447 protein-coding genes, 8 tRNA genes, 1 other RNA gene, 1 pseudogene and 2 riboswitches (2 of these 459 running past the window's edge) are annotated in these 461,373 nt (G+C 43.0%); of the genes and pseudogenes, 361 read left to right on the top strand and 96 right to left on the bottom strand.

The genetic code is table 11. From position 1 onward, the window contains the following. On the top strand, positions 1 to 1,016 hold the 3' portion of the coding sequence (locus ACZ5GY_RS08600) for a sensor histidine kinase (protein WP_213701405.1). The gene continues 130 nt to the left of window position 1, outside the view; only the last 1,016 of its 1,146 coding nucleotides appear in the window; the start codon falls outside the window, past its left edge; the stop codon is at positions 1,014 to 1,016. A 76-nt stretch (positions 1,017 to 1,092) separates the two neighbouring features. On the opposite strand, the gene typA is transcribed toward ACZ5GY_RS08600, so the two are convergent. Next, positions 1,093 to 2,958 (bottom strand): translational GTPase TypA, encoded by a 1,866-nt coding sequence (typA, locus tag ACZ5GY_RS08595; protein ID WP_213691825.1) that lies wholly within the window; start codon positions 2,956 to 2,958, stop codon positions 1,093 to 1,095. A gap of 173 nt (positions 2,959 to 3,131) precedes the next feature. Then, positions 3,132 to 3,473 (bottom strand): hypothetical protein, encoded by a 342-nt coding sequence (locus tag ACZ5GY_RS08590; protein WP_213691826.1) that lies wholly within the window; start codon positions 3,471 to 3,473, stop codon positions 3,132 to 3,134. A gap of 91 nt (positions 3,474 to 3,564) precedes the next feature. Between ACZ5GY_RS08590 and ACZ5GY_RS08585 the strand changes: the two genes are divergently transcribed. From ACZ5GY_RS08585 to ACZ5GY_RS08575, 3 genes are all read left to right on the top strand, one after another. After that, complete coding sequence (locus ACZ5GY_RS08585; protein ID WP_307879797.1) at positions 3,565 to 4,716, top strand: hypothetical protein; 1,152 nt, start codon at positions 3,565 to 3,567, stop codon at positions 4,714 to 4,716. 72 nt (positions 4,717 to 4,788) lie between these two features. Next, the gene (prxU, locus tag ACZ5GY_RS08580) at positions 4,789 to 5,511 is read left to right on the top strand and encodes a thioredoxin-dependent peroxiredoxin (protein ID WP_464111754.1); all 723 of its coding nucleotides are present in this window, start codon (positions 4,789 to 4,791) and stop codon (positions 5,509 to 5,511) included. 157 nt (positions 5,512 to 5,668) lie between these two features. Beyond that, a complete protein-coding gene (locus ACZ5GY_RS08575; RefSeq protein WP_213691751.1) occupies positions 5,669 to 6,613 on the top strand; it encodes a DUF72 domain-containing protein in 945 nt (314 codons plus the stop codon). Between the two features lie 354 nt (positions 6,614 to 6,967). Here the strand turns inward: ACZ5GY_RS08575 and ACZ5GY_RS08570 are convergent, their stop codons facing one another. From ACZ5GY_RS08570 to ACZ5GY_RS08560, 3 genes are read right to left on the bottom strand one after another with little or no spacing between them, the layout of a single operon-like run. Next, a complete protein-coding gene (locus tag ACZ5GY_RS08570) occupies positions 6,968 to 7,672 on the bottom strand; it encodes a cytochrome c biogenesis CcdA family protein (protein ID WP_213691750.1) in 705 nt (234 codons plus the stop codon). A 16-nt stretch (positions 7,673 to 7,688) separates the two neighbouring features. Next, positions 7,689 to 7,922: a thioredoxin family protein gene (locus tag ACZ5GY_RS08565; RefSeq protein WP_213695870.1), complete on the bottom strand. Its 234-nt coding sequence runs from the start codon at positions 7,920 to 7,922 to the stop codon at positions 7,689 to 7,691. Between the two features lie 15 nt (positions 7,923 to 7,937). After that, positions 7,938 to 8,093: a hypothetical protein gene (locus ACZ5GY_RS08560; RefSeq protein WP_213691748.1), complete on the bottom strand. Its 156-nt coding sequence runs from the start codon at positions 8,091 to 8,093 to the stop codon at positions 7,938 to 7,940. Between the two features lie 147 nt (positions 8,094 to 8,240). On the opposite strand from ACZ5GY_RS08560, the gene ACZ5GY_RS08555 reads away from it, so the two are divergent. Then, entirely contained in the window at positions 8,241 to 9,419 is a 1,179-nt protein-coding gene (locus tag ACZ5GY_RS08555; RefSeq protein ID WP_213691747.1) for a M20 metallopeptidase family protein, read from the top strand. A gap of 23 nt (positions 9,420 to 9,442) precedes the next feature. Here ACZ5GY_RS08555 and ACZ5GY_RS08550 read toward each other — a convergent pair whose 3' ends face one another. Next, on the bottom strand, positions 9,443 to 10,663 hold the full coding sequence (locus ACZ5GY_RS08550; RefSeq protein WP_213691746.1) for an HD domain-containing protein: 1,221 nt from the start codon (positions 10,661 to 10,663) through the stop codon (positions 9,443 to 9,445). Positions 10,664 to 10,793: 130 nt separating this feature from the next. Between ACZ5GY_RS08550 and ACZ5GY_RS08545 the strand changes: the two genes are divergently transcribed. After that, positions 10,794 to 11,951, top strand: coding sequence for an amidohydrolase (locus tag ACZ5GY_RS08545; protein WP_213691745.1), 1,158 nt, complete (start codon positions 10,794 to 10,796; stop codon positions 11,949 to 11,951). A gap of 45 nt (positions 11,952 to 11,996) precedes the next feature. On the opposite strand, the gene larB is transcribed toward ACZ5GY_RS08545, so the two are convergent. Then, positions 11,997 to 12,746, bottom strand: a complete 750-nt coding sequence (larB, locus tag ACZ5GY_RS08540) for a nickel pincer cofactor biosynthesis protein LarB (protein ID WP_213691756.1) — start codon at positions 12,744 to 12,746, stop codon at positions 11,997 to 11,999. 77 nt (positions 12,747 to 12,823) lie between these two features. On the opposite strand from larB, the gene ACZ5GY_RS08535 reads away from it, so the two are divergent. Further along, the gene (locus ACZ5GY_RS08535; protein WP_213691744.1) at positions 12,824 to 13,234 is read left to right on the top strand and encodes a hypothetical protein; all 411 of its coding nucleotides are present in this window, start codon (positions 12,824 to 12,826) and stop codon (positions 13,232 to 13,234) included. 96 nt (positions 13,235 to 13,330) lie between these two features. Here the strand turns inward: ACZ5GY_RS08535 and ACZ5GY_RS08530 are convergent, their stop codons facing one another. Both ACZ5GY_RS08530 and ACZ5GY_RS08525 read right to left on the bottom strand, forming a co-directional pair. Then, complete coding sequence (locus tag ACZ5GY_RS08530) at positions 13,331 to 14,548, bottom strand: iron-containing alcohol dehydrogenase (protein WP_213691743.1); 1,218 nt, start codon at positions 14,546 to 14,548, stop codon at positions 13,331 to 13,333. A gap of 172 nt (positions 14,549 to 14,720) precedes the next feature. Next, positions 14,721 to 15,893 carry a M20 family metallopeptidase gene (locus ACZ5GY_RS08525; protein WP_213691742.1) on the bottom strand — a complete coding sequence of 391 codons (1,173 nt, stop codon included), beginning with the start codon at positions 15,891 to 15,893 and terminating at the stop codon, positions 14,721 to 14,723. 143 nt (positions 15,894 to 16,036) lie between these two features. Between ACZ5GY_RS08525 and ACZ5GY_RS08520 the strand changes: the two genes are divergently transcribed. Further along, positions 16,037 to 17,536, top strand: a complete 1,500-nt coding sequence (locus ACZ5GY_RS08520) for an AMP-binding protein (RefSeq protein ID WP_307879800.1) — start codon at positions 16,037 to 16,039, stop codon at positions 17,534 to 17,536. Between the two features lie 107 nt (positions 17,537 to 17,643). On the opposite strand, the gene ACZ5GY_RS08515 is transcribed toward ACZ5GY_RS08520, so the two are convergent. Continuing rightward, positions 17,644 to 18,117, bottom strand: coding sequence for a ferritin family protein (locus ACZ5GY_RS08515; protein WP_213690007.1), 474 nt, complete (start codon positions 18,115 to 18,117; stop codon positions 17,644 to 17,646). Between the two features lie 147 nt (positions 18,118 to 18,264). Here ACZ5GY_RS08515 and ACZ5GY_RS08510 point away from each other — a divergent pair, with 147 nt between their 5' ends. The 3 genes from ACZ5GY_RS08510 to ACZ5GY_RS08500 are packed head-to-tail and all read left to right on the top strand — an operon-like array spanning position 18,265 to position 22,301. Beyond that, positions 18,265 to 19,284 carry a 2-hydroxyacid dehydrogenase gene (locus ACZ5GY_RS08510; protein ID WP_213690006.1) on the top strand — a complete coding sequence of 340 codons (1,020 nt, stop codon included), beginning with the start codon at positions 18,265 to 18,267 and terminating at the stop codon, positions 19,282 to 19,284. Positions 19,285 to 19,298: 14 nt separating this feature from the next. Further along, entirely contained in the window at positions 19,299 to 20,183 is an 885-nt protein-coding gene (locus ACZ5GY_RS08505; protein ID WP_213690005.1) for a DMT family transporter, read from the top strand. Positions 20,184 to 20,210: 27 nt separating this feature from the next. Beyond that, on the top strand, positions 20,211 to 22,301 hold the full coding sequence (locus tag ACZ5GY_RS08500) for a methyl-accepting chemotaxis protein (protein ID WP_213695857.1): 2,091 nt from the start codon (positions 20,211 to 20,213) through the stop codon (positions 22,299 to 22,301). On the opposite strand, the gene ACZ5GY_RS08495 is transcribed toward ACZ5GY_RS08500, so the two are convergent. Next, the gene (locus tag ACZ5GY_RS08495; RefSeq protein WP_464111753.1) at positions 22,231 to 23,307 is read right to left on the bottom strand and encodes a potassium channel family protein; all 1,077 of its coding nucleotides are present in this window, start codon (positions 23,305 to 23,307) and stop codon (positions 22,231 to 22,233) included. The two genes, ACZ5GY_RS08500 and ACZ5GY_RS08495, sit on opposite strands and share 71 nt — an antisense overlap. Before the next feature lie 70 nt (positions 23,308 to 23,377). Here ACZ5GY_RS08495 and xth point away from each other — a divergent pair, with 70 nt between their 5' ends. The 22 genes from xth (at position 23,378) to lpdA (ending at position 43,084) form a co-directional block, all read left to right on the top strand. Further along, positions 23,378 to 24,163 (top strand): exodeoxyribonuclease III, encoded by a 786-nt coding sequence (gene xth / locus ACZ5GY_RS08490; protein WP_464111752.1) that lies wholly within the window; start codon positions 23,378 to 23,380, stop codon positions 24,161 to 24,163. Between the two features lie 27 nt (positions 24,164 to 24,190). Then, entirely contained in the window at positions 24,191 to 25,030 is an 840-nt protein-coding gene (locus ACZ5GY_RS08485) for an alpha/beta hydrolase family protein (protein ID WP_213690002.1), read from the top strand. A gap of 144 nt (positions 25,031 to 25,174) precedes the next feature. Then, the gene (locus tag ACZ5GY_RS08480; protein ID WP_213695856.1) at positions 25,175 to 25,945 is read left to right on the top strand and encodes an IclR family transcriptional regulator; all 771 of its coding nucleotides are present in this window, start codon (positions 25,175 to 25,177) and stop codon (positions 25,943 to 25,945) included. Positions 25,946 to 25,977: 32 nt separating this feature from the next. After that, positions 25,978 to 26,832, top strand: a complete 855-nt coding sequence (panB, locus tag ACZ5GY_RS08475) for a 3-methyl-2-oxobutanoate hydroxymethyltransferase (RefSeq protein ID WP_464111751.1) — start codon at positions 25,978 to 25,980, stop codon at positions 26,830 to 26,832. A 193-nt stretch (positions 26,833 to 27,025) separates the two neighbouring features. Then, the gene (gene pyrR / locus ACZ5GY_RS08470; protein ID WP_213691646.1) at positions 27,026 to 27,583 is read left to right on the top strand and encodes a bifunctional pyr operon transcriptional regulator/uracil phosphoribosyltransferase PyrR; all 558 of its coding nucleotides are present in this window, start codon (positions 27,026 to 27,028) and stop codon (positions 27,581 to 27,583) included. Beyond that, positions 27,583 to 28,512 (top strand): aspartate carbamoyltransferase catalytic subunit, encoded by a 930-nt coding sequence (locus ACZ5GY_RS08465; protein ID WP_213691675.1) that lies wholly within the window; start codon positions 27,583 to 27,585, stop codon positions 28,510 to 28,512. Before pyrR ends, ACZ5GY_RS08465 begins: the two co-directional genes overlap by 1 nt. Then, positions 28,509 to 29,825 carry a dihydroorotase gene (locus tag ACZ5GY_RS08460; RefSeq protein ID WP_464111750.1) on the top strand — a complete coding sequence of 439 codons (1,317 nt, stop codon included), beginning with the start codon at positions 28,509 to 28,511 and terminating at the stop codon, positions 29,823 to 29,825. Before ACZ5GY_RS08465 ends, ACZ5GY_RS08460 begins: the two co-directional genes overlap by 4 nt. Next, positions 29,806 to 30,579, top strand: a complete 774-nt coding sequence (locus ACZ5GY_RS08455; RefSeq protein ID WP_213691648.1) for an iron-sulfur cluster-binding protein — start codon at positions 29,806 to 29,808, stop codon at positions 30,577 to 30,579. The genes ACZ5GY_RS08460 and ACZ5GY_RS08455 overlap by 20 nt, the downstream gene beginning before the upstream one ends. Then, on the top strand, positions 30,566 to 31,501 hold the full coding sequence (locus ACZ5GY_RS08450) for a dihydroorotate dehydrogenase (RefSeq protein WP_464111749.1): 936 nt from the start codon (positions 30,566 to 30,568) through the stop codon (positions 31,499 to 31,501). Before ACZ5GY_RS08455 ends, ACZ5GY_RS08450 begins: the two co-directional genes overlap by 14 nt. After that, positions 31,502 to 32,224, top strand: a complete 723-nt coding sequence (gene pyrF, locus ACZ5GY_RS08445) for an orotidine-5'-phosphate decarboxylase (protein ID WP_213691650.1) — start codon at positions 31,502 to 31,504, stop codon at positions 32,222 to 32,224. Further along, positions 32,209 to 32,787, top strand: coding sequence for an orotate phosphoribosyltransferase (gene pyrE, locus ACZ5GY_RS08440; protein WP_464111748.1), 579 nt, complete (start codon positions 32,209 to 32,211; stop codon positions 32,785 to 32,787). The genes pyrF and pyrE overlap by 16 nt, the downstream gene beginning before the upstream one ends. A gap of 102 nt (positions 32,788 to 32,889) precedes the next feature. Further along, positions 32,890 to 33,264, top strand: a complete 375-nt coding sequence (locus ACZ5GY_RS08435; protein ID WP_213695853.1) for a hypothetical protein — start codon at positions 32,890 to 32,892, stop codon at positions 33,262 to 33,264. Between the two features lie 23 nt (positions 33,265 to 33,287). Continuing rightward, entirely contained in the window at positions 33,288 to 33,737 is a 450-nt protein-coding gene (locus tag ACZ5GY_RS08430) for a hypothetical protein (RefSeq protein ID WP_213691653.1), read from the top strand. Between the two features lie 142 nt (positions 33,738 to 33,879). Beyond that, positions 33,880 to 34,509 carry a GntR family transcriptional regulator gene (locus tag ACZ5GY_RS08425; protein WP_213691654.1) on the top strand — a complete coding sequence of 210 codons (630 nt, stop codon included), beginning with the start codon at positions 33,880 to 33,882 and terminating at the stop codon, positions 34,507 to 34,509. A gap of 164 nt (positions 34,510 to 34,673) precedes the next feature. After that, on the top strand, positions 34,674 to 35,678 hold the full coding sequence (pdhA, locus tag ACZ5GY_RS08420) for a pyruvate dehydrogenase (acetyl-transferring) E1 component subunit alpha (protein ID WP_213691655.1): 1,005 nt from the start codon (positions 34,674 to 34,676) through the stop codon (positions 35,676 to 35,678). Between the two features lie 14 nt (positions 35,679 to 35,692). After that, positions 35,693 to 36,664, top strand: a complete 972-nt coding sequence (locus tag ACZ5GY_RS08415; RefSeq protein WP_307879803.1) for an alpha-ketoacid dehydrogenase subunit beta — start codon at positions 35,693 to 35,695, stop codon at positions 36,662 to 36,664. An 11-nt stretch (positions 36,665 to 36,675) separates the two neighbouring features. After that, the gene (locus tag ACZ5GY_RS08410) at positions 36,676 to 37,152 is read left to right on the top strand and encodes a PPC domain-containing DNA-binding protein (protein ID WP_213691657.1); all 477 of its coding nucleotides are present in this window, start codon (positions 36,676 to 36,678) and stop codon (positions 37,150 to 37,152) included. A 135-nt stretch (positions 37,153 to 37,287) separates the two neighbouring features. Continuing rightward, entirely contained in the window at positions 37,288 to 38,361 is a 1,074-nt protein-coding gene (locus tag ACZ5GY_RS08405; RefSeq protein ID WP_213691658.1) for a DctP family TRAP transporter solute-binding subunit, read from the top strand. Between the two features lie 84 nt (positions 38,362 to 38,445). Then, positions 38,446 to 38,916, top strand: a complete 471-nt coding sequence (locus ACZ5GY_RS08400; RefSeq protein WP_213691659.1) for a TRAP transporter small permease — start codon at positions 38,446 to 38,448, stop codon at positions 38,914 to 38,916. Positions 38,917 to 38,928: 12 nt separating this feature from the next. Further along, the gene (locus ACZ5GY_RS08395) at positions 38,929 to 40,227 is read left to right on the top strand and encodes a TRAP transporter large permease (protein ID WP_464111747.1); all 1,299 of its coding nucleotides are present in this window, start codon (positions 38,929 to 38,931) and stop codon (positions 40,225 to 40,227) included. A 22-nt stretch (positions 40,228 to 40,249) separates the two neighbouring features. Continuing rightward, positions 40,250 to 41,596 carry a dihydrolipoamide acetyltransferase family protein gene (locus ACZ5GY_RS08390; RefSeq protein ID WP_213699852.1) on the top strand — a complete coding sequence of 449 codons (1,347 nt, stop codon included), beginning with the start codon at positions 40,250 to 40,252 and terminating at the stop codon, positions 41,594 to 41,596. Positions 41,597 to 41,623: 27 nt separating this feature from the next. Beyond that, positions 41,624 to 43,084 carry a dihydrolipoyl dehydrogenase gene (lpdA, locus tag ACZ5GY_RS08385; protein WP_464111746.1) on the top strand — a complete coding sequence of 487 codons (1,461 nt, stop codon included), beginning with the start codon at positions 41,624 to 41,626 and terminating at the stop codon, positions 43,082 to 43,084. Positions 43,085 to 43,156: 72 nt separating this feature from the next. Here the strand turns inward: lpdA and ACZ5GY_RS08380 are convergent, their stop codons facing one another. The 6 genes from ACZ5GY_RS08380 to ACZ5GY_RS08355 are packed head-to-tail and all read right to left on the bottom strand — an operon-like array spanning position 43,157 to position 49,886. Continuing rightward, positions 43,157 to 44,509, bottom strand: a complete 1,353-nt coding sequence (locus ACZ5GY_RS08380) for a dihydrolipoyl dehydrogenase family protein (protein ID WP_213691663.1) — start codon at positions 44,507 to 44,509, stop codon at positions 43,157 to 43,159. Between the two features lie 16 nt (positions 44,510 to 44,525). Continuing rightward, the gene (gene gcvPB, locus ACZ5GY_RS08375) at positions 44,526 to 45,992 is read right to left on the bottom strand and encodes an aminomethyl-transferring glycine dehydrogenase subunit GcvPB (RefSeq protein ID WP_213691664.1); all 1,467 of its coding nucleotides are present in this window, start codon (positions 45,990 to 45,992) and stop codon (positions 44,526 to 44,528) included. After that, the gene (gene gcvPA, locus ACZ5GY_RS08370; protein ID WP_213691665.1) at positions 45,989 to 47,335 is read right to left on the bottom strand and encodes an aminomethyl-transferring glycine dehydrogenase subunit GcvPA; all 1,347 of its coding nucleotides are present in this window, start codon (positions 47,333 to 47,335) and stop codon (positions 45,989 to 45,991) included. Before gcvPA ends, gcvPB begins: the two co-directional genes overlap by 4 nt. 4 nt (positions 47,336 to 47,339) lie before the next feature. Then, positions 47,340 to 47,741: a glycine cleavage system protein GcvH gene (gene gcvH / locus ACZ5GY_RS08365; protein WP_213691666.1), complete on the bottom strand. Its 402-nt coding sequence runs from the start codon at positions 47,739 to 47,741 to the stop codon at positions 47,340 to 47,342. Between the two features lie 24 nt (positions 47,742 to 47,765). Further along, positions 47,766 to 48,857: a glycine cleavage system aminomethyltransferase GcvT gene (gene gcvT / locus ACZ5GY_RS08360; RefSeq protein ID WP_213691667.1), complete on the bottom strand. Its 1,092-nt coding sequence runs from the start codon at positions 48,855 to 48,857 to the stop codon at positions 47,766 to 47,768. A 21-nt stretch (positions 48,858 to 48,878) separates the two neighbouring features. After that, positions 48,879 to 49,886: a lipoate--protein ligase gene (locus tag ACZ5GY_RS08355; protein WP_213691668.1), complete on the bottom strand. Its 1,008-nt coding sequence runs from the start codon at positions 49,884 to 49,886 to the stop codon at positions 48,879 to 48,881. Positions 49,887 to 50,232: 346 nt separating this feature from the next. Here ACZ5GY_RS08355 and ACZ5GY_RS08350 point away from each other — a divergent pair, with 346 nt between their 5' ends. Genes ACZ5GY_RS08350 through ACZ5GY_RS08340 form a run of 3 tightly spaced genes read left to right on the top strand, consistent with a single transcriptional unit; the run spans position 50,233 to position 54,103 of the window. Beyond that, positions 50,233 to 51,243 (top strand): ABC transporter substrate-binding protein, encoded by a 1,011-nt coding sequence (locus ACZ5GY_RS08350; protein WP_213691669.1) that lies wholly within the window; start codon positions 50,233 to 50,235, stop codon positions 51,241 to 51,243. Positions 51,244 to 51,291: 48 nt separating this feature from the next. Then, on the top strand, positions 51,292 to 52,986 hold the full coding sequence (locus tag ACZ5GY_RS08345) for an ABC transporter permease (RefSeq protein ID WP_464111745.1): 1,695 nt from the start codon (positions 51,292 to 51,294) through the stop codon (positions 52,984 to 52,986). Between the two features lie 4 nt (positions 52,987 to 52,990). Further along, a complete protein-coding gene (locus ACZ5GY_RS08340) occupies positions 52,991 to 54,103 on the top strand; it encodes an ABC transporter ATP-binding protein (RefSeq protein ID WP_213691671.1) in 1,113 nt (370 codons plus the stop codon). Here ACZ5GY_RS08340 and ACZ5GY_RS08335 read toward each other — a convergent pair. Both ACZ5GY_RS08335 and ACZ5GY_RS08330 read right to left on the bottom strand, forming a co-directional pair. Continuing rightward, positions 54,090 to 55,079, bottom strand: coding sequence for a lipoate--protein ligase (locus ACZ5GY_RS08335; RefSeq protein ID WP_464111744.1), 990 nt, complete (start codon positions 55,077 to 55,079; stop codon positions 54,090 to 54,092). The two genes, ACZ5GY_RS08340 and ACZ5GY_RS08335, sit on opposite strands and share 14 nt — an antisense overlap. Positions 55,080 to 55,133: 54 nt before the next feature. Next, entirely contained in the window at positions 55,134 to 55,925 is a 792-nt protein-coding gene (locus ACZ5GY_RS08330; protein WP_213691673.1) for a 3'-5' exonuclease family protein, read from the bottom strand. Between the two features lie 138 nt (positions 55,926 to 56,063). On the opposite strand from ACZ5GY_RS08330, the gene ACZ5GY_RS08325 reads away from it, so the two are divergent. From ACZ5GY_RS08325 to ACZ5GY_RS08310, 4 genes are read left to right on the top strand one after another with little or no spacing between them, the layout of a single operon-like run. Continuing rightward, a complete protein-coding gene (locus ACZ5GY_RS08325) occupies positions 56,064 to 57,203 on the top strand; it encodes a tetratricopeptide repeat protein (RefSeq protein WP_213691674.1) in 1,140 nt (379 codons plus the stop codon). Between the two features lie 10 nt (positions 57,204 to 57,213). Beyond that, positions 57,214 to 58,860, top strand: a complete 1,647-nt coding sequence (locus tag ACZ5GY_RS08320; RefSeq protein ID WP_464111743.1) for a hypothetical protein — start codon at positions 57,214 to 57,216, stop codon at positions 58,858 to 58,860. 16 nt (positions 58,861 to 58,876) lie between these two features. Next, complete coding sequence (locus tag ACZ5GY_RS08315) at positions 58,877 to 59,443, top strand: uracil-DNA glycosylase (RefSeq protein WP_464111742.1); 567 nt, start codon at positions 58,877 to 58,879, stop codon at positions 59,441 to 59,443. Positions 59,444 to 59,480: 37 nt separating this feature from the next. Continuing rightward, complete coding sequence (locus ACZ5GY_RS08310; RefSeq protein ID WP_464111741.1) at positions 59,481 to 61,184, top strand: hypothetical protein; 1,704 nt, start codon at positions 59,481 to 59,483, stop codon at positions 61,182 to 61,184. Between the two features lie 68 nt (positions 61,185 to 61,252). Here the strand turns inward: ACZ5GY_RS08310 and ACZ5GY_RS08305 are convergent, their stop codons facing one another. The 8 genes from ACZ5GY_RS08305 to ACZ5GY_RS08270 all read right to left on the bottom strand — a co-directional run bounded on the left by ACZ5GY_RS08305 (position 61,253) and on the right by ACZ5GY_RS08270 (position 70,458). After that, the gene (locus ACZ5GY_RS08305; protein ID WP_213691568.1) at positions 61,253 to 62,893 is read right to left on the bottom strand and encodes a bifunctional metallophosphatase/5'-nucleotidase; all 1,641 of its coding nucleotides are present in this window, start codon (positions 62,891 to 62,893) and stop codon (positions 61,253 to 61,255) included. A 14-nt stretch (positions 62,894 to 62,907) separates the two neighbouring features. Further along, complete coding sequence (locus tag ACZ5GY_RS08300; RefSeq protein WP_213695589.1) at positions 62,908 to 63,912, bottom strand: BMP family lipoprotein; 1,005 nt, start codon at positions 63,910 to 63,912, stop codon at positions 62,908 to 62,910. Between the two features lie 31 nt (positions 63,913 to 63,943). Beyond that, positions 63,944 to 64,804, bottom strand: coding sequence for an ABC transporter permease (locus ACZ5GY_RS08295; RefSeq protein ID WP_213691566.1), 861 nt, complete (start codon positions 64,802 to 64,804; stop codon positions 63,944 to 63,946). A gap of 3 nt (positions 64,805 to 64,807) precedes the next feature. Then, a complete protein-coding gene (locus tag ACZ5GY_RS08290; RefSeq protein ID WP_213691565.1) occupies positions 64,808 to 65,863 on the bottom strand; it encodes an ABC transporter permease in 1,056 nt (351 codons plus the stop codon). A 4-nt stretch (positions 65,864 to 65,867) separates the two neighbouring features. Next, positions 65,868 to 67,376: an ABC transporter ATP-binding protein gene (locus ACZ5GY_RS08285; RefSeq protein ID WP_213695590.1), complete on the bottom strand. Its 1,509-nt coding sequence runs from the start codon at positions 67,374 to 67,376 to the stop codon at positions 65,868 to 65,870. Between the two features lie 162 nt (positions 67,377 to 67,538). Then, positions 67,539 to 67,685, bottom strand: coding sequence for an anaerobic ribonucleoside-triphosphate reductase (gene nrdD / locus ACZ5GY_RS08280; RefSeq protein ID WP_213691563.1), 147 nt, complete (start codon positions 67,683 to 67,685; stop codon positions 67,539 to 67,541). Positions 67,686 to 67,735: 50 nt separating this feature from the next. Beyond that, positions 67,736 to 68,425: an anaerobic ribonucleoside-triphosphate reductase activating protein gene (locus ACZ5GY_RS08275; RefSeq protein WP_213691562.1), complete on the bottom strand. Its 690-nt coding sequence runs from the start codon at positions 68,423 to 68,425 to the stop codon at positions 67,736 to 67,738. Further along, positions 68,422 to 70,458, bottom strand: coding sequence for a ribonucleoside triphosphate reductase (locus ACZ5GY_RS08270; protein ID WP_213691561.1), 2,037 nt, complete (start codon positions 70,456 to 70,458; stop codon positions 68,422 to 68,424). Before ACZ5GY_RS08270 ends, ACZ5GY_RS08275 begins: the two co-directional genes overlap by 4 nt. A 266-nt stretch (positions 70,459 to 70,724) precedes the next feature. On the opposite strand from ACZ5GY_RS08270, the gene ACZ5GY_RS08265 reads away from it, so the two are divergent. The 14 genes from ACZ5GY_RS08265 to ACZ5GY_RS08200 all read left to right on the top strand — a co-directional run bounded on the left by ACZ5GY_RS08265 (position 70,725) and on the right by ACZ5GY_RS08200 (position 84,728). After that, entirely contained in the window at positions 70,725 to 72,386 is a 1,662-nt protein-coding gene (locus tag ACZ5GY_RS08265) for a phosphoenolpyruvate carboxykinase (ATP) (RefSeq protein ID WP_213691560.1), read from the top strand. Positions 72,387 to 72,444: 58 nt separating this feature from the next. Continuing rightward, complete coding sequence (locus ACZ5GY_RS08260) at positions 72,445 to 73,797, top strand: MATE family efflux transporter (RefSeq protein WP_464111740.1); 1,353 nt, start codon at positions 72,445 to 72,447, stop codon at positions 73,795 to 73,797. A gap of 63 nt (positions 73,798 to 73,860) precedes the next feature. Further along, positions 73,861 to 74,046 carry a hypothetical protein gene (locus ACZ5GY_RS08255; protein ID WP_213691558.1) on the top strand — a complete coding sequence of 62 codons (186 nt, stop codon included), beginning with the start codon at positions 73,861 to 73,863 and terminating at the stop codon, positions 74,044 to 74,046. 131 nt (positions 74,047 to 74,177) lie between these two features. Further along, on the top strand, positions 74,178 to 75,011 hold the full coding sequence (locus ACZ5GY_RS08250; RefSeq protein WP_213691557.1) for an ABC transporter substrate-binding protein: 834 nt from the start codon (positions 74,178 to 74,180) through the stop codon (positions 75,009 to 75,011). A gap of 69 nt (positions 75,012 to 75,080) precedes the next feature. Further along, positions 75,081 to 75,776 (top strand): ABC transporter permease, encoded by a 696-nt coding sequence (locus tag ACZ5GY_RS08245; protein WP_213691556.1) that lies wholly within the window; start codon positions 75,081 to 75,083, stop codon positions 75,774 to 75,776. Then, the gene (locus ACZ5GY_RS08240; protein ID WP_213691555.1) at positions 75,773 to 76,798 is read left to right on the top strand and encodes an ATP-binding cassette domain-containing protein; all 1,026 of its coding nucleotides are present in this window, start codon (positions 75,773 to 75,775) and stop codon (positions 76,796 to 76,798) included. Before ACZ5GY_RS08245 ends, ACZ5GY_RS08240 begins: the two co-directional genes overlap by 4 nt. Positions 76,799 to 77,180: 382 nt before the next feature. After that, positions 77,181 to 77,651, top strand: coding sequence for an NADH-quinone oxidoreductase subunit NuoE (nuoE, locus tag ACZ5GY_RS08235; protein WP_213691554.1), 471 nt, complete (start codon positions 77,181 to 77,183; stop codon positions 77,649 to 77,651). Positions 77,652 to 77,665: 14 nt separating this feature from the next. Next, complete coding sequence (locus ACZ5GY_RS08230; protein ID WP_213691553.1) at positions 77,666 to 78,034, top strand: (2Fe-2S) ferredoxin domain-containing protein; 369 nt, start codon at positions 77,666 to 77,668, stop codon at positions 78,032 to 78,034. 14 nt (positions 78,035 to 78,048) lie between these two features. Continuing rightward, a complete protein-coding gene (locus ACZ5GY_RS08225; RefSeq protein WP_213691552.1) occupies positions 78,049 to 79,842 on the top strand; it encodes an NADH-quinone oxidoreductase subunit NuoF in 1,794 nt (597 codons plus the stop codon). Between the two features lie 21 nt (positions 79,843 to 79,863). After that, positions 79,864 to 81,885, top strand: coding sequence for an NADH-quinone oxidoreductase subunit G (locus tag ACZ5GY_RS08220; RefSeq protein ID WP_213691551.1), 2,022 nt, complete (start codon positions 79,864 to 79,866; stop codon positions 81,883 to 81,885). 3 nt (positions 81,886 to 81,888) lie between these two features. After that, positions 81,889 to 82,428, top strand: coding sequence for an NADH-quinone oxidoreductase subunit B family protein (locus tag ACZ5GY_RS08215; RefSeq protein ID WP_213691550.1), 540 nt, complete (start codon positions 81,889 to 81,891; stop codon positions 82,426 to 82,428). A gap of 21 nt (positions 82,429 to 82,449) precedes the next feature. After that, the gene (locus ACZ5GY_RS08210) at positions 82,450 to 83,883 is read left to right on the top strand and encodes a Ni/Fe hydrogenase subunit alpha (RefSeq protein WP_213691549.1); all 1,434 of its coding nucleotides are present in this window, start codon (positions 82,450 to 82,452) and stop codon (positions 83,881 to 83,883) included. A gap of 90 nt (positions 83,884 to 83,973) precedes the next feature. Beyond that, positions 83,974 to 84,432 (top strand): hydrogenase maturation protease, encoded by a 459-nt coding sequence (locus ACZ5GY_RS08205; RefSeq protein ID WP_213691548.1) that lies wholly within the window; start codon positions 83,974 to 83,976, stop codon positions 84,430 to 84,432. Positions 84,433 to 84,440: 8 nt separating this feature from the next. Continuing rightward, positions 84,441 to 84,728, top strand: a complete 288-nt coding sequence (locus ACZ5GY_RS08200; protein ID WP_213691547.1) for a hypothetical protein — start codon at positions 84,441 to 84,443, stop codon at positions 84,726 to 84,728. Between the two features lie 92 nt (positions 84,729 to 84,820). On the opposite strand, the gene ACZ5GY_RS08195 is transcribed toward ACZ5GY_RS08200, so the two are convergent. Next, entirely contained in the window at positions 84,821 to 86,233 is a 1,413-nt protein-coding gene (locus tag ACZ5GY_RS08195) for a hypothetical protein (protein ID WP_213691546.1), read from the bottom strand. A gap of 4 nt (positions 86,234 to 86,237) precedes the next feature. Continuing rightward, entirely contained in the window at positions 86,238 to 87,377 is a 1,140-nt protein-coding gene (locus ACZ5GY_RS08190) for a DUF362 domain-containing protein (protein WP_464111739.1), read from the bottom strand. Between the two features lie 250 nt (positions 87,378 to 87,627). Here ACZ5GY_RS08190 and ACZ5GY_RS08185 point away from each other — a divergent pair, with 250 nt between their 5' ends. The 15 genes from ACZ5GY_RS08185 to lepB (ACZ5GY_RS08115) all read left to right on the top strand — a co-directional run bounded on the left by ACZ5GY_RS08185 (position 87,628) and on the right by lepB (ACZ5GY_RS08115) (position 104,384). Further along, the gene (locus tag ACZ5GY_RS08185) at positions 87,628 to 88,749 is read left to right on the top strand and encodes a sodium ion-translocating decarboxylase subunit beta (RefSeq protein ID WP_213691544.1); all 1,122 of its coding nucleotides are present in this window, start codon (positions 87,628 to 87,630) and stop codon (positions 88,747 to 88,749) included. 69 nt (positions 88,750 to 88,818) lie between these two features. Then, on the top strand, positions 88,819 to 89,820 hold the full coding sequence (gene gap / locus ACZ5GY_RS08180; protein ID WP_213691543.1) for a type I glyceraldehyde-3-phosphate dehydrogenase: 1,002 nt from the start codon (positions 88,819 to 88,821) through the stop codon (positions 89,818 to 89,820). A gap of 55 nt (positions 89,821 to 89,875) precedes the next feature. Beyond that, positions 89,876 to 90,289: an archease gene (locus ACZ5GY_RS08175; RefSeq protein ID WP_213691542.1), complete on the top strand. Its 414-nt coding sequence runs from the start codon at positions 89,876 to 89,878 to the stop codon at positions 90,287 to 90,289. A 14-nt stretch (positions 90,290 to 90,303) separates the two neighbouring features. Further along, positions 90,304 to 91,698 (top strand): RtcB family protein, encoded by a 1,395-nt coding sequence (locus tag ACZ5GY_RS08170; protein WP_213691541.1) that lies wholly within the window; start codon positions 90,304 to 90,306, stop codon positions 91,696 to 91,698. A 163-nt stretch (positions 91,699 to 91,861) separates the two neighbouring features. Continuing rightward, positions 91,862 to 93,529, top strand: a complete 1,668-nt coding sequence (locus ACZ5GY_RS08165) for a formate--tetrahydrofolate ligase (RefSeq protein ID WP_464112114.1) — start codon at positions 91,862 to 91,864, stop codon at positions 93,527 to 93,529. Between the two features lie 19 nt (positions 93,530 to 93,548). Next, on the top strand, positions 93,549 to 94,394 hold the full coding sequence (gene folD / locus ACZ5GY_RS08160) for a bifunctional methylenetetrahydrofolate dehydrogenase/methenyltetrahydrofolate cyclohydrolase FolD (protein ID WP_213690888.1): 846 nt from the start codon (positions 93,549 to 93,551) through the stop codon (positions 94,392 to 94,394). A 104-nt stretch (positions 94,395 to 94,498) separates the two neighbouring features. Continuing rightward, entirely contained in the window at positions 94,499 to 96,046 is a 1,548-nt protein-coding gene (locus tag ACZ5GY_RS08155; protein ID WP_464111738.1) for a helix-turn-helix domain-containing protein, read from the top strand. Positions 96,047 to 96,150: 104 nt separating this feature from the next. Then, a complete protein-coding gene (locus tag ACZ5GY_RS08150; RefSeq protein ID WP_464111737.1) occupies positions 96,151 to 97,314 on the top strand; it encodes a M20 family metallopeptidase in 1,164 nt (387 codons plus the stop codon). Positions 97,315 to 97,329: 15 nt separating this feature from the next. Further along, complete coding sequence (locus tag ACZ5GY_RS08145) at positions 97,330 to 97,872, top strand: TRAP transporter small permease (protein ID WP_213690885.1); 543 nt, start codon at positions 97,330 to 97,332, stop codon at positions 97,870 to 97,872. Positions 97,873 to 97,883: 11 nt separating this feature from the next. Beyond that, the gene (locus ACZ5GY_RS08140) at positions 97,884 to 99,161 is read left to right on the top strand and encodes a TRAP transporter large permease (RefSeq protein ID WP_464111736.1); all 1,278 of its coding nucleotides are present in this window, start codon (positions 97,884 to 97,886) and stop codon (positions 99,159 to 99,161) included. 84 nt (positions 99,162 to 99,245) lie between these two features. Then, positions 99,246 to 100,289 (top strand): TRAP transporter substrate-binding protein, encoded by a 1,044-nt coding sequence (locus ACZ5GY_RS08135; RefSeq protein ID WP_213690883.1) that lies wholly within the window; start codon positions 99,246 to 99,248, stop codon positions 100,287 to 100,289. An 87-nt stretch (positions 100,290 to 100,376) separates the two neighbouring features. Continuing rightward, positions 100,377 to 101,297 (top strand): glutamate formimidoyltransferase, encoded by a 921-nt coding sequence (gene ftcD / locus ACZ5GY_RS08130; protein WP_213690882.1) that lies wholly within the window; start codon positions 100,377 to 100,379, stop codon positions 101,295 to 101,297. Beyond that, positions 101,298 to 101,927: a cyclodeaminase/cyclohydrolase family protein gene (locus ACZ5GY_RS08125; protein ID WP_464111735.1), complete on the top strand. Its 630-nt coding sequence runs from the start codon at positions 101,298 to 101,300 to the stop codon at positions 101,925 to 101,927. Between the two features lie 118 nt (positions 101,928 to 102,045). Next, complete coding sequence (locus ACZ5GY_RS08120; RefSeq protein ID WP_307880069.1) at positions 102,046 to 103,713, top strand: formate--tetrahydrofolate ligase; 1,668 nt, start codon at positions 102,046 to 102,048, stop codon at positions 103,711 to 103,713. Between the two features lie 152 nt (positions 103,714 to 103,865). Beyond that, positions 103,866 to 104,384 (top strand): signal peptidase I, encoded by a 519-nt coding sequence (gene lepB, locus ACZ5GY_RS08115; protein WP_213695917.1) that lies wholly within the window; start codon positions 103,866 to 103,868, stop codon positions 104,382 to 104,384. A gap of 11 nt (positions 104,385 to 104,395) precedes the next feature. Here the strand turns inward: lepB (ACZ5GY_RS08115) and ACZ5GY_RS08110 are convergent. Beyond that, positions 104,396 to 104,483, bottom strand: a tRNA-Ser gene (locus ACZ5GY_RS08110). A gap of 128 nt (positions 104,484 to 104,611) precedes the next feature. Here ACZ5GY_RS08110 and ACZ5GY_RS08105 point away from each other — a divergent pair. The 96 genes from ACZ5GY_RS08105 to ACZ5GY_RS07630 all read left to right on the top strand — a co-directional run bounded on the left by ACZ5GY_RS08105 (position 104,612) and on the right by ACZ5GY_RS07630 (position 192,754). Then, positions 104,612 to 105,028 carry a CoA-binding protein gene (locus tag ACZ5GY_RS08105; protein ID WP_213690740.1) on the top strand — a complete coding sequence of 139 codons (417 nt, stop codon included), beginning with the start codon at positions 104,612 to 104,614 and terminating at the stop codon, positions 105,026 to 105,028. A gap of 163 nt (positions 105,029 to 105,191) precedes the next feature. Continuing rightward, positions 105,192 to 105,608 (top strand): acyl-CoA thioesterase, encoded by a 417-nt coding sequence (locus ACZ5GY_RS08100; RefSeq protein WP_213690741.1) that lies wholly within the window; start codon positions 105,192 to 105,194, stop codon positions 105,606 to 105,608. Continuing rightward, positions 105,608 to 107,476, top strand: coding sequence for an indolepyruvate ferredoxin oxidoreductase subunit alpha (gene iorA / locus ACZ5GY_RS08095; RefSeq protein ID WP_213690742.1), 1,869 nt, complete (start codon positions 105,608 to 105,610; stop codon positions 107,474 to 107,476). Before ACZ5GY_RS08100 ends, iorA begins: the two co-directional genes overlap by 1 nt. 4 nt (positions 107,477 to 107,480) lie before the next feature. Then, positions 107,481 to 108,035, top strand: coding sequence for a 2-oxoacid:acceptor oxidoreductase family protein (locus ACZ5GY_RS08090; RefSeq protein WP_213690743.1), 555 nt, complete (start codon positions 107,481 to 107,483; stop codon positions 108,033 to 108,035). A gap of 106 nt (positions 108,036 to 108,141) precedes the next feature. After that, positions 108,142 to 108,546 (top strand): hypothetical protein, encoded by a 405-nt coding sequence (locus ACZ5GY_RS08085; protein ID WP_213690744.1) that lies wholly within the window; start codon positions 108,142 to 108,144, stop codon positions 108,544 to 108,546. A gap of 86 nt (positions 108,547 to 108,632) precedes the next feature. After that, positions 108,633 to 109,172 (top strand): signal peptidase I, encoded by a 540-nt coding sequence (lepB, locus tag ACZ5GY_RS08080; protein WP_213690745.1) that lies wholly within the window; start codon positions 108,633 to 108,635, stop codon positions 109,170 to 109,172. A gap of 1 nt (position 109,173) precedes the next feature. Next, on the top strand, positions 109,174 to 110,010 hold the full coding sequence (locus ACZ5GY_RS08075; RefSeq protein ID WP_213690746.1) for a YlqF/YawG family GTPase: 837 nt from the start codon (positions 109,174 to 109,176) through the stop codon (positions 110,008 to 110,010). Further along, positions 109,995 to 110,579: a ribonuclease HII gene (locus ACZ5GY_RS08070; RefSeq protein WP_213690747.1), complete on the top strand. Its 585-nt coding sequence runs from the start codon at positions 109,995 to 109,997 to the stop codon at positions 110,577 to 110,579. The genes ACZ5GY_RS08075 and ACZ5GY_RS08070 overlap by 16 nt, the downstream gene beginning before the upstream one ends. Further along, positions 110,576 to 111,634: a hypothetical protein gene (locus tag ACZ5GY_RS08065; protein ID WP_213690748.1), complete on the top strand. Its 1,059-nt coding sequence runs from the start codon at positions 110,576 to 110,578 to the stop codon at positions 111,632 to 111,634. Before ACZ5GY_RS08070 ends, ACZ5GY_RS08065 begins: the two co-directional genes overlap by 4 nt. Then, a complete protein-coding gene (locus tag ACZ5GY_RS08060) occupies positions 111,631 to 111,903 on the top strand; it encodes an EscU/YscU/HrcU family type III secretion system export apparatus switch protein (protein ID WP_213690749.1) in 273 nt (90 codons plus the stop codon). The genes ACZ5GY_RS08065 and ACZ5GY_RS08060 overlap by 4 nt, the downstream gene beginning before the upstream one ends. 4 nt (positions 111,904 to 111,907) lie before the next feature. Next, complete coding sequence (locus ACZ5GY_RS08055; protein WP_307879815.1) at positions 111,908 to 112,276, top strand: YraN family protein; 369 nt, start codon at positions 111,908 to 111,910, stop codon at positions 112,274 to 112,276. Then, positions 112,273 to 113,775 (top strand): YifB family Mg chelatase-like AAA ATPase, encoded by a 1,503-nt coding sequence (locus tag ACZ5GY_RS08050; protein ID WP_464111734.1) that lies wholly within the window; start codon positions 112,273 to 112,275, stop codon positions 113,773 to 113,775. Before ACZ5GY_RS08055 ends, ACZ5GY_RS08050 begins: the two co-directional genes overlap by 4 nt. Next, on the top strand, positions 113,772 to 114,881 hold the full coding sequence (dprA, locus tag ACZ5GY_RS08045; RefSeq protein ID WP_213690752.1) for a DNA-processing protein DprA: 1,110 nt from the start codon (positions 113,772 to 113,774) through the stop codon (positions 114,879 to 114,881). The genes ACZ5GY_RS08050 and dprA overlap by 4 nt, the downstream gene beginning before the upstream one ends. Before the next feature lie 14 nt (positions 114,882 to 114,895). Then, positions 114,896 to 115,168, top strand: a complete 273-nt coding sequence (locus tag ACZ5GY_RS08040) for a hypothetical protein (RefSeq protein ID WP_213690753.1) — start codon at positions 114,896 to 114,898, stop codon at positions 115,166 to 115,168. Between the two features lie 21 nt (positions 115,169 to 115,189). Further along, complete coding sequence (topA, locus tag ACZ5GY_RS08035; RefSeq protein ID WP_213690754.1) at positions 115,190 to 117,307, top strand: type I DNA topoisomerase; 2,118 nt, start codon at positions 115,190 to 115,192, stop codon at positions 117,305 to 117,307. Between the two features lie 2 nt (positions 117,308 to 117,309). Beyond that, positions 117,310 to 118,626, top strand: coding sequence for a methylenetetrahydrofolate--tRNA-(uracil(54)-C(5))-methyltransferase (FADH(2)-oxidizing) TrmFO (gene trmFO, locus ACZ5GY_RS08030; protein WP_213690755.1), 1,317 nt, complete (start codon positions 117,310 to 117,312; stop codon positions 118,624 to 118,626). Between the two features lie 196 nt (positions 118,627 to 118,822). Further along, positions 118,823 to 119,713, top strand: a complete 891-nt coding sequence (locus ACZ5GY_RS08025) for a tyrosine recombinase XerC (RefSeq protein ID WP_464111733.1) — start codon at positions 118,823 to 118,825, stop codon at positions 119,711 to 119,713. Beyond that, positions 119,706 to 120,248 carry an ATP-dependent protease subunit HslV gene (gene hslV, locus ACZ5GY_RS08020; protein ID WP_213690757.1) on the top strand — a complete coding sequence of 181 codons (543 nt, stop codon included), beginning with the start codon at positions 119,706 to 119,708 and terminating at the stop codon, positions 120,246 to 120,248. The genes ACZ5GY_RS08025 and hslV overlap by 8 nt, the downstream gene beginning before the upstream one ends. Beyond that, positions 120,245 to 121,651 (top strand): ATP-dependent protease ATPase subunit HslU, encoded by a 1,407-nt coding sequence (hslU, locus tag ACZ5GY_RS08015; protein WP_213696085.1) that lies wholly within the window; start codon positions 120,245 to 120,247, stop codon positions 121,649 to 121,651. The genes hslV and hslU overlap by 4 nt, the downstream gene beginning before the upstream one ends. A 20-nt stretch (positions 121,652 to 121,671) precedes the next feature. Continuing rightward, positions 121,672 to 122,517: a GTP-sensing pleiotropic transcriptional regulator CodY gene (gene codY, locus ACZ5GY_RS08010; RefSeq protein ID WP_307879816.1), complete on the top strand. Its 846-nt coding sequence runs from the start codon at positions 121,672 to 121,674 to the stop codon at positions 122,515 to 122,517. 124 nt (positions 122,518 to 122,641) lie between these two features. Further along, positions 122,642 to 123,043 (top strand): flagellar basal body rod protein FlgB, encoded by a 402-nt coding sequence (gene flgB / locus ACZ5GY_RS08005; protein WP_213690395.1) that lies wholly within the window; start codon positions 122,642 to 122,644, stop codon positions 123,041 to 123,043. Then, positions 123,043 to 123,459 carry a flagellar basal body rod protein FlgC gene (gene flgC, locus ACZ5GY_RS08000; RefSeq protein WP_213690396.1) on the top strand — a complete coding sequence of 139 codons (417 nt, stop codon included), beginning with the start codon at positions 123,043 to 123,045 and terminating at the stop codon, positions 123,457 to 123,459. Before flgB ends, flgC begins: the two co-directional genes overlap by 1 nt. Before the next feature lie 162 nt (positions 123,460 to 123,621). After that, the gene (gene fliE, locus ACZ5GY_RS07995; protein ID WP_213690397.1) at positions 123,622 to 123,933 is read left to right on the top strand and encodes a flagellar hook-basal body complex protein FliE; all 312 of its coding nucleotides are present in this window, start codon (positions 123,622 to 123,624) and stop codon (positions 123,931 to 123,933) included. Between the two features lie 26 nt (positions 123,934 to 123,959). Beyond that, complete coding sequence (gene fliF / locus ACZ5GY_RS07990; RefSeq protein ID WP_213701292.1) at positions 123,960 to 125,534, top strand: flagellar basal-body MS-ring/collar protein FliF; 1,575 nt, start codon at positions 123,960 to 123,962, stop codon at positions 125,532 to 125,534. Positions 125,535 to 125,551: 17 nt separating this feature from the next. Beyond that, complete coding sequence (gene fliG / locus ACZ5GY_RS07985) at positions 125,552 to 126,571, top strand: flagellar motor switch protein FliG (RefSeq protein ID WP_213691079.1); 1,020 nt, start codon at positions 125,552 to 125,554, stop codon at positions 126,569 to 126,571. Then, on the top strand, positions 126,564 to 127,463 hold the full coding sequence (locus tag ACZ5GY_RS07980; RefSeq protein WP_213691078.1) for a FliH/SctL family protein: 900 nt from the start codon (positions 126,564 to 126,566) through the stop codon (positions 127,461 to 127,463). Before fliG ends, ACZ5GY_RS07980 begins: the two co-directional genes overlap by 8 nt. Beyond that, positions 127,444 to 128,787 (top strand): flagellar protein export ATPase FliI, encoded by a 1,344-nt coding sequence (gene fliI / locus ACZ5GY_RS07975; protein ID WP_213691077.1) that lies wholly within the window; start codon positions 127,444 to 127,446, stop codon positions 128,785 to 128,787. Before ACZ5GY_RS07980 ends, fliI begins: the two co-directional genes overlap by 20 nt. A 32-nt stretch (positions 128,788 to 128,819) precedes the next feature. Next, positions 128,820 to 129,269 (top strand): flagellar export protein FliJ, encoded by a 450-nt coding sequence (locus ACZ5GY_RS07970; protein ID WP_213691076.1) that lies wholly within the window; start codon positions 128,820 to 128,822, stop codon positions 129,267 to 129,269. Positions 129,270 to 129,275: 6 nt separating this feature from the next. Then, entirely contained in the window at positions 129,276 to 129,869 is a 594-nt protein-coding gene (locus ACZ5GY_RS07965; protein WP_307879817.1) for a lytic transglycosylase domain-containing protein, read from the top strand. 4 nt (positions 129,870 to 129,873) lie between these two features. Then, on the top strand, positions 129,874 to 130,512 hold the full coding sequence (locus tag ACZ5GY_RS07960; RefSeq protein ID WP_213691075.1) for a MotE family protein: 639 nt from the start codon (positions 129,874 to 129,876) through the stop codon (positions 130,510 to 130,512). A 7-nt stretch (positions 130,513 to 130,519) separates the two neighbouring features. Continuing rightward, entirely contained in the window at positions 130,520 to 131,905 is a 1,386-nt protein-coding gene (locus ACZ5GY_RS07955) for a flagellar hook-length control protein FliK (protein ID WP_213701291.1), read from the top strand. Between the two features lie 15 nt (positions 131,906 to 131,920). Beyond that, a complete protein-coding gene (locus ACZ5GY_RS07950; RefSeq protein WP_213691073.1) occupies positions 131,921 to 132,355 on the top strand; it encodes a flagellar hook capping FlgD N-terminal domain-containing protein in 435 nt (144 codons plus the stop codon). Positions 132,356 to 132,480: 125 nt separating this feature from the next. Next, entirely contained in the window at positions 132,481 to 134,403 is a 1,923-nt protein-coding gene (locus tag ACZ5GY_RS07945) for a flagellar hook protein FlgE (RefSeq protein ID WP_213691072.1), read from the top strand. Positions 134,404 to 134,413: 10 nt separating this feature from the next. After that, positions 134,414 to 134,647, top strand: coding sequence for a flagellar FlbD family protein (locus ACZ5GY_RS07940; RefSeq protein ID WP_213695750.1), 234 nt, complete (start codon positions 134,414 to 134,416; stop codon positions 134,645 to 134,647). 42 nt (positions 134,648 to 134,689) lie between these two features. Then, the gene (locus ACZ5GY_RS07935) at positions 134,690 to 135,484 is read left to right on the top strand and encodes a motility protein A (protein WP_213691070.1); all 795 of its coding nucleotides are present in this window, start codon (positions 134,690 to 134,692) and stop codon (positions 135,482 to 135,484) included. Then, positions 135,485 to 136,204: an OmpA/MotB family protein gene (locus ACZ5GY_RS07930; protein ID WP_213691069.1), complete on the top strand. Its 720-nt coding sequence runs from the start codon at positions 135,485 to 135,487 to the stop codon at positions 136,202 to 136,204. A 31-nt stretch (positions 136,205 to 136,235) separates the two neighbouring features. Next, positions 136,236 to 136,691 carry a flagellar basal body-associated FliL family protein gene (locus tag ACZ5GY_RS07925; RefSeq protein WP_213691068.1) on the top strand — a complete coding sequence of 152 codons (456 nt, stop codon included), beginning with the start codon at positions 136,236 to 136,238 and terminating at the stop codon, positions 136,689 to 136,691. A 30-nt stretch (positions 136,692 to 136,721) separates the two neighbouring features. Further along, positions 136,722 to 137,744, top strand: a complete 1,023-nt coding sequence (gene fliM, locus ACZ5GY_RS07920; RefSeq protein WP_213691067.1) for a flagellar motor switch protein FliM — start codon at positions 136,722 to 136,724, stop codon at positions 137,742 to 137,744. Next, positions 137,737 to 138,870 (top strand): flagellar motor switch phosphatase FliY, encoded by a 1,134-nt coding sequence (gene fliY / locus ACZ5GY_RS07915; RefSeq protein ID WP_464111732.1) that lies wholly within the window; start codon positions 137,737 to 137,739, stop codon positions 138,868 to 138,870. The genes fliM and fliY overlap by 8 nt, the downstream gene beginning before the upstream one ends. Positions 138,871 to 138,908: 38 nt before the next feature. Continuing rightward, positions 138,909 to 139,271: a response regulator gene (locus ACZ5GY_RS07910; RefSeq protein WP_213691065.1), complete on the top strand. Its 363-nt coding sequence runs from the start codon at positions 138,909 to 138,911 to the stop codon at positions 139,269 to 139,271. Positions 139,272 to 139,288: 17 nt separating this feature from the next. Further along, positions 139,289 to 139,681 carry a hypothetical protein gene (locus ACZ5GY_RS07905; protein ID WP_213691064.1) on the top strand — a complete coding sequence of 131 codons (393 nt, stop codon included), beginning with the start codon at positions 139,289 to 139,291 and terminating at the stop codon, positions 139,679 to 139,681. After that, complete coding sequence (gene fliP / locus ACZ5GY_RS07900; protein WP_213691063.1) at positions 139,659 to 140,441, top strand: flagellar type III secretion system pore protein FliP; 783 nt, start codon at positions 139,659 to 139,661, stop codon at positions 140,439 to 140,441. Before ACZ5GY_RS07905 ends, fliP begins: the two co-directional genes overlap by 23 nt. Before the next feature lie 18 nt (positions 140,442 to 140,459). Further along, positions 140,460 to 140,729, top strand: a complete 270-nt coding sequence (gene fliQ, locus ACZ5GY_RS07895; protein WP_213691062.1) for a flagellar biosynthesis protein FliQ — start codon at positions 140,460 to 140,462, stop codon at positions 140,727 to 140,729. Beyond that, positions 140,726 to 141,511: a flagellar biosynthetic protein FliR gene (locus ACZ5GY_RS07890; RefSeq protein ID WP_213691061.1), complete on the top strand. Its 786-nt coding sequence runs from the start codon at positions 140,726 to 140,728 to the stop codon at positions 141,509 to 141,511. Before fliQ ends, ACZ5GY_RS07890 begins: the two co-directional genes overlap by 4 nt. Beyond that, positions 141,502 to 142,635 (top strand): flagellar biosynthesis protein FlhB, encoded by a 1,134-nt coding sequence (gene flhB / locus ACZ5GY_RS07885; protein ID WP_213695747.1) that lies wholly within the window; start codon positions 141,502 to 141,504, stop codon positions 142,633 to 142,635. The genes ACZ5GY_RS07890 and flhB overlap by 10 nt, the downstream gene beginning before the upstream one ends. A 78-nt stretch (positions 142,636 to 142,713) precedes the next feature. Then, complete coding sequence (gene flhA, locus ACZ5GY_RS07880; RefSeq protein ID WP_374047604.1) at positions 142,714 to 144,780, top strand: flagellar biosynthesis protein FlhA; 2,067 nt, start codon at positions 142,714 to 142,716, stop codon at positions 144,778 to 144,780. A 3-nt stretch (positions 144,781 to 144,783) separates the two neighbouring features. After that, the gene (gene flhF, locus ACZ5GY_RS07875) at positions 144,784 to 146,079 is read left to right on the top strand and encodes a flagellar biosynthesis protein FlhF (RefSeq protein WP_213695745.1); all 1,296 of its coding nucleotides are present in this window, start codon (positions 144,784 to 144,786) and stop codon (positions 146,077 to 146,079) included. Beyond that, a complete protein-coding gene (locus ACZ5GY_RS07870; RefSeq protein WP_213691373.1) occupies positions 146,072 to 146,989 on the top strand; it encodes a MinD/ParA family protein in 918 nt (305 codons plus the stop codon). The genes flhF and ACZ5GY_RS07870 overlap by 8 nt, the downstream gene beginning before the upstream one ends. Continuing rightward, a complete protein-coding gene (locus tag ACZ5GY_RS07865) occupies positions 146,989 to 147,657 on the top strand; it encodes a flagellar brake protein (protein ID WP_213691372.1) in 669 nt (222 codons plus the stop codon). The genes ACZ5GY_RS07870 and ACZ5GY_RS07865 overlap by 1 nt, the downstream gene beginning before the upstream one ends. An 11-nt stretch (positions 147,658 to 147,668) precedes the next feature. Next, entirely contained in the window at positions 147,669 to 148,724 is a 1,056-nt protein-coding gene (locus tag ACZ5GY_RS07860) for a protein-glutamate methylesterase/protein-glutamine glutaminase (protein ID WP_213691371.1), read from the top strand. 46 nt (positions 148,725 to 148,770) lie between these two features. Beyond that, positions 148,771 to 150,804, top strand: a complete 2,034-nt coding sequence (locus tag ACZ5GY_RS07855; protein ID WP_464111731.1) for a chemotaxis protein CheW — start codon at positions 148,771 to 148,773, stop codon at positions 150,802 to 150,804. A 21-nt stretch (positions 150,805 to 150,825) separates the two neighbouring features. Beyond that, a complete protein-coding gene (locus ACZ5GY_RS07850) occupies positions 150,826 to 151,455 on the top strand; it encodes a chemotaxis protein CheC (protein WP_213691369.1) in 630 nt (209 codons plus the stop codon). Positions 151,456 to 151,458: 3 nt separating this feature from the next. Next, positions 151,459 to 151,947 (top strand): chemotaxis protein CheD, encoded by a 489-nt coding sequence (locus ACZ5GY_RS07845; RefSeq protein WP_213691368.1) that lies wholly within the window; start codon positions 151,459 to 151,461, stop codon positions 151,945 to 151,947. A 13-nt stretch (positions 151,948 to 151,960) separates the two neighbouring features. Continuing rightward, positions 151,961 to 153,067: a hypothetical protein gene (locus tag ACZ5GY_RS07840; protein WP_213691367.1), complete on the top strand. Its 1,107-nt coding sequence runs from the start codon at positions 151,961 to 151,963 to the stop codon at positions 153,065 to 153,067. Between the two features lie 19 nt (positions 153,068 to 153,086). Beyond that, a complete protein-coding gene (locus ACZ5GY_RS07835; RefSeq protein WP_213691366.1) occupies positions 153,087 to 153,830 on the top strand; it encodes a sigma-70 family RNA polymerase sigma factor in 744 nt (247 codons plus the stop codon). A gap of 14 nt (positions 153,831 to 153,844) precedes the next feature. Next, positions 153,845 to 155,440: a DUF342 domain-containing protein gene (locus ACZ5GY_RS07830; protein ID WP_213691365.1), complete on the top strand. Its 1,596-nt coding sequence runs from the start codon at positions 153,845 to 153,847 to the stop codon at positions 155,438 to 155,440. A 24-nt stretch (positions 155,441 to 155,464) separates the two neighbouring features. After that, positions 155,465 to 155,764: a hypothetical protein gene (locus ACZ5GY_RS07825; protein WP_213691364.1), complete on the top strand. Its 300-nt coding sequence runs from the start codon at positions 155,465 to 155,467 to the stop codon at positions 155,762 to 155,764. Between the two features lie 26 nt (positions 155,765 to 155,790). Continuing rightward, positions 155,791 to 156,342 carry a hypothetical protein gene (locus ACZ5GY_RS07820; protein WP_213691363.1) on the top strand — a complete coding sequence of 184 codons (552 nt, stop codon included), beginning with the start codon at positions 155,791 to 155,793 and terminating at the stop codon, positions 156,340 to 156,342. Next, on the top strand, positions 156,326 to 156,955 hold the full coding sequence (locus ACZ5GY_RS07815; RefSeq protein ID WP_464111730.1) for a hypothetical protein: 630 nt from the start codon (positions 156,326 to 156,328) through the stop codon (positions 156,953 to 156,955). The genes ACZ5GY_RS07820 and ACZ5GY_RS07815 overlap by 17 nt, the downstream gene beginning before the upstream one ends. 105 nt (positions 156,956 to 157,060) lie before the next feature. Further along, complete coding sequence (locus ACZ5GY_RS07810; RefSeq protein WP_213691361.1) at positions 157,061 to 157,480, top strand: S1 RNA-binding domain-containing protein; 420 nt, start codon at positions 157,061 to 157,063, stop codon at positions 157,478 to 157,480. Then, positions 157,477 to 158,109 (top strand): DUF501 domain-containing protein, encoded by a 633-nt coding sequence (locus tag ACZ5GY_RS07805; RefSeq protein ID WP_213691360.1) that lies wholly within the window; start codon positions 157,477 to 157,479, stop codon positions 158,107 to 158,109. Before ACZ5GY_RS07810 ends, ACZ5GY_RS07805 begins: the two co-directional genes overlap by 4 nt. Then, on the top strand, positions 158,090 to 159,484 hold the full coding sequence (argH, locus tag ACZ5GY_RS07800; RefSeq protein ID WP_464111729.1) for an argininosuccinate lyase: 1,395 nt from the start codon (positions 158,090 to 158,092) through the stop codon (positions 159,482 to 159,484). The genes ACZ5GY_RS07805 and argH overlap by 20 nt, the downstream gene beginning before the upstream one ends. An 81-nt stretch (positions 159,485 to 159,565) precedes the next feature. Further along, positions 159,566 to 159,641 (top strand) — tRNA-Lys (locus ACZ5GY_RS07795). A gap of 4 nt (positions 159,642 to 159,645) precedes the next feature. Next, a tRNA-Glu gene (locus ACZ5GY_RS07790) sits at positions 159,646 to 159,721 on the top strand. A gap of 14 nt (positions 159,722 to 159,735) precedes the next feature. Beyond that, positions 159,736 to 159,811 (top strand) — tRNA-Thr (locus ACZ5GY_RS07785). Positions 159,812 to 159,973: 162 nt separating this feature from the next. Further along, a complete protein-coding gene (gene cobC, locus ACZ5GY_RS07780) occupies positions 159,974 to 160,621 on the top strand; it encodes an alpha-ribazole phosphatase (protein WP_464111728.1) in 648 nt (215 codons plus the stop codon). 63 nt (positions 160,622 to 160,684) lie between these two features. After that, positions 160,685 to 161,275, top strand: a complete 591-nt coding sequence (locus ACZ5GY_RS07775) for a sigma-70 family RNA polymerase sigma factor (RefSeq protein WP_464111727.1) — start codon at positions 160,685 to 160,687, stop codon at positions 161,273 to 161,275. Between the two features lie 63 nt (positions 161,276 to 161,338). Beyond that, positions 161,339 to 161,974, top strand: coding sequence for a hypothetical protein (locus ACZ5GY_RS07770; RefSeq protein WP_464111726.1), 636 nt, complete (start codon positions 161,339 to 161,341; stop codon positions 161,972 to 161,974). A 33-nt stretch (positions 161,975 to 162,007) separates the two neighbouring features. Further along, positions 162,008 to 163,744 carry a BamA/OMP85 family outer membrane protein gene (locus ACZ5GY_RS07765; protein WP_213691003.1) on the top strand — a complete coding sequence of 579 codons (1,737 nt, stop codon included), beginning with the start codon at positions 162,008 to 162,010 and terminating at the stop codon, positions 163,742 to 163,744. Next, positions 163,731 to 164,981 (top strand): hypothetical protein, encoded by a 1,251-nt coding sequence (locus ACZ5GY_RS07760; RefSeq protein ID WP_213691002.1) that lies wholly within the window; start codon positions 163,731 to 163,733, stop codon positions 164,979 to 164,981. The genes ACZ5GY_RS07765 and ACZ5GY_RS07760 overlap by 14 nt, the downstream gene beginning before the upstream one ends. A 13-nt stretch (positions 164,982 to 164,994) precedes the next feature. After that, on the top strand, positions 164,995 to 166,041 hold the full coding sequence (gene lpxD, locus ACZ5GY_RS07755; RefSeq protein WP_213701285.1) for a UDP-3-O-(3-hydroxymyristoyl)glucosamine N-acyltransferase: 1,047 nt from the start codon (positions 164,995 to 164,997) through the stop codon (positions 166,039 to 166,041). Then, the gene (gene lpxC / locus ACZ5GY_RS07750) at positions 166,038 to 166,877 is read left to right on the top strand and encodes a UDP-3-O-acyl-N-acetylglucosamine deacetylase (RefSeq protein ID WP_213691000.1); all 840 of its coding nucleotides are present in this window, start codon (positions 166,038 to 166,040) and stop codon (positions 166,875 to 166,877) included. The genes lpxD and lpxC overlap by 4 nt, the downstream gene beginning before the upstream one ends. 13 nt (positions 166,878 to 166,890) lie before the next feature. Then, positions 166,891 to 167,346 carry a 3-hydroxyacyl-ACP dehydratase FabZ gene (gene fabZ, locus ACZ5GY_RS07745; protein ID WP_213695466.1) on the top strand — a complete coding sequence of 152 codons (456 nt, stop codon included), beginning with the start codon at positions 166,891 to 166,893 and terminating at the stop codon, positions 167,344 to 167,346. Between the two features lie 2 nt (positions 167,347 to 167,348). Next, positions 167,349 to 168,152 carry an acyl-ACP--UDP-N-acetylglucosamine O-acyltransferase gene (lpxA, locus tag ACZ5GY_RS07740; protein WP_213690998.1) on the top strand — a complete coding sequence of 268 codons (804 nt, stop codon included), beginning with the start codon at positions 167,349 to 167,351 and terminating at the stop codon, positions 168,150 to 168,152. Further along, entirely contained in the window at positions 168,145 to 168,642 is a 498-nt protein-coding gene (locus tag ACZ5GY_RS07735; RefSeq protein ID WP_213690997.1) for a KdsC family phosphatase, read from the top strand. The genes lpxA and ACZ5GY_RS07735 overlap by 8 nt, the downstream gene beginning before the upstream one ends. Further along, positions 168,632 to 169,729 carry an LPS export ABC transporter permease LptG gene (lptG, locus tag ACZ5GY_RS07730; RefSeq protein ID WP_213690996.1) on the top strand — a complete coding sequence of 366 codons (1,098 nt, stop codon included), beginning with the start codon at positions 168,632 to 168,634 and terminating at the stop codon, positions 169,727 to 169,729. Before ACZ5GY_RS07735 ends, lptG begins: the two co-directional genes overlap by 11 nt. A gap of 1 nt (position 169,730) precedes the next feature. Further along, entirely contained in the window at positions 169,731 to 170,540 is an 810-nt protein-coding gene (locus ACZ5GY_RS07725) for an LpxI family protein (RefSeq protein ID WP_213695464.1), read from the top strand. Beyond that, entirely contained in the window at positions 170,525 to 171,619 is a 1,095-nt protein-coding gene (gene lpxB / locus ACZ5GY_RS07720; RefSeq protein WP_213690994.1) for a lipid-A-disaccharide synthase, read from the top strand. Before ACZ5GY_RS07725 ends, lpxB begins: the two co-directional genes overlap by 16 nt. Next, positions 171,616 to 172,722: a glycosyltransferase family protein gene (locus ACZ5GY_RS07715; RefSeq protein WP_213695463.1), complete on the top strand. Its 1,107-nt coding sequence runs from the start codon at positions 171,616 to 171,618 to the stop codon at positions 172,720 to 172,722. The genes lpxB and ACZ5GY_RS07715 overlap by 4 nt, the downstream gene beginning before the upstream one ends. Then, the gene (locus tag ACZ5GY_RS07710) at positions 172,715 to 174,469 is read left to right on the top strand and encodes an ABC transporter ATP-binding protein (protein ID WP_213690992.1); all 1,755 of its coding nucleotides are present in this window, start codon (positions 172,715 to 172,717) and stop codon (positions 174,467 to 174,469) included. Before ACZ5GY_RS07715 ends, ACZ5GY_RS07710 begins: the two co-directional genes overlap by 8 nt. Further along, complete coding sequence (gene lpxK, locus ACZ5GY_RS07705) at positions 174,453 to 176,726, top strand: tetraacyldisaccharide 4'-kinase (protein WP_213695462.1); 2,274 nt, start codon at positions 174,453 to 174,455, stop codon at positions 176,724 to 176,726. Before ACZ5GY_RS07710 ends, lpxK begins: the two co-directional genes overlap by 17 nt. Next, positions 176,701 to 177,558, top strand: coding sequence for a 3-deoxy-8-phosphooctulonate synthase (gene kdsA / locus ACZ5GY_RS07700; RefSeq protein WP_213701284.1), 858 nt, complete (start codon positions 176,701 to 176,703; stop codon positions 177,556 to 177,558). Before lpxK ends, kdsA begins: the two co-directional genes overlap by 26 nt. Positions 177,559 to 177,560: 2 nt before the next feature. Then, a complete protein-coding gene (locus ACZ5GY_RS07695; protein ID WP_213690989.1) occupies positions 177,561 to 178,568 on the top strand; it encodes a KpsF/GutQ family sugar-phosphate isomerase in 1,008 nt (335 codons plus the stop codon). Positions 178,569 to 178,611: 43 nt separating this feature from the next. Then, positions 178,612 to 179,817: a 3-deoxy-D-manno-octulosonic acid transferase gene (locus ACZ5GY_RS07690; protein ID WP_464111725.1), complete on the top strand. Its 1,206-nt coding sequence runs from the start codon at positions 178,612 to 178,614 to the stop codon at positions 179,815 to 179,817. Continuing rightward, positions 179,787 to 181,022, top strand: a complete 1,236-nt coding sequence (locus ACZ5GY_RS07685) for a hypothetical protein (protein ID WP_307879824.1) — start codon at positions 179,787 to 179,789, stop codon at positions 181,020 to 181,022. Before ACZ5GY_RS07690 ends, ACZ5GY_RS07685 begins: the two co-directional genes overlap by 31 nt. A 2-nt stretch (positions 181,023 to 181,024) precedes the next feature. Further along, entirely contained in the window at positions 181,025 to 181,750 is a 726-nt protein-coding gene (gene kdsB, locus ACZ5GY_RS07680) for a 3-deoxy-manno-octulosonate cytidylyltransferase (RefSeq protein ID WP_213699655.1), read from the top strand. 24 nt (positions 181,751 to 181,774) lie between these two features. Next, entirely contained in the window at positions 181,775 to 182,896 is a 1,122-nt protein-coding gene (locus ACZ5GY_RS07675; RefSeq protein ID WP_464111724.1) for an ELM1/GtrOC1 family putative glycosyltransferase, read from the top strand. Then, positions 182,893 to 183,909: a glycosyltransferase family 4 protein gene (locus ACZ5GY_RS07670; protein WP_213690985.1), complete on the top strand. Its 1,017-nt coding sequence runs from the start codon at positions 182,893 to 182,895 to the stop codon at positions 183,907 to 183,909. Before ACZ5GY_RS07675 ends, ACZ5GY_RS07670 begins: the two co-directional genes overlap by 4 nt. A 20-nt stretch (positions 183,910 to 183,929) precedes the next feature. Then, positions 183,930 to 185,009 carry a glycosyltransferase family 4 protein gene (locus ACZ5GY_RS07665; RefSeq protein ID WP_213690984.1) on the top strand — a complete coding sequence of 360 codons (1,080 nt, stop codon included), beginning with the start codon at positions 183,930 to 183,932 and terminating at the stop codon, positions 185,007 to 185,009. Further along, the gene (locus ACZ5GY_RS07660; RefSeq protein ID WP_464111723.1) at positions 184,999 to 186,012 is read left to right on the top strand and encodes a glycosyltransferase family 9 protein; all 1,014 of its coding nucleotides are present in this window, start codon (positions 184,999 to 185,001) and stop codon (positions 186,010 to 186,012) included. The genes ACZ5GY_RS07665 and ACZ5GY_RS07660 overlap by 11 nt, the downstream gene beginning before the upstream one ends. Next, positions 186,009 to 186,974, top strand: a complete 966-nt coding sequence (locus ACZ5GY_RS07655) for a glycosyltransferase family 9 protein (protein ID WP_307879827.1) — start codon at positions 186,009 to 186,011, stop codon at positions 186,972 to 186,974. The genes ACZ5GY_RS07660 and ACZ5GY_RS07655 overlap by 4 nt, the downstream gene beginning before the upstream one ends. A 17-nt stretch (positions 186,975 to 186,991) precedes the next feature. Then, positions 186,992 to 188,203, top strand: coding sequence for an O-antigen ligase family protein (locus ACZ5GY_RS07650; RefSeq protein WP_307879828.1), 1,212 nt, complete (start codon positions 186,992 to 186,994; stop codon positions 188,201 to 188,203). Between the two features lie 294 nt (positions 188,204 to 188,497). Beyond that, the gene (locus tag ACZ5GY_RS07645; RefSeq protein ID WP_464111722.1) at positions 188,498 to 189,964 is read left to right on the top strand and encodes an S-layer homology domain-containing protein; all 1,467 of its coding nucleotides are present in this window, start codon (positions 188,498 to 188,500) and stop codon (positions 189,962 to 189,964) included. A gap of 123 nt (positions 189,965 to 190,087) precedes the next feature. Continuing rightward, entirely contained in the window at positions 190,088 to 190,834 is a 747-nt protein-coding gene (locus ACZ5GY_RS07640; RefSeq protein ID WP_464111721.1) for a hypothetical protein, read from the top strand. A 79-nt stretch (positions 190,835 to 190,913) separates the two neighbouring features. Further along, a complete protein-coding gene (gene pfkA / locus ACZ5GY_RS07635) occupies positions 190,914 to 191,873 on the top strand; it encodes a 6-phosphofructokinase (protein ID WP_464111720.1) in 960 nt (319 codons plus the stop codon). Positions 191,874 to 191,875: 2 nt separating this feature from the next. Further along, entirely contained in the window at positions 191,876 to 192,754 is an 879-nt protein-coding gene (locus ACZ5GY_RS07630) for a DUF4392 domain-containing protein (RefSeq protein WP_464111719.1), read from the top strand. Here ACZ5GY_RS07630 and ACZ5GY_RS07625 read toward each other — a convergent pair. Further along, the gene (locus tag ACZ5GY_RS07625; RefSeq protein WP_307879832.1) at positions 192,711 to 193,208 is read right to left on the bottom strand and encodes an ECF transporter S component; all 498 of its coding nucleotides are present in this window, start codon (positions 193,206 to 193,208) and stop codon (positions 192,711 to 192,713) included. The two genes, ACZ5GY_RS07630 and ACZ5GY_RS07625, sit on opposite strands and share 44 nt — an antisense overlap. A gap of 154 nt (positions 193,209 to 193,362) precedes the next feature. On the opposite strand from ACZ5GY_RS07625, the gene ACZ5GY_RS07620 reads away from it, so the two are divergent. From ACZ5GY_RS07620 to ACZ5GY_RS07570, 11 genes are all read left to right on the top strand, one after another. Then, positions 193,363 to 193,818, top strand: coding sequence for a hypothetical protein (locus tag ACZ5GY_RS07620; RefSeq protein ID WP_213695407.1), 456 nt, complete (start codon positions 193,363 to 193,365; stop codon positions 193,816 to 193,818). 31 nt (positions 193,819 to 193,849) lie between these two features. Next, positions 193,850 to 194,509, top strand: coding sequence for a fructose-6-phosphate aldolase (fsa, locus tag ACZ5GY_RS07615; protein ID WP_213695406.1), 660 nt, complete (start codon positions 193,850 to 193,852; stop codon positions 194,507 to 194,509). Then, positions 194,499 to 195,881 carry a transcription termination factor Rho gene (gene rho / locus ACZ5GY_RS07610; RefSeq protein ID WP_374047594.1) on the top strand — a complete coding sequence of 461 codons (1,383 nt, stop codon included), beginning with the start codon at positions 194,499 to 194,501 and terminating at the stop codon, positions 195,879 to 195,881. Before fsa ends, rho begins: the two co-directional genes overlap by 11 nt. 35 nt (positions 195,882 to 195,916) lie before the next feature. Then, on the top strand, positions 195,917 to 197,335 hold the full coding sequence (locus tag ACZ5GY_RS07605; protein WP_213699646.1) for a LysM peptidoglycan-binding domain-containing protein: 1,419 nt from the start codon (positions 195,917 to 195,919) through the stop codon (positions 197,333 to 197,335). A gap of 111 nt (positions 197,336 to 197,446) precedes the next feature. Next, positions 197,447 to 199,048: a CTP synthase gene (locus ACZ5GY_RS07600; protein WP_213691965.1), complete on the top strand. Its 1,602-nt coding sequence runs from the start codon at positions 197,447 to 197,449 to the stop codon at positions 199,046 to 199,048. Positions 199,049 to 199,086: 38 nt separating this feature from the next. Beyond that, positions 199,087 to 200,169, top strand: coding sequence for a hypothetical protein (locus ACZ5GY_RS07595; RefSeq protein WP_213695404.1), 1,083 nt, complete (start codon positions 199,087 to 199,089; stop codon positions 200,167 to 200,169). Positions 200,170 to 200,215: 46 nt separating this feature from the next. Then, positions 200,216 to 200,650, top strand: coding sequence for a hypothetical protein (locus ACZ5GY_RS07590; protein WP_213691963.1), 435 nt, complete (start codon positions 200,216 to 200,218; stop codon positions 200,648 to 200,650). Between the two features lie 23 nt (positions 200,651 to 200,673). After that, a complete protein-coding gene (locus ACZ5GY_RS07585) occupies positions 200,674 to 201,822 on the top strand; it encodes a hypothetical protein (RefSeq protein ID WP_464111718.1) in 1,149 nt (382 codons plus the stop codon). Beyond that, complete coding sequence (locus ACZ5GY_RS07580; protein ID WP_213695402.1) at positions 201,800 to 202,357, top strand: hypothetical protein; 558 nt, start codon at positions 201,800 to 201,802, stop codon at positions 202,355 to 202,357. Before ACZ5GY_RS07585 ends, ACZ5GY_RS07580 begins: the two co-directional genes overlap by 23 nt. A 29-nt stretch (positions 202,358 to 202,386) precedes the next feature. After that, positions 202,387 to 204,024 carry a hypothetical protein gene (locus ACZ5GY_RS07575; RefSeq protein ID WP_464111717.1) on the top strand — a complete coding sequence of 546 codons (1,638 nt, stop codon included), beginning with the start codon at positions 202,387 to 202,389 and terminating at the stop codon, positions 204,022 to 204,024. A 48-nt stretch (positions 204,025 to 204,072) separates the two neighbouring features. Continuing rightward, entirely contained in the window at positions 204,073 to 205,026 is a 954-nt protein-coding gene (locus ACZ5GY_RS07570; RefSeq protein ID WP_213701277.1) for a D-alanine--D-alanine ligase, read from the top strand. 25 nt (positions 205,027 to 205,051) lie between these two features. Here ACZ5GY_RS07570 and greA read toward each other — a convergent pair whose 3' ends face one another. Further along, positions 205,052 to 205,543 (bottom strand): transcription elongation factor GreA, encoded by a 492-nt coding sequence (gene greA, locus ACZ5GY_RS07565; protein ID WP_307879835.1) that lies wholly within the window; start codon positions 205,541 to 205,543, stop codon positions 205,052 to 205,054. A gap of 95 nt (positions 205,544 to 205,638) precedes the next feature. Here greA and ACZ5GY_RS07560 point away from each other — a divergent pair, with 95 nt between their 5' ends. The 15 genes from ACZ5GY_RS07560 to ACZ5GY_RS07490 all read left to right on the top strand — a co-directional run bounded on the left by ACZ5GY_RS07560 (position 205,639) and on the right by ACZ5GY_RS07490 (position 220,483). Further along, positions 205,639 to 207,372, top strand: coding sequence for a ribonuclease J (locus tag ACZ5GY_RS07560; RefSeq protein ID WP_213695399.1), 1,734 nt, complete (start codon positions 205,639 to 205,641; stop codon positions 207,370 to 207,372). Continuing rightward, positions 207,362 to 208,168 (top strand): undecaprenyl-diphosphate phosphatase, encoded by an 807-nt coding sequence (locus tag ACZ5GY_RS07555; RefSeq protein WP_464111716.1) that lies wholly within the window; start codon positions 207,362 to 207,364, stop codon positions 208,166 to 208,168. Before ACZ5GY_RS07560 ends, ACZ5GY_RS07555 begins: the two co-directional genes overlap by 11 nt. A 6-nt stretch (positions 208,169 to 208,174) precedes the next feature. Continuing rightward, a complete protein-coding gene (locus ACZ5GY_RS07550) occupies positions 208,175 to 208,423 on the top strand; it encodes a hypothetical protein (protein ID WP_213691956.1) in 249 nt (82 codons plus the stop codon). Further along, on the top strand, positions 208,408 to 209,013 hold the full coding sequence (locus ACZ5GY_RS07545) for a Maf family protein (protein WP_213699642.1): 606 nt from the start codon (positions 208,408 to 208,410) through the stop codon (positions 209,011 to 209,013). The genes ACZ5GY_RS07550 and ACZ5GY_RS07545 overlap by 16 nt, the downstream gene beginning before the upstream one ends. After that, a complete protein-coding gene (locus tag ACZ5GY_RS07540; protein ID WP_213695396.1) occupies positions 209,013 to 210,932 on the top strand; it encodes a DUF5693 family protein in 1,920 nt (639 codons plus the stop codon). Before ACZ5GY_RS07545 ends, ACZ5GY_RS07540 begins: the two co-directional genes overlap by 1 nt. Continuing rightward, positions 210,929 to 211,945, top strand: coding sequence for a polysaccharide pyruvyl transferase CsaB (csaB, locus tag ACZ5GY_RS07535; RefSeq protein ID WP_464111715.1), 1,017 nt, complete (start codon positions 210,929 to 210,931; stop codon positions 211,943 to 211,945). Before ACZ5GY_RS07540 ends, csaB begins: the two co-directional genes overlap by 4 nt. After that, the gene (locus ACZ5GY_RS07530; protein WP_213691889.1) at positions 211,938 to 212,777 is read left to right on the top strand and encodes a transketolase; all 840 of its coding nucleotides are present in this window, start codon (positions 211,938 to 211,940) and stop codon (positions 212,775 to 212,777) included. Before csaB ends, ACZ5GY_RS07530 begins: the two co-directional genes overlap by 8 nt. Then, complete coding sequence (locus ACZ5GY_RS07525) at positions 212,774 to 213,730, top strand: transketolase family protein (RefSeq protein WP_213691888.1); 957 nt, start codon at positions 212,774 to 212,776, stop codon at positions 213,728 to 213,730. The genes ACZ5GY_RS07530 and ACZ5GY_RS07525 overlap by 4 nt, the downstream gene beginning before the upstream one ends. Before the next feature lie 2 nt (positions 213,731 to 213,732). After that, on the top strand, positions 213,733 to 214,428 hold the full coding sequence (locus ACZ5GY_RS07520; RefSeq protein WP_213691887.1) for a cell division ATP-binding protein FtsE: 696 nt from the start codon (positions 213,733 to 213,735) through the stop codon (positions 214,426 to 214,428). After that, on the top strand, positions 214,415 to 215,299 hold the full coding sequence (locus ACZ5GY_RS07515) for a cell division protein FtsX (RefSeq protein ID WP_213695393.1): 885 nt from the start codon (positions 214,415 to 214,417) through the stop codon (positions 215,297 to 215,299). Before ACZ5GY_RS07520 ends, ACZ5GY_RS07515 begins: the two co-directional genes overlap by 14 nt. A gap of 28 nt (positions 215,300 to 215,327) precedes the next feature. Beyond that, on the top strand, positions 215,328 to 216,542 hold the full coding sequence (locus tag ACZ5GY_RS07510) for a murein hydrolase activator EnvC family protein (protein ID WP_213701272.1): 1,215 nt from the start codon (positions 215,328 to 215,330) through the stop codon (positions 216,540 to 216,542). A gap of 37 nt (positions 216,543 to 216,579) precedes the next feature. Beyond that, positions 216,580 to 217,788, top strand: a complete 1,209-nt coding sequence (locus ACZ5GY_RS07505) for a S41 family peptidase (RefSeq protein ID WP_213690239.1) — start codon at positions 216,580 to 216,582, stop codon at positions 217,786 to 217,788. A 124-nt stretch (positions 217,789 to 217,912) separates the two neighbouring features. Then, positions 217,913 to 218,719 (top strand): divergent polysaccharide deacetylase family protein, encoded by an 807-nt coding sequence (locus ACZ5GY_RS07500; protein ID WP_464111714.1) that lies wholly within the window; start codon positions 217,913 to 217,915, stop codon positions 218,717 to 218,719. Between the two features lie 13 nt (positions 218,720 to 218,732). Then, positions 218,733 to 220,019 carry an adenylosuccinate synthase gene (locus tag ACZ5GY_RS07495; RefSeq protein ID WP_213690237.1) on the top strand — a complete coding sequence of 429 codons (1,287 nt, stop codon included), beginning with the start codon at positions 218,733 to 218,735 and terminating at the stop codon, positions 220,017 to 220,019. A 71-nt stretch (positions 220,020 to 220,090) separates the two neighbouring features. After that, on the top strand, positions 220,091 to 220,483 hold the full coding sequence (locus ACZ5GY_RS07490) for a GNAT family N-acetyltransferase (RefSeq protein ID WP_307879839.1): 393 nt from the start codon (positions 220,091 to 220,093) through the stop codon (positions 220,481 to 220,483). Between the two features lie 64 nt (positions 220,484 to 220,547). Here ACZ5GY_RS07490 and ACZ5GY_RS07485 read toward each other — a convergent pair. Next, positions 220,548 to 220,622, bottom strand: a tRNA-Val gene (locus ACZ5GY_RS07485). Positions 220,623 to 220,729: 107 nt separating this feature from the next. Between ACZ5GY_RS07485 and ACZ5GY_RS07480 the strand changes: the two genes are divergently transcribed. Together ACZ5GY_RS07480 and ACZ5GY_RS07475 are read left to right on the top strand one after the other, a co-directional pair. Next, a complete protein-coding gene (locus tag ACZ5GY_RS07480) occupies positions 220,730 to 221,143 on the top strand; it encodes a hypothetical protein (protein WP_464111713.1) in 414 nt (137 codons plus the stop codon). Between the two features lie 79 nt (positions 221,144 to 221,222). Continuing rightward, entirely contained in the window at positions 221,223 to 222,845 is a 1,623-nt protein-coding gene (locus ACZ5GY_RS07475; RefSeq protein ID WP_213690798.1) for a carbon starvation CstA family protein, read from the top strand. A 41-nt stretch (positions 222,846 to 222,886) separates the two neighbouring features. Here ACZ5GY_RS07475 and ACZ5GY_RS07470 read toward each other — a convergent pair whose 3' ends face one another. Continuing rightward, positions 222,887 to 223,063 carry a TFIIB-type zinc ribbon-containing protein gene (locus tag ACZ5GY_RS07470; RefSeq protein ID WP_213690799.1) on the bottom strand — a complete coding sequence of 59 codons (177 nt, stop codon included), beginning with the start codon at positions 223,061 to 223,063 and terminating at the stop codon, positions 222,887 to 222,889. 136 nt (positions 223,064 to 223,199) lie between these two features. On the opposite strand from ACZ5GY_RS07470, the gene ACZ5GY_RS07465 reads away from it, so the two are divergent. From ACZ5GY_RS07465 to ACZ5GY_RS07455, 3 genes are read left to right on the top strand one after another with little or no spacing between them, the layout of a single operon-like run. Beyond that, a complete protein-coding gene (locus ACZ5GY_RS07465) occupies positions 223,200 to 224,939 on the top strand; it encodes a 2-oxoacid:acceptor oxidoreductase subunit alpha (protein ID WP_213690800.1) in 1,740 nt (579 codons plus the stop codon). Further along, complete coding sequence (locus ACZ5GY_RS07460) at positions 224,940 to 225,803, top strand: thiamine pyrophosphate-dependent enzyme (RefSeq protein ID WP_213701271.1); 864 nt, start codon at positions 224,940 to 224,942, stop codon at positions 225,801 to 225,803. 39 nt (positions 225,804 to 225,842) lie between these two features. Beyond that, on the top strand, positions 225,843 to 226,421 hold the full coding sequence (locus tag ACZ5GY_RS07455) for a redoxin domain-containing protein (RefSeq protein WP_213695390.1): 579 nt from the start codon (positions 225,843 to 225,845) through the stop codon (positions 226,419 to 226,421). A gap of 28 nt (positions 226,422 to 226,449) precedes the next feature. On the opposite strand, the gene ACZ5GY_RS07450 is transcribed toward ACZ5GY_RS07455, so the two are convergent. The 4 genes from ACZ5GY_RS07450 to ACZ5GY_RS07435 all read right to left on the bottom strand — a co-directional run bounded on the left by ACZ5GY_RS07450 (position 226,450) and on the right by ACZ5GY_RS07435 (position 229,669). Next, positions 226,450 to 227,205 carry a hypothetical protein gene (locus tag ACZ5GY_RS07450; protein ID WP_213690803.1) on the bottom strand — a complete coding sequence of 252 codons (756 nt, stop codon included), beginning with the start codon at positions 227,203 to 227,205 and terminating at the stop codon, positions 226,450 to 226,452. A gap of 21 nt (positions 227,206 to 227,226) precedes the next feature. Beyond that, a complete protein-coding gene (gene folK, locus ACZ5GY_RS07445) occupies positions 227,227 to 227,718 on the bottom strand; it encodes a 2-amino-4-hydroxy-6-hydroxymethyldihydropteridine diphosphokinase (protein WP_213690867.1) in 492 nt (163 codons plus the stop codon). After that, complete coding sequence (folP, locus tag ACZ5GY_RS07440; RefSeq protein WP_464111712.1) at positions 227,718 to 228,935, bottom strand: dihydropteroate synthase; 1,218 nt, start codon at positions 228,933 to 228,935, stop codon at positions 227,718 to 227,720. The genes folK and folP overlap by 1 nt, the downstream gene beginning before the upstream one ends. Positions 228,936 to 229,018: 83 nt before the next feature. Further along, positions 229,019 to 229,669, bottom strand: coding sequence for a histidine phosphatase family protein (locus ACZ5GY_RS07435; RefSeq protein ID WP_213690804.1), 651 nt, complete (start codon positions 229,667 to 229,669; stop codon positions 229,019 to 229,021). Positions 229,670 to 229,862: 193 nt separating this feature from the next. Between ACZ5GY_RS07435 and hrcA the strand changes: the two genes are divergently transcribed. The 31 genes from hrcA to ACZ5GY_RS07280 all read left to right on the top strand — a co-directional run bounded on the left by hrcA (position 229,863) and on the right by ACZ5GY_RS07280 (position 261,167). Next, a complete protein-coding gene (hrcA, locus tag ACZ5GY_RS07430; protein WP_213690805.1) occupies positions 229,863 to 230,879 on the top strand; it encodes a heat-inducible transcriptional repressor HrcA in 1,017 nt (338 codons plus the stop codon). A 25-nt stretch (positions 230,880 to 230,904) separates the two neighbouring features. Next, on the top strand, positions 230,905 to 231,561 hold the full coding sequence (locus tag ACZ5GY_RS07425; RefSeq protein ID WP_213690806.1) for a nucleotide exchange factor GrpE: 657 nt from the start codon (positions 230,905 to 230,907) through the stop codon (positions 231,559 to 231,561). 59 nt (positions 231,562 to 231,620) lie between these two features. Further along, on the top strand, positions 231,621 to 233,453 hold the full coding sequence (gene dnaK / locus ACZ5GY_RS07420) for a molecular chaperone DnaK (RefSeq protein WP_213690807.1): 1,833 nt from the start codon (positions 231,621 to 231,623) through the stop codon (positions 233,451 to 233,453). Between the two features lie 13 nt (positions 233,454 to 233,466). Then, positions 233,467 to 234,609: a molecular chaperone DnaJ gene (gene dnaJ, locus ACZ5GY_RS07415; RefSeq protein ID WP_464111711.1), complete on the top strand. Its 1,143-nt coding sequence runs from the start codon at positions 233,467 to 233,469 to the stop codon at positions 234,607 to 234,609. Positions 234,610 to 234,689: 80 nt separating this feature from the next. Next, positions 234,690 to 235,556, top strand: coding sequence for a 50S ribosomal protein L11 methyltransferase (locus ACZ5GY_RS07410; RefSeq protein ID WP_213690809.1), 867 nt, complete (start codon positions 234,690 to 234,692; stop codon positions 235,554 to 235,556). Continuing rightward, positions 235,553 to 236,857 (top strand): tRNA (N(6)-L-threonylcarbamoyladenosine(37)-C(2))-methylthiotransferase MtaB, encoded by a 1,305-nt coding sequence (gene mtaB, locus ACZ5GY_RS07405; protein WP_464111710.1) that lies wholly within the window; start codon positions 235,553 to 235,555, stop codon positions 236,855 to 236,857. Before ACZ5GY_RS07410 ends, mtaB begins: the two co-directional genes overlap by 4 nt. A 91-nt stretch (positions 236,858 to 236,948) precedes the next feature. Then, entirely contained in the window at positions 236,949 to 238,505 is a 1,557-nt protein-coding gene (locus tag ACZ5GY_RS07400; protein WP_213690811.1) for an Hsp70 family protein, read from the top strand. Then, on the top strand, positions 238,502 to 239,482 hold the full coding sequence (locus ACZ5GY_RS07395) for a J domain-containing protein (RefSeq protein ID WP_464111709.1): 981 nt from the start codon (positions 238,502 to 238,504) through the stop codon (positions 239,480 to 239,482). Before ACZ5GY_RS07400 ends, ACZ5GY_RS07395 begins: the two co-directional genes overlap by 4 nt. Positions 239,483 to 239,511: 29 nt before the next feature. Next, positions 239,512 to 239,853 (top strand): histidine triad nucleotide-binding protein, encoded by a 342-nt coding sequence (locus tag ACZ5GY_RS07390; protein ID WP_213699639.1) that lies wholly within the window; start codon positions 239,512 to 239,514, stop codon positions 239,851 to 239,853. A 34-nt stretch (positions 239,854 to 239,887) separates the two neighbouring features. Continuing rightward, positions 239,888 to 240,076 (top strand): 30S ribosomal protein S21, encoded by a 189-nt coding sequence (rpsU, locus tag ACZ5GY_RS07385; protein WP_213690814.1) that lies wholly within the window; start codon positions 239,888 to 239,890, stop codon positions 240,074 to 240,076. Positions 240,077 to 240,082: 6 nt separating this feature from the next. Then, entirely contained in the window at positions 240,083 to 240,547 is a 465-nt protein-coding gene (locus ACZ5GY_RS07380) for a GatB/YqeY domain-containing protein (protein WP_213690815.1), read from the top strand. A gap of 74 nt (positions 240,548 to 240,621) precedes the next feature. After that, entirely contained in the window at positions 240,622 to 241,083 is a 462-nt protein-coding gene (nrdR, locus tag ACZ5GY_RS07375) for a transcriptional regulator NrdR (RefSeq protein ID WP_213690816.1), read from the top strand. A gap of 137 nt (positions 241,084 to 241,220) precedes the next feature. Next, positions 241,221 to 242,354 carry an ABC transporter substrate-binding protein gene (locus ACZ5GY_RS07370; protein ID WP_213690817.1) on the top strand — a complete coding sequence of 378 codons (1,134 nt, stop codon included), beginning with the start codon at positions 241,221 to 241,223 and terminating at the stop codon, positions 242,352 to 242,354. 94 nt (positions 242,355 to 242,448) lie between these two features. Beyond that, the gene (locus tag ACZ5GY_RS07365; RefSeq protein WP_213690818.1) at positions 242,449 to 243,342 is read left to right on the top strand and encodes a branched-chain amino acid ABC transporter permease; all 894 of its coding nucleotides are present in this window, start codon (positions 242,449 to 242,451) and stop codon (positions 243,340 to 243,342) included. Continuing rightward, positions 243,342 to 244,388 (top strand): branched-chain amino acid ABC transporter permease, encoded by a 1,047-nt coding sequence (locus ACZ5GY_RS07360; protein ID WP_213690819.1) that lies wholly within the window; start codon positions 243,342 to 243,344, stop codon positions 244,386 to 244,388. The genes ACZ5GY_RS07365 and ACZ5GY_RS07360 overlap by 1 nt, the downstream gene beginning before the upstream one ends. Beyond that, positions 244,385 to 245,173, top strand: coding sequence for an ABC transporter ATP-binding protein (locus tag ACZ5GY_RS07355; RefSeq protein ID WP_464111708.1), 789 nt, complete (start codon positions 244,385 to 244,387; stop codon positions 245,171 to 245,173). The genes ACZ5GY_RS07360 and ACZ5GY_RS07355 overlap by 4 nt, the downstream gene beginning before the upstream one ends. Beyond that, positions 245,166 to 245,885 (top strand): ABC transporter ATP-binding protein, encoded by a 720-nt coding sequence (locus ACZ5GY_RS07350; protein ID WP_213690821.1) that lies wholly within the window; start codon positions 245,166 to 245,168, stop codon positions 245,883 to 245,885. Before ACZ5GY_RS07355 ends, ACZ5GY_RS07350 begins: the two co-directional genes overlap by 8 nt. 124 nt (positions 245,886 to 246,009) lie before the next feature. Next, complete coding sequence (pgsA, locus tag ACZ5GY_RS07345; RefSeq protein WP_213690822.1) at positions 246,010 to 246,579, top strand: CDP-diacylglycerol--glycerol-3-phosphate 3-phosphatidyltransferase; 570 nt, start codon at positions 246,010 to 246,012, stop codon at positions 246,577 to 246,579. 25 nt (positions 246,580 to 246,604) lie between these two features. After that, positions 246,605 to 247,828 carry a M20 family metallo-hydrolase gene (locus tag ACZ5GY_RS07340; protein WP_213690823.1) on the top strand — a complete coding sequence of 408 codons (1,224 nt, stop codon included), beginning with the start codon at positions 246,605 to 246,607 and terminating at the stop codon, positions 247,826 to 247,828. A 135-nt stretch (positions 247,829 to 247,963) separates the two neighbouring features. Continuing rightward, complete coding sequence (gene secA, locus ACZ5GY_RS07335; protein WP_213690824.1) at positions 247,964 to 250,639, top strand: preprotein translocase subunit SecA; 2,676 nt, start codon at positions 247,964 to 247,966, stop codon at positions 250,637 to 250,639. Between the two features lie 19 nt (positions 250,640 to 250,658). Next, complete coding sequence (locus ACZ5GY_RS07330) at positions 250,659 to 252,488, top strand: hypothetical protein (protein WP_464111707.1); 1,830 nt, start codon at positions 250,659 to 250,661, stop codon at positions 252,486 to 252,488. A gap of 29 nt (positions 252,489 to 252,517) precedes the next feature. Then, positions 252,518 to 254,194 carry an arginine--tRNA ligase gene (gene argS, locus ACZ5GY_RS07325; protein WP_213690826.1) on the top strand — a complete coding sequence of 559 codons (1,677 nt, stop codon included), beginning with the start codon at positions 252,518 to 252,520 and terminating at the stop codon, positions 254,192 to 254,194. 4 nt (positions 254,195 to 254,198) lie between these two features. Further along, the gene (locus ACZ5GY_RS07320; RefSeq protein WP_213690827.1) at positions 254,199 to 254,504 is read left to right on the top strand and encodes a septum formation initiator; all 306 of its coding nucleotides are present in this window, start codon (positions 254,199 to 254,201) and stop codon (positions 254,502 to 254,504) included. Positions 254,505 to 254,583: 79 nt separating this feature from the next. Continuing rightward, the gene (gene rpsF, locus ACZ5GY_RS07315) at positions 254,584 to 254,868 is read left to right on the top strand and encodes a 30S ribosomal protein S6 (RefSeq protein WP_213690828.1); all 285 of its coding nucleotides are present in this window, start codon (positions 254,584 to 254,586) and stop codon (positions 254,866 to 254,868) included. Between the two features lie 12 nt (positions 254,869 to 254,880). Further along, the gene (locus tag ACZ5GY_RS07310) at positions 254,881 to 255,372 is read left to right on the top strand and encodes a single-stranded DNA-binding protein (RefSeq protein WP_213690829.1); all 492 of its coding nucleotides are present in this window, start codon (positions 254,881 to 254,883) and stop codon (positions 255,370 to 255,372) included. A gap of 15 nt (positions 255,373 to 255,387) precedes the next feature. Further along, a complete protein-coding gene (gene rpsR, locus ACZ5GY_RS07305; RefSeq protein ID WP_213690830.1) occupies positions 255,388 to 255,654 on the top strand; it encodes a 30S ribosomal protein S18 in 267 nt (88 codons plus the stop codon). Between the two features lie 90 nt (positions 255,655 to 255,744). Next, entirely contained in the window at positions 255,745 to 256,695 is a 951-nt protein-coding gene (locus ACZ5GY_RS07300; protein WP_213690831.1) for a YybS family protein, read from the top strand. Between the two features lie 5 nt (positions 256,696 to 256,700). Continuing rightward, positions 256,701 to 257,147 carry a 50S ribosomal protein L9 gene (gene rplI / locus ACZ5GY_RS07295; RefSeq protein WP_213690832.1) on the top strand — a complete coding sequence of 149 codons (447 nt, stop codon included), beginning with the start codon at positions 256,701 to 256,703 and terminating at the stop codon, positions 257,145 to 257,147. Between the two features lie 2 nt (positions 257,148 to 257,149). Next, positions 257,150 to 258,502: a replicative DNA helicase gene (gene dnaB / locus ACZ5GY_RS07290; protein WP_213690833.1), complete on the top strand. Its 1,353-nt coding sequence runs from the start codon at positions 257,150 to 257,152 to the stop codon at positions 258,500 to 258,502. Between the two features lie 42 nt (positions 258,503 to 258,544). After that, positions 258,545 to 259,471, top strand: coding sequence for a ParB/RepB/Spo0J family partition protein (locus ACZ5GY_RS07285; protein WP_213690834.1), 927 nt, complete (start codon positions 258,545 to 258,547; stop codon positions 259,469 to 259,471). Further along, positions 259,458 to 261,167 carry an O-antigen ligase family protein gene (locus tag ACZ5GY_RS07280; RefSeq protein WP_464111706.1) on the top strand — a complete coding sequence of 570 codons (1,710 nt, stop codon included), beginning with the start codon at positions 259,458 to 259,460 and terminating at the stop codon, positions 261,165 to 261,167. Before ACZ5GY_RS07285 ends, ACZ5GY_RS07280 begins: the two co-directional genes overlap by 14 nt. 53 nt (positions 261,168 to 261,220) lie before the next feature. Here ACZ5GY_RS07280 and ACZ5GY_RS07275 read toward each other — a convergent pair whose 3' ends face one another. Next, positions 261,221 to 263,332 carry a glutamine synthetase III family protein gene (locus ACZ5GY_RS07275; protein WP_213690836.1) on the bottom strand — a complete coding sequence of 704 codons (2,112 nt, stop codon included), beginning with the start codon at positions 263,330 to 263,332 and terminating at the stop codon, positions 261,221 to 261,223. 340 nt (positions 263,333 to 263,672) lie between these two features. Between ACZ5GY_RS07275 and queD the strand changes: the two genes are divergently transcribed. From queD to ACZ5GY_RS07220, 11 genes are all read left to right on the top strand, one after another. After that, positions 263,673 to 264,041 carry a 6-carboxytetrahydropterin synthase QueD gene (gene queD, locus ACZ5GY_RS07270; RefSeq protein ID WP_213690837.1) on the top strand — a complete coding sequence of 123 codons (369 nt, stop codon included), beginning with the start codon at positions 263,673 to 263,675 and terminating at the stop codon, positions 264,039 to 264,041. Next, positions 264,034 to 264,807: a GTP cyclohydrolase FolE2 gene (folE2, locus tag ACZ5GY_RS07265; protein WP_213690838.1), complete on the top strand. Its 774-nt coding sequence runs from the start codon at positions 264,034 to 264,036 to the stop codon at positions 264,805 to 264,807. Before queD ends, folE2 begins: the two co-directional genes overlap by 8 nt. Positions 264,808 to 264,817: 10 nt before the next feature. Continuing rightward, positions 264,818 to 265,792, top strand: coding sequence for a 2-hydroxyacid dehydrogenase (locus tag ACZ5GY_RS07260; protein ID WP_213690839.1), 975 nt, complete (start codon positions 264,818 to 264,820; stop codon positions 265,790 to 265,792). 3 nt (positions 265,793 to 265,795) lie between these two features. Next, on the top strand, positions 265,796 to 266,719 hold the full coding sequence (locus tag ACZ5GY_RS07255; RefSeq protein ID WP_213690840.1) for a biotin/lipoyl attachment domain-containing protein: 924 nt from the start codon (positions 265,796 to 265,798) through the stop codon (positions 266,717 to 266,719). Next, the gene (locus ACZ5GY_RS07250; protein WP_307879847.1) at positions 266,713 to 267,417 is read left to right on the top strand and encodes a YggS family pyridoxal phosphate-dependent enzyme; all 705 of its coding nucleotides are present in this window, start codon (positions 266,713 to 266,715) and stop codon (positions 267,415 to 267,417) included. The genes ACZ5GY_RS07255 and ACZ5GY_RS07250 overlap by 7 nt, the downstream gene beginning before the upstream one ends. Positions 267,418 to 267,445: 28 nt before the next feature. Next, on the top strand, positions 267,446 to 267,850 hold the full coding sequence (gene sepF, locus ACZ5GY_RS07245) for a cell division protein SepF (protein ID WP_213690842.1): 405 nt from the start codon (positions 267,446 to 267,448) through the stop codon (positions 267,848 to 267,850). Continuing rightward, positions 267,843 to 268,346, top strand: a complete 504-nt coding sequence (locus tag ACZ5GY_RS07240) for a DivIVA domain-containing protein (RefSeq protein ID WP_213690843.1) — start codon at positions 267,843 to 267,845, stop codon at positions 268,344 to 268,346. Before sepF ends, ACZ5GY_RS07240 begins: the two co-directional genes overlap by 8 nt. Beyond that, on the top strand, positions 268,343 to 270,430 hold the full coding sequence (gene recG / locus ACZ5GY_RS07235) for an ATP-dependent DNA helicase RecG (RefSeq protein WP_213699634.1): 2,088 nt from the start codon (positions 268,343 to 268,345) through the stop codon (positions 270,428 to 270,430). Before ACZ5GY_RS07240 ends, recG begins: the two co-directional genes overlap by 4 nt. Continuing rightward, positions 270,427 to 270,861 carry a regulatory protein RecX gene (locus ACZ5GY_RS07230; RefSeq protein WP_213699633.1) on the top strand — a complete coding sequence of 145 codons (435 nt, stop codon included), beginning with the start codon at positions 270,427 to 270,429 and terminating at the stop codon, positions 270,859 to 270,861. The genes recG and ACZ5GY_RS07230 overlap by 4 nt, the downstream gene beginning before the upstream one ends. 92 nt (positions 270,862 to 270,953) lie before the next feature. Continuing rightward, on the top strand, positions 270,954 to 272,495 hold the full coding sequence (gene rny / locus ACZ5GY_RS07225; RefSeq protein WP_213690846.1) for a ribonuclease Y: 1,542 nt from the start codon (positions 270,954 to 270,956) through the stop codon (positions 272,493 to 272,495). A gap of 12 nt (positions 272,496 to 272,507) precedes the next feature. Continuing rightward, a complete protein-coding gene (locus tag ACZ5GY_RS07220) occupies positions 272,508 to 273,293 on the top strand; it encodes a TIGR00282 family metallophosphoesterase (protein ID WP_213690869.1) in 786 nt (261 codons plus the stop codon). Positions 273,294 to 273,387: 94 nt separating this feature from the next. On the opposite strand, the gene hypE is transcribed toward ACZ5GY_RS07220, so the two are convergent. From hypE to ACZ5GY_RS07205, 3 genes are read right to left on the bottom strand one after another with little or no spacing between them, the layout of a single operon-like run. Then, positions 273,388 to 274,314: a hydrogenase expression/formation protein HypE gene (hypE, locus tag ACZ5GY_RS07215; protein WP_323401630.1), complete on the bottom strand. Its 927-nt coding sequence runs from the start codon at positions 274,312 to 274,314 to the stop codon at positions 273,388 to 273,390. 20 nt (positions 274,315 to 274,334) lie between these two features. Next, positions 274,335 to 275,513: a hydrogenase formation protein HypD gene (gene hypD, locus ACZ5GY_RS07210; RefSeq protein WP_307879849.1), complete on the bottom strand. Its 1,179-nt coding sequence runs from the start codon at positions 275,511 to 275,513 to the stop codon at positions 274,335 to 274,337. After that, a complete protein-coding gene (locus ACZ5GY_RS07205; protein WP_464111705.1) occupies positions 275,467 to 275,724 on the bottom strand; it encodes a HypC/HybG/HupF family hydrogenase formation chaperone in 258 nt (85 codons plus the stop codon). The genes hypD and ACZ5GY_RS07205 overlap by 47 nt, the downstream gene beginning before the upstream one ends. A 277-nt stretch (positions 275,725 to 276,001) precedes the next feature. On the opposite strand from ACZ5GY_RS07205, the gene ACZ5GY_RS07200 reads away from it, so the two are divergent. The 10 genes from ACZ5GY_RS07200 (at position 276,002) to alr (ending at position 287,429) form a co-directional block, all read left to right on the top strand. Then, complete coding sequence (locus tag ACZ5GY_RS07200; protein WP_213699632.1) at positions 276,002 to 277,339, top strand: sodium-dependent transporter; 1,338 nt, start codon at positions 276,002 to 276,004, stop codon at positions 277,337 to 277,339. A gap of 189 nt (positions 277,340 to 277,528) precedes the next feature. Further along, a riboswitch (glycine riboswitch) is annotated at positions 277,529 to 277,644 on the top strand. A 97-nt stretch (positions 277,645 to 277,741) separates the two neighbouring features. Then, positions 277,742 to 278,158 carry a GrdX family protein gene (locus ACZ5GY_RS07195; RefSeq protein WP_213690848.1) on the top strand — a complete coding sequence of 139 codons (417 nt, stop codon included), beginning with the start codon at positions 277,742 to 277,744 and terminating at the stop codon, positions 278,156 to 278,158. A gap of 69 nt (positions 278,159 to 278,227) precedes the next feature. Beyond that, positions 278,228 to 278,545: a thioredoxin family protein gene (locus tag ACZ5GY_RS07190; RefSeq protein WP_213690873.1), complete on the top strand. Its 318-nt coding sequence runs from the start codon at positions 278,228 to 278,230 to the stop codon at positions 278,543 to 278,545. 29 nt (positions 278,546 to 278,574) lie between these two features. Then, positions 278,575 to 279,861 (top strand): glycine/sarcosine/betaine reductase component B subunit, encoded by a 1,287-nt coding sequence (locus ACZ5GY_RS07185; RefSeq protein ID WP_213690849.1) that lies wholly within the window; start codon positions 278,575 to 278,577, stop codon positions 279,859 to 279,861. A gap of 55 nt (positions 279,862 to 279,916) precedes the next feature. Then, positions 279,917 to 280,393, top strand: a complete 477-nt coding sequence (gene grdA, locus ACZ5GY_RS07180) for a glycine/sarcosine/betaine reductase complex selenoprotein A (RefSeq protein ID WP_213690850.1) — start codon at positions 279,917 to 279,919, stop codon at positions 280,391 to 280,393. 25 nt (positions 280,394 to 280,418) lie between these two features. After that, positions 280,419 to 281,726 (top strand): glycine reductase complex selenoprotein B, encoded by a 1,308-nt coding sequence (gene grdB, locus ACZ5GY_RS07175; protein WP_213690851.1) that lies wholly within the window; start codon positions 280,419 to 280,421, stop codon positions 281,724 to 281,726. 95 nt (positions 281,727 to 281,821) lie between these two features. Further along, positions 281,822 to 283,351 (top strand): glycine/sarcosine/betaine reductase complex component C subunit beta, encoded by a 1,530-nt coding sequence (grdC, locus tag ACZ5GY_RS07170; RefSeq protein WP_213690852.1) that lies wholly within the window; start codon positions 281,822 to 281,824, stop codon positions 283,349 to 283,351. A gap of 19 nt (positions 283,352 to 283,370) precedes the next feature. Then, on the top strand, positions 283,371 to 284,522 hold the full coding sequence (gene grdD, locus ACZ5GY_RS07165; protein ID WP_213690853.1) for a glycine/sarcosine/betaine reductase complex component C subunit alpha: 1,152 nt from the start codon (positions 283,371 to 283,373) through the stop codon (positions 284,520 to 284,522). Between the two features lie 286 nt (positions 284,523 to 284,808). Beyond that, a complete protein-coding gene (locus ACZ5GY_RS07160; RefSeq protein ID WP_213690854.1) occupies positions 284,809 to 286,200 on the top strand; it encodes an alanine/glycine:cation symporter family protein in 1,392 nt (463 codons plus the stop codon). A gap of 110 nt (positions 286,201 to 286,310) precedes the next feature. Further along, positions 286,311 to 287,429: an alanine racemase gene (gene alr / locus ACZ5GY_RS07155; protein ID WP_213690855.1), complete on the top strand. Its 1,119-nt coding sequence runs from the start codon at positions 286,311 to 286,313 to the stop codon at positions 287,427 to 287,429. Positions 287,430 to 287,495: 66 nt separating this feature from the next. On the opposite strand, the gene ACZ5GY_RS07150 is transcribed toward alr, so the two are convergent. Continuing rightward, positions 287,496 to 288,521: an alpha-hydroxy-acid oxidizing protein gene (locus ACZ5GY_RS07150; RefSeq protein WP_213690856.1), complete on the bottom strand. Its 1,026-nt coding sequence runs from the start codon at positions 288,519 to 288,521 to the stop codon at positions 287,496 to 287,498. Between the two features lie 275 nt (positions 288,522 to 288,796). Here ACZ5GY_RS07150 and ACZ5GY_RS07145 point away from each other — a divergent pair, with 275 nt between their 5' ends. From ACZ5GY_RS07145 to ACZ5GY_RS07120, 6 genes are all read left to right on the top strand, one after another. Next, the gene (locus ACZ5GY_RS07145; RefSeq protein WP_213690857.1) at positions 288,797 to 290,743 is read left to right on the top strand and encodes a transketolase; all 1,947 of its coding nucleotides are present in this window, start codon (positions 288,797 to 288,799) and stop codon (positions 290,741 to 290,743) included. A gap of 10 nt (positions 290,744 to 290,753) precedes the next feature. Next, entirely contained in the window at positions 290,754 to 291,311 is a 558-nt protein-coding gene (locus tag ACZ5GY_RS07140) for an epoxyqueuosine reductase QueH (RefSeq protein WP_213690858.1), read from the top strand. Between the two features lie 5 nt (positions 291,312 to 291,316). Further along, positions 291,317 to 292,297 carry an AIR synthase family protein gene (locus ACZ5GY_RS07135; RefSeq protein WP_307879852.1) on the top strand — a complete coding sequence of 327 codons (981 nt, stop codon included), beginning with the start codon at positions 291,317 to 291,319 and terminating at the stop codon, positions 292,295 to 292,297. A gap of 29 nt (positions 292,298 to 292,326) precedes the next feature. Continuing rightward, positions 292,327 to 293,427, top strand: a complete 1,101-nt coding sequence (locus ACZ5GY_RS07130) for a M24 family metallopeptidase (RefSeq protein WP_464111704.1) — start codon at positions 292,327 to 292,329, stop codon at positions 293,425 to 293,427. 82 nt (positions 293,428 to 293,509) lie between these two features. Next, positions 293,510 to 293,671, top strand: coding sequence for a rubredoxin (gene rd, locus ACZ5GY_RS07125; RefSeq protein WP_213690861.1), 162 nt, complete (start codon positions 293,510 to 293,512; stop codon positions 293,669 to 293,671). A 171-nt stretch (positions 293,672 to 293,842) separates the two neighbouring features. Continuing rightward, positions 293,843 to 294,607 carry a transporter substrate-binding domain-containing protein gene (locus tag ACZ5GY_RS07120; RefSeq protein WP_213690862.1) on the top strand — a complete coding sequence of 255 codons (765 nt, stop codon included), beginning with the start codon at positions 293,843 to 293,845 and terminating at the stop codon, positions 294,605 to 294,607. 126 nt (positions 294,608 to 294,733) lie between these two features. Here the strand turns inward: ACZ5GY_RS07120 and ACZ5GY_RS07115 are convergent, their stop codons facing one another. From ACZ5GY_RS07115 to nuoE (ACZ5GY_RS07090), 6 genes are all read right to left on the bottom strand, one after another. Next, positions 294,734 to 295,219, bottom strand: coding sequence for a hypothetical protein (locus ACZ5GY_RS07115; RefSeq protein WP_213690863.1), 486 nt, complete (start codon positions 295,217 to 295,219; stop codon positions 294,734 to 294,736). Positions 295,220 to 295,305: 86 nt separating this feature from the next. Beyond that, entirely contained in the window at positions 295,306 to 297,114 is a 1,809-nt protein-coding gene (locus tag ACZ5GY_RS07110; RefSeq protein ID WP_464111703.1) for an aldehyde ferredoxin oxidoreductase family protein, read from the bottom strand. Continuing rightward, positions 297,114 to 297,593 carry a 4Fe-4S dicluster domain-containing protein gene (locus ACZ5GY_RS07105; protein ID WP_213699745.1) on the bottom strand — a complete coding sequence of 160 codons (480 nt, stop codon included), beginning with the start codon at positions 297,591 to 297,593 and terminating at the stop codon, positions 297,114 to 297,116. The genes ACZ5GY_RS07110 and ACZ5GY_RS07105 overlap by 1 nt, the downstream gene beginning before the upstream one ends. A 44-nt stretch (positions 297,594 to 297,637) precedes the next feature. Then, positions 297,638 to 298,534: a 2Fe-2S iron-sulfur cluster-binding protein gene (locus ACZ5GY_RS07100; protein ID WP_213699744.1), complete on the bottom strand. Its 897-nt coding sequence runs from the start codon at positions 298,532 to 298,534 to the stop codon at positions 297,638 to 297,640. Continuing rightward, a complete protein-coding gene (locus ACZ5GY_RS07095) occupies positions 298,531 to 300,405 on the bottom strand; it encodes an NADH-ubiquinone oxidoreductase-F iron-sulfur binding region domain-containing protein (protein WP_464111702.1) in 1,875 nt (624 codons plus the stop codon). The genes ACZ5GY_RS07100 and ACZ5GY_RS07095 overlap by 4 nt, the downstream gene beginning before the upstream one ends. Beyond that, the gene (gene nuoE / locus ACZ5GY_RS07090) at positions 300,395 to 300,901 is read right to left on the bottom strand and encodes an NADH-quinone oxidoreductase subunit NuoE (protein ID WP_464111701.1); all 507 of its coding nucleotides are present in this window, start codon (positions 300,899 to 300,901) and stop codon (positions 300,395 to 300,397) included. Before nuoE (ACZ5GY_RS07090) ends, ACZ5GY_RS07095 begins: the two co-directional genes overlap by 11 nt. A gap of 199 nt (positions 300,902 to 301,100) precedes the next feature. Between nuoE (ACZ5GY_RS07090) and miaB the strand changes: the two genes are divergently transcribed. From miaB to fusA, 11 genes are all read left to right on the top strand, one after another. Beyond that, the gene (miaB, locus tag ACZ5GY_RS07085) at positions 301,101 to 302,423 is read left to right on the top strand and encodes a tRNA (N6-isopentenyl adenosine(37)-C2)-methylthiotransferase MiaB (RefSeq protein WP_213701257.1); all 1,323 of its coding nucleotides are present in this window, start codon (positions 301,101 to 301,103) and stop codon (positions 302,421 to 302,423) included. Further along, positions 302,416 to 303,087, top strand: a complete 672-nt coding sequence (locus ACZ5GY_RS07080; protein WP_464111700.1) for a helix-hairpin-helix domain-containing protein — start codon at positions 302,416 to 302,418, stop codon at positions 303,085 to 303,087. The genes miaB and ACZ5GY_RS07080 overlap by 8 nt, the downstream gene beginning before the upstream one ends. Then, positions 303,084 to 304,505: a ComEC/Rec2 family competence protein gene (locus ACZ5GY_RS07075; protein WP_464111699.1), complete on the top strand. Its 1,422-nt coding sequence runs from the start codon at positions 303,084 to 303,086 to the stop codon at positions 304,503 to 304,505. The genes ACZ5GY_RS07080 and ACZ5GY_RS07075 overlap by 4 nt, the downstream gene beginning before the upstream one ends. Before the next feature lie 47 nt (positions 304,506 to 304,552). After that, positions 304,553 to 305,320, top strand: coding sequence for a type III pantothenate kinase (locus ACZ5GY_RS07070; RefSeq protein WP_213699739.1), 768 nt, complete (start codon positions 304,553 to 304,555; stop codon positions 305,318 to 305,320). Then, positions 305,301 to 306,320, top strand: coding sequence for a tRNA dihydrouridine synthase (locus ACZ5GY_RS07065; protein ID WP_464111698.1), 1,020 nt, complete (start codon positions 305,301 to 305,303; stop codon positions 306,318 to 306,320). The genes ACZ5GY_RS07070 and ACZ5GY_RS07065 overlap by 20 nt, the downstream gene beginning before the upstream one ends. Continuing rightward, complete coding sequence (gene lysS / locus ACZ5GY_RS07060; RefSeq protein WP_464111697.1) at positions 306,305 to 307,825, top strand: lysine--tRNA ligase; 1,521 nt, start codon at positions 306,305 to 306,307, stop codon at positions 307,823 to 307,825. Before ACZ5GY_RS07065 ends, lysS begins: the two co-directional genes overlap by 16 nt. 15 nt (positions 307,826 to 307,840) lie before the next feature. Continuing rightward, positions 307,841 to 309,895: an NAD-dependent DNA ligase LigA gene (gene ligA / locus ACZ5GY_RS07055; RefSeq protein WP_464111696.1), complete on the top strand. Its 2,055-nt coding sequence runs from the start codon at positions 307,841 to 307,843 to the stop codon at positions 309,893 to 309,895. A gap of 2 nt (positions 309,896 to 309,897) precedes the next feature. After that, on the top strand, positions 309,898 to 310,191 hold the full coding sequence (gene gatC, locus ACZ5GY_RS07050; RefSeq protein WP_213699735.1) for an Asp-tRNA(Asn)/Glu-tRNA(Gln) amidotransferase subunit GatC: 294 nt from the start codon (positions 309,898 to 309,900) through the stop codon (positions 310,189 to 310,191). Between the two features lies 1 nt (position 310,192). Further along, complete coding sequence (gene gatA / locus ACZ5GY_RS07045) at positions 310,193 to 311,662, top strand: Asp-tRNA(Asn)/Glu-tRNA(Gln) amidotransferase subunit GatA (RefSeq protein ID WP_213699734.1); 1,470 nt, start codon at positions 310,193 to 310,195, stop codon at positions 311,660 to 311,662. After that, on the top strand, positions 311,662 to 313,134 hold the full coding sequence (gene gatB / locus ACZ5GY_RS07040) for an Asp-tRNA(Asn)/Glu-tRNA(Gln) amidotransferase subunit GatB (protein ID WP_213699733.1): 1,473 nt from the start codon (positions 311,662 to 311,664) through the stop codon (positions 313,132 to 313,134). The genes gatA and gatB overlap by 1 nt, the downstream gene beginning before the upstream one ends. Before the next feature lie 163 nt (positions 313,135 to 313,297). After that, complete coding sequence (fusA, locus tag ACZ5GY_RS07035; RefSeq protein WP_213699732.1) at positions 313,298 to 315,379, top strand: elongation factor G; 2,082 nt, start codon at positions 313,298 to 313,300, stop codon at positions 315,377 to 315,379. Positions 315,380 to 315,497: 118 nt separating this feature from the next. Here the strand turns inward: fusA and ACZ5GY_RS07030 are convergent, their stop codons facing one another. Genes ACZ5GY_RS07030 through ACZ5GY_RS07020 form a run of 3 tightly spaced genes read right to left on the bottom strand, consistent with a single transcriptional unit; the run spans position 315,498 to position 318,008 of the window. Continuing rightward, positions 315,498 to 315,713: a DUF255 domain-containing protein gene (locus ACZ5GY_RS07030; protein WP_213699731.1), complete on the bottom strand. Its 216-nt coding sequence runs from the start codon at positions 315,711 to 315,713 to the stop codon at positions 315,498 to 315,500. Positions 315,714 to 315,756: 43 nt separating this feature from the next. Then, complete coding sequence (gltA, locus tag ACZ5GY_RS07025) at positions 315,757 to 317,172, bottom strand: NADPH-dependent glutamate synthase (protein WP_213699730.1); 1,416 nt, start codon at positions 317,170 to 317,172, stop codon at positions 315,757 to 315,759. Further along, positions 317,172 to 318,008 carry a sulfide/dihydroorotate dehydrogenase-like FAD/NAD-binding protein gene (locus ACZ5GY_RS07020; protein WP_213691861.1) on the bottom strand — a complete coding sequence of 279 codons (837 nt, stop codon included), beginning with the start codon at positions 318,006 to 318,008 and terminating at the stop codon, positions 317,172 to 317,174. Before ACZ5GY_RS07020 ends, gltA begins: the two co-directional genes overlap by 1 nt. A gap of 263 nt (positions 318,009 to 318,271) precedes the next feature. Here ACZ5GY_RS07020 and ACZ5GY_RS07015 point away from each other — a divergent pair, with 263 nt between their 5' ends. From ACZ5GY_RS07015 to ACZ5GY_RS07000, 4 genes are all read left to right on the top strand, one after another. Further along, positions 318,272 to 318,508: a glutaredoxin family protein gene (locus ACZ5GY_RS07015; RefSeq protein WP_307879864.1), complete on the top strand. Its 237-nt coding sequence runs from the start codon at positions 318,272 to 318,274 to the stop codon at positions 318,506 to 318,508. Between the two features lie 66 nt (positions 318,509 to 318,574). Further along, positions 318,575 to 319,972: a glucose-6-phosphate isomerase gene (locus ACZ5GY_RS07010; protein WP_213691862.1), complete on the top strand. Its 1,398-nt coding sequence runs from the start codon at positions 318,575 to 318,577 to the stop codon at positions 319,970 to 319,972. 42 nt (positions 319,973 to 320,014) lie between these two features. Further along, positions 320,015 to 320,752, top strand: a complete 738-nt coding sequence (locus ACZ5GY_RS07005) for an ABC transporter ATP-binding protein (RefSeq protein WP_213691863.1) — start codon at positions 320,015 to 320,017, stop codon at positions 320,750 to 320,752. Then, complete coding sequence (locus ACZ5GY_RS07000) at positions 320,745 to 321,692, top strand: SufB/SufD family protein (RefSeq protein ID WP_213691864.1); 948 nt, start codon at positions 320,745 to 320,747, stop codon at positions 321,690 to 321,692. The genes ACZ5GY_RS07005 and ACZ5GY_RS07000 overlap by 8 nt, the downstream gene beginning before the upstream one ends. A gap of 75 nt (positions 321,693 to 321,767) precedes the next feature. On the opposite strand, the gene ACZ5GY_RS06995 is transcribed toward ACZ5GY_RS07000, so the two are convergent. Then, the gene (locus ACZ5GY_RS06995; RefSeq protein WP_213701251.1) at positions 321,768 to 323,525 is read right to left on the bottom strand and encodes a PEP/pyruvate-binding domain-containing protein; all 1,758 of its coding nucleotides are present in this window, start codon (positions 323,523 to 323,525) and stop codon (positions 321,768 to 321,770) included. A 4-nt stretch (positions 323,526 to 323,529) separates the two neighbouring features. Next, positions 323,530 to 324,309, bottom strand: a complete 780-nt coding sequence (locus ACZ5GY_RS06990; protein WP_213691866.1) for a PP-loop family protein — start codon at positions 324,307 to 324,309, stop codon at positions 323,530 to 323,532. A 188-nt stretch (positions 324,310 to 324,497) separates the two neighbouring features. Between ACZ5GY_RS06990 and ACZ5GY_RS06985 the strand changes: the two genes are divergently transcribed. Then, a complete protein-coding gene (locus ACZ5GY_RS06985; RefSeq protein WP_213691867.1) occupies positions 324,498 to 325,190 on the top strand; it encodes a response regulator in 693 nt (230 codons plus the stop codon). A gap of 140 nt (positions 325,191 to 325,330) precedes the next feature. Here the strand turns inward: ACZ5GY_RS06985 and fliD are convergent, their stop codons facing one another. Then, positions 325,331 to 327,370, bottom strand: coding sequence for a flagellar filament capping protein FliD (fliD, locus tag ACZ5GY_RS06980; RefSeq protein ID WP_213691868.1), 2,040 nt, complete (start codon positions 327,368 to 327,370; stop codon positions 325,331 to 325,333). A gap of 152 nt (positions 327,371 to 327,522) precedes the next feature. Here fliD and ACZ5GY_RS06975 point away from each other — a divergent pair, with 152 nt between their 5' ends. The 7 genes from ACZ5GY_RS06975 to ACZ5GY_RS06945 are packed head-to-tail and all read left to right on the top strand — an operon-like array spanning position 327,523 to position 332,611. Then, the gene (locus ACZ5GY_RS06975; RefSeq protein ID WP_213691869.1) at positions 327,523 to 328,098 is read left to right on the top strand and encodes a D-sedoheptulose-7-phosphate isomerase; all 576 of its coding nucleotides are present in this window, start codon (positions 327,523 to 327,525) and stop codon (positions 328,096 to 328,098) included. Then, on the top strand, positions 328,088 to 328,822 hold the full coding sequence (locus ACZ5GY_RS06970) for a nucleotidyltransferase family protein (RefSeq protein ID WP_213691870.1): 735 nt from the start codon (positions 328,088 to 328,090) through the stop codon (positions 328,820 to 328,822). Before ACZ5GY_RS06975 ends, ACZ5GY_RS06970 begins: the two co-directional genes overlap by 11 nt. A gap of 16 nt (positions 328,823 to 328,838) precedes the next feature. Further along, positions 328,839 to 329,825 carry a GDP-mannose 4,6-dehydratase gene (locus ACZ5GY_RS06965; protein WP_213691871.1) on the top strand — a complete coding sequence of 329 codons (987 nt, stop codon included), beginning with the start codon at positions 328,839 to 328,841 and terminating at the stop codon, positions 329,823 to 329,825. Further along, a complete protein-coding gene (locus ACZ5GY_RS06960; RefSeq protein WP_213691872.1) occupies positions 329,822 to 330,424 on the top strand; it encodes a hypothetical protein in 603 nt (200 codons plus the stop codon). Before ACZ5GY_RS06965 ends, ACZ5GY_RS06960 begins: the two co-directional genes overlap by 4 nt. Next, entirely contained in the window at positions 330,425 to 330,991 is a 567-nt protein-coding gene (locus tag ACZ5GY_RS06955; protein WP_213691873.1) for a D-glycero-alpha-D-manno-heptose-1,7-bisphosphate 7-phosphatase, read from the top strand. Between the two features lie 14 nt (positions 330,992 to 331,005). Continuing rightward, entirely contained in the window at positions 331,006 to 332,058 is a 1,053-nt protein-coding gene (locus tag ACZ5GY_RS06950; RefSeq protein ID WP_213691874.1) for a lysylphosphatidylglycerol synthase transmembrane domain-containing protein, read from the top strand. Next, entirely contained in the window at positions 332,048 to 332,611 is a 564-nt protein-coding gene (locus ACZ5GY_RS06945; RefSeq protein ID WP_213691875.1) for a methyltransferase family protein, read from the top strand. The genes ACZ5GY_RS06950 and ACZ5GY_RS06945 overlap by 11 nt, the downstream gene beginning before the upstream one ends. Positions 332,612 to 332,744: 133 nt before the next feature. On the opposite strand, the gene fabG is transcribed toward ACZ5GY_RS06945, so the two are convergent. Beyond that, entirely contained in the window at positions 332,745 to 333,530 is a 786-nt protein-coding gene (gene fabG / locus ACZ5GY_RS06940; protein WP_213691876.1) for a 3-oxoacyl-ACP reductase FabG, read from the bottom strand. Positions 333,531 to 333,856: 326 nt separating this feature from the next. On the opposite strand from fabG, the gene ACZ5GY_RS06935 reads away from it, so the two are divergent. Further along, positions 333,857 to 334,915, top strand: a complete 1,059-nt coding sequence (locus ACZ5GY_RS06935; protein ID WP_213691877.1) for an NAD(P)-dependent alcohol dehydrogenase — start codon at positions 333,857 to 333,859, stop codon at positions 334,913 to 334,915. Between the two features lie 122 nt (positions 334,916 to 335,037). Here the strand turns inward: ACZ5GY_RS06935 and ACZ5GY_RS06930 are convergent, their stop codons facing one another. Beyond that, positions 335,038 to 336,279 (bottom strand): NAD(P)-dependent malic enzyme, encoded by a 1,242-nt coding sequence (locus ACZ5GY_RS06930; RefSeq protein ID WP_323401678.1) that lies wholly within the window; start codon positions 336,277 to 336,279, stop codon positions 335,038 to 335,040. A gap of 35 nt (positions 336,280 to 336,314) precedes the next feature. After that, positions 336,315 to 336,866 carry an isochorismatase family protein gene (locus ACZ5GY_RS06925; RefSeq protein WP_213691879.1) on the bottom strand — a complete coding sequence of 184 codons (552 nt, stop codon included), beginning with the start codon at positions 336,864 to 336,866 and terminating at the stop codon, positions 336,315 to 336,317. 130 nt (positions 336,867 to 336,996) lie between these two features. Between ACZ5GY_RS06925 and ACZ5GY_RS06920 the strand changes: the two genes are divergently transcribed. The 4 genes from ACZ5GY_RS06920 (at position 336,997) to ssrA (ending at position 338,698) form a co-directional block, all read left to right on the top strand. Further along, positions 336,997 to 337,641, top strand: a complete 645-nt coding sequence (locus ACZ5GY_RS06920; RefSeq protein WP_213695435.1) for a hypothetical protein — start codon at positions 336,997 to 336,999, stop codon at positions 337,639 to 337,641. Between the two features lie 42 nt (positions 337,642 to 337,683). Continuing rightward, a tRNA-Pro gene (locus ACZ5GY_RS06915) sits at positions 337,684 to 337,761 on the top strand. 123 nt (positions 337,762 to 337,884) lie between these two features. Continuing rightward, positions 337,885 to 338,346, top strand: coding sequence for an SsrA-binding protein SmpB (smpB, locus tag ACZ5GY_RS06910; protein ID WP_213695436.1), 462 nt, complete (start codon positions 337,885 to 337,887; stop codon positions 338,344 to 338,346). Next, positions 338,347 to 338,698: a transfer-messenger RNA gene (ssrA, locus tag ACZ5GY_RS06905) on the top strand. A gap of 105 nt (positions 338,699 to 338,803) precedes the next feature. Here ssrA and ACZ5GY_RS06900 read toward each other — a convergent pair. Genes ACZ5GY_RS06900 through ACZ5GY_RS06885 form a run of 4 tightly spaced genes read right to left on the bottom strand, consistent with a single transcriptional unit; the run spans position 338,804 to position 342,474 of the window. Beyond that, on the bottom strand, positions 338,804 to 339,514 hold the full coding sequence (locus ACZ5GY_RS06900) for an ABC transporter ATP-binding protein (RefSeq protein WP_213691882.1): 711 nt from the start codon (positions 339,512 to 339,514) through the stop codon (positions 338,804 to 338,806). 1 nt (position 339,515) lies between these two features. Beyond that, positions 339,516 to 340,721: an ABC transporter permease gene (locus tag ACZ5GY_RS06895; protein WP_213691883.1), complete on the bottom strand. Its 1,206-nt coding sequence runs from the start codon at positions 340,719 to 340,721 to the stop codon at positions 339,516 to 339,518. After that, positions 340,718 to 341,869 carry an efflux RND transporter periplasmic adaptor subunit gene (locus ACZ5GY_RS06890; RefSeq protein WP_013048727.1) on the bottom strand — a complete coding sequence of 384 codons (1,152 nt, stop codon included), beginning with the start codon at positions 341,867 to 341,869 and terminating at the stop codon, positions 340,718 to 340,720. The genes ACZ5GY_RS06895 and ACZ5GY_RS06890 overlap by 4 nt, the downstream gene beginning before the upstream one ends. Next, a complete protein-coding gene (locus tag ACZ5GY_RS06885) occupies positions 341,866 to 342,474 on the bottom strand; it encodes a TetR/AcrR family transcriptional regulator (protein ID WP_213691884.1) in 609 nt (202 codons plus the stop codon). The genes ACZ5GY_RS06890 and ACZ5GY_RS06885 overlap by 4 nt, the downstream gene beginning before the upstream one ends. Positions 342,475 to 343,008: 534 nt before the next feature. On the opposite strand from ACZ5GY_RS06885, the gene ACZ5GY_RS06880 reads away from it, so the two are divergent. Continuing rightward, positions 343,009 to 343,602: an SPL family radical SAM protein gene (locus ACZ5GY_RS06880; protein ID WP_323401677.1), complete on the top strand. Its 594-nt coding sequence runs from the start codon at positions 343,009 to 343,011 to the stop codon at positions 343,600 to 343,602. On the opposite strand, the gene ACZ5GY_RS06875 is transcribed toward ACZ5GY_RS06880, so the two are convergent. From ACZ5GY_RS06875 to ACZ5GY_RS06840, 8 genes are all read right to left on the bottom strand, one after another. Then, the gene (locus tag ACZ5GY_RS06875) at positions 343,566 to 344,666 is read right to left on the bottom strand and encodes an exonuclease/endonuclease/phosphatase family protein (protein ID WP_464111695.1); all 1,101 of its coding nucleotides are present in this window, start codon (positions 344,664 to 344,666) and stop codon (positions 343,566 to 343,568) included. The genes ACZ5GY_RS06880 and ACZ5GY_RS06875 overlap by 37 nt on opposite strands. An 86-nt stretch (positions 344,667 to 344,752) precedes the next feature. Further along, entirely contained in the window at positions 344,753 to 347,734 is a 2,982-nt protein-coding gene (locus tag ACZ5GY_RS06870) for a hypothetical protein (RefSeq protein ID WP_464111694.1), read from the bottom strand. Between the two features lie 64 nt (positions 347,735 to 347,798). Continuing rightward, on the bottom strand, positions 347,799 to 348,617 hold the full coding sequence (locus ACZ5GY_RS06865) for a hypothetical protein (RefSeq protein ID WP_433863303.1): 819 nt from the start codon (positions 348,615 to 348,617) through the stop codon (positions 347,799 to 347,801). Continuing rightward, entirely contained in the window at positions 348,614 to 349,105 is a 492-nt protein-coding gene (locus ACZ5GY_RS06860; RefSeq protein WP_213692148.1) for a hypothetical protein, read from the bottom strand. The genes ACZ5GY_RS06865 and ACZ5GY_RS06860 overlap by 4 nt, the downstream gene beginning before the upstream one ends. A 92-nt stretch (positions 349,106 to 349,197) precedes the next feature. Continuing rightward, positions 349,198 to 349,701: a hypothetical protein gene (locus ACZ5GY_RS06855; protein ID WP_213692149.1), complete on the bottom strand. Its 504-nt coding sequence runs from the start codon at positions 349,699 to 349,701 to the stop codon at positions 349,198 to 349,200. Between the two features lie 764 nt (positions 349,702 to 350,465). Beyond that, on the bottom strand, positions 350,466 to 350,981 hold the full coding sequence (locus ACZ5GY_RS06850) for a GNAT family N-acetyltransferase (RefSeq protein WP_433863305.1): 516 nt from the start codon (positions 350,979 to 350,981) through the stop codon (positions 350,466 to 350,468). A 46-nt stretch (positions 350,982 to 351,027) separates the two neighbouring features. Continuing rightward, positions 351,028 to 351,576: a GNAT family N-acetyltransferase gene (locus ACZ5GY_RS06845; protein WP_213699526.1), complete on the bottom strand. Its 549-nt coding sequence runs from the start codon at positions 351,574 to 351,576 to the stop codon at positions 351,028 to 351,030. Between the two features lie 253 nt (positions 351,577 to 351,829). After that, positions 351,830 to 352,141, bottom strand: coding sequence for a hypothetical protein (locus tag ACZ5GY_RS06840; protein ID WP_213699525.1), 312 nt, complete (start codon positions 352,139 to 352,141; stop codon positions 351,830 to 351,832). Here ACZ5GY_RS06840 and ACZ5GY_RS06835 point away from each other — a divergent pair. The 4 genes from ACZ5GY_RS06835 to ACZ5GY_RS06820 all read left to right on the top strand — a co-directional run bounded on the left by ACZ5GY_RS06835 (position 352,127) and on the right by ACZ5GY_RS06820 (position 359,054). Then, complete coding sequence (locus ACZ5GY_RS06835; protein ID WP_213701227.1) at positions 352,127 to 353,368, top strand: exonuclease SbcCD subunit D C-terminal domain-containing protein; 1,242 nt, start codon at positions 352,127 to 352,129, stop codon at positions 353,366 to 353,368. The two genes, ACZ5GY_RS06840 and ACZ5GY_RS06835, sit on opposite strands and share 15 nt — an antisense overlap. Before the next feature lie 11 nt (positions 353,369 to 353,379). Next, the gene (locus tag ACZ5GY_RS06830) at positions 353,380 to 356,637 is read left to right on the top strand and encodes an AAA family ATPase (RefSeq protein ID WP_464111693.1); all 3,258 of its coding nucleotides are present in this window, start codon (positions 353,380 to 353,382) and stop codon (positions 356,635 to 356,637) included. Between the two features lie 361 nt (positions 356,638 to 356,998). Then, positions 356,999 to 357,592, top strand: a complete 594-nt coding sequence (locus ACZ5GY_RS06825; RefSeq protein ID WP_323401667.1) for a Panacea domain-containing protein — start codon at positions 356,999 to 357,001, stop codon at positions 357,590 to 357,592. Between the two features lie 715 nt (positions 357,593 to 358,307). Beyond that, on the top strand, positions 358,308 to 359,054 hold the full coding sequence (locus ACZ5GY_RS06820) for a cyclase family protein (RefSeq protein ID WP_213701222.1): 747 nt from the start codon (positions 358,308 to 358,310) through the stop codon (positions 359,052 to 359,054). 88 nt (positions 359,055 to 359,142) lie between these two features. On the opposite strand, the gene ACZ5GY_RS06815 is transcribed toward ACZ5GY_RS06820, so the two are convergent. Together ACZ5GY_RS06815 and ACZ5GY_RS06810 are read right to left on the bottom strand one after the other, a co-directional pair. Further along, positions 359,143 to 360,303 (bottom strand): MFS transporter, encoded by a 1,161-nt coding sequence (locus ACZ5GY_RS06815; protein ID WP_464112113.1) that lies wholly within the window; start codon positions 360,301 to 360,303, stop codon positions 359,143 to 359,145. Between the two features lie 29 nt (positions 360,304 to 360,332). Beyond that, positions 360,333 to 361,508 (bottom strand): MalY/PatB family protein, encoded by a 1,176-nt coding sequence (locus ACZ5GY_RS06810; protein ID WP_464111692.1) that lies wholly within the window; start codon positions 361,506 to 361,508, stop codon positions 360,333 to 360,335. A gap of 315 nt (positions 361,509 to 361,823) precedes the next feature. On the opposite strand from ACZ5GY_RS06810, the gene ACZ5GY_RS06805 reads away from it, so the two are divergent. Both ACZ5GY_RS06805 and ACZ5GY_RS06800 read left to right on the top strand, forming a co-directional pair. Continuing rightward, entirely contained in the window at positions 361,824 to 362,693 is an 870-nt protein-coding gene (locus ACZ5GY_RS06805; protein WP_464111691.1) for a helix-turn-helix domain-containing protein, read from the top strand. Then, complete coding sequence (locus ACZ5GY_RS06800) at positions 362,690 to 363,541, top strand: ATP-binding protein (RefSeq protein ID WP_464111690.1); 852 nt, start codon at positions 362,690 to 362,692, stop codon at positions 363,539 to 363,541. Before ACZ5GY_RS06805 ends, ACZ5GY_RS06800 begins: the two co-directional genes overlap by 4 nt. 22 nt (positions 363,542 to 363,563) lie before the next feature. Here the strand turns inward: ACZ5GY_RS06800 and ACZ5GY_RS06795 are convergent, their stop codons facing one another. The 4 genes from ACZ5GY_RS06795 to ACZ5GY_RS06780 form a co-directional block, all read right to left on the bottom strand. After that, positions 363,564 to 364,010 carry a type II toxin-antitoxin system HicB family antitoxin gene (locus tag ACZ5GY_RS06795; protein ID WP_213699520.1) on the bottom strand — a complete coding sequence of 149 codons (447 nt, stop codon included), beginning with the start codon at positions 364,008 to 364,010 and terminating at the stop codon, positions 363,564 to 363,566. Between the two features lie 30 nt (positions 364,011 to 364,040). After that, a complete protein-coding gene (locus tag ACZ5GY_RS06790) occupies positions 364,041 to 364,241 on the bottom strand; it encodes a type II toxin-antitoxin system HicA family toxin (protein WP_323401662.1) in 201 nt (66 codons plus the stop codon). Between the two features lie 37 nt (positions 364,242 to 364,278). Continuing rightward, positions 364,279 to 364,482, bottom strand: coding sequence for a hypothetical protein (locus ACZ5GY_RS06785; protein WP_323401683.1), 204 nt, complete (start codon positions 364,480 to 364,482; stop codon positions 364,279 to 364,281). 213 nt (positions 364,483 to 364,695) lie between these two features. Then, on the bottom strand, positions 364,696 to 365,811 hold the full coding sequence (locus tag ACZ5GY_RS06780; protein WP_464111689.1) for an EVE domain-containing protein: 1,116 nt from the start codon (positions 365,809 to 365,811) through the stop codon (positions 364,696 to 364,698). A gap of 485 nt (positions 365,812 to 366,296) precedes the next feature. On the opposite strand from ACZ5GY_RS06780, the gene ACZ5GY_RS06775 reads away from it, so the two are divergent. From ACZ5GY_RS06775 to ACZ5GY_RS06755, 5 genes are all read left to right on the top strand, one after another. Further along, a complete protein-coding gene (locus ACZ5GY_RS06775; RefSeq protein WP_464111688.1) occupies positions 366,297 to 369,485 on the top strand; it encodes a helicase-related protein in 3,189 nt (1,062 codons plus the stop codon). 2 nt (positions 369,486 to 369,487) lie between these two features. Continuing rightward, entirely contained in the window at positions 369,488 to 372,886 is a 3,399-nt protein-coding gene (locus ACZ5GY_RS06770; RefSeq protein WP_464111687.1) for an Eco57I restriction-modification methylase domain-containing protein, read from the top strand. Beyond that, on the top strand, positions 372,883 to 373,581 hold the full coding sequence (locus tag ACZ5GY_RS06765; protein ID WP_213692053.1) for a hypothetical protein: 699 nt from the start codon (positions 372,883 to 372,885) through the stop codon (positions 373,579 to 373,581). The genes ACZ5GY_RS06770 and ACZ5GY_RS06765 overlap by 4 nt, the downstream gene beginning before the upstream one ends. After that, entirely contained in the window at positions 373,582 to 374,067 is a 486-nt protein-coding gene (locus tag ACZ5GY_RS06760; protein WP_464111686.1) for a gamma-glutamylcyclotransferase family protein, read from the top strand. Positions 374,068 to 374,369: 302 nt separating this feature from the next. Further along, positions 374,370 to 374,690: a HigA family addiction module antitoxin gene (locus tag ACZ5GY_RS06755; RefSeq protein ID WP_213699505.1), complete on the top strand. Its 321-nt coding sequence runs from the start codon at positions 374,370 to 374,372 to the stop codon at positions 374,688 to 374,690. A gap of 99 nt (positions 374,691 to 374,789) precedes the next feature. Here the strand turns inward: ACZ5GY_RS06755 and ACZ5GY_RS06750 are convergent, their stop codons facing one another. From ACZ5GY_RS06750 to ACZ5GY_RS06740, 3 genes are all read right to left on the bottom strand, one after another. Next, entirely contained in the window at positions 374,790 to 377,228 is a 2,439-nt protein-coding gene (locus tag ACZ5GY_RS06750) for an ATP-binding protein (protein ID WP_464111685.1), read from the bottom strand. A 148-nt stretch (positions 377,229 to 377,376) separates the two neighbouring features. Beyond that, a complete protein-coding gene (locus ACZ5GY_RS06745) occupies positions 377,377 to 378,180 on the bottom strand; it encodes a potassium channel family protein (RefSeq protein ID WP_464111684.1) in 804 nt (267 codons plus the stop codon). 95 nt (positions 378,181 to 378,275) lie between these two features. Then, positions 378,276 to 378,440, bottom strand: a complete 165-nt coding sequence (locus ACZ5GY_RS06740; protein WP_323401652.1) for a hypothetical protein — start codon at positions 378,438 to 378,440, stop codon at positions 378,276 to 378,278. 299 nt (positions 378,441 to 378,739) lie between these two features. Between ACZ5GY_RS06740 and ACZ5GY_RS06735 the strand changes: the two genes are divergently transcribed. From ACZ5GY_RS06735 to ACZ5GY_RS06685, 11 genes and pseudogenes are all read left to right on the top strand, one after another. Continuing rightward, positions 378,740 to 379,972: a hypothetical protein gene (locus tag ACZ5GY_RS06735; protein WP_464111683.1), complete on the top strand. Its 1,233-nt coding sequence runs from the start codon at positions 378,740 to 378,742 to the stop codon at positions 379,970 to 379,972. A 16-nt stretch (positions 379,973 to 379,988) separates the two neighbouring features. Then, positions 379,989 to 380,687, top strand: a complete 699-nt coding sequence (locus ACZ5GY_RS06730) for an ABC transporter ATP-binding protein (protein WP_213691900.1) — start codon at positions 379,989 to 379,991, stop codon at positions 380,685 to 380,687. A gap of 1 nt (position 380,688) precedes the next feature. After that, positions 380,689 to 382,059: an ABC transporter permease gene (locus ACZ5GY_RS06725; protein ID WP_464111682.1), complete on the top strand. Its 1,371-nt coding sequence runs from the start codon at positions 380,689 to 380,691 to the stop codon at positions 382,057 to 382,059. Continuing rightward, positions 382,056 to 383,330 carry an ABC transporter permease gene (locus ACZ5GY_RS06720; RefSeq protein ID WP_323401648.1) on the top strand — a complete coding sequence of 425 codons (1,275 nt, stop codon included), beginning with the start codon at positions 382,056 to 382,058 and terminating at the stop codon, positions 383,328 to 383,330. The genes ACZ5GY_RS06725 and ACZ5GY_RS06720 overlap by 4 nt, the downstream gene beginning before the upstream one ends. 35 nt (positions 383,331 to 383,365) lie before the next feature. Then, positions 383,366 to 384,253, top strand: coding sequence for an outer membrane lipoprotein-sorting protein (locus ACZ5GY_RS06715; RefSeq protein WP_213701199.1), 888 nt, complete (start codon positions 383,366 to 383,368; stop codon positions 384,251 to 384,253). 412 nt (positions 384,254 to 384,665) lie between these two features. Continuing rightward, positions 384,666 to 386,045 (top strand): annotated as a pseudogene (gene abc-f, locus ACZ5GY_RS06710) (ribosomal protection-like ABC-F family protein); the annotation flags it as partial. 264 nt (positions 386,046 to 386,309) lie between these two features. After that, complete coding sequence (locus ACZ5GY_RS06705) at positions 386,310 to 387,785, top strand: sodium:solute symporter family protein (RefSeq protein ID WP_323401646.1); 1,476 nt, start codon at positions 386,310 to 386,312, stop codon at positions 387,783 to 387,785. 3 nt (positions 387,786 to 387,788) lie between these two features. Continuing rightward, entirely contained in the window at positions 387,789 to 388,874 is a 1,086-nt protein-coding gene (locus tag ACZ5GY_RS06700; RefSeq protein ID WP_323401645.1) for an Ldh family oxidoreductase, read from the top strand. A gap of 25 nt (positions 388,875 to 388,899) precedes the next feature. Continuing rightward, complete coding sequence (locus tag ACZ5GY_RS06695; RefSeq protein ID WP_323401644.1) at positions 388,900 to 389,487, top strand: hypothetical protein; 588 nt, start codon at positions 388,900 to 388,902, stop codon at positions 389,485 to 389,487. A gap of 225 nt (positions 389,488 to 389,712) precedes the next feature. Beyond that, positions 389,713 to 390,291: a DUF4412 domain-containing protein gene (locus ACZ5GY_RS06690; RefSeq protein WP_213701196.1), complete on the top strand. Its 579-nt coding sequence runs from the start codon at positions 389,713 to 389,715 to the stop codon at positions 390,289 to 390,291. A gap of 240 nt (positions 390,292 to 390,531) precedes the next feature. Continuing rightward, entirely contained in the window at positions 390,532 to 390,678 is a 147-nt protein-coding gene (locus ACZ5GY_RS06685) for a hypothetical protein (RefSeq protein WP_213691935.1), read from the top strand. A 128-nt stretch (positions 390,679 to 390,806) separates the two neighbouring features. Here the strand turns inward: ACZ5GY_RS06685 and ACZ5GY_RS06680 are convergent, their stop codons facing one another. Beyond that, complete coding sequence (locus tag ACZ5GY_RS06680) at positions 390,807 to 392,222, bottom strand: transglutaminase-like domain-containing protein (RefSeq protein ID WP_213691936.1); 1,416 nt, start codon at positions 392,220 to 392,222, stop codon at positions 390,807 to 390,809. A 312-nt stretch (positions 392,223 to 392,534) separates the two neighbouring features. Between ACZ5GY_RS06680 and ACZ5GY_RS06675 the strand changes: the two genes are divergently transcribed. From ACZ5GY_RS06675 to ACZ5GY_RS06665, 3 genes are read left to right on the top strand one after another with little or no spacing between them, the layout of a single operon-like run. Continuing rightward, a complete protein-coding gene (locus tag ACZ5GY_RS06675; protein ID WP_464111681.1) occupies positions 392,535 to 394,250 on the top strand; it encodes a SulP family inorganic anion transporter in 1,716 nt (571 codons plus the stop codon). Positions 394,251 to 394,272: 22 nt separating this feature from the next. Then, a complete protein-coding gene (locus tag ACZ5GY_RS06670) occupies positions 394,273 to 394,641 on the top strand; it encodes a CidA/LrgA family protein (RefSeq protein ID WP_213691938.1) in 369 nt (122 codons plus the stop codon). Continuing rightward, entirely contained in the window at positions 394,628 to 395,335 is a 708-nt protein-coding gene (locus ACZ5GY_RS06665; protein WP_464111680.1) for an LrgB family protein, read from the top strand. Before ACZ5GY_RS06670 ends, ACZ5GY_RS06665 begins: the two co-directional genes overlap by 14 nt. Before the next feature lie 20 nt (positions 395,336 to 395,355). On the opposite strand, the gene ACZ5GY_RS06660 is transcribed toward ACZ5GY_RS06665, so the two are convergent. Together ACZ5GY_RS06660 and ACZ5GY_RS06655 are read right to left on the bottom strand one after the other, a co-directional pair. Then, on the bottom strand, positions 395,356 to 396,621 hold the full coding sequence (locus ACZ5GY_RS06660) for a M20/M25/M40 family metallo-hydrolase (protein ID WP_464111679.1): 1,266 nt from the start codon (positions 396,619 to 396,621) through the stop codon (positions 395,356 to 395,358). 49 nt (positions 396,622 to 396,670) lie between these two features. Next, positions 396,671 to 398,023 carry an MATE family efflux transporter gene (locus ACZ5GY_RS06655; protein WP_464111678.1) on the bottom strand — a complete coding sequence of 451 codons (1,353 nt, stop codon included), beginning with the start codon at positions 398,021 to 398,023 and terminating at the stop codon, positions 396,671 to 396,673. Between the two features lie 322 nt (positions 398,024 to 398,345). On the opposite strand from ACZ5GY_RS06655, the gene ACZ5GY_RS06650 reads away from it, so the two are divergent. Together ACZ5GY_RS06650 and ACZ5GY_RS06645 are read left to right on the top strand one after the other, a co-directional pair. Then, on the top strand, positions 398,346 to 398,987 hold the full coding sequence (locus tag ACZ5GY_RS06650) for a TetR/AcrR family transcriptional regulator (RefSeq protein ID WP_213691117.1): 642 nt from the start codon (positions 398,346 to 398,348) through the stop codon (positions 398,985 to 398,987). A 27-nt stretch (positions 398,988 to 399,014) separates the two neighbouring features. Further along, complete coding sequence (locus ACZ5GY_RS06645) at positions 399,015 to 399,782, top strand: class I SAM-dependent methyltransferase (RefSeq protein WP_464111677.1); 768 nt, start codon at positions 399,015 to 399,017, stop codon at positions 399,780 to 399,782. Positions 399,783 to 399,855: 73 nt separating this feature from the next. Here ACZ5GY_RS06645 and ACZ5GY_RS06640 read toward each other — a convergent pair whose 3' ends face one another. After that, positions 399,856 to 401,490, bottom strand: coding sequence for a carboxylesterase/lipase family protein (locus ACZ5GY_RS06640; RefSeq protein ID WP_464111676.1), 1,635 nt, complete (start codon positions 401,488 to 401,490; stop codon positions 399,856 to 399,858). Between the two features lie 71 nt (positions 401,491 to 401,561). Here ACZ5GY_RS06640 and ACZ5GY_RS06635 point away from each other — a divergent pair, with 71 nt between their 5' ends. Beyond that, positions 401,562 to 401,825: a zinc ribbon domain-containing protein gene (locus tag ACZ5GY_RS06635; protein ID WP_213691120.1), complete on the top strand. Its 264-nt coding sequence runs from the start codon at positions 401,562 to 401,564 to the stop codon at positions 401,823 to 401,825. Positions 401,826 to 401,874: 49 nt separating this feature from the next. Here the strand turns inward: ACZ5GY_RS06635 and ribB are convergent, their stop codons facing one another. Both ribB and ACZ5GY_RS06625 read right to left on the bottom strand, forming a co-directional pair. After that, positions 401,875 to 402,519: a 3,4-dihydroxy-2-butanone-4-phosphate synthase gene (gene ribB / locus ACZ5GY_RS06630; RefSeq protein ID WP_213691121.1), complete on the bottom strand. Its 645-nt coding sequence runs from the start codon at positions 402,517 to 402,519 to the stop codon at positions 401,875 to 401,877. A gap of 88 nt (positions 402,520 to 402,607) precedes the next feature. Next, a riboswitch (FMN riboswitch) is annotated at positions 402,608 to 402,760 on the bottom strand. Positions 402,761 to 402,810: 50 nt separating this feature from the next. Then, positions 402,811 to 403,383 carry a nitroreductase family protein gene (locus ACZ5GY_RS06625; RefSeq protein ID WP_213691122.1) on the bottom strand — a complete coding sequence of 191 codons (573 nt, stop codon included), beginning with the start codon at positions 403,381 to 403,383 and terminating at the stop codon, positions 402,811 to 402,813. Positions 403,384 to 403,457: 74 nt separating this feature from the next. Here ACZ5GY_RS06625 and ACZ5GY_RS06620 point away from each other — a divergent pair, with 74 nt between their 5' ends. Further along, entirely contained in the window at positions 403,458 to 404,756 is a 1,299-nt protein-coding gene (locus tag ACZ5GY_RS06620) for a hemolysin family protein (RefSeq protein ID WP_213691123.1), read from the top strand. Positions 404,757 to 404,773: 17 nt separating this feature from the next. Here the strand turns inward: ACZ5GY_RS06620 and ACZ5GY_RS06615 are convergent, their stop codons facing one another. Then, complete coding sequence (locus tag ACZ5GY_RS06615) at positions 404,774 to 405,982, bottom strand: copper resistance protein NlpE N-terminal domain-containing protein (RefSeq protein ID WP_307879954.1); 1,209 nt, start codon at positions 405,980 to 405,982, stop codon at positions 404,774 to 404,776. A 294-nt stretch (positions 405,983 to 406,276) separates the two neighbouring features. Between ACZ5GY_RS06615 and ACZ5GY_RS06610 the strand changes: the two genes are divergently transcribed. Beyond that, positions 406,277 to 407,752, top strand: coding sequence for a potassium/proton antiporter (locus tag ACZ5GY_RS06610; protein WP_213691125.1), 1,476 nt, complete (start codon positions 406,277 to 406,279; stop codon positions 407,750 to 407,752). A 16-nt stretch (positions 407,753 to 407,768) separates the two neighbouring features. Here ACZ5GY_RS06610 and ACZ5GY_RS06605 read toward each other — a convergent pair whose 3' ends face one another. The 3 genes from ACZ5GY_RS06605 to ACZ5GY_RS06595 form a co-directional block, all read right to left on the bottom strand. After that, the gene (locus ACZ5GY_RS06605) at positions 407,769 to 409,220 is read right to left on the bottom strand and encodes a TrkH family potassium uptake protein (protein WP_213691126.1); all 1,452 of its coding nucleotides are present in this window, start codon (positions 409,218 to 409,220) and stop codon (positions 407,769 to 407,771) included. A 3-nt stretch (positions 409,221 to 409,223) separates the two neighbouring features. Beyond that, a complete protein-coding gene (trkA, locus tag ACZ5GY_RS06600) occupies positions 409,224 to 410,588 on the bottom strand; it encodes a Trk system potassium transporter TrkA (protein ID WP_213691127.1) in 1,365 nt (454 codons plus the stop codon). 78 nt (positions 410,589 to 410,666) lie between these two features. After that, a complete protein-coding gene (locus ACZ5GY_RS06595; RefSeq protein ID WP_213691128.1) occupies positions 410,667 to 411,713 on the bottom strand; it encodes a hypothetical protein in 1,047 nt (348 codons plus the stop codon). Between the two features lie 130 nt (positions 411,714 to 411,843). Here ACZ5GY_RS06595 and ACZ5GY_RS06590 point away from each other — a divergent pair, with 130 nt between their 5' ends. The 11 genes from ACZ5GY_RS06590 to ACZ5GY_RS06540 all read left to right on the top strand — a co-directional run bounded on the left by ACZ5GY_RS06590 (position 411,844) and on the right by ACZ5GY_RS06540 (position 421,478). Beyond that, positions 411,844 to 412,737, top strand: a complete 894-nt coding sequence (locus tag ACZ5GY_RS06590) for a DMT family transporter (RefSeq protein WP_213691129.1) — start codon at positions 411,844 to 411,846, stop codon at positions 412,735 to 412,737. 52 nt (positions 412,738 to 412,789) lie between these two features. Next, complete coding sequence (locus tag ACZ5GY_RS06585; protein ID WP_213691130.1) at positions 412,790 to 413,608, top strand: UDP-2,3-diacylglucosamine diphosphatase; 819 nt, start codon at positions 412,790 to 412,792, stop codon at positions 413,606 to 413,608. Positions 413,609 to 413,651: 43 nt separating this feature from the next. Then, positions 413,652 to 414,059: a DUF488 family protein, N3 subclade gene (locus ACZ5GY_RS06580; protein ID WP_464111675.1), complete on the top strand. Its 408-nt coding sequence runs from the start codon at positions 413,652 to 413,654 to the stop codon at positions 414,057 to 414,059. Positions 414,060 to 414,089: 30 nt separating this feature from the next. Beyond that, a complete protein-coding gene (locus tag ACZ5GY_RS06575; protein ID WP_213691132.1) occupies positions 414,090 to 414,617 on the top strand; it encodes a chromate transporter in 528 nt (175 codons plus the stop codon). Next, a complete protein-coding gene (locus tag ACZ5GY_RS06570; protein ID WP_213691133.1) occupies positions 414,617 to 415,141 on the top strand; it encodes a chromate transporter in 525 nt (174 codons plus the stop codon). Before ACZ5GY_RS06575 ends, ACZ5GY_RS06570 begins: the two co-directional genes overlap by 1 nt. Positions 415,142 to 415,229: 88 nt before the next feature. Further along, the gene (gene corA, locus ACZ5GY_RS06565) at positions 415,230 to 416,303 is read left to right on the top strand and encodes a magnesium/cobalt transporter CorA (protein ID WP_213691134.1); all 1,074 of its coding nucleotides are present in this window, start codon (positions 415,230 to 415,232) and stop codon (positions 416,301 to 416,303) included. Positions 416,304 to 416,306: 3 nt separating this feature from the next. Then, positions 416,307 to 417,047 carry a 2-phosphosulfolactate phosphatase gene (locus tag ACZ5GY_RS06560; RefSeq protein WP_323401638.1) on the top strand — a complete coding sequence of 247 codons (741 nt, stop codon included), beginning with the start codon at positions 416,307 to 416,309 and terminating at the stop codon, positions 417,045 to 417,047. Continuing rightward, the gene (locus ACZ5GY_RS06555; RefSeq protein ID WP_464111674.1) at positions 417,034 to 417,771 is read left to right on the top strand and encodes an SIR2 family NAD-dependent protein deacylase; all 738 of its coding nucleotides are present in this window, start codon (positions 417,034 to 417,036) and stop codon (positions 417,769 to 417,771) included. The genes ACZ5GY_RS06560 and ACZ5GY_RS06555 overlap by 14 nt, the downstream gene beginning before the upstream one ends. After that, positions 417,772 to 418,824, top strand: a complete 1,053-nt coding sequence (locus ACZ5GY_RS06550; RefSeq protein ID WP_213691137.1) for a hypothetical protein — start codon at positions 417,772 to 417,774, stop codon at positions 418,822 to 418,824. A gap of 76 nt (positions 418,825 to 418,900) precedes the next feature. Beyond that, complete coding sequence (locus ACZ5GY_RS06545; RefSeq protein ID WP_464111673.1) at positions 418,901 to 420,799, top strand: YgiQ family radical SAM protein; 1,899 nt, start codon at positions 418,901 to 418,903, stop codon at positions 420,797 to 420,799. Between the two features lie 4 nt (positions 420,800 to 420,803). Next, positions 420,804 to 421,478, top strand: coding sequence for a hypothetical protein (locus tag ACZ5GY_RS06540; protein ID WP_323401636.1), 675 nt, complete (start codon positions 420,804 to 420,806; stop codon positions 421,476 to 421,478). A 2-nt stretch (positions 421,479 to 421,480) separates the two neighbouring features. On the opposite strand, the gene ACZ5GY_RS06535 is transcribed toward ACZ5GY_RS06540, so the two are convergent. Beyond that, positions 421,481 to 422,413 carry a DMT family transporter gene (locus tag ACZ5GY_RS06535; RefSeq protein WP_307879957.1) on the bottom strand — a complete coding sequence of 311 codons (933 nt, stop codon included), beginning with the start codon at positions 422,411 to 422,413 and terminating at the stop codon, positions 421,481 to 421,483. A gap of 274 nt (positions 422,414 to 422,687) precedes the next feature. Between ACZ5GY_RS06535 and ACZ5GY_RS06530 the strand changes: the two genes are divergently transcribed. Genes ACZ5GY_RS06530 through ACZ5GY_RS06465 form a run of 14 tightly spaced genes read left to right on the top strand, consistent with a single transcriptional unit; the run spans position 422,688 to position 431,184 of the window. Continuing rightward, complete coding sequence (locus ACZ5GY_RS06530) at positions 422,688 to 423,173, top strand: Na+/H+ antiporter subunit E (protein ID WP_213691140.1); 486 nt, start codon at positions 422,688 to 422,690, stop codon at positions 423,171 to 423,173. 14 nt (positions 423,174 to 423,187) lie between these two features. Then, positions 423,188 to 423,430, top strand: a complete 243-nt coding sequence (locus ACZ5GY_RS06525; protein WP_213691158.1) for a monovalent cation/H+ antiporter complex subunit F — start codon at positions 423,188 to 423,190, stop codon at positions 423,428 to 423,430. 2 nt (positions 423,431 to 423,432) lie between these two features. Continuing rightward, the gene (mnhG, locus tag ACZ5GY_RS06520; RefSeq protein WP_464111672.1) at positions 423,433 to 423,813 is read left to right on the top strand and encodes a monovalent cation/H(+) antiporter subunit G; all 381 of its coding nucleotides are present in this window, start codon (positions 423,433 to 423,435) and stop codon (positions 423,811 to 423,813) included. Further along, positions 423,806 to 424,069: a Na(+)/H(+) antiporter subunit B gene (locus ACZ5GY_RS06515; RefSeq protein ID WP_213691142.1), complete on the top strand. Its 264-nt coding sequence runs from the start codon at positions 423,806 to 423,808 to the stop codon at positions 424,067 to 424,069. The genes mnhG and ACZ5GY_RS06515 overlap by 8 nt, the downstream gene beginning before the upstream one ends. Beyond that, the gene (gene mbhE, locus ACZ5GY_RS06510) at positions 424,066 to 424,338 is read left to right on the top strand and encodes a hydrogen gas-evolving membrane-bound hydrogenase subunit E (protein ID WP_213691143.1); all 273 of its coding nucleotides are present in this window, start codon (positions 424,066 to 424,068) and stop codon (positions 424,336 to 424,338) included. The genes ACZ5GY_RS06515 and mbhE overlap by 4 nt, the downstream gene beginning before the upstream one ends. Then, positions 424,335 to 424,817: an MnhB domain-containing protein gene (locus ACZ5GY_RS06505; RefSeq protein WP_213691144.1), complete on the top strand. Its 483-nt coding sequence runs from the start codon at positions 424,335 to 424,337 to the stop codon at positions 424,815 to 424,817. The genes mbhE and ACZ5GY_RS06505 overlap by 4 nt, the downstream gene beginning before the upstream one ends. Continuing rightward, positions 424,807 to 425,154, top strand: coding sequence for a sodium:proton antiporter (locus tag ACZ5GY_RS06500; protein ID WP_213691145.1), 348 nt, complete (start codon positions 424,807 to 424,809; stop codon positions 425,152 to 425,154). Before ACZ5GY_RS06505 ends, ACZ5GY_RS06500 begins: the two co-directional genes overlap by 11 nt. Continuing rightward, positions 425,151 to 426,716, top strand: coding sequence for a proton-conducting transporter transmembrane domain-containing protein (locus ACZ5GY_RS06495; RefSeq protein ID WP_213691146.1), 1,566 nt, complete (start codon positions 425,151 to 425,153; stop codon positions 426,714 to 426,716). Before ACZ5GY_RS06500 ends, ACZ5GY_RS06495 begins: the two co-directional genes overlap by 4 nt. Next, positions 426,716 to 427,057: a hydrogenase gene (locus ACZ5GY_RS06490; protein ID WP_213691147.1), complete on the top strand. Its 342-nt coding sequence runs from the start codon at positions 426,716 to 426,718 to the stop codon at positions 427,055 to 427,057. The genes ACZ5GY_RS06495 and ACZ5GY_RS06490 overlap by 1 nt, the downstream gene beginning before the upstream one ends. Positions 427,058 to 427,068: 11 nt before the next feature. Continuing rightward, positions 427,069 to 427,530 carry an NADH-quinone oxidoreductase subunit B family protein gene (locus ACZ5GY_RS06485; RefSeq protein ID WP_213691148.1) on the top strand — a complete coding sequence of 154 codons (462 nt, stop codon included), beginning with the start codon at positions 427,069 to 427,071 and terminating at the stop codon, positions 427,528 to 427,530. Continuing rightward, entirely contained in the window at positions 427,530 to 428,075 is a 546-nt protein-coding gene (locus ACZ5GY_RS06480; RefSeq protein WP_213691149.1) for an NADH-quinone oxidoreductase subunit C, read from the top strand. The genes ACZ5GY_RS06485 and ACZ5GY_RS06480 overlap by 1 nt, the downstream gene beginning before the upstream one ends. 12 nt (positions 428,076 to 428,087) lie before the next feature. Beyond that, positions 428,088 to 429,326 (top strand): hydrogenase large subunit, encoded by a 1,239-nt coding sequence (locus tag ACZ5GY_RS06475; protein ID WP_213691150.1) that lies wholly within the window; start codon positions 428,088 to 428,090, stop codon positions 429,324 to 429,326. Continuing rightward, positions 429,323 to 430,318, top strand: a complete 996-nt coding sequence (locus tag ACZ5GY_RS06470; protein WP_213691151.1) for a respiratory chain complex I subunit 1 family protein — start codon at positions 429,323 to 429,325, stop codon at positions 430,316 to 430,318. Before ACZ5GY_RS06475 ends, ACZ5GY_RS06470 begins: the two co-directional genes overlap by 4 nt. A 14-nt stretch (positions 430,319 to 430,332) precedes the next feature. Next, on the top strand, positions 430,333 to 431,184 hold the full coding sequence (locus tag ACZ5GY_RS06465) for a 4Fe-4S binding protein (protein WP_213691152.1): 852 nt from the start codon (positions 430,333 to 430,335) through the stop codon (positions 431,182 to 431,184). A gap of 136 nt (positions 431,185 to 431,320) precedes the next feature. Here ACZ5GY_RS06465 and gltX read toward each other — a convergent pair whose 3' ends face one another. Then, on the bottom strand, positions 431,321 to 432,640 hold the full coding sequence (gene gltX / locus ACZ5GY_RS06460; RefSeq protein WP_213691153.1) for a glutamate--tRNA ligase: 1,320 nt from the start codon (positions 432,638 to 432,640) through the stop codon (positions 431,321 to 431,323). Positions 432,641 to 432,782: 142 nt separating this feature from the next. Here gltX and ACZ5GY_RS06455 point away from each other — a divergent pair, with 142 nt between their 5' ends. The 8 genes from ACZ5GY_RS06455 (at position 432,783) to pncA (ending at position 442,719) form a co-directional block, all read left to right on the top strand. Beyond that, positions 432,783 to 434,405 (top strand): putative manganese-dependent inorganic diphosphatase, encoded by a 1,623-nt coding sequence (locus ACZ5GY_RS06455; RefSeq protein WP_213691154.1) that lies wholly within the window; start codon positions 432,783 to 432,785, stop codon positions 434,403 to 434,405. Beyond that, positions 434,402 to 436,963, top strand: a complete 2,562-nt coding sequence (polA, locus tag ACZ5GY_RS06450) for a DNA polymerase I (RefSeq protein WP_464111671.1) — start codon at positions 434,402 to 434,404, stop codon at positions 436,961 to 436,963. The genes ACZ5GY_RS06455 and polA overlap by 4 nt, the downstream gene beginning before the upstream one ends. Before the next feature lie 94 nt (positions 436,964 to 437,057). Beyond that, entirely contained in the window at positions 437,058 to 438,158 is a 1,101-nt protein-coding gene (locus tag ACZ5GY_RS06445; protein ID WP_464112112.1) for a peptidylprolyl isomerase, read from the top strand. Between the two features lie 78 nt (positions 438,159 to 438,236). Beyond that, positions 438,237 to 438,326: transfer RNA gene (locus ACZ5GY_RS06440), tRNA-Ser, on the top strand. Positions 438,327 to 438,681: 355 nt separating this feature from the next. Continuing rightward, entirely contained in the window at positions 438,682 to 440,838 is a 2,157-nt protein-coding gene (locus ACZ5GY_RS06435) for an AAA family ATPase (protein WP_464111670.1), read from the top strand. A gap of 303 nt (positions 440,839 to 441,141) precedes the next feature. Further along, positions 441,142 to 441,218, top strand: a tRNA-Arg gene (locus ACZ5GY_RS06430). Between the two features lie 214 nt (positions 441,219 to 441,432). Further along, positions 441,433 to 442,101, top strand: coding sequence for a class I SAM-dependent methyltransferase (locus ACZ5GY_RS06425; RefSeq protein WP_464111669.1), 669 nt, complete (start codon positions 441,433 to 441,435; stop codon positions 442,099 to 442,101). A 36-nt stretch (positions 442,102 to 442,137) separates the two neighbouring features. Further along, positions 442,138 to 442,719, top strand: a complete 582-nt coding sequence (gene pncA, locus ACZ5GY_RS06420; RefSeq protein WP_464111668.1) for a bifunctional nicotinamidase/pyrazinamidase — start codon at positions 442,138 to 442,140, stop codon at positions 442,717 to 442,719. Between the two features lie 124 nt (positions 442,720 to 442,843). Here pncA and feoB read toward each other — a convergent pair whose 3' ends face one another. From feoB to ACZ5GY_RS06400, 4 genes are all read right to left on the bottom strand, one after another. Continuing rightward, complete coding sequence (gene feoB / locus ACZ5GY_RS06415) at positions 442,844 to 444,871, bottom strand: ferrous iron transport protein B (protein ID WP_464111667.1); 2,028 nt, start codon at positions 444,869 to 444,871, stop codon at positions 442,844 to 442,846. Between the two features lie 3 nt (positions 444,872 to 444,874). Continuing rightward, entirely contained in the window at positions 444,875 to 445,165 is a 291-nt protein-coding gene (locus ACZ5GY_RS06410; protein ID WP_213690509.1) for a FeoA family protein, read from the bottom strand. Between the two features lie 103 nt (positions 445,166 to 445,268). Then, complete coding sequence (locus tag ACZ5GY_RS06405) at positions 445,269 to 445,490, bottom strand: FeoA family protein (RefSeq protein ID WP_213690510.1); 222 nt, start codon at positions 445,488 to 445,490, stop codon at positions 445,269 to 445,271. Position 445,491: 1 nt separating this feature from the next. After that, positions 445,492 to 446,151: a metal-dependent transcriptional regulator gene (locus tag ACZ5GY_RS06400; protein WP_323401681.1), complete on the bottom strand. Its 660-nt coding sequence runs from the start codon at positions 446,149 to 446,151 to the stop codon at positions 445,492 to 445,494. A gap of 235 nt (positions 446,152 to 446,386) precedes the next feature. On the opposite strand from ACZ5GY_RS06400, the gene ACZ5GY_RS06395 reads away from it, so the two are divergent. The 10 genes from ACZ5GY_RS06395 (at position 446,387) to ACZ5GY_RS06350 (ending at position 455,325) form a co-directional block, all read left to right on the top strand. Continuing rightward, positions 446,387 to 447,274 (top strand): sulfite exporter TauE/SafE family protein, encoded by an 888-nt coding sequence (locus tag ACZ5GY_RS06395; RefSeq protein WP_213690511.1) that lies wholly within the window; start codon positions 446,387 to 446,389, stop codon positions 447,272 to 447,274. Positions 447,275 to 447,288: 14 nt separating this feature from the next. Continuing rightward, positions 447,289 to 448,272 (top strand): ornithine cyclodeaminase family protein, encoded by a 984-nt coding sequence (locus ACZ5GY_RS06390; protein ID WP_464111666.1) that lies wholly within the window; start codon positions 447,289 to 447,291, stop codon positions 448,270 to 448,272. Positions 448,273 to 448,367: 95 nt separating this feature from the next. After that, complete coding sequence (locus ACZ5GY_RS06385; protein ID WP_464111665.1) at positions 448,368 to 449,027, top strand: helix-turn-helix transcriptional regulator; 660 nt, start codon at positions 448,368 to 448,370, stop codon at positions 449,025 to 449,027. Positions 449,028 to 449,106: 79 nt separating this feature from the next. Further along, the gene (locus tag ACZ5GY_RS06380; RefSeq protein ID WP_464111664.1) at positions 449,107 to 450,270 is read left to right on the top strand and encodes a sensor histidine kinase; all 1,164 of its coding nucleotides are present in this window, start codon (positions 449,107 to 449,109) and stop codon (positions 450,268 to 450,270) included. A gap of 1 nt (position 450,271) precedes the next feature. Further along, positions 450,272 to 450,925 carry a response regulator gene (locus ACZ5GY_RS06375; RefSeq protein ID WP_213699434.1) on the top strand — a complete coding sequence of 218 codons (654 nt, stop codon included), beginning with the start codon at positions 450,272 to 450,274 and terminating at the stop codon, positions 450,923 to 450,925. Between the two features lie 153 nt (positions 450,926 to 451,078). Next, positions 451,079 to 452,356, top strand: coding sequence for a glycine/sarcosine/betaine reductase component B subunit (locus tag ACZ5GY_RS06370; protein ID WP_464111663.1), 1,278 nt, complete (start codon positions 451,079 to 451,081; stop codon positions 452,354 to 452,356). A 37-nt stretch (positions 452,357 to 452,393) separates the two neighbouring features. Then, positions 452,394 to 453,446, top strand: coding sequence for a glycine/betaine/sarcosine/D-proline family reductase selenoprotein B (locus ACZ5GY_RS06365; RefSeq protein ID WP_213695155.1), 1,053 nt, complete (start codon positions 452,394 to 452,396; stop codon positions 453,444 to 453,446). A gap of 78 nt (positions 453,447 to 453,524) precedes the next feature. After that, a complete protein-coding gene (locus ACZ5GY_RS06360; protein WP_464111662.1) occupies positions 453,525 to 453,677 on the top strand; it encodes a hypothetical protein in 153 nt (50 codons plus the stop codon). Positions 453,678 to 453,688: 11 nt separating this feature from the next. After that, on the top strand, positions 453,689 to 453,838 hold the full coding sequence (locus ACZ5GY_RS06355; protein ID WP_213691055.1) for a hypothetical protein: 150 nt from the start codon (positions 453,689 to 453,691) through the stop codon (positions 453,836 to 453,838). A 23-nt stretch (positions 453,839 to 453,861) separates the two neighbouring features. Further along, entirely contained in the window at positions 453,862 to 455,325 is a 1,464-nt protein-coding gene (locus ACZ5GY_RS06350) for a sodium:solute symporter family transporter (RefSeq protein WP_464111661.1), read from the top strand. A 73-nt stretch (positions 455,326 to 455,398) separates the two neighbouring features. Here ACZ5GY_RS06350 and ACZ5GY_RS06345 read toward each other — a convergent pair whose 3' ends face one another. Then, entirely contained in the window at positions 455,399 to 457,582 is a 2,184-nt protein-coding gene (locus tag ACZ5GY_RS06345; RefSeq protein WP_464111660.1) for a methyl-accepting chemotaxis protein, read from the bottom strand. A gap of 240 nt (positions 457,583 to 457,822) precedes the next feature. Here ACZ5GY_RS06345 and ACZ5GY_RS06340 point away from each other — a divergent pair, with 240 nt between their 5' ends. The 5 genes from ACZ5GY_RS06340 to ACZ5GY_RS06320 form a co-directional block, all read left to right on the top strand. Continuing rightward, complete coding sequence (locus ACZ5GY_RS06340) at positions 457,823 to 458,326, top strand: ribonuclease H-like YkuK family protein (RefSeq protein WP_213690277.1); 504 nt, start codon at positions 457,823 to 457,825, stop codon at positions 458,324 to 458,326. A gap of 36 nt (positions 458,327 to 458,362) precedes the next feature. Beyond that, positions 458,363 to 459,745: an amidohydrolase gene (locus tag ACZ5GY_RS06335; protein WP_213690276.1), complete on the top strand. Its 1,383-nt coding sequence runs from the start codon at positions 458,363 to 458,365 to the stop codon at positions 459,743 to 459,745. Positions 459,746 to 459,794: 49 nt separating this feature from the next. After that, positions 459,795 to 460,103, top strand: a complete 309-nt coding sequence (locus tag ACZ5GY_RS06330) for a UxaA family hydrolase (RefSeq protein WP_307879974.1) — start codon at positions 459,795 to 459,797, stop codon at positions 460,101 to 460,103. Continuing rightward, on the top strand, positions 460,100 to 461,257 hold the full coding sequence (locus ACZ5GY_RS06325; RefSeq protein ID WP_213690274.1) for a UxaA family hydrolase: 1,158 nt from the start codon (positions 460,100 to 460,102) through the stop codon (positions 461,255 to 461,257). Before ACZ5GY_RS06330 ends, ACZ5GY_RS06325 begins: the two co-directional genes overlap by 4 nt. Before the next feature lie 67 nt (positions 461,258 to 461,324). Beyond that, on the top strand, positions 461,325 to 461,373 hold the 5' end (the start) of the coding sequence (locus tag ACZ5GY_RS06320; protein WP_213690273.1) for a glycerate kinase type-2 family protein. Its footprint extends 1,202 nt past the window's final position; 49 of the gene's 1,251 nt are visible here — the first part of the coding sequence; the start codon lies at positions 461,325 to 461,327; its stop codon lies beyond the right edge, outside the window.

Below are 461,373 nucleotides of genomic sequence, written 5' to 3'. Positions count from 1 at the left end.
TGAAACGTGCCAGCTTGCAGAAAGAGTTAGAGGATGTCATTATTGCCTCTCAAAATGCTGAAGAAGAATATAGAAAATCAAGAATGGAGCTGATGGAAGCTTCCAGGTCCAACAATAAGCAGTGTGAGCAGGATGCTTATAATAGAGCAGCTCATCTTATGAAAATTAGAGGGGCTTTTGAAGAAAGAGAAAAAAGCCTTTGTCGGATGCGAGACGATCTTGATAGAGAAGAACGAAGAACTGAGAATTTCCTTGAACGTAGTGAACATGTTGCTAACCGCTTCAGGGTAGCTCTGGAATTTATTTCATCTAATATTGACGAAGCGTTGGGGGCAAGTGAAAATTACGATTTGAATAGTATGAAGATGGCATGTCAGTTAGCTGAAAGAGAGAGTCGGGCCTTGGCACGAGATTTGCATGATGGTCCAGTACAACGGTTTTCAAGTGCCGTATTACAACTAGAGACAGCCCAAGAGTATATTAAGGGTGGGGATATTAACGAGGCTGTTTCTGAGTTGGAAAAAACAAGAAATCAGATTCAGGAAGCTTTAGGTGATATTCGCGCTCTTCTTTTTCAACTTAACCCGACAGGGCTTTCAGAAGGCCTGGATTCAGCTCTTGATCGTTTGGCAAAACAGGTTTGGAGTTCCGGAGGACCAGAGGTTTGTGTTCGTATTGAGGGAGATCAACGTAAAGTTCCCCTTTCATTTAGAAGACCTATTTTCAAAATTATCCATCAAGCTGTTGCTAATGCGTTTCTTCACGGAAAAGCCAGAGAGGTTTCTGTTCGAATCGATATATTAAATGATGTTATGAGGGTTCGTATTTCAGATGATGGTAGAGGCTTTGATGTAAAAAAAGAACGAATGCAAGCTGCTGAAAGAGGTTCATATGGTCTTATTAGCATGGAAGAAAGGGCAATGATGATCGGAGGAAATTTAAGAATTGAAAGTGAACCTGGTCGCGGAACGGCTATCCATTTAAGTGTTCCCCTTTCAATTTTTTCAGAGAAATAGTAAAGAAAAAACCCCGTTTGGGATATTTTCCCAAACGGGGTTTTATTTTACGTTAATATCAGCGAGGCATATAATTTTAGCTAGCTTTTTTTGAAGCTTTTTTTCGCTCTTGAGAATCAAGAATAGCTTTTCGTATTCTGATTGATTTAGGTGTTACTTCAACAAGTTCTTCATCAGCAATCCATTCCATGGCTTTTTCAAGAGACATTTTACGCGGTACATCAAGCTTAATTGTCATATCTTTTGTAGCCGAGCGATGGTTTGTCGCTTGTTTCTTTTTAGTCGGATTACACGGAAGATCCCCTGGTCTTGAGTTTTCCCCGACGATCATTCCCTCATATACAGGATCGCCAGGTTCTATAAAGAGAGTCCCTCGTTCTTGAAGGTTTTCAAGCTGGTAACTTGTAGCTTCTCCTGTATCAAGACTGACCATACTTCCACGATTGCGTGGTGAAATTTCTCCAGCCCATTCGCCATATCCAGTAAAAATGGTATTCATGATTCCCAGCCCTCTTGTATCCGTCAAAAATTCTCCTCGGTATCCGATAAGACCTCGAGTAGGAATTTGGAATACGAGACGTATAAGACCTGTTCGCGTATTTTCCATAGAAAGAAGTCTGGCTTTTCTTCTAGAGAGTTTTTCAAAAACAACTCCCTGATACTCTTCAGGAACGTCAATAGTAAGTTCTTCCATAGGTTCCAACAGGCGATCATTTTCATTTCGTGTAATTACTTCTGGTTTCGATACACAGAATTCCATTCCTTCCCGTCTCATTTCCTCTATGAGAATAGAAAGATGTAGCTCACCTCGTCCAGAAACCTTAAGACCGTCAGGACGTCCTATATCCTCTACGCGGAGAGCTACATTGACATGCATCTCTCTTTCAAGTCTTGCTTTTAATTGTCTGAGTGTAATGGGTTGTCCTTCTCGTCCTGAAAAGGGTCCGTTATTTATAAGGAAAAACATAGAAACAGTTGGTTCTTCTATAGCCAATGGCTGAAGAGTTTTGCCTTCAATCTCTGGCGAACAGAACGTATCTCCAATGTTGATTTCCTGTGGACCAGATATCCAGACAATGTCACCAGCAGATATCTCTTCAACTTCTTGGCGGTCAAGACCGCGAGTAATCCACATTTTGACGGATCGAGTCTCTTCTTTCCCGCAGACTTCCCATTCGCCACTTTTATTGGCGACATCTTTCCATTTTGTTGAGTAACGAATGAAGTCTTCTCCCTTTCGAAGCGTTCCTTGAAGAACTTTTCCACACCCAATACGGCCTGTATATTCATTCCATGCTAAGGTGCTAACCTGCATCAGAAAAGGGGAATGAGGATCGACATGCGGTGCAGGTACATAGTCAATTATTGTTTCGAAGAGAGCATTCATCCCTTCGTGAGGATCTTTTTCAAGATCTCTTACTGCCCAGCCATCAAGGCCGGAACCGTAAAGAATAGGGAAATCAACCTGTTCTTCTGTCGCTCCGAGTTCAATAAACAGATCAAATGTCTGATTTAATACAACTGTTGGATTCGCATTAGGCCGATCTATTTTGTTTATGAAAACTATGGGGCGAAGTCCCATAGCCAGAGCCCTCATAAGAACATAACGTGTTTGTGGCATTGGGCCTTCATTAGCATCTACTAATAAAAGGACAGAGTCAACCGTTGAAAGAATACGTTCCACTTCTCCTGAGAAATCGGCGTGGCCTGGGGTGTCGATAATATTTATAAGGTAATCTTTCCATTCTACGGTGCAGTGTTTGGCCCTTATGGTAATGCCTCGTTCCCTCTCTATTTCATTGCTATCCATTACTCTTTCTTCTACGTGTGCCCCTTTTCGGAATACTTGAGCGGATTTAAATATAGAGTCGATAAGTGTCGTTTTGCCATGATCGATATGTGCGATAATAGCGAGATTTCTAATCTTTTCTGCTTGAACCATTCATAACAACTCCCTGGAATATGCAGTTTCCTAAAAATAGCTTGAGACAAACGAACATAATACTCTAATTTCCAAAGAGTAGCAAGTCCAAGCTCTATGTTCTCTTTTGGTTAACAGCAAAAGAAGGTTATAAAAATACCTGTAGATAGAACTACGGAGTGAATTTAGAAAACTTAACGGTTATTTTTTAACTTTGATTCAAGAATTGAATGAATTTGTTCCCACGTAGGAATTCCTTCATAAATTTTTTCTCCTTCGAGTATCCATGCGGGAACATTTCCTTTAATATTATAGCGGACATTGTCGATAAGAGATAAGATGTTACGTGGATCGACCATCGTTATTTCTATTTCAGCTCTATAGTGTTCTTTAATTCGTGTAAGAAGAGGCCCTAAGGTTTCATATTGTCGTTCTTGTGGCGATGTAGCTTTTTCATCTTCACCGTAAGGTGTTCCGCCACAACAACCCACGGCAAATCGCCTTTGCTGTATTATGATTTTTAAGGTTTTAACCATTTAAATACCCCCTCTCTGTACATTTATTACATCATATCACTTTGATTATAAATGTGATAGAGGGCAAAATGTATGAAAAGGAAGGTCGTAAATGAAGGAACAGGCAATTCTTCAATCTATAGACGTCGATGATCATTTAGGCTTGCAACTTTGGTCCCGAGGAGCAGTCCCTCGTCTTGTTATATATAATAAAGGGAAAGATAGTGGCAAGACAGTGCGTTTCTCTTGGCTGGAAGGAGAGAATAAATCTATATCTCTCAAAAGAAAAGACGGGAAAATCGAAAAATATTCCCTTGCCCAGCTCTTGCCAGTTATTCAAGAGCTTCTCTCTACTGAAGCAGCAATAGTTCCTTTTAAAATGTTAGTTTGGAAAACAGCTCTCCTTTTCTCTGATTATCTTCATGAACCCAAAGTGCTCATATCTCGAGAAGATCGTGCCCTTTTATCTGAAGAAAAACGTCAAAGTCTCTGGCTTGCTGATATGGAGGAACAAATTTTTTCTCCCTCTTTTCCTCTTGCGAAAGAAGAGGCGCATCTTGAAGAAAAAATAGAAGGTATACATATAGGTGATGATCGCTCCGTTGTGGCTCTTCGGGCAAAGGGAATAACGAGACAGTTAGCTTCTTGCAATCCTGAACGCTGGTATCGCCATCTTTATTTTTCAGCAGTTGCGTTGCTTTTAGGTTTCTCTCTTTCAGAAGAAGTAGCGTCAGAACTTTCGGACCACCTTTGGCAGAGACCAACAACTACAGATGTCGATGTTTGGGGAAGTCTTCGTCAGCCTGCTCTTATAGCAAAAGAGATGAGTTCGCCCCTTTTGTCTTTTCAACAGAAAATAAAAGCTTTTACTCGTCATTGGGAGGTTGTTCAAGATATAACCAGAGAGGAAAATTACGATAGCGTTGATTTCCTTTTGAAGCAGGGGTATAAGCGAAAGAGAAGAGTTGATTTCCCCCAAAAGGCGTTAGGAGACGTCCCTTACACGGTGACAATATGTGAAAATGTTGAAGATGATTTAATTGCCTTTTGTCTCAAACCATTAATGGCAACAGCACGCCATAAAGAAGAGCGTATGTATAAAGTGAGTTTGAGCAACTTTGAAAAGGCCCTGGGTCATGATTCTGCTGGAAGTTCTCAAGACGAATTTTTTACTATAGCTTCCTTGGTAAAAGCTACAGATTTTAGCTTTTGGCTTAAGAATGTAAGACAAATTGTAGAGCCGGTGCTCTCTTCTCCGTTATAAGTTTTATAAATCAAACAGCCATGGCTTTTTTGTGGTACGATCAACTATTAACTCTTAGGAGGTGAAGAGTGAATGGTGGAGAAAAAGAGTGGTTGTGTTGTTCCTGCTGCTGTAACTGAGGAACATGAACACAAAAAAGATGCAGGCAAAGATTTAGCCATTGCAAAGGAGGAGAGCTCAATGACAATTATGGTTGGCAGAAAAGCTCCTGATTTTACTGCTCCAGCGTATCATAATGGAACATTTACATCCGTTAAATTGTCGGATTTTGCCGGGAAATGGGTTTTGCTTTGTTTCTATCCTGGAGATTTTACCTTTGTGTGAGCTACAGAAGTGTCAGCAGTTGCTGACAGATATGAGGAATTTAAAGAGTTGGGTGTTGAAGTTATTTCGATTAGTGTGGACAGTCAATTTGTACATAAAGTATGGAATGATACGGAGCTTTCAAAAATGGCAGATGGCGGAGTTCCATTCCATATGGCTTCAGATGGTGGAGGAAATATAGGAAGAGCTTATGGGGTGTATGATCCAGATGCTGGAGTAAATGTACGAGGCCGTTTTATTATAGATCCAGACGGTGTCATTCAGGCGATGGAAGTGCTTACTCCGCCTGTAGGACGTAATGTTGATGAAACAATACGACAGATTAAGGCTTTTCAATTGGTGAGAAAAACTGGTGGATCTCAGGTTACACCTTCTGGGTGGCAGCCTGGTGGAAAAGTTCTTGAGCCTGGAATTGATCTTGTTTCTAAGGTTTGGGAGAAATGGAATCCGCGAGACGTCTATAAAAAATAATATTATATAAAGACTAAGAAAGGGATGGGGAAAATTTTCCCCATCCCTTTCTTAGTCTTTATTGATTCGTATATTTAAATGTATTAACATTCTTTTATAGATATAAAAAGTAAAAATATATAAAAAAGATAAAATTGTTTGTTGCGGGGGATTGTCAATGGAAAAACTGCACGTAGGAACATGCTCGTGGAGTGATCGTTCTCTTTTAGAGAGTGGTTGGTACCCTCATTTTGTTTCAAATTCAGAAAATCGTCTCCGTTTTTATTCGGAAAGGTTTTCAACTGTTGAAGTAGATAGTACTTTTTATGCTCTTCCTCATGAATCATCTGTATATCGATGGGTTGTACAAACACCGCCAGGTTTTATTTTTAACATAAAGGCGTATGGCCTTTTTACATATCACAAGGTTTCATACAATAGTTTGCCCCAATGGATTCGTAACGAATTACCCCAACCTGTGCATGGTCAGCGAATACAGCATCAAAATGTTCCTTTCCCCCTTCGTCGTGCTTTATGGAAACAATTTGTTACTCTTGTAACGCCACTTCATCAGATGGGAAGGTTGGGGTACATCCTTTTTCAACTTCCACCATGGTTTAAATATTCTCGCCCAGCTTTAAAATATTTTGAGCGTTTGGCGGAGATAACTCCTCCTTTCAAAGTAGCAATAGAGGTTCGTCACCGAAGTTGGTTTAATAAGGGGCGAAATGATTTAGAAATCCTTTTGAGAGATAGTAATATGGCTTATGTTATCGTAGATGAGCCGCAGCTTTCATGGACGGTTCCCGCTGAAAGGCTTGTTACTGCGACGTGGGGAAGCGTCATACGTTTTCATGGCAGAAATGCAGAAATGTGGCAGAAGAAGGGAGCATCAGTACAAGAACGTTTTAGTTATCTTTATACAAACGAAGAGTTAACAGAATGGAAGGGATCTATAGAAAACATATCGCAAGATGTAGCTGTAACTTTTATAATGTTTAATAATTGTTATAAAGATTACGCTGTGCAAAATGCTTTGGAGATGCAACGTGTGCTTGGATTACGTTCATTTGTTCCCACTGCTGTCCAAAAAAAGCTAGATTTTAATGATGAAGATAAATAGACATGTAGAACAAGCGGGATTTTTCAAAAATATGCAATAACAGTAGAAAATGACTTGTTTTGCCCTTAAATAGTTCTTCAGAACCTTCCAGTGCCTGAGATGGGACTGTGAGGCTTTTGCGCTTTGCTAAAAACGAATATAGAATATAAATGTAATAAAAGGTCGTCGAAGGAGGGGATGGGAAAATAAGTGTAATGGAACCTTCTACGCACGAACAACTGAATAGCAATAAATCACAGGAAGAAATTCCTGTAATAATCCCACTAGGGAAAAGAGTCCGGCGAGCAATCCGGAACAAAAGAAAATGAAGAGGGGCATAGCGAAAAGGTATGTCCCTCTTACATTTTTTGTATTTTAGAGTGGAGCTGTATAGATAAAGTAAAGACCTGCAATAAGAATAAGAACACCGCAAATATAATTGACTCGTGTCAATGCCTTGGATTTTTCGTCCCATTTTAAAAACTTAGAAACAAAGTCTGTTGATGTTCCGGCTATGACAATAACTGAGCAGTGTCCAATAGCGTAAAAGGAGACAAGTAGAAGAGCAAATGGCAGATTTGTCGTTGCTGTTTTTATTGTTAGGGCCAAAAGCGGAGCAACGTATGCAAAACTACACGGCCCAAGGGCCAGTCCGGAAAGGACTCCAAGTATAAGTGCCCCCAGAAGTCCCTTGTTTTTGTTCGCTTTGATCTCTTTTTGCCCGAACCATGGAAGGGTAATAACATTTAAAAGATGGAGCCCTATGAGAAAGAAAACTCCAGCAACAAAGTAATTCGTATACAAACTAATGTCTGTCATTAAAATTCCGGTAGATGTGAGTACCATTCCGATAAGCGCCAAATTAACAAAAATCCCTGCTGAAAAAGCTAAAGAAATAGCAAAAGCACTCGCTCTTTTTGCAGTTCGTGTGCTTTCGATATACCCCACAACAAGAGGTATAGTAACAAGATTGCAAGGGCTCAGCAAAATGCTGAAAATGCCCCAAATAAAGGCGGCCATTAAAGCAAGCCCGCTTGATGCATGGAGGGTGCTGTAAATTGATTCAAATAGATGCAGCATTTTATTCTCCTTCTTGTTACTTCTTCTTTATTTGGATACCATATTCTTCTAACTTCTTAAGAATATCCTCTAAAGGCATAAAACCCACTTCTTTTCCTAAAATATTACCTTGTCCATCTTCAAAAACGAGAGTGGGGACGTATCGTACTTCATATTTTTTTGCCAATTCCGTATTTTGCATAACATTAATCTTCTTGACCTGAACGTATTCTCCGTATTGCAGTGTGAAATCGTCCAAAACCTTGGACATCTGAACACAGGCTGGTCACCCTGCTGCACTTATATCTATAATTAAAGGAAGAGTAGCAGGTACTTTTGCTATAGTCTCAGTCTGCACTTTCTCCACCTTTGTTCCGCGTAAATAAAATATTCCTGCTATTGCTAGAAGAAGTAAGGTAATGATTGTTATCTTACGTAACATAGAAAATAACACCTCCTTTTATGATGTCGATTATACGGGACTTTGGGTACCCGTCAAGAGTATGTTCGCAGAATAAAAGAAACGGAAGCGTGTAAAATTTGGTATGATACTTTAGAAAATTTTTTTGTAATGCATGGAGGCCTAACTATGAATTCAGAAAATCTCTATCTTTTAGCTCAAGAGAGGAAAGAACATCTTGTTGCCTTGAGACGAAATATCCACAAGCATCCAGAATTGGATTTTAACTGTGAAAATACGGCCCAGCTCGTGGAAAAAGAACTTGATGCTCTTGGAATCGAACACTATAGAGCTGCGAAAACAGGTGTTGTTGGAATTCTCCGAGGGCAAAAAAAGGGTAAAACTATTGCCTTCCGCGCTGATATGGATGCCTTACCTGTTTCTGAAAAAAATGAGGCTTCTTATGTTTCTGAAATTGAAGGGTGTATGCATGCATGTGGACATGACGTACATACAGCTTCTCTTCTTGGGGCGGCGTCTTTATTGACAGATTTTCGTGATAATTTGTCGGGAACTGTAAAATTCTTTTTTCAACCTGCTGAAGAGACAGATGGCGGAGCTTTGCCCATGATTGAAGAAAATGTAATGGACTCACCGAAGGTTGATGCCGTATTCGGACTTCATTGTGATCCCCAATTAGAAGCTGGAACTGTTGGCGTTGGGTATGGAAAATTCAGGGCTGCTTCTGATATGTTTCATATTATCATTCATGGAACGGGTAGTCATGGTGCTCAACCTCATCGTGGAATAGATGCAGTGGCCATTGGTTCCGAGATGGTTGCGTCTCTTCAGCAAGTTGTGAGCAGACGTTCTTCTCCTTTTGATCCAGTCGTTATTACCGTTGGTTCTTTTCATGCAGGTACAGCAGGTAATATTATTGCCGATAGAGCTGAAATGCGGGGTATTATTCGCACAATGGATCCTGACACACGCATATTTACCAGAGCCTTGGTTCGACGTATTGTACAGAATATTCCAGATGCTTTGGGAGCAATAGGTGAAATTAACTTTACTGAAGGTTATCCGAGTCTTATCAATGATGAAGAGATGACAAACCTCGTGGCAGAGTGTGGTCGTCAGCTACTTGGTGCGGCAAATGTCCAGGTTATGAAAGAACCTGAAATGGGTGTCGACGATTTTGCATATTTTCTTCAAAAAGCACCAGGAGCCTACTTCCTTTTAGGAACGGGAAATAAAGAGAAAGGGTTTACTCATCCGCTTCATAGCCCATACTTTGATGTCGATGAAAAATGTCTTCCAATAGGTGCTGCCATTTTGGCTGCAGTCGCTCTTCAATTCCTTAACTAAAAATAGAGGAGCGACTATAGTTGTCACCAAAAGAAATCAAAGAGCATGCCGATAGGGAATCCATAGAGTTTCTTATTGGCATATCTGCTATATAATTTTCGTTTAGCTTCATCCAAAGCTTGTGATGTTATTCCTGTCCGCATAGAAAGAGAGGCTTCCACAAAAGCAGACAATTTATCACATACCTCGATAATCTTTCCATCGACAGGATTAAATTCATTTTTGTTTAGAGAGTTTTCCATCTCCTCTGACAGAAATATTTGAGGTGAAGGTTGGTCGTTAGGCCAGATGCGATTGGAGAATTCGTTTTCAGTAAAATAACGAATTTCTCGTCTCCACCCAGAGGGAAGCAGCGGGTAAATTTTTTCTTCCATAGCTTGCTGCTCATATTCTTTAATGAGATCATCTAAACCTTCAACGGAGTTTTTTACAGGAGAAATAATGTCTCGTGTAAGTACTTCCGGAAGATCGTGAAAAAGGCCTCCGTAAAAGTTGTTATATTGTCTACGGGGGCATGCGCCTATTTCAATAGCGATAAAATATGAAAGTATGGCAACAATGAGAAGATGCCCCAGAACGGATGTTTGAGGAATTCTGGGAGTTTGAGCCCATCTCTTTTGAAAGCGGAGTTGTCCCACAAGAGCGGTGAAACCGTATATCCCTTTTTGTGTGTCCGGAAGCTCTCTATTCATTAGCATTGTCTGTACGGCCCTGAGATCGTTATGTTCTTCTATCTGTCTGTTTATTTCATCTCTTGTTGCATCTATGCCGTATAGTGGTTTGCTCCATTCATAAATGTAATCGAATTCCCACTTTGTTGCGAGATAGTGAGCAGCGCGAAGAATCTTGCGCTCTTTGTTTGATTCAGGATTATCTAAAAGATAGTGTTGAAAACGGTTAAAAAAGTCCGTAGAGAGGGCTTCTATGTCACTTCGTAGACGTTCTACCACCCATGAATTCAGCTTATATCTTTCACTTCTATGGGCCATGAGTTTATGAAAAACAGGAGGTTTAATATCCGTAAGAATAACACGATGTAGAAATTCAAAAATACCTCCTTCAATCAAAGTATGCCAGTCTATAGATGTTCCGTGATCTTCCTCTTCTCGGGCAATAACATAGGCAATGATCATTTTATGTGCTTGTTTGGCCAACTCTGTAAACTGCACCGGCCTTGGATGGTCATTCCATCTTTCGATACTTGCTGCGGAAAAAACTTTTTCGATTAATGAACGACTAATCATGCCGAATCTTATTCCTCCCGTCTAAATCATGATTGGCATACTATTAAGAATTATAACACCTCTTGAGAGAAGCTTAGAGCAAAGGTACAATTCTGTTGTATGCACGAGTTTTTATACAGGAGGGACTTTTATGAAAGCAATAATTCATGCCACTATTGAAACTATGACTGGTAAGCCCATTGAAAATGGAACTGTTCTTTTTAATGAATCAGAAATTGTAAGCGTAGGAGAAAGTTTGACTCTTCCTTCAGACGTTGAAATTATTGATGGAACAGGAATGTACGTTACTCCTGGGCTTATTGATGCACATACCCATCTTGGTGCTTTTATACAAGGTTATCCGGAGAGTATGTCAGATGGGAACGAAATGACAAATCCTCTTACGCCTCAATTGCGGATTCTTGATGCCATTTATCAGGATGATCCTGGTTTCAGCGAGGCTCTCTCTGGAGGAGTAACATGTGTTCAAATTTTACCTGGAAGCGCCAATGTTATTGGAGGAGAAGGAGCAATTGTCAAAACATGTGCAGATGTTGTTGATAGAATGGTTGTTCGCGCTCCTTCTGGGATGAAGGCTGCTCTTGGTGAAAACCCAGTGCGTGTGTATGGCGGAAAAACGAATATGCCTATGACACGTATGGCTAACGCTTCTTTAATGCGTCAGGCACTTAACGATGCTCATAATTATCAGGGGAAAAAAGAGCAAGCTGAAAAAAAGGGAGAATTTTTTGAAAAGAATCTTGGTATGGAAGCATTACTCCCAGTAATTAACAGAGAATTGCCTCTGCGCATACATTGCCATCGTTCTGATGATATTGCTACTGCAATTCGAATTGCAGAGGAATTTAATATTCTTTACACAATCGAACATTGTACAGAGGGGCATCTTATAGCATCTTATTTAGCTGAAAAAAATATTATGGCAGCAATTGGCCCCACTCTTACCGGTAAACCCAAGCTTGAGTTAAAGAATGCATCATGGCAGACTTTGACAACTTTATATAATGCTGGAGTCCATTTTTGCATCATAACAGACCATCCTGTAATTCCTATTGATCAGTTCTATGTATGTGCAGCTCTCGCTTTTAAAGCAGGGTTACCTCGAGATATTGCCTTGAAGGCTATTACTATTTTTGCAGCAGAACATTTAGGTATTGCAGACAAAGTAGGTACCCTCGAAAAAGGCAAAGATGCAGATATCGTTTTATGGGATGGAGATCCCCTTGATGTACGGTCTCATGTACTTAGAACGTTTATAGAGGGAAGAGAAGTTTATTCAAAAGAGTAAATAAAGATGAGGGCAGAAAAAATTATTTTTGCCCTCATCTTTATTTTAGGCTGATTGTAAGACTATCTTCCCAGCAAAGAATCCGGCGCCAAGACCGTTATCAATATTCATAACGGCAACGCCGGAAGCGCATGAATTTAACATTGTTAGAAGAGGGGCCATGCCTGCTAAATTAGCTCCATACCCTGTGCTTGTGGGAACTCCGACGACAGGACATGATACAAGACCTGCGAGAACACTAGGGAGAGCACCTTCCATACCGGCTACAGCAACAATAGCTTTTGCTGACTGGAGGGTTTCTACATGGGCAAGAAGTCTGTGAAGACCTGCTATTCCCACATCGTAGAGTCGTTTCGGAACACATCCCATATATTCAGCCGTAACTGCTGCTTCTTCAGCAACAGGAACATCACTACTACCGGCAGTTACGACTACAAGCCCTGGCTTTTTTCCCATATCTCGACGTCTTATTCCAATCATACGAGCTTTTTCATGATATTGAGCATCCTCAAGAAGAGATTTTACAATGTCGAATTGATGTGTTGTTGCTCGTGAAAAAAGAACGTTTTCTTGTGTTTCCGAAAGAGCCTTAGCTATTTGTTGAAGTTGTTCGTCACTTTTGCCGGGACAGTAGACGATCTCAGCAAAGCCTTTACGCAGGGCTCTGTGTGTATCAAGTTTAACTTCTCCTAGATCTTGAAAGGGAAGGCTTTTTATTCTTTGAATAAATAGATTCTGATCTATGGCTCCATCCATGAGTTGACGTGTAAGGTTTCTAAGATCTCCGTCATTCATATTAATCACCAAAACTTTCTGTTAGGATGTAGAAATTGTACTTTATCAATAGAGGATAAAACAAGGAGGCGTATTATATGTCAGAGAAGGTATATCGTGCCTTTTCTTTTTTTCCGGAACATAATGGCAAAAAAGACCTGATGGTAGTTTGGGTTCCTCTTCGAGCTGAACGAATACGAGTTGCTCCTTATTCCATTTTACTTGATGATTATGATCATATCCCCAGAAACGTTCTTTCGCTTGCCAAGGGGTATTGCGATGAATTTTTTGGACTTGACGAACTTAATCTTTTTAAAATTTTTATGAAGGAAAAACGGGAGATAACAGTATTATACGATGAGTATGACCTCCCTCTTCAATGGCAAGATGGAGAGGGTAATCCTTCTTGTCCAATAAGATACTCGCCAAATTGGCAAAAAGTTTTTTCGGTAAAAGGAAATGAAGTTATAGATCTTCCTTTTGAAGTCGATGGATACAGTAAGAAATAAAATGTTTTAAAACAGGGGGAACCGGGGAGAGGGTGGTCTCCCCGGTTTCGTTGTTGGAGGACGGTTGGGGATGCCGCCCTCTCTATGCGTAATATCTTACTTGGTGGAGTAAGGCTTCATTGAGTCTTTATAAATGGTTCGAATAACTTCTTTTGATGCTGGTACAGGTGCAATCGCGAGCAACCCATCAAGGGACGGTGTTGTCATGGCCAATTCGGTGAGACGATCAAGGTCGTTCTCTGTATATCCTTCATCGGCAAGTTTAGATGTTACTCCCAGAGAGTAGAGCCATTTTTCTACGGAGAGGGCTACCTTTTCACCCTCTGCCGGAATTCCTTTTAATCCATCGACAACAGGGGCAAAAAGAGCGGCAAGTACTTCTGGCTGTGCCGGATAGATTTGTTTTAAAACGGCTGGAAGAAGCATAGCTAACCCCAAGCCGTGAGCTAAATCTGGTTTTACAGCAGAAAGAGGATGCTCAAGAGCATGAGTGAAATGAAGAAGCCCATTATCAAAACTTACACCTGCAATTAGAGATGCGTAGAGCAGGAAATAGCGGGCAGTTAAGTCTTCAGGATGTTGTAATGCCTGAGGAAGATATGTTGCAACAAGACGTACTGTTTCTTGAGCTAAAAGTATGGAGTAGGGGCTTGCTGCTGCCGATGTCGCTGCTTCCACAACGTGGTTGACTGCATCGATAGAGACGTAACGAGTCTGGTCTGGAGATAGACCAGTCATGAGAGCTGGATCATCAATAGCATACAACGGATAGATGCAATCGTAAGCAATCGCTGGCTTATATTCTTTTTCAGGAATACTCACTACGGCAAATCGGTCAACTTCTGTACCTGTTCCGTGGGTGAGGTTTATAGCAATAACAGGAGCGGCTTTTGTTGGCGCAAATTTCAACTCATATAAAGAACGAGCATTTTCTTGGGGATATTCCAGAAGTATAGCTGCGCTTTTACCTGCATCTATGGGGCTTCCACCGCCTATAGCTATAACTGCCTGTGCTCCAAAATCGCGTGCTATCTGTGTTGCTTCGTCTACAGCATCTGCTGTTGGGTTCGGTGTTATCTTATCGTAAAGTACATGTTCGATGCCATGCTTATTAAAAGCGTCGCTGACATAATTCCAGGCACCTGTTTTTTTATATGATCCGCGTCCTGTAACGCAGAGAACCTTTTTTATTCCCTGAGCAGAAAGAATTCCCATAATGTCATCAATTTTTCTAATAGCTCCAACGCCAAAATAGGCAGTTGTTTTTGTTCTAATCTCTCTAATCTCATTAATTGATATTTTATGATCCCACATGGTAGCGCCTCCTTGAGAATGTTATCTCAATCACTATCTCTTGAAAAAGAGCTTATCACTAGCAAAAATGGCTGTCAATGGGACCTAGGGCATATTTGGTATAAAAAATACATTATTCTCATGATAGGGAAAAGAGGGGCAGTTCGCATAAATACGAATGCCCCTTAATGTGTTAACGATATGAATTAAATTCTTTTTTGATTTCTTCTTGAAGTGTAGTATTAAGGATGAAACGCAAAGTTCCCTTTGCAAGAATTTCAGCTCCGGTTTTTAATGCTTGTTTGGCTTGTGGTGTTGTGACAGCTTTAGCAAAAGATCTCGTATGATGTGGTGTCGATACATCTGTAATTGCAAGGAGTGGTTGAAGAGCCGCACAGTGTTGGCTTACATTACCCATATCGCTGGATCCGCCTGGGCCAGGTGAGTTTATCGTGGCGACACCGCACTCTGTAAAAATCTCTCCCAGCATTTTTTCTGCTGCTTTATTGGGGCGCATCTCGTCAAAGCTGAATTCTACATTTCGCCAGTGTACAGTCGTTTCTGTTGCCAAAGCAGCTCCCTTGGCACAATTAAAGATCTTTTCTAAAACAACATTGAGATACTTCCTTTCAGGAGCTCTAAAATAAAATTTGGCACTGGCTTTGTCTGGAACAATATTAGGAGCATCTCCGCCGTGAGAAACGATTCCATGCATTCTTACACTTGGTTTGACATGTTGTCTGAGCATATCGATAGCATGGAAAAACAGTTGCACTCCATTAAGAGCATTGCGTCCCTCCCATGGAGCTCCTGCTGCATGAGCAGTTTGGCCGTCAAAGGTGAATTCGATGGCATCCATTGCTAATGATCGGTAATCTACGTAACTAGTAACATCGTTGCAGTGAATCATCATAGCCAAGTCAATAGAGTCAAAAACTCCTTCTTTTGCCAACGTTACCTTTGCTCCGTTTGTTTCTTCTGCAGGTGTACCAATAACAAAAACTTTTCCTGGCACATGGTCAAGAACAGGAGAAAGGGCAAGTCCGGCAAGTAATGACATACTTCCATGAAGGCAATGTCCACACGCATGACCTATTTCCGGCAAAGCATCATATTCAGCTAAAAGAGCTACTGAGGGGCCAGTATCTCCTTTTTCCGCACAGAAGGAAGTGGGAATATCGCAGTAGGGAAGCGTTGTTTTGTATCCACTTCCTTGAAGAAAATCGTGCATTCTTTTACTGGCTTCTACTTCTTGTTCTCCCAACTCTGGATGAGAGGCCATATAGAGGTTTAGCTCCCAGATAGAGTCGATGTATTTATCTATTGTGGTGTCGATGAGATTGAGATAATCAGTGTAGTTTTTCAAAAGAAAACCTCCTTTTTATTGTAACGAAATCCTATCACATATTTGCTCTATATTCTCCTTTTGATCTTCTCCCTATTTCACAGTAAAATTGTCACCGGCCAGTGATATTTTGTAAACTGGACACTCTTTATCTGGAGGCTAGTATGACGGAAATGGTGTTTCGGCTCGAAAATAGGATTATGAACAGGCTTCAAAAAGATTGGAATCAGCCTGTTCTCTGGTGGAATGATGAATGGTGGACTGGACGGAAATTAGCTGATCTCGCAGCTGTTTGTAAAGATAATCTCGAAAAGGGTGGATTTGGTAAAGGACATAGATTGGCGGTAATGATGCCAAATTCACCGATGGTTTTAGCCTTATCGCTAGCTGTGTGGTCTTTAGGCGGAGCTATTGTTCCGATAAATACAAGAGCTGGGGTTCCTACATCTATGGGAATTCTCAAACTTGTAGATCCCTTTGCTGTCATTCTTGGCACCGAGATGGATGATTTGCAACAAGCTCTTACTGATAATGGTTTCCCTTGGTATATATCTCCTCTCGACTCATCTTTGGGTTCTTTGGAAGGTCGACCTTCTCAAAGAGGAGATGAAGAATTAGCCGTTATATTTGCTACTTCTGGAACGACAGGTCTTCCTAAAGCAGTTCCTCTCTCTCATAAAAACCTTCTTCACAATGCCCTTACGGTTTTCAAGGAGTTAACAGAGTTGAGGGAAGGGGATATTTTTCTTAATGTTTTGCCTAATTTTCACTCTTTTGGTTTTACCGTCGCTGGTCTTATGCCTCTTTTGTGCGGAATGCTACAGACGATATTACCTTCTTTTCTACCGCCCCATAGGACGCTTGAGGCCATTAGCCATTCAAAAACAAATGTCCTCTTAGTTGTTCCGACCATGCTTACATTTCTTCTTTCTTCTATCGATCATGGTGCTCCCAAACCTGAAGGTTTAAAAGTTGTTATAAGTGGTGGAGATAGATTGAATGTGCAACTAGATTCACGAGTGAAAGAATACTTGGGAGTTGAGGTTCTTGAAGGGTACGGTCTTACTGAATGTTCGCCAGTTGTTTGTGTAAATCGCTCTTATGAAGAACGAAAGTTAGGAACGGTTGGTCCCTTCATTTCTGGTTATCAATGGCGCCTGATAAATGAATCAGGAGAAGACGTAACTTCTGCCGGTGAAGGTGTGCTTTGGGTTAAGGGAAATTCTGTAACTTCTCAATATTTCAGAGATCCTGACAAGTCTGCAGATCGCTTCCAAGAGGGGTGGTTTAACACGGGAGATTATGTACGTGTTGATTCTGATGGGTATGTTCAGATTCTTGACCGCGTAACAGATATTATTATTGTTGGTGGTTTTAATGTGTATCCTCAGGAAGTAGAAGCTATTTTGCAGACCCATCCAGCTATAGAACAGGCGATTGTTGTAGGAATTCCTCACCAAGTGAACGGAGAGGTTCCTAAGGCCTATGTGAAGAAAAAACAGGGAGAATCCTTGACCCCTCGTGAAGTTATAGATTTTTGTAAAAAACATCTAGCTCATTACAAAGTTCCGCGAAGTGTAGAGTTTATAGATGCTTTCCCTCTGTCAAGTACAGGGAAAGTTTTGCGTCGTATGTTAAAAAAAGAGGCAGCATCTAACGTATAAGCAGGTGCAAATACGTTTACATTGAATAAAGAAGAAAAGGGAAACTTTCAACAAGAAAGTTTCCCTTTTCCCTTTTATGTCGTTTACTTTTGTGTCTGTGATGTTCTTTAAAAAGCTCTGAATCCTACAACATCTTCACGAATCTTCATATAGCGTTTTTTGGTAATATCCATATGTCCTTTTTCCATATCTTTAAGCTTGTTAAACATAACAGCGGACTCTCCGCTGCTCTCTTTGGCGAGGCGTTCATAAAATTCCATCGCTCTCATTTCTGACAGATATGCAGCTCCAGCAATTCTGAGAAGAGATGTTACCTCACCAAAATCTTTTGTTTGAACTTTTAGTTCTGGGGAAACGACCATTTCTGGATCAATAGGACATTCTTCCCCATACATCTTAAAGTAAAGTTTCTTTAAATCTTCCTCGTGGCTATTTTCCCATTCTGCAAGTTCTAATAATTCCTTTTTTAAATGCTCTTCTGTGACATTATCGGCCCAAAGAGAGTAAAAGTTTTTCGCTTCGATTTCGGCGTGAATTCCATATTTGAGGGCATCTTTCATTTCAAAACATTCAGATGACATCTATATCCCTCCTGACACAATCGAAATATTATAATTTAAGTAAATTATACACTTATCGCATAGGTTCTACAATATAAGAGAAAGAGTCGACAATAGTGTATGATACAAATACCTGTATCAAGTATATGTGTAAAGGGAGGTTGCACTATGAAAAAAGAGTTGAGTTCTGTTGTCGTGACTAGTTCTATAGAAGCGGGAATTCGTAAGCGGATTGAAGCTCCCCTTCAAGATGTAGCTGAGGTTGTTTACCTTGAAGATTCAGATAGAGAGAGTCGGCGCGCCATTTTGAGAGAAGCAGATGTACTTCTTTCTTTCTTTTTTAATAAAGAGATTGAGAGAGGAGAGTATTCGCTTTTAGAAAATCTTCGACTTTTGCAGACGATCTCAACAGGTGTTGATTATCTTCCTTTTACGGATATTCCTCGGCATGTTGCTATTGCATGCAATGCAGGCGGATGGGCATATCAAATTGCTGAGCACGTTTTGTCTATGACCATGGCTTTGGCTCGACATCTGGTTCCTTTACATATGAAGCTTGCTTCTGGAGAATTTGATCAACGATCATTGTTTTTGAGAAATCTAAAGGGACTTACAGCAGGAATTATCGGATATGGCGGCATAGGCAGGCATACGGCTCATTTATTTAAAGCGTTAGGAATGAAAATTATGGCTATTAACACGAGTGGGAAGACGACAGATTCTGTTGATTATGTTGGTACATTACATTCTCTTCCTCATGTATTAGAGAATGCCGATGTTGTTGTCTTGACCCTCCCTCTTACGAAACAGACGAAAAATTTAATAGGTCGTGAGCAACTGTTAATAATGAAAAAAGATGCTATCCTTATTAATGTAGCAAGAGCTCCTCTCGTAGTTGAAAAGGATTTGTATGAACATTTGAAGCTTTTCCCAGAGTTTCAGGCCGGACTTGACGTCTGGTGGAACGAACCTACATGGGGGAGAGGTACATTTGAGATAAACTATCCTTTTTTCGACCTTCCTAATTTTCTAGGGTCTCCTCATAATTCAAATAATGTTATTGGTGCTATGGCCGATGCATGCCAGGTTGCGGCTGAGAATGTAGCTCTTTTCCTCAAGGGGGAATTGTGGCATGGTCAAATTAACCGCGCAGATTACGTTGATATGGAGTCGTTGACCGATATGTAGAAAGAGGCGATTTCGTGAGAAAAATAGTCAGCAGCCAGAATATTATTGGTTCCGTTCTGGTTCTTCTGGCTGGTGTTTTCTGGGGAACTTCGGGAACTGCTCAGGCCTTTGCACCTCTCGGAGCTTCCCCTTTCACAGTAGGAACAATACGAATTGCTGTGGGAGGCGGAATCCTTTTTTTGCTTTTGTTGCTGAGAAGAGGAATTTCTTGGATTAAAGGACCGTGGCTTCCGAAGCATATTTTACCTGCTGCTTTAGGTATGGCTGGTTTCCAGTTTTTTTTCTTCGCTGCAGTGAAACTCACCGGAGTTTCCGTAGGAACGATGGTTGCTATTGGGAGTGCCCCTTTATGGGCAGGTTTACTCGGCTATTTTGTCTATAAAGAACCACCGGAAAAGATGTGGTATTTCTCAACAATATTAGCGGTTGTCGGATGCTTCTTTTTAAGTATGGAAGGGGTGTCTTTTCAGGCAGAAGCCAGTTTTTTAGGCATTTTTATGGCCTTAGGCGCAGCTTTTTCTTATGCCGTGTGTGGTATTGGGCTCAAAGGTCTGAGGCTTTCTCACGGGCCTGTTGAAAGTGCTGCAATTACTCTTTGTGGCGGAGCTCTTTTTCTTATACCTCTTCTTTTCCTTTTTAATATTTCATGGCTTTCCGAATGGAAGGGGGTGGGGGTAGCTCTTCATCTTGGAATAGTTGCTACAGCTTTGCCATATGTTCTTTTCTCTATTGGTATTGCCTGGATACCAGTAGCGAAAGTTTACACACTTTCGCTAACAGAACCTTTGACAGCATGTTTATTGGGAGTTTTTCTTTTAGGAGAGCGGCTTTCAATGCTTTCTTTTTTTGGTATTTTCCTCATTTTTATTGGATTAGCTTTATTGTCACGTAAAAAATAAGTCTAATATTATTTGGAGGGATAGCCTATGAAATATGGAAGTATATCGCGCAAGATTGCGATAACTTTCATGCTGTTGATTTTTCTGATGGTACTTGTTGGATGGCTTAGTTTCCGATCACTCAATCAGTCGTCAGATGGACTGTACCAATATCAGTATTTAGCGACTATTAGCGATGAAAGTGCGCGCATACAACGAGATTTGATGGTTATGGCCACAACTGCGAATCGATATATAGAGTTTAGACGCATTGACGATCAAATTCAGTATAGAGATATTCAGTCTGAACTGCAAACTTCCCTTCCATTGTTAAAAGATAAACTCCAGTCGGAGGAGTTAAAACAGAAAACATCACAACTTTTATCCTATCTTTCTTCTTACGATGAAGCGTTTCAAACCGCCGTACAACTCAACGATGATCTTGACATACTTTCTCAGACAGGTTTTATCAGCCCCAGTGAAACAATGGAACAAGAGTTGACAGCAATGATGGTGGCTGCAGAAAAAAATCAGAACGCAAGTCTTTCTTATTATGCAGGGCTGGGGATTCGCAGCTTATTGCTTGCCAAGTCGGAAGGAGTTCGTTTTCTTCAGACGGGCGATCTTTCCTATATTGATAATCTCAAAAAAGAAATGGTCAATTTATCTGGATACCTTCCCCTTTTCGATATGATGGCCCTTGACGAGGAGTCTCGAAGCCATTTCGAAAATTTTGTGGAAGCACAAAAATTACTTGAAGAATCGATTTCGCCTCTTGTCAAAGTAGATGAGGAAAGGCGGTCAATCCGTTCAGAAAAAATGGAAAGTATTAGTTCTGAAATGAATGGAGCAATTTCTTCTCTTCGAGCACGTATTGAGAGTTTACAAAATGAGCTTGGTCCTCTTATTGCAGTAAAGAACAGTTCTGCACTTCGTTTTATTCTCATAACATCTTTATGTATGGTTATAGGAAGTCTTTTCGCTGGTTGGAAGCTTTCTTCGTCAATAACATCACCTTTAAAAAATGTTGTTTCTCTGGCTGAGTTAGGGGCTAATAAAAACTTTTCCTTTTCCAGGGAGGATTTTGCAATAAAAAGCCGTGATGAATTTGGACAGATGGCAGATGCGCTATCAGCGATGGTGGATTCTCTTCGTCAGGCTTTAACCGAAATTTGGGAAAATACAGATAACGCTACTCAAAGAGCAGAAAATTTAGCTGCCCTTTCTCAAGAGAGCACAGCATCAATGGAAGAAATTAAAAGTACTATAGAAGAGCTTACCTCTCTTTCTGAAGAGAGCGGTGTTGCTTTATCACAGGCGGAGCAGGCTGTGAAGAGCGTAGCAAGTAGCGCTGAAGAGTCAGCTCGTTCTTCTTTGGAAGCTGCTAAAACGTCGGAAGTCGCGTCAACTCTTTCCTCTGAAGCTGCAAGCAAAGTGGAAGAAGTTATTCTTTCTATTCAATCTGTAGGGGAAAATATGAAAAGCACAGAGCAGCAAATAGCAAAACTTGGTGTTTCCATTGAGGGGATATCAAATTTTGTTGGTGTGATAACAGGAATTGCAGATCAGACGAATCTTCTTTCTTTAAATGCGGCTATTGAAGCTGCACGTGCAGGAGAGGCGGGGCGAGGTTTTGCCGTTGTCGCAGATGAAGTTAGAAAATTGGCAGAGGAATCGGCAACTGCTGCACGGAATGTTGAGAGTCAGATTAAGCACCTTCAAAAGGATGCATCTTTATCAGTTCAATCTATTCAAGAGACAGGAGAAATAATGGCAGAAACGGTAAAAAGAGCTCGACATGCAAGAGAGGGTCTCACAGAAGCCTTGGGAGAAACTTCAAAAATTAATACTATAATTCAGTCTCTGGCCTCTTTGGCTGAAAATCAGGCGGTTTCAGGAGAAGAAATGAAAGAGTCTGTTGAGCAGGTTCTTTCCTCGGCTCTTCGTATCAGAGAAATGATTTCAACCATTCGTCAGGCTTCGGAAGAGACAGTTTCTGCTTCAGAAAGTGTTGCAAGGGAAGCCGAAGGTGTAAGCTGTGGTGCCGAATCAATTTCTGAGCTTCTTACTACTTTTGTTCTTGAATCGGATGAGAAACAAAGAGCTCTTCCTGAGAATGTGACTGTTCTGGAAGAGTAATATCATGCCGAAGCTTCGCAATTTGTTTTCGTTGCCCAAAGACTATAAGGTGATCATTGGTCTCAAGTTGAAGATTGCCGCTTGGATTATATATGATTTTTCCGCCTTCTCTAATAACGGCGATAACATTTGCTTCGTAAATTGAACGCAAAGGTGCTTCAGAGAGAGTCATTCCAGTCATGAAACTTCCTGAAGTGATATGCACTGTTCCAAAATCAAGATCAAGCTTTCTTGAAATATTGACCAGTTCGAGAAAATCTTCTACAGATGGCTGGAGAGAAGCTCGTACCATTGAAGCGGCGCCAGCCAAAACAGGGTTAATAACTTTGTCGGCGCCGGATCTATAGAGGACATTTACTGATCCGGCGTCATTTGCTCGCACTACAATTCGTATATTTGAGGCTAATGAACGAGCCGTAAGAACGGTGTAGACACTATCGGCATCGTCTCCGAGGGCAACAATCATTCCTTTGGAAACGGCGATTCCGGCTTTGTTCAAACACTCTTCATTTCTTGCATCGCCGTGAAGAACAAGCCATCCCTGTTCGCGTCCAGCCGATACTTTTTCTTCTTCTATCTCCAGCGCAACAAAGGTAATGTTGTCAGCTGAAAGAAAATGAGCAACTTCTGAGCCATAACGTCCTAATCCGCAAATAATCCAGTGATCTGAAAGTTGAGCCACTCGTCTGTCCCCTCCCTTACCTAAAAGAGCTACGATTTTTTCGCTCACTAAAAGCTGTGCCATATTCCCAAGTACATATCCTACAATTCCCATGCCAAGTAAAATTAAAGTGACAATAAATATTTTTTCTGCTCCAGAGAGACTTTCAGGAGCGCCGTATCCGACTGTAGAAAGTGTAATTATGGTGTAATAGAGAGAATCTATCCACGAAAGGTTTACTATAAAGTGCATACCTATAATGCCAAATACGATGATAAAACTAGTAATAAGGAGCATCGTAAAAACCTTTTTCCCTAAAGAATCCGACCAGAAATTCTTCTTCATTGTTATCCAACACTCCTCATTCCCGAGATTGTGTAAAATAGAAGCATATTACGAGAAGGCGGTGGATATTATGGCCTTATTGAAGGTTGCAACTTTTAACGTTAATTCAGTTCGAAGCAGAATGCATGTATTGACTAAGTGGCTTCATGATAACAGAGTGGATGTGCTATGTCTGCAAGAAACTAAAACTGAGGATCAGTTTTTCCCCGCTTCAGATTTTGAGAGTATAGGATATAACGCCTCTTTCAGAGGAGAAAAAGCCTATAACGGCGTTGCTCTTTTGAGCACCCATCCGATAGGAAATGCCCACTTTGGTTTTGAAGACGGCGAATCTCCCGATCCTGAAAGTCGTATAGTTCGAGGAACGATTTGCGGTGTCCATATTATCAATACGTATGTACCGCAGGGCAAAGCTATAGATCACCCTGATTATCTCTATAAGATGCGTTTTTTTGATCGCCTGAAAGCTCTCTTCGAGAGAGAATATTCTACTGATGAGAAAGTAGTTTGGCTTGGTGATATGAATGTTGCCCCTACAGATATTGATGTGACAAGTCCGGAGCGGAAGAGAGACCACGTTTGCTTTCATGAGGATATTAAGAAAAAGTTTGAAGAAGTAAAAGATTGGGGTTTCGTCGATATCTTTAGAAAATATAGGCCTGAAGAAGGGGAATTTTCATTTTTTGATTATCGGGTAAAAAATGCCCTTGAACGAAATATCGGATGGAGAATAGATCATATTCTTGCTACATCCTCCCTCGCTGATTGCTCTACAGATTGTTATGTAGACCGAGAGCCACGAGGTTGGGAAAAACCATCAGATCATACGCCTGTTGTAAGTGTTTTCGATATATAAACGAAGGAAACGAGAGGTGATCTCTTTATGTATCGTCCCTGCATCGGTATCGATCCTGAAACTGTAGATTGGCGTTTTCCTCCTTCCGTAGAGGCTATCGATTTTATTTCGGAAGGATGTCATCTTTATGGTGTCATCTATATTGCCCAGGGTGTGCCGCCTCACCCTACGATTTTGCTTCTTCACGGTTTTCCTGGAACGGAAAAAAACCTTGACCTTGCACAAATTTTAAGACGAGCAGGATTCAATACGATGGTTTTCTCTTATAGAGGCTGTTGGGGAAGTCAGGGTACCTATTCTTTTTCTCATGTTGTTGCCGATTCGGTTCATGCCGTTCGTTTTTTGCAGAGTGATTTCGCACAGAAGAACTATGGTGTAGACCCCGAACGGATTATTGTTTTCGGTCATAGTATGGGCGGCTTTGCTATGGCAAAAGTTGCTGATTTTATTTCTGATATTCGTGATTTTTGCTTTATTTCAGGCTGGAATCCAGGGTTAGATGCTAGAAACAGTCTAAATGATCCTGAAAGTCAGAAGAAATTGGATCTATTGCTTCAAGTATGTACCCCACCTCTTCAGGGGACAAACGAAGATATGTTATTGAAAGAGTTGCGTAATCATTTGCATGAATGGGATATTGTCAACTCTGCTCCTCATTTTAAGAAGCGTAATATTCTTGTGATAGGAGCAAAAAAAGATAATATTACCCCTTTGAGAACAAATCATCTTCCTTTTGTAGAAGCCTTGAAACGAACTACTCCGCAAGGTCTAAAGGAAATAATTATGGATACTGATCATGCTTACTCAGATAGTCGTGTTGCATTAGCTCGACATATTCTTGACTGGCTCGAATCTTTGGAATATTAGGGATACTAACAAACAAAAGAGATACTTTTAAGTGTCTCTTTTGTTTGTATATAAAAATATTCAATAGAAAAGATATTCAAAATATGATACAATCTCATATTATGGGAAATAATTCTTATTATATGAGACGAGGTGGAAGATTTAATGAAAGGAAAAGCTTCCCCTTCTTTTAAAAGTCTTGATCGGGCTCTTGCTATTCTTTCCTCATTTTCTTTTTCTCATCCACAACGAACAGCGTCGGAAATTGCTTTATGTACTTCTATCCCCAAATCGACAGTTCATCGCTTTCTTAAAGTTTTTGTAGAGCATGGTTTCTTGAAGGAAACAACATCTCCTGGCTACTTTGCGCCTGGCTTAAAACTTTTAGAGCTTGGAAGCATTGTCCATCATAGTTTGGATATTCGTCTCTGTGCGCAACCTATAATGGCTGCTCTTGCGAAAAAGGTGCATATAACGGTTCATTTAGTTATTCGAGATCGGGATGAAGGTGTATATGTTGAAAAAGTAGAACCTGAAGGTCAACATATTCATTATTCACATATTGGCAAAAGGATACCTCTATATTGCACTGCAGCCGGAAAAGTTCTTCTTTCTGAGTTGCCTGATTCTAAAATCTTAGAAATCATTGCCTTCCCTCTAATTTCCCTTACGCCATATACGATAAAAACAAAAGAAAAGTTTCTTCAAGAGATTGATAACGTAAGAAAAAGAGGGTGGGCCGAGGATAATCAAGAGCTTGAACTGGGATTGTGCTGTGTGGCGGTTCCTGTAAAAGATCATCTGGGAAAAATTGTGGCAGCAATGAGTTCCTCAGGGGTGGAGGGAGCTTTCACTTCTGAAGCAAAAAAAAGACTAGTTGAGGGGCTGCGTATAGCTTCTTTAGATGTTTCAAAACGACTTGGTTATCGAGAATAAAGTATATAAATAGCTAGAGGAGGCGGTTGATAGTGGCAAAGAAGAAAGGGCGACTGGATTTTGTAAAAATGAAAGCCAGTGGAGAAAAAGTGGCTTGGGTTACAGCCTATGATTTTCCGACAGCATCTTTTGTTGAACAGGCAGGAATGGATATGATTCTTGTGGGCGATTCTCTTGGTATGGTTGTTCTTGGATATGAAGGAACTATTCCTGTGACCATGGATGATTGTATTCGTCATTGTCAGGCTGTTCGTCGTGGAGCTCCAAATACTTTTTGTATCGGAGACATGCCTTTTTTGTCGTATCAGATTTCCGATGAGGATGCTGTTAGGAATGCTGGACGCTTCTTAAAAGAAGCGGATATGGATGCTGTAAAACTTGAGGGCGGACGACGAGTTTGGAGCCGAATAAAAGCTATAGCTGATGCTGGTATTTTAGTAATGGGGCACATTGGATTAACTCCACAAAGTTCTGGACAGCTTGGTGGGTTTAAGGCACAGGGACGAGATCCTGAAAGTGCTCGGGAGCTTATCAAAGATGCATTGGCTATACAAGAAGCTGGAGCTTACGCTCTCTTACTTGAGGCTGTTCCCCCAGAGCTGACGGCCTTTATAGCGAAGAAACTTACCATTCCCGTCTATTCTATTGGAGCTGGATTGCCTTGCGATGGTCAACTTTTGATTTGCGGCGATATGTTAGGGTTGTTTGAGGCATTCACGCCAAAATTTGTAAAGAAGTATGCTAATGTAGCGGCAGAGGAGATCAGAGCCTTTAAAGAATATGTTGAAGATGTGAAAACGGAGAAATTCCCGACAGACGATCATGTTTATCACATACTGTCTGGGAAAGAAGAAGAATTTAAGGTTATGCTTAAAGAATTTGAATAAAAATTAATTGTGCAACCGCTTGCATTAAGACTTTTTTCCTGATACACTTTCTCAGAACATCAGGGAGGTTCTGAGAAATGGTAAAAAGAGATGGTGTTATTTTGGGAAGAATAAAGAATCGTAACAAGGCCATGGGCCGTGAAAACGGCTTATGGCCTTGTTTTTTTGCTCTGTAAGGAAAAGGAGGATGGGGATGAATCTTATTGAAAAAGCGGTTGTCATGACAGAAGGAGATATGGAGCGAATTCTTCGGCGAATTGCCGTAGAAATTGTTGAGCGAAACAAAGGGCTTGAAGATGTTGTCCTTCTGGGGATTCAGCGACGAGGTGTATATTTGGCGGCACGTCTTCGAAGTATTCTTAAGGAAACAGAGGGAGTTAAGGTCCCAACTGGAGAACTTGACATAACGCTCTATCGTGATGACATTACAACTTTACAAGAACAACCCATCGTACATAGTACATCTATACCAATTGATATTGCAGGAAAGAAACTCATTCTTGTCGATGATGTTCTTTATACGGGAAGAACTATACGTGCAGCTCTGGATGCTCTCATGGATTTAGGGCGTCCGGATCGCGTTCAACTGGTTATTCTTGTGGATCGTGGACATCGTGAACTTCCTATACAGGCTGATTATACAGGTCGAACTGTTCCTACCTCTAAAACAGAGACAGTAGAAGTTCGAGTTAAAGAGTTTGATGGCGAAGATAAAGTAGTGATTTGTGAACGAAATGGGGGAGTAGAGTGATGCAGTGGAGACATAGGCATCTTATCTCGCTGGAGGATTGGACCAGAGAAGAGCTCGAGTTTTTCCTTGAACAGGCAGATTATATGGAAGAACTCATGAATCGTCCTATTAAAAAAGTTCCGGCGTTGCGTGGAAAACTGATTGTCAATTTCTTTTTTGAAAACTCGACGCGAACACGCGTATCTTTTGAACTTGCAGAAAAGATGCTTTCGGCTGATGTTGTCAATTGGTCGGCCTCTGGTTCAAGTGTCAGTAAAGGCGAGACTATGAGAGATACAGCCTGGACGCTTGAAGCTATGGGAGCAGATGCTGTAGTTATGCGCCATTCGGCAGTGGGAGCAGCAGATTATCTGGCACGCAAACTTCATAGGGCATCTGTCTTTAATGCAGGAGACGGAACAAATGGACATCCAACTCAGGCCCTTCTCGATCTCCACGCTGCCAGACAGCATCTTGGAAAATTGGAAGGCAGGAAAATGGCTATAGTTGGGGATGTGCTTCATAGCCGAGTTGCGCGAAGCGACATTCAGGCTTTCCGCAAAATGGGAGTTGAAGTTGTTCTTGCAGGACCAAGAACGTTAATGCCCCTGTGCCATGAAGAGCTCGGTGTTGCCTACGAGGCTGATCCGAAAAAAGCCGTATCAGGGTCTGATATGGTTTACCTCCTTAGAATACAAAAAGAACGCCAGGAAGAAGGGTTGATTCCTTCCATTGACGAATACCACAGACGATATGGAGCGACAGAAAAACTTATGGATTTAGCAAAACCTGATGCTATAGTAATGCATCCTGGCCCCATAAACAGAGAAGTTGAAATTGCTTCTTCCGTTGCTGATGGAGAGAAGAGCATTATTTTGAAACAGGTACGAAGCGGTGTGGCTGTTCGAATGGCCTTGCTTTACCTTTGCCTGGGAGGTGTACGCAATTGATTCTGTTTAAAAATGCCCGGATTTTCGATGGGAAAGAATTGCGAGAAGAGGTCTCCGATGTTTTTGTAGCGGGGAAAAAGATAGAAAAAATAGCAGAGACTATAGATGTAACTGATGATATGAAGGTTATTGACCTGGAGGGGAAAGTTCTTGCTCCAGGATTCATAGATTTACATGTACATTTTAGAGATCCAGGCTTCGAGTGGCGGGAAGATATAGAAAGCGGTTCTAAAGCCGCAGCAGCTGGAGGCTATACGACTGTTGTTACCATGCCTAATACTGATCCTGTAATTGATATTCCATCCCTTGTAGAATATATTGCTGAAAAGGGTCGTCGTGCCGGAGGCGCAAGAGTTTTGCCAGGAGCGTGTATAAGCCACAAGAGAAAAGGTGAGTATTTGGCAGAGCTAGGATTGCTTCGTGAGGCAGGAGCCGTTCTTTTCACAGACGATGGGGCTCCCGTCAAAACATCCAAACTTTTACGAACCGCCCTTCTCTATAGCCAGGATGTTGGTGCTATTATTATGGAGCATCCGGAAGAAGCTTCCTTAACGGAAAAAGGCCAGGTTAACGAAGGTAGAATCTCTGCCCTGAGCGGCCTAAAAGGATTTCCTCATTCTGCCGAATATATCGATATTGAACGGGGAATAGCTCTGTGCCGAGAAACAGGCGCTCCCATTCACTTCACTCATGTAAGTACGGCTCTTGCCTTTAAAGCTATCGCAGCGGCTAAAAAGGAAGGATTGCCTGTTACATGCGATGTTACACCTCATCATCTTTCTCTTGATGAAAACAACGTAATTGTCAGCCGATACCATGCTGTGTATAAAGTCAATCCTCCTCTTCGTAGTCGGGAAGACGTGAAAGCCGCTTGGGCTGCCATAGCTGATGGAACTATTGACGCTATTGTTACCGACCATGCTCCCTGGCACGAAAATGAGAAAGATCTTCCTTTTCAGGAAGCTCCTTTTGGCATAGCATCTCTTGAATGTTCAGTTGCCGTTGTTCTTGATACATGGTTGAAAATGGGGCAGCCAGTTTCTTTAGCAAGGGTTCTTGAACTCTTTACTTCTGGGCCGGCAGCCATACTTCCAGAAGAATGGCAAAAACTTGGACATATAGCAGAAGGTTTAATTGCAGATTTGACTGTTATCGATCTTGATGAATCGAAAGTTGTAGATGTTTCTACATGGAAAAGTAAAGCACGGATGACTCCATGGAATGGAGAAGTTTTAACAGGCTGGCCAGTTATGACCATTCTTGAGGGAAAAATTTTTGACAGAGGAGAAGATAATGGATCGAATAGATCATAATGCAACGGTTTTAAAAGTCAGTTCTGTAAGTTCCGAAGTTGCAGAAGTGGTTTTTCACTGTTCTTCCGTGGCTTCTTCAGCGAAACCAGGGCAGTTTGTTATGGTTCGTTTGCCAGGAATTCTCGATCCCTTATTAGGCCGTCCTTTTGCAATAGCCGCTACTGAAGCTGATACGATTACGGTACTCTTTCAGATAGTGGGAAAATTTACGAATCTTCTAGCTACTCTTCCTCCAGGAACAAAAGCGACATTGCGAGGACCAATAGGGAATGGATATCTAGAGAAGCCTTCAGGAAAGAAGATTCTTTTTGTAGCTGGTACATTAGGAGCTGCACCTCTCCTTTTTGCACTGCAGTGTTTTCCTGAACTTAAAAGCCATGAGTTTGTACTTGGAATTCCCGGCGAAGGCTGGGAGGGATTTGCAAGGTATGTAAAGGAAAAGACCTCTAATCTGAAAGTATGTTCCGATGATGGAACAATAGGTCTCAAAGGAAATGTCCTTGTCGCTTTGCCAGATAGACTCGAAAGAGATCAAGAAATATGGACATGTGGTCCATTTCCCATGTTGAAAGCCATTGCACAAAAATATAACGACCAGGGCGATCAGGTTAGAGTAAGCCTTGATATGAAGATGGCTTGTGGCATTGGGGGATGTTTAGGGTGTGTAATTACCACTGCAAAGGGACCTAAACGAGTATGTGTAGATGGTCCGTTTTTCTTGGCGGGGGAGGTTGACTGGAATGACGTGGAATAGATTAGCAGATACTCTGGCCGGCATAAATATAGAAACTCCAATCATTATTGCCTCAGGTGTCTGGCCGTATGACCTCCCTCTCTGGAGTCGTAAAAATCTCGATGGTGTGGGAGCTCTTTGCACAAAAGCTGTAAGTTATGAAGCCCGTCGTGGCAATAAAGGAATGCGGGTATGGGAAACATCGTGCGGTATGCTCAATAGCATAGGTCTTCAAAATACTGGAGTTTCTTCTTTCCTGAATGATTCTCTTCCCATGATTCACGAAGGCGGTATGCCTTTTTTAGTCAACGTCGTTATGGAAAATATAGAGGATACGCAAAAAACGTTATTAGCTCTTGCTGAAAGAAGTGACATTGTAAAGGGTGTGGAATTAAATATCTCGTGTCCTAATGTGGATGGCGATGGTATGGCTTGGGGCGTCCATCCTGAAAGTACTGCCGAAGCAGTAGCTGCAGCCAGATCGGTCTGGCCGGGTTCGCTGTTTGTTAAACTTACGCCTCAGGCTCACGATCCACAAAAAGTAGCGAGAGCTGCTGAAGATGCAGGGGCAGATGCCCTTGTCGTAGCGAATACGTGGCTTGGAATGGCTATAGATATTAATCGGCGGCAACCTGTCTTTAACAGAACCTTCGCCGGTTTTTCCGGGCCGGCTGTTTTTCCTCTTGCGCTGCGCTTGGTTTGGCAGGTTTGTGAAGCCGTTTCCATTCCTGTTATTGGGTGTGGTGGTGTTACTACGTGGCAAGACGCTTTATCTATGGTTCTTGCAGGAGCGAGCGCTGTAGAACTTGGAACGGCAATGTTCGTTCACTCTGATATCCCGTCCCTTATATGTAAAGGGCTGAATACCTATTTAATTGAACATGAGGTCAAACATCTTCGTGACCTTAAGGGGCAAGCCCGCGCTCAGAAAGGAGTTTTTTAGATGATAAACGAAGCCCAAAACAAGTTGATACTTGCTTTGGATGTAGAGAACCTAACTGAATGCCGTCAACTGCTTTCCGAGTTACAGGGAGAGCTAAAACACGTTAAAATCGGTCACCAGCTCTATGCAAAAGGCGGAATTCCTTTTTTAAAAGAGATAATGACTATGGACTATAAGGTCTTTCTCGACTTGAAACTTCATGATATCCCTAATACTGTTCGTATGGCTGTTGAAGCTTTAGCCGGAGAGGGAATATGGGCTTTGACTCTTCATGGTGCAGGTGGCAGAGCTATGCTGGAAGATGCTAAGGCTGGTAGAGACAAGGTCGGCGGTGAAATGAATCTTTTGGGAGTTACAGTTTTGACAAGTATGAATAACGAACTTTGGGAGGAAGTTACCCCTGGTTGCGCGATGTCTGATGCTCTGAAGGCCCGAGCTACAGTTTGCGCTGATGCAGAGATTGATGGCCTCGTCTGTTCTCCCCTTGACTTGCCCATCATAAATGAAACGAAAGGCAAAAATTTAATAAAAGTTGTTCCTGGCATTCGTCCTTCAGCAGGAGGGGATGATCAGGCTCGTACTGCAAATCCTAAAGGAGCCATTATGGCTGGGGCTGATTTTCTTGTTGTTGGCCGCCCAATTTTAAAAGCTCCTGATCGTTTGGCGGCGCTGCATACTATTGTGAATGAAATAAAGGAGGGGTTGCAATGGAAAGAGGATTAGTAGAAGAACGAATTCAAGAGATGATGAGAGATAGTGGAGCTCTTCTAGAAGGACATTTTCTCCTGACTTCAGGGTTACATAGTGCCAACTATATGCAATGCGCTCTCCTTTTACGTTTTCCTGCCTATGCAGCTTTTGCAGGTAAAGAGATAGCCCGATTGGTGGAAAAATTTCAGCCGACAGTAGTAATTTCACCAGCTATTGGAGGACTCATTATTGGTCATGAAGTGGCCAGGGCATTGGATGTTCCCTTCCTTTTCTGTGAGAGGGAAGAGGGGAAAATGAGCCTGAGGCGCTTTCCTTTTCCTGAAAAGGCAAAAGTGGTTGTCGTAGAAGATGTTATAACAACAGGTGGATCAGTGAAAGAAGTTGGAGAACTTATGGAGGAACACGGATCTCAATGGGTAGCAACAGCTTGTATTGTTGATAGAAGTGGTGGAAAACATATTCTTTCCCATGAACCTCTCTCTCTTTGGAATGTTTCTTTTCCTGTATATAGACCAGACGAATGTCCTATGTGTGCTAAAGAGATTCCTTTTAAGAAACCTGGGAGTCGGAAATAGAAAGATACCAGTTTGTTTGTTCAGCCCCTATAAAAGGGGCTTTTTCTTTTTTTTGATACTCGTTACAATAAAAAAATATTGAGTCAAAGGAAGATGTCAGTAATGAAAAAAAAGGTACTCATTATTTTGGTTTGTTTTGTAGGCATTTTTTTGTCGTTCATGTACTTTGTAGAGAAGAAGGAAGAAACTCTTTCTTTGTCTTCCGGCCCTGCTGGATCTGAGATACTGATGTCTCGTGTAGATAAAGCTCTAACCTTAGCGGATATAGTCATATCAGCGGGGGAATCTAACTTGAGTTCTCTTGATGATGAAGCTCGCCAAGATGTACAATCAATAATTAAGGAAGTGCAAAAAAAACGTCAGGAGCTTTTAGATGTGCGCATAAAAATATCTCCAGATTCCAACAATGAAATACTTCAAAAATTAGAGGAAAAGGTAGGTGCTCTTGAAACAGAACTGGAACCGCTTGTTCGTTGACTTTTGAAAAGGAGGTATTGGATTTGGAGCAAAAAATACTTGAAATTGCTCAAAGGACAAATGCAGTTTTGAAACAATATATGGCTATTCAAAATGAGCTCTTTAAACCTTCCCTTCGGAAAATGATCCGCCTTCCAGGAATTTATAAACCCATTGATTATTCCGGCAACTGTCAAAAACTTGAAGAAATCATATCTGAACTTGAGTGTATTAAAACATCTATACGGGATATTTCTCCAGACAATAAAACTGAAGATGGAAATTTTCTTATTCTTCAAAGAGCATATATAACAGGAATGCTTAAAGCTGTTGTCTGTGTCAAAGAGATTGCTGAAAAGCTTTATCAAAGAAGTACTGGTCATAAGGATTACACCCAGAAAGATTACAAGGAAGATATTGAAGTTTTTAAAAAGGCAGAACTTGAGTTTTTAGAAATAGGGTTGAAATTGAATGAAATGATTTATAAAAAATAGTTTAATGCATTCCAATTTTAAGTATATTGTATATTTCTAAGTTTTGTCTTGACACGAAATTAGCTTCTCTATATCCTTTTAGGTGTACAGGTTGTATATAACTTGTATGCAAGCTTTTTAAAACCATTGAGGGGGAAATCTCATGGTAAGGATGAAAAAAAAGGATATAGCGTATGAAGAAATAAAAAAGTTGATTCTCGATAAAGAGTATATGAAGTCCTATGATATTTCTGAAAACTCCCTTGCTGAAAAATTGAACATGAGTCGTACTCCTATCAGAGAAGCGTTACAACGCCTTCAGATGGAAGGTTTCATAGAAATTTTCCCTAACAGGGGCATTGTATTGCGAGATGTGACTCTTCTTGAAGCTAACGAAATATTTGATTTGCGTATGGCCATAGAAGAATTTGTCATAAAAAATGTTTTTCCTCTTTTAACAGATGAACATTTCAAGGAAATTGATCGAAATTTGTCATATCAGAAACTGGCAATGGAAAAAGACGACGTGGCAGAATATCTTAACTATGATCGTGATTTCCATGATTACTTCTTACATGTTTATTCCAACTCACTTATTATTTCTACCTCAAAACGAGTGCAAGATCGGTTTTTTTCTGTAGGTGTAAATGTTTTAAAAGGTCCAGGAACAGTTGAACGCTCATTTCGCCAACATTGCGATATTGTAGATGCCCTTCGCAAAAATGATCCGGTAATGGCGGCAGAAGCAATGCATTTACATATGCTTACAGGTAAAAAAAATTTGATGTCATAACCTCCTTATCTTTAGTTCCTTTATTTTTTACTGAAGCTCACACTCTCTTTGTACAAATATAAGGTATACATTTCAAGATATGTACATAAAAAACAAAAGACAGTATGTTTTAACTAAATTAATATAATCAGTTTAATTTGTAAAAGTTAAGAGGAGGGTTCCGTATGTGTGCAAAAGCGGTTCGGAGAGAACCTACTATTCCCATCGGTGACTTTGACAAAGAGACCCTTCATTTTTTCTTCGAAACGATGGTAAAAATCCGTCACTTTGAGGAAAAAGTTGAAGAGTTCTTTTTTGCAGGAGAGATACCAGGTTTTGTACATTTGTATATCGGAGAAGAGGCCGTTGCTACTGGGGTTATGGCTAATCTTAGAAAAACGGATTACATTCAAAGCACCCATAGAGGCCATGGACATACAATAGCCAAAGGTGCCGACCTGAATCGAATGATGGCTGAGATTTTTGGTAAAAAAACAGGTTATTGCAAAGGTAAGGGCGGTTCTATGCATATTGCAGATTTCAGTGTGGGTATGCTTGGCGCAAATGGCATTGTAGGTGGCGGTTTTACTCTTGCGACAGGTGCAGCTTTAGCTCAAAAAATGCAAAAAACAGATGGTGTTTCAGTTGTCTTTTTTGGAGATGGAGCATCGAACCGGGGGACATTCCACGAAGCAGCCAATATGGCGGCAGTCTGGAAGCTCCCGGTTCTTTTTGTCTGTGAAAATAACCAATGGGCCTCGACAACACCTTATAGAACAACTACTTCAGTTGAAGATATTGCTGATCGTGCACAAGGATACGATATGCCTGGAATTATTGTTGATGGCAACGATGTCTTTGCTGTATATGAAGCAGCTAAAGAACTTATAGAAAGAGCCCGCAAAGGAGAGGGGCCTGCCTTGCTTGAAGCAAAAACTTATCGCATCAAAGGTCACTTTGTTGGGGATCCTGAAAAGTATAGAACCAAAGAAGAGGTTCAGAAAGTTTTTGATGAAACAGATCCCATCCCTTGTTTTAAGGGAAAAGCAATTAAAGCTGGAGTCATGTCCGAAGAAGATTTTATTTCTCTTGAAGAAGCTGTTAAACAGGCAATCGAGGAAGCAGTTGATTTTGCTCGAAAATCCCCAGAGCCAGATGCTTCTGAACTTTTCGAAGATCTATATGTATAAGGCGGTGGATGACAATGAAAAACATTAGTTTTTCTCAAGCAACTTTGGAAGCTATGGATGAGGAAATGACCCGCGATGAAACCGTCTTTGTCATGGGCGAAGATATTGTCAGACAAGGGGGTATTTTTGGTCAGTTTAAAGGACTCCCTGCCAAGTTCGGTGCGGATCGTGTAAGAGATACTCCCATAACCGAAACAGCCATTGTTGGTGCTGCTGTAGGAGCCGCTCTTGCCGGCATGAGACCGATAGCAGACATGCACTTTGCAGACTTTATTGGCGTGTGTATGGATGAGGTCTTTAATCAGATGGCCAAGGTTCACTATATGTTTGGCGGCCAAAAGACCCTTCCAATGGTTCTTCGTGCACCAGACGGCTTAATAAACCAGGCGGCAGCTCAGCATTCGCAGAGTGTTGAGGCGTGGTTTCAGCATATTCCCGGACTAAAGGTTGTTATTCCATCTAATCCAGCTGACGCCAAGGGACTTTTGAAGTCTGCCATACGTGATGATAATCCTGTTATTTATTTCGAGCATAAGGCTCTTTTCAGTATGAAAGGAGACGTTCCTGAAGAGGAATATTTTACTCCTATCGGGAAAGCTAAAGTTGTAAAAGAGGGGACCGATGTGACTCTCGTTTCATATTCCTTAACAATGAATCTGGCTATTCAAGCGGCTTCGAAACTTGAGAAGGAAGGAATAAGCGTAGAGTTGATTGATCTTAGAACTATTTCACCTATAGATAAAGATACCATTTTGAATTCAGTAGCAAAAACCAGTCGTCTTGCCATAGCTCATGAGGCTGTAAAGCAGGGAGGAGTAGGGGGAGAAATTGCAGCTATTGTCGCGGAGGAAGGTATTGATTATCTTGATGCTCCAATAGTTCGTATTGGTGCTCCCTTTACGCCAATTGCTTTTGCTCGTCCATTGGAACAGGCTTACCGAATTACAGCAGACAAAATATGCGAAGCTGTTAAGAGAATGATGTAAGGAGAAGTATTGTGCAAGCTCTTTCTACAGGTTTATCTCAAATGATAGTGGCTCGTTTTGGTCCGGAGGAAGATATCTTTGAATCTTTGGAAGCCCTTTGCCGTGAAAAGAATATCGAATCAGGAAGTATTTGCACCATGATTGGCAGTCTTGAGAGTGCCACATTAGTTTGTGTAACAGAAGATTCCCCAGGGGGACAGGCTCATTACCTTGATCCGGTAGAAATTATTGGTCCTCTTGAATTTGTAGGTGCACAGGGAATTATTGGGAAAAACGAAGAGGGAGAATTGTCTATTCATCTACATGGAGTAGTGGCGGGTGAAGATATGCACCCCCTGGCGGGGCATATTGTTGATTCTGGACATAATAAGGTTTTAGCTACAGTTGAAGTTGTGATCAATGTTTTTTCCGATGTACAGATGTTGCGTTCTTTCGATGAGGAAACGAGATTTACTCTTTTTAAAGTTACTTCAAAGAACAATAAGTGATTGTTGTACTAGAAACAATAAGGCTAACTAGATATTAGCAGGGGGTGAAATAACCGAAAAAGGGGAAAAATGTGGTAGCGGTACAGGTTACAGAATTGAGGAATACCCATTACATCTCTAACAGGAGGGAAAAGAATGCGTAAACTGATTGCTGTTGTAACCTTGGTGGTTTTGATTTGTGGGCTTTCCATTCCTGCTCTTGCAGCTTATAAAGACGAATACAAAATGAGTGTTAACGTAGCAGCACAGAGTGCCTGGGGAAAGGGCGCAGGAAAATTTGCCGATCTCGTTGCTGAGAAATCAGGTGGAAAGATCAATGTTAAGGTTTACTATTCTGCACAGCTTATGGCTGGGAAACAGACTTCTGAGTTTATGATTGTTCGAAATGGAGCAGCTGATTTTGCTCTCTCTTCTACAATTAACTGGTCGCCTCAGGCAACAGAGTTAAACTTGTTTGCTCTTCCTTTCTTTATTTCAAGTCAGCCCGATCCCTATAAAGCTCTTGATGCAATAGAGGCGGGAAAAGCAGGTAAGATAATTTCTGATGCTCTTCAGAAAAAAGGAGTTACTGTTCTTGGATGGGGAGAAAATGGTTTCCGGGAGCTTACAAATGGCATTAAACCTATCGTAACCCCTGATGATATGGCTGGAATGAAAATACGCGTAGTAGGAAGCCCTCTCTATCTCGATATTTTCAAGGCTCTGGGTGCTAACCCCATCAATATGAACTGGGGAGAAGCAGTAACAGCATTCCAGCAGGGCGTTGTCGATGGTCAGGAGAACCCCGTTAACTCAGTTATCCTTCCTTATAAAGTATTTGAATTTCATAAATACCTTACAGATTGGCACTATGTTGTCGACCCACTTATGTACGCTGTAAACAATAAGATATGGTCATCTTTTAGCCCCGAAGATCAGAAAATGCTTATGGAGTGTGTTGAAGAGGCTTCCAAATATCAAAAGGCCCTTGCTCGGGTTGGTCTTGACGATGGCTCTTCAATAGCTTATCTCAAAGAAACGGGTGAACTTCCAGAGGTTACCGAACCATATAAATACCTTGAAGAGCAAGGTATGACCATAACGAAGTTAAGTGCCGATCAGGTTAATGTCTTTGTTGAGAAGACAAAATCTGTTTTCGATACATGGAAAGATAAGATTGGTAAAGATTTGGTAGAAGCCGCTGAACAGGATATGGCAACTGTAAAGTAACTGCTACGGTTTCAGAGTGAAAATGGCGGAGGAGGAAGACCCTTTTCCTCCTCTTTTTCGAAAAAGGAAGGGATTGTTGGCCTTATGCTGAAAAAAGTATGGAATCACTTTGAAGAGCTCGTTGGAGCGGCAATGTTGATGATTATGGTCAGCATAGCTTTTATCAATGTTGTCACTCGCTATTTTATAAAATACCCCCTCTCTTTTACTGAGGAAATTGAAGTCAACCTCTTTGTATGGCTTGTTATGTTGGGAACGTCTATGGCCTTTAAACAAGGAGCCAATTTAAGCATGACCTTCATATACGAAAGGTTGGCTCCAAAAGCGCGAAAAGTTTGTTTTATATGCTCCACAGCAGCAACCATTATGTTTTTCGCAGTTCTGGCTTATTACGGATATATTGAAGTTTTGGATGAGATTGCACTGGACGTAACCACAGAATCACTGGATATACCAGTCTGGATATATACCATAGCTACACCAATTTTTTCTGTGCTTATTATTGTACGTCTTTTACAGCATTCCATTCAAACATTCAGAAATCATCAGGTTTAAGGGGGGCTTATCATGTCTGAAATATTTAAAGACCCCGCATTATGGGCACTTATCATTTTTATAATACCTCTTTTATTGAGATTCCCTATAGCTGTTGCTCTTGGAGGGGCAGCTCTCTTCGTTTCATGGTTCTGGGGATTAGGGCATCAAATGATTTCCTACAATTTTTATGCAGGTATTGCAAAGTTCCCTCTTTTGGCTATTCCCTTCTTTATATTGGCAGGCGTCATTATGGAGAAAGCAGGGATTGCCGGACGAATAATTAATCTCATTAAGGAATTGGTCGGTTCTGTTACAGGCGGACTCGCCATTGCAACGGTTGGCGTTGCTACTTTCTGGGGGGCGGTAAGCGGTTCTGGTCCGGCAACAGTGGCAGCTCTTGGTCTGATTCTTATCCCAGGTATGGCTGCAGCCGGATATGATAAAGCATTTTCAGCTGCTGTTGTGTCAGTTTCTTCTGGTTTAGCTATAGTTATTCCACCGAGCATAGCATTTATTGTATATGGCGTTGTTACAGAGACATCTGTAAGTGCTCTTTTTGCCGCAGGAGTTTTCCCGGGAATTGTCGTTGCTCTGTTTATGATGCTTTTTGTCTACTTAATCAGTAAAAAACATGGCTATCGTGGTGAGGCAAGAGGAGGCAGAAAAGCTCTTGTGAGAGCATTTAAAGAATCACTATGGGGATTGTTGACTCCTGTAATTATTCTCGGCGGTATTTATGGGGGTATCTTTACTCCTACAGAAGCTGCTGCAGTGGCTGTCTTTTACGGTTTTTTTGTGGGAGTGTTCATTTATAAAACCATAACTCGTCGGGTTATGTACGATATTCTTGTCTCAAGTGTAATTTCAACAGCTGTTGTTATGATTGTTGTAACATGTGCAGGGTTATTTTCATGGGTTGGCGCCACTGTTGGTCTTATAGATAAAGCTGCCAATTTTCTCTTGACCCTTTCTGATAATCCACTGGTTATATTACTTCTCATCAACGTTATTTTGCTTTTAGCCGGAATGGTACTTGACGCTATTTCTATTTACTACGTTTTTTTGCCCATACTTATTCCTATTATGAGCCACTTCGGCTGGGACCCTATATGGTTTGGTGTTGTTATGACTGTCAATCTGGCTATTGGACAGGTTACTCCTCCTGTTGCCGTTAACCTGTACGTGGGAGCTAATATAAGTAATCTCACTATAGAAGAAATAAGCAAGCCGGCTATGCCCCTTGTCTTCGCCTCTATATTGGCCCTTATCGTCATTATGCTTTTCCCGTCACTTTCTACGTTCTTACCTAAGGCTTTTAATCTTTATTAAATAAGTTGGAAGGAGGTTTATTATGGCTACATTGGTTACAATGCCTAAATTGGGACTCACTATGAACAGTGGCTCTGTATCAGAATGGAAGAAGAAGGAAGGAGACGCTGTTGGTAAAGGTGAGATTCTGTTTGTAGCAGCAACAGATAAACTGACATTTGATGTAGAAGCTCCAGAAGAAGGCGTTTTATTGGCAACTCTTGTGGCACTAAATGAAGATGTAAAAGTGGGAGCGCCCTTGGCTGTGATTGGCGAAGAGGGAGAAGATTATATGTCTCTTCTCGGTGAAGTAGAGTCACAAAAGCCTCAGGAGACTCGGCAAGAAAATTCTTCCTCTTTTGATGTACATGCTGAGCAGGAAAAAAAGAGCGAGACAAAAGGTTTTATCAAAGCATCTCCTCTGGCGAAAAAAACGGCAAAAGATTTTGGAGTGGATATTTCTCTTGTAGAAGGAACCGGTCCGGAAGGTCGTATCGTTAAAAAAGACGTTATTGCCTTTGTTCAAAGTGTGTCTGTTTCTTCAAAAGTAAAGGCATCTCCTGTTGCAGAGCGTATGGCTGCCGATTTGGGAGTCAACCTTATCGACATAGAGAAGCAGGGACGTATTATGAAAGAAGATGTTATTTTTGCTTCTCAAGGCAAAACCGCAGCTTCTACTCCTGCTCGCTATGTTTTTCCCGCTGAAGATCGCCGTATTCCTTTAACAAATATGAGGAAGGTTATTGGAGAGAGAATGCTTCTTTCTACTACAACCATACCTACAGTGACCTACAACATGGAAGTGGATTTTTCTGCTCTTATTTCTTTAAGAAAGAATATAAAAGAAGCAGCTTTAAAACAAGATGTAAAAATTTCCTACAATCATATTTTAATGAAAATATGTGCCCAGGTCCTCACCGAATATCCTATGGCGAATGCGAGTCTTGATGGCCAGGAAATTATTCTACATGGCAATGTCAATATAGGTTTGGCAGTTGCTGTAGAGGGCGGTCTTGTCGTTCCCAACGTGAAGGCTGTTCAGGCAAAGTCTCTGTTGCAAATTGCTTCCGAAACAGATGATATGGTAGCTCGAACTCGAGAAAATCAGCTGGAACTTGAAGAGATGCAAGGTGGAACCTTTACTATTTCGAATTTGGGAATGTTCGGAATGCATAGCTTTACGCCAATTGTAAATCCTCCAGAGGCATGCATTTTGGCTGTGAATGCTATTGTTGATCGACCAATGGTGATAGACGGAGAAATTCAGGTTCGTCCTATTTCTATGTTATGTCTTACAGCTGATCATCGTCTCGTAGATGGTGCAGATGCAGCTAAATTTTTGGTCAGAGTTAAAGAACTTATAGAAAATCCCTACCTGCTGCTTTTGTAGGTACCAAGAGGAGGTTTGCAGCAGATTATGGCACATACAATAACAATGCCGAAACTGGGCTTAACGATGAATGAAGGAACAATTTCTGACGGGAAAAAACGTATAGTTGTTATAGGGGGTGGCCCGGGGGGCTATGTAGCCGCTATACGAGCTGCGCAATTGGGAGCTCATGTTACTGTTATTGAAAAAAAACGCCTTGGCGGAGTATGCCTAAATATTGGGTGTATTCCCACCAAAGTTTTGTTGCACACCGTTGAGCTATATACGGCCATTAAGGCAGGAGCTTCGTTGGGACTCATAGCTGACAATGTATCTGTTGATTGGAATACTTTGATGAAACGAAAAGAAGATGTAGTGAAGCAATTGACAGGCGGAGTTGGCATACTTCTGAAATCCAATGGAGTAGATGTAGTGGAAGGCGAGGCTGCTTTTGTTTCTCCAAGTGCAGTCCGTGTACAGTTAAATGCAGGTGGGGAAATGGTTGTGGAGGGTGATAATTTTATAGTGGCGACTGGTTCCGAACCTGTTATTCCGCCAATACCAGGTTTTGATCTTCCTGGTGTTATTACAAGCAATGAAGCGCTGAGTCTCGATGAGATTCCAACATCTATGGTCATTGTGGGGGGCGGAGTTATTGGCATGGAATTCGCTTCTATTTTTGCCTCTTTAGGTACAAAAGTGACTGTTGTGGAAATGTTACCTGACGTTCTTCCAAATATTGATGAAGAGCTGGCTCCGATAATAAAAGGGGTTTTAGGGCGTTTAGGTGTGGAATTCTATACATCTTCCAAGGTAACGAAAGTATGGTCAAGCAGTGATAGCCTTTCTGTTAGTGTAGAAAATATTGATGGCTCGTTAACGATTGAAGCAGCCAAAGTCCTCGTTTCTGTGGGTCGCCGCCCCGTAACGGGAAGTCTTGAGCTTGAAAAAGCGGGGGTAAAGACTGAGCGAGGTAGAATTTCAGTAGATAGCCACCTTTGCACAAGTGTAAGTCACATTTATGCAATCGGAGATTGTGCTTCTCCGATTATGCTTGCTCATGTTGCAACTCATGAAGGTCTAGTCGCCGCCGAAAATATAATGGGCGAAACAGTTATCATGAACTACAAAACAGTTCCAAGTGCTATTTACACATCTCCTGAGATTGCATCTGTTGGGCTTACAGAAAAACAAGCTATCGAGAAAGGGTACAAGATAAAAGTAGGACGTTTCCCATTGGTGAATAATGGAAAGTGCGTCATAATGAATGATATCGATGGCTTGGTGAAGTATGTTATAGATGAAAAATACAATGAAATACTCGGGGTTCATATTATAGGTCCGAGAGCGACGGATCTTATTGTGGAAGGCGCATTAGCTCTTCGACTGGAAGCAACAGCAGAAGAAATTATTTCAACGATTCATGCTCATCCCACAGTAGGAGAAGCTTTGGGAGAAGGAGCTTTAGCAGCTCTTAACAGGGCTCTTCATCTTCCTGCTACAAAATAGCAGAAAAGAAAGAAAAGAGCCGGAGGTAAAGATACATTCTCCGGCTCTTTTTATTGTGTTTTGCTCTAATTTTTATTCTTCTTCCAGGCGGAAGAGAGCATCTTTAAAGCATTCTGTTAAAGTGGGATGGGGGTGAATTGTTCTAGCGACTTCTTTCGCCTTCATCCCTTGAGCTACAGCAAGGGCTGCTTCACCTATGAGAGAAGATGCTTCTGGGCCCATAATATGAACTCCAAGTAAGCGATCATCATCTTTAGATGCTATTACCTTGACAAAACCGTCAGTATGATTCAGAGCTTGTGCCATACCGTTACCCAAGAAATAGGCTCTGGCGACTTTTATGGGAATATTTCGAGCTTCAGCCTCATCTTCGGTTATGCCGGCCACAGCAATTTCGGGATCGCAAAAAACACACCATGGAATATGATCGGGGTTGATAACATACTCTCGACCCAGAATATGTTCCACTGCGCTCAACGCGTGGTATTCAGCAAGATGAGCAAGCATCATTCCACCAGTGACATCTCCTATGGCGTATATTCCAGGAATATTAGTTTGCATATTTTTATCTACCCTGATGCCTTTCCTAGAGTATTCTATAGCGGTTTTTTCTAGCCCGAAACCATCGAGAATAGGAATCATGCTTGACGCCAGAATAAGACGATCACACTGGATATCAACAGGACCTTTAGGTGTAGAGCCATGAAGCTTAATGGATGTTTCTTCCTGAGTTGCCTTTTCCGGCGTAAAATAGTCGATCATCGTAATCTTCATTTTTTTAAGAGATTGGATAAGTTTCTTTTTTATGTCCTTATCAGATCGACGAAGAACCTGGTCGGAATGTTTGAGAATCGTAACGTTTTTCCCCATACGTTTCAGAAGAACTGCAAGCTCAACAGCTATGACGCCGGCTCCTACAACGGCTACGGATTCTACTTCATTGCATTCGGGATATTTCCACAGCTCGGGATAAGTAACAGCGTAATCTCCGGTAATGATGCCGGGAAGCGCCGATCCTTCAAAGTCCATAGAAAGGGAACGTGCTCCTGTTGCTATAATAAGATTTTTCCCTTCGATTTGCCGCAGGCCATCCTTAGTTTCTATAGAAATAATTTTAGTTTCGCCAGTGCTGGTGATTTCACCTGTTCCGCGTATAATTTCGACTCCTGACATTTTCATGAGAGTCGATATGCCATCGTGTAATTTTTCTACAATACGTTCCTTGTAATCCCACATCTCTTCAATGGAACCATGACCGCCCACTATTCTGGCAAAGTAGGCTTTCGTAGGAATACAACCACGATTCAGACAGGTACCGCCAAGACGGCTTTTTTCAATCATTACAACTTTCAGACCACTTTTAGCAGCTAATTCTGCGGCTTTGTTTCCTCCGGGCCCTCCACCTAAAACGATAACATCGTACATGCATCCACCTCCAATGTTACTCCTCTTCTGGAGTCCAACGTAAGACGGGTTTTCGAGCAGCTAGTGTTTCGTCAAGTCGAGAAACCACCGTTTTATAAGGAGCATCTTTAAAGGTTTCCGGATGTTCTTCAGCTTCATTTGCTACGGAAATCATAGCCTGTGTAAAAGCGTCTAGCTCCTCTTTGCTTTCACTCTCTGGAGGCTCTATCATAAGAGCTTCTTCGACAATGAGAGGGAAGTAGACTGTGGGTGGATGGAATCCGTAGTCGATAAGACGTTTAGCTATATCTAAAGTAGAGACTCCGTATTGGTTATGCTGTTTTTTGCCTGAGAGTACGAATTCGTGTTTGCAAATACGATCAAAATCAAGTATGTAGTGCTTTTTCAACAGGGCCTGCACATAGTTTGCGTTAAGAACTGCATTTTCTGCCGCAGATCGAAGACCTTCCGGTCCCATGGTGCGAATGTACGTATATGCCCGTACGAGAACGCCAAAGTTTCCGTAGAAAGAGCGTACTTTACCGATAGATAGCGGACGATCATAATCGAATTCGTATGTATCATCTTTCTTGATAATAAGTGGAGCGGGCAGGAAGGGGACGAGTTTTTCGCACACTCCTACAGGGCCTGCACCAGGGCCGCCACCTCCATGGGGAGTACTGAAGGATTTATGCAGATTAAGGTGAATTACATCAAATCCCATATCACCGGGACGTGTTTTTCCGAGAATGGCATTAGCGTTAGCCCCATCGTAGTACAAAAGTCCGCCGGCGTTATGAATGACATTGGCTATTTCAAGAATCTCTTCCTCAAATAGGCCAAGGGTGTTTGGATTTGTGAGCATAATGCCAGCAATTTCGTCTGACATGAGAGCCTTCAAAGCTTCAAGATCCACATTGCCTCGTTCATTGGATTTTACTTCTACAACTTCAAAGCCAGCAACAGATGAAGATGCTGGGTTTGTACCGTGGGCTGTGTCAGGCACGATCATTTTAGTTCGTTTCGTATCGCTTCTGTTCTCATGATATGCCTTAATGATCATTATTCCGGTGAGCTCTCCATGAGCTCCTGCTGCCGGTTGAAGCGATACTGCTTTCATTCCGGTTATTTCCGCCAGCATTTCAGAGAGTTCATACATGAGAGCCAAAGCTCCTTGAACTGTTGTCGGATCTTGCAATGGATGGATTCCTGTAAATCCAGCCAGCTTTGCCATATCCTCGTTTAATTTCGGGTTATATTTCATCGTGCATGAACCGAGAGGATAGAGGCCTTCATCTACAGCGAAGTTCAGTTGAGAGAGACGAGTAAAGTGACGAACAACATCTACTTCACTTACTTCTGGCAATTCAGCTTTATCTTTTCTGAGCATGCCTTCAGGAATCAGACTCTCCAGCTTCTCGCAAGGCACATCTATTTCAGGAAGAGAGTATCCTTTTCTTCCTGGTACGCTTGTTTCAAAAATAGGAGGCACAAGTCGAATCATGCCTGATCCCCCCTTGCTATTTTGACAAAACGTTGAATCTCTTCCTGCGTACGTTTCTCTGTAACAGCAACGAGCCAGCCATTTTTCAGATCTGGATAGTGACAGGAGAGATCGAAACCGCCGATGATCCCCTCTTTGAAAAGTCGTTTATTTAATAACGTGGGGTCTTCTTCTGATGTGACAACAAATTCTCTGAAGAAGGGGGTATCAAAGGTAGCTTTGAATTTACTCGTCTCAGTAAGAAGTTTTTTCGTGTAGAACGCTTTCTGAAGAGATGTTTCGGCAACCTCTCGCAATCCTTCTTTTCCCATGAGAGTCATATAAATTGTCGCCATAACAAGATTAAGGTTTTGGTTAGAACAGATATTTGATGTTGCTTTCTCACGTCGAATATGTTGTTCTCGTGCCTGAAGTGTGAGGACGTAACCAGTATTGCCATTTCTGTCTACAGTTTGTCCCACAATTCTTCCCGGCATTTTTCGCATGTATTTTTTGGTTACGGCGAAGAATCCAAATCCAGGGCCGCCAAAATTCATAGTATTACCCATAGGTTGCCCGTCACCAATAACTATATCTGCACCATATTTTACTGGAGGTTCCAAAATGGCCAGAGCCATGAGGTCTGTAGCAACAACAAAAAGAGCTCCGGCATTTTTTGTAATTTCTCCTATTGTTTCAAGATCTTCTAGTGTTCCAAAGAAGTTTGGATTTTGAACGATGACAGCCGCTGTTTCTGATGAGAGTTCTTGTTTCAATTCGTCTATGTCGAGGCGTCCGTCTTTAAAACCTATTTCTTTAACAGTTAAATGTTGATAGGGTGCATAGCTTTCGAGAACGATTCTGCTTTCAGGGTGAACAGAACGGGCAACGAGAATTTCATTTCTTTTGGTGGCAGTGCCAGCCATGAATGCAGCTTCTGCCATAGCAGATGCCCCATCGTACATAGAAGCATTCGATACGTCCATACCAGTTAGTTCACATATCATTGTCTGGTATTCGAAAATAGTCTGAAGGGTTCCCTGGCTTACTTCAGGCTGGTAGGGTGTGTAACTTGTTACAAATTCCTGCCGGCTTGCAAGATGATTAACGACAGTAGGAATAAAATGGTCGTATATGCCTGCCCCTAAGAAGAAGGTATATTTATCAGCACTGGCATTTCTGGCAGCCATGGAAGAAATTTCTTTGCTTAGTTCCATCTCGGAAAGAGCAGCAGGAATGTGCAAATCTCGTGACAACAGTATAGACTCCGGAATATCGGCAAAAAGATCTTTAATTGAAGATAGACCGATAGTCTGGAGCATTTCCTTTTGCTGTTTCTCAGTGTTCGGAATATAACGTGCCATGAGTTTATGCCCCCTCTTTTGTTTCGAGGCTGTCACACAGCTTCTCATAAGCCTCCCAGTCAAGTAAATTATCAAGTTCTGATGTATCGGACATTTCAATAATGGTAATCCAGTTGGTGTATGCATCTTCATTAAGGAGTTCAGGAGAATCTTCCAGCTCTGTATTGTTTTCGGTTACAGTACCACTTATGGGAGCGTAGACATCATTGGCTCCTTTTACTGACTCGACAACGCAAAGATCGCTACCTGCAGAATAATCAGAGCCTTCTTCTGGAAGCTCAACGTAAACAATATCGCCCATAGCATGCTGGGCATAGTCGGTTATACCAATACGAGCTTTTCCGTTTTCTACTTTCACCCATTCGTGACTTTCTGTGTACTTAATATCTTTCAATACCTTTGCCATAATTAATTACCTCCTTTTCTCTTTTTAACGTTTGTAATGTTTTTGATAGAAGGGTCTTTTTACTTTTTTAGCTTTCTTTTCTTTCCCGTGAATAACAATAATCATTTCCTCTTCGTTGACGAATGGAGCCTCTACAAGAGCGGATGCAATGCTCTTATCAAGACTTGGAGAGAAGCCTCCAGTTGTTACTCTTCCCACAGTTCTACCCTGAGCTTTCACTTCGTATTGCTCTCTCGGGATTCCTTTATCAATCATTTCAAGGCCAATAATTTTTCGAGGTACGCCATTTTCCTTAAGAGCGGCAAGAGCATTTCGACCGATAAATTGTTTATCCAGCTTTACAAAGAATCCCAGCCCCGCTTCAAGTGGGGTAATATGGGCGGCTAATTCATGACCGTAGAGGGGAAGCCCCGCTTCGAATCTAAGACTGTCTCTGCATCCCAAACCAGCAGGTAAAATTCCAAAATCTTGGCCTGCTTCCATAATGGCATCCCAAACCTTCGCGCCTTCATCCCAAGGAATATAGATTTCGAATCCATCTTCTCCTGTGTATCCAGTTCGTGAAACAAGTGCATTTACACCAGCTACATTGACATTCTCTACAAATCTAAAGAAACCCAGGCTTGCAACATCAAAGTTTGTAATTTTCGTCAGGATTTCTTCTGCTTTAGGTCCCTGCAGAGCCAATTCACTGTATTGGGGAGATAAGTTTTCAACATGCACCCCTTCCGAGACGTGATCATGAAGCCAAAGAACATCTTTTTCAGTATTGGATGCGTTGATCACAAGAAAATAATTTTCTGTAGAAACTTTGTAGACGAGAAGGTCGTCAACTACTCCTCCATTGGGGTAGCACATGAATGTATAAATGACCTGTCCTTCCTCCATGATTGTGATATCGTTGCTCATCATGTTTTGAAGCCAGGCTTCTGCCTTAGGTCCAGTAACTCGTACCTCGCCCATGTGAGAGACGTCAAAAAGGCCGGCTGCAGATCTGACCCTCTTATGTTCTTCGACAATACCTGCTTCATAATGCACAGGTAACTCCCAGCCGCCAAAATCGACCATTTTTCCGCTATGCGCAATATGTTTCTCATAAAATGCTGTTTTCCTCACAATCTCACCTCCGTTTTATGCTTAAAACATGTTTGTCCAGTTATGTTCAAACCAGAATGCTATATCGTGAGCTTCCTGGGGGATAGAATGAGGGAAGCTATTTCGTAATCTTTCTGCAAGAGCCTGTCCATTTAGGGGGACCTCGTGCAGAAGGGGCGCTATGCTTGCAATAAGGTCACCGTCCATAGCATCAGAATAGAGTTGACAGTGAGAGATCATTCCTTCTTTAACGTGGAAACCGAAATCTACGTGTCCCCAATCAAAATGATGTTCCAATTGCACGTCAAAATCAGGAGAATTCCCATAAATCCATTGTTGACTGCTATATTTTTTATAAAGTTTTTGAACGTTATCTTTCAGAGCAAGATCTTTCAGAGAAATAGGAGATCCTTCTCCTCCGTATTCTTTTAGAAATGAGGTAAAAATTGCTTTTTTTATTACATCAATGGAAAGAGATTCATTAAATTCTTTGAGGTTCGCAACACGAGATTTTACGGAGTCTATTCCTTTAGCCTTCAGTTTAGCAGCAGGTGGCTGTAAATATCGAACCATTTTTTCTAAGTCAACGTCAACTAAGATTGTGCCGTGATGATATCGACCGAGTTTACCTTGATAGAAAGCATTCCCTGAAATTTTTCTGCCATGTACTAGAATGTCGTTTCTACCACTGAAAGAGGCGGGGATTCCAATAGATCTGAAGGCGTCAACAAGAACTTTGATATGTCGAATGAAATCGTAACTGAGATGAGAAGCAAGAAATGTAAAGTTTAAATTTCCTAAGTCGTGGTAAACCGCTCCGCCACCAGATAATCGACGAGCTAAAGTCCCTTTTTCTTTTTCCAGAAGGCTAGTACGGCATTCCTTCCATGCATTTTGATTTCGGCCAATAACGACAGTGTGTTCATTTTGCCAGAGGTATAAAATTACATCATGACGAGAGAGCAACGAGAGAAGATGTTCCTCGAAAGCCAAGTTGATCCATGGATCGAAAAAAGGAGATTCTGCGAAAAATGTCTTAACTTTGAGCATGGTGGCACCTCCCGAAACAAAAAGCCTACAATAGACATAAATATGTCCATTGCAGGCTCCGATCCCCTCTAGAGACAATTCATAATAATCATCTTGAAGCCTGGCCGTTGTCCAGATGACTTGTATAATGTCCCTTCGGCGCCTCATTGAGTCTTTTGTGCATATAGAAATAGACTCAACTCGCTTATATTCATTTTGTACCCTACAGTCTATCGAATATTGTTGCAAAGTCAATGGTACAATTTCTAGTAGAAAAATTCAGAAAAAAGAAAAGAGATCGTTCTGTGCTATATTGAATTACAAAACTGTAGAAGTATTTTAGATACCGGCTAAAGGAGGGAGTTTCATGAAACGTAAATTTTTAAGTTTTACATTTCTTGGTATTGCGATTATTGCATTATGCCTATCGCCTCTTCATGCTTTTGCCGCAGATCTTATTATTTATTCAAGTGTTGACGAAGAGAATGCCCGCCATATTTTAGAGACTTTTACAAAAGACACAGGCATAAAGACACAGATGGTATTCTTATCTTCAGGCCCGGCATTAAGCCGTCTTGAAGCGGAAAAGGCAAATCCACAAGCTGACGTATGGTTTGGTGCGCCGAGTGAAAATCATATTGTAGCTAAGGAAAGAGGTCTTACAGAACCCTATCTTTCTCCCCAAGCTACTGACCTTGCTGATAATTTTAAGGATACAGAAGGTTTTTGGCATGCTTTCTATATGAATCCTATTGGTATAGGTGTTCTTCCAGATGCCTTGAAATCTGAAAATCTCCCAATGCCAGAATCCTGGGAAGACTTAAAACACGAAGGGTTCAAGGGGACGATTCAAATGCCATCACCTCAATCTTCAGGAACAGCTTTTGCTATTATGATGACCTTAATAAGTATTTATGGAGAAGATGAGGCTTTTGCCTATATGAAAGCTCTTAATCCCAATATCCAGACATATACACAGAGCGGAACGGGCCCGAGTAAAAATTTAGCCATTAAAGAAGCAAAAGTGGCCATTCAGTTTACTCCTGCATTTCTCAAGCTTGTTGATGAAGGTTTCCCAGCAAAGGTTATTTTCCCCAAAGAGGGAGTAGGGTATGAAGCTGCAGCCTTATCAATTATCAAAGGAGCTAAAAATAAAGAAGGCGCACATAAACTCATTGACTGGATATTATCTAGAAAAGGACAACAATCTCTCAGCGAAAATAAAACATACTTTTTCCCTGTACGAAGTGATGTTACTGCGGGAGAAGGGCTTCCCTCTCTTTCTGAAATAAAACTTATTGATTATGACAGAGAAAAAGCAGCCCAGGAGAAGGGACGTCTTATTGATCGTTGGGTTACAGAGGTTTTAGGACAGTAAACAAAAGGGGCTGGTTCTCCTCAGCCCCCTTTTGTTTAGGAGGATTGTATGTCGTATGTACGTAGAGCAAAGAGAGAACTGCGACTCCTATGGCGTGATCCCCTTCTTGCCCTGTTAGTTGGAGGGGTTGCCTTATCACTTATTCTTTTTGTTCTTTATCCCCTTATTTCAGTGTTGATCAAAAGTTTTCAATCTCAGGAAGGACTTTATTCTTTACAAAACTACCATCGTTTCTTTACTTTTCGCTATTTGCGAAATGCATTAAAAAATAGTCTTCTTGTGGGGACCGCAACAGGATGTGTTGGTGTTTTTATAGGTTATATAGCTGCTTTTACTGTTACCAGAACGACAATTCCAGCGAAGAAATTTTTACACGTGCTCTTCATTTTGCCTATAATTTCGCCTCCTTTTACAAGTTCCCTTGCTATCTTGATGCTCTTCGGAGCAAACGGTCTTATCACCAAGGGTGTTTTAGGTTTAAAAAATTTCAGCATATATGGTTTTAAAGGTGTACTTCTTTCGCAGATTTTTACATTCGCTCCAGTTGCGTATCTAACGTTAAGGGGGGTATTGGAGTCGTTGAATCCAACGTTGGAGGATGCAGCTATGAATGTTGGAGCATCTCGTATGCAAACATTTTGGAAGGTAACGTTACCTCTGAGTCTTCCTGGAATAGCCAGTGCCTTTCTTGTTGTTTTTATTGAATCTCTCGCTGATTTTGGAAATCCTCTCGTTTTGGCAGGGAGCCGTTTCCCCATGCTTTCTACACAGGCATATCTGGAAATTACGGGGTCATTTAACCTTCCTTTGGGAGCGGCGTTGGCGGTAGTCTTGCTTCTTCCGTCTATTACAGCTTTTGCAATACAGCGCTATTACCTTGAAAAACGACAATATACGACAATAACAGGTAAACCTGTAGCTTCATCGTCAAAGCTTGTTAGCCGAGGTGCTCGAAAAGTTTTGCAATCCTTTGTTGTTGCATTTGCCCTCTTCGTACTCCTTTTTTATGGCACAATCTTTGTTGGCGCAATGATAAATGTGTGGGGATATGACTTTTCTTTGACTGCTAAACATTTTCTCTATGCTTTGAGTGTTGGATTCGAAACGATAAAAGATACGTTGATTGTTGCCCTCTTATCTACACCTATTTCAGGACTTCTCGGTATGCTTATTGCCTTCCTTGTTGTTCGACAGCGTTTCCCTGGAAAGGGTACGATTGAATTTGTTTCTATTTTAAATTTTGCTGTGCCGGGAACAGTTGTGGGTATTGGGTATATTTTGGCCTTCAACAAACCGCCTCTTCTTCTTATCGGAACATTGGCCATTCTCGTGCTTAACTTTATTTTCCGTTATATCCCTGTGGGTATTCAATCAGGAATAGCTGTATTGCGACAGATTGATCCAGCCATAGAGGAGGCTGCTCAGAATCTGGGGGCAGATGGAGTAACTACCTTTAGGAAGATAACTTTGCCTCTTATTGCGCCAGCCTTTTTTTCCGCGCTTGTTTTTGCTTTTGTTCGTGCCATGACAGCTATTAGTTCTGCAATCTTCCTTGTTTCTGCACGATGGAACTTGCTTACAGTTCAGATTCTTAACGAGGTTGGGTCGGGGCGTTTAGGTGTAGCGGCCGCTTTTAGTGTGATTCTTGTCGTAATTGTTCTTTGCGCAATTGTTATTATAAGCCGTCTTGTTTCAGGCAGAGCGGGTGGGATGAAAGCCATAGAGATTTCAAAGGAGCTGTAAGTTCATGGAACTTAATATAAATAATCTAGTTAAAGAATTTGGCAGTTTCGATGATCCATCAAATAGAGTAGTTGCTGTCGATCACGTCAATCTTTCTGTTGGGGAGGGAGAGCTAGTAACTCTATTAGGACCTAGCGGTTGTGGTAAAACAACGTTACTTCGAATGATTGCTGGTTTTGAGGATCCTACTTCTGGCGACGTCTTCTTTGGTGAAGAGAGAGTGAACAATGTGGCCCCCAATCAAAGGAATGCTACTATGGTCTTTCAATCCTATGCTATTTTCCCCCACCTTAACGTCTATGAGAATATTGCTTTTGGTCTTCGCCTTAAAAAGATAAAAGAAAAAGAGATAGAAGAGAAGATGGAACAAGTTATTGATTTAGTGGGGTTAACAGGATTGGAATCTCGGCAACCGAGCCAACTTTCAGGAGGTCAGCAGCAACGGGTCGCTTTAGCACGAGCCATAGTTATGGAACCCGCCCTTCTTCTTTTTGATGAACCTCTTTCTAACCTTGATGCAAAATTGAGAGAACAAATGCGCATAGAAATACGGAATTTGCAAAAAAGACTGGGAATTACAAGTGTGTATGTTACACACGATCAAGCAGAAGCCATGAGCATTTCAGACCGTATTGTCGTTATGAACAAAGGGCGAATAGTGCAGATTGGAACACCTTTTGATCTATATGCGAGGCCGGCAAACTCTTTTGTCGCTGCTTTTATTGGTAAGGTCAATTTTATGCCGGTTCGTATCAAAGACAAGGGGTGTGTACAGATAGGAGGAGCGACCTTACAGGTAACGGAAATGCCATCTGGATGTAGTGTTGATGATACTCTCATTGCAGCATTACGCCCCGAGTCTCTCATAATAGGCCATATCACTGAGGAGAGTAACATTTACGATAGGGGTAGAATTATCCGCAGAACGTTTTTAGGTACAATCATCGAATATGAAATAGAGGTTCACAACGAATATTTCAGTGAAAATCTCATTGTTCATACTGTGAACCCCATGACTCCAGATCTTTTTGAAATAGGCGAAACCGTGTTTATTCGGTGTAAAGAAGAAGCTATTCACATCTTATGTGAAACTCCTGACCTTTCTAACAGCAGATAAACGAGACAATTTCCTCTTTTGGTATAGCTGCAAAATACTTTTCGACAAGAACGGAAGATAGCCTCTCCTTCAGAGCGCTTCCTTCATAGGGACAGTTTAAAAGATGATTTTCCAAAACGTCAATGTTTTCGTCACCAAAGAAATCTCCGAAAAATTGGCAGCCAATGATTGTCCCTTCTTTGATGTTGAAGTAGGCTTCAACCTTCCCTGCATCAAAGCGATGGCTCTTTTTTTCTGTATATTCGGGGGATTTCCCCCAATTCCATTCCCATGTGTTGTATTTGTCTTCCATAAGTTTCTTTATTTTCTTATGATCATCTTGGGTGAGAGGATATGTTTTCACACCTTCTTTTTTATCCATTTGATCTAGAATTGCGTTTCGAAATGTTTCTATGGTTATTTTACGGGGAAGCCACGGAAGGATATTTGTCACACGGCTTCGAACAGATTTTGCAGCCTTAGAAATAAATTTGTCTTCTGAAACATTCAGCGCTTGAGAGAGAACATCAAGATCTGAGTTGAAAAGAAGTGTTCCATGATGGAGTAGTCTTTTTTTATCCATATGTTGTGCATTCCCTGAGAATTTTTTCCCGTCGATTGAGAGATCATTTCGGCTATTGAACTCAGCTTTTACGCCAAGGCTTTGCAATACATCAATAATTGGTTGCGTATGTTTTTGAAAATCAAAGGGATTCTCGGAATCGTTAGGAACGGCAAAAGTATAATTGAGGTTACCAAGATCATGATACACAGCTCCACCTCCTGTAATACGTCGAACAATGTTAACATTATTCTCTTTTACAAAAGGAGCGTTTATTTCTCCTGCCGTGTTTTGGAATCGTCCTACAATGATAGATGGCTCATTACGCCAAAGAAGAATAAATTTTTCTTGACATGTAGATAGTAGAGAATATACGTATTCTTCAAATGCTAAATTGTAACGGGGGTTGACACTATTATTCTCAATATAATACATTCCTATACCTCCATAGACTAATAAAGTGCTTATAAAGCCTGACCTTTATTGACTTTATTCGAGTGGGGCATGAAGTGACGCATAGCGGTTGATAAGAGTCTGTAATTGAAATGAATATTCTGTGAGGTTGGCAATACGCGCGATTGCTTCTGCAAACTTAAGGCCCTGTATAACAAAACAGTCAGGTTGAGTTGGAAAAGGCATGGTGTAGTGCTCTTCTTGTGGCTTAAAGTATTGATTCTTGTAAGCTTTAAATGAAACGAGTTCTGGTTCTGAACTCCACACGCGCATGAAAATTCCATACAGTTCGAGACAGTCACTAAGGGAGTAATGTCCCATCTCTGCCGGTATACTTTCTTCTATTTCTCTGACGATAATTGGCGTTTTAAGTCGAGAAATAGTTTTCATCTTCGCTTCGTTTAAACGTGGCCATTTGTAAAGTTTTGCGTTGCGCGGATTAGGAATGGCGCACCAAGTTGTAAGTCCCAACATAGAACACCACCATTTCCACATCTTTACTGCTTCTTTAGGGAGAAAAGAAGTATCGAAGGCCAAGTTATGAACAATAATTCCAGATACATGCCATCTTTTCCAAAAGGAGAGAAGGGCGTTAATGTCTTCAAGAAAATAAAGAGGATAGGATTCTGCCTGCCTAAACCAATGAATTCTTTCCACAGTTAATCCATGAATTTTTTCTGTAGCCATGTCAGGAGTTTCGGTAGGAAAGTAGAATCGGTTGAAAATATCTCGAATATACCCTCTATCATCAAAAACTATGGAAGAGGCTGAAACAACAGAACTACCCTTTAACCCGTTTGTCTCAAGGTCGAATACTGCAAAGTTCATTTATCGATTCTCCTTTCTCCAATGTGGAAACTGATTTTAGCACGTATTCTTTTTTGATGTCAGTTCCTCTTTTGCATATAAAAAAGAAATAGTAGAATAAATAAAAATATTTAACTTTTCGAAGAGGAGGAACACCCCATGTATATGAAAAGAAGGGTCCCCCGATTTTTTTTATCTCTTTTGTTTTTATCCGTTTTCCCCTTTGCGATTTTTGCATCTGATCAAGCAAGCAAATATTTTGCGACAGCGATGCGTTTTGCTGAGGCTGGGCAATATCAAAAGGCAGTTTTTACTTTTCAGAGAGCTATTGAAGCCCGTCAAGATTATCCTGAAGCTTATTATAATATGGCTGTAGCTTTAGAAAAGCTTGATAGAACAGATGAGGCAATAGTAGCCTATCAGGAGACAATAAAGCTAAAACCATCTTATTCTGGTGCTTATATAAATTTAGGGAATATATATCTTTTGAGAAAAGAAAATGATAAAGCTACAGACTTATATTCTCAGGGCTTAAAAATTGCTCCTGATTCTTTTGCTTTGACCTATGGTAAAGGGCGCGCTCTTTTTCAGGAAAAAAATATGAAAGAAGCAGAACAGTGGTTTAAAAAGACAACGGAACTTGCCCCCAAATGGGGAGAGGGGTTTTTTATGCTCGGAGTTACTTCTGGCAGACAAAAAAAGTATGATGCGGCATTTAAAGCATATGAAAAAGCTGTAGAACTTGCCCCTTCTCATGCTGAAGCTCATTTTAATCTGGGGGCTTTATGGGGACGAAAAGGGGATCGTGGAAAAGAAATAGCCTACTATCAGAAGGCGATAGAACTTAATCCTCAATTCTATCTAGCATATTATAATCTTGGAACTGCACGAGCTCAGCTTGGAAAAACGGAAGAAGCCATTGATGCCTTTAAAAAAGCTATAGAGATTGAGCCACGTTATTCTTATTCATGGAACAACTTGAGTTCTCTTTATGTTCGTACGAAGCAGTATTCTCTTGCAGAAGAAGCTGCCCAAGAAGCTCTTTCATTAAAAAAACAATTCCCTATGGCTTTAAATAATCTGGGGTTGGCTCGCATTGGTTTAAAAAAGTATTCGGAGGCGGTGAAGGCTTTTGAAGAAGCCATATCATTGGCGCCTCAATATGCAGAACCTCACTTTGGTTTAGGCTTGGTTTGGGCTTTAAAGGGAGAAAAGGAGAAGGCAGTGAATGAAGTTGAAAATCTTAGATCCCTTAACTCTTCACTTGCCGATCAGTTAAAGGCTCTTTTAAATCAGTAGGAGGAAGAGGATGATTTCAAGAAAGGGCATCGTTCTTCTTATTGTGTGTATATGTTTTATAGCGAGTTCGTCAGTGGTATGTGGAGAGACACCGTCGTCACATTCTTCGCAGATAGAAGAGTTTCAGCCAGATCCGATAGCAACCGCCAATGATTTTGTGACGACGTTTTTAGGTTCCTCCCCGCAGGTTTTGGGAATAGCTTCCGATACGTCGGCGCTGGCATCCATTGGGCAGAGTGTTCTCGAAGGCAACTACAAAAAGGCGATGCAACAGGTAGGTGACTTTGCTGCAGGTAAAGCTGTTTCGTCAATTCCCGTTGTAGGTTATATGGTGGCAGTTGGGAATGTGGGGAAATATGCGGGAGAGAAGACCTTCCATTGGCTGGCCACATCGGAGCTTGAGAAGAGTTACAAGCTGTTGCGTGGAGATGAAGGACTTACGACGGTCTATCAATTCCCAGGGACGTATAAAGAGTTCAAGAGAAATGATGAGCTTTATACGATCTTTTCAGGATCGACGCGAGCAATTCTCTTCACATATATAAAGAAGCATAGTGATTTGAAGACGGAAGAAGAGCTTGAGAGAGCGGCGATAGAAATGCTCATAGCAAAGAATACTTTTGATGTGCTCTGCGATAAGTATGGATTGGAAGGAAAAGATAGAACCCCTGAAAATTTACAGCAGGAAATAGAGATAGAAGCAGATATATCAGCGGAGATCGCGAAGGAAAATGAGGAGAAGCGAATTGCTGAGCGTAAGCACGTTGCGGAAGAGAAGTTGAAGGAAGAAAAAGAGGAAGAAGATCAGCCAGCAGAGAAAGAGGAAGAAAAGTCAGAACTTGTATCGGACCAAGAATCGGAGATAGGGTTGGATGAAGCTCTTCCCGATCCGGATATGCCAGAAGAGGCTCAAGCAGTTGTAGCAGAGAAGCCCGATGAGGTAGAAGTTTTACCAGAGCCGAAGGTTGAAAAGAAGGTTTCGCCAGCTGAGCCCCTTGTCTGTAGCGTATCAGCTCGTAAGGGAGAAGGAGATACGACTTATTTCGATATTGTGGTGACGAATGTTTCCGATCATGTTGTGGATAACGTATCGATGACATTAGCGGCTATCAACGAGATTAAGTCGGGAGGAGTAGGTTGGGGGCAGGGAAGCAGCAACACTATCTCGTTGTCTCCGGGGCAGTCGACTTCTGTTCCGGCCATGGCTATGGGAGATGCCCAGGGGATTCAGGTTGTGATAAGGAGTGGAAGTGGCTTCACGAAAGCTTTGGTGGCGAAATCTGTTCATAAGAAAAAGATAGTGGCTGATGGTTGTTATAGAGGTGCTTTTAAAGGACAAGGAATTTCCGGATCTCTCCAATTGACTATTTCTGGTACCTCTGTACGTGGTGTTTTGACTGGGTCATATACCGACCCTAATCAGAAGATCGTAAATAAAGCAGCTATTACAGGGTCATTTGATCCGGAGACTGGTGCTATTTCGGCAAGTTGGTCTGGAATGGCTACAGGAACAATGAAAGTTGACGGAGAAAAATATAACGTAAACGAACCTATTTCAGGTTCGTTTAGTGGGGTATATTCAAAAAAGAAACTTGCGGGGAATTGGTCTGGTGGAAGTAGTTATATCTCCTCAAGTGGACAATGGAGTGCTCAATAGGAGGAATAAATCGTCTATGAATATCTTTTCAATACAACAGAGGATCAATTCATGTCAAAAATGTCAATTATGTGCTCAGCGCCGGCAGCCGGTTATGGGAGAAGGAGACATACGAAACAAGATTATGCTTATAGGAGAAGCTCCAGGAGCGACGGAAGATGAATTAGGGCGCCCTTTTGTCGGAAGATCAGGTAACTTGTTGAGACAACTGATGGAAGAGGTAGGTTTGACACGTGAAAATTTTTTCATTACCAATATGGTGAAATGTCGTCCGCCTGAGAACAGAAAACCAACTAAAGAAGAGATTGAGGCATGTTGGCCTTTTTTAAAAGAACAGATAGACGAACTTTCTCCAGCCTTAGTTGTTACAGCTGGAAATACTCCGACACAATGGTTTTTAAATACACGGAAGGGAGTTACAGCACTACGAGGTCAATTTTATACATGGACTTTAGAAAAAAAAGAAATGCAGATTCGTCCTATTTTTCACCCGAGCTACTTGTTAAGAAATAGATCGAGAGAAAAGGGACGTCCTATTGATCTCACATTATTTGATTTACGAGAAATTGCTACTTTTCTGTAGTAAGAGTTATATTTTTTAAATCAGTAGGAGGAAGAGGATGATTTCAAGAAAGGGCATCGTTCTTCTTATTGTGTGTATATGTTTTATAGCGAGTTCGTCAGTGGTATGTGGAGAGACACCGTCGTCACATTCTTCGCAGATAGAAGAGTTTCAGCCAGATCCGATAGCAACCGCCAATGATTTTGTGACGACGTTTTTAGGTTCTTCCCCGCAGGTTTTGGGAATAGCTTCCGATACGTCGGCGCTGGCATCCATTGGGCAGAGTGTTCTCGAAGGCAACTACAAAAAGGCGATGCAACAGGTAGGTGACTTTGCTGCAGGTAAAGCTGTTTCGTCAATTCCCGTTGTAGGTTATATGGTGGCAGTTGGGAATGTGGGGAAATATGCGGGAGAGAAGACCTTTCATTGGCTGGCCACATCGGAGCTTGAGAAGAGTTACAAGCTGTTGCGTGGAGATGAAGGACTTACGACGGTCTATCAATTTCCCGGGACGTATGAAGAGTTCAAGAGAAATGATGAGCTTTATACGATCTTTTCAGGATCGACGCGAGCAATTCTCTTCACATATATAAAGAAGCATAGTGATTTGAAGACGGAAGAAGAGCTTGAGAGAGCGGCGATAGAAATGCTCATAGCAAAGAATACTTTTGATGTGCTCTGCGATAAGTATGGATTGGAAGGAAAAGATAGAACCCCTGAAAATTTACAGCAGGAAATAGAGATAGAAGCAGATATATCAGCGGAGATCGCGAAGGAAAATGAGGAGAAGCGAATTGCTGAGCGTAAGCACGTTGCGGAAGAGAAGTTGAAGGAAGAAAAAGAGGAAGAAGATCAGCCAGCAGAGAAAGAGGAAGAAAAGTCAGAACTTGTATCGGACCAAGAATCGGAGATAGGGTTGGATGAAGCTCTTCCCGATCCGGATATGCCAGAAGAGGCTCAAGCAGTTGTAGCAGAGAAGCCCGATGAGGTAGAAGTTTTACCAGAGCCGAAGGTTGAAAAGAAGGTTTCGCCAGCTGAGCCCCTTGTCTGTAGCGTATCAGCTCGTAAGGGAGAAGGAGATACGACTTATTTCGATATTGTGGTGACGAATGTTTCCGATCATGTTGTGGATAACGTATCGATGACATTAGCGGCTATCAACGAGATTAAGTCGGGAGGAGTAGGTTGGGGGCAGGGAAGCAGCAACACTATCTCGTTGTCTCCGGGGCAGTCGACTTCTGTTCCGGCCATGGCTATGGGAGATGCCCAGGGGATTCAGATAGTGGTAAGGAGTGGAAGTGGCTTCACGAAAGCTTTGGTGGCGAAATCCATTCATAAGAAATCTGAAAATAAAGAGGAAACAGTGAAGACTGTGGCTGGTAAGATGAGAGTTGATGGAGATTATAAAGGTGTTTTTAGCGGCAAGGGGTTTTCTGGATCTCTCCAATTGACTATTTCTGGTACCTCTGTACGTGGTGTTTTTGCTGGATCATATAAAGATTCCAAATATAAGATGGATATAAACTCGCCTTTTAAGGGAACCTATAACCCTGAGAATGCCACCATTAAAGCGTCGATTTCGGGAAAAATGACTGTAATAGACTATCACGATAGTAGATATCGTTCCGATAATGGATTTTTCTGTGATTTGAAAGGGACCTATTCAAAGGGGAGTCTTTCTGGAACGTGGTTTGGACAAAACGAATTTGATTATAATTTTTATGGCGGAGAATGGAGTGCCCAATATATAGACAGAAAATAAGAAGACCCCCCTAACTTCGCTTTTGTAGCTAAGTTGGGGGGGTGAACTATCATAGGAACGAATCTGTTCTAACGAATCGTTATTCTTCCTTCTTCTTGAAGCGTTATGTGCCCCACATGGCGAACATATTGTGCAAGACTTTCAACATCTCCTAACTGTAGACTATAGGCGGTAGGTCCTGCCATTTTAAATATGTAATGTTTGTCTCCACCTGTGCCCAACCAATCGTTAGTTGTAACTGTATAGACAGCCTGGGGATTTAAAGGTGTCCATGTTCCATCTTCGTGTTCTACTAATACGTCGACAACGCGGTTTCCAGTCTTAACAAGTTCCCCTTCGTTGTTGATAATTGCAGGTTGGCGACTTAAGTCATAAGTCACTTTAAGTCCAGCTACCTGAATGAATCCGCCAGTTGGAGTTCTCAGATTGCCATCGTACCCATCACCTTCACGAATAAGGGCAGAGGCAGAAACTTCAAGAATGTTTCGAATTTGTTCTCCCGTAAGTTCAAAACGTACAAGAGTATTACCGTAAGGAAGCATTTCATAGAGAGTCTTATATGAAACTTCCCCTGCGGGATAGACTTTGTCTCCTCTGATGCTTCCTCCGTTCATGAGACCTATTTGTGTTTGTCCATTCCAGCGAAGGGCGTCAGCAATAAAGTTTCCTATAGGAGCTTCTTGTCCTCTTACCATGATTTTTCTGGCATCTGCGTCCTGATCCATGATGCCTATAGGTTCACCTAGTTGTTCATCAAGCTTTTGCTGGAAGGGGTCAATGAGCCATGATACTCTTTTATCCATTGGGATAGCAGTCGTGAGCTCTCTGGCTACCCACGTCGAGTGCTCTTCATCAAGCTTGCCATTTTTTATGGCAACTCGGGCAATGCCTGTATATCTCCCCATTGAACCGGACTGAGTAACCATCGTTTTCCACCCGTTAGGACCGGTTATAATTTCTGGCGTTTCGATTAATGTATGGGTGTGCCCGCCTGTAATAATATGAATACCTTCTACAGATTCTGCAATGGCTCGATCTGCGTACACTCCGATGTGAGTCATAGCGACAATAACATCGCACTCTTCCTTTTGTAGTATGTTCACCATACGTTGTGCTTCTTCAATAAGATTTTGTCCTACTCTGAATTGGCGACTTCCAGTCGTTACTGTAGCGAGTTCAGGAGCGATGAGACCAAAGAAGCCTATTTTTAATCCATTGGCTGCATACTTTATAACGTAAGGGTGATAGAGATTTTTAAAAGCTGGGAGATCCGTATACAGATTGGCGATAGTAAAAGGGAACTTGGCATAACGCATAACATCTTCGAGAACAGCAGCTCCCAGGTCAAATTCATGATTCCCCAACGTTCCAACGTCAATTCCAGCTAAATTGAGAGATCTGACTTCGGGAAGACCTTTATAGAAAAAGAAAAGTGGCCCTTCATTAATATCTCCCATCTCCAGAGCAAAAACATTCCCTGGATTTTTAGCTTTTTCCGTTCTTATAACTGTAGAAGCACGGGCCATACCTCCAACTTCAACTTTGACCTTCTCCCCATTTTTTTCTTGACTAATTGAGTATGGATAAATGTGTCCATGAATATCATTCATAGTGATGAATGTAACTGTCCCATCTGCAGCAAAGGCGCTTACGGCAAGGAGGAGGACAAGACAAAAGGCCAAAAGTCCTCTCGTTAATTTCCTTCCCATAACCTCATCTCCTCTTATTTATATTCTTCAACAACAATTTTGCCTTCCACGACATCTTTAGTAATTTCTTCAAGTTTAACTCTTACGTCTTCGGGAACAAGTTTGAGAGCACTGTCAGTCCATGAAAGTCCGACGCCGTTATTTTTCAGGTCATAAGATACGACTTGTCCTCTTGGATATGTCCCTTCCTGTTTTGCTTTTATAAGGTCGAATGCAGCGTTGTCGAGGCGTTTCAGCATAGAAGTGAGAACGACTTCAGGAGCAAGATATTCTTGTGGCGAGTCGACGCCAATAGCATAGAAGTTTGCCTCTTTTGCAGCAGCAATTACACCCTCTCCAGTACCGCCGGCAACCTGGAAGATAACGTCAGCACCGTTATGATACTGATTTAAGGCCATCTCTTTTCCTTTAGCGGGGTCTGACCAGCTTCCGACAAAACCGGTAAGAATTTTACAGTTAGGGTTAACGTACTTGGCTCCTTGTTCATATCCCACAAAGAAATTGTGAATAACGGGGATATCTTCTCCACCGACTGCTCCTATAATGGCATCTTTATTAACATGTGGATCGTTTTCTCGTGTTGTCATCATCGCGGCGAGAGCTCCTGCCAAAAAACTTCCTTCATTTTCTTTAAAGTCGACATATGTTACATGGGCTGTTTCTCCAGAAACGTCAAAATAGGCGAAATCAGTGTTTGGAAACTCGGGTGCAACTTGCTCTATAGCGTCGATAAATTCGAAGCCTACTACAAATACAAGATCGAAATTTTTAGCAGCAGTTGCTAAATAAGGAACATAGTTTGCAGGGTCGAAGTTGCATTCTACAACCTTCCCGACAATACCCAGCTCTTTCTTAGCCCGTTCAAGACCCGCATTTGCAGAGTCATAAAAAGAGGCATCGCCCAGTTTATTGGCAATAACAAGGGCTACTTTTGTTTTGTCTGCGGCGAAAACTGGTGCGACAATGACTCCGAAGAGAAGTAAGCCAGCTAAAAAAAGGCACCATATTTTTTTACTCATACCTTATCACCTCATCTGAGAGTATTTTGAATCAGGCCTGTTGTGCCCGCTTCATTCGTTTCCAGTTTTTGAAAATCAATGCAAAAATAACTAAAATATAAGGAAGCATCAGAGCTAAATGGCTTGAAAATCCAAAGGATTGAAGCTCTATCCCTACTGTTTGCGCAGCACCGAAGAGAAAAACGCCCACAACAGTCCAGAGGAGATTTCCTCCCCCAAAAATGACAGCAGCTACGGCAAGCCAACCTCGCTCTGCACTCATTCCGCTGACAAAAGCAACTAGATATGAAGTAGAAAGAAATGCTCCGGCCATTCCGACCATGAGTCCATTTATTGCGAGGGCCTTAAAACGAAGACGTATCGGAGAAATTCCCGCGGCAGAAAGAGCTTCTTCATTTTCTCCTACAGCTTTTAAACGCATTCCAAAAACACTTTTGGAATCAAAGAACCAAAAAATAAAGAAAAGAACGAAGGCTACTATTATGATTAAAGAAAGGTCACCAAGCCATGGTATGTGTACGTCTGGAATGCGAACCATACGTGGATCCCTGAATCCTCCCTTTACATGGAAAATACTTTTCATAAGAAGAATAGATAGACTATCGGCAAGAATATTGAGGGTCATTCCGACTACCCATATGTTAGCTCTTAAAAAAACGCAGAGGAGCGCGAATAACATGTTAAAAAGCAATCCCGCAGCCATGCCGAAAAGAATTCCGATAACCCAACTTTCAAAAAAATAATTGCCGCAGACGGCAAAAAAAGACGAAATGAGCATAGCTCCTTCTTGACTGATATTGAGAACACCGGTTTGTTGTGTCCATGTTCCGCCAAGAGCAGTGAGCAATAAGGGGGTAGACATTCGTATTGTTGCTCTGACAAAGTCAAGCATGGTTTAATCCTCCCTGATACGATTTGCCAAACGGTTTGCGATAGATATTCCAGCAGTTACAAAAAGAACGGCGCAGCAGACAATGACTGACACTAACTCTTGAGGGATGTCGGTCATAAGCTCCATTTGAAGGGCTCCAGAGCTCATAACGGAATAGACAAGAGCGGCGATAATTCCTCCAAGAGGAGAATAAGTAACCATCATGGCCAGTATCATTCCTGTCCATGTGTACCCAGGTGAGATATTAATGAGAAAACGATAGTGGTCTCCCATGACCAAAAGGGAACCGGCAAGACCTGCAAGGGCTCCACTTAAAAGCATGGCTGTCATTTGTCTGTTTCGTACATCAATACCTCCATATTGTGCGAAGCGAATATTCATGCGGGAAGAGCGCCAATCATATCCCCATACAGAGAGGGTCATGAGAATCGTAACAGCAACTACTGCTACTATAGCTATGTAAATGCCAGTGTTAAGAGTTCCAAAAATCTGGAAGTGGGAAAGGCGCATGGCTTCAGCAATTTTTTCGGTGCTTCCTGCACTTGTTCTTTCTCCTGCGTATGGTCCGGTAGCAAGGAAGGTCGTAAAAAGGATGGCAATGGAATTAAGCATTATTGTAAGAACAACAATATTGAGACCACGATCAAGATGTAGTTTGCCTGGAATCCAGGCCCAAAAAGCGGCTGCGCTTATTCCGGCGGCGAGTCCAAGGGGTATGAGTATAAAACCAGGCATCCCCGCAAACTCTATTCCAATAAAAGCGGCTGCAAAGGCGCCGAGATAGAGTTGCCCTTCAGCACCAATATTCCACATTCCGGCATAAAAAGCGACAGCTATACTCATTGTTGAAAGTACAAGAGGAACAGCTCGTGCTAAAGTAGCTAGAAAAGCATCGGTGTCTCCCAGAGCACCTATAATCATTTCAGCATAGGCTTCAATTGGGTTAGCTCCGTAAAAAAGGATAAGAATAGAGCCAATAAGAAGACTCAGGCCGAAAGAAATAAGAATGATGCATTGATCGCGATAGCGGGAAAACCAGTCTTTTAATGAATAATTCACGTTTTTATACCCCCTCTAACATTAAACGTCCGATAAGGGTTCGATTTGCCTCTTTTCGAGGAAGAATGGCAACTAATGTTCCTCTGTTGATAACGGCAACTCTATCGCTTAAAGATAAGACTTCGTCAAGGTCTGCAGATATGAGTAAAATAGCTTTTCCGTCTTTTCGTAAGCTAAGGAGACGATCATGTATAAAGGATATTCCACCAATATCGACACCTCGTGTAGGTTGAGAGACAAGAAGAAATTCAGGAGCCTGTTCTAATTCACGCGCCATAACAAGACGCTGCATGTTTCCTCCTGAAAGAGTTCCTGCTTGAATATTTTCATTGGCAGCCATGACGTTATATTGTTTCATAAGATTTTGAGTGAATTTTTTGATGGCGGGGAAATTTTGGAAAAAGTTTCTTTTTAAGAAGGAGGATTTATATTGATAGCCTAAAAGAGCGTTGTCTTTTAATGAGGCCAGGGGAGCTAAACCTGTTTTTATTCGATCTTCGGGGATATATGAAAAACCTTCACGTCTTCGCTTCAGAGGAGATAGGTAGGTAATATCTTTTCCCCCCATAAAGATTTGCCCTTCTTTAACGGTACGAAGACCTGAAATAGCTTCTTCAAGTTCGCTCTGTCCGTTACCGGTAATACCTGCTATTCCTACTATTTCTCCTTTATGAACTTCCAGCGAAAAATCTTTTATAGCCTCTTGGTGCCTGTCCCCGAGAACGGTGAGATTTTTTATTTCAATACAGGATTTTAATTCATGAGATGAAGTTTCTTCTAAAACAGGAATATGTACGCTGTGTCCAACCATAAGAGAAGCCAGATTTTCTGCATTTGCCTCTGCACGGGGTAACGTGGCAATATGTTTGCCTTTGCGCATGACTGTTATAACGTCAGAAATTGCGAGAACTTCATTGAGATTATGGGCAATAAAAATAATGGTTTTACCAGCTTTACGAAATTCTTTAATAATCGAAAAAAGGCCATCTATTTCTTTAGGAGACAAAACTGCTGTTGGTTCGTCGAAAATAAGAATTTCGGCTTTTCTATAAAGAAGTTTGAGTATTTCCACTCGCTGCTGAATACCTACCGGTAAAGAGTGAACAGGAGCTAAAGGGTCAATTTCGAGTCCATACTGTGAAGAGAGTGACGCAACGCTTTCTATTGCCTGCTTATCATCAAAAACCAAACCATGAAAAGGTTCGTCGCCAAGAACTACGTTTTTATACACAGGCAGCGAGGGGACAAGCATAAAATGTTGATGAACCATTCCAATTCCGTATTTCATTGCATCCCGAGGGGTTTTTATTGAAATTTTCTGTTTGTTAAGCTCGAAAGAGCCTGATGTGGGTGAATATAAACCATAAACACATTTTACAACTGTAGATTTTCCTGCTCCATTTTCACCAACTAAAGAATGAACAGTACCACTGGCTATTTCTAGAGAAAAATTATCGACGGCTTTAAGTTTCCCGAAGTTTTTAGTAAGTGCGGAAATAAACAGAGATGACATCATATCTCCCTCCAATTCCGGTGGGAAGCCTTTTTTACAATGTTTTTATTGTAGCACGATTTTAAAAAAACTGGAGTGTAAAAACATAAAGGGACCCTGAAATTCAGGATCCCTTTATGAAGAGTCTAATAGATTGTTTATTTTTATATTTTTAAGTTCTTCCTATTTTTCTTCTTTTCTTAAAACGTTATCGAATGTTTTTCTATCTTTGAATTCTTCTTTTTTCCCTTTATTCCATTGGGAGACGGGAGTTAAAAAACCTACGACACGTGAATAAACTTCACACTTAGTCCGTTTTGCGCTATTCATTTTTTCTCCTCCTTAACTTTCTCCTTAAACTCAGTTTCGTCTTTAATTCTCTAGTTACGTATTTCCACATTTAAAACATATTTTAAAGCGATCTCTTTGAAATGCTCTAATTCAGCTATTGAAAAACCACGTTGCTTAGATAGTTCATTTAAAAGAGTATTAGAAGGTCTGAAATTTTGAATAAAATATTTCTTTGAGCCTTCTATCATTTTACCTATTTTTTCAATCTCTTCTTCATCAGTAAATCCAGGTACAACGGTAGTTCTAAACTCGTGAAAGACAGAGGATTTTTCCAATAGCTTAATGGTTTGAAATATGGGTTCTATAGAACCGTTGTATCCTGCTGTCGAAACATATTGATCTGGAGATGCTTTGACGTCCATTGCAATATAATCTACAAGCTCTTTTTCCAATAAAGTCTGTATGATTTCAGGTTTGCTACCATTCGTATCGATTTTTATAAGAAAACCCATTCCTTTTATTTTTTCTACAAAATGTAAAAGATCAGAGTGTAACGTGGGTTCTCCTCCGCTGATAACGACGCCGTCAAGAAGGCCGGTTCGTTTTTTAAGCAAATCAAAAAAATCAATTTCTGAAATATGTGATGTTTCTTTTCCCACTACCAGTTCCGGATTATGACAGTAAGGACACCGAAAGTTACATCCTTTTGTAAAAATAACGGCTGAAACTTTCTCTGGATAATCGATGAGACTTGACGGAACAATACCAGCTAAAATCACTTCGTTTTCACTTCTTCCTCATATCCATTTTCTGCATCGCAGTAAGGGCAATATTCGTGAGCTCCTGGAATATAGCCATGAATGGGACAAATACTAAAAGTAGGCGTAATCGTAAAATAAGGAAGATGGAAGTTCTCTGCAATTTTTCGAACCAAACGCTTCGTGCTTTCACCGCTAGGCATACTTTCTCCTAGGAAACCATGGAAAACGGTTCCTCCTGTGTAGAGTGTCTGGAGGTTGTCCTGAAGTTCCAAAGCTTCAAAAATATCATCGGTATATCCTACTGGTAGCTGAGTTGAGTTTGTATAGTAAGGTTCTGCTCCCCAACGTCTCACTTTATCCTCGTTGGCAGCAATAATGCTATTGCCGTAACGGTCTTTATCGAGGCGTGCAAAGCGATAGCTTGTTCCTTCAGCTGGAGTTGCTTCAAGATTGTAAAGATTGCCAGTCTCTTCCTGAAAATCTGAGAGACGTTGCCTCATAGCTGTCATCACTCGAGTTGCAAATGCCATCCCTTCGGGGTCTGCAATGGTTTTACCCATAAAGTTCATCAATGCTTCATTCATTCCGTTAATGCCAATCGTATTAAAGTGGTTATTCCAATACATTCCAGTTTCTTCTCTTATAGAGCGAAGATAGAATTTAGAGTAAGGATAAAGGTTTGCGTCTGTTAATCGTTCAAGAATTTTTCGTTTTATCTCGAGACTTTCTTTTGCTATATCCATAAGTTCAAATGTGCGCTGTAAAAAGTTCTCTTCATCCTTGGCGAGATAGCCGATACGAGGCATATTTAAAGTCACGACACCTATTGATCCGGTCATGGGATTCGAACCAAAAAGGCCACCGCCTCTTTTTCGGAGCTCTCTATTGTCCAAACGTAGACGGCAACACATAGAACGAGCATCGTCTGGACTCATATCGGAGTTAATGAAGTTCGAAAAATATGGGATTCCATAACGAGCGGTCATGTCCCATACCGAGTTGAGCACGTCATTATTCCAATCAAAATCCTGCGTTATGTTGTATGTGGGAATAGGGAAGGGGAAGACTTTGCCTGTAGCGTCTCCCTCTAGCATGACTTCCGCAAAAGCGCAATTGAGCATATCCATTTCTTTCTGGAAGTCCTTATATGTTTTATCCATAGGTTGACCACCTACTATCGCTGGAAGGCCACCAAGAACAGCAGGGGGGATAAGGTCCATCGTAATATTCGTAAAAGGTGTCTGGAATCCTACACGGGTAGGAACATTCAGATTAAAAATAAATTCTTGTAGAGCCTGCTTTACCTCACGATATGTAAGATTATCGTAATAGATAAAAGGAGCCAGATATGTATCAAAATTAGAAAATGCCTGAGCTCCAGCAGATTCTCCTTGCATCGTATAGAAAAAATTAACAATTTGTCCAAGCAAACTTCTAAAATGTTTCGCTGGCTTACTGCTCATTTTCGTCTGTACTCCAGTAAACCCGCTTACAAGAAGATCATAAAGGTCCCAGCCACAACAATATACTGAGAGGTTACTCAAATCATGAATATGCAAATCACCTGCAATATGGCGTTCCCGTACTCGAGGTGAATATATCTCTTGAAGCCAGTATTGAGCAGTTAGTTCAGATGCAATATAGTTATTAAGCCCTTGAAGGGAGTAACTCATATTACTGTTCTCATTGACTTTCCAGTCTAGCTTTTTAAGATACTTGTTGATCATGTCTGCTGCACTGCCGAGAAGTTTTTGCGTATCTCTCATTTTGGCGTGCTGCTCTCGATACAGAATATATGCTTTTGCTATAGAGGCATATCCCTTCTCTATCAGGAATTTTTCCACAAGATCCTGTACTTGTTCTACGGTAGGAATTCCTTCCTCCTTATAGAAAATTTCAAGAAGAGAAACGATTTGCCGAGTAATTTCTTGGCCGACTTCTGCGGGGTTTGCATGATTAACAGCTTTAGCCGCTTTCATTACAGCCGTTGTAATTTTCTTTTCATCGAAGGGTACTTCATGGCCATCTCTTTTCCGTATTCGATGTATCACAGTAGAGGCCTCCTTAATTATGGGAGTAATTTCAAATGCACGAGGTCCGATTATACAGTGCTTTATAGAAAAGACCAAATGTTTATATGAGTCTATATAGCGTCATTTATAATATTAAAACGCTATATGTATGGATTTTCTTCGTACTTCTCTTTTTTTCTCTTTTTGCTTCTAGTCGGAATCGTGTGCATATTGTAAGATGAATGACATCTTGTCTTCTGATATTTTTAACATTTTATGAGCCAGTGGAGAAAAGGAGTGTTCACATGGCGACTTTCGGAAATTACAAAGATGACGAATCTTTCAAAAAAATTACCTCACGAATCAGAACCACCATCGAAACTGCTTTTTGGGGTAATAACGTTTTCCATATAACAACACCGCGTGAAGCATATGAACTCGCAAAAAGAAGCCCTGGAACAGTGGAACTGACGGGAATGCCAGTATATGAACCGGAATGGCAGGGACTTCCAACGGGATGCAATGTCCTTCTTTTTAATGATGGAGCTGTCGTAGGACGGTGCGCAGCAGCGAGACGTATTATTGGTGAGCCTAACGTGTCTCTTGATGAATACGCGACAAAGTTGCGGGAAGCAGTCTACAATATGCGCTATAAAGATTTATATGCTACGGAAGCTGTTATTGGTCTTGAGAAAGACTTCATGGTTAGAGCCCACCTTCTCATTCCTAAAGGGCATGAAAATATGCTCTATAATTGGGTTCTAAATTTCCAGTATATAAATAAAATTTACAATGAAATGTACAAAGAGTCTAAAAAATATGTTGAGGGTGATATCTATATATTGGCAGATCCAGACTGGAAACATCCAGATCATCCTTTAGGCTTGTCACTTTTTGATCCAGAGCATAATTGTGCTGCTGTTTTAGGAATGCGTTATTTCGGTGAGCTAAAGAAGGGAACACTGACATTGGCGTGGGGAACTGCCGTACGCAATGGTTTTGCTTCGTGTCATGGAGGATTAAAAAGATATAATCTTTCTGGAGGGCGTTCCTTTGTTGCCGCTGTTTTCGGCCTTTCCGGGTCGGGAAAATCTACTATCACTCATGCTCGGCACCAAAATAGATATGATATTACCGTACTTCATGACGATGCTTTCGTTATTAATCTTAAAGATAGGTATTCCATAGCTTTGGAACCTTCGTATTTTGATAAAGTTCAGGATTATCCTATGGGGTGTGATGATAATAAATTTATTGTTACGCTTCAGAATTGCGGAGCGGTGCGTAATGAGAATGGCCTTGTTTGTGCCGTTACAGAGGATCTCCGTAATGGAAATGGAAGAGCTATAAAGTCTAAACTTTGGTCTCCAACTCGTGTCGATCGAATAGATGAACCTATAAATGCTATCTTCTGGCTAATGAAAGATCCAACTATTCCTCCAGTTCTCAAACTTACAGATCCGGTTTTGGGAGCAACTATGGGGGCAACATTAGCTACGCGAAGAACGACGGCAGAACGTCTTGCTCCTGGAGTTGACCCGAATGCTCTTGTTTTTGAACCCTATGCTAACCCCTTCAGAACGTATCCGTTAAGCATAGATTACAATCGCTTTAAAGCCCTTTTTGATAGTGGTGTAAACTGTTATATTCTAAATACGGGAGATTTTATGGGCAAAAAAGTGCAGCCTTGCCATACTCTTTCAATACTCGAATCAATCATTGAAGGGCATGCCTCCTTTAAACCTTTTGGCCCGCTGCGTACAATTGAAATAATGCATATCGATGATTTCTCTGTTTCACTCAACGATGTGAACTATAAAAAAGAGATTTTTGCTCGCATTAAAGATCGAATTGCTTTTGTTAAATCAAGAGAATCGGAACGGGGAGGAGTAGATAAGCTTCCCAGAGAAGCTCTTGAAACTCTTCAAAGTTTAACAAGGGAGTTAGGATATCCCGGAGAAAATTAACAATAGTATCGAAAGAATTTTATTTGGTAGGTGAATAGATGTGGAGACTACAAGAAGGATGGGGGAAGAGTCAATCCCCCGTCTTCTTTTTCATTTTTCAGCTCCTGCTATAGTGGGATTGCTTGCTAATGCTTTATACAATATTGTTGATAGAATTTTCGTAGGTCATGCAGTTGGACCTATGGGAATAGCTTCTATTGCTGTTGCTTTTCCCTTTATGATTGCAGGTATTGCAGTGGGCCTGCTTGTGGGAGTCGGCTCTTCTGCTCTTATTTCAATTTCTCTTGGAGAGAAAAAGAGACGACAAGCAGAAGTTATTATGGGGAATGCAGTTGCTCTTCTTGCCATAGCAAGTGTTTTAGGCGTGATTTTGGGGTGGCTTTTCCTAGACGATATTTTGCGTTTGGGGGGAGCAACTGATTTATTATTGCCAGAAGCCAGGAAATATTTGCGAATTATTCTTATGGGGGTTCCCTTTTCTCTTTTTAGTTTTGGTTTTAACTACTTTATTCGAGCTGAAGGATCTCCCCGTTTTGCAATGATGACCCTCCTTCTAGGGGCCGGGGCAAACATCGTTCTTGATGCAGTTATGATAATGGGGCTTAATATGGGGCTTGAAGGAGCTGCTTTTGCTACCATTACTGCCCAGCTTATAGCTGCTTTATGGGCAACATCCTTTTACGCGAGGAATAAAGGACGTTTACGTATTCGATTGATAAATTTACGATTGCGCAAAAGAATAGTTAAAAGGATTGTTTCCATAGGAATGGCTCCTTTTTTACTTGAGGCGACCTTTACTTTTATTTTAGGGCTACTGAATCAAGTTTTGAAGGTTTATGGTGGAGAAATAGCTATATCAGCTCTGGGAATATTTTTTAGTCTTGATTCTATGCTTTTCCTTCCTGTTTTGGGGATCGGTGAAGGAGCTCAACCTATCATAGGGTATAACTTCGGTGCTAAACATATCGACAGGGTTAAATCGACGGTGAAGTGGGCACTTGCCGGAGCATTATCGTTTTTCGGTTTGAGCTTTATTATCGTTTACTTTTTGGCCCGACCTCTCGTTATGATTTTTAATACGACGAGCCCCGAACTTATTAATCTAGCAGCAAGAGGACTTGTTATTTCTTACAGCTGCGTAGTTTTTGCTGGGATTACAATCATTGCATCATATACGTTTCAGGCTTTAGGTTTGGGCCGTCAGAGCTTAATACTCAATATTATGAGGCAGGTTATTTTTTTCATTCCGCCGCTTTTAATCCTCCCTCCTCTTCTTGGAACTGATGGAGTTTGGTTGGCATTTCCATTCTCTGATGTGGGAGGAGGCTTATTCGGTGCCTTTTTACTACGGCGCCAATTTCGGGATTTTGAGCGCTTTAGAGTCGAAGAAAAGGATAACGAAAAAATATAATGCAACCGGTTGCATTATATTGAGTGTTGACGTATAATGCTTCCTATGAGGGAGGCGATGTCTATGTGGATGAAAGACATGAACGGAAATTGGTATAATAGTGAGCATGCAGTTTCGAGCAAAAAGATGAACGAGTGCCAGGGATATTGGCAGAAGGATTCTTATGGCAATTGGTATTGTGCAAAAGCGGATTTCTCCCTCATTCGTGCAACGTCTAAAATGTCTTTGTCGTTAGGAAGAGCCTCGTAAATATTTTCTTATTACGTTATAGTAATAGTATAAGTATTTAATATTGAATTTAAATATTCGTTATGATATGTTGCCCTCATAGGCTTAAAGCTTGTGAGGGTTTTATTTTATGTAAAGGAGGAATAGTCAGAATGTGTAAAATGCAAAAAAAGATTGTAGCTTTTCTTTTCGTAGCGCTCTTTGTTTTTGCTTCTTGTGCCTGGGCTGAAACACCAGTATTACGTATGGCGACTACAACGAGTACAGACAATACCGGATTGCTTGACTACCTTGCTCCTCTTTTCAAAGCCGATACAGGTATTGAATTACAGTGGGTTGCCGTTGGAACTGGAAAGGCCCTGGAATTAGGTAAAAATTGTGATGTAGATATATTGCTTGTTCACGCTCCTGATACAGAAAAGAAGTATGTGGAAGATGGATATGGGGTAAATAGACGACAAACAATGTACAATGATTTTATTATCATCGGTCCTAAAGATGATCCCGCGAGAATTAAAGAGCTGACTGTTGTTGAAGCTTTGAGTAAAATAGCGTCTTCCAATGCTTCTTTTGCAAGTCGAGGAGATAAATCAGGTACGCACATTATGGAAATGAACCTTTGGAAAGAAGCTGGTTTAGCGCCTGATAAAGAGGCATGGTATATACAGACTGGTCAAGGAATGATTAATACGATCAATATAGCAGCAGAGCGCTCTGCATATACAATGACTGATCGTGGAACTTTTATCAAATATGAGGATGTAAGCAAAGGGAATTCACCTTTTGCAATAGTAGTAGAGGGAGATCCCGTTCTAAGAAACCAATATAGTGTCATTGCTGTTAACCCTGCCCGCTGTGACAATGTCAAGTATGATCTGGCTCTTAAATTTATAGATTGGATCGTCTCTCCTCAAGTTCAGGAAAAAATAGGAAAGTTTGAATTGCTTGGAAAGACTCTCTTTTTCCCGAATGCTGATGCGCAGTAAAAAGCATATTTTATAGAGAAAGCGCTGCCTTAACAGGGTGGCGCTTTCTTTAACTGGAGGAATATCTTTATGGATTATATTTCTCAAGGAATTTTAAAAGCCTTCAGTCTTCTTTTATCTGGTGATGCACAGACATGGTCTGCTATTGTAACTACATTAAAGGTGTCATCTCTTTCTATTTTCCTCACTCTTCTTATTGGTATTCCGGCAGGTTTTTTTCTCGGGAGCGTTCCTTTTCCGGGGAGGAATATTATTCGAACCTGTGTTGACACGCTCTTGGCTCTTCCCACAGTGGTTGTAGGATTGCTTGTTTATTCTTTTATCTCCAGACGGGGTCCATTGGGATCATGGGGATTGCTTTTTACAACTGAAGGCATTGCTCTGGGACAAATTGTATTGGGATTACCTATAGTCGTAGCTCTTACCGCTTCTGCTATCGAAGGACTTGAAGTGCAACTCCGCCAGACACTTCTGACTCTTGGAACAACAAAGAGACAGCTTACATTAAGTACTCTATGGGAAGCTCGTTATGCTGTTATAGTTGCCGCAATAACAGCATACAGTCGTATTATTTCAGAGGTGGGAGTGTCAATGATGCTTGGTGGCAATATAAAATGGCATACTCGTACTATAACAACAGCTATTGCGCTTGAAACAGGCAAGGGCGAGTTTGCTATGGGCATCGCTTTGGGTTTGGTTCTCTTATCACTTGTTTTAGTGGTCAATTTGATGCTTGCTGAGTTTAAGCGGAGGAGTGCGGCATGAGCTCTATATATTCTCTTAAAAAAGTCAGACATTTTTATAGCGGACGTTGTGTGCTCGACATCCCAGATTTAGATATAGAGCAAGGTGAAATAATAGGACTTCTCGGTGCTAATGGTAGCGGAAAAAGTACCCTTCTTCGCATTCTTGCTTTTCTTGAAAGGCCGACAGAAGGTGAACTCTATTTTAAAAACAGAAAAATAGAAACTTTCTCGGTGGAAGATCGAAGATCAGTAACGCTCTTGTTGCAAGAGTCATATCTTTTGAAAAGAACGGTATGGGAAAACGTTGCTTTTGGTTTAAAAATACGTGGAATCAGTGGTAAGGAATTGTTTAAAAGGGTGGAGCAGGCTCTTCTTTTTGTTGGTCTTGAACCTGAAAATTTTGCGAAAAGAAAGTGGTTTGAACTCTCTGGAGGAGAAGCTCAACGTGTTGCTCTTGCAAGTCGCCTTATATTAAGACCTCAGGTTTTACTTTTAGATGAACCCACAGCTAGTGTCGACCAAAATAGTGTCGATTTAATGAAGCAATCTATCAAAGTTTGGCGAGAGAAATGGGGGACAACTATCTTTCTTGTTAGCCATGACGATATTTGGATTAAAAGTCTCGCGGACCAAATTATGAGCTTATCGGAAGGGAAACTCTCTTTTTCCGCACGTGATAATCTCATAAAAGGGATTTGGGAAAAAAAGGGAGACATGGCAAAACTTTACTTGCAAGATGGACAGGTGATCACCTCTTCTGTTTTTCCTGAAAAGGGAGAAAATCTTTATATTAATCCTTCCGCTATTGTTCTCTCGGTAAAAAAGGTAGACGGAATTTCGGCTCGGAATTCTCTGTATATGCTTGTTGACAGTCTTACATATGAAAATGGCAACAATTGTGTTCTTGTTACACTTTCTGTGAGGGGCCTCACCCTGGTTGTTCGAATAACTCCTGAAGCGGCCCAGGAACTCAATATTGTTCCTGGAATGTATGTTTGGGCTTTTTTTAAAGCGACATCATTTCATACTTCCCAATATTAGTTTTTTTGAATAATGGACGCAATATACACTTTTCAGTTGGGTTGTACAGTTTTTATTCATGTGATAGCATGAACGTGGAATTTGAAAATTCCTTTTCTTCAGTTCATCACCTCTATGGAAAAGTTTGAGGGGCCAAGAGATGACAATAATGGAACCCCTCTCGAAAAGAAAACTGCCGGCCGCTTTCCGAGGGGGAGCGGCTTTTATCTATATTGATGATTTTTCTGTGTCTTTTGTATGGAAAATACGTAATATGGTTTTTTTCTAAGATTGTGAAAGAGATAGCAATTAATGTTGCTATCTCTTGTTCTTCATAAAGAGCATTTGCTTTGAGAAAAAGTTCCCGAAGTCATTTCGGGAGTTCACAACAAGGAGGGGAATCATGTCACAGGTGGAGTTGGAACGAATCCAGAAAACGCGGGAAATTGTGGCTCCTTGGAAGGGAAAGAAAGGTGGTCTCATTCCTATTCTCCAGGAAGCTCAGCACGAATTCGGGTACCTGCCCCCCGAAGTCATGGAAACAATCTCCAAAGAGCTTAAGATTGCAAAAGCTGAAATTTATGGAGTAGCGACATTTTATGCACAGTTTCATTTGAAACCACGGGGCAGACATGTTGTTCGAGTTTGTCGAGGAACGGCTTGCCACGTTCGTGGCAGTTTGAAAATCCTTGACAAGGTCAAAGAGCTTACAGGCGTTAGCGAAAACGAAACAACTGATGATTTACGATATACGATAGAGCCGGTCGCCTGCCTTGGTGCATGTGGACTAGCCCCTGTCATGATGGTAGATAACCAGACTTTTGGACGTCTTGCCCCTGACATGGTGGCCGGAATACTTGCTAAGTTCGAATAACGAGGAGGACGGCAATGGCTAAAATTAATAATTTGGAAGAGCTTAAAAAAATTCGCGAGAAATCTAAAGATTTAACTTCAGCCCGTTCCGAAGGAAAAGTCGTTATTATTGTTGGTATGGGAACTTGTGGAATTGCTGCAGGAGCCCGCGAAGTAATGACTGCTATTATGGATGAAGTTGAGAAGAGAAAGTTGACTGATGTCAATGTGCAGACAACCGGTTGTATCGGTATGTGCCAGAATGAGCCTTTAGTAGATGTTATTCGTGACGGGATGCGTATTACATATGGTAATGTGAAACCTTCTGATATCCCCGTCATTATTACTGAACACGTTGTTAATGGTCATGTCGTTGAAAAACTGGCCATTGGCAGAGCCGACTAAGGGGGGGAGTCAGAATGCCGATCTATCGTTCTCACGTTCTTATCTGCGGAGGAACTGGATGTACCTCTAGTGGATCCCATGATGTGATGGACGCATTCCGAGAAGAACTTCGTAAACAAAAACTCGACAGGGAAGTCCTCGTCGTTCCTACAGGTTGTCACGGTATGTGTGAAATGGGGCCTATCGTTGTTGTTTATCCAGAGGGAACTTTCTATTGCAGGGTTGCTGCAGATGATGTTAAGGAAATAGTCTCCGAACATCTTTTAAAAGGACGAATTGTTCCCCGGCTTCTTTATACTGTTTCAGAAGAAGCTCCTAAAGTTCCTCACTATAAAGAAATTCCTTTCTATGGAAAACAGCATCGTATAGCTCTCGAAAACTGCGGCTATATCAACCCGGATAATATAGAGGAATATATTGTTCGGCATGGCTATGAAGCTTTAGGTAAAGCTTTGACGGAAATGACTCGCGAGCAGGTTATTGAAGAAATAAAAACTTCTGGCTTGCGTGGCCGTGGGGGCGGCGGATTCCCTACAGGCTTAAAGTGGACTTTTTGTGCCAGGGCTCAAGGAGACAAAAAATATGTTATTTGTAACGCTGACGAAGGGGACCCAGGCGCATTTATGGACAGGTCAATTCTTGAAGGAGATCCCCACGCCATAATCGAAGGAATGATGATTGGAGCGTATGCCATAGGGGCCAATGAAGGATATATTTATTGTCGTGCCGAGTATCCCTTGGCAATTCTGCGTTTAAAGACAGCTATAGCAAAGGCTGAAGAATATGGCCTCCTTGGAGAACATATTATGGGTACTGATTTCTCCTTTAATTTGCATATCAAAGAGGGAGCAGGAGCCTTTGTTTGTGGTGAAGAAACAGCTCTAATGGCTTCTATTGAGGGACAGCGGGGTATGCCCCGTCCACGTCCTCCATTCCCTGCCAATAAGGGGTTGTGGGGAAAGCCTTCAAATATTAACAACGTTGAGACATGGGCAAATGTCGCTTATATCATTCGTCATGGTGGTGCTCATTACGCTTCGATGGGAACAGAAAAATCTAAGGGAACGAAAGTTTTTGCCCTTACAGGAAAAGTTAAACATACTGGTCTTGTAGAAGTTCCCATGGGTATCACCTTGAGAGAAATTATTTTCGATATAGGTGGCGGCATCCTTAACGATAAGAAATTTAAGGCTGTTCAGATTGGAGGCCCCAGTGGAGGATGCCTTACGGAAGAACATCTTGATATTCCCGTAAGCTACGAGTCTCTTGCAGAAGTTGGAGCCATTATGGGATCCGGCGGAATGGTCGTTATGGACGAAGATAACTGTATGGTCGACGTTGCTAAATTCTTCCTTGAGTTTACACAGCGGGAATCATGCGGAAAGTGTACTCCTTGCCGAGAGGGAACAAAGCAAATGTTGTTGCTTCTTAACAAAATTACTGAAGGTAAGGGCACGATGGAAGATCTCGAAAACCTGAAAAACCTTGCCCTTATGGTCAAGGAAATGTCTCTGTGTGGATTGGGACAGACTGCTCCTAACCCCATACTTACGACTCTTCGTTACTTTAAAGATGAGTATATTGCTCACGTACGAGACAAAAAATGTCCGGCAGGTGTCTGCCCTGCACTTATTGAATTCTCCATCGACCAGGACCTTTGTAAGCGTTGTGGCCTTTGTGCTCGAAACTGCCCGGTACAATGTATCCCTGGGGATAGAGCGTCGGGGTACACCATCGACACAGAGAGATGTATCCGTTGCGGCACCTGCTATGATAAGTGCCCCTTCGGAGCCATTATCAAAGGTTAGTGTGGCAGGGAGGATGCGAATATGAGCGAAATTACTCTGAACATTGATGGAAAAGTTTGTAAGGGAACTGCAGGGGATACTATCCTTGGAGTAGCCCGTAAAAACGATGTCTACATTCCGACCCTTTGCTACCTTGAGGGTATTTCTGCTATAGGTTCATGTCGTATGTGTGTCGTGGAAGTGGAAGGAAGCAATAAACTTCTGACTTCATGTACAACACCAGCTACAGATGGCATGGTTGTTCACACACAAACAGAAAAGTTAAAAGAATATAGACGTCAGATTCTTGAACTTCTTTTTGCTGGAAGAAACCACTTCTGTATGTTCTGTTCACAGAGTGGAGATTGCGAACTGCAACGTCTTGCTATTGAACATGGAATGGATAAGGTTCGCTATCCTTATCTCTATGCAGATTTTCATAATGATGCGTCAGATGAAGATTTGCAGGTAGACCATAACAGATGCATACTTTGTTTGCGCTGCATCAGGATTTGTGATGAGAAAGTTGGAGCACATACTTTAGATCTTGAAAAACGGGGTTGGAACGCCAGCGTAGTCTCCGATCTTGGTAAAGTTCTTGGTGAAAGTGACACATGCGTTTCTTGCGGAGCTTGTGCTCAGGTTTGCCCCACTGGAACTATTACCATCCGCGATTTTGTCTATCGTGGGCGTCGTAACGATTGTGACGAGGTCGTTGAGAGTATTTGCCCTCTTTGCCCAGTAGGATGCAAAATAAAGGCATATGTCAGAACGGGCAGCATAACAAGAGTTGAAGGTGCTTCAGTAACAAGTCCCGATGGAGGGCAGCTTTGTCATAAAGGCCGTTGGTGGCTGCCTGAATCCACAGAAAGAGAACGTCTTTCTGTTCCTATGATCCGTACTGGCTCAACATTCCGGGAAGCATCTTGGGATGAAGCTCTCGGACTCGTTGCTGATAAACTGAGAACGGCCAAGATTGAAAAGAAGGCTGGCGCCCTTGTATCAGGGCTTTCTACAGACGAAGAACTCTCTGTTATTTCAGACTTTTTCCGTGATTCTCTGAAAATAGACAAAATCGATTGCTTTAATGGGGATACCCTTCGTGGTTTTGAAGAAGGTTTCAAGCCGTTCTTAAGTCAGGGAGTGCGCCCCTTTACAGCAGCTCATAACATACTTGACAGTGATGCCATTATTGTTATTGGCGGAGATCCTCAGAATGAAGCTCCTGTAGTTGCCAGCTATATCAGAGTAGCTACAGTGAAGAATGGTGCAAAACTTATTAACTTCTCGGCCAAGGATAATCCTTTCGAGGATATTACAGATGCTGATATCCGTATATCGGCAGAAGTTCTTCACGGTGCTCTCGTTTCCTTTACCGAAGCTGTTGCAGGAAGAGAAGATGCCGAGAACCGTATTTCTTCAGTAGCTGATCTTGCGAATATGGAACCAGAAGAAATAGCAATAGCGGCGAAATATTTGGCCGATGCAAAAAAACCAATTGTTGTATTGGGGTCAAGATTGGCCAAACATCCGCAGATTGTTATGGAAGCTGTAAATATGGCTATTACAGCCAAAGGCGTTTTTGATGATGGGCTTGGACTTGTTCCTATGATTCTTAGCGGGAATAGTCTTGGTGCCTGGAATACTGTTTTAGGCAAGACTCCTTGGCTTGAAACAGCAGATCTTGACTTCCTGTATGTTAACTCGACAGGTATGGTTGCCGAAGATCCCAAGTCTTTAGAAGCTATGAACAAAGCAAGATTTGTTGTTGTCCACACTCCATATATGGTCAGTCCCTTGGTTAACATGGCAGATGTTTTACTTCCGATGCCTGCATGGTATGAGCGAAGCGGCCACTTCTGCACTCTGGAAGGGGAGCGTCGCCGCATGAATATGGTTGTTCCTCCTAAAGAGGGGCTTCGTGGTTTGTCAAAAGTTTTCCAGGATTTGGCGTCTAAAATGGGTGTTTCTCTCTCTACATCTTCGGCGTCACCTTGTGAAAATGCGTTTAAATCGAAAATTTCTCCAGATAAGGCCCAAGTGGTCTCCTCTGAGGAGGTGTAGAATATGTCTAAACCAAAAGTAGCTACTGTCTGGCTTGAGGCATGCGCCGGATGTCATATGTCATTTCTTGATATTGATGAACGGATTATAGACCTCCTTGAGAAGGTAGATCTGACGGCTACGCCTGTGACAGACATAAAAGAATTTCCAGAAGTCGAAGTTGGCGTTATCTCTGGAGCCTTGGGAAATGAAGAGGAAGTACATCTCGCCAAGGAAATGCGGAAGAAATGCAAGATCCTTATTGCATGGGGAGATTGCGCTGTTTTTGGCGGAATTAACTGTATGAGAAACTTCATGAAAGCAGAAGACGTACTGAAAGAAGGATATATCAATACTGTCTCTACAGTAAATCCTCAGGGCATTATCCCTGGAGAAGATATTCCTAAATTGCTACCCCATGCCGTGCCTGTAGATTATGAAGTAAAAGTTGACGTGTATGTTCCCGGATGTCCTCCGGATGCAGACACTATTTACTATGTTTTCCAAGAAATTTTGCAGGGACGTATTCCTAAAGTGCCTGTAGATATGATGAGATACGATTAGGGAGCAGGGAGGAGATCGAAAATGTGTGCAGAAAAAGCAAAGACCATTGTTGTTAATCCTGTCTCCCGTATTGAGGGACATGGAAAAATTACAGTAATGCTCGATCAAAAGGGAGAAGTTACCGGGGCCCGTTTTCATGTCACGCAGTTTAGAGGATTTGAGGCGTTTACACAGGGACGTGATTTCCGTGAAATGCCCGTAATTACACCTCGAATTTGTGGAATTTGCCCTGTCAGTCACCATTTGGCATCTGCGAAAGCATGCGATGCTATTCTTGGTGTAACGTTGACTCCCACGGCGCATAAACTTCGTGAGCTTATGCATATGGGGCAGTTTATTCAGTCTCATGCTCTTTCTTTCTTCCACCTTTCAAGTCCTGATCTTTTGTTTGGATTTGATGCTGATCCTGCCGTTCGTAATGTAGCTGGTCTGGTCAATAAGTTCCCAGATTTGGCTGTTATGGGTGTAACAATGAGAAAATTTGGTCAGGAAGTTATTAAGACTCTTGGCGGTAAGAAAGTACACCCATGGCACAGCATTCCTGGTGGAGTAAACAGAAGTTTGAGGGAAGACGAGCGAGATGAGATTCTGGCTGGCATTCCAAAGGTAAAAGAAGATCTTCGCAAGGCTTTAGATCTAATCAAAAATTATTTGGCTGAGCATGGTAACGAAGCTAAAGAATTTGCAACTTTAGAGACTTCTTATCTTGGGCTTGTACGAGAAGGAAATCTTGAACTTTATGATGGACGGATTCGTTTACGTAGCCCGAGAGGTCGTATAACAGACGAGTTTGATTCAACTGAATATGCGACTTTCATAGGTGAACACGTAGAGCCATGGAGCTATCTGAAGTTCCCCTTCTATAAGCCATTGGGATTCCCTCATGGTAGCTATAGAGTTGGACCTTTGGGACGTGTTAATGCTTGCGATACTATTTCAACTCCTGAAGCTGCGTCAGAATTGGCTGCTTTCAGAAAGTTGACAGAAGATGGCATTGTTCACTACACAATGTATTATCACTATGCTCGGTTGATCGAAATTATGTATGCAGTGGAACGTATGGAAGAACTACTGCACGATGAGGATATTACCGGCAGGGAACTAAGGATTACGTCAAATGACCTTCAGCCAGAGGGTATTGGTGTTATCGAAGCTCCTCGTGGGACGCTGATTCATCACTATCAAGTGAATGAAAAAGGTGCCATTACTAAAGTAAACCTTATAGTTGCTACCGGACATAATAACTATGCTATGAATAAGGGCGTAGAACTTGTCGCTAAAAAGTATATACATGGAGAAACAGTAGAAGAGGGTGTTCTTAACAGAATGGAACACGTTATTCGCTGTTATGATCCGTGTCTTTCCTGCTCTACGCATGCTGTGGGTAGAATGCCTTTGAAACTTTCCATACTTGATGCGATGGGGAAAGAAATTCGCACAATTGAGAAACATTAGAGGAAATCGTTCTTTCTCGTAATCCATAACGGATCACGGCAGGGTTAGGGGGGAGCTCCCTGGCCCTGCCTTTTATTAAAGGAGTTATACATGAGAGTATTCGTTGCAGGATTTGGAAATCCTTTTCGCGAAGATGATAGTGTTGGCTTATTTCTTGCCCCTCGAATTGCCAGTTGGCTTGAAGGTTGCGGAGTTGACGTTGAGTTGTGGACTGGGCAACAACTTTTGCCAGAATTGGCATATGATCTTGAAAATGTTGATTTGGTTTTATTTATAGATGCTGATGTAAGACCGTTACCTGAAGGGTGTATACTTGAGCAGGTTATGTCAGATTCATCTCTTGAAGGATTGAACATACATTCAATGGGGCCTGCATGGTTGCTTTCTTTAATGGATCGTCTTGACATGAAGCAGCCAGAAACTTGGTTGCTTTCTGTTTCAGGATATTCCTTTAATTTTACAGAGACACTTACTGAACAGTGCCTATCAGATGCTCATAAAGCAGAAGAAGCTTTTCATAAGTGGTGGAAAAAACGAGAGGAGGTTTAATTTTAATTATGTGTAAGGTTATAACTCCAGAATCAACAGAAGGACATCTTCATGTTCATGGTCCGTTAGAAGAAGCTGAATTGCTTCGTGAAACAATTGCTGAAGAATTGGAAGGAATGACAAGTCTTGTTGCCAGATGGCATGCTGTGGAAGGTCATGAGGCTAAACATGCCTTTCTTCACGCCATCGAATCTAAAAAAGCAAACTTGAAAAATTTATGGGAAGCACTGGAAAAACTAGAAGAAAGCTTATTTTCAGAGGCTGAGCATGAGCATTCCCATCATCACCATCATTAAGAGTTGCAGATAGGAAAAGCATAAATTAGAAAAATAAGAAGGGAAGAAAACTTTGAGATTTTTCTCGGAGTTTCCTTTCCTTCTTATTTTATTTACAGATCTAATATGGGAAAAAGTTGTTTAAAGACTTTATGTGTTTCTCTGGGTAAAATACGATATCCTTTACATTCTTTGGTGAGCCAGAGAAAGTAGTCTTTGTAAAATGATTGTGCAAGGGTGATTATAGATTTTTTACGGTTTTCTTTAATAAGCTCATAACTATTTTTAATAGCCCTATCTTCGTCACTATCCCAACGAAATGTGGCGAGAGCGTAAGCTACGCTTTTTTCGTGGCTATGAGCAGAAACAAAGGGGATTAGCAGAGTATTATCGCTCCAATCGTATGTTCCATAGCCATGCCCGGGAACTAAAATAACTGTAGGTAAACCGTACATTCGAACGCGGGCTACACGTAGCATGTCTGTATCGCGACTGATCATTTCTTCCATTAGAGAAGCTCCTTGCTCTAAGGGAAGTACCTTTGCATTCTTGCCTGGAATATAAAGGGGAGAAAGGTCTGTTCTGGCACTTTTAGCTGTCAAAGAAATATATTCTCTTTTAGCGTCAAACATTGATCGAAATTCACGTTTCTGAAAAGCAACACTTTCTTCTTTATACTTCTCTCCAAAACGCTCTTGTTTCTGGCGCCATTTTTCTTCCTCTATTTCAAGAAAGGAAAGAGCCATGGAACAGTATTGAGCTTGATAATGCATCGCCAGAATACGTTTGTATTCTTCTTCCGTAATGCCCCCTTCTTCTAAAGAGCACCTTTCTTTAAGAAGTGTCATCATTGCTCGTTCAGCTTCTTTGTACGTGTAGTGTGAAGAAGCCATGGATTGGTGAGTCTCTTCATTGCTTTCCCGATACTTGCGAGTTCTGAATTCTACTTCTGTGAAATTCGGAAGATTTTTTTCAAGATTGGAAATCATTGTGAGATTATTATCTTCGATAGAAGTGTTTTCTTTTCCCATAATGACTTGCAAAAGGAGATGAAGCCTTTTTTTATTCGATTCAAGACGTCGCTTTAGTTGATTTTTCCGTTCAGACAAAGATAGCCCCTTAAGAGGTTTTTCATAAGGATGTTGGAAGACGAAACAATATAATTCATTAAAATAGTCAGTTAAAGTAACATATTGAAATAATCCGGCAGGTAAAGCTGCTGAGGTATCTATTTCAAAGGTGTCACAATATTCTTCAGTAGGTACAAGACCGTAATTAATAAAGAGATCTTCTTTTTCGTCGAAAAAAAGCTGATCGGGATTCTGTGTTATTTGAGCTTCAAGTAAAAGCCATACGCATTGCCAATAGCATTCTCCCAGCTTTTGCCAGATTTTTCGCGATTCGATCTTTTCCTGGACATCGTCAGAAATGCTATATTTCTTATATGCATTTAAAAGTGTTTCGAAAGCCTTATATTGCTGTGTAATTTCTGGATTATCTTTCCAACGTGCGAAGGGAAAACTCACCGTGTCAACACCTGCTCTTTATAAGATCGAGTAGTTTGAGCACCAAACCTTTTCGAAATTCAATAGCATCATTAGGACATACTTCTTGGCAACAGAAGCACCGAATACATTTATTGTAATCGAAATTAAGTTTCCCGTATGAGTCCAAAGTTACAGCTTGGGCTGCACATATTTCTTCGCATTTTCTGCATCGAATGCATTTTTCTGGTTTATGCACGGGACGTGAAACGAGGTATCGTTTCGAAATAACATCCAAAAAAGGAGGAAGAAGATGTAGTGAGTCAAGGTTGGGCATATTAACATGTTGAAAATCGAAGGAGTCTGGTTCTTCACAATTAAAAAAGATGCAGGATTCATCTAGAATCAAGTCTCTTTTTTGTGCGGCTCGATATAGAGGAAAATCCTTAAGCTTTACATGAAGCATGCGGCAAATTGTAACGTCAAGATTTATAGCATCATCTGAAGCAGCCAGTAAACCAAAAAAGTGTGGATTCCCATTTCCAGGGCCATGACCGTCCATACCCCAAATGCCATCAATAATTGTTAATGTGGGAGAAAGCGCTTCATATATATCGAGGTGAAGCTCAGCAAAAATATCACGATTCAAACCAACATTGTAATGCCAGGAAGCCTTTTGCTGACCAACAACAGTTCCAAAGAGATTTTTAACCCCAAGAGTAAAAAGCATTTGTGCATGAGTCTTAAGCTTGGGGATATTAATAATAAAATCTGCATCAAGAGCTGTTTGTGACAATTCAATACGATGGAAACGAGCCTGGCGAGAGACAGGAATAGGTGTAGGGTTTGTCAATTCAACAACCGGAATATGAAGCTTTTGGGCTATAGTGTTCATCCCGGTCTTTTCAGCAACAGAAGAGAAGCGATCTAGACCTGGACTATCAGCTATTATTGGATAACCACCTCTATCTAGCACTGCTTCGGCGATACTTTCCACGACTGCTGGGTCAGTTGTTATTCTTTTTTCCGGAAGAGATGCCGAGAGCAAATTGGGTTTCAATAAAACAGTGGCGTTCTCTAAAATAATTTGCCTTTCATCTATAAAGTGATTAAATATACGATTTATTTTTTGTTTCAGGGAATTCTTTTCGTAGCTTTCTTGTTTCATGAGCATCATAGAAATCATTTTTATCCCCCTTTGAACAATTATCCATTGACAAAGTATAAGGCTAAGTTAGAATAACTTCTATAAGTTAACAACCTCCTGAAGGGGAGTAGCTTGAAAAGGCAGGGTCAACATCATGACCTTTAGGTCTGGCTCTGTCGTTGGTAATTGCCAATAAGCGAGACCTTTAGTGTGGCGAAAGTCATGCTAAGGGTCTTTTTTTATGAATAAAATTCTATCTTAATGTATGAAGACAGGAGTGTGAACATAGTTGGAAACTATCTTTGAAGGCATTGCTTCCATAACAATACAGCAAGGCATTATGATAGGTGTGGGTTTACTTCTTATTTATTTAGCTATTGTTAAAGAGTATGAGCCAGCATTACTTCTTCCCATGGGGTTCGGTGCCATATTAGTCAACATTCCGTTGACATCGGCTTTAACTCAAATTGTAGCGGGGACCTCTCATCCTGGAGCTCTTTCATTGCTCTTTGATATAGGTATTTCTACAGAACTTTTTCCTCTTCTTATTTTTATAGCTGTTGGAGCTATGATTGATTTTACACCTCTTTTTCAGTCTCCAATGACAGCTCTTTTTGGTTTTACAGCTCAAGCTGGCATCTTCCTGACAATGGGGCTGGCGCTCTTGCTGGGGTTTGATATTAATGAAGCGGCTTCCATAGGCATTATCGGAGCGGCAGATGGGCCTACCTCCATATATGTTTCTTCTCGTTTTGCACCTCATCTCTTGGGGCCTATTTCTGTAGCTGCTTACTCATATATGGCACTCGTTCCTCTTATTCAGCCACCTGTAATACGATTATTGACAACGAAGGATGAACGTAAAATTGCAATGACCTACGCAGAAAAACCTGTTTCCAAGAGATTAAAGGTCCTCTTCCCTATTTGCGTTACTTTGATTGCTGGAATATTAGCTCCGGCCTCTGTTTCTCTTATTGGCTTTCTTATGTTTGGAAACCTTCTTCGAGAGAGCGGCGTTGTAGACCGTCTTGCCAAAGGAGCCCAAAACGAACTGGCAAATATTGTAACCATTCTTCTCGGACTTGGAATCTCAGCTACTCTTACCGCAGATCGTTTCTTGCAACCGTCAACCCTTGCCATTTTAGGAATGGGACTTGTTGCCTTTATTCTTGATACTGCCGTTGGTGTTCTTTCGGCTCGTTTCATGAATTGTTTCCTAACTAAAAAAATAAATCCGATGATAGGAGCTGCAGGAATTTCTGCTTTTCCTATGGCAGCGCGGGTTGTACAAAAAATGGCATATAAAGAAGATAAAAATGCTTTTATTCTTATGCCGGCAGTTGCCGCAAATGTCTCGGGACAAATAGGTTCTGTTTTAGCTGGAGGAATTCTCCTCGCTCTTTTAGGGTAAGTATTTCTTGACGTGAAACTTTGCTAGCGTCACAATGTGAATAGTTTTAGGTAAAGGAGCTGAAGAGAGATGAAAAAAGTAGGGATTAATGGCCTCGGGCGTATTGGCCGTTTGGCGTTGCGACAGTATGTAATTGATCCTCCCGAGAATATAGATATTGTTGCTATTAACGATCTTATCCCTGTAGATGAATTAGCTTACTTACTTAAATATGATTCTATTCACGGCAAGGCCCCTTTCCATATTGAGGCAGGGCCTGATTACCTTGATTTAGACGAGAAACGGATATATGTGACTTCAATTCCAGACCCTTCGAAAATTCCTTGGAGTGAGAGGGACGTTGAGGTCGTGTTGGAGTGTACCGGCCGATTTACGAAGAGGGAGAAAGCCAAAGGACATCTTGAAGGTGGGGCTGCAAAAGTTATTATAAGTGCTCCTTCTGAAAGTGCAGATATAAGTATAGTCATGGGGGTTAACGAAAAGGAGTATGATCCCTTAAAACATTCGATTATTTCCAACGCTTCATGTACTACGAATTCTATGGCTCCTGTTTTAAAAGTACTTAACGAGTCTTTGGGTATCGTCTATGTTATGGCGACGACTGTACATGCGTATACGTCTTCTCAGACGCTCGTTGATTCTCCCTTATCTAAGCGAAGACGAGGACGAGCGGGAGCTTTTTCTCTTATTCCCACATCTACAGGGGCTGCAAAAGCAACAGCTCTTGTCTTGCCTGAGCTGAAGGGCAAGCTTGATGCCATAGCAGTTCGAGTTCCCATACCAGATGGTGCCCTCACCGATATGGTTGTGCACTTTGAATCAGATGTATCTGTTGCGGAAATAAACAATATTCTTAAAAGGGCTTCAGAAGAGGAACTTCGGAATATTATTGAGTATAATGATGAGGAAATCGTTTCTGCCGATATTTTGGGGAATCCGCACTCGGGGGTTGTAGACGGCCCCTCTACGCGAGTTCTTCAGAATAGAGTCGCTAAAATATTAGTGTGGTACGACAATGAGTATGGATACTCAAGGCGAATGATCGATGTAGCGAACTTTATTTCTCGATAAATCTTAGGCGACTCTACAGAGTCGCCTTTTTTATTACCTTGACGGAGGGCTTCTGATGGTCTGGAAAGAGATAGAACATACTGCAGATGTAGGGTTTGAGGTAGACGCTCTTTCTCTTGATGAATTATTCAAGGAAGCAGCTTTTGCTCTCTATGGTGTTTGTTACGGGAATACTTTATCTGATGAAAATATTCATGATGGAAGCCGTTACACAATTTTACTTGATGGAATAGATCTCGAAGAACTGGTTGTTTCATGGCTTAACGAGCTTATTTATATTTATGAAAAACATAGAATGCTCTTTATTCCTTTAACTCTCGTAGTAAGAAAAAATACATGGCATCTTGAAGCAGATGGCGTTCTTGTAAAGAGTCATTCAGTGCGGATGTCAGCCAAAGCTGCAACATATGGAGGACTTGTTATTTACGAGGAACCCAAACCTTTTCTCAGAATTTTTCTTGATGTGTAGAGAGAGGTGAGAGTATGAAAAATATGTTAAAGAGAGTGGATAGTGTTCGTTTGATTTTAGAGAAAGAAGCATTATCAGGAATGATGGTGCCGGGATTGATCTTTGCTGATCACTATATAGAAAAAACATTGGAACAAGACAGTGCATTGCAACAGGTAGCAAATGTAGCATGTTTGCCTGGGATTTTAGGTTACAGTTTCGCTATGCCAGACATTCATTGGGGATATGGATTTCCTATAGGCGGAGTTGCTGCTTTTGAAGTAGATAAAGGCATAATCTCACCTGGAGGAGTTGGATATGACATATCCTGTGGAGTTCGCCTCCTTTCCTCTTATATTAAACTATCAGATATTTTACCTACTCTAGATTCAGTATCTTCTTCCCTTTTTTCAGCAGTACCAAGCGGTGTTGGAGCAACAAGTACAGTGAAATTATCATCAAGAGATTTAGATGCCGTTCTTTGTAAGGGGGCTCATTGGGCGGTCAAAGAGGGATATGGTATACATAGCGACTTGGAACATACAGAGCAAAATGGTTGTATTGAAGGCGCTCTTTGTGAGGCTGTTTCTTCCAGAGCGAAAGAGCGAGGTAAAAATCAGCTTGGAACACTGGGATCTGGTAACCATTTTCTTGAAATTCAGGTTGTAGATGAAATCTACGATAAAAACGCAGCATCGCGCATGAATCTTGAGGAAGGATGTATAACCGTCATGATTCATTGTGGAAGTCGAGGACTTGGTCATCAAGTTTGCGATGATTACCTGAAAGTCATGCGTAGAGCTATGTCTAAATATAAAATTAATGTTCCTGATCGACAACTGTGCTGTGCTCCTATACTCTCTGAAGAGGGGCAAAGCTATATTGGAGCTATGAGAGCTGCTGCGAACTTTGCTTTGGCTAACAGGCAGATTATAGGATCAGCGGTGCGAGATGTTTTTGCTCACTTTTTCCCAGGAAGACCTCTTTTTACTGTCTATGACGTTAGCCATAATATGGCTCATATAGAAAAACATGTATGGGAGAAACGGAAAGTAGAAGTATGTGTCCATCGTAAAGGGGCTACCCGATCCTATGAAGGGCAACCTGTACTTATTCCCGGGAGCATGGGAACTGCCAGTTATGTTTTGGTAGGAACTCAAAAAGCAGAGGAAGAAACTTTTGCTTCTACATGTCATGGAGCTGGTCGTGTCTTAAGCCGGAGCGAGTCGATGCGCCGGACAAAAGGTATGAATTTGTTTGAAGAGATGGCTCGGCGAGGTGTGACGGTAATGGCAGATAGCCCACGAACATTAGGGGAGGAAATGCCCGAAGCATATAAGGATATTTCCGCTGTTGTAGAGGTTGTACATAAAGCCCAACTCAGTTTAAAGGTGGCTCGTCTTCGACCTATAGCTGTAATAAAAGGTTAATATATTATATCTTTTTAAAAAATGCAAGAATATTTCAGCGTACAATTATGGATAGTTCTATAAAAATGCATTATTATATTCAGGATGCTCTCCGTTCTGGCAATATTCAACGGCATGATAATGATCTTGTACACGATGAGTAGAGGAGGTAAGGCAACGAATGATGCTAAGCGATATTGAAATAGCACAGCAGGCCCAAATGAAGCCTATTGTGGAGATAGCTTCTCAGTTAGGTATCGACGAAGAGGAATTGGAGCTTTACGGAAAGTACAAGGCGAAGGTAACGTACGGACTCTGGGATCGGATCAAGGATCGAGAGGACGGAAAGCTTGTATTGGTGACAGCCATAACCCCGACTCCGGCAGGAGAGGGAAAGACAACGACGACAGTGGGTCTCGCCCAGGGCCTGGCGAAGCTTGGCAAGAAGGTGAGCATAGGTCTTCGCGAGCCGTCTTTGGGGCCGAGCTTCGGAGTCAAGGGCGGTGCGGCAGGAGGCGGTTACTCCCAGGTTGTTCCCATGGAGGATATCAACCTCCACTTTACCGGAGACCTTCATGCAATAACGGCAGCCCATAACTTGCTGGCAGCCTTGCTCGACAACCATCTGCAGCAGGGCAACGTATTGAACATAGATTCGCGCCGAGTTGTTTTCCGTCGAGTCATGGATCTGAACGAACGAGCCCTTCGGAACGTGATCGTCGGTCTTGGAGGGAAGGCGAACGGTGTGCCTCGCGAGTCAGGATTTGATATTACGGTAGCCTCCGAAGTGATGGCCATTCTGTGTCTTTCAGGCAGCATTCATGAGTTGAAGGAGCGTCTTTCCCAAATTGTAGTTGCCTATACGTACGAAGGTAAGGCCGTAACGGCAGGGGATCTGAACGCCCAGGGCTCAATGGCGGTCTTGTTGAAAGATGCGTTGAAGCCGAATCTTGTGCAGACTCTTGAGCATGTCCCGGCCTTTGTTCACGGAGGTCCCTTTGCGAATATAGCCCACGGCTGTAACAGCCTGCAGGCGACGAAATATGGTCTGAAGCTTTCCGATTACTTCATTACCGAGGCCGGATTCGGAGCGGATCTTGGAGCGGAGAAGTTCTTCGACATCAAGTGTCGTATGGGTGGATTGAAGCCATCGGCGGTAGTGATCGTGGCGACAGTCCGAGCCTTGAAGATGCATGGCGGAGTGGCGAAGAGCGACCTGACGAATGAGAATATAGAGGCGTTATCGAAGGGGATTCCGAACCTTGAGAAGCATATAGAGAACATGCAGAGCTTCGGTCTTCCAGTTGTAGTGGCAATCAACCGTTTCCCGACAGACACGGAGAGAGAACTTGAGCTTGTGCGCGAGCGATGTGGAGCCCTCGGTGTATCGGTAGCGCTGTCGGAGATCTGGGCGAAGGGCGGCGAAGGCGGCATAGAGTTGGCGGAAGAGGTATTGAAGGCAGTAGAAGCGAAGAACAGCTTCCATCAGCTGTACGAGACGACATTGAGCCCGAAGGAAAAGATCGAGAAGATAGCGAAGGAGATCTACGGAGCGAAGAGTGTGACCTATACGGCCCAGGCCGAGAAAGACCTTGAAGAGATTCATCGTTTGGGTAAGGATGATTTGGTGATATGCATGGCGAAGACGCAGGCTTCCATCTCTGATAACCCGACGTTGATAGGTCGTCCAGAAGGCTTTGAGCTGACGGTGAGAGAGGTTCGCCTGTCGGCGGGAGCAGGTTTCATTATTCCCATAACGGGATCGATAATGACCATGCCTGGCCTTCCGAAAGTTCCAGCCGCTATGAGAATTGACGTTGACGATAACGGAAATATTACCGGCTTGTTCTAAAAGTGGGAGGCCATTAAAAATGAAAGCTCAAATACTTGACGGAAAAAAGGTAGCAGCAGACGTAAGAGCATCTATAAAAAAAGAAGTTGATTCTTTAAAAGCGGAAGGGAAGCACATTCCAGGACTTGCAGTTGTTCTTGTCGGGGAAAATCCTGCTTCAAAAGTATATGTAGGTCAGAAAGAAAAAAAATGTAAGGAAGTAGGGTTTAATTCTTTTTTACATAAGCTGCCAGCAACGACGACAGAAGAAGAGCTTTTAAAACTTATAGAAACCCTTAATAACGACAAAGCTGTAGATGGAATACTTGTGCAGCTTCCTCTTCCTCCGCAAATTGGTACAAATAAAATATTGAAAGCTATTGATCCGCTAAAAGATGTTGATGGTTTCCACCCTGTAAATATGGGGAATCTTGTAACAGGTTTACCAGCGGTGCATCCTTGTACTCCTAAGGGAATAATGTACATGCTTGATGCTTATAACATAGATATTGAAGGAAAACATGCTGTTGTAGTTGGACGAAGCAATATTGTAGGAAAACCTATTGCCCATCTTCTTCTTGATCGTAATGCTACAGTTACTATCTGTCACAGCAGAACGAGAGATCTTGCTTCAATCGTGCGGCAGGCTGATATTGTTGTAGCAGCTGTTGGCAAGCCTCATCTGATTACTGCTTCGATGGTAAAAGAGGGGGCAGTTATTGTTGATGTTGGCATGAACAGACTTGAAGAAGGTCTCGTAGGAGATGTTGATTTTGAGGCTGTAGCTGAAGTAGCCTCTTGGATTACTCCTGTTCCAGGAGGAGTAGGGCCGCTAACTATTGCTATGTTGCTTCAAAATACGCTGGAAGCTGGACAAAAAAAGTAGACGTAAAGAAGATTGAAAAGAGGTCCTCTTAGCAGAGGGCCTCTTTTTTATTTTTCTCTTGTGATACAATACGAAAATCTTTTTATGAGGAGAGAACGACTTTCTTGTCTATTGTACGAACATGCAAAACCCTTGTTAACACTTCATTACTCGCAGGAGAAAAAGGATTGGATAATGTCATTGAGAAGATAGTTCTTTTAGATGACATGAGAGCAGGACGTACCTGTGAGCATGGTTTTTTCATTGTAGGAGGTTGGATTCCTGAAAGTAGCGACAATAATTACAGTCAGGATCTGAATCTTTTGCGTAAAGCCTTCTCAGCGGGAGTAGCTGGGGTTGCCTTGCAAGGAGATCTTCCTCTGGAGCTTGTTCGTTTGGCTGACGAGTATAACGTGCCTCTTTTCCACATTTCTTCAGATCAGATTTTACTTGACATCCTTTTCGCTTTAAATAGCGAAATAAAGGCAAATGAAAGTGGGCTTTATTCATCTTTTTCCCCTTTTGCAGATATATTACTTAGCGACGGAGACATTGAACATATACTATGGGCTTTGCGTGGAGAAATACATTGTGGCATAGCCTATAGGGATTTAATACATAAGAAATTATTTGTTGCGTCTCATTCTGATGATTTTAAAGAACATGTAAAAATTTATCCCCTGAAAGAAGTTATTAGGCTTCATCAACATATGGAAGTTCGAGTAGGTGGAGTTTTAAGTGGCTACCTCATTCTTAATAGATCAAGTCGTTCTGACAGAAAGTTTTCCTTTTACGAAATGACGGCTATGGAAAATGCGGTCATAGCTGTCAAACTTTCAATAGAAAAAAAATTGTCAACGCAACAAGTTGAACGTAACTATATTGATGAATTTGTACGTGACCTTATTTATAACAAAATGCAGAGAAGAGAAGAACTAGATAGTCGCGCAAGGACCTTTGGTTGGAATCCGACAAATGGCGTTGTCGTTGTCTCTATTGAGGTAGAAACAAAGAGTGGAGAGTCTGGAGAGCGTGAGCTTCAGGTCTTCTTTTCCACAATAAGGTCTAAGTTTTTGGCTTTTTTCCCAAAGTCTATTTATACGTTGTTGACAAAATCTATAGTTTTTCTTGTTTCTCCTCCTGAACCGGATAATGGAATTAAAAGTCTTGAAACGAACCTATTGAAAGTTGCGGAACATTTAAACGAGGAAGTGGAGCGAGAGATTCATTGTCAACTTGTCGTATCAGTAGGAGGATATAAATCTGACCCATTGAATACCCATGAAAGTTATAGAGAAGCCAGTAGAGCTCTTCGTGTTGCCCATCTTTCACCGCAGCGTCAAAAAATCGTATTTTGGGATGCATTAGGAGCTATGAAGTTGCTTTCGATAGTTTCTCAAAGCCATGAAGCATCTCTCTTTTGCCATAAAGTACTCGAAAAACTTATAGAATTTGATTCCACGACAAACGGTGAATTACTTCAGACTCTTCGCGTCTTGAACAAGTGCAATTGGAATATAAAACATGTTTCTGATGAGATGAATTTTCACTATAACACCATTAAATATAGGAATAAAAAAATATGCGAACTCCTTGATTTTGACCCAGATGATAGTGATCAACGTTTTGATATAGCTCTTGCTCTTAAACTATATGATCTTGGCTCTTTCTAGCTAATTGTCAAAACTTGACAAGACAACCCCATAAAAGTTATCCACTCAAGCTAATGCCCTAATGGTTCTCCTCCGCTAAGCTACTATTGAAAGGGGGGAGATTCATGACGGGAGAAGTCTATATCTCAAGAGAAAAAGCAATTACAATTCTTCAGCAGCTTATTCGTATACGTACCTCTCAGCCCTCAGGCGATGAAAGAGATGCTGTAACATATATTTCCTCCTTATTCCCGGACGATCGTGTTGAGAAAAGAATAATAAATCACGGCAATAATAGGGCATCCTTGATTATCACGATTCCAGGAGAGGATAGAAGTCGAGGAATAGCTATTTCTGGCCATTTGGACACTATTCCTGTCGGAGATGTTAGGGAATGGACACATTCTCCCTTTGGAGCAGAGATAGTTGACGATGTCGTTTATGGTCGTGGCGCAGCTGATATGAAGGGTGGAGTAACATCTATTATTTTTACTGCTTTATCTATCCTCAAGGCTGAATTTAAACCTGCTATAGATATTAGATTTTGTTTTACAGCGGATGAAGAAGTTGGAGGCATAGGAGCGAGTGCCCTCATAGGGGGAGGATTCCTGAACAGTGTGGAAGAAGTCATTCTTGTTAAGCCAACCAATGAAAAAATTGGATTGGCGGAACGAGGGGCAGTGTGGCTTCGTGTAAAATCTTTAGGGAAATCTTCTCATGCTGCTATGACTGGTGCAAATGTCAATGCTCTGAGTGTTTTTAATAGCATAGCAGAGAAAATTACAGAGCTTTTCAACGGGGAGAAAAAACACGATCTCCTTGGCCATTCAACCTGTGTTGTAACTTCTCTTCAAGCTGAAAGTGATTTATTTAATGTCGTTCCTCATTGTGCGATAGGAACACTAGATATCAGAACCCTTCCTAGCGTTGACCATGATTGGCTTCTTCAAGAAATTTATACCTGCGTAGAAAACGTGGAAAAATTGAATGAAGGAATCCATGTTTCAGTTGAAGTTGTTAACAACAGACCACCTGTTGGCATGGATGAAGAAGCACCTCTTGTGCAATCTTTAAAGGGAATTTATTCAGACCTTGATATTCCCTGGGAAAAAACAGGATTAAATTATTTTACAGATGCATCAATCCTTATTCCCTCTTTAGGTGTTCCTTTTGTAATTTTGGGGCCAGGTGATGACCTTTTCTTTCATCAGCCCGACGAGTATGTGCGAATCGATTCTGTTATTCGCGTAGGTGAAGTTCTTACACAATATGTGAAAAGTAGGAAGTAAAACGGGGGATCATAAATGAAGCTTCTCTATATAATAGACAATTTGTGTGAACGTTTTGAAAAATTTGTTGTTTCGTGGAGCATTATTATTATGGCTCTTGTTGCCATAGTTAATGTTATTGGGCGCAATCTTTTCCACCATAGCCTTACTTGGGCGGAAGAAGTGACCCAGTTTACCATAGTATGGGTTACCTTTGTAGGAACCAGTTACGCTGCAAGAATTGGTGCCCATATCCGAATGTCTGCCCTTTTTGATTTCTTGGGGCCTAAAGCTCGTAAAATTTTGATGATTATTGTTTGTGCTGGAACGGCGGCTCTAATGTTTTATCTTAGCTGGTTTGCATATGTATATGTTGCTAAGCTTGCTCAAATAAATAAACAGACACTAGGGTTGCATATTCCCCTCTATTTAATCATGCTTTGGGTTCCTGTCGGTTTCGTTATGACAGGTATTCAGTATGTGCTGGCTCTCATTAAGAACCTGACATCCAGTGATGTCTACGTTTCGAGAACTGTTATAGAAGGGCACACTGAAGACGAAGAATCTTTCGACTTTTAGGAGGGGACGTAATGTTACTGACACTTATGGGCACAATGATCATATTGCTGATTTTGGGGTTCCCAATGATGGTTCCCCTGGCAGCTGGAGCTTTTTTAACTCTTATATTGAACTTCCCAGGAGTTAATCCATCAATGTTGATACAGCAAGTTATTGGCGGAATTCAACCGATCTCTTTAACAGCCGTTCCAATGTTTATCTTTGCAGCAGATATTATGACCTCTGGACAAATTGCAGATAGACTACTGAATTTCGTCGTAAAAATGGTGGGACACAAAAGAGGCGGTCTTCCTATAGCAACAGCTACTGCATGTACCCTCTTTGGAGCAGTTTCCGGTTCGACACAAGCTACAGTAGTTGCCATAGGAGGACCTCTTCGTCCCATGCTTCTGAATGCTGGCTATTCTGCTTCCTTTTCTACTGCTCTGATTATTAATGCTGCCATTATTGCTCTGCTCATCCCACCAAGTATTTACATGATTGTTTATGGTGTTGTTGGCGGCGCTTCTGTTGGGGAGCTTTTTATTGCAGGGGTTGGCCCTGGTCTTTTAATCCTGTTACTTTTCTCCATTTATTGTTGGTTTATTTCACGCAAAGAGAATGGTATGACCAAAGCAAGTTGGAGCGAACGTTGGGTGGCTTTCAAAGAAGCTATTCTTGGTTTTACATTCCCGATCATTATTTTTGGTGGTATTTATTCAGGAGTATTTAGTCCTACAGAAGCTGCGGCTGTTTCCGTTCTTTACGCTTTTGTTCTTGAGTTTTTCATCTATAAGTCAATAAAACTGTCTGATATTCCTAGATTAGCATTACGTACTGGAATAGTTACTGCTATCGTTTTCATTCTTATCGCAGTTGGGCAGGCCTTTTCTTGGACAGTCTCCTTTGCCAGAATCCCGAATTTGATTTTGCCACCTTTGCTGGGAACAGATCCCTCTGTCATTCGTATTCTAGCTGTTCTTTCTATTGCGTACTTCTTAGGATGCATGTTTGTCGATCCCATTGTTGTTATCATGATACTTACGCCCATTTTTAAGCCTGCAATTGCTGCTTCAGGGCTGGATAACGTTTTAGTTGGAACGATCGTTACGCTTCAAGCTGCTATCGGATCTACCACGCCTCCTTTCGGCTGCAATATCTTTACTGCTATAGCTATCTTTAAACAGAAATATATGGATGTAGTGCGAGGTGTTCCTCCCTTTGTACTTATCTTGGTTCTTGTTTCAATTTTGTTGGTATTCTTCCCACAAATTGCGTTGTTCTTAAGAGATTTGGCTGTTGCTCAGTAAATAGCCCAAGGAATAGAAGTTATTAGTTTAGGATAAGGCGATAAAAATATTGCCTTAATTTAGTAAAACAGGAGGGTTATATCTATGAAAAAGCTGCATGTGTTAGCTCTGGTTCTTGCTTTTGTTCTTGCGTTTTCTGGTATTGCAACTGCTGCCGAGTATAATTGGCGTCTGGCTGAAGAAGAAATAGCTGGTAGTGTTTGTGACCTTTATGCAAACGAATTTGCTCGCCTTCTTGCAGAAAAGTCTAATGGCAGAATTCAGCTTGATGTGTATCCACAAGGAACCTTGGGAACACCCACAGAAATGTTCGAGCTTTGCCTTAATGGCGCTATCGAATTTGCACTTGTAGGTCCTGGCCAGTGTGGTGCTATTGTTCCTGAAAACCAGATATTTTCTCTTCAATTCCTTTTCTCTGACGATGATATGCTCAACGAAAAAGTTCTTGCCACAAGCAAAGCTTTAAACGAAGATCTCGCTAGTGTTTATGAAACGAAGGGTTTAAAAGTCCTTTCTTATTTTAGCGAGGGTGCCATGTATTGGACAGGCAACAAACCTCTTCTTAAACCCGAAGATTTCAGTGGCTTCAAAATACGAGTCATGCCTTCTGAAATGCTTGTAGAAACGTATAAAGCCTACGGTGCCAATCCTACACCTCTTTCCTTCACAGAATTGTATAGTGCTCTGCAGCTTAATATGGTTGAAGGACAGGAAAATGCTCCTTACATTATCCAGGAAATGAAATTTATGGAAGTTCAAAAGTATCTCATTGCTTCAAAACATAACATCTATGTTATGCACACCCTTGCCAACGCTGATTTTTACAAGAGCTTGCCTGAAGATATAAAACAAATTGTTGAAGAATGCATCGCTGAGCTTCGGCCTTTCGTTTACAAAGTACAGCAAGACCTTAATGACAAACGTCTCGACATGATGGTCAAAGCTTTCAAACCTGATCAGAAACTTTTAGAGCTTGAACACGATCAGAGAATGAGTTTCCGTGAAATCGCCAAAAAAGCTGATGAAAAGTATTTTGAGCTTTCTGGAAACCCAGAATTTGCAAAAAAACTTCTTGAAGATTTCAGAGCAGAAATGGCTGCAGCGGAGAAAGAATTGGCAACAAAGTAAAAAGGCAGCTCTCCGTGCAGGGAGAAACTGCCCCTAAATAAAAATACAACTATTTTACATTCTACCAATTGATTGGAGGAACCACAATTGTCTAAAAGACAGTATGTACAAGCAGTACCTAACTTTAGCAATGGAAGAGACAAGGATGTTATTGAAGCTATCGTTGATGAAATCCGCAATGCCAAAGGAGTAAAACTCATCGGATATTTCCCCGATGCAGACTTTAATAGAACTGTTATCGAATGTTTAGGAGAGCCCAAGCCTCTTAAAGAAGCTCTCCTCAAGATGGCAGGCAAAGCCTACGAATTGATTGATATGGAAAAGCAGGAAGGAAAACATCCTCGTATCGGAGCACAGGATACAATTCCAGTTTTCCCGCTGCGAAATATTTCTCTTGAAGAGTGCACCCAGCTTGCCGAAGAAATCGGTAAAGAAATTTGGGAGCGTTATCAGGTTCCTGTTTACTTCAGTGGCGAGAATGCCAGAACGCCTGAGCGCAAAGAATTGGCATATATCCGCAAAGGTCAGTATGAAGGCTTGAAAGAAGTAGCTCATACACCTGAGCGTTGTCCTGATCTTGGCCCTGCAAAGCTTCATCCCACAGCAGGTGCTACAATAGTCAGTGCCGCAACTCATAATCTGGTAGCTGTTAATATGATTTTGAACACGACAGACCTTGAAATTGGAAAGAAAATAGCCAAAATGATGAGAGGTCCCAGTGGCGGTTTCAGCACAATTCGTTCAGTTGCATTTAAGCCGGATGGTTACGATAATGTAGCTGTCTCCATGAATATGTTTGATACGGTCAATACGCCAATTTACAGAGCTTTTCAGGTTGTAGAAAATGAAGCTCGCCGTTTTGGACTTACTATAATTGGAACGCAGATTTGTGGTACTCTTCCGCAGGATGCTTTACTGAACTGCGCTGAATATTTCCTTCGCATCGTTGATTTTGACCGCAATCAGATTCTGGAGAATAATATTCTAGCACTTGATGATGAGGAGTAGATGCGTATGTTAGCGGAAATGGATTTACGAGCTTTTGTAAAAGAACTTGCTTCAGAATCACCGGCTCCAGGTGGCGGTAGTGTAGCTGCTCTTTCTGGAGCTTTGGGAGCTGGCCTTGTCTCTATGGTTTGCAACTTGACCATAGGAAAAAAAGGATATGAGGCCTATGAGGCAATAATGACAGATGCTCGTGCACAAGCGGATAATCTGTACACAAGTTTGCTTGAAAGAATTGACAAGGATACAGATGCCTTTAATAAGGTTATGGCCGCTTTTAAAATGAAAAAAGAAACTGAAGAAGAGAAAGCGCTACGTAAAGCTGCAATCCAGGAAGCCTTTAAAGGGGCATGCGACTCGCCTTTTGCCATAGCTGAAGAATGCCTCGCCGTTATTCATTTAACCGATAGTATTGTCGATAAGGGAAATACAAATGCTATGAGTGATATGGGTGTCGCTGCTGCACAGGCTTTAGCCGGTCTGGAAGGTGCCATTATGAATGTGCGTATTAACCTTCCTTCTATAAAAGATGAAGCGTATGTAGCGGAGAAAAAAACTGCTGTTGAGAAAATGCTTGAAGAAGGCATCTCTCTTCGCCAGGCGATTCAGGAAAAAGTAGATTCAAAACTTTAAAAATCCTTATATCTTATAGTGGTAATGTCCATAGAGGGGCAGAATACTTTTCTGCCCCTTTTTGCCCTTAAAATATCTTTCGCACGAGAAATGAGCAGAGGAGGTAAGGCAACGAATGATGCTAAGCGATATTGAAATAGCACAGCAGGCCCAAATGAAGCCTATTGTGGAGATAGCTTCTCAGTTAGGTATCGACGAAGAGGAATTGGAGCTTTACGGAAAGTACAAGGCGAAGGTAACGTACGGACTCTGGGATCGGATCAAGGATCGAGAGGACGGAAAGCTTGTATTGGTGACAGCCATAACCCCGACTCCGGCAGGAGAGGGAAAGACAACGACGACAGTAGGTCTCGCCCAGGGCCTGGCGAAGCTTGGCAAGAAGGTGAGCATAGGTCTTCGCGAGCCGTCTTTGGGGCCGAGCTTCGGAGTCAAGGGCGGTGCGGCAGGAGGCGGTTACTCCCAGGTTGTTCCCATGGAGGATATCAACCTCCACTTTACCGGAGACCTTCATGCAATAACGGCAGCCCATAACTTGTTGGCAGCCTTGCTCGACAACCATCTGCAGCAGGGCAACGTATTGAACATAGATTCGCGCCGAGTTGTTTTCCGTCGAGTCATGGATCTGAACGAACGAGCCCTTCGGAACGTGATCGTCGGTCTTGGAGGGAAGGCGAACGGTGTGCCTCGCGAGTCAGGATTTGATATTACGGTAGCCTCCGAAGTGATGGCCATTCTGTGTCTTTCAGGCAGCATTCATGAGTTGAAGGAGCGTCTTTCCCAAATTGTAGTTGCCTATACGTACGAAGGTAAGGCCGTAACGGCAGGGGATCTGAACGCCCAGGGCTCAATGGCGGTCTTGTTGAAAGATGCGTTGAAGCCGAATCTTGTGCAGACTCTTGAGCATGTCCCGGCCTTTGTTCACGGAGGTCCCTTTGCGAATATAGCCCACGGCTGCAACAGCCTGCAGGCGACGAAATATGGTCTGAAGCTTTCCGATTACTTCATTACCGAGGCCGGATTCGGAGCGGATCTTGGAGCAGAGAAGTTCTTCGACATCAAGTGTCGTATGGGTGGATTGAACCCATCGGCGGTAGTGATCGTGGCGACAGTCCGAGCCTTGAAGATGCATGGCGGAGTGGCGAAGAGCGACCTGACGAATGAGAATATAGAGGCGTTATCGAAGGGGATTCCGAACCTTGAGAAGCATATAGAGAACATGCAGAGCTTCGGTCTTCCAGTTGTAGTGGCAATCAACCGTTTCCCGACAGACACGGAGAGAGAACTTGAGCTTGTGCGCGAGCGATGTGGAGCCCTCGGTGTATCGGTAGCGCTGTCGGAGATCTGGGCGAAGGGCGGCGAAGGCGGCATAGAGTTGGCGGAAGAGGTATTGAAGGCAGTAGAAGCGAAGAACACCTTCCATCAGCTGTACGAGACGACATTGAGCCCGAAGGAAAAGATCGAGAAGATAGCGAAGGAGATCTACGGAGCGAAGAGTGTGACCTATACGGCCCAGGCCGAGAAAGACCTTGAAGAGATTCATCGTTTGGGTAAGGATGATTTGGTGATATGCATGGCGAAGACGCAGGCTTCCATCTCTGATAACCCGACGTTGATAGGTCGTCCAGAAGGCTTTGAGCTGACGGTGAGAGAAGTTCGCCTGTCGGCGGGAGCAGGTTTCATTATTCCCATAACGGGATCGATAATGACCATGCCTGGCCTTCCGAAAGTTCCAGCCGCTATGAGAATTGACGTTGACGATAACGGAAATATTACCGGCTTGTTCTAAAAACTAGAGAATCTGTAAAATAACGGTCGACTTAAACTAAGTCGGCCGTTATTTTTATTTTTGCGTCTCTATTTTTCCTTTTGTGGTATATTTTTTTAGGATTCTCTCATAGAAGAGTGTTAAAAATTAAAGCTTGTGATGGAGGTTATTTTATGTCTGTTAAACCCTGGTGGCGCGAGACCCTTGAAACTGTTCTTTGGGCAGTGGCGCTTGCGCTTGTTCTCCGTACCTTTGTAGTTCAATCTTATTGGATTCCAAGCGGATCGATGATACCGACTTTGCAAATTCGAGACCGCGTTATGGCTGCTAAATTTTGGTATTACTTCTCCGAACCTAAGCGGGGACAAATTGTGGTTTTCAAATTTCCTGACGATACAAAAAAGGATTTTGTAAAACGTATCATCGGGCTACCAGGAGAGACGATAGAAATTCGGGATGGCGTTGTCTATGTAAATGGTGAGCCTCTTCAGGAACCCTATATACAAAATCATGATTCAGTTTCAATGAATTCTATAACAGTGCCGCAAGATCACTACTTTATGTTGGGAGACAACAGGCCTAATTCATGGGATGGACGTTACTGGGAACATCAGTTTGTTTCTAAGGAAGCTTTGCGTGGCCCTGCATTTTTCCGTTTCTGGCCTCTACCGAGGGTAGGTATTCCTAAATAAAGGCATGAAAATGGCGGAGGACAGAGGATTCGAACCCCTGGAGGCTCACGCCTCAACTGATTTCAAGTCAGCCGCCATCGACCACTCGGCCAGTCCTCCGCTTATACTAAAGGGACATGTGTCCGGGCATGTATTATACACATTGGTCTGGAAGCAGACAACCCTTTTCATAGAAAAGATGGGCTATAATTTTAGAGATTTTTATTTCTTAAAGAGGAGGACTAGCGATGGAGAGAATGGAAGTGATCAAAAAATACATTTGTACCCCTTCTTCTATCGCCATAATAGGAGCTTCCCCGAAAGAAAACAGACCTGTTTATGGTGTGATGAATTATCTTCAAAAGATTGGTCACACACTTTATCCTGTAAACCCAGCATATAAAGGAAAGGAAATTCTCGGCATTCCCTGTTTTGATTCTTTGAGCGAAATACCAGATTCTATTGATGTTGTTGCTTTTTTTCTCTCACCTTCCTTGCAACAACCTGTAGCAGAAGAATTAGTGAAGAATAAAAAAAATCATCCGGTAGTTTGGTTTCAGCCGGGAGCGGAGAATCCAACAGTGGAATTATGGCTTGAGGAAAGAGGCTTTTTTGTCGTTAGTTATGAATGCATGATGGTAGCCCATCGTAAGTGGTGTTTTTAATTTATTATAGGCAAAATACGTTATACAATTTTAACGATAGCCATAAATTGTCACACTTTTGGTATCTATGGTATATAATTCTATAAAGAACGATTCCTTTTTCTTGCCTAAAATCCTTCATAGAGCTACTTTTTATTCTTTGTTTTAAGGGAGGTTTTCCCCTTTGTATCATGAAATTGCCATTTCTTTGCGAGTTCGTTATAGCGAAACAGATCAAATGGGAATTGTTTATTACGCCAATTATTTAACGTGGTTTGAGATTGGACGTACTGAATATTGTCGTGCTTTAGGTATACCCTACACTAAATGGGAAGAAGAAGGGGTGCTTTTACCGGTAGTGGAGGCATCTTGTCGATATCTATCCCCAGCACGTTACGATGATAACCTGACTGTTACAACGTGGGTTGAAGAAATAAAAGTGTCGAGTATGCGATTTGGATATCGTATTGAGAGAGAAGAAGATAAAAAAACATTGGCAGAGGGCACAACTCGTCATGCCTTTGTTGATAAAGAGGGAAAGTTGCTTCGAAGAAAACATCCTTTTTATCTCTGGATTCAAAAACTTATTGAAGAAAAATAATGGAGGTGGCGTGTACGGTGAGCACAAAGGCGATACTCTTGGGCAATGAAGCCATCGCTCGTGGTATTGTGGAAGCCGGCTGTGCTGTGGCTACTGCATATCCAGGAACTCCTTCTTCGGAGATTTTGCCAGCAGTGGCTAAGTTTGCAGATGCGCTCGGAACTTCTACAGCCGTTGAGTGGGGAGCAAATGAAAAAGTAGCTTTTGAAATGGCAACGTCAGCAGCTTTTACAGGAGTTCGATCTTGCGTCGTTATGAAGCAAGTTGGTTTGAATGTTGCTGCCGATCCATTTATGAGTGCTGCTCATTTCGATATGAAGGGTGGAATGCTATTAGTTGTAGCTGATGATCCAGGTCCCCATAGTTCTCAAACAGAACAGGATAGCCGCTTTTTTGCATATTTTGCTAAAGTGCCATGCTTTGATCCTTCGACTGCGGCGGAAGCGAAAGATATGGTTTTCGATGCATATGATCTTTCGGAGAAATACAACATCATTACAATGCTTCGACCGAGTGTACGCGTAGATCACTGTCGTCAGGACGTAGATATAAAAGATGTTCTTACTATAGACAGAGAGATACGTTTTGAAAAAGATCCGGCACGATGGGTTTGTCTTCCTGCTACTGTCAGAATCAACCATCCTAAACTCAATAAGAAAAACGATCAAATCAGAGAAGATTTCGAAACAGAATATAGCAAATATAACTATGAAATTCCTGCAAAAGGCAAAGCCAAGCTTGGCATTATTGCCTCTGGCGTCTCTTTTTCTATTGTTTATGATATTTTGAAGGCTTGGGGACGTGAAGATATCTCCATATTGAAAATCGGAACTCCAGTGCCATTACCAATAAAAATGGTGACAGATTTTATCAATCGCCATGAAAATGTTCTTGTTCTTGAAGAAACCTATCCTGTTGTTGAAATGCAGCTCTTAGACCGAACAAAGGTCAAGGGGCGCTGGAATGGATTTGTTCCAAGAGCAGGTGAGCTTTTACCTGAAGTTATTGAATCTATCATTCTTAAGGCTCTTGACGAAGAGAAAGCTGTTGGTGCTGATAGCGACCTGAAGGCAGCTCTTGAAGAGTTAAAGATAACTCCGAGAAAGCCTATGTTATGCCCCGGTTGTCCTCACCGAGCAAGCGTTTTTGCAATTCGTCAGGCTATTCCGAATGCCATTAACCCATCTGATATTGGTTGTTATACCCTTTCTGTTAATCAGAAGGGAGCAGATGCCGTTATGGATATGGGTGCGTCTGTAACTATGGCTTCTGGCCTTTATTTAGCTCATAAAGTAATGGGAAAGGATCAACCCATTGTTTCCACAATAGGCGACTCTACTTTTTTCCACATGGGAATCCCCGGGCTTGTTAGCGCAGTATATAACAAGCACGCTTTTGTTTTAAGCATTCTTGATAACAGAACAACGGCGATGACAGGTGCCCAGTCGAATCCTTCTGTAGGAGATAAGTTGCGCAAAGGGGATGAGGGGCGAATAGTAGAAATCGAGCAGGTTGTTCGGGGTTGTGGCGTTCACTATGTGCAAACTCTTGAAGCCTATGATGTGGAAGAAGGCAAAAGGTTGGTAAAAGAAGCCTGGGAATACGCAAAAGAACATCAGGAACCAGCTGTGCTTATATTTAAGCACCCATGCATGCTTCTTCGAGAGAAACAAGATAAGATTCAGGTAAAAGTGGATTCGGAGAAATGTATTGGTTGTAAATTCTGCATCAATTTCTTTAATTGCCCTGGGCTTGTTTTTGACGAAGCTAAGAAGAAAGCTTACATCGATGAACGATTCTGTGTATCTTGCGGCGTTTGCACTCAAGTATGTCCGCACGGGGCTATAATTCCTGTGGAGGAGGCGTAGACCCATGCAGTATGTCATAGTTGGAATTGGTGGACAGGGAATTTTATTTTCAACAAAGGTATTGGGCCATATAGCCATGTCTCGGAAAGAGAATGTAATGGGTAGCGAAGTTCATGGTATGGCGCAACGCGGAGGCTCTGTTATCAGCCATTTCAAAATAGGGGAGTATAAAAGTCCGTTGGTAAAGGCTGGAGAAGCTGATATCCTTTTGGCTTTTGATCAAAATGAAGCTATAAGAAATCTACACTTTCTTCGTGACGGAGGAAATTTGATTGTCAATATATTTGACGAAAAAGCTTTTGGTAATAGCCATCTTGACAATTACTTGAGAAAAAAGGACATAAAACTTTTTAAGATCAAAGGGTATGACCTTTTAAAAGAGCATATGGGGGGTAATTTTCTCTTCTTAAATGTTCTCATTTTAGGAGCTCTTTGTGCATCTAATGTCAGCAATGTTAAAATTGACGAAGTTCGGGAAGCTATAAATCAGTTATCTCCAGAAAAGTTTGCAGATGCAAACTTGAAAGTTCTCAACCTCGGGTACGATGCCCTTTCGTAATATTAAAAAGAGGTTATGTGGAGGGAGCTCAAAAGGGCTCCCTCTTTTTATTAGTGAAGGTTTTTCGTCCTTTGAGCTCCTTGTTGTATGTGCTATAACGATAATAATGTTGGGAGTTTTTTGTGCTGGCTTTCGGCCTCTTTTTCGAGTTAATTCTTCTTGTTATAAAGCCAGACAAGAAGCGGAACGTTTTGCTCTGTGGTTTGAATCGCAATTAACAAAGGGCAGACTAGAAAGAACTTCGTGTATTATTCGTCTCTTGCCAGGAGATCGTCCTGTCGATCAAATAAGGATTACGTGGGATACTGGAGAACGAGAGATTTATGATGCTCATGGTCGTGCATGGTTTCAGATGGGAGGATTCAATAGAGCTCCGCTATATAGTCCTTATTGGCATACGATTTCTCCTGCGTTTGTTCTTGATGTTTCAACAAGACCTCAGCAAGGGGAAAAAGTTTGTAAAGTCATTGTTTCACCACATTGTTTTGTCAGCATCGAAGAAAAAAGGTAAACTGAATACATCTCTATTGAAATCTCAAAAGTACTGGGGTATAAAAAGACAATTCCGATAATGTAGTAGAAGTGGGGGTTCGTTTAATGGCGGAAGTGAGGCCATGGTGGAGAGAATTTGTTGAAACAATATTATGGGCTCTTGTGCTTGCACTCATTTTAAGAACTTTTATTGTGCAGGCATTTTGGATCCCAAGTGGCTCTATGCTTCCTACATTAGAACCAGGGGACAGAGTTTTGGTAGCAAAATTTCTATATACTTTTCGAGAACCTAAGCGGGGAGATATTTTTGTCTTTAAATTCCCCTTAGACCCTAAAAGAGATTTTGTTAAAAGAATCATAGGTCTTCCTGGGGATACTCTTCATATTAAAGATGGAGTTGTCTATATAAATAATAATCCTCTTCATGAAGGCTATGTTAAACAAGCTGATGATTATACACTTTTGCCAAATTTGATTTTCCCGAATGTTCCCGTACATATACCTGCAAAAATGTATTTTGCCATGGGAGATAATCGTTCTCACTCTCAGGATAGCCGCTATTGGGGATTTGTCCCCCAAAAAAATATTCGAGGCCCTGTCCTTTTTCGATATTGGCCTCTCAATAGAATAGGAGTTGTTCGTTAACGTGCCACGTACAGTTTGGTTCCCAGGACATATGGCTAAAGGTAAGCGCAAACTGGAGGAATTAGCCAAAAAACTAGATATTATTTTCGAACTTCGCGATGCAAGAGCTCCGCAGCTTACGTCTTCGCCGATGGCTGTTCAGCTTTCCAAGATATGCCCTGTATATATCGTTCTTACTCGAGCTGATCTCGCTGAAGAAGGGGCAACAAAAGCTTGGTTAAGTTTCTTTGCTTCTCAGAAAAGTAAAGCTTGGGCATTCAATCTCTTAGAGGGGAAAATACAATCGTTGCGTCGTGATTTAACCAAGATGAAGCCTTCCCATAGAGAACTTCGCCTTGCTGTTGTTGGAATCCCCAATGTGGGGAAATCATTGTTTTTGAATCTTCTCGTGGGTAAAAAACGAGCTCAGGTTGGAGGTATTCCCGGAGTTACTAAAGGTGTTTCATGGTATAAGGGACAAGATATTCTTGCTGTAGATTCTCCTGGAATACTTGATCCCCATTCACATAATGAAGTCCATCGCCGTTTGGCCTGGCTTGGAAGCTCAAAGGCTCAGGTTATAGGTGGGACCGATGTTGTTGCTCTTTCTCTTATTGAGTTTTTAAAAGAACGTGGATATTGGCATTTGATAGAAGAGAAGTGGAATATAGAGAATGAAGCTGAGGAATCACTGATTACTCTTGAAAAAATCGGGCGTCGCTTGGGGTGTCTGGTTAGTGGTGGACGTGTTGATTTCTCTTTAGCAGGACAGCGCTTTCTTGATACTTTTTCGACTGGAAAGCTTGGACGTATAACTTTAGAATGGCCAGGGGAGCGGTATCCATGGGAGATCGATTAATTATTGGCGTTGATGAAGCAGGTCGTGGCCCTTTAGCAGGACCAGTTGTTGCAGCTGCAGCCATTTTAACGCCATCTCAAAAGGAAAGTTTGTTGGCTTTAGGTCTCAATGATTCGAAAAAGCTTACCCCTGTAAAGCGTGAGAAAATTTTTAAAGTAATGCTTAGTCTTGGTGTGGTTTGGAAGGCCCAGGCTGCTTCTCCACGGCGTATTGATAGCATGAACATTCTTCAGGCTACTCTTTGGGCCATGTATAGATCTGTTAAAAAGCTGCCCCCTGTCTTTGATGAAATTATTGTCGATGGAAATATTCGAATTCCGTATCTTGAGGGTGTTTCTCAACAGGCCATGCCGAAGGCAGATAGCCTTATCCCAGAAGTGGCAGCTGCCTCTGTTATAGCAAAAGTTTTACGAGACAGGGCTATGATAGCTTTAGACAGGGTGTATCCCCAATATGAATTTGCCAAGCATAAAGGGTATCCTACCGTGAAACATCGAACTCTTATTGCTCATTTTGGACTATCGCCCATTCATCGTAAAAGCTTTACATGGAAGGTCCCGACGCCATGACGTCTCTCAATGGCCTTTCTGGTCCGGTTGGCGGAAAAAATGTATCGGAAAGTTTACATCAGACTCTGTCTGAAAGTAATGTCTCGTCTACGAAAGCTTCATCCACTAAGGCCATTGCCAATGGGAGTCTTGTTGAAGGGCGCGTTATAGATACATGGCAGGGGGGATATCTTGTCCGAATAGGATCGCAGAATCTTAAAGCTATGGCTAATATTCCTCTCGTTGTAGGTCAGCGATTTCAGGCCATTTGGGATACGTCAGGAGACATTCCTGTTCTTCGCCTTCGTGACGTTGATGTAGCTCTCCTGGGAAGCTTGTCCGAAACTGATCGTCCTATAGCTGAAGCTCTTTTGCTTCGAGGACTCCCTATCTCGACGGAAGTATTAAAAAGTCTTCAAGTAGCATGGATTCGCGCAGGAGGGAAGCAAAACATGCTTGCCCCCCTTGTGGAGCTCTGGGCTCGAAATTTGCCTTTATCCTCCCAAAACATTAATCTTCTGGTATGGTATATAGGTCTTTCCAAAGAAGAACTTCTTGATGTGTGGAAAAAGATTCGCCAGAAGTTTCATGAGGGACTTGAAAAAGGGGAAAATCCTCACGCGGTGTTAAGACGTTTATTGTCAGATACAGACGATGTAGGTTGTTTTTTGCAAGCCCATAGTTTGCTTATGAAATCGGCGCGACAGAATCATAGCGAAGTCGTGCCCTTTTTTTCAGCATGGTGGCCTGTAGGAGAAGAAACAGAAACACTTGCCGCCAAAGTAAGAGTAGAAAAAAGAAGTTTGGAAAATTTGAAAAATTCTTTTTGGAGAGTTGCATTTGATCTGGATTGCTACAATCTAAAAACTGTGTCAGGAGAAGTTGCAACAGAAGGTCATTCGCTGGGAGTTACACTGAAGGTGGAAAATCCGACTGTGCAAAGAATTCTCCGCAGAAGAAAAACGGAGCTTTACGATTTGCTAGATGGGCTCCCTCTCCATACACAATATATTTCCGTTGCTTTGAAGGATATAGAGAGAGATATTGTGTATAGGAGGTTTGATGTAGAAATATGAACGCTTTTGATAAAAGAAAAAAAGCGGCAGCCCTTTCATATAATCCCGAAAAAGATAATGCTCCTAGAGTAGATGCTTTTGGTGAAGATTTTCTCGCCAGGCGAATCATTGAAGTTGCGAAGGAAGCAAATATTCCTATCGTAGAAGATGCTGCATTGGTTTCAGCTCTTTTAACCCTTGAGCTAGGAGAAGAAATCCCTGTAGATCTTTACGAAGCTGTAGCGCGTATCCTTGCTTTCTTATATAAACTTGACAAAGGAGATGAATAAAACCGTGGATCATGTTGCACTTGGCCGTTGGGGGGAAGAAACAGCATGTTCTTATCTCCATAAAAAGGGATGGAATATTCTGGATCGCAATGTTTATTTTCCTCGGGGAGAGCTCGACATAGTAGCCATGGATAAGGATGAACTTGTTGTAGTAGAGGTTCGAACTCGATCATTAGGATATCTTATGTCTCCTGAAGAATCGGTGGGACCTGTGAAAACGCGAAGATTGGTATATGCAGGGTCTTGCTATGTGGAAAAAGTAGATTGGAATGGTTTTTGGAGAATTGATCTCTTGGGAATTACGTGTCATAAAGATGATAGTTATTCCATAGAACATTTCAAAGATATTACGAACGGGATGTCTTTTTTGTGATCCCTATTTATGGTATTACGCTTCAAGGCGTGCAAGCTCTGAAAGTAGAAGTTGAAGTTGAAATAACAGGTGGTCTTTTTTTTATCGCAGTTGTAGGCCTTCCTGACGCTGCTGTACGAGAATCTCGGGAGAGGGTCCGTGCGGCTTTGCGCAGCCTTCTTATTCCAGTTCGCGGACGTGTTACTGTAAATCTTGCACCTGCTGACAGCCCTAAAGAAGGAGCCCTTCTTGATCTCCCTATAGCTTTAGGTACTGCACAGAAATTAGGTGTTATTTCTTTAAATAAACCGGCTCTTTTTGTGGGAGAGCTGGCTCTTGATGGTCGATTACGAAAAACAAGGGGAGTGGTTCCAGCTGCCTTCTTGGCTCGGAAGCTTAAAATTCCCCTCTTTGTTCCGCAAGAAAATGCCTTTGAGGTTTCATTAGTTCCTGATGTAGAGGCATATGCTGTTTCAAGTCTGCAACAATTATTCGATCATATAAAAGGAAGAACATTACTTTCTCCCCTTAGAAAAGAAATACTTCCATCTGAGAACATTGTCGCCGATCCTGATTTGGCTGATATTAAAGGACAGAGTGGAGCTAAAAGAGCTCTGGAAATAGCAGCAGCAGGCCATCATAATTTGATTCTTGTTGGTTCCCCTGGAAGTGGAAAAACAATGCTTGCCAGAGCAATACGAGGAATTTTACCACCACTTTCTCAAGAAGAATTATTGGAAAGCCTTCAAGTTCACAGTACTGCCAAGCTTGACTTCCAAGCGACCCTCCAGCCACCTTTTTATACAGTCCATCCTACAGCAAGTATTGTTGCGATTTGCGGGGGAGGGTCAGCTCTTCGTCCAGGAGAGATAAGCCTTGCTCACCGTGGTGTTCTCTTTCTTGATGAATTTACGGAGTTTAGGCGGGATCTTTTAGAAGCTCTCCGTCAACCGTTGGAGGATGGAAAAATAGTAGTAAGCCGAGCAGCTGGGCGTGTTGTTTTCCCATGTCGTGTTTTGCTTATAGCTGCCTGTAACCCTTGTCCTTGCGGTTGGGATGGAGACATGGTGGAACAATGTATTTGTTCGGCATATGAGAAAGAGAGATATAGAAAACGCATTTCCGGACCTATTTTAGATCGCATTGATTTACACGTGTCTGTTCCACGTCTTCTCCCGAAAGAATTAATTTCTTTCGAAAATCAAAGGGTTGAGAGCAGTAAAGTTGTTCGTAAACGTGTCTGTATGGCCAGGGAGCGACAACGAAAACGATGGGGAAAGTATGGTTTTCATTGTAATGCTGAACTTCCTGAGCGTTTTATAAAACGTTCTTTGCAATTGAGCCGAGATGTCCGTTCTTTCTTGATCCAAATGTCAGATCGACTTCGTCTTTCTGGAAGGGGAATAAGCAGAGTGTTAAAAGTTTCGCGTACAATAGCGGATCTTGCCGGTTCTTCTGAAGTAGAAGTCTCGCATGTAGCCGAAGCTCTTGCTTATAGAAAGGGGAGTGTCTCTTTATGACTCCTCGTCAGGAGGCTCTTTTACTTATAAATGCCATAGAAGCAGATCGCCGTTTATGGGATAAAATTGCTGATAGTGAAGAGAAAATTGAAACGATCCGAAACGGATTTTTAACGGATGAACAAAAGAAAAGTCTTACATCTCGAACGTATAAACGTCTTGTCTATCTGGTTCACTCCCAATGGGCAGAGAAAGAAAGATATCGTTGTGAGTCTGTTGGAGTGCAATTGCTTTTTATGGGAGAATCAGGCTATCCCAAAAAACTAGAGAAGATGGAAAATGCACCGTTGGTTCTCTACGTTCGTGGAAATTATTCTTTTAAGAAACCTATACTTTCGGTTGTTGGAACACGAAGGAGTACATATTATGGGCAACAGGTGGCTAGAGCATTAGGGCGTGTGGCAGCAGATAAAAACTGGACCTTGTTAAGCGGAGGAGCTCTTGGTATTGATGGGGCAGCACATAGTGGAAGCTTAGATGCTGGAGGAGAGACAGCAGTTGTGCTTGCCCATGGATTGGACCATGTTTACCCTAAACAGCATGAAGAATTATTTAGAAATATTCTCTCTTCTGGGGCTCTTGTTACAGAGTACGGTTTAGGCATAAGTGCAAAACCTTGGCATTTTCCTAAACGAAATCGGATAATAGCTGGTTTAGCTGATAAAATCGTCATAGTTGAAGCTCCAAAGCGAAGTGGAGCTATCGTTACAGCCCAGATTGCCTTGGATATAGGACGTGAAATATGGGTTGTGCCTGGTCGGATAGATGAAAAAATATGTAGTGGTTCCAATAAACTTCTTTATGACGGTGCCCATCCTCTTGTCGATCTAGCGGATTTTGCTGAAACGCTGTCACCGATTACACAACTTCATTTATTGAACTCAAAAAAAGAAAAGAGTAAATCGTTATGTCCGAATATAAGTGAAAAAGAGCAAAAAATTCTCAATCTTATTCAAAATCATGGAGACCAAACAGTTGACAACTTAACTGCTCAAGGTAAAATGACTGCCGCTGATGTTATCTCTTGCGTGAGTCATCTGTCTGCGTTAGATCTTATATATTCATCAGGGCCTGGCCGATTTCGGGCCTCTATTGAATCAAAGTAAAGGAGCGTATCATATTGACGCGATTAGTTCATGATCTTGAAAGAATGTTTCTTACAGAAGATGCTCTCGAACTTATTTACCAGCTTTTTCTCACTGAAGAATACGCTAGAAACGTTATAGAAATAGCTATAGAAGATGCCATGATGATCGGGCAGGTTCGTGGAGGGCATATTGATGCCATAACTTTTATGAGCATCATACAGAGAACAGCAGATTCAACAATTTCTCATTTTGACTCGACTGGTTCGCTTTATGATTCAGTAAAGGGTCAGTATTTTGTCCATTAAACATTAAACAAGGAGGATCTTATGACGAAGAAAGAAACGGGGAAAACTCTTGTTGTAGTCGAATCTCCCACAAAAGCGAAAACTCTTTCTAAAATATTAGGATCAAAATATACAGTAAAAGCGAGCATTGGCCACATCAAAGACCTTCCTAAAAGCCGGATCGCTATTGATATCGAAAACAACTTTCAACCAGAATATATTCTAGTTAAAGGAAAAGCCAAAATAAAAAATGAATTAGTTAAACTTGCTCAAGGGAGTCAGAAAATACTACTGGCATCTGACCCTGATAGGGAAGGGGAGGCTATTGCTTGGCATCTTTGCGATATTTTGAAACTTGATCCAGAATCGCAATGCCGGGTCCGTTTTTACGAAGTTACGCCAAAGGCTGTCAAAGCGGCAATTAAAAAGCCTGAGTCCGTAGATATGAATAGAGTAGATGCGCAACAAGCACGTCGTGTTCTTGACCGTCTTGTCGGCTATTCTTTAAGTCCGCTATTGTGGAAAAAGATACGCTATGGCCTTTCTGCTGGGCGAGTGCAATCTGTAGCTCTCAATCTGATATGCGATAGGGAACGAGAAATAAAAAATTTTGTTCCTTCGGAATATTGGCATGTCAATGTGGAAGCCTTATCAAACGATAATAAAAGGAAATATGATTTAAAGGTTATGAGCTTTGAAAATAAATCTTTTTGGAAGGAAGGGAAGCCCCTTCTTATATCGAGCTCAGAACAAGCAGAAAAGATCGCCAGCGATATTCAATCAGCTGCCTTAGTTGTAAAAGAATATAAAGTAAAAGAAGGTAAAAGAAAACCTTTACCTCCTTTTAAAACAAGTACATTACAACAGGAAGGTGCGCGTCGTTTAAGTTTCTCTCCTCGTAGAACAATGGCTGTTGCACAGGCGCTTTTTGAAGGCATTAATATTCCAGGGCGAGGTCCTGCCGGCCTTATTACATACATGCGAACAGATAGTCTCCGGATAGCACCGGAAGCATTAGATGCGACCAGAAATTATATTACCCAAAGTTATTCATCAGAATATCTTCCTAAAACTGCCAACCTGTTTACATCTAAAGCCAGAAGTCAGGATGCTCATGAAGCAATTCGACCGACAGATGTGACGTTGACACCAGAAAGCTTAAAAAGTGTATTAACACCTGAACAATACAAGCTGTATTCTCTTATTTGGAACCGTTTCGTTGCTTCGCAAATGGCTCCCGCCGTTGTTGCCAATGCTATTCTTGATGTGGAAGCGGGTTCTTATGGCTTAAGGCAAACAGGAGAGACTTTAATTTTTGATGGATGGGGAAAATTATGGCCATTAGAGTTAAAAGGGAGCGAATTAGCTCCAGCAGTTTCAGAAGAAGAGCTAATATGCCATGATATTTCTAAAGAACAGCGTTTTACAAAACCTGCTGCGCGCTACTCAGAAGCGACTCTTATAAAAACTTTAGAAGAAAAAGGAGTTGGACGACCTTCAACCTATGCCACTATTGTTGAAACACTTTACGACAGAGGATATGTTGAAAAGAACGAAGAAAAACGGTTGGAACCTACTTCTTTGGGAATGACAGTAGACGATTTCTTGCTTCAATATTTTGACTCTAAAAGCCCTTCTCCCATCGTCGATACGAATTTTACGGCTCAAATGGAAGGACAATTGGATCTTATTGAAGAAAATAAGCTTGAATGGGTTGATGTAGTCCGTTCTTTCTGGGGTGGTTTTGCAGAAACTCTAGAAGAAGCCAAAAAAGCATCGGCTGTTGATTTGCCTGAACCTGAGCCAATTGGTGAGGATTGTCCGGAATGTGGGAAGCCTTTAGTTAAAAAACGAGGACGTTTCGGTGATTTTATAGCCTGTTCGGGATATCCTGAATGTCGATATACTCGCCCAATTCTGAAAACTATTGGTGTGAAGTGTCCCCTATGTGGGGAAACTGAAAATGGAGAAGTTGTTCGAAGAAGAAGTAAAAAAGGAAAGTTTTTCTATGGATGTTCACGATATCCTGAATGTAAATATGTCTCATGGAACGAACCTACAGGAGAAAAGTGTCCAGAGTGTGGAACTCCACTTGTTCGCAAAAACAAAAAAAGTCTTCCAGAATGCCCCGAATGTGGTTGGAAAAAGGAGAAAAAGTAATTATGGACAGATCAAACGAAATTCTGGTTCTTGGTGGCGGATTGGCCGGGAGCGAAGCAGCTTGGCAGTTGGCACAAAGAGGATATCCTGTTTGTTTAGTAGAGATGAGACCGAAAATAACAACCCCAGCACATCAGACCGATATGATGGGGGAACTTGTATGCAGTAATTCTCTTGGTGCTGATAATATGACAAGCCCAGCTGGAATATTAAAGGCTGAGCTTCGTTATCTTGGTAGTCTCATAATGGAAGCTGCAGATCATACGAGCGTTCCTGCAGGCAAAGCACTTGCCGTTGATCGTGACGCTTTTGCTGGTTACATAACGAAAAAACTTTCAGAACATCCTTGTATAAGAATTGAAAGACGAGAGATGACATCGTTGCCGGAGGAACCTGCTATTATTGCTACAGGTCCCTTAACAAGCCCTTCTCTTGCAGAAGAATTGAAGAAAATAACAGGAGAAGAATATTTTTCTTTTTTTGATGCTATAGCTCCGGTAGTTTTTTACGATTCCATCGATATGACGAAAGCGTACAAAGCAGGACGCTACGGTCAAGAAGCAGATTATATAAATTGTCCCATGAACGAAGAAGAGTATATTCGTTTTTGGAATGCTCTTGTCTCTGCAGAGCGAGCCACACGTCATGAATTTGAAAAGGACATTCGTTATTTTGAGGGATGTTTACCAATAGAAGTTATTGCCTCCAGAGGTATCGATACTCTCCGTTTTGGTCCTTTAAGACCAGTTGGTTTGCCCAATCCCCTTACAGGAGAAGAACCCTATGCTGTTGTTCAGCTTCGACAAGATAATAAAGATGGCACTCTTTTTAATTTAGTTGGTTTTCAGACAAGCCTGAAATGGGGAGAGCAAGCTCGAGTTTTTAAACTTATCCCAGGGCTTCAAGATGCTGAGTTTGCCCGTTATGGTGTTATGCATAGGAATATATACGTCAATGCACCTACTGTACTTGATGGTTTTCTTCGTTTACGGGATCGTAAAAATCTTTTTTTAGCGGGGCAAATAACGGGAGTAGAAGGATATCTTGAGAGTACCGCTATGGGACTTGTTGCTGCTATTTATATGGCGTTTTCTTTGAGACAAACAGAAATGCCCATTTGGCCTAAAGAGACAGCGATAGGTTCTTTGCTCCGTTATTTATCAGAAACTGACACGAAGGTTTTTCACCCTATGAACGTAAACTTGGGCATATTCCCCCGTCTTGATGTAAAAATACGTAAAAAAATAGAACGATGTCAAAAAGTTGGCGAAAGAGCGATGTTGTTCTTAGAAGAATTTTACAAAAGTTACCTAAAATAGGACTCCCCCCCTATTTTTTATAATAGACCTCTGTTGTATAATGTATAATAATAAATTCCAATGATTTTAAAATTTTTTGTGTCGTTATATTTTTGCCTTTTTTCAGGCAAATCTTGTTGCAAAAATTGCAATTTTATGGCATTCTGATTGTTTAGAAAAGTATCAAGTATCTGGAAAAGAATGATAAAATATGATTATGGCTGAAAAGTTATCTTCTGCGTTGGATTATTACTTGGAACAGATGCGTTTTGCCAAAAATATGTCATTGTATACTATTGAGAATTATGCTGTAGATCTCAATCAATTTGTTAACTATTTGCTTGAGCAAAACGTTACCCTTCTTTCGGAAGTAGATACACGTTTGATTCGTGAGTATTTGAGGGTCTTGGCTTCTTTTGGATACGCTAAGTCATCTGTCTCCAGAAAACTTTCCGCTATAAAAAATTGGTTTCTTTTTTTAGTTGATAAAAAATTAGTGGAGAAAGATCCAGCTAAAAATGTTAAGGGTCCACGTTTACCTGCGCGCTTGCCACGTGCTTTAAGTGTAGAGGAAGTTACGAGGCTAATTGAAAAAGGAAGTGCGGAAAGCACAACGCCTCTTAGAGACAGGGCTGTTTTAGAGTTACTTTATGGATGTGGACTTCGTATTGGAGAGCTTGCAATTCTTCACTGGGAGGATATAGATCTTGTCGAAAGATGGCTGCGGGTTCGAGGCAAGGGAGACAAAGAGCGAATGGTTCCCGTAGGCAGAATGGCTAAAGAGGCTGTTCAGGTGTGGCAAGATACTTTTTCAGAACCAAATAATTTTATCTTCCCGGGGGAAAATGGCGATCATCTTACTGTGCGTACTGTTGGGCGTATAGTGGAGAGAGCCGCGCAGAGAGTTGGATTATTTGGGGTAACTCCCCATATGTTACGTCATAGCTTTGCAACCCATATGCTTGAAGGTGGAGCTTCTATACGAGTGATGCAAGAGCTTTTGGGACATGAAAGTTTATTGACGACACAACGGTATCTGACAGTGACGGCAGAACATCTTAAACAAAGCTACATAGATGCTTTTCCGAGAACTAGAGGAGATGATTGAACTGTTTAAGGGAACAACTATATTGTGTGTACGCCGCGGAGATACAGTGGCGATGGCTGGAGACGGTCAGGTAACCTTAGGAGATCAAATTATAAAGGCAGGGGCACGGAAGGTGCGTCGCTTATATAAGGGAAAAGTCCTTGCAGGATTTGCAGGGAGTACCGCAGATGCAATGACACTTCTTGAGCGTTTTGAAGCGCGTTTAGAGGAAAATAGCGGAGACCTTATGAGGGCAGCTGTTTCTCTCGTTAAAGAGTGGAGATTGGATCGCGCTTTGAGAAAACTTGAGGCCCTTATGCTTGTTGCAGATGAAAACCATACATTGTTACTTTCAGGTGCAGGAGATGTGCTTGAACCGGAGAACAATGTTGCTGCTATCGGATCTGGTGCTGGTTTCGCCCTGGCGGCTGCACGGGCTTTTATGGAGTCTGGTAAAGGGTCTGTTTCTGAAATCGCCCACAGATCTATAGAAATAGCTGCGGATATTTGTATCTATACGGATAAAGAGATAACGGTAGAGGTGATTGGCGAATGAGTATTGTAGCAGAAGAGAAGCTGGATTTAACACCTCGCCTTGTAGTTGAGTGTCTTGACAGGTACATCATAGGGCAGGAGAAGGCTAAAAGAGCGGTAGCCATTGCTCTTCGTAATAGAATTCGACGTCGCAATTTGTCTCACGATCTCGCCAACGAAATAGCTCCTAAAAATATACTGATGGTTGGCCCGACAGGTGTAGGAAAGACGGAGATAGCCCGTCGTTTGGCTGATCTTGTTCAAGCCCCATTTGTGAAAGTAGAAGCGACGAAATTTACTGAAGTGGGCTACGTTGGACGAGATGTGGAGTCAATGGTTCGAGATCTCGTCGAAATGGCTGTGTCCATGGTAAAAAAAGTAAAGATAGAAGAGGTTCAAGGTCCTGCAGAAGAGAGAGCTTCGTTGCGGCTTGTGGATGCTTTGCTTCCACGACCGGAGAGAAAATCGTCAATGCCCGACTTTATGAAAATGTTTTCGGGAAAAGAGGAGGAAGTGGCGCCGTCTCAGGAAGATGACTCTATTAGAGAATCTACGAGAAATAAAGTTTTAGAACTTCTTAAGACAGGCAAACTGGATGGAAGAGAAGTAGAGATTGAGGTAACTGAAAATTCTGCTGTCGGTATACCTCTTCTTGGTGGCGCAGGAATGGATTCGATGGGTATGAATATTAATGAAATGCTCAGCGGCTTTCTTCCTAAAAAAACTAAAAAACGTCGAATGAAGGTTGTGGATGCCAAAAGGCTCTTGCAGGCCGAAGAAGCTGAAAAACTTATCGATATGGAGTCGGTAGGCAAAGAGGCTTTGGAGAAGGCGCAAGAAGAAGGCATTGTCTTCATTGACGAACTTGATAAGGTTGTTGCCCGCGGATCTTCTAATGGTCCCGATGTGAGCAGGGAAGGTGTTCAGAGGGATCTTCTCCCTATTGTTGAAGGGGCATCGGTTCAAACAAAGTATGGAACGGTAAAAACAGATCACATTCTTTTTATTGCTGCGGGAGCTTTTTCAAGCGTTAAACCTTCTGATCTTGTTCCAGAACTTCAGGGACGATTCCCCATTCGTGTGGAGTTGCAGCCATTAGGAAAAGATGAGCTGGCTCGCATTCTTGTCGAACCGGAAAATAGTCTCATAAAACAGTATCAGGCTCTGTTGAGCACTGAAAATGTGGAAATACGATTTTCTCAAGAGGCTATTTACAAAATAGCGGCATTAGCTGAGAAAATGAACACCGAAATGGAAAACATAGGAGCTCGTCGTCTTCATACGATGATAGAACAGCTTCTTGAAGATATTAGTTTTACGGCACCAGAGCGGCAAGGTGATGTAATAGAGATAGATACTTTATTTGTTGAAGAGAGGCTTTCCCCTCTCATGGAAGATACTGACTTGCGAAAGTATTTGCTTTAATTATTCAGGAGGGATTCGAAATGACTAAAGGAGAAAAGAAAATAACAGATAGTAATCCTGTTATAGTGGAAGATCCAGCAATGAAAGATTTACTCGATAAAACTCGTCAAGTAGGCAGAGCGCTTCAGAACCGCAGAGAAGGAACTAAACCTGATTATAACAAGCTTGCTAAACTTCTTTGTGAATTTTCCACAGCGAATGTCTATATTATCAACAGAGAGGGCAAAATTCTTGGCTATTCATGGATTAGTGAATACCACTCGGAAGCAGTAGCTAATTTCTTGGAGAGAGGGTATATGCCCGAGAATTTTGTTGAAAAAATGAATCAGCACAGAGAGTCCATTTTGAGCGAAACAGACGGTTATCTCTTTGATGATGAAGAAAACGTTGAAGGCTCTCCAGAGAAACACATGCTATACGTTCCTATATATAGCGCTGCTGAGCGTTTAGGAACGTTACTTCTTGTGAGATTCTTTGATCCTTTTTATATGAAAGATCTTATTTTAGCTGAGTATCTTGCAACTCTCGTTGGAATTGAAATTTTACATGACAGAACCCGCAGTATAGAAGAGCGTGCCAGAGAGCGTCTTGTTGTTCAAATGGCCATGCGTGCACTTTCCTACTCTGAAGTAGAGTCAGTAAAACATATCATAGCTGAATTAGGCGCTTATGAGGGCGTAGTTATTGCCAGTAAGGTTGCAGATCGAGTAGGCGTAACACGGAGTGTTATTGTCAATGCTCTTAGAAAACTAGAGAGCGCAGGTATTATAGAAAGTAGAAGCCTTGGCATGAAAGGAACCTTTATAAAGATTTTAAGCCCCCTCTTTATTGAGGAGTTAGGAATGGTTCTTCCTCAGAGCATGTAACTTTAAAACATTAATATTGCTGAGTAAAAGTGAAGCTGCCATGAAGGACAGCTTCACTTTTTTATATATTCTATTTAAGAAAAGAATTACTTCTACCGATATGTAACACGAAGGGGTGAAAGCAATGATTGTTGATCGAGCGTGGAAAGTCGCAGAAAAAGATTTGGAAGGTCTATCTCAGCGTTTTCAAGCGGTGGGGTCAAATCTTGCTAATGCTAACACTCCAGGATATGGGAGAAAAGAGGTCTCTTTTGAAGAAGAGCTAAGAAGCGTTGTTCTAGGACCCGATAAATTACCTTTAAAGGTTACGCAACCTTCTCATATTGTCTCTGTTCCGGCTACGGTAGATAAAGTTGTTCCATCGGAAAAAAGAATTTATGACGAGAAAGTGCGGTTTGACGGAAATAACGTAGATTTAGAGATAGAGATGGCTAAGATGATGGAGACTCGTTTAGCTTATCAGTCAATGACACGATTGATAGGCAAGAAAAGTTCCATGTACCGTCTTGTCATAGGAGGACGCTAATGCGAGTTTTTCGTACAATTGATATAGCGGGGAGTTCCCTTACCGCACACAGGCTATGGATGGATACTGTTGCATCTAATTTAGCGAATGTAAATACTACAAGAACTGATACAGGTGGTCCTTACGTTCGAAAAACTCCTGTCTTTTCAGAAATTTTAGCAACTGAAGAAGGGCGCCAGTGTGGAGGTGGGGTTAGAGTTGTTGATATTGCTGAAGACTCTCAGCCTTCCCGTCGGGTCTATCAACCCGATCATCCCGATGCAGATGCCCAGGGGTATGTTTCTTTCCCTAATGTTAATGTTGTTCGCGAGATGGCTGACATGATGACGGCTAGCCGTGCTTATGAAGCAAACCTCGCTATTGCAGATGCAGCAAGAGGTATGTGGAATGGAGCTCTTGAGATCTTACGAGGGTAATATGGCATACATTGAAATATGAGCCTTTTTACCTATATGACTTCCTTCAGGGGACACTGTAAAGTGTCCCCTTTTTTATCATTGTTGTTACACAGATGTGTTAAAATTAAACTTATTGATAACAAATTTGATATTTGCTTTTATTACTGAAGGAGAGATAATATGGATCCTGTAAAACTTGATCTCAGTCAGCTTACTCCGAAGAATAAAATGAAACAGACGATGCAGGAGAAAACAGATCTTATACACCATAGTCCTTCTTTCGAGTCGATTCTCTCCCAATCTTTTGTTAATGTTAATAATTTACAACAAGAATCTGATATGATGGTTCAGAAATTGGCGGTCGGAGAAGTAGATGATATATCGACTGTGGTTTTGTCGGTTCAAAGAGCTGAGCTTGCACTTCGAATGATTACAGAAGTGCGTAATAAGCTTGTGGATGCATATCAGCAACTTGCGCGTATGCCTGTTTGATTTTTTTATCCTTTTCTTAATTTAATATGAATGGATTAACTCAGTTAAAAGAAAAAATTAGTGCGTTTTGGTTATCGTTGCGTCAATGGCAACGATGGTCACTTGTCGGGGCCGCTGTTTTGGTTGCAGCAGCTCTTGTTTTGCTTGTCTTATGGGGAGGAAAGCCCTCCTATGAGCCTCTTTTTGCACAGTTGGAGGTTTCTGATGAAGCCGCCATCGTTTCTTATCTGAAGGAGAATAAAATTCCCTATCGGATCGATCCTGCTGCTCACGCTGTTTTGATTCCTCGAGATCAAGTCTATGAGGTTCGTCTTACTTTAGCGCAGGAAGGACTTCCCAAAGGTGGCAATGTAGGTTTAGAACTTTTCGACGATACTAAAATGGGGATGAACGAGTTTCAACAAAAGGTGACTTTTTTAAGAGCCTTGGAGGGAGAACTTGCAAGAACAATAAGTCAGATTGAAGCTATAGATTATGCCAAGGTAAATATCGTTCTTCCCGAAAAACACCTTTTTTTAGAACAGCAGCAACCTTCTACAGCTTCTGTACTTATTCGTTTGAAGGCAGGGCAGGAGATAGGTCCCTCTCAGATAAAAGCCATTATTCATCTTGTTTCTCATAGTGTAGAAGGTCTTGCCCCTGATTATGTAACCGTTGTTGATACGAGTGGTAAGGTTCTTTCTGATATGCTTGATCAGGAGCTCTTGGTATATAGCCATGGAGATGGACAGACTGTTTCTTCTGTACAGCGAGAACTGGAAAGGCAGCAGGAACGAGAACTAGAGAGTAAGGTCAGGCAAATGCTCGAACGAGTTTATGGCCCAGGCCATGTCGTGGTTCGTGTGAAAGTAGAGCTTGATTTTGACAAGAAACAAAGTCGTTATAAAGAATATGTTCCTTTTGCGTCTGGAAAAGGTGTTTTAAGAAGTCAGCAAAATATGGAAGAGAGCTTTACTGGTAGTGGTACTCCAGTAGGGGGCGCTCCCGGGACGACGACGAATATTCCAGGGTATGCAATAGGTGCTCCTAACACTGGTATGAATGAATATAATAAGAGTGACGTTGTTAGTAACTACGAGATAACAACACGAGAAGGAGAAAAAATAGATACACCAGGTGGCATCAGACGACTGACAGCTTCTGTTTTAGTTGATGCTGACCTGGATGAGACAAGATTAAAAGAATTGAATGCCATTGTAGCGCCGGCTTTAGGTTTTAGGGCTGAGCGTGGTGACGAATTGGCAATACAGGGAATGAAATTCTCAACGACACTTGCAGATTCTCTTAAGGAACAACTTCAGCGAGAACGTCGTACACAGCTTATTTTCCTTCTTATTGGTTTAGCGGCACTTTTGCTTCTGCTTTCTCTCGGAGCTCTATGGTGGGTTCGTCGCAGAAAAGAAGGAAAGGAAAAGAAAATTGCGGCTGGTGCTGAAGCAGGAAAGGCGATACCGTCTATACAGGATATTCTTAGCTCCCCTGAACTTCTTGAATCTCAGGGAGAATTGGCTATATTGGAAGAACAATTACGGGCTTATGCGAAAAGTAAGCCTGAAGAAGTTGCAAATCTTCTTCAGGAATGGATTTCAGAAGATATGTAAAAGACAGGAGATAAAATATGGCGCGTAGTTCTGGCTCTCGTGGATTGCAGGGAAAAGAAAAAGCGGCGATTTTGCTTGTTGCTTTGGGGAATGAAGTCGCAGCTGAACTTTACAAACATTTTGATGAGGCGACCATCGAAATAATAACGCTTGAGATAGCCAATCTTCAGAAAATATCTCCTGAACAAAAATTAGAAGTATTGAAGGATGCGCAAGAGATGCTTCTTGCTCGCGAGTATATGGCTCGTGGTGGAGTTGATTACGCTCGGGATATACTGGAGCGAGCTTTGGGACCTGAGCGTGCTCAAAACCTTCTTGCTCGTATAACGGCGAGTTTGCAGGTTCGTCCCTTCGATTTTATGAGACATTCAGATCCTCAGCAGTTATTAAGTTTTATTCAGGGCGAACATCCTCAGACGATAGCGTTGATTCTTTCGTATCTTGAACCAGAGCAATCGGCTCAGGTTATCGGTGGCCTTCCGGCAATTATGCAGGCTGAAGTGGCGAAACGTATTGCCAAAATGGATCGTATTACACCTGAGGTATTACGTGAGGTAGAAAGAGTTCTAGAAAGGAAGTTAAGCACTGTCATGGGGCAAGACTTTACCTTGGCTGGTGGCATCGATGCCATAGTGAACATTATTAATAATGCTGATCGTGGAACTGAGAGAAATATTATGGAACACTTAGAAGAAAATGATCCGGAATTAGCCGAGGAAATCAAGAGGAGACTCTTTGTATTCGAAGATATACTCAAAATGGACGATCGTTCTTTACAGCGTGTCTTGCGTGAAGTTGAGATGAAAGAGCTTGCTCTGGCTCTGAAGGGGGCTACAGAGGATCTTCGGTCTAAGTTCTTTAAAAATATGTCAAAGCGTGCTGCTGAGATGTTGAATGAAGATATGGAATTTATGGGGCCTGTACGTGTACGTGATGTTGAAGAATCGCAACAGAAGATTGTTAACGTTATTCGAGCCCTTGAGGATGTAGGAGAAATAGTCATATCACGCGGAGGAGAGGAAGAGCTGGTTGTCTAAGTTTGTGCGTCACAATATTATTAGAGCAGTTCGTGTTCTTCCTGAAGCTGTACGTATAGGAGCTTCAGCTAATGACGGGAAAGTTTCCCGAGAAGCTTTGGCTCAGGACGAAACAGCTGCTGTGTGCTCTTTAGACAAAGATCAGTCTGAACTTCTCCAAAAAGAATTAGCAAACCTTCAGAATTATGCTTCCCAACTAGAAGAAGAATTGAAAGAAGCCCTTCAGCGTAATCGCGTTCTCGAAAACGATTTTTTAGCCCATAAAAAACAGGTAGATGAAGAATATCAGCGGGCTGTCTGTAATTTGAACAAAGAAAAAGACTCTCTTTTTTTACAAGCTAAAAAAGAAGGATATGATGCCGGCCAAATAGAAGGGCATTCCGAAGGTTTAAAATCGGCCCGAGACGAGGTGGAGCAGGAATATTCAGAGCGCTTCTCCGGGCTTTTGGCTACGTTTGACAATATTCATGCTACTGTTGTGAAAGAAAAATCTTCTCTCGCTGAACTTAATTTGCCTTATATGATGCGTTTGTGGAAATGCCTTTTGGAGAGATTGCTTAAAAAAGAAGTTTCCATTGATCAGAATACCGTAATACGTATTTTAGAAAGTATTTTAACAAGAGTTAGTGATAAAGAAAAAATTGTTATATATCTTAACCCTGAAGATGTTGAACGTGTGAAAAATCAAAAAAGCACCTATGCCGATCTTTTACGAGGTGTAAAGGTTTTAGATATACATGTTGATGATCATGTGGGTAAGGGAAGTTGCATTGTAGAAACAAATCTTGGGGTTTACGATGCTCGTTGGAAAACTCAGTTTGAACAGATCGAAAAGGAAATAGACCAGCTTTTCTTAGAGGAGGCTTCTGCTCTTGAACTCCGAAAAGAGTAGGGAGCTTCTATGGGATGTTTTAGAGGCCCGACTTTCTAAAAATCAATTAATAAAAATTAACGGTCGAGTGGTACAAGTTGTGGGGCTCGTTGTGGAATCTCAAGGTCCTGATGTTCGAGTTGGAGATTTATGCCAGATACGCTTTCGCGGCGACTCTCCTCCGTTAAAGGCGGAAGTTGTCGGCTTCAGAGAAGATAGAGTTCTTTTAATGCCTTTAGGGAGCTTAAAAGATGTTGGGCCTGGATGTGACGTTGTTTCTATGGAACGTCCTCTGGGAGTGCATGTAGGTCGTAACCTCCTTGGTAGGGTTCTTGATGGCTTAGGGCAGCCTATGGATGATAAGGGACCTATTATTGCTTCAGATTTTTACCCTCTTTATGCAGATCCGCCTCATCCGTTACGAAGACAGATGATTTCCTCCCATCTTTCTGTAGGAGTAAAGGCAATAGATGGTATTTTAACATTGGGTACTGGGCAGCGAATCGGAATTTTTGCCGGTTCCGGCGTGGGAAAAAGTACTCTTCTGGGAATGATGGCCAGAAATACGGAAGCAGACATAAATGTTATTGCTCTTGTTGGAGAACGAGGACGAGAAGTTAGAGAGTTTATAGATCATGATCTTGGCGCGCAAGGTATGGAACGTTCAGTGCTTGTTGTTGCAACGTCAGATCAACCTCCTCTCATACGCTTAAAAGCGGCCTTGACAGCTACAGCAATAGCGGAATATTTTCGAGATCAAGGTAAAAATGTGCTTTTGATGATGGATTCTGTAACTCGAGTAGCCAGAGCTCAGCGAGAAGTAGGTTTAGCTATAGGAGAGCCGCCTACAACCCGAGGATATACTCCTTCTGTTTTTGAGGCTCTTCCTCGGTTATTGGAAAGAGCTGGCGCCGGAGAGCGTGGAAGCATTACCGGTATTTATACCGTTCTTGTTGAAGGTGACGATATGAATGAGCCTGTCGCTGATACCGTACGGGGTATTCTTGATGGACACGTTGTGCTTTCTCGAAAGATAGCTTCGAAAAATTTTTACCCTGCTATTGATATTCTGAACAGTGTGAGTCGAGTTATGCCTTCTGTTGTTTCCAAAGAACATTTAAAGGCTGTTTCCAGAATACGAGAAGCTATAGCTGTTCATCGAGAAGCGGAAGATTTGGTCAATATTGGGGCATATAAAGAGGGCTCTAACCGTAAGATTGATTGGGCCTTAAGTCATATAGAAGATATACATGCTTTTCTTTGCCAGTCGACTGACGAAAAATATACTTTTGAAGAGACAGAATCAAGTCTTATGACATTGGCTCCATTTGCCGAAGATATATAAAGGTAGGTTAAAAGGAGGCAGAGGGGTAATTCATGATTGAACGTATAAAACGCTTCCAAAAGATTTTGTCGACACGAGAAAAGGTAAGAGATGAAGAACGCTTACTTTTAAGTGAAAAGCGTAATTATGAGCAAAATATTGTTTCCTTAATGAATGGATTGCAAGAAGAAAAACAACAAGCATTACATGTTTTCAGTACGCAGGATAACTGTCTTTTTTCCCCTCAGGATATGTGGTATAGACGAAAATCCATTGATTGTATCGAAAGAAAATTAGACGAAGCGCACGAGGCATTGTTACAGATACAGTATGCTATTCGTCAATCAGAAGAACGTCTTCTTCAGAAACATAAAGACGTAAAGGTTATGGAGACATATCTTGGTAAGATGAAAGATGAGTATAACCAAGTCGTGTCACGAATGGAGCAAGAAGAACTTGACGATATAGCTACGATACGATTCGAGAATAAGTCTGGGGAGTGAAATCTTTTGCAGGCAAAAAGAGTAGGATTGGAACGAGTTATAAAACGTATAAATGAGATTCAGGAGCGCTTCTGCCCGAATGAAGCGCCTAAACAAGAAAAAAAGAGAGAACGATTTGTTGATGTCTTGTCGCGTGTAGAAAGAGAATCTAGCCTTGATGTGAACGTTTTGCCAGAAAAAGAAAACAGCAAAATTCCTACCTCAGAAAATGTTTCTTTAAATTCGATCATAAAGCGCCATGCTAAAAATTACAATGTGGATGAAAACCTTATTCGTGCCGTAATAAAGATGGAATCTGGGGGGAAAACAGATGCTGTTTCTCCTAAGGGGGCTATGGGGCTTATGCAATTGATGCCGGGAACGGCGCGTATGTTGGGGGTTAATAATCCTTATAATCCCGACGAAAATATAGAGGGCGGTGTAAAATATCTGGCCTTTTTGTCCGATAAATATAAGGGGGATTTAGAGCAGGCTCTTGCAGCATATAATGCGGGGCCTTCTCGGGTTGATTCCTACGGAGGTATTCCGCCCTTCCCTGAAACGCAGCAATATGTTCAAAACGTTTTAGCAGAATATAAGCGAAATATAGGGAGCGAATAGAACAATGCCTGACGATAATTTATGGGCAGAGGATACAGAACGGGAGTTACAGGAAAATCAGGGCTCATCCCGGCCCGTCTCTCCACGTAAAAAGGGGAGTAGACTGAGGCGTAGATTGGGCCTTTTTTTTGTTTTGCTCATTATAGGGGCTGGCGTAGTTTTAGGACTCCATTTAGGTGGGGTTTGGGATATTCGCCCCTTTGCGGAAAAATTAGGCATAATTAAAAGCGAGACTCTCTCTCCAGCCGATCGCCGACAACAAGAGTTAGAAGAGTGGGCAAGCCGCTTGAGTAAAAAAGAAAATGAACTTAATGAAAAAGAGCATAATCTTGAAGTTCTTTCTCAAGACCTTGTCTCTAGAAAAGATGCTCTTCTTGTGAAGGAAACTGAAATCCAGGCCTTGGAAAAGGATTCTAATGATAGCAAAGTTCAAAACGAAGAGTCTTTACAAGCGTTAGTTCAGACTTTTCAGGAAATGTCGTCGCGTCGGGCTGCATCTATCATTGAGCAGTTAGATCAGAAATTGGCAGTGAAACTACTTTTGAAAATGCCTGAAGATAGTGTTGCATCTATATTAGGACGTATGGACCCAGGACGGGCAGCCTTGCTGACGGAACAGCTTGCACTTCAGAAAGATAGGTGAGATGGGGATGCAAGGTGATTTTTTTTCAGTTATTTCAATGGGGGAGCTTCTTACCGAGCCGAATAATACCCTTCAACCTGATATGAAAGTAACTACTGAGTTGGATTTTGCAACTCTTGTTGCAGCTCTGTCAGAAAACGTATCAGGAGAGACAGAAAAAGATTCTCTTTCTAACCTTAATTTGATAGCCTCAGATAAATCAGACAAATCAGATAAAAAGGAGAGGGAACAATCGTTATCTTTATCTTCTTTATATGCAACGTGTCCGCCTTTAGTGAATATTTTATTAACGAAAACCGAGGCGGAAAGTGAAACAGCAACTTTTGTTGATAGCGTGACAACTGAAAAGACAAAAAAAGAGGAGAATTTGCAGCAAAATCCTTCAGAACTTTTGCCACAGAAAGAAATGGATCAATTGGAAGAAAAAGGTTCAGGGTTGCTTGAAGAAATAACAATTGATGAGGAAAAAGCTGCAGAGATTGAGGTTTTAAAAGGCAGCATTAACGTTAATAATAAGGATAAAAAAGTATCGAGTGAAAAAGAAGAGGAAAAGCCGCTTATAAAAGGTTTTGTACGTAACCACGATAAAGGAGAAGTGCAAGGTCCGAAAGAGGAGAAGTTTCCTTTAGATAAAATTTCTGTTGTTGGTGATTCTATCCCAAATATTGAAAAATCGTTTTCTCATGTAAAACGAGAGATTGAAGATAATGTGTTGCCTCCGCAGGAAATAATAACTTCAGATAAAAGCGTTTCTCAACAAACTGACATGGGAAATACGCAGAGTGATTCCTTAGATTTACATAAAGAATCACAAGATGTAGATGTTCCACATAAATGGGGAATAGAAAAGGATAAGACAAATACTTCAGTGTCGCAGCATCCTTTTCATGAAGTGATGGCTCAAAATATAGTTAAAGAAAAATCGGATTTAAATCGTATGAATACAGTTCCTCAAGCATTTCAAAGAGGTGTATATGTTGGCACAAATCAAGGGGAACAAATACAGACAGGAATGACGCATGTATTAAGGTTCCTTCATACGAGAGGAGAAACAAAAGCCAAGGTCGTTATTGAGCCACCAGCTCTTGGCAGGGTAGACGTGGAACTGCTCTCTTCTCAACGAGGGGTTGAGGCGTTTCTTCGTGTGAGTTCCGAATCTTTAAGGCATATTGTGCAAGAACAGTTACCAGCGCTTCGAAGTGCCTTTTCGCAGCAAGGACTTGTTTTAGCCGATTGCTCTGTGGATGTTCGAAAAGAGAATGAACATAGTGGACAAAACCAACAGAATAAACGGCGAGGAATAAAAGTAGCGATGGATGCTTTAGACGAAACTGAAGAACCTCTTGCTTTTCGTCTTGACCTAGAGCAAGGCTTACTCGTTTGGATGGCATAGGATAGGAGGGAGAAAATGTTTGTACAAAGTACCGATTATTCAGTAACAGGCTCTGCTACAACAGCTTCTGCCACAAGCGCGACAGAACAGAAAAGTAAAACCGATTCGAATGGAGGATTGGATCAAGACGCTTTCTTCAAAATCTTGATCACTCAGTTGACCCACCAAGACCCCATGAATCCTTTACAAGATAGAGAATTCATTGCTCAGATGGCTCAATTTACTACAGTAGAAAAATTGACGAATATGGGCAAGGTTGTAGACGAAATGGCTACTGTAAATCGAGGGAATGCAGTTTCTTATCTTGGTAAAAACGTAAGTTTCTATGATGAGAACGGAGAAGTTATGACATCTAAAGTTCAGGCTGTTTGGTTTGACGATAAAGAGGGTGTTATTCTTCAGGTTCCCGAGGGGCAAATCAAATTGGCAGGAGTTCTTTCTGTTTCATAAAAAATTTGAGTTCTTGTAAGTATTCTCCGAAATAGTAACTATGAGAGAAAAAAGCCCACTAGGGACGGTTGGGTTTGACATGTGCAAGGGAGTGCGCATTTCTCTGTGTTGGGAGGTTAATAGAAATGCTAAGATCCCTTATGACGGGAGTAAGTGGAGTTCGGGGACATCAAACTCTGCTCGATGTTGTAGGTAACAATATTGCCAATGTGAATACAGCCGGATTTAAAAAATCGACGGTGACTTTTCAGGATTTGCTCTATCAGACGTCTCGTGGAGCTTCTTCTCCACAGGGCGATAGGGGCGGAATAAATCCTATGCAGGTGGGTCTTGGCGTTAATATTGGGGCTATTGAAACAATTCATAGCCAAGGACAGTTGCAGTATACGGGCAATAGAACTGATATGGCTATACAAGGTGACGGATATTATGTCATGGGTGATGGAAGCAGAACTCTTTATTCCAGAGCAGGTAATTTTATTCTTGATGCTAATGGGAACATTGTTCAGTCTGGAACTGGGTATATGTTGAAAGGTTATACATTAGAGACTGATCCTAACGATCCTACTCGGTATATTAAAGGTACGCAGCTAGTAGATATGAATATTCCTGTAGGGCAAAAATTGCCAGCTCAAGCGACGACTCTTACAGGATTCCGCTGTAATCTCGATAGCAGAGTTGATGCATACCTGCCCATGGGGTTCCTGACTAATGGAGTAAAAGCAACGGGACTTTTAGGAGGAGCTGAGCGTTCTATCACCTTTGGTTCTGGTACTGATGTGAATTCTTTTGTCACAGTTAAAGTCGGAGACCAAACTGTACAGATGGCAATAGATGGTGTAGATCAAGACGTAAAACGTCCTAAATTGGCAGACACAACGTTGACTCTTGATGGACAGACATACGATGTTACGTTTGATAGCGCCTCTGGTGTATTGAAAATGACGAATCAGGCAGATGCGACAGATTCATGGGAATATGAGCTTGGCGCCATGATGGATTACGATATAGTGAGCATTGCTGAAAGTAACGGAACAGAACATCATTATCTCGTGGAATATAACGATCTCGGAAGCCAGGGTGGAAACAGAGAAATGGTTCTTTGGGGAGATAATAACGCAACTCCCTCTGCTGTAACACGTTTCTCTTCAGAAATTACAACATCTCATGATGGCATCTTTATTGACCCGGCTGGTAACGGTTATTCTTTGGGAACAACCTTCCCTGAAGGAAAGACTCTTTTTGCTGTTCCTTCAGAAAATGGACAAGGTATTGAGATTCGAAGCGATTCTGTTTCTGGGGATGTATTATCAACTGTTAATCAGCGAATTCCAAGTGTTCATACTACGAAGCTTGATGTTTTTGATAGTTTGGGGAATAGCCATACATTAGAGGTAAGTTGGGAAAAAATAGAGAATAATCAATGGCGTTGGAGAGCGTGGCTTCCTACAGAGCCTGGAATTACATTAACCAACAATACTGGAATTATTTCTTTCCAGAGTAACGGTAAAATTGATGGATCGTCAAGTAACGCCACAATGTCTTTAGGGTTTGGTTCTTTGGGAGCAGAAGATTCTTCTATAAAACTTGATTTCAGTGGTCAGTCGTTTGATAAAGAGCCTATTGAAGGTGTAACACAGTACGGATCGGCCTTTACTACAAAAGCCTACTATAGAGATGGCTATGAGATGGGCGTTTTAAACGATTTTGCAGTAGGAACTGATGGAACTGTTGTAGGTGTTTACAGTAATGGCGAAAGTCGCTCTCTTTACCGACTTGGACTCGCTCTTTTTGCGAATCCGAGCGGTCTTGAAAAAGTAGGTAATACTGCATTTGCTGAAAGTGCCAACTCTGGTATAGGTCAGGTGGTATCTCCTCTTGAAGGAGGAGCTGGCAAGATATCCGGTGGTTCTCTTGAAATGGGGAATGTAGACCTTTCCGAAGAATTTGTGCGTCTTATCATTGCCCAAAGGGGATTCCAGGCGAATGCTCGTGTCGTTACGACGAGTGATCAAGTTCTTGAAGAACTTGTGAATATGAAACGTTAGGAAACAGCTTATGATCACTCTCACACGAATTAACGGAGAGCACTTTACGTTAAATGCGGATTTGATTGAAACGGTGGAAACGACACCAGACACAGTAATAAAACTTTTTAATGGCCATCGTTATGTAGTTCGAGAAAACATGGAAGAGATTGTGGAGTTAGTTGTTCAGTATAGGAATCGTATTTGGCGCTCTTCCTGTCAATCTGAGAGCGCTATCATCACACAACAGCAGAACGACAAATAAGTTCTTTGGTGTAGTTAGGCTGTTTTAGGGAGGGGAGTTTTTGTGGATCTGGCAACAGTAATAGGTCTTTCAGTAGCACTTATTTTGGTTATTGGGGGTATTGTTGCAGGCGGTGAACCTATGTCTTTTGTTAACTTCCCGTCCCTTCTGATAACTCTTGGCGGCACCTTAGGCGCCACAATAATGGCAAACCCCGTAGAACGGATAAAAAATATAGGTAAAATTTTGGGGCGTGCCTTTTTTTCTCAAAGTCCCGATCTTGTTTCTCTCGTACAAACTATTGTAAGTTTTGCAGAAAAAGCGAGAAGAGAAGGGTTACTTGCTTTGGAAAGCGATGCAGCAGAGCTTGACAATGAATTTCTTAAAAAATCAATTCAGCTTGTTGTCGATGGTACGGACCCAGAACTTGTTAAGGCTATACTTGATACTGAAATAGGAGTTCTTGAGGAGCGACACGTCGCGAATAAGAGTATGTTCGACACAATGGCTGAACTTGCTCCTGCTTTTGGAATGTTGGGGACGTTAATAGGGCTTATCGCTATGTTGCGTAACCTTGACGACCCCGATGCTCTTGGCCCTGGAATGGCAGTAGCTCTTATAACCACATTCTATGGTTCCTTTATTGCTAATGTTTTTGCTATTCCAGTTTCTCGTAAGTTATCGACAAGGTCATCAGAAGAAGTGATGGCGAGAGAACTTATGGTAGAGGGCGTTCTTGCAATACAAGCAGGAGAAAATCCTCGTATTGTTGAGGAAAAGCTGAAAGTCTTTTTACCTCCCTTACAGCGAGAGAAATTGGAAGAAGAGGAAAAGCAAGCTAGGGAAGGTGGAGCGTAAATGGCTCGTAGAAGGAAATTGCAGGAAGAAAGTGGAGGCGGAAACTGGCTTACAACTTATGGTGACATGGTTACTCTGCTCTTGACTTTCTTTGTTTTCCTTTTTTCATTCTCCTCTATAGATGTTCAAAAGTTTCAAAAGATGCTTCTTTCTTTCCAAGGAGCTTTAGGTGTTTTACCAGGCGGCAAAACAGTACAGGAAAATGGTGGCGTTTTTGGAGGCATGGAACATCAGGATGCGGGAGAATCGAAAAGAACAACGATTAATATTCAAGAAGTTGCCCAAAGTTTAAAGCTTTATTTAAAGCAGGAAGGTCTAGAGCGTCAGACAGTTGTCAGAGTCGATCAGAGAGGTATAACAGTCTCTATTTCTGATCAGCTTCTTTTTGAGACAGGACGAACAGACATGAAACCGGAAGGGAAAAGGGTTCTTTTCAAGTTGGCCCAGCAATTGAAGGATGTCGTTCCGGCTTTATCTGTCGAGGGGCATACAGATAGTGTCCCTCTTCGCGGTGGTCCCTTAAAAAATAATTGGGGACTTGCCGCTCTTAGAGCTTCAACGGTAGCTTCGTATTTACAAGAAAGTGGTGGAATAGACCCCAGAAAAATCCAGGCTGTTTCTTACGGTGCTTTTCGCCCTATTGTTCCTAATGATACGCCAGAACACCGGGCACTTAATCGAAGGGTTGATCTAGTTATTCTTTCACAGTATCCCAAATAGACTGTGAGAACAACCTTTGGGAGGAAATCATATGTTCAGAAGAGTTCTTATCTTTATAATAGTAGGGGTTATGGCTTTTTCTGTTGGTTTTGGTGGCGGTTTGTTGGCTGGGCGGATGTGGAATCGCTCGTCGACAGTAGCATCTGCTTCCGGTGAAGCCATAGATACACCTGGACCTATCTGTAGTATGGGGGATTTTACTACAAATCTCTCAGGTCTTGATGGCGGTATAGTAAGTTTTTCCGTTGCTTTGGAAACTTCAGGAGCGAAAGCTCTCGAAATTTTACAGCAAGAGAATTGGAAAATGCGTATAACCAACGAAATTTTGCTTGTAACAAAAGGGAAAACAGCTGGAGAACTTAGAAATGCAGAAGGCGTGCTTGAGTTGGCAGAGGAAATTAAACAATCGATAAATAGCATGGTTCCCGCTTCTAAAGAGCAGGTGCCAGTAAAAAGAGTTCTTTTCCAAAGTTTTGTACTTCAATAGTTGAATTAGTGGGCTAGGGGGTGGCAGAAAATGTGCCCAGATGTACTTTCGCAGAATGAAATAGACTCTCTTCTTGACGCTCTTTCTAGTGGAAGCTTCGACATCGATTCGATGGATGCGGAGTCCGAAGAGAAGAAAATAAAAATTTACGATTTTAGAAGGCCCGATAAGTTCAGCAAAGACCAGCTTCGAGCTATACAAATGATCCATGAATCTTTTGCCAGGCAATTAACAACAACACTTTCGACGATGGTTCGTTCCATGGTTTCTGCGGAAGTGGCTTCTGTTGACCAGTTAGCTTATGATGAGTTTGTTCGTTCTCTCGTGCAACCTACCGTTATAGGTATCTTAGAGATGTATCCTTTCAGTGGGAATGCTCTTATTGAAATTAATCCTAACCTTGTTTTTGCCATAATCGATCGTATGCTTGGCGGGAAGGGTGAATTTTCAGGAAAAGCTCGAGACCTTACAGATATTGAACGGATGGTTATAGAGCGGGTTATTATGAGAATGCTTGAGCTTCTTGAAGAGAGTTGGAGTACTGTTGTGGATGTCCGGTTCCGTTTTGAAAATATGGAAAGTAACCCATTTTTTGTCCAAATATGTCCTGGTACTGATATGGTGTTGCTTGTAATTTTGAAATTGAAAGTGGCCGATGTAGAAGGAATGGTCAGTATTTGTATCCCTTATTTTCTGATGGAACCAATTATGGATAAGCTTAGCTCCCAACAGTGGTTTGCATCGACTGGACGTAAAAAAGAAGAAGGAGCTCGTGATGCCATTGTTCGTCATCTTGGGCACGTTAAAATTCCTCTTTCAATAGAACTTGGACATACCATTCTCAGTGTAGAAGATGTATTGCAGCTTCGTTCTGGGGATGTTATTAAACTAGATGAGACTGTAGAAGATAGAATAGATATTCGAGTAGGGAATATGATTAAATTCCTGGGGCGTCCCGGAACCGTTGAAGGCAATTATGCTGCGGAGATAGCAGATGTTCTCTATGACGACGAGATGATTCCCGAAAATGAGGGAGGAGTCAAAGATGATTGACGAATTGTTGAGTCAGGATGAAATTAATGCTTTGCTTCAGGGGCATTCTTTGAAAGAGGAAGAATCATCTCTTTCTGGCGTATCTTCTGAACAACAACAGATATTTAATGATATAACAAACATTTTTGCTACTGCTATTACAAATGTCTTTGGCATGCTTGCAGGCAGAGATGTAAATGTTCCTGATAAAAAGCAGGAAACGATTCCTCAGAAAGATATTGTTTTAAAACCAGGAGAATCTGCCTTTTCTTTTCATATAACGTGTCAGGGCATGAGCGATGCGCCGTTGACATTCATAACGACCCAACAAGGGGCTTTGATCTTAGCCGATCTTATGATGGGGGGAGAAGGTAAGGACTTACCAGAAGAAGCGAGTGAGCTCTACCTCAATGCGGCTCAAGAGGGACTTAGCCAGATGGTAGGGGCATCTCTAACCAATATGAGTGGCATTTTAGGAGGTCGTCGCCTATTACCAGATAATGTTCAATCTGCTTTAGAAAGCGGAGAGTGGTTGCCATTTGCGGAGATGGGGCCAGACGAAAAAATATGGTCTGTTGAGATGTCTATAAAAATTGATGATGTCGCAGTCTTTCCACTCTGGGTTGTCTTTCCTTTGGACGTTGTCAATAAAATAGCAGATGAAGCCTTGGAGATTATGAAAGCCAAATCTGCTCCAGAGCCTGAAAAGAAAGATTCCTCACCGGCTCCTTCTGCATCTAGAACTCAAAATAAAGGCCAAGTTGAAATTCCTGTTCAGCCGATGGAGAACAATGCTAACAAACAACGAAGTGCTGCTACGCAGCCAGTTTCACAAGTAGATGTCCGACCTGCACAGTTTATGCCCTTAAGTCAATCTGGTGGATCGCAGGGGTCTGGTAATATTGATCTTATAGCAGATATCCCTGTGCGTGTTACTGTAGAGTTGGGGCGTACACGAAAAAGTATTTCTGAAATCTTAAACATGACACCGGGTTCCGTGATAGAATTAGATAAAATGGCTGGGGAGCCAGTAGATATATTAGTAAATAGTAAACTTGTAGCACGCGGAGAAGTTGTTGTTATCGATGAGAACTTCGGCGTGAGAATTACAGAGATCGTAAATTCCTCAGCAAAATTTCGTTCATAACATAGTCATTTCGAGTTTGACAAGTGAGGGGTGCAGGAATGGGAAAAAGTGTGTTAATAGTTGATGATGCCGCCTTTATGAGGATGATGTTAAAAGATATTCTTTCAAAAAACAGCTTTGAGGTTGTTGGAGAAGCAGAAAATGGTAAAGTTGCCGTGGCGGCTTATCAGAAGCTTCATCCTGACATTGTAACAATGGATATAACAATGCCCGAAATGAACGGCATTGATGCTGTAAAAGCTATTAAAGCTCTTGATTCTCAGGCTAAAATTATAATGGTTAGTGCTATGGGGCAGCAGCCTATGGTTATAGAGGCAATACAGGCCGGCGCTGTTGACTTTATAGTGAAGCCTTTTCAACCAGATAGAGTGGTGGAGGCTTTAAGCAAGGCCCTAGCCTAAATTTCAAGGTCAGAGTAATGGTTAATTTTTTAAAAATTATCCCAGGCAGTCGCTTTTCAGCGTTACTGGCTGGGTTTTTCGTTTTTGTCATTCAGACACCGTCGGAGGCTGCAACCTCTACGTCAGGACTTACGACTTACTTTATACGGGTTATGTTGGCTCTTTGCCTTTTGGTCGGTATCTCGTATATTTTAATTCGGTATATTCGTCCATCCATTGCGGTAAGAGAAAGCCACAATGTGAAAGTTATAGCTGCGTTGCGACTTGGTCGCGAAATGCTTTACATTATTCAGTGTGGTCCAGATGTTATAGCATTGTTATCTGGGGGGAATAATTCTAAGGTTGTAGGAAAATGGCGGAAAGAAGATTGGCTTCAGGGAGACGTGAATGGTGAAAAAAAATGTAACTGATTTATTGATACTTATAGTCGCTATATTTCTTTTTGCAGCATTCGTAGTTCCTTCAGCTGCATTGTGTGCAGAAGCTCCGTCTATTCCTCTTCCAGCTTTACAGTTGGGTGTTCGAGCTGCTGAATCACCTCAAGATGTGGCCCTCACATTGCAGATTTTAGCTCTTTTGACTGTATTGAGCCTAGCTCCGGCAATTATGCTCATGCTTACAAGTTTTACTCGTATTCTTGTTGTTTTGGGGTTCGTACGCCGCGCCCTTGGACTGCAACAGACTCCTCCGAATCAGGTGCTTGTTACATTAGCTCTTTTTATGACCCTTTTCATTATGACTCCTACATGGAGCCAAATTTACGACACGGCTTTGGCTCCATACATGGCAGGAGAAATACAATCTGCACAAGCTTGGCAGAATACAGTGGCTCCGGTTCGTCAATTTATGTTGAAATATACACGAGAAGAAGAGCTTTCGCTCATGGTTCGGATGGCTAAAATGGAACGTCCTCAAAATGCAGACGATGTACCGACTCGTCTTTTGTTACCCGCCTTTATGCTCAGCGAGCTTAAAACAGCTTTTCAGATGGGAGTCGTAATATTTATTCCATTCATAGTTGTCGATATGATCGTAGCAAGTGTCCTTATGAGTATGGGCATGATTATGTTGCCTCCTATGATGATCTCCCTACCCTTTAAGATACTCCTTTTTGTTATGGCTGATGGTTGGGATTTGGTTGTTATGAGTATATTTAAGAGTTTTTCGTAAGGAGGAAGGTGCGCATACATGAACACATTTAGTATGTACGACGTATTGAGTCATTGTGTTTGGGTAACTCTCCTTACCTCTCTGCCTGTTCTTCTCGTTGCCATGATTGTGGGGCTTATTATAGGTATTTTGCAAACGGCAACATCTATTCAGGAACAGACACTTATTTTCATTCCGAAGATCGTAGCTGTTCTTGTAGCTCTTGTGTTGTTTGGCCCCTGGATGTTTGGTCGTATAGGTGAATTGACACAATTTCTGTTGGGGCAACTAGAGAAATTTGTGCAATGACGGCTGATAATTTTGTTATTTCTCAAGTCCTTATAGTTTATATGGTGGTTGGACTTCGGTTTGTGGGAATGATATTTTCATCCCCTGTTTTCTTGGCTTCCTCCATGCCGTTGCCTGTTCGTTTCTGGGCAGCAATTTTAATATCGATAGCGGCTGTAGGAAGTGCTGATTTATCTGTTCCTGCCACTCTTTTTTCAGGGTGGATGCCAATTGTTTTAGCTGGTGCACGTGAATTTTTAATAGGCGTTGCTCTGGGATTTTTGTCGGCATTGCCTCTTTATGCATTGCAAGTAGCGGGTGAATTGGTTGGTAATGTAATGGGCCTAGCGATGGTAAGTCTTCTTGATCCTTTAAGTGAGGAACAAAGTTCTATTCTTGGCCAATTAAAATTTTTGGTCGGTTTATGGTTCTTTTTTTACTGGAATGGCCATCTACTTCTGGTACAATCCATTGTAGAAAGTTTAAAATTAATTCCAGTAGGAAAACTCTTTTTGTTTATTCCAGCCGATATGGGAATAGCGGTTTGGATTCAACAGCTTTTTGTTATCGCTGTCAGAATGGTTTTGCCCTTTTACGGAGCTCTCCTTCTCGCCGATATCGGGTTAGGCTTCTTAGCTCGCACTGTTCCTCAGATGAATATCTTTATATTAGGACTTCCTTTGAAAATAGGTTTGGGCCTCTTCCTTTTAATGATAGTTTTGCCTTTAACAGTTGATCTAGTATCAGCGAATTTGACAAAATATATAGAATTGGCAATGAAGAGTGTCATGGTATGGAAATAGAAAAGAGTAGCTTTTACGATTTACAGTTTTTTGCAGAAGAGCGAACTGAACCTGCGAGCCCTCGTAAACGAAGACGAGAAAGGGAAGAAGGGCGTGTCGCTAAAAGTCAGGATCTTGGAGCATCTGTCGTTATTCTTGTTGGTCTTATTGCTCTTTTTCTTTTCGGTACTTTTTTTTGGGACATTCTTTTATTTTATATTCGAGATACTGTAGCTTTTATGGCAAGCCCATCCATGAAAGCACAAGGTTGGCAGCACATTTTGTGGATACGCGCTTTAAAGACACTTGCAATAGTTGTTCTTCCCTTGGGAGGAGTTGCTGCTTTGGCAGCCTTTATCGTTACTGTTGCACAGGTTGGTTTGGTTTTGACTCCGAAGCCTCTTATACCTAAGCCGGATCGCTTTAATCCTGTTTCAGGATTAAAGAAGATCGTTTCGTTGAGGTCTTTGGTGGAGCTTGTGAAGGGACTTTTCAAAGCAACCCTTTTTGGCATTGTTATTTACACTGCCTTGAAGAAGGATATTCGAGAGATTGCAGGAGTTTTGCAGTTCCCAATAGATCAGGGACTTGCTTTGGTTTTTTATAAGATATGGCGTTTATGCTTAAAATTAGCCTTTTTATTGTTTGCAATCGCTATTTTTGACTATCTTTATCAGAGATGGGAGCACGAACGTTCTATTCGTATGAGTCGTCAGGAAATAAAGGAAGAGTACAAACAAACAGAAGGGGATCCCCAGTTAAGGGGAAAAATTCGTCAGAAACAGAGAGAGTTGGCAAGGAGCAGAATGATGTCATCTGTTCCAAAAGCCGATGTGGTTATTACAAACCCAACAACGTTAGCTATAGCTCTAGAGTATGATAAATCAGTGATGGAAGCACCTGTTGTTGTTGCAAAGGGGAAGGGGTTTATAGCACAAAAGATAAGGGAGCTAGCAGAAGAAAACGAAGTTCCCATTGTAGAAAATAAACCGTTGGCGTGGGCTCTCTATGATGCTATAGATATTGGAGAAGAGGTTCCCGAAAAATTGTACAAAGCTGTGGCAGAAGTTCTTGCTTTTGTTTACAAACTCAAGAGAGGTAAATCTACAAAAAAGGAAAAAAACAGAAATTATTTGAGAGGATGAGCCTAAGTGGCAGAAACGACCTTACAACGATCTTTTTTGAAACGACTCCTTCTTTATTCCGACTTAGGGTTGGCTATTATGGTCATTATGATAGTGGCCATGATGATTATTCCTGTCCCAACATGGCTTCTCGATATCCTTCTCGCTTCTAATATAACGTTGGGAGTCGTTATGTTGCTTTCCACCTTTTATGTCAATAGAGCTCTCGATTTAGCAGCATTTCCTACGATGCTTCTTATCGTTACCTTGTTCAGATTAGCCCTCAATGTTTCCACTACTCGACTCATTCTTTTGCGGGCAGATGCGGGAAAAGTTATCAGTGCTTTCGGAAATTTTGTTGTAGGTGGTAACTATGTTGTTGGTGGAGTTGTTTTCCTTATTTTGGTTATCATCCAGTTTATAGTTATTACGAAAGGTTCTGAACGTGTTGCGGAGGTTGCTGCTCGATTTACTCTTGATGCTATGCCAGGAAAGCAGATGGCAATTGATGCAGATTTAAATGCTGGCCTTATAGATGAGAATGTTGCTCGTACGCGACGTAAAGATATTCAGCGGGAAGCAGACTTCTATGGAGCTATGGATGGAGCTTCAAAATTCGTAAAAGGTGATGCAATAGCGGGGCTTATTATTACGATAATCAATATTATTGGTGGCCTCGCCATAGGAGTTCTTCAACGAGGACTTACCTTAGGGGAAGCTGGTGCTATTTATAGCCTCCTCACTGTTGGTGATGGTCTTGTTTCCCAAATACCAGCCCTTCTGTTCTCAACAGCAACTGGAGTTATTGTAACCAGAGCTGCTGGCGAAACAAATTTGGGGCGAGATATATTTATATCTCTTACTAAATATTCACGCCCGCTTTTCATTGGCTCTGGTTTGCTTTTTGCTTTAGCGTTCATTCCGGGATTACCCACAATACCCTTTCTTGTCCTCGGAATATTTCTTGCTTTGATGGGGTATTGGGTTTACAGAGAAGGAAAAGTTCAGGAAATAGAATCATCAGAGGGAGCTGGTTCTTCTGCGGCTCACACTCCATCTGGTTCACGAGAGGGAGCAACGAAGAGTGCAGGTAGCGGAACATCTGCTCAACCTGTAGCGCCTGCTTCTCCAGAAGATGTAATGCAACTTTTGACTGTTGACCCCATGGAAATAGAGATAGGGTATGCAATAATCCCCCTTGTCGATCCTTCACAAGGAGGAGATATGCTTGATAGAATTGGCACTATTCGCAAACAGATGGCTTTGGAATTTGGTCTTGTTGTTCCACCCATTCGTATAAGAGATAATATTCAACTTAAACCTTCCGAGTATGTCATACGTGTCAGAGGCGCTGAAACAGGTAAGGGAGAACTTTTGCCGGATCAGTACTTAGCCATGAATACAGGGAACGCAGAGGAAGAAATTGTGGGGGTTCCAACAGTTGAACCTGCCTTCGGTTTACAAGCTACATGGATTTCTCCTGAACTGAGAGATAAGGCTGAATCCATGGGATATACTGTTGTCGATGCGCCATCGGTTCTTGCCACACATCTGTCTGAAATTATTAAACGTTATGGCAGCGAACTTATTACGCGACAAGAGGTTCAGAAACTTACGGATCTTGTAAAAGAAAATTCTCCTGCTGTAGTAGAAGAAATGATGGGAGTCCTTTCATTAGGTGAAGTTCAGAAAGTGTTGCAAAATCTTGTTCGTGAACAGATTCCAATTAGAGATTTGGTAACAATTTTTGAGGCCTTGGCAGATAATGGTCGAATAACGAGAAGTGTAGATTATTTAACCGAACGTGTAAGAGAGTCTCTTTCTCGCATTATATCTTTGAAAATACAGGGAGAGGAAGGTGTTGCTACAGTGTCTACACTTTCCCCTGTATGGGAGCAGAAAATCAAAGATGGCCTGGAAGGAGACCTGCTGCAGGGGTGGCAACTCAATATGAGTCCTCAAGATATTCAGGGGCTTACCGCGGCCGTAGCAAAAATGGTTGAAAAAATGGCCATGGAGGGGCATCTTCCTGTTTTATTGGTACATCCAGATGTGCGTCTTATAGTAAGAAGAATTCTCGAGGGATCATTGCCTGGACTTTATGTTGTATCCTATAATGAAATATCCCAGAGAATGCAATTAAAATCTGTGGGGATGGTGGAGTGATAAATGCGCGTAGTTCAGCAGATATCTTTTGAAGCTAAGAATGATGCAGAAGCAATACGAATTGCCAGTGAACGCTTAGGGCGGGATGCGGTAATTCTTTCCACTCGTCCTGCCAAAGCCGGAGGTTTTTTAGGGCTTTTCAGAAAAGATATTCTTGTTGTTACTGCTGGTCTTCTTGAAGAAGATGAAGCAGATCAGCGAGAAGCATCGCGAGATCGACTAGTAGCATTTCAGCGTCTTCTTGATTCTAAAAAAACATCGGCGTCTCCGACAATTTCAGAGCGGATTACTGAGGATGTAAAAGATGAAGTTTCTTTTTCATCTCAAAGTTTGGCTTTAGCAAAGCCTCAGGAGGAGAAGGGAAAAACTAAAGATTTAGAACAAGAAGTAGCGCGCATATATGAAAAACTGGATAAAGTTTTGGAACGTCTGGATGAGAAGCCTCAACATGCAGTTATTGAGTCTCATCCCAAATCAGTTGTGGCGGAGAGTGGTGTCGAGAAAAACAAAAAAACAAACATTGCTGTTTCTGTTTCTTCTGATCTAACAGGTTCTCTTATAGAAAAAGGCTTATTACCAGATATAGCTCAAAAACTTCAAGAAAAGTTTTTGGAAGAAAAACTTCCTCAGGATCAGTTTTGTCTTTGGCTTAAAGATCAGGTTCCAGTTGCAGCAAAAGTTCCGACGAAAGCAATTGGCGGGAAAAAAGTAATGTTTGTAGGCCCTACAGGCGTGGGCAAAACGACGACAATTGCCAAAATAGCTGCCATACATGCTCTTTGGGAGCGAAAAAATGTATTGTTACTAACATCAGATACCTATCGTATAGCTGCGGTAGAACAGTTACGAACATATGCGAAAATCCTTGGGGTTCCCATTGAGGTTATTTTTGAGATAGAAGAAATTGATACTGTATTGAAAAAACATAGCAAGGCTGACCTTATATTACTTGATACGGCAGGGAGAAATCAAAAAGATTCTGAACGACTCGAAGAGGCTAAAAGACTTTACGAAGCCTTTAAACCTGATGCTCTTCACCTCGTACTCGCTTCAAATATGAAAGATAAGGATATGCTTGACGTAGTAGGAAGAATGGGAAGTTTACCTTTAACCCATATGCTTTTTACAAAAATCGATGAGACAAGTTCCTATGGTGGTTTACTTAACGTGCTGCTTTCGAAAAAGCTTCCAGCATCCTTTCTTACTACAGGACAAAATGTTCCTAATGATATTGAGGTTGCAGATGCTCAGAAGATTGTAGACCTTTTTTTGACGGAAGAGGACTATTCTCGTGCGTAATGGAGAGGGGCTCCCAGTTGCCGATCAGGCAAAGACGCTTAGAAGTTTAGTAGAAAAAAATAGGAGTTTTGAGAAGAAAGTATTTAGAAATACTCGTTCTATGGCTATTGTCAGCGGTAAAGGAGGGGTAGGTAAGAGCAGCCTCTCTGTTAATCTTGCTCTTGCAATAGCCGATCTGGGCTTTTCAGTGGTTTTATTGGATGCGGACATGGGGATGGCCAACGTTGACCTTATGCTAGGGTTAGTTCCTCGTTATTCTCTTGCTCACGTTATACGTGGGTCGAGGGAAATAAGAGAAATATTGATCGAGCTTGATGATAGGGTATGGGTTATTCCAGGCGGTAGTGGAGTCCGTGAAATGGCAGAGGCAAATGAAGACATTTTTTTGAAAATTTTAGAGCAACTTACTACTCTTGATCTTATGGCTGACTATCTCATTATTGATACGGGAGCAGGAATACATAAAGATGTACTTTCTTTCGCTCTTGCCGCTGATTCTGTTGTGGTGGTTACAACGCCAGAACCTACGTCGGTTCGTGATGCTTATGGAATAATGAAGATTTTAGCTATAGAGTCAAAGAGCAAGGCTGATATGCATCTTGTTGTAAATATGGCAGATAATGCAGTAGAAGCGGGAGAAACAGCAGAAAGAATGCAAAAAGTCTCTTCGCGTTTTTTAAGTTTAAACGTTGATTATGATGGATTTGTTCCAATAGATCGTCATTTAAAGAAAGCGATATGTTCTCAAAGGCCATTGTTGAGAGAATTCCCGAATTCGGTGGCATCTTATTCTTTCCGCGAAATAGCCTCGCGGTTAACGGGGGCAAAACAGGAGACAGCGGGGAGAGGATTAAAAGCATTTTTCTTGAGACTTGCTCGAGGATTACGCACAATGGAGATGGAGCCTTGATGGATTTAACTCATTTTCTTTCTCTTCTTGATAAAGAAATAGGGAAGAAAGTTTTTGTAGATATTAGGGCTGGATTGTATAAGGGACGTTATCCTTCCAGACTTGAAGATATTCGTAAGAATCAGATAGCTGTGGCTCATCCCATGCTAAAGGGGGCCTTGTTACCAATCCATAGAAGTCTCGAAATAGTTTTACAGATAGAGATAGAGGGCTCACTATATGAAGTTGCAGCTTTTATTGTTCGAAGCTCCATTGCAGAACAAATACCGTTACTTTGGGTAGAGCCGCATGGCGAGGTAATCAAACTACAAAGAAGACGTTTTGTTCGTGTTCCTTGTATTATGAAAATGGAGATGTTTTTGCTCCAGGAAGCAGAACAATTTAAAACAGCAAGAGAGGAAAAAATCGCTGTTACCGCGAAAGATATAAGTTTGGGGGGCTGCGGTTTTTTGTTGGATATTTCTAAGAAACATCTTTTTGAAAATAAAAGACGATATCTTTGCCGTCTCTTTCTTCCCGAAACAGAGTTTTTAGTCCCTGTTTCTATAATGAGGAATCAAGAACGCGACGGTCGATGTGAGGTTGGGGTCTCTTTTGATATTTTGCCTATTTCGGCAGAAAAAAGTTTAGGAAATTTTATTCGTCAACAAGAACTTATTAATCGTTAGGTGAGCATATTATGATAAAAGTCTTAGTCGTAGATGATTCTTCTTTTATGAGAAAGATAATAAGGGATATATTGACTTCCCATCCTCAGATAGAGGTTGTAGGCGTTGCGAGAGACGGGGAGGATGCTCTGGAAAAAATTAAAGAATTGAATCCAGACGTAGTTACTCTCGATATTGAAATGCCGAAACTAGATGGATTACAAACATTAAAAATAATAATGAAACAGTTCCCAAGACCTGTTATTATGGTAAGTAGTTTAACTCAAGAAGGAGCACAAGCAACATTGCAGGCCTTATCTTTAGGTGCTTTTGATTATGTTACGAAACCTTCAGGCCATATTTCTCTTGATATGAATGTCGTTGGTGAAGAGCTTATTGCAAAAGTGGTAGCTGCAGGCTCTGTAACCCCATCGGTTTTAAAAGAACCAACAGCATATATAACGCAACAGATAGAGCAACAAATACGACCAGCGAAAATTATAAAAAGTGAGCCGCCTGTTATTGTAGCTATAGCCGCATCTACCGGCGGTCCGAGGGCGTTGCAATATGTGTTATCTCAATTGCCTGGCGATTTCCCATTACCTATAGTGGTTGTTCAGCATATGCCTAAGGATTTTACGCCTTCTTTTGCCAAACGTCTTGATTCTGTGTCGCAGCTTACAGTCATAGAGGCATATGACAAAGCTCCTCTTCATGCTGGTATGGCTGCTATTGCTCCAGGAGGGGCCCATTTAATTGTCAAAAGAGACAAAGATAAAAGATTATTTTGTGGGCTTTCCGATATGCCTCCTGTTTTATCTGTAAAGCCGTCTGCGAATGTTTTGTTTATGAGCTTAGCTGATGAAGTGGGAGGGAAGGTGCTCTCTGTTATATTAACTGGAATGGGGCGAGATGGAACAGATGGCGCAACAATGCTAAAGAAAAAGGGTGCTTATGTTATTGCTGAAGCACAAGAATCTTGCGTCGTTTATGGGATGCCCAGAGCGGCTGTAGAGGCTGGAATAGTAGATGAAACGGTACCTTTAACTTCGATATCAACAGCTATTTTAAGGTATGTGAATAATTAGGATAAAGTTTAATTAGAGTGAATTTTGAGGTTGGAGATGATGTATCATGGCTGGAATGGATCTGAGTCAATATTTAGGCGCTTTCCTTGATGAGGCTTCTGATAATCTTTTGCATCTTGATGATCTTCTACTTGCTGTAGAGAAAAATCAGGAAGACATGGAAGTTATAAACGAAATCTTTCGATCTGCTCATACGTTAAAAGGAATGTCTGCAACGATGGGATTTGAAAGAATGTCGTCTCTGACCCATGCTCTTGAAGATCGTTTAGATAAGGTTCGTAAGGGTGAAAATACGTTAAAAAGTAACGATATCGACTTACTTTTTAAATCTCTTGATACTCTTCAATCTATGGTAGACGCTATTCGGAATGATGGAAATGATACGTCTATTTCTATAGATGAACTTGTTCAGGCTTTACGAGAAGCTATTTCTGATGAACCACAAAAAGATACTTTTCTTGGCAGTGATAGCAAACCAGCTGGTTTAGAATCTCATGAAGAAGAATGGATACATGAAGCAAGTAGCCTTGGTATGGATGTTTTTAAAGTCAAGGTTTTTCTGACGCAAGAATGCCTCCTGAAGGCGGCTCGAGCATATATGGTTGTAAATCGTTTAGAAGAAATGGGAGACATTATTAAAACAACACCTCCTGTAGACGATCTTGAAAATGAAAAATTTGATAGATCTTTTGAAGTGTACATTGCTACACATAGCTCTCAGGATAAGATAGAAGAAGCTGTTTCTCGCATTAGTGAGATAGAAAAAATAGAAATAGAGCATGTTGGCGCTCCTCAAGTGGAAAGAGAAAAAAACGAAAACTCTGTGGATCAAGATCATGCCTCACAGAACGAAGTTTCTTCTGAAAATAAAGCTCTTCATTCTGAAAAGAATGGAAATAATGTTTCGAAGTCGGCTAATCATAAAAAAAGCAGTCAAACGGTTCGCGTAGATATCGGACGTCTCGATAAACTAATGAATCTTGTCGGAGAATTGGTTATTGGCCGGGCTCGTATAGAGCGTCTTGTTCAAGAGGCACGTTTGAGAGAGTTTGATGAACCTCTATCTCAGCTTGGTCGTATTTCTAGCGATATTCAAGAGATGGTTACCAAGCTTCGGATGGTGCCTGTTTCCTTCATTTTTGATCGTTTCCCAAGATTAGTAAGGGATTTATCCAAAACAATGAAAAAGAAGATAGATCTCCGAATAGAAGGTCAAGATACAGAACTTGATCGTACAGTAATAGATGAAATTGGCGACCCACTTGTTCATCTTATTCGTAATTCCATAGATCATGGTATCGAGTTGCCTGAAGAGCGACTTAAAAACGGTAAAGAGGCAACTGGAACAATCTGTATTTCTGCCTATCAGGAAGGTAGCGGTGTTATTATCGAGGTCGATGACGATGGACATGGTATCGATACTGATAAGGTACGTAAGAAGGCCCTTGAAAAAGCTCTAATTACGCCGGAACAAAGTTCTGAAATGACAGAAGAAGAGCTTGTGCAACTTGTCTTTTTGCCTGGTTTCAGCACTTCCGATGCAGTTACCGACATCTCTGGTCGTGGTGTAGGTATGGACGCAGTAAAAACAAAGGTTGAATCTCTTGGCGGTCAATTTGAGGTGGCAAGTGAGCATGGGAAGGGAACACGTGTTCTTGTACGATTACCGTTAACTCTTGCCATTGTTCTTGCTTTGCTTGTTAAAGTGGAAAATGAGATTTATGCTATCTCCCTTGAAAATGTAGAAGAGACAATTCTTGTACATAAAAATGATATCAAAACTATGCACGGAATACCTGCTACTCTTTTGCGAGGGGATGTTCTTCCACTGTCTGATCTGGCCTCAATTTTGGGGACTTCCGTTGAGGACGATGGTCAGGAAGAGTATCCCGTAGTTGTTGTTAAAGCGGGGAGAAACAAGGTCGGTATGATCGTTAGCGAATTAATAGGACAACAAGAGATTGTCATTAAATCTTTAGGAAAATTCCTATCTAAAACAAAAGGAATAGCTGGAGCGACAATATTGGGAGACGGAAATGTTGCTTTAATACTTGACGTAGCCTCTCTCTGCGCGAGGTAGAGCTAGGGGGATTAAAGGGCGATGAATTTAGACAGTTTCAGTCACTTGCAACTTGACGCTATCCGGGAAGTTGGAAATATCGGAGCTGGTAATGCCGCGACGGCCTTATCGAAACTTCTGGAAAAACCTGTGGAAATGGATGTCCCTAAAGCAGAGCTTATTTCAATTTATGAGTTGGGGGAACATTATGGGCCGGCAATGAGTCTTGTCGCCGCTGTTTTTGTCAGATCTCATGGAGATTTCCCATGCAGTCTTATTTTTATACAAGAGGAAGAGAACGCTCAGTCCCTTGTGGATTTGCTTATTACAAAACAATTTGGTGGAGGAATGGATGTATCCTCTCTTCCTGAGGAAATGAGAGACAGTGCACTATCAGAGGTTGGCAATATTATTTTGAGTTCTTTCTTGAATGCAATAAACATGTTCGTAGGCAGTACATACAACATATCGGTTCCCGGAGTAGCTCATGACATGTTGGCTGCGGTTTTGGATGTCGTCATTTCTATTTTCGGACAAACAGGAGATGTAGCCCTTGTAGTTAATACGACCCTCAGTGTTGGAGAATCAGATCTTGATGTGCAAGGAAATGTGATAATGATTCCTGACCCCGGTTCTCTAGAGGGACTGCTGGAGAAACTGGGGGTTATGTAAACAATGGCGAATACTTTTCATGTTGGCATGGCTGATCTCATTGTCATAACAGCGCCGGATACACTTGTAACCTTAGGATTAGGGTCTTGTATAGGTCTCGTGATTTTTGATTCTGTCGCAAAGGTAGCTGGAATGGCTCATATAATGCTTCCTGAAAGTAGGGAAGGTGCTCCTGTAGATAAGCCAGGGAAATTCGCCAATACGGCGGTTCCTACGCTCATTGATGCTGTATGTAAAAAAGGAGCTTTAAAGTCTAGGCTTAAAGCAAAATTTGCAGGAGGGGCTCAGATGTTTGCTATACCGGGCTCTCAGTCTGATTTTCTCGCTGTTGGAAGTCGAAATATTCAGCAAACAACGGCGTGGCTAAATAAGTATGGCATTAAGATAATGGATTCTGATACTGGAGGAAATAAAGGTAGAAGCGTGGAGTTTTCTACGGAAACATGGATGCTTAGTGTTAAAACCCTAGGGCAAGGGAAAAAAGAAATATAAAGGGGGGAGAGAGGTGGAAGCATTGGATAAGACGGGAGAAATAATGGAAGTGGATGAATCAAGAAAAATGGAAGAAACAAACGAATTGGAGAAAACAGGAGAAATTGGAATAGACGAGCCTAAACTTCCCCTTGAAATAGAAGAAGAGCTATGTTCTCTCTTTCATTGCACTTCTAAATCTTTGTCTGCTATTATGTCTACAGTTAATGAAAATCCTAAAGAGCTTTTAACCCTTCTTAAATCGCTTTCCCCTAAGTTTCTTGCTGTGAAAGTTCGTTTTGATTCTCGCAAAAGGGGAGATGTTGGCGGTGCTTTTTGCCTCTTATGTGAAGGAACATCTGGTGATATCTTTGATGAAAGTTATTGGGTTTCCAGTAAAGGATTTCCAGAAAGGTTTAGTGTAAATGCCAGTTGGGAATCTGTACGGAAAGCGTTAATAGACTTAAGAGGTCCCGATCTGCGTGCCCACTTTGAAAAAGTTCTTTGGAACAAGCTTCGCAGTATAGTACGCGATCTCATGACACCCACACAACTGAATCTTATCTTTTCACAAGATAAAGGCGAAAAACAGATAGAAGACGTATTGCATGAACAGCTCAAAGAAGCTTTCAGAACAGAAATTGAAATGCAAATATCGGTAGAGCGGTTTAATAAAGCTCGCTTGGAATTGTCCGGTTTGGGCCAAGAAGAAAAGAAAGAAGAAAAAGAAGAAAAAACAACTACGAATGTTATCGGTGAAGGTGGAATCCAGATTTCTTGTAATCCTTTTGTTGATCCAGTTCGGGGGAAAGCTGCTTCAGAACTTGTGGAGAATGATTGTATTTGGGTTTCTTTCGAAGATACCGGCCTTTCTGGATTTATCAAAAGAACCTTAGAGCAAACAAGCGAGAAGCCTGTTTTTCCCGTTCGGTCAGTAGAAAAACTTCCCACAGGCCTTGTTTTGGCAAAAATTGCAATTTCTGAAGGAGTACAAGGACTTGTACGTGTGTCTGGAGATATAAAAGTACGAGTAGAATCTGAACATTCGATGGAAAAGATTTCACCTTTCCCGTTAAGGCTTTTAGTTTGGATAGGTGGCTCTCTTTTATTGTTATGGCTTGTCTATATTTTCTTGCGATGAAAGGTTGTTGCATTTGGGGATGAAATCAAGGGACAAGGAACTTTGGAACCGTTATGTAAACAATCATACCGAAGCTATCAGGGAGGAAGTTGTTAAACGTTATCTTCCTCTCGTTAAGTATGTGGCAGGTAGAATGGCTGTGTCTCCTCCTCCCGGCCTTGATTATGAAGATTTGTTGAGTTTTGGAGTTTTCGGTCTCCTTGATGCAATTGATCGCTTTGATCTTGAAAAAGGCGTTGTTTTTGAAACATTTGCTGTTCCGAGAATCCGCGGAGCTATTTTAGACGAACTCCGCAAGTACGATTGGATTTCTAGAACGGGAAGAGAGAAGTTGCAAAAATTGAACCGTGCTATGGATAAAATTTTGCAAGAACAAGGAACCATTAAAGATAGTGTGCTCATGAATGAGCTTGAAATGGACGAAAAAACATATAGGGAAACACTTGAACTCGCAAGTCGAAGTTATATTGTATCTCTTGATGAAGTTATGGCTTTGGATGATGGAGATGTAACCCGTGAGGGGCTTCTTGCTGACGAGTCGCCATCGGCGCTCGCGTTGCTTGAAGATTCTGAGGAAGTAGATAAAGTTGCACACGCTCTACAAAAGTTGCCTGAGCGGGAGCAACAAGTTATAGCTTTTTATTATTATGAAGGATTGACGCTGAAAGAAATTGGAAGTGTCTTAGGAGTTACTGAATCAAGAGTATCCCAGTTACACGGAAAGGCTTTGGTAGCATTACGGGGGATGCTTCAGGCTAAGTGAGGGGGGCTCTAATTATGGAAGAGGTACCTTTACATCTGGAATTTCGTGAAGATGGAGTATATATATCGATGGTATCCGAAAGTGAACCATCACTTAAAGATGTTGTTGATATACTCAAAAAAAACGGCGTGAATAATTACGATGGAGATAAAATTAACACTTTCCTTAAAGAAAAATCGTTAGAACCCTTTAAAGTTGCAGAACGCGAGGCGGAAGAAGAACGCGATGCCGTTGTGGAAGTACAAATCAGTTCTGATTCTTTAACAGCCGAGATAAGAATTTTCCCACCTTCTGGGGAAAAGCCCTGGCCTACAGTGGAAGATCTGAAAAAAATACTTGAAGATAAAGGCGTTACGTTTGGAATTAAAGATTCTGCATTGCGACAAGTCATAGATTCCAAAAGAGTTGAGGATTGGATTGTCGTTGCCAAAGGGGAACCGGCAATTAATGGGAAAGATGCAGAGATAGATTTTGCCATTCAGTTTGGACAAGCTAAACCCGTGATTGCAGATGAAAAAGATCGCATTGATTATAAAAACGTGAATTCTATAACTATTGTTCTAAAAAATCAACTTCTCGCAACAAAGACTTCTCCGACAGAGGGAAAGAATGGAATGACTGTTCGAGGCATACCCCTTGTAGCAAAAGCAGGGAGAGATCGTTCTTTACCTTCTGGCAAGGGAACTGTTGTTTCGGAAGACGCGCTCTCTCTTTATTCTGCAATAGATGGTCATCTCGTTTTAGCTAATGGCAAACTGAACGTTGTTCCGGTGTTTAACGTCGAAGGTGACGTTGATTATAGTGTAGGTAATATCAATTTTATTGGAGCAGTTTCAGTTAAAGGAGCGGTGAGAGAAGGGTTTGAGATCGTTTCTTCAGGTGATGTAGACGTACAAGGAGTTGTTGAAGGAGCGTATCTTTCTAGTGGTGGTAATATTTCACTTTCTGGCGGAGTTCGGGGCATGGGAAAGGCAAAAATAGAAGCTGATGGGGATATAGCTGCTAATTTTATCGATCAATGTACAGTCATATCTAAGGGCACGGTAAGAATAAAAAATGCAATTTTGCATAGTGATGTTTCAGCGAATAATTCCGTTATAGTGCAAGAAGGATCCAAAGCTCAGATAGCAGGTGGAAAAGTTCAGGCCGGAATAGAAGTAGTTTGTTTGCATCTTGGAAGTGAGATGGGAACCAAAACAGAAGTCGTTGTTGGTGTCTTGCCTGAATATAATGAAAAAAGGCGAGAACTTCAGGCTCTTAAAGGTGAGCTTCAAGAAAAAGCCACCAAGGTAGAGACAAATTTGAATTTTCTTAAAAAAATAGAGTCGGCAGGAGAACTTGATCGACCTAAACGAGAGTTGCTCATATCTCTTACAAAAGCGAAGTTTCAAGTGCAGTCTCAACTTTCAAAGTGCATCCAAGAGCTAGAAAGTGTCGAGTCTAGCATTGAAGCAAGTCGAGCTCATGGAGCTGTTCGAGTGAAGGGAATTTGTTACCCTGGGGTTTCTGTCACTATACGAGGTGTTCGACATATAGTGCGTGAAGAACAGCGGTTTGTTGCTTTTGTCTACGAAGCTGGTGAAGTTCGAATAAAACCTTACGACTATTAAAAAAGGTCTGGGGGGAATGCCAGGATGGTTGTAAATCCAGTGCATTTACAGTTGGCCCATTGGAACGTTGAACAAAACACCCAATCTATCAGAGGAAACAATAGCCCTGCAGCCCTTGCTGGTCAGCAAGGAGAGATAGTTTCGGCTGCTATACAAAAGGAGCAAGTTGTTCAAGCAGGAGATAATGCGTCAGAAGGAGAAAAAACAGGGCGCAAAAAGGAAAAGGAAGAAAGATCTAAAAAAGAGCGTCAATCTGGTTCGAATCATAAGAAAAAGTCTGAAAGCCAAACGTCCCAGAATAAAAACTTTGATCTTTATGCGTGATTTTTTCTCACGGAAGGATGGCTGTTATGATAACAAATAATCAAATAGGTTATATTCTTATTGAAGAAAACAACGGCATTTATCGTGGAGTGGCCTTAGTTACTGATTTTCGAGGCATTCCCCTTGATTTCCGTTATACTGATCCAATAAAGCCGACCCGCATAGAACAGATTCTATATGGAGGGGCTTTAGATGTGTATCTTAAAGAGGAATTGATTTTAAGCAACTTACTTGATTCTATAGAGGTAAAACCAGGTGTGTGGATTTGTCGCAATGATTCTTTGCTTGTTCCTTTAAGAAAGTTAAGTAAAATTCCGACACTTACTTTGTCTGTCACCTCTCGCCCCTTTCTTGAACAAACAGGTGACGTTGAGCCCCAGCCAGAAAATGGTGTTTTTATACTTCAAGCTGATGCCATGGGATCACCTCTCCGTTTGCGTCTTTCAGAAGAGTATTCCTCAGAAATTGATAGTGTAGCTTCTTTCCTTGTAGAAGTGGCAAAAACAATGGAACTTTCCGAACCTTTTTCGAGAATAGAGAAGGCGTTGAAAGTTATTGATGATGAACAAACAAATTGATGAGCAACGTTTTTACAACTTCAAGGAGGTTTTATTACGGCTCTTCCTTGGTCGAGTAAAAGTTCGGCATTTACAATCAAACTCTAAAATGTTCCAAGTTTTTAGCCTTTATAGAAGTCTTCCTATTCATAAAATTCTTTCTGAGGTGCATGTTTCAACCCTTTCTTTATTGGAAAATGGAACTCAACATGAACCGTATGTGAGTACGTTATCTCTTTTAAAAAATGACGTGCAGGTGCATAGTGTGGTGCTTTCTTCTTTCTTAACAAGAGTTCATTCTTTTAAAACTAGAATGAATAAGGTTACTATAAAAAGTGGAATTCAGATCATGCGTGCATTACCACAGACTCGAGAAAACCGCTCCTCCTCACATTTGTTAAAACCACGAAAAGATGGACATGCTTTTTTGGCGTTGTTTTCTCCTATAATAGAAAAAGCTTTAGTGAAAAGTGTTTTGAATAAAGAGACTGGAACACTGCTAATTTGGTATAATTCCCAGAGCAGGTCTTTTTTCTCTCAGAGTTTGGTGTTATTTAGCCGTCTGGGAAAGAATGGAGGCCTCGTCTGGGAGTGGCATGATCTTCCTCACGAAATGTCTAATTTTAAAAAATAGACCTAGACATTGAACATTTGTTAGAATTATCATTGCCATTTAGAGATAGAGGCAGACTTTTTAAAAAGGCCTTTCATATTAGCCTTCTGGAGGGTAGAAAAACTGATGGTAGAAGAAAAGAGGAGTGACCAAGCTCCTGTACATGTAGGGGATACGGTCGAATGTGAAGTGGAGCAGATCATGCCTTATGGCGCTTTTGTACGTCTTTCGACAGGACAGAGAGCGATGATTCACATTTCGGAGCTCTCTTATAGTTATGTTAAGAAAGTGGAAGATGTTCTTGAGCTCAAGCAAAAGATTAAGGCGAAAGTAATCAAGATTGATGAAAAAAATCGAATTGACCTTTCTCTTAAGAAGATGGAAGAGCCACCTTCTGTTGCGTCTTCCGCTCCCAAGGAAACAGAAGATAGCTTTGAAAAAAAGTTATCTAACTTTCTAAAAGTCAGCGATCAAAAAATAGCCGATTTGAATAGCAAACTAAACAACGCAAAAGCCAATAAAAAACGGAGTAAAAAAAGTAAATGATCGATATGATAACAGGCCAGGGGAGCTTAAGCTCCCCTGGCCTGTATTGGTTTTTTGCAAAAAAGGATATGGATGTAGTAAAGCGTCAAATGGTTTCTCGTAAGTTTCAACAGAAAATTGTTGCATCTGTTGTGTGTCGCTGTTGTTGGGGAGCCCCTCAAGTTTTATATTGTCGGCCTTTTTATAAAAAAACGCCCTTTCCAACTTCTTTTTGGCTCACCTGTCCTTATTTGGTCGCCAAGTGTGGAGAGCTGGAGTCCCAACACGGAGTAAGTAGTGTAGAAGAGTACCTTCAAAAGAACGTTTCTCTTCACCGTTGGATTTCATATCATATCCAGCACATTAATTTACGTTTAGCCTTGCTTTCTTCGTCTGAGAAGCGTTATTTCCAAAAAAGACGTCCTGAATTATGGAGGGCCATTACTCAAGGTGGGGTCGGGGGAATTCAAAATAAGAACTCTTTTACAGTGAAATGCCTTCATCTTCACGTTGCTTCTTGGTTGGCTCTCGGAACGCATCCAGCAGAGGAATGGTTTCGCCAACATATAGAAATGACAGACTGTAAAACACCTAACGATTATTCATGTATTGCCAGGGGAGGGGTACTTGATGTGGAAGGGACGTTTTAGTGAACAGACGGCAGAAATCGTATTAAATTACACACAATCTCTTGACCTTGATTGGTGCCTGGCTCCTTTTGATATTAAGGGAAGTCTTGCTCACGCCAAGATGCTAGTATCTGTTGGAATCCTTTCTTCAGAGGAAGGTCAAAAGATAGAAGAAGGGTTTTCCTTGATTTTGAAAGAGATAGAAGATGGATGCTTTACTCCTTCTATTGAGTTGGAAGATGTACATATGAATATTGAACATCGACTCATAGAAATATTAGGCCCACTGGGAGCGAAACTTCATACTGGGCGAAGTCGAAACGATCAGATTGCTACTACTTTACGTCTTTATTTACGCAACAGATTGAAATTAATACATAAGGGAATGTGCATTCTTCTTGAAACTATTCTTAAAAAAGCCTACGCTCACCGTGATATTATCATCCCAGGATATACTCATTTGCAGCAGGCCCAGCCAATAAGTATGGGACAATATTGGATGTCTCACTTTCAAGCCTTTCGACGTGATATGATCCATCTACAAGCAGCTTTGGATGCTCTTGATGATTGCCCTCTGGGTGCAGGAGCTTTAGCCGGATCTACGCTTGCTCTGGATCGTTTTAATACAGCGTCGGCCCTCGGTTTTAAAAGGCCGACAGAAAATAGTCTGGATTCTGTCGCCCATAGAGACTACTTGCTAGATTACCATTATTTTGCGGCAGTTTTTGCCGTACATTGCAGCAGACTCGCAGAAGATTTTATAATTTATAACAGCCAGGAATTTGGGTGGCTTAAACTTCCAGACGCATATTGTACAGGGTCAAGCATGATGCCACAAAAGAAAAATCCCGATGTGCTTGAGCTTACACGAGGTCGGGTTGGGCAAGTAGTTGGGCATTTAGTTGATATGCTCATTATGCTTAAGGGCTTACCTTTAACATATAATCGCGATTTGCAAGAAGATAAACGAGGACTTTTAGCTTCGCTTTCAGTTATCCTTTCTATGGTGGGTATATTACCTGATTTTTTATCTCATGTAGATGTAGATGAACGAAAAGCTACTTCGAAAATGGAAAATGGGATGGTTCTTGCTACGGATGTTGCGGAATATCTTGTTAGGAAAGGTATTCCTTTTAGAGATGCCCATTGGAAAGCGGGACAGCTTGTTCGTTATTGTGTGGATAATGAACGATCACTTTTTGATCTATCTTTGTCAGAATGGCAAGCTATCATACCGGAGGTGGAAGAAGATATTATGCCTCTTCTTTCATTGAAAGCAAGTGTGAGTAGACGCAAGACATACGGTGGCACATCCTTTGATAGTGTCGAGAAGCAAATTGACAATGGATACCATTGGCTTTCCTCAGAAAAAAGTAAGTACAGTCCAGAATCCTGAAATATTTAAAAAGGGGCTTGACTTGCTGCGTTTTTTCTGTAGAATAAACCCTTGCGTAACGGCGGTAACTAGCCGGGGCAAGAGCCGTTAGCTCAGTTGGTAGAGCACCGGACTTTTAATCCGGGCGTCGTGGGTTCGACTCCCACACGGCTCACCATCGCGGTCCCATCGTCCAGAGGTCTAGGACACAGCCCTTTCAAGGCTGCGACACGGGTTCAAATCCCGTTGGGACCGCCATTTTAGTTTACTCTGCCGGTGTAGCTCAGTTGGTAGAGCAGCGCACTCGTAATGCGCAGGTCGGCGGTTCGAGTCCGCCCGCCGGCTCCAGCTTAATAAATGAAAAGCGAGAGGCTTTGTGTTTTTCTTTCTGAAAGGAAAAGCGCAAGGCCTCTTTTATTATTCCGTTTGAAAAATGATGAATTCTGCATAATATGCGAAGGCACGATATAATTGCAGAGAATGCGCTAGTAAAGGAGATTGTGAATGGTTTTGAAACAGATATTATTTATTCGCCACGGACAAACTGATTGGAATAATGAAATGCGGTATCAAGGGCAAAGTGATGTCCCTCTTAACGCAGAAGGATTGGAACAAGCCGATCGTCTCTCTCTTCGTTTATGCTCGTGTTTTCAAGCTGACCTTATAGTAACAAGCCCTCTGTGTCGTGCTCATAGAACAGCGGAAATTATTGCGATGCGGCAGAAAAAAGACCAAATTCTTGTACGTGAGGATTTAAAGGAAATTGGTTTTGGGAAATGGGAAGGTCTTACTGTCTCCGAGGTAAAAAAACGTTTTCCCGATGAACATGATCAATGGAGAAAAGATCCTTCTACAGTGATTCCTGGGGATGGTGAATCTTTTGAGGCCGTTCGTTTAAGGGTAGCGAGTGTCCTTGAAGAAATCTTACAAAGAGATGAAGAACAAATAATGGTTGTTGCCCATGGGGGAGCAATTCGCACGGCTCTTGTTGATTTGTTAAAAGTGAATTCCTCATTAGTATGGCACATGCGCCTTGATAATTGTTCGATCTCTTCGGTGCATGTTTTTCAAAGTACGATAATGCTGGCATTTTTAAATGATGCGACTCATCTTTACGTACCTAAAGAATTTATTCGTTATATACCTCTTTCTTCTTAGACAATCGTAAGCCAAACTGATAGAATTTTCATAGTTTTGTTTGCGCTATAAGGGGGGATAGGGTTGAATGTAGATTATGAAAAGAAGCAGGACGAAGTACGACTTTCTCCAGAAAGGGAAAAAGAACTCTGGGCTTCCTGCCGCACAGACGATTGTGCCCGTGAAGAATTGATAGTATCTTATAGACCCCTCGTTTTTTGGCTTGCTCAAAAATTTCATGTTTCTCCGTCTATCTATCCAGATTTAGTCCAGGAGGGTATGGTTGCCCTTATTAAGGCAGTTGATAAATTCGAACCTGAGCGTCAACTTAAATTTACGACATATGCTTTTTACCGTATTAAGGGGCAAATGGTTAATTATTTACAACGTAGCGAGGCTAAGGCTCCCCTTCCTGTCGACGATGAGGAAATGTGTATATCAGACGATTTCTCTTGTGATTCATACGATTTATTTCTTACGTTGTCTCAAGAAATAGAAAAGCTTCCTAATCGGGAAGCAGAAGTGGTTTCGGAGATGTTTTTCAAGGGGCATGAGGCAAAAGAAGTAGCAAAAGATCAAGGGATTGATGTAAGTCATGTATATAGGCTTAAACGCAGCGCTATAGCTCGTCTTAAGAGTTGGATTTTTCCTGATCATACCACTAAAAAAGCGTAATAGGTGATAATTATTAGAGAAGGTATGTAGAAAGAAAAGGTACCCTTCCAGGAGTGATCTGTTGTGGAAAAGCGTATTAGCCGAGTTATGCGATGGCTTGAGAGATGTATGTATGCCACAAAAAGCAAATCGTGGCATAATGCCTTGACGGAAATGGAATGCGCCAGAGCTGAGTTGGAAGAAGCTAGGAAAGAGCTTTGGCAACTAGCTGAAACACAAGGTCAAGAGCAAAAGAATAAGGGGATAGTGGTGTTAAGTCGTGTTGCCACTCTTACTGTTCTTTTCCTCTGTGTTTTGTCTGTTCCTTTGTCTGTTTCTCAAAGTAATGATTCCCAAAAGTATGTAGCAAAAAAAAAGTTTTCCTTAGAATGGGTTACTTCAGATGAACGGGCGGTATTAGCTGGTTTACGTAAAAGCCTGAGCGAAAGTAATATTGAAGCGTTACGTAACAGAGAGGAAGGATATAAAAATGAACGAGATTCTCTACCTATATCTTCAGTTGCGATGACGACAGACGTAAAACAAGCTAAGGAAATGCCAATAGAAAAAAAAGAACTCCAGAACAAAAAGAGTGTGGCAAAAGAAGATCAACAAGTTGGTAATGCAAACGAAACTCTAGAACGACTTTTAACGTTGCTCCAAATAGGGCAAAGTGCATTACGTGAACAAGGACCTGCTATAATTATAAATCGGCAGTAAAAAACTTCACCTTCCTGGAAGGAGAGATTACGTGTGAAACGGCCAGTACTTATTTCAATAATATGTTTCCTTTTTATGTTTTTTATGATTCAGGGAGGTTGGGCACAAGATCTCCAGGTAGTTTCTAGAAATGTTAAAGGAAATGAACATGTAGTATCAGAACATATTCTTTCGACCGTAGGAACCAAGATTGGAGAGACTTTGAATCGAGAGCAACTTCAAAAAGATGTGGAAGCCATTTATGAATTAGGATTCTTTTCTTTTGTGGATGTTGAACTTACACCTGAAGCAGGTGGTGTTGCTGTTACATATGTAGTGAAAGAAAATCCAGTTATAGAAAAGATTGAGATTTCTGGAAATACCATCTATAGCGATGAAGATTTGATGAAACTGGTTTTTACAACCCCGGGAACTGTCTTCAATCGTGTCTTTTTTAGGCATGATCTAGAAAGAATTCAGGAAAAGTATCAAAAAGATGGCTACGTAATGATGAGAGTTGCTGATGTCCAGGTAGAAAATGGTATTATAAACGTTCAGATTATGGAACCTATCGTTGGGGATATTATTATTCAGGGAAATACGAAGACGAAACGTTATGTAATTGAACGCCAAATAAAGGTTAAAAAGGGAGATCTTTTTAACGCTACAGTACTTCGCCATTCAATTAATAAGTTACAGCAACTTGGATATTTTGAAGATGTAAATGTCGGATTTGAACCGGGAGACACACCTCTCGCTACTAATATAGTTGTGACGGTTGAAGAAAAAAAGACGGCTTCAGTAGGGCTTTCCATTAGTCATGGTACAGAAAGTGGATGGTCCGGGGGACTCTCTTACGGAGATATAAACTGGAAGGGTAGAGGGCATAAGGCCGAGATTGGTTTTGAAACTGGTGACAACGAACAGTATTGGTTGACATACATAGAGCCGTATATGGATGAAACGCACTATTCGTGGAAAGTTGGCGCTTATAAGCGAGTTTGGGAAGAGCGCGGTTACTATCGCAGTGGAGATAAACGTCTTGAATACGATGAGGAGCGAGTGGGATTTTATTTCGGTGCCGGTAAAAAATTTACCCACGATCCTCGTTTGAGTTGGTTCCTAACTCTTGATTGGCATGATGTAGATGTTTATAACATTAAAAAAACTTCTTTAGGTACACAGGAAGATATTGATGATTTGACAAAGGGTACAACCTTTGCCGCTATTGGAACATTGACAAGAAGCACCCTTGATGAATACTTGAGCTATCCCAAAGGTGATGTTATAGACTTAAACGTTGAACACGCCTTGGATTTCTTGGGAGCTGACTGGACCTATACTAAATACTGGTTGCAAGGACGATATTATGTTCCTCTTTTAGGACTTAACGATTTCTTGGATATGAATTTGGGGAAAGAAGATAATCCTCCAATTTTGGCAGCTCGTATAAAAGCTGGTTTTTCCTCTGGAACCCTCCCATCTGCTGAACGTTTCTCCATTGGAGGATCTAACTCTTTGCGTGGATATGATGGTGGAGAGTTTGAAGGAGACGAAATGTTTTTAGCAAATGTGGAGGCACGACTTCCCATAGAAAATGCTTTTGGCTTTGTCCTCTTTTACGATGCAGGAAACGCTTGGAGAGATGATAAAAACTTCAGTCTTTCTGATCTTCACGATTCCTGGGGGGTCGGTGTAAGAGTAAAAACCCCTATAGGTAATCTGCGACTTGATTATGCTAAGGGAGACGAGGAAAATAAGACTCACTTTGGGTTCGGTGAACTTTTCTAAAGAAAAAAGGGTTGTAGCCGCTCTCTTTTTGGCTGCAACCCTGCTTTTTATTTCTTTCCCCTTGTACGGGGCTGTTCGTATTGAGGGAATGCCGAAATGGATGGCTGAAAGTGCTGAAAAAAGCCTCAATGCGGTTTGGAATGAAATGGATAGAACCATACCGCTTGCTGAGCGTTTTTCTATGTTGGTTCTTGTTGGGAATAGGTTGCTTTCAGGATATACTATTGAAACGCCTCACTATTCTGATGGTGATGTAATTGTTAGGGCTCTGGCGGAGGATTTTCCCCAGTGGCGTATCGAATTGAACAATCCCTCTCTTCCTTTTCCAGCCAATACGTGGTTTAAAGATGATACGAGACAGTTCCCTGATCTTGTTCATATATGTTTGGAGAATGTACCTGTTAGTGCATTAGCGTGGGCAGATATGGCTTTGAGGCGGGAAATAGAGGCGATAACGAAAGAACATGTTCCTGGCTGGGATATTTCAATTCTTGTCGAATTGGCAGAAGGTGCGAACTCTCCAGTTTTAAGAATTTCCTTTGTTCCTGAACAACCTTTAGTTCTGGCCGTTACTCCTTCAGTTCAGTCAGGGTCGTTGCCTGTTGCTTTTCAAACAGATTTGAAAGATAATTTGCAGTCGGGACTTTTTCCTGTTATTGGATTACCTGTAAATTGGGTTGATTACCACAAGAGAGATATTGAGATATTGGCAGAGCAATCTCTTGCTGATAGAAATATCATCGAAAATTCTAAAGCAAAAGTGGACGTTTCGTTTCGACCGTCTCAAATTTCTCGTGCTGATGCGCGAGTAGAAAGCTCTCGATATACGATTCAGGCATGGGCTGCTGCTTACGGAGGAACGGACGATAGGTATCCGGAATTGGGGCTTCATGTCGGACGTAAAGCTTTACCTATGAGCGGATGGAATGTGGAACTTTACGGTGAATGGATACTTTCAACTAACGATTTTGATCTTGAAAGTCGTTGGGGAGCCCGATGGAAGATTCATTCCCGCATATTGCTAGGAGCCGAAATTGCTTATCCAGGAGAAGAACTATGGTGGCGATTTTGGTTTACTGGTCACGTTAAACAGCCCTATGTATGGTGGCGGTATAGTGAAAATAGTAAAAGCAACATGGGTATAGGCTATCGTATAAATGAGTTCTTATCCATTGAATTGCATTATGATGAGCGCGATGATGATCAATGGAGTATCCGCGCGGTCGGAAATTTGTAGGGGGGCAGTTGATATGAAAAATAAATCTGACGTAAATATGACCTTAGGTCAGATTGCCAAATATATAGGAGGGAAGATCGTAGGGGACAAAGAAATGGTTGTACATAAACTTGTCTCTCCAGAAAAGAGTGAAAAGGGTACTCTCTCAGTAATCTGGGATGAAAAAGAACTGGAGTTACTTTCTTCTGATGCTTTGCTTGTTGCAGCGCAATCTTTTTTTAACGAATCTCGCCAAGGTATTATTGTTGAAAAACCGAGAGAAGCCTTTGCTAATCTTTTACATTTATTTGATAAAAAAACCAGTTTCTCATACGGTATTCATCCTGCAGCTGTTGTATCTGAAACGGCATGTATCTCTGCCGCTGCGTATGTCGGTCCTCTTTGTGTTATAGGTGATGATGTTGTAATAGGAGAAAATGTTATTCTTGAAGGGCAGATTTTTATAGGAGAGCGCAGCGTTGTAGAAGCAGGAACACATATTGAACCCCAGGTAGTTTTGTATTCAGATGTGAAGGTGGGGAAAAATGTATTGATTCATAGCGGAGCTGTAATTGGTTGCGATGGTTTTGGTATTATCCCATCATTTCATCCGGAAGCGCGTCCTCAGAAAATACCACAGATTGGTGGCGTTTCCATTAAAGATGATGTCGAAATTGGAGCCTGCACCACTATAGATCGAGGGACTCTCAACGATACCGTTATTGGATCGGGCACAAAGATAGATGATCATGTTCATATAGCTCACAATGCTCAGATAGGAGAAAATTGTATTATAGTCGCCATGTCTGGTATTGCAGGAAGTGCAGAAATAGGGGAAGGCGTTATAATGGCTGCCCGAAGTGGAGTGAAGGATCACGTAAAAGTTGGCTCAAGAGCACAAATAGCGGCTTTTGGCGGGGCAATAAAAGACGTTCCGTCAGGAATAATAGTCTCAGGTTTTCCTGCGCGGGATCACAAAGAGCATTTTAGAGCACAAGCTCTCTACCTTCGTTTACCAGAGCTCTTTGCGCGCCTTAAGGCTCTGGAGAAAAAATTGTCAGGTAGCGGGGAAGAGAAATGAGTTTTTTATGTACGGTAAAAAATCCTGTACGTTTTGAAGGTGTTGGTCTCCATTCAGGGAAGCCATGTAGTGTTGAAATCAACCCCTTATATGTGTCGAGAGGTATTGTTTTTGAAATAGAAAATCGTTCTTATAGTCTTGACGAAGCGGAGCTTCGAGGTAGCGGGCGCGGCACGGAGCTTGTTTTTTCAGATGGAGCCATAGTAAGAACAGTTGAACATCTTATGGCTGCTCTTTATACTCGCAACATAGGGCAAGCAGTAATAAGAATCAGCGGTCCTGAAATGCCAGTTTTAGATGGTAGTTCTCTTGCTTTTTCTAAGAAATTGAAAGAAGTAGGAGTTGTAGAGACAGATTGCGAAACAGTGCCCTTTTGTCCTTGGGTACCTATAGTTGAGACAGACAATAGCAAGAAAAAAATTCTTTGCGCTTTTCCAAGTGACTCACTTTCTATAACGTATGCCATTGAGTATGAAAATCCCGTTATAGGAACAGAAATCTATGACTTTAGAGTCACTTCTGAAGGCTTTTTGGAAGAGATTGCTCCTTGTAGAACCTTTGCCTTGGAAGAAGAAATGGATGCCCTGCGTGAAAGAGGGCTTGCCAGGGGCGGAAATCTTGAAAACGCTATTTTAGTAACACCTCATGAAGCTTTAAATCAAAAGGGATTATATTTTTCAAATGAATTTGTTCGACATAAAATATTGGATATTATCGGAGATTTGGCCTTGTTAGGTCGACCTCTCCATGCCCATATAGTAGCCATCCGTACTGGTCATGACATGCACCTTCGTCTTGTACGGCGGTTAAAAAGAATGTTAAACCGGAATGAATGAAGGAGGATATATAATGATTGACATTGATAGAATAATGAAGGCTCTTCCTCACCGTTATCCCTTTCTATTGGTTGATCGCATCGTATCTGTAGAAGAAAATCGAGTTGTTGGTTTGAAAAATGTTACAATCAACGAACCTTTTTTTCAGGGACATTTCCCAGGAGAACCAGTTATGCCTGGAGTGCTGATTCTGGAAGCCATGGGACAAGTAGCAGCAATGATGATTGTTTGTCGTCCCAATATGGAAAATAAGATTACATATTTGACAGGAGTTGACAAGGCCCGCTTCCGTCGCCCCGTTCGACCGGGAGATCAGTTGATTACTACAGCTGAGATAACGAAAATACGAGGCCATGTAGGCAAAGTAAAAGCTAAGAGCGAAGTTGATGGAGAAATTGCTGCGGAAGCCGAGTACAGTTTCATTTTGGCAGAACAACTCCCAAAAGAAAAGACGGAGGTAAACGACTAATCATGGGCGCGACCATTCACCCTACCGCAATAGTATCACCGAAAGCCGAAATTGAAGATAATGTTGTCATAGGTCCCTACTGTATTGTGGAAGACAAAGTCCATATCGGTGAGGGAACTGTGTTGGAAGCGTTTATTCATCTTCTTGATTTTACAGAACTCGGCAGCACATGTCATATCTATGAAAATACAGTTCTTGGCAGAGAACCTCAAGACAGAGATTTTGGTGGTGAAGAGAGCTGGGTTCGCATTGGCAATAATGTTGTTATTAGAGAGAACGTAACTATTCATCGCTCAAGTGGTGAAGGAACGACAACAGAAGTAGGAAATGATTGCTTCATCATGGAAGGAGTCCATCTTGGGCACAACGTGCATATTGGCAACCGAGTAACAATAGCTAATAAAGCAGGTTTTGCCGGATATGTTACGGTGGGTGATGGTACTGTTGTCGGCGGTCTCGCAGGTTTCCATCAATTTGTTCGTATTGGACGTTTCTGTATGATTGGTGGTTTATCAAAGATAGTTAAAGATGTTCCTCCTTTCTTGCTTGTAGATGGTCATCCAGCGCGTGTGCATGGTATAAATCGAGTCGGATTAAAACGGGCAGGCTTTTCTTCTGGAGAGAGACAGGAAATAAAGGAGCTCTATCGACATCTTTACCATGCTGGACTCCCTTTCAGAACGGCAGCTCAAAGTATGCCTGTAGAAGGAAGCCTCGCCGCTGCAGAAATTTCTGCTTTTGTGGCTCAGTCCAAGCGAGGAGTAACGCCATGGCCGCATGTAATTAAGGGAGATGCAGATGATTAAACTTCTTGTTCTCGACGTAGATGGAACGCTCACTGATGGCGGCGTATATCTAGATGGTCGTGGAAATGAATTTAAGCGTTTTGATATTCATGATGGCATGGGAATCGCCCGTCTTCGTAAAAGTGGGGTTGATGTCGCGATTATTAGTGGGCGTTATTCTGCTGCCACTGAGGGGCGAGCTAAAGAGTTGGGAATTTCATTGCTTCATAACGGAGTAAAAAATAAATACGAAGCCTTACAGAAGTTGGCTTCTGATCTTTCTATCTTGCCTTCGGAAATAGCTTATGCTGGTGACGATATTAATGACGTAGAATGCTTGCAGTGGGTGACATTTAGTTTTGCCGTAGCTAATGCTGTGAATGAAGCAAAAATAGCGGCAAAAAATGTAACATCTGCGTGCGGAGGACATGGAGCCATCAGAGAGGTGGCTGAATATATACTTGCGCATAATAGAGAATGTGTAACGGGACGTGGATGCAGTGAAAAATAGAGGAATACTTGACCGATTTATTTTACGGGAAATGGCCGGGTCTTTCTTTTTTGGTGTAATGGCCTTCACCATGGTTTTTGTCGCGGGGGATCTCCTGTTTCAGATAGCCAGTCTGATTATAGAAAAAGGGATCTCTCTTGGTGTTGTGCTACGGCTTTTTGTTTATCGTTTACCTGAAGTTGTCATATTGACTTTGCCTATGGCTTGTTTGCTTTCTGCACTTCTTACCTTTGGAAAACTTTCAGCCAACAGTGAAATTGTTGCGTTAAAATCGTCAGGCATTTCTTTTCAGCGAATCTTACGTCCTGTAATTATTGGGGCCATTTTCGTTGGCATAGTGGCTCTTATATTAAATGAAACAGTAGTCCCTTTTTCTAATCGTGCTGCCGAAAATCTTATGCGGTACGAAGTAATGCGGGAAAAGCCATCTATTCTCAAAGAGCAGGTTTTTCTTCGTGATGAGAGCAACGGGCAGCTCAACAGAGTTATTTATATAGAAAAATTACAACCTCGAAAAGGTACTATGAACAATGTGTTACTGCAGGAATTCGAGGGCGGAAAGATAAAACGTATTACTGTAGGTAAAACTGGTTTATGGAAAGATGGAAAATGGTGGATCAATGACGGAGAGGTTTTTCAGGTAGCAGAGAATGGAAAAGTGGAACTCCTTTTTCGCTTTGATCGTCAGCAATTTGATTTAAACCTCTCTCCACAGCAAGTTGAACAGGCATCCCGTAAACCCAGCGAAATGAGCGCTATTGAATTGTTGACTCAAATACGGTTACTTCAGGCGCAAGGTGGAAACAAGGCTCCCTTATGGGTTCTTTTTCATTTGCGTTTGGCAGTGCCGTGGGCGAGTGTTGTCCTTGCTATCTTGGGCGCAAGTCTTGGCGTTCGTTCGCATAGAACGGGTTCAGGAGTCGGTTTTGGTCTCAGTGTAATGATTGTTTTTGTTTATTACGTCGTGATGTCTCTCTGTAAAGCTTTTGGAGAAACAGAGCACATGCCGCCTTTTTTGGCTGCCTGGATTCCAAATGTAGTGTTTTTACTTGTAGGCGGATACTTTGCACGAAAGGCGAATGATTAAAATGGGTAAAATAGCTATCATTGCAGGAGAAGGTGTTCTCCCCGAAATTATAAGTCGAAGACTTGCGGAACAGCAAACTTCTCCTTACATCTTTGCCATTGGAGGAACAAGAGAGGCATTGCGTCCTTTCGCTCAGGAAATATGGCCAGTTTTTGACCTCGATCTCAAAGGTCTTTTACATCGTATGCTTGCATATCAAATAGATACACTTATTTTGGCGGGACAAGTTTCTAAAAAACTTATGTATCAAAGAGAGAATCTTGATCAGTTACTTAAGCAGACACTTGATGCTGAAGATAACAATGATCACGCTCTTCTCGGACGGATAGTTGAAACCATAGAAAAAATGGGAATACATGTAGTTGGTTACAGAGATATTCTTTTTGATCTTCTTACCCCAAGAGGGCAGATTTCTCAGCGAGGACTGACAGAGGATGAGTCGAAAGATATAGCATATGGCTGTTCAATCCTTTCTCAGATTCTTCCTCTCTCTTTTGGGCAAAGCATTGTTGTTCAAGATGGTGCCGTAGTTGCGGTAGAAGCTATGGAGGGAACGGATGCCATGATTCAGCGGGCTGGCGATCTCGTTCATGGTGGATCGGTTATAAAAATGATGCGAATCGATCAGGATGAGCGATTTGACATCCCTGTTGTTGGACCCCATACCCTTCAAGTGATGGCAAAGGCAGGACAGACAAGTTTAGCTCTTGAAGTAGAACGTACTCTTCTGCTTGAAAAGGAGCATTTTCTTGATCTTGCCGCCAACTTGGATATTGCCGTTGTAGGGGTAGACTCGTGTCTATCTTCATAAGTTGTGGCGAACCTTCTGGAGACTATTACGCTGGATTGATTATAAAGGCTCTTCGAGAATCTACAGAAGAGCCTATTGTAGGTATGCTAGGCAAAGAAGGAATAAAAGCGACAGGAACTGCTCTGTGGTCTATTGATCAATTAAGTCTTATGGGAAGTTCTGATATTGTTGCTGCTATTCCTCGTTTATGGCGTTTAAAAAACACTATAGCGAGTTATATTGTTAGAGAACAACCTCGAAGAGTTATTGTCATCGACAGTCCTGATTTTCACCTTCCTCTTGTTCGTACCCTTCGGAAAAAAGGTTTTAGAAATCCCGTTATTTATGTTGCTCCTCCCACAGTGTGGGCGTGGAGAAAGAAGCGGGTTAAAGCGTTACGCCGATATTGTACATTTATGTTACCACTATTAGGTTTTGAGCACAGGTATTTACGTGACCACAATGTTCCCTCTGTTTGGGTGGGACACCCTTTTCTTGATTTGAAAAATTTTTCTTTTACAGATCCTTCTAGCAATATAATTGCCCTTTTGCCTGGCAGTCGAAAGAGCGAAGTAGAACGATTATTGCCGGTGCTCAAAGAATGCGCTTCCCAATTTCATGAAATGGGCTATCAGCCAGTTTTTTCCATCGCTCCAGGTCTTTCTTCTAAGATTAAGAAGAAGATGAAAGAGGAGTTACATGAGTGGCAATTTTTCGAGGGTAATGGCAAAGAGTTAATGAAGCAGAGCTGCATTGTAATAGGAGCAAGCGGCACTGTTGCATTGGAGGCCATGATGGTAAATCGTTTTATGATTGTCATATATAAAGGGTCTTGGCTATCATGGCGTATTTATAAAAATTTTGTTAAGACCCCTTGGGTCTCTTTACCCAATATTATGGCTCAAGAAAAGATATATCCTGAACTTTTACAGGAAGATGCTTCTTGTAAGAATATAATGAAAGAAGCTACAAATTATTTACAGGACAGAAAAGTGCAACAAGAAAAACATGAAGCTCTAAAAAGAGCCAGAGACGATATGGGAAAACCAGGAGCTCTTGCTCTTTGGCAAAAGGTTATTTTAGAGGGGGAACGGCAGTGATATCCGTCACCTTGTTGGTTAATGGGCCAGGAGAGCTTTGGGGTTGGTGCAGACCGTTAGCTCAAGAATTGAAACGTCAGAAAAAACATGTGACAATTTGGCTTCTTCCTTGCCAATTCGCAAGTGGGCGGGAAGCAGAGGCTGCTGTGACTATCGGTGCAGATGAAGTCAAAGGTCCCTATTCAGCGACTGAAACATTGAGAGCTTTGAAGAATCATCAAACTGATGTTGTTCTTCAAATGGGAGGGGATCTTCTCTTTGGTCATCACATTGCTCGAAAGCGAGATGTCCCTCTTTTTTGTTATACATACGGACAGAAAAAGGGGTTGCATCACTGTAACGCAGTTTTTACAGCCTATGAAGCTATGGCACGACAGATATCATCAGAAACTATTATTGTTGGCGATCTTGTGAAGGAAGGGGTTTTTATGGACGAAGGGCCCTCCCCATGGCAAGATGAAGATGGTGTAAAATTAGTTTTTTTCCCTGGAAGTCGTCCGGCAATACGGAATAAAGCGTTGCCTTTTTTGTCAGAAGTAACGTATTTGTTGAGAGAAAAAATAGAAACATTGCAAGTAACAACGTTGTTATCCCCATTCTCAAAGATAGAAGAACAAAAAATGTGGGAAGATGAAGGGATGAATCCTTCTATTACGGGAACAGGAATAGTTTTGAAAGAGGCGGATATTGCTTTAACGCAGCCTGGAACTAATACTTTAGAACTAATGCATATGTCTGTTCCAACTCTTGTGGCAGTTCCTTTTGCCTTTTTAAGGGAAATTCCATTAAGTGGAATAAAAAGTTTTATCACGTCGTTACCAACGATAGGCCCTGCAATAAAGGAAAAGATACTACGAAGTAAAGCTGCTCACAGAACGACATATTTGGCGTGGCCAAACCGTTTGGTAAAAAAACAGATAATGAGAGAAAGTGTAGGAGAATTACATCCTTCGGATGTTGCCAACGAACTATATGATTTATGGCAGAATAGAGAGGCTTTCGAAGTTCAAAAGACACAACTTTTAAAGTTATCGCAACAATCTCGAGACATGCCTTCGAAAAGTATAAGCGCCATGATTGAAAGGCTGTGTGTGCATGAATAAAAAACATATCTACCTTCGACTTTTACAATATACACGTCCCTACTTGCCTCGGCTCTTTGCAGCTCTCGGCTGTATGGTATTGGCGTCTGCCTTTACCGTAATTCCGCCGTGGCTTTTAAAGAATGTTGTTGATGATGTGCTGATCGCCAAAAAGATGGATGTCCTTAATGTCCTCGCAATAGGCCTTGTTGCCATCTTTGTTGGAAAGGGTGCTGCTTCCTATGGGCATCAATATCTTATGAACTGGGTAGGACAGCACGTCGTAATGGATCTTCGTGTTCGTCTTTATGATCATATGCAACGAATGTCTCTCCGTTATATTTATGGGAAACGCGTGGGAGAACTTATGTCGCGTATTACGAACGATGTGACTGTTTTACAGAATATGGTGACATCTGTTGTTGTGGATCTTGTTGTTCAGGGAATAACATTTTTGGGAATGCTCGGATTCCTTATATATATAAATTGGCGTCTCACGCTTATGACCTTTGCCATTCTACCTTTAACATTTTTGATTCTTGATCATGCATCGAAAAAACTTCGTATCGTAGGGCACACCATCCAAGAAGAGCTTGCAAGGTTATCTGCCATTGTCCAAGAGGCGTTGTCAGCTATTCGCATCGTTCGCTCATTTGTGACAGAGGATATGGAGAATGAACGCTTTAAGGGACAAAATATGTCTAACTTCAAAGCATTAATGCATGGAGTACAGGTACAATCTGCTCTTTCAGGCATTATAGAGGTTATTCTTATTGCTGCGTTGGCATTTATCCTCTGGGTTGGAGGAAGAGATGTCATACATGGAGTCTTGACGCCCGGAGAACTTATTGCCTTTTTAGGATATCTTGGATTTCTCGTGCAACCTATACGTGTCTTTACCCGTGTAATAAGCAGTATGCAGCTTGGATTGGCTGCTGGAGAGCGAATCTTTTCCATACTCGATACGCCGTGTGAAATTCACTCACCAGAAAACCCTATTCCACTTGGTGTTATTCAGGGTTCTATACAGATGGACGATGTCTGGTTTGCTTATACAGATGAACAGTGGGTTCTGAAAGGTATCTTTATGGAAGCAAAACCTGGAGAAAGAGTTGCCATTGTTGGTTCTACCGGCGGAGGAAAATCTACATTGATGGACCTTATCCCTCGTTTTTATGATCCTTCCAGGGGAACAGTACGTATAGATGGACATGACGTAAAAACTCTTGATTTGACGGAGCTTCGAAAACAGATAGGCATTGTTCCGCAGGATCCTGTTTTGATGAAAGGAAGCCTGGCTTTTAATATATCCTATGGATGTCCATCGGCTACGCAGGAAGATATTGTAAGAGCAGCTCAGATAGCCGGAATTCATACGTTTATTTCGTCTCTTCCTAAAGGATATGAAACAGAGATAGGGGAACGAGGAATAACGTTGAGCGGAGGTCAGCGACAGCGAGTAGCTATAGCCAGAGCGATCATTCGTAACCCCAGAATCCTCATTTTGGATGAGGCAACTTCATCTCTAGATGTTGCAGTAGAGAGTCAGATTCAGGAAGCTATGGAAAAGGCAATGGAAGGCCGGACTTCTTTTGTTATTGCTCATAGACTTTCCACTATTCGGAGTGCTGACAGAATTCTTGTTTTAGATAAAGGTTGCATTGCAGAAAGCGGTTCACACGAAGAACTCATTAAAAAGGGAGGAATATACCGCCACCTTTATGAGTTGCAATTTGGTGGAGAAATCAACCATGAAAGTTGTTCGTAGTTATCTCGAATGGGCGAGAGGAGAGCGCAAAGTAAGTCCATGGTCTTTGCTCGTCCCTTTAACGTGCGTATCTCACAGTTTTATACGTTCTCGGAATTTTTCTTTCGATCACGGTCTTATGGCGAGTTACGAACCCTCTATTCCAGTTATTAGTGTTGGAAATATTACACTTGGTGGAACAAATAAAACGCCATTCGTGGAAATGCTTTCTCGTCATTTTTACGATACGGGAATTAATGTTGGTATTGTAAGCCGGGGCTATGGGGGACAGACGAACGAACCTGTGGTTATTCAGGGAACATCTTTCGATAGAAATATAGTGGGAGATGAACCCCTCCTTTTAGCGTCTCGTCTGCCTTATGTACCAGTTGCTGTTTCGAGAGATCGTTTAAAAGATGTTGAGGCTCTGCAAAAATATAATGTAGAGCTTATTGTTGCTGACGATGCATTTCAACACCGGCGGCTAGGGCGAGATGTGGATATTGTGCTTGTTGATGCCTGTTGCCCTTTTGGAAATGGGCGTCTTGTTCCCGCAGGCATTTTAAGAGAACCTCCAAGTGCGCTGAAAAGAGCACATATTGTTGTTATTACAAAAGCAGATCAAGTATCAGAAAAACAACTTAGAGAGGTTCGTCAAAAACTTTTGCGCTACGTTCCCGAAGAGAGGTTATTTACATCAAGGTTAGAATTACGATGCTGGTCATTCTGGAACGGTTCCTGGCAAGATGAGATTGACTTTAATGTGAATAGACTCCCCGTTGTAGCCTTTTCTGCAATAGGAAGTCCTGGAAGTTTTCGGAGAACTCTTGAACAACAGGGGCTTAACGTTCTGAAAGAGATGCGCTTTAAAGACCACCATCGTTTTGATTACCGCGATATGGAACGCCTCATAGCACTTAAAAAAGAATTAGGAGCGTCACACCTTGTTTGTACTGAAAAAGATGTGTATAACTTGCCGGAAAGTTCTCTTGAGGAGCCCTTGCTTGTGCCCATTATTTCTACAGTTATAGACGAGGAAGAGCGTTTTTGGCATCTTTTAAGTGAAAGGCTTCGTCCCCAACTTGTTGTAGCTTCTAACGGATATGGAGAAGATGCAATGGGAGCATTGCTTGCGCAAAAGGTAAGAAAGCGTTTCCCACTTGCTCGTGTTACTTCTTTTCCCATTGTCGGAAAGGGGGAACAGTATTTAAACGCAGGTATTACTGTTGACTCTGTTACCTCCGATTCTCCTTCTGGAGGAGTTATTAAGTATCATATTTCAGATTTAATACGAGACTTGAAATCGGGTCTCGTTCGACATATTTTTTCTCAATTAAAAGCATGGCATAAGTTGCGAGGACAAATACGAACCCCGCTCTGTGTGGGGGATGTATATCTTTTGCTCCACACATTATGGGGGCAAGGGCAATTGCCAGTGCTTGTAGCCACGGCTAAAACGGTATACTTAAGTGGACATTGGCGCCTTGAACGTTTTTTATTAAAACATCGTTGTCGCCGTGTCTGGACTCGAGATGCAGAAACTGCATCAGAGCTTGTTCGCTCTCATGCAGATGCAATTTTTGCAGGGAATCCAATAATGGACCTAACATGTGATAATACTAATGGGACCTTTGAATGGCCTGGTGAAAAAGAAGTTCGGGTATTGCTTTTGCCAGGAAGTAGAAAAAGGGCGTATCACGATATGAAGTTGCTGCTTGATGCGGCCTTGATTCTTTACGATAAGGTTCCATGTGTTTTTGTAGCGGTTATAGCTCCGTCCCTCGACATAAAGCAACTTGTTGCTGCAGCTCCAGGATGGAGTCTCATGGAAAACGAAAGCGGAATAGAGAAGAATGGATTGCGCGTTTTTTTCCATTTTGGAACGTTAGTATCTGCGGCTGCTCGTGCACATATTCTTTTGGGATTGGGAGGAACGGCGAATCAGGTATGTGCTGGTTTAGGAGTTCCCGTTGTTTCTATTTATGAGAAGGGGAAACTTGTACAGAAAAAACTTCTCGGAGAATCAGAAATCCTTGTGTCACCAGATCCTCGGGTGTTGGCCGATACAGCTTTTGACATTCTTTCAAACCCGGAGCGACGTGCGGCCATGTCAGAAGAGGGGAAAAAACGTTTAGGCGGACCTGGCGCTCTGGATAATGTAGTGGAATATGTGGCACGGGAGTATGGTTGGGATCTTCGATGCCATGTGTATAAAAAAATATCCCGAAATATAAAGCAGGGGGATGACGTGTATGGTTCAACCGATACCAGTTCATGATTTTTGTATAGGAGAGAAAAAACTGACAATTATTGCTGGCCCATGCTCTTTAGAGAGTCTGGAGCTTGGCTTGGAAATAGGAGAAAAGGCAAAAGAAATATGTCATCGTTTGGGAATGAATTATATTTTTAAGGCTTCCTACGATAAGGCAAACAGAACGTCTATTCATAGCTATCGAGGTCCTGGCCTTGAAAAAGGGCTTTCGGAACTGGCTGAAATAAAAGAAAAACTTTCAGTGCCGGTCTTGACTGACATCCATGAGTCGTGGCAAGCTGAGCCCGTAGCTGAAGTGGCAGATATTTTACAGATTCCTGCCTTTCTTTGTCGACAGACCGATTTATTAGTAGCTGCAGCTCAGACGCATCGACCTCTTCATGTTAAAAAAGCTCAATTTTTAGCCCCTCACGATATGAAGCAGGTTGTGGAAAAATGCAAAGAGGCCGGAAACGATAAAGTCATTCTTTGTGAGCGTGGAACAACAATGGGGTACAACCAGCTTGTTGTTGATATGCGCTCTCTTGTGCTTATGAGAAATATGGGGTGTCCTGTCATTTTCGATGCAACTCATAGCGTGCAGATGCCTGGTGGAAAGGGTACATCAAGTGGTGGAGACAGACGATTTGCTTTGCCTCTGGCCAGGGCTGCGGCAGCAATCGGAATTGATGGTTTATTTATAGAGACCCATCCAGACCCATCTTCAGCAAAAAGTGATGGGCCTAATATGGTTCCTTTGAAGAAGTTAGAATATTTCCTTTCTCAGATTGGCGATGTGTGGAATCTTGTAGAGAACGCCATCGGAAAAACAGATATAGATTGGGCAGAGGAGGCGTAAGCATGGTCTGTCTTCCCAGAGAACGAGCTGGAATTGAACTTGATGATGAGCGGCTTCTTTCCATAGGCCGTAATGTCTTAGAGCAAGAGGCGCTAGAACTGTCACGCAAAGCGAATGAATTGGGAATCGAGTTAGTGAAAGCGGCACGAACCATTCATTGCAGCAAAGGGCGTCTTGTCGTTATAGGTATGGGAAAGTCGGGGCTTATTGGCAGGAAAATTGCGGCAACTTTGGCTTCGTTGGGAACCCCGTCTTTTTTCCTTCACGCAGCAGAGGCTTCCCACGGAGATCTTGGAATGGTTTGTAGAGAAGATGTAGGCCTCTTTATAAGTAATAGTGGTAAGACTAAAGAGGTGGTCTCTCTGTTGCCCTTTTTCAGACGTTTGGGGGCCCCAGTGATATCGATAACGGGAGGAACATCATCTCCTCTTGCTAAAAACTCCGACATTGTATTGAACTCTGCTGTAAGTCGAGAAGCTGATCCGTTGAATCTTGCTCCTACAAGTAGTACTACTGTTCAACTTGCTATCGGTGATGCGATAGCGGGAATGGTAACTGAATTACGTGGTTTAGTGGAAGAAGATTTTGCCCTTTTCCATCCAGGTGGATCTTTGGGGCGGAGACTTTTGACCAAAGTGGAAGACGTTATGGGATCGGGACAAAAATTACCTATAGTAAAACAAAATGTTACGGTAAGCGATGCCTTATTCGAAATGACAAGCAAGGGGTACGGGGCAACGGTAATAGTCGATGCTCAGGAACATCTAGTTGGCATATTTACGGATGGAGATCTCCGTCGTCTTATAGAACGTTGTGGTGTTGAATGTTTAGAATCAGATGTTTCAAGCGCTATGACTCAAAATCCAGTAACCATAGAACCAGGGCGTCTTGCAGCTGAAGCTGTTCGCATTATGGAAGAGCGGGAGATTTCAGTAATTGTTATTGTTCGGGATAAAAAACCGCTGGGAATAATTCATCTTCATGAACTACTAAAAGCGGGGGTGGCCTGATCTGAAATACGCAACATACCGGCATCTCGTTTCGGCTGCTTATATGCTGGCCTATCCATGGCTGGCTCATAAATATAAAATGGGGCTTGATGAACGTAAAGCTTTCTATAGTGACGAGAAAAAAGAAATTTTAAGTCATAATCCCCTTTGGGTTCATGCTGTATCGGTAGGCGAAGTGCAGTCAGCTTGGCCTCTTCTTGGTGCTGTGAAAAATGATTCGAAAGATATTCCCGTTGTCTTATCAACTACAACATCTACGGGGAGGGAAATGGCTTTTAAGCTAGCTCCCGGGCTCTTTGAAACACATATCTACTATCCTTGGGATATTCCATGGATTGTTTCTCGTGCCCTTGATATTATGCAACCGCGTGCCTATGCCGTAATAGAGACAGAAATCTGGCCGAATTTGCTCAAAGAGCTTGCGAAGCGTAAGATCCCAGCCTTTCTTGTTAACGGACGTTTTTCTGAGACAACATCATCAAAGGGGAAAAAGCAGTCTGCATTTTGGAGGGACATTTTTTCTTGTTTTACCCGACTAATGGTTCGTGCTCAAAGTGATGCCGATTATTTGCTTTCATTAGGAATAGATATAAAGAAAATTATTGTTACGGGAGATTGCAAAGTTGATGCATTGGCTTTGCGTCAAAAAGCCATCGATCTCTCGTGGGCTAGAAAAATTATAGGAGAAAAAAAGCCCATATTTTTAGCGGGCAGTACTCATACGGGCGAAGACGAAATAATACTTGAAGCTTTTTCTTTGGTGAAGGCCCGTGTTCCTGAAGCACGACTTATTATTGTGCCACGCCACCCTGAACGGGCAGAAGCAATAAGTCAGTTAGCCCAAAATGTTGCGTCTGTAGAGCGCTTGTCTTCTTTAGAAAAAGAGTGGAGTATCTTAATTGTTGATAAAATAGGAGTCCTTTTTGACCTTTATGGAATTTGCGATAGTGCTTTTATAGGGGGCAGTCTCGTTCCGAAGGGCGGGCAGAATCTTATGGAAGCTGCGATATTCGGTGTCCCTATTTGTCATGGTCCAGATATGGAAGATTTCCCGGAAGCTGCTGGGGCTCTTGGTGAGAAGAAGGTCGCAATTACAGTACATAATGCAAAAGAGATAGCGGAGTGGTGGATAAAAAGTCTTTCCCCTTCCCTTCGAGACGATGTACGGCGAGGAGCTAGACAGTATTTTGAGGGAGTGGGGGGAGCTGCACAAATATCATGGAGAGAAATACGCGAGGTGATGAGATAATGGAAGTTAATGAAAAGCTGCTGAATCAATTTTATGAGAAGTTAGATGAAAGATCGAAAACGGCTTTAGATGAAGCCGTTGAGACTATGGTGGGAGTGAAGAAAAAAGGCGGCAAAATAGTCGTTGCTACCGGAAGTGGCCCCAATATACATGAAGGAGTTACGACTCTCATCGCTGAATTAATGGATAAAGGAATTATTGATGGAGTTACAACAAGCTCTGCTGTTATTGGTCACGAAATGGCTGGCGCTCTTGATAAAGTGAAAATGTGTAATGCATCGGAGTTAGGGTTCGACGAGAAATATATGCCCCGAGGGAATGTTTTTGAGTTTACCCAGCTTACCCCTTATGAAATAGACGTTCTTCGCCAGGAAATGGTTCTTGATGAGCTTCTTCTGAGACGTGGCGAAGAGGTTGATGGTCATATTGTTTTAAAAGCGGCTGGTAATATGGCTTACCCTATGGGATTAAGAAACGAGTCTTTGGCAGCTGAAATTTTGACGGTGTGCAAGGCATACGGCCTTCCCTTCGAACTTGTTGCAGGATGGGGTGCTGATCGCCGGACAATGATTGGTATCGGTGCCGAAAAAGGATTGCCTGTACTTGTAAGCATTCCTCAGATGATAGGAAGTGGCCATATCGGAATGTCTATCGGAGATAGCATTTCTATTTTTGAAAGATCTAAACGGATAGCTAGTATGCTTGAAAGCGCTGATATTATTATAGAATCGGCAGTAGCATTGACTCAGGAAATTCACGACGGTCCTTTTGAATGCTATACAGGTCACGGCATTTGGTCGTGGTGGAAAGGTCTTCACACATACAGTTTGCGCGATAAGAAGCTTATTCGCATAGATCTTGATGAAAACCTCAGAAAAGCTCAGGATCTGCAAAAGCAGAGCGCCATGATTCAGGAAGCCATCGATAAAGGATTGCCGAAGACCAAAATTTCTAAAATACCTTTCCGCATGGAGATGTCTGCCTTTGCCAGACATGAAGGAAGTATTCCTATAATTGGAGATATTGGTCAGGTCTGGCCTCTTATGGCTTGGCGAGTTGCGAATGAACTCAATATAAATCTTGATTTTATGAGTTATTCCCAAGAAACAGAAGATGGTAAGGCAATGAGAGAATGGATTGTCAAGGAAATAAAATTCCTTGACCGAGAAAAATTACTTCAAAAAGCGAAGGAGTATCGTATTTAGCTATGAATATACTTGGCGTAATTCCTGCACGTTATGGATCAACTCGACTTCCGGGGAAACCTCTTGCTGATATTTGCGGCAAACCACTTATACAGCATGTCTATGAAAAAGCACAGTGCTCTTCCTTTTTAGGAGCTGTTATTGTGGCAACAGACGATGAAAGGATTATAGAAGCAGTGCAAGCCTTTAACGGAAACGCAGTTCTTACGTCAAAAGAGCATCCCAATGGTACATGCAGAGTGGCGGAAGTTGCTGAAAACATGAATGTGGATTACGTCATTAACATTCAGGGTGATGAGCCTCTTCTCGATCCTCGTATGATCGATGAAGTGGCCCTAGCCCTTACTGAAAACGAAGATATAGTTTCAGCGACTCTTTGTGCGCCTCTTTGTGATGAGGCTGATTTAAGTAACCCTAACGTTGTTAAAGTCGTAAGGGATTGTCGTGGTTTTGCGCTTTATTTCAGCCGTTCACCAATCCCTTATTTTAGGGTGAAGACATCTCTTCCCGTATACGAACATATAGGGATATACGGATACCGTAAAGACTTTTTGATGAAGTATGTGAAATTAGAAGCTACGCCTCTCTCTACGGCAGAATCTTTAGAGCAGTTGAAAATACTTGAGCACGGGTATTCGATGAAAGTGGTTGAGACTGCTGTATCCCATCGCGGACCAAGTGTAGATACTCTTGAAGATCTTAATGCCGTGCGTCGTATTTTAGGCTGATCGGAATCATTAAGGAGAACAAACATGCATCGACAACCTGCCCTTGTTATTATTTTGAGTGATGGAATACGAGGTCATCTTTTTCAGAGTAGAGGAATAGCTGGCTGGCTCCATAAAGAAATAGGCGCGGTCATTACAGAATATGAAGTACCTAAAGTTTTAGGGGTACGTAAGTTTCGTTTTCTCAAAATAGGAGGACGTGCCCTACCGTCGATGAGCAAAGAAAAAATTAGAAATTGGCTTGAAGAGGCTGGAGCTGTTTCTTTATTGCAACAGTGCCAGTCTCTTTTCGATCAATATAATGTAAAACCTTGCGATACCCTTTTTATTTCAGCTGGAAGCGGGACTGCGGCATTTAATCTCGCATTATCGAAATATTTGGGTGCAAAAAGTTGTACCTTAATGACTCCTTCTTTTATAGGTTCGGAACCTTTTGATTTTGGAGTTGTTCCACTGCATGATCATCCGAAGAAGGCCAATAATGTTTTGCCAACTTTAGGCGCGCCTAATTCCATTTTCCCTGAGAAGTTACAGCAAGCTGCCGAAGAACTGGCCTTGCTTTATCCCTTTCAATCTGAGAATAGATGGGCGCTTCTTATTGGTGGAGATGACGCAAATTATTCTATTAGCAGCCAATGGATACGTGAAAACGTTGTTCCTATCATTCATGCGGCACATGGAGCATGTGCTGACCTTTATATAACAACTTCCAGACGAACGAACTCTGAAGCGGAAGAAGAGCTACTCCGTATTACAAGTAATGAAGCTCATGTTAGAATGCTGTTGTTGGCATCAAAAGATTCCATGAACCCTGTTCCTGGAATGATGAAGCTTTGTAATCGTGTCTTTTGTACAGAAGACTCTGTCTCTATGGCTTCAGAGGCTGTAACAGCAGGACATCGTGTTATATTAATGCGGGTTGAGCATAGAAAGGGAATAAGGGGAATGTTGCAACACATGAGCAAGCCCTTTTATTTGTGGGGAATTCCACGTTTTAACACACTTTTTGATGCTTTCAAAGAGAAAAGCTGTCTTGTGGAATATTCGCAGCAAGTTTTAGAAGAACAAAACGACTATAAAGGAACGACAGAATTTAATGAAGCACGGCGTGCAGCGTTGTGGATAATCAAGAGGTGGAAAGAATGAAAATCATTCAGCTTCTTCCTGAATTTTCTGAGGGGGGAGTTGAACGTCATGTTCTTGCGCTTTCAAATGAATTATCTAAAATGGGGCATACGGTGCTGGTTGTTTCTGGAGGAGGTAAGCTCCAGAAAAATCTAAAAAATGTTGAACATTGGGCTCTTCCTGTCTATCAAAAAAATCCGGCAACGGGTCTATATGCGGCAATAAAGATCGCGAACAGGGCGAAACAAGAAAAGTGGGATGTTATTCACGCACATTCTAGAGTTCCAGCGTGGATAGCGTGGTGGGCAAGTTGTTTCTCCGGGGTCCCTTTTGTTGTTACTGCCCATTCTACGTATTCTAAAAATATGGGAATAGCAGTTTTTAAGAAAGCAGCAGGAGCCATATGTATAAGTCGTTGGGTATATGAATATCTTGACGAGTATTTACCTGCTAAGCGAGTTGTTATCTTAAATGGGCTGCCTCCCTTGAAAATCTCATGGAAGGGTGAACTTTCATCTTGTCCTTTCATCTTTTTATTTGTAGGTCGGTTAACCAAACTTAAAGGACTGCATATTGTCTTGGAAGCCTTGAAAGACTGTTCTTTTAGAGAGAAAAATAACTGGCGTCTAGATATTGTGGGAGATGGACCCTTTAAGCAAGAACTTGAGATTAAGTGTGCTGATTATAATCTTTCGGACAAAGTCTTTTTCCACGGTTTTCAGGATAATCCAGACCAATGGATGTCAGAATGTTCATGTTTTCTGTTCCCTTCATTGTCTGAAGGGATGGGCCTTACGTTGATGAGGGCTATTCAAATGAAAGTTCCGGTTTTGGCCTCCGATTTACCTCCCGTGAAAGAACTCTCTTTCTCTTCCGAATGTTTGATTACTCCGGGAAGTGTAAGTGAGTGGAAAGATGCTTTAGAAGAAATAATTTTGACCAGAGAAACAAAGCAGTTTTTCATGCATGAATTGCCATTTCATAAAGATATGGCGCGAGATACAGCGAATTTTTATGAAGAAATTCTTACTTAATTTCTCCAGGAGGGATATTTATGAGGGTGTTGCACTACGTAAATGAAGGGACGTTGTCGTGGAGCCGCCCTTGGATTCAATTAATCCAGAGTCTACAAAATAAAAATGTAGATAATGTTGTTGCTTGTCCTTTGGAAGGACAATTGTCATCCTTATTTACTGAAGCAGGGATTACTGTTTTTACATACAAACCCCGTATCTCTTGGGCTCCCTTTCTCTGCAAAGGTTTTGAAGAATGTCTAAAAAAGATACAGCCAGATATTATTCATACACGACTTTTTTCTGCAGCAGTTATAGGAGGATATTGGGGGAAAAAATATAATATTCCTGTTGTTGCCACAATAGATTCAAGGCCTAAAAAGAAGTATTTTCGTTATATAGATAAAACTATTGCGGTCTCTTCTTATATTAAACAACAAGCGATAGCAAGCGGGATGCAGAAAGAACACATTGATGTTATTCCTAATGCAGTAGAGGTGAAGTATTATGAAAAACCAGCTACTTTTGACTCTGGAATAGTTAGAGATCGTTATGGAATAAGAAAAGAAGACGCTATTATCATTGCTGCAGGGCGTTTTGTTGGTTGGAAGGGTTTTGATGTTCTCATTGAAGCCTTTAAGAAAATTAGCAGTGAAGATAGTAGAAATGTATGGTTATTATTGGCTGGTTGTGGTGAGGAAGAAGATAAATTAAAATTATTGGCCAATAACCATCCACGTATTATTTTTTTAGGTTTTGTTAATAATATTCGTCCCTTTTTGTGGGCTTCCAACCTTTATGTTTTGCCCTCGCGACTACCGGAACCCTTTGGTCTCTCTTTGTTAGAAGCTATGGCATCAGGGTTGTTATGTGTTGCTACAAGTAACGGGGGACCGAATGATATTATCAATCATGATTATGATGGTTGGCTTGTCCCTCCCGATGATTGTGAAAATCTTGCCAACACCTTGAATCAAGTTTTGCTTTCTTCTGAAGTTCGAAAAAAAGAGGTAGAAAAGCGTGCTATTCAAAAAGCGGCTACTTTTGATGTGGAACAAATTTCTTTGTTGTGTATTGATTATTATCAGTCTTTATTAATGGGAGAGAAATATGCGCATTGAGGTATCTCGTGTTTCACGAGTATTAGTTATTGGACTTTCCTGCATAGGGGACATGCTCTTTGCTACGGCGGCTCTTAGAAACTTGCGTCATTTTTTACCTGATGCCAGTTTCACTTTATGGGCCCCACCTCGTATTATAGGAATGTTTGAAGAAGATCCTATGTGGAATAGTGTAGAATTGTATGATCGTAGAAAAGATTTTTCTGGTTTCAATGGTCGTTTAAAGGCCGTACAAAAAATGAGAGGCGGTAAATTTGACCTTGTTGTCGATTTGAGAGCAACGCTCATGCCTTTAGTTAGCGGAGCTCTGTACTCTCCTCTGTTTGCAGTAAACGAATTTTTCTTCCCCAAGAAAATTCATGAGGTGGAGAAATGGCTTTATTTTTTTTCATCTTTGGGTGTTCCGTTGTTATATCGTAATATGCGACTCCATATCTCTTCTTTTCAAAAAAATAATGTTACGACATTTTTGAAAGAAAAATTGAAAGGGAATCCTTTTTTTGTCCTTAATCCAGGGGCCGATTCCGCTAAAAGATGGCCATGGGGACATTATGCTAATCTGGGGGAAAAACTTGTCGAACGTTACAATGCCTATATTGGTGTAATAGGTTATAGCGATCAAGAACAAAAAATAGCTGCTTCTGTGCTTGACGCTGTTGGCGAAAAGGGGATAGATTTATCAAAAAAGCTGGCATTAAGCACTTTGGGGGCGTGGCTTTCATGTGCTAATTTGGTTGTTTCAAATGATACAGGACCGCTCCATATGGCTGCTGCTCTTTCAGTTCCTGTGGTTGGCATCTATGGGCCATCTCTACCACAGATAAATGGTCCGTGGGGGACAATCCATCGAGTTGTTATTCCGCCTGTTTCATGTGCTCCTTGTATCCAAGGGAAAAAATGTAAGCAAGGCGTAGGAAGTTGCCTTTCTAGATTACCTGTTGATACTGTAATGAACGCATGCGATGATGTCTTGTCAGAGAGCCAGCGGGATTCAGAAAAATGAGAGAATTAAACTTAGCGGGGCGAATGCTTGTTATAGCTTATAGCTCTTTTGGTGATGTTATCTCTAAATTTGGTGCAGTCAGAGAGTTAAAAAGGAAAAATCCGCATCTCTATATTACATGGCTTGTTTGTTCCCCCTACAGGGAGCTAGTAGCATCTCAACCTTTCGTAGACGAAATTATTGTTTGGGATCGTTCCCAAGGAAATATTGGCTTTGCTAAGTTGTTACTAGAGATAAGGAGATGTAAGTTCGATATTGTTTTGGATTTACAGCGTTCTGACAGAGCTTTGGTCATGACCCTTTTCTCAAGAGCTTCTCAAAGGATAGGTTGGCACGCCTGGTTCCCATATGTTCATAATTTTTTTGTTCAAGATGCCCTTGCCTTTTTGGGGATAGATACAAACGTTCTTGAAAAACCAAGAATCTTTGTGCCAGAAGAAGCAAAAAAACGGGTTAAATTGCTTTTGAGTTCTCCTGATCTCCCCTTAATCTTGTGTATTATTGGGGCAAGTAAACCTGAAAAATGCTGGCCAGTGGCGAACTGGATTGAATTTTTGAATCTACTTACTGACTTAAATGTTATTCCCTTTCTTATAGGCCATGGAGAATTAGAAGAAGACTGGGGACAGACAATATGTTCATCCACAACAAACAAACGTGTTAAAAATTTAATAGGAAAATTATCATTTTTAGAAATGGGCGCTGCGTGCTCTGTTGCTGCTGTCGCTTTAGGTGGAGATACTGGTCCTTTGCATTTAGCAGAAGCTATAGGAACTTCTACTATAGGTCTCTTCGGTCCCACTGATCCTTGGGATGCGGGATATAAAGATATAGTCTTTATTACAGTTAATTGTCCTCATCTGGGATGCCAGAATTGGGATTGCACATCTCCTTGTATGAAAACATTAAACCCCCTAGAGATTTTTGATGTTGCGCGCGAGATTATTCACAAAAGAGCTTAAAACAAAGGAGCGTTGTCATGGTTGCAGATCGCATGATTGAGTATGGCTTTTTATGGTCTTTATTTTGGTCTCCATGGGGGCCTGTTCCGCGATATTTTGGCTGGTTAGTTGCATTGGTTGGCTTTGCAATAAAAATTGTGCGAAAAGAGCCGATTCCTCCTGTGTTTGAAAAAACAGTATCTTATGTATGTATAGGATTATTGTTATGGGGAGGGGTTGGAACGTGGATTGCGAAACATGACCTTAACGCATGGGGGCGAGGATTCTCTATGCTTGTGGAGTTTCTTTTCGCTTGTTGGCTCGCTGCTTATGTTTTGAAAAAAGAAAAAAACATAACACGTTGGGTACGCATTTGGTACGCAACGATTATTCTTACTCTAGCTTATTCTTTTTATGAAATACTCCAATCCCCGTTAGGCGAAGGTCTTTTCTCAAATATTAATTCTCTTGGAATTTATATTTGCATCATTTTCCCCTTTGCACTTTTATATCCCGGAAGTAATAATTTCGCAAAAATGATGCCAATAAAACGAGTTGGTTATGTTCTCGTTGCCCTTTTAGTGTTTTTAAGCTTAGTTATGAGTTTTACCACCGCAGCATGGGGATCATGCAGTATTGCCTTATTATTACTCCTCTATTTTGATCGGCGTGTCAGGAAAGTAACGGGGCTTTTCTTCTTAATGTTTATACTTATTGCTTCCGTTGGCTATATTTCAGGAAATTCAACTTTTCATCAAGTCTCAAATCGTTTTCTTCGGGAAATTAAGCAAATAACAAGTTTTAATGATATGAGTATGTTAACAACAAAAAGGTCGGATATTTGGAAAGTTTCCTACTATATGATAAAAGAAAAACCCCTTTCTGGTTGGGGGTGGGGAAAATTTCATGAAGAATTTGATGCGATACGAAGAAAATGTGTTCCCCAAAATCGAATAAAAATTGCTGATGCACATAATATGTACTTCAATCTTGCCATATATGGTGGAATTCCAACACTTTTAGGAGTACTGTTTTTATTTCTAACGGCCTTAAAAAATATGTTTTATAGGTTTAGACAGTCTGGCGATAAGTGGCGTTGGCTTTTTCTTGTCTGTTGGGTTACCATAATATTAATCCTTATATACAGTATTGCAGGTGATGTCTTTTCTTTCAGATATAAGGCAGCTGTTTTATTTTGGTCTGTGCTTGGCTTTGGCTTGCAACGCAGGGATCGTATATTTAGGGCTTAAGCCCTATTCCCATAAAATGAATTTCACGATAGCATAGTCAGCGAAATTACTGAGTCCTTTGACAATTTGACTTGGTTCATCACAGTGCTTCGTTCATCCGTGAGTATCTCAGAAGGCAGGAAAGGAGGTGCCGACGACCCCCGGCCATAAAGAGGGAGCGGATGTTGAAGGCGGAGAAAACACATTTTAGATAAAAGACAAAAGAAGGAAACGAGGAAACTTCTATCAATGTCTTTCTCGAAAGTGTGTAATCCCGCAAAAATACAAAAAGACAACCAAGGGGGTTGCACTAATATGAAAAAAATGCTTGCACTTGTAGCAGTAGTAGCATTGGTTGCATTTGCCGCACCGGCATTTGCCGCTAATCCTTTCATGGATGTACCTATGAATCACTGGGCCTATGATGCAGTAGGTCAGCTTGCCGCTCGTGGCGTAGTTTCCGGTTATCCTGATGGTTCCTACAAAGGAAACCAGCCCATGACCCGTTATGAAATGGCTTCTCTCGTAGCCCGTGCACTGGCTGTTGTTGATATGAACAAAGCCAGCAAACAGGATGTTGAGATGCTTAAGAAACTCGTTGTTGAGTTTAAAGACGAACTTGACGCTCTTGGCGTAAAGGTTGACAAACTTGACAGCAGAGTAGCTGTTCTTGAAGAGAACCTTGGCGGCTGGAAATTCTGGGGCGAGTTCCGTTTTGATGCGAAGTTTGCCGACAAAAAAGGCGGCCTTTACACGAATAATGGAGATACCGATTTTAATTTGAATCGTTACCGTATCTGGATGAGCAAAAAAGTTGACGATAAAGTGAAATTCACTGCTCGTCTTGGCAAGAGCGTTGATTGGGCTAACCAGCGTTCAGATATGCGTTGGGAGTATTACTGGATTGATGTTGCCTTCCCATGGGATATTGCCATGAAAGCCGGTCTTTGGAGCATGGATTGGCAGGATGATGATGGCCTTTACACCGATAATGATGCATGGTTCACTGATAGAGCTCATAAAGGTTTCTATTTTGCTAAACCTTTCAGCATGGGTGAGTTTGCGGTTTATGCTTCCCGTATGGACAGTGTAAAAGAGGAAGACGATTCTTCTGTCGTTCCCAGCGTATTCTACAACACAGATGAGCTTGCTGAGTATGGTGCTCGTGTAAAATTCAACTTTAACGAGAACTTCTGGATGTCTGGAAACTATATTCTCGCTAAACTTGAAGAAGGCGACGCTGCTGTAACCGATGGAGATGATGCTTCTGTATGGTGGGCAGCTCTTGGCGTAAACTTCAACGATAACTGGGCAGTTCGAGGTGCTTACTATAAAGAAGACCTTGGCAAAAATGTTGTTGGTGAAGAAAAACCCGCAGCATGGCAGGCTATCGTTGACGTAAAGCAGGAAGCTCTTGGCTTTACTTCTGTTTGGGTTGAGTATACAGACTTTGACGATAATTTCGAAGCTTTCACCGCTGGTCCTTGGGATAATTATGGCACCGTAACTGATACAAATCTTGGCGCTTACAACAATATCCTTTTCGTTAAGTTGAACCAGAAGTGGAACGATAAGTGGAGCACATTCCAGCGCTATTTGAGCGGTGACGCTCGTGACACCGGTGTTGCCGTTGATGACACCACCAACTGGACATTCGGTGTGAAGTATTACTACACACCAGCTCTTTCTTTCGAGCTTCTCTATGATAAAATTGAAAATAGCATGACAGACGCTGGTGTTGACGATAACGTAATCAGACTTCGTACTCACGTGGTATTCTAAGTCTAGTTAAAACAGGTATTGATTAGTAAAAAGGGGAACCCAATTTGGGTTCCCCTTTTTTCATATCTTATTGCAGTGTATAATAACCCTCAGTTTGCTACATAACTTGAGGAGGGACTATCCGTGAAATTGAGACAATTCCTTTTAACAGTTTTATGTTCGATATTTATCCTTGGGATAACTTCCCCTGGCTTTGCCAATGAAAAAATTCTGAGTCGTTGGGCAAAAACGAATCATTATGAAAATGATATCGGGAGTGAGATGTGGGTAACAGCTACGTATTATGCTTCAGAATACGTAGATGCTTTGGTTCAGAGCGAAGCCGAAAAAAATTTATGGACAGCTGATGAAACAGAGCAATATAAGTATCAGTTGTTGAAGACTTTAAATTTAAATGCATATATCCCTATTTTCGTTGCCATTGATAACAGAGGACCGGCGATGCATATGGCTCCTTTTAGTGACCATATAACATTGTGGGTGGGCAAGAAAAAATTACAGCCAGTTGATTATGATAAAAGATTCAACTTCAAGCTTCAGGGTAAGCGCGATGGATTTATTTATTTCCCGAGATATGATGAAAAGGGAAAGCCTGTACTCCAGGGTGTTAAGTCGATACGCCTTGCTATTAATGGAAATGTCAGTCCTATAACTATGGGGAAAACTATAGATTATATTTGGGATGTAGTTGATGATAATCCTGAAAAACTCTACACAGGTAAGGCAGCTGCTCGATTAGAGCTTGATCGGCTTATTAAGCGACTTGAGAAGCTGAATGATCAGAAGAAAGAGCTTGAGGGAAAATTAGCTGAAGTAGAAAGTGAGTTGCAACAGGTACAAAAGCGAGTGGAAGAGTTGCAACGACAGTAGTTTTTATGTGACAATACAAGGACGGCTTTGCCGTCCTTTTTTTATTTTTTGCGTATTTTTTAGAGGAGGAAGAGAAGACGTGAAAAGGGTTGCAGTGCTTACCAGCGGAGGAGACGCTCCTGGAATGAACGCGGCTATTCGGGCAGTGGTGCGAACAGCCATTTATCATCGTCTTGAGGCTATTGGTGTAATGCGAGGTTTTGAGGGGCTCATTGATGGCGAATTTGCTCCTCTGAACAGGTCTTCTGTGGGAGGAATTATCCATAGAGGTGGAACTATTCTTAAAACGGCTCGTAGTGAACGTTTTAAAACGGAGGATGGCCTCAATAGGGCGCTCTACCAACTTAAGAATTCGGGAATTAATGGTCTTGTTGTTATCGGAGGCGATGGATCTTTTCGCGGCGCACAAAATCTTCATTTGAAAGGTTTTCCCGTAATAGGTGTACCGGGAACCATTGATAATGATGTTGCTGGAACGGATGAAACAATAGGTTTCGATACAGCTGTCAATACGGCCCTTGAAGCTGTGAAGAAGCTTCGTGATACAGCGAGTAGTCACGATCGGCTCTTTATTGTGGAAGTTATGGGGCGTGAAGCGGGCTTTATCGCTCTTGAAGTTGCTGTTGCTAGCGGTGCCGAATATGTCGTTGTGCCAGAACTTACATTTAGCCTTGGTCGCCTTTGCGATAAACTTCACGATACGCGGTCTCGCGGTAAAACGCATTCCCTTATTATTGTTGCAGAAGGGGCTATGTCTGCGGCGGATCTTAAAAATAAACTTCAGGATACGGCTGGGTATGATGCGCGAATAACTGTTTTGGGATATATTCAGCGGGGTGGGAGTCCAACTTCCTTTGATGCGATTCTTGCTTCTCGTATGGGCTCCTTTGCAGTTGAATCTTTACTTGAAGGGCATAAAGGAATGATGATAGGTACGGTGGCTCATCAAATGACTCTGTCGCCTCTATCCGCTTCATGGCAAACTAGAAAAATACTGAGTCCAGAGAAATTGGAACTTGTTGAAAAGTTGAGTATATAACGATGATCGAAATTAAAGAACTTTGTTCTCTTGTTGCCTCAGACAGGGCAGCAAGACGAGTCTCCCTCCTTTGTGCGCCAGAACTTTGGAGTCGGGCTCTTGATCTTTTAGTGGCTTCTTCTTCCCTTGCTATTGTTACGGGCTTCTATGTTCCCTCAGCTGACGCCCCTGAGACAGATGGTCCTTCAGGGGCTGTCGTTTTAGGACGCGCTCTTGCACGTTCTAAACGTAATGTCACTCTTTTTACTGATCCGTTATGTTACTCTGTGGTGAAGGCTGCGAGTCAGGCTATCAATGGGCCAGACATAGTAGCAGTGTCGACATCTGAAGAAATATTGACATCAGATTTCTTTGATGCTTTCGTGTATATTGAACGATTAGGTAAAAATTCTTCAGGTTGTTATCATAATATGCGGGGCAAGGATATTTCACAGTGGACTGCACCTTTAGATGATGCTGTTACGCATGCTTTAAAAAATAAAGTATCAGTACTTGCAGTGGGAGATGGAGGTAACGAGGCCGGAATGGGAGCTTTCTTCCCTGAACTTTCACGATTGTTGCCTGAATTTAAAGATTCCCTATCAATTGTTTCAGCAGATGTAACATTGCCAGTTGATGTGTCGAGTTGGGGAGGATACGCCCTGGCAGCATTACTTTCTCTTTATGAATCTCAATGGCTAGGTCAAACTTCCGAAGAAGAAGAAAAGCTTCTAGCCGCACTTTATGAGGCGGGGGCTGTTGACGGTGTAACAAAAAAGAGGGAGCTTTCCATAGATAGCTTCCCTCTTGATGTGCATATTCGGATTGTTGAGTCATTGTATAACTGGTGGAGAAAGTCTATGAATTTGAAAGAAGAAAGGGCTTCAGGCGTTTTTCAATAAGAGGAGCAAGAAGTAATGCAAGAAGTGCCCCTATTCCTGTTTGTGTAATGTCAGTTGCAAATTCTACCGGTGCTGCCTGAACTCCATAGAGTAATGTAGCCATACTCGTATAGCCGATAATCATAACAATAGCTCCTACTGTTATGGCTAGTATTTTGTTTTTTTCGCGTAATTTACCAGTTATAAAACCTTCAGTGCCTTTAATTATGAGAGTGAAGGGGGCCCATAAAGGGTAACCTAGAATGAGATCAGCGAGAGATGCTCCGATACCTCCGCATAAGGCACCATATCGTGGCCCGAAAATAAGAGCAATAGTGTAGATCACTCCTTCTCCCATGTTAAAATAGAGGCGAAATCCAGGCATGGGAATACTTATAAGAGTAGCAACTGTAACTATTGAGGCCATAACAGCTCCGAGAGCGACGCGAAATGCCTGAGTGTTTTTTTTCATCATACGATCAGCTCCGTCCTAGTGGGAATGTATAGATATAGTACTATGATTCTAAGTCTGGTTTTAGAGCCAGTTTGACAATGATTGCAGCATTTCTGGACCTGAATAAATCTTTTTTATTTTAAAAGCTTGTCATATTCGAGGGGCGATGGGTATAATGTCTAGGAACGGGAGAGTATTCCTCCTTTTAGTGGTTTCATGTATTGTGCTTCTTCTTGGTTTTTCCTGTTGGGCAGTAAAACACAATCGACGGGCAACAGATTCTTCCTTCCAGCTTGAAAACATAGTGCTTTGCGACGAAGTAGACGAAAAACTGCGACCTCTTCATACAGGGACTCAGTTTATGGCGGGGGTTCGCCAGTTGTGTTTATGTTTTGACTATAGCCTTGATAGCAAAAGAAGCGATATTCGAATTAAGTGGTATTATGGAGATCATTTGATCTATTCTGAAGTTCTTCTGCTTTCTCCAGGTAAGGGATCGAAAGTGTTTTGCCTTTTACGGGAAGATGGTTCTCCGTTACCCATAGGCATGTATGATGTGCAAGTTTGTTATGAAGGAACCGTGTATTCCAACCTGAATTTCGAAATTTCCAATTCAATAAAAGGTGAATAGCTCTAATTTAAAAAGTAAAGAAGGGATGTATGTGCAGTTTTTCCTTGATACAGCCAACCTTGATGAGTTAAGACAGGCTGCAGCGTGGGGAGTTATTTCAGGAGTGACAACAAATCCTTCTCTTATAGCGAGAGAGGGGAACGTAGAGTTTCAAGAGTTAATTAAAACCATTACAGGTATTATAAATGGTCCAGTGAGTGCCGAGGTTATTGCGATTGATACAGATGGAATGATTAATGAAGGTCGTCAGCTCGCCTCTATTTCCCCGAATATAGTAGTAAAAATCCCTATGACACAAGAGGGGATGGGGGCGGTAAGAGTTCTTTCCCATGATAATATTCCTACAAATGTAACTCTTGTCTTCTCTCCTCAACAAGCGCTTTTAGCTGCTGCCGCCGGAGCGAGTTACGTGAGTCCTTTTGTGGGCCGTCTTGATGATATTGGCGAAGATGGTAGCGGTCTTGTGCAAGATATAGCTGATTTATTCCATATTCATTGTATAGAAACAAAGATAATAGCGGCCAGCGTCCGTCATCCTGCCCATGTTTCTGAGGTAGCGATGGCTGGTGCACATATTGCAACGGTGCCTTTTAAAGTGATGAAACAGATGTTTTATCATCCCTTGACTGAAAAAGGCCTGCAGCAATTTATTTCAGATTGGGAGGGGTATCGTAAAAGCCATGACAGATAATCAGAATTCGGAAAATAACATGATAGATAAACCCATTAATACAGAAAATGAAGTACCCGAGGTCAATGAGACCGAAGAAGAGGCAGAGGTTGAGGTGGCTGAGGTGAAATCTGTACCTAGACCACGATATAATTACGCGAAACTCTCATCTCAGCTCATAACAGAACTTAGAAAAATTGCAAAAGATATTGGTGTAACCGGATTTTCCTCTCTCCGTAAAGATGACCTCATCATTGCTATTCTTACTACGCAAGCTGAGCAACTTAATTACCGTTTTGGTGGAGGAACCCTTGAAATATTGAATGAAGGGTATGGTTTTTTAAGGCCTAAAGGACTCTTGCCAAGCGATCATGACATCTATGTTTCAGCTTCTCAGATTCGTCGTTTCGGTTTGCGTAATGGAGATGTTGTTTGGGGAATGGTAAGACCTCCCAAGGAACAGGAGCATTATGAGGCCCTCTTACGGGTGGAAATGGTAAATTTTGCAGACCCTGAAGCAGCACGCAGACGTCCTCATTTTGGCGCATTGACACCAATATTCCCCGATTCAAGATTAACGTTAGAAACAGACCCCAAAGAAATATCAACTCGATTGATAGATCTTTTTGCCCCTGTGGGAAAAGGGCAACGTGCTCTTTTAGTTTCTCCCCCGAAAGCAGGCAAAACAACGGTATTAAAGAAAATTGCGAATGCCGTAACAGTTAATCACCCTGACATAATACTTATGGTTTTGCTGATAGACGAACGCCCAGAAGAGGTTACAGATATGGCTCGTTCAGTAGATGGTGAAATCATAGCGTCTACATTTGATCGTCCTGCCGAAGAACATTTACGAGTAGCAAATCTTACTTTAGAAAAGGCGAAGAGACTCGTTGAAACGGGGAAAGATGTCGTATTGCTTCTCGATTCCATTACTAGACTCGCACGTGCTTCCAACCTTGTTGTTCCGCCATCTGGTCGTACCTTGTCAGGCGGTATGGATCCAGCAGCACTTTATTTCCCTAAGCGATTTTTCGGAGCTGCGCGTAATATAGAAGAAGGCGGAAGTCTCACTATTATTGGTACGGCCTTAGTTGATACAGGCAGTCGTATGGATGACGTAATATATGAAGAGTTTAAAGGAACAGGAAATATGGAACTTCATCTTTCAAGAAAACTTTCCGAACAGCGTATATTCCCAGCTGTGGATATTACAAAGTCTGGAACACGAAGAGAAGAATTGCTTATGCCTGAGGAAGACTTGAGCCGTATCTGGTTATTACGACGAAGAATGGTTAATGTTGATGAAGCTGGAGCTCTATCTTTAATTATAGATAAATTGAAGAAATCGCCAACGAATAAAGATTTCCTGTTGACCATTAAGATGGCGTAGTATAGAGTAGTGGGAGTGTTTAAGGAGGGACGAGTATGAAGGATTCTCCAGCCCAAGGTACCCATTCTAAATCAGGCCGTATGGGCTTTATGATAGTAATGCTTCTTATGTTCAGTACGGCTATCTTTCTTACTGTTTGTGCAAGTAATCGTTCCGCAGGAGTGGCCTGGGGAAATCTTCAAGGTAGTGATGATTCAGAAGAAGGGCGAGTTCCAGCTGGTTTTGTTGTTATTGATATGTCTGGAGCAGTTGCAAATGAAACGGATGTAAATAGCGAAACTTTAGGAATAGGTCCCCTTCCTGAGGGAGAAGCTCTTTCTAGCGCAGAGGATTCTGTCCTTATGGCAGAAGGAGAGAGTTCCGATGCTACTGATGACGTTGATCCCAATGTAGATTATGTATCTGCGAAAGCTGCTGAAAATGCAGAAAGTAGTGGCGGTGATGTCGTTCTTTCCGAAGTGAAGACGGAGTGGGAAGAATATACTGTAAAAACAGGGGAAACACTTATTGACATTGCCTCTCGTTATAACGTAACTGCAGAGGATATTGCTCGTGCTAACGAATTAAAAAACCCTAATCGTTTAATGGAAAACCAAAAACTCCTCATTCCTCATTCTGTAGATAAAGTAGAGGTGGTTTTGGAGGAAGTAAAAGCACGAAAGGCAAAGCTAGCAGAAAAAAGAAATAGAGTAAAGCCTCTTGAAATAAAAAAATATACTGTTGTTAACGGCGATAGTTTGTGGTCTATTTCTAACACATTTAACCTTGAAATAGACACACTTTTTGGAAGTAATGATTTAAGAGACCCCAATGTTTTGAAACCGGGAAAAGAGTTGCGAATTCCTAACCAAGATGGAATTTTCTACACGGTAAAAAAGGGAGATACATTGGCTACTATCGTTAAAAAATTCCAAATCTCCATGGAAAAGACCAAAGAAATAAATGAATCTCGAGTAGATCTAAGTGTTTTAAAAGTAGGAGAAGAACTATTCCTTCCTGAAGCTCGCCCAGAGGTTTCAGTATTGAATGCTTCTGGTAGGGGCTCTTCATCTGGAAGTTCTTCGTATTCGAGGTCTTTTAGGTGGCCTGTTGTAGGGCGTATTAACAGTCCTTTTGGCTGGCGTCGTCATCCAATTACTCGACGTAAAAGTTTCCATACGGGTATTGATATAAAGGCTTCTCGTGGTTATCGTATTCGCGCTGCAAAAGATGGCAGAGTCGTGTATTCTGGTTGGATGGGTGGATACGGGCGAGTTGTTGTTTTAAGCCATGGAGGAAGTTATTCTACTTTATATGCTCACTGTTCCAAGTTGGCTGTAAGAAAAGGACAGCGAGTTAATCAGGGACAAGTTATTGCTTATGTTGGTGCTACCGGTCGTGCAACTGGACCTCATCTTCATTTTGAAGTGCGTAAAAATAACAGTCCTATTAATCCCTTAAAGGTGCTTCGATAGGCTTCGGGCCCCATGACAAGGGAACTTCGATTGGTTAAACTGGACCAGGGATTTGTAGCGGCCCTGGTCCATCTTTTTTGATATTTTATTTCCTAGGTGGAGGATTAATCCATGACAAAGTTTATTTTTGTAACAGGCGGCGTGGTTTCTTCTCTTGGAAAGGGTATCACTGCCGCATCCTTAGGTGTGTTGTTGAAGAAACGGGGATTTAGAGTCTCTATTATTAAACTTGACCCATACTTGAATGTCGATGCTGGCACAATGAATCCTTTTCAACATGGAGAGGTTTTTGTAACAGACGATGGAGCGGAAACGGATCTTGATCTTGGACATTACGAGCGTTTCATTGATGAATCTCTTTCAGCGAACAACAATGTAACGACAGGAAAAATTTACTCTGCAGTCATATCTAAAGAACGACATGGTTGTTACCTTGGCGGGACTGTGCAAGTTATCCCCCATATTACCAATGAGATTCAGGAGTGCATCCTCAGGGCTGCAGATGATAATGATATTGTTATCGCAGAGATAGGTGGAACAGTTGGGGATATAGAGGGGCAGCCCTTCCTTGAAGCTATTCGCCAGATGGCGACTCGAGTAGGGCGTGAAAATGTGCTTTACTGTCATGTCACTCTTGTCCCATACTTGGAAGCTGCGCGGGAACTCAAAACAAAGCCAACCCAGCATAGCGTTCAGGAGTTGAGGCGAATCGGTATTCTTCCCGATATAATTGTATGCCGTTCACATTATCCTATATGTGACGAGATGAAAGAAAAGATCGCGCTCTTCTGCAATGTACCTGAAGAGGCAGTTATTGAGGCTCTTGATGAACCAACGATCTATAAAGTGCCATTAAGTCTTCATGCGCAAAAATTTGATAGGTTGGTTATGAAACTGCTTTCCGTCACAAGCCCGTTAGAGCCTGAACTGGACGATTGGGAACATGTAGTAAAAAGTTTCTGTCATCCTGATGGTGAAGTTGAAGTCGCCATGGTTGGTAAGTATATTAATCACAAAGATGCATATCTTAGCGTTGTTGAAGCGCTAAACCATGCAGGTGTTCAAAATGACGTTCGAGTGAGAATTCGATCTGTTGAAGCGGAAGAGATTGAGGAGCACGGTGCAGAAAAAGTTTTATCAGGAGTTCATGGTGTTCTTGTACCTGGTGGATTTGGAGCAAGGGGTATAGAGGGTAAAATAGAGGCAGCGCGTTATGCCCGTGAAAAAAGGATTCCTTATTTAGGCCTTTGTCTCGGTATGCAGGTTGCAGTTATTGATTTTGCTCGGCACGTATGTGATCTTAAGGGCGCTAATAGTGCTGAAATAGATGAAGCAGCAGAACATCCGGTGATACATCTTATGGATGAGCAACGCGATATTGACGATTTAGGCGGAACAATGCGCCTTGGCGCTTATCCGTGCACTCTCATGGAAGGAACGCATTCTTCCGCTGCTTATGGTGATCAAGTTGTTAATGAACGGCATCGTCATCGTTACGAATTTAATAACGCATATCGCGAAACTATGGAAAATGCGGGCCTTAAAATTGCAGGTATTTATAAAGAGAAAAATCTTGTTGAAATTGTAGAAATTCCAGAGCATCCGTGGTTTGTAGGGGTTCAGTTCCACCCTGAGTTCCGTTCGCGACCTGTTAAACCCCATCCTCTCTTTGTAGGGTTTATACGTGCGGCGGTGGATCTTTCTGAAGAGTAGAAAAACGGCTACTGATAGTTAAAGGAGGGACCCATAGAATGAAGAAAATGCTGAAATTGTTCGTGACAGTAATGATTTTAACAGCCCTGTGTTTAGGTGTTTCAAATACTGCTTTGTTTGCTCAGAGTGACGAAGGAACGTCGACTTTTCAAACATTGAACCATGTAGAGGATATACTATACGGTAGAATTAAGACTGGTGGTTTAATAGAGCGGCTAAGTAATATTGAGAAAGATCTTTTTGGCCGGGAACTTCCTGGAAGTATTGCTGAACGACAGACGGCTATTCTAGACTTTTTGGAAAAGGGAACATCTGGGCAACCTTCCATGCTTTTTAAATTAGGAGTTGCTGAATGGGCGATTAATCAACGGGTAGATGCGTATAACCCTGTTAACCGACGTGTTGATGCGCTGGAAACGGTCCTTGAGGGGACAGCAAAACCTGACAAACCTATAGCCATGAGATTAGAACGTATATTAGGACTAATTCTTTCAGATGCGGTCCAGTGGCAAGATTCGGAGATTCCGGCAGGGCAGGTCTTTAAGGTGAAATTTAAAAATACTCTTTCCCCTTCAACCGCTAAAAAGGGTGATAGTGTGGATCTTGAACTTTCGGAAGATTTAGTTTCAGGAAATACTCTTTTGGCACCCGCTGGTTGTCGAGTTGTGGCTCATATCGATAGTGTGACGAAACCGCGTAGTTTTGGTCGTCCCGCAGAAGTTAATGTAGGAGTTGACCAATTGTTGCCTTTGGGGCCTGAAGTTATTCCGGTAACTATAGGAGAACAAGCTAAAAAAGCTTCAAAGGCTGAGTCTTCTCAAATTGCAGCTGCTGGTACAAGCTTTATTGGGGCTATCCTTTTCGGCCCGGTAGGTCTGGCTGGTGGCTTTTTGGTGAGGGGAGATGCGAAAGAGATACCGGCAGGAACTGAACTTTTCATAGAAACAGCACAGGCTGTTCGTATCTCAGCGTATCCAGTGCCGGCAGGATTGCAGGGGATGGTTCGTTCAAATGAAATATCTGGCGAACCTGAATCTGGTGGTGTAGCTCCTGTCGATGAGCCTAACACGACAGAAGCTACAAGTAACGAAACAGATAACACATTAACTCCTATAGATTAACCCGTGTGTAAGAGTGTTTTTGAGTAGTGAAGGAGTGAAGAATTTTATGAAATTCGTTAAGAAAAAAATAGCAGCTGTAGTTCTCGTTTTAGTTTTATCTTTGTCAGGCGTAGCCTATGCAGTAAATCTTGGAGACCTTATTGGTGTTGTAGGCGGCGGTTTTTTGGTCTCTCAGATAGCGGGCCCTCTTAATGATTTTATTAACAAAATTACCTTTAATAAAGGTGCCAAGGTTGAGGGGCATACGAAAGTTGTTCCTATTGTTTCTTTAGGTTCCGGAACGCGTATAGGTGCTGCTCAGGTTGCAGGGCCACGTGGTGAAGCTATAGAAAAAACAAAGGCAGTAGCGCAGCTTGAAGTTACGTTCAGAGATCGTCTGCGTGTCAAGATTTTGATACCAGTTGACTCGGAAAATCCAATAAAACAGTTTAGGCGAGTTCAAGGTGTGGGAGTTTCTGCCATAATTGACTTTAAACTGTAATAAAGGAGGCTCGCGACAGCCCTATGAAACAGAGACATGTTGTGCTTATTCTGATCCTCATCTTAGGGACTTTTGTTGCCTCGCCATTGTGGGGCATGGAAGCGTTGGCGCGAGCGACAGATATTTTAGAAAAATGGACTTCCTTTCATTGGGGGCGAGATTGCCTCGTCTGGTTGGTACATTATCCTGAAGAATTAATAGAGCCCTGGGTCGATGCGGAATCGACCCGGGCTGCTATGTCTTCCCAAGAAAAGGAAGCCTATAAGAAAGCTTTCGTTGATCAGCTTCGTATTGAAGAAACGGAATCTTTTCTTGTAACTATCTATTCTTTTGGCGTTAAACCTCTTTTGCTTCATCCCTTCTCAGAAGCAATTTCCATGCTTTTGCCAGATGGAACGCGAATTCAGCCCCTTTCCTATGAACTAAAATTTGATGAACCGATAAACGGGGTTGTGCAGGGACTTGTTTTTTTCCCTCGTCAAAACGTACCGGTTTTTTCAATAGCAATGAAAGGAATGGGCATTTCTGACGAGTCTATATTTGAATTTGCAGCTGCGAAAGAGAATGATAGAAATACTGAAACTGTTGCTGTTGCAGAACAGAGTAAGAAGAAAGAGCGGGTTGTTATTGAACTTCCACCTCTAAAGGAAGGATCAAAAGAAGAAAAGAAAGAAAAAGAAGAGCAAAAAACTGAAAAGGTTGTAAAGGCTGAAATTGAAAAAATTGAGGAGCCTTTTGTCCCTGTTGTTCCTCCGGTAAAAATAGATCTTTCAGGATATGAACCATTAACAAAAGAAGAAGAGGAGAAAATTTATACTCCAAGTGTCGATACTAAGAGTTTGAAGGAATCTGCATTAAAGAAGAGCAGTGAATTAGGTGCGGATAAAGAGAAGGTACTTGAAGAATTTTTGGCACATTGGCAAAAGGGCAATGTTGAAGAGATGTATGATTTATTATCAACTGATGCAAAAAAAATGTGGAATATTGGATCTTTTAAAAAAGACGTAGAGAGTAAAAATATGCGCGTGCCTCTTAGTGGTGGGTACAGTGTCGAATGGAATGGAGAACAGGCACGTATAACTTCTGTTCAAAAGTTGCTTTTTGTTCGGACTTTACGAAAAATGACAATTTCAATGGTAGGAGAAAAAGATGGTTGGCGAGTTCAGTGGTAAAAAGAGATTTTTAGTATTCATTTTGATTATATGTGGCAGTATTGCCTTCTATCTATGGTCTGCTTGGAAGGATCTTCATCTTGATCCTAATTCTATAAAAAAAGTCGTTAAAGAGGGGCCAACTGTAGTTGTGGAAAGCCTTTCTATGGAGAAAGAGATATCTGGGGGGGTATGGCATATTCATGCCGAAAGAACTGTTCGGAAATCAGGTAATATTTCTGCAGAATCTTTGACGATGCAGGGAAACACGGCTGATGGTAACAAATGGAACGTAACGGCTCCTTCTGGAAATTTTGATGAAAAAACATCTGATGGCATATTGTATAAACCAAGTGGTACTACGACAGGGAAAGATTTTACTGTGACGTGGAATGCTCCAGAGGTCTTATGGAAGAGTACAAGTGCAGAGTGGATTTTTCCTAAGGGGATATGGGCGGAACATACCCGTGGTACTTTAACAGGGTCATATGCCCGTGTTACTGAAGATGGTACATTTTATGTCGAGAAAGGGGCTAGTCTGACGTGGAAAGAATAGGCCGTAACTGTTTCACCGCTCTGGTATGCATGTTAACCATAATAGTATCTAGCCATACACCTAGTTGGGCTTCTCAGCCTTCTGAGGTCTTTCTGGAAGCAGATCTTGTTACATACAATGAAAAGGGGACTATTGCTACAGCAGAAGGAAGCGCAAACCTTCGATACGGTACCATTCGGATTTATGCCGATTATATTCACTTTGATGTAGAATCTCAGGAAGCGTACGCTACGGCATTGCCTGAAAAAAACGTTACTATTCTTTCTGGCGGAAACAAGCTTTATGGGGAACGACTTTTATATCACCTTCCTACGGAAGAAGGCGTTCTTGATGGCGCAAGCGGACAAGCACCAGCAGGAATAGGGCAGCTTTATATAAAGGGGAAAAAACTTGATTTTGCTCCTGCAGAGAGTGCTGCTAAAAAAGGCTGGATCAGCAAGAAGACCGCAGCACGTTTTAAAGAGAAGGTTACCATAGGGAAATGGAGCGAAACTTCTTTAACGACGTGTCCTCAGGAGAATCCTCATTACAGAGTGGTCACGAATAAATTAACCATTATCCCAGGGAAAAGTATTGTCGCAAAAAAACCCAAAGTATATATAGGTGGGTCATACCTTTTTACATATCCTTTTGATTACGTTGTTCGTTTAAATAAAAAGAAATCTTTCCTTGACTCAGAATTGATGCCAGCTATTGTTCATGATTCTGATAAAGGTGTGGGATTTGGGTATAGTGGGCCTATAGTTTGGGATGATGGAGAAGCTCGAATAGGTCTTACAGCTTGGACTAAAAAAAATATGGAATGGACTCTTGCTCTCTCTCAGAGTTTGCAGAATTTAGGGCTATCTGGAGTTTCTCTCTTTGCTAATGTGGAGTATTCTTGGGAGGAAACGACAGATCAGCAGGCATATCGTCCTTTATGGGGAGTAAAAGGAAGCTGGAATGGATGGACAGCCAAGTTATGGTGGTCTCAGAGAGAAAGTTTGAACATAGAAAAGGGCGGCGGAGAGATTTATAAGAATCTTTTATACCGAGAACCTGAATTCCATTTTTATAGTCCCTATTGGCCTCTTATGTCTTGGATGAACACGAAATGGCGTATTGCCGGTACTGCTGGGAAATATGAAGAACGACGAGCTAAAACTACCTATACGACAGATCGTTTGGGTTTGGGGCTGATGGTATCTGGTGTTGCCGATCCTGCGCCTATTCGTCCATTCTGGAGTTCCAGTTATTGGCATTATCGATATGATGGCGGAGATGATGAACAGAAAATTTTGTGGCTATCGGCAGGCGCGGGATATAAAGTGGGACCTCTTGATGCAAGGACTGCGTATCGCCGACGTTGGGTTTCGGGGCATTCGCCCATGCTATGGGATAGATATGGCAATTTGGAAGAACTCTACCAGCAGTTTGCTTTCCCCGTGGGGAAAGATGTGTCTCTGGCTGTTCGCGGTGCCTACAATATACGCACTTCAGACTGGTTTGAACGGGCATATATTTTGTCTTACGATACAAGCGATTGCTTGAAATGGCAGCTTGTCTACCGAGATGATTTAAGTCGCGAGAACGACGATTGGATAAGTATGAAGCTTGTTATTAATGCGTTCCCCGACAAACCTTTGGCCTTTGGAGATAAAAAATTATCGAGCCCATTCCCTTTTTAGGCAGTGGATATACTACATTACATCTTTCAACGAAATGAGGATATAGCTGTGAAAAAAGCTTTGAATATTGCTGTTTTATATGGAGGAGACGGACCGGAACGTCAGGTTTCTCTTAAAAGTGGTCAAGCTGTGATTCAGGCTTTGCGGGATGCTGCCTATAAGGTCGAACCTTTTGATGTGAAAAGCATAGAGCAATTAATGGATTTGAAAAGTTCGAAGTTTGACAGTGTTTTTATAGCCCTTCACGGCAGTTGGGGTGAAGACGGGCGCGTTCAATCAGTCTTAGAAACCATGAAACTTCCTTATACAGGTTCGGGACCGTTGGCTTGTTGCTTATCAATGGATAAGGCTGCAAGTAAAGGACTTTTGAATCTTTTTGGGATATCAACTCCTGAAGGTGTGCTTGTTTTAAAAGATTCCGATTATTCGCTGGAAAAAGCTAACTCCTTTGTGCAAAAACACGGTACCATTGTAGTCAAACCTTGCAATGGTGGTAGTACTTTAGGAGTCACAATTGTTTCAGAAGGGCAGAGTCTTTCTCAAGCTCTTTGCGAAGCGTGGAAATATGATACGAGATGTATTCTTGAAAAATACATAGAGGGTGTAGATGTTGCTGTGACAGTATGGAATAATAACGGCTCTCTTGAAGCGTTACCATCTGTGATGATTTGCCCGGAAAAAGGCTTTTATGATTATGACTCGAAGTACACTCCGGGGATGACGAGATATATTGTACCTGCTCCTTTTATGCCGACAGTCAATACGACAATTGCCACAATGGCTTGCAGAACCTTTGAAACCATGAGTTGTGATGGATACGCGCGAATAGACTTCAGAGTTGAAGAAGACGGTACACCTTGGGTTCTTGAAGTCAATACGGCACCGGGAATGACGGGAACAAGTTTGGTCCCTAAGGCTGCAGCAGCTGCAGGTTACGATTTTTCTACGTTTTTGTCGAAAATCGTCAGCTTATCCTTTGATAAAAAAGGCGTCTGCCGTTAAACGGCAGACGCATCGATGAAGCACATTACATTACTGCAATACTTACAATACGTAAGCTTCTGATTCCTCTAGGAACCTTGACTAGAATTTCTTCTCCGACTGTTTTGCCAAAAAGGGCTTTTCCTACTGGACTTGAAGATGAAATGCGGTTTGTTTTGGGGTCTGCTTCTTCTGATCCGACAAGTGTGTACGTAAAAACTTTCTGATGGGTAGTATCTTCTATCGTAACTGTTGTACCGAGGGTAACGCGGCTGGTGTCTACGTCGGAAGCATCTATGACTTTAGCTTTACTTAGCTGATATTCCAACCATGAGATTCGGGCTTCCAACTTAGATTGTTCATCTTTTGCGGCAGAGTATTCTGCGTTTTCACTTAAGTCACCAAAGGATCTGGCTTCTTCAAGTTGGCGCGATATTTCGGCCCGTCCGTTACTTCTCAAATCAATGAGCTCGGCAGTAAGCTTATCGTAACCGCTTCGTGTCATTACAGGTGCAGAATCAAAATCACTTCGACTCAAAAAGTTCAACCTCCTTCAGAGGGAAAAATCTACGGTAACGTAGTATGTTATCAAAAAAGTGCTATTCTGGCAATGTTATTTTAGGAGGTGCATGAATGCCAGACAATAAAAAAACTCGACGTCGCCCTAGACGGCAAAGAAAAAGTAACAATCTTAAGGTTTTTGCCCTTGGGGGACTCGGCGAAATTGGGAAAAATATGTACGTATTTCAATATAAAGATGACATTATCGTTGTCGATGCAGGATTGATGTTTCCAGATGAGGAAATGCTTGGCATAGACTTCGTCATCCCTGATACATCGTACCTAGAAGAACATCGCGAAAATATAAAAGGTATTATTATTACTCATGGGCATGAAGATCACATTGGCGCACTGCCCTTTATTTTACCTCGTCTTGACGTTCCTGTTTATGGAACTCGGCTGACTCTCGGTATGGTTAGGCATAAATTGAGAGAAACAGCTTCGGGATATGCAGAAAAATTTGTAGAGGTAGAGACTGGAGCCCAAGTTACTCTTGGCGCCTTTACCGTGCAATTTGTTTCAGTTTGTCACTCTATTCCCGATGGCGTCGGACTGGTAATACAAACTCCCCTAGGGACTATTGTGCATACAGGAGATTTTAAATTAGATCCCACTCCAATAGACGGACGTCTTACCGACTATGCTGCGTTTGCCGATGCAGGTGAAAAAGGTGTTCTTCTTATGCTTTCAGATTCGACGAATGCCGAAAAAAAAGGTTTTACATCTTCAGAATTTTTAATAGGAGGAACTCTCGATAAGGTTTTTCGATTACATCGAAATAAGCGCATTATTATAGCTGCATTTGCAAGCAACCTTCATCGAGTTCAGCAGGTAGCTGATGTAGCGAGTAGATTTAATAGAAAAATAGCTTTTATAGGCCGAAGTATGATCAATTACGTCGATTTGGCAAGGGAGCTAGGTTATCTATCCATTGATGATAAGCTGATAATTCCCGCATCTGATGTCTATCAGTATGCTCCTAATCAAGTTGTTGTTATGACTACTGGAAGTCAGGGTGAGCCTTTTTCTGGCCTTGTCTTGATGAGTAAGGGAGAACATAAACAGATACAGTTGGGGGCAAAAGATGTAGTTGCCATATTTGCCACACCTATTCCAGGCAATGAAAAACTTGTAAGTAGCACCATAAATCGTCTTTTCGCCTGTGGTTGCGAAGTTATTTATGAAGGAGACAAAGAAATTCACGTCTCTGGGCACGCTGCACGCGATGAATTGAGGTTAATGATCAATCTTGTAAAGCCGAAGTATTTTATTCCTATTCATGGAGAATATCGTCATCTCGTTCGTCATGCTCAACTTGCAGAGGAAATGGGAATTCCGTCAAAGCATACCTTTGTTATGCAGAACGGAGATGTACTTACTGTCTCTGAGCACAAAGCTCAAGTCCGTGATCATGTGACAGTTGGTCGAATCATGGTCGACGGTGTGGCTATGGGGGAATTGGAAGGTAGCATTATGAAAGAGCGTCGGGAATTAGCAGAAGATGGTCTGATTGTCGTTTCCGTTGTTGCAGATGTGAATTATAATCTTCTATCTGAGCCTTGCATTGAGAGCAGGGGATTCCTTCACATGGAAGATGCATCTAGTTTGCATAAAGATTTACTTTCATCTGTTAAGAAAGTTTTTGAGCATTTTGCTAAAAAGAATAAAGTTATAGATCAAGATACAATCGCATTACGAGTGAAAAGCCGGGTCCGCGAAACTATTCGTCGTCGTTACGAACATTCTCGACCGATGATTCTTCCAATCATAACCATAGTAGAGGAGACACTTCATAATGAGCATTGAACCGCTTGTTTTAGGCATTGTGCAGGGATTGACTGAATTTCTTCCTGTAAGTAGTTCCGGTCATCTTGCTCTATTGCAAAATATTTGGGGAATAACAGATAACAACCTTACATTTGATCTGTTACTTCACTTTAGTACGATGATAGCTACATTGTGTTTCTTTTGGAGGGATATATTTTCTCTCGCATGTGAATGGATAAGCGGTTTTCTCTCTGATGCTGGTCGACAGACTCAAGGGTGGCGGTTCGGTTGGGCTGTAATCGTGGGAACGATAGCTACTGCTTTCATCGGCTTCCCACTAAAGCCTGTTGTGGAGCGATGGATGGGCGAACCTCTTCTTATTGGAGTGTCTTTGCTTATGACTTCTTTTCTCCTCTTTTATGCTTCGAGGTTGCCACGTTCTTCATCGGAATTATCACTACGTTCTGGTCTTATTATAGGAATTGCGCAAGGATTTGCCGTCATTCCCGGGATTTCCCGTTCCGGATCAACTATTGTTACTGGACTAAAACGAGGATTGTCTCCTGAAGAAGCTTTTCGTTTTTCTTTTCTTCTCTCTTTACCAGCAATTTTAGGAGCGACTATTTTACAGCTTCTTGATGTATCGGAGAGTGGATTTTCCCCTGCAAATACGTTGCCTGATTTTTGGTATGGTGGGGTAGTTACGGCCTTTATAACTGGTTATATGGCCCTTGTTTGGTTGCGGAGGATGGTGACATTGGGACGCTGGCGGATATTTGCACTATACTGTTTAATTCCTGCTGGTGTGAGTATAACATTTCATTTTTGGAGGTAGATAGAGGTGGCCGTGGGAAAAACTTTTTCTGTTCGTTGGTGGATGCTTGTCGTTGCTATTGTTATTGGAACCCTTATCGGTTTTTATTTGCAGCGTTTTGTCCCTACGGCTCCGTATTTTCGCAACATTGTGTCTGTAGGGTTCAACTTCCAGGATTTTAATTTGCTCGTAGTTGATTTTGGCTTGAAATTTTATCTTCATGTAAATTTGGGAACACTGATCGGAGGCATTGTAGGATTGTGGCTTGCACGGTAAATAAAAAGATTATTTTGGCTTCGGGAAGCCCTAGACGAAAAGAACTTTTAGAATCTTTAGGGTGGTCTTTTGATGTTATTGTTTCAAATATTGATGAAGAATTATTGGCTGGAGAGGCTCCTCCCGATATGGTTAAACGTTTGGCTATAGAAAAGGCTAGGGCCGTTGCCGTAAATTTTCCAGATGCCTATGTTATTGGTTCAGATACCAGCGTTGTTATAGAAAAGAAGGTATTAGGCAAGCCAGAAAATAAGAAAGAATCGATAGAGATGTTGAAATTACTCAACGGAAGAACACATTACGTTTATTCGGGAGTTGCTCTTTGCTTTGGCGATAATGTTTTCTCAGATTTTGACTGTACTGAAGTAACCTTTCGGTACTTAAATGAAGAAGCTCTCTTTGCTTACGTTGAAAGCGGAGAGGGACTTGATAAAGCAGGATCATATGCTATACAAGGTCTTGGTTCTCTTCTTGTTGAGTCTATTCGTGGTTGTTATTTTAATGTTGTAGGTTTACCGTTATATTCTTTAAGTTGTCTTTTTGAAAAAGCCGGAATTTCCCTGGCTGATCAATGGAGGATGAGGAGTTAATGAAATTTAAGAAAGGGTATTTTACTCTGTTTATCTTAACGCTAACACTAATCAGTGCTGGCTTGGCCCTTGTTCCTCGCTGGAATGCGGAAAAAGAGCATAGGAATACTGCTATTATCATTGAGTATAGAGATGTACTTTCTTTGGCAAAGAAGAGTAACGAGAAGGCAGATATTGTTTTTGACAGACTCCGCCAAGCGGGGGTTTCAGGCCTTATTGTCTCTGAAACTATTGGTAAAGACCTTTCTTCAGGGTTGCTTCCCATTTATTATGGCACAGTAGCGGATCTTCCAGATGATCTAGGAAAAGGAATTAATGAGCCTTACGGTTCTGCTGCATTGTGGATTCCTTCAAACCTTATGGAATCGGAATGGTATGATACAGCCTTGCAGACTCGTTTCCCGAATAGCCATAGATATGTAAAAGAAGAGGGAGTAGTTTATGTGCTTCCTCATACCTTGGATGAACTATTAGAGACAGGGGTTTTGCCTGATTTTTCCGGACTTCTCTTTGCATTATCTACGGGAACGCCGGTAATGTACCGAGTTGCTCCAGTTACTCCTTCCGATACACAAAGCGAGATGACGTTACTTGAAGCGTTGCTTGACGATTTCTCTTCTGTTATACGTGTTATCTCTCCTTCCGGACTTTTTGCAGCTGGATATCCCAACTTAAAACCTCTATCTCATGTTTTAAAAGAGGCGGGAATTCCTGTAGCGATGGTTGAATTTTCAAGACAATTCGGAGCACCTCAGTTAAATTGGTTGATGTACCCGAATTTGCTTTCACTTCATAGTGTTACAACCGAAGAGATCATAAGTCGTAATATATCTCGACACACACTTTATGAGCGAATGCTTCGAGCGGCAAAAGAGCGAAGCGTGCGCTTATTGCTTATGCGTCCTTCTGTGATTGAAGCGGCAGAAGACCCTCTTTTAGTCTTCGAAAAAGAGATTCAGCGCTTATCACAAGGTTTATCAGATCAGGGGATCACTCTTCAATGGCCTGAACCTCTTTCAGAATGGAAAATGTCTTTCTTCGGGGCAGTGGCATGTTCTTTCATTTTCCTTTTGACCATTGCTCTACTAGCTGATCGTTTTGAACTTCTTAATTTGACATCAGTAAATCTTTCTCAGACGATTGCCTTTATAGTTATTAGCGTTTTTCTTGCTATAGGTGTCTGGAAAGTTTTATTTATAGCCCGTATTGTTGCAGCTTTTACTGCTGGCCTTCTTGCTTCTGAAGCGTGCCTTATGGCGTTGGAGCAGTGGAGAAAGCCTTTACGGGGGCTGATCTTCAGTTTCCTTGTCGCCCTCATTGGTGGGCTTGCCATAGCAGCTCTATTTAGTTATCCCATTTATATGTTGCGGCTTAGAACCTTTTCCGGAGTAAAATTAACACTCTTTTTACCCTTGATAATTGTGCTTATTCATGACTTGCGACGGCGGGTGCATCCAGAATCTCTAGGTCAGGTTCTTGCAAGACCTCCTCTTTGGGGAGAACTCGCTCTTATTGGAGGACTGCTTGCTGCTGCTGCTATTGTTCTATTACGAAGTGGTAATGCTCAATTTGTGCCAGGATGGGAAGTTGCCGTTCGCGATACTCTTGAGAGAATTCTTGTTGCTCGTCCGCGTAATAAAGAGCTTTTCGCAGGGTATCCTGCACTTTTGCTTTGGTTTTATTTTAGAAGAAGTCAGCTTTGGGGACGATACCGTGAAATTTTTAGATTGGCATCGACGTTAGCTTTCTCTTCCCTTGTTAATAGCTTCTGCCATTTCCATACGCCTTTGTATTTCATTCTCTGGAGAGAATTTAATGGCTGGTGGTCTGGTATTTTGCTTGGTGTATTCTTCCTTGTGGTGTTTCATTACGTTCTTCGGCCTCTGTGGAATCGTTGGCGAGGAGTGATTTGGGATTGAGTCGATATCGCCCCTTTAAGGTAGCCATTGCTGGCTATTATGGATTTAAAAACTTAGGCGATGAACTTTTAGCAGCGTCTCTTATTGCGTCACTTGAAAAATCCGGAGTGGCAAAAAGTGAAATGGTTGTATTGTCTAATTCTCCTGAAGAAAGCAGAATGTCATTTGGAACTCATGCTGTTAATAGATGGAATTTACGCGACGTTATGCAGACTTTATCCCGTTCGGAAACCTTGATTTTCGGTGGGGGTGGGCTTTTTCAAGACACGACAAGCCTCCGTTCATGTTTATACTATTGGGGGCTACTTCGTATGGCGAAAATAGCCGGATGTCGTTCTGCAGCATTAGCCCAATCAATTGGTCCCTTTCGTTCCCGAACAGGGGAAATTTTAGCTCGTAATGGCTTATCTCTTTGTGAAATCAGAACGGTTCGTGACCAGAGATCGCTAAATTTGCTTCATAAATGGAAACTTGAAGGCGATCTTGTTTTTGATCTTGTTATGGGACTCCCTATTCGCGAGAATTATGATAAGCCTAAAGTGTTGCTTGTTAATATTCGACCATGGGAAGGGGATTTGGCTGTTAAAACGGCCAAGGCAGCGGCAAAGTATGCTAGAGAGCATTCTCTTCCGATCATAGGTGTAGGCATGGCTCCAGAAGATGAAAAGCTTTTACGCTCTTTTTCTGCAACAGAACTTTTGCCCTGTCAGGAAGTTCGGCTTGTTCGAAATTTACGTGATATTGAAGACGTTTGGCAGTTAGGTGGATTAGCTATGGGTATGCGGCTGCATTTTTGTATGATTTCACTGCTCTCAGGATGTCCTCTCGTTGCCGTTCCATACGATCCCAAAGTGGAAGCATTCGCGCAAGAATGGGAAATCCCTCTTTTCCCACAAGGCGATTTACCTCCTTTGCCGTGGCCGTATCCTTGTGGCAAAAAATTAAAACGTGCGCGCAAAAAATGTGATGAATCCGTAAGAAGAGCCTGGAAGGAGTTGAACTCTCATGAATAGAATTCCTGAGAATGAAGTAAAAGTTCTCGAAGAGGCTGCTGCTTCAATTCGAAAGGATGTTGTTCGCATGATTGGAGTGGCGCGTTCTGGCCATCTTGCCTCTTCTCTTTCGATAGTAGAAATCATGGCTTGGCTCTATTGGAAAGTCCTTAATATACGTCCAGAAGATCCTAATTGGGAGGAAAGAGACAGAGTTGTCTTAAGCAAGGGACATGGATGCCCGGCCCTTTATTCCGCTCTTGCGAACAGAGGTTTTTTTACACGAGATGAACTATGGAATTATAGGCGTCTTGGAGCTATGCTGCAGGGACATCCTTTGGTGAGCCGTACACCTGGAATAGATGCTTCCAGTGGCTCTTTAGGGATGGGGTTGGGAATATCTAACGGCCTTGCCCTTGGGATGCGACTTAAGGGATTTCAGGGTAGAGTCTATTGCATTACTGGAGATGGTGAACTTCAGGAAGGGGCAATCTGGGAATCTGCCATGACATCTTCCCACTATAAGCTTGACAACGTTGTAATGATTATTGATCGAAACGATATGCAAATGGAAGGCTCAGTTGAAAAAGTTATGTCGATTGAACCATTAGAAGCAAAACTGCAATCCTTTGGATGGGAAGTTTGCATGGCTGATGGGCATGATTTTCCTAGTTTGGATAACGCCCTATCCTTGAGGGTCTCTGGTAAACCATTGGCCATTATTGCTAAAACAATTATCGGAAAAGGCGTTTCCTTTTTAGAGGGACGACAACATGAGCCATCTGTTGTCCTTACCCGTGATCTTGTAGACAAAGCTCTTAGAGAACTTGATTCAGGGGGATTATTATTATGACAACTGATGAGACGAAAAAGAGTACTCGTGATGCCTATGGAGCTGCACTTACAGAATTGGCTACTTTATATGACGACATAGTTGTAATAGATGGGGATGTCGGATCTTCAACTCGAAGTGTCGCCTTCCGTAATTTGCACCCTGACCGATATTTTGATCTGGGAATAGCTGAACAGGACATGATTCTCACATCTGCCGGATTAAGTCTCGCCAATTTTCGTGTTTTTGTCTCTTCCTTAGCATCTTTCCTTGTGGGGCGTGCTTATGATGAAATTCGTGAAACCATTGCTATTCCAGGCTTGCCTGTAAAACTTATTGCTACCCATGGAGGAGTAACTGTCGGAGAAGACGGAGCAACTCACCAAATGCTTGAGGACATAGCATTGATGAGAGCTTTACCTGGAATGGGAGTTCTTGTTCCTTCAGATTACAATTCTGCTCTTACGTTGATCAAAATAGCGGCTGAATGTACCAAGCCTGTTTATGTGCGTTTAGGACGGCCGGAACAGCCACTTCTTTATGAAAATAATGATACTGATTTTACGCTTGGTGGCGGCAGAGTTTTAAAAGAAGGAACAGAAGTGACCATATGTGCGTGTGGTATTATGGTTCATGAAGCATTAAAGGCATCAAAAATACTTGCGCAGCAAGACTTATGCGCAGAAGTTATTGATTGTTATAGTGTCAGTCCATTACCAGCTCAGCAAATTCTTGAATCTATTCATCGTACGGGTTGCTGCGTTGTTGCCGAAGAACATTTGCTTCATGGTGGATTAGGAGAAGCTATTGCAAGTCTTGTTTGTCGCAGTTATCCTGTACCAGTTAAATTTGTGGCTGTAGATAATAAATTCGGTCAGAGTGGAACGGCAGAAGAATTACAAGAATATTACGGGCTCACATCGAGCCAGATTGTGAGTGCTGCAGTACAGGTTTGGACGATGCGCAGGAGGTAAAAATGGATATACGCCTGGCAGGAGTCACTAAAATTTTTCAACCAGACATTACAGCTTTAGAAGACGTCTACCTTGATATTAAGCAAGGAGAGTTTCTTTATCTCGTAGGAACGACTGGATCGGGCAAAACAACTCTCATGAGGCTTATTACACGAGAACTCGTTCAAACACGAGGTCAAGTTACTGTAGGAGGACGTAACTTAAGGAAAATCAGACCTTCAGAATTACCGTATTATCGTAGAGATATAGGAGTTGTCTTTCAGGATTTTAAGCTTCTTCCCAATCTAACTGCGTGGGAAAACGTTGCTTTCGTTCTTGAGTCCATGGCGATGCCGCCTCGAATGGTAGAGAAGCGTACCAATGATGTAATAGACCAGGTCGGTTTGTGGCGTCGACGTTTTTTGTATCCCCCGCAACTTTCAGGAGGAGAACAACAGCGAGTAGCTATTGCTCGCGCTATGGCTAATTCCCCATCCATTTTTATTGCTGATGAGCCCACCGGTAACTTGGACGTTCATACTGCAGAAGATATTATGCGTCTTTTGATATCGCTCAATACTGCAGGGGCAACAGTTCTTATGGCGACGCATGATCAATACCTCGTAGACGCTTACAGACAAAGAGTTGTAGAGCTTCATGAGGGACGTATTGTTCGGGATGAAGAAAAGGGGAGGTATCTTATTGATGGCGAGCTTTAGATATGCACTGCGAGATACCTTCAGGTTGGTTTTTCGACACTGGGGATTGAGTGTCCTCACACTTCTTACTGCAGGTGCTGTTATATACCTTCTTGGTATGTCAGCTCTTTTTTCTTTGAATGTTCGGTCTATGGTGTCGAAGGTCGAGAGTGAACTCGTTGTTCAAGCCTATCTCAAAGATGACAGTAAGATTCAGCAAACGGTAAAGGAAATTAAAACTATTCCATATGTAACGCAGGTAAAGGCCGTATCACCAGAAGAAGCTCTTGAACGACTGCGTGCCAAACTGGGAACTAAAGCAAAAGCAGTGACCCTTCTTGGGGAAAATCCACTTCCATGGAGTATTGAGGTTAAAGTAAAGCGAGCTGGAGAAGTTGCTCCGCTTGTGCGAAACCTTACGACAATGCCGGCAATAGAAGAACTTGTTTATGCCGGAAAACTTGCGGAAAAACTATCAAAAATCTCTTTTATGGTCTCAAGAGTTTCCGTTGTAGTTCTTGGATTAGCCCTTATAATTAGTGCTCTTGTTGTGTATAACACTATTCGAATCTCTCTTTATTCTCGTAAAGAAGAGATACAGGTTATGGTCTTAGTTGGGGCGACGAAAACATATATTTCGCTTCCCTTTGTTTTACAGGGGATGATTTTAGGTTCCTTGGGAGCTTTATTTGCCGTTCTCGCTGTCGTGGGTTCCTATACTTCGGCGCAGGAGGCTATACGAACAACTCTGCCTTTTGTGGAGCTTATCGGCGATTCGCAATTTTTGTTGAAGTTTTATGTATTACTCTTAGGAATTGGAACAACTTTAGGGTGGATATGCAGCTGGTTTGCGGTGAATCGTTTTGTTCGTGTGGCACAAAAGCCCCTTTGATATGAAAGAGGGGAGGAATAAGAGTCTCTTGAAGAACTTCACAAAAAGACAATTATTCGGTATTCTTCTAACGGTTTTTTCTACTTTTTTTGTCGTTTTGCCTGCTTTTGGATTAACGTCACGAGAACTTGACGAACAAATAGCGGCAGAAGAGCGTCGCATGACGATAATGGAAAGACGGACGGCTTATTATGAACAACTTATAAAGAAAGCCGGAGAGAAAGAAAAGGGAATTCTTGACCAGATTACTCAATACGATCAACGTAAAGGGAAGGCAGAACAACAGATCAAGGTTCTTGAATTAAAGCAGAACAAGGCTGAACGAAGAATAAAAGAATTGAATAATGATATAAAAAAGACAGATGCACGTATTGTAGAGATAAAGGGGTATTTGAAAGAACGCTTTGTAGCTATATATAAATACGGAGGAATGGCTGAATTAGATCTTCTCTTAACAGCTTCGACGGCCCACGAGGCAATGGCCACATCTATCCTCCTTAGTAAAATAGCCAGAGAAGATGAAGATATGATAGAAGAATTAGGTATTAGCCGTGAGAAGCTTGATGCATCGAAAAAGGAATTGGAAGAACAAAGAGCACTTTATGCATCTCAGGAGAAAAAACTTCAGGCAGAACGTCAAGCTTATAAAGCTGAAATACAGAAGAGAAATCAACTCTTGTCGAAGTTGAGAAAAGAAAAATCGCTTCATGAACAAACGGCAAAAGAGTTGCAAAAAGCGCAAGAAGAAGTGGGAGATACGATTCGGCGCCTTATGCGTCAGAAGCAAGAGCTTCTTGCCAGAGAAAAAGAAAAAAATAAAAAGCGTCCGTCTACGAATATTACATATTTACCCTCAGGTGGCCAGCTGGCTTGGCCTGTGAGGGGAGAGATATCTGAAAGATTTGGAAAACGGGTTCATCCTGTTTTTAAAACAACTTCAATGCATACGGGAATAGATATCCGAGCGCCTCGAGGAACGTCAGTTCATGCAGCAGGACCCGGCGAAGTTCTCTATGTTGGATGGTTGCGTGGATATGGACAAATTATAATAATTGATCATGGAAATGACTTGAGTACTGTTTATGCTCACCTTTCAAGCACATCTGTAGATGAGGGGCAAGGGATATCAAAGGGACAAATTATAGGGCAAGTTGGAAGTACAGGTGTCAGTACGGGTCCTCATCTTCATTTTGAAGTGCGCAAAAATGGTGATGCGCGAGATCCAATGAAATATTTGCGATAAATATTCTTGAGATGAGAAAAGGAGTAAAAAACAGAGCATGCTGAAACGACTAAGAGGCGTCATTTTTGGACTGGTATTAGGGGTAGTTCTCACAGGAGCCCTTTTGGGAGCTCATGCTTCTGATTTGGAAGATTTCGCTCGTTTTGTTCCTTTTAAGCTGGAAAATCTTTGGCTTATGAAGCAGGCACGAGCAATTATAGAGACGTATCAGGTTGACAGCGATAAGGATAAAAAAGAAGAGAAAGATCTTGTCTATGGTGCCATGAAAGGCTTTGTGCAGGCTTATGGAGATCCTTATACTCGCTTTGTTGATCCTGAAGAACTAAAAGAAGAAGAAATAGAAATGGAAGGGGAATATGGTGGACTTGGTATTTACCTTGGGCATAGAGACGGAAAAACTCTTGTAATAAGCCCTATAGAAGGGACCCCTGCAGATCGGGCTGGTTTAAAGCCTGGAGACGAAATAGTCAAAATAGGTGACGATATTATTATTGGTTGGGAATCTCAGCAGGTTGTCAAACGACTTCGCGGTGCGGCAGGAACCTCTGTTACTATATGGGTTCGTCGCGAAGGAGAAGATAAGTTGCTTCAATTTGATTTGATGAGAGAAAATATAAAACTGATATCAGTACGATCAGAAATGCTTGAAAAAAATACGGGATATGTCAGGCTCTCTCAGTTTAAACAAAAAACTGCCGAAGAGGCCCGGGATGCCATCATCGATTTAGAGAAAAAAGGTGCTAAGGGGTTAATTTTAGACCTACGCAATAACGGTGGTGGTTTATTAAATGCGGCTGTTGATATTAGCGACCTCTTCTTGGATGGCGGTTTGGTTGTTGGAATGAAAGGGCGCGTAGAACGGGCAAATGATAAGTTATATGCGCAGGCCGGAGTTTTGACGAAGCTTCCTCTTGTCGTATTAATTAACGAAGGAAGTGCCAGTGCTTCGGAAATAGTGGCTGGTGCTCTCAAGGATCGCCAAAGGGCTGTGCTTGTAGGAAAAAAGAGCTTCGGAAAAGGATCTGTACAGACTCTGTTTAATCTTTCGGATGGATCGGGGTTATATGTTACGATAGCTCGGTATCATACTCCTTCTGGAACAATTATTGATCATATAGGATTAACACCTCATGTGACAGTCGAAGGAGAATATAATCCAGATCGTAAAAAAGACATTCAGTTGAAGCGGGCTATGGACGAGCTGCTAAAGCTTGAAAAAGGAACATCTAAACTGCTGAAAAATTAATTAGAGGAAAATTATGCCGAGAAAAAAGACGAGAAAGAGGGGGAGGTCTAGAGGCCTCCTCTTTATCCTGTTCGGGATATTGATTTTACTGGTATTTGTTCCGCTCATAAAATCTCATGATACTGTGAGAGATATAACGGAAGAAAGGTCAGAAAATAATGTCTCAGCAGACAATAAAGAAGTATATGTAGTAAATGTTCAAGAGAGACCTGAAACGTCTATAGAAGACGTTGTATCTGAAGACAAGATAGAAGAGCAACATGGTGCTCTTGTGGCTCTTGTTATAGATGATTTCGGATTCTCATATTCCATGGCAGAAGAGATAGCAGCTATAGATCTTCCTTTTACGTGGGCAATTATTCCGCATCAACGTTTCACAGAAAAAACAGTTCTATTGGCGGAATCAAAAAAAATTCCATACTTGGTTCATATGCCTATGGAAGCATTAGCCGATAAAGCGCAGGGGGACTCTCTTATTGGAGTAAGCATGTCTGCTCCAGCTGTTGCAAAGGCTGTAAAAGATGTTTTTGCAATCATGCCAAACGCGATAGGAATGAACAATCACAGAGGTTCAAAAGCAACAAGTAACGACCAGATTATGAGTGTGCTGATGGAGACTTTGGCTCCTATGAATAAAATTTTTATAGATAGCCGAACATCGTCTAAATCTGTCGCTTATAAAACTGCTCAGCGCTTCGGGGTTCCAAGTGCTTATAATTCAATTTTTCTTGACCATGAGACAAATATCGAATTTATGAGAAAGCAGTTTCAAAAGGCTGTTACTATTGCAAAAAAAAGAGGATGGGTTGTAGCCATTTGTCATAATAGACCGGATACAATTCCTTTTTTACAAGAGCTTTGCGATTCTAATATAAATGACGTAAAATTTGTAACTGTGCCTGAACTTCTTAGAATTCAAAAGGCACAATGAGGAGGCCTTGAAAGTGAAAGGACGAGTAGAGATTATTATTGGAGCCCAGTGGGGTGATGAAGGCAAGGGGCGTGTTGTAGATGCCCTTGGCAATCGAGTGGAAGTGTTTGCTCGTTATCAGGGAGGCGCCAATGCTGGACATACAGTGATTGTAGAAGGGGAAAAATATGTATTTCATCTTTTACCATCAGGAATGCTTTATCCCTGTAAATTGTGTGCTATAGGGAACGGAGTTGTTGTCGATCCTGAGCAGCTAATTAATGAGCTTAAAACATTACAGGAGCAGGGAAAAGATCGAGCCCGTCTTATCATTAGCGGATCAGCCCATGTCGTTATGCCTTATCATAAAATCCTTGATAAGGCCGACGAACAGTTTAGAAGTAAAGATAAAAAGATAGGAACTACAGGACGTGGAATCGGTCCGTGTTATGTTGATAAATTTAACCGTTGTGGCATTCGTATTGAAGATCTTCTTGATCCGGAAATACTGCGCGAGAAACTTTCCTTCAATCTTGATCTGAAAAACCTTATTTTAACGAAGGTTTATAATGCAGAACCTGTTGCTTTCGATGATGTGTATGCCCAGGCACTTTCCTGGGGAGAGACATTAGCTCCCTATGTTGCCGATGTCTCTTTAGCGTTGCAAGAAGCCATGTTAGAAGGTAAGGGCGTTCTTTTCGAAGGGGCTCAGGGTACCCTTCTTGATGTTGATCACGGAACGTATCCCTTTGTAACGAGTTCCTCACCTATAGCAGCTGGTGGCTGTGTTGGATTAGGGGTAGGTCCTTCCGATGTTGATCGTGTTATTGGTGTTGTAAAGGCCTATTGTACCCGTGTCGGCGAAGGTCCTTTCCCTACAGAAGATCTTGGAAACGATGGACAGACATTACGAGACAAGGGGGGAGAGTATGGAGCTACAACTGGCCGTCCTCGGCGCTGCGGTTGGCTTGACCTCGTAGCGCTTAAATATGCTGTACGCGTTAATGGTATGACTTCCATAGCTCTCACCAAACTTGATGTTCTTACTGGGTTTGACAAAATTAAAGTTTGTACCCACTATGAAGCAAATGGTAAAAAATACGAGAATTATTTGACGAATACATCCCTTCTTGAAAAGGCTACGCCAGTTTATACTACATTGGATGGTTGGAAAGAAGACCTCTCAGCCTGCCGAAACTTTGATGACTTGCCTGAGACAGCGAGAAAGTACGTGGAGTACATAGAGAAAGAGACAGGTGTACCTGTGCAACTTATAGGAGTTGGTCCGGGGAGAGATCAGACTATTATCAGGGGGCTTTAATACTGTCTTTTTTATTTGTAGAAATAGATTTTGCTTCCCTTAGCGATATTGACTCTCTTTGTTCTCTTGAAGTGGAAAAAGGTGGAGCCGCTTGGCCCCGCGAATTTATAGTGGAAGATATTAAAAACGGGCTGTCAGTGTATATGACAGCCCGTTGGCATTCTCGTATAGTTGGGCTTATCGTGTTAGAAAAGAAGAAAAATGCAATTATGATTAGTGATTTATTTGTTAGCAAGAGCCATAGGAAAAGAAAGATCGCTAGCCAATTACTTCTCGCAGCAGGTGAATTTTGCCTTAATGAGGGGTATAATAAATTGAAACTTCATGTTCGTGAAGATAACGAAACAGCAAGAAAATTATATTTAAATTTCGGATTTCGCGTAATTAAAAAAGAAGAACATTACTACGAAGATTTTGCTACGGCTTTACTTATGGAGACAAAACTTCCCTTTCATTGCAGCTAAGATGCACCTTTAAGTCTAAAATTATGTATTTAAAATTGTATACCAGACGAGTAGGCATAAAAAATGGTGGGCGACACAGGGTTCGAACCTGTGACCTCTTCCGTGTGAAGGAAGCGCTCTTCCACTGAGCTAGTCACCCACAATAGCAGGTATTATAGCTGTCTTATCTCATTATTTCAAGCCAATGAGATAAATTTTGTACATATAAAGCATATTCTTGATTCAAGGGTGATGCGTATGGTTGATATGTCTTTTCTATATGGCAAAAGTATGGATTTTTGGACGTATTGGGGTTTTGAACCATGGTCTCATAATTTGATGAGGGGGGTTTATCGAAAGGTAACCTTCGTAAAAGATTCCCTTTTAGGGGAAGTCGGAAAGTATTATGCATATGATTATATAGTTTGGTCACATCAAGGGCGACATGACGCCGAATATATCCTCTCCACATGGAAACCAATTCCTGAAGTAATGACTCAGCGCTTCCTTTTCATAGAAGAAATTTCCAGTTTCCCCAAAAAAGTTAAGATGTTTTTCTTTGGCTTAAAAGGATTTATTGAAGTTTATTCTTACGTTCCGGGAACTAAATGGAATCCTAAAATTAAAGATTTGGCTCCATTAGTTAATAAAGCTCGGGAAATAGCCATTTCTGATATTTAGGGGGGTGATCTTGCCATAACGAAGAAAAGAGTAGTCCTTTTAATTTATGGAAATACATAATTTTTTGGAGGTGAAACAGATGTTAGCAATGCTATTCATTGTAGCAATAGTATTTTTTGCAATCGCATACCGCGTTCATGGGCGGTATATGGCACGTATTTATGAACTTAATAATGATAATCCTACTCCGGCTGAGACTATGTACGATGGCATAGACTATTGTCCCGCGCATCCAGCTGTTTTGCTTGGACACCACTTTGCTTCCATCGCTGGAGCTGGCCCGATTGTAGGACCTATTGCTGCTGCTAGTATGTTTGGATGGCTTCCTGCATATTTGTGGTGTCTTATCGGTTCTGCTTTCCTTGGTGGTCCGCACGATATGGGTGCTCTTGTTTCTTCAATGCGGCATAACGGAAAATCTGTTGGCGAAGTTGTTGACCACTGGATCGGACGGCGTGGAAAATTCTTTTTCCTGACTTTTACAATTTTAAGCCTTGTCCTCGTTGTTGCTGTTTTCCTTCAGCTTTCTGCAAATACCTTTGCTGCAGACCCAGCAGTTGCTTTTTCAAGTACTCTTTACATCTTTATGGCTGTTATCTTTGGTGTCCTTGTTTATAAGTATAATACGCCACTTTGGCTTATGACCCTTGTAATGGTTCCTATAGTAATCGGAGCTTGTTGGTATGGAAATTACGCTGATTGGGTAGCAGGCAGCTTTACTTATTCTATGCCCGCCTGGCGTTGGGTTCTAGCTGTTTATATTCTTCTAGCCTCTGTTCTTCCAGTGTGGCTTTTGTTACAGCCTCGCGACTATCTTGCTTCTTTCTTCCTTTATTTTGCTGTTATTATCGGTGCCATTGGAATGATTTTTGGTGGAAAATTTGAAGTTCAGCTCCCCGCTTTTAAGGGGTTTGTTGCAGGAACACAATATATGTGGCCTATGCTTTTTGTAATCGTTGCCTGTGGAGCCATTTCTGGTTTCCACTCCCTTGTAGGAAGCGGAACAACATCGAAACAGCTTCGTCGTGAAACAGATAGCACTCTTGTCGGTTATGGTTCTATGCTTCTTGAAGGAGTTGTTGCTGTTATCGCTATCGGTACTATCATGATTAGCGGTAAAATTCTTGAAGGTGGTCCAGTTGTTACGTATGCTCAAGGTTTTGGTAAATTTGCAGGCCTTGTCGGAATAGATCCTAAAATTGGTGCTTCATTGGGCGGATTGGCGATAAATTCTTTCTTGCTTACCTCTCTTGATACAGCAACACGTCTGACCCGTTATCAAATTCAGGAACTTACTAATATGAAGGTCGATAAATACACAGCAACAATTGTAGCGGTTGCTGCTGCAATGGCCTTGCTCCTTGTTAAAACAGTGGGACCTGATGGAAAGCCTATTCCGGCATGGGCGGCTATTTGGCCGATGTTTGGTGCAGCAAACCAGCTAGTTGCTGCTCTAGCTCTTCTTGCTGTCGGAGTTTGGATTGCCAAGGGGTTAAAGAAAAACAACTCTTTCCTTATGGTTCCAATGTGGTTTATGTTGGCGACAACAGTAGCTGCTTTGCTCATAATGATAAAAGAGAAGCTTACTGGCGTTCCTAATTATTTACTCGTTTCAATTTCTGTCATATTGTTGGTCTTAGCTGTCTTGATGGTGAGAGAGGCTTTCAATGCTCTAAAAACAAAAGATACTACGGAAGCGTAAATGAAAAAAGAGGTCGGAGAGCTATTCTCCGACCTCTTTTATTATTTTTCTGGTCTGCCGACGCTAAAAGACTTACTATTCCAAGATTTTCCTCGTTTTAACGGTTCTCCTTCAATCTTTGAAAGAAATCTGCTTCCGCAATAAGAACATCTCATTATCGGAGCTGTCGATTCTAATTCGAACTCTTTTTTGCATTCCAGACATTGGAACTTAGCCATATATAAACACCTCCATATAGATATCTCACGACGGCCTATTTATTATAATTGATTTGTGCTTTTAATGAAGATATTTAGTTATAATAATACAAATTTGTATTGTAATATTAACATGTTTTGAGAGAGGAGGTTTTTAATGACTATTCCAATCGGGAAATCAAGAAAAGAGATATCTTTGGTTCTTTGTGGAGCTGCTGGACAAGGAGTACAGACAGTTGAAGAGTTACTTATACGGGCTATACGTCATATTGGCTACAGCGTTTTTGCCAGTCGTGAATATATGTCTCGCGTAAGAGGAGGAAATAATTCTACAGAGATACGAATATCTCCTTGGCCAATACGGGCCTTTGTAGATCGTATCGATATAGCGGTGCCTTTAAGTTTGGGAGTCAGAGATAATATTTTGCGACGTATTTCGAAGGAAACGATTGTGATCTGCGATCAAGAGGATTTAGGCAGTGAAATAGAGAAGTTTAGGGGCTCTATATTAAATGTGAATATTAATGAAGTCGCAAGAGAAATTGGAGGGAAGGTCTTTTCTAATTTTATTGCTGCAGGCGTTATATTAGGTCTTATCGGTGGAGGAATGGAGTCGGCAAAAGCATTTTGTGATGAAAAGTTCAGTGGTAAAAAAGAGAAACTTGCAGAACAGAATAAGGTGGCCTTAGAGAGAGGCTATGTTATAGGAAGATCATATATTGGAGATGATTCTATTCTTCTTCCACCTGATCAGGCTATTAGATCTGCTCAAAGAGTTGTAATGAGTGGAACAGAAGCAGTCTCCTTAGGGGCTCTTTCTGCTGGATGTTCTTTTGTTACGGCATATCCCATGTCTCCTGCAACGGGAGTTTTAACATTTATGGCTCAAAAGGCTAAAGAGATGGAAATTATTGTTGAACAGGCTGAAGATGAAATTGCTGCAATAAATATGGCGATAGGGGCCTCATATTCAGGAGCCAGATCTATGGTTACGACGTCGGGAGGAGGTTTTGATCTTATGTGTGAAGGCGTCAGTCTGGCTGGAGTAATGGAGACACCTGTAGTTATCCATCTTGCTCAGCGTCCAGGGCCAGCTACTGGTATGGCTACACGTACAGAGCAAGGAGATCTTAATGTCGCTTTATATGGTGGACATGGCGAGTTTCCACGAGCTGTATTAGCGCCGGCTTCTCTTGAGGAAGCCTTCAGACTGTCATCAAAAGCCTTTTATTTGGCTGATACATATCAGATTCCCGTTATTCTCATGACAGATCAATACTTTCTCAACACATATTATGATATGGCTATGCCTGATGTGAAGGGTACGTTGGTCCCCCCTGCAATTGTTGAAGCGAATGACAATTACAGACGGTACGAGATAACTCATGATGGAATTTCACCGCGAGCTGTTCCAGGATATGGAAATGGGTTGGTTGGAGCAGATAGTCATGAACATGATGAGATTGGACATGTGTACGAAGACTTTGATCTTCGTGAACGTATGGTTCAAAAGCGCTTGCGAAAGATTGAGAGCATGCAGAAGGATATCGAAGAGCCGTTACTAATTGGTCCAGAAGATTTTAGAACGCTTATTATTGGATGGGGGTCAAGCTTCCATATTATTGAAGAGACGTTGGAGTTTATAGGACGTTCTGATACAGCTTTAATGCATTTTCAACAGATCTATCCACTTCCTCAAAACATAGGAATGAAGTTGGAACAAGCACAAAAGATTATCGTTATAGAAGGAAATAAAACGGGTCAATTTGCAAGATTATTGACACAACATACAGGGAGGATGATTGATTATGTTCTTCCTTATTATTCTGGGTTGCAATTCTCAGTAGAGCAACTGACGCGAGACCTTGATTCTTGTTTAAACGGGGAGGTGCTGTAGATGACTACGCCGAAAATTTTCGACCTTCCAGAAGCTGATATAGCGTGGTGTCCGGGATGTGGCGATTTTAAAATACTTGAAGCTCTCAAATCTGCTTTTTCACAATTAAACTGGCAACCTAATGATGTAGTTGTTGTATCTGGTATAGGTCAGGCTGCGAAGACACCCCATTTTATAAAATGTCATTTTTTTAATGGTTTACACGGTAGAGCTCTTTCCAACGCGACAGGAATTAAAATAGCTAATCCAAAACTGAATGTTATAGCTATAGGTGGAGATGGAGATATGTATGGGGAGGGCGGAAATCATTTTATCCATACTATTCGTCGGAATCCTGACATTACAAATTTGGTCTATAACAATATGGTTTATGGTTTAACGAAGGGACAAGCCTCTCCTACAAGTTTTACTGGTTTTAAAACACCTGTTCAAGTAGATGGCGTATTTGCCACTCCTTTTAACCCTTTAGCTGTTGCCATTGTTTTGGGGGCTACTTTTGTTGCACGAGCTTTTGCAGGAGATGTGGAACAAACAACCTACCTAATAAAACAGGCTATTGAACATCGTGGCTATGCGCTAATCGATATATTTCAACCGTGTGTTTCCTTTAATAAGATAAATACATATAAATGGTACGAAGAGAATACATATTATATTGATGATACTCATGATCCTGAAAACCAGATCTCTGCGCTTTCTTTAGCGCTAAAGAAAGATAAATTCCCTTTAGGTGTTTTGTATAAGCAGGAAGGAAGAAAAACATTTGAGGAGAATTTTTCTCTGTATAAAGAAAAAAGAACGCCTCTTTTTCAAAGAAGTGCTAAAATCAGAGAAATTGAAACTTGTATTACAGGTATGATGTGAGAACGAAAAGGATGTTTCTTGAAAGGGAGGGAAGAATAAATGGAAGGGTTAATTCCGTTAGGATATGAAGCTCCTGATTTTTCGTCAAGAGACCAAAACGGTAAAAACGTAATTCTTTCCACTTTGATAGGGAAAAATATCTTGCTTTCTTTTCATCCTTTAGCTTGGACAAGTGTTTGTCAAGCGCAAGTCAATACAATAGATACTCATATGAGACTTTTTGATAAATTAAATACTATACCTTTTGCTCTCAGTGTAGACTCATATGCCAGCAAAAAGGCATGGAGTGACGCCCTTGGAATAAAAAAGCTACAATTCCTTTCTGATTTTTGGCCTCATGGTTCTATAGCGAGACAATATGGCGTCTTTAGAGAACAAGATGGAATTTCTTCTCGTGCGAATATACTTCTCAATGAGAAACATGAAGTCATTTTTACTAAAATATACGGACTGGAAGAAACACCTGATCTTCGAGAAATAATCTTCGTACTTAAAGATTACACTCGAACTGAAATCCCTAATATTGAAATTGAAATACAAAGATGCATGAAAGATGCTCTGGGTAGAACTGTCTGTATCAAAGATAGCAGAGCCAAAGGTATCGATGCAACAAACTAGATGAGAAAACCCCCCAGTTCTCGGGGGGTTAATTTTGCCAGTTGAGGCTGAGTATTTTCTTCCAAGAGAAATTAATAATAGCTTCTCGCGATGGAGTTTGCCCTTTTCCCATTTTTTCAAAATCGTCGTAAAGGTTGTTATAGGCGTTTTTTATTACTGGGTCCGTTTCTGCTTGACGCACGAGTTCCGTAATAGGTAGAAGCTGCTTGTAAACTTCAGGGACAAGCACAAAGTTAGGACCATCACGTGTAAGTCCGACTGTGTAGACAAATGTGAGAAGGGAAGAACTTTCTCTTTCTATATTTTCTAACTCAGAATATGACGGAAGTGTTGGAGATACATAGAGAAAAACATCATCAGGCATGGATAATTGCAAAGGTAAAGAGTCCCAACATGAACCCCCTGCTGGTGTAATGGCTAGCCATGCTCGAGGCGTTTCTGTGAGAGAGGTGATCCAAAGAAAGTAAACTTTGGAAGTGTTGCTATCAACAAATGAGAGTCGCCATATAAGGTCAGGGCAAAGATCACTGTCTGCCAGAGGTTGGCGCCACGCACTACCGGTGATCTTTTTCCCTTGAAGCACATTGAGTGGATGAAGTCCCGCTGGGGAACGAAGCCAAGCTTCTTTGATAACGCCTCTATCACTTTGTATCGTCAAGGCCAGAGGATGTCCTGGCACAGAGTATATTCTAGTTGTAGTTGCTGCTTCCAAGGAAAGAGGTGCTGTTAAAAGAAGACAGACCATATAAAAGATGAAAGAAATTCTGATCTTTTTAAAAGACATAAATGCTAAACACCTCCTGTTTTACAAACTTGAAATTTTAATTAAAGTTTCATCTTGTAGATTGAGTTTTTGCGCAAGCGCATCAATAGTTGTCTTTGAAAGAGGATGAACCCAATCTGGTGCTATTTGTGCCAATGGGACAAGAACGAAAGCTCTTTTATACATTTCAGGATGAGGAATGCATAAGGTGGAGCTTGTATAGGTTTGTCCATTTTCTAAAAGTAAAATATCAATGTCTATTTCTCTCGGTCCCCAGTGAACTCTTTGTACACGACCTATTTCTTGCTCTATGGTCTTTATAGTAGAAAGCAACTCTTCAGGTTTTGCTTCAGTTTCTATAATTACACACGCATTTAAAAAACGAGGCTGTTGTGTCACGCCTACTGGAGCGGTTTCAAAAATATCACTTTTTGCAATAATGGCGATCTTTTTTTCTTTCAACAGCTGCACTGCCTTTCGCAGATTTCCCATTCGATCACCAATGTTGCTGCCTATTCCTAATGCAACGCGCATCACATTTCTGCCTCCCTTACCGCTTCTACCATTTTTATAACATCATGTGTAGCCTCTACGTCGTGAACTCTAACGAGTTCTACTCCTTCTTGTGCGCAATGAGCAGAAACTGCAAGGGTTCCATAAAGGCGAGACTGAAGGTCCTCTTTGGCGAGAATAGTTTTTATAAAACCTTTTCGCGAGTGTCCAATGAGAAGAGGATGGCCTAAACTTCTAAACGATTGTATTGACTTCAAAATACGGAGATTATCTTCTAACCGTTTTCCAAAACCTATGCCTGGGTCAATAATAATACGCTCTGCTGAGACACCCGCATCTTGAAGCCTTTGTAGCTTTTCTTTGAAATAGTCGAGGCTTTCCCCAATAACATCATTATAATACGGGTTTGTTTGCATATTCTTAGGGGCCCCCTGAATATGGGAAAGAACATAGGGTAACGTAGTCTGAGCTACTGCCTCAAGCATTTTATCATCAAGGGAGAAACCGGAGATATCATTAATAATATCTGCACCGTTTTCTGCTGCAATTGTTGCAATTTCCCCTTTATAGGTGTCTACTGAAATAATCGCTTCAGGAAACTCTTTTCTTAATGACTGAAGAGAGGGGAGTAAGCGTTCTTTTTCTTCCTCTTCGCTAATAGGATCAGCACCTGGACGAGTCGATTCAGCCCCTAGATCAAGAATGTCAGCTCCTGTTTCAAGCATGTGTTCTGCCTGCTTCAGTAGGTCAGCAATGGATTCTAAGCGGCTTCCAGCGTAAAAGGAATCGGGGGTGGCGTTAAGGATGCCCATAATTTTTGTTTCTCCCTGCTTTAAATTTAGAAAACGACCTCTCGGAAGTGGTAATTTCCATGATGAAGCAAAATATTTTTTAAAAGAAACTGCTAACTCTTTTCGTATTTTTTCAATGCCCCAACATGACATGGCTTCCAGTTTAGGAAAAAGTGCTTTGTATTGTCCTTCTGTTCCTATAAGAAGAACATTACTATATTTGCTCTGTGCATCTATAACATTGCGATGAACAACAGCATCTCCACCTCTGGCAAGCATCTCTTGCTTGAGATAGGCGGCGGCACGAAAATCAACATCTGGAATCCAAAAAGCGAAGACTTCTCGTTTAGGAACAAAATATGCCACTGATCGGGGATCAGCTCCTACTTTTGCTATCAAAGATACGAGGTCTTTATTACTCTTGATTTTTACTGGGTATATAGCCAATGAACTATTCCCTTCCTTTAGTGATTAATAAGCATGAAACACAAAGATAATAAGTCCTCTCATAAAGGAGGTCAAGAAAAAGACTAAATCCACTCGGTTTGTACTTTTTTCAGATGAAATGTCTGATTTAATGAGAAAAGGCTATACCCTCGTTTTTCATCATGAGTAAGAACGCTATACGAAGCTGTATCCATGTGAGTTTTCCAGAAATATGGTTCAGGTATATGAATACAAGCTGCAATGAGAGGTTTAAGAACTGTACGATGGGAGACCACAACAAAAGTTTCGCCTTTATGTCTTTTCACGAGCTCATTGAGAGTTTGTATGGAACGCTTTTGAACATCGGCAAGAGTTTCAGCGCCAGGGAGAGACAATTTTTCCGGATAGGTAAGCCACATCTGCCATTCCGAAGGATATTCAAGTGCTATATCCGTTTTGAGCCGGCCTTCCCAGGAACTGAAGTTAATATTATTTATCCCTTCTAGAATCTCAACTTTTTCTATTGAGCATGATGTAGCTATTGCTGACGCTGTCTGGCGAGCTCTGAGCAAGGGACTTGTATATGCATATTGAGGAGAGAGAGCAATAAGGGCTTTCCCCAGATCAGAAGCTTGCTCTAGCCCTCTTTCGTTAAGTGGATAGTCGACTCGTCCTCGGAATCGTTCTTCCTTGTTCCCTTGGCACTCACCGTGACGAGCGAGAATAATAGTGGTGTGTTTATATTGAGATGCCATATAAAAGCCTCCTCACACTTTAAAAGGTATTTTTATCTTTATATCAAAAGAAAGTATAACAAAAAAAAGTATAACAAAAAGGCTGACCAGTCTTGACAATACACCCCAGGGTTGATAATCTACCTTTTGTAAACATGAGGGCTAGCACTCATTGGCATAGAGTGCTAATACGTCCTCAAGAGGAGGGAGCTTTGTGCTTACCGAGCGACAACTAGAGATCGTTCTTGCCGTTGTTTATGAGTATATACAGACTGGGGAACCTGCCGGTTCCAGAACAATTGCTCGTAAATACTTAAAAGGTTGCAGTGCTGCCACGGTAAGGAATGAGATGTACGATCTTGAGCAGATGGGGTATTTTTACCAGCCTCATACGTCAGCCGGGCGACTTCCTACGTCTAGAGCATATCGTCTTTATGTCGACTCTATATTGCATCGAAGAAGAATTGCACCTGTGGGGTTTAAAAGTTGGAGAAATGGTATCAAAGACCAAAAGCAAGGTATTGAATCCATTCTTTCGTATGCCTCTCAACTCTTGGGCCGGGTTACAAATTATGTCGGTGTGGCTGCCATATCCTCTCTTCACGAAGTGGAAATACAGAGGGTAGATTTTGTCCGTCTTGGGGGAAATGCCGTTCTCGTAATACTCGTTCTTCAAGGTGGCCTTGTTCACCATAATAATGTTACCCTGCCGTGTGAGCTTTCCCAAGAAACTCTTGACGAGTTGGCTCGTCGTATAAATATGATTGTTGTCGGACATCCGTGGGCTGAAGTTCGCCAGGTTCTTTCTTCTTATGTTCTTGAGGGACTGGAAAGATTGTCAGAGGCGTGCCATGTTGCTATCCTTCAAATGGACGACATGTTGCAGAAATATAACTATAAGCTTTTTGTCGGAGGCGCCCAGCATATTCTCAGTTTGCCTGATTTTCAGGACATTAGTAAGTTGCAGGCTATAATTTCACTTCTTGAAGAAGAATCGGCTATGGTAGATATGGTAGACCGGTGTTCTATCGATCTTGGAGTTAACGTGACCATTGGTGATGAAAATCCTGAAGAAGGAATGCAAGATTGCTCAGTGCTTATGGTTCCTTCCCGTAAAAGAGGGCGCAAAACTGTATTGGGGATTATTGGTCCCATACGAATGGATTATGAAAAAACTATTACAGTCCTCGAAGCCATGATGGCTGACATTGAGAAAGAAAATATCGATTAATAATATTTAAGGAGGTTTCACCTTTATGGCCCCTGTAGATAAAGATAAATGTGAAAGACAAGACGATCAGGTCGTTCAGGAAAACCAGACCGATGTGTTAGAAGAGTCTGCACATCTTATTGAGAATGAGGATGAGATGGAAATCTTAGTTAAAGAAAAAGAAGAGATGGAAAAAGTTATAGAAGAGCTTAAAACGGAGAATAGTGCCCTTAAAACAGCTGCAGCTTCGGCCAGGGCTGATTTTTTTAATTTTAAAAACAGGGTAGAGCGAGATAAAGAGAGGTATATCCGTTTAGCTAATGAGGATTTGATTTTGCAGTTATTGCCAGTTCTCGATAACTTCGATAGAGCGTTGAATCAATCGGGTGATTTTGCAGAAGATGATATACGAAAGGGTGTCTTGATGATTCGTAGGCAGTTTTTCGGAGTTTTGGAGAGTGCCGGTGTCTCTGAGATTCCTACTGTGGGAGAGAGTTTTTCACCCCTTTGCCACGAAGCGGTAGGAATAGAAGCCGTTGATGATCCTCAAAAAGATGGAGTTATCGTAACAGAACTTCAAACGGGGTATAAGATCGGGGATAAGGTTGTTCGAGCATCTAGAGTAAAAGTAGGCAAATATGTAGGTAAAAAAGATTCTGATGCGAGTATAAATAGCGATAAAGATAAGGAAAAAGACGCATAGCGCGTTAATATTTAAAAATACATACAAAAAACTAACTCTTTTTTATAGAGGTGATATTCATGTCAAAAGTAGTAGGAATAGACCTTGGGACAACGAATAGCTGTATTGCCGTTAAAGAAGGCGACAGCGTTACTATTATCCCTAATGCTGAAGGAGCCAGAACCACTCCATCTGTTGTAGCGTTCACGAAAGATAATGAAAGACTTGTGGGCCAGTTAGCCAAACGTCAGGCTATTGTCAATGCCGATCGTACTATTATGTCGATTAAACGAGACATGGGTACTGAAAAGACCGTGAAAGTTGACGATAAGCCGTATACGCCGCAAGAGATTTCAGCCATGGTTTTACAAAAAATGAAGCGTGATGCAGAGGACTATCTTGGCGAGTCTGTTACGAAGGCTGTCATAACGGTTCCTGCATATTTTACAGACGCTCAGCGTCAGGCAACGAAGGACGCAGGAACAATTGCGGGGCTTGAAGTATTACGTATTATCAACGAGCCTACAGCTGCCTGCCTTGCCTATGGAGATTCTAAACAGGGCGAGAGTAAGTTGCTTGTTTTTGACCTTGGCGGCGGAACCTTCGATGTTTCCATCCTTGATGTAGGAGAAGGAGTATACGAAGTACTTGCAACATCTGGAGATAACAGACTCGGCGGAGATGATTGGGATAACTGCATTGTCGAGTGGATGGTAAGTGAGTTTAAGAAGGCCGAAGGTATTGATTTAAATAATGACCGTATGGCTTTGCAGCGTTTGCGTGAAGCTGCTGAGAAAGCTAAGGTAGAGCTTTCTTCTATGCCTGAAACAACCATCTCCTTGCCTTTCATTACGGCGAATGAGACTGGTCCCAAACATCTTGAAATGTCTCTTTCCCGCGCTAAATTTGAGGAGCTTACATATAACCTTATGGCAAGAGTAGAAGGGCCTGTAAAGCGTGCGTTAAAGGATTCAGGCTTAACAGCTAACGAGATCGATAAAGTATTGCTTGTTGGTGGTTCCTCTCGTATGCCTATGGTTCAGAAGAAGATTAAAGATCTGCTTGGAAAGGAACCGACCAAAGGCATTAACCCTGATGAATGCGTAGCTGCAGGAGCTGCTATTCAGGGAGCGATTTTATCTGGAGACCATAAAGATATAGTTCTAGTTGATGTCACTCCTCTTTCTTTGGGAATTGAGACTCTTGGTGGCGTCTTCACAAAGATAATTGAACGAAATACAGCTATTCCTGTTTCTCGTAGCCAAGTCTTTACGACAGCTGCAGACAACCAGAACCAGGTTGAAATAATGGTTTTGCAGGGAGAGCGTCCTATGGCTGCTGATAACGTAAAGCTGGGAAGTTTCGTTCTTGACGGGATTCCTGCAGCACCACGGGGAATACCCCAGATTGAGGTCACATTTAATATAGACGTCAATGGAATTTTGAACGTATCTGCGAAGGATAAAGGAACAGGTAAGGAGCAGAAAATTACAATTCAGTCTTCAAGGCTTTCCGATGACGAAATCGATAAGATGACGAAGCAGGCAGAGGAAAACGAAGCAGAAGACCAGAAACGTAAAGAAGCGGCAGAAATTAAGAATGAGGCCGATGGCGTTGTATATCAGGCCGAAAAATTAATGAGAGATCACGGCGATAAAATATCTGCTGAGGAAAAAGGAAAAATTAATACGGCTATAGAAAATGTAAAGAAATCCCTTGAAGGTTCTGACTTAGAGAAGATGAAAGAGGCCAAAGAGGCTCTTATTAAACAAATTCAAGAGTTTTCCACTCGCTTGTATAGTCAGGCTGGAGCTGATTCCAATCCAGGCGCCGAAGAATCACAGCAGAGTGCAGACTCTGAGCAGGCTGGAGAAACAGTAGACGCTGAATTTAGTGATCAGAGTCAGGCGTAAGGGGTGATCTGAGGTGCCAGCTCCCGGTGCGCAGGAAGACTTTTATGAAATACTTGGCGTTCCCCGGGATGCCTCGGCTGCTGATATCAAGAAAGCCTATCGGCGGCTTGTTCGGAAGTATCATCCCGATGCGAATCCAGGGAACGCTGAAGCCGAAGAAAAGTTTAAAAAAATAAATGCAGCCTACGAAGTTCTGAGTGATTCAGAAAAGCGGGCTCAATACGATCAGTTCGGAACTGTAGGCGATATGCCGCCAGGAGGTAGTCCCTTTGATGGGTTTGGCGGAATGGGAGATGTCTTTGGAGATATCTTTGATAATATTTTTGGTGGCGGAATGGGTCGACGCCGTTCAGATCCTAGAGCTCCCCGGCGAGGATCCGACCTTGAAATGCGCCTTACAATTACGCTTCAGGATGCTGCCTTGGGAATTGATCATGAAGTAGATATACCAAGGTGGGAAACGTGCTCAAAGTGTAACGGTAGTGGAGCAGAACCTGGAACATCTCCTGAAACGTGTTCAAGATGTGGAGGAACTGGTCAGGTTGAAGTGCGTCAACAGACGCCTTTTGGTCAATTTGTTTCAGTGACCCCATGTCCTGAATGTGGAGGTACGGGGCAGATCATTCGAAATAAATGCTCAGAATGTCACGGAGAAGGACGTGTCAGAAAAACTCACCGGGTGAAAGTAAAGGTCCCGGCTGGAGTGGATACTGGAACGCGTCTTCGTATTCAAGGAGAGGGAGAAGCCGGTTTAAACGGAGGTCCGTCTGGAGATTTATACTTCGTTATCAATGTAGATGAGCATCCGGTCTTTAAAAGAGACGGAGCTGATCTACATAAAAAGGAAACTATAGCATTTCCCACTGCGGCTTTAGGCGGAGTGATCCATTTGGAAACGCTTATCGACGGTAAAGAAGAGCTTGATGTTCCTGCAGGTACGCAACCAGGAAAGGTCTTCCGCGTGCGAGGAAAAGGAATGCCTAAGCTGAGAGGTGGCCGAGGTCGTGGCGATTTGTTCGTACATGTAACGATAGAGGTTCCTACTCGGCTTACTGAAAAGCAAAGGGCTCTGATTGAAGGTCTAGCAAAAGAGATGGAGCTTGAAGTTAAAGACGAAGGACTTTTTGCGAAATTTAAAAATATTTTTGGCTCTTAACGAATCGGGGGGGCTGTCTTTGCGGCTCCCCGTTTTTTCCCTATATTTTCATAATGAAATGATTTAGAGGAGGACGAATAATGACCGGGGCAGATAGTTTCTGGTGGTATATAACACTTGAAGGAGGATCTGAGCAAGAAGAAGCACTTTCTTCTTTAGCAGATCTTTCTGGAGGGATAGGGTCAGAGGAACATGAAGGCTCTGGGAAAATTCGTCTTCGAATTTATTACCGAACGTCTCACGATCTCGGATATTGGCTCGAATTGCTTAATCATGTTTTAGAATCCTTCCCTGGAATAAGTGTAGTGGACATGGGAAAAATTGAAAATCGCCAATGGCATACAGAATGGAAAGAAGCCTTTCCTCCCCTTCCCGTAGGAGAGAAGTTTGTTGTATTGGCTCCTTGGCATCGTGGATCGGAACCTAACGATCGCATTCCCCTTTATATTTATCCTGGTTCGGCCTTTGGCACTGGATATCATGAAAGCACCCAGATTGCTTTGACACTTTTGGAACGTCACATGAAACCTCACTGGAATATAGCTGACATTGGAACAGGGTCAGGCATTCTTTTTATTGGTGCTATTCGACTTGGCGCTGGTAAAGTGTATGCAAGAGATCTTGATCCTGCAGTACTCAATGAAGTGTTGAATAATATGGAACTCAATGGCATTTATAAAGAAGAGGTGGATCTTAAAGAAGGAAATCTTCTTCAAGGTTTCGATCATACCGTAAATTTATTAATGGCAAATATTATAATAGAACCTCTTATGTCTATGATTCCTGATGTTCCCCATGCTTTATGCGATGGAGGAATTGCGATTTTCTCTGGCCTCCTGACGAAGGAAAAAGATACATTTATCGAGACGCTTAATAAGGCAGGTCTAAAAATTATTGATGAGCTTGAAAGAAACGATTGGTGGGGAGTGGCAGTAACTAAGAAATGATAAGTCAGCTCAAAGGGAAGAAAATTTGTATTATTGCTATGGGGTGTCGGTCCAATCAGTCTGAGGCAGACTCCCTTGCTTCTATGTTGCAGGCTGCTGGGGCAGATATTGTAAGCGAGCCACCTTTTGACGGTGCTGTTCTGGTGACATGTACTGTAACAGCTGTGGCTGATAAAAAAAGTCGACAGCTTTTAAGACGCTTACGAAGGCAGGCACCACAAGCCGTTATCGTTGCTACAGGTTGTTGGGCTCAACAAGCTGAATCTCACCTCGCGCAAGTTTTAGGAGTTGACTTTCTTGTAGGAAACCGGCAAAAGTGGCAAATACCCTCTCTTTTCAGTATGGCCTTTTCGTCGAATCAGCCCGTGGCTTTTACTGATATGAGAAGCGATGTCCTTCGTGATGCCCAATGGGATCATTTGTTTCAATATCACCCTCTTCTTCATAGCCGAGCCTTTGTAAAAATACAGGACGGATGTAATCATTTCTGCACATATTGTATTATCCCCTTTGTTCGGGGGAATCCGGTAAGTCGTCCTCTTAATGACCTCCTCAAAGAGGTCTGTTCAATAGTGGATTCAGGATGTTCTGAAATAGTGCTCACAGGAGTTCATCTTGGTCTTTATGGTAAGTATGGAGAGGTTTCACTTGGAGAAGTTGTACGGCAAATAGGAGCAATTTCTGGAGTGAAACGAATCCGCTTTGGTTCCCTTGAACCATTTGGGATAGATGATGAACTGCTTAGCTCTTTGGCAGAAACACCTCAATTTTGTCCTCATCTTCACCTCCCTCTCCAGAGCGGAGATGACGGAGTGCTAGAAAAGATGGCTCGTGGATATAGTGTAAATGACTATATGACTTCAGTAAAAAAGGTTCGTCGTTTTCTTGGCGATAATGTGCATATAAGTACGGATATTCTCGTAGGATTTCCAGGTGAAGACGAAAAGGCTTTTGCCAATACTCTCGCCCTAATGGAAAATGTAAAATTTGGTAAAGTACATGTTTTCCCTTATTCACGAAGAAAGGGAACAAAAGCTGCCTCTTTGGGAGGACAGATACAGCATGAAATAATTCAGGAGAGAGTGCATCGGGTTTTAGAAACTGGCGAAAAACTTCTGAATGAGTATTGTTCTCAGTGGATAGGTAAGACCTTCCCTATCCTAATAGAGGAGGCAGGAGAAAACGAATCTTCGGGATTAGCTCCCTTTTTTGTAAAAGCTGTTGTTCCCCGAAAGATGTCTGTCGGCCAAATAATTGAGGTTTCTCCACGTAAATATGCATCAGAGCAATTCTATGCATAAGGCCGATTCCTGAAAATGAATTCTTACACTGGTATAATGAATATAGATTAAGCGGAGTCTCAATGCTATAAGTGGAAGGCGGTCTGTTTGTATGGACTCTATGCTTGGGATAGATCTTGGAACTCGATATGCCCTGGCGGCCTGCAAAATTAATGACAAAGTTGAAGTGCTTTCGAATCGGTGGGGATTGAAAAAAACTCCCTCCGTTGTTTCGTGGGCATCCGAGGGGTGGCTTGCTGGCGAGGAGGCTGCTCGTCGTGAAGTGGCGTTTCCAGAGTACACATATTGGGATATGAAGAGGCATATAGCTTGTACCGGACCTATTCGATGTGGTCGGCGTACCTTCTCTCCAGAAGAACTGTTAGTCCCCCTTCTTTCGTTGGTCAGAGAGGATGCGGAAGCAACACTAACTCGTTTTATAACGTCGTGTGTCCTCACTGTTCCTGCTTCTTTTAATTTTTCCCAGCGACAAGCTGTTGCGCGAGCTGCGGATAAAGCTGGTTTTGAAGAAATAAAAATAATTAACGAGCCTACAGCTGCAGCGTTTGCCTATGGAAAAGAAGGGCTCTCTCTAATTTTAGATTTTGGAGCGGGAACTGTCGATGTCTCTGTAGTTGAAGCTGAACAGGGTATATGGCAGGTTTTAGAGAGTGTCGGTGATTCGTGTATAGGGGGAAGAGAAATTGATTTTCTTCTCGCTCGCATGCTTCAGAAACGACTTTCATTGATCTCTAAAACGTCAGCAGATAGTGAAGCGCTCTGGCGGTACCTCCTTGGTGAGGCGGAGAATATAAAAGTAGCTCTCTCGACGTGTTCTTCCTTTACGTGGTTGCCTTCCTTTGGAATTTGTCAGTCAAGCAAACCGATATTGATAAGAAGAGAGGAATTGGAGCGTCTTATGCGCCCCATGCTTCATAAAGTGGTTAATATAGTAAGTGAACTTTGGAAAAAGTACTCTCCTCAACGTCTTTTGCTTGTAGGCGGGAGCAGTCGCATACCTTTATTGCACTCAATGCTTGAAGAACGAGTTGCCCGACCTGATCACTTGAATCAATGTCCTGATGAGGCTGTTGCTATTGGCGCAGCTCTTTTTGGAGCAAGTTCAGAAAAACGTTTTTTGATAGATGTTCTTTCTCAAGATCTTGGTATCCGCTCTGCAACTGGCGATTTTGTTTCTGTTCTTCAAAAAGGCTCACCTCTTCCTTGTAAGGCTTCGAAAAGATTTATAAGCATTGCTAACGGCAGTTTGGATTTGCATATAATGCAAGGAACATCTGAGGGGCAGTTTTCAACATTAAATCAGGTAACGATCGACTTTCTTTCAGAAAAAGAAGAAGTTGAACTCTTTTTCTCCGTAGATTCTAACGGACTTCTTGCTATAGAGCTTCAAAGAAAAAATGGAGAGAGAATAGCAATTCCTGATATTACGGTAGAAGAATGTACGTTAAAGGAAAACCCTGTACCGCCGGAAATAAAAGATTTGGAAAAACGTTTAGCCCGTGTTTCTATTGCTCTACCTTCAGAGCAACAAGGCAGGCTTTTGTCTCTTTTTAGTTCCGCCAGAACACTTTCCGATAAATCTATTTATGGGGATGCTGTAGCTATTCTTGAAGAGATGGTTCGTGAAATGGAGAGGGTTTCCCTATGACAGATATATCACTTCAGATCGAAGAAAGTCTGGCAATCCTTGGCGTTGCTTCTGGCGCTTCAATGAAAGAAATTCGCTCTGCTTTTAGACGCTTGGCACGCACATGCCATCCTGATATAGCAGGACCTCAGACGGCAGCAGAGTTTGAAAAGATTACGGCGGCATATCTTTTTTTGAAAAAGAAGGGAACCAGTCTTACTCGCAAAGAAACAAAGACAACTAAAGATCGTTATACTCGTACGAAGCCAAAAAGAGAGGGTTTTAGAAAAGCTCAATCGCAACGTACAGAAAAAAAAGCGAATCCTGAAAAAATAAGGCATCTTCTTACAGAAAAAATAATAGTTGAAGCAGAAATAAAAATGGCTAGACTTATGGAGAAAGTTGCAGAAAAACAGGGGGAATCAGATTTTTATAGGTCACAAAAGAGGCTTTTAAGTTCCCATCCTGAAGTTCGATCTCTGGCGGCATCTCTCCTTTTCAATCATTTAGATGAAAAAGGTGTCGTTGATTCTTTTGCAGAAATGATTCAAGCGTATCCTGAAGACGAATACGTGTTACAGTACATTTTTGATGGAATATATTTTCAGAACAGATTTATTCCAATTGCAGAAGCGGTAGCTGCAAAAGCTTCTCAGCTTACAGAGAAAGTAGCTCTTTCTTTTTTGCGCTGGATTGCACGCTTCGATAAACGTAAAATATATCTCGAACGTTTTCTTTCCCATCCATCGGAAGATGTTGTAGCGAAAGCTTTGACACGATGGCCTCATGGGAAAGGGCTTCCCGACGATTTAAGTTTAATTCGTCTTCTAAAGAAAGATAAAGAAGAAATTCTCGTTCCCCTTTTGCAAATATTGAGAAGAGAAGAAAATGTACCCTCTTGGACCATGACGAAAATAAAATTGCTTGCTCAATCTCATAGTGCAGCAAGTGTACGAGTTTGGGCGGGGTCTATTGTCCGGAATAAAAATCTGGTATAGAATAACGTGAAGCTGAGAGGTGGGTTTTGGTGAGCGAAAGTTGTCTTTTTTGTAAAATTATTAAAAAAGAGCTAAATGCTGATATCGTTTATGAAGATTCTAAGGTCGTAGCATTTAGGGATGTTAATCCTCAGGCTCCTGTTCATGTGCTTATTATTCCCAAAGAGCACGTTGGTTCATCAGCCGAAGTTAGCGAAAATAGTCTTTGGGCCGATCTTATGGCATCAGTAACGTATGTTGCCAAAGAGCTTGGCTTGAATAAATCCGGTTACAGGTTAGTTATTAACTGTGGTGCTCAAGCTGGACAAACAATCCCCCACCTTCATGTTCACCTGTTGGCGGGACGGTCGTTCCGCTGGCCACCAGGTTAGTCAATGTGGGTGGCACAGAAAGGGGGGATCCAGTATGACTACGATCATTCGGAAAGATAACGAGTCCCTAGAAGATGCGCTTAGACGTTTTAAACGTGAGGTTTCGAAAGTTGGAACCCTTCGCGAGGCACGTAAACGCGAACATTACGAGAAACCAAGCGAAGTGAAGAAAGCGAAAAGGGCCGAAGCGGCCAGAAAACGACGGGGCAAATCCAGGGGGTAATTTAAGGTGAGCAATCTGTCGGAACGTATTCAAAAAGATCTTGTGGCAGCGATGAAAGCGAGACAAGATATGGAACTTTCAACGTTGCGAATGTTGAAATCAGAAATACAGAAAGCCCAAACAGAAAAAGGGCGCACGACGGAACTTACAGACGAAGATATTGTGATTCTTATCCAACGTCTCATAAAACAGAGACATGAATCTGCAGAACAATATTCTGCCGGTGGAGCCGCCGATAGGGCTGCAGAAGAATTGAAAGAAGCTACGTTCCTTGAAGTTTATCTTCCTGAACAGCTTTCTGATGTAGAGCTTGATGAAATGATAGAGAAAGCTGCTGCTGCCTCAAAAGCTACGGGGCCCAAAGATATGGGGCGAGTAATGGGGCGTTTGATGGGGGAGATTCGAGGCCGGGCTGATGGGAAAAGAGTTAAAACCCGGGTTCAATCGTATTTGCAGTCTCTCGTTGATTAACTTTTGTATAAAAATAAAAGCCGGGTATTATACCCGGCTTTTATTTTTAATGTCACTTTAGAGGGGGACCCTATATGAGATGTCCTAAGTGTGGAGCAATGGAAACAAGGGTGATAGAGACACGTACTGCAGATGAAGGACGTGTCGTACGCCGTCGTCGCGAATGTCCCGAGTGTCTGGCGCGTTTTACAACGTATGAAAAAGTTGAAGAAAAAAAGACCCTGCGTGTTATCAAAAAAGACGGAAGCAGAGAATTTTTTGATAAGGAAAAAATTACAAGGGGGATTAGCAAAGCATGCGAGAAACTTCCAGTCTCCTTAGAGCAGATTGAGGAAGTAGCTTCTCGTATAGAAGAAAGTTTCCGTTCAAGTGGTTATGGGGAAATTCCAGTCTCTCTCATTGGAGAAAAAGTTATGGAAGAACTCAAGTTACTGAATAAAGTAGCATACGTCCGTTTTGCCTCTGTATATCGTGAATTTACTGACCTCTCAAGTTTCCAGCGTGAAATTTCACGTCTTTCTGACGAAAGAGAATAGTCTTTTTCTATATAATCGTCTCTCTAGTTAAAATTTATACCATTGTTTGATTGGATATTCGTGTATAATTACATTATCTTTCTGTATCTTATACTCATATATCTTTTTATTAATATGAAAAAGGAGGGGTTTGGTTTATGAAGCTGAGAAGAGTAGCATTGGCTCTGGCAATGGTTCTGCTTCTTACAGGGGGGGCTTTTGCCCAGGATACGATTCGTATCGGTGTCTATCTTCCCCTGACAGGGCAGAATGCTTTCGGTGGTCAGTTGGAGTTGGACGGCGTGAAAATGGCTCATGAAGAAATACCAGAAGTGATGGGAAAGAAAATTGAACTTATCGTTGTTGATAATAAGTCAGACAAAGTTGAGTCAGCAAATGCTGTTAAACGACTGATCGAAAAGGAAAAAGTTATAGCTATTATAGGAACCTATGGATCTTCTTTGGCTATGGCTGGTGGAGAAGTAGCAGAAAAAGCGGGAATTCCTGTTATGGGTACATCATGCACAAATCCTCTCGTAACCCAAGGGAAAAAGTATTATTTCCGTGCGTGCTTTATAGATCCTTATCAGGGCGCAGCTGCTGCAACATACGCAATTCGCGAACTTGGTATAAAGAAAGCCGCTGTTCTTGTTGATGTTTCTAACGACTATAGCGTTGGTTTGGCAGGCTTCTTCAAACAGTCTTTTGCAAAACTGGGCGGAGAGATAGTCTCTGAACTTAAATATAACACTGGAGATCAGGATTTCACGGCCCAGCTTACTGAAATTATCAGTAAGAAACCTGGCATTATGTTTATTCCTTCTTACTTTGCAGAAGGTGCCATTATCATGAAACAGGCTGCTGAACTCGGAGCAGAGTTTAAGATAATGGGCGGAGATGCCATGGATAATCCAGAGATAGTTACTATTGGTGGAGAAGCGGTCGAAGGCTTTATGCATACAACTTTCCCATATGACCCATCTATGAAAGATATGAGTCCTCTTGCCAAACAGTTTACTGAGAATTGGAAAAAGGCTCACCCCGATAAAGATCCTAACGTCAATGCAGCGCTTGGCTATGATTCGTATCTTCTCGTTATCGATGCCATTAAACGGGCTGGAAACGCTGAGCCAGAAGCGATTACCAAGGCTCTGACCGAAACGAAAGACTTCCCCGGAGTAACAGGTAACACCACGATTAATGAGACTCACGATGCTGAAAAAGAAGTAGGAATTGTTATGATCAAGGAAGGTAAAAAGACATTTATAGGTACAGTGAAGCCTGAAATGTAAAATGGCCTTTCATGTCTCTTTTCAGTAAATTTTAATTTCTATAGAGGCAGGAAGGATAATTTCCTTCCTGCCTTTTCACAAGGGGGAAGTTGCTGTGAGCCTAAATATGTTTATTCAGCATTTATTTAATGCTATTACCCTTGGCTCTCTATACGGCCTTATTGCCATTGGCTACACTATGGTTTATGGAATTTTACGTCTTATCAATTTTGCTCATGGCGATATTTTTATGCTTGGTGCTTATTTTGTCTTTTTCTCTGTCACTCTTACTAAATTGCCGTGGGGAATAGCTGTTATTGTTGCTGTAATACTTTCGACTTTTTGTGGAATTTTGGTAGATCGTGTTGCATATCGTCCTCTTCGGAACGCGCCCCGTATCTCTGCTCTTATTAGTGCTATTGGCGTTTCTTTCTTTATAGAAAACCTTGGTCTCGTCATTTTTACTGGTCTTCCTAGACCAGTGGCTCGTCCCGATTGGCTTGTACGTGTCATCAAAGTTGGAGGAGTTAGAATTTTACCCTTAGCAATAGTCGTTCCTCTTGTAACATTTCTTCTTGTTATCGGGTTACTGTGGGTCGTGTATAAAACTAAACCAGGTTTGGCTATGCGGGCAATTTCCAAGGATATTGAAACGACACGTCTTATGGGCGTTTCCGTTGATAAAGTTATAGCCATAACTTTTGCTCTCGGTTCGGCCCTAGCGGCAGCATCGGGTATCATGTGGGCACTGCGATATCCTCAAATTAACCCCTTCATGGGGGTTATTCCTGGATTTAAGGCTTTTATAGCAGCTGTTTTTGGCGGTATCGGCTCTATTCAGGGAGCGGTTACTGGGGGAATGATTCTTGGCATTATTGAGATAATGGTTGTGGCCTTCTTCCCCGCTCTTTCTGGATATCGCGATGCATTTGCATTTATTCTTCTGATCGTTATCCTCCTCATAAAGCCTACCGGCTTAATGGGGGAGAAGTTGGAGGACAAGATCTGATGGATAAAAAGAAGAGAAATTTCATACTTAATTTATGCGGAATTGGCCTTTTGGCACTTTTTATGTACTGGGCACAGGGAAACCTTGATGGGTATAAAATTCAGGTAATCAATCTCGTGGCTGTCAATGCTATTCTTGCACTCAGCCTCAACCTGATTTATGGTTTCACCGGAATGTTTTCTTTGGGACATGCAGGATTTATGGCTATTGGTGCCTATGTTTGTGCCATATTAATCTTGAGTCCGGCTCAGAAACAGGCCTTATGGATTTTGGAACCAATTGTATGGCCCTTTTCTGTTATGAGCGCTCCTTTCCTTGTAGCAGTCTTAGCAGGAGGTCTCGTTGCTGGCTTTTTTGGTTTACTGATTGCTCTTCCGGTGTTGCGTCTTGGAGGCGATTACCTCGGTATCGCTACCCTTGGTTTTGCCGAAATTATTCGTGTAGTTCTGACGAACATAACACCAATAACAAATGGAGCTCTCGGTATTAAAGGAATTCCCTCCTATTCTAATTTGTGGTGGAATTATGGTTGGCTTCTGTTTACCCTTTACGTTATGGTGAAATTTATCAATAGCAATTTTGGTAATGTCCTCAAGGCTATCCGAGACGACGAAATAGCGGCCAAAAATATGGGGATCAATACCTTCAAATATCGTGTCATTTCTTTTACCATAGGATCATTTTTTGCTGGTATCGGCGGAGCTCTCATGGGGAGCCTTATTACAACTATCGACCCTAAGATGTTTATCTTCCTTCTGACTTTCAATATTCTCATGATTACCGTAGCCGGAGGTTTGGGATCCATTACTGGAAGTGTTTTAGGCAGCATCATTATCACCATATTGCTTGAATGGCTTCGTTTTGTGGAAAACCCCCTCACCATCGGTTCTTTTGAAATTCCCGGAATTCCCGGAATGCGAATGGTTATTTTCTCTCTAGCCCTTATTTTCATTATTCTCTTCAGAAGAGAGGGCATTATGGGAATGAGAGAATTGACCTGGGATGGTTTATTCGCTCGTTTCTCTAAAGGGGGAAAGACAGAATGAATCAGGTCAAAACAGTGCTTGAAACCAAAGAAATTACTATGCGTTTCGGAGGATTGACAGCTGTTAACTCCTTAAATATGGCAGTTCCCCAGGGAAGCATTGTCGGACTCATTGGTCCCAACGGAGCAGGAAAAACGACAGTATTCAATATGATTACCGGTTTTTATACTCCGACAGAGGGAAGAGTTTTCTTTAACGGCAATGAAATTACAGGACTTCCCCCATATAAAGTGTGCGAAACGGGCATTGCCAGAACGTTTCAGAACATACGACTTTTTACGAATGAAACTGTCTTGCAGAATGTAATGATAGGTTGTCACGTACGACAGAAAAGTAAATGGTGGATGGCTCCTTTTCTTATCCCGTCAATGATCAGGGAAGAGAAGGAAATTCGAGAAAAATCAATGAAATTGCTGGAGTCAGTTGCGTTGGCTCAACATGCGGATGAGCTTTCAAGTTCTTTACCCTATGGAGCGCAACGGCGTCTTGAAATTGCTCGTGCACTGGCCACTGAACCAAGCTTTTTGCTTTTAGACGAGCCAGCTGCAGGAATGAATCCCCTCGAAACTGTAGAACTCATGGCTTTTATTCGCAGAATCAGAGATGAATTCAACTTGACAATACTTCTTATAGAACATGATATGAAAGTAGTCATGGGAATCTGTGAATATATATGGGTTCTTGATTATGGGAAGCTTATTGCCGAGGGAGATCCGGAAGCAATACAGTCTAACCCTCGAGTTATCGAAGCTTACCTAGGAGAGGAGTACGCGAAAAATGCTTAAGGTTGAAGATCTTCACGTTTACTATGGCGGTATTCATGCTGTCAAGGGCATTAGTCTCGATATTCCACGAGGGCAGATTGTAACGTTAATAGGGGCCAATGGTGCAGGTAAAAGCAGTACGATCAGAAGTATTGCCGGCCTTGTTAAAACAGCTAAAGGTAAAATCTTATATACGAACGGCAACGGCATAGAAGAGAATATATTGGGCAAAGCTCCAGAAAATATTGTTAAAAAAGGAATTGCCATGAGCCCTGAGGGACGGAGGATCCTTCCCCATCTCACTGTTGAAGAAAATCTATTTTTGGGTGCTTATATACGTGACGATAAAGAAGGCATTCAAAAAGATATCGATCACGTTTATTCCCTCTTCCCTCGACTTAAAGAGCGCGCCTGGCAAAAAGGTGGAACTCTTTCTGGAGGAGAGCAGCAAATGCTTGCCGTAGGACGTGCTCTAATGAGCAGACCTGAACTTGTTATGATGGATGAACCTTCCTTGGGGTTGGCTCCCATGCTTGTTAAAGAAGTTTTCGATATTATTCAGGAAATCAACGCACAGGGGAAGACCGTTCTTCTTGTAGAGCAGAATGCCTTTGCAGCCCTTAAAATCGCCAACTATGCCTATATTCTGGAAGTGGGAAGCATTGTCCTTTCAGGTACGGGCGAAGAGTTGTTGAAAAATCCGCGAGTAAAAGAAGCCTATCTGGGCGGCTAAAAATAGTAGTATAATAAATTGTTATGAAAAGCAAGGGGACGGATGACTTGCCGTCCCCTTCTTTGTGTCATAATATTGAGATGCTTAGCAACAGAGAAAATTAGTTGAGGAGGCACCCGTTTAAATGTCTGCCCTGAATGTCCCAAATATGTTAAGTTTGCTACGAGTTTTTCTTTCTCCATTAGTTGTTATATTTTTGACTTTAAAAATAAGTACGCCTGTCCCTATCTTTGAAAAATTGGGAGCAAGCATTAGCTACGGAGATCTTATTGCAGGTTTCGTTTTCATCATAGCGGCTCTTACAGATACTGCCGATGGATACATTGCTCGTAAAAAAGGTATAGTTACGAATTTGGGCAAATTTATTGATCCCTTAGCAGATAAGATACTGGTTATTGCGGCATTAATATCGCTCGTTGAATTGCAGCGTTTGCCGGCTTGGATTGTTGTTGTGATTATCGCAAGAGATTTTATCGTTACCGGAGTTCGGCTTGTTGCTGCTGCTGAAGGAGTTGTTATTGCGGCATCTTCTATGGGAAAGTTGAAAACAGTAGGTCAGATTATTGCTATATCATTGCTTATTTTTAACTTGCCTGGCGGCCTTCCTGCAATGTGGATTGCAATGATCCTTACCGTCTGGTCTGGTATGGAATATCTTATTAAAGGGCGTAATATGCTTTTCGATGCTTCATAATCATGGAGAAAGAAGGGGTTTAACAATGACTTCTCATGTCATTCAATATGTTGATACGATTCAAGATCGAATCGTGAAGAGTTTGGCTGAACTTGTAGAATACCCTGCTGTTTCCCCCCATGAAGGAGGAGAAGGTGAGAATAGAAAAGCCCGTTTTCTGGAAAAACTTGCTCAAGAATTAGGTCTCTCTCATATCCAATGGCATAACGCTCCAGATGAACTAGCGCCAGAAGGATTCAGGCCTAATCTGGTTATACGCGTTCCGGGGAAAACTGATAAGAGGCTTTGGATCATTACTCATATGGATGTGGTTCCTGAAGGTGACCGCAGTTTATGGCAGACGGATCCTTTTAAAGCTGTAATCAAGGAAAATCGTATCTATGGCCGTGGTAGTAATGATAATGGTCAAGAGCTCATTGCTAGTCTGTACGCTGCCGCAGCCATGAAGGAATGCAATATTCTGCCTGAATATGAGACATATCTTTGTTTTGTTGCAGATGAAGAACTGGGCAGTGAGTTTGGAATTCAATATCTTATAGAGCAGAATCTTTTTAAAGAGGATGATCTGATTATCGTTCCTGATGGTGGGAACGATCGGGGAGATTTTGTAGAAGTTGCCGAAAAGAGTATCCTATGGCTTCAGTTTACAGTAGGAGGACAGCAAGTTCATGCGAGTAGGCCTGATTTAGGATTAAATGCGTGTCGCATCGCGAATGCCTTTGCTACGGAACTTGACAAGGCTTTTCATGACGCTTTTCCTGAAGAGGACAATCTTTTTACACCACCTTTTTCCACATTCGAACCTACACGACGTTTACCTAATGTAGGAAACGTCAATACGATTCCAGGTAAAGAAACATTTTGTTTCGACTGTCGCATTTTACCCTCTGTGAATGTAGATGATGTTTTAAATGTAGTTTCCCAAGTAATTAGCCCAATAGAGAAAGAGTATGGAGGAAAGATAAAATTGACTGTTCTTCAGAGAACGGATTCTACCCCCCCAACTCCGCTGGATGCTCCAATCGTTCACCTGCTTACCAAGGCGATTAAAGCCGTTTACAGTTTTGATCCCGAGGTGGGTGGCGTTGGAGGAGGAACGTGTGCTGCATATTTTAGAAAAGAGAATATTCCAGCTGTTGTTTGGGCTCAGGAGGCAGATGTAGCTCATATGCCTAACGAATATTGTGAAATTGAACATCTGATAAACGAAACCAAGGTTTTTGCCCTCTTAATGGCTGGTGTAGAATAAAAACAAGGGCGGAGGAATAAGAGCCTCCGCCCATATTTTATTTTAAGTGAAAATACTTTTGACCCACTCCTTTGTTACAGCATATAATGTTTTTTTGTGGAATGATTATTGCAAATATTTGTAGAGGTGAAGTGAATGTTTAATGGCTTAAAGCGCGTTCTGGGGTTGGACCCTAATGAACGGGCGCTCAAGAGATATCGCCAGATTGTTGATGATATCAATGAGCTCGAAGCGGAAATGACGGCGAGAAGCGATGACGAGCTTCGTTCCTTGGTTACAGATTATAAAGAGCGTCTCAATAATGGTGAAAGTCCAGATGATCTATTAAAAGAAGTTTTTGCCTTGGTGAGGGAAGTTTCACGTCGAACCCTTGGTCTTCGCCATTTCGATGTGCAGCTTATGGGAGGCATTGCCCTTCACGAAGGAAAAATAACTGAAATGAAAACAGGAGAAGGAAAAACTCTTGTTGCTACTTTGGCCGTTGTCCTCAATGCACTTTCTGGGCAAGGTGTTCATGTCATTACAGTAAACGACTATTTGGCGAGACGTGACGCTGAATGGATGGGGCCCATATATCATTTTTTAGGCCTGTCTGTTGGTGTTATATACGCCTATATGGATCAGGAAGAGCGTAAAAAAGCCTATCTTTCTGATGTGACATACGGTACAAACAGTGAGTTCGGTTTCGATTATCTGCGAGACAATATGGCTGTTTCCCAGGAACAGCTTGTTCAACGACCTCACCATTTCTGTATTGTTGACGAAGTCGACTCTATTTTGATCGATGAAGCGCGAACGCCTCTTATTATCTCAGGTCCTTCTGAAGACAACGTAGAGATGTACAACACAGCAGACCAGATAGCGAGACAGCTTAAAGAAGGTCCGGATTTTGAGAAAGATGAAAAAGAACGGAATGTCTCCATTACAGAAGAAGGAATAGCGAAGTGTGAGAAACTGCTGAAGATGCCAGGGCTTTTTTCTGACGCGGCTCATTCTGATCTGGCTCACAGAATCGTGCAGGCAATTAAGGCTCATGTGCTTTTTCAGAAAGATGTACACTATGTCATCAAAGATGGTGAGATTGTAATAGTCGATGAATTTACAGGCCGTCTTATGTTTGGACGTCGCTACTCAGATGGATTGCATCAGGCCATTGAGGCGAAGGAAAAAGTTAAAGTCGGAAGAGAGAGTCAAACCCTTGCTACCATAACTCTTCAGAACTACTTCCGTATGTACCAGAAACTGGCGGGAATGACAGGTACGGCTATAACCGAAGCAGAAGAATTCAAAGAGATTTACGGACTTGAGGTTATTTTGGTTCCTACGAATAAGCCTATGGTTCGTAAAGATCTTCCAGATGTCATCTATCGTACGTCTTTAGAAAAATTTCATGCTGTTGCAGAGGAAGTTGCAGAGACTTATGAGCAGAAGCAACCTGTACTTGTAGGCACGACGTCAATAGAAAATTCTGAACATATTAGCAAACTTCTTAAAGCACGTAAAATTCCTCATCAGGTCTTGAATGCCAAGTACCACGAAAGGGAAGCCCAGATTGTGGCCCAGGCTGGACGAGCTGGGGCTATTACCGTAGCTACAAATATGGCAGGACGTGGAACAGATATTGTTTTAGGAGGAAATCCAGAATTTTTGGCCAAAGAGACCCTTCGAAAAGAGGGCGATGAAAATGCTCAGAACACTAAGCATTATGAAGAACTACTCGAAGAATATCGAAACATTTGTGCAGAAGAGCGCGATCAGGTTCTCAAAAGTGGCGGCCTTAAAATTATTGGAACGGAGCGTCACGAATCGCGAAGAATCGATAATCAGCTGAGGGGACGAGCAGGTCGTCAGGGCGATCCTGGTTCCAGCCGCTTCTATCTCTCTTTGGAAGATGACCTCTTAAGACTTTTCGGGTCTGATCGTATTCATGGACTTATGGAAAAGCTTGGCATGGAAGAGGGAGAAGCTATTGAGCATAACCTTTTGACGAAAGCTATTGAGTCGGCACAGAAAAAAGTAGAGCAGATGCACTTTGACATTCGTCGTCAGCTCTTGGCATACGACAACGTTATGAATCAACAGCGTGAAGCTGTTTATGGTGAGCGACGCCAGATTCTTACGGATAAAGATATTATTGAGCATACATGGGAAGTTATTCAGGGCGTTATAGGTGATGTGTTAGACCACTACTTCCCCGAAGATGGGGAGGCGGAGCCAGAGAGAGCTGCTTCAAAGTTAAAAAGTATCTTTGGTCCAGGGCTTGACTCCTTTTTGAAAGATGTAGATAGCCGCCGTCTTTTGCCAGAGGCCTCTGAACAGATAAAACAGGAAGTCGAAAATCGTTTCAGGATAAAGATAAAGAATCTGGGATCGGCAATTTCTGACGAACTGATGCGTTTTATTGTTCTTCACACGCTAGATAGCAGTTGGAAAGACCACTTACTTGCAATGGATGAATTACGGAGAGGAATAGGCCTTCGTGCAATTGGTCAAAAAGATCCTCTGCTTGAATATCAGTTCGAATCGTATAATCTTTTCCAGGCAATGATGGAAAGGGTAAGAGAATCTATTGCTGAACTTGCTTTCAGAGTAACAGTAGTTTCAGAGGAAACGCGGAGGACTCCTGATCGGAGGAATCTTAGGGAAAGTAGAGATTTCACTCTTCCTTTCCCTTCAGAAGAGGTTCCGGGAGCTCAGGTTGGTGCCGAAAAACCTCAACCAATACGAAAGGGTCCCAAAGTAGGGCGCAATGATCCGTGTCCATGTGGCAGCGGAAAAAAGTATAAACACTGCTGTGGCAAAAACGCCTAAAATGAGGAGGAAAATAAGTATGGGCCGAACTTTTACTAAAGCAGCCCTGGTGTTTGCTGTGTTTTGTGCATGTATAGCGGGAATGTTCCTATTACAGTCTCCGGCAACGGCCTCCACTGAAATCAATATTCGGAGACTTGTTCAGGAAGCCCCCGATTTTTCTCTCTACGGAAACGCACAGGGAATAGTATGGCTGAAAGAGTATCATTATACACTGCTTGCCGATGGAAGCATGCAGACAGACGTCACATGGGCTATCCTTGTAAAGGAAACCATTGATGAGTCATGGCAGAATTGGTCTCTTATTGTTCCCGAAGGAGGGAACATTTCCATCGAAAAAGCCGAAGTATACGATCCCGCCTCAGCTATGTTATTAACTAAAGCTGACATAACAACTACAGAATCTGAGGGACGGACTTTCTACCGTGTTAAATTTCCGGCACGGGATGAAGTTCTTTGGGTTCTTTCGTACAGGATTACTTCCCCTCGAAAATTAGGTGTGGACGGATACGTAAAAACAGGAATATCTTTGCCTCAATGGGAGCAGAAGATTACTGTAGATGTTCCTTCAGGTTCTTCTTTTACATGGCTTTCAAGTGAGAATGAAGCACCAAGTCTCGAGAAAAAAATGGGTCGCGACAGATACGAATGGCATATTGTCAATCGCCCCGTATGGAGAGATACTTCTCTTTTGAGTTCTTTCGAACCTTTTATAGCTTTTAGCCTTCAGCAGGGGAAAATTCCTTTTTATAAACTCTTGCAGTCTACAGAAGACGTTGTTGTTCCAGAGGCACCAGATAGTGTCATTTCAATGGGACGTGGAGCTAATCGTGTAAAAGCAGGAGAAGATATTATTCAGTTTGTCAAAAATCACCCATCTTTCCAAGATAAAGCTGCTCATAATGTAGTCCGATCGAAAATTCCAAGTGACGGGCCGTGGTCTGAATGGGAAAAAGCGCTAATTCTTTGTAAGTGGTTGCCTTTGGCAGGTTGGCAAGTTAATCTAAAGTGGATTACCCCTACGGAAATTACTGAAGAGACTCCCATTACAAGGGGACTTCTTCTCAAGCCGGTTGTTGAGGCAAATATCCCTGGGAGTGGCCGTGTCTACTTTGATGTAGAACAAGGTCTCTCTTTAGGCGAAACACCTCCATCACTTTGGGGAAATAGAGTTTACGGACTTGTGAATAAAGAAATTGTATCTGACGTTATTCAAGGTGGAGGTGCAGCAGACCACCGACTTTCTCTTAGATGGGACCTTGATTTGGAGGAGTCAGGTTTTTTGGTGGGAAAACTTTCCTTTTTTGTAAGAAATGGGTGGACAGGGCTCTTTTTCTCAGGGAAAACGCCTACCCTTGAAGAAGCGGCTTCTGTTCTATCTAGCTGCACTGGGTTACAACTTGATAGTAGTAAAGGAGAAATCAAGCAGCTTAAATATGGTTTTGAGATACGGTTCCCCGTACGAATGCTTGGAGCCATTACGGGTTCTGAAGGTCACCAGATGCTCGTAAAACTTCCTGTTTTTGTCCCGGCATGTTTGCGAGAACTTTCTTCGGTACGTCCGCCGTATTCACTACGTTTTCCTTTTGCTGTCGAGGCTGAATATGAGCTGAGTTTGCCATCATCAATGAATGTACTCACACTTCCAAGTACGTCTGATAGAGATATGGGTAAAGTAAAGTATTATGAAGATATGACATATAGAAAGAAAAAACATGTTATTCGTGGTAGCGCCAGAGTTGTTGTCTCTTCTGATCGTATAGACGGGGCGTTAGCTTCAGCACTGAACGAGTCTCTTCGTCGTTTTGCTGATTTTAATGCCAAGACATTGGCCCTGCGCGCCAAATAAGATTTTTAGAGATTTCCGGAGGTGTAAGAATGGCTGATGTACTCGTAACTCTTCGCCAACTTCTTAATGATTCCATACGATCAATGGCGGAGGAGCAAAACATTCAACTTGAAAATCTTCCTGACTTTGTAATAGAGAAGCCAAAAAATGAAGATCATGGTGACTGGGCAACAAACGCAGCTATGCAATTGGCTCGCATATTTCACAATAGCCCGAGAAAATTGGCAGAACAAATAGTAGATCGTCTTGCTGATTGCGATTATTTTACTTCTGTTGAAATTGCCGGACCGGGGTTTATTAACTTCAGGTTGTCTCAGAAATGGATGGGCGAGGTCTTAGAAGAAATACTTACGCTTAAAGATCAATACGGTCGTCAGAATGTGGGGCAGGGCGAAAAAGTTCAGGTTGAGTTTGTAAGTGCAAATCCTACAGGACCTCTTCATGTGGGACATGGACGGGGTGCCGCTGTTGGTGACATTATCGCTAAGATAATGGATTTTGCAGGGTGGAATGTTCAGAAAGAGTACTACATCAATGATGCCGGCTTGCAGATGAAAATATTGGGCACATCTACTCAATCACGTTACTTTGAACTTCTTGGTCATAAAGATCGCGCCCCATTCCCGGAAGATGCGTATAAAGGTGAATACATTTACGATTTAGCCCAAGAAATTATTGATAAGGAAGGCGATCGTTTTCTTTCCTTGCCTTTAGAAGAGAGCATGGAGTTTTTCCAAACTTATGCTGCAGGACATATTTTAGAGGGTATAAAAAAAGATCTTGCAGATTTCGGCGTTCATTTTGACGTATGGTTCTCCGAAAAGAGCCTTTATGAACGAAATTTGGTGCCGGAAGCCATGGATACTCTAAGGAAACATGGCTATGCTTACGAGCAGGACGGAGCGCTCTGGTTCAAAGCGACAGCCTTTGGGGATGAAAAAGATAGGGTTCTCATTCGCAATAATGGCGTGCCAACATATTTTGCATCAGATATTACGTACCATATGGAGAAGTTTGGCAGAGGTTTTGAACGAGTTATCGATATATGGGGAGCGGATCATCATGGGTATGTTCCCCGTATGAAAGCGGGAGTAGAAGCCTTAGGGAAGGATAGGGAGAGTTTAGAGGTCGTTCTGATTCAGTTCGTCAACCTTTTGCGAGGTGGCGAACAGGTTGCAATGTCAACTCGTTCTGGGCAATTCGTAACGTTAAGAGACGTTATCAATGAAGTAGGAGTTGATGCAACCCGCTACTTCTTCGTTATGCGCCGAAGTGACAGTCACCTTGATTTTGATCTTGAGCTGGCGAAGCAATCTTCCAATGAAAATCCCGTTTATTATGTTCAATATGCTCACGCTCGAATTTGCAGTGTTTTAAAAGAAGCTGAAAACCGTCAAATAAAGCTGTACGGACTTGAAGCTTTAAACACAGAACTTTTGACTTCCGATGAAGAGAAGAAGCTGGTGAACCGTTTATCCCTCTTCCCTCAGGAGGTTCGGAGAGCAGCTATAGATCGTGCTCCTCATGTTATTGTAAATTATGCCTATGATTTGGCGTCTGACTTCCATTCCTTCTATAACGCCAATCGTATTCTTGGGGAGCGCCCAGATGTTATGAATGTTCGGCTTTTACTTGTCTTAGCATCAAAATACGTTCTTTCTCGTTCTCTGAGCCTGCTTGGCTTAAACGCTCCAGAAAGGATGTAGACATTTGCCGCGGTTACGGTGGGTTCTTCTGGCTATTGTTTTATCTCTCATTGCGGCTATCATGGGAACTGCCTATATCGTGGAATTACGAGAGGTTCATCGCTTGTCTGCATTGGTAGATAAGCGAATGGCTCTTTTAATGCAGAAGAGCCAGATCATTCAGGAATACAAAGAAAAAATTGAATTTTATAAAACGCCGGAGGGAATGGCGCATTTAGCGAGAGACCAATATAATCTGGTTTTCCCCGGTGAGAAAATTTATAAAATTGTAGTAACGTCGGATGATATATTGCCCGAGAAGAAACAGTAGCGTATAATACACGGGCATGTGTCCCTGTCCCTTTATTAATAAAAGGGACCAATTAGACCAAAGGGAGGAGGTGAGTTGCGTGCGACCGTACGAATTGATGGTTCTTGTTAATGCCGACCTTGAAGATCCCAAAGAGGAGATTGCAAAGGTAGAAGAGGTCGTGCGAAACCTCGGTGGAGAGCTTTCGAAAACTGACATATGGGGAAAAAGAAAGCTAGCATATCCAGTTAACGAACACACCGATGGTTTTTATGCCGTTTTGACCTTCAAGCTCGTTTCAGACGAAGTAACTGAGCTTGAACGTTTACTGAGTCTTCGACAGAATGTATACCGGCATATGATCGTCCGTCTTGACGAAGAATAAGGAGGAGATCTTTTGGCCAGGGGATTCAATAAAGTCATACTCATGGGGAACTTGTCCCGAGACCCAGAAATACGATACACAGCTTCCAAGCAAGCAGTAGCGCGGTTGAATGTAGCCGTTGATCGCCAGTGGAAGGGGCGAAATGGTGAGATTCAAAACCAGGTCGACTTTATTCCTATCGTTGTATGGGGAAGCCAGGCTGAAAACTGCGAGCGGTATCTTAGAAAGGGTCGTCCTGTTCTTGTTGAGGGACGTCTCCAGGTACGGAGCTACGAAGACAAGTCTGGCGAACGCCGTTGGGTGACGGAAGTAGTTGCTTCTTCGGTTGTCTTCTTAGGTAGTGCCCCTCGAGATGACGATAACAAAGGAAACCACTCTAGTAGCGGAAGCGATGACTTTGGTAGCATCCGTGACAGAGGTTTCGATGGAGAAGAGTTCCCTCTGGATATCTCCGAAATGGGAGAGACTGATTCCGGAGATGATGAAGCAGATATTCCGTTTTAGGGAGGAGGAACATCAATGGCTGTAAGTGGTGGCGCTTCAAAGGGCGGAAACAGAGGTCCGAGAAGAGGCGGCAAGAGACGGCCAAAGGTTTGTTTTTACTGTGTCGACAAAATTGATCACGTTGACTATAAAGATGTAGAACGCCTGCGGAAGTACGTAAGTGAACGGGGCAAGATTATGCCAAGACGTGTTACCGGAAATTGCGCAAAGCATCAGCGTCAGCTGACAATAGCGATTAAAAGAGCTCGTTTTATGGCACTTCTGCCCTACGCCTTAGATTAAACGGCAAAATAGAGACTTTTCCAAGGGGGGTAGCTGCGGCTTCTCCCCTTGTTTTTTCGGCACAACTAGTGCATGAAAGGATGTTTGTGTGTGACACCGACGAGAAGCCTCGTAGAATCATCCCTTCTTGTAGGGTTGGCTGTGGTCCTTTTTTTGGCCGCACAGTTTCTACCGGTTGTGGGGATTGGTTTTTCCTTTCTTTGTCCGGCTCCTCTGGTGGTAATGGGTCTAAGACATGATTTTAAGAAAGCTCTGCTGGGTGTTGCTGTAGCGACAGGGCTTGTCATGATCTTCATGGGACCTCTGGGAGCACTCTTTTTCCTCCTTGGTTTTGGCGTATTGGGAGTAGGTCTTGGCCAATTGGCAAAGCGCCTTCATCGAGGAGTGGAAATCCTTCTCTATGGCATACTCCTTTCTCTGGGAAGTAAATTGCTTCTTATGGTGATAGCGAGTAAAGTTATGGGAGTAAATCCTTTTTCTGTTGATCCTGTAGAGATTGAGAGTATGTTGAATAAAGTATTTGCTTTTTATGCGGGAAAAGGGTTATCGCAAGAAACTATCGAATCGATGAAGCAGCAGATGATGATGACCTTGAAAATTATCCCTCTCGTTTTCCCGGCTTTGCTGACTCTTGCTGCATCAGTGGATTGCTATTTGAGTTATGTTATTAGCGGGGCAGTAATCCGACGTATCGGGAGTGGCACTCTTCCTCCGTTGCCTTCTTTTTCAAACTGGAGATTCCCCAAAAGCATTTTCTGGGCTCTTCTTGTCTCCATACTGTTTTCCATGTTAGGAATGCAACAAGGGGAAGCAAGTCTTATGTTTCGTATGGGAATGAATCTAAAACTTTTGATCAATATTCTTTTTTTACTCCAGGGACTGTCCGTCATCTGGTATTATTTTTCATTGAAGGGTTTGGGATCTTTTGTGAGATGGGTTGCTGTTATTTTAGTTCTCTTTGTTCCCTTCCTTTCAACAATTGCATTGATTCTTGGTGTATCTGATATGTGGTTTGATTTCAGGTCACGAATCAGGAGGTAATAGCAATGAAGGTGATCTTGAAAGAAGATGTTTCGAAACTTGGTCGTAAGGGAGACCTTGTTGAGGCCTCCGATGGATATGTTCGTAACTATCTTATCCCTCGAGGTTTAGCAGATGAAGCTACTCCTGCTAAAATAAAAGAGTGGCAGAAAGAAAAGAAGACTCAAGAGAAAAAGGAAGAAAAACTTTTGGCTGAAGCCGAAGAGAAATGCCGTTGGTTGCAGGGGAAAAGAATCGTTGTAAAGGCGAGTGCCGGCGATAGCGGAAAACTTTTTGGCAGTGTTACTAATGCTCATGTAGAAGAGGCATTAAAGAAACAACTGGATGTGTCTATTGACAAGAAAGATATCAAATTGGATGAGAACATCCGAAATACAGGAGAGTATTCCTTTACTGTAAAGCTCTATTCAGGAGTAGAAGCTCGTATGACAGTTAAAGTCGAGGCTGAATAGTTGTGACTGAGACCATTTATGACAGAGTGCCTCCAGCGAGTCCGGAGGCTGAGCGTGCTGTGTTGGGGGCTTGTCTCGTTGACAGAGAAGCCCTCAATACGGTAATAGAGATTTTAACTCCAGAAGATTTTTATGATTTGACTCATCGTGAAGCTTACGATGTGGTTTGTGACATGGCGCAGCGAAATAAGCCTGTCGACGCTTTGACATTCCTTGAAGAAATTAATCGTCGTGAACTTGATAAAAAAATTGGTGGGCAGCCCTTTATAGCAGGACTTGTCAATGGGGTTACGACGACGGCTAATGCGGAATATTATGCTCTTATTGTTAAAGATAAGGCAATACATCGGCGTCTTATTTCTGCGGGTAATAAGATCGTGCGTCTTGGTTATTCTGAGGAATTGGAAGTAGACGAGATCCTTGAAGAATCTGAAAAAGCAGTTTTTGAAATTGCTCAAAAGAGGAATAGAACGAATTTCAGACCAATATCTGATGTTTTAGGCAAGACATTCCAGATTATTGAAGAGCAATATCGTAAGTCAGATCAGGACGTAACAGGTTTCTGCACTGGTTTTTATCAGTTTGACAGAATAACGGGAGGATTCCAGCCGGGAAGTTTGAATATTATTGCGGCTCGTCCGTCTATGGGTAAGACAGCCTTGGCTTTGAACATGGCGCAGTATGGCGGTGTCGATCGTCACGATCCTGTATTGATCTTCAGCCTTGAAATGAGTGCTGAACAGCTTGTTCAGAGAATGCTTGGTTCTGAAGCCAAGGTCAATATTCACGATATACGTAACGGGTCGTTTGCAGAAAATGATTGGGATAAACTGGCAGATGCTGCTGGACGGCTATCTCAAGCTCCCATCTTTATTGACGATAGTTCAATGCTCTCTACTCTTGAATTTAGAGCCAGAGCGCGACGTTTTAAATCCCGTTTTGAAAATTTGGGACTTATCGTTGTCGACTACTTGCAGCTTATGAGTTTCGCAAGGCGAATTGATAGTAAACAGCAGGAAGTTGCTGAAATATCACGAGCTTTAAAAGGAGTGGCACGAGAGCTTGATGTCCCAGTTGTTGCCCTTTCTCAGCTTTCACGAGCTGTTGAGCAACGAAACGATAAAATGCCTCAATTGTCAGATCTTCGAGATAGTGGAGCAATAGAACAGGATGCAGACTTGGTTATGCTTTTATATCGTCCCGGTTATTATGATACGGCAGCTGCTCCAGAAGAAGAAGATAATAGGGCTGTTATTCGTATAGCGAAGCATCGTAATGGACCTACAGGAGATGTCGATCTTGTCTTCTTGAGGGAATATACGAGGTTTGTAAATGCTGAAAGAGGATATATGTAAGGTCCTTCTTTCAGGGAGATTGACTATATATGGAGGAACGATATGGCAGGCATGATGAATTTTCTTCGAAATGAATCATTGCTGCACGGGATGAAAAATGAGACGGCTAACGATCAAAAGCGGCGATTATGTGATTTGCCTATAGATCAGATACGACCGAATCCCCTTCAGCCGCGGCAATATTTCGATGAAGATGATCTGCAAGAACTAGCTACGTCTATTGCAGAACTCGGAGTAATACAGCCTGTGGTCGTTTGCCAGGTAGAGAATGGTTATGAACTCATAGTGGGGGAGCGACGTCTTCGAGCCGCTAAACGAGCCGGACTTTCTGTAATCCCGGCAATCATAACGGAAGTAACGCCGACAGACCAACAGGTTATTGCTCTCGTAGAAAATATTCATAGAAGTAATCTTTCTTCAATAGAAGAAGCTCGATGTCTACAGGATATCTTGCAACGTACAGGCTGGAACCAATCGTATCTTGCACAGCGCCTTGGACGTTCTCAGTCTGCTATTGCAAATAAACTTCGTCTTCTTAAATTAGAAGATGATGTGCAGACTATGGTTCTTGAGGGAGAGTTGGGGGAACGTCAAGCGAGAGCTCTCGTTGCTCTTGAAGGAGACGTTCAAAAAGAATGGGCACAGCGTATCGTCGATGAAAAAATTCCTGCAAAAGATGTAGAAAAGCTTGTTCGTCAGGAATCGTCTAAAACAGATATGCTTAAAAGTAATAGAACAACTCAGGGAAAGAAACAGAAGGGATTAAGTTTTGCCGGACCAGAAGGGCCGACAGGAGAGCTTCTTAAAGATTTGGCTTTATTGGTGGAGCAAAGCCGCCGGCGAGGAATTCCTGTTGTCTGGAAAGTTAAGGAGCTCGCTCAGCGGCAGCTTATTGTTGAAATAGCTGTAGATTTGAAAGAACAAATTGTGAATGATGAAGAAAAGGCTTTGTCCCATGAAAGCAAGTAACAATATTGAATCGTTTTTTGCATCTCAAAGCCCCTCATTTTTAATGGAGGGCTTTTTATTTTGTTGTTTTGGAATGGTTCTAATCTTTCCCAATATGATCTTTTCAGGTGATTATTGGTATCAGACGTTACATTTGATGAAATGGTTTTTTGCTTTTGTCCCCATAGCTATGATGGTTATGGTTTTATGGATCTATTCATTTCGGAGTCATATTTCTTTTACAATAGATTTTTTTTCGATATTATGGTTTATTTTTCTACTCTATATGGCGATGCAAACAGTCTTCATTGAAATATCTTCCATCCCTTCTTTTATAAGGGGCTATGTTTTTTTTGCTAGCCTCTTTGCTCTTTATTGCTTAACTCTAAACTTTTTTAAGGAAACGATGCTCTCTTTTATATTATGGGGGAGTAGTATCGCTGGCGTTCTCAGTGTCTTTTTTGCTGAGTTGCAGTTGCTTGGAATAAATGGGGTTTTCCCCTTTATTCTCAACACTCCTGGACACTATATTGCCAATACTGGGCAGCAGAATATGTTCGGCATATGGCTTGCTCTATGTGCTCTCAATACCATGTTTCTTTACATAAAGAAAAAATCTTTTAACTCAGGAATCATTGCCCTTTTCTTGTTAGCAATTATCGAATGGGGTCTTTGGAATACAACGAGTCGTTCTGCTATTTTCGGAATGGCAGCGGGGATTTTTTTCATGTTGATTATGGCTCTTCGGACGCAGACGAAAGAGACACTCAAAAGGACTTTTGCTGTAGTTTTTATTTTCCTCCTCGTCATGGCTGGAATTGTGGAAATTAACAAGGGGCGCATAGGAACGCTGAAGGATAAATTTAAAGATATCCTTGACCATCCTACGTCTGTAGCCAAGCGAGATAGCATTTGGCTCACGTCATGGACCATGTTTCGCTCAACCCCCGTTTCAGGAGTAGGCCTTGGCCAATACAAATGGCACTATCTTGAAGCCCAAAGAGAAATGAGGCATTTGCGTCCGGAAAAAACATGGCAATTTACGTACTGGGCGCACAATGAATATCTGCAATGGATATGCGAAACAGGCGTTATTGGGGGAGGCTGGCTTCTTCTTTTAGCAAGTTGGTGGTTATGGAATTTCACAAGACTTTTATTGAGAAAACGATCCCTCTCTTATGAGGCGTTCTGGGGAATATCTATTTTGGCGCTTATATTAGGAACAGCTCTGTGGACGCGGCCTTTCCATCGTATCGAGGATGCAGTGTGGATATCTGTTGCTTTCGGAGTTGCCAATAGGGAAATTTTCCTTTTTCAGCCTCTTCTTTCCTTCTCTGAAAAGGGACAAAAAATTTTATTTACCTTCGCGGGAATGTGTGTATTGTCGGCGCTCCTCTTTTTCGGACATGGCCTTTATGGCGATCGTCTCGTCAGTCTTTCTCTTGATAGCGAGAGTGCTGAAAACAAAAAAAATTATCTGGAAAAAGCCGCAACATCCCTTATGGTGCAAGATATAGCAGAAAAAAAATTAGCTTACTATTATTTGAACTTAGGTGAGAATCATGAAAATCCCGAATTAGTTGCTATTGGTCTCAATCGCCTTTACAACGTTTTTAAGCAACAACCTCACAGTAGGGAGCTTTCAGTTCTTCTCGATTGGGGGAAAAAGCTAGAAAACAAAACTCTAATTCAGGAAATGTCATCTTTTATTCAGTAAACACTATGGGGCAGAGAAAATATTTTCTCTGCCCCATAGTATTATTAATCGTTTTATGGAATGTACAGTAAATCCCTATATGTAGGATAGGGCCATACGCTAGCTGCCGTAATGGATTCAGCTGCGTCACACATGCCTCGAATAGCTTCATAGAGAGGCAATCCTTCTTCTGTGAGAACCTGAGCCTGTTTCTCAAGCGGCATTTCTTGAATAGACTGACGCAAATTGTCCAGACGTTCGATAGATGTTAGAAGCCCGCTCTTAAGTGATCCTAGGCGTTCTACGAATTTAAACCATGGCTGTGTATCGATAGCTCCCTTTCCTTCAAAAGAAGAGAGGGATTGTCCTTCTAGAACAATTTGTTTCGTCAAAGCTGGTAAAATACCTTCCCAGACCATGGAGTGAAGAATGCCCATCTCGATTTCAACAGTTTTTACGTATTGCTCAAGTCGTATTTCATAATATGCAGATGTCTCTCTATCTGTCATAACATGTAAATCAGACAAAAGCTGGCGATGCTCAGGAACAAGATAGAGGGCAAGAGCTTCCGGGGTACTGTTTGCAATAGTCAAGCCCCGTCTTTTTGCTTCATCGTGCCATTCCTGACTATATGCGTTTCCTTCGAAGCGAACATTTTTACTTTCCTGAGCTGCGTAACGAATAGCTTCAAGGGCTGCATCTACAACGTCCCCACCGCCAAGTCGGGACTCTATCATTGAGCATATCTGATCTAATCCCCACGCCCAGATACTCAAGATCATGGTAAGAGGTCCGGCTATGGATTGAGATGCACCAGGTGCACGGAATTCAAACTTGTTACCTGTGAAGGCTAATGGAGCAGTTCTGTTTCTATCTGTATTATCTACGCTGACTTCTGGTAGACGTGTTAGGCCGAGATCGATGAGACTCTTCCCGGGGAAAGATTCGGGAAGTCCTTGCTCGATTCTCTCAAGAATAGCAGATAGCGTATCTCCCAGATAGACACTCATAATTGCAGGAGGAGCTTCATTTCCTCCAAGTCGGTGCATATTCCCTGGAGATGCAATGGAGGCGCGAAGAAGGGGGCTATACTTTGAAAGCCCAAGGAGCAGCGCTGATAGGAACGTCAAAAACTGAATGTTCTTTCTCTGGTTTGATGAAGGTTTCAATACATTCTTACCTTCACTATCCTGTATTGAGAAGTTAATGTGTTTTCCACTTCCGTTGAGACTGGCAAAAGGCTTTTCGTGAAGCAAAAGCATGAGATCGTGGCGACGAGCCATTTTGCGCATAGTTTCCATAATAAGCTGGTTCTGATCGCATGCCAGGTTGGCTTCAGCGAACTGTGGTGCAAATTCGAACTGGCAGGGGGCAACCTCATTATGTCGAGTTGTAATGACAACACCCAGCCGATACAGATCTCGTTCGACATCTTCCATATATGCAAGAACTCGTGGAGGAATGGCGCCAAAATAGTGATCTTCCATCTGTTGTCCTTTAGGAGGCTGACAACCAATAATAGTACGTCCGCAGAATTGAAGATCGGGACGTTTACGTGCACCAGCTCCGTCGACAAGGAAAAATTCCTGCTCAGCTCCTACTGTTACCTTAGCCCAACGGACACCGCGGTTTCCAAAGAGTTTTAAAAGACGAAGGGCTCGGCTTTCCACGGCATCGAGCGATTTCATCAGAGGTGTTTTGAGGTCTAATGGAGTTCCGTCGTAGGAGATGAAGACAGATGGAATACAGAGAGTACCTCCCTTTCGGCTCGTAACAATAAAAGCAGGACTTGTTGGGTCCCATGCACTATATCCGCGTGCTTCAAAAGTAGAGCGAATGCCACCTGATGGGAAAGAAGAGGCGTCTGGCTCACTTTGTACCAGTTCTTTTCCTTTAAAAGACTCCATGGGCAGTCCGTTTTCGTCGGCAGTGAGGAACGCCATATGCTTTTCTGCCGTAAGTTCTGTTCGAGGATGAAACCAATGTGTGTAATGAGTAGCCCCTTTTGAAAGAGCCCATTCTTTCATTGCGGCTGCTACCATATCGGCAATACTTGCGTCAAGTTTCTGACCGCCTTCAATAGAAGCAATGAGAGCATCGTATACATCTCTCGGTAGTCGTTCTCGCATAGCTCGTCGATCGAAAACATACATGCCGAAAATATCACGTGGTTTATCGTACGCCATCTTAATCTCCTCTCCCTTTCTAATGTGGATATAGAATAAAAAACGATGCTGTTTTATAGCACTTAAAAAATAAAGAGTCAATAGCTTTTTGCAAATTTAATGTTATAAGTATGGGTTTAATGTGCAAATTGCATTTAAAAAGTTGTTTTATGCACATTCAATTCTAAAGCGAAGCATTTTTTATGCAGTTTTGCATGTATATGTATTTGGGGATGACAAAATATATCAAAACTGGGTATTTCGTCTCTTTTCTTGTGAGATGCAACAAATGCGAAGTCTTGTAAATATAGTGTAAAATCAAAATAACGTCACTTTTATAGAGAGAGGAGCGAATGGCTCAATGCTTCTTAAGAAAGAGTTTATTTTCGATGCGGCTCATAATCTTGTGCACTATAAGGGGAAATGCGAAAACCTTCATGGGCATACCTACCGCATGGTTATTGTTATAGAAGGAACTCCAGATCATGAGGGAATGGTCGTTGATTTTTGCGAAGTCTCTTCAATAGTAAAGGAAAAAGTTGTTTCTCGTCTTGACCATGCTTATATTAACGATATTATTCCTCAGCCTTCAGCGGAAAATATTGCTGTCTGGGTCTGGAAAGAGATAGAACAGTTTTTCAAACGTCCACATTGTCATCTCTACGCTGTAGAAATTTGGGAAACCGCAACCAGCGGAGTTATTGTCAGAAAGGAAGACATCTATGCGTGATGTTCAAAACGAGAGAGATTCAAGAAAGGTTGCCATTGACCTCGTAGGGGTACGAAATGTTTCTTATCCTATAGTTGTTCTTGACAGAGAACAGAACGAACAGCAGACTGTAGCTCAGATTTCGATGGCGGTCTCCCTGCCTCATCACTACAGGGGAACACACATGAGTCGTTTTATCGAAGTGCTTGAAGAGATACAAGGCAAAATTACCTTATCCCGAATGGAGCAAATTACAGAACACCTTCGCCAGGTTCTGGAAGCCGATCGGGCGGAGATAACCTTTCAATTTCCCTATTTTATCCGCCGTTATGCTCCTGTAACAAAAATTCCGAGCTATTCCCGATATGATGTTACTTTTTGGACTCAAAAAGAGGAAAACTTCGACCTGATAACTACTGTTTCGGTGCCAGTTCAAACGTTATGTCCATGTTCAAAGGAAATTTCGGATGTTGGAGCTCATAATCAAAGAGCTCGGATAGATATTTCTGTCCGTATGAAAAATTTCGTATGGATAGAGGAACTTGTAGAAATAGCTGAGCGATGTGGTTCTGCACCTCTTTACACATTATTGAAACGGGAAGATGAAAAATATGTTACTGAACAAGCGTATAATAACGCTAAATTTGTGGAGGATGTTTTACGTGATACAGCGTTGGAACTCGACACGGAAGAACGCATTTCATGGTACAGAGTGCGAGTTGTAAGCTCAGAAAGTATACATAATCACGATGCTTTCGCGGAATTAGAGCGGCACGTATCTTCTTAGGGGGGATAGTATGAACATACTCTTTGGTGGCAAGGCTTTTTTACGTTTATGGGATGTGCTTTCTCCGGCTTTCCAAGAGCATTCTTTAGATGTTGCCGAAGACGAAGAGATACCTTCCAAACTCCCATGGGCAGATATTTTTGTTATACGCCCCATGACTATAGATAAGGATATTCTCAAGTATGGAGCAAAACTTAAATTGGTTCAGCAGTGGGGTGTTGGTGTAGAGGGGTTAAACGTTGAAGATTGTACTGAAGCAGGCGTTTATGCATGTAATATTCCTTCGCGGGGAACAGGTAATGCAGAAGGTGTTGCAGAGATAGCCATTCTTCATATGATGCTGCTGGCAAGACGATATCACAGGGCGAAAGAAAAACTTCAGGAAGGCAAGGTGTTCACACCTCCGGGAGTCACTCTTTGGGGAAAACGAGCTTGTGTCATCGGACTTGGAAACTTGGGGCACTGTGTTGTTGAGCGGTTAAAAGGCCTTGGAATGAGCGTTACTGGGGTTAATAGAACGTACCGGGAAGAATTTTCCCAATGGGGAGTTGATACCTTTTATTCCCTGGCTGAAATGGAAAAAGCATTGGCAGGTTGCCGCTTTGTAATTTTGGCGTTGGCTTTGACTCCAGAGACATATCATTCAATAGCAGAACCTTTCTTTCAGTCGATGGATAGGGACGCTTTCTTTATTAATGTGGCTCGCGGGGATATTGTTGTGCGTGAAGCCTTTGATAAAGCTCTTCAAAACAAATGGATTGCAGGCGCAGGTTTCGACGTTTTTTGGAAAGAGCCGCCTGAAATTACTGACCCTATATTGAATCACCCTCTTGTAACGACAACCCCTCATATTGGAGGGGTCACTGATGCTTCTTTGAATGGTGCTATTGACTTTATTGTAAAAAATGTTCAGAGGGTGGCCCTTGGAGAAGAGCCCTATTCTTGCTTGAATAGCAGGGATCTTCAAAGAAAGAAGACACTCTAATCGATGGACTTTAAAGAAAAAAGGAAAAAACTTCTTTATGGAGTTATTGTTTTATGTTTTATAACGGCAGCTATTTGGATTTATGGTCTTTGGTGGCGTTATTACGAAGTGACTCATCCTCGTATTGCACAGGCTATTCCTCATTCGTATGAGGAGCAGGTTCCTCTGTATGGTGTTCTTTTATGGGACGAAGTTGTAGTGACTTCTCCCCTCAAGGGAACACTTTCATATGCTGTTTCAGGGCATGGAGGGAGAGTCAGCAAAGGGGATGTCATTGCGACTGTAACAGCCTCCGCACGCCAACAATTACGGGCCCCTCAGACAGGTTATTTTATTCCGGGCCTTGATGGTGTGGAAGGTGGGTTGAGCTACTCTTCCCTTTGGGGGGGAGAGGAAAAATTTCCTGACCTTCCATCGCTGAGGTATTTTCCTGGAAATCATAAAGTCAACAAGGGAGACGCTATCGGTAAAATTATTCCGATGCCTCAACAGCTGCGTATTGTAGGTTATGCCGATTTAACTCCGGCCCTTGAAAAACAACTGGCACGAGGAGTACTTTTGGTGCGCAGAGGGCCCAAAGAATCATTGTACGAAGCGGGAATACGCGTAGTTCGTAAAATGGGGTATAGAACAAAATTGTATCTCTCATTGCCCTTTTTTCCTGTTAATATTGTGAAAAATCGTTCTGTATCGTATCTTATTTCTACGGAAGAACGTGTAGGCGTTTCAGTTCCTCAATCGGCGGTTATCTTGCGAGGCGGGAAACTTGGGGTTTTCCTTGTAGAAGGAAACTATGCCTGTTTTAAAGAAATCAATGGTATTCCCCTGTCTGATCATCTTTTTTTCGTGACAAGCGGACTGCAACCAGGAAATATTGTTATACTCAAAGCAGATCATGCCAGGGAGGGTCGAGTTGAGCTATGGTAAACGTTAATATTTGTGAAAATGTAGAAAGAATTCGTGGCTTGATTGCAGAAAGTGCAAAGAAGAGCGGGCGCAAAAAAGAAGAGATTCAACTTATTGCTGTGACTAAAAATCACAAAGTAGAAGAAATGGTTAAGGCCATACAGGAAGCGGGCGTTACGAACATTGGTGAAAACCGAGTGCAGGAAGCCCAGACCAAGCGGGCAAGCTGGCCGGAAAATGTAAATGCTGAATGGCATCTTATAGGACACTTGCAGAGAAACAAAGCAAGAAAAGCTCTTGAAATTTTTAATGTTATTCAATCTTTAGATTCTATTGCTCTTGCAGAACGACTTGAACGTATTTGTGTGGAAATGAAGCGTACAGTTCGTGTTTTGCTTGAGGTCAATACCTCGGGAGAAAGTGCCAAACATGGAGTTGCTCCCGATGATGTCTATTCTCTTTTCGATTATGTTATGGGAGAGTGTCCATCTCTAACAGTTCAAGGTCTTATGACTGTAGGTCCTCTCACGGAAGAAGAAAGCGAAGTTAGAGAGGCTTTCGCTCTACTCAGAAGCTTGAAAGAAAATTTAAGCTCATCAAGGGACGTTTCGCTTCCAGAACTTTCTATGGGGATGAGCGGCGATTTTCAGTGGGCTATCGAAGAGGGAAGTACCATGGTCCGGATCGGGACGGCGATATTTGGTCCTCGATCGTATTAACCGCTCTTATATTATAGGAGGTGGTTCAATGTTCGAGCGCCTTATGGCGATGTTGGGGCTTGCCGAATATAACTACGATGACGTTAATGGTGAAGATGAAACGGAATTAGAAACAACTTACGGCGAAGAAGATGTTGAAGAACGCCAGAAACGTATCTTAAAATCTCCACCGACACAGGCTCAGATTATTATTTGTCGTGGAGAACTTTGTCTTGATCGTAGAGAAGAACTTGGGGAAGCCCTGCATAAGGGTCTTAATGTTATTGTTGATTTGCGGAATATGGATCGTGACGTAGGGCAAAGTGTACTTGATTTTTTGTGTGGAGTTGCTTTCGCTATGCGAGGAGATGTAGTTCGTGTCTCTCCAGGAGTATTCATGGCATCTCATCGCAAGGGTATAGTGGAAGAATGGAAGGAGGAACATCGTGCCTGATCTTATCACGGCGCTTGATATTGAAAGTAAAACCTTTTCCAGGGCTATCAGAGGGTATGACCCCGATCAGGTTGACGAATTCCTTGATCATTTAGCAGAGACGTTACGTCTTATGGGGCAGCAGTTCTCAGACCTGGAACGGGAAAAAATGCGTTTGGAAGAGCAATTGAAGGAATATAACAATCTTAAGGATACATTGCAGGAAACACTTCTCATGGCTCAAAAAAGTGCAGAAGCGAAAAATGATGCGGCAAAGCAGGAAGCTGATGCTATTATTTCTGAGGCCCGGGCCAAGGGAGAGAGAATTGTTTTTGAGGCGATGAACGAGCGAGACCGTCATCGACGTGATGCGGCCAGGTTTTCTGACATGAAACGCGTCTTTAAGAGTGATATGGCAGCTTTGTTGACCAAGTTCTCTTCCTTAATCGATTCTATTGAAGACGATGTTGACGTTACTCAGGAAATTACTGTAGTTGAGGAGCATCAGGCGGAGTGACCGAACTTGAAGTACATCAGCAACCGATTCGCTACATAAAAGGGGTAGGGGCAGTTCGAGAAAAACTGTTGAATCGTCTAGAGATAGAGACGGTGGAAGATCTTCTTCTTTTTTTCCCCCGTCGTTACGAAGATCGGAGGGGATTAACCCCCCTTGCCGATGTAAAGCCGGATACAACAGTTTCTCTTCTCGTTCGTGTTGTTGCTTTGGAAAAACGCCAGACCTCAAGAAAAGGCTTCATGATTATCCAAGCTCTTCTTACTGATGGACACGATTTCATACGGGCTGTCTGGTTCAATCGGAAGGGACTTGAACGCCTTCTCACTCCAGGGAAGGAAGTTGCATTATATGGTGCAGTTGAATGGCGATACGGGCAACTGCAAATTACGAGTCCTGAATTTGAAATCATAGAGGAAGGGGAACATCCGGATTCCATTGGACATATTGTGCCGGTTTATCCACTTACTGCCGGATTGCAACAACGCTGGTTTCGCAATGTAGTTCGTTTTTGTCTTGAAAATTATAAAATAACGTCGGACCCTCTTCCAACATCTATTTGCTTGAAATATGAATTTCCGACGTTCTTCGAAGCTGTTCGTGAAATGCACTATCCACAAGGCAGAAAGAGCTGGAAGAAAGCGCGGGATCGTCTTGCTTTTCAAGAGCTATTCGTTCTGCAGACAGGAATGGCTCTCCGACGGGGTAAGCGTTCGCATTTTGCAGAAAAAGCGCCAATATTACCTGTAGATGGCCCGTTGCGGAAAAAGTTTTTAGATGAGGTCTTCCCTTACGCCTTGACTGAAGCGCAAAAGCGAGTCTCTTTCGAAATAAGTTCAGATTTGGAACAGAGCATTCCCATGCACCGTCTGCTTCAGGGGGATGTGGGCTCGGGAAAGACGGCTATTGCTGTTTTAGCCCTCATTCAAGCTGTGGAAGCTGGGTTTCAAGGAGCATTTATGGCTCCTACAGAAATTTTAGCCCAACAACATTACTATCGATTGAAATCCTTATTTAAACATTTGGGAATTTCTGTAGTTTTGCTCGTTGGTTCTTTAAAAAACAGCGTGAGGGATGATACACTGCACAAAATAGAAAGCGGCGAAGCACAGGTGGTTGTCGGGACCCACGCATTATTCTCAGATCCTGTTCTTTTCTTGAAACTGGGTTTGGCGGTTATAGATGAACAGCATCGATTTGGAGTGCTTCAAAAAAATGCACTGCGTTCCAAGGGAAGCAATGAGGGCATGGTTCCTCACGTGTTGGTGATGACGGCAACGCCCATTCCCAGAACACTTACGCTCTCTGTTTACGGAGATCTTTCTGTCTCTACAATAGATGAGATGCCTCCTGGGAGAACTGAGATTCATACTCGCTGGCTCAAGAAAAAAGAAGAGAGGCGATTGTGGACTTTCATTCGGGAGCGATGCTCGGAGAAAGAGAGAGTATATTGGGTGTGTCCTCTTATTGAAGAGAGTGAAGCCCTTTCAGTAACATCAGTTACGGAAAGATATGAATATTTGCAGGAACTATTTTCTGAACTGAGAGTGGGATTATTACATGGACAACTTCCAGCGAAGGAAAAAGAAAACGTGATGAATCATTTCGCCGCGGGGAAACTTGATATACTCGTATCGACTACTGTTATAGAAGTTGGAGTTGATGTTCCTGAGGCGACGGTCATGATTATCGAAGATGCGGATCGTTTTGGTCTTTCGCAACTTCATCAACTTCGTGGTCGAGTGGGAAGAGGAAAAAAACAGGGGTATTGCGTTCTTTTAAGTAATCCATCAACAAAGGAAGCTGTGGAACGGCTAAAAGTTATGTGTGCGACAACTGACGGATTTAAAATAGCGGAAGCAGATTTGAAACTTCGCGGTCCAGGAGAAGTTTGTGGCATCAGACAGCATGGAATTACAGATTTTCGTGTGGCTGATTTATTGAAAGATCGTTCTCTCTTGGAATTGGCCCGAAAAGATGCGTCTGATCTGATCGAAAAGGATTCACGACTTGAAAAAGAACCGGAACTTTTGAACTACGTGTTAAGAACAGTTGGACGAAACCTGGATTTGGTGGGAATTGCATGAATGAAGAATATTTTGAAAACTATCTTCAGCGTTTGTTGACCCGTGGAGCCTATACGTGTTGGCAAATTCAGGATAAACTCATAAAGAAGGGTGCAGCTGAAGAAGTAGCACATACATTGGTAGAAAAATATACAGAATTGGGCTTTCTAGATGATGAAGCCTATAGTATTCTTTATGTAGCATCTCATGTGGGGTGGGGTGACCGAAAGTTACGGGACGAGCTGAGACGACGAAAAGTGAGTCCTACGATAATTCAAAAGGTGCTCGAGGAAGCGGAAACAGACGAAGTACATCGTGCGTGTGTCTTGGCACAGGAGTGGAAGCGGCATGATGTTGATTCTCGAAAAATATGGGGACGATTGATACGTCGTGGATTTTCTGCCAGTTCCTGCAAGATTGCTTTGGAAAGGACTTGTGAGCCTTTCCGTTGATCTGTAAAATAGAATCCTCAGCACTACGTGTGCGGTCTTAAAATGTTACTGATCAGCACCTTGATAATAAAATGAGGAGTGATAGGCCAATTATGCAAATGATGACTGCTATTATAGGAATAGCTGCTGGCCTTGCTGCTGGAGTTGCAGCAGGGTTCATGCTTTCAAAGACTATTGGAGCCAAACATCTTGAAAATGCCAAATTACGAGCAGAAACAATTCTTAAAGAGGCTCTTCAAGAGGGGGAACAGCGTAAACGGGAGAAGTTGGCGGAGGCTCGCGAAGAAGCGTATAAACTTCGTCAGGAAGTTGAACGGGAAAGTAAGGAGCGTCGCTTGGAACTTCAAAGAGCAGAACGACGCCTTGAGCAAAAAGAAGAAAATCTTGATAAAAAGATGGACCGGATTGGTCACAAAGAGGAAGAACTTCGTCAACGTAAAGACGATATAGAGAAACAGTCTGCCGAGGTAGAGCTTGTTCGACAGGAACAGGTTAAACGCCTTGAAGAGATTGCTCAAATGTCGAGAGAAGAGGCCCGTCAGATTCTTCTTAAAGAGACAGAAGACGATATGCAGCATGATTTGGGCATGCTTATGAAAGATTTAGAGGAACGAACGCGGCGAGAAGCGGAGAAAAAGGGGAAAGAAGTTCTTGCGACGGCTATCCAACGTTGTGCTGTTGAACAGACATCGGAAGTCGCCGTGAGTGTCGTGCCTCTGCCTTCTGATGAAATGAAGGGACGTATTATTGGCCGTGAAGGACGAAATATTCGTTCCTTTGAAACCTTGACAGGCGTAGATCTTATTGTTGATGACACGCCAGAAGCTGTGACTTTGAGCAGTTTTGATCCTGTACGAAGAGAGGTTGCACGTCTTTCTCTCGAAAGACTTGTTGCCGATGGAAGGATTCATCCTGCCCGGATCGAAGAACTGGTGGAAAAGGCAACAAAAGATGTTGATGAGCAGATACTTGAAGCTGGAGAAACCGCCCTTTTGGAAACAGGCGTTAAAAATATGCACGATGAGCTTATTCGCCTTATAGGTCAATTGCGATATCGATATAGCTACGGACAAAATGCCTTACAGCATAGCCTTGAAGTATCACACTTATCGGGTATTATCGCTGCTGAATTGGGTGTTGATGAGGAGTTGGCCAGACGAGCCGGTTTGTTGCATGATATAGGGAAGGCTGTGGACCATCAGATAGAGGGGCCTCACGCCCTTATCGGAGCAGACTTGGCGAAACGGTATGGCGAATCTCCAGAAATCATAAATGCTATCGCGGCACATCATGAAGATGTAGAGCAGCAGTCGGTGTTTGACGTTATTGTTGCTGCTGCAGATGCTGTGAGCGCATCTCGTCCGGGAGCTAGAAGAGAAAGCCTTGACGCATATATACGCAGACTCGAAAAGCTGGAGGAAGTAGCGAAATCTTTCAAGGGAGTAAGTAAAGCATTCGCTATACAGGCTGGACGTGAAGTTCGCGTTGTGGTCTCTCCCAATGTGACGGATGAAGGCGTTGTTTATAAAATAGCCTATGATATCGCCCGTAAGATCGAAGAAGAGATGAAATATCCAGGCCAGATCAAAGTCACGGTAACACGTGAGGTTCGGGCAACAGAATATGCGAAGTAGGCATTTGCGATGATGAGAATACTTTTCGTTGGAGATATAGTGGGGCGACCGGGTCGAAAAACTTTTTTGACCCAGTTGCCTCTTCTTAAGAAAGAATTTTCGAAGATTGATTTTGTCATTGTTAATGGTGAAAATGCTGCTGCTGGAAAGGGCTTGACGGAGAAAATCAAAGACGAGTTCTTTGATGCAGGAGTAGATGGTATTACATCAGGAAATCATATTTGGGATAGGTCTGATTTTTACACAGTTTTAGACGAAGAAACTCGAATAGTGCGGCCTGCTAACTATCCGCCAGGGTGTCCTGGAATAGGAGTGACTGTTCTTTCGAAACGAGGATTGAAGCTTGGCCTTATAAATTTGCAGGGTCGGGTTTTTATGCCTGATACTGATTGTCCTTTTCGTAAGGCTGATGAAATTTTAGAAGATTTTGCCGATGTTCCCACCCTAATTGATTTTCACGCAGAGGCAACATCTGAAAAGAGGGTTTTAGGTTTTTATCTTGATGGCAGAGTTTCAGCTTTTCTTGGAACCCATACTCACGTACAGACAGCTGACGAAGAAATTCTACCAAAAGGAACAGCATATATTTCTGATGTAGGAATGACAGGTGCGCATCACAGCGCTATTGGTATGACGTTAGAAAGTGTTTTGCCAAAATTCCTTACAGGTCTCCCCTCTCGATTTCAAGTGGCCAGCGACGATTTGCGTCTTAATGCTGTGCTTATTGATATCGACACAGAGACTAAAAAAGCTACACACATAGAAAGAATAGTACGAGTATTAGACGAAGAAAACTAATAAGATAATAAAAAAATTGATTAATAAAACAAAAGGGAGGAGCTTTCAAAAGCTCCTCCCTTTTGTAATCATGTAAATTTAATAATTTGTTGTCTTAGCAGATACGGGGCAACATTTCGCCTACTGGCATATCCACTACTCGCATACCACCAATTTTTGTCTGAAGAGCAACCATTCCCTTATGTTCTTCAGTGACACTGCCTATTATTGAGGCTTCTTGGCAAAGAGGGTTTTCCCGTAAAATATTCAATACCTTATCTGTGTCTTTCGGGTCAACTCCTATGGCTGCACATCCTTCACACGCCAAATAAAGCGGATCAAAACCTAAAATATCACAGACAGACTGCACTGATGAACGAATAGGAATGCCCTCTTCTGAGAGTGTTACTCCTAATTGTCGTCCTTCGGCCCATTCGCACATAACCGTACCCAGCCCCCCTCGGGTGCAGTCACGCATACAGCGTAACCCATCAATTTTGAGCAGTGGTTCCAATGCTGGCCAAAGAGGAGCACAATCACTTTTCAGGTCTTCCGGATTAAGATCAAAACGGCTTGCTCCTATTGCTGCACCGTGTCGTCCTATAGATGTGCTAACGATAATCGTATCGCCTGGCTGGAGAAGATTCATCCCCAACGGAGCAGGTGTAACTCTTTCTCCAACAGCGCATGTTGTTATGAAAAGACCTTCAACGTGTCCCTTGGGAACTACTTTAGTGTCCCCTGCTACAAGCTGAATGCCGAGTTTTTGGCATATCGAAGAGGCACTTTTCATATATCGTGTGAGTTCATCTATATGAAGACCTTCTTCTGCAACAACACTCATCGTTATAAATTGAGGTTTAACCCCACGAACGGCTAAGTCATTTGCACTTCCGCAGATTGCAAGCTCTCCAATATCCCCACCTGGAAAATCTCGAGGCGAAACAGTAAAGCTATCAATGGTTACACCAATCTTCTCCCAGATAAGAGCACAATCTTCAAGATCTGACGTAAGATTTTTTTTAGGAAAGACGGAAAGAATGACCTGTATAAGATCTTGAGTTAATCGTCCGCCACTTCCGTGGCCAAGTGTGACTTTTTCCAGGGAGATTCACCTCCTCTATTATATTTGTAGTATGCAGAGCAAGACCCTTCACTTGAGACCATACATGGTCCAACGGGAGTCATAGGTGTGCATCGTTTAGCGAAAAGAGGGCATTCCAATGGACGTATATGCCCTGCTAAAACATCACCACAACGGCATCCTGCAGGAGGAGGCGGTGATGTAAGTGTTATTTGAAACCGAAGAAGGGTATCAAACGATGAAAACTCTTCCTTAAGCATATATCCGGAGAGAGGAATTTCTCCCAAGCCTCTCCATCGAGCAGAGCAGGGTGTAAATACCCGGTCTATCATTGAAAGAGCTTTTTGATTGCCTTCTGGTCGGACAGCTCGTGGATAGAGAGAGTGTAAAACAGCCTGACCATTTGCATGTTGAAAGACAAGGTCAGCAATGGCCAAAAGAATATCCATTGGTTCGAATCCGGCAATAGCACAAGGAATTTTATATTTTTGGGCAATGAACCGATAGGCGTTGTGTCCGAGAATAACACTGACGTGACCAGGAAGAATAAAACCATCTATTTTCAGGTCTGGATCTTGAACTAATTGCTCCAAAACGGGAGGTGTTTGTTTGTGATAACTCAGAATAGAGAAATTTGAAATGTTCTTTTCGCGCGCTTCGAGAACGGTAGCTGCGGTTGCTGGAGCAGTTGTTTCAAAACCCACAGCCAAAAAAACAACTTCTCGTTCGGGGTTATTTTCTGCAATGGATAAAGCCTGAGCTGCGCTTGTTACCAGTCGAACATCCTTCCCCTCGCTTTTTCTCTCGGAGAGAGAGCTCTTGGTTCCAGGAACACGAAGCATATCTCCGTAGGTTGCTACTGTGATTTGTGGCATGTCAAGAATGTCTATGGCGCAATCGATCTCTCCTTGATCTGTCACACAGACGGGACATCCCGGTCCAGATACAAGAGATAACTCTTCAGGAAGAAGAGAGCGGATTCCTGAACGGAATATAGAGACTGTATGTGTTCCGCATACTTCCATAAAAGTTAATGGTTTTGAAATTCTCTGGCCGATGGCTTCTATTACATGTTGAGCTGTAAAAGAGGCCTTGAAGGGGTTGGATTTTTTATCGGACTTTTGCATGGCTCTGTTCGGCATATTGATAAATTTCATCCCAAAGGGCCCGCAACTCTATTGAATCGTCTTTTTCTAGTTTTTCAATAGCAAAACCCGCATGTACCAGAACGGTATCTCCTATTTCAACAGAGTCTAACAAGTCTGTACGAACTTCAACCTGAACGGAACCTGTGTTGGCTAACGCTTTGTTTTCACCTAAGAATTTTTCTATTGTGTGAGGAACAGCAAGACACATCTCGTCTATCACTCCTTCCGACATATAATTCTACTCTATATCATTTCTTATGCAATGGACAGAAAAAATAAAAGAATTTTTGATCATTTTATTTTCATTTAAGGGCTACAATTATTAACCTCTTGATGTATAATTGAAGTACATTATCGTATATCTTGAATAATGCCAATCTTGAGTATTTTCAAATTTAGTTGTTGAGTGTGGGGAGGTGGAAGAGGAAAAAATAGAGTGAGAGTCGAATGTTACAAAAGTTTTTAGTAGTCAGATGAAAAGGGGGGTTATATGGAAGATGAGTAACAATGGAGAGAGAGAACAGTGGGGAAGTAGAATAGGTTTTATTCTTGCGGCCGCTGGTTCAGCCGTTGGTTTGGGAAACATTTGGCGTTTCCCTTATATCACCGGCCAAAATGGTGGAGGAGCTTTTGTTCTTATTTATGTTGCACTTGTTTTTGTTATCGGCTTCTCCGTTATGCTTGCAGAGGTAGCCATTGGACGTCGCGCTCAGTTGAATGCTGTAGGGTCATTTAAAAAATTAAAAGGTGGAGCTTGGCCGATCGTTGGCTGGATGGGTGTCGCTGCAGGGTTTATTATTTTGTCTTATTACGGAGTTATTGGCGGTTGGACTATTAAATACTTTATTAGCTCATGGACAGGGCTCATGGAAGCAGGAGCTGCTGGCAAGGCTGGAGATGTATTTGGCGGTTTCGTAACAAATACGCCACAAGTTATTATGTTCCAAGCGCTTTTTATGATAGTAACTATTTGGGTTGTCTATCGTGGTATAGGCGAAGGAATTGAAAAGTATTGTAAAGTGTTGATGCCAGCGCTTTTTGTAATTCTTTTGATTCTTATTGTTCGTTCTGTGACTCTTGAAGGCGCAGGAAAAGGGCTTGAATTCTATCTTAAACCCGACATGTCGAAAATTACCGGAGATACTTTCTTGGCAGCGTTAGGTCAGGCTTTCTTCTCTCTTTCTCTTGGCATGGGATGTATGATTACGTATGGCAGCTATTTGACGAGAAATACGACAATACCAAGTGCTGTTGGTCAGATATGCTTTATCGACACAATGGTAGCCTTACTTGCTGGTCTCGTTATTTTCCCGGCAGTTTTTGCATTTGGTGTCGAAGCCGGAGCTGGCCCGGGGCTTACATTTGTTACGTTGCCATCTGTCTTTTCTCAGATGCCTGGTGGTCCCATTTGGTCATCACTATTCTTTTTGCTTCTCTTCATAGCGGCGCTAACGTCTGCTATTTCTTTGCTTGAAGTGGTTTCTGCTTACTTTATCGATGAAATGGGATGGGGACGACCCAAGGCTGCGTTGCTTATGGGACTGACAATTTTCCTGTTGGGTATTCCTTCTGCAATTTCTCTTGCAGGCAATTTGAAAGTTGCGGGAAAAGATTTCCTTGATGCGGCGGACTTTTTGGCTTCTAACGTGTTGTTACCTTTAGGTGGACTCTTCATTGCCCTTTTTGTTGGCTGGGTCTGGACAGAGACTGCGCGTAAAGAGGTTAGCAACGATGGCACATATCAATTTGGTCTGATGGATGTATGGATTTGGATATGTAGAACTGTTGCCCCAATAGCCATTGCTATCATTTTCTGGCAGGGGTTGAAATGGTAAAAGAGTAGTAAGGTAATAAAAGTGAAATCAGCAGCGGGTTTTGACAATAGCTGCTTAAAGTAAAGATAACAGGGGGGAGAATAATTCCCCCTGTATTTTGTATATTTATGTGAATAGGATGAAAGTTTCATTTTTCACAAGGGCCTTGACTATCATCACTTATAGTGTAGAATCATAACAGATTGCCGGAGGAAGGTCGCAAGAGAGTCCTTTTTACTATGGTAGAGGGGCGCCGAAGGGGCAATGTTTTTAGGTGTAGGAACCTTAAAATGGAAACTCTCAGGCACAAGGATTGCGACTGGACGGGTCTCTGGAAGAGTTAGCCGCTCTTTTCATAGAGCCAGATTGGGCTATGCGACAGAGATTGTCTTACCTATAGAATCGATATAGGAGGCAGTGTATATGGGTCGCAAGCTCCTCGTAACAAATAATAAAACTCTTTGTAAGAGAGTGAAAAATGTCGAATGTGTAGAAGGATCGTCATTCGACGTTTTGGTTGTAGCTCGTGATTATATCCATCAAGGATGGGTTCTTTTGTCACATCCGCTTTATGGTAATTTGCGCCCCTATCAGCATCCTTTCCGTTCCCTTCTTTTAGAAGCTCCAAGTGAAAATTCTGTACGTCAAGTAGATACATATTCCCTTGAGCTTATAGAAAACGCTCTTTCGATTTATCGTTCTTGTGGAGAGAGGATACTAAAAGTCTCGTCTCTATCAGAGGAAATGATAGATGATTTCTCATTTCTTGATAAGGAACTTATTAAAGAAAGTCTGAATAAGTATTCAATGTTTTTCTCTGCTGGGGATGAGCAGAGATAAATAGGGGTTAGTGTTGTCGTGTTAGTGAGATTTTTAACTTTTTCTGAAAGGAGGTGAAGTTGAATGGCAATGGTCGAATTGACGAAAGAGAATTTCGATGCAGAGGTAAAGGAGAGCAGTCTCCCTGTACTCGTCGACTTTTGGGGCCCTAAGTGTGGTCCTTGTATGGCCCTTCTTCCCAACGTACATAAAATGGCCGAGGAGTTTGAAGGAAAAGTCAAGTTCACTTCTGTTGATGTTTCTCAGAACCGTCGTGTAGCTATCAACAATAGGGTGATGGGATTACCCACATTCCTTTTCTGGAAAGATGGCAAAGAGGTTGCACGTATTAGCGGTGCTGAGGTTACCCTTGAGAAAATCAAGGAAAATGTAGAGAAATTACTGTAAGCGAATCCGCGAAAAAGGGGGGGAGTCATTTGAAATTAGAACTCCATAACGTAAAAGTTAGTAAACTTGCATGGGGAGACAAGACAACAGTAAAAGACGGCGTTCTCTATGTCAACAAAGAAGAGCTTATTGCAAAGCTTTCCGATGACGAGCGTCTTGCTAAAATTGATGTTGATCTTGCTATGCCCGGCGAGAGCGTACGTATCCTTCCAGTGAAGGATGTTGTTGAGCCTCGTTGCAAACTCGAAGGCTCTAACGAAGTATTCCCCGGTTTCATCGGCGATGTAGACACCGTCGGCGAGGGCAAGACTCTCGTGTTAAAAGGTGCTGCCGTTGTAACAACGGGAAAAATAGTTCGTTTCCAGGAAGGCATCATTGATATGATGGGTCCTGGTGCGGAGTATACTCCTTATTCTCAGACCAACAACGTCGTACTTGTTCTTACTCCCGTTGATGATCTTGAGAAACACGATCATGAAGCAGCATGCCGTATGGCTGGCCTTAAGACCGCTGCTTACCTTGCCCAGAGCTGCAAGGAAGCAAAAGCTGACGAGGTCGAGACTTACGAGCTTCCTTCCTTCAACGAAGCTATGCATGCCTATCCTGAGCTTCCTAAAGTAGCATACCTCTATATGCTTCAGTCTCAGGGACTTCTTCACGATACCTATGTTTACGGTGTAGACGCCAAGAAAATTCTTCCCACATTCATCAACCCGACAGAAGTTTTTGATGGCGCTATCGTTTCCGGAAACTGCGTTTCCGCTTGCGATAAGAACAACTCCTATGTTCACCTCAACAACCCTGTCATCAAATCCATGTTTGATCGCCACGGAAAAGATTTCAACTTCATCGGCTGCATCATCACCAATGAGAACGTAACCTTGGCCGATAAGAAGAGAAGCTCTTCCTATGCTGTCAAACTTGCGAAGACACTTGGCGTAGACGGCGTTCTTATCTCTGAGGAAGGCTTTGGTAACCCCGATGCCGACCTTATCATGAATTGCTGGAAAGCCGAGCGCGCCGGAATCAAGACCACTCTTCTTACTGACGAATATGCTGGTCAGGACGGCGCAAGCCAGTCTCTTGCAGACTCCTGCAAAGAGGGCGATGCCTGTGTAACAGCTGGTAACGCTAACGAAGTTATCGTACTTCCTCCAATGGAGAGAGTTATCGGCATTCCTGAAGAAGCCAACACTATCGCTGGCGGCTGGCAGGGTTCCCTTGCTGAAGACGGCACAATTACCGTTGAGTTGCAGGCTATCCTCGGCGCTACAAGTGAGCTTGGTTACACGAAACTTGGAGCCTACACAATCTAGTTTTCAGTAGTGTAGGAAGTTCCTTATAAAAAAGACTAAAAAGGAGGTGCGAAGCATGGGCAAATTGGCTGGAAAAAAAGTTCTTCTTCTTGGCGAGCGCGATGGCGTTCCAGGACCTGCCATGGAAGCATGCTTCAAAGATAGCGGCGCTGAGGTTGTCTTCTCAGTGACCGAGTGTTTCGTCTGAACGGCTGCAGGAGCCATGGACTTGCAGAACCAGCAGCGTGTTAAAGATGCTGCTGAAAAGTATGGAGCCGAAAACGTAGTAGTAATTCTTGGTTCTTCTGATGCAGAAGGCGCTGAGATTTACGCTGAAACAGTAACAAACGGTGATCCTACTTTCGCTGGTCCTTTGGCTGGAGTTCCGTTGGGACTCGCAGTATACCACGTATTTGAACAGGAAATTCGCGATGAAGCCGATGAAGCGGCTTGGGAAGATCAGATCAGCATGATGGAAATGGTTCTCGACCCCGAGGCACTTTCTGCTGCTGTAAAATCTATGCGCGAAGAATTTAGTAAGCATACATTATAAATCCTTATAGAAAGGAGGGGTACATATGACTTACCGTGTCGTTCATTATATAAATCAGTTCTTTGCAGGTATTGGCGGTGAGGAGAAGGCTGATTATTTACCAGAGCTTCGTGAAGGTGTAGTAGGCCCTGGTATGGCCCTTAATGCAGCATTTAAAGGAGAAGCCGAAATAGTCGCCACCGTTGTCTGTGGAGATACATACTTTGCTTCCAATATGGAAGAAGCAACAAAGACGATTCTTGATATGGTGAAAAAGAGCAATGCCGATGCTTTTATAGCTGGCCCTGCTTTTAACGCTGGACGTTATGGCACAGCTTGCGGCGCTATTTGTTCCGCAGTTTCCAAAGAGCTTGGCGTTCCTGTCGTTTCCGCCATGTATCCTGAAAACCCCGGCGTTGAGATGTATAGAAAGAACCTTTTCATCGTAGAGGCTGCTGACAGTGCTCGCGGAATGGGTAAAGCAGTGCCTGCAATGGCTGCTCTTCTTCTCAAACAGCTTAAGGGAGAGAAAATTGGTCTGCCCACAGAGGAAGGCTACATTGAGCGCGGTGTTCGAATCAACAAGTTCTATGAGAAACTTGCTGCCGAGCGCGCTGTTGACATGTTTGTAGCAAAAATGCAGGGCAAACCTTTCACAACTGAATATGCAATGCCTGTCTTTGACAGAGTAGCTCCAAACCCTGCCATTAAAGACCTTAAAAATGCCACTGTTGCTATTGTTACATCTGGTGGTATTTGCCCCAAAGGAAACCCTGATCATATCGAGGCTTCCAGTGCCAGCAAATATGGCGAATATGATATTACCGGCGTAGATGACCTTACAGCTGAAGCTTACTGCACAGCCCACGGTGGCTATGACGCTACCTATGCTGACCAGGATGCCGACAGAGTTCTTCCTGTTGACGTACTGAGAGAGATGGAAAAAGCCGGAGTATTTAAAAAGCTTCACAATAAATTCTATACAACAGTTGGTAACGGTACTGCCGTAGCCAGCGCAAAACGTTTCGGTGCCGAAATTGCTGAAAAATTAAAGAAAGACGGCGTCGATGCGGTAATATTAACATCCACCTGAGGAACTTGTACTCGTTGCGGTGCAACGATGGTAAAAGAAATTGAGCGCGCTGGTCTTCCAGTCGTTCACGTTTGTACAATCGTTCCTATTTCCTTGACTGTTGGTGCTAACAGAATCGTTCCAGCTGTTGCCATTCCTCACCCCCTGGGTGACCCAACAAAGCCTTTCGAGGAAGAAAAAGCAATTCGTCGGCATCTCGTAGAGAAAGCTCTGAAAGCCCTTCAGACAGAAGTCGACGATCAGACAGTTTTCACAGACTAGTAACGTCTGTAATCAGGGCCCAGGGTAATCCCTGGGCCTATCTCTTATTGTAGAATAATAAAGAAAGATTGTTAATTGAGGAGGTTTTTGCAGCCATGTCCAGTGTTGGTATTAAAGGTTACGCTTACTGCCTGAACCACGTCCCCGAACTGGGTCTCCATTATGGGAACACCCCTTACGTTGAGAGGCACCATCATAAAGGAGAGAGTGAGTATTTAAAAAATTTACCGGAACATATGCAGTCCTTTGAGGATGCAAGAGATTATGCTCCCAACCAGGCTTATATTGGCGGTTTCCCTCTTTCCGAGTATGAAGCCAAGAAACAGCCCTGGTATGAAAATCGTTTAACAGGTTCAAGCCGTTATGGCAAGTTTGGTGAAATCATGCCCGAGGATGAATTCCTTGGACTCATGGATATATGCGACGTCTTCGATATTATTTGGCTTGAGAAAGGTTTTGCAGCCAGCGTAAAAGAGAAGCTCGCCCAGGATCCAATAATTAATGATCATGTTCTTGCCCGTCTTGAGGCAGGACACGACCTTTCCGAAATAGAGACAGAAGTGAAAGATCATTTAGCTTTGCCTCTCTATTTTGACAATAAAGTTGTAGGATGCGCACGTAACGGTCACGAGGTTGACGAGTGCCTTTTCGCCTACGTATTACTTGAAAATTTAGCTTGTAAGGCTGGCGGAGTATTGGCCCTTCTTCACATGTTGGAAAATACAGGCGTTGCTCCTGAGGAAATCGATTTTGTTATCGAGTGTTCTGAAGAGGCTGCCGGAGATATGAACCAGCGTGGCGGCGGCAACTTTGCAAAATCTGTTGCTGAAATCGCAGGCTGTGTAAATGCAAGTGGATGTGACGTTCGTGGATTCTGTGCTGGCCCTGTTAATGCTATGCTTGCAGCGGCATCACAGGTTGCTTCCGGTCTTCGTAAAAACTGTGTCGTGCTCGCTGGTGGAGCTATTCCTAAGCTTTACATGAACAGCCGCGACCATGTTAAAAAGGGAATGCCTGCACTGGAAGATTGCCTTGGAAACTTTGCAATTATGCTTGTGCCCGATGATGGTACAAATCCAGTAATTCGCCTTGATGCTGTGGGTAAGCACTCTGTAGGTTCCGGAGCTTCCCCCCAGGCTGTTACCTCTGCCCTCGTTTTCGAGCCTTTGCAGAAAATTGGTTTGACATTTACAGATGTAGATAAGTTTGCAGCTGAACTTCACACACCTGAAATAACACTTCCTGCCGGCGCCGGCGACGTGCCTCTTGCAAGCACAAAAATGATTGCTGCGTTAGCTGTTATGAAGAAAGTTATTGAGAAAGCCGACATGATGAACTTCGTAAAAGAGAAAGGTCTCGTTGGATATGCCCATACACAGGGACATATCCCTTCTGGAGTTCCTTTCGTTGGCCCAGCTTGCGAAGCCATTAAAGAGGGTTCTATGAACCGGGTAATGATCATCGGTAAGGGAAGTTTGTTCCTTGCACGTTTGACCAACCTGGCTGACGGAGCTTCCTTCCTTATCGAGCCGAGCAGCGGTGGTGCTGGAGCTGCCGTGAGCAAGGAAGATGTTAAAGCGCTGATTCTCGAGGTTCTTTCTGAGATCACGGAAAAGCTCCAGTAGTAGGAGCGAGGTGAGCAGTATGAGTGAAATCAGGCGTCTAGTCGGGGAGGCTCTCTCCGAAATAGTTGAAACAGCTAAAAGTGGCGGTCCTCGCATCAGCGTAGGACTTATGGCTACTGGAAGTGAACATGGAGGAGAAGAGCTGGCGAAAGCTGGTGTTCTGGCTCAGGCACAGTATCCCAACGTCAAGGTCGTTATGATCGGTCCCAAAGTGGATGGATATGATGAGCTTGAATGGATTGAAACTCCTAATTGTGAGGCAGATGTTTCTTCCGCAATGGAGAAAGCCATAAAAGAGGGAGTTATACAGGGTGCTGTCGCGATGCACTATCCTTTCCCCATGGGAGTAACAACTATTGGACGTGTTGTAACTCCTGCTAAAGGAAAAGATATGATTATCGCTTCTTCCACAGGTACTTCTGCTATTCAGAGAGTTGAAGCCATGGTTAAGAATGCGATTTACGGTATTGCCGTTGCCAAGTCTATTGGTAAAGAGAATCCGACGGTAGGTATATTAAACGTAGAAGGAGCTCAGCTTGTTTTCAGAGCTTTAAGCCAGTTGAAAGAGAAAGGCTACGATATTACCTTTGGAACAAGCATTCGTAAGGATGGCGGTTCTGTCCTTCGTGGGAACGATATCCTTGCTGGTGCCGTTGATGTGTGTGTTAGCGACACATTGACAGGTAACGTGTTGATGAAGGTATTCTCTTCATTTAACACAGGTGGTTCCTATGAGGCTCTCGGTTGGGGTTACGGCCCATCAGCTGGTGAAGGCTGGCCTCACGTTATTTCCATTATTTCAAGAGCTTCCGGTGCTCCTGTAATTGCTAATGCCTTAGCTTATAATGCAGCTGCGGTTCGTGGAAATCTTCCTGCAGTTGTTGCTGAGGAAATTGCGAAAGCAAAAAGTGCTGGACTTGACGATATCATTGCGGCCCTGCAGCCCAAACCTGCGGCTGCAGAAGAGGAGATAACACCTCCTCCTGCAGAGCCGACAGATGATGAAATTCATGGGATAGACGTACTTTCCATTGAAGATGCCGTAAAGGTGCTTTGGAAAGAAAAGATCTACGCCGAGTCTGCCATGGGCTGTACAGGCCCAGTGGTGAAGTTACCGGCAAAGTATACAGAAAAGGCCAAAGAAATATTAAAGGCCAACGGATATCTCTAGAATCAAGTAATACTGAAGACTCAAAATTGAAATAAAAGAGTAAGCGGGAAAACAGTTTAATGTTTTCCCGCTTTTTTTATGAAATAAAAGTGATATAATTTTCGTAGTTTTTAGATTGTTTAAAATCTAACAAAAAGTAGGAGGTGGTAGAAAGTTCAGTTTAGCACGTGCTTTTCGCTCCTTGAAGTTTGCACCACGAGAAAGAGTGTGTTGTGAAGAGAGTAGAGAATGACAAGAATAGAGAAAAGTCATGTTCTCTCTCATAGTGAAAGGGGGAATTGCATCAATGGACGCTATTATGAAGCTGAACGGTGTAATTAATGGTATTGTGTGGGGGCCGTGGATGTTGGCTCTTTTAGTTGGCACAGGTGTTTACCTGACCCTGATTCTCGGCTTTCCTCAGATTCGGTATTTTGTTCTTATGTTTAAGGAAGTTTTCGGTAATTTAGGTAAAAAGAAAGAAGGAGAAGGTACGATTTCTTCCTTCGCAGCTCTGTCTACAGCTCTTGCCTCAACCGTTGGAACCGGTAATATCGCCGGTGTTGCGACGGCCCTTCACCTAGGCGGCCCAGGAGCACTTTTCTGGATGCTCATTTCAGCCGTTTTCGGTATGACGACAAAAATGTGTGAAGTTACGCTGGCTGTCCGTTTCCGTGAAAAGGATGTTTTGGGGAACTGGCGCGGTGGTACCATGTATGTATTAGAAAAAGGTACCGGATATAAATGGCTTGCTTGGCTTTTCGCTCTTTTTGCATTCCTTGCCTCTTTCGGAATCGGATGTGCTGTTCAGTCAAACTCCACAGCTGAAGGATTCTTCCTTGGCTTTGGTATCCCTCAGATTTGGACAGGTATTGCAGTTGCCGTATTGACGGCTCTTGTTATCGTTGGTGGTTTGAAACGTATTTCTGACGTTACGACATATCTTGTTCCTTTCATGGCTGTTTTTTATATTATCGGCGGCATCATTGTCGTTTTTGCTCACGCGAGCGAAGTTCCGGCAGCATTGGCCAGTGCTGTTAAGTATGCCTTCAGTGATCCCATGGCAATGCCTGGAGCTTTAGCGGGTTGGACGATAAAGATGGCCCTTACAAAGGGTATTGCGCGAGGAGTCTTTTCAAACGAAGCCGGTTTGGGCTCTGCCCCTATGGTTCACGCTACCGCTATAGTTGATCACCCAGTTCGTCAGGGAATGTACGGTTTGTTCGAAGTTTTTACAGATACAGTCGTTATTTGTTCTCTTACATCTTTAGCCATCATTACCAGCGGCGTTCTTACGGGAAAACCAGAGCTTTCTGGAGCTCAGCTTTCTCTTTCTGCATTCCAGGTTGTTCTTGGCGGAACCGGTACAATGATCTTATCCATAGGACTGGGATTGTTTGCTTTCTCAACAATTCTTGGTTGGTATTGGTACGGTGAAACAGCTGCTACATACATTTTTGGACCAAAAGTCATTCCTGTCATGAAAGTGCTCTGGATTATCTTCATATTCCTTGGTGCTGCTGGTGGAACCCTCCTCGGGGATGCCAGTTCCTTCTTAACAAACCTTTGGGACCTTTCAGATACATTGAATGGACTAATGGCTGCCCCTAACCTTGTTGCCCTTCTTTTACTTTCTAACGAGCTTCGTCGTCTTGTCAAAGATTTTGATGCCAAGAGAAAATCAGGAGAACTTGAGTAAATTATCACAATTTGACAAATATACTAACTATTGTAACATGGCGGCAGGGGCGGATTTCCGCCCCTGTCTTCTGTGCAACGAAATTTATATAAAGAACAGGGGGAATAGGTGTGTTACTTCGTCCTACCAGAATGGAAGTTAATTTGAAGAATATTCAATCTAACTTCAAAGCAATTCAGAAACACGTAGGAACTGGTTCCCAGGTCATGGCTGTAGTGAAAGCTGATGCTTATGGGCACGGTGCTTTAGAAGTAACCAAAGCTCTTCTTGATGTAGGATGTCAGCGTTTTGCCGTAGCCACTCCAGATGAGGCGGTACAGATACGAGAAGCAGCAATAAACGACCCACTATTGGTTCTTGGCCCCTCTCCTTACGATGTTGCTTCAGAATATGTCAAATATGATATAGCGGCTGCCCTTACAGATATTAAGTTTGCACAGGCGATGAGCCGTGAAGCTGTTAATCAGGGAAAGACAGCTTTGCTTCATCTAAAAATTGATACTGGAATGGGGAGAATAGGTTTTCTCCCACAAGAAATACCTCAAGTTATAGATGAAATTTTGAAATTACCAGGAATAAGAGTAGAAGGACTCTTTACTCACTTTGCTGTTGCAGATGAAAAACGCTTGGATTATACAGAGCTTCAATTTACGCGATATATGGATGTGTATCATTTTCTTGAGAGCAAGGGGCTCCGAATTCCATTGCGCCATGTTTGCAATAGCGCAGCAGTGCTTCATTCTCCCGAGATGTATCTGGATGCTGTTCGACCAGGTGTCATCCTTTATGGTATGTGGCCTTCCGATGAGTGCGTTCGCCCTATAGAATTAAAGCCCACATTTGAAGTAAAAACAGCTATTGCTTCTATAAAAGAGTTGCCATGCAATAGTGGCATCGGATACGGTCTTCGCTATATGACACGAGGCATAGAAAAAATTGCCATTATTCCGTTAGGTTATGGAGACGGGTACTCTCGCTCACTGTCAATGAAAATACCAGTTCTTGTGCGCGGTAAAAGAGTTCCTATTGTTGGAAATATATGCATGGATCAGACGATGATCGATGTTACGGATATAGATGACGTAAAAGTGGGAGATGAAGTTGTTATTATAGGGTGTCAGGGTGAAGAGTTTATTACGCCAGAGGAAGTGGCGGCAATTCGGAATACTATTAATTACGAAATTCCAATTATGTTTTTGCCGCGAGTTCCCAGAGTTTATATTCGTTAGATCAACAGGAAAGAATAAAGGGAGGCTGTCAATGGAGACAGCCTCCCTATTTTTTTATGACCCTCTTTACCGAAGGGGCATACGTATTTTTTCCATGGTGATTTCTTTGAGGTTTGCAGCGCCACACATAAGCATAATGTTACGAAGCTGTTCGCCTAAAAATTCTGTATAAAGAGCAACACCTTCAGATTGGCCTCCGCATGCTGCTATAACATATGGTCGACCGATCATAACTGCGTCGGCTCCTAGTGCCAAGGCCTTGAAAATATCGGCTCCCGTACGGATTCCTCCGTCTACTATTATTTTGAGGCGATCTTGTACTGCTGCCCGAATTTCCGGTAAGACCTCACACGTGGCGGGAGCTGAGGGCATAACGCGGCCACCGTGAGAAGATACGACAATAGCGTGGGCCCCTGCCTCTAAGGCTTTAAGTGCGCCCTTAGCGGTCATAACACCTTTAAGAATGAAAGGAACTTTTGTCGCATTAGTAAGAAGGCGAAGGTCTTCCACGCTCTTAGGCGAGAGAGTATTGACTTTACTTCCCATGTTTTTCAACCCTGCCATATCAATATCCATTCCAAAAGCTGTGGGTTTTGTTGTATTAATTGAATCGAGTCTCTCTTGTAATTTTTCATTGCTCCACGGTTTGCATACGGGGACACCGCGATTCTTATGCCTTTTAATAATATCTATGCTGCTTTCGAACATCCCAGGAGCAGGTCCATCTCCCGTAAAAGCTAGGATACCTGCCTTGTTGGCTCCTTCAATGGTTAATTCCATATATTCGATGTCAGTCATAATACCGTTATAGTTTTTTTTCATACCACCTATGGGGGCAATAAAGATCGGATAGCTAAAGTTCTGACCGAACATAGCCAAAGTTGTATCTTGTCCGCAGTTTTCATAGCACGTATCCATATTGAGTTTGACACTATCCAAAAATTCAGTGCAAACAGTCCAAGAAGAACCGTTGCCTACAGCCCCCACTCCAGGGACTTCTCCACGGCAGGAGATGCCGTTACATACTTTACAGACTCTGCATCTTGGGGACATCTTTTCTTTTGCGCGCTCCCATATTTCTTGTATTGTCATTTTGAGATGCTCCTTTGTATAGAAAATATACCGTGTCATTGTAGTTTCTCTTATTATTGGAAGTCAAAATAAATTTGTTATGGGGGAATAAAAATATTTTTCTATTTTATGCCCTTATGCTTCATATAATTATGCTGTAGAGGTTAGAATACATAGGATAGGATAAAGGGGCATTTTTTGAGGGATGTTCTTTTTTTACATAAAAATTATGCCTCAAAAGGAAAAAATGGATATAATCAGACCTGGAGTTTGAATATAAGGAGGACGTAAGACTGATGGAAAACAATTTGCCTTCACTTCGGAATTTTCCCGTAGAGGCGTTAACCGACGAAGACGTAAAGCTTCTTGATAATGCAGCTCGCAAGGCACGTATTGATGCTGTGACTATGGTTTCTCTCGCAGGGAGTGGACATCCTGCCGGATCCCTTTCAAGTATGGAAATGTACTTGGCTACATACGGTGTGGCCAATCTCACCCCTGAAAATTGCAACGATACAGACCGTGACTATATAGTCGTCAGCCACGGACATACCTCTCCTGGCGCATACGCGACTTTAGCTACATGGGGCTTTTTCGAACCTCTCGATGCTGTTGCCAATTTCAGATTATGCTCCAGTCCTTTCCAGGGACATGTTGAGAGAAATGTTCCCGGAATAGACTGGGGAAGTGGAAACCTCGGGCAAGGGTTGGCTGCTGGTGTAGGTTTTGCTCTTGCGCAAAAAGCCCGGAATAACGGCGGGCGTGTCTTTGTCGTTATGGGTGACGGAGAACAGACTAAGGGGCAGGTTGCCGAAGCACGGCGAATTGCGGTAAAAGAGGGACTTTCAAATATTACAGCCCTTATCGATTATAACCACATACAAATTTCCGGACGTACAGAAGATGTTATGCCTGTTGATGTGCGTTCATTATGGGAAGCCGATGGTTGGGGAGTTCTCGAATGCGATGGACACTCCTTTGCCGAGATCTATGCGGCTTTGCGCGATGCTGTAAATGACGATGTTCCGACAGTAATTATCTGTCATACCCAAATGGGAAAAGGCATCTCCTTTATGGAAGGTATTCCTGATTATCACGGAAAAGCACCGAGTAAAGATCAGTATGCAGAAGCCATGAAAGAGCTTGGCGGTGACTTGGAATATCTCGAAAAGGCCAAATCTTTACGGGGCAATCCGATGCCTGTAGGGAGAAAAATTGTTCCCAATTCAAATAATCTTGTCTATGGGGAACCTCGCCAGTATGACAGTGAAACGAAGACAGACAACAGATCGGCCTTTGGCAATGCTCTTGCCGATGTGGGAGCCCTTAACTATAAGAAAGAAGACAAGACACCTCTTCTTGTTTTTGACTGTGACTTGGCAGGTTCTGTAAAAACAGCCGATTTCGCTAAAAAGTGCCCTGAATGGTTTATTCAGACAGGCATACAGGAGCATGCTACTGCGACAGTTGCCGGAGCTGCTTCTGTGGCTGGCGCTGTAAGCGTTTGGGCTGATTTCGGAGTGTTCGGATTGAGCGAAGCCTATAATCAGCAGCGGCTGAATGACATAAACAAGACAAACCTTAAACTGGTGCTTACTCACGTGGGTCTTGACGTGGGAGAAGATGGCATGACCCATCAGTCCATTGACTACGTTGGCCTTTTAAGAAATACATTTGGTTGGAAACTTATTGTTCCGGCAGACCCCAATCAGACAGACAGAGCGACACGATGGGCCATTAAAGAAGCGGGGAATGTCTGCCTTGCCATGGGACGAAGCAAGTTGCCAGTCCTTACAGACGAGGAAGGCAAACCAATCTTTGGCGAAGATTATACGTTTGAATATGGTCAGGCAGTGAAGGTACGTGATGGTAAAGATGGTGCCATCTTTGCACTTGGGGCCATGACAGGAAAAGCTCTTGAAGCCTGGGAAATACTTCGTGAAAAAGGATTGAACTTCAAGCTCTTTTCCGTAGCTACTCCATTAGCCATCGACACGGCAGCTTTAAGGGAAGCTTGCGACACAGGCGTTGTTATTTCTGTTGAAGATCATCATTATCACAATGGTTTAGGTGTTAGCATAGCCTTAGCAATGGCTGAGGAAAGGCTTAGTGCTGCCTTTATGCCTCTTGGCGTACATTCATACGGTGCTTCTGGCAAGTCTGAAGAAGTAATGAAGCAGATGAAGCTTGATGCAGCGTCAATAGCTTCGCAGGCCGAAGAATGTTGTAAAGGAAGGGCGTAAGTAAAAAAACATGCACAATCTCTTGCTACATATTTGTTGTGCTCCAGATGCAACAATCCCATGGCCAGCACTTATTGAGGAAGGGTATTGTGTAACGGGATATTTCTACGGGCACAATATTCACCCGCAAGAAGAGTATAATCGGCGGAGAGAGGCAGTAGAGACACTTGCCTCTCTCCTGTCTCAATCTGTATATATAGAAGAATATAATCCCAATGAATGGCTTGAAAAGGCAAAGGCTTTATCTGAAGAGCCCGAAGGCGGGCGTCGGTGTTCCCTTTGTTTTGCCTTACAGTTGGAAGCCGCTGCTCAGAGAGCCCGGGAGCTTTCTTTTTCTTATTTATGTACGACCCTGACTATTAGTCCTCATAAAGATCCTGATAGAATTAATAGATTGGGAGAAGAAATTTCAGCTCGATATGGAATTATATGGCTGAACAAGATATGGAGAAAAAATAACGGTTTCGTAGAATCGGTACGAAAAAGCCGTGAGATGAATCTATATCGTCAGAACTATTGCGGTTGTTGCTATAGCATACATGCCGAAAGTATTGATAAGAGGAGATGACCCCCATGGAGGATGAACGTAGCGTATTGCCTGTCGGAAAACTTCCCCCAGATATTCTAGAGAAGCACATATTGCAGTTTAGTGGAGCTAGACGGCCTGATGTTCTCGTTGGACCTGGCATTGGGGAAGATGCTTCGCTTATCCGGTTCCCCGAGGGAAAACTATTAGCTGTCTCTTCTGATCCTATTGTAGGCGCTTCGGAGGGTGCTGGAACCTTTCTTGTTCATATTAACGCCAACGATATCGCATGTAAGGGTGGAGATCCCGCATATCTCATTATTACGCTCATTATCCCTGTAGATCAGGGGCTTCCCTTTGCGTCGATGATCATGGAAGAAATCCACCACGCCTGTAAAAAAATGGGTGTTGCCGTTATAGGTGGTCATACGGAATTTACAGATAGATATAAAAAACCTGTCATAGTGGGAACGATGATGGGCCAAACATCGTATCTTTACAGAGCAACTGACATTTGTGTTGGCGATGGTGTTATTATGACCAAACATGTGGGGCTTGAAGGCATGTCCATACTGGCTCATGATAGATGCGATCTTCTCGAAAGAAGTCTGACCAGCGAAGAAATTCAAGAGGTTTCGTCATGGATTTCTTCAATATCCGTATTGGAAGATGCCAAAACTGTTCGAGATATAGCCAGATTTATGCACGATCCTACTGAAGGTGGACTTTTTGGTGGACTTGCAGAGATATGTCGCTTAAGCGGACTTGGCCTTCAACTCAATAAAGAGGCCATTCCAGTTCACCCCTTAACGAAAAAAGTACAGGACGACTTAGATTTTGACGTTTTTCATCTTATCTCTTCAGGAGTTCTTGTTGTTGTTGTTCCTAAAGAACATATTGACGAAGCATTGGCACGTTTCGAAGAGAAAGATATTTCTGCAACGTTGATAGGAACCATAGCTGCAGAAGGCCAGGACAATGATGAACTGAACACAAAAGAAGAACTATGGAGACTTCTTGATCTGTAAGAAGTCCCAATAAGGAGGAAAAAGTGCTTATGCAGAATATTTTTCACCGTACAGAGAAGTTACGTCAGTCTTTTCCCGCCCTTGGAATAGACGCTGTTGCGCTTTTTGTTTTCGAACGTTCTAATTGGGAAAGTGTGTATTACATTTCCGGTTTCCGTGGAAGTAGCTCTGGAGTTCTTATCACAGAAAAAGAAACATTTCTTGTAACAGATGGGCGCTATTTAACGCAGGCATCGGAGCAGTCGCCCTTTACGCTGGTTCCACAGGGACAACGTTCTCTTCTTGAAACAATGTGTAATCTTATGGAGAAACATGGCTGTTCTCGAATCGGAGTGGAGAAAGAAAAGATATCGGCCAAGACATTTGAGCAGATTCAACATTCACTGGAAGGAAAAGAATGGTGTGATATTTCCAGTCTTCTGCCTATAATGCGGAGGACGAAGGATACTTCTGAGATTGAGCTGATCAAAGAGGCCGGAATGATTGCGTGCAATGCTTATAGAGAAGTTACAGCCCGAGTACAAGAAGGGATGTCTGAAAAAGAGTTTGAAGCTCTATTGGAATATATGGTGAAGAAGCTTGGTGCTGAGGCAGGTTGGGGAAATCATAATTTTATAGTTGCCTCTGGAGCTCGGAGCGCTTTGCCTCACGCGGCACCCACTGACCAGCCTTTCAAAAAAGGAGATTGGGTGACAGTCGATTTTGGTGCTATGGTTGGAGGATATATCTCTGACCTCACGCGTAATTTCTGCCTTGGCGAACCTGATTCGAAAGTGCGAGAGATCGAAGCAATCTTGCTGCGTGCCCATAAGGAAGCAGCAGCAGCCCTTAAACCAGGTGTTGCCGGAAAGGACATAGATGCCATTGCCCGTAAAATCATTTTTGATTCAGGGTATGGGGAATATTTCAACCACGGTCTGGGACACGCTTTGGGATTGGAGATTCATGAAAATCCGAGATTATCTCCATTAAGTAAAGATATTCTTCAAGTTGGGGATGTAGTCACTATAGAACCTGGCATTTACATTCCTGGTTTCGGAGGAATGCGTATCGAAGATGATTATCTCATTACGGAAAATGGAGCGGAGCGTATTTCCGGAGATTTAGATCAGGGGCTACTTATTCTTTAATACATTAACGGTTGCTTTTTTAACAGAGAGACGGATATAATGTCTCTACATGTGAAGTTTAAAAAATGAAGGAGGGGAAGTTATGACAAAGTATGTTTGCACAGTGTGTGGATATGTTTATGATCCTGCAGAAGGGGATCCTGATAATGGTATTGCCGCTGGAACATCTTTTGAAGACCTTCCGGAAGATTGGGTTTGCCCAGTTTGTGCCGTTGGAAAGGATATGTTCGAGCCAGAAGAGTAGTCTTTCTTGTGGCTTGTTGTATAAGTCTTTTTAATTTAGTAGAAGGAAGAGGGGATTTTTCCCCTCTTTTTTCTTGACTTCTTCCTTGCCTGAATTATAATAGACCAATCTTAAACTATAGTTCTAAAATTTGACTATATGTAACTAGTGTTTAAATAGGGAGGAATAGGTATGAAGAAGTTAGTCGTGTTGCTTGCTGTTATTTTTGTTTTTACGAGTGCTATTGGTGCGATGGCTGCCCAGTCAGCTCTTGAGAAAGATGTTATTCGAGTAGGAACCGAATCGACGTTTCGCCCCTTTGAATTTAGAAACGTTGATAATGAAGTTGTAGGATTTGATATTGACCTCATTAACATGATAGCAGAAAAACTTGGTAAAAAAGTTGAAATCGTAGACTCATCTTTTGACTCTCTTATCCCTTCTTTGCTGACAAAGAAGATTGATATTATAGCAGCAGGAATGAGTGCAACTGAAGAGCGAGCAAAACGCGTTGCCTTCTCAGATACGTATTATCTTACCCCTTCCGCAGTCGTTGTTAAGGCAGAAGAGTCGGGAATAACAAAGGAAGAGGATTTAAAAGGTGATAAAGTGGCTACCGTTCAGATGGGTACAATTCAGGATGCGTACGTCTCTAAGCTTGGTTTGAAAGAAGTCAAACGTTTCTCGAAGACGGATGACGCTTTCAGAGAGGTTCTTCTTGGACGAGCCGATTTTGCAGTAGTAGATGGAACTGTAACTCAGGAAAACCTTGAAAATAACAAAGATTTTACAGATACGCTTAAGAAAGCTTTCAACCTTTATATCGATAAGGGAATGGCCCTGGCCATGAGTAAAGATGATCCTCAGTTCGTAGAGGCTGTCGATAATGCTCTTCGCGAGCTTAAAGAATCTGGGGCACTTGATGAGCTTGAAAAGAAGTGGATGGGAGAGAAATAGTATTTAAAAGCAAGAGCTAGAAGTTTCGCTACGTTGCTTAACTATACGAGATAAAGCGAGGAGAAATTACCGTGTAAGGTAGTTTCTCCTCGCTTCTTTTTTATGTAACGCGGCATTAAACGCTTCTTAGTTCTCTTTATTTTCCAGCTGGAAGAGAATCTCTTGTGTTACCCTAAAAAGCTCTTCTTCCTCAAGACTCTTGCTTTCTACAATCAATGTGGTGTGTTCTGGAAGACGGATAGATAAAGCTTTTCCAACTTGCGGGTAGCTTTCGAGTAGCGCTCTGTATTTTCCCAGGGAGAGAGTGCGGTAGGTAGCTCCAAACCCCATGGGGCGGTCATCTGTGTTAACTTCCTTTTCAGGAATGTAAAGATCGCCGCTTCCAGAGCCAGAGAGCACCGTAAGACTGAAATTACGCCCGCCTGGGGCAATATAACGTCGTTTACGCCATATGCCATAATTGCCAGAAGGAGCCTCTAGTTGTTGTGAAAAAAGGTCTTCTCCTGTCCATCCTTCAAGATCAGGCAACGTATCTATTGCGGCTGAAGATACTTTTGCAGAGAAGAGCAGAAGCATCAACGAGAAAAATACTATTTTATGAAAAAGTTTCATCTCTATCCCTTCTTTCGCAGACAACTCTTTAGGTGATATTTTAGCATCAAAAAAGGGGCCCGAAGGCCCCTTCCCCTCAAATAGAACTACAGATAGCTTGCAAGCCCGAGTTCTATAAGTTTTTCTTCTGTTGGTATTCCTTCTTCATTCCATCCTCGCAACGAGTAGTATTGAGGGAGCATGGAATCAAGACGATTGACTCGTCCCTTCATAGGTCCATTGGGAATTGGATCTTTCAACAAACGTGGAGGCAACGTGTCGTCACTTTTTGAGAGACCTGCCTTCATATTGAAAAGACGTTCGAGGTTCCAGATTCTATCTCCAGCCTGCATGAAGCTTCCTTCTGTATAATCGACTCCCGTTACTGCCGCAAGTTGAGGAGCAATATCTGCGGCTCCAAGGGCGAATGTTGTGAAAAGGCACATTCCCGCAGAGTCAAGGGCAGCGGTGAGATCTTGAAAAGCCTTGAGCCAGACGGGTTTAGTTTCGTTATCTTCAGGATCTATTTTTTCGGGAGCGCCCAATACTTCAGGTGAAGTCAAATAACCTCTTACATGGCACCCGCCTCGGTTGGAAGTTGCGTATTCAAGACCCATACCTTGCAAGGCTCGTGGGTCGTAGGCTGGCATTTCCTGCTTTTTAACGGTCATGGAAAGTTCAGGATGGCCCCATTTTTCAGCCAATCTCCACGATCCTTCAGCAAGTTCATCGCCAAACCCACGTCTATAGGCTGTATCTTCTGTTAACTTTACCATAGCGTTAACATTGCCAAAATGCAAGTCATATTTAGTTTCATTTTCGGTAAGAACGCCCATTTCGTAAAGTTCCATGGCGCAGGCTATAGTGGAACCGAGTGTTATTGTGTCCATTCCCAGTTCGTTGCAGATAAAATTGGCTTTGACAATAGCATCAATATCGTCAATGCCGCAATCTGGGCCGAATGACCACGTGCTTTCATATTCTGGCCCTTCACCCTGCCCCACATAGATACCGTTGCTCTTGGCAACTCGTCCACATCCGATTGGGCATCCCATACAGCCCTTATTTTTTATGAGGTTTTTCTCATTGTATGTTTCGGCACTGACTTTATCTGCACCTTCGAAAATAGCTTCTCTGAAGTTTCTTGTGGGAAGAGCTCCCGCTGAGTTGATGATGCCGACAAGTACGTTTGTTCCGAAGGTTGGCAGTCCTCCTGATGTTACTGGATGTTCTTTGAGTTTCTTTCGTGCAGCGGCTACGCTCTGGAAAACGGCATCCCGATCGGCAACTTTGACGCCCTTCGTTCCTCGAACGACGATGGCTTTAAGATTTTTAGAGCCCATAACGGCTCCTACGCCGGAACGGCCGGCGGCTCTGTCTTTTTCGTTCATAATGCAGGCGAATTTAACGAGGTTTTCTCCTGCCGGCCCGATACAGGCTACTTTTGCTTCAGAGTCTGTCTCTGTGAGCAGGGAGTCTGTTACGGAGTGAACATCCTTTCCCCAGAGATGACGTGCGTCACGAATTTCTATCATGTCATTGTATATGTAGATATAGACTGGAGCTTTGGCTTTTCCTTCAAGAATGACCATGTCAAAACCGGCATATTTAAGTTCCGGTCCCCAGAACCCCCCCGAGTTGGAAGCCGCAATGGTTCCCGTCAGAGGCCCCTTGGTTATAACATCGTATCGTCCTGATGATGTGGTGAGGGTGCCGGTAAGAGGTCCCGTGGCAAAGATGAGTTTGTTTTCAGGGCTGAGCGGGTCGACTGTTGGGTCAACTTCATCTATATAGTATTTTGTGCCAAGGCCGCGTGCTCCTATAAAGAGACGGGCGTCTTCGCTTCGAATAGGCTCTATTTTCCACGTTTTTTCGCCGAGATTTACACGTAAAACCCGACCTGTCCATCCAAACATTATGCCTCAACCTCCTCAACTATCGCTGCAAATTTAGCGGCATAGGCTCTTTTCTTTTCGAGGTTATCCTTTTCGGCAGGAACATATTGAAGAGCTTCGGTAGGGCAGAAAAGAGCGCATTGAGGATCACCATCGCATTGCGTGCACTTAAAGGCGCTTTTGCCCTCTCTGTTATAGGAAATGTTCCCGAAAGGACAGGCAACTACGCACATACGGCATCCAATGCATTTTTCTGAATGAATATTAATAATGCCCGTTTCCTGATCCTGTTCCAGTGCGCCAGTCTTGCATACTGATGCGCATGGAGCGTTTTCACATTGCAAACATGTCATGGGAACATGTATTCCCAGTTCGAATCTGAACACTTTGATTCGAGCCAGGGAAGGACGACATTCCCCTTCCTGAGCCAAAGAACAAGCTACCTCACAACTGCCACACCCAATGCAGCGATCTGGCGAAATGAGTAATACTTTTTCCATGAACTTTTCTCCCCTTTCACATTTTGCAATATAGTTGAATTAGCCTACCCCCGTGTTGCTTTTACTTTTGAAAAAACAAGTGCGTACGCTTCCTCTTTACGACGACATTGCGGGCATATCTCTTCATAAGAGCTAAGATCGTTATCGTCGTCGTAGTTGAGAGCTGCCCGTTCTAGCTGCTCTTTTGTTGCGAAAAAGCGTCCACATCGAGTGCACTGTACAAGTTGGAACTCTCTTCCCCAGAGTATTCGTACGCCATCCTTTTCCAGCTTTTCTATAGCGCCGGTTGGGCATACTTCTGCGCATGCGCCGCATCCGATACACGACGTTGGCGGTTCCTTGAAGGGCGATGTGACTTCACGTAGATGACCTCGCCGGCAGAAATCAAGACATCCAATACCTTCAGCTTCGCAGGCACGAACGCAAAGGCCGCAGAGAATACATTTCGATGCAGAATCGTGGGTGGCATTCTGAGACGTATCAATCGGAGTATTGAGAGATGGATTGGGAGATAGATCGAGTGGGGGAGCGAGATGAGTATCAAGTGGAGTGTGGGGAAGGGGATCTGGCGAAGTATTGAATCGGGTGGGAACAGAAACGTTGTATTTTTCAAAGAGATGGCGAAGAACTGGTGTGTTACACGCTTCTTTTGCCTCTTTGGCAATAAGTGTCAGTACGAATTTCCGAAGCGAGTATATTTTTGGCGTATCCGTTTCTATGATGAGTCCGTCTTTTGTAATGGGATAAGAGCACGCCATAACGACTTTGCGCTTCTTGCCTTCTTCTATCTCTACGGAGCACATTCGGCAATTTCCATCAGCCGGTAATCCAGGGTGGTAGCAGAGAGTGGGGATATGGATGCCAAGAAGACCGGCTGCTTCTAAAATGGTTGTTCCTGCTTCGATGTTCAAAGGATTTCCGTTTATAGTGATAGAGATCATGATGTCGCCTCCTTTGGCCTGGGTTCGATAGCTTCGAAACGACATACCTCCAGGCACATTCCGCAGGTAATACATTTATCGTGGTCGATCTTTCGAATATCCCTGTCATTTCCCGAGATGGCGCCAGTTGAACAGTTGGCCTGACAGGCACCGCAGCCTATACACTTGTTACGGAGAATAAAAGGCTCGTACATTCCTTGGCAAACGCCGGCTCGGCAGAAATGTTCCTTTTCGTGTTCTTCGTATTCTTCTGAAAAATAGCGAAGGGTGGAGAGAACGGGATTGGCCGCTGTTTTCCCAAGTCCGCAGAGAGCTGTTTCAGGCATATTCTCTGCAATAGCGCGCAACCTTTCAGTGTCTCCAGCTTCACCTTTCCCCCTTGTCAATTTATGAAGAATCCGCTGCATTTCCATAAGGCCTTCACGGCAGGGAGTGCATTTACCGCACGATTCCGTTACGAGAAAATCAACAAAATATCGGGCTACGTCGACCATGCAGCTTCGTTCATCCATGACGATCATGCCACCGGAGCCCATCATAGACCCTACGTCAGCCAAATGGTCGAAATCCACAGGAAGGTCGAGGAAGGATTCGGGAATGCATCCTCCCGATGGTCCACCTGTCTGTACGGCCTTGAAAGGCCTGTTTTTCAGGGTTCCCCCTCCAATATCAAAGATAATTGTACGGAGAGTTGTTCCCATGGGAACTTCGACGAGGCCGCTGTTTTTGACTTTGCCTACGAGAGAGAATATTTTTGTGCCTGGGCTCGTCTCTGTTCCCAGACTTCGAAACCAGCTGGCTCCCTTCGAAATAATGGGAGGAATATTAGCCCATGTTTCTACATTATTAAGAACTGTAGGTTTCTCCCAGAGTCCTTTCTCTGTAGAACGGATATATTTGACCCTCGGAACGCCGACCCGGCCCTCTATGGAGGCCATTAGCGCTGTCGATTCGCCGCAAATGAAGGCTCCGCCTCCACGATAGACTTCAATATCGAAGGAAAAACCGGATCCGAGAATATTATTGCCGAGAAGCCCCACCTTACGGGCTTCCTTTATCGCCATGGAGAGGTGCTTGACGGCTAACGGATATTCGTCTCGCACATATATAAAGCCCTTATTAGCGCCTATGACATAAGCACCGATAGCCATTCCCTCAATAACGCTGTGGGGGTCGCCTTCCATAAGACTTCGGTCCATAAATGCCCCTGGATCCCCCTCGTCCCCGTTGGCGACAACGTAGCGAATGTCTGATTCTATCTTTCGAGCGGATTGCCATTTCTTGCCGGTAGAGAATCCGCCGCCGCCCCGGCCTCTCAGACCGGAATCGATAATTTCTTGTAAAACATGTTCTGGCCCTGTTTCGAAGGCCCGAAGAAGGGCTTCGTAGCCGTCGGCCAGAATATAGTCGTCTATTTTTTCAGGGTTGAGCTCTCCTGAATTGCGGAGGGCGATTCGTGTCTGATGAGAATAGAAGGGAATCTGTTGGGCTTCGGTAGTCGATTTCTTCGTGTTGGGATCCCGATAGAGAAGATGACTAATTGTTTTTTGCCCTAAAATGGTTTCGTCGATGATTGACTGAACGTCTGATGGCTTGACTTTCTGGTAGAAAATGTTACCTGGGTTAATAGTTACCAGTGGGCCATGTTCGCAAAAACCGTGGCATCCTGTTGAATCCAGGGAAATCTGAAGATTAACGTTTAACTTCCTCTCTTTGAGTTCCTTTTCGAAGGCGCGGTATACGTCGCGACTCCCACTTGCGATACATCCCGTACCAAAACATATGCGGACGGAGGGAATGGTAGCCGCTGTTTTTTCTTCTTGTAGTTTCCTCCGGTATTCACGAAGGTCTGAAGGGGTGTTAAACGTCATTGTTTTGTTCCTCCTCAATCATAGATGGAATGAGATTGGGCGTCATTTGTCCGTAGACTTTTTCATTGACCATGACTACAGGAGCCAGAGCGCACGCACCAAGACAGTTTACCGTTTCCAGAGTAAACTGACCATCTGGAGTTGTCTCTCCTGATGAGATAGAGAGTTCCTTTTGCAGCGTGTTGAGGATGAATGCCCCTCCTCTGAGGTGGCAGGCTGTTCCCCCGCAAACACGAATGGTCTTACGTCCTCTTGGTGAGAGCGTAAAGGCTTTGTAAAAAGTGGCGACACTGTAAACGCGACTTTCCGGAACATCAAGATAGGTAGCGACTTCTTTCATCGCTTCGACGGGAAGATAACGGAAGGTTCGTTGAATATCCTGAAGAATGGGAAGAAGAAAGCGTGATTCCTTGGAGTATGAAGAGAGAATGTTCAGCAAGGCTTCTTTTTGTTTCTGGCGGTTGTCAGAAGACATAGTAATATTATGGTCTGTCAATGAAAGTCCCCCCTTTATGCCGACTTTCTGACAATTCTTTTATATTGTACAACTTAATTTGTTTTTGTCACTTTCTCCCTTGAGCGGGTACATCGCCACTTTTCTTTTTAGACGTCTTCCCCAAATCATGTTAAGATTTTTCAGTTAGACTGTTTGTTATGTTAGAATATTAGAATTTCTATGGCCAGGAGGAATACGTGTGTATCGTTTTGCATTAAAGGTATATGGCTGCCAGATGAACGTTTATGATGGCGATAAACTTCGTACAGCCCTTATTCAAAAAGGGTGGAAAGAGGTAGAGGAAGAAGAGGCCGATCTGGTTATCTTCAATGGCTGTAGTATCAGGGCCAAAGCTGAACATAAAGTGTGGAGCGAACTCGGTCGTTACGGTGATAGCTGGAATGAGAAAAGCAAACCTTATGTTGCTGTAACCGGCTGTATAGCCCAGCGTTTGGGAGAGGCCATGATGACTCGTTTTCCATGGGTGCGCCTTGTGGGAGGTCCCCGTCATATAGGAAATCTGCCTGAGGCATGCGAACGAGTAATGGCAGGGGAGTGTATCTCTCTTCTTGATGAGGACCCCAGAGCCTTTATTGACCTTGAGGTTCCTCCTATTAAAAGAGTGAATCCATGGAAGGCTTATGTGACTATAGCTCATGGGTGTGATAACTACTGTACATATTGTATCGTCCCCTATGTGCGAGGGCGTTTTGTTTCCAGATCTCCAGAGTCAATTATCAGAGAGGTTGAGAAACTTGTTGCCGATGGCATAAAAGAGGTAACTCTTTTGGGTCAGAATGTCGACAGTTATGGTCTTGATTTTGATAATGGCTACGCATTTTCATCCCTTCTTCGCGATGTAGCTAATATTGAGAATCTGCCTCTTATTCGTTTTGTAACCTCTCATCCGAAAGATTTTACGCCGGATATTGTCAAGGTTATGTCTCGTTACCCGAAGATTTGTCCGTCGATAAATCTTCCCATACAGTCGGGGAGCGAGCGCATATTACAGAAAATGAACAGGAAATACACTCTTGAAAAGTATAGAGAGACTGTTTCTATCATTCGCAACGCTCTGCCAGAAGTGGGATTGACCAGCGACCTTATCGTAGGATTCCCAGGGGAAACAGAGGAAGACTTTCAGGATTCTGTAGCGGCACTTCACGAGTTCCGTTACGATCTTGTTCATACAGCTGCATATTCTCCCCGTGAAGGAACAGTGGCTGCTACAATGCCAGATCAGATTCCTCAGGAGATAAAGATGAAACGTCTCAATATCGTTAACGAAATACAGTCTCGCATAGCTTCGGAAATCAACCAGAGCCTTGTAAATAGAACGTATTCGATTCTTATTGACGATGTTGCTCCGAAGGGAGAAGGATTGGTTCAGGGTCGTACTCCTACTGATAAAGTTGTTATTATCAAGGGTGGAAAAGACCTTATCGGTCATTTTGCTACTATAAAAATTACTTCTGCTGATAATTGGTGCCTTTACGGAGAGGTGATTGATATCGTTGACTAAAGAAAAAACGAAGGCGCTCTTTTTCTTCGCCGCCGGAATTCTTTGTCTCGTCTTCGCAGGTCTGCTGATTACCACTTTTTCAGGACGATGGGAGGCAGGCCGTCCCACTGTTGTTGCAGGGCCCCTGCCTGTTGCCAGAGTGGAGAAGGAACCGCAGCCGATGGAACAGCAACCTGTGGAGGAAAAAGACGAGTGGGTCGTATATATAACGGGGTGTGTTCAAAAGCCTGGTGTCTACCACGTTCCAGCTGATTCGAGAGTCTATCAGGTTGTCGATATGGCTGGCGGGCTCTCTTCACTGGCCGATCACGAAGCTATCAATCTTGCGACGCCGTTACAGGATGGGATGCACATTCACGTGCCGGCTCGTGGCGAGGTTCCCAAAGAGGATGTTCAGACGAAGGGGACGTCTTCCGTTTCTTTGAATGGGGCTGTCGCGTCTCGTGCAGAAGAAAGGGATATAAATAGGAAGATTGATATTAACAGTGCTTCAGAGGAACAATTACAGGCATTACCAGGAGTTGGTCCCAAGACAGCAGCGTCTATAGTGAGTTACAGAGAGTCTCAAGGGGACTTTGAGGTCGTTGAGGATCTGTTGAGGGTGAGAGGTATTGGCCCTGCAAAATTCGAGAAGATACGTCAACTGGTTACGATAGGTTCATGACAGCTCTCGGCAGAATGCCGGCCCTCTTTCCCTTTGCCGGCATATGTCTGGCCCTTCTTGTTCAGCAACGTGGCGTGTCATTGATATGGGATTCTTTACTGGCCATGCTTGGCACTCTGGCGTTGCTTTTCCTTTTTACTGACAGAGATGCTCCCGATTATTGGAAGGCCGCTACAGGACTTCTTCTTATTGCGGGAATTGGCAGCATGGGAGTTTGCCTGAGAGTGTCTGAGCCTTTTGACCATGCCGGAGAGAGATACAAAGGGCAGGGCGTTGTTCTTTACGAGCGTTCCTGGGGAGGAAGAAGGGCTCTTTTGCTTCGAACCTCAGTAGGTCGGGTTATGGTAAAAGTAGGGCCCCAGTATGAACTTCTTCCTGGAGATAAAATAAAATTATCGGGGATACTGCTCGAACTTCCGTCAGATAAGGATAATTCCTTTCGAGAGGACCTATATTGGAAAGCCCGCGGAGCCGTTGGCGAGATTATTCCAGAAGATGTTTCGTTGCTTGGCTCATCTCGCTGGATGTCGCCCATTGGGTGGAGAAATGCCCTCGTACAGCGTATTCTTTTGACATTGCCTCCCCGTACGCGAGGGTACATACTGGCCTGTTGGACCGGTCTGAAATCTCCAGTGTTGAGCTTTAAGCATCAGCAATGGGGGACGAGCCACCTATTGGCTGTTTCCGGTTTTCACGTTGCTCTTTTTGTTTCAGGCCTGTGGCTTCTTATTCCCGCAGGAAAGAAAAGGGAGCTCGTGGTTTCTGGTGCTTTGTGGGGCTATATTTTCCTGACTGGAGCGGCTCCAAGTGCGATACGAGCTGCAATTATGATGCAGATAGCTCTTTTAGGGCGCTTATTTGGCCGACCTCCGTCACCTGTTAATTCCGTTTCACTGGCGGGACTCTTGCTTCTTTTATGGCGTCCCTTCTGGTTTTGGGATTTGGGATGGCGTCTTTCTATAATAGCGGCTTTGATTATTGCCGCAGCCCTTGAGAGAAGACTTTCTCCTCTGTGGTGGTGTAGTGTGAGTCCTGCAATTTGGGTGTCTACTCTTCCGCTGGTTTCCGCGGTCTGGGGGAGTGTCCCCTTGGCGGGAGTTGTTATGAACACTTTTGCCGGTGCTATTTTTGGCGTTTTATATCCTCTGAGCTCTCTTTTGGTCTTGCCGTCGTTACTGGCTATCCCTGGCGGATATTGGCTTTCCCGCTCCGCTGAAGGGCTCTTTTATCTTTGGGAACTTTGTGCTGATACGATTGTTCGTTTTGTTCCCTGCCACGTCTCGTGGAGCCCCTTCTGGGGAGCTTTTGCCGCTGGAATTTTACCCTTGTTTCTTGCTCGATCCATTCGGCTTTCGTGGAAGCGTTCTCTATCGACGGCATTACTGTTACAATGTGTTGTGATATTGATTTTGATGTAGTATTTAAGATTAAGAGTTGAGACTGAGAGTTATGGAGGTTGAGAGGCATGTTACTTGTTTTAGATGTAGGAAACACGACGACAGTTGTGGGTGTCTACGATAATGATAGTCTTGTAGCTCACTGGCGGCTTGTTTCTGAACGACATACATCTGATGAACTTGGAATCTACTTACGCAACTTATTGCAGTTTGCGTCTATACCATATAGAGAGATACACGGAGCTATTCTATCGAGTGTCGTTCCTTCTTTAGACAGTGTAATTCAGGAAGGCGTATCCCGTTACTTTAACGACGTTCACTGTTTGCGCGTTTCGTATAAATTGGATTTAGGCATGGACATCCTTTATGGTGCTCCGCACGAAGTTGGGGCGGATCGTCTGGTCAATGCTGTGGCAGGGCGTGAACGTTATGGCGCTCCGCTGATCGTCATCGATTTCGGAACGGCCATTACTCTCGATATTATTTCGAAGGAAGGGGCCTATCTGGGTGGCACCATTTCACCAGGCCTTGTTTCAGGAATGGAAGCTCTCTTTGGCCGCACGGCGAAGCTGCCTCAAGTCTCTTTGGAGGCTCCGATGAGTGTTATAGGAAGCAATACCATGGAATCCATTCAGGCTGGGCTTATGTTTGGAAATGCCGGTTTGGTGGATTTTCTTGTTCGAAAAACAAGGGAGACTCTGGGATGCCGTTGTGGTGTTATCGCTACAGGCGGTCATGCAGAGGCTATCGCTAAAATATCTGAGACCATTGAAACTGTAGATCAATGGCTTACCTTGGAAGGACTGCGGATAATATATGAAAGAAACGTTTCCTAAGGTTGTTGGAGGAGTTCCCCTCGAATCACCTCTTATCTTAGCTCCCATGGCCGGTATAACCATTCCTCCGATGAGAGCCTTTTTCCGCAAACTTGGAGCCGCTGCCGTTCATACGGAGATGATCAGTGGTGCCGGTTTGATCCGCAGTAGTGTGAAGACGAAGAACATGCTTGCCGTCTGTGAGAAAGAGGATCCGGTGATTTTGCAATTTTTTGCCGGCGATACAGACACTCTCTATGCAGCGGCCTGTAAGGCTGAGCAGGAGGCGCATGGGCGATTTGCTGCCGTTGGAATCAATATGGCTTGTCCCATGCCTAAAGTTCTTAAAAAGGGAGCCGGGTCTCGTTTACTTCAATATCCCGATAGAGCGGTTTCCATGGTGAGGGCATTGAAGGAATTCAATCTCCCCGTCTGGGGCAAAGTACGAATTTGCTCAGATCGTGCCCCGCTCTCAACAGAAATGTTTTGTGAGAAACTATTAGAGGCTGGTGCAGATAATATTTGTGTGCACGGCAGAACTCCGGCCCAGCGATATTCAGGAACGGCCGATAAAGAGTCTGTTATGAAACTAGCCCAACTTTTTCCCGGAAAAATAAGCGCCAGTGGCGACGTTTTTGAACCTGAAGATGCCCTCCAATATCTGAATGCGGGGTGTGTTTCAGTGTTTATGGCCCGGGGGGCGTTGAAAGATCCTTTTATTTTTCCCCAAACACTGGCGACTTTAGGCTTTTCGGTGGATAATAGATTGTTATGTCCTTCCATAGAGTTGCAAATATCCTTGCTTATTGAATTGGGGGACCACATTGCAGAAATGGCCAGTTCCAGACTGGCTGAAATATTGATAAAGCGGCTTCTCTCCGGTATGTTTAAAGGCATTCCAGGAATAGCAGAACTTCGAAGGGATTGCGCCAGCTTCCATGGCTGGGACGAACTTCGAAGACTCATGAGCGGCTGCGAGCACTATTTTGAAAGGAGAGACGTGTTGTGTCGGCCAATGTAGAAAACAAGACAGATGAGATTGCTCTGCCAGAGGAAGAAATATTCCGCCAGAGAAAAGATAAGCTTCAAAGATTAGTAGAGGAAGAGGGGTACAATCCGTACCTCATAGAGCGCTGGGAACGCGCTGATTTCCTTAAAGATATTAGGGAACGTTTCGATCATCTCGGTGTTGACGAAGCTGATGAGAACGCAAACCTTACTATTGCCGGTCGTATGATGACCCTTCGTAAGCATGGTAAGGCCATGTTTGCAAATCTTCAAGACGAAACTGATACTATGCAGCTTTACTTCCAGCTTAACGCCATGGGAGAAGAAGCCTATAATTTCGCCAAAAAATGGATAGATGGTGGAGATTTTGTGGGTATCGTCGGTATTCCCTTCAGAACGAGACGGGGAGAACTTACCCTGTTGGTGAAGGAGTGCACCCTTCTTTCGAAGGCTCTCCGTCCCCTCCCTGAGAAGTGGCATGGATTGAAGGATACTGAAATTCGTTATCGTCAGCGTTATCTTGACCTGATGGTAAATCCCGATGTGAAAGATACCTTTAGAAAGAGATCTGCCATCATCGCATCTATACGAAAGACTCTTGTAGATCATGGAACTCTCGAAGTGGAGACGCCCATTCTTTCTCTTCTTGCAGGAGGAGCTAATGCGCGCCCCTTCGTTACCTATCATAATGCCCTTGATTCCAATATGTATCTTCGTATTGCTACGGAGCTCTACCTCAAACGCCTTGTCGTAGGAATGTTCGGGCGGGTATTTGAAATTGGTAAGAACTTTAGAAATGAAGGCATAGATACAATACACAACCCTGAATTTACAACCATGGAAGTGTATTGGGCCTATGCTGACTATAACGATATGATGGATCTTACCGAAGAGATTATACGCAACGCGGCAAAGGTCGTAGGCGAGCAGACTGTTACATACCAGGGCGTTGAACTTGACTTCAGCAAGCCTTTCCGCAGAGTATCCATGCTGGATCTCGTGAAAGAATATGCAGACATTGATTTCAACACCATAAAGACAGACGAAGATGCACGCAAGATTGCCAGAGAAAAGGGCGTTGAGCTTAAGGGTACAGAGAGCCGTTTTGGCGTTCTTAACGAGGTCTTTGAGGCCTTTGTCGAAGAGAAGCTTGTGCAGCCTACCTTTGTTTTGGGACATCCGACGGAGATTTCTCCTCTTGCGAAGAGAGATCCCGAGAATCCTGATTACACCCACCGTTTCGAGCTCTTTATCTATGGCTCCGAGGTGGCTAATGCCTTTAGTGAATTGAACGATCCTCTCGATCAGAGAGAGCGGTTCCTCGATCAGCTTCGCAAGAAAGAAGAGGGAGACGAAGAGGCTCATGCCTTTGACGAAGACTTTATTAATGCTATCGAGTGCGGACTGCCTCCAACTGGCGGTCTTGGCATTGGAATAGATCGTTTAGTTATGTTCCTTACTGACTCTCGCTCCATACGGGACGTTATTTTGTTCCCGACAATGCGTCCAAAAGCGTAAGAGGAGGCTGTTTTTGTGGATCGTAACGAGGCTCAAAAGCGTATTGAAGCTTTAAGGGAAGAACTCAACCATCACGCTTATCTGTACTATGTTCTGGACTCTCCTGAAATAGAGGATGATGTCTATGATGCCCTTTTGAGAGAGCTTCTTTCTTTAGAGAAGCTCTTCCCTGAATTTGACGATCCTGATTCTCCCACCCACAGGGTAGGAGGCATTCCTTTAGATCATTTTGAAAAGGTAATTCACGAGACGCCGCTGCTCAGCCTCGATAATGCCTTATCGAAGAATGAAATGTGGTCGTTTGCAGATCGAGTTTCATCAGCCTTAGGGTTGAACGATATAGATTATCTTTGCGAATTGAAAATAGATGGTCTGGCCGTCTCACTGGTCTATGAAGACGGGGTCTTTGTGCGAGGTGCAACCCGTGGGGATGGTCAAATTGGCGAGGATGTAACGGAAAATCTGCGTACCATCCGTTCGCTACCCCTTCGTCTTCGCGAAAAAGTTCCGGGACGGCTGGAAGTCCGTGGAGAAGTGCTCATGATGAGAGAGCAGTTCGCAGCGCTGAATCAGGCTCGTGAAGAGGCTGAGGAACCGCTTTTTGCCAATCCCCGGAACGCTGCTGCCGGAAGTTTGCGGCAGCTCGACTCGACGATTACGGCGTCACGGAAGCTCTCGATTTTCCTTTATTATGTGTCTCAGCCTCAGGAGTACGGTCTATCGGCTCAAAAGGAGATACTGGAGTGGCTTCAGCATCTTGGTTTTCCCGTTCAGAAGGCCTGGAAACTCTGTTCCACTCGGAATGAGATTGATGCCTTTATAGAAAAGTGGCGGGAAGGGCGTTTTTCCTTGCCTTACAGCACTGATGGCGTGGTTTTGAAGGTCAATACTGTGGATTTGTGGGGAGACCTGGGATATACGGCTAAATCGCCTCGCTGGGCCATTGCCTTTAAATATCCGCCGGAAGAGAAGGAAAGCCAGATTCTTGACATCGAAATTTCAGTAGGCCGCACAGGCGTTCTTACCCCTGTGGCCAATCTGGAGCCGATTCATCTTGCCGGAACCATCGTTAAGCGGGCAAGCCTGCATAACGAAGATGAGATACGGCGCAAGGATATTCGCGTTAAAGATAGAGTGGCTGTTCGAAAGGCCGGGGAGATTATTCCCGAAGTTGTGCGGGTGCTTGTTGAGAAGCGTACTGGAGATGAGAAGGAATTCCTCATGCCTGACACCTGTCCGGTGTGCGGTTCTCACGTTATTCGCATACCTGGCGAAGTGGCGTTGCGGTGTCCCAACAAGGCATCGTGTCCTGCCCAGCTTCGAGAAGGATTGGCCCATTTTGCCTCTCGTGCCGCCATGGATATTCGTGGCCTTGGCGATAAGCTCATAGAGCAGCTTGTCGAAAAGAATATGGTTAAGAATATGGCCGATCTCTACGCTCTCAGTCGAGAGGAGCTTCTTTCTCTCGAACGTATGGGCGAAAAATCGGCAGATAAACTTTTAAAGGCTTTCGATACGTCAAAACAGAGATCACTTTCCAATCTGATTACCGCTCTGGGCATTCCTCTTGTAGGAAAGAAGGTTGCGGAAATACTGGCAGACCATTTCGGTCGCTTAGATGCCCTTGCCTCAGCGAAGGAAGAGGATCTTTCGTCTCTTGAAGGCGTAGGACCTAAGATCGCGGCGTCCATCAGGGCCTTTTTTGACGACGAGTCTAACAGGGAAATGATTCGCCGCCTCAAGGAAGCCGGTGTTCAGATGGAAGAGAAGCAAGAAGCGTCAAGGGAGGATACGCCCTTTGAAAACCAGCGTTTTGTTTTTACCGGTGAACTCCAATCCATGGCCAGGGCCGATGCCGAAGCTCTCGTGAAAGATCTGGGAGGGGCGAGTTCCTCCAGCGTGAGCAAAAAGACATCTATAGTCGTTGCGGGGCCTGGTGCCGGAAGCAAACTTCAAAAGGCCAGGGAGCTTGGCGTAAAAGTTATAGATGAAGAAGAGTTTTTAACGATGATTCGTCCCTATATAGAAGAATCATTCGAAGATAAACATATTTCAGCGAAGGAGGAGTGATCATGGCAGTCTCAGCAGATGATATTAGACATGTTGCAGCCTTGGCTCGTCTTGAGATCACAGACGATGAGGTTCAGGCTATGCACCAGCATTTCGAAGAAATATTAGGATATTTTAACAGGCTGAACGAACTTGATCTCGAAGGGATAGATGCGTTTGCATTGAAAGTTGACGAAGAAATCCCCTGGAGAGAGGATAAAGCGGTGCAGAGTTCTGTGCGGGAAGATGCTTTAGATGAAGCTCCTTATCGGCATGGAGATTTCTTCAGAGTGCCTCGTATAGTGGAGGAGGATTAGCATGGAACTTTTTGAGCTTTCAGTAGCGCAAATCATAGAAGGCCTTCAGAACCGCACCTTTTCGGCAAGTGAAGTTTTTAAAGCATGCCTGAATAGGGCTAAGATGCTGGAACCTCGCATATCCGCGTTACTTTCATTTACTGAAGAGAGCGGAATGGCTCAGGCGGAAGCAGTGGATAAGGCTTTGGCGTCAGGAGAAAAACTTGGTCCTCTTGCCGGGGTTCCCTTTATTGTGAAAGACAATATGTGCACCAAAGGCATTCCAACTACGTGTGCGAGCAAAATTCTTGCACAGTGGAAGCCTCCCTATAATGCTGCCGTAGTCGATTTTCTCGATGAAGCGGGTGCCATCCTCATGGGGAAGGCGAATCTTGACGAGTTTGCCATGGGCGGCTCAACTGAGCATTCGGCCTACGGCGTAACCTCGAACCCCTGGAAACTGGATTGCGTTCCAGGCGGTAGTTCTGGCGGAAGTGCGGCCTCTGTTGCTGCCGGATATGTTCCTTTCAGCCTTGGCAGCGATACAGGCGGCTCTATTCGTCAGCCAGCCGCTTTCTGCGGTATATACGGTCTGAAACCGACCTACGGCCTTGTAAGCCGTCGTGGTCTTGTCGCCTTCGCTTCATCTCTTGATCAGATCGGACCTTTTACACGAACTGCCGAAGATATGGCACTCGTGCTTGATGTTATTTCACAGAAAGATGATCATGATTCCACATGTAGCCGTCGTTCCCGTCCCGATTACAAAAAGGCTCTGCGCGCGGATTCCTTGAAGGGACGGAAGATTGGTCTTATTAAAGAGACTCTGGGATACAAATTGGATCCGGAAATCAAAGAAGCTTTCGACAAAACAGTGAAGTTTTGTAAGGAGCAGGGGGCTGAAATTGTCGAGATTTCTCTTCCCACAATGATCGAGTACGGACTTCCTTGCTATTACATTCTTGCTCCAGCGGAAGCTAGCTCCAATTTGGCCCGTTTTGACGGCGTTCGCTACGGCTTAAGTGAAGATGCGGCGTCTTTGATCGATCTCTATATGAAGACACGTGCCGAGGGCTTCGGAGTGGAAGTCAAACGTCGTATTATGGTTGGAACCTATGTGTTGAGTTCCGGCTATTATGATGCCTATTATCTTGTTGCTCAGAAAGTGCGGCAGCTTATTAAACGAGAGTTTGTAAACGCCTTTAAGTCTGTAGATACAATACTTCTTCCCACAGCGCCCACACCGGCTTTCCGTAAGGGAGAACTAGTGAACGATCCTATTCAGATGTACATGGCGGATGTCTTTACGTTGCCTGTAAACCTGGCGGGGCTTCCCGGTCTCTCTCTCAACGCTGGCTTCTCAAAAGATGGCCGGCCTCTTGGTGTTCAGTTTATCGGATCATGGTGGGGTGAGGAGGATTTGCTTTCCATAGCGGCCCTTCACGAAAAAGCCTATGGAACCGCTCCTATTGCCCAAGGGGGTGTTTGCTAATGTCTGAATTGACCTTTACACCTGTTATCGGTCTTGAAATTCACGTGCAGTTGGCAACGAAGAGTAAGATTTTCTGTTCGTGCTCCACTGACTACATCGGTGCCGTGCCGAACACGAATGTTTGCCCTGTCTGTCTGGGGTTGCCGGGAAGCCTTCCCGTACTCAATGCCAAAGTTGTTGAATATGGCGTTAAGGCAGCATTGGCCCTGAACTGCACAGTAAATACAGCGACGAGATTTCACCGAAAAAATTACTTCTATGCAGATCTGCCCAAGGCGTATCAGATCAGCCAGTACGATCTTCCTTTAGCTGAAAAGGGCTATGTGGAGATTCCAACAGAGGATGGCGGACGATATCACGTTCGTATTACACGACTTCACCTTGAAGAAGATGCAGGTAAACTTGTTCATGAAGCAAGTGACGGCCGTCTTGTAGGTGCGGACCAGTCTTTTGTCGATTACAACAGAGGCGGTGTTCCTCTGGCAGAGATTGTTTCAGAGCCGGATATCCGCTCTGCTGCAGAGGCGAAAGAGTATGTGGCCCGTCTTCGCCAGCTTGTTCGTTATCTTGGTGTTTCTGACGGAGATATGGAAAAAGGTTCTCTTCGTGTCGATGCCAACATTTCGGTGAAATGTTCTGACGGACGATGGGGAGACCGTGCCGAGGTAAAGAACCTGAACTCGCTACGCGCTCTTGAGCGAGCACTTGAATACGAATTCAAACGTCAGAGCCAGCTTTTGGCCGAGGGTAAAACTGTCACTCAGGAGACACGGCACTGGAATGACGTAGAGGGTGTGACTATGGCTACGCGAAGCAAGGAAGAGGCTCACGATTACAGATACTTCCCGGAGCCGGATTTGCCTCCGCTGCTTCTTCCTGACGGGTATGTAGACAAAATAAAAGAGACTATGCCTGAACTGCCTTGGCAGAAAGTGGATCGTTTCGAAAAATCCTATAAATTGAACGAAACTGACGCTATGATTCTGACAGAGCATATTCCTCTTGCCGACTTCTATGAAGCGTGTGTCAAGGCGGGAGCAAGCCCTCAGAGAGCTTCAAACTGGGTGCGGACAGAGGTTCTTCGCATCATGAACGAACAGAAGATCGAAATTGAGGACTTCCCCATCAAGCCTGCGGTTTTGGCCCAGCTCGTTTCTAAAGTTGACGATAATAAGATATCGACAACAGCGGCGCGAGAGGTTTTCGACATGATGGCAGCTCGTCGAATTTCTCTTGAAGAAGCTATGTCGGAGTGTGGAGTGGAGGAAGGCGGCATTTCCGGATCGAACCTTGAAAATATGGTTCGCGATATTTTGAAAAATAATGCCGATGTCGTTGAAATCATCAAGACGGGACAAGATAAGAAGGGGAAAAAGCAAAAGTTCCTCCAAGGCTTGATTATGAAGGAAGCACGGGGACAAGCTGACCCCAAAGAGGCGGCATCTGTGTTGGCTCAACTTTTGGAAGAATAATGATTGAGGGCAGGGAATGTATTCCCTGCCCTCTTCTTTATTGACTATCGTAATAGCAATGCGTAAGATAAAGCAATGTAAAGAAGATATAAATCTGCCGGCTTGCTGACCGGAAGAGAATAGAGAGGGAGGCAGTCGGACGTCTTAGAGGAGGTAGTAGGGTATGGGAACGCGCAAACCTGAAGACATTAGAAGTGTTGCCATTGTGGCTCACGGTGGGGCCGGAAAGACATCCCTTGTTGAAGCGATGCTCTTTGCTAATGGTGACATTAGTCGTATGGGGAATGTCGTAGATGGCAACACCGTTGCAGACTTCGGAGCCGAAGAACAGAAGCGACAGATTTCCATCAATACTGCACTTGTTACACTTGAGCGTAGCGGGAAAAGATTCTATCTTCTTGACACGCCGGGGTTTGCTGACTTCATAGGTGATATGCGTTCAGCAATGAGAGTTTCAGACTCGGCATTAGCAGTAGTAAGCGGTCTTCATGGTGTTGAGGTTCAAACAGGCAAAGCATTTGAATTTGCAGAAGATTTTGGTATTCCTGTAGCATTTGCAATCAGTAAGCTTGATCGCGAACATTCGGATTTTGCCAGAACAGTAGAAGATATTCAGAAACAGCTTACAGAAAAGGCTGTTCCATTTTTCCTTCCCATAGGCAAAGAGGCTTCCTTCAAGGGAGTTATCGACATTTTGAATCAGAAAGCCTATATGTATGAAGGAGACGCGACAGGTTCTTTCAAAGAATGCGATATTCCTGCTGATATGGCAGACGACGTAGCAGCTGCACGAGAGTCTTTGGTTGAGACGATTGTTGAAGCTGACGATGAAGTAATGATGATGTATCTTGACGGCGAAGAGCTTTCTCCAGAACAGATTCTTTCTGTTGCGAGAAAAGCAATTCGGGAACGTCAGATTTATCCGGTACTCCCCGTTTCGGGAACATCTAATGTAGGAACGCAGCATCTTCTTGATTTTATTGGAACGATGCTTCCTTCTCCTCTGGAATCACATTCACGCCAGGCTAAAAAGGGCGAAGAAACCTTAACTATCGAACCAGATCCTGAAGCTCCATTTTCGGCACTCTGCTTTAAGATTATGGTTGACCCCTATGTAGGAAAACTTTCATATATTCGTGTGAACTCAGGACATCTGTCCAGTGAGAACACTATTTACAATGTCAGCCAACAAGAGGAAGAACGCATAAGTTCCTTCAAAATTATGAAAGGAAAAGACGGCGCTGACGAAAAGGAAATTATTCTTGGAGATATTATTGCCATTCCGAAACTTCACAGCACTCAAGTGGGAGACACATTGGGAACGAAGAACACCGAATACATCTTCCCGCCGATTAAATTCCCCAAACCTGTTTACAGCGTAGCTGTTATGGCGAAGAGCCGGGCAGACGAAGATAAGCTCTCCAATGCTCTTCATAAGATTCTGGAAGAGGACCCTGTTCTCACCTTTGCAAAGAATCCCGAGACAGGCGACAATGTTCTTTCCGGAATGGGCGATATGCATATAGAGATTCTTCTCTCTCGTATCCGTGAGCGATATGGAGTAGAGCTTGAAACAAAGACACCTCAGGTTCCCTATCGGGAAACAATTCGTAAAACCGCCGAAGCCCAGGGAAAATATAAGAAACAGACTGGTGGACGCGGACAGTACGGAGACGTTCACATTCGGTTTATTCCTCTCGACCGCGGGTCAGGATTTGTCTTTGAAGATAAGATCGTGGGAGGAGCCATTCCCAAGGGCTTCATTCCCGCCGTTGAAAAAGGTTTACGTGAAGCATTGACTAAAGGGCCTTTGGCAGGATTTCCCACAGTTGATTTTAAATCCGAACTTTTCTTCGGGTCATATCATGATGTAGATAGCTCTGAAATGGCCTTTAAAATCGCAGCATCCATGTCGTTTAAGAAAGGTATTCTTGACGCCAACCCAGTGTTGCTTGAGCCTATTATGCAGATTGAGGTTATTGTTCCAGAAGATTATCTGGGCGATGTAATGGGCGACTTGAACAGCCGACGTGGACGCATTCTTGGAATTGACAGCCGCGGCCGTTTACAGGTTGTACGTGCTCAGGTTCCTTTGGCAGAGATGTTTAAATACGCTATCGTGCTTCGTTCTATGACATCAGGACGTGGAACGTTCTCTATGGAATTCGACCACTATGAGGACGTGCCTGGAGACGTGGCCAAGAAGGTTATAGCCGAGCACAAGAAAGAAGAGGAAGAGGAATAGCGAATAGCGTCTGAAATGCTGTTCACTATGTATAAAAAAAGAGAGGGACTGAAAAATCAGTCCCTCTCTTGCTTTTCTTTGAAACGTAAGGTGTGTGGAGGTTTGCTAAAACGTTGAGTTAGCGATTTTTTTGGTCTTCACAAAAGAATTTCCACATGGTAGCTTCTGCATTTTGAGTATCAAGTTTCCCCTCAGAAATGACATGTTTCCATGCTCGTTCAGTTAAAGAACCAATATACGCGTCAAACTCCGGACTGTTGCGCCGAGCTGCTATTTCTAACGTTTGCTCTCTGAATTCTTCCCAACGGGCAGCTTTTTTCTCATCAATAGACATCTCAGCATTCCTCCTTATGTTTTAATTTAGAAGCACGTTTCCCTTACTTGCCGGCAGCTTTTTTCTCAGTGATGTACTTGTCGATAGCGACGGCAGCCTTTTTGCCTGCACCCATGGCAAGGATGACTGTTGCTGCTCCGGTGACGATGTCTCCACCAGCGAAGACCCAGTCAGGATCAGCCTGACCAGTTTCAGGATCAGCTTCGATGTAGCCACGTTTGTTCAGCTTAAGTTCGGGGAAGGCGCTTAGCAACACCTTGTTGGGGCCCTGTCCGATGGCCTCGATAACGGTGTCTGCTTCGATTGTGAATTCACTGCCTTCTATTTCAACGGGGCGGCGGCGGCCAGATGCGTCAGGCTCACCGAGCTCCATACGTACACATTTTACGCCTACAAGATTACCACTCTCGCCAGCAACATACTCAACAGGGTTGGTGAGCCAGTTGAAGACAACTCCCTCTTCAACTGCGTGATGGTACTCTTCAATACGGGCAGGAAGTTCTTCAAGAGAACGACGATAGACAACCTGAACACTCTTGGCTCCAAGTCGAAGAGCGGAGCGTGCCGCGTCCATGGCAACGTTTCCGCCGCCAACAACGACAACCTTCTCAGACTGTTTTGTAGGAGTATCGTATTTGGGGAACTCGTAGCCGTGCATAAGGTTGATACGTGTGAGATATTCACTTGCAGAATATACGCCGTTCAAGCTTGTTCCGGGAACGCCCATGAAGTGAGGGGTACCGGCACCAGTTGCAATATAGACGGCATCATAGTTATCTTTAAGCTCTTCAATAGTTACGCTGCGTCCTACAGCAACGTTGGTCTGAAATTCGACGCCAAGAGCCTTGATGTTCTCGATCTCTCTACGAACAATGGCTTTGGGAAGACGGAACTCGGGAATTCCATACATAAGAACTCCGCCAGCGGCGTGGAGAGCTTCATAGACTGTGACCTTGTAGCCCATTTTGGCAAGATCACCAGCAACTGTAAGGCTTGAAGGGCCAGAACCGACAACAGCAACTTTACCCTTGTTCTGTTCAGGAACCTTAGGGGCAACTTTGCTGCCGTGCTCACCCTTCCAGTCGGCGATGAAACGCTCCATCTTACCGATGGAAACAGGCTCATAGCCTTTGATTCTTCCTACGGTGCAGACGCCTTCACACTGTTTCTCCTGAGGGCAAACACGTCCACATACGGCTGGAAGGTTGGTGTATTTTGTAAGAGCTTCCCAAGATCCTTCAAGATCTCTCTCTTTGATAGCTTTCAAAAATTCAGGAATATTGATACCTACAGGGCAGCCCTTCACGCATGGAGGGTTTTTGCACTGAAGGCAGCGGGAACTCTCAGCTACAGCCTCTTCAATGTTATAGCCTATAACGACGTCATTAAAATTATGAACACGTTCCTCGGCACTCTGCTCAGGAACGGGAAGTCTTTTCGGGGTTATGTCTAAAGCCATTACTCTTCACCCATTTCAGCTTTATATTTTTCCAGAGACATTTTTTCTTCGTCTTTGTACTGACGCATACGGTTCATAAACTCATTCCAGTTTACGCCCCATCCGTCAAACTCTGGTCCGTCAACACACGCGAATCTGATCTGGTCATGAATGGTTACTCGGCAGCCGCCGCACATTCCTGTTCCATCGATCATAATTGGGTTTAAGGAAACAAAAATGGGAATATTCAACTCTTTGGCTTTCAAAGAGGAGAATTTCATCATAATGGAAGGACCGATGGCCCATGACTGATCGAATTTGATTCCGCGATTATGAAGCTCCACCATAGCATCGGTAACAACGCCCTTCATGCCGGCAGATCCGTCATCAGTGGTGATGAGAAGCTCATCAGAGTACTTCTCGCACTCTTCCTTCATAATGACAAGATCCTTTGTTCGTCCGCCAAGAATGGTGTAAACTTTGTTCCCGGCCTCTTTCAAAGCTCTGATAATTGGGAAAAGGGCGGCTATACCAACGCCACCACCGATCATTAATACTGTTCCGTAATTTTTGATCTCGCTGGGCATTCCCAGGGGACCAAGAATATCGGTTAAACAGTCTCCCTCTTTCATGTCGGCAAACTCGGCAGTTGTCTTTCCAACGATCTGGAAAATCATGCGGATAAGACCTTTTTCACGGTCAAAGTCGGCCACAGTGAGAGGAATACGCTCTCCTTGGGGGTTCGTACGGATGATGACGAACTGCCCCGGCTGAACATGTCGTGCCACTCTAGGAGCTTCTACCCAAATGTCGAATTCCTTGGGGACGACAAGCTTTTTGGAAATAATTTTGTACACTTTGTTTCCTCCTCGTTTATCGAAGATATACTGGGGGTTATGTTATTAGGGGTCGTGTTATCTACTCTCAACTTGATACCTTATATGTTATATTTATTTTGTCAATACAAATTATGCCATATATTTACATTCAGTACCTCATCTTTTTTACTATTTTTAACCACGAAAAATATGATTTATTCTCAGGGTTGACGAATGAAGGGGAACTATGTAATATACCCATAGAGGGTATAAATAGTCCTATTCAAACGGAGGGATAAATAATGATAAAAGTTTATTCAACACCCACTTGCCCCTGGTGCACCAAAGCCAAAGAATATCTTACTTCAAAAGGCGTGGAATTTGAAGTCGTTGATGTTTCCCAAGATAGAGAAGCAGCTATGGATATGGTTAAAAAGACGAAACAGATGGGCGTTCCTGTTGTTCAGTTCGATGATGTATATATAGTAGGATTTGACCGACCTGCCATAGATGCTGAACTTGAAAAAATAGGGAAGTAACCAGGAATAAGGGGAACGTAATATAATAGTGGCCTAACCTTAGCTTCCATGTAGGGAGGTCATTGTATGAAAGGTTGTCTTGAATTCCATTATGGTGCAGCGCTGGGAGAGCCTTCGGCCCCGGAAGCTGTGACATTTAAAAATGTAAGAAATTTACTGCCTCATTTACAGAAGGCGGATTCTTTGTTGAGGAGCCACCAGGAAAATGGCATGGAAGGTGCAGGGTGGCTCCTTCTTCCTTATGAATCCCCTTCTCGGATTTTGGAAATTGCCTCTCATTTAGCTTCTATGAGTGACGTTATTCAAATTGGCATTGGAGGATCCGCTTTAGGAAACCTCATGCTTCATAATGCGCTTTTGCCCCCCTATTGGAACGATTCTGCTCATAATCTATCCAGACCTCGTTTTTATATGGCAGATAACGTAGATCCTGAAGAGAACAAGTCTATATGGGATAACGTAGACCCTCAGAATACAGCTCTGATTGTTGTAAGCAAATCAGGAACTACGGCAGAGACCATGGCCAACTTTCTTTTCTTCTGGAACAAGTTAAAAGAAAGACTAGGGGCGGAAGAGGCTGCAAAACGAACAGTAGTCATTACAGATCCCGAAAAGGGTGTTTTACGGGCCTTTGCCCAGGAGACAGGATGCTTTGTTCTCCCCATTCCCAAGGGAGTAGGCGGTCGTTATTCTGTCTTGTCTTCTGTGGGCCTTCTTTCTGCTGCGTCTCTTGGTATTGATATCAAGAGTCTTCTTGCGGGGGCGCGCGAGATGTCTGACTTTTTGGCTGCTACCCAAAATATTGAAGAAAATCCTGCGTGGATTATATCTGCTCTGGCATGGCTTCACGCGAAACGTGGGCGAAATATGCTCGTCTTCATGCCCTATATCGACCGTCTCTCCATGTTGAGCGAATGGTTTGCCCAGCTGTGGGGTGAGAGTCTCGGCAAGGAAGGGCGCGGTTCCACTCCCATAAAAGCTTTGGGAACCATAGACCAGCATTCTCAACTGCAACTTTATACAGAGGGTCCTGATGATAAATTATTTATGTTTCTGAACGTTCAAGATGTGAAAGATGATTTTGAGATTCCTCAGGGGGATGAAAAAAGTCTTCTTCCCCTCTCATACCTTTTTGGTCAATCCATGCATAAGCTTCGCTCAGCAGAAGAGCTTTCTACGGCGTCGGCTCTGGTCAAGGCAGGTCGTCCAGTTCTCTGGTTGCAGATTCCTACTCTTGACCCATTCTATCTTGGAGCAGTTCTTTTCCTTTTGGAATATGTGACGGCCCTTACCGGTTTGATTATGGAGATCAATCCCTTCAATCAGCCGGGAGTGGAGCAGGGAAAGCGATATACCTATGGACTAATGGGAAGAGAGGGATTCGACGAAGAGAAACAGGAAGTGAACTCCTTTTCAAAAGTTCTTTCTTCCCGAATCATTACCGTGCCATTTTGCGAAAAGTGATACAATACACGTGAATTTGAAAAAGAAGGAGTTGGGGAAAGCGTGGGGACGACTCTTCTCAGTGTTGACTCTATAACAGTTCGTAGAGAAAACACGACTATATTGAAAGATATGAGCTTAAAAGTTGAAAGCGGGGAAGTAACCGGCGTTCTCGGACGGAACGGAGCGGGAAAGTCGAGTCTTGCCTATGCCCTTATGGGATTGCCCGATTATATTCCCGTAAAAGGTTCTATCACCTTTCTTGGAAAAGATATTACAAGATGGTCGATTACCGATCGTGCGAAGGCCGGATTAACACTTGCGTGGCAGCTTCCGGCACGGTATGAGGGTATTAGCATCAGAGACTATCTGCGGACAGGAACAAAAGGGTGCTCTGAACGAGATTTAGAAGAATCCATGGACTTTATTCAGATGAATACGACATTCCTTGACCGGGCAATCGACAAAAGCCTCTCTGGTGGTGAGCGTAAAAGAATAGAGTTGGCCTCTATCTATCTCATGAAGCCTCGCCTTGCCATTCTTGACGAGCCTGATTCCGGAGTTGACCTCCTGGCCCTTCGTGAGGTTCTGGGGCTGTTGCGTCTGCTTGCCGATCAGGGGAGCGGCGTCATGGTTATTACTCACCGCGAAGATGTGGCGGCTGGATGTGATCGTTCGTATCTTATGTGCGATGGCCGCATTATTCTTGAGGGGAGTGCCGGAGCGGTAAAGAGATACTTTATGTCTCAATGCCGTCCCTGTGATGGTTGTGAAGTGGGAGAGGTGATGCGCCGTGGCTAAGATCAGTGAAGAGTTTCAGGAAATATTGAAAATTGCTGCCAGCACGCCAGGATACGACCATTTTGACCATAAAAAAGGTGCCTACGCCCTTATCAACGCCAATAAAGTTGTAGATTATCATGAAATTGAGGGAGTTCATATTGAAGCCTACGAGACAGACGATGGCGTAAAGGCTCTCATCGATATTGAGGAAGGTGTGCAGCTCGTAGAGCCTGTCCATCTTTGTTTCGGAGATGTTCGCAAGAACGGCCGTCAGGTTATCGAGAGCCACATTACTGTGGGACGGGGAGCGAAAGTTGATTTTCTCGCTCATTGTGTCTTCCCTCATGCGGAGAAATTTCTCCACGCCATGGAAGGAACGGTAGAAGTGGGCGAGGGTGCGAATGTCTCTTACAAAGAACTTCACTATCATGGTCCTGAAAGTCAGATGGAAGTTCGTCCTGTAACGAAGGTAAAGGTTAATAAGGGAGGCCGTTACGTTAATGATTTTACTCTTGTCGAAGGCAAGGTCGGCTCTCTCGACATAGATATAGATATAGATGCTGTCGGTGAAGGAAGCCGCGTCGAGCTGACATCGAAGGTCTACGGCAAGGCCGATGATTCTGTAAAAATTCAGGATGTCGTGAAGCTTTCAGGGAAGAATAGCTCCGCTCTCATAAAGACGAGAACCGTATTGAAAGATCATAGCGTAGGCAGTTTCATGGGCATGATCGACGGAGCTGCTCCTGGTGCGAAGGGGCACGTCGATTGTACTGAAGTTGTTCAGGGACATGCCATAGCCGATGCCTCGCCTGTGGTGAGGGCATCTCATCCGGAAGCGGAAGTGACTCACGAAGCGGCTATTGGCCGTATTGCTGATGATAAAATTGCCGGGCTCATGGCGAAGGGACTTACTTCCGACGAAGCTATAGACATGATTGTTTCGGGCCTTTTGAAATAGCTTTTTGCCGGCAGAGAACGGGAACATATTGAAACTAAAATTAAGAAGCCTTTCCTCGACGGGAAAGGCTTCTTCTTATACTGGCTTCGTTACAGAATTGACGATGACAATTCCTCTGTTGTGGTCTCCATCTGTATAGACGGAGAAAGATCCCGTATAGATGCGGATGGCAGGGTGAGGCCCCAATGCATATGGAGCTGTCTCAAAGAATTCCTCATCGTAAATATTATTTCTGTCTCCTTTATAGACTGGCATGTAGAGAATGCCATCAATTTCAAGGTCAGTAAAGAAGTGGGTTCCGAAAGAGAGTTCGGGCATATAGCCTTCTTTGGGAATACCGACTTCCACAATGCAGCAACACTTCGTTATTTCATCGTACTGTACAGGCACACCTAGAAGGGGGTTGCTCGATCCCACACGTCCTGGAGCTACGAGAATGAAGTTCTTATCCCCCATGCTCTGATTAACCTCTCCAATGCCTCTGGCAATATCTGAGAAACGACGTTCCCTGGAGTAGAGGTGATGGTCTATAAGCACAATATGAGGTATGTTTTCCCGAGCGCCATTTGTTACCATCCGGTCAGCTTGCAGAATAACCTTCTTGTCTGAAAGATCGGGAATCCTCTTCTCAAAGGTATCGCTTAGCCACAGTGGCCTGGCCTGGACTATCTCTACAATATCTTCTCTTGGGTGGTAGGCAAATTCCACATCTGCCGGAACGCCCATGGCATGATCGAGAAGTTGAAGAATCTTCTTCATCCTTTCAAAAAAGTGCTTTGAGCGACATGCAAACTCTTCAAAAGTGAAGCAGATCTTGTCTCCTTTTTCTACGATGGATCCTATTCGTGATGCCATAGGGGAGAAGTAGCCTCCCTCGTCGTCGGAACGGTATATCTGCGCATAGTCGGGGAAACACTCGTGATAGGGAGCTATGTCTTTCCATATCTGCTTTATATCAACGGTGACAAGCTCTCCTTTCTCTTTATCTACGACCTGAAAATGCTCCTGTGAGTGCCGCATAACGTTAAATGGATTTTGTCCCTCCGGGCGGAGACAGGGCATTGTCAGTGAAAAGGTTCTGGCGTACCCTCGCTTAGTGCTTGTTGTTCCCATACCGAAGACGAGGCGAATAATGCCATCTTCCGACTTAATACGGGTTGTCCACCGTCTGTAGTACCGAGAGAATCCGACGCCGGCCATGGTGGGATAGTAGTAGTTTCCGCGCCACTTTCCGGCAACGCGCATTATAATGATTCCCATTTCATCATTTCCGAGTTTATGCTTGTTTCTGTACGCTGTGGCGATGGGGAAAAAGGTTCGTGCGTAAATTTTCTTAATATCCTCTTCGACACGGGCAAGACGTTCTTCCAACGGGGCATCCCCATTTATTTCAAAGAGAGAGAGGTATTTTCCCGCAAAGGAATATTTGAGGGAATCCTCGAGTATGCTGCTGCTTCTGACAATAATGGGGTCTGTCATTTTGCTCAGGAAAGCAGCCAGATGGCCTCGTACCTCTTCAGGCAGCGTGGTGCGCAAAAAGGCTTCTTCCAATTGGGCAGGATCCCCATTTTGAAGTTCTTCAAGGTTGGGAATCTGGCGAATAACATCACGAAAAGAGCTTACAGCTATAAAGAGTGAGACAGGAATAGTTACATGTTCTTGTAGATCGGGATCAACGCTGTCTCGAATCTTGCGAAAGCCAAAGAGGAGGGAACGACCTTTTCCTCCGATACTTCCTTCCCCTACAATAAGAGAAGAAAAGTCGGGGTCGTTTTGTGGATCCCACGCAAAATACTCACTAATTGTCTTTTCGTTTGCTGTCTTATCGTTCACGGCTTTATCGTCTCTCCTTCTCGCAATCTTCTTGCTCTATGCCCCATACATCCGATGACCGCACTGACGAAAGAGCGTGAATAATATTCATTTTTATGCTCGGATTCTCTTGCTCTAACTGTTCTATAAGCAAACGTGTCTTACTTCGTTGCGTATGGAGCGAAAAGGGACAAATTTCAGGTGTGATAGGTAATTTCAAACGCAACGCTTCTTTTTTAAGTTCCTTTTCCCCAATATATATGAGTGGCCTGATAACCCACAACCCTGTGCGACTTTGCCAAAACTTGGGTCTGAAACTTTTAAAGCGACCTGTCTGAAAGAGGTTCATAAGAACTGTTTCCGATACATCGTCGAGATTGTGTCCCAAGGCAAGTACATTATATCCGTGTTCCACAGCTACGGAACTCAGAATGCCTCGTCTGAGATTGGAACAAAAACTGCAGGGCGATTTCTCATTTCGTCTCTTTATTATCTCCGAAATAGGGTAAATCGTCACGAAATGTTCGACATGAAGTTTATCGCAAAGATCGGAAAGAGGTTGTGTATCCATCTCTCCCCCTGAAATATCGACGGTACAGGCTCCAAGTTCGAAGTGGCGGGGAGATCTTTTGCGGAAAGCGGACAGGGCTGTTAAAAGAACAAGGCTGTCTTTGCCCCCTGAGAGTCCGATGAGGATCTTGTCTCCATCTTTAATCATAGAAAAATTGCCGAGAGCTTTTCCAAAGCGTTTACGGAGCATTGGTTGAAGCTGAAGGTTGACTATTTCTTTTGAATTATCCGTCATGTTCTTTCTTTAAGTGCTCCTTTGATCATTATGGTATATAATTAGGTCTATAGACCTAATCAACCCGAAGATGTAAGTACGGTTCCTTTTTTGTAAAAGTACCTAAACTATATCATAGGTCTATATATCATAGAGACATTTGTCATGGATATGTAAAGACTCACAGAGTATTTTATGGGGGTGGAGCCATGGATTCCATACGCCTTGTTATAGCTGACGATCATAGGCTTTTTCGAGATGGCGTAAAGAAACTTCTGGAACTTGAGTCTGATATTGATGTAATTGGTGAAGCTGGAGATGGTGAAGAAGCTTTAAAAGTCGTGCGAGAGAAAGAGCCGGATGTTCTTCTTTTTGATATCAATATGCCTAAAATAGACGGAATTCAGCTTGTACGGGAATTGAACAGTTATACTCATGCCATTAAATATGTTGCCGTGAGTGCTTACGATGATGAGGATAGTCTTTCAGCTCTTTCTTCAGCGGGTGTTTTAGGATTTGTGCTTAAAGCTTCGGGCAGAGTGGAATTGTTATCGGCAATTCGTTCTGCCAATCGTAATCAACCGTACGTAGACCCGCGAGTTGCGGGAAAACTATTGACTTCATTCTCAAGACGCAAAGAGGAAAATGATCAGCTTTATGAATTGACGCCCCGGGAAAAGGAAATATTATACTGGCTTGCACAGGGGCTGAGCAATTCCGAAGTGGCAGCCAAGATGGTTCTCTCTGAGAAAACAGTTAAGAATCATGTAAGTCACGTTTTAAAGAAGCTTGACTTGCGCGATAGAACTCAGGCAGCGATTTTGGCGTGGCGCATTGGTTTTGCACAATTGCAACCAGATTCTTTACGGCAGGTTATTAGCGGTTCTTTATCATCGAAGTAAGATTCTGTCTGAATCAGTAAACTGAATGATTGGAATGCGTAAATGAAAGGTGTAAACACAGAGAAGAGGGCTGAACAACAAGCCCTCTTCTCTGTGTTTGTTATATTGTCCGTTTTATGCGACGCATAACTCCTGTTGAATTACTGGCTTTGTGACGCAAGTTGCGTTGATACGCTGGAAAGCCAGCTTATCTGCTGTTGTAGTTTTGCTAGTTGCTGCTCTGCTGCCGTATATTGCTTATAAATTCGTTTCTGTTTTTCAGAAAGCTGGTCTTCGAATTTGCTGATTCGCTTATCTATCGATTTTACTTCTGTTTCCCATGAATATATCTGACTGGAAATACGTCCCTTAGGTTGAGATGTTCCGCCAGTGGCGATAGTGGAAGAACTGGTAAGTCCGTCCATGGCTTCGTCGAGTTTTTTCATAACATTCGTCATGAACTGTTCCACAGCCTTAGGATCCTTTTTCATGCCAGTCATGAACTTATCTGTATCGAATTCCAGTTTTCCGCTCTTTCCGAAGTCGGCCTTTTCAGTAGTAATGCCGAGCTGAGAAAGCTGTGTGTAGGGATCGTTGAGACCTAAAAGTCCCAATACTCCGCTTGAGTCGGAAACTGTCGCTTGTTTATTACTTGCAGCAGTAATAACAAGGCGGCCTTCTGTAACTCTTGCTGTGGCAAGAGGCGGGGAGAGAAGCTCTCCATTCGAATCGTAGCGAAGCTCACTGGAGCTATTAATACGATCGGCTATATTTTGTACGGTGTCGCCAGGTTTCACGACTATGGAAGTGCTCTTGTTATCTATGGTAATAGAGAAGGCCGTATCGTTTGTAAGACCTTCGTCGGCCATTGTTCCGAGAATAGCTTCTGTACCGGTTCTCTGGTTGAACGGGATAGGAGCGGAACTTCCCAATAGTTGACGCAGCTGGCTTTTGATTTGCCAAAGTGTCGAATCTCCATGAAGCTTGCCCCATTTTCGTTCGAAGTCAGAAGCTGGGTCTTCAACCAGTTCCTCGGAAAGACGGATATTGATCCAGTCCATAATGTCATTGTAGGCCGTTATAAACTCCTCTGTAGATGTAACAGCTTTCTCGGCGTCAAGGGTTACATCCATCATGACTGTGCCTGGTCCCGCCACATCAAGGGTTACACCGTCAATGAGGCCCTCTATGGTGTTGCTCGATCGGGTTATGCTCATTCCATCGATGACAAGCTCTGCATCTTGAGCGGGGATGTAATTTCTGGCATCAGCGCTATCCAGTCCGAGAATGTTGATAATGCTTCCGTCTGCCTCTCCTTCAGTATCAAAGGTGTAAACATTGGCGTTTACTTTATAGGAAACGTTATATTTTATGCCCTCTGCCGGTTTGTTTCCGCCAGCGAGCCATGTAATCTCATTGCCGCCCTGAGAAACTTCGAAGTCAACACCTTCAATATAGGTTATGCCAGCCTGGGTGACAGTCAACGCTCCATTGGCAGGAGCCTGCTTGTCTATGGAAAAGTCTAATAGATCTGGCTCGCCGTCGGCGCCCCGTGTAATAGTTGATTCGAAAGTTTTTTCTCCAAGTCCTGTTTCGGTGCTTTCGAGAACAAGCCTGTTGTCAAGAATTTTTGCGACGATGGGCAGTGGCTCTCCCTTTGCTTCACCGTCTGCATTAAGGGTTATATCTGTGGCTCCGTTGATTTTATCTACAACTTTCTGAAGCGTGTCGCTTGGGGTAATCTCTATCTTTGCCCGTTTTCCACCTGCTGAAATGTAGAAAATGCGGTTTTCCGTAAGACCAAGGTCTTCCATCTTGTCTTCGATACGAGCACCGAAGCGAGTTTCTTTCGTGGCCTTCTGAATAACCTCTATTTCATGACGACAAATGGCTGCTGTTGATTTCACTGTAGCTTTTACAATGGCATCGCTTGACGATCCCCCGCTGAGAACGACCATTTCTGCCTGTTTATTAAGATAAGTAGACTCGAGTTTTAGAGGAGTCAAAGCCGTTCGAGCTTGTTTAATAGAAGCGGAAAGTTCTTTATAGAGATCTATTTTCAACTCAAGGGTATCTTTCTGCTCAAGCCAGACTTCTTCAGGCTTCCGTGCCTTTTCCATCACTTTATCGAGCATACTTCCCCAATCCATACCACTAGCAACACCAGGCATAGTAAAGAGAGGCTCACTAGAATCTGCCATGGCTATTCCTCCTTGAATATATTGGTTTCATAATATGTATCGGGTAGCGCGCTATATTTCTTAATATATGTATATCTTTATAGGAGGAAAAGTTTTTTGTTTCTCTACGTGGTAGAATATCTTGTTGAGAAGATCGTGAAGGGATTGGTTTCATGATTGGTAAAATACAAGACGAACTCAGAGAATCTATAGACGTCAAGAGGGCAGCCTTGCCTTTAGCTGAAAAAGTGGCGTTAGCCTCCCAGTATATAATTCAAACCATATCTCAAGGTGGAACGGTGTTTTTTTGTGGGAACGGCGGGTCTGCTGCCGATGCGCAACATATGGCGGCAGAGCTTCTCGGTCGTTTTGAACGGAACAGAAAGGCGCTGCCTGCAATGGCTTTGACGACGAACTCGAGTACGATAACGGCCCTTGCCAACGATTTCGGGTATGAGAATATTTTTATCAGACAGTTGCAGGGATTGGCCGATTCAAAAGATACAGTTGTAGGAATATCTACGAGTGGAACAAGTGCCAACGTGGTGAAGGCGCTGGAATGGGCCAGAGAAAATGGACTTAAGACAATCGGCATGACGGGCCAGGGTGGCGGAAAATTAGCTGACATTGTCTCTGTTCTTCTTGCGGCTCCTTCCCTTCACACTCCGCGAATACAGGAATTGCATATTACATGGGGACATATAATATGTGGTCTCGTAGAGGAGGCTCTCTGTTCCCATGAAGAATGAACTTGCCGTTATTCTTGCGGGAGGCCTTGGAACCCGCCTGCGGTCGGTTGTCTCCGACCGTCCAAAAGCGCTTGCGCTTATAGGTGGCAAGCCTTTCTTACATTGGCTTTTCCTCTTCCTTCGTCAAAGAGGCATAGGGAAATGTCTTCTGCTTCTTGGCTATAAGGCCGACCAGATCCGGGAATATTGCCAGAGCGGAGAGCCATGGGGATTATCGATAGAATATAGTGTGGAACCTGAGCCTCTCGATAAGGCGGGAGCTCTGCGTTATGCCCTGCCTTCCATTCAGGAAGACGATTTTTTGTTTCTTAACGGCGACACCCTTCTCGATGTGGATATAGAGAGCATGTTTAAAGAGAGCCGGCATCTCGATGCCGACGTGGTCATTGCACTTCGCAAATGGCCTTCAATAGAAAGAACAGATCCTGTTGAGATAGACGAAGATAAAAGAGTCTTGCGATTTGGGGATTCCTCCATAGCAGCTGGGGACGATGGCCAGTGGCTTATCAATGGAGGACTCTATGTTGTTAAACGAAAAGTGGTTGAGGATTTACCAGAAGGGCGGCTTTCCTGGGAAAAAGATGTATTGCCCGCATTGCTTGAAAGAAATGCCCCCGTGTATGCTCACGAAGCGGAAGGTTTTTTTGTTGACATTGGCGTTCCAGACGATTATCAAAAAAGCCAAAAAAATATTCCTGAATTTATAGTTTCCCTTGATCAATAAAGAAGGTGTTTGTAGAATGTCATTGAAAGTTTTTATTACGGGAATTGGCGGATTTATAGGAAGTCACCTCTCAGAGTTTCTGGCCCGCAAGGGATGCGAAGTGTGGGGGTCGTATTTCCGTCCGACAAACGATATGAGTGTTCCGACACGATATGCCAAAGGTCTTTTTAATATTGACGTTCGTCAGAGATCACATCTTGAAGAAGCTCTTCAACAAGTTCGTCCTCACGTTATTTACCACTTGGCGGCTCAGAGCTACCCTATGGTTTCGTATAAAGAACCTGAATTCACAGTAGAATCGAACGTTATGGGAACGCTCAACGTCTTTGAATCAATGCTTCATCTGGGATTGAAAGATACGAGAGTCTTGCTGGCATCATCTACAGCTGCCTACGGATTTATAGATCCCTCCGAGGCTCCTGTAACAGAAGATCAGCCATTTCGGCCAGCTCACGTCTACGGTATGTCGAAAGCGGCTCAGGATTTGCTTGCCGTGACGTATGGCAACGCTCACTCACTTGATATTATTCGCCTGCGAATAGGCAATTGCGTAGGACGTCGCCGCAGGGGGGAAGTTGTTTCCGACTTTACCCGACGTCGCGCTCAGATAGATTTAGATATTATTCCGCCGGAATTTCATGTGGGAAATTTGCACACGAAGCGGGCCTTCCTTGATGTGCGAGACGCTGTAGAGGGCTTTTGGGCTCTTCAGGAGAAGGGACGTGGCGGAGAAGCTTATAATATTTCTGGATCAGATGTCGTTTCGATGCAGCAGCTTCTCGACATTGTTCTTGAAGGTTGCGAAAAAGATGTAAACGTAGTGCGGGATCCGGCTCTTGTGCGTGCTGTTGATGAATTGATCTACTGGAATGACTTATCAAAGATCGAGAAGGATACCGGCTGGAAACCTTGCCATGTTTTGAGTGACACTGTAAATGATATGGTAGAGTGGTGGAGAGAGGAATTGAAAAAATCAGAGAAAGAAGGAGGAAATCAAATTTGATCATATCTATTGATGGGAAAAAAGTTGAGTTGAATTCGGCAGAAACGGAAGATAAGAAAATTCTGCTTCAAGAGGTGAAACAGATACTTTCCCAAAAGGGGCGAGTGCTGAGGGCAGTAGAAGTAGATGGAGCTGCGTTAGATGAAGAAGCCTTTGAAAAGCTTCAAAGTGTCGGTGCCGTTGATTTTCAGAGCACGTCCATTAGAGAACTTGTTATGGAGTCTTTGGAAAGCTCGGAAACCTATTTGCCTACGCTGATCAACGGTATGAAGCGCGTTGCCACCTTTTTGGAGAATCACCAGATGGACGAAGCTATGGCGACTCTCAAAGATGGAGTGGAAGGTATTAGCTGGCTGTTGCAGGTCATGTTGCACTCTCAATTTCTCCTCTCAGTGCAGGATGGCGACGTGGGAGACGGAAAGATTGAATCTCATCGCAACGCTTTGACAAAAGCTCTTGAGAAGACATCGGAATATATGGAGAACAATCAGACCGAGGAGATGGCTGCCAGTATCCGAGATGACATCGTACCTCTTCTCGAAGGATTGTACCCTTATATTGAAGAACTTAGTTCAGTTGCGAGTGGTTATATTCAGTAAATGGTTCCTGCGGTTTTTCTCGATAGAGATGGAACATTAATAGAACACGTTCCTTATTTAGACGATATCTGCAAGATCAGACTTGTGCCTTTTGCCGCGCAAGCTCTCAAAAAGTTAAAAAGCCTGGGATATCTTCTCGTGGTGGTTTCCAACCAAAGCGGCGTTGCTCGTGGGTATTTTGATGAAGCCTTTGTTCAAAAGAGCCATCGCTTTATACAGAAAGAATTGGAAAGGGAAGGAATCGGTATTGATGCTTTCTATTACTGTCCTCATCATCCTGAGGCTGTGATAGAGCAATACAAACAAGAATGTACGTGTCGGAAACCTGCTCCTGGAATGGTATTGGGAGCGGTTAAAGATCTTTCAATAGATATACGGAGAAGCTGGGTCGTAGGAGACAATGAACCAGATCTGCTTCTGGCCGAGAATGTGAATTGTCCATTCATTCTTGTTCGAAGCGGATATGGGGCAGAGTTGGAAGAGAAGAAAAGCATGTTGTCGCTACATGTCGTCGATGGGTTGTACGAGGCAGCATGTCTTATAGAAGAAACCCATAGGAGAAAGTAAGGGGTGCATTACCCTTGTCATTACGAAAAGGACTCGTTGTATTCTTAACTTTGACATTCGGAGTAAGTGCTCTGGTTCTTATTTCAAGTGTGGACGAGAGTACTGTTGAAATGCTTTTTACCGCAAGGAAATCTGCATTAGTAGTTGCTTTACTGCTTGTTTTTGGGGCGTGGTGCTGTGACGCCATGCGTTTTTGTGCCATAGCCAGAGCAGCTTCAGAGCGCGTAACTTTCCGCCTTGGATTGGTTTTAACGTGGCTCCATTACTTTGGATGCGCTGTAACTCCTATGCAAAGTGGCGGTGGACCCTTTCAGGTCTTTGTCTTATATAAACACGATATGCCTATAGGGAAAGGTGTGGCAATTACCTTAACGCGCACCCTTCTCACCCTTTTGCTGCTGGGCGTTGTGGTTCCTATGGCTATTCTTTTTGAACCAGAGCTTTTGGGAACAAGCCTCTTTGTAAAAAGCGTATTTACATATGTTGCAATTTTTGTGGGTATTTCATGGGTTCTTGTCGTTTTGAGTCTCACGAAACCTCAGCTGATGAAAAGATGGGGCCAGATATTGACCCTTATGCTGAAACGTTTCGGGATTGTAAAGCATATAAAGGTGCTCTCTGTAATACGCAGGGTCAATAGGGAAATAGACAATTATAGCGAGAATTTCAGACTCTTCTTCACGTCTGGATTTCCTCACTTTGTAGGCGCCATAATTCTTTCTGGCCTTCATTTGCTCTGTCTTTTCTCGGTTCTTCCCTGCCTTATCTGGGCAGTTGGCCTTCCTGTTCACTACCTTCAGGCTTTTATGGCACAAGCTGTATTCATGTTTGTGCTCTATTTTGTTCCCACTCCTGGCGCAAGTGGCGTTGCAGAAGGGGGAGGAGCCGCCCTTTTCGGACTTCTCGTTCCCTGGCATGTTGCAGGAGTAATGGCCATTCTATGGCGTTTCTTTACGGAATACTTAGCTATAGGAATGGGTGCAGCTGTAGCCATCCGACTCTTGGGATGGGGAACCAGCGAAGAAATTTTTATGAATGAAAGAGAGAAATTAGACCATGACGCATGACACATTTCAAGCCAAGGTATTTAAATTGCGTGGAGGGCTGTGGACAGCTCTTTACCTCCTTATCCTCTTTTTGGCCAGACCTGAATTGAGTCGGGTTGTTCCCTCTTTGCTCATTGTGGCTTTGGGCCAGTTCATACGTTTCTGGGCCTCGGGCTGCATAGTGAAATACAGAGGCGAAAAGGTTGGAGCAGAGCAGCTGGTTACATGGGGACCCTATTCCTTTGTACGGAATCCTCTCTACGTTGGAAATGGACTTATCGGTTTGGGATGGTCTATATTGGCAGGCCCCTGGGTTGTCGCCCTCTTTCTTTTCTCCTTTTTCCTCATTTACGGCATATGGATCGTTCCCTATGAGGAATCTTTTCTGGAAGAAAAATTTGGTGCGGCATACACAGATTATAAGAAAACGACGGGACGTTTTATTCCTCTCTCATGGCCTGGAAAGCGCATTAACGGTCATTACGAATGGTCTATAGTCTGGAAGAGCGAGAGGCATTCGTTGTGGGTGACTCTTGCAGGAACAGCACTACTTCTCTCTCGCTTTAAATGGTAGTAGTGCGGTAATTAATGTACGCTGCATAAAAAGTTTTTACGTGATAACCATATATTTGAAGCCCCCTGAAATCAAATTCAGGGGGCTTCTTGCCTTACGGATAGTAATTTTTTAGGGATGTGTCTTTGTCGTGTTATCCTTCAATTGGTACTTCCATGGCGTCAGATGATTCAGGAAGAATCTGACCACCATCCACTACGATTGTCTGACCTGTAATAAATTTAGCAAGATCTGAAGCTAAGAATGCCATAGCGTTTCCTATATCTTCAGGTTCTCCCAACGTGCCGAGAGGAATAGACTTCTTCATTGTGTTGGCGTAGTCTTCCCCCATGCTGAGAAGCCCTTCAGTTGCAATATTGCCTGGCTGAACGGCGTTAATTCTGATACCGTAGCGAGCTAATTCAATGGCAGCAGATCTCATGAAACCCAGCTGTGCCGCCTTCGTGGCTCCATAGTGGCTCCAGCCGGTGAAACCTGTAATGGGACCAGTAATGGAGGAGGTAATGACAATATTGCCGCCTCCCTGTTTTTTCATGAGAGGAATACATTCTTTTACGGCTAAGAACATACCTTTTACGTTAACCGTATTGATATAGTCCCACTCTTCTTCTGACATATTTTCGATGAGAGACATGGGGAAAATGCCGGCGTTGCTGCAAAGCACGTCTAATCGTCCGTGTCTTTCAATGAAAGTGCTGATCATGGTCTTGATTTCGTCAGCCTTACTGACGTCAGCGACAATATAAGAGATAGGTCCGTGGGCAGAGAGTTCTTCCACAGCGGCCTTGAGGTCTTTTTCTGTTCGACCTGTTATAACGACAGTTGCTCCATGATCTAAGAAAGTTTTTGCGATCCCTTTTCCAATTCCTTTGCTAGCTCCGGTGACAATGGCGTGTTTTCCTTCGAGAAGGCGCTTCACAAAAATCTCTCCCTTTCTGTGATTTTGATAATTTATTCACAAAAGTATAACACAGTTTCGACTGTAAATAGCAGGAAAAAACAAAACAAAAAACTAAGATTATATTTTTCAGGAAAAGAGAGAAAAACAGCCGTTTTCCCAAAAAGCAGATAGTCTGGCCATATTGATTCGGAATATTGCGTATAGTAGAATATGTTTTTTTATCAAATTTTATACATTTTTATTATATAATAACTATAAGGCAATAAAGCTAAAAAAATCACAAAGCAAAAAGCGGATTAGTGTTTCTTTTACGACAGACCTTATCTGTAGAGGAGGAGTGTATCATGAAGGGATTTGCAATGTTAGGAATCGGGAAAACAGGTTGGATCGAGAAGGCAAAACCTGTGGCAGGACCTTGCGATGCAATAGTTTCTCCACTGGCTGTTTCACCTTGTACTTCAGATATCCATACAGTATTTGAGGGAGCCATCGGCGACAGAAAAGATATGATCCTTGGTCATGAAGCTGTCGGAGTAGTTGAAGAAGTAGGGTCAGAAGTTAAAGATTTTAAACCTGGAGACAGAGTTATTGTTCCCGCTATTACCCCCGACTGGGCGTCACTTGCTGTGCAGCGCGGTTTTCCTCAGCATTCCAATGGTCTTTTAGCCGGATGGAAGTTTTCAAACTTTAAAGATGGAGTTTTCGCTGAGTATTTTCACGTTAACGATGCTGATATGAATTTGGCTCTTATACCAGATGGAGTGTCGACGAAATCAGCAGTCATGCTCACCGATATGGTTACTACAGGGTTTCACGGCGTAGAGTTGGCTGAAGTTGGTTTCGGTATGAGTGTGGCCGTTATTGGTATTGGACCTGTGGGACTCATGGCTGTGGCTGGTTCTGCTTTGGCTGGCGCTGGGCGTCTCTTTGCTGTTGGAAGCCGCCCCAAGTGCGTTGAAGTTGCCAAAGCTTACGGTGCTACTGACATTATTAATTACAAAGATGGAGAAATTGTAGATCAGGTTATGGAACTTACCGGCGGTGAGGGTGTAGACAGAGTTATTATCGCTGCACCTGGCATTGATATGATCAAAAAGGGTGTGAAGATGGCCAAACCCGGGTCGGTTATCTCTAATGTCAACTATTATGGCGAAGGTGAAGATTTGCTAATTCCCCGTCTTGAATGGGGGTGCGGCATGGCTCACAAGACTATTCGCGGCGGACTTTGCCCTGGCGGTAGAGTACGTATGGAGCGTTTAGCGAGCCTTGTGAAGTATGGTCGCCTGGATCCGTCAAAATTGGTTACTCATGAATTTAAGACCTTTGACAAGATGGAAGAAGCCTTATTGCTTATGAAAGATAAGCCAAGAGATTTGATTAAACCTGTAGTGATTCTCGAATAGCACAATATCTATCTTATTGTTATGTAACATCTATATGCAACGCTTCATGAAGAAGGGCCTTTCTCGCGACTGCTTTCAGAAAATGCATCCGGGAAAGGCCCTTTTTGTGTTCACTATGCTCACTAGGTGCGGAGCAAATATCCTCCGAAGAGTCGCTGCCACGTATCGTCGTAAATCTTCTTCGGCGGTACTGAGCGTCTTGCCAGACCTTCAACGATGGCGGCCTGAGCTACGGCTTCTGCTACAGATGGTGCCGTTTCGTCAGAGAAAAGGTCGGGCATAATGTGGTGCTCATTCATTCTCCGCTTATCGACCACTCCCGCTACGGCATTGGCGGCTGCAATAATAACGTTTTTGTTCAGACCTGTGGCTCGTACATCGAGAAGTCCTCGTACAAGTCCCGGATATATGTGAAGGTTGGGGATGGGGTTTTTCCCGGTGCTAAGGCCCATGGCTACAATTCGTGCGCCTGCGGCCTGAGCTTCCTCGGCTGAAATTTCTGGTGTGGGCATTGAAAGTGCGAAAATGATGGGAGAGTCATTCATTCTCTTTATGTATTCCGAAGGCAGGGTTCCTCTCGACGAAAGGCCGATATAGACGTCTGCCCCGTCGATGGCTTCTTTCAGGTTCCCTTTGAGGTTTTCTGGATTCACCCGTTCAGACATGCTTTGCTGCACGTGGTTCATAGAAGGGTTGTCTGGGCCGAGAATGCCCTTGCTATTGAGCAGGACGATATTCTTTACACCTAAGTAGAGGAAAAGGTCGGCAACGGCGATTCCTGCGGCTCCTGCGCCATGAATAACAATCTTTGTCTCGGTCAGTTTCTTGTCTACGACGGTAAGGGCATTTTTGAGAGCGGCGAGAACAACGGCAGCGCTTCCTTGCTGGTCATCTGAAAAAACGGGAACCTCTATGGCTTGTAATGCTTTGACAATGTCGAAGGTGTTGGGACTCGATATGTCTTCAATATTGATAGCTCCGAATGAGGGGGCCAGGTGTTTCGCTGTCTCAATGATTTCCTGAGCGTTTTGAGCTTCCAGGCATACTGGAATGGCGCTTACATCGCCGAAATTTTTGAAGAGAAGGCATTTCCCCTCCATAACGGGAAGGGCTGCGCGGGGTCCTATATTTCCCATGCCGAGAACGGCTGTTCCGTCACTGATAACGGCCAGACGATTTGCTCGTCCGGTGTACTCATAACTTCTGTCTGGATCTTCTTGAATCTCTTCGGCGGCGAAGGCGCTTCCCTGAACGTAAGCCATGGCCAGATCTTCTTCGTTTCGTATATTGATTGTAGGATACATTTTTACTTTTCCGCGAGCTCTGCGGTGGAGCTCTAAAGCTTTTTGTCGATCAATAGTCACAAGAATCCCCCCTTGAAAAGAACCCTTTTCGATTTTTATTTAAAAAGAGGTAGCAACGTTTTGAATTCAGGCGTTCCCGCTCTCTTCATAAGCTGGTACAGAATTGTTTCTGTGGGAACCACGATGACGCCCATCTGTGACATGGCCTGTAGTGCGAGATCATGATTTCGAGTATTGCGGCTTCCACTGGCGTCGGCGGCAAGCCAGACGGTGAAGTCGTGGCTGAGTATATCCATAATTGTGGCAAGTACACAGATATGAGATTCAATTCCCCACACAACTATATTACTTCGTTTTTTATCTTTCAGAACGTTGATGAACCCTTCTTCGTCACAACATGAGAAAGTTGTTTTCTGAAAAGAGTCTATTCCTTCAAGTTTTTCTAATAAGAGAGAGTCAGTGGGGCCCAAGCCCTTGGGATATTGTTCAGTATATGTTACAGGAATATGGAGAGTGCGCGCTCCTTCCAGAAGTCTAAAGGCGTTTGCTTTCACATTTTCGGAGTGATCTATTGCCGGGAGAAGGCGTTCCTGAATATCGATCATGAGAAACTGCGTATTCTCACAGGATAATTTTAAAGAACTCATATTTTTCCTCCTTGAAAAAAAGATTCTTTTGATTGTCAAAGTTTATTGTAATATAACTCGTGTAATCTAACACACTTTATGTTATGCTGTTCCTCAATAACATGCAAAGAGCACTTTTGGAGGTACATGAATGACTATGCCTAACGGCGAAGATGAAAAAAATCTTAATCAATGGACTGTGCGAGATGTTCTTGTTGCAATGTCGGGCAAGGGGTATCCGAACTATATATTAAAATTTATTACCGATGTGCAGACCTGGATGGAAGATATTCTATCTGGGGAAGAAATGACAGAAAACGAAAAAGATATACTCATGCCATATCTGGAAGAACCCTTTGAAGTGGATATGGATAATTTGTTTTCGCGAATCGAGTGGGCGGAGCAGTGTGCGGATGTAATTCCTTCGCTTCACAAACCGACGGGTCATGATGATGCCATTGTTTTGGCTCTTGGCCCAGCGCAGTTTGAGGATGGCGTTCGTATGGCTATAGATTACGCCTCTCTCTTCGGAAGAGACGTATGTCAGCGGGTCTGGCTCATGAGCGACAGTTACATAATTTCGGATCTTTTGCGGTATTCGGCTCATATTCGAACACTCTTTAATCAGGGAATTGTTTTCCGGTTCATAATGATAACTCCTTGGGGCTGGACAGAGATTCCTGTAGGAGATGCGACGCGTCCCGGTGGACGACTGAATTGGCGGAATTTGCGTAAAGGGTCTCAGGAAACGTCGAACGGAAATAGTTCTTCGGGAGATGACGACAGAGCTCATTAGGGGTTTGACGACCTTTTACGGGCGTGATACAATCTCGCCGTTCGGGGCGTAGCGCAGTCTGGTAAGCGCGCCTGGTTCGGGACCAGGAGGTCGGAGGTTCGAATCCTCTCGCCCCGACCATATAGAAGAATAATCCTGGCTTTTATAGCCGGGATTTTTTTGTATGGAGAGGTAAAATTTCAAATTGACTATTATTGACTATTGCTGACTATTTTGCTAGAATCAGCAGTGGAGGGAAGTAGAGTGGCCATAGATCGAGTTGCGGTAAATAGAAAAGCAAAACACGATTACTTTATTCTTGAGACTTTTGAGTGCGGCATTGTTCTCAGTGGAACCGAAATAAAGTCTGTACGTGACGGCAGAGTTAACTTGAAAGATAGCTTTGCACTTATCCGTGATAGAGAACTTTGGTTGATAGGTATGCACATTTCCCCCTATGAAAAAGGTAGCTATTATAATCATGAACCCGAACGAGACAGAAAACTGTTAATTCATAAAATTGAGTTGTTGCGTTTAAATAGTAAGATTCGAGAAAAAGGCTTAACACTTGTGCCCCTTTCTATCTACATTAAAAACGGCAAACATGCAAAAATTGAGTTAGCGTTGGCTAAAGGTAAGGCCGAACATGATAAGCGAGATGCTATAGCTGAACGAGATGCGAAAAGATCTATGGCCAGAGCCTTACGACGTGACGATAGAGATTAAGGGGGCGACAGGTTTCGACGGCAAGATGGAGGGTCTGGAAGAGCGGGTCGAGGACTCCGCAACCTCGCTAAACGGCGGAACAACAATAAACGTCAATAATAATAATTACGCATTGGCTGCTTAGTTCAGCCACGTCTTCAGTAGATCAGTCACCGGTCTGCTGAATGACGTCATAATAAGGTGAATGCCTCGTAGAGAGTGCCTCTGGTTCTGCGAGAAAGATAAGGGGGCTTGGGAGCGCAGAATCCTGTTCCTGGGAGTCTGCATCCGAGATTAAATCAGGAACTACACTCGTAGAGCTTCCACGGCTGGCCCTTGTCGGACGGGGGTTCAATTCCCCCCGCCTCCACCAATTATAAAAGACAAACCCGTCTCTTTGGGGTATTCCCAGGGTGGCGGGTTTTCTCTTTCTTCTCTCTGCACCGCCTGGTAGTTAAATGGCTTCCTTGGGAAGCTTTCACTCAAAGCTGCGCCCTTGACCTTCCTCTTCATAGGTTACTCCGTCACGGATATGATAAATACGTTTAAAGGTGGGGATTATTTTTTCATCGTGGGTAACGACAATAACAGCAGTCTCGAACCTTTGGGCCATATCGTTCAAGATTCTGATGACCGCCAGCGCACGCTCACTATCAAGGGGGGCAGTCGGTTCATCGGCCAATATTACCGGAGGACGATTGACCAAACCGCGTGCAATGGCCACTCGTTGTTGTTCGCCACCAGAGAGTTGAGATGGCATAGCCTTGGCGCGGTGCTCCACATCAAGCGCTTTTAACAATTCTATTGCTTGTTGACGCGCTTCGGCGTTAGGTTTCCCCGCCAGCATAGGCAGCAGAGCGACGTTGTCGGTAACATCTAGGAAAGGGATCAGATACGGCGCTTGAAATACAAAGCCGATATGGTCACGACGTAGCGCGCGAAGATCTTTGACCTTCCAGCCATCGTGATAAATAATGTCATCTCCGAGCATCATTTGCCCAGCAGTCGGCTCTATCACAGCACCTAAGCATTTAAGCAACGTACTCTTGCCAGAACCTGAAGGTCCAATCAGCCCAACGACTTCCCCCGGCGCAACGTGCATGTTTACCATCTTCAAAGCGTCAACAGCAGTATCGCCGCTTCCATAGCGTTTTCTCAACCCTGAGATGCGAATGCCTTTACCAGTCATATTAACCTCCTATGGCTTCGGCCGGATCGACCTTAAGAGCGACACGAATGGCTATAATGCTCGACATGACGCAGATCATAATCACGGCGATAAAACCAAGAACTGAGTCGAGAGGCTCCAGCAGCACATATTTGGGAAAAATAGGTGCCATCAACAGAGTCGCCGAGATCTTCCCAACCACGAAACCGATCAAGCCCAAAGCAATAGACTGTTGTACAATCAAACCGACAATGGTGCGATTTTTTGTGCCGATCAGTTTTAACACGGCGATTTCCCTTATTTTGCCAAGTGTCAGCGTGTAGATGATGAAGGCGACAATAACCGAACTCACAATCGAAAGGATCACAAGAAACATCGCGATTTGCTTTGATGAGGTGGCGATCAGCTTGCCGACAAGAATTTCCTCCATCTGACTGCGAGTGTAGACCGTCAAGCGCTTCCAGCGGCGGATCGATTCAGCGACTTCTTCTGGGTCATGACCTGTTTCAACCCGCACCAAAATAGCGTTGACGTAAGGGTTGGTGCTTTGCGAGGCAATAACCGCATCAAGCAAAGCAGGCACTCCAGGCTGGTTGAAAGCCGGGTTTTCAGCTGTTCGTCGGCGCTGTTCTCGTATGGCATCATTATCCTTTAGAAACTGGGCTTCCTGAGCATCTTTAAGTGGAATAAACACCATGGGATCACCATTGGAAGAAACCATCCTTCTAGTCAGGCCAACCACGGTGTATTGGTTACGTCGAATCTGGATGTGTTCACCAAGTTTAAATCCCGAGGCGATATCGGCAACGGCCTCGTAATGGCTCCGGGTGATCTGACGTCCTGCTACGAGATAAGGCGGCCAGCCTGGTGTTCCTGGTTCTCCGGGTGCGATGCCGGTAACCATGACGCGTACATCTCTTGCTTCTTTGCGTACTTGCATGGTGAGGTAGGTGATGTTCGCTGTCTGATCCACGCCCTGCATGCCTCGTATCCCGCGCCAGGTGTCATCGTAGATGCTTGATGATTCAGCGTAAGGACCAAGCGTGTCCTTTTGTACCACCCAGAGATCAGCACCGCTGTTGTCGAGTAGTACCTTAGCGTCATCCACCATGCCGCGATAGATGCCAGCCATGGATAGAGTAACGCCGATCAGCAGGCCAAGCCCCATGGCGGTAAAGACGAACTTTCCCCAGGAGTGCATAATGTCGCGACCTGCCAAATTGATCATTGTGTCACCCCTGGAATATGGTCAACAATGTGAATTCGGCTGTGTTCATTCAATGGGTTTTCGCTGTAGATCACTACCTGGTCGCCAATTTTGAGTCCTTCTCGTACCTGTACGCGGCCCTCCAAATCAGCGATCCCTAGTGAAACTGGTGTAAAGCGAAGATCACCATCTATAACCTGCCACACGCCCAATCTGCCATCAATGTGATGGATAGCGGCATTAGAGATAACTGGCGCTGCCGCAAGCGTTGGCAGGGTAATCGTGACCTCGGCCAGTTCACCGATTGGTGGCATCGGATCAGGAATTTGATCGAATACAACTTTGGCCAATACTTCCTCAGTAACTACGTCTGCCAATGGTTCGACTCGCAGAACACGCCCTGTCTGCATTTCTCCCGCCTGGGAACGTAACCTGATCTGGGCTGATAAACCGGCGGCGAGGCCACGCGCTCGAATTTGATCGAAGCGGACATTGACCCACAGTGAGTACGGGTCGATCAGTTCTACGACAGCCTGGCCAGCAACTACGGTGGTTCCAGGATCGGCATCACGTGATACGATCAATCCGTCAACTGGTGCAATCAGAGACAAATTGCTGCGCTGCGCCTCTAATGCCTCTCGCTCGGAACGTACACGAGATAGCTCCTCACGTGCCCCAGTCAGCGCTGCTTCCGCAACCAACAGTTCTTGTCGTTTAGCGTCTGCCACCTCTTCACTGGTGTAACCCGCTTTAAGTAACTGCTCGTAACGTAAAGCCTGTGTCTTCGCATAATTCTTACGCACCTGCGCCTCACTTATTTGAGCATTCGCTCGCTTCAGAGTGGCATCTTGAGCCTTGATACGTCCATCAAGATCTACCGGATCCATTTCGCCAAGCACTTGCCCCGCCTTCACATGCTCACCTACGTGTATATCCAAACTTTTGACCCGGCCCGCAAACGTTGGGCCAATCTTGTAAGTGTAACGAGCTTCAATAGTTCCGATGCCGAATAGTGCTGGTGAAAGGCTCTTATTCTCGACTGTGGTCAACACAATAGATACAGGAGCAAGTGGCCCCGAGCGAAAGGCAACATAGACAAAAAGCGCAAACAGAGGCACAAGTATAGATATCAGTGCCAGTGTACGTATTTTGATAGGCAATCTTTTCATAGTGCACTCCTTATGCCCCGCTGGTAGATGGCAAAAACTTTCGGAGCATTGCGGCGCATATGGCTCACATCTCCAGCTATCAACGATTGCATGACCAATCCTTGAATAGAGCCTATGAAGAGAGTAGCCGCCGCTTCGCTATCAAGCTTTTCGTCAAGCTCGCCACAGTTTTTTCCTTGTTCAAACAAATGATTGAGGCGCTCTTTATAACGCAGAGTGAGTGTTTGTGCCATCTGCTTAGGGGCAGTTTCTTCAGAACGTTGCAATTCACTAAATAACATACGTGGAATACCGGGATGCTCTGTTATAAAATCTACATGCGCCATAAACATGCTTTCAAGTGCGCCAAGAGGAGAGGATTTTGCGTGTACCGCCTTTTCGATGCGAGACATTAACCGTTCGGCTACCCATTCCATAACTGCTTGCAAGATAGCATCCTTGTTTGGAAAATGGCGAAAAAGAGCACCCTGAGTCAATCCCATGCGGTTGGCTATGGCAGCTGTGGTAATTTCGCTCGGATTCTGTTCCCCAGCCAACTCGACTACTGCTTCTACCGTCATCGCTCTTCGTTTCTCTTTAGAAAGATATTTGTTTGATGAACTCATATAAACCTCCACAAAGAAAGTAATCAATTACTATCTTTTATCATAAGAAGTAATTTGTCAACCGTTTTTTAAACTATTAATGCTAAAGGGTGGTCTTCTTTACAACCCGCTCTGCACTTTTAGTCTTCAGCTCGTCTTCATTTCTTTCAGTCAGCGGGATAGCATTTTGAGCACGGAGTATAGTCTTTCGCTTTTGCTTCCCCAAGCGAAACTTTCGGTTTGGGTGGGATTGTACCGTTTATTGTAGGAGCGTGGCTTCAAGAGTTGGTGTCGATATGAGAACTCTCGATCAAGCTTTATGGCAATATTCAAAGGAGAAACAGATATGAATCTTTCTCAGCTACATAATCAATTTCGACGGCAGATTCCCTACCAGTAGCGCATGCTACGTACAAATAAGAAGGCTTTCATGAATATTCGGGAGATACACGCCAAAAGTATTCTTACAGCCTCAAAAATTTTCCCCTATGTCATCAACCCATATGTCGGTTGTCAGCATGCCTGCACGTACTGCTATGGGGTACGTTCGTTGATGTGAAGATCAATGCGGCAGAGTTGCTGCGGAAAGAAATATGTAAGAAAAAGAAGGCGACAGTTTGGATTAGCGGTGTCTGTGATCCGTATCAGCCCTTAGAGAGAAGACATGAACTCACTAGGCAATGTTTGCAGATATTAATTAGCGAAGATTGGCCTGTGGTGATTCAGACCCGCTCTCCCTTGGTTCTCAGAGATATAGACATCCTCAGAGGAGCAAAAAATATAGAAGTAGGGTTCTCCATAACGACCGCAGATGACAGCATAAGAAGATTGTTTGAACCAGCTGCGCCGTCTATACCTGAGCGAATAAACGCTCTTGCAGAATTACATCGGCAGGGAATTCGGACCTATGCGATGATTGCTCCGATTCTTCCAGGTGCGGAAAAATTGATTAATCTGCTGGAAGGGGCTGTTGACTACATCTTGGTAGATCGCATGAACTATCACTATGCAGACTTTGTCTATAAAAAATATGGTTTGGAAGAGTACATGACAGAAGAATATTTCACTCAAGTAAGCCAGCAGATCAGGTCTGATCCGCTGTTGTTTATTCGTCAGTCAGTGGGGTGGCATTTCGAGCACGGCGTATAGCCCTTCGCTTTTGCTTCCGAAAGTGAGATAGGAATTTTATCTTTGCCGAGGTATGAACATCCGACACCATGATATTTTTCCCCTGTCTTAGTAATATAAACAGTCGTAGGGTGAGTATCAGCCTTTGATACGATGGTTGCAGCCGTAATTGCTCCCTTTTGTGGCGCTATTAATCGTGGAGCGGGGATTCCTTCTAATCCAACAACAGTTTGTGACGGTTTTTCTCCATCTATAGAAAGCACAACCATGTCGTGGTCTGGGTGCTGAGTGCGTTTTGTTGATCGAGCTGCTATAGCACTTTCGACTTCGTATAATACCCACGAGGGTGCTCTTTTTACATTCGCAAATCCGATGTAATCAAGGTTGCTTTTGCTGTTGTCGTAGCTGTATCGTCCTTTGCCGAGGGCTAATAAGGGGAAGGAACACCCAGTAGGCGTGTCAGTGTTGTAGTCTCCGAGTATGAAAACGGGACCTTTCAGTGTCGATACAAGTTTGTTGATCCCATCGATTTGGGCATTGCGTTTAGCCTCGTTATATCGTTTGGCCTGATTTTGGTCTTTTTTCCCTCTGGTACTCTGGCTTTTGAGGTGCACGTTGACCAGGGTAAATTGGCGGTTTTTCTCTTTGTCTAGGAAGGTAGCCACGAGATTGGGGCGGTCATTTAGTTTGTAGCTTTTCCCCTCAAATCGGAAAGAGGCATTGGCTCCATAAGCGAAGGGGCCGTCTAGAAGTTTTAAGTTTTCGCTATTCCAGAGAAAGTAAAGATCTTGTCTTCCGCCTGTGTCGTTTCCTGCATATTTCCATTTCGGCAAGAATTTAGTAACGAAATATCTCATTGCGGCGTTTCCCTTGATTTCCTGGAGGGCTAAAATATCAGCGCCAGAAAAGGTGATGGTTTTGGCTAGGTTGGCGCAATCAGAGGGGGAGTAGGCCTTTTTCCCCGAGACGTCGAAATACTCGATATTCATGGTTCCAATGGAGAGTGCTAATGCCTGGCTGGCGATGGTTAAGAAAATGGCGGTCAGAAGGCTGGCAAAAATAGAACGTTTTCGATTTCGAATCATGGTCAAACTCCTCGCGGCTTTTTCGATTATGTCTATACGTTTTGTCTATATCAGTCTTGCACAAAACGATTAATCCGCAAGGGAATTTATGACTGGTTTCGTATAATCCCTTCTTCCAATATTTCGATCTGTCTCTTTTTAGGTACGACTTTTATTGTGATGTTTCTTTTCTCGCCGGGCGCTAGTGTTATATGTTCTTCGGGATTTTGAATGTAGTGGTAAGCAGGTACGTCGTAGTCGTAGACTTTGAAGTTCCATGCTCCGGGACGTATGTTCAAGAAAGAGAATTTTCCTTCGCTGTCTGTCATCATTCTGATGGTTTCATCGTTTTTTGAAAGCTCAACCAAAATTCCTTCCAATTTTGCTGGAACCCGCGCCGCGCCGTTGTCAGGGTTTCCTACCGTTACGGCTTCATCCCTGATTGTATGTGACGGTGGTGTCTCCTCTTTAAGAAGAACGATCTCTCCGCTGAGTGTAGCAGCGTTGACAATTGTGAGCTCAACGGAGGTTGTTTGGCCTGCTTGTACGTGTACTTTCATTGGGAGTTTTTCCAACGCGGTTTTTTCGAGTCCGATGGTGGAGCGGTCTATGTCGAGAAAGTACGTGCCAGGAGGTGCCGAAAACGTAAACTTTCCAGAAGCGTCTGTGGCAACTTTGCTGCCGTTTAGAGTAATAATGGCGTTGGGAAGAGCTTTTTTAGTTTCGTCGGGAGCGGAATAAGTGTCTAGTTGTGCCGATGCCGCAGATGTTTGAACTGGTGCTTTGTTAGGTGCGGCAGATGTTGGCGCCGCAGATGTTTGAGCTGCCGCCAATGCGGAAACATCCCCGACACGTTCCCATACTGATCCAGAGAGGATTCCTAGAGATTTTTTCTTGCTCACAGAGATGCCAATAGGAACGGTGTATGAAAGGGAGTAGTCAGTTTCAGTCTCGTTGCCATACTCCCAGTCGTAGCGGCGGATTTTGAAGGCCCAACGGCTTTCGTCTGGCATGGCGAGGGATACTTCGAACTGATAGTTGTTGCTTTCGGGATCTTTCGAGTTGAAATTATATTTCGTGTACCATCCGCTGAGTATAAGTTGCTCTGTTGCCTGCCACCGGAAAGAAAGTCCCCAGTTGTCTTGATCTGAAAGAAGCCTGCTTCCGCTGATCGCGCTATTATCGCCGAACCCTCCGTAAAGGGTGAACAAGAGCTTGCTTGAGGGTATGTACGATATGTAGAAACTGTAGTTCCATGGCGAACTGCTTTCATCGGTGAGTAGATCGTGTTGGTCAGCGTAGCGCGCCTCGACTCGGTAGTTGAATTTTTCGGTGCTTCTTCCGAGACTGAAGCGGTAGGCCTTTTCTTTTGTGTCATATTCCGAGGGGAAGAGTCGGTCTTTTCTGCTGAAGTTATCGTAAGCAAGTTGAGCATACCAGCCATTAGAGAGACTGTGATTGATTCCTGCCTGAAAGAGCGTTTCTTTTGCCGAAATGTCTCCCTTATCGAGTCGTTTGTCGAGATTGGTTTCATAGGTGCTGTATGCAAGGAAGCCCCGCGTACGGTTTGCTACGAGGCTTGATCTTTGGCCGAATAGAGGAAAGCTCACCGACGTGGCCAGATAATCGCTATCATTGTAATATCCGTAGAAATCAGGCTCAGCGTGAGTTTTGACAAAGGAGTAGCGCGCTGTTCCCGCAAGGCCTGAAAGATTCACCCTATAAGCGTCATCCTCGACTTTTCCCGCACCATTTTCTTCACTTCTTTCTCCTCTCGCATATTCAAGGCTGAGCCTCGTATTCTTGGTAGGCACGAAGGTTCCTTCAATGCTATAAATATCATCTGTTGTTTTGGAACCCCTCTTTTCATGCCTATCCCACTCTTTCTGCAAGTAGTTGAGCTTCCATTGGGCCTGGGGGGAAAAGGCTCCCTTTATGTACACTCCGCTTTCTTCCCAGTCAGGAGTGGTGAAACGGTTTTTCACATAGTAGGTTCCAAGACCGTAAAAGCTGTTTTCGGGATGATAGAAGGCTTCTATTCCCCTTCCGTATCGCGAGTAAGACGTGAGGTGCGAGAGTCCGTAGCTTTGGTCGCCCAGTCTGAAATCGAGGTCGGGGTCAAAGTAGTTTATGTAATATTCGTCTCTCTCTCCGTAAAGTCCCTTCTCATGCGTGTCAGGGCCGCGTAGTGAAAAGTCAATCCAGCGTCTGCCTCCCTCTTCAAGGGTTCCCCTACCTTCCAGTTCGATGTCGAAACCATCGGAGTCTTTTGTATCTCTTCTCCCCATAGATTTCAGGGTTAAACTAGCCGGAATGCGGTGGTAGAGGTCGATTTTCGCGTGCTGAGATACGATTCCTGTCGTTACGGAAAGAACCGATCTGATAGAGGAATCCTCTTTGCTCACTGCTTCAATGAAGACGGTGTGGTTCAGACTTTTGGGTATTTGGGAGGGGGTTTTCACTGAAATGGCGATGACGGTATTTCCTCCAGGTTCAAGAACAATTTCGTGTGTAGAGAGAGTTAAGGGGTAGTCATTCGAACTTCTGGCAGAGATCAGCATTGTGAGAGCAGTGTTTCCCTTATTGGCGATTCTTGCTGTTATTTCGTAGGATTCGCCGCCCACAATCATGTCTGGCGCACTTTCAGAAAAAATGTGTATTCCATCTACTGAAAGAACAGATATGCTTATGGAAACGGCGTCTGAGATGGCGTAGTCTCGTTGGGACCGCACCGAGTACGTTACGGTATAATCCTTGGCGCTCGATGTGGTCGGAATTTGGAAAGCCAGCATTCTCACCGTTTGCTGTTTAGCGCCCAGAATAAAAACGTCCGGGGGAGTGATTTCAAGCCAGCCTTCCGGCAAGGAGAGGGCTTCTTCGAAGGTTTCTTCACTATCGGTTGTATTTTCAACTATAAAACTGGCGCTAACTATTTCTCCGGGGTTAGCATCAAGTTGTGGGGGAACCATGAGGCGGATATGTACACCATATCCCTTACCCTGAGCGTACGCGCTTTTTGCCCAGAGAAGAAGAATCAATAAAATGAAAAGAAAGAATATTGATCTGTACCGTCTCTTTTTTCTCATCATTTCTCTTCTTCAGCCTCCCCTTCACCATGGCTTTTCGCACCAAGACTCAGGTTAGCGCTCAGGATCACTTAACATCTAATATGTATCTGGCACCGAAAACTTTTTCATTTTCTCCGCTATCTGCTATAACGAGAGCGTTGTATTTTCCCGAATTCAATTTTCCAAGATCTATAACATAGCGGGCGGAGCAGCCCGGGTATATGCGGAACTTTTTCCCTTCGTATCGTTTCATTGCCTTCCCACCTGAATCGGCTACATCAACATAAAGCTGAGGAACCAGCCACCGTTCGCCTACATTTTCTACATCTATGGTCAGGAAGGTCTTGTGGGCTTGATCTTTGAGGGCTTTGTTTGAGAACTGGAGAGCACGGGTTCCTGTATTTTCTATATGTGTGATCATCTGAACGGCATGCCTAAACACAGCCTGAACTCCGATAGTCGCTTTGTCCTTTTTAGGATTCGGAGGTTTCAAAGCATCTTGAGGAATGGGTTCCACCATAATGACGCTCCAGTATGTTCCACGAAGGTCAGATGTCTCTGGAACCGCTATCTCGTAAAAAATTGAGGTTTCTTCGCCAGGAGCTACGGTTACTTGGTTAGGCGTAAATTTGATCCATTTTGCGTTAGATCGCGGCATGCTTCCCGGAGATCCGAAATTGTTCTTGCCGTCTGCAGAAAACATGTAATCTGTTTGATAGATACGAACTGTTTCTGCTTCTTTGCCATTATTTGCAATGACAATATTCCCAGATGTTTGTCCACCTAGCGGAAGGGTTTTATTGACAGTCATTCCATCTGGTAGTTGTATGGCGTATCCCTTATCAGAAAAATATAGGCACAATAATAAAAACAAACAGAAAGACACGAATAATATTTTTTTCATGATTGATCCACCACCGTAAAAGTTATAGGGGCGCTGTACGTTCCTTGGGGCGCCGATATAGACAGTCCAGATATTTTGTATTGTATAGAAATATTTGTTCTGTCGCCGTTTCCACTAAAGAAAAGAACATCAGATTCCCCGACAGCTATGTATAAAGTTCCCCCACGGATTGATCCGGCTCCGCTTCCATTTCCTGTTCGCTTAACGTAAAGAGTAGCACCACTTGCCCACGATGAAGCGCTCTTTCGTATTAAAACATCCCATGCGCCACAAGGGCATTCGGTGCCTGCAATGCTTATTATTGTTGCATCTACAGTGCTTTCGAAACTATCGGCTAGATTGCTTCCGGCACCACCTCTGAGATGGGAAGAATTAATAACTAAATTTGTCCAACCACCAGTTGCATAAATATCGATTTCAATGGCATAGAGGGGCGATTGTAAAGAAACTATGCATAATAAGACAATTAAAATGCATCTTTTTATCACAGCAAGACACCTCGTTTCACTCCAAAGAGACAGGGGGGGAGGGGGAGAGGAACCTCCCCCCTGCCTTAGAACAACTTAGAAAAAATGAGGATTTAGATTACGACATCCGTGAGAGTGAACGTAACTGTTTTCGTTGCTGTGCTTTCCATAACATCTGCAGTTGAATCTGCAGAAAAGATATAGGTTATTATTTTGCCACTTTCCGCTACATGTTCAATACTAGTTACTACGTCATTATCAGTTGTCGCTAACTCTACTTGACCTGACGAAGTTCCTCCGGTGGGTGCTTCCAGCTCTACGTAAAGATCAGTTCCCATGGGCATAGCGGTGTCAATTTTAGCTGTAATTTTTTTGCCTTCATCGTTTGTTGTGATAGCGTATGTCGATGTGCCTTGAGCATAATCTGGCTCACTTCCAGCGGTTGCTGTGCTGATAATGAGGGGGTCAGGATCTGCACCTAAGCTGATTTCATTTATTGCCTGCACCTGAAATGTTACTGTTTGAGTGGCAGTATTACTTGCCTGTGCCATAGCAGCCAATCCAAAAACTACAAGCGCTATTGCTAAAAAGAGTACCAACGCCTTTCGTGCCTTCATCACATTTCCTCCTTTTTCTTTCTCCGTAGGATTAGTTACCATTTTGCTAGTTGCATGTATTGCCTACTTCTTGTTGCATGGCTTATTGCGCGGCTGTGAAAGGCTTTTTGATTAGCGTTTTGTAGATGAAAAAGCGATGCTAAATTTTGTAGGAACCGTATCGAGTGCAGATCATGAGAATAAGCGCTTACGTTGCAATGGGAAAAAAGAGAGATTTCCTTAGGAAGGGATAATTTTCATAGACAGGCCGTCGCCATTATTACGAAAATTGGTTCAAGCGTTACTAGAAGTGTCGCAATCGATATTCCTTTATACGATCGAACTATTCAAGTGCTTCAAATAATATGTGGGTTAAAATAGACTTAACAAAATAGGAAGAATGGACTACAATATATGAGTTAATAGTGTTATTTAATATAATTAAACTGTATCAGTAATAAGTAGTTTTGTCTACCCATTTTAAATAGGTGTAAAGAAAAAAATATTGGGACTTTAATTATTTTTTGTGAGGAAAAATAAAAAGACATAGAGGGGATTATGAGTGAATTCTCACAGATGTTTTTCCTGTTTGGGCGGGGAATGTTTGGCGGGAGTTGAAAGGGTTGGCTTGTTTGGGTGATTAGAGCTTCGATCGTAATTTTGCTAAGTCGAAAGCTAAGTCGAAAGCTGTTACAATTGTTGTTGAAAATTAAGGGAGGACTGCGTGTGGCGATACCGATCGCTCTTAACATTCAGGTAGTTGTTTGTCTTTCCCTTCACGCTTCCTACACCTTGCAAACGAATCTCCTCTCCACCATATCGGCGCCCCCTATTTCAACATGCAGCAAGCCTCCGTTTGCCCAGAATCCCTGGTGCTCGTAGAACTTTATGGCGGATTCGTTGCCGTCTAACACCCACAGTGCAATGCGGAGAAAACTATTTTCGGAGGCGTATTTTTTTACTTCCTTCATGAGGGCGTGTCCGCAGCTCTTCCCCCAAAACTCGGGCAGACAGTATATTGATACCAATTCGAGGTTTCCTTCATACCCTTTGTAGCGGGACGGGCAAACGCTTGCGCAGGCTATTACTTTGTTTTCTTGCAAAACTACCCATGCGGTGGTTGTACTTCCGTCAGACAGAATAGTAGAGAAGAGTTCGCCCCAATGGTCGTCTCTGAGGTTTTGAAGGTAATCTGCGGGAATCAATTCGCGATAGGCCTCTCTCCAAGCTTGGGCATGGACGTAGCTCATTTCCTGGGCGTCGCTGGGTGCAGCCTTTCTTACGGTAAATTCGTTCGACATCTTTTTCCCCTCGCTGCTGTTTGTGATTTGGTGTGCGGAAATTTTATTATAACGGTAATGCCATCAAATATTCCGAGCTGTATCTTCCATCGCGATATTTGAAGGAGTTTTTGCGGACTCCATAAATTTCGAATCCAAACTTTTTGTAGAGGGAAAATGCACGGATGTTGTCTGCGACGACCTCTAACTCCACCTGTTCATAGCCCATCTTTCTGGCTTCGTCGATAATCATTCCCATTATGGTAAAACCGATACCTTTCCCCCAGAAATCTTTTAGAACGCACATTCCCAACACTGCTCTGTGACTGCATTTATCGCATTCCACTACAGGGGATATTCCAGTGAGCGCCACGAGCTTTTCATCAAAGTATGCGGAAATCATTATGGCCTTTGGGCTCTCTGCCTGCTTTGACAAAAAATCTTGCTCTTCCTCGACAGTCATTCTGATCTCATCTTCGTATCTCAGCAAATATTCGGTTTCGGAGCTTGTCTGCTTCATGTGGTTCAAAACATCGTGTGCGTGTTCTTCAGTCGGCGAGAGGAATGTGAAATATTCCCCATTTTTTATCTGTAAACTGATTGTGTCGATTCTCATGATGTCCTCCTTCAAGTGAGTGGAGTACGAAAGAGTTGAGGCATGATTATTAAATATATGAGTATAGTATAGCGCTATTTTTGTTTTGCAAGAGAGAGAGGAACGCGTAATAAAATCGTAATAAAAGCCAGTCGATGATCAATTGAGGTACAATATATATTAATTTGCGTTTTTGTTGCGTGTTTACGTCTTTGGTAGCCTGGCAACGATATGTGCAGAGAAGAAGCGGAGAATGTAAATCCTCAGCTATAATTCAAAGAGAAGCTGAAGTTAGTTCCGTCTGGGCGATGCTGGTTGTTTCTTTGGTATCATTTGTAGCGGCATATTCGATTGGCTCGGACACTGCGGCTGAGATGGATTTATCAGCCAAACTGAGAGCTTTGATCACTTCGGCTGCGATGGCTTTATCAGCCAAACTGAGAGCTTTGATCACTGTGGCCACGATGGCTTTATCGGCTAACCTGGTCGCTTCATTCGATGCGGCCTTGTCACCAGCTTCAACGGCATCAGCAGAAGAGACTATTTCAATTACTTCACAGGAGGAAGCCCAATGAAGATTCTTCATACATCAGACTGGCACCTGGGACGCTCCCTTTACGGGCGCAAACGCTACGACGAGTTTTCCCAATTTCTAGGCTGGCTCGGCACAACTATCGAAGCCGAAAATGTCGACGCACTGCTCGTCGCCGGAGATGTTTTTGACACGAGCACTCCCAGCAACCGCGCTCAGGAGCTTTACTACAACTTTCTCTGCACAGTCTCTCGTTCCTGTTGCCGGCACGTTGTCATTATTGCAGGAAACCACGATTCCCCCTCATTCCTGAACGCTCCGAAAGAGATTCTCAAAGCTCTGAACGTCCACGTTGTGGGTTCCATAACAGATAACCCGGAAGACGAAATTATCGTGCTGAGAGATAGAAGCCAAAAGCCGGAAGCCATAGTCTGCGCGGTTCCATATCTTCGGGATAAAGATATTCGCGTTGTCGAGGCCGGCGAAACGATTAAAGATAAGAATGAGAAGCTCATCGAAGGCCTTACAAATCACTATGGAACCGTCTGTGACATTGCCGAGAAGAAGCGCGCCGAGTTTAAGAAAGATAGCGGAGTAGATATTCCAATTATCGCAATGGGGCACCTTTTCACGGTGGGAGGCAAAACGGTGGACGGGGACGGCGTCAGAGAGTTGTACGTCGGCTCACTGGCTCACGTGGCGGCCGACCGCTTCCCTTCGTCTATCGACTACCTGGCGTTGGGACACCTCCACGTTCCTCAGTGTGTGGGAAATACTGATCACATCCGTTACTGTGGCGCTCCCATCCCTATGGGCTACGGCGAGGCCCGTCAGAATAAAAAGGTGATTATTGTTGAATTCAACAGCACGACGCCAGACGTTCGCGACATTCAGATTCCGTGCTTTCAGCCTTTGGAACGCATCGTGGGTTCCCTTGATGAAATAGAGTCGAAAATTGAGGAATTCAAGGGGCAGGGCAGCTCCGCGTGGCTTGAGATCGAGTATACGGGCACAAGCGTTGTTGGAAACCTGCGAGAGGTTCTGGAAGAGGCAATCTCGGGCAGTTCCATGGAAATTAGGCGAATAAAAAACAGACAGATTATTGAAAATGCCACCCTTACTCTTGAGGAAAGCGAAACCCTCGACGATATGACAGTAAACGACATTTTTGAACGCTGCCTTGACGACTACGGCGTTCCTCAGGAAGAGCGGGAAGAGCTTATCACGGCATATAACGAGATAGTCAGGTCTCTTTATGAAGATGACGTTAACGCAGAATAGGGAGGCTGAACATGAAAATTCTTGAACTCCGATTTAAAAATCTGAACTCCCTTTACGGAGAGTGGCGTATCGATTTTACAGATCCAGCATATATGGCGAACGGCCTCTTTGCAATCACGGGGCCTACAGGCGCCGGCAAATCCACCATACTTGACGCAATCTGCCTGGCTTTGTACGGGGCGACTCCTCGACTCGGGCGGATCACGAAGAGTGGCAACGAAATCATGTCTCGTCAGACGGCGGAGTGCTTTGCAGAGGTTGTTTTCGAATCTCAGGCAGGGCGTTTCCGTTGTTTCTGGGAACAGCATCGCGCCCACGGCAAAACTGATGGAAACCTTGTCGATGCACATCATGAGATCAGCGAAGTGAAAGACGATGGGCCAGGCAAAGTTATAGAGTCGAAAAAGAGCCTGGTTCCGGGCGTTATCGTAGATAAAATTGGAATGGATTTCGACCGATTTACAAGATCAATTCTCCTTGCGCAGGGCAGCTTCGATACCTTCCTGAAGGCCAATCCGGAGCAAAAATCTGAAATACTCGAACAGATAACCGGCACCGAGATTTATTCTGAAATTTCACGGCGTGTCCAGAAGCGTCATAGTAGAGAAAAAGATGCGTTAGGCCTGCTGGAAGCCGAGGCTTCTGGCATTGAACTTCTCACTCCCGAGCGGGAATGCGAGATTGGGCATGAGATAGCCGAAAAACGCAAAGAAGAGGTAGCACTCGCCGATCAGCGGGAGAAAATGGAGCGCGCCCTTTCATGGCTGAAAGATATAGAAGCACTTCATGAAGAGATTGCTTCCCTCTCTGAGGAATCCGCGAAGCTCACATCCGAAATTGAAGAGTTCAAACCGGAGCGTGAACGCCTTGACCATGCCCAGAAAGCGGCCGAACTTGACGGCGAATATGCCAGGCTGGCAGAGGTTCGGAAGGTTCAGAGCGATGATAGCGCTTCGTTGGAAAAGCTGGAAGGGGAGCTTCCCGGGCTTGAGGGGGCCTTTAAAGAGTGTGAAGAGAGCTTGAAAAAAGCAGAGCAGCAGACCCAAAAAGCCAAAGACGAGCTGAACCAAGAGGTTCCTCTCATTAAAAATGTGCGTTTGCTCGACCAAAATCTCGCCCTGAAAGGGGAAGACGTCGAATCGTGCGCCAAGAAGTGTACAGGGGATGCCGAGGCGATTGAGGCAAAGGAGAAGGAGAGGAACGTAACACAAGAGGAGCACAACAGAGCTGACGAAAAGTTGAAAGCTGTTCAAGAATACCTTGAGGCTCACTGCGAAGATAAGGGGCTGGTGAGCGGCTTTACGGGAATAGAACAGCAGCTGGCCCATCTTGGTAGCGAGCAGAAGGCCATTATTCAACAAGAGACGAAGGCGCAACAGGCTCAGGCACAGCTTGCCGATTGTTGTAAAAGGCTGAGAGAGTGCGGCAGAAAGAACGACGTTTTCAAGAAGCAGGTTGAAGAAGCTGTCAAGGCTCACGAAGAGGCACAAAAAGAGCTTGAAACTCACTTGGCAGGGCGATTGCTTCGTGAATATCGCGCCGAAAAAGAGGCATTATTGCGAGAGATGATTCTCCTTAAAAAGATAGCGCAACTTGAAGATTACAGAGCAGAACTCGAAGACGGCAAACCGTGCCCACTCTGTGGAGCTACGGTCCATCCCTATGCGGAGGGGAATGTTCCCCTCCCTGATGGAACGCAGAAGAAGATCGATGAGCTGACGGGGCTCATAGAAGCGGCAGAAGCTTTGGGCGAAAACGTAAAAGAGCGTGAAGCAGCTGAGCGGGAGGCTACGAGCAAACTAAAAGAGTTGGAAAGCGATGCTCGGCTCGTTACACAAGAGAAGGAAAGGGCGGAAAAAGATCTCTCAGACTTGAATGAGACGCTACAAAAGATGAGAGACGACTATGATCGCTTAAAGGTAACTGTATCAGAGAAACTTCACCCCCTCGGCGTCGACCTCACATCAGAGACAGACGTTTCTCCGTTGCGTGGGGTGTTGCATGAACGGCTCGAAGCATGGCAGGCCCATGTCGATGAAAAAGAAAAAATAGAAAGAGAGCGTTTTCAGTTTGAAAAAACGTTGGGGAAGCTCGATGGTGAAATTGAGACGCTGAAGAAGGATTTGGCAGAGAAAAAACAGGCCTTACAGTCGGCTCAAGATGGATATACGAGCGCAATGGCTGAGCGCCAGAAGCTCTACGGAGATAAAGACCCCGACAAAGAGGAAGAGCGCATGAACCAACAGATTGCCAAGGCTGATGAGGTAGAGAGAGAGGCACGAAATCAGCTTAACCTAGCGCAACAGAAGCTGACCGCAACGAAGGCAAGCATAGAGTCGCTCAGTAAGAAGATTGGGGAGAGAGCGTCGCTGCTTGACGAGCTCGAGTCGGCGTTTCATATCTCTTTGCATGCGGGCGGGTTCGGCGACGAGGCGCGGTTCCTTCAGGCTCGCCTTACATCTTCGGAACGGATGGCACTGGCAAACAGGGCAAAGAGCCTCGACAACCGGCAGACGGAACTCAAGGCCAAAGAGGAAGACCGCAAAGAGCGTTTGGTGGCTGAAATTGCCAAAAAGGTGACGGATGAGGGGCGTGAAAAGCTTGAACCCCAATTCAGGGAGTGCGAAGAAAATCTGAAGCTTCTTCGTGACGTTATTGCGGGGTTGAAACAGCAACTTGTCTCGAACAGCCAGAATAAAGAGCGCATGAAAGAGAAGCAAGGGGCCATTGAGGAGCAGAAAAAAGAGTGCAATCGATGGGCTAAACTGCATAGTCTCATAGGGTCGGCAGATGGTAAAAAGTACCGGAATTTTGCGCAGGGGCAGACCTTCAAATTGATGGTGTCTCATGCCAATCGACAGCTTGCGAAAATGACAGATCGCTACCTTCTGATACAAAATGAGGAACAGCCGCTGGAGCTTGATGTTATCGACAACTACCAGGCGGGGGAGGTCAGATCGACGAAAAACCTCTCTGGTGGAGAAACCTTTATTGTGAGCCTTAACTTGGCTCTCGGACTCTCGAAGATGGCGAGTCAGAATGTGAGGGTCGATTCGCTCTTTTTGGACGAAGGGTTTGGAACGCTAGATGAAGACGCCTTGGAAACCGCTCTCGAAACCTTAGCTGGCTTACAGCAGGAGGAGAAACTCATTGGTGTGATTTCGCACGTATCCGCGCTGCGAGAGAGGATCAGCACGCAGATTGAGGTGGAGCCGGTGTCGGGTGGGAAGAGCAGACTGACGGGCCCGGGGTGTTGTGAGGGCGCGTAGGGTTGCTATAAAGGCTATGGAAGAGGCCGAAGTGGCTAAAGCAAAGCGGCCGGAACCGGAGCGAGCGGCTTTTTAGTAGATAACGCAGGCGTTACTGATCTGCTTGAAGTTAAAAGACGAAAGAAAAGGAACAGAAAGGATAGGGTTTGTTTGAACACACGCATAAAGTAAGAGACGTTATTTGCTATTGTAGCTTATTAAGGCTTGTTACAGCCGCTCTGGTTTGACTTCTCTTGTTGGTTTGTACATAATTAGATACAAAGATACATTTGAAAATTATAAAGTGTATTTTGATACTTTATAAGTAGATTTGTGCCTTGAGTTTATTTGGCTCTTTTTATTGTGAAAGGAGGTTAAAGAAGTGATTCCTTATAGGGAAGAAAAGCTTAAAAATGCGATTGCCTATTTTTCTTCAGAATTTTATTCTCGAAAAAAATACTTTCCGCGACAGACTTGGATATATAAATTTCTTACCCTTCTTGATTTTAGAATGCTGAAGAAAACAGGAGTTCCGTGTATTGGCCTAGAATATAATGCAATGAAATATGGCCCAGTTCCTCCCTTATTATATGATGCACGAAATGAACTAAAAACTGATAAATATCGATTTGTTACAACGAGTGATGGCGGAAGCAAAGTTGAGCCCCTTGATGAGCCTGACCTGGATTACTTTTCTGACAATGAACTTGATGTAATGGATGGGATATTAGACGCATATACTCAAGATGATGTCGACCTTGAAACATTGATAAAGGATGCCCATAAAGAAATAAAAGCTTGGAAAAAAGCCTGGGCGATTGCAGAAAAGGTTGGACGAGGGAAAATACCTATGGAGTATGAAGATGAATTTGATGACCTATTTCAGAAAGCAGAGGAGGACCTAACTCCTGAGGAAGAGCGTTTCTTATGTTATAGAGATATAGCGGCTATGGAAGAGGCCGAAGCGGCTTTTTAGCCAGTATATAAAGTTATGGTTATAGGAGATGTTTTTGTTTGGGAACAATACCCATACAATTACGAAGGAAAGCAAAAACGACGTTGGTTTATTTATTTAGGGGCATATAGATATACTCCAGATCCTTTAAATTCTGATTACCCTGTTATGATAATAGCTCCAACAACAACTACACAAACACATTATTACGAAATAGGATCATCTTGATCAACGCACCCTCATGTACGTTTTAAACCAGAAGAAAATTTTGGCTTCTCTGCAGAATGTGTTCTTGATCTTGCTATAGAAAATATAGTAGCTGAACATATTCTTATGAAGGCAGAAAAAGATGGTCAAATAGAAATAAAAGGAAACCTTCCACATACAAAGCTTAGGGAAATCTATACGAAAATATGTGATTCACAGGGTTACTCTCCAATAGCGAAAAGGCAAATTCGTGATAACTTGAATAGAGCAGGCGTTACCGGTTTGCCTAAAGTTAAAAGACGAAAGAGGGGCAGATCTCGATAAGAGATTGTTCCTTTTTCTCTTTTCAAATTTTGCTGCTCGTATACGAGTAACAAATGAACTTCATTAGTTCGTTGACTTTTTTGTTAACTTCCCCTAATGTTTAATTGTAGAAAAAAACTGATAATTTCTTAACTTAATACTTTTTCGGAGTCGAAGACTGTTGATGTAAGCAACAACTTTTAAAAAGATTAAGGGGGATGTTGTCATGTTTACTGGTGTGAATTTGTGGGAGGTTCTTTCCAATCTCAAAAAGTGTAAATGGGTTGATCTGACTCACGAATTTGGAGGAGATACTCCTAGGTGGCCAGGTTTTGAACCTGAAAAGATCGAGACACTTTTCAATATAGAAGAACACGGTATTTTTGTTAATAAATTTGCTTTTCCTGGGCAGTATGGTACCCATATGGATGCCCCTGGCCATTTTGCTAAGGGAGGAAGACTTGTAGATAGCATCGAGCTTAAAGAAATGGTTTTGCCAATGGTCGTAATAGATTGCTCCGAAAAGGTACGAAAAAACATTGACTATGAAATGACGATTGAAGATATTGGGGAGTGGGAATCGAAATACGGAAAAATTCCCGAAGGTTCATTTGTTGCGATGAGGACAGATTGGAGTAAAAATTGGCCCGATCAAAATAAGTACTTAGGTAAAGACAGCGAAGGAAATGCCCATTCTCCAGGGTGGTCTCTTGAAGCTTTGAAATTTTTGTACGAAGAAAGAAAAATAAGTGCCAATGGACATGAACCATTCGATACGGATGCGTCGGTGACCCAGGTAAAATATGGATTCCAGGGAGAAAATTATATTCTTCATCAAGATACCTTTCAAATAGAAGTAATGACTAACCTTGACCAGGTTCCGCCAAAGGGAGCTATAATTTTTTGTATAGTGCCGAAAGCTAAAGAAGCTCCAGGGTTTCCAGTGCGTGCTTTCGCAATAGTAAACGAGTAAAGTTAAACAAAGGACAGAGGAAATACTATCCTCTGTCCTTCGTAGTATGACTATGTGTTTCATCTAGTTTTTGTCTTTTGCTATGTATCTATGCTTTTTGCCCTTTCCCCCATTTACACAGAATAATAAAGATATTAAGCAGGGGGAATAGAAGTATAAGTGAGAATGCAAACACAATACCTTGCAGGTCAGCTATCTTTCCAACAATGGCCATCGTAAGGCCGCTGAGGCCATACGCAACTCCCATCAGAAGAGATGTGGCCGTACTTTTTGATTCCGGAGCCAATTCCTGAGCCTGGGCAACGAGAATTGGAGACGAAGATATTAGTAAGGCGTTCCCTACAAGAAAAAGAACGAAGGCCTGCCAGCCTTCAAAGAATAATTCAGGAAAAATAAGTAAAGGGCAGGCTCCTTGGGCAAAAAGTAAAACCTTCTTGTTCCCGTATTTTAAAGCAGCCTTTCCGGCCAGAAGGGGAGATACAACTTTAGCTAACTGGAGAAGGAAAAGAGAAAATCCTACCTTTTCAATGCCTCCCCCCCGAAGAGCGATAAGAAGGGGAAATAAAAACTTTATTCCATGGTTGGTCATATCTCTAAAGAAAGTAACAGTCCAGATCGGCCAAATATCACTAAAAATATGTTTCGTGGTCTTAAGAAAATGACCTGACTGTTGTTTTTTAATCTTTTCTTTTATTTTATGTACCGATGGAACCAGTATCCAGAATAATATTCCTGTAATGGTTACTGGAACGACAGGAATCATGTTAAGTGGCCAATCATGGCAGTATTTAAAAAGAAATGTTGCATAAAGTGGACTAGCAGAACTTGCTAGAATTCCCACAGTACTAAAAAAAGCGAGCTGAAGAGGCAATTTTTCCAAACTTCCAATATATCCTATGGAGCCGTGCCCCTGAGGGTGGTAGACGGCACTGCCCAACCCCCATATCGACACAAGAATCAAAGTAACTCCGTAAGAAGGAGCCGAAGGAATGAGCGAGGCTCCAAGTGCTGTTAAAATTGGCCCCCAGACGATCATGACTGGACGGGATGTTATGTCTGAAACAAAACCCAAGAACGGCTGGAGAAACATGTTAAATAGTCCAGGCAAAGAAGTCAGTATCCCTGCTTGAGTTACAGAAAGTCCCAGCCTTTCTATCAAAAAGGGCAGAAAAGTCTGCAAAAAAGAGGTGTGCAGATCGTTAAAAAAATGTTGTAAATAAATGAGCGAAAGCTTTTTGTTAGCTGTCATCTTAAGATGTTTTATCAATATAATCTCCTCTATCTATTTTCAATGGCTGTTTTAATTCTGTTGAGTCCTTCGGTGATTGTGGATCTGGGAGCCGCTATGGTCATTCTGGCAAACCCCTCTGTTACTTTGCCGAATTCTGCTCCGTTGTTCATTCCAACGCCAGCTTTATGAACAAGAAATTTCTGAAGTTCCTCTGAAGATAATCCCAGTTCCCTGAAATCGATAAGGGGAACATATGTCCCTTCCGGTTTGATTAGTTTAATAGCGGGAATATTTTCTCTAAGAAACTCTCCGACGAAACGTAAATTTCCGCTGAGATACTCAATTAGTTCTTCTAGCCATTCTTCCCCAGTTGAATAGGCGGCGGCAATGGCTTCTGCTCCAAAGACTGTAACCCCGGCAAGGTGCATTCCAGAGATAAGGTCGTTGTATCTATCTCTAAGATCTTTATTGGGAATTACGACCACAGCAGAACGGAAGCCGGCAAGGTTAAACGTCTTACTGGGTGAAAAACTTGTTATGGTTCTTTCTTCTATATCTCGTGAGATGCTTGCTATTGGAATATGCTTATTGCCTTCGTATACAATGTCTGAATGAACATCGTCAGATACTATAGTGATGTTATTTTTAAGGCATATTTCAGCTATTTCCTCGAGCTCTCTCTTTTGCCATACTCGCCCTGAAGGATTGTGAGGGTTGCAGAGAAAAAGCATTTTTACCCTGGAATTCAGCTTAGCTTTCAGATCATCGAGATTCATGAAAAAGCGCCCGTTGTCGAGAACGAGAGGATTATCTGTTATCCTTCGGCCATTTTCTTCGATGATGTGATAGAAAGGGGCGTAGATTGGTGATTGGATAACAACCCGATCGCCTGGTCTTGTCATGGCAAGCATAGAAAAGACAAGAGAGGGAGTAACGCCTGGAGAGTGGCAAATCCATTCCTTTTTGATATCCCAACCATGGCGGCGAGACATCCAAGAAATAATGGCATCATAAAAATCATCAGGTCTGTTAGGGTATCCGAAAATTCCGTGATCGAGTCTTTTTTTCAGGCGTTCAATCACTTCAGGTGGGGCTTTAAAATCCATGTCGGCTTTCCAAAGAGCTAGAATATCAGGATCACCGAAAACCTTGCCGAGATTATCCCATTTTTGACAAGCTGTACCTCTACGTTCTATTACGTGATCAAAGTTGTATTTACCCATGTGTCTATTCTCCTATGTCAAATGTGTTTTTTCGCGAAGGGGTGCCCATTTTCATGCGTTGGCAGCGGTGAAACATGAGAATTCCCGAGAAGAGAGGTTCGCAAAACATTCTAATATCATGATACTACTTTCAAGAATGGAGTGCCAGTTAAGCGCTCATCCCGAAAACTCCAAATAGAGTCACCCCTTTCACGGTTAGATTTTTTTCACCCCAAAAACTTCAAAAATTTTTCACTTTTTGTTTTTTCAGCGTCACGAGCACACTTATATAGGTAGAGGGAGTCTATTTTTTATATCAGAAAGAGGGGAAGTTACATGACAGACCAAACACTTCTAAACGACACTCGTGATTTTTGGTGGACATGCGTAGACCTCTGCGTCATTCGTGACAAAGATCTTTCTCCTATCGACAAAACCGTCTACGCCGTTCTTTGCAGTTTCGCATCCGTAGGCGAGAGAAAATGTTTTCCCAAAGTGGCAAAAATTGCCGCATATGCGGGGTGCTCTGTTCGCTCCACTCAAGAGAGCCTGAAACGGTTGCAATCTAAAAAACACCTGAGGCGGAATCCTCGGTACAAAAATAAGCGCCAGCTTTCTTCGGAATATATCCTTATCGGCCACCGAGCTGGGGGCGCATCGTCTGCAAGGATGCACGACGTGCACCAGGGGGATGCAGCAAACGAAGTAGCGGAACTAGAATCACTTGAACTAGATACTTCTCTTTCAGAGAAGCGGGAGGAACCCGCGAAAGCACGCTTGAAACAAACAGACGTGGGAGCAGACTTGGAAGCGGACTTAGAAACGGCCTTAAAAGCGGTTCCTCAAGCAATGCGCGCGACGGTAGAGTATTTCTTGCTTAAGACTGGAAGAAAGAAAATCACTCTACGGGAACTTTCCGCAATCAGAGCCCTCGAAAAAATTCATGTCCCTGCACGGGTGAACCATGAGATCGCAAAGGCTGTGTCGCGATACGAAAAAAGGAAACGTCCGCTGCACATGCTCACACTCGAATACATTTACGAAAGCTTGAAATATCAGACTTCGGGGCGGAGGGGCCGATCTGAAACGCAAAGGGCTTTGAGATCTGACGACCCATACGAAAAACAGCGAACGTCTGATTTAAAAGAGTGGGAGGCCAGTCAGCAGAAGGCTCTGCTTGAAAAATACGGAGGTGAGTTGTCATGACAAACGGGGTTCTCTCGTACGTGCGGCGACTTTTCAAAAATCCATCAATAACGGAATCGGATTTATACGGTTCCATGGGAGATTTCATACAGGCTGAAGAGCAGCAACGATTCTGTGCCACGTGTCCGGGAATCGCACTGTGCAAATACAAAGGGCTCCGATGGTTAGTTTCAGCGAAAAAAATCTTCGGACGGAAAATAATTGTGGCCGAGTTGGGAAAGTGTGTGAACCGCGAGAGAAAGAGTCGGCAGCGGAAAATGGAACGGCTTATTCGGGCGAGCAAGATTCCAAAAGCCATGAAACGTTGTACTTTCGACACCTTCATAACGACCGGAGACCCCATGATCAGAACGGCGAAAGGGCTGGCAATGGCGAGTGTGGAAGACGGCGCCTCCATAATTCTGGGTGGAGGAACAGGTGTGGGGAAGACCCATCTTGCCATCGCCATGGTGCAAGAAGCTGTGAGTCGGGGCAGAGATGCCTTATTCGTGCCGGTGGTGGATTTGCTCGACGAAATTCGGTCAGGCTACGATGAAGGAACCGCAGACGCGATTCAAGAGGCAGTGAAGGAGGCGGATTGCGTGGCTCTCGACGATTTGGGGGCGCAGAGATCGACGAGTTGGGTGAGTGAGCGGCTTTTTTCTGTTATTGACGCGCGATACAGGTCGGGGAAGCAGACAGTCATAACAACAAATGCGTGCTCTATGTCGCAGCTTGAAAAGATGTTGGGAGAAAGGGGCGCGCGGATCGTTTCGCGATTGACGGAAATGGCGCAGCCCCTGTTTATTAAGGCCCGGGATTTCAGAACACGCAAAAATGTGCAGCAGCGCCTTCCTGTTGGGAAGTAGCGGCGGCGTGCATTTGTTTTAATCATGCAGCAGTGGGATCAGGATGTGAAGATGGGGTTTCAGCTTTAATATCTATACCGAGTTCTTGTGCGATTGCAACTTGAAGCATCAAACTATAATTTTTTATTCCCGCTTCTTTGGCGGCACGATCCATCCATGCAGGTATTGTAAGCGTCTTTTTTACGCTGTATTCTTTTACAGATGCGCGAATGAGTGGCATCCAAACATCAACAAGTACGCAGATTGTTCCTTTTTTCTGTGGCAAACTTTTAATAGATGACGGAGCGGGAATTGATTCGCCATCAACTTCCATGCCGTAGAGATGTAGTCCCAACGCTTCTTTTGCGCATTTGATAGCATTTGTTTCATCTTTGCCTACCGTAACACAGCCAGGCAAATCGGGAAATGTTACTCCCACTTGGTTTTCTTCATAGTGAAAAAGTGCTGGGTAAATATAGCGGTCTGCCATTGTCATATTCCTCCTCTGGGGCAGGAATCGTTACTTGAGTCGTATCCCTGCTTGTTTCTCAATGCTTTTTAGTAAGGCTCCTGAAATATCTTTTTCTGGATGTTTTACCGTAACTTTTCCTTTTTTATGAGGGTGTTTAAATTGGACGTGATCTCCAATGGAAGCAACTTTCTCCCATCCTTTTGCTTTCAGCATGGCAATGATTTCTCTTGACGATATCGTACGACCCAATCCACAGCCCCCTTTTTGATGTTTCTATTGTAGCTTTTTAATACGTATTGTCAATACGTATTAAAAAGCTAGTAGGGGCTTCCCTTGAAAGTGTGTTGTTGATTTTTGATGGATCTGCGGTTCCGATAGTGTCGGCAAGTGTAACGCCGTCCACTCCTATTTCAAAAACGGTATCTAAAATCTTTATTACGGCTTCAGGGTCAATGGCTCCTTCGAAGGGGCAATCAAAGTTGACATGTATATCAGTACGTGTCGATAGGTTGCAATCTATTTTAGTACGTTCTAATACGCACTAAAATGAGACATAACTTACTGTATTCTTGCCATTAATAGAGAAGCTGTGGTTCTGACATGAGAGGAAGCTAATTTAAGTTAAAGCCAAAATTTTACTATATTTATAACTCGAAATTTTAAAAATGGAAGTAACTATAATGATTCCTTCCCTTATTTTTAACTAAATTTCGTCTCCTTCACAGCTTATAGCAATTTTTTGTATAAAATTTGGTTTCATAACGTCAAGCATGCTTTTATGCTTATCAAATGTTTCTTTCAATGTGGAATAAGGAATAAATTTGCATATTTTCGGGAGCGGTTTCTTCAATTTTGCAAAAGTAGGCCTCATGATTTCCTCGAAAACCTTATCTTGCCTTTCATCTGGCGCGACCAAAAAAAGCTTTATATTGATATTAGGTTGCATGCATATAAGATCTGACATTCTCAGCAAGCCTGAATAAATGGACGTTGTATGTTCCACTTCAAAAGCAGCCTCAATAGAATCTCCTTGAAGCCATAGAACATCAATTAGCTGAATTGTTCTATTGGTGGCATCATCAAACTGATTAGGCAACTCGGTTCGCATACCTTTTATATCCTTAAAGAGTTTTCCGTTGAACTCTTTGTTTTTATCATTTCGTGCTACCCACACATCTAAACCAAGCCTAGAACCAATCTCAAGAAGCAACCATTGAATTTGTTCGTGGGTAACGGTGTTTCCCTCAGGTTTTTGAATATTCTTCAACTCGGGCGAATGAGTCTCTTCATTGTTTTCTGTTTCTGGAATAGTTACAATACCGTTCTTTGTTTCATATGTTTTAGGTGTTCTAAAATATTTCTTTTTATCAAAATCCCTAGATACAGGATTATCCTTTGCTTTAATGATTTCTTTGATTATTAATTCGCCATCGTGCGGATGAAATTTTTGTGGTGAACCTCTAAGGAATCCACCCCAGGCACTTGATGACGTCAGCTTTTCGTAATTGAGATGCTCTATTAAGTTACGTGGAACAGCCGCTTCGGGAGTAAGTTTATGAACTACTTTGACATTGAATCGAACGGGGAATAGTTGATTTTCCCATATAGGTTTATTGTCAATAAAAACCTCTGACATTACTTCCAAAACTCCAATAAATCTTTGGACGCCAGTTATATAGCAGATAAAGTAATCTCCAGCTTTGACCCTTTTGCATGTTGTTTTACGTGTTTCTCTGAAACCAGAGACGTTAGCCCCGGCCTTAAGAAACTCTTCCCAAGTTTTTCCAGTAAATGAATCTAACCAATACGATCTCCCCATATGAATCGCCTTCCTTAAAATAAACTGCATTAGGAAAATGTATCTTTCACTTAAAATATTAAGTTAATTTAAACAAATAAGCAAGGAAACTCTAGATAATTTGAAAATCTAACGTTTTTTGCTGTTTTTTAATCGGATGCGAGTTTGGTGTAAAGATCTATTTTGTATAGCAACTTTCATTAATATTGCATGGTTTTGTGCCACAATGATGTTGTATAAACGATACCGAAAAATTAAATTATATTTAATAAAGCAATATAAGATTAAAGGGCCTGATGTTTTTAGGGATTTTATATTCAGGACCAGTTCTATATGCAAAAAGGTGATACAATTTTATCTGTTTTAATAGTGTAATAAATTTATGTAGTTATTAACATCACTTCTAAGTTTGAGAAAATTTATTTCTAAGTATGTTTTTCCTTAATCTGAACAACATACTTTCTTTTTTTTATTTTATATATTTACGAAAACAGAGGGGAGTAGGAATGGATTCTGACCTTTCTTTTATAACAAATGAAAAGGATCAAAGCTTAAAAGAGCGATTTAAAACGTTGATTAAAAGTACAGATTTCTTCGATTGCTTAGTTGGCTACTTTTATTCAAGTGGTTTTTATGCAATTTATCCTTCTTTGGAAAGTACGCAGAAAATAAGAATTCTGATCGGTATCAATACAAATAGGCAAGCTTTTGACATGATGGAAGAAGCGAATAAATCAACACAACGATTATTAAATTTCTCACACGCTGAAACAAAACAAAAATTTGAAAATCTCGTACAAAAAGAAATGAACGAATGTCAAGATAATAGAAATGTAGAAGAGGGAGTATATAAATTTATAGAGTGGATTAAGACAGGGCAACTTGAGATTAGAGCATACCCATCACAAAATATCCATGCAAAACTCTATATAATGACATTCAAAGAAGACGATAGGGATACGGGACGTGTAATTACAGGTTCGAGTAACTTCACACAAGCAGGATTAGTCGATAATTTAGAATTTAACATAGAACTCAAAAACAGAAGCGATTACGATTTTGCGAAAAACAAGTTTGATCAATTATGGGCTGATTCTGTTGATGTCAGCGAAAAATATGTTCAAACTGTTCAAAATAAAACGTGGTTGACTAAAAACATTACACCTTATCAATTGTATCTAAAGTTTCTTTACGAATATTTTAAAGATGAACTCAATCAAACTGACGAAGTCTTTGTGAAGTATATACCAGAAGGATTTAAAAGACTCGAATACCAAGAGCAAGCTGTTTTGAATGCCAAAAAAATTTTGTTGCAATATGGAGGCGTTTTTATCTCCGATGTAGTAGGTCTTGGTAAAACATATATTTCTGCCATGCTTGCAGGGCAATTAGATGGCAGAACTCTTGTTATTGCCCCTCCTGTACTTATAGAAAAATCCAACCCTGGGTCGTGGCCCAATGTCTTTTCTGATTTTAAGGTATCTGCCGATTACGAATCGATAGGGAAACTAGACGATTTGCTTAAGAGAGGTACAGATAAATATACAAATATTATTATAGATGAGGCTCATCGTTTTAGAACTGAGGCAACTCCGACATATGAAAAACTTGCCGAAATTTGCCGAGGAAAAAGAGTTATTTTAGTTACAGCAACCCCTTACAATAATTCTCCTAAAGACATACTCAGCTTACTAAAGCTATTTCAGAAAACAAAGAAAAGTACGATTCCAAACGTACCTGATTTGGAAGCATTCTTTAATAATCTTGATAAGAAATTGAAAAAATTGGATCGAAAAGAAGATTATGACGAATATATAGAAACAGTAAAAGAGAATGCTCGGGAAATACGAGACAAAGTTTTGAAGTATCTCATGGTTCGTCGTACACGAACAGAAATAGTAAATTACTTCCCTCGGGATATAGAACAACAAGGGCTGAAATTCCCTAAAGTGTCCAAGCCGGAGCCTCTCTTTTATGAACTTGACGAGAAAGAAGACAAAGTCTTTAATGAAACTATAAATCTGATTGCCAATCAATTTAGATACGCTCGATATATGCCCTTACTTTATTACAAAGGTAAACTTAGTCATCTAGAGAAGCAATCTCAGCGTAATATGGGACGTTTTATGAAAATTCTTCTAGTTAAACGTTTGGAAAGTAGCTTTTTTGCTTTTCGAAATACTGGACAGCGGTTTCTTGATTCTTATGAGATGTTCTTGAGAGAGTTAAACAATGGTCATGTATTTGTTAGCAAAAAACATATAAACAAGATTTTTGAGCTATTAGAAAAAGACGATGATATAGCTATCCAGAAATTGATCGATGAAGGCAAGGCAGATGAATACGACAGTAAAATGTTTAGCGAGCAACTTACAGTAGATTTAGAGCATGATCGCGATATTCTTATAAGAATTAAAAAATTGTGGGAACAGATAGATAGAGATCCGAAGCTTTTGAAATTTAAAGAAGAATTATCAACAAATAAAGTTTTGCAAAAAAACCATCTTATCATTTTCACAGAATCTAAAGAAACAGCTAACTATCTGTATGAAAATCTTAATGAAGAATATTCTGGAGAAATTCTTTTATTTACCGGTGATTCTGGGGAAAACGTTCGAGATAAAGTAATAGCGAATTTTGACGCTCGTGCCCGTGTTAGAAAAGATGATTATCGTATATTGATATCGACAGAGGTCCTCTCTGAGGGTGTCAATTTACATAGGTCGAACGTTGTTATTAATTATGATATTCCTTGGAATCCAACGCGAATGATGCAGAGAGTTGGCCGAATTAATAGGGTTGATACCCCCTTTAACTCTATCTACACTTTTAATTTTTTCCCTACAACGCAATCTAACGACCAAATCAAGCTCAAAGAAGCTGCGGAAGGCAAAATTAATGCTTTCTTGACACTCCTTGGCGGTGATGCAGAACTTTTAACTGAAGGTGAGCCTGTAGGATCCCATGAGTTGTTTGACCGCTTAACCTCGTCGAAAACTTTGGAGGGCGAAGAGGAAAATGAAGAAAGTGAACTTAAATATCTGCAAGTTATTCGCGAAATCAGAGAAGGATCCCCTGACCTTTTTGAAAAGATAAAGCACCTGCCTAAAAAAGCTCGCACTGCAAAGCGAAATGCCGAATTTGATAGATCTCTTATAACTTATTTTTGTCGAGGAAAATTGCAGAAATTTTTTGTTTCTCGAGATAAAGAAGAAGCTAGGGAATTAGATTTTATGGCAGCAGCTAAATTGTTAGAAAGCACTCCAGATGAAAAAAAGAAGGATATTCCACGTGATATTTATGATTTGCTAGATAAAAACAAAACTGCTTTTGTTGCAGCTACAACAGATGAGGTTATTAAGCCACAGAGCAGGGGAAGAGATAATTCAACTAAAATTATTCAAGTATTAAAAGCGACGTTGCATAGTACTCAAAGATTTACTGAAGATCAAGAAGCTTACATTGCAAGAATAATTACACAATTAGCAGAAGGTGGCTTACCTAAACAAACTATAAAAAATACATGGAAGGCATTACAGAATCTGAAAAACGAAAGCCTAAATCCATTTAAAGTTTTGGCGGTACTTCAGTCTAATATTTCTGAACGATTGCTTGAGAGTCATTATGCAGAAGATAAATCTACTGTTCTGGGGAAACGGGAAGTAATATTGTCTTTATACTTGGCAGGTGAATAAACGTGAATAACGAACAAGCTCGAGAAATTCTAAAAACAACGTTTGAAAATGCGTTTAACAAAGATAATTTTATAGTTTTTATCAAAAATCTTCTAAATAGAATAGAGGAAGCTCCTTTTACTTATCAAGGTAATTATATTCCTGACGCCTATAAACAATACATCAAAAAATTTGAACGAATAGGCAAATATAGTGATGGAAAACATAGTATCGACATTCTTGTTGTTACTTTAAAGAAAGATACTTCCTTAGAACGCGCTAGGACAATGCAACGTAATTTTATTGCGTGGTATCTGAACGGAAGCAGAGGTGACAGCCTAAAAGATGCAGCCTTAGTTGCCTACGTTTCTCCAGACGAAGAAGATTGGCGCTTTTCTTTGGTAAAGATGGATTATAAATTTGAACAAACACTTTCTGGAAGCATAAGGATAAAAGAGGAAATTACTCCAGCCAAACGTTGGTCATTCCTTGTAGGTGCTAATGAAAAAAGTCATACAATACAGAGCAGACTTATAGATATATTAGATGATGATGAACATAATGCCACTCTTCAAGAGTTGGAAAACGCTTTTGATATAGAGACAGTAACAGAAGAATTTTTTATTAAATATCGTGATCTTTTTATTCGAACGAAAGAAGAACTTGATCGAGTTGTAAGAGAAGAAGAGCAAGTTGAATCAAATTTTGAAGCTCATGGCATTGATACAGTAAATTTTGCAAAAAAATTGCTAGGCCAAATTACTTTTTTATATTTCTTGCAAAAAAAAGGATGGTTCGGAGTTCCTCGGGATGAAAACTGGGGAACTGGTTCGAAACACTTTCTGCGCGAATTATTTAATAAAAAACATGGGAACTATGAAAACTTTTTTAATGAAATATTAGAACCTCTTTTCTATGAAGCATTGCGTATCGATCGAGGACACTCTGATGATTATTATAGCAATTTTAATTGTAAAATTCCCTTTCTTAATGGCGGTTTATTTGACCCTATAGGTGGTTATGACTGGATACATGTTGATATAAAACTCTCAAATGCACTTTTTTCAAACGACAATGTAACGAGGGAAGGAGACATTGGTAATGGCATTTTAGATATCTTCGATCGCTTTAACTTTACAGTTAGAGAAGATGAGCCATTAGAAAAAGAAGTAGCTATTGATCCGGAATTATTGGGTAAGACTTATGAAAAATTTAATGCTATTCGGCCAGATAACTTTGATGAGTTCAGAAAAACATTGGATAACGGCAAAAAGGGTGAAGAATCTAAGTTTAATAAAAAGTTTGGTGTCTATTATACACCTCGTGAAATTGTCCATTACATGTGCCAACAAAGTCTCATTAATTATCTTTATACAGAATTGAACGAAAATAATTCTTCTAGTCAAGAAATACGCGGAACCCAGATGAATGCTTTGGGAAACCAGCAATTGGATTTAAATGTTGATGGAGTCGTAATGCCTCAAATAAACAAAGAGGAGATTGAAACCCTTATTTATATTGGTGAACAGGTTACGGAAAATGAAGCTCGTGTTGTGAATGAAGGTAGAGAAACGCGCACTTACTCATATAAAATTCCCCAAATTATTCGTGATAACGCTGACCTGATCGATCAAAAACTTGCGGATATTACAGTGTGTGATCCAGCGGTGGGTTCAGGAGCTTTTCCTGTTGGAATGATGAATGAGATTGTTAGAACACGAAATGTACTCTCTACGTTCATTCAAGAAGGCTCTCGCACAAAATACAACTTCAAGCGCCGCTGTATTGAACATTCTCTCTATGGCGTAGACATTGATCCAGGCGCCGTTGAGATAGCTAAATTGCGTCTCTGGCTCTCTCTCATTGTGGATGAGGATAATATGGATGATATCAAACCTCTTCCTAACCTTGACTATAAGATTGTTTGTGGGGATTCTTTATTAGCCTATCCATACACACCAATAGGACTTGAAAAAGTAGAAAAGCTAAAAGAACAATTTTTTGGTGAAGTTGACCCGAGGAAAAAACAGGAATTACGCAATCAAATAGATGAAGGTATCTTGGGGCTCTTTAAAAATACTCCTCGAAGCCTTGGCTATCTAGTTACAATGGATTATAAAATTAATTTCTCTGAAATCTTTAGTCGAAACGGAGGATTTGATGTTGTAATTGCCAACCCTCCTTATATTCAACTCCAAAAATTACGAGGTAACTCGTTACAAAAAGCCTATAAAAATCAAAACTTTGAAGTTCATGATTCCAATGGTGACATATACTGTCTTTTCTATGAAAAAGGTATGGATATACTTAAAAAAAGGGGACACCTGGTTTTTATCACTTCCAACAAATGGATGCGTGCTGCCTATGGGGAAAAAATCCGACGATTTTTGGGAGAATACAACCCGTTGCAATTAATAGATTTGGGTCCGGATATTTTTAAATCGGCAACAGTAGATACAAATATTTTGGTGATTCAAAAAGGTGAAAATAAAAATTGTTTGCAAGCAGTAACTCTTTCCTGTAAAGATAACTCACATCTTAATATTTTGTCAGCTTTACAAAGAAATGGTGTGACGTTAAAGAACCTTAGCGAGGATACATGGTTTATAGGTAGTAACGCAGAGCTAAAGCTAAGAGAAAAAATTGAAAGATTAGGTACACCTTTAAAGGAATGGGATGTAAAAATTAACTATGGCATAAAAACTGGTCTTAACGAAGCTTTTATTATCGATACGGCTACCCGTGATCGGCTTGTTGCAGAAGATTCCAAGAGTGCAGAAATACTAAAGCCGATATTAAGGGGAAGAGATATTAAACGGTATAGTTATGAATGGGCCGGGAAATGGCTAATAGCTACAGACTTTGATATAGATGTACCTAACTTATATCCTGCAATTTTCAATCACCTTTTAGGATTTGAAGAAAAAGCTCGTAAACGTGATGATCAAGGTAAAAATTGGTGGAATTTGCGCGCTTGTGCTTACTATCCAGAATTTGAAAAAGAAAAGATTGTGTGGAAAAGGATTGGTTCCGTGTTGCGGTTTGGTTATGATGTTAACAACATATATGCACAAGATAGTGCATGTATTATGACTGGTTCTAATTTAAAATTTCTCTGCGCTTATATTAATAGTACACTTGGAAACCAGTTATTGTTTAATAAAGCTCCTAAAACAGGAACAGGGGATGTTATTGTTAGCGTACAGGCTCTTGATCTTCTACCAGTTCCCCCACGAACAGCTAAAAATATTCAAGTCATTGATGAAATTGAAGTTTTATTTATTCAAATATTGACACACAAAGAACGGGACTCCAATTCAGATGTAAGTCTTTTGGAAAAACAAATTGATCAGCTTGTTTATCAGCTCTACGATCTTACTTCTGAAGAAATAGCCATAGTTGAAAGGGGGAACATGAAATGAGCAAAGATTCAATTAGTGAGGTTGTGGTAGAAAAAAGGCTTTTTGACAATGTTTCGAAAGACTTGTATCCAATAAGTTTAGCTAAAAATTGTACAATTAAAGAGTTTATAGATCACTATAATGAGCGAAATAAAGATAAACTTGTTAGTTTTATTAGGAATCGTTTTATGGAACGGTTTATTATTCCAATGGATATGGAAATGAACGAAGACTTCAAAAACGATTGCAAAAGCGATTGCAAAAGCGACTTCTTATTAAATAAATATCGTCCTCTAAAACATGGTTTTTGTACTATGGCAATTTGTTGTTTGATGATCGAAGCCCTTCAAAGTTTTCGAAAAGGATTGCCAGATACTAGGGGGCAGACTAGAGATGTCTTTCTAGATTTCTTTAAAGAAAACAAAGACTTTCAGCTTAACAATGATTGTCTTCGTGAAAGTTTTTATGAAGGAGTGCGATGTGGCATTTTACACCAAGCAGAAACAACGGACGGATGGAAGATTTGTCGTGACGGCGAATTAATATCCGTTGAGGGAAAAAAAATTAACGCAACAAAATTTTTATGGGAGATGAGGAAAGTCTTGGAAAATTACTGCGAAGATCTAAAGAGATCTGAGTGGAATGAAAAGAGAGGACTTTGGCATAATTTCCTTAAAAAAATGGAGGTAATAATAAAGAATTGTGAGGGTAAATAAATGATTGTTTACTTTGCGTATGGCTCCAATTTGGATAAAGAACAAATGCAAAATCGTTGCCCTTCTTCTTGCTTTTTATGCAAAGCTCTTTTAGAAAACTACAAACTAGCATTTACGCGGAAATCTACTAAACGGGGTGGTGGAGTTGCAGATATAGTTGAATCGGTGGGGTCAAGAGTTTGGGGCGTAGTATACCAGTTAGATGAAAGAGAATTAGAGTCACTTGATAAACGTGAAGGGTATGATCCAAATAGGAAAAAGAATATGGAAAAGAATTGTTACATCAGAAAAGAATTAACAGTTTGTATGGATGGATATGAAAGAAAACAAATAATGGCTTATGCCTATCAGGTTCAGGAACCTTCCTCTTCTCATATTCCACCAAGTAGAAAGTACTTGAATCAAATTATTTCAGCTGCTGAATTTTGGGGTATAGATCCTGAATATATTGAAGAATTAAAATCAATTAGCGTTTCTTGTGACTGAAAAGAATAAAGTTATATATAGTTAAATTTTCTAATATGCGATAGAGAGTTACTTCATGTCTACGACTTCCTTTTTTACCCATTTTATCGATGCTATGTGGCGGAGTCTTGCCATCACTAACATGATATCTGAATTCTTGCCCGAGAAACTTTCGCCCCTCGTGTCTTTCTCTGAATTTTGCGGTTGATGAACCTAGAGAGGTGTTGGCTCTTACACTTCTTCAGTTCTGATAGAAATATATGAAAGATATTGTACGTTATCATATATATACATAAGCATTAGAAAAAAGGTGATCCCTCACTATGAGTAATAGAAAAGAAAAAAATATGTGCAAAATAGAATACGACAATATATTGGCTTTCCACCCAGGTTTTTATCTCAAAGAACTCATTGAAGATATGGAAATTACACAGGATGAATTTGCGAAACGTCTGGACATCTCTTCAAAACATTTAAGTGAGATTTTGTCGGGTAAAGCGTCTGTGCATGAAGACGTAGCAATGAAACTAGCAACTGTGTTGGGAACTAGTGCCGGTTTATGGCTCAATTTGCAAGCAAAATACAATGAGAAATGTGAAGTTATACGATCTGATCGAGCAGAATTGACGTCGCCCCAAATATAGGCATCTTTTCCCTCCTCGTTGGCAAGAACTCTAAGCCGCCGGCAGTAATGGCAGGTGGGCGAACCCGACCTGCACAGCCTCTATACGTTTCGTTTTTCGTCACTCTCCAATTCTCACCGGAATCCACGCAAGGCCAAAGGCTTTGATGTTAATGTCCGTATTCTTAGGGCGCACCAGAGATTCCCGCGTCGCCTCTTTATATTTCTCGATACCTCTCGTGAGAATATCCATCTCTTCGTTCAGTTGTGCTTCAAGGTCTGTCATTTGATTTTGTAAAAAGTAGAACCTCTCTTCAGCCCTTGCTACATCCATCTTTTCTTTTTTGAGTCGTCCCGCTTTGGAAAGGGCAGATCCCATTCGATAGGTGGATGTCGCCGTGAGGCTTTTTCTGCCGAACAATGCGCTTGCTATAGCCGATCCGAAAGATATGACTGTCTCCATATTTCGGTGTTTTGCCTGTTCGCTTTCTCGTTCGATGGCCTGTTCCGCCGCGATGAGTTGCTTTTGTAGAGTTGCCATTTTGCTGTCGTATTTTTTCCGTAGTTTTTCGATTTCAATATCCCTTTTTTCTCGCAATGCTTCGTCAATTCGTATGGCAAAGTCGGCTTCACTTTCTTCAGGCAGGCTGGCTATTTTCAAAGGTTGATTCTTATAGATGATGAGAGGTTTGTTCTGTCTGATCCATCGTTGAAAGGCTTTTCCCCATGTAGTGTAATTGTGTGGCTCAGCCAGAGCTTTGGGGAGTTCGAGAAAAGGTATGCCATCAGCGGCCGTTGTCCGTAGCTCTTCTGGAGCGATGTCGAGGTCGAAACCCCTTTCCCAATCAGGGTCGAAGGTGCCAGGTGCTTCCGCCCCCAGTGTGTAAGTTATGTGAGTGTCGATTTCGAGGCTGGTGCTGGAGTAGTAGATGTCGCCGATTCCTAGAATAAAGGGTTTATATGCCCAGGAACCGAGCCCCGTCGCAGTATCAACGAAGAATTCTGGAATATCGGGCGATATGGCTGGTTTGACTGACGCTAGTGATATTGCCGGCGCTGCTGGCTCTGTCGGTGTCGCGGCAGGTCTCACCAGCGCTTCTTCAGCCGCCGTTAACGTTTCCAGCCCTGGCTCTGTCAGTGCCGCCGGCCTCGGTACCCATTCTCCCATCAGTGTTTTAATCTGCTCCCGTGACAGGGGCCCTCGCAGATACGACATGGCCCAGCGGCTCGTAAAGATCGACGGGCTGTTTTCATGAATGTTATTGAGAAGGAACTCTCTTTTTTTCAGCCCTGTTATGGCCTTGTCGAGGAATTCCCGATCGAACCCCGATATACTTTCGAGTCGTTCCATTCCTTCGAGAACGCGGTCTTTGTCCCGTTGTGTTTGAAGTCGGCCGATAAACCACGTTCCAATATTTGAAAGTCCCTTGTAGTCCAGATCCACGGGGTTTTGTGTAGCTAAAACGACTCCAATTCCGAAGGCTCTCGCCTGTTTCAACAACGTCAAAAGTGGTTTCTTCGAAGCGGGTTCTTTCACTGGAGGCATATAGCCGAACACCTCATCTATATAGAGGATGGCCCGAAGGCTGGGCGTTCCCGTCTGACTCCTCATCCAGCCTACGATTTCGTTGAGCAGCATAGAGACAAAAAACATCCTTTCGTTCTCTGAAAGGTGTGAGATCGTGAAAATAGATGCTCGCGGTTTTCCTGTCGCAGTATGAAGAAAGCGACCTATGTCTAGGGGGTCTCCTGTCATCCACTGATTGAAAGCGGGAGACGCAAGAATCTGGTTGAGGGCCAGGGCGAGCTTGAAACGTTCGTTTGGCGGGTAAAAGGTGTCTGTAGGCATAATGCCAATATGGTCGAAAGGAGGAGTCTGTACGCCGTTTATAATGGATGGAAGGTCGATATCATGCCCTTTTTGCCAACTTTCTTCGAATATCTTCGAAATCAGCAGGTGTTCCCTTCCGGAAATGGGGTCAGATTCAATGTTCAGAAGAGAGAGGAGCGTTGTTGTGGTGCTTTGAACCTTCTCCAGAAAGAGGTCGCGGTCGTTTCTCACTTTTTCAGAAGGGCATCTGAAGGAACCGAGCACGTTCACTTTCACTCCTGCATTGCTTCCTGGAGTGTAGATGGTGAAATCGATGGATTCACGCATCTTTCTGATTCTTGCTCCGTTAATTCCCCAGCTTGCGAGTCCCTTCGTCCATTTTTCAGCCTCTTTTAACGCATAGTCCGAGACAGAAAGTCCCTCGGCTGTGGCGTCTTCTCTGTTGATCCATGGAAGAAAATCTTCGCCCTTTTGCTCTGGGAAAGAGAGAAGGAGGTTGGTGATGTCTCCTTTGGGGTCGATGGCGAGAATTGGAATGTTATCCATGAGGGCTTCTTCAAGAAGAGCCATGCCCAGCCCCGTTTTGCCGCTTCCCGTCATACCGATGATCATTCCGTGGGTTGTGAGGTCTTTGGAATCGTAGAGTACAAGCGTGTCACTCTTTTTCCCTGTCGCGGGATCTATCTCTTTACCCAGGTAAAACTTCCCCATGAGTTCGAAGTTTTCCATCATCATTCCTCCTTGCTGCTAGCATTCTCGACTGTACTGTTAAAATAAAACGTGCCGCGTGGCGTCGCTGATTTACTTCGCTACCATGCCGCTATGCTGCTTTCCAGCTTCACAGCACGCCACCGTATTCATAGTGTCGCTAAGCCGTTTATTTTTCACCGCCCGCGCTTTCCTCAGATTTCAAACTGACAAGAACACGGCAAATATCTTGCACCTCTGGCAGCGTGAGGTTGTCGAATTTTTCAAGCCGTGATAGGGCGAGTGTGACAAATTCCTGCTTGGAATTTCGCTCTTCTTCCTGTTCGGGTGAGATAAAGTAAGAGGCGATGGTTCCTGTAAGAATGCTGATAAAGCCTATGCCCACCAACATGAGAATCGTTGCGATAATACGTCCTCCCATTGTTGTCGGGGCGATGTCTCCATATCCGACTGTTGTTGCCGTAACGAACGACCACCAGAGAGCATCGTAAAAATCCATGTTTTCAAAGTTGCGAATAGCGACGGCCCCCAATATGACCACAGAGGCCGTAATAAAAAGAACGTACTGGAAGTGATGATATTTGAGAAAGCGGGAAAGATAGTTATGTGTTCTTCCAAAGTAGGCAATGAGCCTTACAAATCGCACCGAATGAGGCGATAAGGAAATCCGCACAAACCTGAAGAGGCGAAAGGCTCGAATTCCTTTAAAGAGGGCGTTGAAGGGAAGGATCGCTACAAGCTCTATAATGTGGTTTTTGACGTAGACTTTTCTGTCGCGCGAGAAAACGAGATGATAAAAATAGTCGCTGGCAAAAATTCCCCAGATCAGAAAATCAATGCCGTCGAGCACTTGCTCTTGGTCGAGAGAAATTTCCGCACGTTCCTGAATAATAAGCAAAGCGACAGAGAGAATGGCCAGTACGCCGAGAGAAATTTCGTAAAGGGATACACCTTTCAACCTGTTGGTATTCATGATAAGCAGCCGCCTTTATACATTTCTTTGTACATCATAATTTCCAACACCTCGACTTATTTTTTGCATGTTTCCGGCATGGTAGAACCGGCCAATTACGGGCGTAGAATTTCGAAACGGTTATACCCTGATTCCTCATCATTGATGTGGTCACACGTTGCGGCTATGAGTACCAGGCGATTGGTCTTAAGTTTATAGCGTTCGAATTTTTCGGAGCCTTGGGTTTTTTTGAAGCCGGCGTAATCTTCGAAGTCTGGCATTTATTCTCGCCTCCCTTTACATTTTATATTAAAGCCTGCATAAAAAAATTACTATATGGCGATAAAATTTTTTGCACCGTACGAAGGAACCGCGAAACGAACAACCTAAAGTTGGAGCTTGGAAAACGATAAAATTTTGCTCCGTATGAAGGAACCGTCACCTCATTTAAAGCAAAGAACATTTGCCTAATAGAATTCCTAGATGGTATTCTTATATAAACAATTCGTCATTTCATCTCGTCCAAAGTTAACCTTGCAAGATGTTTTGCTTCTAAAGATGCAGGAGGTTAACCATAGGCATGAATATAACGGTGTGTCGTCAGAAAACATGTAAGGCCGGAATGTGTGTGCCCGGATTTATGATTTTGGGAACTCTCTTTGTATTATTGGGCCTTTGCATATGGGGGCCTGCTGTAAGCCATGCCGCCACATTCACACACTCGGGGCAGGTTTCACTCTGGGGGGCATACAACGACGACGAAGACGGTTCGTTGGGAATCCGATACATTCCCGAAATAACAATAGATTTTGGCACCGAAAAAGACGCCGCCACAAGCGTTGCCACAGATGCGCAAACAGCCCTATCCCTTGACGCTCTTGTCTCTTTCAACATCCGCACCTTTACAACCTTCGATACCTTCAAAGAGTTCGAAGACAACTTTCATACCGATTTGTATCGTTCCTGGGTGCGACTTTCCGGCGAGAGGTATGAAGTTCGCCTCGGCCTTCAGCGAATCAATTTTGGACCGGCGCGGATTCTTCGTTCCTTAAAATGGTTCGACCAGATAGACCCCCGCGACCCTTTGAGCTTGACCGATGGAGTCTACGCCCTTCTCGGACGCTATTATTTCCCCAATAATTCTAATATATGGGTGTGGGGCTTGTATGGAAACGACGATCTCAAGGGAATGGAAATCTTTAAAACAGATGGAGACAGACCGGAGTTTGGCTTGCGATATCAAATCCCAGTGGCTAATGGAGAGATAGCCTTCACATATCACAACAGGCGTGTTGATCGGGAGTGGTGGAACTTTCGAAGTTCAAAGGTTCCGGCTTTTCACAACGAAGGAACCTTACTCGACGGTTTGGAACAGCGTTACGCCCTCGATGGAAGTTTCGACGTGGGAATCGGGCTCTGGTTCGAATTCGTTATGAGCCACCTTAAAAGAGACTCCAACAACTCTCTCTACACCTCATATCTCACCCTGGGAGCCGACTACACCTTCGATATTGCCTCCGGCGTCCACGTTCTGGCAGAGCATTTTATTGAAGCATCTGGCAGCGATGTATGGAGCCATGACACCGACTCTGAAATATCCGCCCTTTCCATCGACTTCAGCACCGGCATTCTCGACACTGTAACTATCCTGACCTACTACGACTGGCAAGAAAAGGATCTCTATCCCAACGTAAGCTGGCAGCGTACATACGATGATTGGCTCATTAACGTAACGGCTTTTCACAACGGTGACGATGGCCATAGCGTTTATTCCGGAACCGGGCTCGTCCTCACCCTCGTGTACAACTATTAGCGAAGGGGGCCTGTTCATGTCTATAGTAACCATAAAAAATCTGACAAAAAGATACCCCATGGGCAACCATTTCTTTACTGCCCTGAATAGCGTGACCCTTGAATTCGAAAAGGGAGAATTCTGCGGATTGATTGGTCCCAGCGGATCAGGAAAGACAACCCTCTTGAACATTATCGGAGCCCTCGACGCTCCATCTGAAGGAAGTGTCGTGGTTATTGATAAAAACGTAGAGAGCCTTTCTCAGAAGGAATCCGCGGCGCTGCGCAACCACCACATTGGTTTTATTTTTCAGACGTACAACCTGTTTCCCGTCTATAGCGTCTATGAAAACATAGAGTTTCCATTGCTGCTTTTGAAGATGCCCCTTAAGGAGAGACGGCAGAAAGTTTTCGATGCTTTGGAATGGCTGGGATTAACAGACAAGGTGGATTCCAAGCCAGCTCAGCTTTCGGGAGGGGAGTGTCAAAGGGTGGCAGTGGCCAGGGCTGTAGTGAAGCGGCCTGCCTTGATTTTGGCAGACGAGCCTACGGCCAATCTTGACAGCGAGAATTCCTACAACATTTTGGAGATGATGGTGCGGCTCAATAAAGAGCTCGAAACCACCTTTATATTTGCGACCCATGACGAGAAGGTCATGAAATACCTGAGGCGTAAAATCCACCTCTTCGATGGGCACGTGGCGAAAGACGAAATTCCATCTAAAGGAGCGGATTGACATGCTCGGCGTCGCTGCCAAGTTAGCCTATCGCAATATAAAAGAAGCAGGGCTCCGCACATGGCTCAATGTTGCCGTGCTTGCGCTGACCTTCGTCGTGATCGTCGGATTCCAGGGGCTATATACGGGTGTGCTCGCCCAAACATCGAGAGCAATGATTGAAGACGAAATTGCAGGTGGCCAATATTGGCACAAAGATTACGATCCATACGATGCCCTCTCTATTGATGACGGTCATGGCGTTATTCCCTCAAGTCTCGTTTCTTTAATTGAAGAGAAAAAAGCGACCCCAATCCTCATTCGCCAGGCCACAATCTATCCTGCCGGACGAGCGCAGTCCGCTCAGCTTCGGGGAATTGATCCCGCCCAGGCCATTCTCAATATTCCTACGCGCTCTCTTCTCGTTTCAGACGAGGTTGGTAATGCCAGTGTTTCCGAAAGTTTCGGAGATACGGCAGCTGCTTTCGGCACAAACGGTGCCAATAGTGCGACCAAGGCCGCGATCCCCAGTAGTGCCGTCGCCTCGACCAGTATCGCCGTCGCTCTTCCCTCTGGCGCCAATCGCGGTACCAGCGCCCCGGCCGGCACCAACGCCGCCGCAATTTACGAACTGCCCATACTTATCGGAAAGAGAATGGCGAAGAGCAAAAATCTCGCTATAGGTGACTATCTCACCATACGCTGGAGGGATTCCTACGGAACCTTTGACGCCACCGAAGGACGGATTGTACACATCATGGATACTCAGGTTTCGTCTATCGATAACGGAATTATCTGGGTTCCCATTGAGGCCTTGCAGCACATGACACTCTTGAAAAACGAAGCGACCCTCTTAGTTGTGAGCCCCGAGGCCAAACACTACATCACCTCTCAAGAGTGGCCTTTTAAAACTCAGGCCTTCTTGATGAGAGACCTCACGGAAATGATAAAAACAAAGAGAATTTCGAGCGTCATTATCTATTTTATTCTGCTCTTTCTGGGCATGCTCGCCATCTTCGACACACAGGTCCTCTCTCTTTTCAGACGAAGAAAGGAGATTGGCACACTAATCGCCCTCGGCATGACGAGAATGCAGGTTGTTTTTGTCTTTACGATGGAAGGCATTATTCAGGGAGCCCTCGCCATCGTTGTCGCCCTCATCTTTGGCATGCCCCTTTTGACCTATATATCAGAAAAGGGAATTGCCATTCCTCAGATGGTGGAGGGATACGGTTTCGCTCTCTCCGATAAGCTTTTTCCTGTCTACTCCGTAGAGCTTGTTCTCACGACGATGGCCTTCATTATGGTTGTTGTCACCACAATCAGCTTTCTTCCTTCGAGCAAAATAGCGAGACTCCAGCCCACAGAGGCGCTGAAAGGAAAAATATCATGATTACGTTCATTCTGAAAGGATTGATTCGAGACCGTTCACGCAGCCTCTTTCCCGTGCTCATGGTGAGTGCCGGTGTCTTCCTTACGGTTTTTCTCTACTGCTTCATGGAAGGAGCCATGGGCGACCTCATCAGTTCGACGGCAAAATTCGATACGGGCCATGTCAAAGTCATGACCCAGGCGTATAGAGAGCTTTCCGACCAGGTTCCAAACGATTTGGCGATTATGGAAGCCAACGAACTTCTTGTGTGGCTCAAAGAGAATGAAAAAGAGATGATCTGGACTCAGCGGATACGTTTTGGCGGGCTCCTTGATGTTCCTGATGAAAGGGGAGAGACTCTTGTTCAGGCTCCCGTCATGGGGCTTGGAATCGATCTCTTCAGCGAAGACACGCCAGAAAAAGACCTCTTTAACATTGAAAGAGCCATGGTACGCGGTTCCTACCCCAAACAGCCAAACGAAATATTGTTAAGCGACGAATTTGCTCAAAAAATGAATCTTCACATCGGAAGCACAGTAACGCTCATTAGTTCGACTATGTATGGCTCCATGGCGACGTACAATTTTAAGGTTGCAGGAACCGTCTATTTTGGCATGATTCCCATGGATAGGGGCACAATAATTGCAGATATCAGAGACGTGCAAAATGCCCTCGATATGGTTGACAGCGCTGGTGAAATTGTGGGGTATACGAGCGACATGCTCTATTCCGATACGAGAATGGGTAACGTCGCGCGGCGATTCAATGAAGTATTTACTAAGTCCGGTGACGAATTCTCTCCTGTAATGGTGCCTCTCGGCCAGCAGAGTAATTTCGAGGAATATCTGAATTACGCCGAAGCCATGGGGGCCGTTATCGTAGGTATTTTTGTCTTGGCCATGTCGATTGTCCTCTGGAACTCGGGCTTGATGAACGGATTGCGACGGTACGGAGAGATAGGCGTTCGTCTTGCCATGGGGGAATCCAAGGGGCAACTCTATCGTTCCATGATCTTTGAATCGTGCTTTATAGGAATTGCCGGTTCCATCTTGGGAACCGCTTTAGGGCTCGCCGTTTCGTACTATATGCAATACACGGGCATAGATTTTGGGGATATGATGCCGAAATCAAGCATGCTCATATCAAACGTCATACGGGCACAGGTTACGCCGGCAAGTTATTTTATCGGCTTTTTTCCGGGAGTGTTCGCCTCAGTAACAGGAGCTATGTTTGCAGGAATAGGCATCTATAAGAGGCAGACAGCCCAACTGATTAAGGAGTTGGAAGTATGAAGAGGAGAAGGGGTCTTAAAAGGGAGGCAAATGTAGTGACACCAGCTGCAGCCCTTACGTCGGTATCAACCGTGGCACTAACATCGCCACCAACCGGTGCCCTCGCGTCAACGCTCATTAGAGCTTTCATCATTGCGGCGATATTGACAGTTTCGCTACTCGGCGGCATTGTCGAGGCCGCTGAAACCGCCATCGCCAATGTTGAAACTAGTGCTGCACAGATATCTTCCTCTGATCACACACTCCTCACAGGCGAGCAGATTCTTGAAAAAGTTGACGAAAATTATGTTGCCGACAACAGAAAAGTCACGAGCACCATGATTGTGAAGGGGCGGCGCGGTTCCCGCACATTACAAGTGCTTTCATGGGTTCAGGGCACTGAAAAGGCCTTTAGTGAATTCCTTTCGCCGCCACGGGAAAAGGGCACGAAAATGCTCAAACTTGAAAACGAACTCTGGATTTATACTCCATCAACCGATCGCACAATAAAAATAGCGGGGCACATGCTTCGGCGTTCCATGATGGGCTCAGACATCTCTTACGAAGACTACATGGAAGACCCCAAACTCAGCAATATGTACAGCGTAGAACTCGTCGGTGAAGAAAAACTCGTCGATCGAAATTGCTACCTGCTCGAACTCATCGCCAAAGAAGAAGGAGTATCCTACTATTCGCGAAAAATGTGGGTGGATAAAGAGAACTTTCTCCCCTTACGAGAAGACCGTTTCGCTAAAAGTGGCAAGCTTCTGAAAACTTTCGTCATTAACGAAATATTTCAGGTTCAAGAACGATGGTATCCCAAGAGGGTGACCGTTAAAGATGTTCTGGCCTCTGGTGAGGGAACGGAATATATTATAGATACTATCGAATTTGATGTTGAAATACCCGACTACATCTTCTCCAAGGCTTCTTTGCGCAAATAGGTTTCATCAGGTTTTTATTGAGTTGCTTTTTTGATTAAAATAACTGATAATTCCTTATACGTTACTTGCATCTTTGAAAATGTCGTATATTTCGAGCAAGAAAAATATGAAAGAGGGAATTGACTAGATGAACAACTAATCCTATTTACGAAAACCGTTGAATTGAAGGTGTTAAGGGCAGATAGGCGTGTCTGCCGCTCTTTTGATGCTTTCAGTTATGTTTTCAGAATAGGATTAGATTTCCGGCGTCTTTCTGGTTTCTTTTTTACATCTCTTCTTGCGTTCTTTCTTGCTTCCTTTCCGGCATTCTATTTCGGCATCTTTTTTATTTGTGTAAATGCATATGCCTCCTATTCTGATTGTAGATAGGGGGCATTTTTTGTCCCTGAAGGTACGAAACGGGGATGATTTCATGATTTTATTAGAAGCTCTCAATATTGAACATTACATCAAAGGAAATTTGCTCTTCCATATAAAACGATTACAGATTCATACACATGACAGAATAGGATTAGTCGGCCGTAATGGCTGCGGTAAAACAACGTTGCTGAATATATTGGCCGGTACGTTGAATCCGGAAAATGGAAGAGTTATTTGCCACGCTCAGACGATGCTTTTACCTCAGTTGAAGAGTACTGACACAACAAAAAGCGGTGGCGAAATAACACAAGGCTACATTAGAGAGACCATTGAAAAGGCGCCCAAAATCTTATTTGCCGACGAACCGACAACGAATCTCGATACAGAACATATTGAATGGCTTGAAGATACGCTGGCCCAGTGGAAAGGGGCCTTTGTTCTCGTCTCTCATGACAGAACCTTTTTAGATACGCTTTGTACCACGATTTGGGAACTCGATAATGGGGAATTAAAAGAATATAAGGGAAATTACAGTGACTACGACCAGCAGAAAGATTTTAAATATCGCCAGCAGAAAGTGGCTTATGACAAGTATGAAACAAAGAAAAAGCAGTTGGAAAGAGCATTGAGGCAGAGAAAGGAAAAGGCGGAAAGAGCAACTAAAACTCCCCAAAAGGTGAGTAGATCAGAAGCTAAACTACCAGGTGCCAAAACATATTTTGCCAAGAAGCAGAAGAAGCTGCAAAAAACGGCGGCATCCATTGAAACAAGGTTGGAAAAGCTCGAAAAAGTTGAAAAAATACGCGACGTTCCTCCGCTTAAAATGAATTTACCGAACGCAGAGACATTTAAAGGACGGGTCATTCTTCGAATCGAGGATGTTTCGGGCGTTATCGAAGGGCGAATTCTTTGGAACAAGGCGAGTTTCCATATTTATGGCGGAGAAAAAGTGGCTATAATCGGCTCCAATGGAAGCGGAAAAACCACTTTTATAAAAAAGATTATCAATCGAGATAAAGGAATTACCGTTGCTCCTTCAGTAAAGATCGGGTACTTTAGTCAAAATCTGAGTGTAATTGACCTCAAAAAGACGATTCTTGAAAACGTACGTTCCTCTTCCAGGCAAAACGAGACAATTATCCGAACGGTGTTAGCGCGGCTGCATTTTTTCAGAGACGATGTCTATAAACAAGCTCACGTCTTAAGCGGTGGTGAACGTGTAAAAGTGGCTCTGGCTAAAGTGCTTTTGAGCGATATCAATACATTGATATTAGATGAGCCTACGAACTATCTCGATATCCATGCGACAGATGCCTTGGAATCTCTCTTGAAAGAGTATGAAGGAACCGTCATTTTCGTCTCTCACGACCGTCGTTTAGTTGAAAATGTGGCTACAAAGGTCTGCGTCATTGAGAATAAAAAAATGAATATTGTTGCGTTTTTGAGTTGACAAAAAAGTACATCCCGTATAAAGTACACATCACTATTTTGAAAAATCTGAACGACTGTACGAAGGAGAGGTGGGTCTTAATGCAAAAGAATATGGTTCTTTCCAATAGCTTTTATTTCTATTTTTGGTTTACAGACGGGGACTCACCTGAGGTGGTCAGCCTCTAGTACTGTCTGACCAGAAATCTCAGGCCGGGTGCCCTTTCATTTTAAGGGTACCCGGCCTTTTTTTATGAGGAGGGGTAATGTGAACATTCAGTTGGTTATCTTAGTCATCTACATCTCGCTACTTGTCGTCGTATCAGTGATAGCAAATCGTATTCAGAGCAAACATGGCAGTGGTGCTGCAGAATATCTTCTTGCCGGAAGAAAACTTCCAGCCCTCATGATTGCCACAATGCTTGCAGGACTTGCCATTGGCGGGGCTTCCACAGTTGGAGTCGCTCAGAACGCCTACACACAGGGACTCTCTGCCGGTTGGTACAATGCGGCGTGGGGTGTTGCCGGTATCGTAGTAGGTATCTTTGCAGCCAAATACCTTCGCCGAATCGAAGTTGTTACCATTCCTGAAATGATGGGCAAAATGTTTGGACCTGGCGCCAGAATCCTCGGGGCCATCGCCCAGCTTCTTATTATGATGGTTATTACCTCTCTTCAGTACGTTGCGGGAGGGGCCGTACTTGCCGCCCTTCTTCCCGATATATTCACCTTCCATAGCGGAATGGTCGCTACGGCAACTCTTTTCGTTGGCATTGCCGTGGCAGGAGGCTACCTTGCTGGCGGTCTCGCAAGTATTATCAATGTTATCGTTATTTATGGAGGAATATGCGCTGCCCTTATCTCCAGCCTGAATTCTGTAGGTGGTATGGAAAATCTGGTTATCTCTATGCCTGTTGGAGCTCCCTGGTTCGACTGGGTTTCCGGCGTTGGAATAGCTGTCGTCGCGGCGTGGATGGTTGTTATGGTTACTCAGGCTTTCTCTGTACAGGCCATATCTCAGATAGCTTTCGCTGCTCGTGACGAAAAAGCGGCGCAGAAGGGATTCATCCTTGGTGGTATGATAATAATACCTGTGGGGTTCCTTTGCGCCATGTTCGGAATTATCGCTGCTTACAAATTTCCCGGACTTCAAAACTCAGCCATGGCTCTACCAACCCTTATGACATCAATAAGCCCTCTCATAGGCGGAATCTTTCTTGCGGCACTTTGGGCGGCTGATATATCGACGGCCGTTGCCCTTCTTCTAGGCAGCGTCACCCTCGTACTTGAAGATATTTGGAAGAGAATAAGCCATCGCACACTTTCAGAAAAACAGGAAATTCTTGTTTCGCGAATCATCATTCTTTTCGTTAGCGCCTTTACTTTCATCTTGGCCATAACGTCGGTGAGCATTCTGAAAACGATAACGTCAGCCTTGGCGGTCATGGTTTCTTTCACCATACTCATCCTGGTCAATCTCATTGCCCCCCGTCTCTGTAAAAGGATTTCGGGTTTTTGGACGATACTGACCTCCCTTCTTATCTGGGTGGCATGGACATTTATTCCACAGGTGCGGATTGTTCCCCACGTAATATACCTTGAATGGCCCGTGTGTTTGGGAGTCTTTCTACTCACATCTATTTTAGGCAAGGAACCGGCTCACGATATACTTGAGTCGAAGAGAAAAGAGGAGCTTCCTCATATTGAGCTGAATAAGGGGGAAGCTTTGATCGAGGAGGTTTAATTCATGGATTTCAAGAAAATCGAGTATCAGAAGCTTTTGAATTTTACGTGTGAAATTATGAAAGGACTGGGATATCCCCAGTCACAAGCAGAGATAGCATCGAAAGTTTTGGTTGAGGCCGATGCCAGAGGAATTCCGTCACATGGCGTTGCCCGTCTCGCTTTCTATAAAAAGAATATTGATGGAAATTTCACTGTTCCAGAGGCGGAGCCGGAAATCGTTCACGAAACACCTGTCTCTGTCGTTGTCGATGGTAAAAGCGGAATAGGGCCTTATATTTCAAAAGTGACTGTGGAAAAGTGCCTTGAAAAGGCTCAGCAGAGCGGAGTCTGTTTCGGATCTGTACGAAATTCAAACCACTTCGGAATTGCTGGTTTCTGGGCTGAGCTGGCTGCTCGTAAAGACATGATTGGCATGGCCTTCACCAATACAAGACGGTGTGGCATTGTCACGGGTGGGCGGGAAAGACTTCTTGGCACCAACCCCATAGCGGTGGCCATTCCAAGAGATGGGGGAGAACCTTTCCTTCTCGATATGGCGACTACAACTGTTGCCCATGGAAAGATTGAGGTCTACGACAGGCGGAACAAAGAAATGCCCCTTGGCTGGGCTGTTGATGAAAAGGGTAAAGATACGACTGATGCCCATCATATAGAGGGACTTTTCAAAGACCGTCAGGGCGGTTATGGCGGACACCTCTATCTCGGTGGGGAAGGAGAGATGCTCGGAGGTCATAAAGGCTATGGCCTGGGCCTTCTCGTGGAACTTCTCTGTGCCGGTCTTTCCCTCGGTCGTTGGAGCAAACATACATTCGAAGGCGAAGGGTCTGGAACCACCCATTTCTTTGCGGCATTCAGACTCGACCTCTTTGGCAACGCCAACGATATAAAGAAGCATATCGATTCCATTCTTACTGATATTCAGAACAGCGAGAAGGCTGACGGATACGATAGAATTTATATCCATGGTGAAAAAGAGTGGGAAAACAGAGAGAGAGCAATGAAAGAAGGCATTTCTCTCGACCCTGCGACATGTATGCTATTGCAAGATTTCGCACAAACCTTTAATATTGCAAATCCGCTTCATTAAAAACCTAAAAAAGGAGACGGATTGCATGGATGACGTTATTGCCCTTTCAGAATTGAACCAAAAACGGGCGAGGCAGATTATTGAAGAGACGGGGATTGTTGATATTTGGCATTCTATCGGTGCGGAGATTAATCTCGTAGGTTCCTTGAAAACCGGTTTGCTCATGAAAAAGAGAGATATCGACTTCCATATTTACTCCGATCCCTTAAAAATTGAAGATAGTTTTTCTGCCATATCGAGGCTCGGTAAGAATAGTCGCATCAAAAAAATAATGTACGGAAATCTTCTCGACACAGGAGAAGAGTGCCTTGAATGGCATGCATGGTATCTCGATAGCGACGAAAATGAATGGCAAATCGATATGATACACATGCCGAAAGGTTCTCCATATGCCGGATATTTTGAAAGTGTGGCAGACAGAATTCTGGCATTATTGGACGATGAAAAGAAGTACGCCATTTTAAAAATCAAGAACGACATTCCTGATGAAAAGAGTGTAATGGGAATAGAGATTTATCAGGCAGTTATAAGAGACGGGGTCAGAAATTACGCTGATTTCATGCAATGGAGAAAAGCGAATCCCAATAACGGAATCATAGAATGGATGCCTTAAAGAGCAGGGGGGAACATTCCTCCTGCTCTTTTGTCTTCGATGTTCCTCCAAAACGTTTAAGACATATTCCTGACGTTTTACTCAAGCCCTTCGATACGTTCTTTTGTCTTCCGCGCTTATCAGAAACTTGCCACGGTTGGTAAAATTTTTTTAATGTTTTTGTGGAAAAATCTCCTCTTTTATGATTAAAATAAGCATGTTGAGTTTAAAAGGGGAGGGAAACACATGCTTTCAGGAGTGAAGAGAGGTTTTTTAACTGCTTTTATTGTTGTAATGATCAGTGTCATGGCGTGTGGTGCCAACGCTGCCGAGTTTAAGGCAGATATGACAATGGGGAGCGACACGGCAGGAGAGATGACAGGAAGAGTTTTTGTGAAGGGGAACGCTTTGCGCCAGGAATTAGACACCCCCGCAGGACCGCAGGTTACCATTATTGAGCAGAACGCCAAGGTTATGTACGTCATTCTTCCAGGACAAAAGATGTATATGGAAATACAGAACAATCAGATTACCCTTGATGAAGACGAGAATATTGAAGCTAAGTTGGCTGAAGAAGGCACAGTAACCAAAAAAGGAACAGAAGATATAGAAGGGTATACGTGCGATGTCTATCATATCGTGTATAATGACTCGTCTTATGGGGAATCCACAGTTTGGATTTCTAAGGATCTGAACTATCCTTTGAAGGTTTACATGGAAAGTCCTCAGGATACAGTGACAATACTTTATACCAACATAGAAGAAAACAACGTTGATCCGGCGCTCTTTAAGCTTCCTTCCGGATATACGAAGTTTTCCATGTAATGTAGGCTCATTATTGAATAATAGGGCCCATCTACAACATTTTTTGCATTTTATATTGTAATAATATATTTATATGATATAATTACAAAGTTCTGCTTCAGATAGTTAAAATAGCTTTTTTGGAAAAGCGGAATGGCTTTTTTTAGCGGCACGTCCCGCCATGCAGTTACGATGGTACCGAAACGTCATATCTCATGTGTCGCATACTTCGGAATTTTGTAAGAAAGGCAAGGTAACACAATGAACAAAAAATTAGTTTACGTTGATGAGGTTCCCTTCTGGATGACCGCCGACGGACGTCTTGAGGTTGCAGAACTTCGTAACGGACGGGTTGTTGAGCATATTATGCTTCGTACATCCCACGGGCTTCAGCTTCTCAGAAGCTAAAGCTCCTTCTTCTTAATTTTTTAAAAAATAGAGTTCTTTTTTAGGGACTTTTTTAAAAATATTTTGATGTCGTTACAGTCTGGGAAGCTTGTGGAAAATAGCTTCCCAGACTTTTTTTATCTTTAAAATTACTTTTTTACCGGATAATATTTTATCGAAAAAGATTCTTCAGCAAGTCTTATTGGATTTTCCTTCATTCCTTGACCTGCAATGAGCGGCGTTTGAAGAACAAGAAGAGGGAATGTATCGCTAAAAATACGTTCTTTAGGTTCTGGATAAACAGGTAGATCTACGTCTTTTTGAATAACGAAGCGATAGGCATCAAGATTTCCAAAGAAGAATTTTTTAAAGTGCTGGCGTTTCTCTTCTGAAAGTATTCCAGTCCAGTCTGCAGTATCGGCGACAGTGGTGTCCACAGGAATCCATCCGTATCCTTCAATATAAAATTCTGCCCAAAAATGGGTGCCTTCGTGACCTGGAATAGCTTGATATCCTCCAGTTGTTCTTGCAGGTATGCCAAGAGAACGGCATAACGCACTAAAATAAATGCTTTGAGTTCCACAGTCTCCATGACGCTGTTCATGAATATATTTTGATTCAGGAATACCTAATATTTGAAGAGTACCATGAGGAACGAAACTGTAGGGAATGTTTTCTATAATGTAGTTGTAAATCTTTTGGGCCTGAAGGTAAGGATTTTTTTCACTGCCAACGATCTCTCTGGCTTTTTGGGCTATGGAGTCAGAAATAAAGGTATTCCTTAGAGAACGAGTGTACTGTTTGTATAAATTTGTTTCTTTGTTGTATGGAAGGATTTTTTCAGCATTCACATCAAAGTGTTGTTGGTAATGAGTAAAATTGAAATCCACAGATATTTTTAGCACTTCTTGTATTTCTTCCATGGGAATAGCGAAATGGATGAATCCTATATCCTTTTCAGTATTTATTTCACTAGAAAATTTTTCAGGATAAACAGATGTGATTTCGGCTATTTTTTGTGAATCTGTAAGAATTGGAACAGGAACCCAGATGTCGACTATTCCCAATTGAGGCAAGTGCGTTTTCTCTATATCTATGGTTAGATTGCCTTTGTATTGAAGTGGTTCAGTGTAGGGGGTGTCAATAAATTTTTTTGGTGTTTTTTCGGAAGAGGCAAATACTAATGGTTCCAATGCATCCACGAAAGGAGCGTCTTTTTGGAGCTTTTCACGCATAAGTGTCGTGTTACGAAACAAAATATTTCTTGCAACAGATTCAAAATATCGTTTTTCACCATCAAGTTCAATGAACACAACAGCACTATCATCTAGTAAGGCGATCAGGGCTTTTTCATCTTTGTTGGGGAGAGCTTTTCGTAACTCTTCAATAGCTTGATCTCTCGTTAAAGAGAATTCATTCTTGATGATTTCCATGCGCCACGTAAGGATTTGCAACCGATTTTGTGATTTTGTTTCTGCCATTTCAGTAACGATACGTGTTATATCAAGGGGATGCCCCATTGCGGGACAGGAGAGAAACAACATGTTTACTACTATTACAATCATTGTTGCTATAGTCCTCTTTTTTAACATTTGCCTCATTCCCTTTCAAAAAATTTTTGAAGGCGTTTTTACTGAAAGACAAGATGAAATTTTCTCTATTATAAATCAATTAAACTAAGAAATGAAAAATAAGTGGATAAGGCTCTTTTTATAGAGGTCTTTTTTTTTTAGACTTTTTAGATGGAACCTTGATTTTAGCGTTAATAATGATAGACTCATACAGTTGCTTTCTGGCAACGGCAACCCTTCCGATTAACTCCTATTGGAAACAGACAAAGAAAGAGCATAAATAAAATATAGAAAAGGAAGATTGATGTGTATACACCAAAGCTATTCACTGAACTAAGAGACTATTCTCGCGAAAAAGCCTTCTCTGACCTTTTCGCTGGAATCACTGTCGGTATTGTTGCTCTCCCTTTAGCCATGGCTTTTGCCATTGCAAGCGGTCTGCCTCCTGAGAGAGGTCTTTTCACGGCTATTATTGCTGGTTTTCTTATCTCGCTTTTGGGAGGAAGTAAGGTGCAAATAGGAGGTCCTACCGGTGCCTTTGTCGTGCTCGTTTCAGCTATTGCCGGACAATACGGCTATTCTGGATTAGCTCTCTGTACGTTGCTTGCCGGTATCTTTCTTATTCTTTTCGGTATATTCCGTATGGGCGGCCTTATCAAATTCATCCCTTTTCCTGTAACAACAGGTTTTACTACGGGAATCGCTGTCGTTATTTTTTCTACTCAGATCAAAGATTTATTCGGACTTCATATAGATACAGTTCCGGCAGAATTTTTACAGAAGTGGCATGTCTACCTTCAAAATATGGGTTCTTTCGAGCCTTCCACACTGGCTGTTGGCATAGGCACGATTCTTGTTATTCTTGTTGTGCGCCATTTCTGGCCAAAGCTTCCGGCTATGCTCATCGGCATGATCGTTGCCACTCTCTGCGCTCAGGTTCTGCATTTGGATGTAGCCACTATAGGAAGCCGCTTCGGTGAGCTGCCTCGAATGTTGCCGGCTCCTTCTTTTCCTGATTTTCACTTTGAACAGATAGCCCCATTGATCAAGCCTGCTTTCACAATCGCCATGCTGGCGGCCATTGAGTCTCTTCTTTCTGCTACAGTGGCTGATGGAATGATTGGCGGACGGCATCGTCCCAACGCTGAACTTATAGCCCAGGGTGTTGCCAATATTGGAAGCATTGTTTTTGGGGGTATTCCTGCTACGGGAGCCATAGCCAGAACGGCAACCAACGTTAAAAGTGGTGCCAAAACCCCTGTTGCCGGAATCATTCACGCCATTGTGCTGGCCCTTCTGCTTCTCATATGTGCGCCTGTTGCCAAGCTTATTCCTCTCTCGGCCTTGGCAGGTATTCTTGTTGTTGTGAGTTACAACATGAGTGAACTTCATCACTTCGTTGCCATTTTTAAAGGTCCCAGAAGCGATGCTTTTGTCTTGGTTTTGACCTTCCTGCTTACCGTTCTCGTTGACTTGACGGCAGCTGTTCAGGTCGGTGTTGTTCTGGCGTCTCTCCTCTTTATCTGGAGAATGTCCGAGATTACGAATGTCAGCATGATCACTGACGAAGTTCGAGGTGAAGACGACGCCAGCGAAGACCCCAATTCAATAGCCCTGCGCGAGGTTCCAAAGAGAGTAGAGGTCTATGAAGTGAACGGACCTTTCTTTTTTGGTATGATTAATACTTTCAAAAATGCCCTTCGAAATGTAGAAAAGCCTGTTTCAGTTCTCATTATCCGTACGAGAAACGTTCTGGCTGTTGATGCGACGGGCATACATGTTTTGCGGGAACTCCATCAGCGCTGCCAGAAAGAGGGAACACAACTTGTTATCTCTGGAGTTCAGCCTCAGCCTTTGAAGGCTTTCCAGCGTTCCGGCCTTATAGAAGAGATGGGAAAAGAGAATTTCTGTGAAAATATAGATGAGGCTTTAAATCGGGCTCGTGTCGTTTTGGGACTTCCCCAAGTAGAAATAGAAAGGAAGCCTTTCTGTGCCTTTTGTGGTAGAGAGGAACTCGTATAGCGGTTGTTTAGGGGGTTTTGATTTGAAACTTTTACGTCAGATACTTATAATTTTGGTCATTTTTTACGTGGGGCAGGCGATTCAGCTTACGACGCACATTCCCATTCCGGGAAGCGTAATAGGAATGATATTGTTATTTCTTCTTCTATCCTTTCATGTTATTTCTATAGATTCGCTGAAAGAGCTCTCTGATTTCTGTTTGAGCAACCTTGCCTTTTTCTTCGTGCCCATTATTGTGAGTGTTGTGACGGCGAAAGATAAGATACTTCACATTGCGCCCCAGTTCCTTGCGACGGTGGTGCTCTCAACCGCTTTTGTTATGGTTGCAACGGGACTGGCTGCGCAATTTTTACTTCGAAGAAGAGAGGCAAAGTCTAATGAACGTCTTTAAAGAACTCTATACTATGCCCCTTTTCGCCGTAATGCTTACTATTGGAACCTATATCTTGGGTGGATGGGTACGCAAAAAAACGAAGTGTGTTGCCTTGATTCCCGTCGTTTTTTCGGCGGTGACCATCGGGCTTCTCTTTCTCGTGACGGATTATACCTACGAAGAATATAGTCGTGGGGGAGATATGATTTCAATGTTGCTTGGACCTGTAACGGTGCTTCTTGCCGTGCCAATCTACAAAGAGCTTCCCCGTTTGAAGGAAAATCTCGTGCCCATCGTCCTTTCTATTGTCGTGGGAGCACTTTCCGCTTTCGTGAGCATATGGGCTTTTTGCTATGTTTTTGATTTTGAACGTGAGTTTTTTCTCTCTCTGGTGCCTAAATCCGTAACGGCTCCAATAGGAATTGAAGTTGCCCTTATTATTGAAGGACTCGTTCCTATAACGGTTCTCTCTATTATTGTTACAGGAATAACCGGGGCTCTTATCTCCCCGTTCATCTGCAAAATCGCAGGTATTCATCATCCTGTAGCTCGTGGACTTGCCATTGGATCAAGTTCACACGCCATAGGAACGAGTCGGGCTTTCGAAATGGGTGAAGTCGAGGGAGCATTCAGCAGTCTCGCTACGGGACTTTGCGGTGTTATTACCGTGCTTATTGTGCCCCTTCTTCTTCGTTTGCTTTCCTTCTTCTAAGGAATCTGTTTCTTCTCGGACTATTGCCTGGGCTGCTTCTTGAGCAGCAATGGTTCGCAAATATTCTTAGCGCCTACAAGACTCAATATGGTTATAAAATCTTTTTGTGGCCCTTTAAAGGCATCTTTAGGGTCGAACCATTCATGAACCGAGTGGCTCTGTCCAGATTCTCCGCCTCTTCCCACAGCCAAGGCGGGGATTCCCAGACTGATGGGGACATTGGCGTCTGTGCTCGATGGAAGTCTCAAGTTCGGTTCAATGCCGATGGCCTTCAGCCCGGCACAGGCTGCTTGTACAATGATTTCGTCTGTTGACTGGCTTCCTGCAGGTCGGCTTCCCAATAAGGTGATCTCCACAGAGAGACCGGTGCTTTTGCAACGGGAATTCTCGGCATCGCAGGCCTTCTGAACGATTTCCTTAAACTTCGATTCAGTTTTATTTAGCTCTTCTTGGGTGTTAGAGCGAAGATCTACGAGCATGCTCGCTTCTTCGGCAATGACATTTATGGACGTTCCGCCGTTGATAACGCCTACAGAATAAGTTGTCTTCGGTTCTGTAGGAACCTCTAGATCGGCAAGGGCAGCAATTGCCCGTCCCAATGCGTGAACGGCGCTGGGAGAGGCTCCGAAGTCTGTATAGCTGTGCCCGCCTGGCCCTCTATATACGATTTTATACCGGTAACTGCCGGTGGCAGCGTAGACTATAGATGCTACGCCAGTTCCATCGAGGGAGATAAAACCATCTATATCCGCGTGATCTGCAAATAACTGTTTGGACCCTTTCAGATTACCGAGCCCTTCTTCGCAGACATCGCCGCAGAAAACGACATCACCAAGAGTTTCTATACATGTCTCATTGAAAGCTCTGATGAGGCTCAGCAGTTCAGCCACACCACGACTGTCGTCAGCAATGCTGGGGCCGTAGAGCTTCCCATCATTTTCTTTTACCTTAATATCAGTTTCGTTTGGAAATACTGTGTCTATATGGGCAGCTACAACGAGTTTGGGACCATTTTCAATTCCTGGGCGTATTCCTAAAACATTGCCGACACTATCGACAGTTACATTTTTCAGCCCCAGTTTCTTGAAAGCTGCACATAGATACTTTGTCCGTTCTTCTTCTTTGTAGCTCGGGGCGGGAATTTCGCAGATTGCAATCTGATCGCCCACAGTCCTTTCATGATCTGCCTCTAAGAAACGTAACCCCTTCATAACACCTTCGTCATTCATAAGGGCGTTGACAGCGTCTTGAACACCAAGGGAAATACTATATTCAGCATTCGCCATTTCAAAATCTCCTCTCGTATAACGTATACCTCAATTAACTCTAATTTTACTAGTGCAACTCTGAAGGGGATACACCTTTTTCTGGAAATAGCTCTCTTCTCTCTCCAAGTTTTTTGTAAATTTGATCTGTCCGCACGATCTTGAAGGGTGTGTTGGGCATAAAGAGAATCAGCGCCAGAATAAAAGTGGCGAGTTCCGCGAGGGGAATAGCCATGAATATACCCTTTTCGCCAAAGAAGAGAGGAAGTACAAAGAGAAAAAGTGCTGGCAGAACCAGGCTTCTCGATATGGCGACAGCTGCTGAATGTATGGGCTTCTGCATTGCCGTAAAGTACGAAGAAAAGACAATGTTGATTCCGAGCAGCAGAAAAGCCGGCCAGAAATGGGCAATAAAATTCCGAGCGATAAAGATTGTTTTTTCAGCGTCATTATTTGTAAAGAGCTCAATGATGGTTTGAGGAGCAAGAAGGAGGAGGCCGCTGATCACTACTCCGAAAAGCAGCACTGTACCGCCTGCTACCCATAAGAAGCTCTGAATTCTCGATGCCTTTCCCGCACCAAAATTTTTACTGATAATAGGCTGAATAGCATCACCAATTCCATAACACGCCATAGAGCCGAGATAGAGAATATAGTTTACTATCGTATAGGCAGCTACACCGTCAACGCCGAGTTTCCGAATCATAATCCAGTTGAAAAGGAAGGTGAGAATACCTGCCGATATTTCATTGGCGAACTCTGAAAAACCGTTGTAGGCAGAGTAAAGTATTTCTTTCCACGAACCCCCATGGGTATTGAAACGCAATTTCCCCTTCTTACATAAGAAATGGGGAAGAAGTATGCTCATGAGGAATATCTGCGATATTCCTGTGGCTAGAGCGGCTCCCCGAACACCCCAATCGAGTCTGACGACAAAAGTCCAGTCGAGTGAAACATTGATTAGAGCCCCAAGAGTCATAGCCATAGCTGATAGGAATGGGCGACCATCTACCCGAACGAAATAAGAGAGGCAAATTCCCATCAGAGAGAAGGGAATAAAGAAAATAAGAGTAGAAAGATAGGTGCGTACAGGCGGAGCCACATCCTGACTTGCTCCAAGAAGAGCCACCAGAGAATCTATCTTTATAAGTGCTAGGAGACTGACGCCAAGAGAGAAGATCAGTGTGGCAAGCAGCGTTTTCGTGAAGACGGCTGATGCGGTATAGACATCGCCGGCTCCAAGATATTTTCCACACGTTACAGATCCGCCAATTCCCATCATAAAAGCGATTCCTCCCACAAAAATAATGAAGGGGAGAGCCAGTGTAACTGTCGCTAAAGCCGCTTCTCCGTTGGTGTTACCCAAGAAGGCCGCATCAATGGCGCTGGCAGACGAAACGGCGATCATTCCTATAACTGTCAACGAGGAATAGTACAGGAACACCGAGAAAACATTTCCTCGAAGTGAGTCGAAAGAGTACCTCATTAAATTTCTACATCCTTTCAGGGAATTAATTAAGAGAAGAAATAACCCTTAGGAATAATTATAGATGGTATACATAAAAATTCAACTTGCAGAATAGTGCAAATTGGTTGGAATTATCTCTCATTGGGATCTCCGTTTTCTGCGAAACGAATCCAGTATTCCATCATTTTTTGCGACATCTTTATATCAATTGACAAGTAAACGACCGTTCACTATAATAATGGTGAACGATCGTTTACTGCAAGGGGAGGATTTTTAGATGGCCGATACAAAAGAAAACATTTTGAATACTGCCCTTCGTTTGTTTGCACGGAATGGATATGAGGCCGCTTCGGTCAGCGATATTGCCGGGGAGCTTGGCATGACAAAAGGGGCTTTATATAAGCACTATAAGAATAAGCGGAACATATTCGATAGCATTGTGAAGCGTCTTTATCAGATAGATGCTGAAAGAGCAAGAAAATATGAAGTGCCTGAAAAAACATTTGATAAATCACCGTCGGCCTACCGCAAGACTGCTGTGGATAAAATCAAGACTTTCACTGAAGCGCAGTTTCGTTTTTGGACGGAGGACGAATTTGCCAGTAATTTTCGAAAAATGTTGACTTTGGAGCAATATAGAAACACTGAAATAATGGAACTATATCAAAAGTGCCTTGTAAGCGGACCGGTCAGCTATATGGAAGATTTATTCCGTGAAATGATGGAAGAAGGTATTTGGATAAAAAACAACCCGAAACAGCTTGCACTTGAATTTTATGCGCCGTTTTATTTGCTAGTAAGTATTTCAGATACAATGCCTGATAAGAAAGAGGCCGCTAAGCAATTAGCGGCGCACATTGAACGCTTTATAGAAAAGAACGCCTCGACGGAAATAAAAGGAATAAAGCCAAAGGTATAAATAATTAGAAGATAAGGAGTGCGAACAATGGAAGATATAACAATCCACGAATTTGAATTTGCCCTCATCAATGAATATTTTACAGAGCTCGAACGACAGGGGCCAGGTAGTCCCGAAGAAACTATTAGAGCATTAAGTTTTATTGGCAACCTTTCAAACAAAACAAAAATTGCTGATTTAGGCTGTGGTACAGGCGCTCAAACAATGGTTCTGGCACAAAATACAGAGGCAACCATTACAGCCCTCGACCTTTATGCTGGTTCGATTGATAAACTTAATGCAACAGTTGGAAAACTAGGTTTGCAGAACAAGGTAAAAGGTATTGTTGGTTCAATGGATAATTTGCCGTTCCAGAATGGCGAATTTGACCTTATATGGTCCGAAGGGGCTATTGCTAATATCGGTTTTGAAAAAGGCCTAAATCACTGGAAGAAGTTCCTCAAAAAAGATGGTTATGTTGCCGTAACATATGAGTCTTGGTTTACTGATGAGCGCCCCGCTGAAATTGAGAACTGGTGGGTGGACGCAGTTCCTGAAATTGCAACAATAGGACATAATATTTCCATCATTCAAAAAACAGGTTATATTCCTGTTGCCGCATTTACACTGCCTGAAAGTTGTTGGATAGACAATTATTTTATTCCGCAAAAAGCAAGGCAAGAGGAATTTTTGAAAAAACATGCGGGAAATAAAACCGTTGAGGACATGATTGCATTTATGAGGCGTGAGGCAGATTTGTATTCAAAATACAAACAGTATTATGGATATGTATTTTATATTGGGAGAAAGATATAACAATAGTTTACTCTGCCACTTCGTACGCCAGACCAGAAATTGCTTTGCCGCCATTTCATAAGAATGGTTGAAATTATCTCTCGTTGTGCAGTGCTTCGGCAAGTTGAGCAAGAATCCCTCTCGTAATGTGTGGGGATGAAGAAATAACCATATATGGAAGGTCTTTTCTTGTCATATTGGCGTCCACTTTCGGCCAGAAGAGGGTTCCCATTCTGTTGGGATCTCCGTTTTCTGCGAAACGAATCCAGTATTCCATCATTTTTTGCGACATCTTTATATCAATATCCTTGTAGCCTTCTTCCTTTGAAATGTGTCCGAACACGTAGGGAATTTCTGCTCCATGCATTGCCCCGTAATGTTCTTTCTTGGTGTTCAGAAAGGGAGAAGGGGTGTGATCGAAAAGGTAGAGATAGGCAGGCAGATTCCTTTTTCCATATTCGTAGACGAAGGTTTGAGTCGGCTCGCCGAAGAAGGTGAAGCCGGCTAGGGAGGGCCAGAAGAGGAAAGTCTCTTCATCGCGAGGTGTCGGAAAGAAAAGAAAGGCTGTTGGAGCGGCGCGGTGAAGGTGAGTGTATATCCATTCAGAATATTCATCTGCTGTCATGGGGGAGTAGAAGGCTGTTCCCTCGTCATTATTTGTGCCGAAAAGTATGGCGACTTTATTGAAGGCGCCCTTTTCCAGAGCAAGGCGTGGTTCTGAGGGCAGCATATAGTTATCGAAGATAGGGGCGAATTGATAGTCGTCGTTGCTTCCCACCTGAGGATATCCTGTCTTTTCTACAATTCTCTTTGCCGGAATGTTCCGCAGTTCTTCAAGGGGGTTGATTTTGTTGATTCCTAGCAGCTCCTCTTCAAAACGAAGCCCAGTCGCTTCCGCTTCTGTCAAGGAACCGCCAGCCCGGGGAAAGAGAGCGTAGTTGCCGAGAATTGTTCCGCTCTGACCAATGGCTTTATGGAAAAGACCTTTGGCGAGAGGGGAGAGGCAGAGCGCCGAGACGCTCATACTGCCAGCCGATTGTCCGAAGATAGTTATATTATGAGGATCCCCTCCGAATTGGCGAATGTTCTTCTGAATCCACTGTAGTGCTGCTACTTGGTCGAGAAGTCCGTAATTCCCGCTGGTGTGAAGAGCGCTTTCGCTGGAAAGTGCCGGATGAGCAAGAAAACCGAAAGCTCCCAATCTATAGTTGATTGTAATGAGGAGAACTCTTTTCGTTTGGGCAAAGGTCGTTCCATCAAAACTGAAGAGTGAGCCAGAACCGCGCGAGAAAAAACCACCATGAATCCAGACCATAACAGGCAACGACCCGTCAAGGGAAGGAGTCCATATATTTAAGTAGAGGCAATCTTCACTTGTCGGTTCATTGTATAGAAGGGGTTGAGGGCAGCTTGGAGCAAACTTTTGAGCATACTTAAGACCATCCCAGGTGAGAAGAGGCTGGGGCGGTTTCCAGCGCAGATCATCTACCGGAGGCTGAGCATAGGGAACGCCTAAAAATTTTATAACGTCATCCTCTTCAAAGCCGGCAAGAAGCCCCTCTTCAACGTGCACCATGGGAAGAGGCGTAACAGTAGGTTCGACTGCGCAAAAGGCAGGAGAGGACAGCACCATATAAGGGAGCAAAACTCCAGCAGAAATAATGAGACAAAAAGCGGTAAAATATAAATTGCGAAGTGCTAAAAATCGTACATATTCTTTGAAATGCATAATCAACCACCTTTCAACAATTATGCTACTATTATTAAAACATAAAAATCGTTATTAAAGGAGGTTGCGCCATGAAAAAGTTTTGTCAAAGTTGCGGAATGCCCCTTGACGACTCTTCCCTTCTCGGTACTGAAAAAGACGGAAGCCCTACTCACGACTATTGTATCTATTGTTATAAAGAAGGTGCCTTTGAAGAGCCAGATATAACTATGGAAGAAATGATAGAAGTATGTGTTCCCTATATGGTAGAGCAGGGATTTGACGAAGAAAAAGCGCGAAAAATGTTGGCCGAGTTTTTACCGACTCTCAATAGATGGGTCAACAGAGACGAATAGACGAGTAAAGAGGGGGGAAAATAATCCCCCTCTTTTTTTGAGATGATATTTAGAGATTATAGTGTTGTCGATACGTGATGATATCAGCTACCGTAACGACTGGGAATGCGTGTTTTTTAGCAAAATCAACAATTTCGGGCAGACGGGCCATTGTCCCGTCTGGATTTGTAAGTTCACAAAGAACTCCGTAAGGGTCTACCCCTGCGAGTCGAGTCATATCTACAGAAGCTTCTGTATGGCCGTCTCGCTCTAGTACGCCGCCTTTTCTGGCCTGCAAGGGGAAGACATGTCCAGGCTTATTAAGATGATGGGGTTTCGCGTCACGAGCTATAGCTGTCTGTATAGTTTTTACACGGTCTGCGGCAGACACGCCTGTTGTAACGCCTTCCGCAGCTTCAATAGAGACTGTAAAAGCCGTTTTGAAACGACTTGAGTTGTGTTCTACCATAGGCGCAAGCTCCAGTGATTCTATTTTTTCTGGTGTCAGGCAAAGACAGACTATCCCGCTGCATTCTCGTATGAGCATGGCCATCTGCGGAACGGTAAGAGTCTGAGCGGCAAAGATAAGATCCCCCTCATTCTCCCTCTCTTCGTTGTCGGTTACGAGAATGCCACTTCCAGCCCGAAGAGATTCAAGCCCCTTTTCAACCCGCGTCAAAGGCGAACCAAAGGCATTGAGCAATGCATTATTCATACCATCATTCCTCCAGTATCACATATGAAATTTATAGTGCAGGGCGGGAAAAAATAAAAAAGCGGCATTCTGCCTGAGAGCAGAGGTCGCCCTATCTCTTCATTCCGGACTATCACCGTCGGCTCTGGCTTTTCACCAGATCAACGCTTCCTGCGTTTTGTCGCAAAAAAGCGTGCGCGGGCTTCCAGATATAGACTGGTTCACCGCCGGTGGGGACTTGCACCCCGCCCTGAGAATAGGCGTTCTCACTTTAATCATTTATACACTCTTTGTCAATCACTCGACCTCTCGTCAATAGACACGTGCAACAACCTGAGGCTTTCGTGGAGTTGGTTTGGGAGCTGAAGTCATGTCTGAGTAGCCGAGGGCGACAGCATAGTAGGGTTTATATCCAGAGGGAATGGGAAGTTCCCCGCATATATCTTCCTTTTGAAAAAGGTAGCGTATAAAACCGATCCAGCAAGAGGCCACGTTCAGACTGTGGGCTGCCAGAAGCATGTTCTCTATAGCTGCGCAACAGTCGGCAAAAGGCACGAGATGAGAGTCGGAAACCATTCCATCTTCTTTGCCGGAAACAATAATTACAGTGGGAGCATGAAAAAAAAGATGATAATCAGGATTCCTTCCTATTTCGGCTATTCGTTCATCATCCTTTCTGCTCATAATTGTACGTGTGCGCCGACTTAAATCATCTATAATACGTCTATTCTGAATAACCAAGAAGTGCCACGGCTGGTCGTTGTGTCCGCTGGGGGCGAATGTCGCCGCTTCGAGTATGGCAAGAAGTTCATTATCATCTATCTGCTCTTTTTTATATTTTCGAATGCTGCGTCGTTCTTTTATTGCTTGAATAATTTTATTCAAGAGTATCACCACCTCTTAATGTTCTGTTATTATACTCATGGTAAAGTTATAGCCTGAATTGGGGGTTTTTTGTAGTGGCTGATAGTTCAATTATACTGTTTGCCTTGTTCTTCATCTTTATGTTTATACTTTCAGCTTTCTTCTCCGCAAGCGAAACGGCTTATTCCAGTGTTAACAAAATACGCCTGAAACGTTTTGCCGAAGAAGGACGCAAAGGGTCTAATAAGGCACTCGATCTGGCAAAGGATTTCAATAAGACGATTTCCGCTATATTAATAGGTGGGAATATCGTTGATATTGTCATGACCTCCGCCGCCGCAGGAACGCTCTCTGTTCTCTTTGGCCCCATGGGAGCCGTGTACGCAACCCTTCTAATGACTGTTTTGATCATATTGTTTGGAGAGATACTCCCTAAAGCTTTTGTGAAGGATAAGGCCGAAAACTTTGCCCTTGGCGCTTCTGGGCTTGTTCACTTTTTTGTCTCCCTGCTTTCTCCCGTTACATGGCTTACTACAAATCTATCCCAGATCCTTCGTGGAAAAGATCGAACGGATGTTTTGCCCAGTGTTACACACGATGAGCTTTTGAGCATAGTTGAGACTATGGGGGAAGAGGGCGTGCTTCCTGAGACTGAGAAGGAGCTTATAGGGAATGCCGTGAATTTTTCCGAAATAGAAGTGTGCGAAATTCAGACGCCCAGAGTGGATTTATTTGCCCTGAACGTGAACGAACCTATTGAAAACGTAAAGAATCTGCTCTTAAAGAACCATTATTCCCGTGTGCCTATTTATGAGGGAACCTTCGATAATATTGTAGGAATCCTCAACGAGAAAGATTTTCTGAACCATTTTATACATGATGACAACGTGGAAATTCGCTCGATTATGACGCCGCCACTTTTGATAGCTGGAAGTGCCACCCTGATGGATGGCCTGAAAATGCTGCAAAAGAATAAGGCCCACCTTGCCGTTGTTCTTGACGAGTATGGCGGAACGTCGGGAATCATTACTCTCGAAGATATTCTTGAAGAGCTGGTAGGGGAAATATACGATGAGCACGATGACTTTAAAGAGTACTGTACTCAGGTTGAGGAAAACACGTACCTTGCGAGCGGAGACGCCTATCTGGAAGAACTCTTTGAAAAATTTTTAAGAATGCCCTATACGCCGGGAAGTGAGTCGAGCACGTTGAGCGGCTGGCTTTTCGAGCAGTTTAAAACGTTGCCTGCCGTTGGCGCCTCTCTTGAGTGGGGGCCCTTGCGCTTCGAAGTTGTCAAAATAACGGGGCAGCGAATACAGAAGGTGCGAATTATTCGCGACCCCGACTATGTCTTCGACGAAAATGGAGAGACAGATAACGTCTTAATGCTGTAGCACGTGGCACTATCTCTTTACTGCTGTGCCTTTCTCTCGAAAATGGCGATAATTTCCTCTTTGTAGTCATATAAATAGAGAGTGTTGCCCACAATTTCAAATGCTGTTACATGAGAGAGCATTTTGAAGTACTGTTCTTCTAGATCGATGGTATCAGGGCAATATTTTTTTGTCGACGCAAGCTGCTCGAAGAGAAGACGCGACCCAGACTCATCAAGACGGTAGGCACCGAAATAATTGTTACATCCTCCGTACCCGTGAACTCTCTTTTCCGCACTATTAAAATGCAAGGATATTCCATCGTTGTTTTCGGCTCGTTCTATTTGTTTGTCGCCCAACCTCACAAGCATCCAATCCTTATCTTCAAGAGTGACTTTTTCTTGTACTGATACGTCTTTTCCAGAGGTTGTTTCTTCTTGCTTTTCACTCTCTTCAGCTTCCTCTGTTTCATCACTTCCCATGCCAACGAAGCGGTCTACTATAAGAGCATCTTCTGTAGAATCTCCCTCCATGGCTGCTCTTTTTTCTATATGTCCCTCTATAACGACAGGGAGAGGTTCTCCCGCTTGAGGCTCAAGAGAGAGATATTGCTCTTCCAGAGTGACATAGTCCTTTTCCATGGCGACAGGAAAGGTTGCTCCGGTAAAGGTGTGGGTAAAGAGGGCCGCGTCAGCCATATATGAGAAAGTACCCTCCATTTGAAGGGGGGTTTTCAGCACATATGGTTCTTTTGTATGTGAAAGAGAGAAGTTAAGGTCAGATTCTGCACGTTTCCCTTCACGATCAACGAGTGTAATTTTGTCATTGCTATCTATAGCAAAATACATTTTGTCTTTTGGGGACTCGTGTAAAATAATCATCTTCTTAGAAGGAACGAGCTCCCATCGCCCTAAAGAGGCAAAAGTCTTGTCTTTGCCCTCTTCGGCTTCTAGATATGTCATCTCTAGTTGGTAGATGTTATCGGGGCGAAGAAAAAGAGCATACCGAATGCCGGGGCAGTCTGCCGCAGGAAGAACCCCATCATACTGGCCTGGGAGATGCAAAAGTTTTTGAGCTTCGGCCTTGAAATAGGCGTCTGATGTTTTTTCCGCCGGAGCTTCTAGGTTATCAGAGGCATTTGTTGTAGCGGCTTTTATTGAAGCGGTTACATAGGCGCCGCTGGAAATAATCAATGTAAGGATAATGCAAGTTAATACAATTACAGTTCTTTTTATTTTGTTCATCATGGGAACCCCCAATTAATGTGTTTTTACTTCAAATTTATGGTAAATTATAGTCATATACTATAAATTTCATTACGCTATTCATCATCAGTATTTTTGTGTATTTTCCAGAAGGAGTTTAAAAAAGAGCGGAAAGGCCGGGTGGGCGGCCTTTCCGTTTTGCATGAGGAGAATCGGTGAACCACAAAATTGCATTTTAGATATACGTGTTACGAAACTCTTAAAAAGTAACACGTATATAATACCTGTTAATCTCGCAGAGGTCAACTGGATAATAATCTTTCAGGGGGGATTGCTATGACTGAACTACCGCTTGTCTTTCTCGTTACTTCCGTTCTTCTTCTATTGAGCATTTTTTCCAGCAAATTGGCGGAAAAATTTGGTTTTCCCGCTCTTCTTATGTTCCTCGTTATAGGTATGTTGGCGGGATCTGACGGCCCTGGAGGAATCCATTTTGATAATGCCGCTACTGCCAATATGGTTGGTACGGTTGCCTTGGCTTTCATCCTTTTTGCCGGAGGTCTCGATACTCAAGTAGATAATATCCGACCGGTTTTAGGTCGTGGAATAACGATGGCTACACTAGGGGTTGCCTTGTCCGCTCTTTTCATGGGACTTTTTGTTCACTACGTTCTCGGATTTTCGCTGCAAGATGGCTTTCTTCTGGGATCTATCGTATCGTCTACTGACGCTGCTGCCGTCTTTGCCGTTCTCAGATCGCGCAGAGTAAGCCTTAAAGGCAATTTGCGCACACTCCTTGAGCTTGAATCTGGGAGTAACGACCCCATGGCGATCTTCTTGACATTGGCTGTTCTTCAGGTTATTCAGCAGGGATCTGTAGGATGGGGTAAACTTGTTCCCTTATTTATTATCCAGATATCCATGGGAGCTGCTGGAGGCTGGTTTCTCGGTAAGGTATCTGCGAGGCTCATAAACAGAATAAGGCTTGATTATGCCGGTTTGTATCCTGTGCTTGGAACAAGTATTGTTCTTTTAACCTACGGGCTTGTAGAGAAGATTGGCGGAAACGGTTTTTTAGCCGTCTATGTTTGTGGACTCGTTTTGGGGAACAGCGATTTTATCTACAAACGCAGCCTTCTTCGTTTTCACGATAGTATAGGCTGGCTCATGCAGATCATCATGTTTTTGGTTCTGGGGCTCCTTGTCTTTCCTTCCCATCTTGTGGGCGTTGTCTGGGAAGGCCTTCTATGCGCGGGGTTCCTTATGTTCATTGCCCGTCCGGTGGCTATTCTGCTGACTTTAATAGGAAGTTCCTTTTCTTTAAGAGAGAGGCTCCTCGCGTCATGGGCGGGGTTGCGTGGGGCCGTTCCCATTGTTTTGGCTACATTCCCTCTGCTTATGGGGCACCCACGTTCCAATGAAATTTTCAACGTCGTTTTCTTTATTGTGCTCACGTCAGTACTTTTTCAGGGGAAGACCCTCATGCCGTTGGCGCGGTTCCTGAAGGTGGATAAGCCCCTTCTATCTCGTCCGAGATATCCTCTTGAGTTCGATAAGACAGAGAACGATGTGCGAAATGAAACGCGGGAATTAGATATTTTACCGGGGACCTTTTCAGTGGGAAAAACGATCGGTCAGCTTTCTCTTCCGTCTGATGCCCTTATATTGTTGGTGAGGCGAGAGAAAAACTTTCTTGTTCCACGTGGACAGTTGACCCTCGAACCGTACGATACCCTTCTTGTGTTGGGCGAACCAGATGCGTTGCAAAAAGTGAGAGATATTATAAATAGAAAAGAAGAGCCAGCGGAATAGCGCCGGCTCTTCCACCTTATCGTTTCCACGTTGCAGGAACAAAAAGGATCAGAACTGTGTAGAGTTCAAGTCGCCCAAGAAGCATGCAGAAAGAAAGAACCCATTTCCCAATATTTGGGATAAGAGCGTAATTTTTTGTAGGACCAACCAGCGCAAGACCGGGGCCGATATTACCTAGAGTCGCTGCCACACTTGAGATGGCAGAAACAATGTCAAGCCCCAATGCGGTCATAACAAGACTTGCCAGAGTGAAGATCCCTATATAGAGAAGGAAAAAAGCGGTTATCGAGCCGACGATCTCTTTGGAAATCGTTCTTCCTGCCACTTTAGTATGAACTATGGCTTTTGGGTGAAGCAGACGGAAAAGTTCTGCATAGGCGTGACGTACCAGAACCATAATGCGAAGATTTTTAATGCCGCCGCCTGTAGAGCCAGCACAGCCGCCGATAAACATGAGGATGAGAAGCAGAAGCTGAGTAAATACTGGCCACAGCTCATAATCCGCGGTGACAAAACCTGTAGTGGTGATAATACTTACAACCTGAAAGGCTGCATAACGCAATGCGTCGAAGACGTTGCTGTAAATATCTTTTATCAAAAGTAACGCCGTAATAGCTACTGTACAGCCGAGGCTGATAAAGAAGTAGACACGAAATTCTCCATCTTTCCACCAGGCGTTCCACTTTCCCTTTAAAAAATGGTAGTGCAGGGCGAAGTTGCATCCGGCGAGAAACATGAAGATTGTAATAACCCAGTCGATATAGGCGCTATTGTAATGGGCAACACTCGTGTTCTTTGGTGAAAATCCACCAGTAGCCATTGTCCCGAAAGTATGGGTCAGAGAATCGAAAAGATCCATTCCTCCGAATAGAAGCAGAACAGTCTGCAACGCCGAGAGGAAAACGTATACTCCCCACAGGAGCAGAGCAGTCTGTTGAATTCGAGGTGTCATTTTTTCTGGAATGGGCCCGGGGACCTCCGCTTTGTAGAGTTCCATTCCTCCAACACCGACGAAGGGTAGAATAGCCAGGCTGAGAACAATAATTCCCATGCCTCCAAGCCAGTGTGTCAGGTCTCGCCAGAAGAGGATTCCGCGAGGTTGGGCTTCTATGTTCGTTAGTATGGAGGCTCCAGTTGTTGTAAAGCCAGACATGGCCTCAAAAAATGCATCGGTAAATGTGGGTGCTGTTCCATGAAAAAAGTAGGGCAGTGCCCCTATGATAGAAGCGGTTACCCACGATAGGGTGACGACAGCGAAGGCTTCACGTATGCCGAGATCTTGAAAATTTCCACGTTTTCCCCAACCGTAGAGAAGCAGGGCAACCATGAAACCGACAGCAATAGACATTACAAAGGCTTTTGCATCAGTGCTTCCGTCCATAATGGCCCATGAGAGGGGCCAGAGCATGAAGATAGAGATCATGGAAGACAGAAGGGCGAGAACTCGCGCTACTAGACGAAATTTCATGACTTATTTCACTCCAAGTTTTTCAACGGCAATAGGCATCAATTCAGAAGAGGCAAATATGGTTACGAGGTCTCCTGCATGAATAATCGTATCTCCCATAGGAACAAAGACTTCATTGTCTCTTCGAACGAGGGCGATCAGTATTCCTTTTGGAAGGTCCATCTCTGCCATGGTGAGGCCAGAAATGGCGCTTGTTTCCGAAATATGGGCTTCAAGCATCTCTGCATCTATCTTATCGAGAAGCGAGAGTGTTCCGGCTCCAGATGGGTAGCGCACATTGCTCATAATAACAGAGGCAAGGGCCTGGTTAGGGTTGACCATGGCATCGACGGAGATGTAGTTATCGAGGTGCATGTACATCTGACGTCGCACAACGGCAATGGCCTTTCTGGCTCCTAGAGCTTTGCCAACGACGCCGAAAAGGATATTGGCTTCATCGCTTTCAGTGGTACAGACAAAACCGTCGGCATCTTCCACGCCTTCATGTCTGAGCAATGTCTCATCGGCGCCATCTCCGCATAAGACGAGAGTTCGCTGCAACTCACTGGCGATTCGTTCGCACTTTTCCTTGTTGCGGTCAATAAGACGAATATCTACGCTCTTATAGTGTTTTTCGAGGCGATGGGCAACCTGATAGCCCAGTTTTCCGCCTCCGATAATAAAGACCTTTTTAAGGGGAGTGCTTTTCTCTCCGCTGAAAACTTCTTCCAACTGCCACACCTGGTCTTTTCTCGTGACGGTAAAGCAAATATCCCCCTCTTCCAGAATATTGTCTCCATAGGGAACAAATCCTTCCCCGTTTCTTTTTACATAGACAATAATGGCGGTAACATGAGGATATTGAATACGAAGCTGTTTAAGGCTGAGTCCCGCAAGGGGGGATTTATGGGCGATGGGAAAAGCATAAATACCAGCTATTCCTTCGAGCAACTCTGCTGTCTCCAGAGCGGAACTGACGGAAAGCAACTCTATAATCTGACGAGCGACAGACCGTTCGGGAGAGTTCATAACATCTATGCCAAGATCTCTGGCCCATGTGGGGCTATCTGTATATTCCAGCCCGCGAGCCCTTGAAATGACACGTTTAACTCCGGCCCTTTTCGCTATCCAGCACGCCATAATATTGACTTCGTCGCGATTGGTACAGGCGACCAAAATGTCTATGGAACAGCCGCTCTTAACTCCGGCTTCTTCAAGAACGGAGGGACGAGATCCGTTTCCCCGGATCGTAATAACATCAAGCTCGTTATCGACCTTCAATGCTCGTTCCTTGTCTTCCTCAATAACTGTAATGTCGTGTCCTTCGGCGGAAAGACTTCTTGCTACGTGATACCCTACTTCTCCAGCACCAACAATAACGATATGCATAACTCAATCCCTACTTCCAACATATGGTCGAGAATCTTCGGCCTATACTAGCAAAGCTTTATAGAAAAGCAACACCATTTATGTTGCTACAAACCAATAAGAATATTCTGGAACCATGTCTGTGAAAACATGAAAGACAGTATCTGAGGCTTTTCCTCCCGCATGGTTTGAGAATAACTTTCTCATTTCGAAGAGAGCGTTTCGTAAAAGCTGTTCCGAATAGAATAGGGATTGAAGTCTTCTGTACAAAAGCACAGCAAGACGGCCGATCTTTTCAAGAGGGAGCTTGCCATAAAGAACGTAGAGATTTTTAAGAGCCGCAGCAAGCCACGATGGATCTTGATGTTTTGTTCCTTTACTTAAAATAGCTTCGATAACTGTTGTTTTTGTGCTATCGAAGGGAGCTTTCATATAGGCATCTATCTTGGGGAAAACGTAGCCCGACAGGTAGTAGACAGATGCTACAGAAAGACGTTTCGAAGAGTATTTCCACTTACGACGTGGGCTCGATTCGAGAATAATCCCTCTGGGCAGTGAGACACACCGTTGATAGATGTAGTGGGGGGTACGAAATGTTCGCCCACATAGAGACGCCATATGGGCTGTCGTCCATCGAGTAGTTTTTTCGCTGATGCTCCAAAATTCCCCATGGCTTTCAGGGATGTTGAGAAACATACTGGCATAGTGTCCCCATCGCCACGAAGGGACCTCGCGCCAGGGCAGATATGAGGAGAATTCCTTAATAGCCGGAGTAACGATCTCCTGTTGTGCTAGTTTCATGAACTGCCGTTCAGGAAGGGTGTCGTATAAAAAAGGAAAGGCCGTTTCCGCCATGGCAGAAAGCATAGAATGCCAGCGATGGGCCTTATCCTGATAGATGTCATCTGTTTCTGGGGCAGCCATCAGGGAACAATGATACAGTATACTTAAGAATTGTTTCCATTCGATTGTTGGTCCTTGTGAAACGAGGGAAGGGAGGCCTATTTCCTGGCCTAAAGACGGTAACCACACAGTTGCATCGTGAACCGCAGAATCTAAAATATCTTGACGTAACAAAAAATCTAAGTTTGACTGTAAATCAAGAGCTTTCTTTACCAAGTCCGGAGGGTATTTGGAATAAAGCACTCTTACGCTCACCTCCATTACAGAATGCTGTAATGTATTTATACTATGCCATATTTCCTACAGAAAGAGAAGGGCCATAATACGTATTTCATATATTCTTTTCTTACCCTTTTTGTGATAGTCTATACATATGAATAAGACAGCAGACGATAAGCCACTTATCTCACCTTTTCTAGTTCTTTTTTTAGGAGTTCTTGCCATATCTACAGGAGCAATATTTGCACGAATGGCACACCATGCTCATCCTCTTGTGATATCTGCATATCGAGTAGGTATTGCTGCCGTCGTCTTGTTGCCTCTCGCTCTCTGGCGTTGTCGTGAAGAGATTGCCATTCTTAGCAAGGGAGAGTGGCGGGCTCTTATCCTGTCGGGAATTTTTCTCGCTATTCACTTCGCCTTTTGGATATCATCTCTTTTTTATACATCAGTTGCAAGTTCTGTTGTTATTGCCGATACGATCCCTATTTGGACCGCTTTTTTGGCTCCAATAATTACTCATGATAAGGTTAGTCGTAAAGCATGTTTGGGAATAGGCGTAGCGTTCATGGGAGGAATTGTGATCAGTCTGGGTGATTTCTCTGTAGGAAAAACAGCTTTGTGGGGCGATTCTCTAGCCTTGATCGGAGCTTGGGCGGCAACCCTTTATTTCCTTTGCGGACGCATTGCTCGTCGGCGAGTATCGTTGTTGACATATGCTTCTCTCTGTTATAGTGTAGCGGCCGTCTGTTTGTGGGGAGTTATCCTCTTCAAAAAACTTCCAGTTGCAGGTTTTTCTCTTCCAACGTGGGGAGCATTCTTGGGAATGGGCCTCATCCCGCAAATACTCGGACATAGTAGTTATAATTGGGCCTTGCGTTACGTTAACCCAAGTGCCGTTTCCGTAGCTTTGTTAGGAGAACCTGTGGGAAGTTCCATTCTTGCTTTTCTTTTATGGAAAGAAAAAATTACCCTCTTGACATTAGCTGGGGGAATTCTCATCTTGCTCGGAATTTTCATAGTGGCCCATCATAGTGGGCGAAAATAGGCATACGAAGCTAGATATATACAAGTTAAGTGATGAAGAAAGGGGCCAAAGTATGCATTACCGTTCAATATTTGTTTCAGATGTTCATCTTGGGTCGAGATGGAGCAAGGTCGATCAATTAGCAGCCTTTCTTTCTTCGTCTCTTTGCGATCGTCTTTATCTCGTAGGCGATATTATCGATGGCTGGAAATTTCGCCGTGAAGCTTTAAAAACACGTTCTTCACACTACCTGCTTCAGCTTTTGCTCAAGCTTTCTGAAAAAACAGAGGTCTTCTATATCCCTGGAAACCACGATGATTTCCTCGACGAGTTCAGAGGAAAGTGTCTCGGCGGTATCCACATTTTAGAGAAGAGCATTCATACTGCACGTGACGGACGGCGGTATCTTGTTACCCATGGCGATGAACTCGACATCATTTCCAAACATTCTGAATGGCTTGCCCGCATTGGCGATGTTGCCTATGAAACGTCTCTGGCTTTGAATAATGGAATAAACCGCTTCTTCTCCAGCGAAAACCAGTGGTCTTTTTCTAAATCGGCGAAACGAGTGGTTAAGGAATTTGTAAAATGTATTAGTGGCTACGAGAAAAGGGTTACTGAAATCGCCCAAAAACATGATGTACAAGGTCTTGTCTGTGGTCACATTCATCATCCTGTCATGAAAAAAATAGGAAATATTCTTTACTGTAATACTGGAGATTGGTTAGAGAGTTGTTCAGCCGTTGTTGAAAATCAGGACGGAAGCCTTCAATCCCTTCTTTGGCAACAAATACAAAAACAGGCGATAGCTAGTCAAAATGGAATCAATGTCTTACCCGCTTTTCCCTTTATAGAAATTCCTGTACCTTTTTTAAGCTGCAAAAGTCGTTAAAATTATGTACAATGCCTCGTAGAGGTATGCGAGGTGTTAAGAAGTGAAAACATCATATTTTGCACATAAAGAAGCAATATCAAACCCTGATTCTGTAGCTATTTGCAGGGGAGTGCCTTCGTGGTTCAAGGGGAGAATCTACTCTCCGCTAGCCCCTTCGTGGGAACTGCTTCAGCAGGGAAAAAGGAGTAAAATCCCTCCCCATGTCTGCGCCTTGGAATATTATAAAGAGGTCCTTTCCCTTTTAAACCCATCGCAAGTCTATAAAGATCTTGGAGAGAATGCTATCCTTTTATGTTGGGAGAAGCCTGGGGATTTCTGCCATCGCCGTATTGTGGCTGTATGGCTTGAAAAAAAATTGAATGTACGAGTTCACGAATTGGACTATGAAAATCTTTTGTTTGACGATTATGATGTAGATATTGAAACTTTTCTAAAGACAGTTTTGTAAGTTTGCTCAAGAAAGGGTTGAAACTATACTATGACGCCATGGCAGCTTTTTAAAATGTTTTTTAAAATTAGTTCCGTAACCTTTGGTGGCGGAGTCGTTATTCTGGGTATGGCCGAAACGGAAGTTCGTAAAAGGGGAGATATGGCAGAGCAGGATCTGCTCGATATTGTCAGCTTGTCGGCAGCCATGCCAGGGCCTCTTGCAGTCTCTTCATCTTTCCTTATAGGGAAACATTATAGCGGCATTCCCGGAGCTGTTATGGCCGTTCTCGGCGTTTTAGTTCCTCCTTTCACCATTATTTTGTTGCTTTCGAATCTTGTCTTGCGTTATCAGAATTCCCCGGCGTTAAAGGCCTTTTTCCTCGGCGTGATCTGTGCCGTGGCTGCTTTGCTGGTCAATGTCGTTGCTCGTCAGCTGAAAACCATTCTTTTTTCTGATTTGCTGAATCTCATTCCATATGCCGTAGTTATTGCACTCATGCTTTTCTTGAATATTCATCCTCTTTTTGCCATAGCCGTAGGTGTTGCTATTCAGTGGTTCAGAAAGGAGAAAAAATAATGAAACTTCTCTTGCTTGCTTTGGCCTTCGCTCGGATAGGTGTAGGAGCTTTTGGTGGCGGAATTTCCACCATTCCTTTAATAGAGCACGAACTTGTTATAAACTATGGGTGGCTGACGCCACAAGAATTTAACCAGGTCTTGGCTTTGGCGCAAGTTACGCCTGGTCCTATAGCTGTCAATGCAGCAACTTTCGTTGGCTTTCATCAAGGCGGTATCTTGGGGTCTTTTATTGCCACTGCATCAGTAGTTTCGGCTCCTCTTCTTGTATTGCTGTGTGTTCTTCTAGTTATGAAGAAAAGTTCGGATGAAAAAGTTGAACGTTTTAAAAAGTCTTTGCGTCCAGCGGTAGGGGCCCTTCTGACTCTTGCTGTTGTCCCCCTTTTAAAGACAGCTCTTTCTCAGTGGCAGGCTGCACTTCTCTTTGCTCTGGGAGTAGCTTTTTTCCAGCTTCGCATCTTTAAAAATAATCCACCTCTGCTCTTTGTTCTTTTTGGAGTTGTGGGCCTTTTTCTTTTTCAGTAAGTAGTAAACTCTACTATAAGTGGCAAGCTTTATTATTCGCATGTGTTTGGCTCCTAGATAAAGAATCTCTTTTGAAGGAGAGATGCATATGGTTTTCAAACAAAAGCATCGTCGCCGATCTGAAAAAGCGGGACTCCCTCCCGGTACTCTTATTCATGTAGGTGAGAAAAGAGAGGGAGAAGTGGGGTTACATCTGATTCACTATGGAACAGACGTTCTTGAAGAAAAGTCTTTATCGAATTTCACGGAGTACGAAAACAAAGAGATAAAGACAGAAGGCATAGAGTGGCTTGATGTTGTGGGACTTCACGACACGGCATTGATAGAGCAGATAGGAAAAAAGTTTTCTATTCATCCCCTTGCTCTTGAAGATATTCTTAACACGGAGCAGCGTCCTAAAATTGATGAATACGATGATTTCCTCTACATCGTTCTTAAGATGCTTGATCTAGATGAAGAGACGGGAGCTCTCACTATTGAACAGGTCAGTTTTATTCTGAAAGAGAATCTCGTCATCTCTTTTCAGGAGCGTAAGGGAGATGTTTTCGATTCAGTTCGAGAACGCATACGCAATACGGCAGGGCGCTTTAGAAAACTTGGCGCTGATTACCTTCTCTATGCTCTCATGGATTCTGTTGTGGACAATTATTTCGTCATTTTAGAAAAGATCGGAGAGCAGGTCGAGGAGACAGAAGAACTGTTGCTCACTCATCCCGACCAGGAAACAGTGCGCTCTATTTACAGAATGAAGAGAGAACTTCTTACGTTAAGACATGCCGTTTGGCCTCTGCGCGAAGCAGTGAGCTCTATACGAAAAACCGAACATATTCTTGTCCAGTCGCAGACACAAACCTATTTCAGCGACCTCTACGATCATGTTATACAAAACATTGATACTGTTGAAAATTTCAGGGAAACTGTCTCTGGAATGCTTGACTTGTATCTCTCTTCCATAAGCAACCGCATGAACGAAGTCATGAGAGTTCTTACAGTTATAGCAACCCTTTTTATTCCATTAACATTCATCGTTGGTGTGTACGGAATGAATTTCAAATATATGCCAGAGCTTGAATGGCATTGGGGATATCCCTTTGTCTGGATTCTCATGGCATGTATTGCTTTGGTCATGATGTACTGGTTTAAGAGAAAGAAGTGGTTATAGCCCATGAAAAGAATCGATGTGGTGCTTTCTCCAGCAGAAGAACTGCCAGAGGCCGATGGATGGCTCGTTATCGATATACTTCGGGCATCGACAACGATTACTACTTTTTTTGACAACGGCGGAACCGAGCTTTTTCCGGTAGCTACATTGGAGGAAGCCTTTCGTTTAAAAAAAGAGCGAGGCGAGGCAACTCTTCTCATGGGAGAAAGAAACGCTCTTTCTCCAGAAGGTTTCGATCTTGGAAACTCGCCACTCGATTTGTCTAAAGAACTTCTGGCATGTCGTCCGTCAGGTGTTATGACAACCACGAATGGTACTTTAGCCTTGCAGAAGGCGGCAGAGACGGGAGTTCCAGTATGGGTAGCTTGTGGCAGAAATGCAACGGCAGCCATAGAGAAACTGTGGAAAAGCGGAACTGAATTGGCCATACTTTGTGCTGGCCGATATGGCCGACTTGCCTTCGATGACGGAGCATGTGCCGGAATGTTGGTTCATATGCTGCAAAAAAAAGATTCATCCCTTGTTCTCCGAGACGGAGCTTCAACAGCTCTTGCTATGTGGAATTATGCAGAAAGAGATCTTCTGAACGCCCTGAACAAAGCTGAACACGCCAAAAGTCTTTATGAACTGAATATGGAGTCAGATATTCTGTTTGCGAGTCAAATCGACGTGACACGTACAGTAGCGTGTCTTTATAAAAGTGAAGCGTTAGTCCTCAGGAGGGATTGTGATGATCCAATATGAAAAACTTGCCGAGTGTTTAACAACTGCTCGGAAAGCAGTCGTCTTTTCGGGAGCTGGAACGAGCACTAGATCTGGACTTCCCGATTTCAGATCATCCCAAGGGTTGTGGACTCATTATGACCCAATGGCTCTTGCTTCTGTAGAGGCCATGAATACGAACAGACAGGCGTTTTTGGAATTTTACCGGTATAGAATAAAATCCGTTAAACGGGCAGCTCCCAATGCTGCTCATCACATTTTGGCAGAGTGGGAGAAACATAATCTTGTAAAAGGTGTTATTACTCAGAATGTTGACGGCTTTCACCAGGAAGCGGGAAGCGGGAACGTCATAGAACTTCACGGTTCTCTTCGCAACGTGCAGTGCAGACGCTGCATGCAGGTCTTTTCCTCAGACCTCTTGCTGGAACAGGAAAGGTGCCCCATGTGCGATGGCGATTTACGCCCCGGCGTTGTTCTTTTCGGAGAACTTTTACCAGAAGGCCCCATGGAGGAAGCAAGGAAACTTTCGACGACCTGCGATCTCTTTATAGTGCTTGGGTCGTCTCTTAACGTTTCTCCTGCCAACCTCTTTCCTGTTGATGCCTACCGTAACGGTGCTCAACTTGTGATTATCAATAAAGAGACCACGCAATTTGATTCAGTAGCATCTTTTGTCATTCATGAAAATCTTGTCGATGTATTAAAGGAAATACACCATATTCTCTACGGAGAAGGGGGCTTTTAAATGATCAATGTCATCAGAAAGGGAGCTCCTTTGTTAATACTGAAAGGGGCTAAGGAGGCTATTGTAGAGTGGCTTCAAAACAATTTTGAAGCAGAAATCATCTCCCTTGAAGGCAAATCTTTCGAAGAAACCCTCGGATCAGTGGAACAGGGGCAGGCCGGTCTCATCGTAAAAAACATGAACGAAAGCGATGAAATACCGCCTGTTGTTCTTGTAACAACAAGTCACCCCGATAAAATACTCGAACGTATTATCAACGAAAAAGCTACGACCATGATTGAGTACGCAGAACGTCTGCCGAGAGTTATCTTCTTCAGGGTTTTCGGCGATTATCGTACTGTATTGAAAGAGATACAGAACGATTTCGGGGGGCGGCTGGATAAAATTGGTTCCAATCTTGTCTTTGCCTCTGAAAACCCTGGTGTTCCTGTCTGCTTCACTGAAAAATCGTTGAAAAAAGGCCTTGCCTTTCAACGAGGCGATCTCTTAGAAGAAGGGCTGTTTATAGATATGCCCTTTGAAGAGCTTTTTAAACGTCTCAATAGCAGAGCTCTTCATTATTTCAACGCGGGACTGAATAACCGTGACTGGAACGTTATGGAAGTACGCCTGTACGACGCGGATAAACAGTACTGGCTTCACACCCGCCGTTTGCGTCTTGCCCTTGAGGGACTTGAAGTCTGTATGGTTATCGGCGAAGGGTGGGGTAAGGACTATGCCCATATTCTTATGCCTGTACCCGTTTACTGTATTCGTATTTTGACTTTCCTTGAACCCTTTATGGTCAAAAGAGCTCTTATGGGACTTGAATACACGGAAGATGGTCAGCGTTTTGTCGACCTGGATCTTTACCACAACAGGAAAAAAATATCGTGGGGCGATGTGCCTGGCGGAGAGATTGTTCCTCGAAGTGAGCGTGAACGGCCTCGCACAACTTTGTCTATGGCATTCCGTAAAGAAGTCATGGCTGCTCTCGATGAGAGAGAATGTGCGGAGATACAGGATATAGAAGAGGCCATACTCGAGAAAATACCTCAGAGAGACGACGATTAATATACCCTACTTAGTATTGAAGCCTGTGGTAGAATACTTCTACTACTAAAGGAACTTTAGAATTGAGGAGAGTTTTTTGACGCATACGTTTCTACCTGTTTCTCGAAAAGATATGAAAGACAGAGGGTGGAAGGATTTTGATTTCCTTTTCATCAGCGGTGACGCTTATGTAGACCACCCCAGCTTTGGACACGCCATAATCAGTCGTGTTTTAGAAAGTGCTGGTTTCAAAGTAGGAATTATCGCTCAGCCCGACTGGCACGATACAAAGGATTTTGCGCGGTTGGGACGTCCTAAGTTGGGCGTTCTTGTTGCCGCTGGAAACCTCGATTCAATGTTGAATAAACTGACGGCTTCCAAGAAGAGCAGAAGCACTGACAGCTACTCTCCAGGGGGAAAGGCCGGCAGGCGTCCAGATCGGGCGACTATTGTCTATTGCAACCGTATTCGTGAACTTTGGAAAGATATTCCCATAGTCATTGGCGGCATCGAAGCAAGTTTGCGCCGTTTTGCCCACTACGATTATTGGTCAGATGCAGTACGACGTTCCATTCTCATAGACAGCCAGGCCGACCTACTTGTCTATGGGATGGGAGAAAAACAGATAGTACATATAGCAGAGCTTTTGCGAGACGGAATTCCAGTTTCAGAAATCAGAGATATTCAGGGGACATGCTATAAAACAGAAAGTCTTGAGAGGCTCTGGGATTATGTGGAATGTCCTTCCTTTGAAAAGGTAAACAAGGATAAGAAGGCCTTTGCAGAGGCATTTCGCCTTCAATATCTGGAGCAAGACCCCATACGGGGAAAGACAGTTATACAGCAACATGAACACTTTTACGTTGTGCAGAATCCCCCGACAATGCCCATGACGGCGGCGGAGCTCGATGCTGTTTACGAACTTCCGTACATGCGAACGTGGCATCCCATGTATGAAAAATACGGTGGGGTTCCAGCCATTAAAGAAGTGGAATTCAGCATTACTACCCATCGAGGGTGCTTTGGCAGTTGTGCTTTTTGTGCCATAGCCTCTCATCAGGGACGAATGATACAGAGTCGCTCTGAAGAATCAGTGCTGAAAGAGGCGAAACTTCTCACGAAGCGTCCCGGTTTTAAAGGGTACATTCATGACGTGGGAGGTCCGACAGCCAATTTCAATAGACCATCGTGTGATGATCAGTTGAGACGAGGAACGTGTAAAAACAAGCAATGTCTGGCTCCTGTGCCGTGTAAGAACTTACATGTCGACCATGAATCTTACATTGACTTGTTGCGTAAGATACGGGCCATTCCAGGCATCAAGAAGGTCTTTATACGGTCGGGCATTCGATTCGACTACCTCTTGGCAGACAAAAAAAGCGGTTTCCTTGAAGAATTATGCCGATATCATATCAGCGGTCAGCTTAAAGTTGCTCCGGAACACGTTTCAAATACGGTGCTCGAGTTGATGGGCAAATCGGGACGGCGCGTTTACGAGTGCTTCATGAGAGAGTACGAAGAGATGAATAAGAAAATTGGAAAGAAACAATATCTCGTGCCGTATTTTATATCGAGCCATCCGGGAGCTGGTCTGAAAGAGGCGATAGAGCTTGCGGAATTTGTTCGTGATCTGAACTTTATGCCCGAGCAGGTGCAGGATTTTATTCCGACGCCGGGAAGCCTTTCGACGTGCATGTATTACACAGAGCTGAACCCTCTAACTGGGGAACCGGTCTATGTGCCCAAAAGCAACCAAGAAAGAAAAATGCAACGTGCTCTCTTGCAATATCGCAACCCTTCGAATCACAAATTGGTACGAGAAGCCTTACGAATTGCAGGTCGTGAAGATCTCATTGGTTGTGATGAAAAATGTCTTGTTCCTCCAGAAAAGGGGGAGGAAAAACAAGGTGGCGTAAAACAAAGTGGTGGTAAACAGAAGGTGAGACGGAGTTCCAGACAAAACTTCAGAAGGAGCAAGCCCAAAAGGGGGCGCTAGAGAGATGAGAAAGTATTCTTTTCTTTTAGCTTGTGTATTTGCTTTCTTTGCTGCTATGGCAGGCAGTCTATGGTATTTGAATACGCGTGAAGAGAGAGGCATTCAGGAGCAGGCTCAGCCGCGGCCTCAGCTCAATGCTTCTTCAGTTGAAAGCAAGCCTCCGAAAGATACGGTCAATCTTCCGTCTTCTTCTCAGCCAACGAAACCTGGAAAAAACATAATAGCCGCTCCTCAAACTGAGCAGAAGCCAATTCCTAAGGTGGAAATAAAACACCCTCCACAGGAGGTTCTTCCCAAACAAAAAACAAGGGAAGAGGAACTTCGCGATCTAAAAGCTCAGATACAACCGAAAGAAACGCCTAAAGATGAAGTGGTTTCTATTCCTGTAGCTGACGATCTCATAGAGAAAGGGAAAAAGATCAAACAGTCAATAGAAGATGAGGCTAAAGACGCCATGCAAGACGCTATTGATGTCTTACCTGGCGTGGATGCTGAAATAGCAGATGCCGATCTTGGTGTATCTGGAAGTAAGGTGAGTCTTAATTTCACTATACCAGCAGATCGAATAAAGCTCCTTGGCAAATTACCGCCCGACCCTGAAAAAACAAAAAAGTCATCAGAAGAAGTAGTTTCTGATGACATTATCTCTTGCGATATATCTTCTAAAGATAGAAAATAGTCTTAATTATTCATCGCTTTTATCTTTGCAACAAAAGTTGCTGCATGTTGAAACAAAATAGGGCCTGTTTCGGTGAGCAAGACGGCGAAAAAGATGAGAGAGCACCCAAGCACCATCTGAGGAGTAAAGATTTCGCCAAGAAATAGAATTCCAGACAGGGCTCCGAATACAGATTCCAGACTCAGCAAAATGGACGCGTGGGTGGACGGCGTGAATTTCTGAGCTGCATTTTGTACAGAAAGAGCAAAGACAGTACAAAGAAGCACGGTAAAGGCAATACTCCACCATGCGCTTGGAGCTATTGCTGCACCAGGCCATTCTTCGAGAAGTATGGCGCTTATGAAACTAAGCAGCGCGGTAGTTCCAATTTGAAGAGTGGCCAGGGCGAGAGGATCCATTTTCGGGGCAAAGCGTTCAATGGCAAGTATATGGCATGCGAAAAAGAGTGCGCAGAATAGTGTGAGAAAGTCTCCATAGTTCAGATTGGAGAAGGCGTCTCCGTTCCCTTGAAGGGTAAGGAGTCCCATTCCTCCCAGACATATGAGAGACGCAATAATTGAAATATACCCCGGAAATATCTTTTTAAGAGCCCACGAAAGGAACGGAACAATGACAACATATGTTGCCGTTATAAATGCCTGTTTCCCAGCCGTTGTGTAATTCAGGCCGATTGTCTGGGTAGCGAACCCGAGAAAGAGAAAAAGCCCTACGAGAAGGCCGGCTTTTATATCGTTGGCTTTCAACTTTTGCAAACGCTTTCTGAAAATAAGAGACATAAGAACGAAAGACGCAGTAAAGCGGATGGCAAGTAACCAATAGGGGGTAAAACTATTCAGAGCATCTTTCATCGCAACAAAACCAAAGCCCCAGAATAATGCAATAAGAACGAGGGCGCTGTCGGCAAGTAAAACTTTATGTCGAGTCATCCAAGACATTATTTTGTCACTCCAATTCATTTTATACGTTCTTGACACTGAGATTTTAACACACACCGCTTAATTTCATTGGCATACGAATTATAAACTATAGTTAAGAGTTGCAATAGTTATAAATTTAACAAAACAACTACAGGAAGATAACATCGTCTTGAATGTGATGATAAGGAGTTTTGTGCACCTTGTATTAAATGAAACTTTTATTTACAAAAGAAAGTTGGACAGAGTATAATGTATGCGCGTTTCACATTCTCAATGCAAGGGGGTGTAATGCTTGTTTGTTTTTGTCACATCCTTTCTAATGTATCTGTTGCTTGTATGGTCTGGAGGCACGATCAATGTAGTAGAGATAGGTATTGCTTTAATTCTTGCTACTATACTTGCTTTTGCTTCCCATACATGGAACCCCTCAAAACCTTTCAGTTTCAGGGCGTTGAATCCTTTGCGCTGGATCACTTTTGTTTATTACGTTTGCGTTCCTTTTGCAATAGGGCTCATCAAGGCGAATTTCGATGTGGCGATGAGAGTTATTACCGGTCACATCAATCCTGGAATAGTTAAGCTTGAACCTGGCCTGAAAAGTGATTTAGCAAAGACTATACTTGCTGATTCGATTACGTTGACTCCAGGCACACTGACAGTGGATGTGGACGATGATGGTGCTTTCTATATCCATTGGATCAATGTTCTGGACGTGTCTCCAGACGAAAAGCAGGTGTATGGGTCTTTTGCACATTGGGCAAGGAGGTTAGCGGATTGAGTATTCAGCTATTAATGTGGGGAGCCGTAGTGTTGGGTATAGTTGCTATCGTTATTTTGGGCCGCCTTATAGCTGGACCAACAATACCGGATAGAGCTGTTGCCCTCGATACGGTTAATACCCTGGTTGTTGCGATGATGATTTTGTTGTCAGCTGTCTTTGATTCAGTGGTTATGGTCGACGTGGCTATTGTGTATGCTGCCCTTTCTTTTGTGGGAACAATGTTTATCGCCCGTTTTATCGAAGGGGGAATGTAGAAATGGCAGAACAATATGCTATCGGAATTTTGATTATAATCGGTCTCATTTTCAACACATTAGGGGCCATATCACTGTATAGATTTCCAGACGTGTACACGAGGCTTCACGGAGCTACGAAGTGTACTACCTTTGGAAGTATTTTTACGTCGTTGGCTGTTGTAGTATATGCAGCTTTTCGTTTGCATCAGGGTGGGGAGAGTCGGTTTGCCGTATTAATTATTCACGCTCTTGTGCCCGTTATGGTTCTTCTTGTTACGAATGCGACTGGGGCTCATGCTATTGCCCGTGCCGCCCACAGAAGCGGAGTTGTTCCTAAAATGGCTGTGGTTGATCGCCTTGCAGAAGAAGAGGAGCGTAAAGGTGGTGTTGTCAGTGAGTGAAGTTTTTCATATTGCCATCCTCACGTTGCTCGTTATATCGGCTTTTTTTGCTATTTGGTTCAGAGACCTTTTGTCGTCGGTGATAGCTTTAGGAGTGTTTAGCCTTGTGCTTTCAGTGGAGTTTTATCTCTTGCACGCTCCCGACGTAGCAATCGCAGAAGCGGCAATTGGCGCTGGTCTGAACACTGCCATATACATTGTGGCCTTGAGAGGATGCGGTAAGGCCCGGAGTAAAACCGGAGGTGATATCCGGTGAAAAAGACAATCTTTATCGTTGCAGCTTTAGTTCTTGGCGGTTTGGTTTGGGGTGGTCTCGATGCAATCCATCCCTTTGGAGATCCTGGACAGGTTGCTATGGACGACTATTTCCTTGAACACGCAATAAAAGATCGTTCATCGGAAAACGCTGTTACATCGATCGTTTTCGACTTTCGTGGATTCGATACTATAGGAGAAGCTGCCGTTCTTTTCACAGCAGTTTGTTCCGTTACAGCTCTTTTCAGGGAAGGAGGCAAAAAGAAATGAAGCCTCTATCTGTTGTAGTCCGAACAGGCTGTGATATTTTTGCCTGGTTCTTGATCATCTTCGGAGCCTACGTAATCATACACGGCGACGTTACTCCCGGCGGAGGTTTTCAGGGTGGTGCCGTTGTCGCAACCTTCCTGGCTCTTTTACTTGTTGCCTATGGATGGAACAGACTCTCTCTCTGGCTTAACGAGAGCATATATAACGGAATGCTCATTTTTGGGCTTCTCTGTTTCATTATTTTAGGTTTTATGGGAATGCCTACATCCTTCTTCTATAACTTTGTTGCCATTCCCGCCGCAGAAGTGGCTAAGACCGGTCATGGTATTATTCCTCCTTCAGGAACCATTGCTTTAATGGATATTGCAGTAGGAATAGAAGTTACAGGAGGTTTATCCCTTCTTTTGATTTATATGTTTAAAGGAATACACCTTTTCGATAACTATGAGATAGGAGGGGAGAGCGGTCATGATCGGTAATGCTCCTTTTCTCATTGTGGGTGTTCTTTTTCTGATGGGGCTTATCGCAGTGCTTACTGAGAAGAACCTCGTTAAGATCGCTATCGGAGTCAGCATTATAGAGTCCGCAACGAATATGTTCCTTATCGCGTTGGGATATAGGTCGGGAGGCGCCATTCCTGTGCGGTTCCTTGCTGGAGGCGAGAAACTCATGGTATTGCCCACTCCTCAGGCTCTGACTCTGACGGCCATTGTTATTGCTATGGCGACAACAGCTCTTATGCTATCGCTGATTATGCTTCTTTATCGCCATTATGGAACGTTGAATATTGACGAGATACGGAGGTTGCGAGGATGAACTGGCAAGAACATCTACCAGCACTAATTCTGGCCATTCCTCTCTTAGGCGCCTTCGCAACGCCCCTATTCTCTTTAGGTGGAAAGACGCTGCGAAATGTCTGGATGGTCAGCATTTCATTTTTAACGTTGGTTCTGGCCTTCTTTATTTGGAAGTATGTTGGAGCCAACGGCGTAATGGTTTACGTTATGGGAGCTGAAAAAGCAACCCTGGCTCTTCCGTCAGGCATGACGTATCCCGTAAGAATCATTCTTGAGATAGACGGAATGAGTGCGTTCATGGCCCTTGCCGGTTCCATCGTTTCTTTTGCAGGTGCAGTCTATTCGGTTCAGTTTATGGATCGTTTCACGGGAATGAACCGCTTTACGTCACTCTATTTCCTTCTGACGGCAGGTATGTTGGGGCTCATGATCACCGGTGACCTCTTCAACTTCTTTGTCTTTCTCGAGATTGCATCGGTGGCTTCCTTCGGTTTGATCGCCTTCTGGAGAGATAAACCGGAAGCAATAGAAGCCAGTTTCAAATATATGTTGATCTCGCAGCTTTCGGCCATGATGGTTCTTATTGCCATAGGAACCCTCTACGGACGTTACAATGTCTTAAATATGGCTGGAGTGGCGAGTATGCTTCACCTCGGTTTTGCCGAAAAGTTTGTGCTGGCCTTTCTGGTTGTGGCCTTGGCTACGAAGTGTGGAACGTTCCCCATGCACATGTGGATGCCTGACGCTTATGCAGAGGCTCCTGCTGGGGTAACCTGTCTTCTTGTTGCTGTCAGCCAGGCATCTTTGTATGGTTTGATGAGAGTCTGCTTCAGTTTGTATGGAGCAACCATCGGAAGCACCTTTATTCCCTGGGTTATTGTCATCTTCGGAACTGCTTCCATGTTCTTCGGTGTATCCATGGCCGTTGTTCAGCATGAAGTCAAGCGACTCATGGGATATCACTCCATCTCTCAGGTTGGATATATGCTTCTTGGCCTTGGCGTCGGACTTTTAGCACTGGGCAACCCTCAGGCCATGGCCGATTACGGCTTTACGGCTATTAAGGGCGGCGTATACCACATCTTCAACTACACCATGTACAAGGCTCTTTTGTTCCTTACTGCCGGTGCTCTCTACTACGCTACAGGAACCCGCGACCTCGACAAACTCGGCGGTCTGGCCAGAAAGATGCCATACACGACCTTTATGTTTGCCATAGCGGCAGCTGCCATTTCGGGGCTTCCTCCCTTTAATGGCTTTGTATCGAAATTGCTTATTTACGAGTCAGTATTCGCAGTCCATCCATTCTTCACCGTGGCTGCTCTCGTGACATCGATACTTACGCTGGCTTCCTTCGTAAAAGTTTTCCAGACTGCATTCCTTGGTCCGGAAAAAGCATGCTTCGCAACTGTAAAAGAAGTTCCCACCAGCATGATTATGGGAATGGCCATTTTAACGCTGGCTATCGTGCTTCTCACACTATTCCCCACGTGGGTTCTCTCTAACCTCGTAGAGCCGGCGGCTAAAGCCTTGGTCGATCAGGGTGGATATATTGGAGCTATTATGGGAGGTGGGCTGTAATGTGGAATAAGGTCTTCACAGGATTTGGCTACTGGGATGTTATATCCTGGCTGATCTTCTTTTTCATAGCCTCGTTCTTTGCCCTTTGGCTTCGATCTATTGGACGGCGTGACTATAAAGAAGGAACTGAGCAAGATGAAATCTATTGGTCTGGAAACCCTGTTCCCGAAGATGGGGCAGAAATTTCAGTGCCGGCCAGTTCTTCTTATTGGGGCTTTAGGAAGGCGCTTGAACCTTATTACAAAGTTCTTGTTGCCATGCACAGTGGTCATATCCGCGACTATGTCGGATATTACGTTGTCACTGCTGCACTTATAGCCGCGTTGATCCTCGTTGTATAGGAGGCTGGAAGATGAGGCTGGAAAAATATCTTGAAATACTTCCCAAATCACTTTGGGTTATGACCTGTAACTCAGGATCATGTAATGGCTGCGATATTGAAATAGTGGCGACAATCAGCCCGCGCTACGACATAGAACGCTTTGGAATGAAACTTGTAGGAACACCGCGCCATGCCGACGTTCTCGTAGTTACCGGGCCTGTTACGAAGTATATGAAAGACAGACTGCTGCGGATCTATCATCAGATACCGGATCCCAAGGTTGTAGTTGTCGTTGGAAACTGCGGAGCATCGGGAGATGTCTTCTACAAATCGTACAACCTTGAAGGTCCCGTCGATAATATTATCCCGGTAGACGTCTATGTACATGGATGCCCCCCTCGTCCAGAGGCCATAATAGAGGGAGTTGCGAAAGCAGTTCTGAAGCTTGAAGCGAAAAGGGAAGAGCTGCTTAAGGCAGGTGTTGAGAAATAATGAGAACTCCGAAGAACTATACGCAGGATTCCTATTCTTTAGAAGAAATTCTCTCATCTCTTCGAGAGTCTTTTGGTGAAGATGTCGTTAAAGACGTACGAGAACATCGTGCAGGCAAAGAACAGGCTGTATCTTTCCATCAGCTGTGGCTCACTGTTCCGAGAGAGAAATTCCTTTCTCTTGTAGAGTTCCTTTTTGGTTACGATTTCCTTCACTTCCACGTTCTTTCTGGAAATGACGATGGAGATGTAATCACGCTGAACTATCATTTCACTCTCTTCCGAGTGGCTGGTCGCGGAAAGAGGTTGGGCGTAACTGTCAGTGTTCCGGTTCCTAAAGAAGACCTGGTTATGCCGTCCCTTTTCGATACTATTCCAGGAGTGGAGTACAGCGAGCGGGAAATGCGCGAAATGCTTGGAGTCGATTTTGATGGACTTCAAAATAAAGCCCTTGTATTTCTTCCGGAAGATTGGGATGAGTCTATCAAGCCGTGGCGCAGAGATGAGACAGGTCCTGATGTTGATGACGTTAGGATGCTCTCTTAGGAGGAGACAACAATGGCGAGCGAAAAAACTCATACATATAAAGTTCCTATAGGCCCTGTCCATGTCGGTTTGAAAGAACCCATTACGGCATGGCTCGACCTTGACGGCGAAAAAATAGTTGATGCACGGGTCCGTCCCGGTGCAATTCACCGCGGAATCGAATATATGGCACGGGATCGCAACCCTATTCAGGTCATCTATCTTTCAGAGCGTATATGCGGAATATGCTCCTTCAGCCACATCACAGCTTTCTTGAGAGCTGTTGAAGATGCGGCTCAGATAGAGGTGCCACCGCGTGCCCAGTACATCCGATCTCTCGTGCTTGAACTCGAAAGAATTCACTCTCACGCCCTGTGGGCCGGAGTGGCATGTTATTCCATAGGTTTCGACTCGGCCTTCCATCTTGGAATGCTGTTGCGCGAAAAAGTTATGGATGTACTTGAATCCTATACAGGAAACCGCGTCAATTACGGTGTTGGAACAGTCGGTGGCGTTCGCTGGGACCTCACTCCCGAAACAATCAACGTCATTAAAGACATGATCCAATATTACAGAAACGAACTTGGCGCATTCTACGACGTAGTAACAGAGGATCCAGTTGCAAAGGCCAGAATGCGACACGTTGGCGTTCTGACATACGACGAGGCCATGCGCTACTGTGCCCTCGGTCCTACAGCCCGTGCCAGCGGCGTACGTTGCGACCTTCGCTGGTCAGCACCTTACGAAGCCTATGCAGATCTCGACGTAAAACCCATCGTTCCTCAGGATTACTTTGGAAAGGCATATGGCGACGTATTCGATCGTTTCCTGGTACGAGTTCTTGAACTCTATCAATCACTCGATATTATTGAAAAAATCATCGAAGGATTGCCTGAAGGAGACATTGTCTTCGAAAAGAATCTGGTCAAAGTGCTGAACGTCTTAAAGGCGGCAGATGGAGAAGGCTGGGGATGCATTGAGGCTCCTCGCGGTGACGATACTCACGTCATTCGTCTCAAAGGCGGAGACGAGCACGTCTACTGGTGGAAAGTGCGAGCCCCGACCTATTCTAATGCTGTCTCATGGCCGTTGATGTTTAGAAATAATGAGTTGGCAGATGCCCCTCTGATTATTAACAGCGTTGACCCCTGTATATCATGTATGGAAAGAACCCTGATTACAGGCAATAGCGATAAGGCTGGAGAAGTCTACTCGAAAAATCAACTGTTGGAAATGAGCAGAGAGAAGACGAGGAGGCTGAGAAAGGCATGATTATCAATATGGTAATGAAACTGGTGGCAGGCATAGCCCTTATGTTGCTTGTATCGGTAGTAGCCGTTCTCTTCGACGGAGCTGACCGTGTTATTCATGCCAAAATGCAGCGACGGTGGGGACCTCCGCTCTTTCAGCCTTTCTACGATATTCTGAAGCTTCTGGGGAAAGAGAACATCGTTCCCCGACGAGCTGTAAAGTGGGCTTTCAACGGAGCTCCATGGGTTGCCATGGCGACCATGCTGTTGCTCTTCCTTTATATTCCTATCGGATCTTTGCCGCCCATTCTTGGCACTGAAGGCGATATGATTCTCATCATTTACCTTCTCAGCCTTTCAGGCGTGGCTATGGCCGTAGGCGGTTTCTCCAGCGGAAACCCAATTGCAAACGTCGGCGCTCAGCGTGAGATGATCCTCATGATGAGCTACGAGCTGCCCCTTGCCGTTGTTATTTCCACAATGGCCTGGGTGGCCTATAAACATGGCGTACCGGGACAACCCTTTAGCCTTGAGACTTTCATCGGGATGCCCATGTGGAACGTTGTAGGCAAGATGGGTATTCTCGGTCTTCTCTGCCTCTTTGCGGCGTTGCTCATGGTCGTTCCAGGTGAGACGGGAAAAGGATTTATGGATATTCCAGAGGCCAAAACGGAGATACTCGAAGGTATTATCATCGAGTATTCGGGAACAAACTTGGCCATGTTCAAGATCACCTTTGCTCTGAGAGCTTTGGCCATGTCTGCCATTATTGTGGCGCTATTTGTTCCTTTCTCTCTTGGCAAACTCTTGAATCTGAACGGAACCATGCTCTTTGTCGTGGATTTCCTCTGGTTCTGGGTAAAGGTCTTCGTCATGCAGGTCTTCGGCGTTACCTTTATACGAACAGCTTTTGGACGATTGAAGATCTGGCAGGCGTCTCAGTTCTACTGGATTAAAATTGCCGGACTTTCTTTGGCAGGCATGATTCTCATGTCTATAGATGTATTGCTTTAGGAAGGGGGAGGACGATGCTTAACCGAATGTCTTTGCAGCTTTTGCGTCAATGGGTTACTAAGGTCTTTACCAATCCCTTTCCTGTGCCATCTATGCCAGACTCTCTGACTGATGCCCTCAAAGCGGCAGAAGAGGGAAAAATACAACTTCATCCTCCAGTGGAGCCGAAGGGCTATTTCAGGGGCCGAATCGATTATGACAAAGAGCGTTGTATTGGCTGCAAACTTTGTGTACGAGTGTGCCCTGCGAATGCCATAACTTACCTTGAGGATGAAAAGAAGATACAGATTCATGTCGATCGTTGCTGTTTCTGTGCTCAGTGTACGGAAATCTGCCCTGTGAAGTGTCTTACTGAATCTGACGCATTCCTGCTCTCTTCTTACGATAGAAAGGCCCAGGTCGTTGTCGATTCTGGTACGAAGAAGAAAGAAGACGAAGTGGAAGAAACTCCTGTGAAATATGAGGTCGACGAGGAAAAGTGCATTGGCTGCACAAAGTGTGCTCGCAATTGCCCCGTCAACGCTATCTCTGGCGAGTTGAAGAAACCTCATGTTATCGACAAGGATAAATGTGTAGGCTGTGGCAAGTGTGCTGAACTCTGCCCGAAGCAGGCGATTCATCAGGCTGAGGCATCTTCTGCGCCGGTTACTCCGAAAGAGGAGAAAAAGGTAGAGGAGAAACCTACAGAGAAACCTGCTGAAAAAATCGCCGAGAAGCCTGCCGAAAAACAGGAAGCTGCCCCTCAGAAAGAAGCTGCCGAAAGCAAAAAGGGCAGCAAGAAAAACGGCGGCAAGAACGGCAACAAAAATGGTAACAAGAAAAAGAACGGTAACGGAAACAACAAGAAAAACGGCAAGAAAAAATAACGAGGCACAGTGAAAATAAAGCTGTGTAGTTGCGCAGCTCGTTGCCATAACAGAACAAATAAAAAGATGGGGTTTCTAGAAGAAACCCCATCTTTTTTATGCTCTTATTTTTAACGCCACGAAGTTGTTGTAGCTCTTACGCTTCTACAAGACCGTAGTGAGCCAGACGCTGACGCACTTCGTCGCGTCCGAGATATTCAGCTACCTCAAAGATCCCCGGGCTTACCTTCACGCCAGTCAGTGCCCAACGCAGAGGCATAGCCAGCTTCTTCATTTTCACGTCTTTTTCAGCAGCCCAATTGCGTGCTAATTCCTCCATAGGCTCGGCTTCCCATGGATCTATCTTCAAGAGTTCTCCGAAGAAAGAACGAAGCATATCCTTGTCTTCCTCGGGAACATCGCTACCGTCGTAGCGCGCCTTTACAGGCTCGAAAGAAACGAAGTAATCGGAATACTCAGCGAGTTCCTTCGCTGTACGACCTCGTCCGCCCATAAGCTCCAGGGCTCCAGCAAGAAATTCTCGCGTATGTTCCTCGACAGGAAGCTGAGCTTCCTTCCAGAAAGGCTCGACCATATCGAGGCGAACCATGGGATCAAGCTCTTTAAGATGTTCCTGGTTAATATAGTTGAGCTTGTCCATATCAAAGACGGCTGCACGTCTGTTAACCCGCTTCAAATCAAAACATTTCGTGGCTTCCTCGCGGGAGAAAACCTCGCGATCGTCTCCAATTGACCAACCTAAAATGGCCAGGAAGTTAAAGACGGAGTCGGGCATATATCCCATATCTCTATATTCGTAAACGCTTGTAGCACCATGACGTTTCGAAAGTTTCTTCTTGTCTTTGCCGAGAATCATGGGAAGGTGGGCAAACTGAGGGGGCTCCCATCCGAGAGCCTTGTAGAGAAGCAACTGCTTGGGAGTATTGGAAATATGATCCTCTCCCCGAATAACGTAATTAATGCCCATGGTGTAGTCGTCGATAACTACCGCATAGTTGTAAGCTGGCATACCGTCACTCTTGATCATAACGATATCTTTAAGGGTTTCGCTCTTGACCTCAATATGACCATATACGATATCATCAAAAGCAAGAGTGATTCCTTCAGGAACCTTGTAAATAATGGCAGGACCGTCCATATAGGCCTTTCCTTCTTCAAGAAGCTGTTCAGCATACTTGCGATAGATGTCAAGGCGTTCAGACTGACGATAGGGGCCTACAGGGCCACCAATATCCGGCCCCTCGTCCCAATCAAGACCTAGCCACGTCATTCCAGACATAATTGTCTCTTCGTATTCTTTCGTGGAACGTTCTCTGTCTGTGTCTTCAATTCGGAGAATAAACTTTCCGCCTGTATGTCTGGCCCAAAGCCAGTTAAACAACGCCGTATGTCCGCCTCCTATGTGCAAAGCACCTGTAGGACTTGGTGCAAAACGGACACGTACTTCTTTGTCCATTGAAAATGCCTCCTCGTATCAAATATCAGCCAACCTTGATATTATACATGCTCTCTAAATATTTCTCTCAAACTTCTTCCTAATAATATAATATAAATAATGTAAAGGGTGTAATCTCCCCTTTCGCAGAAGGAGGTTTCGAATGAAAACAGTCTACATATTGGGGCACGTCAATCCCGATACCGATTCTATCTGCTCGGCCATTGCTTACAGTCATTATAAAAGTGCCGTCTCTAAAAATAACCGCTATATTCCTGTCCGCCTTGGTGTGCCTAATAATGAAACCAAATTCGTTCTCGATTATTTCAAGGAACCCACGCCAATCATGCTCGAAAACATTTACACACAGCTTTCAGACATACCTTTCGATGAGCCAGTAAATGTAAAAATGAAAACTCCTCTCTCTGACGTGTGGAATCTTATGTCAAAGAGTAGTATAAAGACAGTTAATGTGGTGGATGAAAAAAACCTCTTTTTGGGACTTGTCACCTTAGGTGACATAGCGAAGGCAAGCCTTGAGATGGGCGATACCTTCTCAGATGTTCAAATTCCTTTAAAAAATATAGTAAAGACGTTGAATGGAGAATTACTTTTTGCTTGCAACATGAGTTTCAATGGCAGGGTTGTTGTAGCCGGAATGGAGTCTGAAACGCTCAAAAGGCATCTTGACAGAAAGACTCTCGTCATTGTCGGTGACAGAAAAGAAATTCAAATCCAGGCTCTGCAAAGCAAAATTCACACCCTTGTCATTGCCGATGGAGCTGCTGTTTCAGACGAAATTTCATTGCTGGCCCGAGAGAAAAAAGTCAATCTCATAACGGTTCCCTACGATCTCTATTCGACAGTAAAACGCATTGCGCGAAGCGTTCCGGTGGAGTATATTGCCAGAACTGACAAGGTGGTTACCTTTGCGCTCCATGAGGAACTCGACGATATAAAAGATTCGTTGCTGAAACATAAATATCGCCATTTCCCCATACTGCATAACAAAGTTCCTGTGGGAATGCTCTCCCGTCGCCATCTTCTTACGGCCACGGGTAAAAATGTCATTTTGGTGGATCATAACGAAAAAACACAATCCATAGAAGGGCTCGAACAGGCGCAGATACTTGAAATAATAGATCATCACCGTATCGGCAGCATTGAAACCTTTCAGCCCATTGTCTTCATCAATCGTCCTGTAGGGTGTACGGCTACCATTATATATAGCCTTTATAAAGACTCTGGTGTCGAGCTTCCTTCATCTATTGCCGGACTCATGTGCGCTGCCATTCTCTCAGACACACTCGTGTTCAAATCTCCCACATGCAGTAGTGAAGACATGGAGGCAGCGGAGGAATTGGCAGATCTGGCTAACATAGACATAGACTCATTTTCCCGCTCCATGTTCGAAGCTGGAACCTCTCTGCGCGGAAAGACGGCGGAAGAGATATTCTTCACCGACTATAAGAGTTTCAACGTGGCGGACTTTAAAATAGGCGTTAGCCAGGTTTTCTTTTACAATACACAGCGGGACTTCGATAAAAAAAGCCTTCTTGATTTTATGCAGGAATATAAAACGCGTGGTGGCTATGATATGCTTTTACTTATGTTAACGGATATTATTAATGAGGGATCCGAGTTTCTCTTTGTAGGAAACCGCGAAGAACTCATCTCCCGAGCTTTTGATATAGAAATACATGGAGAAAGCTTCTATCTCCCCCATGTGATTTCGAGGAAAAAGCAAGTGATACCCCAGTTGATAGAGTCAATTAAAAGGAGTTGAATACCCTGAAAAATAAAACGATTTTACTTGTTGATGGGCACGCTCTGGCTTTCAGAGCCTTTTACGCCCTTCCAGAACTTACGGCACCAGACGGAACGCCTACAAACGCCATTTTGGGCTTTGTCAATATGATGTTCAAAACCATTGATGAATGCCATCCCGACATGACAGCGGTTATCTTTGACGCTCCTGGCAAAACCTTTCGACACGATGTCTATCCGGAATACAAAATGGGACGTCGCCCTACGCCTGAAGAGTATAAGATACAGGTTCCCATTCTGCTGGAATTACTCCGAGCTATGGGTATAAAAGTTGTTGTCAAAGATGGGGTGGAGGCTGATGACGTTATTGCTTCCGCTGCCTGTGGCGCTACGCGCCTGGGCGTTAATGTCGTTGCACTGACATCGGATAAAGACATACTCCAGGTGCTTCAGCCTGGCGTTCGCGTCATCCGGCCTAAAAAAGGAATTACCATCTTCACCGAATATAACGAAATAACCTTTGAAGAGGAGTGGGGGTTCGCGCCGACGGCAATGCCCGACTATCTGGCACTGCTTGGAGACAGTGTCGATAACATTCCAGGGGTTCCCGGAGTGGGAGAAAAAACGGCTAAAAAGCTTCTCTCTCAATATAAATCCCTTGAAGATATTTACGATCATATAGAAGAGCTCAAACCAGGCTTGCAGAAGAAATTCTCTACGTCGAAAGAGTTGGCCTTCAAAAGCCGCGAACTCATACGCCTCAAATGCGATTTGCCTTTGACAGTTGAAGAGTTTGTTCAGACCGATGTAGATTTCGAAACCTTTGAAAACATGTGCCGTCAGTTGGGCCTGAACAAAATATTGGAGCGAGTAAGGAATTCAACGCACCACGAATCAGAAGAGCAGCCGCAACTTGAAATAGGAGAGGCTGTGGAAGGCGATCTCGAAAAGGTTCTTCAGGAAAAAGAACTCGCTCTCTACTGTGTGGCAGAAGGATCCTATCCCGTGGATCTTAACAGGGCTCTCATTGTCTTGCGGGCCCAGAATGGACACTTCTGGCGAGGAGTAGTCGAGGCTCAGCATATTCCTGATTCCCTCTCGAAATGGTTGAAAACAGGCAATGTCATTACCTCAGACTATAAAACGACACAGGCATTCTTCAAAGAAGAGGCCCCATCACACGACCATGTCTGGGACGCCCAGGTTGCTCACTACCTTCTTCATCCTGACGCCAAAAGCCACGGACCTGAGCAGTGGGCGTCAGAGGCTGTTTCTGACCCAGTTGACGTTGCGGGGCAGCTCTGGAGGGTTCAAAATGAGCTGGGAAACGCTATTTCTCACTACAGTGGCCTGGAAGACCTTATGCGTCAGGTTGAGCTGCCTATCGTCCCCGTATTGTGGAAAATGGAGACGTGGGGCATTGGCCTTGAGGAAAAAACCTTTGAAGGTCTGGATACAGATTTAGAAGAACGAATTGCAGACATTGAAAATACCATCGCTGAAAAGGGCGGAGAGCGTATCAATCTCAACTCGCCCAAACAGGTAGCGTGGCTTCTCTTCGAGAAATTGCAGATGCCGCCTATCAAAGAGACAAAAACAGGCTATTCCACAGATGTTACGGTTCTTGAAGAGCTTGTAAAGATGGATCTTCCCGAGAAAATCGTGCCAGAACTTATTCTGGAACATCGCGAACTCTCTAAAATGCGCTCAGGTTTTGTCCATCCCCTCATGAGTGCCGTAAATGAAAAGACAGGATTGATTCACGGCACCTTTGAATCCACATCGACGGGAACAGGGCGGCTGAGCAGCAGAGACCCCAACCTTCAGAACCTCCCTGCTTTTGGGCAATGGTCAACTCGACTCAAGGAAGGCCTGGTTCCTCGGCATGAAGGGAATGTCTATGTTGCAGCAGACTATTCACAGGTTGAACTACGCGTATTGGCCCATCTTTGCGATGAGAAGCGATTGAAAGCGGCCTTTGAGGATCATCGGGATGTTCATACAGAAACGGCATCGTGGGTCTTTAACGTCGAGCCGGAACTTGTTACTCCCGAACTTCGCCGTTTTGCCAAAGTTATAAATTTTGGTATTCTTTACGGTATGAGTTCCTACGGTTTGGCGGCTCGTTTGGGAATAGGGCAGCAGGAGGCGGGAGATATTATCAATAAATACTTCAAGGCCCTTCCTAAAGTAAAAGACTACGTTGAAGAAAGCTATAAAGAAGCCAGACAACGTGGATATGCCATGACCAGTTTCGGCAGAATACGTCCACTCAACGAAGTCTCTGTCAATCCGAGAGACCGGGGAGCCTTGAAGCGCATAGCCGTAAACACTCCCATACAGGGAACAGCGGCTGATATTGCCCGAATGGCTATGATCAAGTTTTTCCATCATTTCGAGGGACGCAAAAACGTTCATCTCGTATTGCAGATTCATGACTCTCTTGTGTGCGAATGCGCTGCAGAGGAACGTGAAGGCATAGAAAAAGAGCTTGCAAATGTAATGGAATCTGCAGCTAAACTTTCTGTGCCATTGAAGGTAGAGACCAAGTGGGGAAAATCCCTCGCTAATGTCTAGGTTTTTACGTAGCCTACGGGCTTGATTTTATGATAGAATACGCCGTTAGCATTTAGCATCGGTATATGTCAAGGGAGGCAGATTCGCTTTGATAATGCGTTCATTACGAGAAAATATGCGTTGGATCCTGATGGGTTTTGTGGTTGTTTTTGTGCTGTCGATTTTTGGAATGTACGGTTTCGGCGGTCGTCGTGAGTCTTCGAAAGAAGAAGGAATACGCGACTATGCGGTGGCAGAGATTAGCGGTAAAAAAGTAATGCGTTCCGCACTAGAAGCAAACGTGCGGGATTATGTAGAAAGAAATAATATAAAAGAAATTTCGTCTAACGATCTTATGGCTATTCGTCAGGCTGTTGTAGACAACATGGCCATTCAGACAGAACTTGCCAAAGCTGTGGAGAAGAGCGGCGTAAAAGCTTCCGATCAGGAAGTTGAAGACGTTGTTAAGCAGATAAGCACGCAGTTTCCCACAAAAGAGGCGTTCCAGAAACATCTTGATGATAATGGCATAAAACTTGATGCCTTGAAGGCCAGTATTCAGACGCAGCTTTCTCAGCAGAAACTTATTGAGCAGTCTGCTGGTTCCATAGTTGTAACTCCTGAAGAGGTTAAAGATTTTTATGACAAGGGCAAAACCGTTTTCTTTACACGTCCTGCAGGCAAAAAAGTTGTCTTTGCCCGTTTCGCCAACAAAGAATCGGCTGAAAAGGTGTACGAAGGACTGAAGAGCGACAGCAGCAAGTGGGATGCTCTTCTTAAAGACGTAGCCTCAGAAGATGTTAAAGAGAGCGTTCCTTATGATGCTCCTATCTTCCTCGCCGAATCAAATCTGAGAGATAAAATGGAGGGGATTAAAGACCTCCCTGTCGGTGGAGTAGCTGCTCCAATAGAGATAACCAGCAACGACGTTATGGTCGTTCTCAACAAAGAGAGCATGGAAAAGAGCACCCTTTCCTTCGACGAAGTGAGCAAAGATATTAAAGCCTTGCTTACGAATCAGAAAAAAGAAGAAGGACAGATGAAATATATCAACAGCCTTAAAGAAGGGGCTACCATCAAAATACTTGATCCGTCTATATTCCCACAACCAGTAGAGGAAAAGGCGGCTGAAGAAGTAACAAAGCCTGCTTCTGGCGATGAAAATGCAAGCAAAACCGAGTCTCAGACCGAAACAGAGGCAGATAAAAAGAACTAAGGCGAAAAGCTGAAATAAATGAGGTTTAAAAAGCTTGACAGAACCTGGTTCCCTTAATAGAATAGACCCCGCAGTCTTGGAGAGATGGCCGAGTGGTCGAAGGCGCTCGCCTGCTAAGTGAGTGGGGCTTTACCGCCCCCGAGGGTTCGAATCCCTCTCTCTCCGCCATTAGATAATGTAGAGCCCAGATAATTTATCTGGGCTCTTTTTTTATGCTTTGATGTACTTGCTATAAGTAAAACGACTTGGGAGTGACTCTAATGCCGTTTACTATTTATTCCTTTCTGTCTCAATAAATCCCCAAATATCCCCCAAAATATTGCTCTCTTTTATCGAAACAAAGAGTTACAAGTTCGTTCTTACATTTAAAGAAGAAACGAATTATTGATGAAGTCATATAGATTTTTATATTAATGATAAACATTTCAAATGTGTATAACATAAAGAAAAAATAATGGTAAAATTTAATAAAAATATTGTTTAAATTTTTAGGCAAGGAGGAGCTATGATTAATAAAATCTTGATGAAAGAAGTAGCAAGCTATAGAGAGGATACAGTAATTGAAACAGATAAAAAGATAAATCTTATTTATGGATTAAATGGTTCTGGTAAAAGCACTATATCTGATTTTTTATATAATCGGGAAGACTCACGATTCGAAAATTGTCTAATAGAAGGTCTTAATGATGAAAAAATATGCGTTTATAATCGTCAGTTTATAGAAGATACCTTTTACGAAGATGATTTGCAAGGCATTTTTACCCTATCTAAAGAGAATAAAGAGGCTTTGGAAAAAATAAAAAAATTAGATGAAAATATAAAAAAACTTAGGTTAGATAAAGAAGATAAAGAAAAATCAAGAGACGAACATACGAAGAAACTAACGGAAATAAAGAATGACACTAAAGATGAAACGTGGAAAATTAAAGAGGACTATACAGGTGGAGATCGTGTTTTAGATTATTGTTTTAAAGGAGTAAAAAGTAATAAAGACAACTTATTGACTCGCTTATTAGAGACTTCTAAACCGGAACGGAGGCCGGAAAAAACTATTAAAGAACTAGAAAAAGAAGTTAAACCCTTTAAAGATAATGTGGCACAGGAATATGACTTATTGCCAAAAACAAACTTCTCAAATGGAATCATTGAGAAAGATTCGATTTTTCAAAAAAAAATTGTTGGTAATGAAGATAGTGCTATTGCTGGATTAATTAAGAAACTGAATAATTCAGATTGGGTAAAACAAGGGATAGAGTATATTCCACAAGAATTTTCAAATGAAGCTGAGATTTGTCCTTTTTGTCAACAAAAAACTATTACGCGGGCATTGGCTAATGAAATACGAAGTTATTTTAATGAAGAGTATGAGAAAAATATTGATTTTTTGAAACACTTATTAAGTGACTATGAAAGGGGCATTGATTCTTTGCCCAATAAAGACATATATGAAAAAAATGGTTTTCTAGCTGAAGAAGATGGCAACCTTAACAAATTACTCAATTTATATAACAGCTTAAAAAACTGTCTTGATAATAACAAAAATAAAATTCAAGAAAAGTTGCAATCACCTAGTCAGGTTATAGAACTCATAGATTCTCGAAAACATCTTGATTCTTTTAATCAGTTTGTAAAAGAGATTAATGTAAAAATCAATAAGCATAATCTAAAGGTAGTTGATAGGGATGTTTATCTAGATAATGTGAAAAAACAGTTTTGGGAAATAATGCGATGGGATTACGATTTTTTATTATCAAAGTATCAACAAAAATCTGAGTATATAAACAGAAAAATAGAAGATTTAGATAATAACATAAAAAGCATAGATCAAGAAATAAAAGGAAAGGAAAACGAGCGCGAGGAAGAACGTAAGAAAACGCGCAATATTGAAGAAGCCATTGCTCATATTAATCAAAATCTTCTTGAACTCGGAATAGACGGTTTTAAAATTGAAAAATGTGACAAAACTAAATATAGATTGGTGAGAAATGCTGGAGAGTCAGAGGACATTTTTCGCTCCCTTAGTGAGGGTGAAAAAATGATCATAAGTTTCCTTTATTTTAAAGAGTTCTGCGAGGGCAATGAGAGAGATTCTAGCAGTACTGATAAAAAGATTATTGTTATTGATGATCCTATTTCAAGTTTATCACATATTTATGTGTTTAGTGTTGGGAGGATGATATATAAATATTTCTTTAAAAATAACAAATATGAGCAATTTTTCGTTTTAACACATAGCCTTTATTTTTTTTATGAACTAGCTGATAGAAAAAAAGAGAGAAGAAGGAAAAATCAAAAGTTGTTTAGAATAACAAAAGATTCTAAAGGAAGTCAAGTTGAAGATATGAAATATGAGGAAATTCAAAATGACTATCAATCCTATTGGTCTGTTATAAAAGACGCGAAACAACCGCCCGCGTTAATCGCGAATTGCATGCGTAATATTATAGAGTATTTTTTTAACTTTACGGAAAACATCGCATTAAATGATCTTTTTCAAAAAAAACCTTTGGATGGGATAAAATATCAAGCATTTAGTCGTTTCATTAACAGAGAATCACATTCTGAAGGACAAAATATTTTCGACTTGAAGGAATTTGATTACAATGATTTTAAAGAAGCTTTTAGATTAGTATTTGAGCAAAACGGTTATAAAAATCATTACGATAAAATGATGAAATAATGCTATTTCTAATAAAGATTAGGCATACGCATCTGTATAAGGGGTTTAGTATTTATTTTAGTGACATATAGGGACCGTTTTTTACCTAGGAAAAAGCAGTGAGCTAGATCAAGTTTATATAAATGCAGTAACTTGTTTTATTAACATAGCGATGACTATATATTCCCTAATGGAGATGTAAATAATAGTTACAGTAAAATGTAATAAAATAGTCATAGGAAAGAACAAAAAATATAAAAGAGACCTTTTAAAGGTTGCATGAATGCCCGTTCCGTGGTAATATTTCCTGCGTTCGAGATAAACGTGCCAGTAGCTCAGATGGATAGAGCGTCGGTCTACGGAACCGAAGGTCACGGGTTCGACTCCTGTCTGGCACGCCATTTGTGTATTACCGCTCTTCATGCGAAGAGCGGTTTTTTTGTTCCTTAAAACAGCCACATTAATTCTACAAACACACGTTTGACAGCCTTCTTCTCATCCCTCTATAATGTTTGCGTTCATTAAATTTCCACCTTCACGACGTTCATTCCGTACTTTTCTAGCGTCTGTACGCATGTTGATTCACCAACTTGACTATGCCATGGAGGCGATGGAATGAGTAACTATTATGCAGAAAAGCTCAATTCTATGAAATTGTTCCAAGTTTACGATACCAAGATCGACAGGGTAAAACAGTATTTTCGAGAAGAGTTGAACTTTGTTCGCCGTGATTTACATGGTTATGAACGAGTTCTGGAATTAGGGTGCGGTTACGGAAGAATCATGAAAGAGCTTGCTCCGAATGTAGGAACCCTCGTCGGTATCGACATTTCCCCAGATTCCGTCAGATTAGGAGAAGAGTACCTGAAAGATTGCCTCAATTGCGAAATAAAGGTGATGGATGCTCACAATCTTCAGTTCGACGAGCCTTTCGATATTGTCCTTTGCCTCCAGAATGGCATTTCCGCCTTAAAGGGAAAGGAAAAAAATCTTATAGATCAGAGTCTTAAAGTTCTCGTCCCAGGAGGAAAGGCGTATTTTAGCACATACAGTGCGAAGTTCTGGAATCATAGGGTGGCTTGGTTCCAAGAGCAGGCCGATAAGGGATTGCTTGGTGAGCTTGATATGGAAAAGACGAAAAACGGCCATATTGAATGTAAAGATGGATTCGTAGCCAACACATATACGTTCGAAGGTTTTCAGCGTTTTGCCGAAGAGAGCGGTTGCAGATACAAAATTGAAGAAGTCGATGAATCTAGCCTTTTCCTCGTGCTTCAAAAGTAGAAGGGTTTTATAATAGCCACTAAAGGTGGTGGTTATATGTCTTTAACTACAGGAGACGCACTTATAATTGTTGATGTGCAAAATGATTTTTGTGAAGGAGGAGCATTGGCCGTTTCTGGTGGCGACGATGTTGTTCCTGTTATAAATGCCCTCTCTCGTTACTGCGAAAATCGGCATATTCCTGTGTACTTTTCCAGAGATTGGCACCCGTCAGATCATGTGAGTTTTAAGGCGCAGGGTGGCCTGTGGCCTCCCCATTGCGTTCAGAACGAGAGGGGAGCAGCCTTCCATCCTGATTTATATATTCCTGAAAGAGCGGTCATTGTAAGTAAAGGAACCGCACCAGATAAAGATGCCTATTCAGCCTTTGAAGGAACCGATCTGCTTCATAAGCTTCGAGAGCAGTCTATATTGAGAGTATTTATATGTGGCCTGGCTACAGACTATTGTGTAAAGAGTACGGCTCTTGACGCTTTGAACGAAGGTTTTGAGGTCTTTGTTATTACAGATGGCATGAGAGGCGTTAACGTACAGCCAGATGACAGTCGACATGCCCTTGAAGAGCTTGAAAATAAGGGAGCTTTTCTCACTACAAGTTACGAAGTAGTGGAGTCATAAAATCGCAAGATAGCAGAAAAGACCTCGCTATGGAGGTCTTTTCTGCTTGTTTCTATGTTGCTGGTTTTAAGGGAAAGATGGCTTTGAGCGCCACTCTTGGGGACAGATTTTATTCCCGAATTTATTAAAAGCCTAATAGTCGTCCGACCTGATAAACGAGAACAGATGCGCCATAGGCGATGAGAGTAGTGTACCCGACCATGAAAAAGGTCCATTTCCAACTATTAGTTTCCCTTTTGAAAGCGGCAACAGCTGCTACACATGGTACGTAAAGCAATGTCATTACAAGAAAAGCATAGGCACTTAGTGGAGTGAAAAGAGTAGGCAAAACAGCAGCTAATCCTTCTTCGCCGCCAGCTAAGAGAGTGCCCAGTGTTCCTACAACAATTTCTTTTGCTAAAAATCCAAAGAAGAGCGCTACGCCAGCTTGCCAGAAACCAAAGCCTGCAGGAGCCAGAATTGGAGCAATGACGTCTCCTATTTGGCCAATGATGCTTTCATGAGATCCGTATTCCACTCCAAAGGGTAGACTTCCAAGCAGCCAGACAAGAACAACGGCTCCGAAGATAATGGTTCCTGCCTTTTTTAAGAAGAGACCGGCCCGTTCCCATGCGCTTATTGCAACAGCTCTAACTTGGGGCAGGTGATAGGGCGGCAATTCCATAACAAATTGAGAAGATTCACCTTTAAAGAGGGTGCTTCCCAGTATCTTCGCAGAAATGATTGCAATAACGATTCCCAACACGTAGAGCGAAAATACGACTGTTCCTGCGTGGGAACCAAAGAATGCCCCTGCTATAAGTAAGTAGACAGGAAGTCGGGCAGAGCAGCTCATAAAGGGTAATACTAAAAGAGTAATCATGCGGTCTCGAGGACGTTCCAGAACTCGGGTTGCCATAATGGAGGGGACATTACAGCCAAAACCCATTAACATCGGTATAAAACTCTTTCCGTGTAACCCTATAGCTCTCATGATTCTGTCCATAACGAAAGCTCCACGAGCCATATAGCCAGAATCTTCGAGAATAGCGATAAAGGCAAAGAGGATCAGGATGTGAGGAAAAAACACGACGACTGACCCTACGCCTCCAATAACGCCGTCTGCCACGAAACTTCCTGCAAGAGATGGTAATCCGGCATTTTGCATAAGGAAAGTTACCTTTTCTCCAAACATGGCAATAGCTCCGCCAAGATAATCTGCAATGGGATCGCCAATAGCATAGGTAAAGCGGAACATAAACCAAGTTATAAGAAGAAATATCGGCAGTCCCCATATTTTGTGAGTTACTATTCGATCTATTTTGTCCGAGAGAGTGAGCTCATTTTTAAGGGAAATGTCTCGCTCTACTATTTTCTGAGTGAGTGTGGAAATAAAGTTCCAGCGTCGTTCTATCACTGCTGTTAAAAGATCGTAGCCAAGCTCCTGTTCAAGTCGTTCGTTTTCTTCATCGAGAAGAGTTCGAATATGTTCGGCCTCACCGCATTTCTCAAGTACAGAAAGAATAACAGCATCTCCTTCAGCTAGTCGAAGGGCGGCCAGTTGCCGGCTCATTCCCATCTCTCTCAACGCTACAGAGCTTATTGCCTTCGCTAGTTTTTCAAGTGATTGGTTAACAGTTTTTCCGTAGGGTATCATCAAGGGGACTTCAGGTTCCTTGGCGTCAACACGTTTCTTTACAGTCTTTATCAGGTCGTTAATTCCCTTTTTCTCTCTCGCCACAGTTGAAACTACAGGTACGCCGAGAGCTTCTTCAAGTTTCTTATGATCGATGCGAATACCTTTGTTTATTGCGATATCCGACATATTTAAGGCCACGACGAGAGATTGCCCGGCTTCGAGCATCTGCAAAACAAGATATAAGCTTCTTTCCAGATTTGAAGCGTCAACAACGGTGATAGTCAGCTTGGGTTTTGCCGTCATAAGGAATTCAGAGGCTACCTGTTCATCGATGGAAGCGGCTCCCAGACTGTAAATGCCAGGCAGGTCGACGAGTGTGAAATCCATCCCATCGTAGCTGAAGAACCCTTCCTTGCGTTCTACAGTGACTCCTGGCCAATTCCCTACATGCTGCTTTGATCCAGTTATTAAGTTAAAAAGACTTGTTTTCCCCGTATTGGGATTCCCCGCAAGTGCAAGCGTCGTGTTTCCCATCGTCTAATGGCACCCCCAGCAAGATCCACAATTCCCGCCACATTCACCGCAACCGGCTTTTTTCACTAAAATTGTTTCAGCTTCGTAAACACGCAGACTCAGCTCATAGCCTCGAAATGAAATGGATATAGGATCGTTCAGAGGCGCTTTTCTTCGAATCATCAAGGGGGTTCCCGGAACTAACCCCATTTCGAGCACCTTCCGTTTCAGTTCGGCACTTCCTTCCACCTTAGAAACAACAGCAAGACTGCCAGCTGGCAATTCACTTAAGGGAAGTATTTCTGGTTTACTCAAATTTCCCACCTCTTTGTTTGATTAATAAAACTTAAAAAGGAGCAAAAAAAAGGAGCATTGCTCCTAGCTTAGAAATAAATACCTAATGCCTGTTGCCCTTTACTTACACTTCTCTGACGAAAATGCGGTTTCCAACACCTTGTCCAAGGGCGAGACGAGTTTCTCCCACCTTCAATAAGAAGGGACCGCCTCCCGTACGGAGAACCGTAAATGTAGCGCCAGGCAGTAATCCCAATTCGGCCATTCTTTTTCTGAAAGACATTCCACCTGCCATGTTTTCAATACGCACCACCGCGCCTTCATGAACGAAATTAAGTGGCATCATCTCATTCATCCTCCTTCTTGCGTCGTACCCACACGGTAGCAGCTTCGCTGCGACGTAGAGCAATATTCATGCCTCGCGTTTCAAACTCTATAGGGTCTCCCAGGGGAGAAGACTTTACCATTTCTATTTCTGATCCAGGAACTAGCCCCATTTCAAGCAATCGCTTACGGAGAGATCCTTCAGATGTAACTCTGTTGATAATACCCTTCATGCCGGGCTTGAGCGTGACAAGGGGACACGGAAGACGGGAAGGGTCATCCATTTCACTTTGCAGCTCTTTGAGCCATGTAGCACCTTCACGCTGCGCCCGGCAGAAGAAATCTGTTAAGGCCAGCAAACGGCCGTCGGTTTCGTCGTCCATTTCATGTTCCATAATGCATGCCAGATCCCATGCTTTATCTTTTCCAAAACCGAGCAGCTCGGTAAATAGAAAATAGAGATGGGTATGACGCCTATACACGCTTAAAGCACGCTCTCTTCCTGTTTCAGTAAGAGCTACGGCGCCATAAGGCTCATGGTCGAGCATGTCTGCTTCGACAAGCTTTTTCACAGCAGAAACAACAGTGCCTTTCGTTACCTTCAATCGTTCGGCAAGCTCTGTCACTGTGGCTTCATGCCCATGAATTTCAAGAGAAAAAATTACTTCAAGATAATCTTCTATTCGAGCGGAGACTATTTTGATCGCCCTCCCTGTTATTTCTAAAAAAGTTTATTCCATCAAACATTATTTGTCAAGGGAATCTTATTACTTTAGTAGTGTATCAGAAAAAGCGTCCTTTTTAGAAAATATCAACATAAAATTGTGATATTGACAATAATGTTGAATTCGGATACAGTGTCTTGTGAACGTGATAGATATAACTATCTGTCGAACCAATCGAAAGGGAGTGAACGTAGTGGTTAAGGTATTACTCGTATTAATCGCACTTGTGAATGGTCTTTATGCTTTTCGATTTGCTTCAGACTTTTTGAAGCATAGAAAAGAAGCATGGGCAGAGCCTGGAAACAATCTCTTTCTAGCTGTCTGGGGGGCAGTGGTGTTCTTTCTTTCTACTTTTGGCATTTCCGATTTTGCTCTTTCGACAATTTTGTATCGTGCAAAAAAATTCGTTAGTGATACGAAGTTGCCGGGAACCCTTAATACTCAGTGCGCTATACCTGTAGCTGTTATGGCTCTTGCATATATTTCGACAATTCGCGTTGACACAATAACTCTCGTATCGTGTATTGTCGCTCAAATGATTGGCGCCTATGTGGGGCCACGATTTGTTGTCAAACTTCCCGCCGGCACAATCAGAAAGTTTATGGGAGCTGGTCTTGTTGTAGCAGCTATGTTTATTCTTGCCGGTAAATTTAATCTTGTTCCTTCTGGTGGCGATGCCGTTGGACTTACTGGTTCCAAGTTGATAATCGCCGTTGTCCTTCTCTTCATTTACGGGGCTTTAAATAATGTAGGTATTGGTTCTTATGCTCCTACAATGGCTACTATTTACGCACTTGGAGTCAATCCTGCAGTAGCTTTCCCCATTATGATGGGAGCATGCACATTCTCAGTTCCTATGGGTGCTATGGAGTTTGTTCGCCTTGGACAGTACGGACGTAAAATTACGTTTTTCTCCAGCGTTTTCGGAATCATAGGAGTCTTGGCAGCAGTCTTTATTGTAAAAAGTCTCAATCTTTCCATGATCCAGTGGGTTGTTGCAGCAGTAGTTCTTTATTCTGGCGGAAGTATGTTGTACGAAGAATTATTTAAAGCTAAGAAACTGTGTGAAAGCGAAGCATAGGGGAGGGGTTTCGTATGTTATTGATTTCTCGCGAGGATATTTTAAAAGTATTTACAATGCGTGATGCCATCGAGGCAGATAAACAGGCTTTCGTAACTCACTATAAAGGCATGAGTGATGTGCCTCTGCGAACAAATTTTTCGTTGAAAGATGGTCAGAGTCTTTTCATGTCTGCTTATGCTAAGGATATTAATGCCTGTGGGGTTAAGATTGTCTCTGTCTATCCTGAAAATAGTAAAAAAGGTTTACCGGCAGTTCCTGCAACTATGGTATTGCTTGATGGAGAGACAGGTCTTGTTTCAGCTATTATTGAAGGAACCACTCTTACCCAGATGAGAACAGGCGCTATTGCCGGTGCTGCTACAGAACTCCTTTCGAGAGAAGATTCTACTGTAGGTGCCTTGTTTGGAACAGGCGGACAGGCCGCTTCTCAATTGGAAGCTCTGTTAACAGTTCGTCCTTTAAAAGAAGTGAGGGTATTCGATATTGATATAGACCGCTCGCAGGCTTTTGTTGATGCTCAGAAGGCTTTATCCGAAAAATTCAATGCGAAGATCAGAGTTGCTAAATCTCCCGACGAAGCTGTTGAAGATGCTGATGTTATTACAGCTGTTACAACATCTAGACGCCCTGTTTTTGACGGTAAAAAGATAAAGCAAGGTGCCCATGTCAACGGTGTAGGTGCATATACGCCAGAAATGCAAGAACTTGATTCTGCTCTTATCGAGAGAGCCGATAAAATTTTTGTTGATAATAAAGAGGCTGTTTTGGCAGAAGCTGGAGATTTTATCATCCCAACGAGGGAAGGTAAATTTTCAGAAGACAGAATTCACGGAGAACTTGGTGCCCTTATAGAAAATGACGTGAAAGGGCGAGAAAGCAATAGCGAAATCACGCTCTTTAAGACTGTTGGTTTTGCAACACTTGATGTTGTAGCTGCCTATACAATTTATCAAAGAGCAAAAGAAGCCGGAGTTGGTCAAGAAATACGTCTGTAAAAAAGAAGCAGACTATGATAAGAAACGTATCGTGATAAAATGAAAGAGCGGAGAAATCCGCTCTTTTTTTGTTTAGTAGAGAGGATCGGTGTGTAATGAATAAAAAATGTCATCCCCTTTTAGTTCCATTCATTCCGCTAGTAAAAATGTTAGAACAGACTTTAGGTTCTGACTATGAAGTGGTTCTCCATGATGTATCAGAGGGTGAACACAAAATAATTGCCATAGCCCACGGGGAACTGACAGGACGAACAGTGGATTCTCCTCTTACTGACTTTGGTGAGTATCTGCTTGAAAGCAGCGACTATAATAACGTTGATTTTATTTCGAATTACCCCTCTCATGCCCCTGATGGATGTGCTATGCGTTCGAGTGTAAGTATTATTCGGGATGATAACGCTAAAATAATAGGCTTTTTATGCATAAACTACGATATGACGCGGGCAAGAATGCTCAAAAGCCTTTTTGAAGAACTCACGTGTACAACGGCCTTGTCGTCGCCAAGCATTCAGTCTGAAACCTTTGTGCCTTCTTCTGAGTCTCTGCTTAAAGAAATGTTAGAAGAAACTCGGGCTCAACGTGGAGGAAGACCGTTACGATATACGACGAAGCAGGAAAAACTTGAAATTTTACAGTCTCTCGAAGAAAAAGGATTCTTTAGTCTTAAGGGTGCTGTGGAAACGCTCTGCAAAGAACTTGGGAAGAGCCGTTTTACCGTTTATGGCTATCTACGGGAGATTCGCAATAACAAATAAAAGCGGGACGTTTCACCTCGTTTCGCTCTCAGTACATTTACACTACAATTGGTTTTTTAAAGACTAAGGAGGAAGTTTCTTGAAAGGTCGAACACTACAAGAGGCATGGGAACAGTGTCAAAATACGTGTCCTACCTGTGCTCATCTCTATAAACATATAGAAAATCAATATCATAGAGTTTTAGAGAATCTATTTGAACCCTTTGCTCTTTATCAGATTGTTTATGACGATGAGGGGATTCCTATAGATGCTAAATTCTTGCATGTTAATCCAGTATATGAAGAGTATTTTCGTTTCCCGAGAGAATATCTTATTGGCAAAACGTTTAAAGAGATATGGAGCGCCTCTGGAGATTGGCTAAAAAACATTCTTGATGCAGCTGTATCGAAGGAAACATGTTGCTGTGAGGGATTCAGCGAGGAGTGCTCCAGCCATATGAGGGGTATTGCCTTTCCCGTTTTGCCCGATAAGGTGGCCGTTCTTTTTTGGGATCTCTCTGATCTGAAAAAGTCGGAAAAAGCTCTTGCTTTTAGTAAAGATCGACTTCATCAATATCGTGAAGAACTAAGACAGCTTGTAATACAGCTTTCTCTTTCAGAGGCGTTAACCAGAAGAAAAATAGCTTCTGAAATTCACGATAAAATGGGCTATTCCTTTGTAAATCTCATTCAGCATTTTGAGAAGATGAAGCCGTTGCTTTCTTCAAAAGAAGCAGAAGATGAGTTGAATGCAGCCACTGTCCTTGTTGAAAATGTTCTTCACGAAATGAGAAATCTTACCTTCCAGATAAGCTCGCCAGTACTTTATGAAGTAGGATTAGGAGCAGCTTTGAAAGCATTAGGAGAGTCTATTTTTGAAAATCACAATATCCACTTTTCCTACGATGGAAAGCTTTCTGATCAGGGTATCGATGATAATGTATGTGTTCTTCTTTACCAGATGGTTAAAGAACTTTTCGTCAATGTTATAAAGCATGCAAAGGCTCAGAATGTAAGTGTATTACTTCGTAGAGGACGCGAAATGGTGCGTGTGATCGTAGAAGATGACGGCATTGGGTTTTCTCACCCATTTAGCAAGCATAGAAACGACCCCCATCATTTTGGTCTTTTCAGCATTCGAGAGAGGTTGAAATATATTGGTGGGAGCATAGAAATTTATTCGGAACCAGATAAAGGGAGCACCATATATATGACAGCCCCTATTTCTCTTCCCGAAAACACACAGTCGATGTGGGACGTATAAAATGATAAATGTTTTTCTTGTCGATGATCATAAAATTTTTCTTGATGGCCTCCAGGTTCTTATTTCCAATGAACCGGATATGCACGTTTTAGGAGTGGCTTATTCAGGGCCGCAAGCTCTTGAAATGTTAAAAAATATGGAGGCGCCGGATGTTATTGTTCTCGATATTGCCATGCCTGGTATGAAAGGTGTGGATTTAGCTCGAATTATCCTAAAAGAACGTCCGGCTACAAAAGTAATGGCTCTTTCAATGTATGCCAATAATTACATTATTTCTGAAATGATTAGTGTAGGGGTAAAGGGATATGTTTTAAAAGATTGCACTTCAAAAGATCTTCTTTTGGCTATTCGTGCAATTTCTTCTGGTGGAATGTTTTTCTGCGAGGAAGTCAGTAAGATAATTTCTAAGGATTACACACAGATTATGCAGCAGGGGCCTACTTCTTCAGAGGTAACTTTGACAGAGAGAGAGTTAGATGTTTTAAAGTTGCTTGTTGATGGAAAGAGTGTGAACGAAATCAGTCAAATTTTACACATAAGTAAAAATACAGTTAACTCTCATCGTACCAATATTATGGTGAAGTTGAATTGTGAAACGATAGTTGATCTCATTCGATACTCAATACGCAAGGGCTTTTTCGAATTCGACAAGTAAAAACTATCCGATTTTTCATCTAGCATTTTCTGCTACTCCATAAATCGCATTTTTTGCTATCTATAAAACGTTGTTACTGCGATGTTAATACGATAACAAACCTCCTATTCTTATAAGCAAGTTTTGGAAACAGAATAGGAGGGACGTACTCTAATGCTGGAATTAGTCAGTAATATCTATGAAGTACGCAGTATTGCTTTTGGAGATAGTACCTTTTATAAAGAAGGGGTATTGTCAATTAACCGTGCAGAAGTCGAAGCTCTCATTCGAGAAGACGAAAATGTGGGAGAAGTTACTCATTCTTTGACCAAACCCGGAGATTCTGCACGAATAGTTCATGTTTGGGACGTTATTGAACCTAGAACAAAAGTAGATGGCCCGGGTGCGATATTTCCTGGTTGGCTCGATGCCCCCATTAGTTATGCCGAAGGAACAATGAACAGGATGCCTGGCGCTGCAGTCGTTACATGCACAGAGTATTCCCCTGATAGTGATGCTTATACAGTTCAGTGTGAAAGTATCATCGATATGAGTGGTCCTGCCGCAGAAATTTGCCCATATTCTCAGACTAATAATTTAGTTATGGAAATATTACCTCGCGATAAGATGTCAATCCCTGAACACAACAAAATGGTTACCAAGGCAGGTTTAAAGATTGCCAAATATCTTGCAGATGTCACAATTGGCCAGGTTCCTTCAAAAACCGAAACGTATGCCCTCGGTAAAAAAGATCCTAACCTTCCTAATGTGGCGCTGTTACTTGTCGTTTCAGGTTCGACTGCTGCCCTTGATACGTATATCAACGGATTCAGCTGTGTTGGAACAATGCCCACCCTTATTCATCCCAATGAAATTTTGCAGGGGTCTCTTGTTGCAAGTACTGCCCTTGTCGCTTCAATTAAAAACTTTACATACGATTATCAGGATAATGCTCTTATTAACGAACTCTTCAAAGATAACGGAGTTAAACACAACTTCGTAGGTGTTGTTGTTGAGCGAGGCTATGCCTATGAATACGACGATAAAGTTCGCTTAAGTTCCCATGCAGCAAACCTTATACGCCACCTTGAAGCCGATGGAGTCATTATTACCAGTGAAGGTGGTGGCAATATATTGTTGGAAACCATGCTTGCATGTCGTGAGTGTGAGGAGAGAGGCATTAAAACAGCTATTGTTATGTCAGAGTTCTGTGGCCATCAAGGAACTGGTTCTCCCTTCGTAGACTCGGTTCCCGAAGCTGATTTGATCGTAAGCACGGGAAACACGGAAGAGCTTATGGAATTCCCCGAAATGGAAGTTGCATATGGCGGAAAAACATGGATAGCTACTGATGTCCCCAGTAATAAAGCAATTAAACGTAGTATTTACGACACTGTAGCAAGCGCTAACTCCATGTTGGGACATGCCAAACTCAAGGCCTACGACTATTAGTTTAAAAACAAATATTAACAATAAGGAGCTGTAAAATATGGCTGATCAGATAAAAGTTGTTTTCTATATGAACCAGTTTTTTGCTGGAATTGGCGGAGAAGAGAAGGCTGACCAGATTCCTATCGAACTTGAAGAATTGAAAGGACCTGCGTTAGCTTTATCGCAAGTTATAAAAGAGAGTAATGCTGAGGTAGTCAAGACAGTCGTATGCGGAGATAGCTTTTTTGGTGAGAATGAGGAGCAGGCAAAAAAAGAGCTTCTTGGCATGATAAAAGCGGCTTCTCCTGATATTTTCTTGGCTAGCCCTGCCTTTGGTTCTGGCAGGAATGGTGTTGCTACTGCGTCAATTTGTAGTGCTGTCACTCAAGAATTGGGAATTCCTGCCGTAACGGCTATGTATCCCGATAACCCTGGTTCGGAGCTTGTATATCCTGCCTATGCTTTGCCCACATCGAATAGAGCAGAAAAGATGATTAACGTTTTGGAGGATATGTGGAATTTTGCTTTAAAGGTGAAAGACGGTGAAGTGAGAGGGAGCGCTGCACGTGAAAATTACATTCCCCGTGGCGTAAGAAAGAATGAAGTTGATGAGTCTACTGCCGCAGAGAGGGTTCTTCCCCTTTTGCTTTCTAAGATTAAGGGAGAAGCTTATGTAACTGAGGTTGCCCTTCCCAAACATGACGCAGTTGAAGCTCCTAAGCCAGTGACCAACATGAAGAAAGCAACTTTGGCTCTGGTAACAGAAGGAAGTCTGGTTCCTTTCGGTAACCCTGATAAACTCGAATCCTGGTGGGGAGAACACTGGTACAAATATTCCATTGAAGGCTTGGATGATTTCGAGAAAGGAAAATACGAGACTATACATGCCGGTTTTGAAAATGCCAATATTGACGATGATCCAGACAGATTACTTCCCCTTGACGTGGCCCGTATAGCAGAGAAGGAAGGCCGCATTGGCAAATTATTTGACATTTATCTCACTACAACAGGTATGGAAACGGCTACGAGTTCCGCTAAAAGAATGGGCCGCGAGATGGCAGAATTTTTGAGATCTGAGGGTGTAGATGCAGCTATTGTAACTGGAACCTGAGGAACTGGTACGCGTTGTGGATCAACGCTTGCAAAAGAAATTGAGCGCGTAGGAATTCCTACAGTTATGATAACAGCCATGCCTGGGATCGCAGAAAGAATAGGCTGTCATAGAGTTGTAAAGGGTGTTGCCATAAATAACCCGACAGGAGATGCACGTCTTGCACGCGAAGAAGAACTTGTACAGAGAAAGAAGATTTTAGACGCATCTTTAGAGCTACTCGAAAAATAGGAGGCTTCAAAATGTCGACGGTATGTGGAATACCAAGCAGTATCTTTTGGATAATGCTTTTAGGAGGGCCTGGCGCGATTCTTTTCTCTTTAGTACTTATTAACTCGACATGGTGGAAAAAGCTTGTAAATAAGTATTATACGATTGACATGAAAGATTAACTTTCTGAAGGAGGTGACAAGAAATGGCAATTCAATGGCCTATTGTAGCCGCTATTGCTTGCTTCCTTGTGTTACTCGCAGGAGTAGGTGTTTTTGTAAAAAAGAAAGTAACGACAGATGAAGACTATCTTGTTGGAGGAAGAAGCGTAGGTCCTGTATTTACAGCAGTCTCTTTTTGTGTTGCCTACTATAGCACCGTTGCCGTTATTGGATGCCCTGCAATGTACTATCTTTACGGAATGGGGTACGCCTCGCTTGAACTTTTAGCAAATACATGGATTGTTGGAATCTTGTTATTTGTTGTTTTAGGACTCCGGATGAGAGTTGTTTCCGAAAGGGCCAACGTAGTGTCTCTCCCTGGGTTTCTGGCTGTTCGTTTTGAATCTGAGACATTGCGTTTAGTGAGTGCGTGTATTATCGCCATTTTTGTAATTCCATATGGAGTAGCTGTTTTGAAAGGAATAGGAGATGCTCTACAAATTCTTGCAGGTGTTCCTTATCTTTTGACAGTTGTAGTTATATGTATAACTGCTTCGATTTATATGGTGACAAGTGGATATTGGGGGGTTGTTTGGACAGACCTCATCCAAGGAAGCGTTATAATGGCTGCTTTGCTTTGCACAATTCCACTTGTTTTTAAAAGCTTAGGTGGCGTCGGTCAGGCTTTAGAAGTAGCCAAAACGATTGATCCTGACTTATTGGGTATACCCGGACCTTTACCGTGGGGACTTCTTTTCAGTTACTCTTTTGTATGGGGGCTTGTTGCTTTTGGACAACCCCAGTTAGTAACGAAATTTATTGCCCTGAAAGATGCAAAATCTGTAGGTATGACGATTTTTATTAGTACAGTATGGATGTCGCTCTTTTTGATTGCAGCTACGGTAATAGGGTTTGGAGGCCGTTTAATATTTGGAGATCAATTTATTAATAATCCTGACTTGGTCAGCCCTTCCGTTGCTAAGTTGGGGCCCAAATTTATCGTAATGCTCTTCAGTTGTGGAGTTGTAGCAGCAGGGCTAACGTCGTTAGCAGCTCTTGTTTTAACTTCTGCTACGGCAATTTCCAGAGATTTTTATGAAGATGGTTGGCTTCGCAGACAAAAGAATGCATCTTCTCGTAAGATTAATTCGGTAAAAGTGCACAGACTTTCTGTAGGAGCGATTATTATTATCACTCTTCTTTTATCCATCCGTCCATGGTCTTTTGTCTGGCAGCTATCTGTAGCTGGAGCAGGGAGTATGGCTGCTGCCTTCACAGCTCCGTTGCTTATAGGAATATATTGGAAAAGGGCAACAAAAGAAGGGTGCCTAGCTTCAATCCTTGGCGGAACAATAGTTACAACTCTTTGGTATCTTTTGAAACTCGAATATTTCCATCCATATATACCAGGAATGATTGTTTCTATAGTTCTTTTCATCGTAGTTTCTCTTATGACAACACCGCCATCAGAGGCAACGATAAAGAAGATGTTCCCTTTTAAGGCTTAAGCCTTAACGTTTAACGATGATGAACAAAGAGAGACGTATCTGTTTTTAATACGTCTCTCTTTGTCCTTCTTAGCTATTCAGCTACCTTGCTCAGTGCTTTTGTTGTGTTTCTTTTATCGACCTTGAATTTTGCCATAGTGGCCCTCAAACGCTCAGCCCCTTCTGAAAGGCCTTGAGATTCTGTAGCTACTTGTTCTCCAGCCTTGGCAGTCTCTTCAGATGACTGGCGAATCGCTTCTACCGACTGCACAATCTGAACAGTGGATTGCGTAACCTGGTCGATCCCCGCAGCCATTTCTTCAGAAGATGCCGCTTGTTCCTGGGCTGTTGCCGCAATGCTTTGCATAATATCATTGACCTGAGCGATTTCCCTCATGGCTTCCTGAAGCTGGGCTTTTGCCTTTTCAGATCGTGTAATGGTCTGTTCCACAACGCCATCGACTTTTCCCATGGAAGTGAGAGCATTCTTTGTTTGAGATTGCAAGTTGCTGATAAGTGTTTCAACTTCTCCTGCCGCTTTACTAGATTCTTCAGCCAGTTTTCGAACCTCTTCAGCGACCACGGCAAATCCGCGACCGGCATCTCCAGCTCTGGCTGCTTCAATGGCAGCATTGAGGGCAAGCAGGTTCGTCTGATCAGCGATTGTTTGGATAGTAGTGACAAATCGAGTAATTGTTTCAACCGCTTCTGAGACGGCGTTCATACTTGCAGCGGTTTCCTTTGATTGAAGTCCGATATTGCGTATCTCTTCAACGGCTATATTGACTTCCTGCGTTGCTTGTTCACTTCTCTGTGTTGTCCGAGCAGTGGCTTCGGCACCTTCTGTCGCAGATTTAGCCGCACTGGAAGCGCTGGAGCTGACTTCCTCAACACCTGCATTTGTTTCTTCTACAGCTGCACTGGTTGTCTCTGATAGGGTAGCAACCTGATCGACAGAAGCCTTGACTTCTTCCATGGATGCCACAGACTCTTCTGAAAGAGCGGCAAGAGCTTCTGCGCTTGATCCAAAGTTTTCCGCTTCTTCTTGAAGATTTTCAACCATGGCCGTTAAATTGCTTTGAAGGCTTGCCATGGAGTGGAGCATTTCGGCGATCTCGTCTTTGGATTTCGTCATGTAGCCTTCCAACCATATAAGGGATGTGTCTCTCGTAAAGTCAAGGTTACCGAACTGTTGTAGCATTTTAGATACGCCGTTGATTGGCCTGGCGATGGAACGGGTAATCCATAGAATGATAACGGCCAATAAGAGCATTCCGATTGCAGCTGCAATAATCATATTGCGAACCATAACGATAGCTGCTTTTTGTACGTGAGACATGGGAACGAGAATATTGAGGCTCCAAGCTGTAGTGGAAGCACCAAACTTGATGGGAGAGTAAATCTTATAGGCTTCTTCTCCAAGTGCCGCGGAGTGCCCAACTGTCGCCATGAATTGTCCCTTTTTTATACTCTCTGCTATAGATCCCATATTTTCAAGGTCATTACGCATTGTCATATTTTTACCAATGAGGTTTGCATCTTTATGATATACGGTAGTTCCATCATTAGCGTATAAGGAAGCCACGCCATTCCCAACGATTTTTAAGTTCTTGACGATGTCTTGAACAGCCGCCAGATTGATATCCATACCGACGACGCCTGCCACCCTGCCATCTATAAAAATAGGAGTTGCTAGGCTGGTTATGAACTCTTCGTCGTTTTTCTGCCCAGTATAGTTATAATAGTAAGGGTTCATAATTTCAGATTTCCCAGATCGTTTCGGGAGCAGATAGAAATCACCATCGCCTTCACTGCTTAACATGCTTTCTGTCATATCGTATGATCGTTGCACCTGATTCCCTCTTTTTACAAGAGTAGCCATAAAACGACCTGTTTCACGGAATCCATCTCTTTCTATATACATGGCGTCCATTCCATCAAAAGCGTTAGGTTCGAAGGCAACCCATGTAGTAAACGCCAAGGGGGTTTCCTCAAGAACGCATTCAATCATTTTCAGCAGGTTTTGACGGGCATTCGGTGATTGACGATCCATTCCGGAAATGATCTTTGCAAGCGCCTCTGTTGTAATAAGGCCTTCATCAATTTCAGCAGAAATGGCATAAGCCGCAGATTGTGCCGTTTCTTCCACAAGAGCTTTTGTTCCATCAAGTGTTGCTTGATGAACCTTAAAGGCAATGAAAGAAATCAGAGAAGCAAAAATGAGCGTGACGGTACCTAGTGTGAGTAAAAGTATTTTCCCTTGGAGCTTAAGTTTCAAAGTGTAATCCCCCTTAACTATTTTATAATATTGGTCTTTTTGTTTTAAATTAACATTAATAATAATTAATAAATCTCGATTATTGTTAAGGTTTTTATTAAAAGAGATGTAGATTCATTTATAAGGCAAAATAGCTAAATATCCATGAGTATTCAGAATTATGTATACGGGGTACAAGGTGCCTTTTTAATCAGGATAATTGCCTGGTTTTATGAAAATCTCAGTAAGGAGGGGCGTATATTGAGGAGTCCAACATGGGGTCGTTTATCATTAGATGAAAGTATTGCCAAGATTATGAAATTCGTAAGTGCAGACAATCATTCTCAGTATCGATTTATAATAGGTACGGATTCCCAGGTGTATAAAAAACAGAGAGTGGTCTTTGTCTCTACCATAATCGTTCATCGTATAGGGTTCGGAGCTATTTGTTTTTATGAGAAAAAAGTAAAAATCAAGAAATATTCTCTACGCGAGAGGATGTTTACAGAGGTTTTTTTAAGCCTTGATCTGGCAACCCGTTTTTTAAATGCAATTAAGGAACACCATTGCGCGTTATACAATGCTATGGATGACCTTGAAATTCACGTTGATGTAGGGGAGCATGGAGCTACTCGTGACCTTATAAATGCCGTGACAGGTATGGTTAAAGGATGTGGTTTCCTATGTTGCACCAAACCTGATGCATGTGGAGCCAGTTCTGTTGCTGATCGTTTCGCTAAAATATCTGGTCCTCTTACTGCCTGATCTTTAGATCTTTAACGATGAAAGGAGTCGTCGTACATGAATAAAAATGAAGTATGGAGCTGGATTGACTCAAATCAGGATAATTTCGTTGATATGGCTCGTTCCATTTGGGAGAACCCGGAATTAGGGTACAAAGAAACCTTTGCGTCAGAACTCCAAAAGAAGTTCCTTTCAAAAGAGGCATTTACTATCCGCCCCGTTGAAGACATGCCAACCGCTTTTATTGCAGAATGGGGCAGTGGTTCGCCTATAGTTGGACTGCTTGGCGAATTTGATGCCTTAGATGGCTTGTCTCAAAAAATCGGTACACAAAGGGAACCTGTGCAAGAAGGCGCTCCTGGGCACGGATGCGGACATAACCTTCTGGGAGTGGCTTCCCTTGCTGCAGCCTGTTCTATCAAAAAAGCTATGGAAAATGGAGAAGTAAAAGGAACGATACGTTACTATGGATGTCCTGCTGAAGAGCTGCTTTCTGGCAAGGTCTTTATGGCTGAACGCGGAGTCTTTGACGATCTTGATGTGTGTCTTGCATGGCATCCAGGTTCGATAAATACTGTTATAGGTTCCACCTTGTCAGCGATGGCCTCTGTACGCTTCTCTTTTAAAGGCGTCTCTGCCCATGCTGCCGGAGCCCCTGAAGCTGGGCGAAGTGCTCTTGATGCTGTAGAACTCATGAATGTAGGGGCCAATTATCTTCGAGAGCACTTAATTGATGGAACGCGGTTGCATTATGTAATAACTGATGGCGGGAAAATGCCGAATATCGTTCCTGACAGAGCCTCGGTCTGGTATTACCTTCGAGGGCCTCGAAAAAGTGATGTTGAACATATCTGGAAACGTCTTCTCAATATAGGTAAAGGTGCAGCTCTTATGACGGAAACAGAAATTTCATACGTCGTGGAAGCTGGCTGTTATGATACAGTCCCCAACAAGCCCCTTAATCAGCTTTTAGAGAAAAATCTCATGACGATCGGTGGTATCGATTTCGATGCGGAGGAGAAGGAATTGGCCAAAACCTTGTTTTACTCAATTCCCGAGGGCCAAAGAGAAACAAGCTTGAGACAGTGTCCTCAAACTCTTCGCGATAATAAATTCCTTTGTGAAGAAGCTGTTGAATGTTTCGATGAAGGCAGACAGATTATGGGGTCTACCGATGTCGGTGATGTAAGTTATATTGCCCCCACATCTATGCTTTCTGCAGCAACTTGGCCTCTTGCCACTCCGGCTCATTCTTGGCAGGCTGCCTCAGCATCCGGTTCTTCTTTGGGAATGAAAGGAATGCTTCTTGCCGCAAAAGTATTGGCAGGTGCTGCTTTCGACCTTATGTCAGATGGCGGCTCACTCGTTGAGGAAGCCCAAACAGAATTTAAAAAACTTGAATTAGACGCATATAAGCCACTCTATAAAGCATTGCATTAGTAAACATTCCGGTATCCTGTGCGCGGGTCATAGTGAAGGAGTGATGGTTGTGAAAGATCACGTGAAAAACGCTTTGGTTATCAAAGAATTTGATAATGTAGCTACAGCTTTACAAAACCTGAGCGAGGGCGACACTGCCTGTTATGAAGTGGATGGCGTTCTTCGAACCCTGCGCTTGAAACAAAATATTTCTTTCGGGCATAAATTTGCTATACGGCAAATTGAAGAGGGAGAAGGAGTTGTGAAGTATAGCGAAGTTATTGGCAGAGCTACTCAGAGAATTGAAGCGGGGGAGCATGTTCACATACACAACCTGGAAAGCCTCAGAGGCCGTGGCGATTGGGAGGTGCAAGCATGAACATTCAAGGGTATAGACGTAAAAATGGAGACGTAGGAATCCGTAACCATATAGCGGTTATCCCTGCATCTGTTTGTGCCAGCACTGTAGCTCAACGAATAGCGAGTCAGGTTGAGGGAGCCATTGCCTTGCCGAACCAACATGGCTGCGCTCAGATTAAACCGGACCTTGAAATAACGGCTAGAACTCTTGCGGGGCTTGGAAAAAACGGAAATGTTGCTGCGGTTTTAGTTGTGGGGTTAGGGTGCGAAGGCCTTCAGGCCGACTGGTTAGCCGAGGAAATAGCTAAGACAGGCAAACCTGTTGAGTCTCTAATTATACAAAAATGTGGTGGAACCCTTAAAGCTCAGGAACAGGGATTGCGTATAGCAAGAGCTATATCACAAGAAGTTTCTCTCTATAAAAAAGAAGACATTCCTGTGAGTTCGCTTATTTTAGGCTTGGAATGCGGAGGATCAGACGCTACTTCGGGGCTGGCTGCCAACCCTGTTCATGGCTATGTCTCCGACAGACTTATCTCTATGGGAGGAACATCAATTCTTTCTGAAACAACAGAACTTATTGGTGCCGAACACATTCTGGTCAAGAGAGCAGTTTCTCCAGAAGTAGCAAAAAAGCTTCTTCATATTGTGGCCCGATGTGAAGCAAGAGCTAAAACTATGGGCGTTGATCTACGGGGAAGCCAGCCGACTCCCGGAAATATTGAGGGTGGTCTGACTACTATTGAAGAGAAATCTCTTGGCTGCATCTATAAAGGTGGAACAAGCCCCTTACAAGGTGTTCTTGAATATGCGGAAAGCCCTACAGGCCGAGGACTTTACGTAATGGATACTCCCGGTCAGGATGTTGAGTCTATTACTGGCATGGTGGCAGGTGGAGCTCATATTGTTATCTTTTCTACCGGACGGGGTACCCCCACTGGATTCCCCCTTGCTCCTGTTATCAAAATTACAGGGAATCCTCATACCTATCTCATGATGGAAGAAAACATCGATATTAATGCAGGAACAATTATTACTGGTAATGAAAGCATTTCTGATGTTGGAGAAAGGGTCTGGAAGGAAATAGTTCAGGTATGTGACGGAAAACGTACGAAAGCAGAGGCTTTACAACATATGGAATTTGGAATATATAAGCTTACTTCAACATTTTAAAACTAAAAACTCGATGGCAAAAAATCAATAAAGAGAAGCATCACCTATTTACAACAGGGGGTTAACTATGACACTTCGCGATGATGCTCATGAAATTATTAAATATGCTATAGATG

The organism is Aminobacterium thunnarium (assembly GCF_055390565.1).
This window is presented reverse-complemented; position numbering and strand designations above follow the sequence as displayed.

What these genes read in the sequence shown, in the direction of transcription:
- typA (WP_213691825.1), bottom strand. Translation starts at nt 2,958, where the DNA reads ATGGTTCAAGCAGAAAAGATTAGAAATCTCGCTATTATCGCACATATC.
- ACZ5GY_RS08590 (WP_213691826.1), bottom strand. Translation starts at nt 3,473, where the DNA reads ATGGTTAAAACCTTAAAAATCATAATACAGCAAAGGCGATTTGCCGTG.
- ACZ5GY_RS08585 (WP_307879797.1), top strand. Translation starts at nt 3,565, where the DNA reads ATGAAGGAACAGGCAATTCTTCAATCTATAGACGTCGATGATCATTTA.
- ACZ5GY_RS08575 (WP_213691751.1), top strand. Translation starts at nt 5,669, where the DNA reads ATGGAAAAACTGCACGTAGGAACATGCTCGTGGAGTGATCGTTCTCTT.
- ACZ5GY_RS08570 (WP_213691750.1), bottom strand. Translation starts at nt 7,672, where the DNA reads ATGCTGCATCTATTTGAATCAATTTACAGCACCCTCCATGCATCAAGC.
- ACZ5GY_RS08565 (WP_213695870.1), bottom strand. Translation starts at nt 7,922, where the DNA reads ATGTCCAAGGTTTTGGACGATTTCACACTGCAATACGGAGAATACGTT.
- ACZ5GY_RS08560 (WP_213691748.1), bottom strand. Translation starts at nt 8,093, where the DNA reads ATGTTACGTAAGATAACAATCATTACCTTACTTCTTCTAGCAATAGCA.
- ACZ5GY_RS08555 (WP_213691747.1), top strand. Translation starts at nt 8,241, where the DNA reads ATGAATTCAGAAAATCTCTATCTTTTAGCTCAAGAGAGGAAAGAACAT.
- ACZ5GY_RS08550 (WP_213691746.1), bottom strand. Translation starts at nt 10,663, where the DNA reads ATGATTAGTCGTTCATTAATCGAAAAAGTTTTTTCCGCAGCAAGTATC.
- ACZ5GY_RS08545 (WP_213691745.1), top strand. Translation starts at nt 10,794, where the DNA reads ATGAAAGCAATAATTCATGCCACTATTGAAACTATGACTGGTAAGCCC.
- larB (WP_213691756.1), bottom strand. Translation starts at nt 12,746, where the DNA reads ATGAATGACGGAGATCTTAGAAACCTTACACGTCAACTCATGGATGGA.
- ACZ5GY_RS08535 (WP_213691744.1), top strand. Translation starts at nt 12,824, where the DNA reads ATGTCAGAGAAGGTATATCGTGCCTTTTCTTTTTTTCCGGAACATAAT.
- ACZ5GY_RS08530 (WP_213691743.1), bottom strand. Translation starts at nt 14,548, where the DNA reads ATGTGGGATCATAAAATATCAATTAATGAGATTAGAGAGATTAGAACA.
- ACZ5GY_RS08520 (WP_307879800.1), top strand. Translation starts at nt 16,037, where the DNA reads ATGACGGAAATGGTGTTTCGGCTCGAAAATAGGATTATGAACAGGCTT.
- ACZ5GY_RS08515 (WP_213690007.1), bottom strand. Translation starts at nt 18,117, where the DNA reads ATGTCATCTGAATGTTTTGAAATGAAAGATGCCCTCAAATATGGAATT.
- ACZ5GY_RS08510 (WP_213690006.1), top strand. Translation starts at nt 18,265, where the DNA reads ATGAAAAAAGAGTTGAGTTCTGTTGTCGTGACTAGTTCTATAGAAGCG.
- ACZ5GY_RS08500 (WP_213695857.1), top strand. Translation starts at nt 20,211, where the DNA reads ATGAAATATGGAAGTATATCGCGCAAGATTGCGATAACTTTCATGCTG.
- ACZ5GY_RS08495 (WP_464111753.1), bottom strand. Translation starts at nt 23,307, where the DNA reads ATGAAGAAGAATTTCTGGTCGGATTCTTTAGGGAAAAAGGTTTTTACG.
- xth (WP_464111752.1), top strand. Translation starts at nt 23,378, where the DNA reads ATGGCCTTATTGAAGGTTGCAACTTTTAACGTTAATTCAGTTCGAAGC.
- ACZ5GY_RS08485 (WP_213690002.1), top strand. Translation starts at nt 24,191, where the DNA reads ATGTATCGTCCCTGCATCGGTATCGATCCTGAAACTGTAGATTGGCGT.
- ACZ5GY_RS08480 (WP_213695856.1), top strand. Translation starts at nt 25,175, where the DNA reads ATGAAAGGAAAAGCTTCCCCTTCTTTTAAAAGTCTTGATCGGGCTCTT.
- pyrR (WP_213691646.1), top strand. Translation starts at nt 27,026, where the DNA reads ATGAATCTTATTGAAAAAGCGGTTGTCATGACAGAAGGAGATATGGAG.
- ACZ5GY_RS08465 (WP_213691675.1), top strand. Translation starts at nt 27,583, where the DNA reads ATGCAGTGGAGACATAGGCATCTTATCTCGCTGGAGGATTGGACCAGA.
- ACZ5GY_RS08455 (WP_213691648.1), top strand. Translation starts at nt 29,806, where the DNA reads ATGGATCGAATAGATCATAATGCAACGGTTTTAAAAGTCAGTTCTGTA.
- ACZ5GY_RS08450 (WP_464111749.1), top strand. Translation starts at nt 30,566, where the DNA reads ATGACGTGGAATAGATTAGCAGATACTCTGGCCGGCATAAATATAGAA.
- pyrF (WP_213691650.1), top strand. Translation starts at nt 31,502, where the DNA reads ATGATAAACGAAGCCCAAAACAAGTTGATACTTGCTTTGGATGTAGAG.
- pyrE (WP_464111748.1), top strand. Translation starts at nt 32,209, where the DNA reads ATGGAAAGAGGATTAGTAGAAGAACGAATTCAAGAGATGATGAGAGAT.
- ACZ5GY_RS08435 (WP_213695853.1), top strand. Translation starts at nt 32,890, where the DNA reads ATGAAAAAAAAGGTACTCATTATTTTGGTTTGTTTTGTAGGCATTTTT.
- ACZ5GY_RS08425 (WP_213691654.1), top strand. Translation starts at nt 33,880, where the DNA reads ATGGTAAGGATGAAAAAAAAGGATATAGCGTATGAAGAAATAAAAAAG.
- pdhA (WP_213691655.1), top strand. Translation starts at nt 34,674, where the DNA reads ATGTGTGCAAAAGCGGTTCGGAGAGAACCTACTATTCCCATCGGTGAC.
- ACZ5GY_RS08415 (WP_307879803.1), top strand. Translation starts at nt 35,693, where the DNA reads ATGAAAAACATTAGTTTTTCTCAAGCAACTTTGGAAGCTATGGATGAG.
- ACZ5GY_RS08405 (WP_213691658.1), top strand. Translation starts at nt 37,288, where the DNA reads ATGCGTAAACTGATTGCTGTTGTAACCTTGGTGGTTTTGATTTGTGGG.
- ACZ5GY_RS08400 (WP_213691659.1), top strand. Translation starts at nt 38,446, where the DNA reads ATGCTGAAAAAAGTATGGAATCACTTTGAAGAGCTCGTTGGAGCGGCA.
- ACZ5GY_RS08395 (WP_464111747.1), top strand. Translation starts at nt 38,929, where the DNA reads ATGTCTGAAATATTTAAAGACCCCGCATTATGGGCACTTATCATTTTT.
- ACZ5GY_RS08390 (WP_213699852.1), top strand. Translation starts at nt 40,250, where the DNA reads ATGGCTACATTGGTTACAATGCCTAAATTGGGACTCACTATGAACAGT.
- lpdA (WP_464111746.1), top strand. Translation starts at nt 41,624, where the DNA reads ATGGCACATACAATAACAATGCCGAAACTGGGCTTAACGATGAATGAA.
- ACZ5GY_RS08380 (WP_213691663.1), bottom strand. Translation starts at nt 44,509, where the DNA reads ATGTACGATGTTATCGTTTTAGGTGGAGGGCCCGGAGGAAACAAAGCC.
- gcvPB (WP_213691664.1), bottom strand. Translation starts at nt 45,992, where the DNA reads ATGATTCGACTTGTGCCTCCTATTTTTGAAACAAGCGTACCAGGAAGA.
- gcvPA (WP_213691665.1), bottom strand. Translation starts at nt 47,335, where the DNA reads ATGGCACGTTATATTCCGAACACTGAGAAACAGCAAAAGGAAATGCTC.
- gcvH (WP_213691666.1), bottom strand. Translation starts at nt 47,741, where the DNA reads ATGGCAAAGGTATTGAAAGATATTAAGTACACAGAAAGTCACGAATGG.
- ACZ5GY_RS08355 (WP_213691668.1), bottom strand. Translation starts at nt 49,886, where the DNA reads ATGCTCAAAGTTAAGACATTTTTCGCAGAATCTCCTTTTTTCGATCCA.
- ACZ5GY_RS08350 (WP_213691669.1), top strand. Translation starts at nt 50,233, where the DNA reads ATGAAACGTAAATTTTTAAGTTTTACATTTCTTGGTATTGCGATTATT.
- ACZ5GY_RS08345 (WP_464111745.1), top strand. Translation starts at nt 51,292, where the DNA reads ATGTCGTATGTACGTAGAGCAAAGAGAGAACTGCGACTCCTATGGCGT.
- ACZ5GY_RS08340 (WP_213691671.1), top strand. Translation starts at nt 52,991, where the DNA reads ATGGAACTTAATATAAATAATCTAGTTAAAGAATTTGGCAGTTTCGAT.
- ACZ5GY_RS08335 (WP_464111744.1), bottom strand. Translation starts at nt 55,079, where the DNA reads ATGTATTATATTGAGAATAATAGTGTCAACCCCCGTTACAATTTAGCA.
- ACZ5GY_RS08330 (WP_213691673.1), bottom strand. Translation starts at nt 55,925, where the DNA reads ATGAACTTTGCAGTATTCGACCTTGAGACAAACGGGTTAAAGGGTAGT.
- ACZ5GY_RS08325 (WP_213691674.1), top strand. Translation starts at nt 56,064, where the DNA reads ATGTATATGAAAAGAAGGGTCCCCCGATTTTTTTTATCTCTTTTGTTT.
- ACZ5GY_RS08320 (WP_464111743.1), top strand. Translation starts at nt 57,214, where the DNA reads ATGATTTCAAGAAAGGGCATCGTTCTTCTTATTGTGTGTATATGTTTT.
- ACZ5GY_RS08315 (WP_464111742.1), top strand. Translation starts at nt 58,877, where the DNA reads ATGAATATCTTTTCAATACAACAGAGGATCAATTCATGTCAAAAATGT.
- ACZ5GY_RS08310 (WP_464111741.1), top strand. Translation starts at nt 59,481, where the DNA reads ATGATTTCAAGAAAGGGCATCGTTCTTCTTATTGTGTGTATATGTTTT.
- ACZ5GY_RS08305 (WP_213691568.1), bottom strand. Translation starts at nt 62,893, where the DNA reads ATGGGAAGGAAATTAACGAGAGGACTTTTGGCCTTTTGTCTTGTCCTC.
- ACZ5GY_RS08300 (WP_213695589.1), bottom strand. Translation starts at nt 63,912, where the DNA reads ATGAGTAAAAAAATATGGTGCCTTTTTTTAGCTGGCTTACTTCTCTTC.
- ACZ5GY_RS08295 (WP_213691566.1), bottom strand. Translation starts at nt 64,804, where the DNA reads ATGCTTGACTTTGTCAGAGCAACAATACGAATGTCTACCCCCTTATTG.
- ACZ5GY_RS08285 (WP_213695590.1), bottom strand. Translation starts at nt 67,376, where the DNA reads ATGTCATCTCTGTTTATTTCCGCACTTACTAAAAACTTCGGGAAACTT.
- nrdD (WP_213691563.1), bottom strand. Translation starts at nt 67,685, where the DNA reads ATGAATAGCGCAAAACGGACTAAGTGTGAAGTTTATTCACGTGTCGTA.
- ACZ5GY_RS08265 (WP_213691560.1), top strand. Translation starts at nt 70,725, where the DNA reads ATGGCGACTTTCGGAAATTACAAAGATGACGAATCTTTCAAAAAAATT.
- ACZ5GY_RS08260 (WP_464111740.1), top strand. Translation starts at nt 72,445, where the DNA reads ATGGGGGAAGAGTCAATCCCCCGTCTTCTTTTTCATTTTTCAGCTCCT.
- ACZ5GY_RS08255 (WP_213691558.1), top strand. Translation starts at nt 73,861, where the DNA reads ATGTGGATGAAAGACATGAACGGAAATTGGTATAATAGTGAGCATGCA.
- ACZ5GY_RS08250 (WP_213691557.1), top strand. Translation starts at nt 74,178, where the DNA reads ATGTGTAAAATGCAAAAAAAGATTGTAGCTTTTCTTTTCGTAGCGCTC.
- ACZ5GY_RS08245 (WP_213691556.1), top strand. Translation starts at nt 75,081, where the DNA reads ATGGATTATATTTCTCAAGGAATTTTAAAAGCCTTCAGTCTTCTTTTA.
- ACZ5GY_RS08240 (WP_213691555.1), top strand. Translation starts at nt 75,773, where the DNA reads ATGAGCTCTATATATTCTCTTAAAAAAGTCAGACATTTTTATAGCGGA.
- nuoE (WP_213691554.1), top strand. Translation starts at nt 77,181, where the DNA reads ATGTCACAGGTGGAGTTGGAACGAATCCAGAAAACGCGGGAAATTGTG.
- ACZ5GY_RS08230 (WP_213691553.1), top strand. Translation starts at nt 77,666, where the DNA reads ATGGCTAAAATTAATAATTTGGAAGAGCTTAAAAAAATTCGCGAGAAA.
- ACZ5GY_RS08225 (WP_213691552.1), top strand. Translation starts at nt 78,049, where the DNA reads ATGCCGATCTATCGTTCTCACGTTCTTATCTGCGGAGGAACTGGATGT.
- ACZ5GY_RS08220 (WP_213691551.1), top strand. Translation starts at nt 79,864, where the DNA reads ATGAGCGAAATTACTCTGAACATTGATGGAAAAGTTTGTAAGGGAACT.
- ACZ5GY_RS08215 (WP_213691550.1), top strand. Translation starts at nt 81,889, where the DNA reads ATGTCTAAACCAAAAGTAGCTACTGTCTGGCTTGAGGCATGCGCCGGA.
- ACZ5GY_RS08210 (WP_213691549.1), top strand. Translation starts at nt 82,450, where the DNA reads ATGTGTGCAGAAAAAGCAAAGACCATTGTTGTTAATCCTGTCTCCCGT.
- ACZ5GY_RS08205 (WP_213691548.1), top strand. Translation starts at nt 83,974, where the DNA reads ATGAGAGTATTCGTTGCAGGATTTGGAAATCCTTTTCGCGAAGATGAT.
- ACZ5GY_RS08200 (WP_213691547.1), top strand. Translation starts at nt 84,441, where the DNA reads ATGTGTAAGGTTATAACTCCAGAATCAACAGAAGGACATCTTCATGTT.
- ACZ5GY_RS08190 (WP_464111739.1), bottom strand. Translation starts at nt 87,377, where the DNA reads ATGATTTCTATGATGCTCATGAAACAAGAAAGCTACGAAAAGAATTCC.
- gap (WP_213691543.1), top strand. Translation starts at nt 88,819, where the DNA reads ATGAAAAAAGTAGGGATTAATGGCCTCGGGCGTATTGGCCGTTTGGCG.
- ACZ5GY_RS08175 (WP_213691542.1), top strand. Translation starts at nt 89,876, where the DNA reads ATGGTCTGGAAAGAGATAGAACATACTGCAGATGTAGGGTTTGAGGTA.
- ACZ5GY_RS08170 (WP_213691541.1), top strand. Translation starts at nt 90,304, where the DNA reads ATGAAAAATATGTTAAAGAGAGTGGATAGTGTTCGTTTGATTTTAGAG.
- ACZ5GY_RS08165 (WP_464112114.1), top strand. Translation starts at nt 91,862, where the DNA reads ATGCTAAGCGATATTGAAATAGCACAGCAGGCCCAAATGAAGCCTATT.
- folD (WP_213690888.1), top strand. Translation starts at nt 93,549, where the DNA reads ATGAAAGCTCAAATACTTGACGGAAAAAAGGTAGCAGCAGACGTAAGA.
- ACZ5GY_RS08150 (WP_464111737.1), top strand. Translation starts at nt 96,151, where the DNA reads ATGACGGGAGAAGTCTATATCTCAAGAGAAAAAGCAATTACAATTCTT.
- ACZ5GY_RS08145 (WP_213690885.1), top strand. Translation starts at nt 97,330, where the DNA reads ATGAAGCTTCTCTATATAATAGACAATTTGTGTGAACGTTTTGAAAAA.
- ACZ5GY_RS08140 (WP_464111736.1), top strand. Translation starts at nt 97,884, where the DNA reads ATGTTACTGACACTTATGGGCACAATGATCATATTGCTGATTTTGGGG.
- ACZ5GY_RS08135 (WP_213690883.1), top strand. Translation starts at nt 99,246, where the DNA reads ATGAAAAAGCTGCATGTGTTAGCTCTGGTTCTTGCTTTTGTTCTTGCG.
- ACZ5GY_RS08125 (WP_464111735.1), top strand. Translation starts at nt 101,298, where the DNA reads ATGCGTATGTTAGCGGAAATGGATTTACGAGCTTTTGTAAAAGAACTT.
- ACZ5GY_RS08120 (WP_307880069.1), top strand. Translation starts at nt 102,046, where the DNA reads ATGCTAAGCGATATTGAAATAGCACAGCAGGCCCAAATGAAGCCTATT.
- lepB (WP_213695917.1), top strand. Translation starts at nt 103,866, where the DNA reads ATGTCTGTTAAACCCTGGTGGCGCGAGACCCTTGAAACTGTTCTTTGG.
- ACZ5GY_RS08105 (WP_213690740.1), top strand. Translation starts at nt 104,612, where the DNA reads ATGGAGAGAATGGAAGTGATCAAAAAATACATTTGTACCCCTTCTTCT.
- iorA (WP_213690742.1), top strand. Translation starts at nt 105,608, where the DNA reads ATGGAGGTGGCGTGTACGGTGAGCACAAAGGCGATACTCTTGGGCAAT.
- ACZ5GY_RS08090 (WP_213690743.1), top strand. Translation starts at nt 107,481, where the DNA reads ATGCAGTATGTCATAGTTGGAATTGGTGGACAGGGAATTTTATTTTCA.
- ACZ5GY_RS08085 (WP_213690744.1), top strand. Translation starts at nt 108,142, where the DNA reads ATGTTGGGAGTTTTTTGTGCTGGCTTTCGGCCTCTTTTTCGAGTTAAT.
- lepB (WP_213690745.1), top strand. Translation starts at nt 108,633, where the DNA reads ATGGCGGAAGTGAGGCCATGGTGGAGAGAATTTGTTGAAACAATATTA.
- ACZ5GY_RS08070 (WP_213690747.1), top strand. Translation starts at nt 109,995, where the DNA reads ATGGGAGATCGATTAATTATTGGCGTTGATGAAGCAGGTCGTGGCCCT.
- ACZ5GY_RS08065 (WP_213690748.1), top strand. Translation starts at nt 110,576, where the DNA reads ATGACGTCTCTCAATGGCCTTTCTGGTCCGGTTGGCGGAAAAAATGTA.
- ACZ5GY_RS08060 (WP_213690749.1), top strand. Translation starts at nt 111,631, where the DNA reads ATGAACGCTTTTGATAAAAGAAAAAAAGCGGCAGCCCTTTCATATAAT.
- dprA (WP_213690752.1), top strand. Translation starts at nt 113,772, where the DNA reads ATGACTCCTCGTCAGGAGGCTCTTTTACTTATAAATGCCATAGAAGCA.
- topA (WP_213690754.1), top strand. Translation starts at nt 115,190, where the DNA reads ATGACGAAGAAAGAAACGGGGAAAACTCTTGTTGTAGTCGAATCTCCC.
- trmFO (WP_213690755.1), top strand. Translation starts at nt 117,310, where the DNA reads ATGGACAGATCAAACGAAATTCTGGTTCTTGGTGGCGGATTGGCCGGG.
- ACZ5GY_RS08025 (WP_464111733.1), top strand. Translation starts at nt 118,823, where the DNA reads ATGGCTGAAAAGTTATCTTCTGCGTTGGATTATTACTTGGAACAGATG.
- hslV (WP_213690757.1), top strand. Translation starts at nt 119,706, where the DNA reads ATGATTGAACTGTTTAAGGGAACAACTATATTGTGTGTACGCCGCGGA.
- hslU (WP_213696085.1), top strand. Translation starts at nt 120,245, where the DNA reads ATGAGTATTGTAGCAGAAGAGAAGCTGGATTTAACACCTCGCCTTGTA.
- codY (WP_307879816.1), top strand. Translation starts at nt 121,672, where the DNA reads ATGACTAAAGGAGAAAAGAAAATAACAGATAGTAATCCTGTTATAGTG.
- flgB (WP_213690395.1), top strand. Translation starts at nt 122,642, where the DNA reads ATGATTGTTGATCGAGCGTGGAAAGTCGCAGAAAAAGATTTGGAAGGT.
- flgC (WP_213690396.1), top strand. Translation starts at nt 123,043, where the DNA reads ATGCGAGTTTTTCGTACAATTGATATAGCGGGGAGTTCCCTTACCGCA.
- fliE (WP_213690397.1), top strand. Translation starts at nt 123,622, where the DNA reads ATGGATCCTGTAAAACTTGATCTCAGTCAGCTTACTCCGAAGAATAAA.
- fliF (WP_213701292.1), top strand. Translation starts at nt 123,960, where the DNA reads ATGAATGGATTAACTCAGTTAAAAGAAAAAATTAGTGCGTTTTGGTTA.
- fliG (WP_213691079.1), top strand. Translation starts at nt 125,552, where the DNA reads ATGGCGCGTAGTTCTGGCTCTCGTGGATTGCAGGGAAAAGAAAAAGCG.
- ACZ5GY_RS07970 (WP_213691076.1), top strand. Translation starts at nt 128,820, where the DNA reads ATGATTGAACGTATAAAACGCTTCCAAAAGATTTTGTCGACACGAGAA.
- ACZ5GY_RS07960 (WP_213691075.1), top strand. Translation starts at nt 129,874, where the DNA reads ATGCCTGACGATAATTTATGGGCAGAGGATACAGAACGGGAGTTACAG.
- ACZ5GY_RS07955 (WP_213701291.1), top strand. Translation starts at nt 130,520, where the DNA reads ATGCAAGGTGATTTTTTTTCAGTTATTTCAATGGGGGAGCTTCTTACC.
- ACZ5GY_RS07950 (WP_213691073.1), top strand. Translation starts at nt 131,921, where the DNA reads ATGTTTGTACAAAGTACCGATTATTCAGTAACAGGCTCTGCTACAACA.
- ACZ5GY_RS07945 (WP_213691072.1), top strand. Translation starts at nt 132,481, where the DNA reads ATGCTAAGATCCCTTATGACGGGAGTAAGTGGAGTTCGGGGACATCAA.
- ACZ5GY_RS07940 (WP_213695750.1), top strand. Translation starts at nt 134,414, where the DNA reads ATGATCACTCTCACACGAATTAACGGAGAGCACTTTACGTTAAATGCG.
- ACZ5GY_RS07930 (WP_213691069.1), top strand. Translation starts at nt 135,485, where the DNA reads ATGGCTCGTAGAAGGAAATTGCAGGAAGAAAGTGGAGGCGGAAACTGG.
- ACZ5GY_RS07925 (WP_213691068.1), top strand. Translation starts at nt 136,236, where the DNA reads ATGTTCAGAAGAGTTCTTATCTTTATAATAGTAGGGGTTATGGCTTTT.
- fliM (WP_213691067.1), top strand. Translation starts at nt 136,722, where the DNA reads ATGTGCCCAGATGTACTTTCGCAGAATGAAATAGACTCTCTTCTTGAC.
- fliY (WP_464111732.1), top strand. Translation starts at nt 137,737, where the DNA reads ATGATTGACGAATTGTTGAGTCAGGATGAAATTAATGCTTTGCTTCAG.
- ACZ5GY_RS07910 (WP_213691065.1), top strand. Translation starts at nt 138,909, where the DNA reads ATGGGAAAAAGTGTGTTAATAGTTGATGATGCCGCCTTTATGAGGATG.
- ACZ5GY_RS07905 (WP_213691064.1), top strand. Translation starts at nt 139,289, where the DNA reads ATGGTTAATTTTTTAAAAATTATCCCAGGCAGTCGCTTTTCAGCGTTA.
- fliP (WP_213691063.1), top strand. Translation starts at nt 139,659, where the DNA reads ATGGTGAAAAAAAATGTAACTGATTTATTGATACTTATAGTCGCTATA.
- fliQ (WP_213691062.1), top strand. Translation starts at nt 140,460, where the DNA reads ATGAACACATTTAGTATGTACGACGTATTGAGTCATTGTGTTTGGGTA.
- ACZ5GY_RS07890 (WP_213691061.1), top strand. Translation starts at nt 140,726, where the DNA reads ATGACGGCTGATAATTTTGTTATTTCTCAAGTCCTTATAGTTTATATG.
- flhB (WP_213695747.1), top strand. Translation starts at nt 141,502, where the DNA reads ATGGAAATAGAAAAGAGTAGCTTTTACGATTTACAGTTTTTTGCAGAA.
- flhA (WP_374047604.1), top strand. Translation starts at nt 142,714, where the DNA reads ATGGTCATTATGATAGTGGCCATGATGATTATTCCTGTCCCAACATGG.
- flhF (WP_213695745.1), top strand. Translation starts at nt 144,784, where the DNA reads ATGCGCGTAGTTCAGCAGATATCTTTTGAAGCTAAGAATGATGCAGAA.
- ACZ5GY_RS07865 (WP_213691372.1), top strand. Translation starts at nt 146,989, where the DNA reads ATGGATTTAACTCATTTTCTTTCTCTTCTTGATAAAGAAATAGGGAAG.
- ACZ5GY_RS07860 (WP_213691371.1), top strand. Translation starts at nt 147,669, where the DNA reads ATGATAAAAGTCTTAGTCGTAGATGATTCTTCTTTTATGAGAAAGATA.
- ACZ5GY_RS07855 (WP_464111731.1), top strand. Translation starts at nt 148,771, where the DNA reads ATGGCTGGAATGGATCTGAGTCAATATTTAGGCGCTTTCCTTGATGAG.
- ACZ5GY_RS07850 (WP_213691369.1), top strand. Translation starts at nt 150,826, where the DNA reads ATGAATTTAGACAGTTTCAGTCACTTGCAACTTGACGCTATCCGGGAA.
- ACZ5GY_RS07845 (WP_213691368.1), top strand. Translation starts at nt 151,459, where the DNA reads ATGGCGAATACTTTTCATGTTGGCATGGCTGATCTCATTGTCATAACA.
- ACZ5GY_RS07835 (WP_213691366.1), top strand. Translation starts at nt 153,087, where the DNA reads ATGAAATCAAGGGACAAGGAACTTTGGAACCGTTATGTAAACAATCAT.
- ACZ5GY_RS07830 (WP_213691365.1), top strand. Translation starts at nt 153,845, where the DNA reads ATGGAAGAGGTACCTTTACATCTGGAATTTCGTGAAGATGGAGTATAT.
- ACZ5GY_RS07825 (WP_213691364.1), top strand. Translation starts at nt 155,465, where the DNA reads ATGGTTGTAAATCCAGTGCATTTACAGTTGGCCCATTGGAACGTTGAA.
- ACZ5GY_RS07820 (WP_213691363.1), top strand. Translation starts at nt 155,791, where the DNA reads ATGATAACAAATAATCAAATAGGTTATATTCTTATTGAAGAAAACAAC.
- ACZ5GY_RS07815 (WP_464111730.1), top strand. Translation starts at nt 156,326, where the DNA reads ATGAACAAACAAATTGATGAGCAACGTTTTTACAACTTCAAGGAGGTT.
- ACZ5GY_RS07810 (WP_213691361.1), top strand. Translation starts at nt 157,061, where the DNA reads ATGGTAGAAGAAAAGAGGAGTGACCAAGCTCCTGTACATGTAGGGGAT.
- ACZ5GY_RS07805 (WP_213691360.1), top strand. Translation starts at nt 157,477, where the DNA reads ATGATCGATATGATAACAGGCCAGGGGAGCTTAAGCTCCCCTGGCCTG.
- argH (WP_464111729.1), top strand. Translation starts at nt 158,090, where the DNA reads ATGTGGAAGGGACGTTTTAGTGAACAGACGGCAGAAATCGTATTAAAT.
- lpxD (WP_213701285.1), top strand. Translation starts at nt 164,995, where the DNA reads ATGAAAAATAAATCTGACGTAAATATGACCTTAGGTCAGATTGCCAAA.
- lpxC (WP_213691000.1), top strand. Translation starts at nt 166,038, where the DNA reads ATGAGTTTTTTATGTACGGTAAAAAATCCTGTACGTTTTGAAGGTGTT.
- fabZ (WP_213695466.1), top strand. Translation starts at nt 166,891, where the DNA reads ATGATTGACATTGATAGAATAATGAAGGCTCTTCCTCACCGTTATCCC.
- lpxA (WP_213690998.1), top strand. Translation starts at nt 167,349, where the DNA reads ATGGGCGCGACCATTCACCCTACCGCAATAGTATCACCGAAAGCCGAA.
- ACZ5GY_RS07735 (WP_213690997.1), top strand. Translation starts at nt 168,145, where the DNA reads ATGATTAAACTTCTTGTTCTCGACGTAGATGGAACGCTCACTGATGGC.
- ACZ5GY_RS07725 (WP_213695464.1), top strand. Translation starts at nt 169,731, where the DNA reads ATGGGTAAAATAGCTATCATTGCAGGAGAAGGTGTTCTCCCCGAAATT.
- ACZ5GY_RS07710 (WP_213690992.1), top strand. Translation starts at nt 172,715, where the DNA reads ATGAATAAAAAACATATCTACCTTCGACTTTTACAATATACACGTCCC.
- lpxK (WP_213695462.1), top strand. Translation starts at nt 174,453, where the DNA reads ATGAAAGTTGTTCGTAGTTATCTCGAATGGGCGAGAGGAGAGCGCAAA.
- kdsA (WP_213701284.1), top strand. Translation starts at nt 176,701, where the DNA reads ATGGTTCAACCGATACCAGTTCATGATTTTTGTATAGGAGAGAAAAAA.
- ACZ5GY_RS07695 (WP_213690989.1), top strand. Translation starts at nt 177,561, where the DNA reads ATGGTCTGTCTTCCCAGAGAACGAGCTGGAATTGAACTTGATGATGAG.
- ACZ5GY_RS07690 (WP_464111725.1), top strand. Translation starts at nt 178,612, where the DNA reads ATGCTGGCCTATCCATGGCTGGCTCATAAATATAAAATGGGGCTTGAT.
- ACZ5GY_RS07685 (WP_307879824.1), top strand. Translation starts at nt 179,787, where the DNA reads ATGGAGAGAAATACGCGAGGTGATGAGATAATGGAAGTTAATGAAAAG.
- kdsB (WP_213699655.1), top strand. Translation starts at nt 181,025, where the DNA reads ATGAATATACTTGGCGTAATTCCTGCACGTTATGGATCAACTCGACTT.
- ACZ5GY_RS07675 (WP_464111724.1), top strand. Translation starts at nt 181,775, where the DNA reads ATGCATCGACAACCTGCCCTTGTTATTATTTTGAGTGATGGAATACGA.
- ACZ5GY_RS07670 (WP_213690985.1), top strand. Translation starts at nt 182,893, where the DNA reads ATGAAAATCATTCAGCTTCTTCCTGAATTTTCTGAGGGGGGAGTTGAA.
- ACZ5GY_RS07665 (WP_213690984.1), top strand. Translation starts at nt 183,930, where the DNA reads ATGAGGGTGTTGCACTACGTAAATGAAGGGACGTTGTCGTGGAGCCGC.
- ACZ5GY_RS07660 (WP_464111723.1), top strand. Translation starts at nt 184,999, where the DNA reads ATGCGCATTGAGGTATCTCGTGTTTCACGAGTATTAGTTATTGGACTT.
- ACZ5GY_RS07655 (WP_307879827.1), top strand. Translation starts at nt 186,009, where the DNA reads ATGAGAGAATTAAACTTAGCGGGGCGAATGCTTGTTATAGCTTATAGC.
- ACZ5GY_RS07650 (WP_307879828.1), top strand. Translation starts at nt 186,992, where the DNA reads ATGGTTGCAGATCGCATGATTGAGTATGGCTTTTTATGGTCTTTATTT.
- ACZ5GY_RS07645 (WP_464111722.1), top strand. Translation starts at nt 188,498, where the DNA reads ATGAAAAAAATGCTTGCACTTGTAGCAGTAGTAGCATTGGTTGCATTT.
- ACZ5GY_RS07630 (WP_464111719.1), top strand. Translation starts at nt 191,876, where the DNA reads ATGATCGAAATTAAAGAACTTTGTTCTCTTGTTGCCTCAGACAGGGCA.
- ACZ5GY_RS07625 (WP_307879832.1), bottom strand. Translation starts at nt 193,208, where the DNA reads ATGATGAAAAAAAACACTCAGGCATTTCGCGTCGCTCTCGGAGCTGTT.
- ACZ5GY_RS07620 (WP_213695407.1), top strand. Translation starts at nt 193,363, where the DNA reads ATGTCTAGGAACGGGAGAGTATTCCTCCTTTTAGTGGTTTCATGTATT.
- rho (WP_374047594.1), top strand. Translation starts at nt 194,499, where the DNA reads ATGACAGATAATCAGAATTCGGAAAATAACATGATAGATAAACCCATT.
- ACZ5GY_RS07605 (WP_213699646.1), top strand. Translation starts at nt 195,917, where the DNA reads ATGAAGGATTCTCCAGCCCAAGGTACCCATTCTAAATCAGGCCGTATG.
- ACZ5GY_RS07600 (WP_213691965.1), top strand. Translation starts at nt 197,447, where the DNA reads ATGACAAAGTTTATTTTTGTAACAGGCGGCGTGGTTTCTTCTCTTGGA.
- ACZ5GY_RS07595 (WP_213695404.1), top strand. Translation starts at nt 199,087, where the DNA reads ATGAAGAAAATGCTGAAATTGTTCGTGACAGTAATGATTTTAACAGCC.
- ACZ5GY_RS07590 (WP_213691963.1), top strand. Translation starts at nt 200,216, where the DNA reads ATGAAATTCGTTAAGAAAAAAATAGCAGCTGTAGTTCTCGTTTTAGTT.
- ACZ5GY_RS07585 (WP_464111718.1), top strand. Translation starts at nt 200,674, where the DNA reads ATGAAACAGAGACATGTTGTGCTTATTCTGATCCTCATCTTAGGGACT.
- ACZ5GY_RS07580 (WP_213695402.1), top strand. Translation starts at nt 201,800, where the DNA reads ATGGTTGGCGAGTTCAGTGGTAAAAAGAGATTTTTAGTATTCATTTTG.
- ACZ5GY_RS07575 (WP_464111717.1), top strand. Translation starts at nt 202,387, where the DNA reads ATGTTAACCATAATAGTATCTAGCCATACACCTAGTTGGGCTTCTCAG.
- ACZ5GY_RS07560 (WP_213695399.1), top strand. Translation starts at nt 205,639, where the DNA reads ATGCCAGACAATAAAAAAACTCGACGTCGCCCTAGACGGCAAAGAAAA.
- ACZ5GY_RS07555 (WP_464111716.1), top strand. Translation starts at nt 207,362, where the DNA reads ATGAGCATTGAACCGCTTGTTTTAGGCATTGTGCAGGGATTGACTGAA.
- ACZ5GY_RS07540 (WP_213695396.1), top strand. Translation starts at nt 209,013, where the DNA reads ATGAAATTTAAGAAAGGGTATTTTACTCTGTTTATCTTAACGCTAACA.
- ACZ5GY_RS07530 (WP_213691889.1), top strand. Translation starts at nt 211,938, where the DNA reads ATGAATAGAATTCCTGAGAATGAAGTAAAAGTTCTCGAAGAGGCTGCT.
- ACZ5GY_RS07525 (WP_213691888.1), top strand. Translation starts at nt 212,774, where the DNA reads ATGACAACTGATGAGACGAAAAAGAGTACTCGTGATGCCTATGGAGCT.
- ACZ5GY_RS07520 (WP_213691887.1), top strand. Translation starts at nt 213,733, where the DNA reads ATGGATATACGCCTGGCAGGAGTCACTAAAATTTTTCAACCAGACATT.
- ACZ5GY_RS07515 (WP_213695393.1), top strand. Translation starts at nt 214,415, where the DNA reads ATGGCGAGCTTTAGATATGCACTGCGAGATACCTTCAGGTTGGTTTTT.
- ACZ5GY_RS07505 (WP_213690239.1), top strand. Translation starts at nt 216,580, where the DNA reads ATGCTGAAACGACTAAGAGGCGTCATTTTTGGACTGGTATTAGGGGTA.
- ACZ5GY_RS07480 (WP_464111713.1), top strand. Translation starts at nt 220,730, where the DNA reads ATGTCTTTTCTATATGGCAAAAGTATGGATTTTTGGACGTATTGGGGT.
- ACZ5GY_RS07475 (WP_213690798.1), top strand. Translation starts at nt 221,223, where the DNA reads ATGTTAGCAATGCTATTCATTGTAGCAATAGTATTTTTTGCAATCGCA.
- ACZ5GY_RS07470 (WP_213690799.1), bottom strand. Translation starts at nt 223,063, where the DNA reads ATGGCTAAGTTCCAATGTCTGGAATGCAAAAAAGAGTTCGAATTAGAA.
- ACZ5GY_RS07465 (WP_213690800.1), top strand. Translation starts at nt 223,200, where the DNA reads ATGACTATTCCAATCGGGAAATCAAGAAAAGAGATATCTTTGGTTCTT.
- ACZ5GY_RS07460 (WP_213701271.1), top strand. Translation starts at nt 224,940, where the DNA reads ATGACTACGCCGAAAATTTTCGACCTTCCAGAAGCTGATATAGCGTGG.
- ACZ5GY_RS07455 (WP_213695390.1), top strand. Translation starts at nt 225,843, where the DNA reads ATGGAAGGGTTAATTCCGTTAGGATATGAAGCTCCTGATTTTTCGTCA.
- ACZ5GY_RS07450 (WP_213690803.1), bottom strand. Translation starts at nt 227,205, where the DNA reads ATGTCTTTTAAAAAGATCAGAATTTCTTTCATCTTTTATATGGTCTGT.
- folK (WP_213690867.1), bottom strand. Translation starts at nt 227,718, where the DNA reads ATGCGCGTTGCATTAGGAATAGGCAGCAACATTGGTGATCGAATGGGA.
- ACZ5GY_RS07435 (WP_213690804.1), bottom strand. Translation starts at nt 229,669, where the DNA reads ATGGCATCTCAATATAAACACACCACTATTATTCTCGCTCGTCACGGT.
- ACZ5GY_RS07425 (WP_213690806.1), top strand. Translation starts at nt 230,905, where the DNA reads ATGGCCCCTGTAGATAAAGATAAATGTGAAAGACAAGACGATCAGGTC.
- dnaK (WP_213690807.1), top strand. Translation starts at nt 231,621, where the DNA reads ATGTCAAAAGTAGTAGGAATAGACCTTGGGACAACGAATAGCTGTATT.
- ACZ5GY_RS07410 (WP_213690809.1), top strand. Translation starts at nt 234,690, where the DNA reads ATGACCGGGGCAGATAGTTTCTGGTGGTATATAACACTTGAAGGAGGA.
- mtaB (WP_464111710.1), top strand. Translation starts at nt 235,553, where the DNA reads ATGATAAGTCAGCTCAAAGGGAAGAAAATTTGTATTATTGCTATGGGG.
- ACZ5GY_RS07400 (WP_213690811.1), top strand. Translation starts at nt 236,949, where the DNA reads ATGGACTCTATGCTTGGGATAGATCTTGGAACTCGATATGCCCTGGCG.
- ACZ5GY_RS07395 (WP_464111709.1), top strand. Translation starts at nt 238,502, where the DNA reads ATGACAGATATATCACTTCAGATCGAAGAAAGTCTGGCAATCCTTGGC.
- rpsU (WP_213690814.1), top strand. Translation starts at nt 239,888, where the DNA reads ATGACTACGATCATTCGGAAAGATAACGAGTCCCTAGAAGATGCGCTT.
- nrdR (WP_213690816.1), top strand. Translation starts at nt 240,622, where the DNA reads ATGAGATGTCCTAAGTGTGGAGCAATGGAAACAAGGGTGATAGAGACA.
- ACZ5GY_RS07370 (WP_213690817.1), top strand. Translation starts at nt 241,221, where the DNA reads ATGAAGCTGAGAAGAGTAGCATTGGCTCTGGCAATGGTTCTGCTTCTT.
- ACZ5GY_RS07360 (WP_213690819.1), top strand. Translation starts at nt 243,342, where the DNA reads ATGGATAAAAAGAAGAGAAATTTCATACTTAATTTATGCGGAATTGGC.
- ACZ5GY_RS07355 (WP_464111708.1), top strand. Translation starts at nt 244,385, where the DNA reads ATGAATCAGGTCAAAACAGTGCTTGAAACCAAAGAAATTACTATGCGT.
- ACZ5GY_RS07350 (WP_213690821.1), top strand. Translation starts at nt 245,166, where the DNA reads ATGCTTAAGGTTGAAGATCTTCACGTTTACTATGGCGGTATTCATGCT.
- pgsA (WP_213690822.1), top strand. Translation starts at nt 246,010, where the DNA reads ATGTCTGCCCTGAATGTCCCAAATATGTTAAGTTTGCTACGAGTTTTT.
- ACZ5GY_RS07340 (WP_213690823.1), top strand. Translation starts at nt 246,605, where the DNA reads ATGACTTCTCATGTCATTCAATATGTTGATACGATTCAAGATCGAATC.
- secA (WP_213690824.1), top strand. Translation starts at nt 247,964, where the DNA reads ATGTTTAATGGCTTAAAGCGCGTTCTGGGGTTGGACCCTAATGAACGG.
- ACZ5GY_RS07330 (WP_464111707.1), top strand. Translation starts at nt 250,659, where the DNA reads ATGGGCCGAACTTTTACTAAAGCAGCCCTGGTGTTTGCTGTGTTTTGT.
- argS (WP_213690826.1), top strand. Translation starts at nt 252,518, where the DNA reads ATGGCTGATGTACTCGTAACTCTTCGCCAACTTCTTAATGATTCCATA.
- rpsR (WP_213690830.1), top strand. Translation starts at nt 255,388, where the DNA reads ATGGCTGTAAGTGGTGGCGCTTCAAAGGGCGGAAACAGAGGTCCGAGA.
- rplI (WP_213690832.1), top strand. Translation starts at nt 256,701, where the DNA reads ATGAAGGTGATCTTGAAAGAAGATGTTTCGAAACTTGGTCGTAAGGGA.
- ACZ5GY_RS07285 (WP_213690834.1), top strand. Translation starts at nt 258,545, where the DNA reads ATGGCAGGCATGATGAATTTTCTTCGAAATGAATCATTGCTGCACGGG.
- ACZ5GY_RS07280 (WP_464111706.1), top strand. Translation starts at nt 259,458, where the DNA reads ATGAAAGCAAGTAACAATATTGAATCGTTTTTTGCATCTCAAAGCCCC.
- ACZ5GY_RS07275 (WP_213690836.1), bottom strand. Translation starts at nt 263,332, where the DNA reads ATGGCGTACGATAAACCACGTGATATTTTCGGCATGTATGTTTTCGAT.
- queD (WP_213690837.1), top strand. Translation starts at nt 263,673, where the DNA reads ATGCTTCTTAAGAAAGAGTTTATTTTCGATGCGGCTCATAATCTTGTG.
- folE2 (WP_213690838.1), top strand. Translation starts at nt 264,034, where the DNA reads ATGCGTGATGTTCAAAACGAGAGAGATTCAAGAAAGGTTGCCATTGAC.
- ACZ5GY_RS07260 (WP_213690839.1), top strand. Translation starts at nt 264,818, where the DNA reads ATGAACATACTCTTTGGTGGCAAGGCTTTTTTACGTTTATGGGATGTG.
- ACZ5GY_RS07255 (WP_213690840.1), top strand. Translation starts at nt 265,796, where the DNA reads ATGGACTTTAAAGAAAAAAGGAAAAAACTTCTTTATGGAGTTATTGTT.
- ACZ5GY_RS07250 (WP_307879847.1), top strand. Translation starts at nt 266,713, where the DNA reads ATGGTAAACGTTAATATTTGTGAAAATGTAGAAAGAATTCGTGGCTTG.
- sepF (WP_213690842.1), top strand. Translation starts at nt 267,446, where the DNA reads ATGTTCGAGCGCCTTATGGCGATGTTGGGGCTTGCCGAATATAACTAC.
- ACZ5GY_RS07230 (WP_213699633.1), top strand. Translation starts at nt 270,427, where the DNA reads ATGAATGAAGAATATTTTGAAAACTATCTTCAGCGTTTGTTGACCCGT.
- rny (WP_213690846.1), top strand. Translation starts at nt 270,954, where the DNA reads ATGCAAATGATGACTGCTATTATAGGAATAGCTGCTGGCCTTGCTGCT.
- ACZ5GY_RS07220 (WP_213690869.1), top strand. Translation starts at nt 272,508, where the DNA reads ATGAGAATACTTTTCGTTGGAGATATAGTGGGGCGACCGGGTCGAAAA.
- hypD (WP_307879849.1), bottom strand. Translation starts at nt 275,513, where the DNA reads ATGAAATTTATCAATATGCCGAACAGAGCCATGCAAAAGTCCGATAAA.
- ACZ5GY_RS07200 (WP_213699632.1), top strand. Translation starts at nt 276,002, where the DNA reads ATGAGTAACAATGGAGAGAGAGAACAGTGGGGAAGTAGAATAGGTTTT.
- ACZ5GY_RS07195 (WP_213690848.1), top strand. Translation starts at nt 277,742, where the DNA reads ATGGGTCGCAAGCTCCTCGTAACAAATAATAAAACTCTTTGTAAGAGA.
- ACZ5GY_RS07190 (WP_213690873.1), top strand. Translation starts at nt 278,228, where the DNA reads ATGGTCGAATTGACGAAAGAGAATTTCGATGCAGAGGTAAAGGAGAGC.
- grdC (WP_213690852.1), top strand. Translation starts at nt 281,822, where the DNA reads ATGTCCAGTGTTGGTATTAAAGGTTACGCTTACTGCCTGAACCACGTC.
- grdD (WP_213690853.1), top strand. Translation starts at nt 283,371, where the DNA reads ATGAGTGAAATCAGGCGTCTAGTCGGGGAGGCTCTCTCCGAAATAGTT.
- ACZ5GY_RS07160 (WP_213690854.1), top strand. Translation starts at nt 284,809, where the DNA reads ATGGACGCTATTATGAAGCTGAACGGTGTAATTAATGGTATTGTGTGG.
- ACZ5GY_RS07150 (WP_213690856.1), bottom strand. Translation starts at nt 288,521, where the DNA reads ATGACAATACAAGAAATATGGGAGCGCGCAAAAGAAAAGATGTCCCCA.
- ACZ5GY_RS07145 (WP_213690857.1), top strand. Translation starts at nt 288,797, where the DNA reads ATGGAAAACAATTTGCCTTCACTTCGGAATTTTCCCGTAGAGGCGTTA.
- ACZ5GY_RS07140 (WP_213690858.1), top strand. Translation starts at nt 290,754, where the DNA reads ATGCACAATCTCTTGCTACATATTTGTTGTGCTCCAGATGCAACAATC.
- ACZ5GY_RS07135 (WP_307879852.1), top strand. Translation starts at nt 291,317, where the DNA reads ATGGAGGATGAACGTAGCGTATTGCCTGTCGGAAAACTTCCCCCAGAT.
- ACZ5GY_RS07130 (WP_464111704.1), top strand. Translation starts at nt 292,327, where the DNA reads ATGCAGAATATTTTTCACCGTACAGAGAAGTTACGTCAGTCTTTTCCC.
- rd (WP_213690861.1), top strand. Translation starts at nt 293,510, where the DNA reads ATGACAAAGTATGTTTGCACAGTGTGTGGATATGTTTATGATCCTGCA.
- ACZ5GY_RS07120 (WP_213690862.1), top strand. Translation starts at nt 293,843, where the DNA reads ATGAAGAAGTTAGTCGTGTTGCTTGCTGTTATTTTTGTTTTTACGAGT.
- ACZ5GY_RS07115 (WP_213690863.1), bottom strand. Translation starts at nt 295,219, where the DNA reads ATGAAACTTTTTCATAAAATAGTATTTTTCTCGTTGATGCTTCTGCTC.
- ACZ5GY_RS07110 (WP_464111703.1), bottom strand. Translation starts at nt 297,114, where the DNA reads ATGTTTGGATGGACAGGTCGGGTTTTACGTGTAAATCTCGGCGAAAAA.
- ACZ5GY_RS07105 (WP_213699745.1), bottom strand. Translation starts at nt 297,593, where the DNA reads ATGGAAAAAGTATTACTCATTTCGCCAGATCGCTGCATTGGGTGTGGC.
- ACZ5GY_RS07100 (WP_213699744.1), bottom strand. Translation starts at nt 298,534, where the DNA reads ATGATCTCTATCACTATAAACGGAAATCCTTTGAACATCGAAGCAGGA.
- ACZ5GY_RS07095 (WP_464111702.1), bottom strand. Translation starts at nt 300,405, where the DNA reads ATGACGTTTAACACCCCTTCAGACCTTCGTGAATACCGGAGGAAACTA.
- ACZ5GY_RS07075 (WP_464111699.1), top strand. Translation starts at nt 303,084, where the DNA reads ATGACAGCTCTCGGCAGAATGCCGGCCCTCTTTCCCTTTGCCGGCATA.
- ACZ5GY_RS07070 (WP_213699739.1), top strand. Translation starts at nt 304,553, where the DNA reads ATGTTACTTGTTTTAGATGTAGGAAACACGACGACAGTTGTGGGTGTC.
- ACZ5GY_RS07065 (WP_464111698.1), top strand. Translation starts at nt 305,301, where the DNA reads ATGAAAGAAACGTTTCCTAAGGTTGTTGGAGGAGTTCCCCTCGAATCA.
- gatC (WP_213699735.1), top strand. Translation starts at nt 309,898, where the DNA reads ATGGCAGTCTCAGCAGATGATATTAGACATGTTGCAGCCTTGGCTCGT.
- gatA (WP_213699734.1), top strand. Translation starts at nt 310,193, where the DNA reads ATGGAACTTTTTGAGCTTTCAGTAGCGCAAATCATAGAAGGCCTTCAG.
- gatB (WP_213699733.1), top strand. Translation starts at nt 311,662, where the DNA reads ATGTCTGAATTGACCTTTACACCTGTTATCGGTCTTGAAATTCACGTG.
- fusA (WP_213699732.1), top strand. Translation starts at nt 313,298, where the DNA reads ATGGGAACGCGCAAACCTGAAGACATTAGAAGTGTTGCCATTGTGGCT.
- ACZ5GY_RS07030 (WP_213699731.1), bottom strand. Translation starts at nt 315,713, where the DNA reads ATGTCTATTGATGAGAAAAAAGCTGCCCGTTGGGAAGAATTCAGAGAG.
- gltA (WP_213699730.1), bottom strand. Translation starts at nt 317,172, where the DNA reads ATGGCTTTAGACATAACCCCGAAAAGACTTCCCGTTCCTGAGCAGAGT.
- ACZ5GY_RS07015 (WP_307879864.1), top strand. Translation starts at nt 318,272, where the DNA reads ATGATAAAAGTTTATTCAACACCCACTTGCCCCTGGTGCACCAAAGCC.
- ACZ5GY_RS07010 (WP_213691862.1), top strand. Translation starts at nt 318,575, where the DNA reads ATGAAAGGTTGTCTTGAATTCCATTATGGTGCAGCGCTGGGAGAGCCT.
- ACZ5GY_RS06990 (WP_213691866.1), bottom strand. Translation starts at nt 324,309, where the DNA reads ATGACGGATAATTCAAAAGAAATAGTCAACCTTCAGCTTCAACCAATG.
- ACZ5GY_RS06985 (WP_213691867.1), top strand. Translation starts at nt 324,498, where the DNA reads ATGGATTCCATACGCCTTGTTATAGCTGACGATCATAGGCTTTTTCGA.
- fliD (WP_213691868.1), bottom strand. Translation starts at nt 327,370, where the DNA reads ATGGCAGATTCTAGTGAGCCTCTCTTTACTATGCCTGGTGTTGCTAGT.
- ACZ5GY_RS06975 (WP_213691869.1), top strand. Translation starts at nt 327,523, where the DNA reads ATGATTGGTAAAATACAAGACGAACTCAGAGAATCTATAGACGTCAAG.
- ACZ5GY_RS06970 (WP_213691870.1), top strand. Translation starts at nt 328,088, where the DNA reads ATGAAGAATGAACTTGCCGTTATTCTTGCGGGAGGCCTTGGAACCCGC.
- ACZ5GY_RS06965 (WP_213691871.1), top strand. Translation starts at nt 328,839, where the DNA reads ATGTCATTGAAAGTTTTTATTACGGGAATTGGCGGATTTATAGGAAGT.
- ACZ5GY_RS06955 (WP_213691873.1), top strand. Translation starts at nt 330,425, where the DNA reads ATGGTTCCTGCGGTTTTTCTCGATAGAGATGGAACATTAATAGAACAC.
- ACZ5GY_RS06945 (WP_213691875.1), top strand. Translation starts at nt 332,048, where the DNA reads ATGACGCATGACACATTTCAAGCCAAGGTATTTAAATTGCGTGGAGGG.
- ACZ5GY_RS06935 (WP_213691877.1), top strand. Translation starts at nt 333,857, where the DNA reads ATGAAGGGATTTGCAATGTTAGGAATCGGGAAAACAGGTTGGATCGAG.
- ACZ5GY_RS06925 (WP_213691879.1), bottom strand. Translation starts at nt 336,866, where the DNA reads ATGAGTTCTTTAAAATTATCCTGTGAGAATACGCAGTTTCTCATGATC.
- ACZ5GY_RS06920 (WP_213695435.1), top strand. Translation starts at nt 336,997, where the DNA reads ATGACTATGCCTAACGGCGAAGATGAAAAAAATCTTAATCAATGGACT.
- ACZ5GY_RS06900 (WP_213691882.1), bottom strand. Translation starts at nt 339,514, where the DNA reads ATGACTGGTAAAGGCATTCGCATCTCAGGGTTGAGAAAACGCTATGGA.
- ACZ5GY_RS06895 (WP_213691883.1), bottom strand. Translation starts at nt 340,721, where the DNA reads ATGATCAATTTGGCAGGTCGCGACATTATGCACTCCTGGGGAAAGTTC.
- ACZ5GY_RS06890 (WP_013048727.1), bottom strand. Translation starts at nt 341,869, where the DNA reads ATGAAAAGATTGCCTATCAAAATACGTACACTGGCACTGATATCTATA.
- ACZ5GY_RS06885 (WP_213691884.1), bottom strand. Translation starts at nt 342,474, where the DNA reads ATGAGTTCATCAAACAAATATCTTTCTAAAGAGAAACGAAGAGCGATG.
- ACZ5GY_RS06875 (WP_464111695.1), bottom strand. Translation starts at nt 344,666, where the DNA reads ATGATTCGAAATCGAAAACGTTCTATTTTTGCCAGCCTTCTGACCGCC.
- ACZ5GY_RS06870 (WP_464111694.1), bottom strand. Translation starts at nt 347,734, where the DNA reads ATGATGAGAAAAAAGAGACGGTACAGATCAATATTCTTTCTTTTCATT.
- ACZ5GY_RS06865 (WP_433863303.1), bottom strand. Translation starts at nt 348,617, where the DNA reads ATGAAAAAAATATTATTCGTGTCTTTCTGTTTGTTTTTATTATTGTGC.
- ACZ5GY_RS06855 (WP_213692149.1), bottom strand. Translation starts at nt 349,701, where the DNA reads ATGAAGGCACGAAAGGCGTTGGTACTCTTTTTAGCAATAGCGCTTGTA.
- ACZ5GY_RS06850 (WP_433863305.1), bottom strand. Translation starts at nt 350,981, where the DNA reads ATGTCGAACGAATTTACCGTAAGAAAGGCTGCACCCAGCGACGCCCAG.
- ACZ5GY_RS06845 (WP_213699526.1), bottom strand. Translation starts at nt 351,576, where the DNA reads ATGAGAATCGACACAATCAGTTTACAGATAAAAAATGGGGAATATTTC.
- ACZ5GY_RS06835 (WP_213701227.1), top strand. Translation starts at nt 352,127, where the DNA reads ATGAAGATTCTTCATACATCAGACTGGCACCTGGGACGCTCCCTTTAC.
- ACZ5GY_RS06840 (WP_213699525.1), bottom strand. Translation starts at nt 352,141, where the DNA reads ATGAAGAATCTTCATTGGGCTTCCTCCTGTGAAGTAATTGAAATAGTC.
- ACZ5GY_RS06830 (WP_464111693.1), top strand. Translation starts at nt 353,380, where the DNA reads ATGAAAATTCTTGAACTCCGATTTAAAAATCTGAACTCCCTTTACGGA.
- ACZ5GY_RS06820 (WP_213701222.1), top strand. Translation starts at nt 358,308, where the DNA reads ATGTTTACTGGTGTGAATTTGTGGGAGGTTCTTTCCAATCTCAAAAAG.
- ACZ5GY_RS06815 (WP_464112113.1), bottom strand. Translation starts at nt 360,303, where the DNA reads ATGACAGCTAACAAAAAGCTTTCGCTCATTTATTTACAACATTTTTTT.
- ACZ5GY_RS06810 (WP_464111692.1), bottom strand. Translation starts at nt 361,508, where the DNA reads ATGGGTAAATACAACTTTGATCACGTAATAGAACGTAGAGGTACAGCT.
- ACZ5GY_RS06805 (WP_464111691.1), top strand. Translation starts at nt 361,824, where the DNA reads ATGACAGACCAAACACTTCTAAACGACACTCGTGATTTTTGGTGGACA.
- ACZ5GY_RS06800 (WP_464111690.1), top strand. Translation starts at nt 362,690, where the DNA reads ATGACAAACGGGGTTCTCTCGTACGTGCGGCGACTTTTCAAAAATCCA.
- ACZ5GY_RS06795 (WP_213699520.1), bottom strand. Translation starts at nt 364,010, where the DNA reads ATGGCAGACCGCTATATTTACCCAGCACTTTTTCACTATGAAGAAAAC.
- ACZ5GY_RS06780 (WP_464111689.1), bottom strand. Translation starts at nt 365,811, where the DNA reads ATGGGGAGATCGTATTGGTTAGATTCATTTACTGGAAAAACTTGGGAA.
- ACZ5GY_RS06775 (WP_464111688.1), top strand. Translation starts at nt 366,297, where the DNA reads ATGGATTCTGACCTTTCTTTTATAACAAATGAAAAGGATCAAAGCTTA.
- ACZ5GY_RS06765 (WP_213692053.1), top strand. Translation starts at nt 372,883, where the DNA reads ATGAGCAAAGATTCAATTAGTGAGGTTGTGGTAGAAAAAAGGCTTTTT.
- ACZ5GY_RS06760 (WP_464111686.1), top strand. Translation starts at nt 373,582, where the DNA reads ATGATTGTTTACTTTGCGTATGGCTCCAATTTGGATAAAGAACAAATG.
- ACZ5GY_RS06755 (WP_213699505.1), top strand. Translation starts at nt 374,370, where the DNA reads ATGAGTAATAGAAAAGAAAAAAATATGTGCAAAATAGAATACGACAAT.
- ACZ5GY_RS06750 (WP_464111685.1), bottom strand. Translation starts at nt 377,228, where the DNA reads ATGGAAAACTTCGAACTCATGGGGAAGTTTTACCTGGGTAAAGAGATA.
- ACZ5GY_RS06745 (WP_464111684.1), bottom strand. Translation starts at nt 378,180, where the DNA reads ATGAATACCAACAGGTTGAAAGGTGTATCCCTTTACGAAATTTCTCTC.
- ACZ5GY_RS06740 (WP_323401652.1), bottom strand. Translation starts at nt 378,440, where the DNA reads ATGCCAGACTTCGAAGATTACGCCGGCTTCAAAAAAACCCAAGGCTCC.
- ACZ5GY_RS06735 (WP_464111683.1), top strand. Translation starts at nt 378,740, where the DNA reads ATGAATATAACGGTGTGTCGTCAGAAAACATGTAAGGCCGGAATGTGT.
- ACZ5GY_RS06730 (WP_213691900.1), top strand. Translation starts at nt 379,989, where the DNA reads ATGTCTATAGTAACCATAAAAAATCTGACAAAAAGATACCCCATGGGC.
- ACZ5GY_RS06725 (WP_464111682.1), top strand. Translation starts at nt 380,689, where the DNA reads ATGCTCGGCGTCGCTGCCAAGTTAGCCTATCGCAATATAAAAGAAGCA.
- ACZ5GY_RS06720 (WP_323401648.1), top strand. Translation starts at nt 382,056, where the DNA reads ATGATTACGTTCATTCTGAAAGGATTGATTCGAGACCGTTCACGCAGC.
- ACZ5GY_RS06700 (WP_323401645.1), top strand. Translation starts at nt 387,789, where the DNA reads ATGGATTTCAAGAAAATCGAGTATCAGAAGCTTTTGAATTTTACGTGT.
- ACZ5GY_RS06695 (WP_323401644.1), top strand. Translation starts at nt 388,900, where the DNA reads ATGGATGACGTTATTGCCCTTTCAGAATTGAACCAAAAACGGGCGAGG.
- ACZ5GY_RS06690 (WP_213701196.1), top strand. Translation starts at nt 389,713, where the DNA reads ATGCTTTCAGGAGTGAAGAGAGGTTTTTTAACTGCTTTTATTGTTGTA.
- ACZ5GY_RS06685 (WP_213691935.1), top strand. Translation starts at nt 390,532, where the DNA reads ATGAACAAAAAATTAGTTTACGTTGATGAGGTTCCCTTCTGGATGACC.
- ACZ5GY_RS06680 (WP_213691936.1), bottom strand. Translation starts at nt 392,222, where the DNA reads ATGATTGTAATAGTAGTAAACATGTTGTTTCTCTCCTGTCCCGCAATG.
- ACZ5GY_RS06665 (WP_464111680.1), top strand. Translation starts at nt 394,628, where the DNA reads ATGAACGTCTTTAAAGAACTCTATACTATGCCCCTTTTCGCCGTAATG.
- ACZ5GY_RS06660 (WP_464111679.1), bottom strand. Translation starts at nt 396,621, where the DNA reads ATGGCGAATGCTGAATATAGTATTTCCCTTGGTGTTCAAGACGCTGTC.
- ACZ5GY_RS06650 (WP_213691117.1), top strand. Translation starts at nt 398,346, where the DNA reads ATGGCCGATACAAAAGAAAACATTTTGAATACTGCCCTTCGTTTGTTT.
- ACZ5GY_RS06645 (WP_464111677.1), top strand. Translation starts at nt 399,015, where the DNA reads ATGGAAGATATAACAATCCACGAATTTGAATTTGCCCTCATCAATGAA.
- ACZ5GY_RS06640 (WP_464111676.1), bottom strand. Translation starts at nt 401,490, where the DNA reads ATGCATTTCAAAGAATATGTACGATTTTTAGCACTTCGCAATTTATAT.
- ACZ5GY_RS06635 (WP_213691120.1), top strand. Translation starts at nt 401,562, where the DNA reads ATGAAAAAGTTTTGTCAAAGTTGCGGAATGCCCCTTGACGACTCTTCC.
- ribB (WP_213691121.1), bottom strand. Translation starts at nt 402,519, where the DNA reads ATGAATAATGCATTGCTCAATGCCTTTGGTTCGCCTTTGACGCGGGTT.
- ACZ5GY_RS06615 (WP_307879954.1), bottom strand. Translation starts at nt 405,982, where the DNA reads ATGATGAACAAAATAAAAAGAACTGTAATTGTATTAACTTGCATTATC.
- ACZ5GY_RS06610 (WP_213691125.1), top strand. Translation starts at nt 406,277, where the DNA reads ATGACTGAACTACCGCTTGTCTTTCTCGTTACTTCCGTTCTTCTTCTA.
- ACZ5GY_RS06605 (WP_213691126.1), bottom strand. Translation starts at nt 409,220, where the DNA reads ATGAAATTTCGTCTAGTAGCGCGAGTTCTCGCCCTTCTGTCTTCCATG.
- trkA (WP_213691127.1), bottom strand. Translation starts at nt 410,588, where the DNA reads ATGCATATCGTTATTGTTGGTGCTGGAGAAGTAGGGTATCACGTAGCA.
- ACZ5GY_RS06590 (WP_213691129.1), top strand. Translation starts at nt 411,844, where the DNA reads ATGAATAAGACAGCAGACGATAAGCCACTTATCTCACCTTTTCTAGTT.
- ACZ5GY_RS06585 (WP_213691130.1), top strand. Translation starts at nt 412,790, where the DNA reads ATGCATTACCGTTCAATATTTGTTTCAGATGTTCATCTTGGGTCGAGA.
- ACZ5GY_RS06575 (WP_213691132.1), top strand. Translation starts at nt 414,090, where the DNA reads ATGACGCCATGGCAGCTTTTTAAAATGTTTTTTAAAATTAGTTCCGTA.
- ACZ5GY_RS06570 (WP_213691133.1), top strand. Translation starts at nt 414,617, where the DNA reads ATGAAACTTCTCTTGCTTGCTTTGGCCTTCGCTCGGATAGGTGTAGGA.
- corA (WP_213691134.1), top strand. Translation starts at nt 415,230, where the DNA reads ATGGTTTTCAAACAAAAGCATCGTCGCCGATCTGAAAAAGCGGGACTC.
- ACZ5GY_RS06560 (WP_323401638.1), top strand. Translation starts at nt 416,307, where the DNA reads ATGAAAAGAATCGATGTGGTGCTTTCTCCAGCAGAAGAACTGCCAGAG.
- ACZ5GY_RS06555 (WP_464111674.1), top strand. Translation starts at nt 417,034, where the DNA reads ATGATCCAATATGAAAAACTTGCCGAGTGTTTAACAACTGCTCGGAAA.
- ACZ5GY_RS06550 (WP_213691137.1), top strand. Translation starts at nt 417,772, where the DNA reads ATGATCAATGTCATCAGAAAGGGAGCTCCTTTGTTAATACTGAAAGGG.
- ACZ5GY_RS06540 (WP_323401636.1), top strand. Translation starts at nt 420,804, where the DNA reads ATGAGAAAGTATTCTTTTCTTTTAGCTTGTGTATTTGCTTTCTTTGCT.
- ACZ5GY_RS06535 (WP_307879957.1), bottom strand. Translation starts at nt 422,413, where the DNA reads ATGTCTTGGATGACTCGACATAAAGTTTTACTTGCCGACAGCGCCCTC.
- ACZ5GY_RS06525 (WP_213691158.1), top strand. Translation starts at nt 423,188, where the DNA reads ATGTGGGGAGCCGTAGTGTTGGGTATAGTTGCTATCGTTATTTTGGGC.
- mnhG (WP_464111672.1), top strand. Translation starts at nt 423,433, where the DNA reads ATGGCAGAACAATATGCTATCGGAATTTTGATTATAATCGGTCTCATT.
- ACZ5GY_RS06505 (WP_213691144.1), top strand. Translation starts at nt 424,335, where the DNA reads ATGAAGCCTCTATCTGTTGTAGTCCGAACAGGCTGTGATATTTTTGCC.
- ACZ5GY_RS06500 (WP_213691145.1), top strand. Translation starts at nt 424,807, where the DNA reads ATGATCGGTAATGCTCCTTTTCTCATTGTGGGTGTTCTTTTTCTGATG.
- ACZ5GY_RS06495 (WP_213691146.1), top strand. Translation starts at nt 425,151, where the DNA reads ATGAACTGGCAAGAACATCTACCAGCACTAATTCTGGCCATTCCTCTC.
- ACZ5GY_RS06490 (WP_213691147.1), top strand. Translation starts at nt 426,716, where the DNA reads ATGTGGAATAAGGTCTTCACAGGATTTGGCTACTGGGATGTTATATCC.
- ACZ5GY_RS06485 (WP_213691148.1), top strand. Translation starts at nt 427,069, where the DNA reads ATGAGGCTGGAAAAATATCTTGAAATACTTCCCAAATCACTTTGGGTT.
- ACZ5GY_RS06480 (WP_213691149.1), top strand. Translation starts at nt 427,530, where the DNA reads ATGAGAACTCCGAAGAACTATACGCAGGATTCCTATTCTTTAGAAGAA.
- ACZ5GY_RS06475 (WP_213691150.1), top strand. Translation starts at nt 428,088, where the DNA reads ATGGCGAGCGAAAAAACTCATACATATAAAGTTCCTATAGGCCCTGTC.
- ACZ5GY_RS06470 (WP_213691151.1), top strand. Translation starts at nt 429,323, where the DNA reads ATGATTATCAATATGGTAATGAAACTGGTGGCAGGCATAGCCCTTATG.
- ACZ5GY_RS06465 (WP_213691152.1), top strand. Translation starts at nt 430,333, where the DNA reads ATGCTTAACCGAATGTCTTTGCAGCTTTTGCGTCAATGGGTTACTAAG.
- gltX (WP_213691153.1), bottom strand. Translation starts at nt 432,640, where the DNA reads ATGGACAAAGAAGTACGTGTCCGTTTTGCACCAAGTCCTACAGGTGCT.
- ACZ5GY_RS06455 (WP_213691154.1), top strand. Translation starts at nt 432,783, where the DNA reads ATGAAAACAGTCTACATATTGGGGCACGTCAATCCCGATACCGATTCT.
- ACZ5GY_RS06445 (WP_464112112.1), top strand. Translation starts at nt 437,058, where the DNA reads ATGCGTTCATTACGAGAAAATATGCGTTGGATCCTGATGGGTTTTGTG.
- ACZ5GY_RS06435 (WP_464111670.1), top strand. Translation starts at nt 438,682, where the DNA reads ATGAAAGAAGTAGCAAGCTATAGAGAGGATACAGTAATTGAAACAGAT.
- ACZ5GY_RS06425 (WP_464111669.1), top strand. Translation starts at nt 441,433, where the DNA reads ATGAGTAACTATTATGCAGAAAAGCTCAATTCTATGAAATTGTTCCAA.
- pncA (WP_464111668.1), top strand. Translation starts at nt 442,138, where the DNA reads ATGTCTTTAACTACAGGAGACGCACTTATAATTGTTGATGTGCAAAAT.
- feoB (WP_464111667.1), bottom strand. Translation starts at nt 444,871, where the DNA reads ATGGGAAACACGACGCTTGCACTTGCGGGGAATCCCAATACGGGGAAA.
- ACZ5GY_RS06405 (WP_213690510.1), bottom strand. Translation starts at nt 445,490, where the DNA reads ATGATGCCACTTAATTTCGTTCATGAAGGCGCGGTGGTGCGTATTGAA.
- ACZ5GY_RS06390 (WP_464111666.1), top strand. Translation starts at nt 447,289, where the DNA reads ATGTTATTGATTTCTCGCGAGGATATTTTAAAAGTATTTACAATGCGT.
- ACZ5GY_RS06385 (WP_464111665.1), top strand. Translation starts at nt 448,368, where the DNA reads ATGAATAAAAAATGTCATCCCCTTTTAGTTCCATTCATTCCGCTAGTA.
- ACZ5GY_RS06375 (WP_213699434.1), top strand. Translation starts at nt 450,272, where the DNA reads ATGATAAATGTTTTTCTTGTCGATGATCATAAAATTTTTCTTGATGGC.
- ACZ5GY_RS06370 (WP_464111663.1), top strand. Translation starts at nt 451,079, where the DNA reads ATGCTGGAATTAGTCAGTAATATCTATGAAGTACGCAGTATTGCTTTT.
- ACZ5GY_RS06365 (WP_213695155.1), top strand. Translation starts at nt 452,394, where the DNA reads ATGGCTGATCAGATAAAAGTTGTTTTCTATATGAACCAGTTTTTTGCT.
- ACZ5GY_RS06360 (WP_464111662.1), top strand. Translation starts at nt 453,525, where the DNA reads ATGCCTGGGATCGCAGAAAGAATAGGCTGTCATAGAGTTGTAAAGGGT.
- ACZ5GY_RS06355 (WP_213691055.1), top strand. Translation starts at nt 453,689, where the DNA reads ATGTCGACGGTATGTGGAATACCAAGCAGTATCTTTTGGATAATGCTT.
- ACZ5GY_RS06350 (WP_464111661.1), top strand. Translation starts at nt 453,862, where the DNA reads ATGGCAATTCAATGGCCTATTGTAGCCGCTATTGCTTGCTTCCTTGTG.
- ACZ5GY_RS06335 (WP_213690276.1), top strand. Translation starts at nt 458,363, where the DNA reads ATGAATAAAAATGAAGTATGGAGCTGGATTGACTCAAATCAGGATAAT.
- ACZ5GY_RS06325 (WP_213690274.1), top strand. Translation starts at nt 460,100, where the DNA reads ATGAACATTCAAGGGTATAGACGTAAAAATGGAGACGTAGGAATCCGT.